This window comes from Dyadobacter sp. 676 (assembly GCF_040448675.1).
Lineage (GTDB): Bacteria > Bacteroidota > Bacteroidia > Cytophagales > Spirosomataceae > Dyadobacter.
This window is the reverse complement of sequence record NZ_CP159289.1, coordinates 1,207,986-1,669,358: the sequence shown is the minus strand read 5'-3', so window position 1 is coordinate 1,669,358 and position 461,373 is coordinate 1,207,986. Positions and strand designations below refer to the sequence as shown.

Sequence of the window (461,373 nt, the reverse complement as noted above, 5' to 3'; positions counted from 1 at the left end):
GCAGGACGGACCGGTGACGGGAAAAGTGACGGATAAGGACGGTACGGAGATGCCCGGGGTCAGCGTGAGCGTCAAAGGAACGTCGCAAGGCACATCGACCGACGAAAAAGGCGAGTATTCCGTAAGGGCTGAGCGCGGGGCCACGCTGGTATTCAGTTTTATTGGGTTTAAGAAGCAGGAAGTTACGCTGGGAGCTCGACGCGCAGATGTGAATGTGCAGATGGAAGCCGACGCGTCGGTGCTGGACGAGGTGGTAGTGACGGCCCTGGGCCAAACGCAGGAAAAGCGGGCGATCGGCTATTCGGTGCAATCTATCCGGTCGGAAGAGATTAAGGAATCCGGCAACCCGAATATGGTGGGCGCATTGCAGGGCAAGATTGCCGGGGCGGTCATTACCGGTTCGGGTGGCGCACCCGGCGCGGGCGTGAACATCATTTTACGGGGGATTACCTCCCTCAGCGGCAGTGCCGATAACCAGCCGCTGTTTGTCGTCGACGGTATCATTATCAGTAATGCGACGACCGCCGGCAATCCGCTGCCAAGCGCGGGTTCGGCATCGCCGGGGGCGGCCGAGCAATTTGCAAATACCAACCGTGCAGCCGATATCAATCCCGACGATATCGAGAACATTTCTGTGCTGAAAGGCCCGGCGGCGACGGCGCTGTATGGCCTGCGCGCGTCGAACGGGGCCATAATCATTACGACGAAGCGCGGGAAATCGGGGAAGTTGAATGTCTCGGTTTCGCTGTCGGGTGGGGTGGATGTACTGGGGAAATCGCCCGATATTCAGACGCGCTTCATTCAGGGCCGCTTCGGTGAATTTATTTCCCCTACGGAAGTGCGCCAACGGACACCGTATCAGTCTTTCGGGCCGTCGATTATCGGTAATACCACCGACCGCATTTACGATAACTTCCGTGGTTTTTACCAAAGCGGCTTCCGCACGAACAACAATATCACGCTCACAAAGGGCGGTGAGAAAGGCAACATTTACCTTTCGGCCGGGCATAATTACCAGCAGGGAATTGTGCCTGCTACCTATTTCGAACGGGCTTCGGGCAAATTGGCCGGCACCTACAATTTTACGAAGCGTTTTTCCGCATCGGGTTCGTTCAACTATATCCGCTCCGGCGGAAAACGCCCGCCTGCCGGGGACAAATCGGTGTTCAGCGCGTTGTCGTATTGGCCGAATACCTATGACGTGAATGATTACCTGAACCCCGACGGTTCCTATAAAAACTTACTCCCGGGCTTTACCGACAACCCGGTCTACCTCGTTAAAAAGAGCCCGCGGATCGATGCAGTTAACCGGTATATCGCCGATCTGACATTGAATTATAACATTACCGACTGGCTCGCCGCGAAATACCAGATCACGATGGACGCTTTCAGCGAGCGCCGTAAGCGGCAGGTAGACAGTACATTCGATGTCGGAACGGCGGTCAAAGGTTTCCTGATCAAAGAGAATATTAACTATCGGGAAATCAACTCCAACTTGTATTTGACCGCAACGAAGCAGTTCAACGAGAATTGGAATGGTTCGCTCATGGTCGGCAATTCGGTCGTGGGCAGCCAACGGCCCGACAGCTACTATGAACGCGGCGAGGGCTGGCGGGCGCCGTTTACCGATCAGATTGGCAGCTACCGTAACCAGCAGAAGCGCTTCTATTCGCCGTTGCAGTACCGTATTGTCAGTTTCTTCGGGGATGCAAAGCTGAGCTACAAGGAGATGCTGTATCTCAACGCGACCGGCCGGAACGATATCGTATCTACCCTGCCCAAAGCGAATAATTCGTTTTTCTATCCATCGTTCAGCGCCGGGTATATTTTCACCGAAAGCCTGCCCGGGAACGATATTCTCTCTTACGGGAAACTTCGTGCCTCGTGGGCACAAGTGGGCAAGGGAACTGATCCGTACGTGATCGGCGTGTATTATGAACTGGCCGATAACTTTCCATTCGGGAATACGGTGCCGGGTTACATTCGCCGCTCGACAACTGCCGCGGATAATCTTCGGCCCGAACGTACCACTTCCATTGAATTTGGTACCGAGTTGCGTTTTTTCAGGAACAGACTGATGCTCGACGCAACGTATTTTACAATGGACAGCAAGGACCAGATCGTCCGTGCACCGGTTTCGAATGTCTCGGGGTACTCATTTTACTATACCAATATCGGTTTGATCCGTAACAGGGGGGTAGAGTTGCTGGCCACTTACAAGCCGGTACAAACGGCGCGGTTCACCTGGGATATGTCTTTGAATTTTACCAAAATGGCGGGTAAGGTGATCGAAATGCCGGATGAGCTGGAAGAAATCTCCTATTTCGACAACGGCAGCCGCGGGGTTTTGAAAGTGCGGGAAGGGAGCAAACTCGGCGAGCTGTGGGGGCTCGATTACCTGCGCGCGCCGGACGGGCAATTGCTGATTCAGCCAAATGGTTTCCCGCTTACCAGCCAGGTTACCGTTCCGTGGGGGAATGCATTGCCCGATTGGACGGCCGGCCTTACCAATTCCTTTAATTATCGCGGTCTGGGCCTTTCGTTCCTGCTCGAATGGCGGCAAGGCGGCGACGTTGTGGATCTCGGCGAGCGCAACGCGTTCCGTTCCGGTTCGATCAGGATCACCGAAAGACGTTATGAGCAGGTCGTATTTAAAGGGGTTGTAGCGCAGGAGGGCGCTGATGGATCGGTAACCTATGTGCCCAATACCAAGGCGGTTATTCTCGACGACTCGTTTTACAACCCTTCCACGGCGCGGTATATGGGCAATTCCGCCCAGTTCAATATTCAGGACGGTTCGTGGTTCAGGCTGCGGACGGTCAGTCTTTCCTATGCCGTTCCCAAAGCGGCATTGGCCGGAACGGTGTTTAAAGGAGGTGTGCGGTTCAATCTGACCGGCACGAACCTGTTTCTCAATACGCCGTTCCGGGGCTATGATCCCGAGGCGCTTACCTTCGGCTCCGGTACGAACATTATCGGTTTTGTGGGGCGGAATAATCCGGCTACGCGCAGTTTTCAGCTGGGTGCCAATTTTAATTTTTAGGAAATCATGAGAAATATCAGCTATATACCCCAACTAATGCTTGTGCTGGCGCTGCTACTGACGGCTTGCGAGAAGTTCCTGGACGTCAACGTCGATAAAACGCTCAAAGGCGACGCCACCATGCAGGAGCTTCTTCCAACGGCCCAATTTTACACCGCAGAGGCCAGTTTTCAACAGGCATACGTGGCGTGCCAGTATGCGCAGCAGCTGGGAAGTGCGCTGGGCGCCAACGGGATCGACACCTATGCCGAAACAGACAATACGCTGGGGTGGTCCGCGCTCTATTTATATGCCTTGCCGCAGTTGAACACCATTATCAAAAAGGGCCGGGAGGAAGCGGCACCGGCCTATGTAGGCATTGCAAAAGTGCTTACGGCCTATAACCTCGGACTAGCGACGGTCAATTGGGAGAATGTTCCCTGCTCGCAGGCGGACCAGAAAAATTTCACCCCTGCATACGACACGCAGGAGCAGATTTACGACACAATTGCCGGATTGCTGGACGAAGCGGTGGTCGAACTCGGCCGGAACACGGGCGCAAAGCCCGGCAGTGAGGATCTCGTTTACCAGGGCGACCTGGGCAAGTGGACGAGGCTGGCCTATTCGTTACGTGCACGCTACCTGTGGCATGGCTCTGCGAAAAATCCGCAACAGACCGCTCAGGCAGCGCTTGCCGCATTGGAAAAGGGGATGCAGGGGAACGAGGATGATTTTCAGTTGCAATACAATTCCAAAAACCTGAGCCCCTGGTATAGCAAGGTGGCTGTTCCGAATACTACTGGAAATCTTTCGGTAACCTTCGCGAATACCCTGGTCGACCTGTTCAACGGAACGGCCCAGGGCGTGGCGGATCCGCGGCTTTCCAAAGTGATCGGTTTGAAGAATAATCAGACCGTCTATTCCGGCGTAGTGCCAGGCTCGGGGAGTGGTTCGACGGTCGATCTGAATAGCAAAGCCTGGCATTCAAACATCGATTCGCCGCTTGTAATGATGACTTACTCCGAGCTGAAAGGCATCGAGGCCGAAGCAAGGTTGGTCCGGCATGGCGGTGCGGGTACGTCCGGAGAAGGTTATGCGGCGTATCGGGAAATGATTTCTGCTAATATGAAGAAAGTAGGAGTGGCCGATGCCGATATCGACGCTTTTCTGAAAAACAGTAAAATTGACATAGGTGCTTCCAAACTGACCGCAGAGCAAATCATCAGGGAAAAATTCAAATCCATGTTGCTGATCGGGGACATCTGGACAGACATCCGGAAATATAACTACCTCGATTTTCCGATGCCGGCCAATCCCAATCCGGATTTACATGGCCAACGCATTCAGCGAATGAAGTACCCTGATTCGGAGATCACCCGCAACTCGAAAGCAGTGCTAGCCAATCAGAAGGCCCCCGAAGCGGCGATGTGGCTGATCGAAAAGTAAATCCATCATTAATCGAAAAATATCATGAAACCGATTTTCAAACATATTATCATGTGCGTAGCCGGCCTGTTTCTGCTGACCGGTTGTTATAAAGAGCCGGACCTGTTCGATGAGCTGCTCGTCAGCAATGGAAAAGTCGCGCAGATCGCCGTGGTTTGGCTGGGCGACTCGAAGGTGTATAATGCAGCCGGCGTGTTGCAGACGACCACTACCGTCGATTCGCTGAGCACGGTCAACGTCAATATCGAATACACTTCCGAGATAGCAGTGAAAGAATTTAAAGTGTATTCCGCGCCAACTGCCTCCGGCACGCAAACGCTCCTGGCAACGGTTCCGGCCGGTACGCAGAAATATGATCCGGAGCTGCGCAATTACGTCATGAAAATACCGATCACCGCACCAAAGGGCAGGAATGTGACTTCGATCATCTTTGCGGAAATCGTTGCGGAAAACTCGCTGGCTTCCTCCCGTAAAAGTGCGACCTTGAAAACGAAACCATAATTGAAAAGGCGGAGGGGTGTGCAACGCCACAGGGGGTATTTGGGGTAGTGGTTCAGAGTTTACAAACTCCTCGTTTATCTTTGAGGTTTAAAGCTTTGAATCCTGCCGATGCACCCCCTTTTGAATAGCATATTCCTTCGTCTTGTTTGGATATTAACGCTCGCTACACTAACGCGCACATACGCGCAGCAGACGGCTACCGTGACGCTTACAGGCAAGGTTACCGATGAGAAAACCGGTAAACCGCTTCCATTTGCCAATGTTTTTATCAATAATTCGACGATAGGGACCAACTCCGATGAGAACGGTAACTACCGGTTGCCCAATCTGGCCGTCGGTAACCTGGAACTCGTCGTGTCGTTTCTGGGCTACGAAACGGTTAAGCAAACGATGCGTTTTGAGCAGCCGGGTGTCAAAACCGTGCTGTTCAAGCTGCGGGAAGGGCAGGAGCTCCTGGGGGTGACCATTGCGGCGAAGAAAAACAAAAAGCGCGAAAAGCATTTGAAGATCATCACCCGTGAACTGCTCGGGCGAAGCAAATTCAGCAAACAATGCAAAATCCTCAATCCGGAAGTGCTGCGCATTTCGGAGGACGACGACGGGCATCTTGGTGCGCAGACGGTCAAACCGCTGATCATCGAAAACCATGCATTAGGCTACCGCATTCACCAGGATCTCGATGATTTCGATTATTACAATGGAAAGGTCTATTACGGCGGCGCAACGCGTTTCGAGCTTCTCGAAGCCAGGGACGAGGCACAACGCAAACTATGGCGCGCAAACCGGAAAGAGGCTTACAAGGGTTCGCTCAAACATTTATTGACCAGCATGGTTGCTGACAGCCTCCAGGAACAGGGCTTCAAGGTCTTTCAGGTTATTCCGGATTCGCTGAGAATGTTCAGATCCGTCAGAAGCGTAAACGGCTACAATACGATTGCGAATCACATCCATAACCGCATCGAGCCGGTCAGGGGGATGCGGCTTGTACGTCCGGGGGAGCTTCCTTCGGAGCGGCTGGTCGTATCCCTTACTCAGCTGGAAGTCTTCAATATGAATAAACGCGGCAGGTCGCCCTATTCCGACATGCCCTATGCCTACACACAGATCACGTTCCCTCAGGGCTACATGGTAACGACCCCTCAGGGATGGGTCGTTATGCCGATGGGTTTTGAAATTGCCGGAGACCTTGGTAACGACCGCTTCTCGAACCTCTTGCCCGCCGACTGGAAGCGCGACGAATAGCTCCATGGGCGAACTAAACGAGCATTGAACCCGTGGTATGAAAAACAATATCACCGCGGTTTATAGCTCGCACGTATAATGCCGGCCGTGCTTGGCTGTCACTCCGGCCTTGGCCGGTTTTTTGCGGTTTACATAAATAAACGATCGGATACAATGCGTATTTGCTTAATTGATCGATTAAGCAAATGGTAATATTGTATAATATTTAAGCCATCAACGAGGTTGATTGTGCTTCTGTAAGCAAAATCTAGAAGTAACCGATAGTGAATAGTTGTAACACTATTTTATCAATTTTTAGTACTATTCTGTCAAAAAATGAAATCTTGTCTTTTACTAGTTTAATTATCTACACAAATAATGATAAATTTGGTATGCCTAATATTTTATTAACCTAACTAAATAATATGAAAATAATCTACAAAAATTCCCTTCGGGGTTACTTCGCTTTTCTCATCCTTGTTCTGACTTTTTTTACGGCTTTTGCGCAGGAACGAAGGGTGACTGGCGTGGTGACGGACCCTGCAGGCACAGGAATCCCCGGGGCTACCATCCTCATAAAAGGTACTCAGATCGGGGCGAATACGGATGCCGAGGGACGCTTCGCGATCAATGCGAGGTCGGATAATGATGTACTTGTAATCAGTTTTGTCGGTTACAAAACCAAGGAGGTTACCGTAGGCAACCAATCGGTGCTCGATGTGAAAATGGAGGACGACGTAGCCGCGCTGGAAGAAGTGGTGGTAACGGGTTATACAACCGACAAACGGCGCGAAACATCGGGATCGGTAGCGCTCGTGAAAGCGAAAGACCTTACCGCCGTGCCATCGGGAAACGTGGAGCAGCAGTTACAGGGACGGGTTGCCGGCGTAACCGTGATCACCAACGGGCAACCCGGTACCAACAGCCAGATCCGCGTGCGTGGTTTTGGCTCATTCGAGGCCAATGAACCGCTGTATATTGTGGACGGGGTGCCTGTCGGTTCGACGGACTTCCTAAACCCCGATGATATCGATCAGACCACGGTATTGAAGGATGCCGCCGCAGCATCCATCTACGGGGCGCGGGCCGCAGCGGGGGTGGTTGTTTACACCACAAAAAAAGGCAGCCGCAATAGAAAGTTGAGCGTTACGTACGATGGTCTGGTCGGCTTTACCACGCCGGGGAATGGTCAGAAAATGATGAACCCTACCGATTTTGCCGAATGGACCTGGAATGCATTCAGGAATTCGGGCTGGAAGCCGGGCGACAAGAACTGGACGCATCCGCAGTTCGGTACGGGCGCAACGCCTGTGATCCCGGATTATCTGATGGTAGGGGGGACGTATGGTGTTACCGGTACCGTCGATCTTGCAGCCGAACGCAAAAAATACAATATCGATCCTAACGCTGGGACGATATATCAGGTGGTGAGGGCCAACCGTGCCGGAACCGACTGGTACGACGCGATTACCCGGACGGCGCCTGTTACCCGGCATTCCCTCGGCTTCTCCGGGGGAGGCGAAAACGGCCGTTACTTTGTTGGACTGGGCTTGCAGGACCAGAAAGGTATTCTTTTAAACAACAGTTTCAAGCGTTACACTTTCCGGGTCAATACGGAGTTCAATATCCTTAAAAACCTGAGATTCGGGGAGAATATCCAGGGAACATATCGCCAGGTGCTCGGCATTGGCGGAGCGAATAATGGACAGGGTGTGGCGAACGACGAGAATGAAATCCTGAGCGCATTCCGTATGCCTTCGATTATTCCGGTTTACGACGAATTCGGCGGTTATGCCGGAACATTGGCGAAAGGCTTCAACAATCCCAGAAACCCGGTCGCTACCAGGGACGGAATGAGAAATAATAATGCCTTCAATGCGAACGGCTTTGGTAATATTTACCTTGAATTTGATCCGATTGAAAACCTGACATTGCGGTCAAGCCTCGGTGGTCAGTATAACAATTATACTTACTGGAATTATTCAAGACGCCAGTATGAAAACTCTGAAAATAACTCGGCGGTAGGTTACGGTGAAGGCTCAGGATACCGCTTTGCCTGGACATTGACTAATACCGCACAATACCGCAAGACTTTCGGTTTGCACAATCTGGATGTTTTGATAGGCCAGGAAGCATTGAACACAGGCAAGAGCCGCGATCTGTTTGCAACTGGCCTTGATCCTTTCTCAACCAGCATCGACTATGTGAACATGCAAAATGTAAAGTCGAAAACTGTAAACAGCGCGCTTGCTAATGGCGTCACCTTCTATTCGCTATTTGGTCGCGTAAACTATATTTTTAATGATCGATACATTGTTTCGGGAGTCTTGCGCCGCGATGGTTCTTCGCGCTTTGGTCCTGCTAACCGCTATGGGGTCTTTCCGGCGGTGTCGGTGGCATGGCGCGTCACTTCTGAAAATTTCATGAAAGGCGTTACCTTTTTGAGTGATCTCAAAATCAGGGGAGGCTACGGTACAATGGGTAATTCCAATGCTGTGCGTCCTGACAATCAATATAGCCTGTATTCTGCCAATATCGGCTCATCTGCGTATGATATTGCAGGCTCCAACAATGGTTCAAATATTGCCGAAGGCTATTACCGCAGCAAACTCGGCAATGCTTACGCCAAATGGGAAACCAGTGTGACCAAAAACATTGGTTTCGATGCGACGTTCCTTAACGGTAAACTTGACGTGATCCTCGACTTGTGGCAGAAAGATTCCAAAGATCTGTTGTACCAGCAAGGTATACCTGCTGTGGTAGGTTCGGGTGCAACGCCTCCATATGTGAACGCGGGAACCATTGTCAATAAGGGAATCGACTTCCAGATCATTACAAAAGGCAAGGCCGGTAGCAAGCTGGGCTACGAGTTGAATGTAACGGGTAGCGTTCTCAAGAACGAAATCGCTGACCTGCGCGGCGAAAAATATCTGGCGAGTGTTAATCCCAGTTATCGCGGTTTGCAGCCGATCCGTAACCAACTGGGCCGTTCACTTTCGGCATTCTACGGCTATAATGTAACCGGTTTGTTCCAGACCCAGGAAGAAGTTGACCGTGCACCCGCGCAAGACGGAAAGGGGATCGGCCGCTTCCGCTATGAGGATGTGAATGGTGACAACGTCATCAATGCCGATGACCGTAAGTACCTGGGCAGTCCTGTTCCGAAATTCACCGGCGGTTTGAACCTCAAACTGACCTATCTGAACTTCGAAGTTGAAACTTATATGTACACGTCTATCGGTAACAAGATTTTCAACGCTTCCAAATGGTTTACCGACTTTTACCCTTCGTTTGCCGGAGCGGCTATCAGCGAAAGGGTGAAAGATTCCTGGTCGCCTTCGAACACCGGAGCTACCATCCCCATTTTTGAAAGCGCTTCCAATTTCAGTACCAACACACAAGCCAACTCATTTTATGTAGAAAGCGGCAATTATGTGAGAATGCAGAATATTTCACTGGGCTATAACCTGCCTAAAGCGTTGCTCGCCAAGTTGAAAATGCAGAAACTGAGATTATACGCCTCGGCGAACAACATTTTTACAATCTCCAAATACCAGGGACTCGATCCGGGTGTAGGTGGTAATGCGGATACGCAATTCGGGATCGATGTGGGTAATTATCCTGTCACAAGAAGCTGGGTTTTCGGTGTGAACCTTGGTTTCTGATCTTAAAACGGATGGTTACTACATGGAATGAATCATTAATATTCTGAATCGATGAAAAAGATATTAACTAATAGTATGGTGATTGTCGCCGGCGTTATGACGGTGTTTTTTTCCTGCAAAGAAAGTTTTTTGGAAAAGCCAGCGACCGGTGCGCTGAGTGAAGGGCTTCTTACCTCCAATAAAGGACTGGAAGGTATGCTTGTCGGGGTTTATGGTCAGATTAACGGCAAAGGTGCGGGTGGAAGGATGGCCAGTCCCAGTAACTGGGTTTGGGGAAGTATTCGGGGAGGCGATGCCAATAAAGGTACCGACCCTGGCGATTACAGCGATATTAACCCGATCCAGCGTTATGAATATTTGAGCACTCAGGGTGTAATTTCTGAAAAGTGGGTAGGTAACTATGAGGGTATTTCCCGTGCTAATGCAGTGCTGCGTCTTGTAGCAAAGGCTGATGCTGATGTTTCGGACTATACAAAGACACGAATTACTGCCGAAGCTCGGTTTTTACGGGCGCATTATTATTTCGAGCTGAAAAAGGCATTTGGGAATACACCCTATGTAGACGAGTCGGTTGATTACGGCACCGGAATTGAAAAGGTAAAAAACGATGCGGACCTCTGGCCTAAGATCGAGGCTGATTTTCAATTTGCATTTGATAATTTACCCGAAACGCAGGATGCTGCCGGGCGCGCCAATAAATGGGCTGCGGCTTCTTATCTTGCAAAAGCCTATCTCTATCAGAAAAAATTCCCCCAGGCCAAAACACTTTTTGACCAGATCATAGCAAATGGCCAGACTACCAATGGTAAAAAATATGCATTGGTAGCTAAGTATGCTGATGTGTTCCGCGCTTCGAATGATAACAATTCGGAGTCCGTTTTCGCCGTGCAGGCGGTAGCAAATTCAGGTAGCGTCAACAACGCCAACCCTGAATTTGACCTTAACTGGCCTTACAATACCGGTGCAAATGGCCCCGGTAACTGCTGCGGTTTCTTTCAGCCGAGCTTTGAAATGGTGAACTCGCACCGCACCGATGCCAACGGGTTGCCGCTACTCGACGGTTCCTACAATTCGGATAAAAATGCAGTCGTATCCGACATGGGCCTGCTTTCCAAAGATAAATTCACCCCCGACGCCGGTAATCTCGATCCACGCCTCGACCACACGGTGGGCCGTCGCGGAATCCCGTTCCTCGACTGGATCGACCACCCCGGCGCCGACTGGATCCGTAACCAGGCAAACGGCGGCCCGTACAGCCCTAAAAAATATGCTTATTATAAAACAGATGTAGGTTCACTGCAAGATAACAGCTCGTGGACGCCGGGTTATACCGCCATTAACTTCACGGTGATCCGCTTCGCCGATGTACTGCTCATGGCGGCCGAAGCCGAAATCGAAGCGGGAACACTCGAAAAGGCGAGGGAATATATAAACATGGTCCGGGCCAGGGCGGCGAATGCGGATGGATTTGTGAAGAAAAATGGCGCTCCCGCGGCGAAATATGTGATCGGAACCTACAAAACTGCGTGGACCGACAAGGAAGTTGCGCGTGCAGCCGTGCGTTTCGAAAGAAAGCTGGAACTGGCACTTGAAGGCCACCGTTTCTTCGACCTGGTACGCTGGGGAGTGGCCGAGAAGGAGCTCAATGCATACCTGACGTTCGAATCGAAGCAGCTTACAGGCGCATTGGGCAATGCCAAATTTGCGGCTAAATATGAATTACTACCGATACCACAAAGCCAGATAGACCTTCAGGGAAGCGATGTTCTGAAACAAAACCCTGGTTTTTAGCTATTTAAACCTGACTAATTTATAGGAGATGGTATCTGGTTGCCATCTCCTTTTGTTAATTTCGAGAGATCGTGATTTTGTCATTTTATTGCGCCTGACTAATGCTCGTTAAGTACCTGCTTCCGGTTTTGGTGGGAACCATCCTGCTTACCTCCTGTAAAAAAGAGCCCAAAACTTTCACCGAATTGTCTGCCGGGGAAACAGGCATCCGCTTTTCGAACCGGATCGCCGAAAATGATACGATGAACATTCTTGCATTCGAATACGTGTACAATGGAGGCGGCGTGGCATTAGGGGATTTCAATAACGACAGTCTTCCGGATGTTTATTTCACAGGAAACACCAGCCCGAACAAACTGTATCTGAACAAGGGCAATTTCAAATTTGAAGATATCACGGAAAAAGCAGGCGTAGCGCCGAAAAATAAATGGTCAACGGGCGTAGCGCTGGTGGATATCAACAACGACAGTTTGCTGGACATTTACGTGTGTGCATCCGTACGCGATGTAGCACAGGAGCGGGAGAATTTATTATATGTAAATCAAGGACTTGATGAAAACAAGGTGCCGGTTTTCAGGGAAATGGGCAAAGAATACGGCATCGCGGACACTACACATACTACCAATGCGGCGTTCTTCGACTATGACAATGATGGTGACCTGGATTTGTTCCTGATCGTGAACGAAATGGACGACAACAATTTTCCGAACAAATACCATAAGAAAATCGTCGATGGCTCGTCGCGCCGGACCGACCGGCTTTACCGGAATGACTGGGACGCGGCGCTTAACCACCCCGTTTTTACCAACGTATCCAGAGAAGCAGGTATCCTGATCGAGGGTTACAGCCTCGGTATCAATGTAACGGACGTCAATCAGGATGGCTGGAAAGATGTTTATATTACGAACGACTATCTTACCAACGACCTGCTTTACATCAATAACGGTAACGGAACGTTCACGGACCGGGCGCCGGGATATTTCAAGCATACATCGCATTCGGCGATGGGAAATGATGTGGCGGACGTGAATAACGACGGCCTCGTCGATATCGTAGCAGTGGACATGATGCCCGCGACCAACCGCCGGAAGAAAATGATGACGCCGGCGAACAGTTACGTCACGTATCAGAACAATGAATTGTTCGGCTACCAGTATCAGGTAGCCCGGAATACGCTGCAATTGAATATGGGCAGCCGCGACGGCGCCGGAAAGTCGCCGGTATTCAGCGAGATAGGCTTGCTGAGCGGAATTGCAGAAACGGATTGGAGCTGGACGCCCATGGTTACCGACTTCGATAACGACGGTTTCCGGGATATTATCATTACAAACGGCTTTCCCAGAGATATTACCGACCTCGACTTTATCGCCTATCGCAACGAAGTTTCGAGTGTTATGGCGCCTATGATGATGCTCGATTACATTCCGAGCGTCCGGCTCAGAAACTTTGCATTTAAAAACAGGGGCGACCTCACCTTTGCCGACGTGACTTCCGACTGGGGCATCGAAACCCCGGGTTTTTCGAATGGTGCGGCATATGCGGATCTCGATAATGATGGCGACCTGGACTATGTTGTGAACCGGATCAACGACTCCGCAATGGTTTATCGTAACAATAGTATTCAACTTAAACCGGCAGAAAGCAATTATTTGCGGATTGCGTTTACGGGTGAGCGTTATAATCGGGCAGGCGTCGGCGCGATAGCCGAAATCGTTTATGCCAATGGTAAAAAGCAAATAGCAGAAAACTCACCCTATCGCGGGTATTTATCGACTGTCGAACCGGTACTGCATTTTGGATTGGGTAGAGAACGGCTTGTGCAGCAGGTTAAAATTACATGGCCTGGCGGAAAGAGCCAGATTTTGAAAAATGTCCGGGCCAATCAGATTTTGAAAGTTAACGAAAAGGATGCCGTCGTCGCGCCGATTCCGGCTACCGAGTTGGAAAGTCCGATTTTTAACGACATTACTTCACAACTGAATGTTCCCTATCGCCACGAGGAAATGGATATCATCGATTTTAATGTCCAAAAACTTCTGCCGCACAAGATGTCGCAATACGGACCCGGGCTGGCCGTCGGCGATGTGAACGGGGACGGGCTGGAAGATGCCTTTGTGGGAGGTGCGTGTCAGCACAAGGGACGTTTCCTGCTTCAAGGCCCTGGCGGAAAGTTTGAGGTAGCGGACCTGCTGCCCGGCAAGGAGGGGCCGGAAAAAGCATCCGAGGATATGGGGGTGCTGCTTTTCGACGCCGACGGCGACAAGGACCTCGATCTTTACATCGTGAGTGGAAGCTATGAAATCCGGGAAGGTTCGGATGCATTGAAGAACAGGCTTTACCTGAACGACGGAAAAGGACGATTTTCGGACGATACTGCTGCATTGCCGGCGTTCCTGGTGAATGGATCGTGTGTAAAAGCCGCCGACTACGACCGCGACGGCGATCTGGATTTGTTTATCGGGGGAAGGGTAGAGTCGGGGAAATATCCGAAGCCGGTTTCCAGTTACATCCTGAGAAACGATTCGAAAGGCCGTACAGTGCGTTTTTCCAATGCAACCGCGGCCGTAGCCCCCGAATTAGCGGGCATCGGACTGGTTTGCGATGCGCTCTGGACGGATTATGACAACGACGGGTGGCCCGATCTGCTGCTCGCCGGCGAATGGATGCCGCCCACTTTTTTGAAAAATGAAAAGGGGAAATTCAAGAAAATTGAAACAGGCCTCGAAACGAAAAAGGGCTGGTGGGGTAGCCTCGTCGCCGGTGATTTCGATAACGATGGCGATATGGACTATATCGGGGGAAATCTGGGGGCAAACACATTGAGCAGGGCGTCGGAAAGTCGGCCTGTAAGTGTTTATGCCAAAGACTTCAACAACGACGGCTATTTCGACGCAATCCCAACGGTATTCTACAAAGCACAGGACGAGACGTACAGGGAGTTCCCTTACAACACGCGGGATGACATGGGCAAGCAGGTTATCCAGGTACGCCAGCGTTTTCAGGAATACGGAAAATTCGCGGAATCGGGGCTGGCCGATATCCTAAAACCCGAAGAATTAAAAGACGCTTTGCATTTGTCGGCAACGTGGATGAAAAGCAGTTACATAGAAAATCGTGGCGGAGGAAAATTCATCCTGCGCGAATTGCCCGCGCAAGCGCAGTTTGCCCCGCTTTTCGGAATGATCGCCGATGACTTCGACCAGGACGGAAACCTGGACCTGCTGCTTTCGGGAAATGACTATGGTTCGGAAGTTTCGGTGGGACGCTACGACGCAATGTACGGGCTTGTACTGAAAGGCGACGGGAAAGGAGGTTTTCGTCCATTGAACATCGCAGAAAGCGGCTATGCGGCTGATGGCAATATGAAGGGGCTCGTTCGGTTGGCGTCGGATGCGGGAGATATGATTACAATAACTTCCCAAAACAGGGATTCGTTGCGGTTTCACAAAGCAACAAAAAAGGTCAGGGTCATTAACCTTGGACCGGGAGATGTGGCTGCCCGGATATATCTGCCGGATAACAGGTTCAGAAAGGTGGAGCCAGGCTATGGGACATCTTTTCTTTCCGCTTCGGGGCATTCGGTTCTCGTTCCGCCAAATACCGGGAAAGTTGTAATAACAGATTTTTCGGGGAAGGAAAGAATGGTAACCGGCCCTGTTAAATGACGGCACGGGGAAAGGATATTTGATTCGAAGCGATGAGCATGTAATTGCATTTATAATCCGGATGCTGTTCAATCTGTTTTGAGAGCGTCGCGTAAAACTCTAAAAAACCAGTATTTGTTAAGCGTTTGTAATCAGAAAAGCCCCTGCGGATTTTGCCGGGGCTTTCTTAGTTGATGAAGCGGGAGTTGTTAATGAACGCTGATTTCCTGAGACGGCCTTTCCATACCCGGCACGACAGGCAGCGTAAGTTTGAGGATACCGTTTTGGTATTCGGCACGGATGTTTTCGGTATCGACGGTGTTGTCGATCATGAATGTCCGGCGGAATGAGCTCTTGCCGAATTCCTGCCTTATCCAGTTCCGTTTTTCTGTCAGGTTGTCTTTCAATTCGTATGAAATAGTCAGTTCGAGGCCCTGAACATTGATTTTGAAATCGTCCTTTTCACGGTCAGGCGCGAAGACGAGCATTTCGTAACTGTCGTCATTTCTGACAATGTTGACCGGCACGCGGAATTCACGTTGCGGCCCGAAATGTCTGCTGTAATAGTCGTGGCGCATTCCAAAGCCGCGACGATCGAATCTGTTGTCACACATGGTGTTTCTGGTTTGTTTGATGAAAAAAGAATGGTATTAAACTTTTTTGCGGTGCATGGCCGAAAGGGTCGGCCAGATATTCCCGTTGGACAAAATCGCCATGTTCATAAAAAACGGCCTGATAACGGCGCCATCTGCGGTAGCGCCTTCTGCCGGCGACGAGCCTGAAAATTACTCCGAAAAGGATGAGTAAAAAGATCGCCTTAAATAGGAGGAACGGAATGGCGAAAAGGAAAATGCTTCCGAGTATCGCTGCTGTGACCAATTTTAAAATCGATATGAACATGGTTCGGCTGTTTGGGTTGATGAATGTTCGTACATAAATGCATGCACACCTATGCAGACGGGCGGAGTAAGAAATTACTTTAAAAAGGCGGGAAAAATAAAACCCGGCTCAGGGGCCGGGTCAGGGATGCTCAACTATTTTCAGGCGGTCTTCTGCGCCGGTTCCACATTTCCTGACGAAACCTGATACGCTCTTCTTCGGTCATATTCATCCATTTTCTTTTCCAGGCCATGGCTTCCTCACGGGCCTCGCGCCCGAACCGCCGGTTAAACCTGCGCCATTTGTGGTGATCGCGGTGGCCGCCGGGCCCCCGAAAACCTCCGAAAAGTATTTTACACAAAACAAATAAACCTACCGCCTGCCAATAGCCGATGGGATTGAAATTGACCGCGGCAGGCAGGATAGCATTCCAGAGCCATTGCACAATCGCGCCCATAGCGAGGGCGGCGATCAGGATAAAAACCGGCAGCGCGAACCGAAGTCTTCTATATCTGTTTTGCGGATTCATCATGGTCGACAAATTTAGTAATTTACAAACTCCCGGTACACGCTTTCCAGGCGCTCGCGAAGGTGGCGCACGGCGTAACGTTTGCGGGAAATCAGGGTTTTGATATTTTCTCCGGTGCGATCGGCGATTTCCTGGAAGGTCTGGTCTTCCAGTTCGTTCCAGATGAATACCTGCCGTTGATTCTCTGGAAGTTCGTCCAGGGCCAGGTTCAGTTGCTCCCAGAACAGGTCTTTCAGATAGGCCGACTCCGGTGTATTGTCGTCGGCGAGCAGAATATCCTTGAAATAAAACTCGCCGTCTTCATCTTCATAGCCGTAATCTTCCAGCGATTCAGGTTTTTGTTTCCGGTACTTATCGATGATCCGGTTACGGGCAACGCGGTAAAGCCAGCTGCTCATTTGCTCGATCGCCTCGATCTCCGGAACTGTGCTGAGCTGATACCAGACGTCCTGCAAAATATCTTCCGCATCCTCGTCGGTATTCACACGCTGCCGGATAAATCCGAGTAGCTGCTTGCCATAGGATGCGACTGTTTGGATGATATTTGGCTTTTTCTGCGACAAACGGACTTTTAAACTATTTACGGATAGGCAGACGGCTGACTTTGGGAAATACTTTAATAATGTTCATTTTTTTTCCACGAAGACACGAACGGACACGAAGTCCGAGGAATTCGCCTTCGGGCAAAACCGACCAACTAAGTATACTATTCAAATATATAAAAATAGTACAATAGGGTGCAATTTGTACTTTTCCAATAGAACTGGCAAATTTCAAACGAGTTTCTGTATTTTTCCTATAATCATAGGATTATTTCAATATTTGTACATCATTCAAAAAAGAACTTTTACGTGCTGAAATCGCGCTTATTGACTTTCAATCACAATGTTGGGTACCTTTGTAATGTCCAAAGAGCAGAAATCGGAAACGAAAACCTGCTTGGTGAACTTACTCAGGCAGAATGCTTGAAAAGTACAAATTGGTAACATTGATTCAGACATTAAACATTAAGAATAAAATGAAAAAGACTATCTTGGCAATCGCAGTTCTGGTGGGAGTATCAACTGCAAACATTTCAATCGCAGCCGATAAAGTGAAGGAAAACAGCGCTTCTATCGAGCTTGTTTCCGGTGCTGAATTGAAATTCAAACTGTCCCTCGAAAACGTGAAGGAAAGATCTTCACTGGTTATCAAAGATTACACGGGAGCGATCGTTTACAGCACGTCGATTCCAAAATCTGAAAGCTACACCAAAATCTTCGACTTGTCGAACCTCGCTGACGGAAATTACAGCTTCGTAATCAACAACGGTAACGAAATCTCTACGAAGCCGTTCGCGATCTCTACCGAAACAAAACGTCAGGTAACGGCGGTTGTCAAATAATTCTAGCCACACGGTGGTGCCGATGAGGCACAAAAAAGGCAGTCCATTCCGGGCTGCCTTTGTTTGTTATAATGCTCGTTAATAGGCCAGTACTTTCTTTTCTTTACTGCTCCTGAATGCAAGGTCGATGACGCGGCAGGTGTGCAAAACTTCTTCCGGCTTTACCGCGAGCTCGGCGCCGTGGACGATGGCGTCATAAACATTCTGGTAGAACGGCATATAGTTGCCGGCTTCACTTTTGACGACACCGGTGAATGCATCGCTGTACAATTTGCCCCAGCGGTCCTCCGGTTCCATACCCCACGGCTTTTCGGAAGGTAACACATTCTTGCGCAATGTCTCTTCCTGGGGATCGAGGCCACCTTTAATGAACGAGCCCTTCGTTCCGTGCAGCACGTACCGCAATTTATTTTCATAAACCATCAGGCTCGATTTAACGATCACCGATTTATCGGGATAGCTCAGACGGATATCAAAATAGTCGTCGATCTCGCTGTTGGGACGAACGATGCGGATATCGGCGGTTACGGTTTCGGGCTCCCCGAACAGCACCAAAGCCTGGTCGATCAAATGCGGCCCGAGGTTGTAGACGTTGCCGCCCACGGGTACCGCCCGCTCTTTCCAGGAGCCGGCGACAGCCTCGCGGTAACGGTCATAGCGGCATTCGTATTCGATAATATCCCCGATTTGGCCTTCGGAAAGCAATTTTTGAATGGTCAGAAAGTCGGAATCCCACCGGCGGTTTTGATAGGCCGTCAGCACGAGGCCCTTTTCCTTGGCGACCTTTACCAGTTGGCGGGCCTCCTCTTCGGTAGCGGAAAATGGTTTTTCGATCACGACGTGCTTGCCGTTTTCGAGTGCATCCATCGCGTACTGGAAGTGCGTGTCGTTGGGCGTGCATATGAAGACCAGGTCAATGGCTTCGTCGCTCAGCAATTCTTCCACCGACCGTGCGTTGCCGATCGAAGGGTCGAATTCCTGGGCTTCGTTTTTGGTCCTTTCGACCACCGTTTTGATTTTGAAATTCGGATTGGTGCTCAGGAATGGAGCATGGAAATATCGTCCGGATAAACCGAAACCGATTAAACCGACATTAAGAATTTTTGAAGGCATAGTTTTGGATTTTGCTTTGTCACAAAGGTAACCTTCCCCTAAAACTGAGCAAGGAACCGATGCAGGATGTTAAGGATTGATACGGGATTTAACTCGTTGACATTATGTTTGACTGGCATCGGTACGTTTCGCCATGACAACGGAAGAAAAGAAAATTAAGATAATCCCTCCGATATAATCGCGTAACGATGTAATATTGGTAGCAATATCAAAAACCCGATATCCGGAAAATCCCGTCAGGGATGTAACAACGGCCCGCAAGCAATACATTGTCGTTACATGCCCAGGGGCATTTTCATCAAGGTAACGCAAACGCCAGATACTTATCCCCGGATTTCGTATTTAATTTCCCGCCGCCACAGGCTATGACAACATACTGCCTGCCATTCACCGAATAGGTGCTGGCCGAAGCATATCCGGCGGCCGGCAGCGCAGTTTGCCACAATATTTTACCCGTTTCCTTGTCAAATGCCCTGAATTGCTCGTCGCGGCTTCCGGCGATGAATATCAGCCCGCTGGCGGTTACGAGCGGGCCACCGTAGTTGTCGGTGCCGGTCGGCGGAATGCCTTTGGCCGTCAGCTCCTTGTATTCACCTAACGGGACCTGCCATTTTCTTCTGCCGGTGTTGAGGTCAATAGCCGTGAGCGTACCCCAGGGCGGCTGACTTATCGGGTAGCCATTCCGGTCGTACCAGCGGTTGTAACCCGTATGCTGGTAGGGGACCCGCGTTTTGGAAATGGTAGTAATGCTTCCCTCGCTTTCCTGATTGGTGAGATAGGAGATGATCGTTTTTCGCTCGGCTTCGGATATATGCGTGAACGACGGCATCATACCGCGGCCGTTTTTCAGAATTGCCTCGATCTGCGCCGGTTTCAGGCGTTTTTCGAGGTTGGCGAGTGATGGGTAAGAACCATCGTGATTGCCTGTTTTGTCGGTTCCGTGGCAGGCGGCGCAGTTCAGTTGATACAGCTGGGCGCCGGTTATGCTGCCGGTATTGCCGGAGCTTTCCTTTTTGATCAATGACGTATAAACCGGGATTTCCTTGGCCGGAACATACATTATTCCAGCCCGATCGGTCGCCGCCCCGCCCCATTGTGCGCCGCCGTCGGTACCGGGGTAGAATATGGTCATTTTGGAAGTGATGGGAATGTAGGCGCTGCCGGTCCGGGCGTTCGCCAGCAGCTGAACGAGGGAATCGCGGTCGGCCACAAACGAGTTGAAGTTCTTCGCGGTGAATGCCTGTCGGGTAAATGGAATAGGCAATGTTGGAACAGGTTGCGTAGGGGTCACTTTTTCGCCTTCGACGGCGGGGAAATCGAATGAAGTTTCCCTGACGGGGAACAATGGTTTTCCGGTAACGCGGTCCAGCACAAACACATAACCTTGCTTGGTTACCTGTACCACCGCGTCGATACGCTTGCCCTGATGTGTTACGGTTACGAGGTTTGGCGGGCACGGAGGGTCGCGGTCCCAGATATCGTGGTGTACGAGCTGGTAATGCCAAAGGCGCTTGCCGGTGGCGGCGTCGAGGGCGATGAGGCAGTTGGCAAACAAGTTATTGCCGGGCCGGTTGCCGCCATAGAAATCATAAGCGGCCGAGCCGGTGGGAATGTAAACAATGCCCCGACCCCGGTCGACGGCCATCCCCGCCCACGCATTGGCCCCGCCAAAATGCCGTCGAGCATTCGCCGGCCAGGTTTCAGAGCCGAATTCACCCGCGGCGGGAATTGTCCGGAACGTCCACACGAGCTTGCCCGTACGCACGTCGTATGCGCGCACGTCCCCGAGCAACGCGGTTTCCGATTCGTTGACGCGCGCACCGGTGATCAGCAGGTCTTTGTAAACGGTGTTGGGTGTGTTCGACGTCACGTAATCATCCGCGCCTGGCCGGTCGATCCCCCTTTTGAGGTCGATGCGGCCGTTTTCGCCAAAAGTGGTTATCAGAGAGCCGTCTACCGCATTCAGTGCATAAATCCATTTGCCGGCACCCCAGAAAATGCGTTTCTCTTTGCCGTCCGACCAGTAGGTAACGCCACGGCTCGTAGTGCCGCCATTGTCGGAGATGGTGGTTTTCCAGATCTCCCCGCCGTTCGCCGCATTCAATGCAAATGCCTGCGTACCGGCCGAGACACCGTACAAAATACCGTCGATCACGATAGGGTTGCATTGCATTTGCGTGCGGTTGCGTACCGTGTCGGCGCCACCCGACGCGTATGTCCAGGCGACCCGGAGCTGCCCCACATTGTCCTTCGTAATCTGGTTCAATGCCGAGTAATGGCTCCGCGCGCCGTCGCCGTTGTATTCTGGCCAGTTTTGATCCGTAGAGTGCAAGCTGATCGCGAAACCGCACAGCGCTGCGAATGAGGCCGACAAGAGAACAGGCATCAGTTTCATGGAATGCGGCTGATTGCTAAGCGGCTGCCCAGAGTTCTTTTAATTTCTGCAAATCACGCTTCATCGCATCGAAAACCACTTTTTTGTCCACCGTAATCTGATACGCTCCCTGATCCGCCCCGCCCAGCGGGTATTCGAGGTGGAGGCAGACCGGCACATCTACTTTCAGGTCTTTCAGGAGTTTGAAATAGGTTTTGAAATCCACCATCCCTTCTCCCAGCGGCACGCTTTTGACGGCCCATTTGCCGCTGCTATTTTTCTCCCAATAAAAATCCTTGATAACGATGGTTTTAATATGCGGGCGGATCAGATTGAAACCGGTTTGCCACGAAAGCCCTCCTTCGACGGTTGCGTGCCGGATGTCGTATTGTGCGCCCATGGTTTTATGGTTTGCCTTTTGCAGGATTTGCCATATCTCGAACATCGACGCGCCGACCATTCTGCCGGAATGATTCTGGTAGCAGCCGTAAATGCCCAGTTTCTCGTTAAGTTTGCTCAAATCCGCCATTTTATTGCCGAATCCGCCCAGTTGTTCGGGGATGCTCTTTTGCTCCTCGTAGCGGTACCAGTTCATGCGGTAATACTTGAAACCCAGCCTGGCGGCTGTTTCGAGTACTTTTTTTATCAACAGGATTGCCGGCATCCTCCACGGCCGTACAGAACATTTGCGGGGCCAATCCCACCTTTTTCATCGCTTCTACGGCCAGCGGCAGGTCGGTTTCTACCTTTTCGGGTAAAACGTGGCCTTTCGGTCGCACGGTTAGATCGATGCCATCGAAGCCAAGTTCCTTCGCCACCTCTGCCATATCGGTGTAGTTCAGGAATTGCAGGTGTTTGGAAAATATATTCACTTTCAGATCGTCGGCTGCCGGCTGTGCAAAGGTTCCTTTCGCCAGCGAAGGGATAATGCTTCCGGCGAGCGCGCTATGGACGAGAAAATCTCTTCGGTTCATGAGGTTGTTCAGGATTTGGTGATGACAAAACTATGTTTACCCTTTTGCTTTAAGGTCTTGCTGGTAAGTACGATGCGGGTCACCGGATTGCCCTCCCATTTGGTTTTGAAACTGCTGTATTCCATGCCTTCGGTCGATGGCAGTTCGGTAGATACGGTCCAGCTCTTCGCATCATAAGCGAGCGAAACGGTTTTTTTACCGGGGGTTGTCAATATGATTTTACCCGGTGTGCCGGTGTCGACCTGGCAGACGGTCATGAATATTTGCTGCAAAGAATCCGGTCTTTGTTTCAATGCATAATTGTCGGCTATTTCAACCGCATTTCGAATGCGGTCCAGTTTTACGGTCCTGTTCCAGGTTTGGACACCGGCTTCCGCCGGATAGGCTGGGGCGATGTCCATTGTCAGCGAAACTTCTTTGTCCGAGGCGTTGCTTTTTACGTTCCGCGCATTGAACTGCTTGCCCGCCGGTTGCCCCAGGCCGTTAATAACAGGCAAATTGTGGTATTCCGAACGGGTAAACCAGAGTTCATACCTTTTGGAAGAGAATGTTCGCGCGGTATAGTTGCCGCGTCCGGCATCGACGATCACGGGCTCACCGTCGGCATACACGATGAAATCGCCTACGTCATTATGGTTGTGGCTTTCGGCGTTGTGCCCGGCGTGGGTAGCGAGGTAAATACCGTTTTCGGAACGCGCCGTGAGTACTTCGATATCCGACAACCAGGATTGCGCCACCGGTTTGTAACTTTTGGCCTTATCCTGCTTCAATTCCGAGGTCGTCATCAGATTCCAGACCTTTCGCGGGCGTTGGTAACCGTTTCCGCCGGTTACCGCCCCGAATTGCCCGTACGCCCATTCGCCGAAAGCGGTGAGCTGGGGGTCGTTAACGGCCTTTCCGAAGCGATAGAGCATTAAACCGTCCGGTTTCAGTTTGGGATCGGCATCGGCGAAGTTGACGAAATAATCGTTCGCAATGTGCACTTTATAAATGTAGGCGGCCATTTTACGGATCAGCGGGTCGTCGTAAATGTTGATCTTACCCTGGGTGGCGTTTTCGAGGATCGCCAGGGCGTCATAGGCGCTGGCACCCGCTGCAAACCAGTAGCTGGGGCCTTCGTCGCAGCCGCCGTCGTCGCCCAGGCTGTTGAAATACCTGTCGAGAAACACCATGTACTGGTAGGCGTTCTCACTGCGTTTGCGGGCGTCTTTTTCCAGCAGGAGGTTGGTGATGAGGAGGTTAGATATGATCCAAGGGTTCCAGTTGTTGACCGGACTGGTGGTGCTCAGCCAGCCGTAGCGTTTGGCCTGTTTCAGCGGTTCGAATATCTTTTTGTTGGTTTCGAAATAAATACGCGGACGGATCAGCGGCGACAATTTGTCCAGTTTTCCGCCGAGGAAATAGTCGGTAAGCGCCAGTACGGAGGCTGTCTCGGCTGCGAACAGGTCGACGGTCGGGTCTTCTACATCGGGCAATCCATTCTTTGCCTTCTGCACGTTCAAATGCGCCGGCACGCCCCAGTAAGTTTCCTCGCAAATCGCCCAAACCGAGTTCAGAATGGCTTCGAGGAACCGCTCTTTACCTTCGACGGCCTCCGCCAGCACGAGGCTCATCAGCTGGTTGCGGCGGCCAAAGGATGCCGCGGCATGTCTTTCGCGGTCGCCACTCCTGACAAAATCGAGTAGTAGGCTGGCCGTGACCATGGGAATCGGCTTTTCCAATGCTTCTTCTCCGGCCTTGACGATTCCGGCAAGTTCGGCGGGGTCGGCTTTGGCACGCCACTCTTCGGGTGTCCTGGGATAGGGTGCCCATTTATCGAGCGGAATAAGCACCTCATCGAATGCGATGCGGCTGTACTTCTGCGCCAGAATGTTGCGCTGGGTGACTTGTGCCACGGCGGGCAAGGAAAATGCAAGGGCTATCGCCAGTAGTAATCTGATCATAAAGGCTGTGGTTTAGGAAGTTGAATGCGGTTTCAATATAAGACTCCGATATCCAGTAGAATCACTGACTTCGGCCTTTAATTTAAATTCAATCAGGTTAATTTTTAATAAAAATATGAATACCGATCGTTTGAACCGGCGTGACTTCCTGAGAGCGGGTGCCGTCATTTCCTCCTTTATGATCGTACCGCGGCATGTGCTTGGAAGAGGTTACCGCGCGCCAAGTGACATGGTCGCACTGGGTTTTATCGGTTGCGGGCGTCAGAGCGGCGGGTTGCGTAACCGCTTTCTGGACACGCAGGAAACGCGCATTGTCGCGGCCTCGGACGTGTATGCCGTAAAACAGGACACTTTTGTGAATGCAGCTAACAAATGGTATTCCGAGAAACTCGCGCAAGGCTCGTACAATGCGGCTACCGGTATCAGGGATTTCCGGGAAATGTTGGACCGCAAGGATATCGACGCCGTCGTGATCGCGGCACCGGATCATTGGCATGCCGCCATGTCGGTACGAGCGGCGGAGTCGGGGAAGGATATTTATTGTGAGAAACCTCTTTCATTGACAGTAAGGGAAGGCCGTGCGATGGTGGAAGCCACGCGGAAATATAACCGCGTTTTTCAAACCGGCAGCATGCAACGCTCTGCGCCGGAGTTTACCAAAGCGGTGCAGCTGGTAAGAAGCGGGGCGATCGGGACCATCAGGAAAGTTTATGTCAATGTAGGCGGCCCGCCGAAAGCATGGGATCTGCCCGCCGAAACCAAACCGGAAGGACTCGATTGGGACCTGTGGATGGGGCCCAATAAAATAGAACGACCTTACAATAACGAGCTCGCCCCGGCAATGGATGCCACATTCTGGCCAAAATGGCGCGACTATGCCGAGTTCGGCGGAGGGGGCATGACCGACTGGGGTGCGCATATGTTCGATATCGCGCAATGGGGATTGAATATGGATTCCGGCGGGCCTGTCGAACTGATTTATTCCGAAGCTGGAAAAGGTCTTGTTTACAAATATGCCAGCGGTGTGGAAGTCGTTCACAGACCGGTGCAGGGCAAGCAGCATTGCCATTTCGTGGGTACCGACGGCGAGGTGTTCGTTGCGCGCGGTGAACTGCGAACGACTCCCGAGTCTTTGAAAGAAAAGGTTTTTAACCCGGGCGACGCGGGTGTTTACGTGAGCACCAATCATTACAAAGACTTCCTGAATGCCATCAGAGCCCGTAAGGCACCTATTTGCGATGTGGAGACAGGCCACCGTACGGCGTCGGTCTGTAATATCGGGAACATCGCGTACGGCTTGCAGCGTTCGCTCAAATGGGACCCGGTGCGGGAGAAGTTTGAGGGGGATAAAAAAGGCGAACAAACTGCTGGGGCGGGCAATGCGCAGGGAGTGGAAAGTGTGACAGCAAGGAAGGCGGAACGTTATACCGAAGCCGGGGAAGGGGCAAACCTTCGCCGGTTTTTTATTTCTCCAAACAACCCGGCAGAGGGCACAAAATTGTCAACCGTTTTTCCAAATTGTGTATTTTTGTAACATGATTGGACAGCCTGCGATTATTCGTTTTAAGGAACTCGACGAGCTTGGAAATGTTTCCGAAACACTCCTGAGGCTGGGTGGGGAAACGCCTGTCTGGCTTTTTGAAGGTCAAATGGGGGCCGGGAAAACCACGCTTATCAAAGCATTATGCAGCCGTCTCGGGGTCACTGGCCACGTGCAAAGCCCCACGTTTTCGTTGGTGAACGAATACGATGCGGGAGGCAAAACAATCTATCACTTTGATTTTTACAGGATTAAGGACGAAACGGAAGCCCTGGACATAGGCGTGGAAGAGTATTTTGATTCGGGGGATTTCTGCTTTGTCGAGTGGCCGGGCAAAATCGGGAACCTTTGGCCGCTGAATTATATGCAGCTGCATCTGGAAGCGGATGAAAGTGGCACGAGAATATTGAAAGTCACCAGGGTATAAGAGGTCATCATTTAGTCAGTTACAGTTTCACACTCATTTTGCTAGTCAATGGCACAACCTCAGATTACCGGTTTTGAAGAGCTCGCCAAGCAGTCGGTGCTGTACCCTCAGGAATCGCTCCTGGCGGTCCGCAAGGATCAGAATTCGCTGCATATAGGGCTGCCGCGGGAAGTTTCGTTGCAGGAAAACCGGATTGCGCTCACACCCGACGCGGTGGCGATCCTGGTCAGGAACGGACATGAAGTGTGGGTGGAAAAAGACGCCGGGAAAGGTGCCAATTTGTCGGATCACGAATACAGCGAGGCGGGTGCGAAGATCGTTCACAGCCCGGAGGAGGTATACCAGGCCAATGTGATCCTGAAAGTGGAGCCGCTGGTGGAGGAAGAGTTCGGGTTTGTGAAAGCAGGCACCACCCTGATTTCCGCATTGAACCTTCCCGCGCTTGAAAAGCATTATTTCGAAAAGCTCAACGAGCTGAAAATAACCGGGATCGGCTACGAGCTGATCGAAGACAAAGTAGGCGGCAAGCCGATTATCCGTGCCATGGGCGAGATCGCCGGTAGCACGGTGCTGCTTATCGCGGCCGAATATCTCTCGACACCGAATGGCGGCCGCGGCATTATACTGGGCGGCATTACGGGCGTACCGCCGACCAAGATCGTGATCCTAGGCGCAGGTACGGTGGCCGAATACGCCACGCGGGCGGCACTGAGCCTGGGTGCGGATGTGAAGGTGTTCGACAAGCATATTTACCGGCTGCAAAGGTTGAAATATGCGATCGGGCAGAATTTATACACTTCCATTATCGAATCGGAGACGTTGGCGGAGGCTATCGGCAGGGCCGATGTGGTAATAGGCACGATGCGTGCGGAGAATGGGCTGAGCCCGATGGTCGTGACGCGTGAGATGGTATCGGAAATGAAGCCGGGTTCGGTGATCATCGATGTCAGTATCGATCAGGGCGGGTCGTTCGAGACCTCGCGGATGACGACGCACAAGAACCCGACGTTCAAATACAATGAAGTGATCCATTATTGCGTACCTAATATTCCTTCGCGCGTGGCCCATACGGCAAGCACGGCGCTTAGCAATGTATTTTTGCCGTTTTTGCTTCAAACCGGCACGATCGGGGGCATCGAGGAAATGATTTACGCCAACCGGTGGTTTATGAAGGGGGTGTACTGCCACAAGGGAACGCTCACCAATTCGCACATCGCCAGAAGCTTCAATATGCGTTATAAGGACCTGACGTTGCTTTTGGCGGCGAGAATGTAGAGGGCTGTAAGCTGATCTGTATCTTGTTATGGATAGTTTAAATATGCCGGGAAAGGGCTTAGAGCTTAAAGCCTAAAGCTTAAAGCATATAGCATAAAATAAAATGATCAACAACAGCAATGAAAACGCCCTGATGGACGATGCAAATTCTCCGGATTTGAATCAGAAGTTGATGGGAAATATATCACAGGATTTTGTTAAAGTAGCCGACCAGCTCAAAGAAGCCTCTTATCAGATCCGCAAGCGTGGCTTCTCGGATTATCCGATTTTTCCGGTTTCAAACAGTGAAATCGAACTGGGCCTGCTGCTGATCGACTCGGGAGAGCTTACCAACCGCTATGTTTACAAGGCCTCCTATATGCAGGAATTTGTAGACCGCAAGTTGATCGGCCAGGAGTCGGTGCTGCTTTTTACGGAGAATTACAAGAACCCGGACGAATATTGTTGCCTTTTCGCGTTGATAGGCGAATTTTCAGGCTTTGTGTTTGTACCTTACCCGGAAGACTGACCGCGCAACGCCGGTGAGAATTACTTTGACCGATTACTGAAAACTGGGGACGGTAAGTAGCTCGGGGCAGAAGGTTTTTGGATTTTGGTTGTAGAGTGTAATCAATTGAAATTCAATATATAACCTTGGTATGGCTTCAAATTTACCTTTTGAAAAGAAACTCGAACCTATTTTTATCCAAAAATTCCCCGCTCTTCCCGACTCCACCAAAGAGCTCTTTGTCCGTTATGGCCCTTATGTGTTGCTGGCCGCCTGCGTTACGATTGTAGTAGTGTTGCTCGCGGCGATCGGCATTATGGGCGCAAGTGCCGGTTTCGGTGCGGTGTCGATCGGAATGGGGTTCAATTTTTATGTCAGCGTTTTCCTCGGCCTGGTGGCGTTGGTTATGTCGTTTCTGGCTTTCACTCCTTTGAGATCGAGAAAGAAATCCGGCTGGAAACTCATTTATTATGCATTGCTTTTCGGCCTTGGCAGCAGTCTTTTCGAACTGAACGTATTCGTTTTTCTTGTTGCCGGCCTCCTGGGTTTCTGGGTATTGTTCCAGATACGCGAAAAATACTTTTAGCGGTCCGGACGTAACCAGGCGTCGGACGGGCGCATTGTTCCGTCCGCTTTTTATTTTTGCCATTGATCATCCGGATATGCTGCTTGTATAAGCGGTTGTCAGGAGCGGGCAATTACTTTGCATATTTGCGTTTACACCGTTTCGAGATTTATGAATATCATAGAGGTAAGGAATGTCACGAAGGAATATTCCAATCATACGGCCCTGGACAATGTCAGTATTTCCATTCCCAAAGGCTGTATTTTTGGCTTGCTGGGGCCTAATGGCGCCGGAAAAACGTCGCTGATCCGCATTATCAATCAGATCACCGGCCCGGACAGTGGCGAAGTTTTGTTCGACGGTGCCCCGCTCAATCCCGGTCATATTTCCAGGATCGGCTATCTGCCGGAGGAACGCGGGCTTTATAAAAAAATGAAAGTGGGAGAGCAGTTGCTCTATCTGGCTCAGCTGAAAGGGCTGTCGCAGAAGGAGGCGATGGAAAAGCTCAAAGCTTGGTTCATCAAATTCGACATCAAAACCTGGTGGGACAAGACGATCGGCGACCTATCAAAGGGAATGCAGCAAAAAGTGCAGTTTGTCTCCACCGTTTTGCACGAACCCGACCTCATCATTCTCGACGAGCCGTTCTCCGGTTTCGACCCTATTAATGCCAACCTGATCCGCGATGAAATCCTCGAACTGAAACAGAAGGGGAGCACCATTATTTTTTCGACGCACCGGATGGAGACCGTTGAGGAGCTCTGTGACCACATTGCATTGATCCATAAATCGCGTAAGGTGCTCGACGGGCCCAAACGGCAGATTAAGGAGCAATTCAAGACACACACGTATTTTGTGGAATATAAAGGGAGCCTCGACGAACTGGACCCTGTTTACCGGGTGCTCGACCAGAAGGTGCTGGAAGACGGCTATCTGCGGGCGAATATCCATCTCGACGAAGATGCTACCGCCAATGCGTTGCTGCTTAATCTGTTATCCAGAATCGAGATCCGCGCTTTCGGGGAAAATATCCCGAGCATGAGCGATATCTTTATGAAGGCTGTCAACGAAGTCCCCGAAGCCTAACGGGCACATTTCATTCACGGTTGTTAATCTGAAAAACATGCGAAACATATTTCTGGTTATAAAAAGAGAATACCTGGTGAGGGTCAAAAAGAAATCGTTCCTCATTATGACCCTGTTGGGACCGCTGCTTTTCGTGGGTTTCTATGCGACGGTGTTTTGGGTGGCGCTGGGCTCTGTGGATACGAAAACCGTGTTGGTACTCGATGAAAGCGGGTTATTCAGGAATGAATTCAAAGACTCCGAAGTGCTGAAATTTGAATTTACCAATCAAAGTCTCGACTCGGCCAAAGCGGCGTTTCCGAGGGGCGACGCCAATGCGCTGGTTTACATTCCGGCGAATGTGATCAAAGCGCCCCGGAGCGTTCGTATTTATGCAGCCAAGAATGTCAGTATGGACCTCAAATCCGAGATCGAGAAAGTGATTGAAAAGGAGATCGAGGAAATCAAACTCGCGGAGGCGGGCATTACGCACAAAATACTGGAAGATTCGAGGGTAAATGTCCGTTCCGAAACCATCAGCCTGAGCGAGGAAGGCGAGAAAACCAGCAGTTCGGGCGCGGCGACGGTAATCGGCGGCGTTTGTGCATTCCTCATTTATATGTCGGTGTTCATCTACGGCACGCAGGTAATGCGCGGGATTACCGAAGAAAAGACAAGCCGGATCGTGGAGGTGATCATTTCGTCGGTGAAGCCGTTTCAGCTGATGCTCGGCAAAATTATCGGCGTGGCGTTGGTTGGCCTGACGCAGTTCGTTCTCTGGATTTTGCTTACCACGGCGTTAACCAGCGCAACTTCGGCCGTGCTGAGCGGCAATGCCGAATCGGCACAGGTGGCGCAGGAAATGAAAAAAGCGCAAATGCCCAACCAGGGAATGTCCGGGAATGTCGACAACCCGGTAACGGAAGTGCTCGGCGCGGTGGCGAGCCTGAATATTCCTTTGATTATCGGTTGCTTTCTGTTCTATTACCTGGGCGGTTATTTGCTTTACAGCGCATTGTTCGGTGCGGTGGGAGCGGCGGTGGATAACGACGCGGACACGCAGCAGTTTATGCTGCCTATTACGTTGCCCATCATATTTTCGTTTGTTTTTGCCCAGTTCGTCCTCCGCGACCCGGATGGCACGCTCGCGTTCTGGACTTCCATCATTCCCTTTACATCGCCGATTATCATGATGGTGCGGATTCCATTCGGCGTACCGGCCTGGGAGCTGGCATTGTCGATGGTACTGCTCATATTGGGCTTTATAGGCACCACCTGGATCGCCGCCCGTATCTACCGTGTCGGGATTCTCATGTACGGGAAGAAGGTCAGTTACAGGGAACTGGCGAAATGGATATTTTATAAGTGACTTCGGCTGTCGGCTTTCGGCCGTCGGCCTGTTGTTTTTGAAGTGGACTTCATCACCCGAAGTCCGACCGCCGACTGCCGACTGCCTTTAACGTTTTTTAAGATTCCCAATCCGTTGCCGTTGTGGTAATTTTGCTATTTTTGGCCGATCAATGATAGAACTGCTCAAAAAGAGTCGCCATCTTTGCGCATCGTGCATATAACTTTTTCAAATTTACCGTCTTTCAGATGACCCGTTTCAACCGTACCAACAACCTTACGGGTTGGATAGTCTTTGCTATTGCATTCATCACATATGCCCTCACAGTCGAGCGTACTGCCAGTTTCTGGGATTGTGGGGAATTTATAGCCTGTGCATTCAAATTACAGGTGCCGCACCCGCCGGGCGCGCCGTTCTTCCTGTTGATTGGCCGTATTTTCTCCCTTTTTGCTTTGGGCGATTTGCTGAAAGTAGCTTATTGGGTCAACATGGTTTCGGTGCTCAGCAGCGCGTTTACGATCCTGTTCCTTTTCTGGACCATTACCTTGCTGGTCCGTAAGCTGGTTGCGAAAAGCGATGAAGAGCTGACTCAGGCTGATACCCTCTTGGTAATGGGAGCCGGTATCGTTGGTTCGCTTGCCTATACCTGGTCGGATTCGTTTTGGTTTTCCGCAGTGGAGGCAGAGGTTTATGGTTTGTCATCTTTCTTTACCGCCATTGTAATCTGGGCGGTATTCAAATGGGAGCGGATCCAGGACCCTGCTGCCGAAAACCGCTGGTTGATTCTGATCGCCTATCTCGTAGGGCTTTCCATCGGCGTCCACTTGCTGAACCTGGTTACGATTCCGGCGCTTGCATTGGTCTACTATTTTAAGAAATACCAGAAAACAAGTGTATTGGGAGGCATTTTTGCGTTTGTAGGTGGATTGGTGGTACTGGGAATCATCAACTCGGGTATCATACCGGGACTGCCTAGCGTCGCAGGGAAATTTGAGATATTCTTTGTCAATACTTTGGGATTGCCCTACAAATCCGGGGTGATCTTTTTCATAATATTGTTCATCGGCACGCTGATCTGGGGAATCCGTTTTTCCCAGAAGAAAGGCAATGTGCTGCTCAATACGAGCTTGCTTTCGCTTGCCTTTGTGTTGATCGGATATGCCAGCTACCTGATGGTGTTGGTACGCGCCGAGTACAACCCGCCCATTAACGAAAACAACCCTAACGACGTCCTGAGCTTCGTTTCCTATCTGAAACGGGAGCAATATGGCAGCCGTCCATTGCTTTACGGGCCGTCTTTTGTTTCACGTCCGGTAAGCCAGAAACGCGGTGCGCCGATGTACCGCAAGCAGGATGGGAAATATGTGATTTACGACTACCGTCCGGAGTATGAATATGAGCCGGGTGCCAATATGCTGCTGCCTCGTATGTACAGCACTCAGCCGGGTCACCCACAGTTGTATATGCAAATGACCGGCCTGGCGGAAGGTCAAAAACCGACCATGGCGCACAACCTTTCTTTCATGTTCTCCTATCAGATCGGGCATATGTACTGGCGGTATTTTCTGTGGAACTTCGTCGGACGGGAAAGTGATGAAGAAGGTGCGGGCAATATGACTCCCTGGGATGTTTCTACAAAATACCCCGAGCCCATCGCGAAGAATAAAGCGCATGACAATTATTACATGCTGCCATTCCTGCTCGGATTGTTCGGTATCGTCATTTGCTATTTCCGCCAGAAGCGCGACCTGCTGGTTTTGGCTTTGTTGTTCATCCTGACGGGCGTGGCACTGGTAGTTTACCTGAACTCGCCACCCACTGAACCTCGCGAACGTGACTATATTTATGTCGGTTCGTTCTATATTTTCTGTATCTGGATCGGTTACGGTGTTATTGCCATCGCGGATGCGATAGGGAAGTTTGTGAAAGCCGGTACCGCCCGCGCGGGGGTTGCTACGGCGCTCGGTTTGGTGGTGCCGGTTATTATGGGCGCCAAAGGTTGGGACAACCACAACCGCGACCACCGTTATCATTCGGTTGATTTTGCCAAAAACCTGCTAAACTCCTGCGCTCCGAATGCGATTCTCTTCACAGGCGGGGATAACGATACATTCCCGTTGTGGTACGTGCAGGAAGTGGAAGGCTTCCGTACGGACGTGCGTGTGTGTAACCTGAGCCTCCTCGGTACCGACTGGTACATCGACCAGATGAAACGCCGCACCTACAAATCGGAGGCGCTGCCGATCTCGCTCGACAAGAACAACTATGCATTCGGGAAGAACGACATCGTGCCTTTTTATGAAATCCCAAGCGTGAAATCGGGTATTAACCTGAAAGAATATCTCGGCTTGGTGAAGCAGGAAAACAAGGCCATTCAAGTGCCGTTGACCAGCGGCGACATGACGTCCATTCTGCCTTCGTCGGTGCTGTTCCTGCCTGTGGATGCGGAGGCTGTGAAGAAAATGGGTATTATCAAAAATGACCTTCTTCCATTCGTGAGCGATTCCATCAGCTGGACCATCGGTAAAGGCGATTTGTACAAATCAGACCTGATCATGCTGGATATCATCGCGTCCAACGACTGGAAACGTCCTATTTACTTCTCGTCGACGCTTGGCGGATCGAGTTACCTGAACCTGAAAGAATACATGCAGCTCGAAGGTTATGCTTACCGCCTGTTGCCTGTAAAAGTACCCGGTGCGAGCGATGGTTACGTGAATGCCGACGTGATGTACAATAATATGATGAACAAAATGTTCTGGCGCGAGCTCGACAACCCGAACACTTATTACGATAATACTTATCTCGGCTCACCGGTGGCGACGGCACGTATCGCATTCCTGCGCCTCGCTGGCCAACTCATCGCCGACGGCCGTAAGGAAGAGGCCAAAAAAGCCATCGAACGCTCGCTGACGACCATGCCGGACAAGAGCATTCCGTACGACCAGTTCTCCGCCAACTTCATCGGCCCGCTGTTCGATCTGGGCGAGACCAAAAAGGCCCTCGAAATTGCCGAAACAATGGCCACCCGCGCCGACGAGGTACTAACCTGGGCCAAAGACAACAGCACGACCCGTCGCCGCGACAGCAATGTTTATCTATACATCCTTCAAGTAATCGTCCAGGAATGCCGGGATGCGAAGCAGGAGGCCGCTGCAAAGAAATACGAGGCGATCTTCCAGAAGCATCTGGCTGCGTTTAATATGTATGGTGGGGGGCAGTAGTATTTAAATATTTGAAACGAGAGGGGCGGCATTCGCGAAAGTGGATGCCGCCTTTTCTTTTATGCTTCTTTTGGTGCTCATTAACTTCTTCTACATGCTGCACAGCAAGTAATTATCAAGTGACAAGATAAGTTACTTGCCGGTGGTTGTTTTTAATGTGCTATAATTCAGTTAATTATCTTGCTGCTTGCCGTTGGATAATCTCTTTTATAGCTTAATTCGTTGACAGTCGGCGCTGCCGGACTGGATGGTGCTTGCATCTATCTCCGTGAATCCCAACATTCACAAATCAAAACCCCGCCGTAAGCTTGGTACCTGACAGGCGGGGTTGCGGTTCAAATCAATTTATTCCATTTAAACCTTTCAAATTTATGAAGAATTGCATTATCGGCGCACGGTGCTGGTGATGGCTTTTGCCTTTGTGTTTGGATGTAAGGACACAGATGAAAAGACGAGCGTGCTCCCCGGCAACGACTTTACCGTAGAGCAAGCTCAGAAATGGTATTCCGATTTTCGCAAATCAGCCCGAAGTTTTGGTCAGGCCGACGACCGGGTCATCTGGGGTGCTGCCACACAGCGGAAAGTGACCGCCGATGATGAAATCGTCGTAGCGCCGGTACTTTCAGGTAATTTCCTTGGCTGCCGTATTAAAGACGGGCGAAAGGACAAGCGGAAGCCTGATGAAGAAAATGTGGCTGGAAGGATTCAGCGAAGTCTTATTGTACGTAAAGTTCGTGGCAAGATCGAGGCCATGGAAATGCGAACGGTATTCGACGCGGACTATGAACCGAGCGTAAAGAACGGCCAGGTCGATCCCTCGAATTTTGAAGGCAAAGTTTACTTTTTCGACATGAATGGCAAGCTAGTGAATGGGTTGATTTACGAAGCAGGAAAGCAGGTAGCCACATTCGGCCCAAACAAAGGCGGTAGGACGTCCGACATGGTGGAAGTCTGCACGGATTGGTACCATCAGGGGTGTGTGGATGGCTACGGCTGTTCGGGCTGGGTTTATCAGGAGACTACTTGTGAGATGGTGTATATTAGTGCGGGATCTAGTGGAACGGGACCGTTTGGTCAAGCTCATTTGAAGTAGCACTCAATAGCGGGAGTAGTGTGCTCTTCAATGAATTAATGCAACTACCTTATATATCCAGTTTTTGGGGTCAGATAAACGACACAGAAAAAGATTATTTTTTAAATAGAATGTGGATGATTCCACAGGCAGCCTCAGCGACGGCTGCCGCGATGTCGTTCGCGGAGTGGTTTTACTGCAATCTTTCCGATGACGGTAACTGGAATGCGTTCAAGCATGCGGTATGGTCGGCGATCTTGTGTATGGAATTTGGGGTTTCAACTGCACTTCAAATCACCAATAATCATGAACTGGAATCGCCGCCGAACCAGCAGGAAATGGATTTATTCAATAATGATTTAGGTATTAAAACATACAAGAGCGTTAGCGCTTCGTTAGCCGCGATGCCTGTCCATGTCCCTGGCCTAAAACTAGGCCTAATAGCTGATACTGTTTTGAAAAAAATTGCTGTTGGGCAAGGGAAGAGGTTAAGTCCTGAGAATGTAAGCCCTGGAACACCCCAAACTTTTTTTTGGACAAACGGAGCGAATCGATGTCACTGAGTGGAGATGAAATTATTTAAAAGTTGCAAAAAATATGTGAACAGTAGGCAATTGACAAGCCTGCTGTTCATGGGAATTGCCACAGCATGCTCAATGGAAAACGGGGAATTTTACATCACGGACGTGTCGAAAAAGCACACATTTACCGATTCTGCTTCGTTCCATCCCGACTGTTGCGTTTCCACTTCCGTGACCGGTATGCTGGATGCACCCGCCTTGATAATCGTTGAGGGTTATTTAATCGGAGGGTTTATCGATAGCCTGCATTTGCCGAAGGGTAAGGTGAACATCGAAAACTCGCATGGAGATTTATATGGGTATAGAAAAATTGCTATCAAATATTATCCTGGTGATGCGAAGAAAGGTAGCTTGAAAATCAAGACGTTGATTTTTTGAAATGGTGCAAATGAAGACGGAAAATAAGAGGTATGTGGGTTGCGGATTATTTATCAGCCTGCTGTTCATCGGAATAGCAGGTTGCTCATTTGAAAAGGGCGAGTTTCACATAACGGATGTATCCCAAAAGCATTACTTCACGGACTCAGCCTCTTTTCATCCCAGCTGTTGCGTCGCAACCACCGTGACCGGAACACTTGACGCACCTGCCGTGGTAGTAGTTCAGAGTTATTTGATCGGAGGACTTAACGACAGCATTCATTTGCCGAAGGGTAAGGTGAATGTAAATTCCCGGCAAGACCATTACTGGTACAGGAAAATCGCTATTAAATACTTCCCCGGCGAAGCAAAAAAGGGAAATCTCACGATCAAGACCTCAATCTATTAAAATGAAATGGCAAAATGTATTTAATATCCATAACCTGGTCAAGGTAATTGTCTTGTTCTTCATTGGATTGGCATTTTTCCTGTTGATGTGGCCTTATTGGATGGAAAACGACGGCGTATTCGAAATTGCCGATCCTTCTCAAATGTACTTGTTTGAAGATTCTTCCCGAGCCTCCCATGCCGACGTCGTAGAAGCGTCCATCAGCGGGTATCTGGACGGTACGGCCAGGGTGGAGATTTACTATCCGGATATGATACACCGTGTGTGGACTTTTGACCTTCAAGCGGGCCGCATTGATTCATCAGGTCGTTGGGACTTCTACGATAGGAAAGTGCGCATTGACTATATTCCGGGGACGGCCAAAAAAGGGGCATTTGAGAATCGTTACGAAGGTCTTTTAAGCAACACAAGCGGCCCGGGTTACTCCGGCCACTTGTGTATTAATATGCTCTTAACTGTGTGTTGAGGTAAGCGCTGCATTCATTACTCGACCTTCAACCTCACCCAAACCAACCGATGGTCCGAACTCGACTCACGTTTCTCCACAAGCTCTGCCATCGGCTCACCTTTTGCAGGCCAGAAAACGCCGCTGTCGAGGATTTGGAAGCCTTTGCGCGAGGGTAGTACGTAATCCGCACGCATACGCCAGAATGCGGTGTGGTTTTTGGCAAATGCATTCGCTGGTGAATGCTCGGCGCCGCCTTTGCTGGTGGGAGCAGTGCTGCCGTTGACGGCAGGGTTAGCAATCAGCTGGCGGATGCCGTCTGCGATGGCGTTGCCTTCGTCGGGAGAAGCGTTTTGATCACCCAGTATCACGAATGACGTATTTGCGGCGAGGCCGCCTTTTTTGCCCTTGTCATCATAAATGTAACCGCCCTCGCCCGGGGTGATGTAGTCGTTCCAGAAGCGGATTTCGTCATGGTTACGCTTGCCGTTGCGGTCTTCCTTGCCGTCGAACGAAGGAGGGGTAGGGTGGCTTGCGAGCACGTGGACAGTTTTGCTGCCGATTTTTACCGGAATATCCCAATGTGATTTGGACGACAGTGGAAATTGTGCCCAGGCTTCGGGTACGTACCAGTCGGAGCCGTCCTCCGCGGTGGTTTTTAATGCATTGGGCATGTCCTTCCATTTAAAATGCTGGAATGTACGGACTGTTTCCGTATCTATCGGAAATCTCGACAAAAGTACCATTCCATATTGCCCCGGATAATTTCCGAAACCCCACGCATCTGCGCCGAATTGCTCAGCCTTACCGTTTCTGTCGAGGTCATAAGGGGTCGGCTGGCCGGTGTTAACGGTCGAATAATAGTAGTAAGGGTAATCGACGCCTTTCACACCATCGGAATCTTCTTTTAAATACCCCTTAATAAACTGCCCCACGCCTTCCGCAGGGTTTTTGACATAATCGAACTCATTGAGCAAAATCACGTCCGGGCGGACGGTTTTAATGATCTGTGCGATGTTTTTGATCTGCTGGTTCGAGCCGGAAGCAAGTTCTTTGATCAATACCTTTTCAGAATTGCCCGGAGTGCCGCGCGGGAAGTAGTTTTCGGCCTCCATACTCACGTTGTAAGTGGCGAATGTGACCATAGCAGGAGTGGGCTGGGCCATCAGCAGCCCGGAATTGGCGAGCCCATGGCAAAGCAATGCGCCGGAAAGCAACAGTGATTTCATTGCGTTTTTGTTTTGGTTGTAAACGATTGATGAAGAATTGCGAAAACCGCTATTGGTGTCAAGCAAAAAAGAGCCGCTCCGGTTACGAAGCAGCTCTTTTGGAATATTTATTGAACAGGCATGATCAATGGAAGAAATCTTTCATTTTATCGAAAAATCCTTTCTCGTTCTTGCCCGGCTTGGGCTGGAAGTTCGGCGAATGACGGAGCGATTCAAGCGTTGAGCGCTCGTCGGCAGTCAGTTGCTGCGGCGTCCACACGTTGATGTGCACCAGCTGGTCGCCCTTCCCGTAACCGTTCAGGTCCTTGATACCCTTACCTTTAAGGCGCAGAATTTTACCGGCCTGCGTGCCCGACTCGATATTGATGCGCGCCTTGCCGTCGATGGTCGGTATTTCAACCGAAGTACCGAGTGCCGCATCGATAAAGCTCAAATGCATGTCGAACACCACATTGTTGCCGTCCCTTTTCAGTAATGGATCCTCTTCTTCTTCTATGACGATCAGCAGGTCGCCTGCTACGCCCCCGCGCGCTGGAACATTCCCTTTGCCCGACATCGAGAGTTGCATTCCTTCGGCCACACCACCGGGAATATTGAGCGTGATCAGGTCGTCTTGCAACAACCGGCCTTCACCCGCGCAGGATTCACAACGTTCGCTGATGATTTTACCGTCGCCGTTGCAGGTAGGGCAGGTGCTGGTCGAAACCATCTGACCGAGCATGGTGCTCACCACTTTGCGGACCTGGCCGGTTCCGTTACATGTGCCGCAGTTAGTGAGCGACGTGCCGTTTTTAGCCCCGTTGCCACCGCATGTGTTGCAGGTAACGTGTCTTTTTACCTTGATTTTTTTCTCAACGCCGTTCGCGACCTCTTCCAGGTTCAGTTTCAGCTTGATCCGAAGGTCGGAACCCCGGCGGACGCGACGGCCATTTCCGCCCTGGCGGCCGAAAATATCACCGAACGGGCTGCTATCCCCGAAAATATCGCCGAACTGTGAGAAAATATCGTCCATCGTGAAGCCGCCGCCGAAGCCGCCTGCTCCGCCTCCCGACGCACCGCCTACACCGGCGTGACCGAACTTGTCGTAACGCTGACGTTTGCTATCGTCGCTCAGAACGCTGTATGCCTCCGCCGCTTCTTTGAACTTGTCCTCGGCCGTAGGGTCGTCGGGGTTCTTGTCCGGGTGGAATTTGATCGCGAGCTTGCGGTAAGCTTTTTTGATGTCATCCGCGGAGGCGCCACGATCCACCCCAAGGACTTCGTAATAATCTCTTTTCTTTGCCATTTTTAATTACTGATGTATCCTTTAAGGAAGGTTGAAGGATCAGGCGCCCACGATTACTTTGGCGTAGCGAATGACCTTGTCGTTCAGGTAATATCCTTTTTCGATCTCATCGATGACCTTTCCTTTCAGGTCCTCCGAAGGAGCAGGGAACTGTGCGATGGATTCATGAATTTCGGCATCGAAATCAGCACCTTTCGACTCCATGGCTTTCAGACCTTTGGATTCGAGGGCCTTGAAGAGCTTGTTATAAATAAGGTCGACGCCTTCTCTCAATGCATCGACGTCGGTAGACGATTCAAAGGAGACCTTGGCACGTTCGAAATCGTCGACGATGGGGAGAATGAGCTTCACCATGTCGGCGCTTGCTCCGGAGATCATTTCCAGTTTTTCCTTCGCGGTGCGACGGCGGAAATTTTCAAAATCTGCATAAAGGCGGAGGTATTTGTCTTTCAGCTCGGCGATTTCCGCTTTTGCCGCATCCAGCGGATCAATGGCTGGAGCTTCGGCCGAGGAGGCCTCACCGGAGGGCGCCTCACCAGTAATCTCCTCTCCTGCGTTGTCCAGGGGTACGGTGTTGGAATTTTCGGAATTTTCTTCGTTTACCAGATTGTCAGTTTCCAATGAAGCTTTATCCTCGTTCATTTCGTAATTTTTGTCTTGATCTATGTTGAATTCTGTATTTTCTGGCATGGTTCTTCGCGGTTACGTGTCTTTTTACAACAGCCATTTAGCCCCAAAATTACTTTGCCACGGCTAAATTACTGACAAGATGACATTTTATAATCAATTTGTAACTTTGCAGTATGACGGCAGCAGATATTGTAGCGCAGGAGAGGAGTCGGTTTATCAAGGCAAAAGCCCTTGAGAACGGCTTTGATTTCTGTGGTATTTCAAAGGCGGAGTTTCTGGAGAGCGAAGCCCCGCGCCTCGAAAAATGGCTGTCGCTCAACCATCACGGCGCCATGGCTTACATGGCCAACCACTTCGACAAGCGTCTCGATCCTACCAGGCTCGTAGAAGGCGCCAGGAGTGTTATTTCGGTATTGCTCAACTACTATCCGGAGGAACGGCTTCCCGAAGGCGACGAAGATCTCAAAATCTCGAAATACGCCTATGGAACAGATTATCATTATGTATTGAAGGAGAAACTGGGTGCATTACTGGCCGCCATTCACGAAGAGGTGGGGGAGGTGAATGGCCGCATTTTCGTTGATTCCGCGCCGGTAATGGACAAAGCCTGGGCGGCAAAAAGCGGTTTGGGCTGGATCGGGAAGCATTCGAATCTGCTCAACCGGGAAATGGGAAGCTTTTTCTTTATCGGGGAAATCATCTGCGATCTCGACCTCGCGCCGGACAGCGCCACGGGCGACTACTGCGGCACCTGCACCAGATGCATCGATGCCTGTCCGACCGACGCCATTACCGAACCTTTTGTGGTGGACGGCAGCAAATGCATCAGCTACTACACCATCGAGTTGAAGGACGCAATTCCGGAGGACGTACGGGGAAAATTTAACAATTGGATATTCGGTTGCGACGTGTGCCAGGACGTGTGTCCGTGGAACCGTTTCGCGCGTCCGCACAGGACTATGGAGTTCAATTTACCAGAGCAGCTTTCCGACTTTTCAAACGGCGACTGGCAGGAGATAACAGAAGAAATATTTCGTGAAATCTTTCGAAGATCGCCCATAAAAAGGGCCAAATATGCCGGTTTGAAGCGAAATATCGAATTTGTCATATCCGGTGAATAAAAAGCACAATTGTATCTGAAACCTCTTATATTTGGGCCGGGGAGTTCCTTTCGATGACTGAATAAAACACTCAATACAATGAGAAAACAATCTGTCAATCTTTGGGCCGTACTGGTATGTGTGGTGATAGGTCAGGTGATACCAGCTTTGTGGTATAGCGCGTTTTCAGAACAGTGGATGGCCTTGAACGGCTTCACCATGGAGCAAATCAAATCGGCCAACAGCCCGGTCCCTTATCTTGCCAGTATTGTTTCAACCTCTTTCATGGCTTACACCATGGCCTGGGTCTTTACCAAAATTCCCGTCAAATCCTTCATAACCGGTTTTCTTGTCGGCCTGTTGTTCGGGATCGTCTTCGTTTTGTTTGAAACGATCGTGAAGGACATGTTTTCGATGCGTCCGCTGGCGCTTTCACTGATCAACGGCGGTGTGAGCGTGATCGTGTACGCACTCACGGGCGCGATCCTGGGCGCCTGGCGCAAATATGAGTAACCGCTCCTGCTTTATCTTGCTTTTATACTAGTTCGGCATCCGGCAACCGGCTCCGATGTAGTACTTTTTTTGTCGATATACTTCGCTTTCATCCGGCAATTTGACCGACTGATCGGCACGGCCGGTAAAAATCAAAAACGTCGAATGCGTGCCGGTGTTTCGAGCACGCAACAAAAAAACGCCCGGAGAAATAAATGTAAATTATACAAATAATATTTCAACGTACCTGAAAATATGCGTTTTAAATGCGTTTAAAAGGTGTTTGTACGAAATATTAGTTTAGTGCAATTAAAAAAGGCCGAATAAGTTGCTAATCTGGCTTTATAGATTTAAATTTCTTCAAAATCCAAATAAACCCAACTTTCCTATGAGCAAAGCTTTACAGTGTGTGCTGCTGACATTACTGTCGGTAGTGCTATTGATTAACGCGTCGCATGCCCAGGACCGGCAGGTTACCGGGAAGGTGAACGACGAAAACGGGGCCGGGATTCCCGGCGCCAATGTCCTGATCAAAGGGACTACGAGGGGAACGAACACGGATGCGGAAGGAAATTTCAGTTTGAATATGAGCGGCGCCGGAACGCTGATTGTTTCTTCGGTGGGTTATACGTCCAAGGAAGTGGAAGTATCGGCCAACATGACCAACGTTACGGTTTCGATGGACGCGGACGTCCGGAACCTGGGCGAGGTGGTCGTAACGGCGCTGGGTATCAGCAAGGAGCAGAAGACGCTGAGCTATGCAACCCAGATGATCAATACCGATAATTTCTCGAAAGCCCGCGAATTGAACGTGGCCAATTCGCTTTCCGGCCGTGTGGCCGGTCTCGATATCGTCCGCTCTTCTTCCGGTGTAGGCGGTTCCAGCCGGATCGTATTGCGGGGCGACCGCTCCATTACAGGCAACAATCAGGCGTTGATCGTCGTGGACGGCGTACCTATCGATAATTCCAACTTTAGTCCCGGCAACGCCAACGGCGGCCGTGATGCAAGCGACGGTCTTTCGAGTATCAACCCCGACGACATCGAGTCGATCAACGTATTGAGGGGAGCGTCGGCAACGGCGCTGTACGGTAGCCGTGCGGCAAATGGCGCGTTACTGATCACGACCAAGAGAGGGGCTGTGCGGAAAGGGATCGGGGTTAACATTAACAGCACTTTCCAGGCCGAGCGCGCTATGATTCTTCAGGATTTCCAGAATGTGTACGGGCAGGGGGTTGACGGTAATAAAATCCAGCCTAACAGCGAATTCAGCTGGGGGCCAAAAATGGAAGGCCAGCAGGTGCCCGCCTGGGGCCCTGATCCAGCGAATGCAGGAAAGACGTACGCCTATTCCCCGAATCCCGATTCCTATAAAGATTTCTACTCTACCGGAACTTCCCTTGCAAATTCGGTTTCCCTTACTGCCGGGACCGAAAAAATACAGACTTACTTTTCCTACACCAATACCACGGCCAGGGGAATCGTATCTAATAACAAGTTGAGCCGTCATAACTTCAATCTCCGTTTGTCGAGCCAGATCACAAGCAAACTGAGCTTTGACGGCAAAGTGACTTATCTGAGCGAAAAGATCAACAACCGTCAACAGACCGGAGAATCGTTTGCGAACCTGCAACGCCATATCCTTCGCTTACCCAGAAGCATTTCGCTCGATCAGGCCAAGCAATTCGAATACGTTGTGCCGGCGACGGGCCGGGTTCGGCAAAATTACTGGAACCCGGGTTCCAATGGCGGACAAAACCCGTACTGGATCAAGAACCGGGTACTTGCGCTGGATAACCGCGACCGGATTTACGGCTTTACGCAGTTGAATTATAAAATCACCGACTGGTTTACGCTGATGGGCCGGGCAGGATACGATAAATACATCGATAAATTTGAAGGTAAGTGGTATACCGACACCTATACAATCGCCGATTTTGGTGACTATCAAACCAATTGGCGGGACAACTCCGAATTGAACCTGGATTTGTTCGGATTGATCAGCAAGCAGTTCGGCGGGGATTTCAGATTGGAAGCGACTGTCGGTGGAAATATTCTGAAAAGAGACTACATAAACCATCAGACACTCAATAACGGATTGAACCGGGACAATCTGTTTGTGACAACGAACGCGAGAAACTCCGTCACTAACCGCGACGTCAGACAAACCCGAAAACAGGGTGTATTTGCGTCTGCGGACTTTATCTGGCGTGACGCTCTCACCATTTCCGGTTCGGCCCGGAACGACTGGTCGTCGACGTTGCCAAAGGCCAATCAGTCCTATTTCTTTCCGTCGGTGGGTGTGGCCGCTGTCCTGACGAGCCTTTTCGATTTGCCTCAGGCCATTTCGTTTGCCAAAATCAGGGGAAGCTATGCCCTGACCGGTAACGACGCCTCGCCTCATTTGCTGGCACAAACCTACTCCTACGTTGCGGGTGGGAACACCGGTTATATTGTCCGCGACAATGTAAAGCCATTCCCCGTTCTGAAACCGGAAATGACTACCGCACAGGAAATAGGTCTGGAAGCAAAATTCCTTAATAACCGGATTGGATTCGACCTGACTTTATATAATAGTAACTCCAAAAACCAGCTATTCCAGGTTCCGCTGTCGCCGGCCTCCGGTTGGAGCTTTGAATACATCAATGCGGGTAATGTCAGAAACCGGGGCATCGAGCTGATGTTGAACCTGGTTCCGGTAAGAGCGGGAAATTTTACCTGGAACCTGGATTTGAATTATGCAAGGAACATTAATAAGGTTATCAAATTATCGGACAGGCTTAGCACGCTGACATTGGCAAGTGATTTTATGAATTTCATGCGGGCAGAAGAGGGCCGGGCTCTTGGTCAGATTTACAGCCGCGGTTTCCAGCGGGATGCTCAAGGCAGAATTATTGTGGATAGTAAAGGCATTCCGCTCGTAACGTCGGGAACGACGGTGCCGCTCGGAACTTCCCGCCCTTCATGGACAGGTGGCGTTACAAACCGATTCTCCTACAAAGGCTTCAATTTCAGTTTCCTGGTAAGCGGCAGGATCGGCGGTGTGGTAACCTCATTCACCAACGCGGTAATTTATGCGGACGGTGTGACGAAGGAGACACTGGCCGGACGTGAAGGTATGGTAGTAGAAGGTGTACGAGAGGACGGTAGCCCGAACACGGTTAAGACCACAGCCGAAGCATACTGGAAATTTGTAGGCGGCCGGAATACGCCGATCGGCGAGGCATTTACTTACAGTGCGTCTAACATTCGCATGCGGGAAATGACGCTGGGGTATAGTTTGCCGCAAAGCGTCATCGGCAAGTCTGCATTCCAGAACGTATCCCTGTCGCTGGTGGGGCGCAACCTGTTCTTTATCATGAATAAGGCGAAAGGGTTTGATCCCGAGCTGGTCGCTGGCTCGGCAAACACTACCGTGGGTCTTGAATCGTTTTCGATGCCTTCTACCCGCTCCGTCGGCGTAAACCTTACTCTTACATTCTAATCGAAAATCCGGAAAAGAAATGAAAAGAAAATATCAAATATTAGCGCTGACGCTTCTGACAACGCTTGCCGCCGGAATTTACTCCTGCACAGGCGATTTCGAGGAGATCAATACGAACAAGACGAAGCTCACCGAGCTGGACGAGCTGGGTACGGAGAATGCATTCGCCGCGGCCCAGTACCGTTCCATTCAGGCGAGCTGGCAGACATTTCAAAGTCTCTTCGCCGATTTGCAGGGGCAATACTTTGCAAATATTGCCCAGAACTTCTCGTCGGACCGGAACGTAATGGTAGGTAACTGGCTCAACGGAGCGTGGAGCGGCTTCTATGGTACTGCCGTACCCGCTTTGATAGGCGTTCTCGAAAACACCGGCCCCAGTGGGAAATATCCCAACCCCGGCAAGTTCGCGATAGCCAGCATTTGGAAGGTATATATGTATTTGCCGAGAACTGATTATTGGGGCCCGATCCCCTATTCGCAGGTTGGCAACGGAGGGCCGGATGTCCCTTACGATTCACAGGAGGCTATTTACAAGGACTTTCTTACTACCCTGAAAACTTCCGCGACGGCACTTGAAGCATTCAGGGGGAAGAAAATCTTCGATACAGTCGATCAGATCTATGGTGGTGAGGTGAATAAATGGATTTTATTTGCTAACACACTGCGTTTGCGCATTGCCATGCGTATGTCAAAAGTAGAGCCCGCATTGGCGAAAACCGAGGCGGAAGCGGCTGTCGCAGCAGGGGTTTTTACAACCAACGCCGACGATGCCTTCCTGAAAGTGACCGCCAATTCCTTCAACCCGATGAACCAGGCTACGGCCTGGAACGAGTTCCGCATGAGCGCGGCTATGGAAAGTGTTCTGAAAGGATATGCCGATCCCCGGATCAGCAAGTACTTCGCGCCCGTTCCCGGAACCAGCAATTTCAAAGGATTGCGCAACGGATATACCCAGGGCGAACTGGGAGCTCCTGAAAACAATGCGGGCGCGACATCGAATGTCGCCGATCAATTCCTTCCTGCAGTACAGGATAAAAACCCGTTCGCGATCATGTACGCGTCCGAAGCGTATTTCCTGCGTGCCGAGGGTGCGTTGAAAGGCTGGGCAATGGGCGGAACGGCAAAGGAGTTCTACGAAAAGGGGATCGAAACCGCATTCAAGCAATGGGGGATTACCGACGCAGCCGTGATTACCGCGTATATCAACGGAACGACGACTCCGATAGCATTGAACGACATGGTAAAAACACCTGCGTTAAGCGACATTCCGGTGAAATTCTCTGCCGACCCGGCCAAGCAACTGGAACAGATCATTACCCAAAAGTGGCTTGCGAATTATCCCAATGGCCATGAGGCCTGGGCGGAATACCGCCGCACCGGTTACCCCAAATTATATGCGCGTATCAACTCCGATAATCCCGACTCGCCGAAGGACGCGGTCGTAAGGCGTACGCCTTTTGTGATCGGCGAACAGCAAACGAACGCAAAAGCGGTCGCCGATGCCATTACCAAGCTCGGGGGAGAAGATAAGTCCAGTACGCGTTTATGGTGGGATAAGCCCTGATCAACGGTTTTTTAAAGAAGTATTTATCAAACAAAAAGGCAGACCAGGTGTCTGCCTTTTTTGCAGTCCCGTAATCCTATGCGAAAAATTTTACTCCTGCTGGTGTTCCTTTCAGGCTGCAAAAAAGACGAAACCCTTTTCACCTTGCTAGACTCCGGCAAAACAGGCGTCGATTTCAATAACTACATCGACGAGGATGAAGAGAACAACGTGCTCCGGTACGGTTACTTCTATAATGGAGGAGGCGTGGCGGCTGCGGATTTCAACAACGACGGGCTGGTTGATCTGTATTTTACAGGCAATATGGTAGCCAACAGGTTGTACCTGAACCGCGGCGATATGGAGTTCGAGGATATTTCTGAAAAATCAGGGACAGGTTTGAACGAGGGGTGGAAAACCGGCGTGTCGCTGGTGGATATCAATGACGACGGCTGGATAGACATTTTTGTGTGCCGCGCCGGTGCGCAGGACCCGCGCCTGCGTACGAAGCTCCTGTACGTAAATAATGGCAAAACAGCCGACGGGATTCCCACTTTCACCGAAAAAGCGGCTGAGTATGGCCTGGACGACGCTTCTTATACAACGCAGGCCGTTTTTTTCGACTACGATCGCGACGGCGATACCGACTGTTTCCTGCTGAACCATTCGTTACAGGAATACGCCGGGTTCAGCAACCTGCTTGCCAGTTACCGTCAGCAGCGCAACGACGCATATGGGAACAAACTGCTCCGAAACGACAGCGGCCGTTTTACGAACGTTACCGATTCGGCAGGTATCGTTTCCAATGTGCTGAGCTTTGGGTTAGGGGTTAATGTCAATGACTTTAATAACGACGGTTGGCAGGACCTTTACATTGCCAACGACTACAACGAAAACGACTATCTGTACCTGAATGAGCGAAACGGGAAGTTCAAAGAGGTGATCCGGGAGTCGATGGGGCATGTATCGCTGTTTTCGATGGGTACCGATGCGGCGGACATCAATAACGACGGCCTGATGGACGTGCTGACGCTCGACATGCTGCCCGGCTCTAACGAGCGCATTAAATTAACCTCCGGTGATGATAATTTCGACAAGTACCAGCAACTTCTTCGCGCGGGTTTCCACGATCAAAGCATGCGGAATATGTTGCAGCTCAATAATGGGGTCAATCCTGAGGGTGTGCCGGTTTTTAGCGAAATAGGCCAGTTGGCGGGTGTTTCCAATACCGATTGGAGCTGGGCCGCACTCATAGCCGACTTCGATAACGATGGCTGGAAGGATATTTTCATTTCCAACGGCTATGCGCGGGACTATACCAATATGGAGTTTCTCAAATACTCCGCCGACAGGCAGGTAGAAGGCAACCAGGGAGGCGATATGCCGAAGCAAATGGAAATCATCGCGCAAATGCCGCCGATCAACGAGCCCGATTATATCTTCCAGAACCGGAAAGACCTCACGTTCGTACGGAAGATCAAGGAATGGGGATTTGAAAACAATAACCAGTCGAATGGAGCCGCCTATGCCGACCTTGATAACGATGGCGACCTCGATCTTGTAACCAACAATATTGGCCGGAAGGCATTCATTTACCGTAATAACGCGGAGAAAATGCTGGCCGGGAACAACACCTTTCGGGTCAAGCTGGTTTCAGCCAAATATGCCGGTTTGGCCGGCTCGAAAGTAACGCTCTACAGCGACTCGCTCACCCAGACGCAGAATTTCATTCCCGTTCGCGGGTTCCAGTCGGCCCAATGGGATGCTTTGCATTTCGGGCTGGGTACCCGCACCCGTATCGATTCGCTGGAAGTGCAGTGGGCCGATGGCAGCAGGCAGGCGGTGAAAAATGTGAGCGGAAAGGAAATAACGCTCCGGTATGGCGATGCCCGTAATGTGGCCGACAAATCCGCCGGTCCTGCTCCTTTGTGGCGTCCGGTGCCGCTTATCGACTTTACACATATAGAGGACGCCCGCAACGATTTTCGCATTCAGACCCTGTTGCCGGCCATGCTTACCTACCAGGGGCCGCATTTGGCACAAACAGATATTAATGGCGACGGCATCGACGACTTCTATATCGCGGGGGCGCGGGGGCAATCGGGGGGTTTTGTGGCTGAGCGGTAATGGTACATTCCGTAGGTCGCCCCAGCGGGCGTTCGAAAGCGATGCGGCTTTTGAGGATGCCGACGCGGTATTCTTTGATGCCGACGGCGACGCCGACCAGGATTTGCTGGTGACGAGCGCCGGTTACGAACTGAATGCGGACGATCCGCGACTGGCGCCACGGTTGTACCTCAATGAAAAAGGCGCCTTCAAAAAAGTGCCATTTCCAGCTGTCGGGCTCAACGCCGCTGCGGCAGCAGCAGCGGACGTGGATAAGGACGGAGACCTCGATATTTTCCTTGGTTCGAGGGCGACGCCGGGGCGCTTTCCCGAAAGTTCCGGAGGCGTACTGCTGGTCAATAATGGTAAAGCCATGTTCACCGATGCCACCGCCAGCCAGGCCCCGGCGCTACGGGCGGCCGGCATGGTTACCGATGCGGTGTTCGAAGACCTTGGAAATGACGGCTTCCCGGACCTGATAGTAACTGCCGACTGGATGCCTGTGCAGGTTTTTGTCAATAATAAGGGAACATTCGCCGATGCCAGCGAAAAATGGGGCACGGCTGGTCTTCACGGCTGCTGGAATGCGCTCCACCCGGCAGACCTGGACGGCGACGGTGATACGGACATCGTTGTCGGGAATATGGGTACGAACTGGCAGTGGAATATTACTTCCCCCGACGGGTTGGCGCTTTATGCTGCCGACTTTGACAATCTTGGCAGGGTGGTGCCGGTAATAGCCCTCGAAGAGCACGGCAAACAATATCCTTACGCCAGCCGTGACGAATTGCTCGACCAGATTCCCTCACTAAAAAAGAAGTATCCCGATTATATAAGTTATTCGAAGGCAACATTACCGGAAATGCTTTCGGAAGAAAAATTGAAGGCGGCCAGGGGGTTAGCAGCCAGTGAATACCGGACCGGAATTCTGGAAAATGCGAATGGAAAATTCATTTTCCATCCGTTGCCGGTCGAAGCGCAATTTGCCCCGGTGCACGCTATCGCCGTACACGACATGGATGCCGACGGGAAGCCCGACATCGTTCTGGGCGGGAATATAAAACAGACGCGGGTAAGAATGGGTAAGAACGATGCCAGTCTGTTACAGGTGTTCTGTAATAAAGGATCGTTGAATTTCAGGTATTTACCTCAATATAAAAGCGGTTTCTACGTCACGGGCGATGTTCGTGACGTGGCTGTTTTGAAAATGAGCGGTGCACAATATCTCCTGGGCGCCGTGAACAACGGGCCACTCGTGAGCTACCGTTTTTCAGGCGGCGGAAATTAATTTTTCATTAAGATTCCAATTTTGCCCGGATCGCCCTTATGGCGCTTTCCGGGCATTTTTTATGGCCTTTATAGTAAAAACAACAGCCGGGGAGCACGCCGAGTACTGGTTACGTACCCGGAAATCCTAACGACGTGCGGATCAAACATTTATAAAATGGCTGATCAAAACATTAAAGAAATATTAAAAATATAACCTAAATACAAACCGTTTTTAAAATTATTTAATTATAAAATATTTTATGATATTTGCCTTGAACGGGTTTTTGCATGCCAATTATTCGGTCTTTACCAAATTTAACCTATTTAAAATTTACTAATTTATCGACCTATGAAAGAAAAGCTACGCATGGTCCTGGGAAAGGGGACTTTCCCTCTGGGGCTATTTCTGCTTTTTGCATCGTTGACCTCCTTTGCTCAGGAACGGACTGTCTCAGGTAAGGTCGTCGACGAAAAAGACCAGGGGCTCCCTGGTGTCTCAGTAACGGTGAAGGGAACAACGAGGGGTACGAACGCGGATGTGGAAGGGAATTTTTCGTTGGCGGGAGTAAAAGACACCGATATCCTGGTATTCAGCTCGATCGGCTATCTCAAACAGGAGGTATCCGTTGGCAACCGTAGCACCTTCGATGTCAAAATGGCGCCCGACGTCGCCAATCTGGAAGAAGTGGTTGTAACCGCGCTGGGTATTTCAAAAGAAGCCCGGAAGCTGGGTTACGCGGTAACCACCGTGGGGGGAGATGTAATGACCAAAGCTAGGGAAACCAACGTGGGTAACTCCCTGGCCGGACGTGTGGCCGGTTTGAACGTAAAAGGAACCAGCGGCGGTCCGGGTGGAACGGCGAAGATCCTCATGCGCGGTATGCCCAGTATGAATTCGGGCGGTTCCCCGTTGATCGTCATCAACGGCGTGCCGATGGATAATACCCAGCGCGGCAGCGCCGGCGAATGGGGCGGAGCCGACGGCGGGGACGGTTTGGGAAACCTCAACCCGGACGACATCGAGTCGATGACGGTACTGAAAGGGCAGGCTGCTTCGGGCTTGTATGGTGCGCGCGCTTCTAATGGGGTAATCCTCGTTAAAACCAAAGCAGGAAAAAAGGGCGATTTTTCAGTGGATTACAATCTGAATTATTCGCTGGACGCACCACGTGACATGACCGATTTCCAATATGAGTACGGACAAGGCATCGGCGGCCAGAAACCCGCCACTACAGCATTGGCACAACAAACGGCGCGTATGAGCTGGGGGGCGAAACTTGATGGTTCCGACATCGTTCAGTTCGATGGCAAGACCTACAAGTATTCGGCGCAGAAAGACAACGTGAAGCATTTTTATCGCAATGGTAGCAACTTTACGAACAGCGTTGCGGTAACCAAAGGCGGGGATAATGGTTCTTTCAGATTGTCATTTGCAAATCTGGACAATAAGGCCATCATTGAAAACAGCGGTTTGATCAGGAGAACTTTCAACCTGACCGCAGACCAGAATATTACCAAGAAGTTGAGTGTGAATGTAATGGCCAACTATATCAATGAGAAGATTAACGGTAAGCCTATTCTCAGCGACGGCCCGATGAACGCCAACAACGGAATGTTCCTTGCAACCAATATCGACCAACGTATTCTCGCGCCGGGCTACGACCCTGTAACAGGCAAGGAAATTGTTTTCTCTGACGATGAGTATGTTACTAATCCATATTTCGTAACCAGCCAGTTTGTGAACGATGTGACCCGTAAACGTCTGATTTCCGCGGTGGCCGCGAAATACCAGTTCACCGACTGGATTTACGCTCAGGCACGTATGGGTTATGACAACGCGAACGACCGCATCTTCAAGGTTACACCGTGGGGAACTGCCTATTCCAATGGCGCAAAAGGCGGTTTGGACGAATTATCCAATGCCCAGCGCACTGAACTGAACTTCGATGGTTTGATCGGTGTGAGCAAGACTTTCGGCGACCTTTCTCTCGACGCACTCGTAGGTGGCAATATTCGTAAGAACCAGTATGAGAAAGTGAGCATTGGCGGTAGTCCGTTCGTATTACCTTACCTGTATAGCTGGAACAACGTCGTGAATTTCAACCGTAACTACGACGTATTTAACACTGAGGTGCATTCTGCCTATTATAGCATCGACCTTGGCTATAAGGGTATTCTTAATTTGAGTACAACCGGTCGTTACGATGCCTATTCAACCCTGCCTAGTACTGACAGAAGTATTTTTACTCCGTCGGTAACGGGAGCGTTTATCTTTACGGACCTATTGAACGTTTCCGAACTAAGTTTTGGCAAAGTACGAGCTTCATATGCCCGTACGAGCGGCGAGCCGAGCGGCGATCGCAACGGTGCCTATCAAACTGCTGTTTACTACGCCGTTGGTAATGCCTTCAACGGAGTACCAACGGGGAATTTTGACCCTGCGCTTCCCAACCTGTTCTTGAAGCCTTTCACAAAAAATGAAGTGGAGGTTGGTCTGGAATTAAAATTCTTCGGTAACCGCCTGGGCTTAGATGCGTCATATTATAACCAAAAGACCAACAACGAGATCATGCCTGCAAATTACAGCAGCGCAACGGGTTATACTAGCGGGGTGGTGGCAAGCGGTTCCATTCAAAACCGTGGTCTGGAATTGATGCTGACGGGTACGCCTGTAAGAACTTCAAAATTCGAATGGAATACGTCTTTCAACCTTACCTCTGTTAAAAACAAAATCCTGAGAACGGACGCCGACAATAATCCGATTTTGCTTGGCCAGAACCGGGCTACCCTGGGTAATGCTGTAACCGCATTCGTAGTAGGCGAAGCTGGCCCGCAGATCCGTGCTTACGACTATAAATATGCATCGAATGGCCAGATCGTCGTGGATGCATCGGGTTTACCGGTTCGTGGAGAGCTGAAAAACTACGGAACTGTATTGCCGACGCTTTATGGTGGTTTGAATAACGACCTTCGTTTCGGTGATGTGAACCTGTCGTTTCTGGTTGACTATAACTTCGGTAACAAAATCCTTTCCGCGACCGAAAACTACGCATACCGCCGTGGCTTGGCGAAAGAAACCCTGGTGGGCCGAGAAGGCGGTATTACGACCGGTGTAACCGAAAGCGGCGCAGCTAACACAGTTACCGCGACCGCCCAGGATTACTACACGGCGTTGGCCAACAATGTAACGGGCATCAGCGTTCTTGACGGCGACTTTATCAAACTGCGCCAGGTGACTTTGGGGTATAACCTTCCTGCCAAAATGTTGGAAAAATGGCCGCTGATCCGTGCCGTTAACATTTCACTGGTTTCGCGGAACCTGTTCTACTTCATGAAGAAGACCAAAAACATAGATCCCGAAGCTACGTTCGGTGCTAACCTGAAATACGCGGGGATCGAGGGTACCAGCTTGCCTGCAACGCGCAATTACGGTGTTAACGTAGCCTTCAAGTTCAAATAAGCATAAATATGAAAAAGAGACTAATCAATATGATCGTCCTCGCAGGCTTGCTTCCTTTGGCTTGTACGGACAAATTCGATGAACTGAATACCGACCCTACCAAGGCGTCGGCCGACAATTTTGACCCGAATCTCCTATTGCCGTCGGTCCAGTTCAATCATGCCAATGCAACGGCTGGTTATAATGGCTCGATCCTGTTCCAGAGTATGTGGGTGCAGATTCTGGCGTCTACCACGTCGGGTGCGGCCAACTATTATTCCAACGCGGACAAATATGTGATTTCGAGCAATACGAACTCCTATCTGGCCAGCTCGTGGAACACGGGCTACCGCGCTGCCAGCCTGGCCTACGAAATGGAACAACTGACGAAGGATAAGCCGGCGCTGGTCAACCTGACCAACATCGCGATCATCATGCAGGTGCAGGCGCTTGCGACGATCACCGACATTTATGGTGACATCCCGTATACCCAGGCGTTGCAGGCCAAATCGGGCGTTACGCTTCCGGTTTACGATACGCAGGAAAGCATCTACAAATCGCTGCTGGCCCGCCTGGATGCCGCCGTGGCTGCATTGAATCCTGCCGCTGCAATTCCTGCCAATGATGCTTTTGCGAATTACAAAGGGGATATTGCCAAATGGAAGAAATACGGTTATTCCCTGATGCTGAAACTAGCGATGCGCCTCACAAAAGCGGATTTGGCGACGGCCAAGACCTACGCTGAAAAGGCTGCTACGGGAGGTGTTTTCACCAGCGTTAACGATGACGCTTACATTGTAATGGACGATGCAAACGGTTATACCAACGGTAACGGCGCGGCGTTGTCGACGCCCGCCGATATTTACCAGGTAAGATGGAGCAAAACCATGATCGATTACCTGAAAGCAGGTAACGACCCGCGATTGGGAAAAATCGCGGAGGTTCCCGCGGCGGGCCTTGCCGCCAACCAGAATATTACCAATGCGGGCGATTCAACTCCCGGCAACCAGCTGGGCCTGCCGAATGGCTATGACATGAACGGAGGCGCTACCGATATTACGAAGTCGGCCGGATATCCCGGCGGCACCGGCACAGGGGCGGATATGACGCCGATCGGCAAATATTCCCGTCCGACAGGCATTTACCGTTCGAGAAGCGGGCCGATCTTCGTGTTGACGTATGCACAGACCGAGTTGCTTCTGGCGGAGGCTGCGAGCCGCGGTTTTGCCGTGGGAGGAACGGCAGCCGCGCACTACAAGAACGGGCTATCTGCCGGCATTCAGTCTATTGGAAGATACGGGGTGGCCGCGGCGATCGATGCCGCAACGGCCGACGCCTATGCAGCCGCGCATCCGCTGGACGCTGCCAATGCATTGAAGCAGATCAACGAACAATACTGGGCAACCACCGGTATCCAGTTCAACTTCGTAGAGGCCTGGAGTAACTGGAAACGTTCGGGATTCCCCGTGTTGACGCCGGTGAATTACGTGGGCAACTTCTCCAACGGAACGATTCCCCGCCGCCAGCCTTACCCGACCACCGAGGCGACACAGAACAGCGCCAATTATTCCGATGCCGTAGGGCGTCTGGCGAGTGGCGACAATTGGGTGTCCAGAGTTTGGTGGGATAAATAAATAGTAAGAAAGCGCCGGGAAATGTTATTTTTCCTGGTGCTTTCCTTCCCGACGACTGCACTAAGTTTTAACTTCAACTTTCGGTTGAAGTTTTTTATTTTAGTAGTAAATCTTCCTTTCTAAATCGGTATCGTGCTTTCAATGAACCAAAAAGGTCTTTGTTTTTACCTGCCCGCCATCTCGCTGCTGACATTACCTTTTACTGACGTCAGTGCGCAGCATACTTTGTTTCGCCTGCTCGACGCCAAACAGACCGGGATCGATTTCGTGAACCCCATCAGCGAAACGGAGAACCAGAATGTAATGTCCTACGAATACTACTACAATGGCGGCGGCGTGGCAGTGGGGGACATCAACAACGACGGCTTCGACGATCTCTTTTTTTACGTCCAATATGGGTTCCAACAAACTTTACCTGAACCTCGGCGCGAAAGGAGAAAAGATGAAGTTCAAAGACATTACGTCGTCGGCCGGAAAGGGACTGGAAGGACGTAGGGGCGGCTGGAAAACGGGCGTGACAATGGCCGATGTAAATGGCGACGGCTTGCTCGATATCCACATTTGCTACTCGGGAAAAGTAAAGGACGAAGACCGCAAAAATCAGCTTTTTATCAATCAGGGGAACCTTAAATTCGTTGAGCAGGCGAAAGAATATGGTTTGGACAACATCTCGTACAGCACCCAGGCCGCTTTTTTTGATTATGACAACGATGGCGATCTGGATATGATGCTGCTCAATCATACCACTAAAAAGATCGACAATATGGAACTGGCGAAGTTCCGGACTCAAACCGACGAACTCGCGGGCAACAAGCTTTTTGAAAACCGGAAAAACCGTTTTGTGGAAGTCACGCAGAAGGCGGGTATCCATCAATATCCGCTGACCTTCGGGCTCGGTCTCGCCATTGCCGATGTGAACCAGGACGGCTGGGAAGATATTTACGTTACCAACGATTACAACGAGCCCGATTACCTCTATATCAACAACCACGACGGCACATTCAAAGACGTGACCCGGCAGTATTTCCGGCACCTTGCCCAGTTTTCGATGGGGATCGATATCGCGGATTTCAATAACGACGGCCTGCCGGACGTAATGTCGCTGGACATGCTGCCCGAGGACAACCAGCGGCAGAAGCTGCTTCAGTTGCAGGAAAACTATGAGGCGTTCGAGCTGATGGTGAACCAGGACCTGCAAAAGCAGTATATGCGGAATATGCTGCAACTCAACAATGGGGATGGTACATTCAGCGAAATAGGTCAGTTTGCCGGCGTTTCCAATACCGACTGGAGCTGGACGCCGCTTTTCGCCGATTTCGATAACGACGGTTTTAAGGATCTTTTCGTTTCAAACGGCTATTTGCGGGATTATACCAACAAGGATTTTCTCAAATACTGGGGCGACTATAAGATCAAAAGGGCCATCGACAAGGAGCCGTTCCAGCTCATGGACCTCGTGAAGGCGATGCCGTCCACGATGCTGGCCAACTACATTTTCAGGAACAACCGGGATCTTACGTTTTCCCGGATGCAGCAGCCCTGGGGGCTTGAACACGCATCGGTGTCCAGCGGCGCCGTGTACGCGGACCTCGACAACGACGGCGACCTCGATCTGATAGTCAACAATATCAATGAGCCTGCATTTGTATACCAAAATACGGCAAGTGACACAAAGAATACCAACTGGCTGCAACTCAAATTGAAACAGGACGGAGCCAATGCAGGCGGAATAGGGACCAGGGTTTATTTGAAAAACAAGGGCACATTACAATACCAGGAAGTGAACCCGAATCGCGGGTATCTGTCGTGCACGCCGCTGCGCCTGCATTTCGGGCTCGGAGAGGCTTCCGTAGTGGACACGGTGCAGATTTTATGGCCCGACGGCACCAGTCAGATCCTGGAAAACGTAAAGGGCAATCAACTGCTGACGGTAGAAAAAAGCGGCAGCAGAAAGGCGGACAGGCGCGAAAAGGCCGGTATTGCGCAGGCATTGTTTCAAAAGCAGCCGCCTGCGATCGCCTACCAACACGAAGGCTTCCAGTGAAAACGACTTCAAGCGTCAGCCATTAATGCTCTCGATGTACTCACAAACGGGCCCGGTGCTGGCGAAGGGCGACGTGAACAGGGACGGGCTGGAGGATATTTTTGTGAGCGGCGATCAGCATAAACAGGCGAAGATCTGGTTGCAGCAAAAAAGCGGGTCTTTCATTGAAATGCCTGGTTTTGCGATCGGGGATGAGAACACTTCGGCAATCTCCGCCGCAGTATTTTTTGACGGCAATGGCGATGGCTTCGACGATCTCTATATTGCCAAAGGAGGCTATTCGATGTTCGAACCGAATACGGTTTCGTTACAGGATGAACTCTACCTGAGCGACGGCCGGGGCGGCTTGAGCCTGGCCGTTCTTTCCGTGCCGAATACGAAGGCAAGCAGCAAATCGTGCGTCCGGCCGTATGATTTTGACCGCGACGGTGACCTCGACCTGTTTGTAGGAGGACGGATTATTCCCGGACGCTACCCGGAAGCACCCGCTTCGTTTTTACTGGTCAACGACGGCAAGGGCCGTTTCGAGGCCAGAGAATCGCCATTTTTCAAGATAGGAATGGTTACCGATGCCCAATGGGGGGGATTTGAACGGTGATGGAAGGGCCGAGCTGGTGATCGTCGGGGAAATGATGCCGGTGAAGATTTTTACCTATAATGGAAAAGATTTTGAAGACAAAACTGCCGATTACTTCGCCGGTGAGGAAAGCGGTTTTTGGAATGCCGTTAAAATAGAAGACCTGGACGGTGACGGAAAACCTGATTTACTGGCCGGTAACCTGGGCCTGAATTCGCAGATAAAGGCTTCCGAAAAAGAGCCCGCTGAGTTGTATTTCGCTGATTTCGACAAGAATGGCTCCATTGACCCCTTCTTTAATTTTTACGTGCAGGGCAAATCCTACCCGTTTGTAAGCCGCGACGAGCTGAACGATCAGATTTACCCGATGCGGAAGAAATTTTCTTTTTACCGGGACTATGCCAATGCGACCATGCCGGATGTAATTCCAGCCGCGGAGCTTGCGAAAGCAGGTAAACTCGAAGCAAGGGAGCTCCGCAGCGTGTGTTTTATGAACCGCGACGGCAAGTTTGAAAAAGTAGCCATGCCCGCGCGTGCGCAATTCGGGCCCGTGTGTGAGATTCTGGCCGAAGATTACAATGGCGACGGACGAAAAGACTTGCTGCTTTTGGGCAATAAAACCAGTAACCGGCTCAAACTGGGCAGTATGGATGCCAATTACGGAAGCCTGTTCATTGGCGACGGCAAAGGAGGTTTCCGCTTCGTGGGCCAGGCCGATTCCGGGTTGTCGGTGAATGGTGATGTAAAGTCGGCAGTCGAAATCAGGATCGGTAATCAACCATTTTTAGTCATTGGCGCATTCAACGAGCCATTGCAGTTTTACAAAAATTATAAAAAGTAATGCGCAGGACCCTCTTCTTTCTTTTAATCCTTTCCCAATCCGCATTGGCCGGCTCCGCCCGCCAGGAGCTGAGGAAGCACTTGCAGCCCGCTGTTTTTTCCGTGACGATGGTAATGATCCACGACGTGGTGAATCCGCCTGCGGCCAGCCGGTTTTATACCTATTGCCTCATGGGGGCACACGAGATCGTGGCATTGAACAACAAACAGATCGTGGCGCCCGGGACTTTTACGAAAAGCATTAATCCGGTGACCGTGGTAGCGAAGGATTATGATTACCAGATCGCGGCGTTGTATTGTATCCTCGAAACGGGCCGGCTCATTATCCCGTCGGGGTACATGCTGGAAGAGGATCAGAAAAAGCTGATTATCGCATTGCTTAGGGAAGGGTATCCGCAAACCGTTATCGACAAATCGGTTGCCGTGGCGCGGGAAGTTGCCGGAAAGGTCGCGGCCGATGCTGCTACGGACGGCTACCTTACGCTCAGCACGCGACTGCGTTACCGCCCGAAAAAGGGCGATGCCTACTGGTATCCGACCCCGCCAGGCTATATAGAAGGTGTGGAACCGCATTGGAAAACGATACGGCCGATGCTGATCGATTCATGCGATCAGTTCATACCGAAACCGCCGGTGGAGTTCAGCAAAGACAGTTCGAGCGCATTTTACAAACTGGTGAAAGAGGTTTATAATGTAGGCCAAAACCTGACGGAGCAGCAACGCTTCATCGCTTCTTACTGGGATTGCAACCCGTTTGCGATCAACACATCGGGACATATGAATATCGGGTTCAAGAAAATCAGCCCGGGGGGGGCACTGGATGAACATTACCGGTATCGCTATTGCCAAGGCCAACCTCGATCTCGATAAAGGCATTATGGTGCATTCGCTGGCGGCCGCGACGCTCATGGACGCATTCATCAGTTGCTGGGATGAGAAGTACCGCAGCAGCCGGGTAAGGCCCGAAACCGTGATTAACCGGGCTATCGATCCGAAGTGGCAACCTTTGCTGCAAACCCCGCCTTTTCCGGAGTACACCAGCGGGCATAGCGTTATTTCCACCGCCGTGGCCGAAATATTGACTTTTCTTCTCGGCGATGATTTCGCTTTTCGCGACGATACCGAAGTGATTTTCGAACTGCCGGCGCGGGATTTCAAATCATTCCGCCAGGCATCGGAAGAGGCGGCTATTTCAAGACTTTACGGAGGAATCCATTACCGCGACGCCATCGAGAACGGGCAGGACCAGGGCCGGGCCATTGGGGCATTTATTATCGAAAAACTGAAAAAAGCCGGTGTAAAACCTGCTTTATGACAATTTCTGAAAGCCGGAAGCCTGAATGTGGCCTGAAAATAGTAGTTTTGGACTCTTGAAATCGCCGCGTTCCGCAAATAATGATCAGATCGTTTGCCGCTTTGTTACTTGTTTTGGGTATGGTTAGTCAGTCTGCCATCGCCCAGGAAGCACCCATCACCGAATGGAGGAAAGACCGCGAAGAGGCGTTTGATCATTCGGGAAAGACAGTTGAAAGGGAAAAAGAGGCAGATGTACCGGTACTTCCACGGTGGACTTTCGGCCTCAACGGCGGGTACGCCTACCGGCTGTTCCGCGCGGGCCGGATCACCAGTCACGACGAGCAGGAATATATTAAAGATCTCAAATCCGGTATCGCATTCGGCGGTGATATCGCCTGGTTTCCGTGGAAACACGTAGGTTTTGGCCTCCGCTACGAAATGTACAAAGGTGATGCCCGAATGGATAGCTCTCAAACCGAGAAGGTGACGATCCAGCATCTAAGCGGTGGCGTTATTCATCGCTCCTTTCTGAAAAACGGCAGAACGGCCATTCTTACCTCACTACTGCTGGGTTACCAGCCTTATGAAAACAAAAGCACCGTTGGCACACAGGCGCTGACATTCTCGGGCAAAACCATGAACTGGGGCGTCAGCGTCGGTATTGAACAGCCCGTGAGCCCGAAATTCGCCCTCAACCTCACCGGTACGGCTATGATGGGGGCCATTTACCGCCTTCAACGCAAAACCGAATTCAGCACCGAAACGCTGCACTTGTCGAAAGATGACAGTGTGGATCTTTCCCGGTTCTCGATTACGCTCGGGTTTCGATTTATGTGAAGCAGGTGCCTTTGCTAAGTTTTTGCGTTTGAGGCCAATGCTTCTATCTTTGTCATTTACACATCTGACAAGTATTAAGATGACGGACAGGGAAAAAGACGTTTCAGGCCTTTGTGTTGCGTGCGGACTGTGCTGTGATGGTACATTGTTCCCTTATGGATTTGTGCGTGACGAAGCGGATAAAAAAATCGCCGATGATTTGGGGCTGTCGACTACCGAAATCAAAGGTACGCGGCTTTTTAGCTTGCCCTGTCTGCACTTTTCGGGCTGTTGTTCAGTTTATGATAAGCCTCGTCCGCATACCTGTTCCGCCTTTTTTTGTCCTCCGATAAAAAAGTACCGTCGGGGTGAGCAAACTTTCGAAGAGGCGGAGAAGCAGGTAAAACTGTTCAAAGAGCACCGCGACAAGCTCCTGAAAATCGCTTCACAGTTTCAGGAACTGGCCGGCTTGAGCTTTAAAGCACTCAAAGATTTGCTTGAAGAATCCGCCGATGACGACGCGTTTGTTGGCAGGTACCGGCAGCTTTATCTCATGCTATTCATCTACCGGGATATTTATTCCAAATATTTCCAGCCCGCCCAGCAGGACAAGCTCATTGTCTGAGATTAAACTTCGTTGTAATTAACTAAGGGAAAAGTTGTACAAAACAGTCTTCCTTTTGACGGCCTCTTAAAAAGTTGTCCTCGGATGACTTTTGGGCATGGCCGCTCACAGTAGTTTATGCCACATTTTGCATTATACAGGTATTCTTTACTCGCTAGGCTTGAATCTTAATCCTTTTATCATGAAATTGAAACAGTTCTGCATTTGCTTCCTTTTTGCGGCATTTGCAGTGGTGGCCGGCACGCATTCCGCGGCCGCGCAGTCTTCCCAAAAAAGCAAGAAACCGCTCGTCGTTTTCGTCACAGGCGATCATGAGTACAGCGGCGAGGAAACGCTCCCAATCATCGCGGCCGAACTTGAAAAAAACTACGGCATGCGCACGATCGTCCTCAAAGCCTATCCCGATCATAACAGCGAAAAGAATATCCCCGGTCTGGAAGCATTGAAGGACGCTGACCTGGCCGTTTTTTACCTCCGCTGGCGTCAGTTGCCGCCGGACCAACTGGCGCATATCGAGGCTTACCTCAAAGCCGGCAAGCCCGTAATGGGCTTCCGCACCTCCACGCACGCATTCAATTTCCCCAAAGGCCATGAAAGCGAGAAGTGGAACGCTTTCGGCGAATTCGCGTTGAATGCGCCTCCGGGATGGGGCGGCGCGGCGAAGCACACCCATTACGGCCATAACAGCAGCACCGACGTGACCCTGATTCCGGAACAGGCCAAAAACCCGATCCTCACAGGCGTGAAAGGTCCCTTTCACGTACGCTCCTGGTTGTACCGCGTATTGCCCGATTATCCGACCAAAGGTTCGACGTGGCTGCTTATGGGTAAATCCGTAAATCCCGATAAAGAGGCGATCGAAAATCCGGTGGCCTGGACGGGTACCAACTCATTTGGCGGAAAAGTGTTCATGACGACGCTCGGGCATCCCGAAGATTTCAGGCTGGAACCTTTCCAACGACTCGTCATCAATGCAATCCACTACGAGCTGGGCCTGCAAATCCCGAAGGAATGGAAGGGAAAAATGGATATCCAGGTACCTTACCGCGAAGCCAAATAACTTTCATATAACGCTACCCAATACCCAATCTAAAATCCTTTCAAATGTCTAAACCCAAAAAAATCAGCGTTTATTCATCGCTCATTGCATTTGGACTGGCAGTCATTGCATTCAGCGCGTTCCGCTTGAACCAGCCCGGCCCGGTCAAAATCGGCAAAGGCACGCATATTTCCCTGATGGGTAATAACCTGGGATCGCGGATGATGAATTACGACAACTTCGAAACGGAGTTGTACATGCGTTATCCCGACGATAACCTTGTTATCCGCAATATGTGCGACGGCGGGGATACGCCCGGCTTTCGGCCGCACGCGAGCCGCAACACGCCCTGGGCATTCCCGGGAGCGGAGAAATTCCAGACGGAGCTGGCAAATCCTTCCCAGAGTGAAGGCCACTTCGATACGCCGGATCAATGGCTCACCCGCTTGAAGACGGATGTGATCGTTTCGTTTTTTGGTTATAACGAGTCGTTTGAAGGCAAAGCGGGACTGGCAAATTACAAGGCCGAGCTCGACGCATTCATTAAATGGACCTTGCAGCAGAAGTATAACGGAACGTCGGCGCCGCAACTGGTGATCGTCTCGCCTATCGCTTTCGAGGACCTCTCCGACAGGTATGACCTGCCGAACGGTAAAAAGGAGAACGAAAATCTGCTGTTGTATACCAGGGCAATGAAAGAGGTGGCCGACCAGAATAAAGTACTTTTTGTAGACGCATTCGCTCCTTCGCAGAAATGGTATGCCGAGACCAAAGAGCCGCTGACAATCGATGGCTCGCAGCTTAATGCGGAAGGCTACAAAAAGCTGGGCGTTTTGCTTGTGGATAAAATCTTCGGAAAAGCACCTGAAAAAGGCAAGAATCGTGAGCTGGTGCATGCGGCGGTGAACGAGAAGAACTGGATGTGGCATAACGATTACAAAATCCCGAACGGAGTGCATGTGTATGGCCGTCGCTACAATCCTTTCGGACCGGATAACTACCCCGCGGAAATTGAAAAGATTCGCCAGATGACGGATATCCGTGACCAGGCGATCTGGCTGGCGGCTTCGAAAGGGGAGAAGATGGATCTCGCGGCGGCGGATAAGAACACCCGCGCATTGCCGCAGGTAAAAACGAATTTCAATCCCGAAAAGAACGGAAGCCTCACCTATTTATACGGAAACGATGCATTGGCCAAGCTTAAAGTGCCACAAGGTTATAAAATCGAACTTTTTGCTTCCGAACAGGAATTTCCGGATCTGGCAAAACCCATGCAGATGTCGTTCGATAATAAAGGACGCTTGTGGGTAGCCACCATGCCTAGTTACCCGCATTACAAGCCGGGCGACTCGAAGCCGAACGACAAGATTATCATATTCGAGGATACCAATAACGACGGCAAGGCCGACAAGCAATCCGTTTTTGCCGATGGGCTGCATTTGCCGCTCGGATTTGAGATTGCCAAAGAAGGCGTTTATGTTTCGCAGGGCACCAACCTGAAATTGCTGACGGATACGAACGGCGATGGTAAGGCCGATAAAGAAGAGATCCTGCTGAGTGGCTTCGACGACCACGATACACACCACAACAGCCATGCATTCACGGTGGACCCGTCGGGCGCTATTTACTCCGGCGAGGGTGTTTTCCTGCATACCAATGTGGAAACTTCGTATGGCCCCGTGCGGGCGACCAATGGCGGTTTTTATCGTTATGCGCCGCAGTTGAAAAAGCTCGAACGCACCGCACAGCTTTCGATCCCGAACCCGTGGGGTATCGCATTCGATGACTGGGGCCAGCCGTTTTTTGCCGAAACGTCGAGCCCGGATGTGCGCTGGATGCTGCCCGGAACCGTTTTGCCGCGGTATGGCGAGGCCACGCACAAATCGGTACAGCTGGTGGAGGACAAGCACCGCGTACGCCCCACGTCGGGTTTGGAATTTGTATCCAGCCGCCATTTTCCGGACGAACTGCAAGGTGATTTCCTGATCAACAATACCATTGGTTTCCTGGGAACAAAAGAGCATACGCTGACCGACGACGGTACAGGTTACAAGAGCCACCACCGCCAGGACCTGGTGGTGAGCGAGGACCGCAACTTCCGTCCGGTTGACATGGAGTTTGCGCCCGACGGCTCGCTTTACGTGATCGACTGGCACAACATCCTCATCGGCCATATGCAGCACAACGCGCGGGACCCGCTGCGCGACCATTCGCATGGCCGTATTTACCGTATAACTTATCCGTCGCGCCCGCTGGTAACTCCTGCAAAAATCGACGGCGCGAGTATCGAGGAACTGCTGGATAACCTGAAACTGCCCGAATACCGCACGCGCTACCGTACGCGCCGCGAATTGCGCGGCCGTGACGCCTCGCAGGTGTTGTCGAAACTGAATACCTGGGTCGCGAATCTGGACAAGAACGACCCGCGTTACGAGCATCATTTGCTCGAAGGATTGTGGGTAAGCTGGGGCATGAACAAGGTCGACCGGAAACTGTTGAAACAGTTGCTGAAAGCGAAGGATTACCACGCGCGCGCCGCAGCGGTGCAGGTGGTTCGTTACACCGGCCACCAGGTGCCCGATCAGGCGGAGCTGCTCATGCAGGCGGCACGTGACGAAAACAGCCGGGTACGCCTGATGGCCATTGTAGCTGCCTCGTGGATCGGCAAGGAAAAAGGTTTGCCGATTTTGGCAGAAGCCAAGAAAATGCCGCTCGACGACTGGATGATCCACGCGCACGAAGCTGCCGTGGCGCATTTGAAAGGAGAGAACGTGAAGAAGGAAAAGCAGAACGTAGCTACCACCAATTTGAAAGGGAACGATCTGATCCTGTTTAACCAGGGCCGGCAGATCTACGCGAAAGAAGGCTATTGCATTACCTGCCATCAACCTGACGGCAGGGGCCTGGAAGCATCCGGCTTTCCGCCGCTGTCGGGTCCGTGGGTGACAGGGAACGAGGAAAGACTGATCAAGATCGCCCTGAAAGGTTTGCTGGGGCCAATCGAGGTAAATGGCAAAAAATACCCGGGGCAGGTTCCGATGACCCCATTCGCAGGTTTGTTGAAGGACGACGAGGTAGCCGCGGTACTGACTTACGTTCGTAACTCTTTTGGAAATAAGGCGCCGGCTATTTCTCCCGAAAAAGTAAAACAGGTACGCGTAGCGACGGAAAGCAAGAAGGATTTTTATTCGCCCGAACAGCTTTTAAAGGACCATCCATTGGAAAAGTTGTAGTGCCGGCATTATAATTATATGAAGTAATTGCAGAGAGCGGAGGTTTTTCTTCCGCTCTTTGTATTTATTGCGGTCGGATCGTCGTTTTTCGGTTACTAACAAATCCGGATGATATTACGATTAGAGGCGATAAAGATTTAGATTTGCTTAGAACCGATCCGAATCTATCATATAGCAATACGTTACAGCCCAAGCTCATGCTTCGATTTTTGCCAGTTGTCGTCATTTGTGCCGTTATCCTGTTATTTTTTCTTTACAATCTTCAATTCTCCGTCGACTTTCCATTTCAGGACGACTTTTTATTTATCCAGTTCATTGAAGCGATTTCAGGGCCGGGCGTGGGGTTTGCGGGTGTGGTGAAGGAAATGTTCCGTACTTTCAATGATCACAAAGCAGTAGTTCCCAGGTTTATTTCGCTATTGGATTTCGAGCTTACCGGGCGTTTGCATTTCCGGTTTTATATTGTGCTGGTGTTGATTAATGTCACCTACATTTTCTATTTCCTTTATTTCAATTTCAGAAAAACAAAACTGCCGCTTTATTTTTTTATCCCGGTTTCCTTCCTGTTTTTTCAGCCTTTGTACCATGAGGTATCAGGATGGGCATTAACCGGCATGCAGCATTCCTATCTTACCGCGTTTACAGTTACGGCAATCCTGCTCGTTTCCGGCGGCAGGACAGTCGCGTTTTATGGAGCGATGATTTGTTGCTTCCTGGCCACCTTTACCCACGGGAACGGCATTCTGTCGTTTCCGGCGATCATTTTCTTCTTTCTCTGCCATCAAAATTTTCGCAAGGCAATTATGACCGGCATTTTTATGATCATTTGTCTGGTCATTTACCTGGCGGGTTACGAATCGGGGCAGGCGGTGAACCTGCCGAAGGACGCCGGCTCATTCTTCTTGTCGCTTTTCGGCTTCGTCGGCTCGGCCATGTCGTTGTGGTCGTACCCCGAAATGTGGTCGGCGGTGTGGGGTGCGGCGATCATCGTTTGTATGATGGCAGTGACCTGGCGGGTTGCCGGGGCCTATCTCAGAAAACCGGTGCAGGTCAAACCCGGTACGATCGAATTGCTCACACTTTTTGCATTCATTTTTATTTCCAGCACGGTTATTGCGCTGTTCAGGTCCTGGGCCGGAACTACCGTCGCCAGCCGGTTCCAGCTTTATGCGTCGCTTTCCACGGCGATTTTCTATATTTTTCTCGTATTCTACACCGATTTTTTCAGGAGAAAATGGGTGTTCGCCGGTGCGCTGGCCCTCAGCGTCTTTTATTGGGCCTATTCGCATTACCGGTTTACGGGCATCGTAGCGGCAAAGAAAACCACTTACCTGGCCGATATTTACAATTGGCGCAATTACCGCAGTATGTTTTCCGTAGAAAAGTCGATTGTCCGGTATGGGAACTTTTACCTGCTTCCCGCTTATGAAAAAGGCTTTTTCTCTTTACCCGAGGCTGTGGTTACGCCCGGGGAGCTAAATGCGATGTTCGCCGTTAAAAGCGGAGTGGTCGACAACGGTGTGTATATCGAAACCTGGGATATTCACCGCATTGTCCGCGAAGGCGTGGAAGACCTTACGTATTATTTCCTGTCGAGTAATGCGTGGCCCCGGCGGAAGCGGTTTTTGGACGACCGTTTCCTGGTGTTGAAAAATGTAGCGACCGGCACGGTATATCTGCTCAACGCCAACCCGAAGGTGGAAGCGCGGTTGAATATAATTACGACCGGCCATTATTATAAAAGCGGTTTCAATACGCAATTGCGGGCCGACGACCTCGACGCCGGCACTTATGAGATAGGCATCCTGGACGTATCGGGCTCGGGAGAAAAAACATTTCACAGGCTCAGCAATACACTTGTTTCAACCGGCGGAGGGTATGCTTTAAAGTAATGGCAATGTCGCCGGATATTCATTGAGATTTGTTTCCTGATAACGGATGGTGACATGATCTACCGCCGCCCGGCAACACAGAAATGTCATATTTTGCCGTCCTGCGCTTCCAGGTCGGTATTTGGGCGGAGAGCCGCGCCAAAAGGCAGCTTCGCGATGGGTTTTGCTAGGTAAAACCATAAAAAATTCGTATCTTTACGTGCTTAAAAAGCCAGATAATGGTTCTTTTTATCCAAGTGTAAAACAAACTATATGTCAAACGAAGCAGTGCTTGAAGTAAACAGCTATTCAGCTGAAAATATCCAGATTCTTGAGGGTTTAGAGGCCGTTCGTAAACGTCCGGCGATGTATATCGGTGACACTGGCTTCAAAGGGGTTCACCACCTGATTTGGGAGGTTGTAGATAACTCCATCGACGAAGCGATGGCCGGATACTGCGACACCATCAACGTTACAATAGAAGCAAACAATTCCATTACCGTCAAAGATAATGGTCGGGGTATCCCCACCGGAATGCACCCCAAAGAGAAAAAGTCCGCTCTTGAGGTTGTGCTCACGGTACTGCACGCCGGCGGTAAATTTGACAAAGACACATATAAAGTTTCCGGCGGTTTGCACGGGGTGGGTGTATCCTGCGTGAACGCGCTTTCCACGCACCTGCGTGCGGAGGTGCACCGCGAAGGCAAGATTTTCGAGCAGGAGTTCAGCGAAGGCAAACCCCTTTACGCAACCCGCGTGATCGGCGAATCGGACAAAACCGGTACGATCATCCACTTCCTGCCCGATGCCACAATTTTCTCTGTAACAGAATTCAAATACGAAACCATTGCAACCCGCCTGCGCGAACTGTCATACCTGAATAAAGGTATCCGCATCACGCTGGAAGACAAACGCGACGAAGAGGAAAACGGCACGTTCCGCCATGAGGAGTTTTATTCGGAAGTAGGTCTGAACGAGTTCGTGACTTACCTCGACGCCACCCGCCAGCCGTTGATCCCCGAGCCGATCCACATGGAAAGCGACAAAGGGGCGATTCCGGTGGAAGTAGCGATGATGTACAACACTTCTTACAGCGAGAACGTGTTCTCGTACGTGAACAACATCAATACAATTGAAGGAGGTACCCATGTTTCCGGTTTTCGTGCGGCATTGACGCGTACATTGAAAAACTACGCGGAAAAGTCGGGGATTCTGGCAAAAGAAAAAGTAGAGATCAGCGGGGACGATTTCCGCGAAGGTCTCACGGCTGTTATTTCCATTAAAGTGGCAGAACCTCAGTTCGAAGGTCAGACCAAAACCAAGCTGGGTAACTCCGAAGTAACCGGCGCAGTAAGCCAGGTAGTGGCCGAAATGCTCGAAATTTACCTCGAAGAGCATCCGAAAGAAGCCCGCGTAATCATCGACAAGGTGATCCTTGCCGCAAAGGCCCGTATCGCAGCAAAAAAAGCACGCGAAATGGTGCAGCGCAAGAATGTGCTTACCGGCACGGGACTGCCCGGGAAACTTTCCGACTGTTCGGAAACAGACCCTAATGTGTGCGAACTGTACCTCGTGGAGGGGGACTCGGCGGGCGGAACCGCCAAACAAGGCCGTAACCGCGCATTCCAGGCTATTCTGCCGCTTCGTGGTAAGATCCTGAACGTCGAAAAAGCGCAGGAGTACAAGATATACGAAAACGAGGAGATCAAGAACATGTTCACCGCTATGGGTGTGCAGATCGGTAAGGACGGCGACGAGCGCGCATTGAATATCGACAAGCTCCGCTACCACAAGATCGTCATCATGACCGATGCCGATATCGACGGTAGCCACATCCGTACGTTGATTCTCACGTTCTTCTTCCGTTATATGAAGATACTGATCGATAACGGCTACATCTACATTGCACAGCCGCCGCTGTATCTCGTGAAAAAAGGCAAGGAAGAGCGCTATTGCTGGACCGAGCAACAACGCGAGGAAGCTGTTCGCGAGATTGGTGGAGGCAAGGAAGATTCGGTGAACGTGCAGCGGTACAAAGGTCTCGGTGAAATGAACGCCGAGCAGCTCTGGGAAACGACAATGAACCCCGAACGCAGAAGTTTAAAACAGGTTTCCGTGGAATCCGCTGCCGAGGCTGATCACCTTTTCTCGATGCTGATGGGCGACGAAGTAGCCCCCCGCCGTGATTTTATTGAGAAGAATGCGAAATATGCCCGCGTCGACGTGTAGCCATTAGCAGAAACCGTCATATTGAAACGGATGGCTGTCGGATACGGCCATCCGTTTCTTTTTTGGAACGAAAATTTAACACAAACTTCATCGGCCCGAAAACAATAGATTGTTTAGATTCGTTGAATTTTTATTGCCATACTCATACACCTTTTTAATAGCATAACGTTATGTCCGGCTCATCCGACCCTATATATAGCAATGAAAAAAGAAGCAAACTGACCAACCTGTTCGCACTTTTCAAAAGCCCGAAGGAACCCGCCGCGGCGGAAGACGGTAAGGCGGTCAGTTCGTCGTCGGAAAAAGCAAATACCCAAATGCAGCAAAGCGACCTGATCAGCAGGGACCTTAGCTGGATGAAATTCAACGACAGGGTGCTCGACCAGGCGACAAACGAGGACCGTAATCTGTTTGACCGCCTCAAATTTCTCGCCATTACGTCGTCCAATCTCGATGAATTTTTCACCATTCGGGTGGGGAGTCTTTATAATTACCTCGATTTCGGCAAGGAGCGCCTCGATTATTCGGGCCTGCGCGAAATACCCTTCCGCAAAGTGTTGATGAAAGAGGTGCACGATTTCGTGCGCCGCCAGAATGAATGCTACAAAAACCAGCTGATGCCGCTGTTCGCGAAGCACGGCTTTCGCATCGCCGGACTGGAAGAAACAACGCCGGGGGAGAAAGCCGCCATGGAAGAGTATTTCGACAGAACGGTATACCCGATGTTGACGCCGATGCTGTTCGACTACACGCATGCATTCCCCGTGCTCCTGGCGAAAGTGTTGATCCTCGGCGTGATTACCCAGGTAAAGGGAACCACTTCGGAAGAGGACAGAAAACTTTCTTTCGTGCAGGTACCTCAAAATCTGCCGCGCTTTTATGTGGTGGAGCGGGAGGACGAATTACTCTTTGTGCCCATAGAGCTGATCGTCAAGGCGCACGTCAACAAACTTTACCGGAATGTCGACATCGTTTCGACAAATCTGTTCAGGATCATTCGCAACGGCGATTTCACCCTGGAAGAAAGCGACGATATCGAGGCGGATTTCATCGACGAGATCAAACAGAAGATCAAAAGTCGCCGCCTGGGAAGGGTCGTGCAGGTATCGATGGAACCCGACGTTAATCCAGATTTGCTTAACCTGATTAAAAAACGCTGGGAGATCGACGATCATAACGTGTTCCTGACCGACGCGCTGATCGATTACACGGCACTGTGGAGCATTATCAAGCATCCCGAATTCAAAGATCAGATTCCGCCTACCCGGCCGCCGGTGCCGCCGCTGGGGCTCGACCGCGAGCGCATTCCCGACATTTTCGAGGTGATGCGGGAGCGCGATATTTTGCTGCACCATCCTTATAACAACTTCGAGCCTGTGCTTCAATTGCTGGAACAGGCGGCCGAAGATCCGAAGGTGCTGTCCATTAAACTGACCATTTACCGCCTCGCTAAAAATTCGCGGGTAACAGAGGCATTGCTGCGCGCTGCGGAGAATGGCAAGCACGTGGCGGTGTTGTTCGAAGTGAAAGCGCGTTTTGATGAGGAAAATAATATCCGTGAAGCACAAAGACTGCAAAAAGCGGGCTGCTTTGTGATTTACGGCATTGGCTTGCTCAAAACACACACCAAGCTGCTGCTGATCGTACGCAACGAAGGCAACAGGGTATTGCGGTATGCGCATTTGTCGAGCGGTAATTACAACGAGGACACGTCGAAGTTGTATACGGATACCGGCCTCCTCACTTCGAATGAAGAATATACCCACGACATTTCCGAGTTTTTCAATGTCATCACCGGCCATTCCATTCCATCGGAATACCAGAACCTCATTACGGCTCCCCGCTACATGCGCGCGAAGCTGATCGAATTGATCCAGCAGGAGGCGGAGAATGCGAAAGCTGGCCTGAAAAGTGGTATTTGTATTAAAATAAACTCACTGGAAGACCGCGACACGATTTATGAGCTTTATAAGGCCTCCGAGGCGGGTGTGCCCATTAAATTGATCGTTCGTGGCATGTGCTGCCTGCGGCCGCAACGCAAGGGATTAAGCGAAAATATTACAGTCCGTTCGCTCGTCGGCGACTTTTTGGAGCATTCCCGGATATTTTATTTCCATCAAAACGGCAACCCGCTTGTTTATGGCGGTAGTGCGGATGCCATGGTGCGGAGTTTCGACAAGCGCATCGAATCCCTGTTCAAGCTGGTCGACCCGCGCGTACGCCAGGAGGCTATTCACATCCTTTATTATAGTTTGAAAGACAATGTAAATGCCTACGAATTACAGGAGGATGGAAACTATGTCAAATGCGAGATCGAAGAAGGCAGCGAGCCATTGAACGTGCATCAGGCATTCTACGACGTAACCCTCGACCAGGTAATGGCCACGCAGCTTTTTGAGGAAGAGGACAGGCGCATTGAAATGGCGCAGCAAGCTCCCGAGCCGGCCAGCGCGGGCCCGGAAGTAGAGCAGTTCGACGCCAATAAATGATCACTCTTTGAAAAATACCCGCTTGACACGGTCGCCAATGCCCGTCAGGATTTCGTAGGGGATGGTGTTGATGGATTTCGCGAGTTCCGTAATGGGAACTTCTTTACCGAAAACAATCACTTCATCCCCTTCTTCAACCCCGGCGTTGGTGACGTCGATCATCGTCATATCCATGCACACATTGCCGATCGTGGGGCATAGCGTGCCATTCACCCATACTTTACCCACGCCATTGCCCAGGCCGCGGTCGTAGCCGTCGGCATAACCGATCGCGAGGGTGGCAATGGCCGAATCGTGTGCTACGATGCCTTTCCGGCTGTATCCCACCGTTTCGCCGGAAGCCAGGTATTTGATCTGCGAAACAATGGTTTTCAACGTCCCTACCGATTGCAATGCGCGCTGGTCCTGCCCCGTCGCTTCCACACCGTAAAGGCCGATACCGAGGCGGACCATGTCCAGCCGGTACTCGGGAAAGCGTACAATGCCTGCCGAATTGAGAATATGTTTAATGGTTTTGTAGCCCAGCGTCCGTTCGATCAGTTCCGCACCTTCCATGAACTGCGCATACTGCTTTCTTGAAAAGTCATTGTGCACACCTTCATCCGCGCCCACCAGATGCGAGAATATGCTCGCGACTTTCAATGCCGGGTTTTTGCCGAGTTGCTCCACCAGCCATTCGTAATCATCCTTTACGAAACCCAGACGGTGCATGCCCGTATCGAGCTTCAAATGTACCGACGGCGTATTGGCCGGCTCGCCTTTTCTGGAAATGTATTCGACCCAGTCGGTCAGGATGCGCCGGCTGTAAATTTCGGGTTCGAGCTGGTATTGCCAGAGAAGGTCGAATGTCGGGGAAGTGGCATTCATAACCATAATGGGCAATGTAATGCCGCTCTGGCGAAGCATTACGCCCTCATCGGTATAGGCGACGCCGAGGTAATCCACGCGATGATATTGCAGCAATGCGGCCACCTCCGAACTGCCGCTTCCATAGGCGAATGCCTTTACCATGGCCATGATTTTGGTACCTTGTCCGGCGCGGGCACGGTAGTAGTTCAGGTTGTGTACCAGGGCATCCAGGTTGATTTCCAGCACCGTTCCGTGTGCTTTTTGCTGAATGCGGTGCACGATTTTCTCAAACGAGAAGGGACGCGCGCCCTTCACGAGCACAAGCGTGTCGGCCAGCGTGTGGAATGCGAATGTTTTGAGAAAAGTGTCGGTATCTTCATAAAATTCCTGCTCCGGAATGTCGAACTGCGAGGCCTGACTGCTGATCTGGCTGCCGATTCCGATTAGCCGGTGAATGCCTTTTTCTCCCAGCAGCCTGGATACCATTTTATAAAGCTCGGCGGGTGTCTGGCCGGTATGGAGCACGTCGGAAAGTATGACGGTTTTACGGTTCCGCTGCTCCTGCTGAGAGAGGAAATTCAGCGCCATCGACAAGCCCTGTAAGTCGTTATTATAGGCGTCGTCGATAATATAGGAGTGGTTAATGCCCTCTTTGAGTTCCAGGCGCATAGAAACCGGTTTAAGCAATAGCACGCGTTCCTGGATTACTGCCGGTTCCAGCCCGAAATCGAGCAGAAAAACAATACAATGCGTCAGGTTTTCGAGCGATGCATCATCGCGGAAGCCGGTTTCGAACGTGTGGTTGCCGAGCTTGCCGGTGAGGGAGATAACGGTCTTGTCTTTCCCGGGCGTAAAGCTCACTTGCACATTGGAACCCGAATAATTGCTTCCCCAGGTAAGCGTTTCCAGGAATGCATTTACCGGTTTCAGGATCAGGCTTACCTCCTCGTCAATCTCGTGGTAATCTTTACGGTAAATAAGCTTTTTAACCTTCGTAAAAAGCCGCAACTTTTCGGTGATCTTCTGCTTCCGGCTCCGGAAACCGTCGTCGTGGGCCGGACCAATGTTGGTGAAAATCCCAATTGTAGGCTGCATAACGGGTTGCAGGTATTCCATTTCATGTGCCTTGGAAATACCCGCCTCGAAAATCGCGAGCGAGTGCTCTTTGCTCAGGTTCCATACCGAAAGCGGAACGCCGATCTGAGAGTTGTAGCTTTTGGGACTGGCCACAATACTACGGCCGGGCGACAGCAGCTGCGCGAGCCATTCTTTAACGATCGTTTTCCCGTTACTTCCCGCAATGCCCACCACCGGAATGTCGAATTGCTTTCTTTTGGAAGCCACCAGTTGCTGCAAAGCACGGACGCTCGAAGCTACCACCCAGATCCGCGCATCATCCCAGGCGGCAGCGGTTTCCCGCAATTCGCCGGTAAACGAAGCCTCTTCTACCACAAATTCCCGCACGCCCGCCGCGTAAAGCTCCGGCAGAAAACGGTGGCCGTCGTGGCGCTCGCCTTTGATGGCAAAAAAAATACTTTGTCCTGGGAAAGAAACCTGCCGACTGTCGGTCAGGATGTACTGGGCCCGCGTGGTTACCAGAGGGGATGTATTGACGGTAAGACTCATTCCAATGCTCGTTAATCAGAGCACAAAGGTATCAATCCTACATCCATTTTTTAGATTTGAAATAAAATATCAACCCTGCCGTTACGGCGACCATCACCCCCCCATGTATAGTAGTACCCGTAAGGGTCTTTGAGTTCGGGCATAAACTCGAAGTTCATCCCGTAAACGCCAACGATAAACGTCAGCGGCATGAAAACGGCCGAGAAAATCGTCAGAGTCTTCATTACCTGGTTCATGCGGTTGCTGATCGTCGACAAATGCACATCCACGAGGCTGGCTACCAGTTCGCGGTACGAATCGATGGTGTCCAGCACCTGCATAATGTGGTCGTAGAGGTCTCGGTAATAGGGGATTACGTCCCGGCTGATTTGCATATTGTCTTCGCGGATCAGCTGATTGACCATATCGCGGAGCGGCCAGATCTGCCGCCGGGCCAGTGTCAGCTCGCGCTTCAAGGCGTACATATCTTTGAGTGAAAGCTCCTGCACACCCCGGATCACCTGGTCTTCGGTGGCGTCGAGCGCATCGCCGAGTTTTTCAAGCACGATGAAGTAGTTGTCGACCACGACGTCCATCAATGCAAAAAGCAGGTAATCCGGCCCATTACGGCGGGTTTTGCCTACCGACGCTTCCAGGCGGTTTTCGACGGTCGTGAAAATATCGGACGTAAGTTCTTCCTGGAAAGAAAGGACATAGTTTTTACCCAACACGAAACTTACATGCTCCGCCGAAATGCTGATCGGCGATTCGGAGTCGACGTGAAGCATTTTGAGTGTGAGGAACAAATGGCCGCTATCATACAATTCCAGTTTCGGCTTGTGTTCGGTATTGACCACGTCTTCCATCAGCAACGGATGCAAATGATAGAGCCTCCCCAATTTTTCGATCAGGGAAGTTTCGTGGATGCCGTCCACATTGAGCCATGTAATAAAGTTCTCCCCGTTTTCCGCGGCCCTGCATTCGTCCAGCGATTTCACGGTATCCTCCTTATACAGGTGCTCGTTGTACCGGATGCGGCGGATCCTGGTTTTCAGTTCGATATCGGGGCCGATATAGGTGAGCGTGCCCGGCGAGGTGAGCAGGCCGCGCTTAACGTACTTTTTCGATTTCCTCGCCCCGCCGTTCCTGGTCGGCTTTGAACTGCCGTCTGTCCTGTTCAAATCGGATATTATTTGAGGTGAAACACCAGCAAAGGTACGTGTGTATCGATAACGAGTTTCCGCGTAATGCTCGGATTGATCAGATATTCTTCGATAAACGAGCGCTCACGGGTGGACATGATTAACAGATCGGCCTTCACCTCGTCGCAATACTCCTCGATGCCGTCCAGCACGTGCTTGTTTTCGCGGATCACGATTTGCCCCTCGCGGATCGTAAAATGGGCTTTGATGTCGTCGACATACTGGTTGTCGGGCTGGATGTCCGGCTGGGTGTCCGACTTGATCTTCAACAACGTGAGCTGGGCGCCGAGGTGGTTTATCAATACAAAAACCTCCCGAAGGATATTGTTTTCTTCGTACTCGAACTGCGTCGCATAAACGACCCGCTTGAATTCCGTAAGTTCGGTTTGCGGCGGCACCACGAGCACCGGGCAGGGCGAATTCAATGCGATGTGCGTGGCCGAGCTGCCGATCAGCTTATCGAGAAACCCGCCAGTCCCGGTGCGCCCGATCACGATCATATCCGGCACGTGGTCGTTGATGGCTTCCTCGATAGCCGACTGCACGCTGCCTAATGTCCAGATCGCCTTGGCATTGTAACCTTCCGCCACGAGCCTGGCAGCGTATTCGTCGAGCCGTTTATGGTGTTCCTCTTCCAGCTCCGTAGCCATCGACAGGAAATCGGCCCCGCCGATACCGGGCATTATGTTCCCTGGCGTAACATTCACGTCTGCGATGTAAGGTTGGTAAGCGTGCAGGATCAGCAGCTCCGTTACATCTTTTTCGGCCATGAGTTTGGCGGCGGCCAATGCACGCTCGGCGTTCTCGGAAAAGTCGATGGCAATCAGGATACTTCTCATGTCTGGCAGGTTTTGTTTTGGGTATGGGTAGTCCGAACATATCGATTTTACTAACCCGAATCAAGGACTTTGGTCAACTTTTGGTCATAACGACCGTTTCCGGCAAGATTTAATGATCCGGTACCTTGAAGGTGTCAATTTTTATGCCAAATTGGGGACGAATTCATGTTTTTCGAGCCGTATGCCGCCCGTGGCTCTCTTTACTTTTTGTATTTGTCCAATACATATCCGGTTTTCGGGTAAACGATTGTTTATTTTATAATTTCTCTTCTGTTTAGTATAAAAATTTACTTCCGATGTTTGTAACATCGGTTAAGTTCTGTGTTTTTGGAAAATTCCATTTGTTGTGTTGACAATCATTAATTTGATTTTTTATAAGTTTACCGTTACAAACTGATTTAGAATACCAAATCCCCCTGTATGAAGAGCAAGATTACCATTGTCAATATCGTGCTGGTTACCATTGCCGCGATAGCCTCCGTTTTAAGTGCATATGATATCCTGCCGCTATCTGATAATGTGCTGATCGGCCTTCGCTGGCTGGCGCTGGCGGGTCTGGTTGTTTACGCGATCCTGAAAAAGAACCTTACCACTTCAATCCTCATATCGATGCTCGTCGGCACGGAAATCGGTTACGATTTTCCGAAAATGGGCACCGAACTGCACTTCCTGCGACAGATATTCCTGCAAATGATCAAGACGGTGATCGCGCCGCTGCTTTTCGCGACGCTCGTGACAGGCATAGCAGGGCATTCCGACCTGAAACAGGTAGGCCGTATGGGGTGGAAATCGCTGCTGTATTTCGAAGTAGTGACCACATTCGCATTGATCATCGGACTGCTGTTCGCCAACTGGTTCAAACCCGGTGTCGGTATCGTACCGCCCGAAAGCCTGAATGCGACGCTGCCGAAGGTGAACCAACAGACTTGGCAGGAGATCGTGCTGCATTCGTTTCCGGAGAACATCGCAAAATCCATTTACCACGGAGAAGTACTGCAAATCGTTGTTTTCAGCGTGCTTTTCGGCATCAGCCTTGCGTTGCTGCCGTCGGGCAAGAAGGAGAAATTCGTGCACGGCGTGGAGCTGCTGGCCGAGGTGATGTTCAAATTCACGAAAATCATCATGTATTTCGCGCCGATCGGTGTGGGGGCGGCCATTGCCGAAACAGTGGGGCATATGGGTATCGACGTTTTGAAAAACCTGGCACTGCTGCTGGCTACGCTCTATTGTGCCCTGATCGTCTTCATCCTGGTGGTATTTGTACCGGTAGCGATAATTGCCAAAATTCCGGTTATCAAATTTGCCAAAACCATTTTCGAACCGGTTTCGATTGCGTTCGCTACCACGAGTTCGGAATCCGCGTTGCCCAAGGCGATGGAAAAAATGGAGAAATTCGGCGTGCCGCGTCAGATCGTATCTTTCGTCATGCCAACGGGTTACAGCTTCAACCTGGACGGTTCCACGTTGTACCTTGCACTGGCTACCGTTTTTGTAGCACAGGCGACGGGTACCGAAATGTCGGTAGGACAGCAATTTACGATGGTGTTATTATTGATGCTCACCAGCAAGGGCGTGGCCGGTATCCCGCGGGCTACTTTGGTGATATTATTGGGCGCGATCGCTAACTTTGGCATGCCCGAATGGCCTGTGTTGCTGATCATGGGGATCGACGAGCTGATGGATATGGCCCGTACTTCGGTGAATGTGACCGGTAACTGCCTGGCGACCGCCGTAATTGCACGCTGGGAAGGCGAGCTCGATGATCAGAAAATGCACGATTCGGACAAGGTGGTGGAAGAAACCGCAACCAGCGAAGTTTAGTATCATGTTATTTTCAGAGTAATTTTTATGTTGACCGTTTACGGAATCCCGAATTGCGATACCATTAAAAAAGCCCGTACCTGGCTCGATAAGAACAAGGTGCCTTACCAGTTTTACGATTACAGAAAAGACGGTATCAGCCCGGAAAAAATCAGCACCTGGTTCAGCGAATTCCCGTGGGACAAAGTGCTGAACAAGGCTTCGACAACCTGGAAAGAACTCAGCGAAGAGGAAAAAGCGAAAGTAACCGACGCAAAGTCCGCCGCAAAACTGTTGTCAGCGAATCCGACGGCCATCAAACGCCCTGTAATCGAAGATGAAAACGGCAAGGCGCTGACGCTCGGCTATTCCGAGAAAATCTACGGGGAAACATTCCTCAAATAACTTTGGTACAAACGATGACGACTTTCGAATGATCGGCCAGGGTGGTGGCGAAGAGATAACGATCGCCACCGTCTTTCGTTTTCCACTTTTTACGCAATTCTTCGGGTTTTGCGGGAAAATTACGGGTGGTAATGTTCGCTTTATCGCCTGGAATATGCTTTGAAATCTCCCGGATATCCGGCTTGCAGACAGCCACGATCCTGAAACTGCGGCCCGGAAAATCGTTTACATATTCTTCCGAAGTATATAGCTGGCTATGCATGGCGAGTTTCTGCATATCGAACCGCGTGCAAAGTGTTTTGAATGCACCTGCTTTCAGCACCGCGGCGTGAGGTTCATATAAATAGCCCAGCGGTTTGGAATAACCCACCAATGCATTCCGCTCTTCTTCACGGTCGAAATCGAGCTCGTGAATGGGTTGCCCTGCCGCGTCGATAATGCGGACTTTGATTTTAAAACCGGCGTCCGGCATTTCGCGGTCCAAAACAAAGAGCAGCTCCTTGCATTCCTGCTCGTAACCTATTGCGTGTACTTCTTTCAGTTTTGGTAGTTCTTTGGAGGCCAGGTCGATGTCGAGCAGGGGAGAAGTTTTGATTAAAATACGGGGGGCAGCACTTAACAGTAACCCTGCATTGCCCGCCACGTCGGGCACGCATTCGGCGAGGCGCACTACTTTTTCCTTGTTGGCATCGCGACGGGCCGGGTCGGCGTAGAGCCAGTCGGCTGTCAGGCCGTTTCGCAATGCATTCAGCGATTCCCCCACATGTACGTGTATACCCGACGCGCCCAGTTGCGCGAAGTTGTAGGCGGCGCTGGACACTACCTCGGGCTGCTGTTCGAAATAATGGGTTTCCGTAAAGCGGCGGCTCATATAGTAGCAGTCGATACCCATGCCCCCGGTAATGTCTATCAGCGTGCCGCCGGAAGCAATTCGCGCCTTGTAAAGCGCAGTGGCTTCCGAAGAACATTGCTCTACCGACAGAGCGGGCGGAAAAATGAGTTTTTCGTTGGCCGACCATTCAGGCAGTTTTTTCAGCGCCTTCTGCCGCGACTGGATCTGTCCTGCCAGTTTCTTTATATCCAATCCTTTGAATTTGCCCGCTTTCAGGATCAGATCGCCGGCATTCGCGTGTATGTTGTCACGAATGAATGCGACCTCGGCGTCCGTAAAGCCTTGCTGCATTCCATTCCGGTCGGCCGTATCGTTCACTGTACTCATCTGCTAACGTGATTCAAATACCGAAAGTAGTTCTTTTTACCGTCGGCCGCACATCGTTGCCCGCATTCCGGCTATCACTCCACGCTTATAAAAGGTCAATTTGAAATATTATCAGAATCATAACAAATACTGATTTTTCGCTATTGATTGATACTCAGTAAAATGGGTTGTCTGTGCCTCCAACACAGTTTCCGGCTAAGTAGGACTAACCAAATGAAAATTATAACTTGTCGCGCAAATCCTAAATTTCCCTGTTTAAAACCTTTATTTATCATGAGAATAAAGACCTTTGAAGAGTATAAGGTTGCCTACCAGCAAAGTGTAGACGATCCCGAAGGTTTCTGGGCGGAAGTGGCCCAACAATTTCAATGGCGTAAACCGTGGAAGAAAGTGCTGAGCTGGGACTTTCAGGAAGCGCGTACGAAATGGTTCGAAGGCGGTGTGATGAATATCACGGAAAATGCGCTGGACCGTCACCTGGCAGAGCGAGGCGATCAGCCCGCGATTATCTGGGAACCCAATAATCCCGAAGACCAGGCGGTGACGCTTACCTATCATGTTTTGTTTGAACAAGTCTGCCGTTTTGCCAATGTGCTTAAAAAACACGGCGTGCAAAAGGGCGACCGCATTTGCATATACCTGCCGATGGTGCCCGAGCTGGCCGTTGCCGTGCTCGCCTGCGCGCGCATAGGCGCTGTACATTCGGTGGTTTTCGGTGGTTTTTCCGCCAAATCCATCGCCGACCGTATCAATGACGCCGAATGTTCGATGGTAATCACTTCCGACGGCGCTTTCCGCGGCTCCAAGGTGATTCCGATGAAGGATACCGTGGACGAAGCATTGGTACAATGCTCCACGGTGAAAAAAGTGATCGTGCTTACCCGTACCCGCACACCGGTACATATGCTCAAAGGCCGCGACCTGTGGTGGGAAGACGAAATGAAGCAGGTAAATTCCGTATGCCCCGCAGAACCGATGGATGCCGAGGATATGCTTTTCATTCTCTATACATCCGGATCGACCGGCAAGCCCAAGGGCGTGGTGCATACCTGCGGAGGCTATATGATCTACGCCACCTACACCTTCGCGAATGTATTCCAGTATGAACCCGGCGAGGTGCATTTCTGTACCGCCGACATCGGCTGGATCACCGGTCACAGCTACATCGTGTACGGCCCGCTTTGCTATGGTGCTACGTCGGTCGTGTTTGAAGGTGTTCCGACGTATCCGGACGCGAGCCGTTTCTGGAAAATTGTTGAAAGGCATAAAGTGAATATCCTGTACACCGCGCCTACCGCCATTCGCTCGCTGATGGGTTTTGGTCTGGATTACGTGAAAGGACATGATTTCTCATCGCTGAAAAAGCTCGGTTCGGTTGGCGAGCCGATCAACGAAGAAGCCTGGCATTGGTATAAAACGAATATCGGCGGCGACCGCTGCCCGTTGGTAGACACCTGGTGGCAGACCGAAAACGGCGGCATTATGATTTCCCCGCTGGCAGGCATAACACCCGAGAAGCCGACATTCGCCACATTGCCGTTGCCGGGTATTCAGCCGGTGCTGGTGGATGAAAGCGGTAAGGAAATCGAAGGGAACGGCGTAAGCGGCAACCTTTGCATCAAATTCCCGTGGCCAGGTATTATCCGCACGACCTACGGCGACCACGAACGCTGCCGCCAGACCTATTTCTCGACTTACCCTGGCATGTACTTTACCGGAGATGGCTGTTTACGCGATGAGGATGGTTATTACCGCATCACGGGCCGCGTCGACGACGTTCTGAACGTTTCGGGTCACCGAATTGGGACCGCGGAAGTAGAGAATGCGATCAATATGCACCTTGGTGTGGTGGAATCGGCAGTAGTAGGTTATCCTCACGATATTAAAGGTCAGGGTATTTACGCCTATGTGATCACCGAGCACACGCCCGAAGATCCTGAGATGTTCCGTAAAGATATTTCCGCTACGGTTTCGCGCATTATCGGGCCGATTGCGAAGCCGGACAAAGTTCAGTTCGTATCAGGTCTGCCAAAGACGCGTTCGGGCAAAATTATGCGCCGTATTCTGAGGAAGATTTCCGAAGGGGATGTGAGCAATCTGGGCGATACCTCGACGTTGCTCGATCCTGCCGTGGTTGAGGAGATTAAGGCCGGTGCCTTGTAAGATTTGAAATTTATTGTGTACAGGAGGCCCGTCAGGGCCTCCTGTGGTTTCGAAACATGCATTGCACATTTCAAAACCACACTATTTGATTTTAACCGAACTCACTTTATCGGCAGCGCAGCCACATCCTTTGGCGCATCCCCCGCTATTACGCCGGTCAAATGCTTTCCAGATCCGCCAGCCAATGTAACCTGCCGCGGATAGAAATAGAAACCAAACGATGACTTGCTGCTCCATAGCCTTTTAACGGCATTTTATGACCAATTGTTCCGTTGCGCGAGCCTGAATGCGTGCTGGTAATGGTGCTCGCTATGCCACGCGTAGTTGGCTATTACTTCATCCAGCCGGAACGACTTTTGAGGGGCGGGATGGAAATAGGTACGTGCCAGATCATTTTCGTCCAGCGAATTCAGCAACAGCACCCACCTTAAATGCACATAGCGCAGTAATTGCAGCGACAATTCAACTTGTGCGGTTTTAGCGTCCGGCAATTCGGCCCACAAATGCTCCTCGTAAGGTTTGATAACCGGATTATCCTCCGTCAACGCCAGCCGGCAACGGGTGTAGGCGTTGATATGGCTGTCGGCCACGTGGTGAATCAGTTGACGGACCGTCCAGCCGCCGGGGCGGTAAGGCGTATCGAATTTGTGATCGTCCCAATTGCCGAGCAGGTTAATGAACTTCGAAGGCAATGCGCTGATAATTTGAATATTTGATTTGATCTCGGCAGGCGTGTAGCTTTCCTGAGACTGAAATTGGCCGATCGGGTATTGGAGTTCGTTCAGGTTCATGGTGGGGTACTAATTATGAATGAGTGAATGATTGAATGACTGAATGATTATGGGTCATTTATGGTCAGGTGTAGTCATATATAGTGTGGTCTCAATTTGAATACTAATCATGACTATAAATGACTACAAATGACCATTCTTGATCTCCTGACTTTTAGTCGTTCAGAAGTTCTCACTGATAACTTGCACGAGTTCGGAATGCGCGCCGGGGGCTGCTGCGATAATGTCGCCTCCGAAAAGGTAATTATCGCCGCCGTTGAAGTCGGTTACGATGCCGCCTGCTTCTTTAATAAGTAACGTACCCGCTGCCATATCCCAGGAATTCAGGTTGTATTCATAGAAACCGTCGAAACGACCGGCTGCTACATAGGCCAGATCCACTGCCGCGGCCCCCATCCGGCGGATGCCGTGCGTGCGTTGCATCAGTAATTCGAGGATGTACATATAACGTTTTTGTTTTTCGAAACGGTAGTAGGGAAATCCCGTCGCGATGAGGGCGTCGGCCAGTCTGGGGACGGTTGATATCCTGATATTTTTCCCGTTGCACCAGGCGCCGCCGCCTTGCCAGCCGTAGAACATTTCGTTCAGGCTCGGTTCGTGGATGACGCCCGCCAGCAGCTCTTTCCCGCGTGCAAGACCAACGCTCACGCAGTACACGGGAATGCCGTGGATGAAATTGGTGGTGCCGTCGAGCGGGTCGATGATCCAGTTCAGTGCGGCCGGATCGGGCTCCTGGCCGGTTGTACCTTCTTCGGTAATGAAGCTGGCTTCGGGCAGCAGTGCCTGCAAACCGGCTACCAGCAGTTTTTCGGCTTCCTTGTCCACATAGGAAACCAGGTTATTGAGGTCTTTGTACTCGATTTTGTCACGAGAAAAAAGGGCCGCCTCCTGCTGGATAAACGAGGACGCCTGCCTTACTATTTCAATGGTTTTTTGTGTCAGCAACTCCAGATCCATACGCAATCTCCTTTTGAGGAATTTTTGAAAGTGAATTGTTAATATAGTAAACCCTGACAATCAGCATCGCCAGAATGGGAATTACCACATAATTATGTTTTGTTACATTGCCGGTCGCGCAAAGTAAGAGAAACGCATAAAAAATCAACAAATATTGAAACCAACCGGGTTTCCGGTTTTTTGAAAGGAAAAAAATCAACGGCATCCACAAGGGAAATGCCCATAGAATATCATAATTGTAGCCGGTCACGCCGTGATTGGTCCCGAACCAGAGCAGCAGCAAGATCCAGCCGGCGAGCCCTGCAATACCAAAAAGTATTTTGTCAAACACAAAATTGATCCGTTCCGCACGGATTTGCCAATAGGTAAATGCCAGTGTAAGGATTGCCAATGTCCAGAAAACGACGGTTGGCGTAAGCGGGCCCGGCGGAGGGAACGGCGCGGCTTTGAACAGCTCCCGGGTTTCCGAAACCAATGGCGCGGTGCCGGTAGCGGTCTTTACTTTCGCGTCGGCAAATGCTGCCGCAAGGTTATCGGGCAGGAAAGTGGCCTGTTCAGGCGTGGCGATCTCGTCGGACGGCGCACCGATGGCGAGGTCCATTCCAAAATCGGCCCAGGGATTTTGCTTGAATGCATACCGGTCGATCCATTGCCGGAAGCTTAGTTTTTCTTTGGTATAGCCATTGTAAATGAGGCTGTCGCCGACTGCTGCCTTTAATGCGACCGTCATGCGGGTGGCGCAGTTGTCGTAAAAGAACTTGTACTGATATTCCCGGTTTTCGGGCAGGTAGTTGTTTTCGAGAAAGTTGTAAAGCCGCTGTTTTTGGGGTATTGAAAGATTCAGGACCTGCTCGGAGATTGAACGGTTTTCTTCCTGATAATGCGCTATCTGATAGGAGAGCGGCGAAACCGACAGACTGTACGGTAATGTGCCACGTAAAAATTTAATATAAAAGTTTCCTTCCTGGAAACTGAATGTTCCATAATTGAATGCCCGGTCGACGCCTGTCGCGGGGTCATAGACCCACAGCACACTATGTCCGAAGCCTGAATACAGCTCTCTTCCGGGGGCGACGGTAACCAGGCTGATTTTTGCGGCAGGGCTCAATATGCCGAATTGCGCCCGGGAAACGACCGGCGCTGCCAGCCAGAAGAAGCACATTAATGCTATTAATCGTTGCAGGTGCCACGAAAACCGGCTTTGCATCGAATGGGAGGGGAAATACATATCTCGCTCTAAATGGTTAATCCTCATCGTCGCCGGATTTTTTCCTATCATCGCCTTTGCCGGCCACTACAATCACGATTTCGCCTTTTACAGGCTTTTCGCCGAAATGGGCAATGACCTCCGCGACCGTGCCGCGGACATTTTCTTCGAACATTTTGCTTATTTCTCTGGAAACGCAAACCTGCCTGTCGGCCCCGAAATGCTCGGCAAACTGCTGCAATGCTTTCACCAGGCGGTGCGGCGACTCATAAAAAACCATCGTACGCTCCTCGCCGGCCAGGTTCTGGAGCCGGGTTTGCCGGCCTTTTTTATGGGGCAGAAAGCCCTCGAATGTAAAACGGTCGCCCGGCAGACCGGAATTGACCAACGCGGGCACGAATGCCGTGGGCCCGGGCAGGCATTCCACGGGGACGCCCTCGCGGATACAGGCACGCACGAGCAGGAAACCGGGATCGGAAACGGCGGGCGTGCCCGCGTCCGACACGAGCGCCATCGTTTCGCCCTTGCGGATACGCTCCACCACGCGGGCGACGGTCTGGTGCTCGTTATGAATGTGATAGCTGTGCAAGGGCTTCGAAATCCCGAGGTGTTTGAGCAGGTTCCCCGATGTGCGGGTATCTTCCGCCAAAACCACATCGACGCTTTTCAACACGTTGATAGCCCTTAATGTAATGTCTTCGAGGTTGCCGATCGGCGTGGGTACTATATAAAGTTTCATGCGTTGTAAATCCGGTCGATCGCCGCGGCCAGCTGATGGTCTTTTTCGGTTACGACATCGCCGGCATCATGGGTATTCAATTCAAAACTGACCTTGTCGTACATATTTGTCCAGAAAGGATGGTGATCCATTTCGTTCACAACATCGGCCACTTTGGTCATAAAAGCAAAAGCTTCGCGGAAATCCCTGAACGAAAAGCTCTTTTTAAGTTTGTTGTCTTCTTCCTGCCACATGGTGTTGCTATTTTGTTGTGATGATTCTGCCAAAATACTCATGCCATAGGACCGGCCGTTGCCATCTCCGGCAGGATTTCCCGAAACGAATATAGTGTTAATCTGGCCGATTCCATACCGATCGAGTATATTTGAACTTTGGCCGGTGCTAAAAGCTTTAGAGATTGTACCTGCCGGCCAGAGGCCTTCGAATAGTATGCACGAAGCAGGAGCTTCGCGCCATTGCATAATTAATAACAACGGCTTTCCATCGGGAAAGCAAACATTATGAAAGTAGAACTAGTCCGCGTGAATGACGCCTTCCATTTCGAAGGCACCGGTTCCTCCGAAGTAAAAGTACATACCGACGGCTCGCCTGAAATTGGCGGCCAGAACCTCGGCGTGAGGCCGATGGAATTGTTGTTGATGGGGCTCGCGAGTTGCAGCGCGATCGATGTGGTGCTGATCCTCAAAAAGCAGCGCCAGGAAATTACCGATTTCCGCATTGTGGCCGATGGCGACCGCGAACAGGAGCCGGATACCCAGCGCAAGCCTTTCCGCAAGATCCATCTCACATTCAAATTCGCAGGTACGAACCTCGACGAGAGCAAAATCAACCGTGCGATCGGCCTTTCGATGGAGAAATATTGCTCGGCAACCGCTCAGCTGGAAGCGCTGGCAACCATTACTTACGACGTTGAAATCGCCTCAGTTTAACTAAAACAGCATGCAACAATACCATGACCTGCTGCGCCATATCCTGAAAGAGGGCGTCAGGAAAACCGACCGCACCGGCACGGGCACGATCAGCGTGTTCGGCTACCAGATGCGCTTCGACCTGAAAAAGGGCTTCCCTTTGGTAACAACCAAGAAAGTGCATACCAAATCGATCATTTACGAATTGTTGTGGTTTTTGAAGGGCGATACCAACATTGGCTACCTGAAAGAGCACGGCGTGTCGATCTGGGACGAATGGGCCGATGAGAACGGCGACCTGGGACCGGTTTACGGCAAGCAATGGCGGAGTTGGGAGGGGGCAAACGGCAAGTCCGTGGACCAGTTGCAGGAAGTTTTGAAACAGCTCAAAAATACCCCCGACTCGCGGCGCATTATCATTTCTGCTTGGAACCCGGCGGAGCTTCCGCAGATGAAGCTGCATCCGTGCCACGCATTATTCCAGTTTTACGTGGCGCCGCCCGATATCGAGGCTGGTGAAACGAAAGGCAAGCTTTCGTGCCAGCTTTACCAACGCAGCGCGGACGTGTTCCTGGGCGTGCCATTCAACATCGCCAGCTATGCATTGCTCACGATGATGATCGCCCGTGAGTGCGACCTCGACCTGGGAGATTTCGTGTGGACAGGTGGCGATACGCACATTTATCTCAACCATTTGGAACAGGTGGAAACGCAGCTCAGCCGCGAGCCGCGCGATTTGCCGCAAATGATCCTGAATCCCGAGGTAAAAAACGTGCTGGATTTCCGCTACGAGGATTTCGAGCTCGTGAATTATAACCCGTGGCCGGGGATCAAGGCTCCGGTAGCGGTGTAACGGCCTCGCGGAATGAGCATTCAATACCTGTTAGAAATCATCGGGACATTCGCGTTCGCGATTTCCGGCGCATTGGCTGTGAAAGACCAGAAACACCAGGATTGGTTTGGTGCGAGCTTCACAGCCTTTATTTCTTCCATTGGCGGCGGTACGCTTCGCGACGTGCTGCTGGGCAGTTACCCGCTCGTGTGGATCAGCGATATCACCATCATTCACGCCATTATCCTGGGTATTATCGTCACATTTATTTTTTACAAATTCCTGCTGAGGCTGCGTAAGACGCTTTTCCTGTTCGATACTTTCGGGATTGCGTTGTTCACTTTGGTAGGGACTGAAAAAGCGTTGAATTTTGGCGTACGGCCGGAAATTGCCGTGATAATGGGCGTTTTTACGGCTACTATGGGCGGCGTGATCCGCGATGTGATGACCAACGAGATTCCGATTATCTACCGGAAGGAAGTATATGCGACGGCTTGCTTCACGGGAGCGTGCGTGTACCTCATCCTCGACAGCATCGGCATCGAACGCAATATCACATTTATTTTGTCGGCCATTGTGATCATCGTGCTTCGTATTCTGGCAGTGCGTAATGGATGGAGCGTTCCGCGCTTTTTCAGGTGATATAAGGGGTTGTGGCAGATGTAGCTAAAATGCCAGCCTGAGCGAACCTGCTGCCCCGTATGCTCAGGCTGACAACCTTTTACTTCTTCTTTTTAACGGTTGAAACGGCCCCTTTCACAGGTGTGGCTTTGGCCTGCATTTCGGCGATGGCTTTTTCCACCTGTGGTTTGTAGAAATTATAGGCTCCGTCAGGATTTGCTGCGCCCACCGTCAATGCTTTTTGCGCTACGGGGATGGCTTCGGCGGTTTTGCCCAGTTTATTCAGGATTTGGGCCTTTGTCCACAATGCACCGAATGATTCTTTCAAACCGATGGCTTTGTCGGCCAGCGAAAGCGCTACCTGCAAGTCTTTGCCCTTCGAAAGCAGGTAACCGGCTGTGCTTTGCAATGTGGCAACGTCCTCCGGCTTTTCGGCCACGGCTTTGTTCAATGCGGTTAAGGTAAGCGACTCAGTGCTTACAGCGAGAGGGACAGGCACGTTTACGGACGACCATGAAAGGTTCAGGAAAGCCGTGCTATCCGTAACCGGCTCGATTTCGATTTTGAATGCTTCGTTATACTGATTGGAAGTAGGCACGACGGTCGTACGCGCTACGTCTTCCGATTCTTTGTAATTGTCGGTGCCGCCCTGGTTATAGTTTTTGTTCAAAATAACCGTCCAGGCAGTGCCGTTGGGGATCGAAAACAATGCGTATTTTCCCGCAGGCACCTTTTTTACCGCCGAATGTAAACTCGGTGCTCGATTCGAATGTGGTGGCCATGTTCGCGCCGGTACGCCATATTTGGTCGTAAGGGGCCAGCGCTGAGCCGTCGGCGAACACTTTGCGGCCTTTAATGAACGGACGGGAATATTTGACGGTGAAATCGGTTACACCAACGGTTTGCATTACACTGGCTGCCGGGCTCGGCTGTGGCACTCGTTGGGCCACGGAGTCGGGCGTTATTACACTGGTGGCCAGCAGGGCCGCGAGGGACATCGATAGCAGATACTTTTTCATTGCTTGAATAAGGTGGTTTATTGCTTTCAGTTATTAAACTTGTGGTGAAATTAGAATGAAAAAACCACATAGTCTAAAATGAAAAGGGACAGTTTGCTTGCATTGCTCGCGTCGTACGAACCGGAGCCGGGGTTAGAGGCTGAGATGCATCATGATACAGTCGATTTTATCAAACGAAATCCCGACTGTTTCGAGCGCAGCCTGCTGGCCGGTCACATTACGGCGTCAGGCTGGGTGCTGTCGCCGGATAAGGATGCGGTGTTGCTCATGCATCACCGGAAACTTGATCGCTGGTTTCAGCCCGGCGGCCATTGCGACGGAGATCCCGACGTGAAGGAAGTTGCCATAAAGGAGGTAATGGAAGAGACGGGTATCACCGACCTGCAAGCGCTGAAAGAGGGTATTTTCGACGTAGATGTACATTTAATCCCCGCCCGCAAAGACGTGCCCGAGCATTATCACTACGATATCCGCTTCGCATTCCAGGCCGCCGAAGGGCAGGATATTGTTTTAAATAACGAATCCAAAGATGTGCAATGGGTACCCGTATCCAAAGTGCAGGATTACCACGATTCGGAGTCCATCATGCGGATGGTGCGGAAAACTAGCGTTTTATGAATTTCAGCGTCCTTTCCTGGTTATTTACTTTGAGGCGTACCAGGTAAAGACCGGAGGCCAGCGAACCGGTAGCGATGGTATGTTTCGCATTGAGACGCGCAGTCGCAGAATGCATTTCGGCGCCGCCTGCCGCATAGAGTTTGATGTCCGCCAGTTTACCTGCCAGCGTTTGCGGAATTGAAAGCGTCACCTCGTTTTGTGCCGGATTAGGGGCGAGGATAACCGAACCAAGCAATTCTCCTTCGGTACCGAGAGGGGCAAATTCGTTCCGGGCGATTTCCTGCGCTTTGACGGCGTTTGGAACACCATAGCCCAGCAAATTGTCGGGCGAAGCAGCCAAATGTCCCGATTTTTTCAAAGCATAAATAACCTGCTGGGCAGTAAGTTGCGGAAATGCCTGCCAGAACGCCGCCGCCAGCCCTGCGATTTGAGGCGCCGAATAGGAAGTCCCGTAACCACTCGTAGCGCCTCCGCCGAGATCGCCGACGATCGTTCCTGCGCCCACCGCTGCGACGTCCGGTTTTTGCACGCCTGCGGAGTTGGGCCCCACGGAGCTCAGCGACGCATAGCTGCGGTTATAATCGGAAGCGCCGACGGTCAGTACGGAATCCACGTCGGCCGGGGCGCCGATGTAGTGCCAACTGTTGTTCCCGTCGTTACCGGCAGAATTGACAACCAATATCCCTTTCCGCGTAGCATAACGCGCGGCGCGGCTGACGATCGTGGTTTTACCATCCAGGTCCTTATAGGTATGATTATAGGCCGGCGTATCAAATTCGTCGTCAAAAGTCGTGTAGCCGAGCGACGAGTTGATCACATCCGCTCCAAGGCTGTCCGCACGCTCGGCTGCCATGAGCCAGGTGATTTCTTCGTAAGGCGATTCGCCGGCATTGTTTTCTGTTACATAGAGCGCGAACGACGCATTGAAAGCGGTTCCTACGAGCGTACCCGGCAAGTAAGCCGCGATGGTCGACAACACGCTCAGGCCGTGAGAACCGTCGTTGTAAACATTGCCATCGCGGGCAACGAAGTCGTGCGTGTCGATAATGCGTTTGTCGTCGCGGAGCTGTTTAAAATAGGAAACCTGGTCGGCCCGCGAAAACCCATTGTCCAGAACGGCTATGAGCATATTTTCGCCTTGATAACCCTTTTTGTGCAGATCGGGTACTTCCATCAGCGCGAGTTGCGCATTCATTTGGCCGTAATCGATATCCTCGGTAGTGCCGAATTTCCGATGTGTGGCACCGGTACGGGCAATGCCGGGGGATTTGGAAGTAATATTGGCAACGGGGAGGTTCAGTTCAATGCCTTTGTAAAACGGCATGGTTTTGATCTGTGCAAGCTGCGCGTCGGAAGCTTCAATTAATGCTCCATTGAACCAGCGGGTGGGATAAATGACTTTCGCGCCGGTTTGACGAATGGCAGAAAGGTAGTCGTCGTTGACCGGGAAGTCGTTTGCCGTAACAGGAATATTCTGCTTTTTGCGGCGGTCGACAGCCCTTTGGGACAGAAATTCGGTGGGCTTATCGACCGAATAGGTGCTATTGGTTTTGTCCTTAAACAGGACCAGATACCTTGGGTTGCTCTGGGCGAAAGCAGTTACCTGGGCAAGTGCGGATAAAAATGCAGTGAGCAGTAAAGTTTTTTTCATGGACGCGTTTTTTTGAAAGCAACGTTCATCGCTTCTTTTTCCATATACTTCCTGAAACACAAAAGTGTGGAGGTTATCCTGCGGTCAGGCTACCTTTTCACCCGGTATGTCCCGACCTCCCAGGTGATCGCATTCGAGCAACGCCCTGACGCCGGGAAACGGTACTACGGTTTTGAGATAACCATAATTATCGGCCAATGTAATCGTCCGGTTATTGTCTCCCATTGAAATGTCGACATCCGCCATACCGAATTGGCAGGGGTGCTCATAGCCTGAGGCATGGGTGATTTCGATGATTTCCTTGGCGAGCGTCTTCATGTAGTTGTTGAACCGCTCGCTTTTTAATGCCGGATCGATGCCCGATTCCAGCCATTTGTTGTTGGTGGCAATGCCCGTAGGGCAGCGGTTGGTGTGGCAGCTTTGTGCCTGGATGCAGCCAATGGAAAGCATTGCCTCGCGTGCCACATTGATGACGTCCGCACCCATTGCAAACGCCATGACGGCCTGTGCAGGCAGACCAAGCTTTCCCGAAGCGATGAAGGTAATCTTGTCGGTGAGATTCCGTTCCTGAAATATTTTATAAACAGTGCTGAACGCAAATACCAGCGGAAGCGAAACATGGTCCGCAAAAGACGGAGGCGCGGCCCCGGTACCTCCCTCGCCGCCATCGATGGTGATGAAATCGGGCCCTTTGCCGGTTTCTACCATCAGGTCGGCCAGTTCTTCCCACATATCCGTTTTGCCGACGGCCGATTTAATACCTACGGGCAAACCGGTTTCGGCTGCCATTGCTTCGATAAAGCCGATCATTTCCCGCACATTCGAGAAAGCGCTGTGATAAGGAGGCGAAACGACGTCTTTCCCAAGAGGTACCCCGCGGATTTCAGCGATTTCAGGGGTGATCTTGCTCGCCGGAAGTACACCGCCCTTGCCCGGTTTGGCGCCTTGCGACAATTTCAGCTCGATCATCCTGACGCTGGGATTGTCCCGCATTAGTTTTACCAGTTTTTCCATTACAAAATTCCCATCCTCGTCCCGCACACCGAAATAGGAAGTCCCCATATTGAAAACCACATCCGCGCCATATTTATGGTAGGGGGAAAGGCCGCCTTCGCCGGTATTGTGGTAGTTCCCGAATTTGAAAGAACCTTTGTTTAATGACTCAATCGCACGGGCGGATAACGATCCGTAGCTCATCGCGCTTACGTTCACCACCGAGCGCGGGCGGTAGGGGCGCTTGCGCTTGTGGTATTCGCCGATGACTTTGGCGCTCGGAATAGTGTAATGATGCGGGTCGTTGCCGTTTTTGACGTGATGGCTGTGCGTCGAGTCGACCCGGTATGGGAGCATGGAAGGTTTGATGAGAACGTAACCGGCCTCCTGCATATTCTGGTCGGTGCCGAAGCCCTGGTAGTTATTCTCTTTTTTGGAAGAAGCGTAGATCCACGACCGCTGCCTGCGGTTGAATGGAAGCTCTTCCCGGTTGTTGGCGACGATATACTGGCGCAATTCCGGCCCGATCGTCTCGATCATATACCGGAAATGCCCGACCAGCGGAAAGTTATGCTGAATGGTGTGCTTCTTCTGTAAAATATCCCTGAGTGCAATAATGAGCGCGATGCTGAGGACGATATAAAGCCACACAGGCACTGATGCCAGAAACGACCAGACAGTTTCCATAAACAATTCCGAAATGGTGAATATTCTAAACTTCCTCCCAGGTGGTAACCTTCGCGAGATCGTTCCAGTAGCCCGGGTAAGATTTCACGACCACGCCGGGTTCTTCGATGACAACCGGGCTTACCATACCTACCGGTGCGAACGCCATCGCCATACGGTGGTCGTCGTAGGTGTGGATGGATGGTACCGGATCGGTCGGAATATCGGTGAGGATCGTTACTTCGTATAAATGGTCTTTTTCAACTTCCTTCAATTCCGCACCAAGCTTCGCGAGCTCCTGCTGCAATGCGAAGACGCGGTCGGTTTCCTTGATTTTCAAACTCTCGATGCCGGTTAGCGACAACCGGATCTTTTTCACGGCGCAGCAAACGGCCACGGTCTGTGCGAGATCGGGGCAATTGGTAAAATCCCAGCCCAACGACGCTTTCGCGGGAATTTTGGTAAGCAGCACGCCGCGATCGGTAAATACGCTTTCCACGCCCAGATGCCGCATAATCTCGACAATGGCGCTGTCGCCTTGCAGCGAGTTTTTCTTCAACCCCAACAATTCCACTTCCGCATCGTCGGCCAGTGCCACAATGCTGTACCAGTAGCTCGCACCCGACCAGTCGGATTCGATCGCGTACGGTTTCGGCTGGTATTTGAATGGGGGAATGGTCAATATATTGTTTTGCCAGTCGGCCACGTATTCGATGCCGAAATGTGCCATCTGGTTCAGGGTCATTTCAATGTAAGGTCTCGATCCCACTTCCCCTTCAAGCTTGATCTTCAAGCCGGCCGGTAACTGCGGTGCAATCATCAGCAATGCCGAAATGTACTGGCTGCTTACGTCGCCACGCATGGTCAGCTCGTTATTGCCCGAATAATTGAAACCATTCAGCCGAAGTGGCGGGTAACCTTCCACTTTTTCATAGGTAATATCCGCCCCGAGCTTGCGCAGTGCATCCACCAATATCCCGATCGGGCGCTCGCACATGCGGGGCGTGCCGGTCATGGTTTTCTTCTGGTTGGTAACCGCAAAATAGGCTGTCAGAAAACGCATGGTTGTGCCGGCGTCGATCACGTCCGCAACGGCGTCGTTGGAATTGAGCAGGCGGAGCATGGTTTGCGAGTCGCGTGCTTCGGAAATGTTGGTAAGCTCCGACCGAAAGCCGGTGAGCGCATTGATGATCAGCGCGCGGTTACATTCGCTTTTGGATGCGGCAAGCTGTATTTCTGCACGTATGGGTTGTTGGGGGGGGATGAACGAGAATGGATTTCACTTTTAAATATTCAAAGATTTAAAGACTGCGGCCTGTTCGCCGGTAAACGACATTGTAACTATTAATAGGTTTCAAGCACTTTCAGCTTGTTCCTGGAATTGATTTTCAGGGAAGCGAATGTGAATTTATAACAAATAAAACCCGCGGCCATCAGAGACCCGCCGACGACGAGCGTAGATGTGTCTGTCGTGTAACGTTTGTTATCGACTCCTTTGTTGAAGAAATCGGCCCCGATGAAAATCAACCCCGCCAGCGGTAGCAGCGGAGCGGCCTGTGAGACGAACGGGATTCTTCTCGAAACTTTCATCAGCCGGATGTCTTTCAGGGGGGATCTTTTGGTAATCCATTCTTCCCACGGCTTCATTCAACACGCCGATGGTAAAGGAAGAATCCTCCACGGAGGCTATCGTTTCATTGAAGCGTATGGTCTCGTTTTTCATCCGAAACCTGATATTGTCGCCCGGAAAAAAGCGGTATCTGTGAAAACCTCCGATGAAAGGTGACGCATCGAGTACCAGATATTTTTGTCCCGGTGTGGCGATTACCCGGCTGCTGCTACCCTGTTTCAGAAAGAGTTCTTCACTGGAAAGGGCTTTTTTAGGGTCATAATGGTCTTGCGACCATGCTTTGATATTCCCCAGGAACAGCAAAACGACAATGGGAAGGAGTTGTCTCATAGTACTAAAAGAATGGTTCAAATATAGGGAATCATTCTCTTAAACGGGCACGACTGTTGCATTGTTGCTCATTAAAAACGGGTTAAACTAGTCGTCTTCCGCCGTTTCTTCTTTCGAAACCTTCACGGAGACACCACCGGATACAAGCATTTTCATTACATCCGTTGCCCTGGCGTCGACCGGCGTTACGTTCTCGGCCGGAACAATGAAAAGCTCACCGGAAAGCGAGTAGGAAAGCGGCATATACACAGCCACATGGTCGGCGATTTTAAGGTGGCTCAGGTCGGTTTGCGTAATGAAGCCTATCTTTTTGATATTGGTTTCCTTATACATTGTCACCAGCACCGGCTGGTTGAACTTCTTTTTATCCCCTACAAATGCCAGTATGAGGTCTTTGATGGAATAGTAGATCAGACTAACCAGCGGAATGCGGCGCATGATGCCTTCCGTAAATTTGAAAAACGACTGCGGGACGATCGTCGAAAACAGAAAGCCGAGCAGGATGATGCCGAAAAGGATAATCAGCACGCCCAGCCCCGGCAAATACACCGTCTGCTTGTTCGAAATGGGGATTTCGATGGGAAGGATATTATCGAGGTATTCGACACCCGACCAGATGATCAGGACGGTCGCGTAAAGTGGCGCCACCAGCACAAGCCCCCGGATGAAGTAGCTGATGATGCGTTTGAGGAATGCGTTTTTAATTTCCATATTTGCACGCCGGGCGCAGACAGCTGGTTGCGGACGGCCAGTTGCGGACGGCTGGTTGCGGCACGCAGCGCGCGCTGGTTGGCGGTACCGGTAAAATTAGCAAGAAGTTCATTATTTGACGTATATGTACCAGGCCAGTTATTTAAAACATTTTACCGAGCAGGTTTTTCTGGCGATAGGATGTTCACAGGAAGAGGCACGGCTGGCTTCCGAAGTTTTGGTTAGTGCGGATCTGCGCGGTGTGGATTCCCATGGTATCGCGCGTTTGGCGGGATATGTGAGGCTTTACGATCATGGCCGTTTGAACCCGAAGCCGAATGTTGCCATTGCCTATGAGACGCCCAGCACGGCCGTTGTCGATGGCGATCGCGGATTAGGATTGGTGGTGGCGCCAAAAGCGATGGAAATCGCGATGGAAAAGGCCGAGAAAGTGGGATCGGGCTGGGTATCGGTCAGAAATTCGAACCACTTCGGTATTGCGGGCTACCATGCCATGCTGGCTTTGCAAAAGGACATGATCGGCTGGACCATGACCAACGCGGCGCCGCTCGTTACGCCAACCTTTTCGCTCGATAAATTATTAGGTACGAATCCGATTGCCGTTGCGGTACCTGCATTGACAGAACCTGCCTTTGTGGCAGACTTCGCATCGACGGCCGTGGCGTATGGTAAATTTGAAATATTGCAAAGAAAAGGCCTTCCCGCGCCATTGGGATGGGCGCAGGACGCCGACGGTAATCCTACGACGGATTCCAATGCCGTAAAAAGCGGCGGCGGGTTGCTGCCGCTGGGTTCCGACCGCGAGCATGGCAGTCACAAAGGGTATGGCCTCGGGGCCATTGTCGATATCTTTTCCGGTGTGCTTTCCGGTGCTAACTTTGGGCCGTGGGTGCCGCCATTCGCTACCGCCGGATTTATGGGCGTACAGCAAAGTGTGGGCCTCGGAACCGGGCATTTCCTGGGCGCTATGCGCGTGGACGGCTTCCGGCCAGCCGAAGAGTTCAAGGCGGATATGGACAAATGGATCGGAGCATTCCGTAATGCGCGGGCTGTGGATGGCGAAAAAGTGCTCATTCCCGGCGACCCCGAAAGAGAGATGGAAGCAGACCGCAGTGTGAAAGGCATCAGGTTGCTGGAACCGGTAGTTTTGTCACTCGACGAACTTGCGAAGCGTTTCGGCATACCATTTGAAATCAATTTGTAAAAAAGAAAAACAAAAGCCAACGGCCGATAGCCGAAAGCCTGAAACATATGTCCCGCAACTTTAAAATAGGATTGTTTGTCACGATCGCGATCCTCTTCACCACGTTTTCCTTCTATTTCTGGCAGATCTTCCGGACGCCGAACTTGCAGGTCGACAAGAAGTCGAGCTTCGTGTTGCTTATTCCGGAGGGTGCCACTTACAAAACCGTCCTCGACTCGCTGAACAAGCATGATGTGATCAACGATCATGTTTCGTTTCAGTTTCTCGCGAAGTTTTTGAAGTACACCGAGAAAGTGAAACCCGGCCGGTATGTGATCAAGCCGGAGAGTAATAACTACGCAGTGATTAAAAAGCTGTCGTCGGGCAGCCAGGATGCGGTTAAACTCACATTTAACAACATCCGCCTGAAAGAAGACCTGATCAAACGCATCGGCTCCCGCTTCGAATTTGGGGAAGATAATTTCCGGAAGGCACTGAACGATCCCGCTGTTTGTAATAAATATGGCCTGGATACATTGACGATCGTGTCGATGTTCCTACCGAATACCTACGAAATCTATTGGACTACCGGTACCGAGAAGTTCCTCGACCGCATGCATAGCGAGTACAAAAAGTACTGGACCGACGAGAAGATCGCGAAAGCCAGGGAAATCGGCCTGACGCCCGTTCAGGTTTCGATATTGGCCTCTATCGTCGAAGAGGAGCAGGCTCGCAAGGTAGACGAGCGCCCCCGGGTAGCCGGCTTGTATATCAACCGTCTGAGGGCGAATATGCCGCTGCAAGCCGACCCGACCATCAAATTCGCATTGCAGGACTTTGCCATCAAGCGCATTCTTAACCAGCATCTGCTGGTCAAATCGCCGTATAATACCTACACTAACACGGGCTTGCCTCCCGGGCCGATCCGTGTCGCTGACTTCAACTCGCTGAATGCGGTATTGAACTACGAAAAGCACGATTATATTTATATGTGCGCTAAGGCGGACCTTTCCAATTACCACGCTTTTGCCACCAATTACGCCGACCATCTCAACAATGCACGTCTCTATCAGGCAGAGTTGAACCGGTTGAAAATTATGAAGTAAGGATGTTTGTTCACGAAGTCAAAGGAATTCGGGTTCGGTATGCGGATACCGACCAGATGGGTTATGTGTATTATGGCAATTACGCACGGTATTATGAGATCGGCCGGGTAGAGGCATTGCGGAGCCTTGATTTTCATTACAAGGCGATGGAAGATTCGGGCGTGATGATGCCGGTTTACGAATGTCATTACAAATACCTGAAACCGGCGCGCTACGACGACGAACTGAATATCCTGGTCAAAATTGAGGAAATGCCCGGCGTCCGTATCAGGTTTACCTACGAAATCCGGAACCAGGAACGTGTTTTGCTGAATACCGGTGACACCACACTGGTTTTTCAGCGGAAGGATACCGGCAAACTTTGTCCGGCACCTGAAAAACTGCTGGAAAAACTGAAACCTTATTTCGAACCCAACGCATAACTCGCGGCCGGATATGCTTGAAAGACTGTTGAAAAACCGACATATCAAGCACCTTATCCTCTGGTTGCAGCAAACGACGCTGTTCCGGGGAACGGTTTCATTGTATGACATTATCCTGAATCTGGTTGCCAGCAACCGGAAACACGAAATCGACCAAAGGGCTTCGGCGGTGGCTTACAGTCTCACATTGGCTGCATTTCCGGGAATAATCTTCCTTTTTACGCTCATACCCTATATTCCGATCGAAAACCTGGACCAGCAGATTCTCGAACTGCTGCGGGATAACATGCCACGGGGGACTTTCGAAGCGGCGGATCAGACGATTCTGGACATTGTGAGCCGTCCGCGTTCCGGCGTGTTGTCGCTGGGTTTTATATTCGCGATGATCGCCTCGACGAACGGCATGATGTCGCTTATGCGCTCGTTCGACATGGTGTATGACGATAACGAGACGCGGGGATTCCTGGCCGTTCGCGGCATAGCGATGCTGCTGACGTTGCTTTTAATCGCCGTGCTGTTTCTTTCAGTGGTGCTGCTGATCGTTGGCGATGCCGTCATGAATATCATCGGCGAATGGCATATTATCCGCGATAACTGGCTCATCGCATTGCTGAATATCCTGCGGTATCTGATCAGCTTCGGTTCGCTGATGCTTGCGATCTCGATTATTTACCGTTTTGCGCCTTCTCACGGAAAGCAATTTACGTTCGTTAACGCCGGCTCGGTGATCGCCTCCATACTGATATTGGCCGCCACTTACGGTTTTTCCTTCTATTTGTCGCGTTTCAGTTCCTACAACAAACTCTATGGCTCGATAGGCACGATGATCGCACTTATGATCTGGATTTATCTGCTCGCGTTTGTGATTATTCTGGGTTTCGAAATCAATGCGAGTATCAGTCGGGCGCGCAGCCGTGTCACCTCCCGGCGGGCCGTAAAACGGTGATTTGCCGGATAATAACATTCTGGGCATCTCCGGTTTGTAGTTGGTAATTTTGTGGTGCGGTGTCCTTATCCCCTCCGAAATAACCACCGTAATGAAGGGACCGCAATGGAGCGCACGACATGACAAACTTGGAAAAACCACTCGTTACAATAATCCTGACGGCTTATAATCAGGAGAAGTACATCGAGGAAGCATTGACTTCCGTTTTTTATCAGACTTACCCGTACATCCAACTGGTCGTTATAGACAATGCCAGTAAAGACAATACGCTGGGTGTGATCGAGAGTTTCAGGGCGAAGGCACCTGCCTTCCAGGTAATCCGAAACCGCTACAATGTCGGCCTTTGCAGGGCATTCAACCAGGGATTGACGATCGCGCAGGGAAAATATGTCATCGACCTTTCGGGCGACGACGTGATGATCGCCGACCGCGTCGAAAAGCAAGTGGAAGCATTTGAACGGCTCTCAGAGAACTATGCCGTCGTATTCACGAATGCACGTTACATCGGAAAATCAGGTCAGCGGTTGCATAACCATTATGAAACCGATTCGAAAGGAAGGGCAACCGGTAAGGTCCCTTCGGGCGATGTTTACAAAAATATTCTTGAGCGCTACTTCATCTGCACGCCTACGATGATGATGCGCACGGCCGCATTGCAACAGCTTGGGGGCTACGATGAAACGCTGGCATTCGAGGATTTCGATTTCTGGGTCCGCTCTTCGGTTCGTTTCAAATACTTCTACCTGGACGAGGTCCTTACCAAAAAACGGGTTTTAAAGACTTCGCTTTCCACGGCCGTTTACAAGAAGGGCAGCGGCATGCTGCAATCCTGTTACGCCGTTTGCAATAAAGCCTACGATCTCAACCGCGATCAGAAGGAGTTCGATCTTTTAGCGGCGCGTATCCGTACATTTATCAGAAAATGCCTGTATGCCCAGGAGTTTGAACTGGCTGTCAGATTCCGCCGGTTATTGAACTATATCGAGAATCCGGGCTGGCAGACGGAGCTGATCGTCCTGATGTGCCGGTTGCATTTGCCGGTGAATTTCGCCTACCGGTTCTATATCGAAAACTTAAAAAAAATGGCCCCGCAGGAAGGATTTGCATTTTGATTTTGTTAGGTCAGAAAGTAAAAATTCCCTTATGCCTGCTGAATTTATTAAAATATATCCCCAGAATCCCGACGAGCGACGGATACGTCAGGTGGTGGATTGCCTTCGCGACGGAGGTTTGGTGATTTATCCGACCGATACGGTTTACGGTTTGGGCTGCGATATTTACAACACCCGGGCCGTCGAGAAAATAGCCCGGATCAAAGGCATTAAGCCTCAGAAAAACGACTTTTCATTCATCTGCTACGACCTGAGCCACATCGCCGACTTCGCGAAAGTGGATAATACCGCATTTAAAATCATGAAAAAGGTGCTGCCCGGGCCGTATACATTCATTCTCGAAGCGACGAGTAGTGTTCCCAAGCTTCTGAATACCAATAAAAAAACGGTGGGGATTAGGGTGCCAGACAACCTTATTCCCCGTTTGATCGTAAAAGAGTTAGGAAACCCGATTGTGACGACTTCCATCCGCGACGACGACGAGATCATCGAATACTCGACCGATCCCGAGCTGATATTCGAGAAGTTTCAGCACCAGGTGGATATGGTTGTGGATGGTGGCTACGGGGGCAATGTGGCGTCCACTATCGTAAAGGCAGACGGGGACGATTTCGAGATTGTTCGCGAAGGCCTGGGAGACACCTCGATCTTCCTCTGATGTCGAGAATTGTAATGATTTAAGTTGCTGTTGAACATTGCTGACCGTACAAAATAATTATTATAAATTTTTTGATAATATCATAAGCCTTTACCATATTTGATAGTGTCGGATTTTTTAGTTAAAGAGGGCCAGTCCACGGAAGTACGGATTGAATTGCAGTATCTGCCTTGTTTAGAGTATTTTACTTGTATATTACAGTACGACCGGGTCTACATTGATATTGAGGAGAGGTATGTGAAGCAGACTTACAGGAACCGGTGCAGTGTGCTCACTACCAATAAAATAGATACGCTGACAGTTCCTGTAAAAGGGTACGGTCCGGCGAGCTCCACAAAAGATATTTTGATTGACTATAACCAGGATTGGACGAGGCGCCATCTGGGTTGCCTGCAGTCCGCTTACGGGAAATCTCCGTTTTACGAGTATTACGCCCACGAGTTTATCCGCATTTATGAAAAGAGGCCCACGTACCTGGTCGATCTGAACTATGAATTGTTGACAATTTGTCTTAGATTGACTGGAATAAGGAAAGATATTCAGTACAATTTGTCAGGAGTGAAAAGCGGTGACAAAGTCGTTGAAAACGCTATTTCGCTCATAAACAACCGGAAACAGCCGGATTTGCATAAATATTACAGCCCGACACCTTATTACCAGACCTTCGGGAATGATTTTGTGGGGAATTTAAGTATCGTTGATTTACTGTTTAATATGGGGCCGGAAGCAAAAAGTGTTTTGTTAAGATCCTGTAAGTCTCAATAGGGCTATTTTGAACAAACGGGAATCAAGTAGCGTTTAGAATAATAAACACTTTTTATTGCTACACAATGGAAGCAAAATTTTCGAATAGAGTGAAAGAAGTAATCTCGATGAGCCGGGAAGAAGCCCTCCGCCTGGGTCATGATTACATTGGAGCAGAACACTTGTTATTAGGAATGATCCGTGAGGGTGATGGTGTAGCCATAGGGTTGCTGAAAAAACTCGGCGTGTCGCTGGACGATGTCCGCCAGACGATCGAGCAGGCAACCAAAGGTGCAGCCACAAATAATGTCAAAAATTTGCAGAATATCCCTCTGACGAGGCAGTCGGAGAAGGTATTGAAGATCACATATCTGGAAGCCAAGATTTTCAAGAGCACGCTCATCGGCACCGAACACTTGCTTCTTTCGATACTGCGCGACGAGGACAATGTAGGTACCCAGATATTGCATAAATTCAATGTTAACTACGAAGTCATCAAGGAAATGTTAGAATATCAATCATCCGGATCCAGACCTCATATGGGGCCGGAGACCGAAGACGGGGATGATGAAGCCAGAGGCGGAATGTTTGGAGGCGGTGGAGGCTCTTCTTCCGGTAAAGAATCCAAGGGTGCTGAAAAATCCCGTACACCTGTTCTGGATAATTTTGGAAGGGATTTGACCAAAATGGCGGAAGTAGGCAAGCTCGACCCGATCGTCGGACGTGAGAAAGAGATCGAACGCGTAGCGCAAATCCTTAGCCGCCGTAAGAAGAATAACCCGATCCTGATCGGTGAGCCGGGCGTTGGTAAAACAGCCATCGCGGAAGGTCTCGCCTTGCGGATCGTTCAGAAAAAAGTATCCCGTGTGCTTTTCGGCAAGCGTGTCGTTACACTCGACCTTGCTTCGCTCGTGGCCGGTACCAAATACCGCGGCCAGTTTGAAGAGAGAATGAAGGCGGTTATGAACGAGCTGGAAAAGTCACCGGATGTGATCCTGTTCATCGACGAGCTGCACACGATTGTAGGCGCGGGCGGTGCATCGGGCTCTCTGGACGCTTCGAATATGTTCAAGCCGGCCTTGTCACGCGGGGAAATCCAATGTATCGGAGCTACCACGCTGGACGAATACCGCCAGTACATCGAAAAAGACGGCGCACTGGCCCGTCGTTTCCAGATGGTCATGGTAGATGCGACCTCCATCGAAGAAACGGTTCAGATCCTGACCAATATCAAAGACAAATACGAAGATCATCACCATGTGAATTATACGCCCGAGGCGATCAGCACGGCGGTGAAACTTTCAGAAAGATACATTACCGACCGCTTCCTGCCGGATAAGGCTATCGACGTGCTCGACGAAGTGGGTGCTCGTGTCCACATCAGCAACATCACCGTTCCCGAGGATATTCTGATGCTCGAAGAACAGATCGAGAATATCAAACAGGAGAAAAACCGGGTTGTTAAGAGTCAGAAATACGAAGAAGCTGCCCAATTGAGAGATCGTGAGAAGAAGCTGATCGACCAACTGGAAAGAGCCAAACTGGCATGGGAGGAGGAAACCAAGCAGAAACGCTATACCGTTACAGAACAGAATGTAGCTGAGGTGGTTGCGATGATGACGGGTATTCCTGTAACCAACGTATCGATGGACGAAGGCAAGAAATTGCTGAATATGGCCGACGAACTGAAAGCGAAAGTGATCGGTCAGGACCCGCCAATCGAAAAACTGGTGAAAGCGATTCAAAGAACCCGTGTCGGTTTGAAAGATCCCAAGAAACCGATCGGCTCGTTTATTTTCCTTGGACCAACCGGTGTAGGTAAAACCGAGCTTGCGAAAGTATTGGCGACTTATTTGTTCGACAAGGAGGATTCGCTGGTGCGCATCGACATGAGCGAGTACATGGAGAAATTCAGCGTATCGCGTCTGGTAGGAGCGCCTCCGGGATATGTGGGTTATGAAGAAGGTGGCCAACTGACGGAGAAAATCCGCCGTAAACCATACAGCGTTGTATTGCTGGACGAGATCGAAAAAGCGCACCCTGACGTGTTCAATATCCTGTTGCAAGTGCTCGACGACGGTATCCTGACGGACGGTCTGGGCAGAAGGGTCGATTTCCGAAACACGATCATCATCATGACCTCGAACATCGGAGCGCGTGATTTGAAAGATTTCGGAACAGGAATCGGTTTCTCTACCAAAGCAAGGGCCGAGAACCAGGACGACATTATGAAAGGTACTATCCAGAGCGCATTGCGTAAAGCATTCTCTCCGGAATTCCTGAACCGTCTCGACGATGTGATCGTGTTCAACTCGCTGCAACGCGAAGATTTGCACCGCATCATCGATATTTCGCTCGGCAAGCTGTTCAGCCGTGTGAAAGGTCTCGGTTACGAAATCGAATTGACCATCGCTGCGAAAGACTTCCTGTCCGACAAAGGTTACGATCCGCAATACGGAGCGCGTCCTTTGAACCGGGCGATCCAGAAATACCTGGAAGATCCCGTAGCGGAAGAAATACTGAAAGGTGATCTGCGTGAAGGCGATGTACTGGTAGCCGATCATGAAGAAAAGAGTGAACAACTCGTTATTAGTGTTCGCAAAAAAGAAGAGGAGCTCGCAAACTAGATTTGCATCGCTCTGAAAGCACAAAGTAGCTTAAAAGGCAGGTCGAAAGACCTGCCTTTTTTTTATATTTAGCCATCGAAAATTCGTATAACCAATGGGACCTAACTGGAAAAGCGCTGTGCTGGGCGTAACGCTCACGCTTGCAGCAACTAATACCGACGTGTTTGCACAAAAATTACCTTCGGGCCCGCAAGTCCTGACCTTCTTCTCCGACGCCGACGATACCGAGCAGCCCTATGGCCTCTACCTTCCCGAGAATTTCGACGAAAACAAAAAATATCCGCTCGTAATCATGCTGCACGGGGCCGGCTCCAACCACCGGCTGGCATTGAGGCGCGTATTTGGCAAAAGCAATGCCGAGGGCGAAACAGATGTAGAAGCCACCCGCTATTTTCCGAAATGGGATAACGTCGATTACATTGTAGCCTCACCCTATGCGCGCGGAACGGCGGGTTACCAGGGCATTCCCGAGCAGGACGTATACGACGTACTGGCAGACGTTAAAATGCGGTTTAAAATCGACGAGGACCGTACCTACCTGACCGGCCTCTCCATGGGTGGGGGCGGAACGCTTTGGATCGGGCTCTCGCGCCCGGATATATGGGCGGCCATTGCGCCCGTGTGCCCCGCGCCGCCCGCAGGCACATTCGACCTCGCACCCAATGCGACTAATTTTCCCGTGCATTTCTTCCACGGCGATGCCGACCCGGTTGTGCCCGTGGCCGGTACGCAGAAATGGGTGAGCCATTTGCAGGATCTGGGCGCGGAAGTGAGTTATAAAGAATTTGTAGACGTGAAGCACGATAGCTGGGTGAACGCCTACGACAATGAATACATTTTCGAATGGTTCAAGGATTTCAAACGCAATCCGTATCCGAACCGCGTGCGGTTTGTAAGCAGGCAATACAAATACGATAAGGCATTCTGGGTGCAGTTTAACCGGTTTTCATATGGAAAACTGGCCGAGATCGATGCGAAGTTTACCAAGGAAAATGCGTTGGATATCACGACCAAAAACCTGGAAAAGTTTACACTAAACCTGAAAGGCCATCCGAAATTCAAACCGGGCGCTGCCTTGACACTTAAAATCGATGGCTCTAATGTAAATGCGAAGACAGACAGTGTGGTAACGTTATTCCGCGAGTCGGTCGCCGGCAAATGGGCCGTGGAAGGTGCGACGATCATGTCCATTTACACAGGCAAGAAAAAAGGCGCCGAGGGACCTATTTATGCGGCGTTCTCTTCGCGTCACGTGTATGTGTACGGAACGGCCGACAATCCTTCTCCCGAGGAACTGAAAAAGCGCGTCGATATCGCTACGCAGGCTGCGAGCTGGTCGCAGTACCGGGGCGAGTTTCTTGGACGTGTAATGTTCTTTCCCCGCGTGCTGGCCGACAAAGAAGTACGCCCGAGCGACATAGAAAGTTCTAATCTAATCTTGTTCGGGACGAAAGAAAGCAATGCTTTGATCAGTAAATACGCCGATCAGCTTCCCGTGCATTTAAAGAAGACCGACACTTCGCACGGCTTGTTTTATGTCGTACCAATGGAAGGGCATTATATGGTGGTAAGCTCGGGTTTGCCGTGGTGGGCAGGCACGAAGGACGAAGGCTTTCCCTTTGTACCGGCGATGCACCGCAAGCTTTCCGAATTCAAAGACATTATTTTCTTTAAAGATTCGTCCGTTAATCTGCTGATCGATCATTACTTCACGCAGGAATGGAAGCTCGACGACGATACGAAACGCAAGCTTTCAGCGTCCGGAGCCGTTGATATTACCCCGTAGTTTATTTTTTACTTTTTTGATCATTAACCCAATGGATTACAACGAAAAGATTTCCCGGAAATCGTTCCTCAAAGCCAGTGCTTTCATGCTGGCTGCGCCCATGTTACCGAAATTGGACGTAAAAGCCCCTTCGCCAATTGGCTTGCAACTGTACACGCTTCGTAATGAAATAGCCAAAGACCTTCTAGGCACGCTGAAAAAAGTATCCGCTATCGGTTATAAGGAGGTAGAACTTTTCGGTTATTCGGACGGCAAGTTTTTTGGGAAAACGCCTAAGGAATTCAAGAAGATTCTGGGCGACCTTGGCCTGAACCCGGTAAGCGGCCATTATGGCGCCGGTGTGGAGAATAAAACGGCGAAGGGTACATTAAGCAACGGCTGGCAGAAAGCGGTTGATGATGCAGCGGAAATCGGACAAAAGTATGTGAATTGTGCTTACCTGACCGAATCGGAGCGCAAAACAATCGACCAATACAAGAAGTATGTCGATCTGTTCAACAAATCGGGTGAAGTAGCGAAGAAAGCGGGCCTGCAATTCGGCTACCACAACCACGATTTCGAATTCAAGAAAATCGGCGGCGAACTGCCTTACGATTACATCGCCGGTAAAACCGATCCCAAGCTCGTAAAGCTCGAACTCGATTTGTATTGGGCCGTGAAAGCGGGCATCGATCCGGTGGCGTTGTTTAAGAAATATCCGGGCCGTTTCCCGCTGTGGCACGTGAAGGATATCGACAAGAAAGATGGTTCATTTGCCGAGGTAGGAACGGGTTCGATCGATTTCAAGAAGATTTTCGATAATCGCAAACTCGCAGGTATGACGCATTTCTTCGTGGAGCAGGACGTCGCGAAGGTGCCACCGGTGCAGGCAATCGAGACGAGCTACAAGAATGTCGTGAAGATGAAAGTTTAGCGTAAAAAAAGACCCGGCCGCATCGCAGCCGGGTCTTCCAAATTATGCAGATAAAAATTTCAGTTTACTAACTGTAATTTAAGCTCGTTCAAACGGCTGCGCAGCGAAGCGTCGATCTGGCGGTCGCCCACTGTCAGCACATATCCGCCGATTAAAGCATTGTCTACTTTTTCGGCCAGTTCTACCGTTTTTCCGGTTGCCTTGGCAACAATATCGGTGAATTGCTTACGAAGTTCGTCGGTCAGCGGGGTAGGGGTTACTACGGTCGCTTTTTCGATTCCCTTGTAAGCATTATAAGCTTTGATAAATTCCACCGCGATTTCGTCCAGGATGGCCTCCCGGTTTTTCTTGGTGATGATATCGAATATCGCGAATGAAACGGGGCTTACACGCTCTTTGAAAAGAGCTTTCAGAATCCCCGATTTCTTCTCGTGACGCACTACGGGGCTTTTCAATGCGAGCATCAGGCCGCGGTTCTTGTCCGCTGTGTCTTTGAACAGCAGCATGTCCTGATAAACCGTGTCCAGAACATTCTGTTCTTTCGCCAGCTCGATCAGCGATTTTGCATATCTGGATGCTACAATACTTACTGACATCGGAATTTTGAATTAAGAATGCTGATTAGTTAAGACGTGCGGATGAAGCCAGGTCAGCGATCAGTTTTTCCTGCGCTGCTTTATCGGCCAGTTCACGGTTCAGTACTTTCTCAGCAATTTCCAATGAAAGCGTAGCGACTTCTTTTTTGATTTTGCTCACGGCCACAGCCTGTTCGTTGCGGATGGTTTCGCGTGCGCTTTCGATGATTTTTTGTGCTTCGATAGCCGCTTTGTCTTTCGACTCTGCGATGGTTTTGTCGGCAGCGTCTTTCGCGTCGCGAAGGATCTGGTCGCGCACAGCGTTCGCTTCCGCAATCAGTTTTTCGTTGTCCGACTTCAACTGTGCCATTTCAGCACGGGTTTTTTCGGCAAGGTCCAAAGCACCCTGGATTTCGTTTTCACGGTCTTTGAGACCTTTCAGGATAGGTTTCCAGGCAAATTTGGCCAGAATGAAAACCACCAGCAAAAATACTACCAGCATCCAGAAAATAAGGCCTGGGTTTGGAGTAAGCAATGACATAGTTAAATGAGTTTTTGAGTGTAAGAATGATCTTAGTCTTCTCTCTTCTTATTAAAATTTCGTGGAAGCCTAATGCTCCCACGAGAATGTTTTTACGCCGCGTCCGGGCCTAGCGCGCCGGGGCGACGGTCCCCTTTCGGAAGCTATTAAAGCTTGAAAGAGATAAGCAGACAGATTACCGCTGCGAAAAGCGCTACCGCTTCAATAAGCGCCGCGATGATCAGCATGGCAGTTTGGATAGCACCGGCAGCTTCTGGTTGACGGGCGATACCTTCAACTGCGCTACCACCGATTTTACCGATACCAAGACCAGCACCGATAGCAGCGAGACCTGCGCCGATAGCAGCACCGAAAACCGCAAGACCTGCACCACCCTGTTCAGCAGCTTGAAGCAAAATTTGAAGCAACATAATTGTGTTTGTTTTAAATATAATTAATAAAAAAGAGATTCAGAATCAATGTCCGTGGTCGGCGTGGCTATGCTCTTCGATCGCGCTTCCGATATACATGGACGACAATAGTGTGAAAATAAATGCCTGGATGAACGCTACCATGATCTCGATGAAGTTCAGGAACAATGCGAACAATGAGATTACCGGGGCGATCACGAAGCTTTGGAAAATAAAGATCAGACCGAAAAGGCTCAGCAGGATAATGTGGCCCGCTGTGATGTTGGCGAATAACCGGACCATCAGGGAGAATGGCTTCATGAATACACCTACGATCTCGACAGGGATCATAATCAGCAACAGCGGGGCAGGAACGCCGGTTGGTTTTACAAGGTGCTTGTAGTAATGGCCGTTCGCATTCAGATGAACGATGATGAACGTCAATACCGCCAGTGTCATGGTAACGGCGATGTTGCCGGTAAGGTTAGCCGATCCCGGAAGAAGGCCCATGATGTTGTTGATCAGAATGAAGAAGAACAACGTCAACAGGTAAGGGAGGTATTTCTCGTAGCGCGGGCCCACGTTCGGTTTCACAACCTCGTCGCGGATGAAGAGGATGATCACCTCCATGGCCGAGTTGAAACCTTTCGGAGCTTTGCCTTTGCTGTTTTTGTACCAGCTTGCGATGCTGGTGAAGACCAGGATCAGGATCAGGGCGCTCAGCAGCATGGATGCTACGTTCTTGGTGATCGAGAAGTCGTATACTTTGCGGGATTCGTCAACCGGTACGATTTGCTCCGAATCGCCGTGTACCAGATGGTAGCCGTTGTATTCGTGATGTTCGTTGTGGAATTTCGAAGACATGAAAACCTCCAAGCCGCGGTCTTCCGAATAAAGGATTACGGGAAGGGGAAGCACAACTCCGTGGGTGAATTCCCATTCGTGAGAGTCAGCAATGTGGTGCATGATCATCTCGCCGATGTTGAATTCTTCCTCGTGCTCTTCAAGCTTATGTTCAATTTTATGCTCTTCCTCGTTCACCGCCTGGGCGACCTTGTCAGCTTCGTGCTGGGTAGGTTCGTCGGCGCGGGCCGGGAGGTTAAAAAGGCATGTTGCCGCTACAAGGGCGATAGTAAAAAACCGTCTCAGATGGGTATACATAAATGCTTGAAATACTATGCTTTGTCAATCGCGGCGCAAGTTACGATACAAACCATATATTTCAAAACATGTATAAAATAAATAGAGTGCAAAAAAAGTTGATAACGAATAGGAATGAATCAGTTAGCCCTCTGTATAAAAAAATGGCGATAAAAATGATGCTGAGAATGATCCGGACAACGATGCTGGAAATGTAAAAAGTGACAAATTTCTCGCGTTTGTTTTGCATTCCGAACTCCATCAGCCGGTGCACCAGAAATGCCAGTCCGAAAAAGAACACCAGAATGTACCATATATAAGGATGCAGGAACGAATCCAGGTGAAGTTTTTGAGCAAGGAAAAATACAATTCCAAGCGAAATGGTTGCGATCAGGGTACGTAGCATTTGCGTGCGTGGGCGAAGAGAAATTATTGCCTGGTAAAACTTCTTATCAAAAGGTACAGCGAGGCGGCTATGGATGTCAGCGACAGCACGAGCGTCCACACGGGCACCTTGTTCTGCTGCCAGTCGTCGAGCCGGTAGCCGCCGTAGGTGAACGCGAGAATAGTGCCCAGCATTTGCGTGGCCACGCCCGAGTATTTCAGGAAGCGCGACGCCTGGCCCTTGTCTACCGGCTTTTTAGGATCCGCCATAATCGGTAACGCCCGTTTCAGTTGAAAAACAATGGTAGAATATCGGGGTAAAATTGCTTCAAATTTTGTAAATGGCATTATCTTCGATACGGATTTATTGAAAATACCGTTTTAGGTTTGCTAACCTGACCGAACAGCAACACCCCATTAAAGTCAATTTCGTGATCGACCGCTTTACCTCCCATATCCGACGCACATTACCTTTACTAGCCGTTACGCTCGTTGTGGCTGCCTGCTCGCAGTACAGTTCACGGCCCGGCGCGATTACTTTCCATAATGTAGCTGCGCGGTACAATGCCTACTTCATGGCCGAGCAGGATATGCTGGAAGCGGAATACGAAATGCAAAAGGCTTACAAGGAAAACTATAACCAACTGCTTCCGATACTGCTCCCGATGGACTCCGTACGGGCGCAGGCGGTAAAACCCAGGTTGCTGGACGCGATCAAGAAAGCGTCGATCGTGGCTGAAAAACATCAGAACAGCAAATGGATCGACAACAGCTATATCCTGCTGGGCAAGTCGCGGTTATATCTGGGTGAATGGGCCGACGGCCTGGAAGCATTGCGTTACGTATACGCCAACGGGCGCGACGAGAACGACAAAAACAATGCGTTGATCGTCCTGATGCGGGCATACATCGAACATAAGGATTATTCCAATGCATTGGGCGTGGCCGAGTACCTTAGCCAGCAACCGCTCACCAAAAGCGCACAACGTGATTTTTATCTTACCAAAGCATATCTCCATCAGCAAAACGGCGAGTATCTGACGTCGGTCGCGATTCTGGAAGAGACATTCCCCCTCCTGAAAAAATCCGTCGAAACGGCACGCATTCATTTCGCGGCGGCTCAGATGTACGACCGCCTCGGCCAGTACGCATTGGCCAACAGGCATTATAAAAGCGTAAGCAAAAACAAGCCGAACTACGACCTGGGCTTCTATTCTTCGATGAATTCCCTTCAAAACGAGGTAGTACTGAACCCCCAGCGCGACCTGGGTGACGTGGGTTTTGAGAAGATGCTCCGCGACCGGAAAAACGACGACCTGAAAGACCGTGTGTATTTCACCATGGGCTTGCTGGCCGAGCACAAAAAGCAGATTCCGGAGGCGGTAGGTTACCTGCAGAAAGCCGCCTCGGTTTCAAAAGGCAATATGCAGCAAAAAGCTTATACCTACCTGCAACTGGCGCGGATCGAATATGAATCGCTTGAAAATTTCGAAATGTCCAAAGCCTATTACGACAGCGCACTAGCGATTCTCCCACAGGAAGCGCCGGAATACCGGCTGGTTGCCGATAGAAAACGGGCACTCGACAATTTTGTCACCCAATATACTGTGGTTTCCACCGAAGACAGTTTGCAAAGATTGGCAAAAATGAACCCCGCCGCGCTGGATAACAAGATCGACGCAATTATCGAGGCCCGGGAGAGAAAGCGCCTGGAAGAGGAAGAAAAAGCCAGGAAAGCGCAAATCGCCGCCCAGAATGCGAGTTTACAGCAAAATGGCGGTAACCCGCTGGTAAATGGTGGCGAACGTCGCTGGGAGTTATACGACCCGGCGCTTGTCAACAAAGGGAAAATCGAGTTCAAACGAATATGGGGGAACCGGCCCCTGGAAGACGACTGGCGCCGCAGCAGCCGGCCATTGCGCTCGCTCGCAGGTAACAATGGAACCGGAAGCGACAGCATGGCGGTAGCGCAGGCACCGCAGGAAAATACCGGCTTGAAAAAAGGGACGCCGGAATGGGACCAGGTGCATGCACTGCTCAAAAAGGACGTTCCCCTGACGGATACGGCATTTGCCGCTTCCCAGAAAAAGAAGGAAGAAGCACTTTACAACCTGGGGAAAATCTACCGTTTCGACCTGAAAGAGTCTAATCGCGCTATTGCCGCATTCGAAAGGGTACTTTCGGAATATCCTCAGACACAATATAAGGATGAGATTTACTATCTGCTTTTCCTTAGCAATGAAGAGAATTCGGCCCAGAAGGAGTCGTGGAAATCGAAGTTGCTTAGCGAGTATCCCAATTCTACCTACGCGCGGCTGGTGAACAAGTCTACGGATGCCAGCGGCACTTCAGGCAATGCGATGAAGGAGTATGAAGCCATGTACAAGTTGTATGCGGATGGCAATTATACCAAAGCATTGGAAGACATCGAGAAAAACCTGCCGTCCTACAAAGGCAGTTCCATGGAGGACAAGTTCGCATTGCTCCGCGTTTTTTTGATTGGCAAAGTGCGGGGTAAAGAAGCCTATGCGCAGGCTATTACAGAGTTTATGCGGCTCTATCCGACGAGCATTTACCTGCCCCGCATCAAGGAAATGCAGGACTTCAATTCCGTGTCGATGGGTAATAGATAATAGGGTGAAATCGTATATTTGCCTTTTCCAGTAACCTACCACCCCACATTATGATTGAATTACAACCCGGAAAGTATCGGCGTACCATTGTCCGTCTCTGGCGGTTTGTTGGCCTGGGACTGGGTCTGATCATATTCTACATCGTTGCAGTCCGTTTTAATTTTTTGTGGTTGTTCGGCGGCATGCCCGACCTGAAAACGCTCGAAAATCCCAAGAGCGAACTGGCATCGGAGCTCATCAGCGAAGACGGGAAGTCGCTGGGGAAATATTTTTTTGAAAACCGCACACCCATAGACATCGCGCAAATCTCGCCCAACCTCATCGACGCGCTGGTGGCCACAGAAGACGCGCGTTTCGTGAACCACTCGGGCATCGATCCCCGGAGCCTGTTGCGGGTATTTAAGGGCGTCATTTCGGGTAATTCGAGTTCCGGTGGTGGTAGCACGCTTACGCAGCAGGTTGCCAAAAACCTTTTCAATACGCGTTCCGAGGAATATGAAGGGCTTTTAGGGAAAATTCCGGTTGTCCGCATTGTGATTGCCAAAACGAAGGAATGGGTATTGGCAGTGGTGTTGGAAAGGAAATATACCAAACAGGAGATCATGCAGATGTACCTGAACACGGTTTCGTTCGGGAATAACACCTATGGTATCAAAGTTGCCTCGAAGACCTATTTCGATAAAGAGCCCTGGGACTTGAATGTGACCGAGGCCGCATTGCTGGTGGGAATGCTCCAGAATCCGACGTTGTTCAACCCGTTGCGTTTCCCGACCAATGCATTGAACCGCAGAAACACGGTTCTGGCGCAGATGTACAAATATGATTACATCCCCGAAGAAGAATTTTCGAGGTTGAAAGAAAAGCCGCTGGGACTGAATTTTACGGTTGACAGCCACAATACCGGCCTCGCACCATATTTCCGTGAGTCCATGCGCGGTTATCTCAAAAGCTGGGTGAAATTGTACAACGAGGAACACGACACCGACCTTGACCTCTATACAAGCGGCCTGCGCATTTATACTACCATCGACTCCCGTATGCAGCGCTATCAGGAAGAGGCGGTCATCGAGCACATGAAAGTGCAGCAAAAACTGTTCGACGAGCACTGGAAAGGCCGCAATCCGTGGACATTCGATAACGGCAAGGAAATCCCGGGCTTCATTGAAACGGCTGCCAGACGGTCTCCGCATTTCATTTCCCTGAAAAGAGATCTGGGCGAAGAAGCGGCCTGGAAGATCATGCGTAAGCCATATAAAATGAAGGTTTTTACCTGGAATGGGGAGAAAGAGGTGACCATGAGCCCGCTCGACTCCATTGCCTATTACAAGCGCTTCCTGCGCGCGGGGATGATGTCCATGGACCCGCGTAACGGTCATGTGAAGGCGTGGGTAGGGGGCATTAACTTCAAATATTTTAAGTATGACCATGTGAAGCAGGGAGCACGGCAGCCAGGTTCTACCTTCAAACCATTCGTATATGTTTCGGCCCTTGATAAAAATTTTCTCACACCCTGCGACCACGTGACCGACCAGCCGGTCTATTTCGGACCATCGGACGGGGTGCCGGGGGGGGGGGTGGTCGCCGCATAACTCCAACAACAAGTACTCTTACCAATCGCTTTCGCTGCGACAGGCATTGGGTAAATCCGTAAACACGGTGAGTGCTTATCTGATGAAGATGGTGCGCCCGAAGACCGTGGTGGAATATGCTCATAAACTGGGGATTACCAGCAAATTGCAGGAAGTGCCTTCGCTTTGCCTGGGTATCAGCGACGTATCGGTGTATGAAATGGTGGGTGCGTACTGCGCATTTGCGAATGGGGGGCACAGGACGGAACCCATGACGATCCTGCGCATCGAGGACCGCTATGGCAATGTTTTGCAGGAATTTTTTCAAAAGCAAAACCAGGAGATCAGCGCGAATATGGCTTACAATATGCTGTACCTGATGCGCGGTGCGGTAGAAGATCCCGGAGGAACGGCAGGCCGCCTGCGTCAGTACGGCGTGACTGAGGGCAATGAGATCGCCGCTAAAACCGGTACTACGTCTAACTATTCGGATGGCTGGTTCATGGGCATGACGCAGAATCTCGTTTCCGGCATCTGGGTAGGGGGGGAAGACCGCAGCATCCACTTCCGTACGATTGCCTACGGGCAGGGCGGCCGCATTGCGATGCCGGCCTGGGGTTTGTTTATGCAGAAAGTGTATGCGGACCCAACGCTCGTCCAGTATCGGAAAGGTCCGTTCAACAAGCCTGAAAACTACGTACGCGAATGCGGGGGCGTGGTGACGGACAGCACCGATACCTATATCCCGCCATCGCGGTCCGACGACGAAGGCGTTTTGTTCTGACATATTTAAACCCTTGCCCGTGCATATTCTCGTTGCCCCCGACAAATTTCGCGGTTCTCTGGAAGCCGCGGAAGTATGCGATGCCGTAAACGATGGCATCAAAAAGGCATATCCGCAAGCCAGAGTAACAGCGATCCCGCTGGCCGACGGCGGCGAGGGGACTGCGAAGATATTGACACAGGTGACCGGTGGCTGGGAAGTGCCGGTGACAGTCATGGACCCGCTTAACCGGCAAACCAAGGCTACTTACGGGATTTCGGGTGACCACGAGGTCGCATTCATTGAAATGGCTGCGGCTTCGGGCCTCAGTCTTTTGAAAGCAGAAGAACGCAATCCGCTTCTTACAAGTACATTCGGGACAGGGCAGCTCATTGTCGATGCATTGGACCGCGGTGTGAAAAAGATCATTCTCGGAATCGGCGGTAGCGCCACTACCGACGGCGGTATAGGAATGGCGGAAGCGCTTGGCTATGCCTTCAAGGACGCAGAGGGGCATACGTTGCTGCCAAACGGCGGGTCGCTCGGAAAAATCGCGTTCATCGACAAGCATAATGCCGACCCACGACTTGGATTGGTGTCAATAGTAGTAGCTTGTGACGTAACGAATCCGTTATATGGCAAAGACGGTGCCGCATTTGTATATGGTCCGCAAAAAGGGGCCGATCCCGAAATGGTGGCAAAGCTCGATCAGGGACTCGAAAATCTCTCGCAGGTGGCCACTCGTGTATTCGGGCGTGACGTGAGCCAAATGCCGGGAGCAGGTGCGGCAGGAGGCCTCGGCGCGGGCTGCCTGTGGTTTTTGAATGCGGAACTGAAAGAGGGTATCAGCATTGTCATGGAACAATGCAACGTCGCCACGCTGGTGGCCAATGCCGATTTGGTCATTACCGGCGAAGGGAAGATAGATGAGCAGACACTGGCAGGCAAGGTAGTGAAAGGACTCGCGGCGCTTTGTAAAGGCCGCCGCGTGCCGTTGGCTGTGGTTTGCGGTACTTTGCAGATCACCCCGGAGCAGGCCAGGGCAGTGGGTATTACTTATGCCACTTCCGTTTTAAATCGCCCGATGGACCTGAACAGCGCGCAAAACGAAGCATTCCAGCTTGTGAGCGACGCAACTTTTCAATTGGTGCGGTTGTTTTTCTTCAACAGGGGCGTAGTTTAGTCCTCAATCACAATCGATGTCTGAATTCAATTATAAAGAAGAACTTGCCAAAATTCCTCTCGACCCCGGCGTGTACCGGTATTTCGACGAAACAGGCGAGGTTATATATGTGGGGAAAGCAAAAAGCCTGCGCAACCGGGTTTCGAGCTACTTTTTGAAATCCAACCAGCACGACCGCAAAACGAAGCGGCTCGTGAGCCAGATCCGCCGGATCGAGTATACCATCGTTTTGAGCGAATGGGATGCATTGCTGCTGGAAAACCAGTTGATCAAGCAGTTGCAGCCCAAGTTCAACATCCTGCTGAAAGACGATAAAACCTACCCGTTCATTTGCATTACCGACGAGCCGTTTCCGCGGGTATTCCCGACGCGGAATATGGACCGTACGAAGGGCACCTATTATGGCCCTTTTGCCAATTTACGCTCGATGCACACGCTACTGGATATGTTCAGGGCATTGTACCAGATCCGCTCGTGCCAGCTGCCACTGACCAAGGCGAATATCGAGGCGGGGAAATTTAAAGTTTGTCTCGAATACCACATCGGGAACTGTAAAGGCCCGTGCGAAGGGCTGCAAGGGGAGGATGAATATAACGCGGAGATCGAGCAGGTACATAATATCCTGAAAGGGAACTTGTCGTCGCCGCAGCAGTATTTCAAAGAAAAAATGCTGGAAGCCGCCGAACAAATGGCTTTTGAAAAAGCCCACTCGTGGAAAACGAAAATCGAGCATTTGTCGAACTTCCAGAGTAAAGCGACGGTGATCAATCCGCGGATCGGGAATATCGATGTTTTAACGATCGTTTCCGACGAAGAAGCCGCTTACCTGAATTTTATGAAAATAAAACAGGGCTACATGGTGGCGACGCAGACGCTGGAAGTGAAGAAAAAGCTCGATGAGAGCGATTTGGAAATACTGGCGATGATGATCGTCGAAATGCGGTCGACTTACGGTACCGAGGCGAAAGAGCTCATTTCAAACCTCAAACCGGACCTCGACATGCGTCTTGAAGTGACCGTGCCGCAGATCGGCGATAAGAAAAAGCTTCTGGATATGTCCATGAAAAATGTGATGTATTTCAGAAGGGAAAAGGCGGAGCGCCGCGAAGTGGAGGCATCGGCTACGTCTTCTAAAAAGGACAGGGTACTGATCCGTCTTAAAGCCGATTTGCAAATCAAGACATTGCCAAGGCACATCGAGTGTTTTGACAACTCTAACATACAGGGGACCAATCCGGTCGCGTCCATGGTTTGTTTCAAAGACGGCAAACCTTCGAAAAAGGATTATCGGCATTTTAACATTAAAACGGTGGTGGGGCCCAACGACTTTGCGTCCATGAACGAAATCGTAACGCGCCGCTACCTCCGCCTGATTGCAGAAGAACAGCCGCTGCCCGACCTGATTGTAATCGATGGCGGCAAAGGCCAGCTCGGTGCGGCTTGCGATGCATTGAAAAGCCTGGGAATTTACGGTCAGGTACCTATTATAGGTATTGCCAAACGATTGGAGGAAATCTACTTTCCCGAAGATCCATTGCCTCTGTACATCGACAAAAGGTCTGAATCGTTGAAGTTGATTCAGCAGATCCGCGACGAGGCGCACCGTTTTGCGATCACTTTCCACCGCGATAAACGCAGCAAGGCAAGCCTGGTGAGCGAGCTGGAAGGGGTAGTAGGAGTAGGGAAAGTAACAGCCACCAAGCTCCTCAAACATTTCGGTTCCGTACGCGCGATCCGTGAGAGTTCACTGGAAACGCTGACAGAGTTGATTGGCCTCGACCGGGCGAAAAAGGTGCGCGCTTATTTCGACGCCATGACGGAGCATTAAAGGCCGATGTTTTTGCCGGCAATATAACCGGTCGTCCAGGCATTCTGGAAGTTGAAGCCGCCGGTTATGCCGTCGACATCGAGGACTTCTCCTGCGAAGAAAAGCCCGGGTACCGAGCGGCTTTCCAGGGTTTCGGGATTCACGTCGGCTAACGCTATACCACCGCAGGTCACAAACTCCTCCTTGAACGTGGTTTTACCCTCCACGTCGTATTGGCTGTTTGTCAATAACTCCGTCATCCGGTTCAGGGCTTTGTGGCTTGCGTCGGTCCAGCGCAAGGTTTCGGGGATTTCCGCTTTTTCCGTAAACGCCTTCCAAAGCCGCGAGGGCAACCCGAACCGTGGGTGCGAAGCAATCTGCTGTTTAGGGGTATTGTTTTTTTCGGCCAGCAAAAATTCCCGGACTTCCTGTTCCTTCATTTCCGGCAGCCAGTTAATACGGCACGTGAAATGGTAATTTTTTCCGGCCAGGTCCCTCGCTCCCCAGGCTGATAGTTTCAATACCGCCGGCCCGCTGAAACCCCAGTGCGTGATCAGCAGCGGGCCGCGCCATTCATGCTTCGTTCCCATGATCTTGACCAACGCGTCTTTCACCGAAACGCCCGCCAGCGGAAGGAGGTAATTGCCGGGTGTATTGAAGGTAAACAAGGAAGGCAGCGGCGAAACGATATTGTGCCGGTGTTCTTCCAGCCATCCGAAACTCTCGGCTCTGGGATATCCTCCCGTTGCAATGAGCAGGCGGTCTGCCGTAACCGGTTCGCTGTTGGTAACCTGTAAATGAAATTTGTCGCCCGTCTTCTCAAAAGAGCCGACATTGATACCCGTCCTGATCTCGATGTTCAGGTTTCGCGCGGTTTTAACGAGGCATTCGATAATAGTATGTGAAGAATCGGAGACCGGAAACATACGTCCGTCCGTCTCAGTCTTCAATCGAACCCCTCTTTTTTCAAACCATTCGATCGTCGCATTGGCATCGAAGTGTACCAGCAGCTTTCGGAGCAGTTTTTCACCCCTCGGGTAATTCTTGATAAAATATCGCAGCTCGTGGGGTTTGTGGGTGACATTGCATCTGCCGCCGCCCGATATCCGCACTTTATTGAGGACTGTCCTGCTCTTTTCAAGAATGGTAATCTGCGCGTCGGGGAACGCCTCTGCGGCTGTGACAGCGGCCATAAATCCCGAGGCGCCTCCGCCTACGATTATGATTCTCATAATACTTCGTTTACCCCACAAAAATGCCATGGAAGTTTTAAAAACTGCAATTTCTTTTTCTATCTTTCAAAAGAGCTTCAAAAATTCTAACTAAAACCATTTATAACTATACATGCAAAAAGTACTTGTGATCGGCTTGGGCAAGGTGGGCTCGCTGGTGGGCACTTTGTTGAGTAAACGTTTCAATGTAACAGGGGTGGACAAGGCCCGACCGGCCGTGGAGCTGCCTTTTGAAGTCGTGGCGGGCGATATTACCGATAATACTTTTCCGGACCGGATCATGGGCGGTTTCGATGCGGTGGTGTCCTGTATGCCCTATAACCTCAATCTACCCATCGCGCTGTACGCCCACAAGGCCGGTATTCATTATTTCGATCTCACCGAGGACGTGCCGACAACTTCCGCGATCCGTGAAATGGCAAAGGAAAGCCGTAGCGTACTCGCGCCCCAGTGCGGCCTCGCCCCGGGATTTATCGGTATCGTAGGCATGGATCTCGCGAAGCGTTTTACGAAAATCCGCGATATCGAACTGCGGGTAGGCGCATTACCGCGTTATCCCAACGGCCAGATGGGCTATTCTTTCACCTGGTCACCCGCCGGCGTGGTGAACGAGTACCTTAACGACGCCGAGGTGATCCATAATGGTGTCCGCAAGATGGTGCCTTCCCTCGAAGGCATCGAGATGATCAATATCGAAGGGCAGGAATTTGAGGCTTTCAGCACTTCCGGCGGCCTGGGCACCATGTGCGAGACGCTCGAAGGAAAGGTAGATACATTGAATTACAAAACTATCCGTTACCCGGGGCATTGCAATCTCATGCGCTTTCTGCTGTACGAATTGTGCCTGAAAGACAAGCGGGCATTGGTGGAGGAAATCCTGACGGAGGCGAAACCGCCTGTGCAACAGGACGTGGTTTATGTATATGCGGTGGTGGAAGGCTGGAAGGGCGACCACCTCGAAAGAGAGGAGTTTTACCGTGCCTACCATCCCATGGAAATCGATGGCCGGCATTGGCGCGCGATTTCCTGGACGACGGCGGCTTCCATCGCATCGGTAGTGGAAATGGTTGCGGACGGTGTTTTACCTGACAGAGGCTTTGTCAAGCAGGAAGACATTTTACTGAACGATTTTTTCAAGACACAAAACGGGCAGTTTTTTAATTGAAGTATCAGGAGAAATTTGATATGGAGGGAATAAGTGATATTCTTCGGAAACTGGGCATTGCCGCGGTGAACCCGGGCGTCAGTACCGGACAGCAGAACCTGGAAGGAAAAGGCGGATTACTGGAATCTTTCTCGCCGGTAGACGGTGCGAAAATTGGTGCCGCGAGCCTCTGTTCCCGGGCAGATTATGACCGTGCCGTGGAAGCCGCCTCGCTGGCATTTAAAACGTGGAGGAGCGTTCCCGCTCCCAAGCGCGGTGAAATTGTGCGGCAAATGGGGATAAAGCTCCGCGAACGTAAGCGGGAACTGGGCACTTTGGTAAGCTACGAAATGGGCAAGAGCTTGCAGGAGGGGTTAGGGGAGGTCCAGGAGATGATCGACATCTGCGACTTTGCAACAGGGCTTTCGCGCCAGCTTTACGGGCTTACCATGCACAGCGAGCGCCCGCAGCACCGGATGTACGAACAATGGCATCCGCTCGGCGTTGTGGGTATTATCACCGCATTCAATTTCCCGGTGGCCGTATGGTCATGGAATGCGATGATCGCCTGGGTGTGCGGAAATGTCTGTGTGTGGAAACCTTCGGAGAAAACGCCACTGACCGCCATTGCCTGCCAGAACATTATTGCAGATGTGCTAAAAGCGAACGATGTGCCGGAAGGCGTGTCGTGCATCGTCATGGGCGGTCGCGACGTGGGCGGGTGGATTGCACAGGACGCGCGCATTCCGCTCGTGTCGGCGACAGGCAGCATTCCGATGGGACGCGCGGTAGGAGAGATGGTAGCCCGCCGGTTGGGTAGAAGTTTGCTGGAACTGGGAGGGAACAATGCCATTATCGTAACGCCCACCGCCGATCTGAAGGTAGCGATTCCGGCGATTGTTTTCGGGGCGGTAGGGACGGCGGGGCAGCGGTGCACATCTACCCGCCGCCTGATTGTGCATGAATCCATTTTTGAAGATGTGAAAAGCCGTTTGGTAAAAGCATATGGCCAGTTAAAAATCGGGAATCCATTACAGGAAGGAGTGCATGTCGGGCCGTTGATCGACCGGGCGGCGGTTGGGCAATATCGAAATGCGGTGGAGCAAATCCGGCAATCGGGGGGGAATATTCGTGGTGGAACCGGCTGTCGTGGAGGGCGGGCAATATGCATCGGGTTGCTACGTTTCGCCTTGTATTGCGGAGGTAGAGAACCACTATGAGATCGTTCAGCACGAAACATTCGCTCCGATCCTGTATATGATCAAATATGACGACCTCGATGAGGCGATTGCTTTGCAAAACGACGTTCCGCAAGGGCTTTCCTCCGCCATTTTTACGACGGATTTACGAAATGCGGAGCAATTTCTTTCTTTTGCCGGCTCTGATTGTGGCATTGCGAACGTTAACATCGGGACGTCCGGCGCGGAGATCGGCGGGGCATTTGGCGGTGAAAAGGAAACGGGCGGCGGACGGGAATCCGGCTCGGATGCCTGGAAGGCTTATATGCGCCGGCAGACCAACACAATCAACTACGGGACGGCCTTGCCGCTTGCTCAGGGAATAAAGTTTGAGATCGAGTAATTAAAATTTCTAACTTTGTACAAAGCCGAAGCACATTATTTTCCATATTAAACATTTCAGAATGAAATATCAGCTTACATCGGAACAGATTTCGTCCAAGGTTGCCGGGGAAACAGTGATCCTGAACCATAGCAAAGGGGCCTATTATGGTCTGGATGAAGTTGGTGTGTTGATCTGGGATACATTGGAAAAGGGGCCGCAGACGATCGAATCGCTCTGCGAGGTGGTTACTAACGAGTATGACGTTGATCCAGAGACCTGTAAAAGCGATATCGACGGGTTATTGAAAGATATGATCTCGGAACGACTGGTTGAAATAATCAAGTAGCATTGGGCAAAATCGGTAAGCTAATCGGGAAATGGCGGAGTTTGTCCGGGCCGGAAAAATGGGTTTTCCTGCGGGCAACATGGGCTTTGCTGTGGATCAAGGCAGGGCTGCTATGCCTTCCTTTTTCGCTATTCCGGAGATGGTACCACCGCCTCAGCAAGCCGGGCCGTTTGCAGGAGCTTTCTTCCCGGGAGGTGAAGCGGGTGGTGTGGGCGGTTGATACCGCGGCCAATCTTCTGCCCTTCGAGCTGTTATGTCTGCCAAGAGCACTCGCCGTCAAATACCTGCTTCGCAACTCGCCTGCACTGACACTCGAAATCGGAATAGAAATCAACCCTGCCAAGCAATTCGAGGCGCATGCCTGGGTGGAACAGAATGGCAATATCATCATAGGACGTTGGCCCGACACTGTTTCCTACAAGCGGATCTGGGTTTGGGAGTGATTTAATTTGAACCTACACACATGTATCATTATACGGCCTTCGGGCTTCATATCCATTCAGATATTTCCCTGCCAGAACTGGTCGAAGGCGATGCGAATGCACAGGCCGACGTTCACATCCGCCGGGATACTTTCGGACTTCCAGATCTGCACCAGACCATGATTTACCGACGGGGAATTCGGGCGCTTTTTGGAGAGGACACACAGGCATTTTACCTCGACTGGGGCGGCATCGCGTCGTTCAAAGCGACCGGCGGCCGCGAGCTGATCGTAGCCCCCGGTACATCAGATGGAAACGTGACCAGTTTATTTACCGTAAGCGAGGCATTGGGCCTTATACTCTTTCAGAGAGGCCACTTTTTACTCCACGCCAGTTCCGTGGCGGTAGGCAACGAGGCGTGGTGCTTCATGGGCACGCCCGGCGCCGGAAAATCGACCACCGCGGCGGCATTTGTAAAAGCCGGTTGCAAGTTGTTAAGTGACGATCTCACAGCCATAACCTTCGACGATAGAGGGCAACCGTTCATCATTCCCGCCTATCCGCAACTGAAAATCTGGGACAAAACTGTGGATGGCCTGCAATACAACCGGGCGGATCTCGAACCTGTGAGTGAGGGTGTAAATAAATTCTCATTCCATCCCAGAAAGCAGTTTGCTACAAAGGCCGTCCCGCTCAGAAAAGTTTTTTTTCTGCACCATGCCAGGAATAAACCTGCGACTCAAAACCTGAATGTGGCTGACGTGCCGGGAGAAATGCTGCGGAACTTCCCATTGCCGGCGCAGCTTCTGAGCCCGGATTACCTTAAAAAGCATTTTTTTCAAAGCCTGCAATGTGCGAAGTCGGCCGAAATTCAGCACAAACGGCGGCCGGACGGCTTTGCCAGTCTTGAAAAATGGGTAGAGGAGAGCATCCGTGAACAATTAATTGCGGAATAGGCATGTACGGGATCGACATATCACGCGAACTGGCATACCTGATCGAAGCCGCTTTGTCGCCGTCAGGTAAGTCTCCTTTTACGGTCGCCGATGTGTCTTTTGACGCTCAGAGGTTCGCGACACTTGCTAAATGGCACCAGGTCCGGCCGCTGGCCTTTGAGTACATGCAGGAAAAACGGCTCGACGTTCCCGACCATGTTTTGTTAATGCTTCGGGACTTTACATTAGGGCAGGCCGTAACGAACATGGCTTTCCTGAGTATATGCGTGCGGCTGTACAACCGGCTGACGGAGAATCATGTGCGCGCATTTCCCATGAAAGGAGCGCTGTGGGCCTGGATGCTCTATGAAAAACCGACTTTGCGGGAGTTCGGTGACATCGATTATTTTCTTGGGAAAAATGATGTTTACAAAAGTCTGGATATCCTGTTAACGGAAGGTTTTGCGGCCGACAGTTATCGTCACTATTTGTTAAGCCAAAAGGCCATAGCGAGTGATTACCTCGATACGGATTATCAGCTTCCGCTTACCCCCTTGCAGGAAAACACGTTGCAGTCGCTTGAAATACAATGGAACTGCACGTACCCCCGGTATTGCTACAATTTTACATTCGACGAACTCGCGGGAGATCCGATCGGGTTTGACATGATGGGCAGGCAAATCCTGGTTCCAAAGATGGAAAACCAGCTAATTATGATGGTCATCCACCACGGAGGTGTGGAGCAATGGGATAAGCTGAAATACATGGCGGATTTTGTGAGACTGCTCGACAAGTCGGCCGACCAGCTGGACTGGGGTTACATTAACCGCGTAAGCTCCGCCAAAGGTTTCAATAAATTGCTTTTGCAATCGCTTGGCGTAGCGGGCTGTCTTACCGGGCGCGATTACCTTCGCCATGCAACTGTTTCGGCTGACTATCCGTCCCCAGGTTTCCTGAGAGACATGCTCATGCATTGGGAGGACGAACGGCCTTCGTTAAAGACCAAGACCTGGCGTATTTTTTTCTATAATATAAAATACCGCGACAAATGGTCGGACAAGCTTTCCATTATCGCGGCACATATCGGATATCTGACCCGTTGGAGGTTATTGTGGCATAAAATGGTTTGGTACCGGAAAAAGCCGTTAAACGAGGCTGACCGTAATCGTGCCATCAATGCTATGTCCGGGCGCGAGAATGTTTAAGCCCTCGCCGGTATTAAATGCGTCAACGTTGGCCGTTAGCGGTTCAATCGCCACGCAATCGCGGGCGGGCGGGGTGTAAACCACCAGATAGTTGAATTTCCCTTCCCCGGTTTCCTGCCGGATACGCAGAGTAACATCCTGGTTTTTCGAAATCAACTCTGTAACCGCTTCCGGCACAGAGGCGTCGAGGATAAAGCAGTTGTCAAATTCCTTCCGGTGCAGCAATGCCGGCATGGCCATATCAAAGGGCTCTGTTCCGACCGGGATCAGATTTTCGTTGAATGTTACCAGACGTTTTGAGGGAATATCGATTTTCCAGGCTTCAACATCCTCGTTACCGAGAACCCAGTAAGGATGCCAGCCAAACATGACAGGGCAAGGTGCCTGCCCGTTATTCCTGGCTTCGTATTTCAGTTCGAAACGCCCGTCTGCGTGCAAAGTATAACGAACGGTAAAATGCACCTGAAAGGGGTAGCCATCCGCATTATCGATGGTATAAGACAGCTGAATGGACGCATTATCCGATCGAATAACCTGTTCGTCAAGCCGAAAGTGGTTTTTTCGTACCAGCCCGTGAATGGCGTTCATGCCGCCGTCTTCATTCTTTTTTAATTGATATTCTTTTCCCAGGAATTTGTACTTGCCCTCGGGAATGCGGCTTGCGAAGGGAAACAGCAGTTCACTGGCACTTTTTGTATCCGCAATGAGTGCATTGGGGGTAGGAGGGGTTTTCAAAAGCGAAAACAGCGTCAGGCCTTTCCGTAATGACAATTGACGGACAATGCCACCCAGCTCGGGGATTATTACAACGCGGTTTTCAGTAGTGGTTTCGTGTATAACATACTCGGCGAGGTCGCCGAACTGTTGCTTGAAAATTTCAAAGGACATTTGCTTTGAAGGTTAGGGTCAAAAGATTTAGTAGCTGTTGTAAAAATAATAGCCGGACAGGTTGAATTGTCCGGCTATCGTTTTTTTATTCATGGAAAGAATTGCCTATTCGTTGTCGGCACTCTTTCCGGCTTCTGCCATTTCTTCTTCTTTACGGTCTTGTTCGAGTGTCTGTTTCACCACTTCTTCATGGATGGCAGCTTCCTCGTTGGACCGGCGGTTGATATAGGCCTGATAGCTCGTTTCCTTCTCGAAAGGACGTTTGCCGATCAGTTTTTCCAGGTCGGCCTGGAACAGGATTTCTTTTTCCAGCAATTCCTTCGCCAGCACTTCCAATGCGTCACGCTTTTCGATCAGCAGGTTTTTGACGAATTGATACGCCTGATCAACCAGTTTTCTCACTTCTTCGTCAATCGCCTGTGACGTCGACTCGGAGTAAGGCTTGGTGAATGCGTAATCGGTTTGTTTCGAATCGTAGAATGAAATGTTACCGATGCGTTCGTTCATACCGTACATGGTAACCATGCTGTACGCCACTTTCGTTACGCGTTCAAGGTCGCTCAATGCGCCGGTAGAAATCTTGCCGAATACTACATCTTCCGCAGCGCGGCCGCCCAATGTCATACACATTTCATCGAACAGCTGCTCGGTACGGTACAGGTACTGCTCACGCGGGAGATATTGCGCATAACCCAATGCCGCTACACCACGTGGCACGATCGACACCTTCACCAATGGGTCGGCATGTTCGAGGAACCATCCTGCCACCGCGTGACCTGCTTCGTGGTATGCTACAATCTGCTTTTCTTCCGGTGAAATGAGTTTGTTTTTCTTCTCCAAACCACCGATTACACGGTCCATGGCGTCCTGAAAGTCTTGCATAGTAACCTCTTCGCGGTTGCGACGGGCGGCGATCAACGCAGCTTCGTTACAAACGTTCGCGATTTCAGCACCGGCAAAGCCCGGAGTCTGGGACGAAAGTTTCTGAATATTGACATCGGTAGCCAGTTTCAATGGCTTCAAATGCACTTTAAAAATCGCCTCGCGACCGATTACGTCCGGCTTATCAACGGAAATCTGACGGTCGAAACGTCCCGGACGGAGCAATGCGGGGTCAAGGACGTCGGGGCGGTTGGTAGCTGCCACGATGATAATACCGGAGTCGGTTGCGAAACCGTCCATTTCCACAAGCAGGGAGTTCAACGTATTTTCACGTTCGTCGTTGGAACCCGGCATCGCGCCACGGCCACGCGAACGGCCTACGGCGTCGATTTCGTCAATAAAGATAATACAAGGCGCTTTTTCCTTTGCTTGCTTGAAGAGGTCGCGTACACGCGCGGCACCTACACCCACGAACATTTCTACGAAATCGGAACCTGAAAGGGAGAAAAATGGTACGCCTGCTTCGCCGGCCACCGCCTTCGCGAGCAAAGTTTTACCTGTTCCCGGAGGGCCTACGAGCAATGCGCCCTTGGGAATCTTGGCGCCCAGTTTCTTGAATTTGTCAGGACTTTGCAGGTATTCTACAATTTCCTTGATCTCTTCTTTTGCTTCATCGAGGCCGGCCACATCGTTAAACGTGATTTTAACTTTGTTTTCCGCATCGAAAAGCGTCGCGCGGGAGCGGCCGATGTTGAATATCTGGCCACCCGGACCTACACCACCCGACATTCTGCCGAGGATGAAGTACATTACCAGGATCATTACAATGAAAAAGCCCCAGGTCCCGAGGAAGCTGGTCCAGTCGTTGCGGGTATCTACTACAAAAGGCACCTTGTCGTCGTCGGGAACACCTTCCTGCATTTTATCGAAATCCTTTTTAAAGGTCTCCGCGGAGGTTACCTGGAATTGGTAATGGGAAGCGTTTTCCCCACCGAAATAGTTATTTTCCTTTGCAACAACCCTGTATTTATCGAGTTTAAGCGCCTCGGGTTTCAGTGTAACCTCAACGGATTTGTCGTTTACAATGGTTACACGCTCCACTTCCTTGTCGGCCATCATTTTCTCGAAACGTTTCTGAGTGGTTTCGCGGATTGTCGATGTGCGGTTAAGGTAAGTGATTCCGAGTATAGTAGCGATCAGAGCGGCTATAATCCAACCTTGATATCCCTTCTGAGGACTTTTAGGGTTGAGTGGCCCCCTTTTGTTATCGTTTTCAGACATTCGTTCGTTTTAATTAAGAGGAAATATATTAAACAACAATCCCGGCGGGGCTAATGTTCGCCCGGCGGGCCTTTATACCATGGAATCTTCCAGGTATGTCACCTCTGCATCTCCCCAAAGTTCTTCCAGATCGTAATGTTTGCGGCGTTCTTTGTTGAAAATATGTGCGACAACGTCCACATAATCAATCAAAATCCATTCCCCATTCGCCTTTCCTTCTTTTTGCCAGGGCTCTGTTTTGGATATTTTGTAAACTTCTTCCTCGACCGAGTTGGCCAAAGCATCTATTTGCGTATCGGAATTACCCGAGCAGATGACGAAAAAATCGGTTATTGAGTTTTTTACTTTTCTGAGGTCTAATATGGCAATGTCCAAACCCTTCTTTTCTGTCATGCCCTTCACAACCAGTTCGGTGAGATCTTTTGAGGATAGTTCTTTATTTTTGCGTTCTTTCATGCGTGATTGTTTCCTTTTCTAAAACCCTAAAGTAAAACAAAAAAATTGTACAACTCTACACAGGACACGCTAATAATTGGTAAAAAAGTTATATACCTGCCAACTTGTCATTCCACCAACGACATAGCGGCTGAAATAGTACACGCGGGTTTGTTTGAGGAAGGTACCGTTGTCATAACCGACAATCAGGTGAAGGGACGAGGCCAGCGCGGGACGGTCTGGAATGCGAATGCGGGCGAGAATCTCACGTTTTCAGTTATCCTCAAACCTGCGTTTTTAGCCATTCAGGACCAGTTTCTGATCAGTCAGGTTACCGCGCTTGCTATACGGGGGTACCTCGGGAGCTACGTGCCGGCGACGAAGGTAAAGTGGCCGAACGATATTTATATGAATAACCGCAAATCGTGCGGGGTTTTGATCGAAAATTCGCTTCAGGGTACCAAATACGCTACCTCGATCGTCGGTATCGGGGTAAATATCAACCAGTCCCGGTTCGAGAATAATTATGCCACTTCGCTTTTCGGGGAGACGGGACTGACATTTAATCTAGCCGAAGAATTCCACAAGCTGCTGAAATTTCTGGATGCTTATTACGTCAGGCTGCGAACGGGGACTCATAACGATGCGATCCGTGGCGAATACCTGAGCCATTTGTATGGTTATCAGCAAGATGTGAAATTTCTATACAAAGGGAATGTAACAAACGGCTCGGTGACAAATGTAACGCACCTTGGGAAGCTGCGGGTTAAATTAGCCACCGAGCCGGAAGAACTGGAATTCGGTTTGAAAGAAATCGAATGGGTCAGGGAATGATCAGCCCCATTTTCCTATCACAGCCATTACAAGGGCACAGATGCCCAGGCCGAGCGACTCCCGTGCGAGTTCGATGTTGAGGCTCCGCATTGCTGTTTCCCCAAAGAAAATACCTTCGAATTCGCGTGGCCACTGGAAAACCGCGCCGATCAGATAGCCTGCCGCAAGTACATAAAATACCCAGGAAGGCCAAAGCCCGCGGATGCTCATGAAGCAGCCGAGCGCGGCGAAGCTGTAAATCGCGATCCAAACGCCCGAGTCGGGATCGTTGAGCTGGAAGTAGGCGAAAATGACGAAGAGTATCCCGAAAAATATCTTTAACAGTCTCATGACAAAGTGGGTTAAGAATACGATTATTTAAGAATATGTTAAAAAGCTGTTACCGCTCGGTTATTAACTGTCGGTGATACCATTTTAACAAATCTTTCACCGACAAAATTGCGCCAGCGCATTCGCTGCGTCGTTGTATCCCAGGTTCAGGGCCTGTTTCAGGTTCGCGCAGCCCAGGTCTTTTTCACCGTCGTTATACTGTGCCAGGCCGAGTCCGTAAAATGCTTTGCCGTATTGCGCGTCCAGTTTCACCGTCTGGCGGAATGCCAATGTGGCTTTTTTGAAGTCCTGCGTCCGGTAATAGGTGTTTCCGAGGTTGTACCAGGCCTGCTTGTTATTCGCATCTAGCTGCGTGGCTTTTTCGAAGTCTTTGATGGCATCCGGCGTTTTGTCCATTAACACCAGCAATTGGCCGCGGTTCAAGAACACATCGGCGGTGTCGGGAGCCAGTTCGGCCGATTTATTATAGTCTGCAAATGCGGAATCCAGCTTGTTTTCATCCGTATACAGCAGCGCGCGGTTGAAATAGGGACGGTAGGAAGCGGGTTGCAGTTTAATAGCCTGACCAAAGTCGAGCAATGCGTTGGGATATTCTTTCAACTCGTAGTAAGCCACGCCGCGGAGGTTGAATGCGTCGGCATTGGCGGTATTTTTTTCGATCGCCTTGTTAATGAATTCGATGGCTTCGCGCGTCTTGCCTTGCTGCATGAGCTCTTTGCCTTTTTGGAGGAACGCGTCGGAAGATTGGGAGCAGGAATAGAGGGTAATCAGAAAAATAAAAAAAAATAATCGGGGCATACTGGTTCATTTCTAGTTGTTTCGCACAAAAGTAAGCGGAAAGGTCCAAGGAATGTTTTCTTTTTGTTAATAAAATGTCGTTATCTTTGCAGCGGCAAATCGGAACTACCAGCTCCTTCCGAATCCCCCAGGTCCTGACGGAAGCAAGGGTAGGTGGTCGATGCGGTGAGATTCTCGGTTTGCCTTTTTTTATTTCTTTCTTCCCCGGTTTTCCCGCTTTCTTTCTTTTTGCTTTTGTTCAGGGTTTTCTACTTTTGTGGAATATTCTAACCAATAAATTTTCAATATGAAATTTTTCATTGATACTGCGAACCTGAACGAAATTCGGGAAGCGCAGGCACTTGGTGTTTTGGACGGTGTAACCACCAACCCATCCCTGATGGCGAAAGAAGGAATTACAGGTAAGGATAATATAATGCGTCACTACAAGGCTATCTGCGATATCGTGGACGGTGATGTAAGCGCAGAAGTAATCTCGGTCGATTTCGAAGGAATGGTCCGCGAGGGCGAAGAGCTGGTCGAGATCGACGAGAAAATCGTGGTGAAAATCCCGATGATCAAAGAAGGTATCAAGGCATTGAAATATTTTTCAGGAAAAGGCATCCGTACCAACTGTACGCTGATCTTCTCTCCCGGACAGGCGCTCGTGGCTGCGAAGGCCGGTGCTACTTACGTTTCCCCGTTCGTTGGTCGCCTTGACGATATCTCAACCGACGGTATCGGTCTCATCGAGCAAATCCTGACGATTTACAGAAACTACGGTTTCGATACGCAGGTGCTTGCAGCATCGGTTCGCCACCCGATGCACATCATCCAGTGCGCGGAAGTGGGTGCCGACGTAATGACCGGCCCGTTGAGCGCGATCGAAGCATTGCTGAAACACCCGTTGACCGATATCGGTCTGGAGAAATTCCTTTCTGACTACAAAAAAGGAAATGCTTAATCGCATCGGTGACCTGAAAATTCTTACGGTGCGCTGCACCTGACGAACATGTTAACAATGCTTTTTTCTACAATTATTCCGGTGCGCTGCACCGGCGACGATTTTGAAGGTGCAGCGCACCGGAATAATTGTAGAAAATGAAATGCAATTAAATTAAGGTGCAGCGCACCGCAAGATATATTCAACGTCTGCGTGTCGGCAGTCCAGGCACAACATAGCAATCCTGCACTGACATTATCGCGCTCAACCCCAATCAATTACATTTAACACATTATGACCACCGATTCGACGGAGCCAATAATCAGACTGGAAAGGGCGGATATTTATCAGGGAGAAAGGCCTGTTTTGAACGACGTTCATTTTGAGATCAACAAGGGCGAATTTGTTTACCTTATCGGACGTACCGGCAGCGGTAAGAGCTCGCTTTTGAAAACACTATACGCCGATTTATGGCTGCATACCGGTTCCGCCAAAGTGGCCGGCTACGAGCTGCACAATATAAAAAGAGCCGATATTCCGTTTCTGCGTCGCAGAATAGGCATTGTTTTCCAGGATTTTCAATTGCTTTCCGACCGGTCCGTGGAAGACAACCTCTCGTTCGTGCTGCGCGCGACGGGCTGGGAAAACCAGGGGAAAATCTCCAAACGCATTGCAGAGGTACTCATGCAGGTGGGCCTCGGAACCGCCCAGAAAAGAATGCCGCACCAGCTTTCAGGCGGCGAGCAGCAACGGGTAGTAATCGCCCGCGCCATGCTGAACGAGCCGCAAATCCTGATCGCCGATGAGCCGACCGGTAACCTCGACCCAGAAGTAGGCGACCAGATCATGCAGGTTTTCCGCACGATCAATAATGCCGGAACGGCGATACTAATGGCAACACACAACCACGATTTCCTCAAACGCTTCCCCGCCCGCGTGATCAAATGCGAGAATGGCGGCGTGACAGTGAGCGAATAAAGATATCAATCCAAACAAAAAAGGGCGCCTGGTCAACTCAGGCGCCCTTTTTTGCATATTAAAAACTTCCTATTTCGCCTTCATATCGATCACCGGGATGATCATCTCTTCGAGCGATACGCCCCCGTGCTGGAAAGTATCGCGGTAGAGGTTCACGTACTGGTTGTAGTTGTTCGGGTAGGCGAAGAAGTAGTCCTCTTTCGTGAACACGTACGACGTCGAAACGTGGGGTTTCGGCAGGAAAATACGCTCCGGTTTGCGGCATACCATCAAATGGTTGTCGTCGAAGCCGAGGTTTTTGCCATGTTTGTAACGGAGGTTCGTATTCGTTTCGCGGTAACCGATGATTTTCACCGGTTTTTGCACACGGATCATGCCGTGGTCGGTGGTAAGGATGAGGCGGCCTTTTTTCTCGGCTACCTTACGGATGAAATCGAGCAGCGGCGAATGCTGGAACCATGAGCGTGTAATGGAACGGTAAGCCGCTTCGTCAGGGGCCAGTTCCTTGATCATTTGCACGTCCGTACGCGCATGGGAAAGCATATCCACAAAGTTGTAGACAATCACATTCAGCTGGTTGGTAAGCAGGTTGTTGAATGTGTCGACCAATGCCTTACCCTGGTTGGTATTCAGGATTTTGGAATATGAAAATTTGATATTCAAATGGTTCATTTCCAGTTGCTTCTGCAAGAAATCCTGCTCGTGGTTATTCAGGCCTTCTTCACCTTCCGGCGTATTTTCATCGCTTACCCACCATTGCGGGTGCTTGCGTTCCATTTCGCTCGGCATGAGGCCGGAGAAGATCGCATTACGGGCATAGCCGGTGGTGGTTGGCAAAATAGAATAGTAAGAAGATTCTTCTTCGATATTGAAAAACTCCTGCAAAATCGGCTGGATCATTTTCCACTGGTCGTAGCGGAAATTGTCGATCAGCAGGAAGAAAATCGGCTCGCTCGATCCTTTCAAATGCGGGAATACCTTCTGCTTCATTAGTTGGTGTGACAGAATCGGCTTGTCGGAGCGTGGATCGTTGAGCCAGTTTTCATATTCGTCCTCGATGAATTTACAGAAATTGGCATTGGCCTCGCTTTTTTGCATGCTGAATACCTCGGCCATTCCCTGGTCGTCGGAGCTTTCGAGTTCGAGCTCCCAGTAAATGAGTTTTTTATAAATATCCGCCCATTCCTCGTGACCGATGCGGTCCTGGTATTGCATGGCCAGGTTGCGGAATTCCTGCTGATAACTGAGGGTCGTTTTTTCGGTAACCAGACGTTTGTTGTCCAGTATCTTTTTTACCGAAAGCAATATCTGGTTGGGATTGAGTGGTTTAATGAGGTAATCATCTATTTTGGAACCGATGGCATCCTCCATAATGTGTTCCTCCTCGCTCTTGGTGATCATCACCACGGGCAGGTTTGGCTGCTGTTGCTTGATCTGTGCGAGCGTTTCGAGGCCGGTCATACCAGGCATCATTTCGTCGAGGAAAACGATGTCAAACCGGTCATTTTCAATGCGGTCCAGCGCGTCGGCCCCGCTATTGACGGGCGTAACGTTGTAACCTTTATTGGTAAGGAACATGATATGCGGTTTGAGAAGATCTATTTCATCATCGGCCCAAAGGATGTTATATTGCATAGGACTCTTTTTTCAAGTGGTAATTAGTTTAAAACAATAAAAGGCTAACGCGTCGGAAGAAGCAAGTCGTATACGCAAAACGGTTTTAACGTTTTTTAAGAAATATACGGCTTATCGTTATACGTTAACCTTCGTTGTAAAAAATGTATTCCACAAATGCCTGTCAGGGTAAAAATTTTCTGGTAACCCGGTCGAGATCGTCGGGCGTGTCTACGCCATGCGAATCGTCGGAAGTAATGACGGCGCGGATCGCGTAGCCGTTTTCCAGCCAGCGCAGTTGCTCCAATGCTTCCGCTTTTTCGAGTGACGAAACAGGCAATTTCGTGATTTCCGCCAGAACATCGGCCCTGTAAGCATAAATGCCGATGTGTTTGTAGAAAACATGCGATTTGAGAAATTCCTCCTGGCTTTGCGCATTGCGCAGGTAAGGGATGGTCTGACGGCTGAAATACATGACTTCGCCGCGCTTGTTCAAAACAGCTTTCGGCACATTCACATTGAAGAGAATTTCGTCATTATCGATGACTTTGACCAATGTCGCCAGCTCGGTTTCCCCGTTGAGTACGGAAGCCAGGTGATCGATCGGCTCCGGGCTGATGAATGGCTCGTCGCCCTGGATGTTGATCACGTAGTCATACCGGCCCTCTGTTTTGGTGAGCGCCTCGAAGCAGCGGTCGGTACCGCTCTGGTGGTCCGGGGAGGTCATGACGGCTTTTCCGCCAAACTCCCGGACGTGGTACAATATTCTTTCATCGTCGGTTGCTACGATAACCTGATCGAGTTGCGTAGCTTTGGATGCTTGTTCGTAAACCCGTCGGATCATGCTTTTTCCGCCGATGTCCACCAATGCCTTGGCGGGGAAGCGGGTAGAAGCGTAGCGGGCCGGTATTATTCCTAAAATGCGCACGAGGTCGTTGTCAGTTAAATTTGGCTCAAAATAAAGGTAAAAAATTGCAAAATCTGTTTTCGTTCCGGTTTTCGGAAAACATATGGCGGGTCATGCCCGATGCCGATCCCGAAAGTTCGCTGTGGGTCATCGAATTGCGCGATGCAGATCGTCGGGAAGTGTCTTTTGCGGTCGTCGATCCGGAAAATCTGGCATTGAAATGGCACAGAACGATAGAAGGTACCGACTGGTGGACTTCACTGACGGCCTTCTCCCATAACCGCATTTTTCTGCATAATTACCGCTACCCTGAGGTGCCTGAGCCGACGGATTTGCTGGCCGTGAACGGTGAAACGGGATTTTTGTCGTGGATTATGCCCAATTACGTACTGGTAAGCAGCGGTGTTGGGGAGCTGCTTGAAGTTGCCACCAAACAGGGCGATTCGTTTAAACACATGTTTTGCAACGCAGCCACCGGAGCGCTGCTGGCTTTGAATGAAGGACTTCCCGAAACGACCACGGAGGTAATTTTAAAGGAACCCGTTCGTTACATCGAAGGGAATATGTTTTTCGAACGGCTCGCGCAATTTATTACCGGCGCAACCGGCGGGCACATCCCGGTAGCCATTGATTATTTGGAGAAAAGACCCTATATAATCTTTTCTTATTATATTTACGAGCAGGATAAAACAGTGCAATACCTCCTCATAGTAACCGATCAGAAGCAACAGGTTTTACACGAGAAACTGTCGGAAGGGCGGGAAGGAACGGGCCGCTCGACGATGATGCTGAAAGCGTCCACACTGGTTTATCTGAAAAATAGCAACGAGTTTTCGAGTTTAACGCTTTCATAATAAATGAAATACATTTTTTGCCTGGCCCTTTTGGCAGGATTGATGACAGGTTTGACAAGTGCCCGGGCCAAGGGATTGAATGCTGTTGACTCCGTGGGGGTCGAAAAGGTAGGAGGGAAGATCTTCATTTTGCATAAGGTTAACCAGGGACAGACCATGTTCGCCGTCGTGCGCCAGTACGGGACGACGATCCACGCATTGCGCGAAGCCAATCCCGGCATGAGCGACCAGATTCAGTCCGGACAAACGATCCGGGTCCCTTATACACCTAAGGTCACAAAAAAAGACTCCAAAAAGGACGACAAGAAAGAAGAGAAAAAGGAATTGGTGAAGGCGGAAGTAAAGGAAACCAAGCCCGTAACCGATACGCCGGCTGCTGCGACGAGCACGTCCGCGCCGTCGGCATCCGCCGCGACCGCCGTACCTGCCAACGGCATACACAAAGTGGAGCCGGGGCAGACATTGTACCGGGTAGCTGTTAAATACGGTGTTTTGATGGCGGACCTCCGGAAATGGAACAATCTGACGGACGATAACATCAAAGACGGCCAGGAACTGATCGTCAGCGAAAAAGGAGCTGAGAAAGCAGCCGCACCGGCGGCGGCGCCCCCGCCCGCCAAAGTGGCTTCCACAGTTGTAAAGGATTCCGTAAAGGCGAAAGCGGTCGTACCCGAGAAGGTTGTGAAGCCAGTGGAAGAAGTAGCCCCGCCGAAAGTGGTGAAAAGCAAGAAGAAATCGGAGTCGGGATTGGCGGAAGTGATCGAGACAGACGAAAGCACCAGTAAATTCCTGGGCCTGCACCGTACGGCGCCGATCGGCTCGCTGGTGGAGGTTTTGAATGAATACAACCAGGAAAAAATCATTGTCCGCATTATCGGCCGCATTCCCGACACGAGCGTGAACGACGACATTGTGATCAAACTTTCGTCGCGCGCATTTGAAAAAGTTTCCCCCAACAGCAAACGATTCAGGGCCGTAGTGAGTTACCTCGAATAGCTACGGAATATATTATGAAACACGCACCACAGTTTCGTTCCAAAAGAGAAGAGGAGCGCGAAGCATTAAAAAATACGCCGGGATACAAGGTATGGAGCGTTATGTTCACCTTGCTGTATCCGTTTATCGCTGTTTTTACATTCCTTTTTTCGGGAATTGTAATGATTTTCTCAGGTATTTCACGTGTGCTGGCTTACCTGTTCGGAGGTAGCCATGCCAGACACTAGCCACACCGCCTACCCACCCTCCTATGTGGCGGAGCTGCTCGATGAAAAGGTAGCCCAATACAACCAGCCGGATTTTATTGCTTTAGACCCGATCAGCATTCCGCACCGGTTTTCCGTGAAGCAGGACATCGAGATCATGGGCTTCTGGGCGGCGGTACTTGCCTGGGGCCAGCGTAAGACCATTATCAATAAATGCCTGGAACTGGCCGCGTTAATGGACAACGCTCCCTACGATTTCGTCCGCAATCACCACGAAAGCGACCTGAAACCGTTCCTGCACTTTAAACACCGCACTTTCAACGCTACCGATACACTGTATTTCCTGCATTTCTTTCAGGAATATTACAAAGTTCACGACTCGCTGGAATTCGCATTCAGCAGTCATATGATGCCCGGCGACATTACCATCGAAAATGCGCTCACGGGCTTCCATGACTTCTTCATCAACTCCGAAAACTTCCCCGTACGTACGCGCAAGCACATCGCCACGCCTGCGCGCAAATCTTCCTGCAAGCGCCTGAATATGTTCCTGCGCTGGATGGTGCGCAAGGACGACAATGGCGTTGACTTCGGCATCTGGAATACCATCCGCCCTGCGCAACTCGTCTGCCCCTGCGATGTCCACGTCGACCGTGTCGCACGTGTTCTGGGCCTTATCAAACGGCCGGTTACCGACTGGCAGACTGCTACTGAGCTTACCGCATCGCTGCGGCTGCTCGATCCGAACGATCCTGTGAAATATGACTTCGCGTTATTCGGGTTGGGGATTGAGGGATTTGCGAAGTAAAAAACATTTTGGTCACTTCCATATAACTATGGTTCGAGCGAAAATATTTTGTCAATTTATCGTGGACGCTTTGTAATTAATTCAAAGCACGAAAGGCCCTAAATCCGCAAAGTAACGCCATTCTTCCGCTTGTACAGCCAATTTTAAATTCAAGATTTTCCTTTCAAACTTGTGCTGTTGAAAAACGATTGTAGACCATTTCATTTCAATTTAAACATGCACGCTTATGAAGAACAGTTACAAAATGGTAATTGCGTTGCTCGTAGGAACCTTCCATCTGCCTCATGCAAATGCTCAAACACATTACGGCGAGGGTGCCGGTACAGTTGGAGGAGGTCACGTATTCATCGGTACATATGCCGGTAAATCCAATGGAGTTAATGGGTTGTATAATACTTACATCGGCTACGGATCCGGAACAAAGGGTATTACCGATTTGGGAATGTTTATTTGGGGAGTTTTAGCGGAGAAAAGGCAGTGAATAGTTCTGCGAATACTTTTATTGGGGGCTCGGCTGGACAGAACCATATCAACGGAGAGGCCAACGTTTATATGGGTTATCAGGCGGGAATGTTCACTTCTGGTAGCCTTAATATTGGCATTGGACGTTCGGCTGGTCAAAAAACAAAAGGCACACAAAATTGTTTTTTGGGAGATGAAAGTGGATTGAAGAATGAAGCGGGAAGCTACAATGTCTTTATGGGGGCTAAGGCTGGAACCAGTAATGAAACTGGTAACTTTAATACATTCCTGGGCCATGGGGCAGGACTGAGTAATACCAACGGTGAAAGGAATACCTATTTGGGTTACGCCGCGGGAGGTAATGCTGGTTTGATAAATGCTACCGCAATCGGGGCATCGGCGATGGTTACAGGCAGCCATTGCCTGGTTTTAGGGAATAATGCCAATGTAGGTATCGGCTATTCTGCTCCGTTCTACCAATTGCAGTTAAGCAAAAGTATTGCGGCTAAGGCTGGATCTGCCACCTGGGCGGTACTGTCAGATTTGAGACTTAAGAGGAATGTTACGGAGTTTACAGATGGTCTGAATCAATTGAAACAAATCAAACCCGTTTGGTTCCAGTACAACGGCCAGGCAGGCATCGAAACAGGCGACAAGAAATTTGTAGGTATCATTGCGCAGGAAATGCAGAAAATAGCACCTTATACAATTGGTACCTTCACGTATCAGGATTCATTGGGCAACAAAACCGAATACCTGGATTACGACGCCAATGCGGTGACTTACATTTTGATTAACTCTGTGAAGGAGCAGCAGCGTATCATCGAAGATAAAGAGGCTAAAATCCAGGCATTGGAAAGCCGGCTTGAAAAGTTGGAGCGGTTGGCGAACGTTTCGCCGGGGGGTTTTTAATAAGCAACCGGAAGGGGGTATTTTGGAACAAAACGTACCCAATGGATTCTCCGCTAAGACATCCATTAAATATTTTATTCCACAATCTGTAAAGACAGCCGTGATCGACGTCTATACGGTTGCGGGCGTAAAAGTCAGTTCGCACCCGATATTGGAGCGGGGAGCGGGGGGAACTGGTTCTTTCGGCGGATAAATATAAGAGTGGGGTACATGTCTATGATCTGGTCATGGATGGTAAGAGCTTGGGCGCGAAGAAGATGCTCGTGGAGTAAGAGCAATATTTAGTGGAATTCGAGAGGGCTTTGGGGACGAGGCCCTCTTTTTTTGTATTCGAATTATTAGTTGGGGCAACCCGTATTCACCGATGAATAACCTTGACGAGAGGGTCACTCATCGGATTTGCCTATGTTTTCATCGACACAACAAATTGAATCGGGAAGAACACACTTCCCTCAAAACATTGATAAATATGAAACGGATTTACCAGTTTGTGGCAGTGCTGTCGCTTGCGCACACAATGGTTCTCAACGGGTACGCTCAAACGCACTATGGTGTTGGCGCCGGTACGCAAGGCATAGGTCATGCGTTTTTCGGCACAGAGGCCGGGACAGTGAATACGGCGTCGGGAAGTACATTTTTGGGACATCAGGCCGGAATAAGTAATACCACAGGTTTCTGGAACACTTTTGTCGGTAATAATGCTGGCTATGGATGTGTGAATGGTAGTAAAAATACGTACGTGGGCCTGGAAGCAGGATATTTTGGCAATGGGACCGGAAATACATTTCTTGGCATGTCAGCAGGCCACGGGAACGTTGGTGAAATGAACGTCTTTATTGGTCTGGAGACAGGACAAAATAGTGTTCAGGGATCAAAAAATACTTTTTTGGGAGCAGGCGCTGGATTGAGCAGCGATGCAAGTTTTAACACTTTTGTAGGTTACCGGACGGGTTATTCTACGACCTCAGGCGTTTCCAATACTTTCATAGGCAATGAAGCCGGATATTCCAATGCCACAGGTGCGGCCAATGCTTTTTTAGGTGCAAAAGCCGGGCTATTAAATACCGATGGCCGCTACAATGCATTTCTTGGTAGTCGGGCGGGAGCGGAAAACACCACCGGTGAACGGAATACATATCTCGGTTACAATTCAGGTGGCGAGCCGACTTTGATAAACGCTTCGGCCATCGGCGCGGACGCTAAGGTTTTGTCAAGTAATAGTCTTGTTCTTGGCAATAAAGCTAATGTAGGGATAGGCGTATCTGCCCCCTCATTCCAACTCCACCTCAGCACCGATGCTGCCGCCAAAGCCGGCTCGCCGGACTGGATTGTAGCCTCGGACAGCCGCCTAAAAAAGAACATTACCGACTTCACCGATGGCCTGGATTTACTCAAACAAATTAAACCCGTCTGGTTCCAGTACAACGGCCAGGCAGGCATTAAGACGGGCGACAAGAAATTCGTTGGCATCATCGCGCAGGAAATGCAGAAAATAGCACCGTACACGATTGGTACATTTATGCACCAGGATTCATTGGGCAACAAAACCGAATATCTGGATTACGATGCCAATGCCGTCACCTACATTCTGATTAATTCCGTGAAAGAGCAGCAGCAGATAATCGAGCAGAAGGATGCGGAGTTGAAAGAGGTGAATACACAGGTTGCTGCATTGTCAAAGCGGCTCGAACAGTTGGAGCGGATCGTAGCCTCGAATACAGCAAAGCCTCTGAATGGCAGCGCGGCGCGGATGGAGCCGAATACGAATGGGGTAGTTTTCGAACAAAATGTTCCGAACGGATTCTCCGGAAATTCGGCAATTAAATACTTCATTCCGCAGTCCGTAAAGGAAGCGACTGTCGAAGTGTATTCGGTAAATGGCGTGAAAGTGAATTCTTATGTGGTAAAGGAGCGCGGGGAAGGGTAATTGACTATTTCAGCCGGGGATTTTCAAAATGGCGTCTTTCTTTATGATCTCGTTACGGATGGAAAAAGCAACGGCGTGAAGAAAATGGTTGTTCAGAAATAGTATTGTCTTATTTTATATACAAAAAGCGGGTCCCCATGAAGAGACCCGCTTTTATCATTTTCAGCCTGTGTTACTTTGATAAAACGGCATTTTCAAACCGTACCGATTCAATCGAAAATAACGGTTTGTTGTTGGCCTCGGCATTTCTGAATACAAAATAGACCTTATGCAACTTGCCGTCGGCGGGAGCTTTCAGAGGAATGCTGATCGTTTCGGTCTTGTCCACTTTACCCTCACCGATCTTGGTCCCGGCAACGCCGTCGAGACGGACTTCCAGCGTCCCCCCCGGCAGACTGGCCGGTTTTGCTTCCCACGGAAACAGCCAGTTTGGAAATCTCGGTCAGGTCGATGTCGTCGAACGCGATAAAGCCGCCGTCTTTCATTCCGATCACCATTTCGCTGCCGTTGTCACCTTTGTATTTGAAGGTATTTCTGGTCGTGTCCGCCATGTTTGCCATCAATGTCGAAGGACGCAGTGCGATGGTTTTAGAGCCAGTCAATGGGCCCATATTACCGTTACCTTTGTCGGTGTAGCTGGCTGTGAAAATGTAAGAACCGTCTTTCTTCTTAGCCTGCGTCACATATGAGCTTTTCAGCGGTTTTTTGTCGACGGCCTTTTCGTTGGCGAGCCCAAGAATATACTTCACCATTTCTTCCACTTCCTCAGGCTTGTGCTGCGGATGGCCGGGCATTGCCTGCTCGCCCCATACGCCGCTGCCGCCTTTGAGTACCTTATCCGTCAGCGTTTTCAACGAATTGCGCTCTTTGGCGTACTTCCTGGCAACTTCGCGGTATGCGGGGCCGATGGACTTTTTGTCGATCGAGTGGCAGGCCTTACAGTCGCTCAATTCAATCATGCGCTTGCCGGTTTCGAAGCCGGTGTTGGCCTGATGCCCCTGGGCGAGTTGCGTTTTATCGAAACCCTCGAGATAATTGATGGTTAGTGTAACTTCGTCCTCCGAAATTTTCTTGTTGGCAAGGCTACCGTCTTCTTTGTCGGAAACGGATACTTCGTAGTTCACGGGCTTATCATTCCAATAAAAGGTTTTGTTGCCTTTAATAGCCACGTCTACCTTCGGAATGGCATTGCCTACACGCACGATCACTTCGGATGTATTCGAATTACCAGCATTGTCGGTCACCTTCAAAGTGGCGGTATATTCCCCTGGTTTAGCGTACGTAAAGCTTGGGTTAGCCAGCGTGCTTTTGGGCAAACCTTTGCCGAAAGACCATTCGTATTTGATCGGATCGCCGTCGTAATCCAGAGAGCCTTTGGAAGAGAAATTTACTTTCAAAGGGACTGCTCCTGTGGCATTTGTAGCGGTTGCGATGGCTACGGGCACACGGTTACCTGCATTGAACGTGATGTGCGAAAGGCTGGCCTCGTCGTTTTGTGCAAACCAGTTGGGGCCGTATTCCAATGTGTACAAGGAACCATCGTTAGCAAATTGCATATCGATCGGATGGCTGAACTTGGTACCCGGCATGAAACGCTCGATGCTTTGCAAGTCGCCCTTCTCGTTCATAGTCACAATGTTGATATAATCGCGGATCCAGTCGTAGGCGAAGAACTTGCCATTGTAATAGGAAGGGAACTTAACCTTGCTGTCCTGATAATCAGCAGCATAATATACCGGGCCAGCCATGGCATTGCGTCCGCCTTTGCCAACGATCGCCCCGAATTCCGGTGAATCCGCATAAGGATAGTAAATAAATGCGGGCTGCGCCGGCGGCAACTCCTGTAAACCGGTGTTATGTGGCGAGTTATTGATCGGTTTCAAAGGATCGAACGGCTTGCCCGAAGTACTGTCCGCGAAGTTGAAATCGACATACGGCTTGTTATCGGCAATGAAAAGCGGATACCCGAAATAGCCTGCCTTCCGCGCTTGGTTTACCTCGTCGTAGCCTCTCGGTCCGCGTTTTGGATTGTCGACCGACGCATCCGGGCCAACATCGCCCCAATACAAATAACCAGTGTGCTGGTCCACGGAAATGCGATAGGGGTTGCGGGTACCCATTACGTAGATCTCCGGGCGGGTCTTATCCGTTCCCGGTGGAAAGAGGTTGCCTTCCGGAATATCGTACAAATTGGTGCCTCCGGGCATATTCGCGCGGCGATCGCCATAGCGGGGCTTAATGCGCAATATTTTTCCTCTCAAAGAATTGGTATTCGAAGACGTATGCTGCCCGTCCCATCCTTCACGCCCTGGCCGTTCGTCGATCGGGCCGTATCCGTTGGATTGGAACGGGTTTACGTCGTCGCCGGTAGAAAGATAAAGGTTTCCTTTCGCATCCCAGGCGATAGACCCGCCGGTGTGGCAGCAGTCGGTCCGTTTTACGGGCACGGTCAGGAGTACTTCTTCCGTGCTGAGCAGCAACGTGTCATTTACGTCGTCGTATTTAAATCTCGACAAATGTTGGGCAGTATCCGGCTCGGAGGAAGGCGGTGAATAATACATGTAAACCAGTTTATTGGTTTTGAAATTCGGGTCGATATTGAGGCCCATTAGTCCGTATTCCTGTTTGGTATAAACGGGTACTTCGCCCACAATTTTGATTTTGCCGGTCTTAGGATTGTAAAGTTTCACTTTCCCCTTTCGTTCGGTAAAAAGCACGCGCTGGTCGTCCAGCACAACCAGCTCGGTAGGCTCGTCCAATTTAGATGCAAGTACCTTTTTAGTGAAACGGTTTTCTTCCGGACGGGATTTTGAATAATCCAGTTTCGAGGCCATTGCCCAGTTCAGTCCGCCGGTAAGGTGTTTTACAAAGACGGGATTGGTATAGGTGGCATCTTCATGGCCAAAGTTGGTGTAGAATGCGCGACCGCCATCGAACTCATGGTACCACGACATCGGGTGATTGTCGCCCATTTTACCATCCTTGTAAGTCTTTTCGTCGATTTTTACAAGGACATTTACCTTCTCATTGAAGTTTTTAAAATCGTAGAACTCGTCTTTGATCTTCCATTTCTTTGGAAAACCATTCATGGACGGGTGTTGATCATTTACAACAAATGCCTCGCCCTCCTGTACATTCGGGTTGCCCGGATGGCTCAGGAATTGCGCGCCTGCCAGCTTGTTGTACCACTGCCAGTCGTATTCGGTGTCGGTCGCCGCGTGGATACCCACATAGCCGCCGCCCGCCTGAATATAACGCTCAAATGCATCTTGTTGCTTGTCGTTCAGTATATTACCGGTGGTGTTCAGGAATATGACGGCGCTGTATTTTTGCAGGTTATTGTTGGTAAAAACAGCCGCATTTTCAGTAGTATCTACCGCGAAGCCAGTTTCTTTGCCCAGTTTCAATATGGCGGTTTTCCCTGCCGGAATAGAGGAATGCCGGAACCCGGCAGTCTTCGAGAATACCAGCACGCGTTTTTCCGGCGTCACCATCTGGGCAGTAGCCGCCAGACTGCAACATGCCAGGGCCGTCACGCCGGCAACCCTGAAACGTTTTAAAACTTTTCGAAAAGGGGATTCATTCATTAGATTGGTTGGTATTGGTTAACGTAGAAAAACCTATCTTCCATAAGGAAGACAGGTTTTCAATATACTTGTATAATCGACAATTATAAACCTAAAACCTTACGGTTAAATGCCTCATCTGCACCGGTTCCGGCGAAATCGTCGAACGCTTTGGTAGTCACTTCGATGATATGGCTTTCGATGAACGGTGCACCTTCGGCCGCACCCTGTACGGGCGACTTGATGCAGCATTCCCATTCGAGAACCGCCCAGCTGTCGTAGTCGTACTGTGACAATTTGGAGAAAATTGCACCGAAATCCACCTGGCCGTCACCTAACGAACGGAAACGTCCGGCGCGATCGGCCCAACCTGCGAAGCCGCTGTAAACGCCCTGCTTGCCGGTTGCATTGAATTCCGCGTCCTTGACATGGAATGCTTTGATGCGGTCGTGGTAGAGGTCGATGAACTGGAGGTAATCCAGTTGTTGCAGCACGAAATGGCTTGGGTCGTAGTTGATGTTCGCACGGGTGTGGCCGCCCAGGTAGTCTACAAACATTTCGAAAGTAGTACCATCGAACAAATCCTCACCGGGGTGCAGCTCATAGGCCACGTCTACGCCATTCTCGTCATACACATCCAGAATAGGCTTCCAGCGGGTGGCCAGTTCTTTGAATGCGGTTTCGATCAGTCCGGCAGGGCGCTGAGGCCAGGGGTACAGGAACGGCCATGCCAAAGCGCCGGAGAATGTCGCAGAAGCCTTCAGGCCTAATCTGCGGCTTGCTTGTGCCACATATTTCAAATGCTGCACAGCCCATTCCGCACGTGCTTTCGGGTTTTTCCGAACTTCGGGCACCGCAAAACCATCGAACATCTCGTCGTAAACCGGATGCGAAGCTACCAGCTGGCCGATAATGTGCGAAGCCAGTTCGGTGATTTCAAGGCCTTTATCCGCCAGTTTGCCTTTCAGGTCGTCGGCATAAGTCTGCGACTCGGCAGCCTGCTTTACGTCGATTACACGCGGGTCCCAGGTAGGGAGTTGAAGGCCTTTATAGCCCAGACCAGCCATATAATCTGCAATTGTATCCAATGAGTTGAACGGAGCTTCGTCGCCAAGAAATTGAGCGAGGAAGATTCCGGGGCCTTTTATTGTTTTCATAATTTTAATGATTGAATGACTGAATGATTGAATGACTGAATGATTGAATGATGAATAACATGTTGATTGCGTCATCGGGCGTTTTTCCGGGCCTTGGACAGGATTTTGATGAGCTCTTCTGCTTCTTCCATCAGAGCTTTTAGCTTTTCGGAGGGTAGAATACCTGCTTCGGACATTATCTCCATCCAGAAGAGTGACTCATCTGCCTCTTCAACCGTTATGCTCATTTTCGCAAAAAACTCATTCTGACTCCTCGCTCGGCACACAGCTCTGTAATTCGCTCCAACAGACGACGCCGATCGTAGAAATTGCTTTCCGACAATACGTGCCTCCTCCGTCGGTGGCAATGCTTTAAAGACTCTAATACTTCTCAATACAAACTGCTTAGTGCGACCCTGTAACTGAGAAACAAAATCCTTTTTATCATCAACCATATTTATAGTGTGTGCCAAGAAATGAGTATCAACGCCCCATTCAATCATTCACTCATTCAATCATTCAAAATTAGATGGTTACCCAAGCCTCTTTCTTATTGCTTTCCAAAATCTTCTCGCAAATCAGCAATTCGCGGTAGCCGTCTGCGAATGTCGGGAACGTCGGGTTTTCAGGCTGTTTGCCGGCTGCAATGGCGGCGTATACTTCCTTGAACATTTGTTTCGAGGTATCCGGGAAGCCTTCGTTGTGGCCGCCCGGGAAGGTGATCGTCGAGCGGACGTCCTCGTTCACGAGCGATGGGTCGCGCATGAGGATTTCGTTCGCCTTGTCGCGGTTACCGATCCACATTTCGTTCGGTGACTCCGAGCACCAGCTGAATGTCTTTTTGGAGCCGGAGATTTCCAGCGACATGCGATTTTTACGGCCTGCCGAAACCTGCGAAACGGTGATCACCCCTTTGTTTCCATTGTCGAAGCGGAGCAATACGTTCGCGTGGTCTTCGGTGTTGATGGGTACATCGGCATAATCTTCCGGTTGCAGCAGTTTGCCCGAGTAAGTCTCAACGGCTTTCAACGGCTTCTTGCGGGTTTTATGAACGGTGTTGAAGTCCGCAAGAACGGCAACGGTTTTCAGGCCGGTGATGTATTCGAGGATGTCCATCAGGTGGGAACCGATGTCCGCGATCGCGCGCGAATCACCCGACTTGTCCGGCTCGAGGCGCCAGTTATAGTCGGTGTCGTAGAAAAGCCAGTCTTGCAAATACGACCCGATGAACGAATAAATCTCGCCCAGCTCGCCTTTTTCACGCATCGATTTCATCTGGCGGGCCAGAGGGTAGTAGCGCAGGTTGAAGTGAACGGCATTCACCAGGCCGGTTTTCGCGGCCAGCTCAACGAGCTCTTCCGCTTCGGCGAGGTCCTTCGCCAGTGGTTTTTCACAAATTACGTGTTTGCCGGCCAGCAATGCGGCTTTTGACTGCGAGTAGTGCAAAAAGTTAGGTGTACAAATGTGGACAGCCTGGATGTCATCCTGCTTCAACAGTTCGTCGAAGGTGTAGGAGCGCGCAATGCCGAGTGCGTCAGCTTTTTCCTTGGCCAGTTCTGCGGTCACTTCGCAAAGAGCGGCAACTTCTACATTAGGAAGACGTCTCAGCGCTTCAATGTGTGCGGGGCCAATGAAGCCTGTTCCGACAACGCCAACTTTGATTTTGTTCATAAATGGGTATGGAATGATTGGTGAAAAACAGTCCGCTCTCGCGGGTTAAATTGAGATGTACAGTAATTGAATCGCGTATTCGGAATCAGAAATTGGTCCATTTCGTCTCCGTCTTGTTCGAAGCGATGACGGCGTCGATGAACTTCATACCTCGCAAACCATCCTGCGCAGTCGGGAAATCGTATACCGGATCGGCCTTTTTGCCTTCCCAGTAAGCCCTCACATGAATGGCGAAGTTGCGGTAGAGATTGGCGAAGGCCTCGAAATAGCCTTCGGGGTGGCCGGCAGGGATGCGGGTATGCACCTGCGCGGCTTTAGACAGGTTACCCACGCCCGTGCGGATGATGCGTGTGCCCTGGTTGGTTTTGTGGATCAGCGTGTTAGGCTCCATTTGCTTCCATTGCAGGCCGCCTGTTTCGCCGTAGACGCGGATATTGAGGTCGTTTTCCTCTCCGTTGGCGATCTGGCTGTTTTGCAGAATACCTTTCGCGCCGTTGTTGAAGCGAAGCAGAACATGTGCGTCATCATCCAGCAAACGGCCTTCCACAAATATCGTAAGGTCGGCACAAATCTGGGTGATTTTGAGTCCGGTAATGTATTCGGCCAGGTTCTCGGCATGGGTGCCGATGTCGCCCAGCCCGCCTGCGGCCCCCGAGCGCTTCGGATCGGTGCGCCATGCGGCCTGTTTGTTACCGGTTACTTCCACCAATGTGGCCAGCCAGCCCTGCGGATATTCTACAATGACCTTTCTTACTTCGCCAATGGCACCGGAGGCGATCATATGGCGGGCCTCTTTTACCATAGGGTAACCGGTATAGTTGTGCGTAAGACAGAAGATCAGTCCGGTTTTTTCCACCAGTGCCACGATTTCCTCCGCTTCTTCGGTATTCAGTGTAATAGGTTTGTCGCAAACGACGTGGAAGCCGTTTTCCAGCGCGAGCTTCGTAGGCGCGGCGTGTACGTGGTTAGGCGTAACGATGGCAACAAAGTCCATGCGTTCACCCTCGGGTAGCTGTTTTTCTTTCAGGATCATTTCCTCAAAGTCGTTATAAACCCTGTTTTCAGGCAGATATAGCGCTTTTCCGGTTTCCTTCGACTTCGTGGGGTCGGAGCTGAATACTCCGCAAACCAGCTCAATTTCTCCATCCATGATCGCTGCACGGCGATGGACCCCACCAATAAATGCATCCAGGGAGCCGCCTACCATGCCCATTCTGATCTTTCTTGACATTCCAGTTGGTTTAAGGTTTTCGATATAGATTATACAGATAGGAAAGAGCCGCGGAAAGGACTCTTACTTCTCACAAATATAAATTTAAGACATAAAAAACATCGCTTAGGAATAACGAAAAGCAGTAGAATTCCCGGGAGTTTGTTTTTTTTGTGAAAATCTTAGAATAAAAGCAGTATCCCGAAATCAATCATCTAATTCAAATAATCAAACCCATTTAATCACATGTCCCAATCAGTTAACAGCGGAAGGCTCTTCAATGCAAGTTGTTTTGCGCTCATAACCACTGCATTCTCATTCAGTATCCGTGCAGGGATTCTGCCCCAGCTGGGCACCGAGTTCAACCTCTCGGCCGAGCAACTGGGCTTTATTAACTCGATGTGGTTCTTCGGGTTCCCGCTCGCGATGATCATCGGAGGGCTCGTGTACCACACGATCGGTCCAAAGACGATCATGCAGGTGGCGTTCGTTTGCCATGCTATCGGTATTATCATGACGATTTACTCGGGAGGATATACTGGCCTGCTGATCTCTACATTCCTTATCGGGATCGGTAACGGATGTACCGAAGCGGCTTGTAACCCGATGATCGCGGATTCCTACGAAGGCCTGCAAATGAGCAAAATGCTCAACCGCTTTCACATGTGGTTCCCCGGCGGTATCGTGGTAGGATCGCTGATCTCCAAATTCATGACCGACGCCGAACTTGGCTGGCAGGCGCAAATCTGGGTGATTTTGATCCCGACTATTATTTATGCGGTGCTTTTCTGGGGACAAACTTTTCCTAAGCCGCATGTGGCTGGTGTAACTTCGATTGGTGAAAACGTAAAAGCGATGTTTACGCCGCTGTTCATCTTCATTTTCGTTTGTATGGCATTCACAGCGATCAGCGAGTTCGGTCCTCAACAATGGACAGGGCTGATCATGAGCAAGAGCGGTGCAAGCCCGATGCTGATCCTTGCCCTGGTAACCGGCCTGATGGCTATCACACGTTTCTTCGCGCATCCGATTGTGGCCGCATTGGGACAAACAGGCATTCTTTGGGGTTCGTCGATCCTGGCGGCCATCGGAATCTACCTGTTCAGCACCGTAACCGGCCCTGCAGCTTATGCGGCGGCTGTGATCTTCGCAATGGGTGTGGCGTTGTTCTGGCCAACCATGATCGGTTTCGTGGCGCAGAACGTGCCTCTTAGCGGCGCGTTGGGAATGTCGATCGTTGGTGGTATCGGCATGTTTTCAACGGCGATCTGGCAGCCGGTAATCGGTAAATGGCTGGATGATGCCAAAGCGGAGAAAATTGCGCAAGGTCTTACCGGTGACGAAATGGAACTGGCGGCGGGGCAGGCTACGCTGAGCACGATGGTAATGTTCCCGGCGGTATTAATCGTCGCATTCGCGATCCTGTATTTCTGGATGAAAGGGCGTAAAACAGTGGCGACGTCTTCCGCGGCAGTTCACTGATAATCTGATATTTCAAAGAAGAAGGGCGCTGATGAAGCGCCCTTCTTGCATTACACGGTATTTTTTGGAGCATTACTTCAACTTGACGATCGTCACGCCCGCACCGCCGCGGTCGGCGTGCTCGTCGTGCATGCCCGCTACCTGTGGGTATCCGCGCAAGTGGTTGCGCACGAGTGTGCGCAGGATGCCGTCGCCCTTGCCATGTACAATGCGGAGCTCGTCGTAGCCGAGCATAATGGCGTTGTCCATGAATTGATCGACGAGCCCGAGCGCTTCCTCGCCGCGTTTGCCGCGCATATCGAGGTTAAAGCTGAAATTCAGCATCCGCTCGTTCATATCCACCCCTTTGGAAGTTGTTTTCAGGCCTTTCTCACCGGTAGCGGCGCGGTATGTTTTGCGCGATACCTTTTCGAGGCGGTTCAGCTTTACAGTCGATTTCAGGTCGCCGATGCGGATCTCCGCGTCCTTGCCTTTTACCGAAAGTACTTCGCCGATGGCAGTTTGTCCGCTGATCTTCACATAACTGCCGGCTGTTATTTCGCCGCCCTCCGGTTCGTAGATTTCCTCGGTTGGCTGTGCCTCTGTCACCTCGGCCAGGACAAGGTTCTTCTTGCCAAAATTTTCGAGGTTAGTCCTTACCGTCTTTGTTTTTTCTTTCTCCGCCTTATTTTCCTTGATCTCCCTGATCGTGTTTTCGATCAACTGATTCGCGTCCGAAAGCAGGTTTTTGGCTTTCTGTTTGGCCTCGTTAACGATCTTTTTCTCGTTGTTTTCGAGCTTTTCTTTCAATGCGGTGTAGTCGGCAAGCTGTTTAGCCAGTTTGCGTTCTTTAATGCCGATCTCGATATTCTTCTCGGCAAACACCCGGCGCTCGATATCCAGCTCTTTCAGCAGTTTTTCAAAATTCACCTGCTGAGTTCCGAGTTTCTCTTTCGCTCTTGCGACGACCGCTTTCGGCAATCCTATTTTCGAAGCGATTTCGAATGCGAACGAACTGCCCGGGCGGCCGATTTCGAGCTGGTAGAGCGGTTCCAGATGTTCTCCGTCGAAGCGCATCGCGCCGTTTACCAAACCTTCGGTCTTATCCGCCAGCACTTTCAAATTGGTATAGTGCGTATTGATCATCCCGAATGCCCCCGACCTGGTCAGATCTTCGAGAATGGCTTCCGCAATAGCGCCGCCCAGGCCCGGTTCTGTTCCTGTTCCGAACTCGTCGATGAGAAACAACGTCCTTTGATTCGCCATCGAAAGGAAATGGCGCATATTGGTCAAATGCGAGCTATAAGTACTCAGATCGTTTTCCAGCGATTGCTCATCACCGATGTCGATAAAGATATTCTGGAAAAAGCCCATTGAGGATCCTTCCTGCATCGGCACCAGCAGGCCACATTGGAACATATATTGAATCAAACCAACGGTTTTCAATGCCACGGATTTACCACCCGCGTTCGGTCCGGAAACAATCAGAATTCGCTGTTTTTCGTGTAATTCGATGTTCAGCGGAACCACTTTCTTGCCCTGTTTCTGGAACGACAGATGCAGCAACGGATGTCGTGCTTCGCGCCAGTCGATAAACTGCCGGTTTTCAAACGGCGGATTAATGGCGCCCATTTCACCGGCTAACCGGGCTTTGGCGCGCAGAAAGTCCATTAAACCGAGGAAACCGTAGGCTTTTTTGCAGATCGGGAACGAATGGCCGGATATAGGCCGTCAGTTCCAGCAGGATTCGGTTGATCTCCCGGCGTTCCTCGTATTCCAGTTCCCGGATTTCATTGTTCGATTCAAAAACGTCGGTTGGTTCGATGAAAACGGTCTGTCCGGTAGCTGACTCGTCGTGGATAAACCCGCGGAGCTTCCGCTTGTGCTCGGCAGCAACGGGAATGACCATACGGCCATTACGGACGGTCAGAGAGACATCGTCGCCAATCCATCCGTTACTTTTGGCCGATTTCAGGATGGTATCCAGCTTTTTGCGAATGCCTGCCTGTTCGGAAATCAAACGTTTGCGAATCCGCAGCAGCTCCGGCGACGCCGAATCGCGTATCTGGCCACGGTCGTCGATAATCTTGTCGATGGCGTCGGTAACAGCTTTTTCGACTTTGATCGTCTTGGCATACTCGCCCAGAATGGGAAAGGCGTCGGCTTCCTGGCTTTCGAAAAAACGCAGGCAGAGCCGGATGGTCAGAAGCGATACTTTTAAGTCCGAAAACTCGGGCTGCGTCAACAGCATCCCCTCGATGGAGGCCCTTTTCAGATAGGGCGTAGCGTCGATATAGTTCTGCGACGGGAAGTTTTCGCCTAGTTCAAGTATGCGTTGCATTTCGGCGGTCTGGCTTACGAGCTTTTCTACCATGCCGAAATTCTCGGAAAACCGGATTTTCTCGACAAAGTTCTGGCCCAGAGAGCTGATACACAGCTCTTTCAGGCGTTCTCTCAGTTTGTCGAATCCCAGTTTTTGTTCTAATGTATTGGGGTAAAGCATTTTAATGGCTATCTGCTGTCGGCTTCCGGCCGTCGGCAATGTAATTGTTGATGTTTAATAATGTTTTCGGGCAATCGGCTACGGCTGGTGGGAGGCGGTGGCAGACAACCCGTTGTTTCACGGGGCGGCGGCGCTCAGAACACGTTACGGATTTCCTCCTTTAAAATCCTCAAAGCATGTGTTGTCGGCTGCGTCTCCTTGTCGATCACATGCGAGAAAATCTTTTTGGCCAGGTCCGAAGCGGGCGCTTCCGCACTCACTTCCGCCGCCGCCTGGTTCACCACGGCCACCGTTTCGTTCATCGCATTCACGATCTGCTCCCATGCATACGTGCTGATATACAGCTGCTGAGCTACATTGTGGTTGTATTCCTCGCGGATTTCATGGAGCACGATATGCTGCAATTCCAGCGCGCTTGTCGCCGAGGGGGCCAATCTGAGTAACAGGTTATTGGGGGTAATGCGTTCCAGAAAGAGGCACATACGCTCATACGCCTGCAAACGCAACGGGAGTGTAATCTCGACGTTCTTGCTGCGGATGTCCCAGCGTTGTTTCTCGAATAGCTTGGCGGCGACCGTCGTAATGGTTAAATAAATACCGAAAGTGACGATGGTGCCGAGTATCAGAATGGTGAGTATCGAGATATATTCCATGGTGAATTTAATTTTATGCCAAAATGAGGCACAAAATTAAAGGATTAGCCGTATTTGGAGATATTTATTTCAAAACGCGAATGGAATGCAGACGGTTTGCGTTTACTGATTTATCTCAACCAGGAATAATCAGCAGCATGGATAACCCGATTCAATTGACCGAAGCAGCAAGGCACGAAATCAGATCGACACTCGAAGCGAACAAAATTCCGGATACTTACGGCCTCAGGGTAGGCCTAAGAGGCGGAGCATGCAGCGGGTCTTTTTTACTGGGATTCGACACCGCTACAGAGCACGACCAGACATACCTTATCGAGGGAATTAAGGTATTGATAGACAAGCGTCACCTCATGTACGTCATCGGTGTGTCGGTGGACTTCGAAGAAGGGGCGAACGGCAGCGGTTATACGGTTTCTGCCGCTGAAAAAGTCAAATAAGTCCTTGGATCAATCCTCCACGGTTACATGCTTCCAGTTCTCGCCCGAGCGGATACGATTGAGCTGGGTATGGGTAATCCCGAACTGCTTCGCGATCATTTTTAAACGGTTGTTATCGTTTTTCAAAAGCTTCTTAATGATCCGGACTTTGCTTTCCGTCAGCTTGTAGTTTTTCGTGCGACGTGGAATGACACGGTTGATAAACGCCGGATTTTCACGGTTATGGTCGATCATCTCCGATTTCGTAACCCATTTCAGGTTTTCGTAGTGATTGTTTTGTTTATCAAAATCGAGGTGTATCACAAAATTATGGTCGGCATCGGGTTTTTCAACGAAATGCTCGGCCACCAGTTTGTGTACATAGCGGTTAATGGTCTTGCCGCCCGCAACACGGATATTCAATGACCTATATCCTTGAATGACAGACCCTTTGATCACAACGCCCTCCTTCGGGTTGTTCTGGAAACTTTTCAATCTGCCATAGTTGGATACCTCGTAATGGGGAGCGTTCTCGATCTCGTCGAATATGATTTTTGCCCACTTTTCATTCCAGAAGCTCCGGCTTACATTTGATTCATTCATTTTTTTAAAAAGCTATTATTACAGTTCTTACAGTCATACAACTGATCTTGTCACGAATCCCGGCAGGGAATCGGGAACGATCTTTTGGTGTTTCAAAAGTATGTGAAGGGCGGCGGCAAATGCCGTGTACAGCCCCCATTGTTTATTAAATCGATTTGGCATGAAACGTACACTCATCATCGGAGCAACTTCAAACCCATCCAGATACGCTTACCTGGCTGCACAGAAACTCAGGCATTATGGTCATCCCATATTACTCATCGGACGCAGGAAAGGCTTTGCATTAGGAGAGGAAATCAATACAGACAAAACTGACTGGAAAGACGTAGATACCGTCACTTTGTACATCAACCCGAGCCACCAACCTGAATACTACGATTACATCGTTTCTCTAAATCCTAAACGCGTTATCTTCAACCCTGGTACAGAGAATCCTGAATTTAAGGATATTTTAATTGATAAAAATATCATACCAATAGAAGGCTGCACTTTGGTGATGTTGTCGACCGGACAATTCTAGTCTGCCTTCTACCATCTGATCAATGCCGAAGCCCATGTAAACCCGCTTCCGAACGCCGCCAGGCAAACCAGGTCGCCTTCATTTACTTTTCCGGCTTCCCAGGCCTCCGTCAGGGCGATCGGAATGGAGGCGGCCGTTGTGTTTCCGAAACGCTGTAAGTTATTGATAACCTGGGATTCAGCAAGCCCTAGCTGCTGCCTGACGTAATCGCTGATGCGGATATTGGCCTGGTGCGGGACCAGCAGGTCGATGTCGGAAGCCGAATACCCGTTGGCTTCCAGGGCTTCCTGGATCACTTCCCCAAAGCGTACGATCGCATGTTTGAAAACCGCGTTCCCATTCATATAAACATTGTGACCGCCGGATTCGAGCACCTCCCGACTCACCGGACGCCCCGCCCGGCTGCTTCCCGGATCCTTTACATAAAGTTCCTCGGCGAACCGCCCGTCGGCGTGGAGGTGTGTAGATAATATACAATGTTGGGGATCGTCCGTGGCGGAAACCACAGCAGCGCCCGCGCCGTCCCCGAAAATTACCGCCGTGTTCCGTCCGGCCGTACTTTTGTCGATCCAGGACGACTGAATTTCCGAACCCACGACCAGCGCCGTCTTGTACATTCCCGATTTGATAAACTGGTCGGCGATGGAAAGCGCATACACAAAGCCCGAGCACTGCTCGCGGATGTCGATCACCGGCCTCCCGTCCATGCCCAGCTCGCGCTGCATGAGGAAGGCGGAGCCCGGGAAGAAATAATCGGGTGTGATGGTAGCGTAAACGATCACGTCGACGTCGTTCGGCGTAAGCCCGGCCCTCTTCAATGCCTGCCGTGAGGCTGTGGCCGCCATACTGTAATTGGTATCCTTCCCGTATTGGAAATAGCGGCGCTCCTGAATGCCCGTTCGTTCGCGGATCCATTCGTCGGAGGTGTCCATCCATTGGGTAAGGTCGTCGTTGGTAATGATATTGTCGGGGACGTAAAAGCCTAAACCGGTAATTCGGGAAAATGTCATGCTAGTGGGACTGTTCAAAGCTGTCGAGGGTCAAAAGACAGAAGAGAACGGTTTTTAATTCTAAAATGATAATTATTAGCAACATAGGTTGCAGGAAAGACTACAAAAATGCAACAAAAAGTACTGGTTACCAATTCATGCCGCCTTTTTCCTGAGGTTGTCGGCGAGGGAAAGAAGTACGTACACGATCAGGATGGCCGGAACGGCGAGGAATTTCAGGGTAACGAGTAAAACGAGGGTCAGCCCGATGAGCACAAAACGTGACTCATTGCCTTTCCAGCCGAAATTCTTGAATTTGAGTGCGATCAGCGGCAGCTCCATCACGAGCGCAAGGGACATTACCACTGTAAGAATAAGCAGGTTGTTTGTATCGATAATGATATCCTTCCAAAAGTCGCTCTCCGTGTGCACGATTAGCGGGAGAGAGGCGATCAACATCGCATTGGCGGGTGTGGGCACGCCGATGAACGAATCCGATTGCCGTGGGTCGTTATTGAACTTCGCCAGGCGGATCGCCGAGAAAATCGCTATGACGAATGCGAAATAGGCCTTCCATATCCCGAACAGGTCGGGAATGCTTTGCATTAATAACTGATAAACGATAATCGATGGCAGCACGCCGAACGTTACGACGTCGGCAAGCGAATCCAGGTCGCGGCCTATGGGCGAGGTTACTTTCAGCAGCCGGGCCATGAAGCCATCCAGAAAATCGAAGATCAGCGCGACGCCGATGAGCACGCAGGAAAGGATCAGGTTATTGTGGAATGCTTCCACCACGCCAATGCAGCCGCAGAGCAGGTTACCGCAGGTAAGCGCATTGGGGATGTTGCGTCGGATCATAACGTGTTATCGGAAGAAAGGGTTATTTCTTTTTTCAAAACCAATGGTGGTGGGTTCCATATGGCCGGCGTAAACGGTAAAGTCTTCGGGCAATGTAAATAACTGCTCCCTTATGCTGTGCAACAGCGTAGCGTGATCGCCGCCGGGAAGATCGGTACGGCCTATGCTCATACGGAAAAGAGTGTCGCCGCCGATCACGAATTTACCGGCATCGTTCACGAAAGCTACATGCCCGGGCGCGTGGCCGGGTACGAATATGATTCTCAGGGATGTATTGCCGAATTCAATAGTCTGGCCTTCGCCGATAAACCGGTCGATTTCCGGCTCTTCGAAGGCGGAGAAACCATAATTGGAAGCATACGTCCTGACGGCCTTTAAAAGAGGTTCGTCGAGTTTGTGCAATGCAAAGGGAATGCCGTATTTTCGTTTCAGCGCCGCTACGCCCAAAACGTGGTCTATATGCGCGTGTGTGTTTACGATCTGAACCGGTTTCAGGGCATTTACTTTGATATATTCCGCCAGTTCATCGACTTCCGACCTGTCGTAACAGCCCGGATCGATGATGATCACCTCGCCCGTTTCGTCGTGGAGCAAGTAGGTATTTTCAGAAAATGGATTGAAAACAAAAGTCTTTACCTGTACCATTCCGGTAGGGCTATCTGGATTAGTGAATGGGTGCGAAGTTACAAAACAGTTTACAGTTCTTTGAACGTAGCGATAATGCGGTCGAAATAGAAGATGGTAGTGTCCCTGTAATCGGAATCCGTTCCCACGAAAAACCATAGCTCACCTTTGTTGCTGGCTGTCACGGTGATGGGTTCATTGGAATACCTTAGTAAGGTGTAGTAGCTGTTGTTCGGGTTACTGCTGGCGATGCTACCCGACAGCAACACATCCTTACCGGGCTCCTTGACCGTGCCTATGTCCCGATTGAACTGATAAACGCCCGATACCAGCCGACTTTGGGGCTCGATAACAGACACGCCTGCCTTGAATGTAACCTGGCCGGCCACATTTTTCGGGTCGCCGGCGGGATAATTTGTCGCAAGGTCGACTTGGAGCATCATTTCATAGTTGCCATTGGGAGTGAAGCCACCCACGCGTTTTTTGAGGTAGCTGAATATGCTCCCCTTCGAATATCTCGAAAGCATACGGAAACCATATTGCGTAGTGTCCAATCCCCGCGGCAGTAACGCCGTGGCGGCAACCGTATCCAGCTGACTCGAATCGGCGGTCGAAGCGTGGCCTGCATATCCGGGAATCCAACCGTTATCACCGTCGGTGCCGGTCTGAAAGTTGGAGTCGACGGTAATGAAGGCGTCGACGCTGTCCTCATTGCAGCTCCACAGACCGGCGACGGCCAGCAGGGTTATCAACAGGTATTTTTTCAATTCAAATGTCGGTTTATAAAAAGAACGAAACATGGCCGGTAAAATTAAGACTGCATCCCGCAAACGTCTATCCGAGGAGGAAAATTGCCGGTATTTTGTGCAGGTCCGGTTTTGCCGCCTTCCATTTCCCGACGGGCATTGTCCTGATAAATTCATCCGCGGCCGTTACATTGGCTGCTATGCATAACGACGATTCGGGTGAGCACGCTTCCATTACCGCGTCCAGCAACTGATTGTTCCGGAAGGGTGTTTCCATGAAAATCTGCGTCTGTTGAAATTGCCGCGCATTCCGTTCCAGCGCCTGCAAGGCTTTCCTGCGCTGGACTTTATCGATCGGAAGGTAACCATGGAATACGAACGACTGGCCGCTCATTCCCGAGGCCATCAATGCCAGCAGGATAGACGACGGCCCCACCAGCGGCACCACGCGTACGCCCAGCTCATGCGCGATGCGCACGGCCACCGCCCCCGGGTCGGCCACGCCCGGGCAGCCGGCTTCGGATATCACACCGGCGCTTCGGGAGAGGTTACGGAGAGATGCAACTGTTTCAGCTTCGGGGGTATCTTTATGGAGTTCAATAAATGTCAGTTCATCGATGACCTTGCCGAGTTTCAGGCTGCTGATGAACCGCCTCGCAGTGCGAACGTTTTCCACGAAGAAAATATCCAGGCGCTGCACAGCATCCCTGATTTGCGGGGAAAGCACATTGTTTTGGGTACCATCGGCCAGTATCGTAGGGATTAAGTACAGTGAAATCCCGGAATCGTTCATAGGTGTCGCATTTTTTTATTCTTTTCCAACCAAAAGGGGCGATTGTGAATCTACGGAATAAATAAAATTATTTAATAAGTTATGAAAAGACTATTATACCTACCCCTGGTCCTGGTGTGGTTATTGTCTTGCCAAAAGGAGAGCGCCGGCGACCTTGCTCCGAATTATGCTTTCGCAACCGTTTCTGGTCCCTGGCATTCCATCGAAGTCGAACGATCGTCACTGGATAATAAAAGTACCTGGGAGCCTATTGAAGCCTCCAAGTCCGATACGCTGATTTTCCGTGGCGACGGCGTGGTGTTGAATGCCGACGGCACCCCACGCTGCTGTGCACCTGCCACAATGATCATCAACGGAACCCTGCTTGATGTAAAGCCGCAAACTGCATTACCCAATAACCCGCAATGCGAGCTGCTGCAATGCGTTGCGTGCCCTAGCTGGGAAATATCCCTGAGCGATGACCAGCTTATACTTGCCCCGTGCAATTCTCCCCGGGTAAAATACGTCAGATAACTCCGTCCAGAAATTCCAGCAGGGTGCTAACGAACGCTTTCGGCTGATCGGCCTGCACCCAGTGCCCTGCTCCTTCGATCGTTTTCAGTTGTGCATTCGGAAACAGCTTCACGATATCTTCCCAATCTTCGTCAAGAATGTAATTTGAATTCGCGCCCCGCATGAACAGTGCCGGGGTGCCGACCGGCGTGTTCGATTTCACCTGCGCGCCTACATTAGCCATGTCGGTTGTAAGCAATGGCAGGTTAAAGCGCCAGGCGAAGCCGCCCTCTTCCTTTCTGTACAGGTTTTTTAGCAAAAATTGCCGCACGCCTGGTAACGGTTCATATTCACTCAGGATCTCGTCGGCCTGGTTGCGGTTTTCGATCTGCCCGATCGGAATGGCGTTCAAACCTTTCAGGATTTTGGTGTGGTGAATAGGGTAGGCTTTCGGGCCTATGTCGACTATCACCAGCGCATCGAAGCTGCCGGGATACGTCACGGCATATTCCATGACCGTTTTTCCACCCATCGAATGCCCTAAAAGGATGGGAGAACCGATGTTTTGCTGATTGAGGAACTCCCTCAAATCTGCTGCCATTGTCGGGAAGTTCAGGGGCGCTTCATGGGGTGAGCGGCCATGGTTGCGCTGGTCGACGAGGTAAACACGATAACCATGTTCCGAAATGGCCTTTCCGATTGTCAGCCAGTTGTCGAGAAAACCAAAAACGCCGTGCAATATGAGCAGGGGTTTGCCTGTGTCGCCTATTTGCTTAAAATTGAGTTGCATGATACGGTAACGGTGACCGTCCGCGAAAAGGGCATGCAAGCAGCCGCGGCGGACGTGGGAACGATTGTTCCCGCAAAGGTTGTAAGGATTTTCAAGAAGGAAAAAAATCCTGCAACCGTAATATTTAACAATTTGTTAACACACGTTACTCCGTGGTATGGAAATTGCTGCCACAAGCAGATAGAACGCTCTTCTTTTAACCTCCCGGATATCCTCCGAAAGCCTTCGCCGGCCGCCGCATTTGTTAACGATTTGATAAAATAGAAAATATTGCAGTATTGGTACAGTAATCTGCATTATTTCAATAAATCAGTTAGTTACGAGAACTAGTATTGTATTTTAGTAGGATTTGATCTTTTGTTTGTGAATGTAAAAAGCTATTATTTTGCATCAATTATTCATCCTCCTTGAATGAATCCGCTAGTATTCTTACAAACCAAATCACCAAATTTATGAACGGGAAAAGTTTACTCTTCCGGGCTTTCGCAGCCGCGTTACTTCTCTTTTGTTGGTCTATCAGCTCCGAATCGTATGGGCAGGTGACTACTTCATCAATCAACGGTTTCATTACAGACGCCAGTGGCGAATTTTTGCCGGGTGCTACGGTTACTGCCGTACACGAGCCTTCCGGTACTACTTATGGTACCGTTACGACCGAGGCGGGGCGTTACACATTTCCTTCAGTGCGCATTGGCGGGCCTTACAAAATTACTGTGACATATGTTGGCTTTTCAGAACAGAGTAAGTCCAACGTATTTGCCGAACTTGGCCTGGCGGCGAGTGTTAACATCACACTCAAAGAGGGTGGGACACAACTGGAAGAAGTCTTGATCACTTCCGATGCCGCGCAGTTGTTTAACGGGGAACGGACCGGTGCAGCGTCTTCAATTAATACCGAACAATTACGCACATTGCCTACGGTTACCCGCAGCATCTCGGACTTTACCCGCCTGAGTCCGCAGTCCAACGGAGGAAACAGTTTTGGAGGGCGCGATGGACGTTATAATAATTTCCAGGTAGACGGTGCCAATTTTAACAATGGTTTTGGATTGAATGACAACCCACTTCCTGGCGGAGGAGGCTTGTCGATAGACGCGATCGAAGAGATACAAATCAATATTGCTCCTTATGACGTAAGGCAAAGCGGCTTTTCAGGGGCCGGGATCAATGCAGTAACCCGCAGCGGGACGAACAAATTTGTAGGCTCTGCCTACGGATTCTTCAACAACCAGAATTTTCAAGGAAAGAAAGTAAATGGAGATGAAATTACCCGTCCTGATGCAACCAGCCAGACACTCGGTTTCAGGTTAGGCGGGCCGCTGATAAAGAACAAATTGTTTTTCTTTGTTAACGCAGAGCATATCAAGAAAACGGGTTCGGGCGTGGGTGCAGTCAATTTATGGAAAGCGTCTGAAAATGGCGTGGCCGACCCAAGTAGGAACATTTCCAGAACCAGGAGATCTGATCTGGAAGCAGTTCGTAATCACCTGATCAACCAGTGGGGATACGACCCGGGCGCTTATGAAGACTATGCGAACGACAACAGTGAAAAAACGACTTCATTTCTGGCGCGCATTGACTGGAATATCAATGCAAAAAACAAACTGGCAGTCCGCTATAACCAGGTAGAAAGTTCGGCTCCGTCATTGGTGAACGCAAATTCGGGTGCTTATCCGCGTACTCCATTCGAGACGGGACGTGTGAGTTCGCTCTCAATGTCGTTCGCCAATACCATGTATTCGACCAAAAATATCGTGCGCTCGATTACAGCGGAGTTGAACAGTGAAATCACCCCGAGATTGTCGAACCAATTTCTTGCTACTTACAGCCGTATCCAGGCAACACGCAGTTCTCCAAGCAAAGAATTCCCGATGATAGACATTGGCTTTGCAGGAGATAGCCTGAGAAAGGCGGGCGTGACAACCTACCAAAACTATATTAGCGCCGGTTATGAGTTATTTACTTACGGAAACGATGTGTTGAATGATAATTTCATCATCACCAACAATCTCAACTACACTGTTGGGAGGCATAATTTCACTAGTGGAATAAGTTTCGAAATGCAGAAATTCGGGAACAGATATCTCCGCAATGGAACATCTTATTACCGTTATGCTTCAGTTGAGGAATTTCTTACAACGGGAACGCCCAATGAAGTAGCGCCGTTGCAATTCGCACTGACCTATCCGTATGAAGGCCAGGATCCATATGCGCCTATCAAATATGGCCTTCCGTCCATTTATATTCAAGACAAATTCGATATTTCCGAACGATTCACTTTAACAGCGGGTATCCGGGCTGAAATGCCGGTGTTCCTGAACGACCTTACTCCTAACACTTCCAGTTGATACATTGAAGTTGCTGGGCGTCGGCGGAGGCGTCCGGACGTATGACACCGGTTCATGGCCTAAGACCCGTGTGATGCTTTCACCGCGCGTAGGTTTCAGATGGGATGCCAAAGGTGATAATTCCCTTATCCTGCGCGGAGGAACCGGTATTTTTGCGGGACGTGTACCGTTTGTGTGGTTGACGAACATGCCATCCAACCTGGGTGTGATCCAAAACACTGTTGAGCCGGGAAGCTACGCGGCTTCGGCTCCCTGGATTGGTGATATCCGTTTCCAGCCTGACAAATACTACTGGCTGAACAACACGCCTGAAAGTGCGAAGAATGTCTTTATTAAAACGCCACGCGCCGGATTGCCCAGTACGCTTGCGCTCGTAGACCGGGATTTCAAAATGCCGCAAATATGGAGAACGAGTTTCGGGGTCGATTACAAAATTCCTGGAACGCCATTCGCGATTACAGGTGATGTGATTTATACGAAAGACATCCAGGCGGTTTATCAGTTCGGAGCCAACCGCAAGGCAGCAACGCAAAGAATGAAATACAGTGGCGACGACCGCGAGTTCTACCCTACCACGGCATCTTACCAATATAACAGCAAAATAGGCGCTAACTCTGTGAGTGTTTTGACCAACACTTCGAAAGGGCATTCAATCAATGCAACCATTGGTTTGACCATGCAGGCCAGACGCGGATTCTACGGTTCATTGTATTACTCTCATACTACAGCTAAAACGACAACCGATAACAACGGTTCCAATGCTAGCTCGGCATGGGGAGCCACACCAAACATTAACAACCCTAACGACCTGAGCCTGTACAGTTCCGAAGGAGCACTTCCGAATAGATTGATCGGTACGGTTTCTTACCGCATTGAATATGCCAACCATCTGGCTTCTACATTTTCGTTATATTATAACGGGGCGAATCAGGGACGTCTTTCCTACACTTATAACGGGGACCTGAATGGCGATGCGATCGGTGCCGACATGTTGTATATTCCGAAGAATGCTTCCGAACTTAATTTTACTAACTCTACCGTAAGTGGCGTAACATTCAGCGCTGAGCAACAACGAAATGCTTTTGAAGCTTATATCGAAGGAAATTCTTACCTAAGCAAAAACCGCGGCAAATATGCAGCACGTAACGGCGACCTGATGCCTTGGCTCAACCGTTTCGATTTCAAGTTTTTGCAGGATATCTTCACAAACATCGGGAATTCGAAACACACATTGCAGTTAAGCCTTGATGTGATCAATGTCGGCAATCTTTTAAACTCGAAATGGGGTGTTCGTCAGGAGATTATTTCCGGTGCAAACATGCCGCTTCGCCGCGCAAGCGTGACGCCCGATGGTGTCCCTACTTTCACAATGAATGCTGTTCAGGTTGGAGGTAAAACAATATTGCCTACCAGTGTTTTCCGCGATATCACTACAACATCCACAACTTGGAGTATGTTAGTGGGGATTCGGTATTTATTTTAACCTGATCAATTTCGTTAATAAAAAGGTACCTAATACAGGTACCTTTTTTACTAATATGGATCATTCGTTTATTGAAAATTTTAATATTGTGTTGCTCTGGGCCTGTATGTCGCGTAGTTAGTTTCAATTGTTTTATAATAATAATAATTTCCGGAACAAGTGGTTGGTGAAGAGCACGATATGTCACCCAACGTCTTCTCACCTATAGAAACCTCCGTGCTGGTGTTGCCAATGGTTGCTGTATGGACAATACTGGTGGCAAAAGTCGGGTCGGTCGATTCTAAATATGTTATTTGAATGGTTGCGTTTGAGTTAGGTGTTGTAGGATTGCCATTTACGTCTGTCAACGTAATATATCCGCTAGCGTAGGAATAATCGCCTCCATTTTGATCTGGTGGATTGGCAACCCGGTTCCGAAAAACAATGCCTGCTCTGACAGGCGGATTAATGTTATTGGGATACAAAGTACGGATCGCCGTGAGGTCGCCCTCTGTAAAAATCGGATTCCGATCTGTTATGACCGCAATGAGGGTTGCCGGAGTCGAGCCATTCATAAGTGAATTCTCGTCGAGAAGAGGAGTACCGGTGATTTGTGAACAGTTTGCCTCATAGGAAGTGGTGGTGTGACATAAGCCTCGGCGTGTCCAAGCTCGTGGGCAACCATCTGCTATCTTCTATTTGCTGTAGTGCATTTTATACAAGTTGTTCCCGCATTGATATGTATAGTCGGGCCAGGTGTGCCTGAAATTGTAGGAAGAGTCCCCCATGCGGTACCACTACCGGTAAATTCATTTACAGTGATATTGGCTGCGAACGAATAATTAGTAAGATAAAAACGCAATTTGGTTCCGGTGATACTATTGTAATCTGCGATTGCATCGATGGTAGCTTGGCGTACGGTTGCCGAAATTGTGGGTGGTACATAAACATTGATGCCGCTGACATAAGAATCACTTACCAGAAACTGGAATTTAGTTTGTGTAGTTCTTTTACCGCGACTTTTAATGAATTCCTGGTATCTGTCTTTCGCATCTTTATGGCTGATACGGACATCGCCTTGAAAAATGAAATATCCGTCCTCGTACGTTACATCGCTTCCACAGGTTAATTGATCTTTGACGAAGGTGGTTAGGAGCTTGATTTCATCGTCTTGTACAGAACTTTCTTTCGAGAGAGCATTCAATGGAGACTCAGTGTCGCAAGATGACTGAAAAATTAACAGCACAAGAAATAACGTGACTGTTCTAACTAATATGTTGAGCTTTTTCATTTATCGCTGATTTGGATATAATTGAAGTATGATATTTAATAAATTACTTTCAATAATCAGCGTGACTCGGAGGGCCTCTCCATCGGGAGCGGCTTTTTTTAAATTTGATGAGATAGTCAAGTGATTTTGTAAAAATACTAAACATTAGCTTTGGTGTTTTTTTATGATTAATACTCTAAGATATATAATTATAAACATAAATGTTAACTTGGGTAATAAAATTGACAGAGTCAAATTGATAATATTTGGTTCTTGTTAAGAATTATTCGCACTAGTGATATGAAATAGTGGTGTTAACTGGATTTCGCCCGACTGATAAGAATGAATAAACCGAGAAATAAAACGAGACGAGCATGCAATGTTGCATGCTCGTCTCGTTTTTGGCTAATTAAGATCAATCCTTCTTATAAAAAATACTCTGCACCAAAATCGGATTGTCGGTGCAGATGATATCCGGCCCGCCCGAATCCCGGATTTTTTGGTATAACGGCCGTGATTCCGTCGTTTGGAGGGTGTCGATGTTGCCGTTGGTACCGAGTGAGGCTGCTATATTCATATTGTGAATGCGCTGATAAAATGAGTTATCCTGCAATTCGCGCGGGGTCAATGCGACGAGTTGCTCGAACGGCAAGCCCGATTGCTCCACCGCGTCGATATGCTCCGGGCTGTTGAAGCCAACGGCCAGCATCAGCTGCGGCGCCAGCTTATGCGCCAGTTGCGCTTCCTTCAATGAATAGCAAATCAGAACGGATTTGTAAAGGTTACCCGTCCCCTGCAACATTTTGATGGTTCGGGTAATGCTCGTCTCAGGCTTTTTATCGACGATCAGAATCAGGTTTTTGTCCGACGACCAGTTCAGCACCTCCTGGAACGTAGGAATAGGGTATTCCGTCATGGAGCCATATGGATCTTTTAGCCTCAGTTTGCCGACTTCCTTCCACTTCTTTTTGCTAAGTAGGCCCTTGCCATTGGTTTTCAATGCAAGATCGTCGTCGTGGGAGACCACCAGGAGGCTGTCGCTGGTAGCCCGGACGTCGATTTCCAGCAGCACGCACGGGACTTTGGAATAGGTGCGCTCGAATGTGGCCATGCTGTTGCCAGGGTAGCCGTCTTCGGTACCGCCCTGGTGCGCCATAATCAGCGGCGTTGTCCGTTTGCCGGGTTTCAGGTAATTTTTCAGGGCTTCGGCGTCTTTGAACCGACATTCGCCGGTTTGGGCCTGGGCAGTGTGTGAAAAGGCAGCCAGCAGCAATGCCGCGAAAACCTGCCGTGTCTGGTTTTTCATCTGGACTGAAATGTTTGATCCGGGACCTTCTCTGTTTTCAAAATCGATTCCACGCCCGCCCGGTAGCCTTCTATAATGAGCCTGGAAATATCTTCGGAGTTAAAGTGTTGCAAATCGAGGAACAATGGCGTCGATGGCCTTACTATGGTCAGCTTCATAGGCTTGCCGCGCAGGTTCGAGCGGTCGACGTACGATTCGGCCCATTGGATATTGTTGTTTACGATCTGGTTTACGGTAATGTCCCGTACACGTTCGATGAGCGTGATCAGGTTGCGGGTGTTAATGCCCTCGGGCTGGTAGAGCAGGGGCGAATGGCAGCCGATCAGCACAATTTCCGTCGCCCCGTCCTCGATCGCCTCGCGAATGGGCGCTACCTCCCGTAAACCACCGTCGAGGTAAAGCTGGCCTTCGATCTCAACCGCCGGCATCAGCATCGGTATCGACGAGCTGGCGTACACAAAATCCACATAATGCGGGTCCTTGGTGGAAACGTATTTCATTTCCCCCGTTTCGATATTGACGGCCCCGGTTTTGACCTTGACGGGCGTATTGCGGAGGTAATCGTCGTTCAAATGTTTGCGGATCAGCGAATGCAGCGGCGACGGGTCGACGATCCCGTCGAAACGGCTCATCAATGTATTCATTCCAAGCATTACGCGGGAGCGCAGCGTGGATATATCCTGAGGTTGTGTGATGTTTTTGATCCAGAATTCCAGCAACCTGCGGCCCGCGAGCGGCCAGTCCGTTTTGCCGTTCTCTGCCATTTGTTTACCGGTTTCGTTAGCCAGGAATGTGGCGTTCAATGATCCCACCGAGATTCCGTATACCATTTCCGGCTCAAAGCCGTTTTCGAGTACCGCCTGGATAACTCCTACCTGGAACGCTCCTTTCATAGATCCTCCCCCGAGGACGAGTGCTTTCATATCGACCGGTTTACGTGGTTTAGTTTAAACTTCGGCTGTCGGGCGTCGGCTTGCCGGTGTTTGCGGCCCGTCGCCTTTTTTCAATTCTAAACATTTTCGGCTTAAAATTGATGTAAACAGAAGATTTTATTCCAAATTTGAAGATCAGAGTACAGTGGGTTAAACGAACATTTTCTCAAACTCATGCCCCTGTCCGCGTCCTTTTATTATCAGGAGGGAGCTATCAGCCCTCGTACATGAATATGACCCTTTCAATAAAGGATATCCAGGCTCCTGTTGCGGATGAAATGAAAGCCTTCGAGCATAAGTTTCGCCAGTTTATGAAAAGCGACGTAATGCTTCTGGACCAGATCATGAATTACATTGTAAGGCGGAAAGGCAAACAATTGCGCCCGATGTTCGTGTTTTTGTCCGCAGGAGTTTGCGGTAATATCTCCGAGTCGACCTACCGGGGCGGCGCGATGATCGAACTGCTGCACACCGCCACACTCGTGCACGACGACGTGGTGGACGATTCCAACTACCGCCGCGGCTTTTTCTCCGTGAATGCGTTATGGAAAAATAAAATCGCGGTGCTGGTGGGCGATTACCTGCTTTCACGGGGATTATTACTTTCGGTCGATCACGAGGAATTCAAAATCCTGAAAATCGTTTCCACCGCCGTTCGCGAGCTCAGCGAAGGCGAGCTTTTGCAAATTGAAAAGGCCCGGCGGCTGGATATTAACGAAGCGGTGTATTACGAGATCATCCGCCAGAAAACCGCTTCGCTGATCGCCTCCTGCTGTGCGGTAGGTGCAAGTTCGGTAGGTGCCGCCCAGGATGTGGTCGACAAAATGCATGCATTCGGCGAGAAGGTAGGCATGGCGTTCCAGATCAAGGACGACCTTTTCGACTATGGCGAGGACGAGATCGGCAAGCCGCTGGGAATCGATATCAAGGAGAAGAAAATGACACTGCCCCTCATCTACGCGCTCAATCACGCGTCGTGGCTCGAAAAACGCCGCATTATCAATATTATCCGCAACGAAAGTCACAAACCCAACAAAGTGAACGAAGTAATCGCATTCGTGAAAGAATCGGGTGGGTTACGCTATGCGCAGGAAGTAATGGAACGGTACGTAAAGGAAGCGCTCGCAGTACTCAACGAATTCGCCGATTCACCGCATCGCCGCTCGCTGGAACAGCTCGTTCAATACACGATTGAGCGGAGTAAGTAGAATTTTGAATGAGTGCAATGAGTGAATTTGTGAATGATTGAATGAGTGAATGTGCGAATAGAAAAGGCCGGGTGTGGTCAGGTGTTGTTTTTGACAACTCATGACTATTTCTGACTCAATGACAACTTCCAGTCACTCACTCAAAATCATTCAATCATTCAATCATTCACTCATCCAATCATCCAATCATTGGCAGAAATATATAAGTAAGTATAATAACATAACTATTTTTTTAGTTATGTTTGTGTGCTCACTTAATGCTGCCTGTCATGAAAATTTTCTTCATTGTTTTTCTTCTCGCTGCGGGCCTGCAATTGGTGGCGCAGCCTGTGGTGCTGCTTCAAAAGGACGTTTCCCAAACGCTTTCGCAAAAATTGAAAGGGGAATACCAGGATGTCGAAGGCCCGGTGCATCAAAATCCGCACAGCGTACAGGCGACATTCGAAAATATCTACCGGCAAATCCTCCAAACGGATAAATTCAAGGAATACATGGCCTGGAACATGCTTTACCTGAATGCGGAGGGTAAAATCGAGTACCTCGTTTTGAGCGTTACGCGAGGCTTTCGGACAGCGGACGGGAAGAAAGAGGATATCTCTGTGGCTGATTCGCTAGCGGCGGCCGTTTCCACGCGGCTCGCCCCTTATCTCACCGATTTTGTCTCGCGCAGGACCATCGGCGCCAAAACAGCCATCGTCGTTTTCGTGAGTTTCCACACCCAGCCGACCAGGGAGCCACGTGCCAGAAAAGACAGCGTAGTGAACAGCCTGTCCGAGGCAATGGCGACGAAAGACACATTAAAAGTGAAGACATTGGCGCTTGGACAAAATTTACTTGCGGGCATTCCGGAAGTAATATACCGCTTCCCCAATTTGGAAGAGCTGTTCTTAGGAGATAACGACCTTGAAACCGTAAACCTGGACATGGCGCGCCTGCCCAAACTACGGCATCTCGACCTGAGCAAAAATATATTACGGGATAACAGCATCGCCATTAGTAAAAACAAATCGCTGAAACTCCTTAATCTGCAAATGAACCTGATTACCGACATTCCGCGGGCCGCCCGGAACTGCAAAAAGCTCGAAACGCTCTGGCTTGGCAATAACCGGATGACCGGATTGACGAACGGGAGCTTCCGAAAGCTGATAAAAGTCAAGGACGTCAACTTTTATAAAGCGGAATTGGCCGTTTTGCCCAAAGGAATCCGCAAAATGCGCGGCCTGGAAGTGCTGGATTTGTATTACAACAAATTGGAAACCCTGCCCAAATCGATTACAAAGCTGAAACGCCTGACGCATTTTGCCGTCTCGCATAACCAGCTTACCGCGTTGCCGAAGCGCATGGATAAGCTGAAAAACGTGCATACGCTTTACGCCCACCACAACCACCTGAGCAAACTTCCCGACCGCATTACCCGCATGCAGGCGTTGCACATTGTGGATCTCGGGTACAACTGGCTCACTATATTCCCTTCGGAGCTGGTGGCATTCACGAACCTGCAAGAGCTGGATTTATCATCGAACAACTTCCCGGATTTCCCGGCCCAGCTATTGCAGATCCGCAAGCTCGACAAGCTGCATTTACGCGGGAACCCTTTCCTGGGAGAGGACGCCGGGCGTAAATACAGCGAGCAGTTGAGCCAGCTCAAAAAGAAGAATATCGAAGTGTTTTATTAAAGATTCCACCAGTAGGTGAATTTCAACACGATCGCGCGGTTCTTGACCCTGAAATTTTCGGGCAGGTAGTTGTCGGTATACACAATGAAAAGGTCGGAAGCCGGCTTGTAGCGCCATTGCAGGCGCGCATTCAGGTTGATATTGTCGGCCTGGTTGTTGTACTGCATGAATGTCGTGAAAAACAGGCTGTTGGTGAACGTCACATCCACACGCGGGCCTACGAGCCAGAGTTGCGTACGTTTCCACGGCTCGGGGAGGCGGATATCGTTGTAATTGCCGGCCATGGTAATCGCCACGTAAGGTTGCACGCGGTAGCCGAGCTCGGCTTTGAGGTTATTGCGCTTGCCGTTCTGGTAATATCCGCCGAGAATACCCGATGCAAGGTATGTAAAGCGGTTCTGCGGGCCGGAAACAATATCGAAACCGACGGCTTTCCAGTTGTGCTCGGTACCGGTCGCCAGCGTCGGGCCGCCCAGGTTGGTAGGGTCGAAGGGGCGCAGCAGGCGTACATAATTGCTCGATCCCCAGACGGATACCGTAGCACGATTGATAAAGTTGAGGTTGTAGGACAATATGAACTCCCGGTCGCTCAAATCGAACTTCTTGTCCCAATACACATTGCTCACTAGTTTCGGCCCGTGGCTGATGATTTTGGGGTGTTTGATAAAAAACAGGTAACCGATGTTCGGGCTGATCTTGTAATAACCCATCCGAACGGCATTGGGTACGTAGCCCACTTCGGCATTGTAGTTCCGGCCGACATATTCGTGCTGCCATTGCCAGAAGAAGTTTGCTTTATTGAACTTCAAGTCGGCGGCGTGCGTCCAGTCGTCGGATGATTTGCCGGGTGTGAACGATTTGAGGAACATGACTTTTCCCGTCCAGAGGTTTTTCGCACTCGCCAGGTTGAACTCCGCCCCGATGTTGCGGTTATAACGGCTGGTAGCCGAATGCCTTTCGAGCGTGTAGTTGGTCGCGTCCTTATTCACGAATATGAACCGCACATTGGAACGGGCGAGGACTTGCCGCTGCAATGCGAATACGGCGTAGTTGTTATGCGGCGTCAGCGTATCGTTGGCACCGGTTTGCACGTCGAGCACGCCGATACGCCAGTTTTTGTTGAGTTTACCACTCATTCTCGCACCGAACTGGATGGGGACACCCAAACCAATGCGCCGCGAGAAGAACGGCCTTATGGTAGCGTACCCGAAATTGGCGAAAAGGTCGGCGTTTTCGAGGAAGAACTGCCGCCGCTCGGGGAAGAACAGCTCGAAACGGTCGAGGTTGGTTTGCTGCACGTCTACGTCTACCTGCGAGAAATCCGGGTTAACGGTCAGGTCGAGGTTCAACGATGGGGTAAGGCCTATTTTGACGTCTCCTCCTATGGTCGGTTTGTATTTCGTGGGAATGTCGTTCTGGTGGTCCTTCGTCATGCGCATGGCCGCATACGGGATCACCGAAATATTGGGGCCCGGCGTTGGCGGAGGTGTGTCCCACACGAGCACGCCCGTGTACGCGAGCGACGCGGACGGGAACTGCCTCGGTACGGGTGCCCACGACGATTTTTCGGAGATCGTCAGGTCCTGGCGGCTGAAATTGATGCCCCAGCGCGTGATACCCGGTTTATAGCGGATACTTTTGAAGGGGATGGCCGCTTCCCATACCCATTTGTCGTCCTCGTTCTTCACGGCGCTCACCCATTTGTTGTCCCAACTGAGGTCGACAGTACCGCCATCGCCTTGCTGGCCGTCCCAGGGTGCTCCCGCTGCATTGGCCCCGAACGAGAACCCGTTGGTCTTGTCGTCGAATGTATCCATGAAAAGCAGGAAGTTGTCGTTCTTCCCGAATGCGAAGTCGCGTTTCAGGGATTCCACGATCAGCGAACCCTTGATAGGCTTGTAGTTGATAACCAGTATGTAAAGGTTATGTTTGTCGTAGCACAGTTTCACGTCCGTCAGCGCCTTGGAAAAACTCGTATCCATCGGCGTGATCATGAAAAAGTCCTTCGCCGTTTCGGCTGCCGACCATGCGAGATCGTCGGCTACGCCATCGACTTTAACGGGCGAGACTGCCGAATGGATATGGTATTGATAGTTTTCGTTCGGTTTCTGGGCAAGGCTTTGGAAAATGATGAAACAGAAAATGAAAGGGGTTAGGATAAAGGAACGTAGCACTTGATTTTAAGAGTGTTTAGGAATATGAAAGGTTCAGGGAAACTCAATTTCTGAACCAGCGGGAATCTGCGTAGAACGTCCCGAATGGTACCAGCGAAGAAAGGAACGATAAAGCCGATTTTTTGAACGACCAGCTTTTCTCGGTTGCGACCTGAATGAGCAGGATCACAAAAAGGACGAACAGTATGCCGTGCGCCATGCCTACGACGCGCACGGCTTGCGGAAGTCCGGCGAGGTATTTGAGGGGCATTGCGATGCCCAGGAGTACGAGATAGGAAATGCCTTCGAGAAATGCGATGATGCGCAGGCGGCCTAATGCCGATTTGATCAGTTCGGATACCATAGTAAAGCAGGATTGAAAAAACATTTTACCGGCAAAGATACACATCAAGCTCCTTGTAATGCAGGAAGTTCGAAAAAGCTTTTGCCCGGAAATGTTATATTTCGCTCTGATACCGCCGATCTTACTTACCCGGCTTCCGTTACGCCTTTAAACCGCTATAATCTCCGCTGCTGCCATTTCGCCCGTGACGACCGCACCTTCCATGAAACCCTGCCAGTCGGCGAGGTGTTCGCCTGCGAAGGAAGTGTGCAAAAATGGCTTTTGTAAGGCCGGTCGCGTGGTATGCCACTGGTTCGGACCGTACATTGCGTAAGCGCCCTGAGAGATCTTGTCGGTGCCCCAATAGTAATTGGCTTGTGACTCGATGAGCTTTTTGGCTTTCGGGAAATACGGATTGAGCGTCTGCCCCAGCATTTCTTTTCGCCATGCGTCGTTCTGAGCGGAGATCAGTTCTGCTTTTTCACCGATCGTGTAGGAGATCAAAACGCCTTTTTCCGACGGTTGGTTTTTGGTAGCGTGATAAAAGTAGTGGGGCGTCTGGTCGGTGATGAGGTCGAAACTTTCATCTTTCCAGAAGCGCTTTTTGAACAAAATCGCATTTTTGTTGATCCGGGCATATTGCAGCTCGTTAATGGCCTGCATTTTCTCGGCCGGCAAGCCTGGTTCCCACTGAATGTTTTTGATCGCAAACGTCGGAATAGCGCAGATAAGCTTATCGGCCTCGAACACCCTGCCGTTTCCACAGGTTACCTTCACCGAACCTTTCTGTTCGATGCGTGCGACTGCGTGCCCGGTGAGGATATTGTCCGCTCCGATGCCTTCCGCCAGTTTTTTCGCGAGCCGGGAATTGCCCCCCTGCATTTTAAGATCCATTTCATTCTTTTCGCTGCTTTCCGCGAATGTCGACAAGGCGACAAGCGCCGAAACATGACGAATGCTTTCACCAAAGTCGGTGCTGTCGAGCAGTTCGCGAAGGACGAGGTCTTTGCCGTCGCAGCCGTTGTTGACCAGGTAACGCCACCAGTCGATGCTGTCGAGTTCGGTTTTCTGCCTTTCGTCCAGCTTTTTGTAGCCTTCCAGCAATGCTTTCATTTTCGGCTTCCAGTTATCGGAGAAATCCCAGGCGTTGGCTTTGGTGTATTGGTTTTGATAAATGAGATGGGTGTCGAACTGGTTGTTGAGCAGCGGTATCCCAAACTGATCGCACAGCGTGCGTACGCGCTGGTGCGAGTTTCCCACCCATTCGGCGCCCAGTTCCACAACCAGGTTTTCCCTTGGATCGATCGTATGGGAAAATACCCTTCCTCCGACACGGTTGCGCGATTCGAGGACCGTCAAGTCCACATTCCTTTGTTTGAGGGTATAAGCTGCGGCCAGGCCGGCAAATCCGGCGCCGATTACGATCACGCGGGTTTGTTTACCAATATAAATGCTTCCTAAAGAGCGGGTGGAAATAGCTGCGGCACCTGCAAGCAGGGCCGATTGGCGCAGGAAATCGCGCCGGGAGGTTTGTTGCGGCTTGTCCATAATGTAATGAGGTCGATTGAGTACCTCAAAACTACCGGCCTATATACGCAACTCAAATAAACCTTTAGTGAGAGGCAGGTTTACTTATTTTCTGGTATCAAAAAAGCAAAGCGGCCCCGCAATGGTAGCCGGACCGCTTTGATAATGTATTTCAAATGAATTGCTTACGCGGTTTGCACTTTCGGCTTCACCTTCGCCTTGGGTTCCTTTGGTGCGCTTTCCTTGTTACGCATTTTGACAAAATCCCTGAATCGGCGGATCGTAGCCATTACAAAGCCGATTACCAGCACGAATGTACCCAGCCACAGAATATTGATCAATGGTTTCTCGGTTGCTTTCATGACGATAAAATCGCGCTGCGTGGTATTGACACCGAATGTAAACTGGCCCGTCTGCGGGTTGATTTCGTTGAACTGGATACGCATGCCCAACTCGTCGCTCACCTCCGGCTTGCGCGCCACCATGCGATCGCGGATCACGAAGGATGGCGTTATGACGAACTCCTTGTCTTTATCGAGTACGCGAATGATTGCCTTTACAGCCGCATCGCCCGGACCGAGCTTGATACCTTCCACATCTTCGGTGCGCACGACGTTGTCGAGAATAGCCACGTAGTCGTTCACGAAGAAGGTGTCACGAAGGTTTACGGTAAAGCTCTCCGTCTGGCTCCAGACGGGCTCGGCGGTAGGGTTGGTCACCATCGAAACGTAGGTGTACAAATCCTTGTCGACCTTCCGCTGGATATCCGGTGAAGATACAATGCCGCCCATGCGCGGGTTAATCTGAACGCGCGGGAAGAGCGTGAATATCTTGCCCGAAGGCTCGCGGTATTCGATTTCGTAATAGAAGTTTTCGGGGAAAATTTCGAGCGTATCGCCTTTTTTGTTGTATTTCCGGCCATTTACCTCGATATCGCGTAATGCCACCGCGCGGAAATCGCCCTCAATGATGTCAACCCAGCTCTTGGGAATATAACCTGGAATGTGGCGCGGCTCCACCCGCACATCGCGCCATGTGAGCATATAATCGCCCATTTTCTCGGGCTTGTTGAGCCAGAGGGTAATGTTCTCCTTGTTTTCCTTGTTGTCGTTGGCTGTAAATTCCTCGCTGCGGGAAATCATCAGGCCGGAGTTATTGATCGAAACCACTTTGGTGTATGCCGACGAGAACAAAATCCCGATCAGCATCAGCGCGACACCGATGTGTGTGATCGCGCCGCCGGAGAGGTTATAGTTGCCGCGGATAATGTTGAGCAGGATATTTCCATTCGCTACGATCGCGAAAATCGCGGTGGTCAGCATGACGATATACTGAATATCGCGCACCTGTTTGAGGGTAATTACCGCCGCGCTGATCAGCAATGCCACCAATAGTGGGTTGTACAATGCCTGTAACTTGCCTTTACCGGTTTTTTTCCACCAGAAATACTGGCCTACACCGGTAAGGACGATGATCAATGCGAAGAACCAGAGCTGGAACTTGTTGTAATGCGCTACCTGGTCGGCGGGCAACGCCATGTTCAGCACCGTACCGAACGCCTCGGCGATTTTGTTATAAACCGGAATGGAAGTAGTGGCGATGATCTGGAAGCCGGAAAGGCAAAGCAAAGTAGCACCGATAAAAATCCAGAACTCCTGAGAATAGGTCGAAACCTCTTCTTCATCGCTCGGCAGCGATTTCCAGCGGTAAACCAGCAGGCCGATCGAGACGATCATGAACGTGAACAGATAGATCAGCAACTGACCGGAAAGGCCAAGGTCGGTAAACGAGTGTACCGAAGCATTGCCGAGCACGCCGCTGCGCGTCATGAATGTCGAATAAAGAACGAGAATAAATGTGGCGATTGTCAGAATGAACGACGTTTTCAGCGCCGTCGCATTCCTCCTGGCGATGATCATCACGTGCACGGCAGCCACCAAAACCAGCCAGGGCACAAAAGAGGAGTTTTCGACAGGGTCCCAGTTCCAGTAGCTACCGAAATTGAGCGTTTCGTAAGCCCAGTAAGCGCCCATTAAAATACCTACACCCAATACAAGCGCCGAAAACAGCGACCATGGTAATGCCGGGCGGATCCATTCATTGATCCTTTTGCTCCAAAGCCCCGCAATCGCGAACGAGAACGGGATCAGCGTGCTGGCGAAGCCGAGGAACAGGGTAGGAGGGTGGATCACCATCCAGTAGTTCTGCAACAACGGGTTGAGGCCGTTACCGTCTTTCGGGATGAAATCCGGGTCCATTTTGTAAACCGGCAGGTCGGGCATTACCTCTTTGAGCAGAAGGAACGGGGTCGAACCGATTTTCAGGTCAAGGCCGGGGATCACCACGCCGAGGATCATCGAAGTCAGAAATGCCTGTACCAATGCAAACACGGTCATGACCGGCGCCTCCCACGAGCGATTGGTAAAGATCAATGTCGCGCCGAGTACCACATTCCAGAAAATCCAAAGAAGGAAACTTCCTTCCTGGTCCTGCCAGAAGCTGGAAATGGTATAGCCCGTCGGCAGCGACAGCGACGAGTTTTTCCACGCGTAATGGTATTCGAAATAGTGGTTACCGATGATCCAGTAGAGCGAGAATACCACGCCGATCACGGCTGCCAAATGCACCCAGAATACGCCGCGCGCAAACTTTTTCCAGGTCTGCGTCTCTTCCACCGTTCCGCCCGCGATACCCGCCTTGAAATAGGCGAAGGTCGCCAGGATGGCCGACACGAATGCGACTATAACCAGCAGGTGCCCTGCATTTCCGATCGTACTGTGAATCATGATTGTTTCGCGGTATGTTCCGTGGTTTCCATTTTACCGTTCTCGTATTTCGACGGGCATTTCATCAGGATTTTTTCGGCAGAGAACGAGCCGTCCTGCATTTTACCTACTACGACCACCTGCTCGGATTTGTCGAAATCCTGCGGTTTCGTGTTTTTATATACCACCTTTTGTTCCACATTGTTATTGTCTACCAATGTGAAAACAAACAGGTTAGGGTCGATTTCCGGCCGGTATTCCATTTCAAGGATCTGGCCGGAAGCGTCTTTTTTGAGCTTGCCTACGACGTGAATGCTTTCATTGTCGCCATCCGCCGCCATTTCTTTGGCCTTCGTGAAATCGACGTAGGTACTTGCGTCACCGGCCGTCGAAACGATAATACCAATTGCAACCGCGATGATCACCAATCCGAATATCTGTATCTTTTTCATAGGGGCTTACTTGATATTGAGGTCTTTTTCAATCTTTTTCAACTTGGAATCGATACGGAAGAGGTTGATCGCCAATCCCGCGAAAACTACGGCCACTACCGCCACTACGACCCAGATTTTGCCGTCCGCGCGGAGCCTGTCGGCCATCTCCACGGAGGTATCGCCTGCCTGCGCGAACGCGTTGCCGCAAATGGCCAGCAAGATCAGGAGGATGAGGGAAATTCTTTTCATTGTATATATCAGTGAACTAAACCTTAACGAAAATTTGCCTTGAAACGTTTGTAGAAAGCCCAAATCGGGGCAAAATGCTCAGAGTTTGCCCGAGTTGATCAGTGCTTCTTCACGGACCCGGTTGATCTGCTTAATGCGGATGCGAAGCTCCGCAATCCACAATCCGAGCAGGATATAACCGATCACCGCCGGATAAAAAACCTTTCTGATGTTATTATCGAAATCATAAGACCCGAACGTGCTGTTGCCGCCGCTGCCGGGGTGTAACGAGTCGGTGAGGCGGGGCAGAATGTAAATGATCGGGATGAAAACGGCGAATGCGAAAATGTTATAAACCGATGAAATCCGCGCACGGCGCTGCTCGTCCTCGAAAGAGCTTCTCAGAAGCAGATAGGCGAGGTAAATCAGGATACCTACGGCCGCGCCATTCAGCTTCGGATCGTTCGGCCAGGGATCGCCCCAGGTGTAATTGGCCCAAACCGAGCCGGTCAGGCAGCCGAGTATGCCAAAGAAAATGGCCGATTTGGCTACTTCGCTGGCAATGTCGTCGTCTTTGATATTCCCTTTCATCAGGTAGCGGATCGAAAACACCATCGACAGCAGTAATAACGTGGTCATGGCGAGCCAGAGCGCTACGTGGAAATACGTATTGCGGATACTTTCATTGATAATGGCGAGGCGTGGAACGGGACCGACAAATCCCATGATGATCACATAAAAGATGATCACGACACAGAGGATTTTCCACCAGATCTTTCTCATTTAAACTAAAACTTTAAAAGTTGTGCCCTGTAACCTGCTGTTTTTCAGCTTCTCCATAAATAAGGAAAAAGCAAGTAGGAGAGCGTAATTACTATCAGATCGATCGATAATAGTGTGGTGATTTCATCGGTGCTCACCGACCAGTCGAGCCCGTCCATGGCATTTTTGGCCAAACGGATCGTCATCAGCAGCATTGGCAGGATGATCGGGAAACTGAGTACGGCCATGAGCGTGGCGCTATTGTCGGCCTTGGACGCGATGCCCGCGATGAGCGTGAGTACGGAAGCAAAACCGGTGGATGCCAGCAGGATACAAATCGAAAAGAGGCCGTTGTCCTGTATCGGGTTACCCATGACAAATGCGTAAAAAGCAAATCCCAGAACCGACAATACTGCCATTACCAATGAGTTGTAAATGATTTTGGAAATGATAATGGCCTGAGGGCTGCACAAATTGTAATAGTAAAGCAGCCGTCCGTAACGTTCCTGCGAGAAGCTTTTGGCAATGGCGTTCACAGCCGTGAAGAGCAGGATAATCCAGAACAAGGTATTCCAGACAATCGGCGTCAGCTGGTTCCGGCGGAGATTAAAGCTGAGGTAGCAAACAAACACCGTGCTGACCACATAAAGCAACATGCCGCTCAGCGCGTATTTCTGGCGCCATTCGAGTGTCACTTCTTTCCAGATCAGGGTTTTAATCTCGTTCAAGGTGATTGGTTCAGGCTGTCGGCTTTCGGCTTCCGGCCTTCATTTTGCTGTTATAATGTAACCGGCTCACGTTTTCCCCGTTATAGAGGTACTTCGTTTCGCGCTGCAAAAGTACGACACAAAGCCCGAGGGAAATAATAAAACAGTCACGATTTTGAATGATTTGGCAAACGGCAGGCACATTAGATGAAGTAAAGTTTGATTTACCGTCTGAGAGTGCTTTATTTGTACTTTAAATAAAATGAATCTAAATAAGGAACGTATGTCGGCTCGTACCGTTTCCCACCTTAAAAAGGGTGAAAAAGGCATAATCAAATCATTTACAGACCGCGCGATGTCCCTCAAACTGCTCGAAATGGGCTGTTTGCCGGGTTGCGAAGTGCGGCTGGACGCGATTGCGCCCTTCGGTGACCCGATCTGCATCAACGTCGGCGGGAATTACAGCCTGTCGTTGCGTCTGAACGAAGCCGCAGTGATTGAATTAGAGTGAAGATTGCGTTCCGCATACAGCCTCTCCATTGAAACAGGGAAATATTAAAGTTGCGCTGGTAGGTAACCCGAATGCCGGCAAGTCGACGCTATTTAACGCACTCACCGGAATGCGCCAGAAAACGGGCAATTTTCCGGGTGTGACGGTCGAGAAAAAATCAGGTACATTCCGTATTGCAGGTGCCAATGGCCATGACGACGCGCATGTGACGCTGGTCGATTTGCCGGGCACATATAGTATATATCCCAAATCGCGGGACGAAACGGTGGTGATGGACATCCTCGCGAACCCCAAGCATCCCGATTTTCCCGATGTGGTGGTGATCGTGGCGGATGCTTCCAATTTGCAACGAAACCTGCTGCTTTTCACGGAAATTAACGACCTGGGCATCCCCACGGTATTGGCATTGAACATGCTCGACGTGGCCGAAAGCATGAACCTGTCCGTGAATGCCGTGCAACTCGCCATGCAGTTGAATGTGCCCGTTGTGCGTATCAATGCGCGTACAGGCGAGGGCATGAAGGGCTTGAAGGAGGCTATCAAACAGGTTGCCGGGCGCACGGAGAAGCCGGCCTTGCAGTACTTCTATGAACCCAAGGAAAGTGAAATCGGGCTGATCAACGAGGTAAAGGAAATTCACAAGCTGGACAATGACTATGTGGCATTGCAATATGTGTGTCAGCACGATAATTTCTCGTTCCTCGAACAACCGGTAAGGGCCAGGCTGGATGCGCTGATCGAAAAATATGGTTTCGACGAGAATAATTTCCTCGCGAACGAGACCGTCGCGCGCTATGAGAAGATCAAACCGATCGTTTCCAGGGCGGTCAAATCGGAAGGCTCCGTCGAGCAGCCTTACTGGACCCGCAAGCTGGATAGCGTTCTCCTGCACCGCGTCTGGGGTTATGTCACATTCGCATTGGTATTGCTGATCGTCTTCCAGGCCATTTTCGCCTGGGCATCCTACCCGATGGACATGATCGACGCCGGCACCGCGGCCGCCATCGAATGGACGAAAAATGCATTGCCTCAGGGCGTCCTGAACGACCTCATTACCGACGGTATCATGGCCGGTATCGGGGGGCATTATCATCTTCATTCCGCAAATCGCCATTCTTTTCGCATTGGTCGCCATCCTCGAAGAATCGGGCTACATGGCCCGTGTCATGGTGATTATGGACAAACTCATGCGCCGCTTCGGGCTCAACGGACGCAGCGTGGTCCCCCTCATTTCCGGTGTGGCCTGTGCGGTGCCTGCCATCATGACCACCCGTAGCATCAGCAGCCGGTATGAACGCCTGCTCACGATCCTGGTGACCCCGCTCATGAGCTGCTCGGCCCGTCTGCCGATTTTTACCATATTAATTGCATTGGTAGTGCCGGAAACGAAGGTGCTCGGCATATTTAATATGCAGGGGATCGCATTGTTCGGACTTTACCTGCTCGGATTGCTGGGCGCATTGGGGTCGGCGTGGTTGTTGTCGCTTTTTATTCCAAGAAAAGAACCCAGCTATTTTATGCTCGAAATGCCTTCCTACAAGCTGCCACGCTGGGGGCATGTCGGTTTTATGATGTATGAAAGTGTAAAATCCTTTGTGCTCGAAGCGGGTAAAGTCATTATGGCGATATCCATTATACTTTGGGTGCTCGCATCGTACGGTCCCGGCGACAGCATGGACGTGGCGGAACAGCAGGTGGTCGCTTCCATGAATGCGGCGCCACAGGAGGAAATCGACGCTGCCGTCGCGTCAGCGCGATTGGAAAGCTCTTACGCGGGGCAATTCGGCCGTTTTATCGAGCCGGTGATCCGGCCTTTGGGTTACGACTGGAAAATCGGGATTGCATTGCTTGCGTCTTTCGCGGCACGGGAAGTGTTTGTGGGGACTATGGCGACGATTTACAGCATCAGCGGCGATACCGAGGATGTGCTTACGGTAAAACAGAGGCTTATTCAGGAGAAAAACCCTGAAACGGGCGGCCCGATGTTCACGCCGGCCGTCTGCTATTCGCTATTAATGTTCTACGTTTTCGCGATGATGTGTATGAGCACCATCGCGGTAGTTTATCGCGAGACCCACGGCTGGAAATGGCCGTTGATCCAGCTGGCGTATTTGATGACGCTGGCATACGGGGCGGCGTTTGTGGTTTATCAGGTTTTGAGTTAAAGGCGTGTTGAGTTGAAAGTTAAAGGAATAGGATGCTTGCGATATCTTCTTTTTGTGGCCTGCCTACCAACCCAGGTGCTCTACCACATCGGAAGCGATGAGCGCCGTTTGTCCGCGGGCTTCGGCGGCACGGTCGCCGGCCAGGCCGTGCTGGTATACACCTAAAATGGCGGCATCGGCAGGTGGGTATTTTTGGGCGAGAAGGCTGGTGATAATGCCGGTGAGTACATCGCCGGTACCGCCGGTGGCCATGCCCGGATTGCCTGTCGAGTTGAAATGGACGTCGCCATGGGGAAGAATAACGGCGGTATTGGCGCCTTTCAAACAGAGAATTACTTTGTATTTGGCGGCAAATGCCTGCGCTTTTTCCAGTCGCTCATATTCGTTACTGCTTTCGCCCGCAAGCCTTTGAAACTCTTTTGGGTGTGGCGTTAATATCGTGTTTTCCGGCAGTTTGTAAAGCAAATGCCGATTGCCCGATAGGATATTCAATGCATCCGCATCGATGATGACAGGTACCCTGGCCTGTTCGAGTACTTTTTCGAGCGCTTTTACAGTCGCGGCGTCCTGGCCCAGTCCCGGGCCGATGCCGATAGCTGTCGCCGAGGTAAGGTCCGGCACTTTGCTAATGTACTTTTCGGACTCATCCACGGTCGTCATCGCTTCGGGGATGGAGATTTGCGCAATCTCGTACCCGCACGCGGGCACATGCATGGTGAGCAGGCCCACACCCGAACGCAGGCAGGCTTTTCCCGACAAAACCGCGGCCCCCATTTTTCCGTAGCTTCCGGCGATCAATACCGCGTGGCCGTAGGTGCCTTTGTGCGAAAATTTCTGTCGCGGTTTAATGCGCTTTTCGGCCTCCGACTTGCCGGTGAAATGGAAAGGCGTGGCTGTTTGGTCAATATATTCCGGGCTAAGGCCAATATCGACCACATGCCATTCGCCCACGTATTCCGCATTCTGAGGAAGCAGGAATGCGAGTTTCGGCAACTGGAATGTAATGGTGTATTTGGGTTTAATGATGATGTCGGAAGGGTCGTTGGGCCGATCGGTGAAGAGTCCGCTGGCGATGTCGACAGCGATTAGCCGATTAGGCAGGTCATTTAAATACCGTATCACAATGGCTAATAGGCCGTCGACCGGCCGCGACAGGCCCGAACCCAGCAACGCGTCGATGCAGACGACCTGCTTGCCCAGTTGCGGAAGATCGTTTTCGGAATGGATCCGGCGCGGTGTGAGGTGGTTGCCGAGCCGCGCCAAATTTTGCCGGAAATCGTCGGTTGCCTGCAAGGTATATTCGACCACGAAAACCTGTACATCATAACCAAGGCCGCTCAGAATGCGGGCGATTGCCAGGCCGTCGCCGCCGTTGTTTCCCTTGCCGCAAAAAACGGCGACAGGGCGGGTATTTACATATTGATTACAAAAACAGCGTACAAATGCCTGGGAAGCACGTTCCATCAGGTCGATGGAGGCAATGGGCTCGTGTGCGATCGTGTAGGCGTCCATTGCCCGGATCTGTTCTACATTGAAAATCTTCATGATAATCACGCGAAAAGCTTTTTCTTACGGACAAATAATGCTAGCTTTGCACTCGTTTTCTCAAAAGCTGTTTTGAATGAAGGGGCGTCACCCCGTCCGCTGGAAGCAAGCTATCATTTTAAATCCATAAAATCACTCGTCATGAGCGAACTTATTAAACTCGTTGAAGCTACGATTGAAAATCGTAAATCCGAGTATCCTGATTTCAAATCAGGCGACACGATTAACGTTCACGTGAAAATCCGTGAAGGTAACAAAGAGCGTATCCAGCAGTTCCAGGGTACCGTAATGCAGCGTCGCAACGTAAACGGTAGCGGTGAAACTTTTACGGTACGTAAAATTTCAAACGGTATCGGTGTGGAACGTGTTTTCCCGATCCTTTCACCAAGCATCGCGAAAATCGAGCTTATCCGTCGTGGTAAGGTACGTCGTTCACGTCTGTTCTTCCTGCGTGGCCGTCAGGGTAAAGCCGCTCGTATTAAAGAGCTTAAATCCGCGAAGTAATCCAAAGGATCTTCGGCACGAAATTTTAAGACCCCGCAAGCGAATTTTTCTTGCGGGGTTTTGTTTTTTGAACAAAATCAGTCTGATTTTGTTCAAAAAACAAAACCCCGCCGTCAGTTGAAACTGACGGGACTGGAGAAGAATTAAGATTTTGAAATTCAGTATCCCTAAAAATCAAAATATCGCTTGCCGTCAGTTTTAACTGACGGGAATTGATTAGAATAGAATTGATCAGAATAAAATTGCCTAGATAAAATTGATTGAGGTCTGATTGATTGCAAATATTTGTATTGCTATGACTATCCCATTTTATAAATACCAGGGTACCGGCAACGACTTCGTCATGATCGACGACCGTGACCTGCAATTCCCAGCTTCAAAAGAACTGATCGCCTCGATCTGCCACCGCCGCTTCGGGGTCGGTTCCGATGGCCTTATCCTCCTCCAAAATGCCGAAGGTTACGACTTCCGCATGGTGTATTTCAATGCGGATGGCGGCGAGGGCAGCATGTGCGGCAATGGCGGCCGCTGTGTAGTGCGTTTCGCGAACGACCTGGGCCTTTTCAAGGATAGTACCAAATTTATAGCCGTCGACGGCGAGCACGAAGCGACGGTTTCGGGCGACACGATCCGCCTGAAAATGTCGAATGTGAATGGTGTGGAACAATACGAGGAATATGATTTCATGAACACCGGCTCGCCGCATTATGTGACTTATGTGGACGATATTCACGAAGCGGATGTTGTGAACATCGGCAGCGAGATTCGCTATGGCTCCGTGTACGGCCCGCAAGGCGGTACGAATGTGAACTTTGTCGAAGTGATTGAAGACAACCACCTCAGCGTACGTACCTACGAGCGGGGCGTGGAAGACGAAACCTTTTCCTGCGGAACGGGCGTAACCGCCTGCGCATTATCCGCACATCTCCGTAAAGGCTGGGCAAGCCCGGTGACGGTCGAGACGATCGGTGGTACGCTGGCTGTCGAATACCGGGAGGTAGGCGAAGGACAGTTTAAAGATATTTACCTGATAGGCCCCGCAGTGCGCGTTTTTGAAGGTACTTTGAAAGTTTAGAATTTAGAGTTAAAGTTTAAAGTTTAGAGTTTTAAGTAAAAAGTAAAGCCTCGCAAGTCGATGATTTGCGAGGCTTTACTTTTTACTTTGCTTTCTACTTTAAACTTAAAACTTTCAACTCCGTTATTCCGACTCGATAATACCGCCTTTTACGTGGTAAATCCGCTTATCGGTCCATTCGGGGACGCGGCAGTAGTCCATCGCGGCGACCTTGCTGCGGACGCCATTGGTGCAGATCACCACAATGGTATTGTAAGGAGCCAGCAAATCCCGCTTTTGCCTTATTTCGGCTAGCGGAATGTTGATCCCCCCTTCGTTGAACTCTTCAAATTCCCAGTTTTCCCGCACATCCACGAGCACGGCACCGGGCTGTTTCGCTAATGTGAGTGCCAGCCCGAGATCGATGTCGGAAAAGGTTTTTTTCTCCATTAAGCGGGTTGTCTGACCGCCGCGAACGGGTGATCGTTCACTACCGGGATATTTTTGGCGATCAGCTTGTGAATGTCTTTGAGATAAGGCTTTTCCTCCTTGTCGCAGAACGACAATGCAATGCCCTTCGCGCCGGCACGGCCCGTACGACCGATGCGGTGGACGTACGTTTCCGGAATGTTCGGAATTTCGTAATTGATCACATGCGTGAGGTCATCGACGTCGATGCCCCGCGCGGCGATGTCGGTGGCTACAAGCACGCGGGTTGTCTGATTTTTGAAGTTTTTCAACGCGTTCTGGCGGGCGGTTTGCGACTTGTTGCCGTGAATGGCTTCCGAGGTCACGCCTGCCTTGCGCAGTACTTTCACTACTTTATCAGCCCCATGTTTGGTTCGGGTAAACACCAGTGCCGTAGCAATGGATTCATCTTGTAGAATATGCAGCAGCAGCGAGTTTTTATTTGACTTATCTACAAAAAACACCGATTGACGGATGGTATCCGCCGTAGAAGAAACCGGGGTTACTTCCACTTTTACCGGGTTTCGCAGAATGGTCCCTGCCAATGTCACGATCGCCGGAGGCATTGTGGCCGAGAAAAACAGCGACTGGCGCTTGTTCGGCAAAAGTTTGATCACCTTCTTCACATCATGCACAAAACCCATGTCGAGCATCCGGTCGGCCTCGTCGAGTACGAAAAATTCCAGCTGGTTCAATTTAATGAATCCCTGGTTGATCAGGTCCAGTAACCGGCCGGGAGTGGCAATGAGTACATCGACGCCTTTTTGCAGCGCGTCGGTCTGTGGTTTTTGGCCCACGCCACCGAAGATAACCGTATGCCTCACCCGCGTATGACGCCCGTAGGCAGCGAAGCTCTCGCCGATCTGGATCGCCAGCTCGCGGGTAGGGGTTAGAATCAATGCGCGGATACGGCTCCTTTCGAATTTCCCAACGGGGTTTTCATGCAGCAACTGCAACATCGGAATCGCAAAAGCGGCAGTCTTGCCGGTGCCTGTTTGTGCGCAGCCCAGCAAATCTTTACTTTCTAAAATAACCGGAATAGCTTTGGCCTGAATGGGAGTGGGAGTGGTGTATCCTTCTTCTTGGAGAGCCCTTTTAATCGGCTCTATGAGTTTTAAATCCTGAAATGTCATCTGGTCTTTTTAATGGCTGCCAATTTTTTTTAACTTTCTAAACGCAGCCCGAATAGTATGATTGGCCATTGTGGCCGTGGGTATAACAGAACTATACTTTTAAACGTTCAGTGGTTATACTTCACAAAAGTAGTCAGTAATCCTCTAAATTTGATCATTAGCCATCAACACAGCTATACTATGGGCAGAATTCTTACTCTCGCATTGCTATTATCCCTCTTCTTTGCAGTGGCTCAGGCCCAGGATATATTGGTCCGTAAAAACGGCTCTATCATTGAAGGAAAGGTAGTCGAAGTCGGTATCGACCGGGTTTTGTACAAGATCAGCCAGGAAGCCAATGCGGCCAACTTCGTGGTCAGGAAGAATGAACTGCTGCGTATCGAGTTCGGGAACGGTCAGACGATCTGGTTCGACAAGCGCCGGGAGCGCAGCGCCGACCGTGGACGCGAACAGAATTCCCCCATCGTTCAGGATGAGGAATTTGGCAAAAACAAAATAGATGTTTCCCCTTTCAAAGCACTCGACAGCGGCCCGGGCTTCGGGATCAGCTATGAAAGGATTCTGGGTAAAAACGGCTATTTCGGATTGCTTTTACCGTTTACAATCACGGTGGCAGACAGCTATTACTTCCCTATGGGTTCGGAAAACTCCAACAACGAGGAGATGTACTATTTTTCGCCGAGCTTGAAAGTTTATCCGTTCGGCCAAAAACGCGTTACTTACGCCGTAGGGCCTACGCTCTATGCCGGTATGGGCAAACGCTGGAATAACTATACGGATTACGACCCCGCGACGCAAGTCTACACATCGCGGGAGGAAGAAAGGGAACGTTTCCGGATGGGCATGATCGTCAATAATTACGTCAACTTTCAGATCACAAAACATTTCCAGATCGGCCTGAATGCCGGCGTAGGCCCGCGGTACATCGACCGCGAGAAGTTCGGATCGAAGGTTTATAAAACCAGAGGTATGGAAATCACCGGCGAGTTCAATTTCAATCTGGGTTTCCGGTTCTGATCATTTCACGACGCGGAAAACGGGATAGCGCATATATTCCTTTTCCGTGTAGTCCGAATTCCGGTATATAAAATCCAGCTGGGCATTGCCGTTTTGGGCAAATTCGGGATCGCCTTTGCGTTTTTCGTCCAGCTTTGCTTTCAGTTCCGGCGATTTTTTGAGCAGTTCCGAGGCCAGATCTTCAAAAACATAGCCGGAATAATGCTCCTTGGCTTGTAAAATCGTATCAAAGAAATTCCATTTAAAAAAGGAATCCACCGCTTTAGGTTCGAGGGTTTCGACGATGTAGCGGTTTGTCCATTGATTGACAGGGATGTACCAATCTCCTTTTCTGAACGTCAGCTTCTGCTTTTCGGTCCTTAACTTCACCGAAGTGTGCCAGTAATGCCCTTCAAAAGGCTGTTTGGGCGTTTCCAGCTCTTCGATGTAATACGTTTCGACCTGTATTACGGAATCCTTTTCCAGCGCATTCATTTTTACGCCATTCAAACGCAGCAGCCCGGTCACATGATGCCAGCCTTGAGGGATGACGTAGGCCTCGGGACGAGTGACCACGTCGAGCGGAACGTAGGTGTCGTAAAACGGAATGTCCTTCGTAAACGGCTTAGACCGGTCGTAATGCAATCTCGGTAAGCCGCTGACTTCACTGGTAATATATTCAGGTTCATAGCCTTTGAATGCGATGGTGGATTGTTTCGACTTGTCGACCTGCCAGCTAACGGCGAATTTTTCCTGCGTTTTCACGGCTTCTTTCGTTTCTCTCCGAAGTTTAAGAAGGGCTTTCCGGTGAGCGGCGAGGAATTTGATATTGCCATGCAAATAGGCATAAGTCGATCTGACGCGCTGGTCGTAAGGTTTCAGCATGTGCGTTTCGGTCATCACGCCGATGGTATGAAACAACGCGGCATAACCGGTAGAATAGCGCGGCCAGTCGGGGAATTGGACAAAACCCTTGTCGGGCGTTTGTCCGTAAGCATTTACATAGGGCGTCGCCTCGAATCCCGCTTCTTTTAAATGCTTGTACATATAGGGCAGGAACACCTTGTCGTTGAACTCACCCAACGGACCGCCCAGCTTGTCTTTCTGGGCATAATCGAGCGTCATCACATACTGGTAATCCGCCCCGTTGCTCACGTGCGTATCCGCGAAAAGGTCCGGGTCGAGTTCGTGGAAAATAGCTGCGAAGCTCCGCGCATTGCGGGTGTCCGATTTGATAAAGTCCCTGTTTAAATCGTAATTCCTCGCATTCCCCCTGAAACCATATTCTTCCGGGCCGTTCTGATTGGTGCGTGTGGTGCTATTGCGGTTCAATGCGCCGCCGATGTTATAGAAAGGGATAATGGCTACCAACACGCTGTCCAACTCCGGAAATTTGGCAGGGTTCACGAGGATGTCCCGTAGCAGGAGCATCGACGCGTCCACGCCGTCGGGTTCGCCGGGATGAATGGCATTATTGATCAATAAAACCGCCTTCCCCTGCGCTTTCAGCTTTTGGATGTCGAAGACCTTGTTTTTTGAATACAATACCAAATGTAAGGGCCTGCCGCTGTCGGTAAGGCCTTTTTCCTGCATTTGTACCTGCGCGAAATTTTTGGCCAGTTGCCGGTAAAATGCAATGCCTTCCTCGTAGGTCGGTGTTTGCTTGCCGCCGCTCTTTTCAAAGCGGGTCTGGTACTGGGCCGCCACGTTGAATGCGAGAGCCAGCAGGATGAATGTCAGTCGGAAATGCATAAAAATGGGCGGATGTCAGTATTTGTATTGTTCGAGCAAATGAAGATAGGGTTGCAGGCCATGGTGGACAAATATCTGCTGGTCGGAGTCGGGAAATTGGCTGTAATAGGCCTCATCCGCCAATAGCAAGACGGTCGGGCCGGTACGGACGTAATTGCTGCTTTTGTAAAAATCGGGCGACTGGTATTCGGGCAGGTTTTTGGATACAATTTTACCGGCATACCTGCCAAGGTACTTTTCGTAATTGCGCTGTGCTTTTTCGCTGGGTTTTCTCAAACCCTTGTAAGCGTGGCGCATACCGATACGCGCAATGAGCTTTTGCTTTTTGATAATGCCGTCGATGTTCTTGAACGGGTTGGTGTTGTTGAAATCGCTGAGGATTTGCACCGAGAACGGTACTTCCGGTACCCAGTCGGCCGAGTTGACCACATTATAGCCCCAGCCGCCGTCGACCAGATGCTCGTACTCGTAGGCAAAATAGGTATTGCCCACTTTGGGCGCAGCGCTGGCGTAAGTTTTGAAACGGATATCTTTGGGCAATGTCCCCTGTTTTTGAAGCGAATGCAAATGCGCCGTCATCAGATAACTGAGCGCACCGCCCTGGCTGTGGCCCATGATCAGGAAATCCCTGACGCCGGTTTTGTACATGGAGTCGATCTTTGGGACAATATCCCTGGCCAGAAAGGCTGTGCCCACGAGCCAGCCAATGTGCACTGCCGCTTTCGGATTATCCGCCAGATGGTATTTGAATGTATAGTCATTGCTGATTTTCAGCTCCCCGCGGGCGGGTACCATGGCGGCATAAAAGTTTTCGAGCCAGCCTACGGCATTCATGGTCGTGCCGCGAAGGTTGATGATACCCACCGAAGATCTGGTCTTCCAAAGGCCCCATCGGTTGTCGAGGCCCATCACAGGGGAGGTGTAAATGGAGTCGGAATGGGCCGGCCGCGGTACTTTGAACTTCTGCCGGTTGGTCATGGTGGTGTCGTATAGCAGGGCGTGGATGTAAACGAGCTCCTGATATTCGGCTTTATCGAAACCGGGTTTTAATTTTCCTACCTGTGGAAATGCCGGTTGAGCGGCGAGCATGCCGAACATAATGAAAAGGAGAGGCCTGGTCCGGCACAGGTTAAAGGTCTTTTGCATAGTTGATAGCGAAGCGTTGAATAAGAGGCAACCTTTGGTTTACTAATGTAGGAAAACAATCGATGCAACCGGATTTCGAGGGCTTTCAAATCGCATTTCGGACACGTTTCAGAAGGTTTCTTTTAAATTAGAATACCATTAGAGTTTGCCCGTGCAACCCTATCCGCCTTGAATGCGGGCCTGTAATTTTCTATTTTTGGTTAGCCTAAAAAATATTTTCATGGAGCTTTACTATTCATTTTCGATACTGATCGTCCTTTCCGCAATATTCGCGTACCTCAATTCGCGGTTTCTGAAACTACCGCCTTCCATTGGCGTAATGGTGATCGCATTGATGGTTTCGCTGGGACTTCTGGCGACCGACAGCATTTTTCCCCGCACATTTATCCGTATTTCGACACTCATTGCCAGCGTCGATCTGACCGAAATACTCATGGGCGCCATGCTTAATTTCCTGCTCTTTGCAGGCGCCATTCATTTGCATCTGGAAGACCTGCGCGAACAGCGACTGCCGGTAATTATCTTTTCGACTGTCAGTGTAGTCATTTCGACCTTTGTGATTGGGTTTCTGATGTACAACATTTTGCCGTTGGTCGGTATAACCATTCCGTTAATACAATGCCTCGTTTTCGGGGCATTGATTTCGCCTACCGACCCCATTGCGGTGTTGGGTATTCTCAAACAGGCCGGTGTTCCCAAATCGCTTGAAACCAAGATCGCCGGCGAATCGCTTTTCAACGACGGTATGGCGGTAGTGGTGTTTATCCTCATGCTCGCACTGGCACGTGGCGAAGAGGTGAATACTTCGTTCGCGGGCATTGCGACGCTTTTTGTGAAAGAAGCATTGGGCGGCATTATGCTTGGGTTGCTGCTGGGTTTTCTGGGTTCTAAAATGATGTATCGGGTAGATGGCTACAATGTGCATGTGCTCATTACGCTCGCCATCGTGATGGGCGGGCACCTGGCGGCGCAGGCGTTGCATATGTCAGGCCCGCTGGCAATGGTGGCGGCCGGGCTGGTCGTAGGGAATTACGGTAAAAACCCCGGTGCGGTTTCGGACACCGAGCGCGACTATATCGACAAGTTCTGGGAGCTGATCGACGAAATCCTGAATGCGATCCTGTTCCTGATCATCGGTTTTGAATTGCTGCTGATCCCGGATATGAAGCAATATGGCTGGGCGGGATTGATTGCCATCGCGGTAGTACTTTCGGCACGCTTCATTTCAATTTACATTCCCGTCAAACTGATCCCGTTCAGGACCCGTTTCGGTAAAAAGTCGATTGCGATATTGGTGTGGGGAGGGTTGCGCGGCGGGGTGTCCATCGCGCTGGCGCTGTCCATCGACCAGGAGCTGAATAAGGACTTGCTGCTTGCGATCACCTATTTTGTAGTACTGTTCTCGATCATTGTCCAGGGGCTCACCGTAGGCAAGCTCACCGACCGGTTTGCCAACGAGGAAGAAGCGACCGTTTAGGAAGCCGGACCGCCGACGAGCCGGTTAATCAACGCATTTACCTTGTTCAGCCAGAGTGTTTGTCCCTCGCAGGTCCAGTGCGAATCGCCTTTCAGGTAGGCCGAACGGCCCATTCGGCGAAAATCGGGCAGGATGTCGATGTAGGGCATTTCAAGCCCGGGATGGTTGTATATCCTCTCTATGAGGTTGTTATACCGGCCATAACCGGGGCTGAGAACGGAAACCTTGTTTGGAATAATGGACAGTATGACGTTGTCGAAACCCAGCGAATCCGCGAAATTGCGGCTCGCATTTAGGTTAGCGATCATCGAATCGAGCTCCGTTGTGCGTACAGGCGTGAAGGCGGACGTAATTTCAGGAGTGTCGGTATCCATGTAATACACCATATCGCGGTCGTTGTTCACCAATGTGACGCCCGAAGCCTCGCGGTCGAAAAAGCGGTGGTTGAAATCGGATTTCCATTCCTTTATGCGCAATGCAAGGTCGTTTTGAAAGAGAAAGCCGTCGAGCCGGTCGGCGGTGTGCTTTCCGCTGAACGCTTCGTCGAGCCGATGGACGAACTTTCCGGGCCCCACTTTTGCAACGAATGTGGCCGTATCCGGCACGAGTACGGTGAGCTCGGTGGCGAACCGCTGCCGGAAGTGACGTTCGACGGTTTCGATCAGCAGGATATTATGCTCCGCCGTATCGAGTTTGATATGGAGAAAATCGGCGAGATGCACGTAGGTGTATTCATCGACGGCAAAATCGGCCTTCCCTACACGGCCTTTTTCCGTAAAACTATCCCCGATAATGTATAAATGTACTTTTTTGGGCGATTCGGGCCTGGCTGGTGGGAGGTAGCCCGTGCAATGCTTACGGGGATCGCGAAATGCGGAGAGCGTCGATAATTTGTACAAATCGCCGTATTGATAACCGTCTTCCACGATTTGTTCTTTCCAAAGCCAGGGCAAAATGGACGGGCTGAGCCCCACAATCCAGATAAGGCAGCCAATGGCCAGAACAATATATCTCAGAATTTTCATAGACATTATCTCAACTTGATCGACCAAACCTGAATTTTCTTTTCCGACCGGCTGAATATCAGTAATTTATAATAGCCCGGCTGGTAAGTAAGCTGCACCGGCATTTCCGACGGGATCGCTTTGTCGCCCAGGCGCTTTCCATTCATATCGAAAACCGTCGTATAACTGCCCGATTTGATGGTGATAAACCTGTTGTCGACCCCGAAGAAATGGTATTGGATCACCGCATTGGGTAAAATATCCTTGATTTCGAACAACTCGCGCCCGTCTTTGGTAATAATGGCGGTTTTGGAGTTGACCGACCGCACCAATATCCAATCCAGCGAATTGCGGTCGAAAAGAATCCGAAACCGGGAGCCGGGTTCGGGCCGGAGCAATTGCTTCCGCGATGTGATCTTGCCATCAAGGCTGATGCGGATCAGCTCCCCGGAAACGCTCACGCCCACGAGTTCGGGCTGGCCGGTCTGCGGGTTCTGCGCCCACGTGAAAGGGCTTTCCGCCCGTGTCAGGATATCGACCGGGAAGCCGGGCCTCACGGTGCCGTTTTCTTTGAGCAGATAAATTTTCCCGTTTTGTTGCGTCACGATAAACCCTCTGTTGCCTATCTGGTTCAGCGCCACCACCGGCCCGACGATCTTGTCGAAGCGCACCGAATGGTTGAGACGTTTGAGCGGACGCGTCACGCTTTCCCATACAAACAGCTCTTCGGCGGAGCTCTTGACGATAAACCTGTTACTGCCGTCTTCACCGCCGTCGATCAGGTACAACGCGGAAATGGCGTCGGAAGCGGGCAAATGTGCCTGGAATGTGGAGACGTTCGTGGAGTCGTCTTCATCCAGTGCATATACCGTGCGCCCCGTTGCGAAAATGCGTTGCTGGCGGCCGATGTTCAGAAAGTCGACCTTGTAAGCCGAGGTGCCGATCGGTCCGTTCAGTTTCGCGATGGTTTCGGTTTTTCCCTCACGGAGGTTATTTGTTCTGAGCAGGTTGTGCTCCTTGTCGGTTAGCAATATTTCCGAGCTGCCGTCGATCGGGTTCTGCAAAGCGGCCAGTTCCGAATCGTAGATGTCCGGCCACTCGATGTCGATGTTCAGGAAAGTACGATTGAGCACCTTGCTCGCGGTTTGCCGTTTTTTGGGTTGGAACGTGAGTTCGGGGAAGGCTTCACTGCCGTCGAAACGGCATTGCAGGGTAATGGATTCGATCTTGGCCGTCAGGTCGCTGTATTTTTTGCTTACCTGTGTTTCTTCTCCCGATTGCGCCTTCCGCAGGTTCACGATCATCGCCAGTTGGGCTTCGTGATTGACATTCGTGAGCACGCTGTCGTATTCGGGGGATTGCTTCCAGGTAATCTGGTTTTCGTAGTCGACAATGTAGTTCTGCAAAACCTGTGAATTGTTGCTGATCACCAGGTAAGGCGCCACATAGGTAATATAGCTGCGGGGAAAACCCGTGAAAAGCGGCCCATACAAGCCCAAAGGCAGCTCGGGAATAGGTATCGCATAAATGTCGTAGCCCTGGTACTGGTCCGCCGAAACGTTGCTTTCCTGATTTGCCAGTCTTGCGAGCTTTTGGAGCACGGGCCTCACTTTGTCGTAATTTGAAAATTCGGTCAGCAGGATTTTGCCGTCGGTAATGCTGTTGTTTTCTTCGAGCTGGCATAGTACAAATTCAGAACCGATGTTATCGGTCAGCAGGTTGCTTTCGCCCGAAATATAATAATTAAGCTTGTCCAGGGCGGGCGACTTGTATTTATTATGCCATTTGGAAAAAGCGGCTTTGAACGCCGCCTTATCCGCCGCCGCCGCGCGGTACAAAAAGGAGGTTTGCTGGGAAATATGCTTGTGCCCGGTAAACGGAACGCCGGGATTGTCTTTGAAAAGATCGGTCAGATAATAGTCCGGAGCATCGGCACCGTCCGATTTGATCACGAGATTTCCCTTATTTTCGGCTTTTTCAATATGAAAATCCTGATAAGTCGGGAAGCTCTTTCCAAACTCCGCCAACGTGGCCACATTCTCCATGGACATTACCGATTTCCAGGCATCCGTACGCAGGTAAAGGCTTGTTCCGTAATCCGAATCGTTGATGTTCGAGAAGCGGGAGCGCAGCCGGAAAGAACCGATATTGAGCGAGGAGGCGCGGACGGCATCTTCGACGAGGTCGCCGTAATAGCTGACAACCAGGTAATGGTCTTTCACCAGATAGGAAAACAGCGGCCGCGAATTGGCGTCGATGGCGTCGGTGATGCGATGGTCCTGGAAGTTGTGATGCAAAAGCCGGATGTTGGCATGCTGGGGGCTGGCGAGCCATTTGGCTTCGTCGTCCGTCACCGGAATGTACATAATTACGCCCCATTCGGTACTCGTGCGCGGGTGGTAGGAGTAGGAGAGCGTTTTGCCTTTCAGGAACGTTTTGAGCTTTTGGGAATCCTTCGTCAGCAGGTTAAGCAATGTCAGGTTATCGCTGGCGATGTCGAGAAGAGGAAGCCGTTTAAGATCGAGAGCGGCCTCCGTGGCCGTATAGGCCGAATCCTGCAAATGCTCGCTGGTAATTACCACCACGGCATTGGACGGGATGAATTGCCAGGCCGCCGACGAGCCCCTCGACCATCTGAACAGGAAATATCCTGCTGACGCGATAATGACGACCAGCAGGATAGCAATCAGTTTTTTTTTCGACACAAGCCTGTTTTTTAAGCGCGGATCGCTTTCACTTTATCATTTAGTTCGAGGCGAAACCGCAAGAGTTCTTTAAAGCTTCGGATACAAACTTTCCACAGGTTCCATTTCACGATCGAAACGGTGCCGGTTTCCCGGTCTTTATGGGTGATAGGGATGTCGAACAGCTCCTGTCCCGATTTTTTAGCCATCACAGCCAGGAAGATATTCGGAGCGAACGGTTCCGGGTTGGGCAGCTGGGCCATCAGTTTTTTCAGGAATGTTCCTTTGATCAGGCGGAACGGGATGTTGCTGTCCATGATAAATGTGCCATAAACAGCGGAAATGGTCCCGCGAAGGAATTTCGTGATAAAAAGGCGTACACCGGCGTCATGCCGTACCTGGCGATAGCCCAGTATGAATTGCGACTGAGAGCGTTTCTCCCAGAGCTTGTCAAAATCTTCGGAAACGAACTGGTCGTCACTGTCGGTCTGAAACACGTATTCCGAACCCAGTTCCAGCGCTTTGCGGTAGCCGTTTACGACCGCATTACCATGCCCGCCGTTTTTCTGGTGCACCACCGTGAGGTTGTCGATTTCGGCGTCCAGTTTATCCAGCAATACCTTCGTGTTGTCTTTCGATCCGTCATTGATGACGATCAGGGTAGTGTTATCGTTGGGAAATTTGGTTTTGAGGAAGGAGGTCCAATTATAAACTACTTTTTCGATACAATCCTGCTCATTGTATGCGGGCATTACTATACTCAGAAGATATGACATGCAAAAGCGTATTTGGTATGGTTGCGCGAAATTAATAAATAAAGCCTGTAACCGGGCTATGGGGGTCCATTATTTAGTAAGCGTACTTGTCTTTCAGGGCGTTAATCGGTTTCTCGAAAAAGTGCCAGGAAACCGACGCCACTAAGACAGTGAGCGCTACCACGACTGTTGCTTCGAACGCGATATTGCCTTCGAGACTGGGGATATATTGATAGATTTTACGGAAAAGCCTGACCGTCGGGTGCATGGGACCGCTGTGAAAGTGGTTGTAAACAAAATTGTGGTACAGGTACAGGCCATAGCTGATTTTGCCAAGATAAATACACACCGGATTTTCAAGAAACGCGGCCATCCAGCCCCTGAAACCCATCACAGCGCGTCCTATGAGCATAAACCCGAAAATGGACGACATGGTTCTGTCGAGCACCACGTACGGGAAGTTGAAAGGCTGCGCGAGCGATTTGGCCCACCATTGTACCAGTACCCATCCCAGTAATCCAAGCAGAACCGGCCATGACTTATTGAAGAATTTAACAAACAAATCATTCTTATACAGCTGCGTCCAGGCCATCAACCCGCCCAATGCGAAAGAATCGAAACATGCGGGCGTGGATACGTACGCGACCGTCCATTCGCCCATGGTGACGAAGTTGGTACCGGGTATCCTGCCGGTGTAGAAAATGTAAAAGCGCAGAAGGATACTGAAAATGCCCATTAAACCCAGCACAGGCACCAGTCTGTTCTTTGGAATGAAGAATATCAGAAAGGGAAAGAAAAGGTACACCTGTTCTTCCACGGCCAGCGACCACAAATGGTCCACTGAGCCCATCCACGTTTTGTGCAGGGCAATATAAATGTTGGTCCCGTACAATGCGAGCCAGGCCAGCTTCTCGCGGACCGGCGGCACGTTGAAGATGAACAGCAAAGCGATGATCAGGTAGTAGACCGGGAAAATGCGGATCGTTCTGCGGATCAGGAACTTACGCAGGTATTTTTTGAAGCCGCCGGGCGTTCCGTACGTCTTTTCCTTGCTTTTGAGCAGAATGCGGGAAATCAGGAAACCGCTGAGGACGAAAAAGATCGTTACCCCCAGCGCACCAAACGGGATGATATTGATTTCCACGATCAGGTGGTCGAGCAGGACCAGTCCCACCGCGATAAAGCGCACGCCGTCGAGTTGAATAATGTGTCCTTCCGAATTGGTGCGCATGGTTACCAGTTAACTTTCACTTCTTTTTTACGCGATTCTTTGACCGTCACACGCTGGTCTTTGAACAAAATGCCGGTTTGATCTCCTTGTTGATGGATGAGCGCCACTTTGTAGGTGCCCTTGTCCATTTCAGAAAACGGAATGTCGGCATAGAAGCCGGGGGCGAAGTAATATTGTTTCAGAAACAGCTGCCTGCGGCTCGTGTTCCGCGTACGCAGGGCCGGGAAAATGTAATAGCATTTGTCCGAACTCAAAAGCACATACACGCCGCTGTCCTGCAAACGCTGGCTGGTGAATGTGGTGTTGCTTACTTTAATAGACGCGGTATCTGTCGCGAATGTGGTCTTATCATATAAGTCGACCATTCCGCGCGAGCTTCCGGCGTAGTTCTGGCGGTCGGCAATGGCGATGAGCGGCAGCCATTTGTCGTAAATGACGGGCGTTTTCTCGACGATGTTAGCCGTAAATGACGTATCTGCCGGATATTTCAGGGATTTATCCGTAAATGTCCAGTTGAACTGCCACGTTACCAGCTGCTTTCTCAGATTGTAGGCATCCACCAGATGATAATGGTAACTGAACACATTAAATGTGACTGCCAACGCGATAATAGCGGTAATGTAAGGCGAAAGGAAGCTGCCGCGTATCGGGACTACTACGTAAATGTAGGCCGTGATCAACAGAAGTACCGAATAGATTTTATACCGGCTTGTAATCAGCCCTTCCAGTCCAAAACCGGCCCGCGTATACACCACGATCAACGCCGTTCCGAGAATGAACAGGATTACGCCAAGGCAAAACAAGTCGGTGGTCCGCTCGAATTTGACTGAATATTTATTTCGTAGAATCCTGAAAAGGGTAGTGGAGGCGATTGAAACCGCAACCAGGAACAGCACGATACCGAGAAAAAGGCACACCTTGAAATGATCGAGTACCGGAATGGACTCGGCAAAAGAACCCAGGAATGCCATATAGCCTTTTGCAAGCTGTACAATATTGGCCTTCGATTCGGGGTTGGATTCAGGTTTGGTATACCAATAGAAATAGCAGAATATCTCAGCGGCGCTTATAATCAGCCATAATGCAAACCGCTTCCGGTTCTGCGAAAGGAAGAGCAAAAGAGCGCCCAGGGGCAAGACCATCAATCCATTGCCACTGGTAAGTACAGTTACTACACTGAGCAATATCGCCGCTGTAAATGGCAGTACTTTGGGATTGATAACCAGGTATAGCGTCCAGAGCACAAGGGTGACAACCCCGAGATTTTGCACCGCAGCCATACCCCAGTACATATTTTCCCAAAATGCCAGCGTCATCCACAGGAATGGGATGGGTACCAATGCAAAAAGCGGCTTTTTGTTCTTTTTAAGCAGATCATACCAAAGCGGAATAGCCGCCAGAAGCAATATGTTGCCGGCGGTCATCAAGTGTCGGTAGTTGAGGTGCCCCAAAACGGCGTAATCGATCCACGCAAAGAGCCTGGTGAGAGCAATGCGGTGTTCGTTATGCTGCTTGAAAAGCGCGCGGATTTTTCCCTGCCAGTCGCCGGCCTGCGCATATTCGGCGATGAAGTTTTTCAGCGCATGGTCGTCCCATTTGGGGATGTTAATGGCATAGTAATCCCAGACCGTGAAGTAAATGGCGACGGGTAACAGCAGGATCAGGCTCAGAATAATGGTGAAAGCCTTTTTCGTCATGCCGTGATCATTAGTTGGCTGATGCTCGACAAGATCGAATCCGCGTCAAGCCCGGAAAGTTTCTGATGATAGCTTTGGCTGCCATAGCGGCTATTGGGGTAGCCTTCCGCTTTCAGACTTTTAAATACCGAAGGAAAAATGCCTTTTTCCAGCAATTGGACCGAAAGCTGCTGAGCCAGACCGCCGGTGCTGATGTGCTCCTCGGCGACGAGGATCGCCGGTGCTTTTTTAACCAGCGTGACCAGTTCGTCCGTCAGTTCGAGGGGGAAATGTAATGCAGTAACTAGATTCACTTTCCCGGCCAGCTCCGGGGCGAGCCCCAGCGCCGACAGCACATTATTGGCGATCGGGCCTAATGCAAAAACTGTCATTTCGGCATTTGCCGGCTGATGTATTACTTTAAACGACCCCGTGAGATAACTGTTCGGAGGAGTGGTTTTACCCGCTCCGAGGCGCAGGTACGCGGGGCGGGCATCGGCGGCGATTTGCCGCACAACCGGTACCACCTCGTCGGCGAAGGCAGGTACCCATACCTGGGCATTCTGCTGGCCGCTCAGGCATGCCAGGTCTTCGATGGTATGGTGGCTGCTCCCCATGATACCATACCCGTAACCGCCGCCATTACCTACCAGGAATACAGGCAAGTTGTTGAAACATACATCGTTGCGGAATTGCTCTAAACAGCGGTATACGATAAATGGCGCGATGCTGTAACAGAATACTTTATATCCTTTGTGTGCGAACCCGGCGGCTACACCCACCATATTCTGCTCCGCCACACCGGCATTGATAAACCGCTTGCCCATTTTGGCCTGCAAATTTTCCAATGCGTTATATCCAAGATCGCCCGTAATGAAAATGACCGAGTCGTCTTCCGTTGCGAGCTCTTCTATGGCTGTTGAAAATTCTTTTCTCATCGTTAAGTGGGCGCTACGCCGGTTGATTGCTTAACTTAAATGATTATCGCCTAATTGGCTGAAACCATGCAATTTATCACTTTCTCAATTGTTTCACCAAAGCCCGGATCTCATCGGCGGTTTTATAGGCCTTCGGACCGCGGCGTATCCGGGTGCGGATGTATTTGGGCCGCTTTTTAGTTTCCTCGAATATCTTCGCAATATATTCTCCCAAAAACGAAATACCCAGAATCGTAAGCCCGCCGAAGAAGACTATCAGGATAATCACGGTACTGAGGCCTCTCGGCGTATCGGGGAAGAAAAAGAATTTGGCGAGTATCTGCCAGATAATCCCCAGAATGGACAGGGCCGTAAGGCCGAATCCCGCATAGCTCATCAATTCCAGCGGCGCAAAACTGAACGAGAAGATCGCCTTTTTAGCCCACCAGATATTCTTCGTCCAGTTGTTGGTCGAAACGCCGAACATCCTCTCCGGACGCACGTAGGGGACTCCGGTTTGTTTAAAACCTACCCAGGCGCGCAAGCCGCGCAGGAATTGCTCTGTTTCGGGCAGGTCCACAAGCTCCTTCACCACTTTGCGGTCGATCATCGAGAAATCGCCGGCATCGCGCGGGATCGGAATATAGCTCAGGCCCTGGAATACCTTGTAAAACGATTTGTAGAAGAAATGGATATGCGGTTTCATCTCCCGCTGCACGCGCACGCCATACACCACATCGTAGCCTTCCATCCATTTTTCGTAGAATGCCGGTATAATCTCGGGCGGGTCTTGCAAATCGCCGTCCATCAACACCACGCAATCGCCGGTAGCGATTTCCATCCCGCTCAGGAATGCCGATTGGGAGCCGAAGTTCCGCGAGTGGCTGATTCCTACCACGTTAGGGTCTTTGTCACAGATCGCGTTGATCACTTCCTCCTGGTTATCAGGGGAGTTGTCGTTTACGAAAATGATCTCGTAGCGTACTTTCAGCTCATTGAAAGTCTTCACAAGCCTTTCGTACATGAACGGGATCGCCTGGGCGTCCTTGTAACACGCAATAATGGCCGTGATGATCGGATTGAGCTTCGGATTTTCGAACGCAGGGATCACGCGCGCTTCGTATTGCACGGCATCCTGCCATTGACTGTAACGTACCAGGCCGTCTTCGAGCGATGTCCGGGCTTTCCAGCCGAAATCGTTTTCGAACGCGGATGGATCGCCATACCATTCGGCAAGGTCCCATTTGCGGTTCGACATGCTGCCCCATTCCGGTTCCTTCGCAATAGCAAATGCGCGGCGGGTTACGTCCACGAGGTCGCCCATCGTCGTTTTGCGGCCGGTGGCAATATTGTAGGAGCGCCCGGATTTTTCGTTGTCGATCTTCAATGCCGCATCCAAAAAGGCCTCCACGCAATCTTCCACAAACACAAAATCACGACTGATATCGGGTGATACCAGGGAAGGCAACCCTTTTTTACGGGCATTCTCGATCAGGCGGGGGATCAGCCGGTCGGGTTCCTCCCAGTAGCCATAAATCGAATACAGGCGCAGATTGAGCGTTTTAAGCCCCGCTACTTTCGCGTAATATTCGAGCAAATACGCCGCCGAAACTTTGGAAACCGCATAATGGCTGTTCGGCTCGACGCGGTCGGTTTCTTTAGGCGAGGTGCAGTTGAAGCCGTACTCGGAGCTGCTTCCGGCATGGATGTAAACCATATCCTTTGTGCAGTTTTGCAGAATATTCACCGTGCCGAGCACGTTCGTCTCGTAGGTCAGGTTCACATTATTCTGCTTGCTGTAAGCTCCGTAAGCCGCAAGGTTGAAAATCGTTTGCGGTTTGTACTTTTCAAATACCTCCTGAACCGAATTGTTGGAAAGAATGTCGCAGTGAATGATGTTTTCAAACGGTACATTCAGGAGTTTCAGGCGCCATGCTTTGGTAGCATCGTGCGTTACCGCGTAGCAATCCTTCCGGATTTTAAATATATCATTGAAAAGATTGGCGCCGATGAAGCCGCTGGCGCCGAAAACAAAAACCGGCCCTTTTAACTTCTCTATTTTATCGCGGTAAACCGGTAAATGATCAAGCATTCGTCAATTCATTAAGATAACGTTCCTTTACTTCCAGCGTAGCTTGCTCATACTGGTCTTTATTCATGGGTAGGTAATGCCATTCCAATTTGTTTTCCATATAAGAAACCCCTTTTCCTTTCACAGTGTTGGCAATAATCGCTTTGGGCAGGCCATTCCTGTGCTCCTTCAACCCGCTGATAGCCGCGCTGACAGCCATAATGTCGTGGCCGTCCACTTCCACCGTTTCGAAGCCGATCGCCTTCCATTTTTCAACGGAAGCGGTTTCTCCGAGTACCTTGTCGGTAAAGCCGAAACCCTGCAGGCCGTTCTTGTCGATGAGCATGATCAGGTTATCGAGCTGGTTCTGGATCGCGTAATGGGCAGCTTCCCAGGTTGTGCCTTCGTTGGTTTCTCCGTCAGACAGCAACGTAAACGAATACGTTGCGTCGCCGGAAACCTTCGCAGCGTGGGCAATGCCCGTAGCGATAGGCAGCCCGTGGCCCAGCGAGCCCGTCGCAAAAGGAATGCCTTTGTACTGGCGCGGCGCAGGGTGGGCAGGCAACGTGGTGCCGTCGAGGTAAAATGTATCCAGCTCTTCGTCCGTAATTTCGCCAAGGGTATTCAGGCACGCGTAAAGCGCGGCAGCGGCGTGGCCTTTGGAAAGAATGAAGGTATCGTCGGCCGATTTTTGGAGAAAAAGGACCGCGATCATCAGGTCAATGCAGCTAAGGGAGCAACCGATGTGGCCCGCATTGGCCTGATGGTAGAGCCCCAGTATTTTCAGGCGAAGTTCGCCGCTCAGCTGTTTCGGGTCTTTCAAAATCTCTTCTGCTGTCATGCCTGATGTTGTATGTCGATGTAAGGAATTGCCTGCAAAATAACGGCCAGACGTCCGGTTTTAAGTCCGCAATATACGAAATCTTATTGGACGACTCTGCCAAAACAACCTTGCCGCTTACTCAAAACCGTAACGTTTGCCGGTCAGTTTCATGATTTCCAGCGGTTCGGGCCGACCTTGTTTTTTGATCCATATCCGCTCTGTCTGAGTGGTATCCATCGCCTGCACATACTGCGCGTCCTTCGGGAAATAAAGGTTGGTAATCTGGGCGTCGTGGATCGAATAGGGCAGGAAGGTCCTGTCCATTTCGGACGTGATTTCATAGCGGGGAGCCGGGTAGTAAACGGTATCGCCTGGCTGATAGGTTGCCTCGATCTTCCTCGCCGCTTCGATATAGGGGTTCGGTACACGGGGGACCGCAAAGTAGCCGTATTTGGGCGACCGGTCCTCGTAGAACTCATTGAGCCGTTGCGCTACGAAATAGAGCTGGGCCGCCAGGAATACAAAAATGAGTACGCGGAATTCCGCTTGCAAAGTAGCATAGAATTGAAGCAGAAGGCTCAGCAGAATAATCACATAGGGAAATGAAAACCCCGAATAGCGCTGCGTAATGCCGTAGGTATGCCCGTTCTTGAACGACATCAGGATCAGGAACAATGTCGGTATGAGGGCCATCATGTAAAGCAGCCATAGTCGGCTGCGCTGTTCGCGGCCCGCATTTTTATGCAGATCCGGAATGAATGACAATGCAAACAGGCTGACACTCAGAATGCTGAATTGTAGCTTGTGGTTGCTGTAAAAGAATCCGGCTACAATGATCAGCAAATATGGGAAACGGGGTGTCAGCCACGCAGGCGCGTTGATTTTGTTTTTGAATCTGTACCAGCAAATAAGAATCAATGCTGCCAGCAAAGCGACGGCGACATTCTTTTTTCCCCCTAACGCGTCTGTAAGACCGTTGGTGAAAATAACCAGGTCGGTGAAAACGGGTAGCGATTTATTGAATACATTGAGCGGCGTTGCGGGCAGGATGTTGCCGAACGTTTGTTCACCGGTCTCCGCCATCCGACGATAAAGGTCGGCCTGATGCTGCAGGGAAGACAAAGTATAAACACCTCCGCCGAACATCAGCCACCAGGTTACACCCGAAAGCGTGAATACCGCCGTGATGGCCATTCGGATCCAGCCTTTGAGCGTTCTCAGGAAAAATAATGCATATAATGCGTGCGCCAGGAGTACCGAAATGACCAGAAAATGACTGAGTAACCCCAGTCCGGCCGTGAATATGTAACCGACGTAAAGCCACAATGTTTTTCGCTTACCGGCTTTGTTTTCAACAATTTGTAAAAAGAAATAAGTCGCCGCGAGCGTCAGAAAGAATGTCAGCGAATAGTTGCGCGCCTGGTGGCTGTAAGCAATGAAGAATGGCTCGATAGCCGTGATTACGGCTGCTATCAACGCGGTGTTAATGCCGAAAAACCTTCTTGCGAAAAGGTACGTCAATCCGATGATCGATACGCTGAAAATGACGGAGAAAAACCGGATGGAAAAGTCGGAAAAGCCGAACAGGTCGATCCACGGGTGCAGCAGCGCGTAGTAGAACGGACTGTTCCCGATATCGCTACGCGTCATGGCTTCGTAGTAGTCCTGAATGGTCTTCGGAGCCCAGAATTCGGCAGGCGTAAATGTTTTGGGATGGTAGATTTCATTTGCCGTGAAGGTCCTGAGCACCTGTTTCGGCGGATGTGCCGGTGTTGTCCAGAACCGGGAATCGGCCAGTTCACGGGTAGCGAAGACTTCTTTCTGATTGGCCCCTTCCAACACAATGCCCTGGCTCACGAGCAATGTGCTCACTTCATCGAAGAAAATACTGTAACGATCGAGATTATAAAGCCTTAAAGCAAGGCCCGCGACAAGAATAAGGGAGAGTATAAGCCGTGACCGCAGGGTTTCTTTGGTATGGTTGGGAGACATTATTGCGTTCGCTGATGATGGATGTTTCCGCTTATCCGCAAAGACAAGCTCCGGTTGAACATATCGAGATGCCGCGAAAATAACGAAATTTCCCGTTATAGGATATTTTTTAGATTTTAAGAATCGTAAACTCTACTCTGCGGTTCTTCTGGCGCGTTTGTTCGGTGAGGTTGCTGGCTATCGGGCGTGCCGGACCCCAGGCTTTGGTCTGGATGCGTTTGCCGTCGATACCCTTGGACAGCAGGTATTTCTTTACCTGCTCCACCCGGTCGGCAGCGAGTTTGATGTTTTTTTGCACCTCCCCCTGATTATCGGTGTGGCCTTCCAGCAATATTTCCATTGCAGGATAACTTTTCATGGTTTCCACGATACGGTCCAACTCCGCGTAGGACGATGGAATTACTTCCGCGCTGCTTTGGGTGAACATCGTATTGCTCAGCCTGATCTGCTGCCCGGCCCTGATCGGTTGCAGGTAGATGTTTTTCCGGATTGTACGGAAGCCGGTTTCTCCGCTCAGGTCGAGATCTTCCGAAACCGGAAAATATCCCTCCCCGGAAGCCGAAATGCGGTAGACCTCCTTCAAAGGGAGTATCAAACGGTATTCACCGGTTTCAGGGTCGAAACTGGCTTTTGCGAAAGAAGTGTTTTTGGCGATGATATCCGCCGCAATTTCCGATTTGACCGGTTTCGTACTCTCCGCTTCAAACACATTGCCGCTGACCACCGCTACCGGGTCGGGTTTGATCTCGGGCGTCATGCGGATCCGGAAAATATCTTCCTGGCCTAAAACCTTGTCGCTGGCGCTGAAGTAGGCATAATCTCCGGTTGCCGGAATATTGATAAACGCGTCCCAAAGCGGCGAGTTGATGGCCGGGCCCAGGTTTTGGGGCGTCGACCAGTTGAGCCACGTATCGTCCAGGCGGCGGGAGAGGAACAGGTCGCCTTCACCGTAACCTGCATGGCCGGACGAGGAAAAATATAATGTCTTGTTGTCCAATGCCAGGAAAGGGGTCCCTTCATTATCGGCGGTATTGATTACACTACCCAGGTTCCGCGGTTCCGACCAGGTATTGTCTTCTTGCAGGAACGAAATATAAAGATCCTTCCCACCTTCCGAGTCGTTGGCCTGAACCGCCATAACCAGCACATTTTCAAACGGCGACACCGCAATTTCGAAGGATTTCGCTGATTTAACAAGATTTATGATTCTCGAAGGGCGCGGGAACGACCATCCCGACTTGGTTTTGAAAGAACGTGAAAAACCGAAATGCATGCTGCCGTCGGGCTTATACTCGTTAATGAGGTAAATCGTTTTGCCGTCGGCAGAAATGCTCGTAATGGCATTCTCGCTGGCATTGTTGATCGGCGGGCCTATGTTTATAGCATCCGACCATTGTCCGTTGTCGCTCAGCGTCGAGTACCAGACATCCTGACTTGTTGGCGAGCCGATATTCCCTTCGAAGTTATTGCGCGTGAAATACAATGTCTTGCCATCCGGGGAAATTATCGGCGCTACTTCCTGGCCTTTGGAGTTAATGGCCTTGCCCATATTCTCCTTCCGGTTATTCAGTTGGGTAGCCACAAAATTGATTTTGGCCTCGACTGGCGTCATATCCGGAGAAATTCCGATCGCGTCTATCTGATTGAAACCCGAGACTTTGCCGGGCTGCAACACGATTTTCACGGCATTGGCCTGGATTGGCTGTTTGGGAAACACATGGAGCATGCGTCCCTTTACGGCCTGCTGCGCCGCGGGCATTTCGGAAACCAGGTACTCCTTGCCCGCAGCGTCGTAGGCGTACACGCGCGTCACCGAGCCCGGATTAAAGTTTTCGGCAATGGCTATTTGCTTTAAGGGAATGCTTTTATCAAAACCGACTTTGATCCATTCTTCGTTACGTCCGTCGGCCTCAGCAGGCGACCATGCACAGGGGCTGTCGCCAAAGTCGGGTAGCTTGCTGGGCACACCGAGGATTTGCCTGGAACGGTAGGCGTGGCCTATTTGCGACGGCCTGTATTCGGAGGAATAGCCTAATACCTTGCTGGCCCACAAAACTTCCTGGCAATATCCGGAAAAGGGCATAACCGCCGCCAGGAGGCCAAAAAAAGTATTTCTCAGAGTTAAATGCATGGGGTGAATCAGATACCGGCCGGCTATTCAATATCTGGTAATATATTAATAATACAAAAAAATGTCAATCTACTGCTTGGCGCCGATCAACAGGATCCAGTCCCACCCCGGCTGGGAGTCGGGTGGCTGCACAATGGCTTCCTCGCCCGTTTTCAGATCTTTCCCTGCCCATCTTTTGCCCGTCCGGGGACTGTACCAGACCGCGCCGAACTCGGTACCCTGCAAATGTTTCAATTCGAGCCGCACCGGTCGGGAGGCCGGAAGGTAGAGCATGGCCATCCTCTTGTTGGAGAGTGAAACGATGCCTATTTCAGCCTTGTCGAGCGAGTCCGCGAGCAGATCGGGCGTGTCGGGCTGCATATATTCCCACGGAATGCCTTTCAGGATTTTTACGAGCTGGTGAATGTATTCTGCCCCGTCTTTTGTAATGTTCACTTTCCAGGTCGGGTTGAAATTCTTAATCGTGCTCATGTGGCAAAAGCCCGCCGCCGAACTCAGGATCGACTGATAGGCCTGATTACGGATCAGCGTCGATTGGTCGGTGATTTCTTTGGGAAATTCCGAATTGGCGATCAGGAATGGCCTCAATGCGGCCTCGGCCGAATTTTTCTGCCAGTTGGCTAATGCGGCATATTCGGCCGGGGTTACCGTGGAATCGGGTATGATGAATTTAAGGTCCGGGCGATTGTGCGAATTGTCGTTTACGCTCGTGGGCGAGCATGTGTTGAGCGACGCTACGATCTGCCCGTCGGATTCCGCGCGGATGCCCTCCGAAATGGCTTTAAATTGCGACGCGCTTTGGTATTCTTCTTCGCTGACGATCCAGATGATGTTGGGATACCTGGCAAAACGCCTGCCTACATAAGCTCCGTAACTTCTCCACGTATCTTCTTTCTGTGCATCGAAAACCGTATTCCAACTTTGCCGCGACACCACGATACCCACCACAAGGTTACGTTCCCCGGCTGCGATAACGATCTTTTCCAGATAGTCGAAATAGGGCTTATTGGGCTTTGTGAGGTCATTGTTATCCAGAAACGGCGCAACTTTATTGAAATTCCGCTGATTGGGCAATGCGGGAAGCAAATGAACCAGAAATGTGTTGAACGACTGCGACTTGCGGATGTCCATGTATTGCACCGCCTCGGCATAGCTAAGCCGCCGAAGCATTTGCCAGGCCACGTCGGCCACCATCAGGAAGGGCGTCCCATGGTTGTCGGTAATATGCCTGCCGTTCGGGCTGATCTTCAACGGGAACCTGGGCGGGGCCTGCTCCTCGTTCTCAAATGCAAATCCCAGCGAAAGCAAGCAACCCAGCAGAAGTCCGACCAGCGATCTGGCGGCCAGCGATCTGGCGGCCAGCGATTTCGAAAGTTTCATTGGTGTCAGCTAAATGAATGCTAGCTATTGCCCAGCTCGGCGATCGTTTGCACGGGATCGGGCGAAGTGAAAACAAAGCTGCCGGCCACGAGGATGTCCACGCCCTCGTGCACAAGTCGGGGCGCATTGTCGAGATTAACGCCGCCATCGACCTCTATTTTGAATTTGTAGCCGAATTTTTTACGGTAGCCATCAAGCGTGGCAATCTTCCGGTAAGTGTTTTCGATGAATTTCTGACCCCCGAATCCCGGGTTTACCGACATAATCAGAATCAATGAGACGTCGCCCATGATTTCGCTCAAAACTTCTACCGGTGTATGCGGATTGAGTGCCACGCCCGGTTCGGCACCCAGCTTTTTAATATGCTGGATCGTACTATGTAAATGCGGGCAGGCTTCGTAGTGTACCGTCAGCCCCGAGGCGCCCGCATTACGGAAGGCTTCGAGGTAGCGGTCGGGCTGTTCGATCATCAAATGTACATCCAGGGGCTTTTTGGCGTGCCGGTGAATGGCTTCGCAAACGGGAATACCGAACGAAATATTGGGCACGAACAGACCGTCCATGATGTCGACGTGAATGTAGCCTGCGGAACTGCTATTGATCATTTCGACGTCGCGTTGCAGGTTTGCAAAATCCGCGGCCAGTATGGAAGGGGCAATTTCAGCCATGAATCAGAAGCTAGTAATGATTAATGGGGCCGAAATTAGTGAATTTATGGGGAAGGCGGGTACACGGACCGCTTTCTGTTGATTAAGTCATGCAAAATCACCTGACATAGCACTCGCGGGGAACGACAGCGCCGGTAGTACTTTTAGATTGCACCTTTTGCTCATCCGAAAATGTGCCGTGCAACTCGTATCGGCCTTCCACGAGCGTATAGATTTCAATGCGAACCTTCTCGGGAAAGACGATCCAGCATTCGGGCACGCCGTAGCTTTCGTAAACGCCTTTTTTGACCACAGTATCCATTTTCCTGGAACCAGGAGAAACGATTTCTATGACCAGATCCGGCACGCCGCGAATCCAATCCTGCAGGATGCCCCGGTTCGCATTCGATATGAAAAAAATGTCCGGTTGCAGGTGATTAAAATCTTGTTCCAGAATGACGTCGAAGGGTGCAGCAAATACCCGGCCGAGTTTGTTTTGCTTGACGTGGTTCGCCAACAGAAGAAACAGCTCTCCCGAAGCCGATTGGTGAGGCAATTTCGGGCTAGGCGACATGACTTCCTCCCCGTTGATGATCTGCGTCAGATCCGGATTGTAATAAATCGTTGGTTCCAGGGCTTTCATAGGCTTTGCCGTTTTGAACGAAAATACGAAAAATGTGCGACATGCTTTGCGTGTGACGGATAGGTGAATGTGCCATTGATACGCTCCGATATGCAATTGGTAACACATTATTTATCCCATGCTCAGAATTTGGAATAAATCTTAAATTTGGGCCGAATCATCAAGCCGCCGTGACTACTATGAATCCCGAACAACGTATCCAGGAGCTCTCCGAAAAGCTACATTATTACAATGACCGCTATTACCAGGACAGCGTGTCGGAAATATCCGACTATGAATTCGACCAGCTGCTCAAAGAGTTGCAGGCCCTGGAAAATGAATATCCGCAGTTCCGGAAGGACGATTCGCCCACGCAGCGGGTAGGCGGGACGGTTACCAAAACGTTCAACGCGGTATACCACCGGTACCCGATGTTGTCGCTCGATAACACTTACAATGAGCAGGAACTCCGCAATTTCGACGACCGCGTTCGCCGCGGGCTTGATGGTGAGCCGTACGAATACATCTGCGAACTGAAATTCGATGGGATTTCCCTTAGTTTTACTTATGAAAACGGCATTCTCGTGCGTGGCGTGACGCGTGGGGATGGCACGCGCGGGGACGAGATAACCAACAATGTCAAAACGATCCGCTCGCTGCCATTGCGGGTGAAAGCCGAAGGTATTCCACCGGTTTTCGAAATCCGCGGCGAGGGTTTTATGCCTATTTCTTCGTTCCAGAAATTGAATGAGGAAATGGAGACGTTAGGCGAGAACCAGTACGCCAACCCGCGTAATGCGGCTTCCGGTTCATTCAAATTGCAGGATTCGGCGGAGGCGGCGAGACGGGGGCTCGATTGCTATATCTATTCTTTCTTGTCGGACGACGAGTTTTTCAAAAGTCATGAGGAAAGTCTGCTGGCTTTGAAGTCGTGGGGATTCAATGTGTCCCCGGGCTGGAAAAAGGTGTCGAATATCGACGAGGTGATCGCGTACATTCACGAATGGGAAGAAAAGCGGGCGCATTTGCCGCTGGCTACCGACGGAATTGTCATCAAGATCAACTCCTTTGCGCAGCAGAGAGAGCTCGGCTTTACCGCCAAAAGCCCGCGCTGGGCGATTTCCTATAAATATAAGGCTGAGAACAAACCGGCGGTGCTGAGAATGGTAACCTATCAGGTGGGACGAACAGGCGCGGTGACGCCGGTAGCCAACCTTTGCGATCTTTCGGAGCGCACGCTGCCGTACAGTCAGGTGAAAGGCGTGCATTTGTCGGGTACACGTGTCAAGCGTGCGACACTTCACAATGCGAACGAGCTGGAAAGGCTCGGTATCCGCATCGGCGACACGGTTTTTGTGGAAAAAAGCGGGGAGATTATCCCGAAAATCACGGGCGTCGACGTTTCGCAGCGCGAAAAGTACGAAACAGAACCGATCGTGTTTCCCACACATTGCCCCGAATGTAATTCCGAATTGCAACGCAACGAAGGCGAAGTCGCGTTCTTCTGTCCGAACGACAGCCATTGCCCGCCGCAGTTGAAAGGGCGCATCGAACATTTCATCCACCGCAAGGCGATGAATATCGAAAGCCTGGGAGAAGGAAAGATCGAACTTCTTTTCGAACTCGGCCTCGTGCGTACGCCCGCCGACCTGTACGATTTGAATTACGACAAGCTGCTGGGCCTCGAAAAGAACCTTTTAAACGAAGAAACGGGAAAGGTCAAAAAGATCAGTTTCCGTGAAAAAACGGTTGACAATATCCTGAAAGGGATCGATTTGTCGCGGTCCGTCCCCTTCAAAAACGTGCTTTTCGCATTAGGTATCCGCTTCGTGGGGCAAACGGTGGCGGAAAAATTGGCTGCTTATTTCAAATCGATGCGGGCATTGCGGGCCGCTAGTTACGACCAGCTTACGGCCGTCCCCGAAATTGGTGGGCGCATCGCATTGAGCATCGAGTCGTTTTTCAGTGTACCGGAAAACCAGTTGCTGGTAGAACGGCTTGAACAGGCGGGCCTGCAAATGGAAAGCGACGAAAAACCGGTGGAAGTCGAAAGCGACCTGCTGGAAGGTAAGACGTTTGTGATCTCGGGCGTTTTCGAAAATTTCGAGCGTGACGAGCTGAAAGAGAAGATCGAAGCGAATGGCGGAAAGGTGCTCAGCGGGGTGTCGGGGAAGCTCAATTACCTGCTGGCGGGAGCGAATATGGGTCCTTCCAAACTCGAAAAGGCACGGAAACTGGGTGTTACCATCATCTCCGAGGAAGAATTTTTAGCAATGATTGGAAATTAAGTAAAGAAAATAGCCCCGGAAGGCTAACTTTGTGTTTTAAAATCTAACAATTATATAAGTAAATAATGCCATTGGACCAACGTTTCAAAGGGGTAGGGGCCGCGCTGATCACACCTTTTGATGAACAGAATGAGATTGATTATCCGGGTCTGAAAAGACTGATCGACCTGGTGACGGAAGGTGGTACGGACTACCTGGTAGTACAAGGAACAACAGGCGAGTCGCCGACAGTTACTTCCAAGGAAAAACTTGATATCCTGGCATTTACAATAAAGAACAACTATAAAAAACTGCCGATCGTGTACGGTATCGGGGGTAACAATACGCAGGAGGTTTTGAATACCATTACGGAAACCGACTTTACGGGTGTCGACGCGATCCTATCAGTGTGCCCTTATTATAACAAACCGACTCAGGAAGGCATTATCGCCCATTTCACGGCCATCGCCGACGCTTCGCCGGTGCCTGTGCTGCTCTATAATGTCCCCGGCCGTACGGTAATCAATATGAAGGCGGATACGATCGTGAAACTGGCGGCGCATCCGAATATCATCGGTATCAAGGACGCAGGCGGCAGCCTCGAACAAAGCATGGAGCTCGCCGCGCGCGCGCCGGAAGATTTTTTGCTGCTTTCGGGCGACGATAATCTCGTAACGACGATGGTAAGCGTTGGCTGGCACGGCGTCATTTCAGTGATCGCCAATGCATTCCCGAAAGAATTCCACGACCTTACCTGGGCCGCATTGGAAGGCCGTTTCAAAGACGCGGCGAAGCTGCAACTCGCGTTCCTGGAATTCGATACGCTGCTTTACATCGAATCCAATCCCGTCGGCATCAAAAAATGCCTGGAAATCAAAGGTATTTGCAGCTCGGATGTGCGCCTGCCATTGCTGAAAGCCTCGAAAGAGTTGGGCGAAAAGCTTGAAAGGGCGATGATCCGTGAGGGATTTATGTGACGATAGTTGAGTCAGGAATTGTCAGGAGTGGTCGAGAATTGTCAGAAGTAGTCAGGAGTTGTCAAGTATCGTAAGGTCCTGTCATTTGACATTTTGGCTTTCCATTTATATTTAGGGCATCACAGGTTTGGGGGATTTTATTCCGGCCTGTGATGTTTTGGTTTAAACCAAAAACGAAATGCTATGATCACGTTTTACCCTGGGCCCAGTAAGGTTTATCCTCAGGTCGAACAATATATTTCCGAAGCTTTCGCCAGCGGACTGATCAGCTCCAATCATCGCAGCAAAGGTTTTATGGATTTGCTGGAACGGACGATCGCCGACCTCAAGGCGAAGCTCGACGTTCCGGCGGGTTACGAAGTCTATTTCGTGTCGTCGGCGACCGAATGCTGGGAAATCATCGCGCAGTCGTTGCTGATCGATTCGAGCCTGCATATTTACAATGGGGCGTTCGGAGAGAAGTGGATGGAATACACGCATCGCATTTCGCTGAGGACGAACGACGCGGCTTTCGGGTTGAATGAGACGTTGCTGATGGATCGTTCCGCCGTGTTCTCGCGTAACGAGCTGATCTGCGTGACGCACAATGAAACCTCGAACGGTACGAAGATACCGGAAGATTTCCTGCTCGACATTCGTAAGAAAGTAGATAACCTTATTGCCGTGGACGCGACGTCGTCGATGGCAGGCGTAGTTTTGCCGTGGGAAAATGCGGATATCTGGTATGCTTCGGTGCAAAAGTGCTTCGGCTTGCCGGCCGGTTTGGCGGTGATGATCGTTTCCCCCAAAGCGATCGAGCGTGCAATACAGATCGGCGAGCGGAAGCATTACAATAGCCTGCTGTTCATTCGCGACAATTTTTTGAAATTTCAGACGCCCTTTACACCCAATATTTTGGGTATTTACCTGCTCGGAAAGGTCATGCAGCAGGTTCCGCCTATTGGGGAAGTGGATGCACAAACCCGCCGGCGCGCGCATGACTGGTATGCATTCCTGCTCGAAAACGGGTATCAGCTCGTGGCTGAAAATGCAGCCGTCCGCTCGGATACGGTAATTGCAGTGCGCGAGAAAAAAGAGCGCATCCCGGAGCTTAAAAATGCAGCGCAAAAAGAAGGGATTACACTGGGCAACGGCTATGGAAAAGAGAAGGATACCAGCTTCCGCATTGCCAATTTCCCCGCGATTACCGACGAGGAAATTGCAATTTTGAAGGCGTTTTTGGTGAAAATGGCGCCGAATTGACGAAATGAGTAGTAAATGGGCATCATTGTATTTATAACTAAAAATAAAATCCACTCACCTGCGCTTTACTAGATTGTGAGACTTGATATTTTAAAGCAATACCAGGCCCAGACCAAATGTCTGGTCGCACTGGATTCGATTATTTTTGGTTTTGATGGCGAAGAGCTGAAATTGTTACTGGTTAAAAGAGGTATTGAGGAAGAGCACCATACCTGGTCGCTGATGGGCGGCTGGGTGCAGCCCGACGAAAGTCTCGAAGGGGCGTCTTCCCGCATCTTGTACGAGCTTACCAACCTCACCGACATCTATCTCGAACAACTCTATACATTTGGCAACCCCCGTCGCGACCCGGTCGAGAGGACCGTTTCGGTAGCCTACTTCGCGTTGATCAATGTCGAAGATTACGATCATAAAATCTCCAAAAACTACGAAGCACAATGGTTCTCCATACAGGAATTACCTAAAATGCTTTTTGATCATGGCGAAATGGTCGACAGGGCCATTCAGCATCTGCGTTACAAGGCATCGCAGCACCCGATCGGTTTTGAATTGCTGCCCGAGAAATTTACCATTCCGCAATTGCAGAAATTGTACGAAGCTATTTTTGGTACCGAGCTCGATAAACGGAATTTCAGCCGTAAATTATTGTCGACCAACCTGTTGATAAAGCTCGACGAGAAGCAGAAAGGTTATTCCAAAAAGGGCGCCTATTTCTATAAAATCGACGAGGAGAAATACAAGAAGCAGTTCAATACATTCCTGAACTTCCTGCCTGGAAGCGCTTCCTGACCGTGCCGATTTCATAACCGACGGCATAATGGGTTGTGTAAGCAGTCGGTTTTGAGCAACTTTGCGGGACCAAAAAGCCCCAAAGTGTAAATCCATGTTCAATTTCAAGGAAATCGTTTCCGTCACGCTGATCCTCTTCTCAGTGATCGATGTGCTTGGCTCATTGCCTGTTATCGTCGATTTCCGACGGAAGCTCGGCAAAATCGAGTCGGAAAAAACGACCATCGTAGCCGGACTGATCATGGTGATCTTTCTGTTTTTGGGGGAAAGGTTGCTCAGTCTTTTCGGCGTCGATATCGCGTCGTTCGCCATTGCCGGGGCTATTATTCTGTTCCTGCTCGGGCTCGAAATGATCCTGGGGCGCGACATTTTCAAGCATGGCAACGTCGATGTAGGCGTGGCGTCCATCGTGCCGATCGCATTTCCGATGATCGCGGGCGCGGCTACGATGACCACATTGCTGTCGCTCCGCTCGGCATACCAGATCCCGAATATCCTGGTCGGCATCGGGCTGAACCTCTTTTTCATTTACCTCGTACTAAAATCCTCGAACTGGCTGGAACGGAAGCTAGGGCAGGGTGGTACGGATATTCTCCGAAAGGTTTTCGGCATTATCCTGCTGGCGATAGCGATCAAGCTTTTCAAAACCAACCTATCGATGTAAGTGGCCCCCGAATGCAACATTTCAGGCAATACAAATCTTTAAAACCATATAACAATGCAACAACTGGATAGCCTTAATCAAGTCGCGGATTTTCACAGAACTTTCAAACACCCGATCCTGGAAACGCCGACGATCCCCTCCGAGGAAAGGTGCCGCCTGCGCGTGGCATTGCTGGCCGAAGAATTGAAGGAGCTGGAAGTTGCGATCCTCGAAAAGGACATTGTCGAAGTGGCCGATGCGCTTTGCGACCTGCAATATGTATTGTCGGGAGCGGTGCTGGAATTCGGGTTGGGCGAGAAATTCCGCGCGTTATTCGACGAAGTGCAACGTTCGAATATGTCGAAAGCCTGCAACTCTGTGGAAGAGGCCGAGGCGACCGTGGCGCATTACCAGGCCAAAGGCACCGATTGCTACTACAAAGAGGATAAGGGCAAATACCTCGTGTACCGCACGACCGACGACAAGACTTTGAAGAATATCAATTATTCGCCCGCCGATCTGGCTTCAATCATCGGTTAATTATATTTCCAAGGTTTAATCGACTCATTATGAGCTCTGTTCTTGAAAGATTCCTGCGTTATGTGCAGATCGATACACAATCGGACCCCAACTCGGAAACATTTCCAAGCACTGCTAAACAGCGTAACCTGAGCAACCTGCTCGCCGAAGAACTTCGCGCACTGGGCGTTACGGACGCGCACGTGGATGAGCACGGATATGTATACGCGACCATTCCGTCCAATTCGGACAGGACGGACATTCCCGTGATCTGCTTCTGCTCGCATGTGGATACTTCGTCGGATGTTACGGGCGCTAACGTAAAGCCGATCGTTCACCGGAATTGGGATGGGTCGGATATTGTCCTGCCTGACGATCCTTCGCAGGTTTTGAGAATCGGAGAACTCCATGACCTCGACCAGCAGATTGGCAATGATATTGTCACCGCGAGCGGCACTACGTTACTGGGCGCTGATAATAAGGCAGGTGTAGCGGAAATAATGGCCGCTGCCGAGTATTTGTTTGCCAATCCGCAGCTGAAACATGGTACTATTAAAATACTCTTCACGCCGGATGAGGAAGTGGGAAGAGGAACGGAAAAAGTCGATCTGCAAAAGCTGGGCGCGGATTTTGGCTACACCGTCGACGGCGAGGCCATCGGGACCCTGGAAGACGAAACGTTTTCGGCCGACGGCGTGAAAATTACCATTCACGGGGTGAGTACGCATCCCGGTTATGCGATTGGCAAGCTGGAAAATGCATTGAAAATCGCTGCCGAAATCCTCGCGAGACTTCCAAAAAACAGACTTTCGCCGGAAACCACCCAAGATAAGGAAGGTTTTATCCATCCGGTCCAGATGGAAGGCATTCAGGAGAAGGCCGTGCTGAGCTTCATCATCCGCGATTTCACCGTTGCGGGTCTGCACGAAAAAGAGGCGTTCCTGAAAGGCATAATGGAAGATGTCCTGAAAGAATATCCGAATTCGTCCGCCGAATTCAAAGTTCAGGAACAATACCGGAATATGAAGGAAGTGCTCGATCAACATCCCGAAGTGATCCAAAATGCATTGACGGCCATGGAAAGGGTAGGATTAACGCCTATCCGTCGCAGCATCCGCGGCGGCACCGACGGCTCGCGGCTCTCGTTCATGGGCCTCCCATGCCCCAACATCTTCGCCGGCGAGCACGCTTTCCACTCCAAACTGGAATGGGTATCGGTGCAGGACATGGAAAAGGCGGTTGACGTTATCGTCAGTTTGGCGAGCGTTTGGGCGGAGAAATAATTTTGAATGACTGAATGATTGAATAGACAATATTCAGTCATTCGGTCATTCAATCATTCGGTCATTCAAAAATTAGTCATTCAAAATTGAAAAAGACCAAATACTACGTAGTGTGGCAAGGCCGGAAGACGGGCGTGTTTACCGACTGGAAGGAGTGCGAGGCGCAGATTAAGGGCTTCGAGGATGCGCGCTACAAGTCTTTTGACTCATTGCAGGAGGCCGAAGCGGCCATTCAGCGAAATTACTGGGAGTTTGTGGCCAAAAAGGATTCGAAACCGGCTGTTCAGGAACCGCCTGCGAATGTGGGAAGGCCCATTAAGAACAGTATTGCGGTAGATGCGGCCTGGAATACCGCTACCGGCGATATGGAGTATCAGGGCGTCTATTACGCCACGGGCGACCGTATTTTCCTGCAAGGGCCATTTAAAGACGGTACCAATAATATCGGCGAGTTTCTCGCGATCGTGCATGCATTGGCTTATTTGCAAAAGAAGGAGAGCGACCTGCCAATTTACAGCGATTCCAAAACGGCGATCGCCTGGGTTAAAAAGAAACACGCGAATACCAAGCTGGCCCTCACACCGCGGAACAAGCCGTTGTTTGAAATGTTGCAGCGTGCCGAACGCTGGCTTGCAACAAACACTTACCCCAACAAGATATTGAAATGGGAAACGGAGTATTGGGGAGAAAATCCGGCTGATTTCGGACGAAAATAACAGATATATGCCGCGTAATGCCCATTTCCGTTTCAAGCAGTTCACGGTCCGGCAGGACCAGTGTGCGATGAAAGTATGTACGGACGCCTGCGTGCTGGGCGCGTGGGCAGATGTGGAGGACGCCGATCGCATTCTCGATATCGGGGCGGGAACGGGGCTGTTGTCTTTGATGGTGGCCCAGCGCAATTCGTACGCGATGATCGACGCGGTGGAGATCGATGCGGAGGCTTTTTACCAGGCGGGCGAGAATGTGGAACAAAGCCCGTTTCATGATCGCATTACGCTATTTCATTCGGCGGTGCAGGAGTTTGTGTCGGATCACTTGTATGACGTGATCGTTACCAATCCGCCTTTCTTTCAGTCGGACCTGCTTTCACCGATCGATAAAAAGAATATCGCGCATCATGCCAAAACCCTTGATTTTGAAGAGCTGCTGACGGCTATCGGGCGACTTTTAAAGCCGGACGGTAAATTCAATATCCTCTTTCCGGTCGAAGAGGGCGAGCGCTTTGCGGAGAAAGCGGAGCAGGCCGGCTGGAAACTTAGCCGAAAACTGACATTGTTTCACCAGGAAGATAAAAAAGCGTTTCGCGTATTAATGGTCTTTCAGCATGCGGAATTTGCTCATACCGTGTATGTTGAGCCTGATCTTTACATTTATGAAAAGGATGGCACGACCCACGATCCGCGTTTCAGGGAATTGCTAAAAGCTTTTTATTTGAAATTTTGATCAGGAAAAACACGAACTTTGCGGCAAATTGCCGGCAAAGCATTGTCACTGAAACCGTACATGACCGACCAAGCTATCCAGATTTCCGTTGTTGTCCCGCTTTATAATGAAGAAGAATCGCTTCCTGAGCTCTGCGAGTGGATTGCGCGGGTAATGGACGAGAATGGCTTCACCTACGAAGTGCTTTTCATGGACGACGGCAGCAAGGACCGCTCCTGGGAGGTGATCCAGCAACTTTCAAGTGAAAACCCGAATGTGCGGGGCATGCGTTTCGTGCGGAATTATGGTAAAACGGCCGCATTGCAAACCGGTTTTCAGGCCGCAAAAGGCAACGTAGTCATCACGATGGACGCCGATTTGCAGGATAGTCCCGACGAAATTCCGGAACTGTACAGTATGATCGTCAACGACCGTTACGACCTTGTTTCGGGCTGGAAAAAGAAGCGTTACGACCCTGTTACCAAGACCATTCCCACCAAACTTTTCAATGCGGCCACCCGGCAAATTTCCGGAGTGTTCCTCCACGATTTCAATTGTGGCTTAAAGGCTTATCGCAAAGAGGTAGTGAAAAATATCACTATTTACGGAGAGATGCACCGATACATTCCGGTAATCGCGAAATGGAATGGTTTTGCGAAGATCGGGGAGAAGGTGGTGCAGCACCGGGCGCGCAAATACGGTCACACAAAATTCGGTCTGGAACGCTTCATTTTTGGCTTCTTGGATTTGCTTTCGATCGCCTTTGTGAATAAGTTTGGCCGAAGGCCCATGCATTTGTTTGGTAGTCTCGGAACCCTTATGTTTTTTCTTGGAAGCCTTATAGCTGTGTGGCTAATCGGGAAAAAAATATATAACATTTACAATTTATTGCCCTACCGGAATGTTACAGAAAACCCGCTGTTCTTTTTGGCGCTGGTTGCCATTATGGTAGGCTCTCAATTATTTCTCGCAGGATTTTTGGGTGAATTATTTGTAAAGCAATCTGTTTCAAAAACAGGGGATTACACTATTGCCGAAAAGGCGGGATTGTAAAAAATCAAGACAGTATTCAACGAAATTTAAGTATTAAGTTATTACCTATTACACAACTAATGATCGCTAACGTACACAAAGCACATCCGTGGCACGGAATTCCAATGGGTGACAAGGCACCCGAACTAGTGACTGCATTTATTGAAATTGTTCCTACCGATACCGTAAAGTACGAAATTGACAAGGCCACCGGTTACCTCAAAATCGACCGTCCTCAGAAATATTCGAACATCGTTCCCGCATTGTACGGCTTTATCCCTAAAACTTACTGCGCCGACAAAATTGCGGCGCTGGCCCGTGAGCGCTCCGGCCGCGATGTGACCGAAGGGGACGGTGACCCGCTGGATATCATTGTATTGTGCGAAAAAATCATCTCACATGGCAACATCATGTGCGAGGCGAAGCCTATCGGCGGTATCCGTCTGATCGATGGTGGCGAAGCCGACGACAAGATCATCGCCGTACTGAAAGGCGATGAAGTGTACGGCCAGTTCAACGACCTGAGCGAGCTGCCGGACGGTATCGTGGAGCGTTTGAAACACTACTTCCTGACTTACAAAAACCTCCCGGGCGAGAAAGCTCATATCGAGATTACCAATGTGTACGGTAGGGAAGAGGCACATGAGGTGATTCTTACTTCGGTGGAGGATTACAAGCATTCTTATTACTGAGATTCGAAGAATTACCGACCGGCGTGGAATGCCGTGTAATTTAGAGCCGTCCTCATTAGGGGCGGCTTTTCTTTATTCTTATCTTTGTGCAAATTTTGCAATTCTGTCACAATGGGTAATGCATTGCCAATGCTTTGAAACAAAGTGGTTTAGGTGATGTTCCTGAAAAACGACTATCCGTTCGAGATAGCAATATATATGAGTAATTTACAAGAAATCAAGAAGCGCCGTACGTTTGCGATTATCAGTCACCCCGATGCCGGGAAAACCACGCTTACTGAAAAGCTGCTCCTTTTCGGTGGTGCAATCCAAACAGCCGGCGCGGTAAAGTCCAATAAGATCAAGAAGACGGCGACTTCCGACTTTATGGAGATCGAGAAGCAACGTGGTATTTCGGTTGCGACGTCGGTAATGACCTTCGAATACAGGGACCTGCTGATCAACATCCTCGATACGCCCGGCCACAAGGACTTTGCCGAAGATACCTACCGCACGTTGACAGCCGTGGACAGTGTAATCCTCGTGGTCGATTGTGTAAAGGGTGTCGAAGAGCAAACCGAACGGCTGATGGAGGTTTGCCGCATGCGCAACACGCCCGTGATCGTGTTTATCAATAAGCTCGACCGGGAAGGTCAGAACCCATTCGAACTGCTCGATGAGCTCGAAAGCAAGCTGAATATCCGCGTCCGGCCGCTTACCTGGCCGATCAACATGGGCGCGAATTTTAAGGGGGGTTTACAGTTTGTATGAGCAAATGCTGTATTTCTTTAAGATTAATAAGACGAAAATCGAGAACGATGTTGCCAAGGTGAATCTGGAAGACGAGCAACTTGCCGAACTGCTTGGAGAAAAAGACGCCACCCAGCTGGCCGAGGATGTGGAGCTCGTGGAGGGTGTTTATGATGCGTTCTCTGAAGAGGCTTATCAGAAAGGTCAGCTTGCACCGGTATTCTTTGGGAGTGCGATCAATAACTTCGGTATCAAAGAGTTGCTGGATACATTCTGCGAGATTTCGCCTATTCCGCAGCCACGCCCTACGGATGTGCGCGAAGTGGAACCGACGGAACCTAAATTCACCGGTTTCGTATTTAAAATTCACGCCAACCTTGATCCCCGCCACCGCGACCGCATTGCATTCCTCCGCATTTGCTCGGGCAAGTTCGAAAGGGGAAAATTTTACAAACACGTGCGGTTGGGCAAAGACATACGCTTTTCGAGCCCGTTCACATTCATGGCTTCGGACAAGAGTGTGATGGAGGAAGGTTACCCGGGGGATGTGGTCGGCCTTTATGACACCGGGAACTTCAAAATCGGCGATACGTTGACGGAAGGTGAAAACCTGCAATTCTCAGGCATTCCGAGCTTTTCGCCCGAGATATTCAAGGAGCTGATCAATATGGACCCCATGAAATCCAAGCAATTGGAAAAGGGTATCCAGCAACTCACCGACGAGGGAGTAGCGCAGCTTTTTACGCTCGATTTGGGCAATAGGAAAGTGGTAGGTACCGTTGGGGAACTTCAATTCGACGTAATCCAGTACCGCCTAGAACACGAATACGGCGCCAAATGCCGCTGGGTACCGATGAACATTTCCCGCGCCTGCTGGCTCACCGCCGACGACAAGGCGGCAATGGACCAGTTTATCCGTTTGAAAGGCAACCAGATCGCCTACGACAAGGACCGCAACCCGGTATTCCTGGCCGAATCCGAATGGATGATCCGCATGAACCGTGAAAATAACCCGGCCATTCACTTCCATTTTACGTCGGAATTCAAGACGGAGATGGCGCTTTAAAGCTTAATTTGAGTTAGGTTGAAATTCGCTATATTTATTTAGGAGCCAATTGAAAAGACCATGATACTCACCGAGACAATTCCTGCTAGCCTGATCTTCGAAGAACTCGACGGACGCCCCTTGTACCGCAAAGGCTACAAGAAAGTACTGGAAAATAATTTGTCTCCGGAAGAAGTTATGGGTTGCAGTTTTTTACAGGTGTTGGTCGCAACTATTGTTTGATCTGGATCTTGACAGAAAGCCGTAAAATCATGGTAATGGATCAGTCACGCGAATGGGCTGTCTACGAATGGGACGAAATGATCCCGGTTTTTGATCAATACCAATTTTGCCTGAATGATCTTTTGAAGCAGGAAGGCGTGATTTAGAAATTCGAAATGCCCGATATTGAAACAGGCTGCCAAATGCGAAAATTTGGCAGCCTGTTTTGCTTTTACCCCGGTGTTATTTTCTGGGGCCCCGGTCACCGCCGCCGCGGTTATTCCTCCGGTCTTCCAGCATGGTTTTGTATTTTTCCTGCTGTTCGACGGTAAGAATTTTGGCGAGCTCGGTGTTGAATGTTTCCATAGAAACCCGCATCTGCTCGCGGTCCATGTTTTGGGCATCCCTTAATTCCTGCATTTTCTTGGCGCGTGCCAGGCTAAGGTCGTACACTTTTTTCTGCTGGTCGTCCGAAAGTTTGAGATTTTCGGTCAAGGTTTTGGTCTGGTTCTCGGCGCGTTGCTCGGGCGTTGCGTTACCGCCGCGCTGCGCGAAGGTTGTGAAGCTGACAAAGGCCAGTAAAATGGCCAATAATGATTTCCTCATGGTCAAAAAATTTAGATACCCGGGTTAGATGCGAAAACGCGCGACGGGTTTAACCCGGTTATTTAAATTTTTGGCTGAGTATCCTGACGGCCAGCGCAATGGCAATGGCACAGGTGTAGCTCATCAAAGTCCCGACGAGTACATATTCCGATTTTTTGCTGATATAGGCAGGCGGAATGCCTGCATCGGTTGCTTTGTCATTGTATCTTAGAAGCGACTTGGCGGCAATCAGGAAGCCTATGGCGGAATACTGGTTCACCAGCACAAAGACAAAAATGAGCAACCGCTCGGACATACCTATCCAACGGCCGGCATTGGCGAGGTTATCATCTGCCTCGGGGGCCAGTTTGGCAAGTTCTTCCCGCCAGGGCCTGGTCAGGATACCTACGAGAAACGAGATAGGCGAGAGCGAAAGCAGTGCGCCCGACAGTGTCGCGAGGGTTTTAGGGGTGTTGAGCCAGGCGGCCAGTATTTCAAAACCAGGCCCGATATTGCTCGTGAGAATGAGTGCCGTAAGCGCAATGGTGACCAGATGAGCAACCTGATCGACGACGAACCAGGTCAGGGAGCCTTTTTTGTCAAATGATATTTTTACAAGATCAATGACGCCGTGTGCAATCCCCACCGCAATGGCTGGTAGCGGATTTTTCCACGCGTGGAGGGTGATATAGGATACAATGATTACCAGTAATACGTGTAAGTAAAGATAGCGGGATTTGTATTTTTTCTCCCTTTTGTCGGCTACCCACGAGGTAGGTTGCCAGTAAAAATCTACAAGAACGTGTGCCAGGAGAAGGAGCAGAAATTCTCTCATAAGCGTTAGCGTTTAGTGTATAGTGACAACTGCTTTGGAAAGGTAGCAAGAAAACTTTCAATTGCCCACCATTTGGAAGCGGCAACCCGTTGGCTTGCCGCCGGTTGGCTGATCGACAATGCCTCTGCGATTTGAGTGATATTCCTGCCTTGCAGCAAGGCCTCGATCACCTGGCTTTGTGCCAGGGTCCAGTCTTCGATAATGGTTTCCAGGAGGTCGAGCGTGGCCGATAGCGGTTCCGATGGTTTGGGCAGTGCAATCCCGATCCGTGCTTTCTGCTGACGGATCTTATCCGCCAGATGTCCTGATAACCTGAATGCTTCGCCATCGGATGTGCCGGGGCGGTCGGTAAGTTGTTCGGTTTTTCCGATACCGATGGCAATGCGCATGTCGGCGTTAGGGGCGTGTTTACGGATGCATACGCGGGCGAGAATAGCCAGGCGCATTGCCTCATCCGTATTCTTCAATACCGCCTGAAAGCTGTCGCCGCGGTACATTTCGGGTTTTAATGCCCATTTAAAGTCTTGGTTCTGGTGCAAAACTGCAAGCATTTCTTCCAGCCATAAGGCTGTTTCTTCACGCGGAAATTGCGTGTAGTTTACCATATCGGCAGTAATGACAGCTTTCATAAGCATAAGGCTTTTTACTTATAACGGGCGAATATAAGGTAAAAGCCTTATATTTTAATCATATAAGTTAAAAACCTTATATTGTCGGAGTATAAGTAAAAAGCCTTATGCTTTTGGAGGAACAGATTGGCCAGATGAGCCCATTCTTCTTTCAGGCTACCCTTAAATACCTCCGAACCAGCACGCCGGTACCAGTATCCGGCATTAAAAGCATCGCCCTCTACCCGGTGCAGGTAGGCGTGCAAACGGTCGTAAGGTTGCGTCCCCTCCCTGCTTTGGGCAATATTATGGGCCGCTTCCCAATTTCCTTTGGCATCGTGCCAGAGCGCTTCCAGCAATATCGGAAGGCCTTTGGGCGGCGAAGAGAGTGCAAGCGATTCCTGAAATTGTTCGAATGTCATGATACGAAAAAGGTGGATGAAGGTCAAACAGGCTGCAAGATGCTAATAATTCAAAACAACATGAAAATTCTGCGGGCTTATTGCAACTTACCCCGAATCGTGCCTCTGGGCCCTGTTTTACGGATTTAACTTGTATATTGTAAGGCACAATTGTAATTAAAACAACAATATATGTTTAAACAATTATCAACGATATTAGCCTGTATGGCGTTCACGGTTTATTGTCGTGCGCAGGAAACCTTCCCCAGGAACGGCGCTTATGACGAGCGGCCCGGCAGGTATGCTTTTACAAATGCTACGATCGTGGTAGACCCTAAAACGACGATCGAGAATGCGGCCATGCTGATCGAAAACGGGGTGATCCGGGAAACGGGGAAACAAGTGAAAATCCCGGCCGGTACAGTCACGGTCGACCTGAGAGGAAAATTCATTTATGCTTCGCTCATCGAGCTGGATTCAGACTATGGGATGCCGGAGGTAAGAAGGGCGCAGGGCGGAGGCGGCCGGCAAACTCCCCAACTTGAGTCGAACAAAAAAGGTGCGTTCGGCTGGAATCAGGCTATCCAGCCTGAAACGGACGCCAGCATCCTTTTTACACCCGATCCCAAAAAGGCCGGCGACCTGCGGAAACTCGGGTTCGGGACCGTGCTGGTACATTCGCACGACGGCATCGTGCGTGGAAGCGGCGCGCTTGTGACCCTTACCGACGAGCCGGCGAACAAGGCAATGCTCAATAGCAAGGCGTCGGCGCATTTCTCTTTTGGAAAAGGGAGCTCGTCGCAGACATACCCTTCATCGGGAATGGGCGTCGTGGCGTTGCTCCGGCAAAACTACTATGATGCAGATTGGTATGCCAAAGGCGGCAACAGGAAAGAAACCAACCTCTCACTGGAAGCATTCAACCAGATCAAAGGATTGCCTTCGTTTTTTGAAACCAATGACAAATTCAGCGTTCTGCGCGCCGACAGGATCGGGGATGAGTTTGGAATACAATACATTATCCGTGGAGGCGGCGATGAATACCAGCGTATCCGGGAGATTAAGGAGAGCAAAGCGACCTTGTTGCTGCCGCTCGTATTCCCCGATGCATATGATGTAACCGACCCCTGGGATGCGGAAGTAGTGACGATGAGCCAGTTGAAGCACTGGGAGCTGGCCCCGCGCAACGCCTCGGAGGTAGCGAAGGCGGAAATTCCGTTCGCATTGACGACCTCGGGTTTAAGAAATAAAGCCGATTTCTGGAAAAATCTCAGAACCGCCATCGAATACGGCCTGCCGAAGGAGCGTGCATTGGCTGCGCTGACGACCCTTCCCGCATCGCTCATTAAAGCCGACGATCAAATAGGGAGCCTGAAACCGGGAATGCTGGCCAATTTCATCATCACTTCCGGAGATCTGTTTTCGAAAGACAATGTGATTTATGAAAACTGGGTTCAGGGCAGGAAATTTGTGCTGACCGCCCTGGATGCACCGGATGTACGAGGTACTTACTCGCTATCGCTGAACAATCAACCCGCCGGAAAATTACAGATCACCGGCTCACCGGAAAAACCCGAGTATAAGATTGTAGTGCAGGATTCCATCAAGATTACCCCCAAGGCAATCCTTGCCAATGCATTACTTACATTAACTTATCAGCAGGACAAAAAAGCAGGCGGAACAACCCGGCTTACGGGCTGGCTCAGGGGAAACGGGTTTACGGGCGAAGGTGTGCTGCCGAACGGAACGGTTATTCCATGGAGCGCTACCCTTACGGAAAAGTATACCGCCATTGCCGCCGCCGATACCGCGAAGCCGAAAAGCAGGGAAACGGGGCCCATTGTTTATCCGTTCGTGGGCTTCGGTAATGAAATATTGCCCGCCAAAGAAAACGTACTGATCAAAAATGCGACGATCTGGACGAATGAAAAGGAAGGCATCCTGACGAATGCGGACGTAATCGTTCAAAACGGGAAAATCGCCAAAGTAGGTAAAGGCCTGTCGGCGCCGTCCGGTGCGAGGACGATCGACGGCACAGGCAAGCACCTCACCAGCGGCATTATCGACGAGCATTCGCATATCGCGCTTTTCAGCATTAATGAAGGCGGGCAGTCGAGCTCCGCGGAAGTGCGCATGAGCGATGTGATCAATCCCGATGACATTAATATTTACCGGCAGCTGGCGGGCGGTGTAACAGCCTCGCACTTGCTGCACGGTTCGGCGAATTCCATTGGCGGGCAGAGCGCGATGATCAAGCTGAAATGGGGCGCAAGCCAGTCGGAAATGCTTGTGCCGGGAGTGAAGACGATCAAATTCGCACTGGGCGAGAACGTGAAGCAGTCGAACTGGGGCGATGTGCAGCGCGTACGCTTCCCGCAGACACGCATGGGCGTAGAGCAAATTTATTTCGACCATTTCCTGCGTGCGAAAGAATATGCCGCCAATTGGAAAAATTATAATGCAAATGCAAAAAAGCAGCATATTGCGCCGCCTCGCCGGGACCTCGAACTCGACGCACTCGCAGAAATACTGGACAATCAGCGCTTCATCACCTGCCATTCCTACGTCCAATCGGAAATCAATATGCTAATGCACGTCGCTGATTCACTGCGATTCAAAATCAATACCTTTACTCACATCCTGGAAGGTTATAAACTAGCCGACGGAATGCAGAAAAGAGGCATCGGCGGCTCCACGTTTGCGGATTGGTGGGCTTATAAAATGGAAGTGAAAGAGGCAATTCCTTACAATGCCGCGCTGATGTACCATGAGGGCGTAACCGTCGCAATTAACTCCGATGACGCCGAAATGGCCCGGAGACTGAACCAGGAGGCCGCGAAAACGGTCGAATATGGCGGTGTGCCCGAAGAGGAGGCCTGGAAAATGGTGACTTTGAACCCTGCCAAACTCCTTCATGTCGACGACCGTATGGGGAGCGTGAAGGCAGGTAAGGATGCCGACCTGGTGCTCTGGAATGCCAACCCGCTATCGGTTTACGCAAGGCCGGAATTCACGATGATCGAGGGTGCGATTTACTTTGACCGCAAGAAAGACGAGGAGAAGCAAAAATCGATGTCGATTGAGCGTGAACGCCTGATCCAGAAAATGCTCGGGGAAAAAGCCGACGGCAAACCTACCCAAAAACCGGAAGCCGTGAAGCCGCATATGTGGCACTGCGAGGATGTGGCGGGCGTTCATGGAGAACATACCTACGAATCGGGCAGATAATTGTGTATCGAGAAATTCAAATAAAATGATGAAAAGATATAGACTGATTGCGGGCTTGTTGCTCGGACTGGTTGCCGGTGCGCAAGCCCAAAACCCGGCACCCGCCAGGCCACAGGCAAAGCCGATAGTATTAACAGGAGCGACGATCCACATTGGAAACGGCGAGGTGATCCCGAATGGCGCCATTGCATTCGAAAAAGGCATTATCACGCAGGTCGGGCCCGCGGGCTCGGTAGCAGGCCCCGCCGGTGCCGAAACGGTGGATGTGAAGGGAAAGCACATTTTTCCGGGAATTATCTCACTGAATACCACCGTAGGGTTGCAGGAAATAGCTTCTGTGCGCGCGACGCTGGATTACCAGGAGGTAGGCGAGATTAATCCGCACGTTCGAGCGCTCGTTGCGTACAATACCGATTCGGAGGTGATCCCTACATTACGTGGAAACGGGATTTTATTGTCCCAGTCGGTTCCGCAGGGAGGGGCCATTTCCGGCTCTTCGTCGGTTTTTTATAGCGATGGCTGGAACTGGGAAGATGCGGTTTTGAAGAAAGACGACGGAATATGGCTGAGCTGGCCGCCGTTTCTGGCAGGGAGTTTCGACAACGAAACGTTCACCTATTCGGTTAAAAGGAATGAAAAGCGGCAGGAAACGATTGACCTCTTCAAAAAGACATTCTCCGAGGCGAAAGCTTATGCGGAGATCGCCAATCCAAATCCCGTAAACCTGCGCCTGGCTGCCATGAAGTCCCTTTTCGAGGGAACGGCCAATCTCTACATCAGAGCCGATTATGCAAAGGATATCATCGAATCTATCCGGTTTGCGAAGGAAGCGGGCGTGAAAAAGATCGTGATCGCAGGCGGTAACGAGTCGCACAAAGTAACCTCTTTCCTCAAAGAAAACCAGGTGCCGGTGATCATCAACTCCACACACAGGTTGCCCGACGGTGTGGATGAAAACGTTTACCTGCCTTACGAGCTGCCCGGCATCCTGCACAAAGCCGGTGTGAAGGTAGCCGTTACCTATGCCTACGAATGGTGGCGCACTCGTAACCTCGGCTTTCTGGCCGGCACGGCATCGGGCTTTGGAGGTATCACGCCCGAAGAAGCATTGCAATTCGTAACCCGCAACGCCGCCGACATTATAGGCGCCGGCCAGCAGGTAGGTACGCTTGAAAAAGGCAAACACGCGTCACTGATTGTTTCGGAAGGCGATATTCTCGACATGCGGGGTAACGTCGTTCAGATGGCGTATATCCGCGGGGGGGAAAGTCAATCTGGACGATAAGCAAAAGCGGCTCTACGAAAAGTACAAGGAAAAGTACGGCGGCAAGTAACCGGCCGACTGGCCGGAAATGAGAAAAGCCATCCGCCAATGAGCTGGCGGATGGCTTGTTTGTGTGTTTTGGATTGAGAATAGAATAGGTCAACTTTTCGTAACAAGATATACTCCATCTTCTTCAATACGGATAATTCCCTGCTTGTACAACCCGCCAATTGCCTTTTTAAATACTTTTTTGCTGATTTTTAACCTGTTATAAATAGCCTCCGGCGACGAGTTATCGGATAGGTTCAGGAAGCCCTTGCCGGTTCTGATCTCCTCCAAAATCTGTTTGGCAACGGGTTCCACGACTTCGTAACCCGTTTTTTGCAAACTGATGTCCAGCTTGTTTTCTTCACGGATTTTTTTGATATAGCCTTTCAGCGAATCGCCGATATGCAACGGCTGGAATACTTCGTTGGCATAAATAAGCCCTTTGTGGTACTGGTTGACGACTACGTTATAACCCAAGTCTGTTTTTTGCCACACCAGCAGATCCACTTCTTCACCTTCTTTGACGGTGAGCCGTTCGTTTTCGAGGAATTTATCGATTTTCGCAGAGGCCAGGAGACGCTGCGTTTTTTGATCGAGATAGAGGAACACCACATGCCATTCGCCGACCTGCATTGGTTTCGGTTGCTCGCGGAAAGGAACGAAAAGGTCTTTAATAAGCCCCCAGTCGAGAAACGCACCATATTCGGAAACATCCGTTACTTCCAGAAATGCGAACTCGTTCCGGATAATTTTCGGCGTTTGCGTGGTGGCCACCGGACGGTCTTCTGAATCGAGGTACACGAATACCTTGATCTGGTCACCGACCTGCATGTCGTCTGTGATGTATTGATTGGGAAGCAGCACTTCTTCACCCTCGACGTCACTCAGGAACATGCCGACACTCGTGATCCGCTCGATGGTGAGATAATTGTATTTTCCGATAAACAGCATTATTCAAATAAGAGGTTCGGCTACAAAGGTAGCGTTTTCAAGGCGATTTACTCTTCATCACCCATATCGCCTCCCTGTTTGTCGAAGTTCTGTTTCTCTTTCGACCGGTTCAGGCGGTATGAAAACGTAAGCAGAAACTGCCGGGGCCGCCATTGGAATACCGAATAGGAATAGTAACCTGCATTCTCGGTAATGCTCCGGCGTTTCTGTGAATTCAGTAAATCCCGGACGCTCGCCGTGAGTGTGCCGCGGCCTTTGAGAATATCTTTGGATAAACCAAGGTCGATAAAATAGATCGAAAGGTCCTTTCCCTGCGTGGTTCGTCGCGGTGCCCGGTAGTTGAAGGATGCCTGGAAATCCACCGACCCGAAGAGTGTAACGCGCGACGACAACCGGCTGGTCCAGGAATAAGTGTCGCTTTTGTAAAGCATGTCATTGTAGTACCCTTCGTTCACCGCCCTGAAAACATTGGCGTTGGCGGTCATTTTCCACCACGGTGTTGGGTCATAAGTGAGGTTGAATTCAAAGCCGTAGGAATCGCCGGTGGACAGGTTAATAGGGGTAATGGTGGTGAAACCGGTAGAATCTACCGAAGTAATGTTCTCAACCACTCCCAGTCTGCGGCGGTAGTAAATGCTCGAAAGCAATGTCCCTTTATTCATATTCAGCAAATGGCCTGCCTCGAAGGAGTGCGTGAATTCGGGATTCAGCAGCGGGTTACCTGCTCGGAAGACGCGTGAATCGCTGAAATTGGAGAAAGGCAGCAAATCCCTGAAATTAGGCCGGCTCAGCCGGTAGCTGTAACTCAGTTGCAATGTCTGCGCATCTTCCAGTTTGTAGGATAAATGAATGCTGGGAAACAGGTTGAAATATTGGCGGTGATTGGTTTTGGCAGTTTTTTTCAGTTCCGTCAGGATGTCGGTGTATTCTCCGCGCAAACCTGCCTGGACAAAGATTTTACCGAACTGATTGCTGGCCATGAGGTACGCCGCATGGATTTTCTCGTCGTAGGCGAGCCGGTTGTCGTAATCGGGAAGAACGACCCAGTATCCGGGTTCCAGTTGCTGGTGGACGGAGAAATCATTGTCCAGTAACCGAATGGATGTTTTTAACCCGGCTTCCAGCTTGCCTTCTTTGCCGAAGGGATGAATGTAATCCAGCTGCGCGAGAAAGTTCTTTTCATCTTCCGTATTATACGAGCGCTGGCGGATATCGACAGTATTGTTGTCGGCCACCTCATGATAGCGGGATGCTTCCGTTTCGTCGCTAAGAATGTATTTCGCATCGAACGACAGGCTCTGTCCTTTCCTTTCGAAGGTTTTCCGGTAATTCAACGCCGCCTCGATATTGGTTCGCGGCTCGGTTTCGTCTTCGGTGCGCGTGACGGTGCGCGTGAGAACGTTATTCATGTCGAAATCCCGGTATTCGAGACGCGACTTATTGTCGTTGTGCGACTTGCGATAGGAGAGGGTCGCCGTGATGGTGTTATGGTTGTTTAAAAAATAGTCCAGGCCCACCCTTACGTTGTTGGAATAGCCCGCCCGGTTGCGCCTGTTGGTTTGCTCGTATACAAAACTGGTATCGGCGCTGTTGTATTCCTGTCGCGAATGCCCGCGTCCCGGGCCGTCGCGGTACATCCAGCCGTAGTTGGCGATCAAGTTTACCTTCTTTTTACGATAGTTGACATTAAAAGACGCTCCGAAATTGGAGGGATATCCGGCGGTTCCCGTAAATGTGCCGTTCAACCCGTAGCGGATATTTTTTTCATGACGATATTCAGGATACCTACTTCACCTTCCGCGTCATAGCGCGACGACGGGTTGGTAATGATCTCCACACTCTCGATAAGATCCGCGGGGATTTGCCGGAGGGCCTCGGCGGGGTTCAGGCCCACCATACCCGATTGCTTACCGTCGATGAGAATGCGGACATTCCCGCTGCCTCGCAGCGCTACATTCCCTTCAACATCCACAGTGACCGAGGGCATATTGTTGAGAATGTCGGAAGCGTTGCCGCCAATATTGGCGAGATCTTTTCCCACATTGAAAACCCGCTTGTCCAGTTGCAGGTCCATCTGGCTTTTTTCGCCCTGGACAACCAGTTCTTCCAGCACACGGGAGCTGGAAGTAAGGGTAATCGTTCCCAATGCGACCGGCTGGGCGGCCACGCGGACGTTCGGGATAATTTTTTCATCCATTGCCAGGAACGTGATCTTGAGCAGGTAATTGCCGGGTTCGGCCGGGATCGTGAACAATCCGTTTTCATCTGCGGTACCACCACCGAGGAGCGTCGAGTCTTTTGCGGCAAGGAGCGCCACATTGGCGAATGGTACCGGCTTCTTTTCCGTATCTTCGAGTTTGCCGGTGATGGGGTAGGTCGTCGAAGGCTCATCCTGCGCATACAGTCGCAGAATCGGGAGTGTCAGCAGTGAAACGATCAGCAATAATTTATTCATGACGGCATGGGACCATAGCGCGGGCCGGGAACCCGGCGGTATGGCAGGTTGAAGGTGAGCCGGTTAGATTGAAAAGCGTGGTAAAGGTTTAATCACTTTTTAATCTTCATGAAAAAATTACGTGCCACGGCGGCTATTCCGACGGAACGTCTATGCGGCTCATTTCCTGCGCCTTCCGTAGCGTTTCCATACTGCCGATGTCAATCCAGTAACCCTTTGTTTGCGGAATCCCTGCAACGTGCAACCCCGCGTGCAATGCCGCCTGGATCAATTGCCAGCCTTCATAGGCAATTCCCTTCGGCATGAGGTTCAGTACTTTGCCGTTGAAAATATACACGCCCGCATTGACCATGAACTCATAATCGGGTTTTTCGGAAAAACGGCTTATTTGGCCGTCGGTGACCATTTCGAGTACACCATATGGCACTTTGACCACATTAGGGACCGCCAGGACGGCCATGTCGGCGTTTCTCGCAAAATATTCGGTGCAAAAACTCCCGATGTCGAAATTGGAGTAAATATCTCCGTTGATTACCAGGAAATGTTCCTGCTGCCAGCGTTGTTTGAGCGTCATGGCGCCGATACTGCCCATTGGAATACGTTCGCGGATGTACCGGATGGAAATGCCCAGTTCCCCGCCGTCGCCAAGGTATTCGATAATCTGCTCCGACAAATGTCCCACGGAAATATGGATATCGTGCAGTCCATGTGCCGCCAAATGGTCGATCAGGTGCCTCACAATAGGTTTACCCGCCACGGATATAAGCGATTTGTGGGTATTGTCGGTCAGCGGTTTCAGCCGGGTGCCTTTTCCCCCGGCCATAATGACCACATTCAATGGCCAGCGGCCCATGTCGGTGTTCCAATGCATAATGCTCAGAATTTGATACTCTGGTTATGGAGCAGATTCCTGACCGTACTACAAACCCGTTCGAGCTGGTCGTTCGAAATGGAGGTTGAACAGGGAAGCATCATACCGCGCTTCGACACGGACGAAGATATGTTTTCGAGACTCACAAACAGGTCATTCCGAAACACCCGAAGTGTATGAATGGGCGTCCACAACGGCCTCGTCTCGATATTTTCGGATGCGAGTGCGGCAATGAGTTCCCGGCTGCCGTCCACCAGTATGGCCGGATGCCAGTAGTTGGATTCGGTGCCGGGCGCGAGTTGTTGAAACGTAGCACCCAGCTCCATGAATTCGTGCCGGTAATGCGCGGCGATTTCCTTTTTCGTTTTTAAAAATGAAGGCAATTGCTCCATCTGTGCGCACCCCATGGCTGCCAGCGGGTTTACGAGCCGGAAGTTATATCCGAGGTCGTTGTGAATATATTCGGTAGCATGGCTTTTAGCCTGGGTTATCAAATGCCGGGCACGCTTTGCCAATATATCACTGTTGGTCAGAATGGCTCCTCCGCCGGCGGTGGTAATGATCTTGTTGCTGTTAAAGCTCATTGTGCCCATAGATCCGAATGTCCCCGAATGCTGCCCGTTCCTGAATGATCCCAGCGAGCAGGCGGCGTCTTCAACGACCCTCAAAGAAAATGCTGCTGCGATGGCCGACAACCGATCCATTTCGCAGACATTTCCCAGCAAATGCACCGGGACGATCGCGCTCACCCGTCGATGGTTTTCCCGGAGAAAGCAGCCGGCGTTGGTCAGGTATGTCCGGTGTTCGAGAAAATCAAGCAGCAAATCCAGGTCCATCAGCCAGGTGGCCGGATCGATATCGACCATCACCGGATCGGCGCCCAGGTATTTGACGGCATTGGCGGTTGCTACGAACGTCAGGTCGGGAACGAGTACCAAATCTCCTTTTTCCACACCTGCGAGCGTAAGCGCTGCCTGCAACGCACTCGTGCCGTTGCATACGCCGATCACATGTGCGGCACCCGTGTAATCGGCCAGTTGCCGTTCGAACCGGGTCAGAAAACTGCCGTTCGAAAGCCAGTTGGAGTCAACGGCTTCCGCCATGTATGCTTTTTCGCGGCCGTTCAGATTGGGCTCGCAAAGTGGGATAGGGGCGTGGTCAGACGTTTCCATAGCGTGCGTTCATCGGTTCGCTGATCACTTGTTTCTGAAAGAGGGCGGCTATTTCCTGAATGCCTTCGGGGACAGTCTTGGAAATATGAAAACCCAGGACCTTTTTGATTTTATCGCAGTTCACTTTATAATCCCGCGGATCGGTAACTACCGGGTGATAGTTGACTTCGAGGGAAGAAATTGCCTTGCCGATCTCGGCGGCCAGCATTTTTTTGGTGAAGTTCTGGGCCGTGTCGCCCACATTGAACGCTTCGCCGTCGACTTTCTCTTTTTCGGCTGTAAGGACCATTTCAACGGAGCGTGCCAGATCGCTTACATGGCAATAGGGCCGCCAGAAGTTTTCACCGTAGATCAGCAATGGTTTGCCCAAAGCCGCATCGCGTGTGAATTCGTTGACGGTGAGGTCGAATCGTGGTCTTGGCGAAACGCCGTAAACGGTAGAAAAACGAAGAATAGTGCGTGTGATAGTGCTGTTCTCCCGGCTAAGCAGATATTTTTCAAAATTTACTTTTGTCTCGGAGTATAAAGAAATGGGGGTCAGCCCGGCCGTTTCGTCGAGCAGGGAATCGGCGGTCGCCATTTTTCCGTAATTGCTGCAAGTCGAAGCGAATACGAACCGTTCGATATCAGCCTCCTCGCAAAGTTCATACAGGCGCACCGAGGCATTCCAGTTGACTTCAAGGGCCAGCTCGGGATACTTTTTGCAGGGAGGCTCACCGACGATCGCGGCCAGATGGCACACATAATCGATACCTTGCAATGCCGCCCGGACCTCTTCGTCATTCCGGAGATCGCCTTTTATGAACCTGAATGCCGGGTTTCCCCAAAAGCCGAGCAGCGATTCACCGCCAAAGGAAAGGTTATCGAAAACGACCACCCGAAAATCGCTTTGTAAAAGAATCCTGACCAGCTCGGAACCGATATAACCCGCCCCACCTGTTACGAGCACGGTTTTGTTGTGTTTGTTAACCATGTATGGATACTTTGTGAAATGATGATATGAGTTCTTCTGTAACCGCGTCCGGCGCCCATTGGTCGATGATGGCTTTTCCGTTGACACCCATTTGACTGAATTTCTGAGGATGGTCCATGAACCACAGCAGTTTGCTCGTAAAACTGGATTGGTTGAAGGGATCGAAGCGAAACCCGTTAAGCCCGTCGATGACGAGATCGTGGGCGCTCCCGCAGCGCTCCGAAACCAGCACCGGCATGGAATACACCATCGCCTCGTTGGTCACAAACCCGAATGGCTCGAATGTGCTGGGCAATACGGCCACATCGGCCAACGTGTAGCGGATCGGTACCTCGTACCATTCGCAAGAGTCCATCCAATGCACCGAATCGCACCCCAGCGAGCGGACCAGCTCTTGCAGCCGTGCTTTCTGGTTTCCCTCACCGCTCAGGATCAGGCCCCAGTCGTTGCCTTGTACAGCCAGACTTTTCGCTTCATGAAATGCCCTTATGAGCATATCCAGGTTTTTTCGCTCCACAAACCGGCCGGCATACAGGAAATTGCGGGGCGGAAGTCCCATTTCCGCCTTGCGCCGCGCACGCAACGGGAGCTCGCGGGTAAAGATTTCGAGCAATGCGTCATTGTCTACGCCCACATTTTTGGTGCTCGTAATGCGCTCCCGCCCGACTCCCAGCTTCCAGTGCGTATTCGGCAGCCTTCTGTCCGAGGCACACGAGCGCGTCGCATTGGTTCAGAAATAATTTTTTCAGCCTTTCTTTCCACCAGACCCTCCGTCGGCTGATTTCGCTGCTCTCGAAATCCAGTACGATCTTTATTTTACGCGCTTTACAATAACCCACGACAAACCAATAGGAAGGGTCGTAATAACCATTCAGGTAAACAATGTCGGGCTGATGCTCACGCAAGGCGGCCAGCAATTGCTTTGTTTTTTTCAAATGGCCGATGTGCTCGATGGCCTTGCCGGGAAAAAGGACTTTGTAGGGATAAGTGTGAATGCTCAGATCGGCTTTCAGGCCGAGCCGGCTCAGTTCGCTGAATGCCAGTTGCAGTACAAAAAAATCGATGCCGTCTTTTTGCAGCCGCCGGTGCAGTTCTGTGAAAATTTTGGCCTTGTAATGTGACCAGAGGATGTTATGGATAGCCAGTATTTTCATTGATTTCCGTTTTCAGTCGGCCAGAGCGGGTTTTACACTCTGGACAGGACTGATCGCGAAATCAATGCATGGCCCCGGAAAAATTTTTAATCCAGGAACCGTGCGGGGGGGCATTATTGAAGTGTATTGCTGAGCCTTTTCAGCTCAATTTCAGCCGATTTTGCGGCAAAAGTAAGATTAATCAGACGGTAACCCGCCTCTTCGAAACTGCGCTGCGCCTCGCGGACGTCGATAATCGTTGCCTGGATAAGTTCGAAACGTTGTAGCGTCAGATCCAACAGTTGCTTGCTCAGTGCGTAGTTCTTTTTTTGCTTTTCGAGTTGTTCGATCGAGCTTTGATAGGTTTGGTACATTTTGACGGCGTTTGCGCTGTAATCGCGCAGCAGCGCATTCTTTTGTAGTTGCGCCGTCTCCGCATCGATTTCCGCCGCCTGTTTTTGCCGTTTGAACGCCGATCCGTTATAAATCGGAATGGCCAGCGAGAGGCCGGCCTGCGGACCTACCACGCGGTTGAGCAAGGTGAAACCGGCGGCAGTCTGGTTGCGAGAGTAGTTATAAGCCGCATTGAAACGCACCGTAGGATAACGCAGCGCAGCCGTTTCTTTGACGATCAGTTCATTGATGCGGATCTGGTGGTCAGCTGCCTTGATGTCGGCATTGGCCGTCAGACGGTCCAGAACGGCCGCCAGTTGCAGGTTATTGTCAACGGTAATGGTATCCTTGACTGTCACCGCCGATGTCGGGTCGAGCGTAAGCGTGCGGAGGAGTTCCGTTTTGGCAACCTGTGCCACCATTTGCTGGTTCAGCAAGGTCTGGTTCAGGGTGTTCAGGTCAATCTCCGCCTGGAAAATGTCGGCGTTGTTGGCCATGCCGGCCTCTTTGCGCACCCGCAGGATTTCGAGACGCTTTTCCGAAGCGAGAATAGAAGTGCGGATCGTGTTAAGGTAGCTTAGTTGACGAACCACATCGTAATAGCTCGTCATAACCAGCGCAATGGTGTTCTGGATTTGCGAATTGAGCACTTCAGAGCTCTGGAATTGCAGCTCGGCCAGGCGTTTTTTGGTAGCCACCACGCGTTTGCCGTTATACAGCAACATTCCCGCCGAGAGGTTGGCCTGGGTGTTATTACCCGCCGCCGCATTCCGGCTGATCTGCGTACCGTCGTTCAGCTTCTGGTTCACCTGGGTGATCTGCTCGGTATTGGTAGCGTTAACGGCGACGGTCGGCAAACCGCCTGCCACGCCATAGTTATTCAGGATGGTATTGGCTTCGACGTTGTTTTTCGCTATTTCGATATCATAACTGTTCTTTAAGGCCGTCGCAATCGCCTGATCGAGCGTGAGCGCCAGCGTATCGGCGGGCTGGCCGGCCAATGCAGGGCCGGAGCAGAGCAAAAAGAGGAAGAATGTGTTTTTGTATTTCTTAAAAAAGGTGAGCGAGCCCATGAAAAAAACAATAGTTGATTTTGTATGAATAATCTCCATTGGAAGAATTAATACCCCGGTAAGCTAAGCAACGAGCTCTTCTGCCATCTTCTGCTCCTCTGTTACTCTGTGTTTTTTAGGCGAAATGAACGTGTAAATCGCCGGGATCACAAACAGCGTCAGGATCAGCGAGAACATCAGGCCGCCCACGATCACCACACCCAGCGGAACCCGGCTGGTAGCAGCCGCACCAAGGCTCAACGCGATCGGTAACGCACCGAACGCGGTAGCAAGGCTCGTCATCAGGATAGGACGGAGGCGCTGTGTCGCCGATTCGATCGCCGCGGCCATCCGGCCCATTCCCATTTCTCGTTTCTGGTTGGCAAATTCCACGATCAGGATTCCGTTCTTCGTTACAAGGCCAATAAGCATGATCATACCGATCTGGGAGAAAATGTTGATGGTCAATCCGAAGAGGTAAAGGCTCAGCAATGCTCCCGCCAATGCCAGCGGCACTGTAATCATGATGATGAACGGATCGGTGAAGCTTTCAAACTGCCCGGCCAGCACCAGGTAAACCAGTAACAACGCCAATCCAAATGCGAAGCTGGTGTTGGAAGAGCTTTCCTCGAAGTCGCGGGACGGGCCTGTGAGCGACGTCTGGAACGATTCATCGAGCAGCTTGGCACCGATCCGGCGCATAGCCGCCACGCCGTCGCCGATAGTCTTGCCTTCTACGAGTGAGGCAGAAATGGTGGCGCTTTTGTAACGGTTATAGTGGTAGATGGTCGGCGGGCCGGATTCTTCCTCCATATGCACGACGGCCGTCAGCGGGATATTTTCCCCGCGATTGTTTCTCACATACAATTTCTCGATGTCGGCCGGCTTATTGCGCTCCGAACGTTCCACCTGGCCGATTACCTGATATTGCTGGCCGTTCATGATAAAATAAGCCAAACGGCGGCCGCTGAATGCTGCCTGAATGGTTGCGGCGACATCGGTTGTGGACAGGCCGAGGTCCCGTGCTTTGAGCCGGTCGATAGTCAGGCGCACCTCGGGCTTGTTGAATTTCAGGTTGACGTCGACATTCTGGAAAGTCGGGTCCTGACGTGCTTCGTCGAGGAATTTTGGAAGAACCTCGCTCAGTTTGTCGAAATCAAGGTTTTGCAATACAAACTGTACCGGAAGCGATCCACGCGAACCGATCCCCACGGAAATGGTCTGCTCCTGCGTCGCGAAAATGCGTGCGTCGTTGAATCTCGACAGCTTTTTATTAATATCCTGCGCGATCTCATTCTGGCTTCTCTTGCGTTGGTCCGCGGGTACGAGACCGATCCGGCCAGTAGCGCTATTGACGCCGCCACCTCCGAATCCGGGCGTTGCGGAGAATGTGAATGATTTTTCAGGTACCGAATCGTTGAGGAAATTGCCGAGTTCGTCGGAAACCTTCTGCATCTGGTCGAAGCTGGTGCCTTCCGGGGCCGACAGGTTGAAGCGGATGCTGTTGCGGTCCTCCATCGGCGCGAGTTCGCTTTGGAGATGGGAGTAGGTAAACCAGATCAGTACGCCGCAAGCCACCACCAGCACCCACGCGATCCACCGCGCTTTCATAAATCCGCGGAGCATCCGGTTATAACCGTCTTCCATACCCGTGAAGAACGGTTCCGTCTTGTTGTAAAACCAGCCATGACCTGCGTTCTTCCGGTTCAATACGACGTTCAGGACCGGCGTAATCGTGAGGGACACAAATGCGGAAATCAAAACCGCGGATGCTACCACAATACCGAACTCGCGGAAGAGGCTTCCTACAAAACCTTCCAGGAATATCACCGGAAGAAATACCACCGCCAGCGTCAGCGACGTGGAAATGACCGCGAAGAAGATTTCACGGCTACCTTCCAATGCCGCCTGCCGGATCGGCAAGCCGCTTTCCAGCTTCCGGAAGATGTTCTCGGTTACAACGATCCCGTCGTCCACTACCAGACCGGTTGCGAGTACAATGCCGAGCAACGTCAGGATATTGATCGAAAACCCGCACATGTACATGATAAAGAACGTCGCCACGAGCGATATCGGAATATCTATCAATGGACGCACGGCGACGAGCAGGTTCCGGAAGAAAAACAGGATTACGATTACTACGAGGGCGAATGCGATGATCAGCGTTTCCTCCACCTCTTTGATAGACTGGCGCACCAGCCGCGTATTGTCGATCAGTACGTTGAAAGTTATATCCGATTTATTCGATTTCTGGATCTCTGCCAGGCGCTTGTTGAACTCGTCGGATATCTGCACATAGTTGGCGCCGGGCTGCGGAATCACCGCCAGACCCACTGCGTACATCCCGTTGTATTTCCAGCTTTGTTCTTCGTTTTCAGGGCCTAACTCCACTTTGGCGACATTGCCCAACCTTACGATGCCGGCACTATCGTTGCGGATCACCAGGTCGTTGAACTCTTTCTCGCTTTTCAAACGGCCCATTGTCCGGATAGTCAGCTCGGTATTGTCGCCGTAGATTTTGCCGGCGGGCAATTCCACGTTTTCCGAGGCGAGAGTGGTAGTAATATCGTTGAAGGAAACGTTATAGGAGCTCATCCGGTCGGGGTTGAGCCAGATGCGCATCGCATACCGCTTTTGCCCGAAAATGTTGATGGCGCTTACGCCGTCGATCGTTTGCAAGCTTTGTTGAAGTACGTTTTCGGCGTATTCGCTCAGTTCGAGCAAGCCTTTCGACGGGCTTTGCACCGCGAGCAGGAGGATGAAATCGGAGTTGGCGTCGGCCTTGCTCACCACCGGGGGGGGGCGTCGATGTCCTGCGGAAGGTTACGGAGCGCCTGGCTCACTTTGTCGCGCACGTCGTTCGCCGCACCTTCCAGATCGGCTTCCAGATTGAACTCGACGGTAATGTTACTCGCGCCTATCTGGCTGGACGAGCTGATGCTTTTAATGCCCGGGATGCCGTTAATGCTTTTTTCGAGCGGTTCGGTGATCTGGCTCTCGATAATGTCGGCGTTGGCGCCTGTGTAGCTGGTCCGTACGTTCACAATCGGCGGGTCGATGGCCGGGTAATCCCTCAACGAAAGGAAGTTATAGCCTACCACACCGAAAAGGATGATGAGCAGGTTCATCACGACGGCCAGAACGGGCCGTTTCAGCGATAATTCCGAAATATTCATAGTATGGGTTTCAAAGGAATGGTCATTGCAACAAGGCCGCGAAGGCATTGTTACTTACTTGCGACATTCAGGTTTCGTACACTTCTCACTTTCACAGGAGCATCGGGCCGGGCAAAAAGTACGCCCGAAACAACCACCGTATCGCCTTCGTTCAGGCCTTTGGTAACCTCTACCACATCTTCTCTCCGGTCGCCGGTCTCTACCTGGGCAAAAACAGCTTTGCCGCCCTTTACGGTCACGACTTTTTTTGCTGCGTGCTTCGGGTATAATGCTGTTGGAGGGAATCATGATGCTGTTTTTGTTATTGCTGGCCGTAAGATAAACCTTCGCAAAGGACCCGGGGCTTGTTGTGCCGGAGTTCAATACGGCCCGGACGGTCAGGTTACGCGTGGTCTGGTTCACCTGCGGTTCTATCGCCAGGATGCGGGCGGTTTCGTATTTGCCCGACGCCTGGTCGAGCATTACTTCGACAGTACCGCCTTTGGCCACATATTGCTGATAGGTTTCGGGAACTGTAAAATCGATCCTGAGATTGGAGAGTTGCTGCATCGACGCGATCACTGTTTGAGGGGTTACATATGCGCCCGCGCTCACTTTGCGCAAGCCTACAACACCCGTAAACGGGGCTTTGATAATCGTTTTATCGATCAGCGCCTGCGTATAGGCCATATCCGCTTTCAGCGTGTTGACATTATTCACTGCCAAATCGTAGTCGGCCTGGTTGATGCCGTTCACCGCGATAAGTTGTTTCAGTCTTTTTTCGGTGGTTTCGGCGAGTTCGAGCTGTGTTTTCGATCTGTTGAGCTGGGCAACGAGGTCGGCGTTGTTGATGCGGGCGATGACCGTTCCTTTCTGTACTGTTCTGCCTTCGGGAACATCGAGGAAGGTAAGTAACCCGCTTACTTCGGGCCGCAATTCGGCGAATTCGTTGGCCACAACGGTGCCGTTCACTTCGACTTTGTCACTGACCTTTTCGGATTTCGCGATAATTACATCAACGATAGTAGGGCCTCCGCCTCCTTTTTTGTTGAAAAGTATCTTTTTTTCTCCGCACGAAAACGTAATGAAGAGCGAACCGGCAATGAAAAGTGAAGACAGAGGTTTGATTAAATTTGGTAATCCTTCTGCACGGGCAGATCTGGCGATAACATTCATAGGGTTTATTAACCTGGGCTTAGTGGTTTAGGAGCCTGCGAACTAATTGCGTTTAATTCAGAGGTTTGTCCAAAATTAGATATTAATCTCGAACGGTTTAGACTTTTTACCCCTATAAAAGTTTAATGCCAGCTCATTTTTTTATAAGGAGCTTCCGATTACTTTGAGCAGCGTGTCGCATTTCAGCTCGGTTTCAAACCATTCCAGCTCCGGTACGGAGTCCTCCGTAATGCCCGCTCCGGCGAAGAATGTGGCAATGCCGTCGCGGAAACGCACGGTGCGCAGGTTCACAAACAGGTTGGTGTCGCCGCTTACTTGCGCAGGGCCGAGAAAACCGCTGTAAAAGGAGCGGTTGTAACCTTCCACATCATTGATAAATTGAAGGCTGGGGGCCTTGGGAACGCCGCAAATGGCGGATGTCGGGTGAAGCAGTTTCAACATTACCGAGGCCAGTTCGGGGAAGTTCAGCGCCACGGTATCGACTTCGAAAACGGTTCGAAGGTGATACAGATTGCCCGCCAGCACGGTCTTCGGGCCTGTTTCCAGGTATTCCCGCAAGCGTATCTTTTTGAAGCATTCAATGATGTAGCGACTTACAAGCGCTTGCTCCTCGATCTCTTTTTCGCGCCAGCGGATGTCGTACCTGGGTATGAGCGCGCCCGATGCGTCGCGTGCGCCCTGCGTGCCTGCGAGGGACATGGTTTTAAAAGTGCCGTCCGATATTTGTTCCACCAGCAGTTCGGGACTTGCACCTAGCCACATTTCGTTTTCGTCCGCCAGGTTGACCAGCGAAACAAATGCATGAGGATAAGTTTTTACCAGTTTTTGAAATGCCTGTGCCGGCTGGAATGCATCCGTGTATTGAAAGTCTTTGGTGCGGGAAAGAACCACTTTTTTAAACTGGTTCTGGCGGATGGCCGCTACGGCAAGTTCCACCGTCCGTTCGAAACGGGATTTGGCGTCGAGGTGGCCGCCTGACGGAAGTAGCTGGCCCGCCGGCGACCCGTTTTGTATTTCTTCGCGGGAAGCCTCCCCGGCGAGCTGTACCAGCTTCTTTACTTCGGTATGCTCTTCCCCGAGCTTGTTGTCGATATGGGTGATCCGGTTGTCGTCCGAAAATGTAAGGATAATGTCGCCTTCCAGGAACAGTACTTCCTGGTCGCTTTCCCAGTAAAATGTGCTCATTACGAAGCCGGGGCTCATTTTTTCGAGCTCCGGGAGGCATTTACGAATGCCGTCCCGTATGGAAATGAGCAGTTTGATTTCGTTGGTATGCGGCAGGCGCCATAATGCCGAGGGGAAACCCATCATTCTGGATGCGCGCCAAAGTTCGTCGATCTGTAATCCTTCAAATATCGAAATCCCCGTGTCGGTCTGTACTGATAGCATTTATAACGAATGGGTAATGCCCGTTAGGTCAATTTTCTGCAAAATAATGTCAGCGGTCTGCATTCACAATAGCGACCGTCAGTCTGCTGATGCAAACGAGTTTGTTTTCTTCATTGGTAATCCGAATGTCCCAAATGTGTGTGGTCCGGCCGATATGGATCGGGCGCACGGTGCCGTAAACCCATCCTTCTTTCACGGGCCGCAGGTGGTTGGCATTGATTTCCAGCCCCACCGCGTGTTTGTTTTCGCCTTCGGGAATACACAAAAACGAAGCGATACTTCCCAGCGTTTCCGCCAGCACTACCGATGCCCCTCCATGCAAAATACCGAATGGCTGATGCGTGCGGTGGTCCACCGGCATACGGGCCGACACATAATCTTTTCCGATTTCCGTAAACTCTATGCCAATGTGGTGGGCAATGCTTTTGTTCCCAAAAGATTGTAGTGAATCGACGGTGACGCTTTTAGCAAACATATCTAAAAAATGTATAAATTTGTATTGGCTTTGCGGAGAAAAAACAAGGTTTTTGTAAATTTAATATTTAAATTATCCTATTATTTTGAAAAGAAAATCGATTTACCTCATTCGCCACGGTGAAACTGATTTTAATCGCAGGGGAGTTGTTCAGGGAAGTGGTGTTGATTCCTTGCTGAATGAATGGGGAGAAGCTCAGGCCGCAGCTTTTTTTAGTGCTTATCAACATGTTCCGTTTGACAAAATTTATACCTCCGATTTAAAACGAACACATCAGACGGTCGCCGGGTTCATCAGGCTCGGTATACCGCATGAAAGCTACTCGGGGCTCAATGAAATATCCTGGGGCGATCGCGAGGGGCGGGAACCCAACACGGGCGATAACAACTACTATCGCGAGCTGGTAAATGCTTGGAAAACAGGCCAGGTGGACCTTGCCGCGGAAGGCGGCGAAAGTCCGGTGCAAGTCCGGGAACGTCAGATTCCCGTGATCGAAACGATCCTCTCGCGCCCGCATGAGAGAAATATTCTGATCGCCATGCACGGCCGTGCGATGCGCGTCTTGCTGACGACGCTTTTCAATCAGCCGCTGGTCCGGATGGACGACTACGAGCACAGCAATCTTTGCCTTTACAAAATCAATTATTCCTACGATACCGGGCGGTTCGAGCTCGAAGTCTCCAACGACATCACACACCTTCTTTCCATCGAAATCCCGCAAACGATATAGCAGCCGTTTGTGTAGATTCGTTTCCATTGGTGTATTAATGTACCTCTCCTGATGGTGCATTAATACATTTGTGGCTTTTCAATACATTATCAGCGTTTCTATGTTCATGTCCAAAAAACGTATTTATTGGACTCTGCAAATTTTGGGCTGGACATTGTTAATCATGTTCGAATATATTCCGTATGCACTCGAATACGGTTTCAAACTGGGCGAATTCTACTCCGCCCTCGCGAACATTCTGCTGGGTATCTGTCTCACCCATGTTTACCGGCTGGTAATCAGGCGCTGGAACTGGTCGTCGCTGCCGTTGCCCAGGCTCGCATTGCGTGTGATCGGGTCGGTGCTGTGGCTAGGGTTGATCATGACGATGATCAACCTGCCGATGGACAGGGAAATTCTTGAAAGTAATATTTTCGACCAGCCGCTGGTTTTCTGGAGTTATTATGCCAACTGGTGCAAAAACCTGCTGGCGTGGATTTTGTCCTACACGGTTTATCATTATGTGGAGCAGACGCGGCTGGCCAGTTACGAGAAGATCATGCTGAAAATGTCCATGCGAGAGGCGGAGGCGAAAGTGCTTCGTTCGCAGCTGAACCCGCATTTTACGTTCAACGCGTTAAATAGCATCCGTGCGCTGGTGTATGAGGATCCCAAGCGTGCGCAGTTGAGCATCACCCAGCTCTCGAACATATTAAGGAACTCGCTCCTGGCCGACCGGCGCAAGACCGTCGATTTGCAGGAAGAGCTGCGCACGGTGGAAGATTATCTCGAACTCGAGAAAGTGCGTTACGAAGACCGTCTCTGTTACAGTATCACTACCAATCCGCAGGCCATTTACTGGCAGGTGCCGCCGATGATGTTGCAGACTTTGGTCGAAAACGGTATCAAGCATGGCGTGGCCAAGCAAATGGGAGGTGGATTTATCGGGGTAAAATCGGAAATTGTGAATGAATTGCTCGTAATCACGATCCATAACTCGGGCAACCTGGGTAGTACGGAGGTCAATGCGGGTAATCTGGGCAATACCGAATCCGGTGGGGTAGGTTTGAAGAATACCGCCGAGCGGCTATCTATATTGTATGGGAAGGCCGCGACATTCCGGATTTTTCAGGAAAATGAGAATGTGGTTTGCTCGGAAATTAAAATCCCTATGCTGTCGGAGGGAGTGATGATGGTGGGAGAGGGATCCGAAAAAGAGAACTAATGACCGAATCGAAATATAGCTAATTATTATCCCTAACTGATCCATCCGCCATGAGGACTTTAATTGTAGATGACGAGCGGCTCGCACGCAACGAATTGAAAAGATTACTTGAACCATACACTAAAATTGAAATAGTAGGGGAAGCGGCCAATGCCGAAGAAGCGCTCAAACTCATTGAAGAACAGCAGCCCGAGTTGCTTTTCCTGGACATCCAGATGCCCGGTAAAAACGGTTTCGAACTGCTTTCATCCATCGAAGGCAAAAGCCCCGAAGTGATTTTTACGACCGCATTCGACGAATACGCGATCAAGGCATTCGAGTTCAACGCGTTGGACTACCTGCTGAAACCGATCGATACGGAACGCCTCAAAGAAACCATTCATCGCATCGAGGAAAACCAGGCGCAGCCGGAAGCCCCCGCGCACACGAATGAGCGCGCGGAGAAAGTGTTGGGCGAAAACGACCAGGTTTTTGTAAAAGACGGGGAGAAATGCTGGTTTGTCAAACTCGGCAAGATCCGTTTGTTCGAATCGATGGGTAATTACGTCCGCCTGCATTTCGACGACCAGAAGCCTTTGGTATTGAAATCGCTCAATAACCTGGAAGAACGACTGGACCCCAACACCTACTTTCGTGCAAACCGCAAGCACATTATCAATCTGCATTGGATCGAAAAGATCGAGCCGTGGTTCAGTGGCGGTTTGCTGGTAACGTTGCAGGGCGGGGATAAAATCGAGATTTCACGCCGCCAGGCGATCCGTTTCAAAGAACTGATGAGCCTTTAATATTTTACCAATACCTAAGACATTTTTTTATGGGAGTAAAGCAAATAGCAGCCCTGTCGGTGGGCGCGCTGTTGTTCTGGGCATGTAACCGGTCTGCCAGGCACGAAAATACCCCCCCAAAGCGATATTTACAGGGGTGAAATAAAGAAAGAGGAATTTGGTGGCTGCGATACGACTAATAGCAAGGGGGTTTCGGTGCTCGTCAGCCTGTGGACACCAACGGATTCGGGTTCGGTCGCGGCGAACATCCGCAAAATTCTCAATGAAAAGACGATTAAACGGTTAAATTCCTACGGAGATCCGGCTAGTGTTGCGGAGCGCCTGGAAGCGAATAAAAGTCCGAGGGCCGCCTTCGAAGTTTTTGAAAAGAATTACAACGATTTCAAAAAGCAGTTTCCCGACGCGCCGGGATGCTGGGAGGTGGAGTTGCATGGCGACACGGTTATGACGACGCCCAAAATGCTTTTCTATCAGTTTGACCACTATGCGTTTACAGGCGGGGCGCACCCGAACAGCTTCACTTCGTACCATGCATTCGATGCGAAAACCGGCGAAGAAGTTGAAATGAAACGCTTCGTGGCCGACTCGGTTGCATTGTTGCACCTGGTCGAGACGAAATTCCGTGAACTGGAAAAACTGACTCCGGAAGTTGACCTGGAAGATGCGGGCTATTTCCTGGCGAACCACAAATTTTTCATTCCGGCCAATTATGTTTTTACACCGGAAGGCGTGTTGTTCTTTTATAATCCTTATGAAATTGCGGCCTATGCCCGGGGGCCGATCGAGTTTACGATCCCCTACCAGGAGCTGAAAGGCATTATCCGGGAAGACGCGGTGTTCTGATCACATTTCACCGGAATCCAGGAAACTGTAATAGCCGTCATCGGTAAAGATCATATGATCCAGAACGGGCAGGTCGAGCAATCGGCCTGCCTCTTTAATTTGCGAGGTCAACACCTTGTCGGCCAGGCTGGGGATCAGCTGTCCCGACGGATGGTTATGGACAAGGATGAGAGAGCTCGCCATATGGTCCAGTGCGATCTTGAATATCATTTTGATATCGGCGGCGGTTCCGGAAATACCACCCACGCTTACCTGTATAGCCCGCATAACGTAATTTCCGCGGTTAAGGAGCAAAATCCAGAATTCTTCATGCGTTTTGTCCATCAGATACGGCCTCATGGCCTCGTACACGAGCTTTGATCCATTTATTTTCCGCTTTTTGTCGGGAATAATATCGCTGCGCCGCCGTCCCAGTTCCAATGCGGCCAGGATAGTAAGCGCCTTTGCTTCGCCCATTCCTTTAATTTTTGTCAAATCCTTGACGTTCAGCTTCGCGAGTTCGTTGATATTGTTGCCGACAGCGGCCATCAGGGCTTTTGCAAGATCCACGGCGGTCATTTCGGTCGTGCCCGAGCGGATGAGGATGGCCATTAACTCGGAATCGGAGCAGGCGGCACGGCCCTTGTTCTTGAATTTTTCGCGGGGTTTGTCGTCATCGTGCCAGTTGATGATCACTTTCGGATTGTCGCTTTTCTTTTTAGACATAACGGGAATGCTTTGATGCTTGCATACTTGATACGTCGGAAAGCGTATTTGGTAACAAAATTCACTGCCCCAATTCCGTCAGCGCCGCACGGGCTTTGTTGTCGATGCTGTTTTTGTACTCATGTTTTTTAAAGCTCATCGCTTTTTTGAAATACGCCACAGCCTTCTGATTGTCAGTTTTTTTCTGATAAATATAGCCCAGTTGCAAGGCCGACGCCGCCGCGAAGCCTGCGGCACCTGTCCCGGCCTGCCCCAGCTCGATCGAACGGTCGTAATATGGTACGCATTCATTCGTATGACCCGTTTTTTGCAGAATCCGCGCCGTACGATAATTATATTCCGCTTTTTCAGAAGTTGTGCCAAAACTTTTTTCGGAAACGGATTTCATGATGTCGGAAGCCTTCTGAAAATAACCTCCATCCGTAGCATACCGGGCTTTGTACAGCACCTTTTGGCGCGGACTGATCTTGTTTTCCATGAATTCCCTTGCAATTCTCTCCGCAAACCGGTCGGCTTCCACAATAGTGCTGCCGGTTTCGGTTACCTTCCGGATGTTTTGCATCGCTTCCTGATCCTGCCCAGCGAGCCATCGGCACATGAACATTTTGAAATGGCTGTCCTTGATATAGTTGAACCCGGCGTATTGTTTCAGAAAGCGGGAATAAAACGCGAACGCCCCTTCATAATCGCCACTTTGTAATGCAATTTCACCTTTCAGGTAATTCAGGAACGGGAACGGCATATAGTCCCTGCCGGCAGGTGCTTCGGCTAAAAAACGGGAAGCTTCTTCGCTCCGGTTTTCTTTCATCAGGACTGTCGTGGCGAAGAAATGCAGCAGGAGGTTATCGGGCTGTTCTTTCGGCCATTGGCGAATGCGCGCCTGCTGTTCGGGGCCCGGTTGGAGGGTATAGGCATGGAGCAGCAGATCGATTAACTCCGCTTCCTGCCGGAAGAACGGCTCTTCTTTCACAACTTTGCGCAATTCGCCGATACCCTGAGCGATATTTCCTCTTAATCCCAGCATTTTGGCGATCCATGTATAATTCTCCGGAATGGACCCGATCAGCACATGCAGCAATCCGAGTGATTTGAGGGTAGGAGTGAATGCCGGGAATCGTTTCCGGTTATCCTCCAACAGCCTGTAAGCCTTGATGATTTCCCAGGAACCGCTTACCTCATTGCCGAATTTAAGCTTGGCAAATGCGGAGTGCAGTCGGATATCGGCCTGAAAGAACCGTTTGTAGGGCGATTTGTCAGGCAACTTTCCGACATTGTCCATACGCTTGTCCTGCTGCTGGAGAAAGATTTTGTAACCGGTGCGGTCTTCCGAAATCAGGAGGTAATGCAGGTCGGCGTAGCTATCGAGATATGCGATAAACGGGTTGGCAGGCATGGCAGCGCGTTCGTCGTCAATGAGCTCACGTGCGACGGGCAGTCTGAGTTTCTGGATTTCAAAGTAGGCTTTCTGGAGTTTTGGTGAGAAAACCACATCGCTCAGTTCGTCCAGGGCATCTACCGGTTGCCCAGGAAACAAAAACAGGAGGAAGCATAGCGGGAGCCACTTTGCCGTATGGTTAAACGCCGGGTAACGCCTGCTCATAATCGTGCACATAAAAAAAGGTTGCCCTGGTAAGACAACCTTTCAATTTACTATTAAAAATCTTAGCGACGCTGGTGAACCGGTTGAACGCTTTCCACGTCGGCAAGGATACGTCCGCAGTGCTCGCACACGATCAGCTTCTTGCGTTCGCGGATATCAGCTTGGCGCTGAGGGGGGAACGATGCTGAAACATCCGCCGCAGGCGCCCCGTTGCACGTGTACCACAGCCAAGCCGTTGAGCGAGTTGTCGCGGATTTTCTGGTATGATTTCAGCAGGCGTTCTTCGATCTTCTTAATATGCTTTTCTCTTTCGGCGATCAGCGCCTTTTCTTCGGCTTCGCTTTCGGAGGTAATGACCGAAAGTTCGTTTTTCTTCACTTTCAGGTCTTCGTTTCTTTCGTTCAGGATAGATTCCGCGCGATTGGCATCTTCTTCGATGAGGCGGATGCGGGCTCTGGCTTCGTTGATCTTCTTGTCGGCCAGTTGCATATCGAGCTCTTGCAGTTCTATTTCTTTGGTGATGGCGTCGTATTCGCGGTTGTTGCGGACGTTCATCTGCTGATCTTTGTATTTTTTGATCAGTTTTTCCCCTTCTTTCTGTGCATTTTTGTAATTGTCGATCTCGGCGTTCAGATTGGCAATTTCAGATTTGAATTTTCCTAAACGCGTCTCGATTCCTGCGATTTCGTCTTCCAGGTCCCTTACTTCTTCCGGAAGGTCCCCGCGGGTTTTTAGTATTTCGTCAAGGCTTGAATCGATTTCCTGAAGTTTCAGGAGAGCATCTAGTTTTTGTGCGATTGTGTTTTCCATGTATGTCTTTAATGGACTTGTTTCAATGCTTGAATGTGAAGGTAGTCAGCCCTAATTTAAACAGATTATCAGCGGAATTAGTTGTCGCAACCGGCGTTCAGTAAAAGTACCGGACCGGATTGGTACTGATTTCTGACAAACAGAGTGCGAAATTACTAAATTTTCCTGATAAATAGTCATGTAATAAATTTTTCGTAAACACTTCGCTTTCGTAATGGCCTATATCACAGATCATAATGCGGCCCTCCGCATCGAAAAATTCGTGATACTTGTAATCCGCTGTCACGTAGGCATCTGCACCGGCTGAAACCGCGTTGCGTAACAAAAAGCTACCCGCACCGCCACACACTGCCACCGTGCGTATCGACTTTTCAGTTGGTTCGGTATGTTTAACTACCGGTGCGTGCATATTGTATTTCAAATGGGAAAGAAATGCAGCCGCCTCCATGGGCTCCGGCAGCTCGCCGATTGCCCCGGCGCCTACTTCCTGGTTTTCATTTTCGAGTGCCGACATATAATAGGCTACTTCTTCGTACGGGTGGGCATGCCGGAGCGCGCGCAGGACCTGGCCTTGCAAGTGCGAAGGCAGCATTACTTCCACGCGATGCTCTTTCACCGTTTCCAGTTCGCCGCGGTCGCCAATGGCCGGATGTGCATTTTCGCCGGGAAGAAACGTTCCCAATCCTTCGCCCCGAAAGCTGCAATTGCGGTATTCCCCTATTTCACCGGCCCCAGCTTCGAACAATGCATTCAGCACTTCCAGCGTATTATCGACCGGGCAGAAGAAGGCCAATTTGGTCAGAACCTGCTTTTTTAGGAGCTAATATTTTAATATTTCGGAGGCCCAGGCGCTTCGCGATTTGCCAGTTTACACCTCCCGTGACATGGTCGAGATTGGTATGCGTGGCGTAAAGTGCGACATCGTTTTTGATGGCCTTTATGATCGTTCGCTCTACGTAATTCCTGCCATTGAGCTTTTTCAGGCCCTTAAAAATTATAGGATGGTGCGCGACGATCAGGTTACATTGTCTGCGAACGGCTTCGGCGACGATGTCTTCGGTAATGTCGAGCGAGAAGAGAATCCCGGTGACTGCGGTGTCGGGGGAACCAACGAGCAGTCCGGCGTTATCATAGTCTTCCTGGTAAGGCAGCGGGGCGAGTCTTTCGAGTTCGGTTAAAATTTCTTTGATGAAAGTCATAAATTTTCTCCTGATTCAACTATTTCATTTTCAGAATATTCTTGGGAAGAGAAATATCTTTTTACAAATAAAATAACTAAATTGCAGTGTAGGGTGTTGCAATCGTAAATATTAGTGGTATTTTTGCACCACGTTTTACAAAACGCCTTGTGAAACGAATCGGTTTGGTAGTTCAGCTGGTTAGAATACATGCCTGTCACGCATGGGGTCGCGGGTTCGAGTCCCGTCCAGACCGCCGATTTTTTGAAGTTCTTTATTTAATGGTTTGTTAGTTTAGCTGGTTAGAATACATGCCCGGCCCACGCATGGGGTCGCCGCTAATTGCAAACAGCATTGCGTTCTTTATTTAATGGTTTGTTAGTTCAGCTGATTAGAATACATGCCCGGCCCCGCGCAGGGTGTCACGCATGGGGTCGCGGCTAATTGCAAACAGCATTGCGTTCTTTATTTAATGGTTTGGTAGTTCAGCTGGTTAGAATACATGCCTGTCACGCATGGGGTCGCGGGTTCGAGTCCCGTCCAGACCGCAAGGAGCCCGGAGAAATCCGGGCTTTTTTCGTTTTAAGTTTTTCGTGGGTAGTTCACCTGGTTAGCATGCATTTCCGGCATTGAGAAGTGGTATAGGTGTTCGGGTTCCACGGGACTACCGGGAGGGTTACGGCTAAGTTGTCGGACAGTTCCTGTGATACCTCGCTTACTCATTCCAAGATGCCTATCCTTGGTTCATCGAACCGATTGATAATTAGAATTTTACAGGAATGCCGCTCTTTCTACATTTGGCATTTAATCCTGTTTAAAAATGAACGTTATCTTCTGGCTGGCCATCCTGAGCGAATTCGCCGGGTTGGTCTATTACCTTCGAAAATTCTGGTTGCTGACCAGAGAAAACCCTGCTTATGTGTATCCCGAGCAATACCGCCAGGTGCTTTACCCAATAATGGTGCTCTCCCTGCTTATTATCGTGAGCCTGACTGCCAAATATTGTTTCCGGTCAAGCGGTTCGGCGACATTTATTGCGCTTTTGCCATTGGTGATGCTGGTCGTGGTGCTGCTGATGGTAATCATTACCGCGATATGGGCCGGTGGGAAGTGGCGTTGATAACCGCTGATGTTCAGGTATAAAAAAACACGCAGGTTTCAAAATGAACCCGCGTGTCAAATTACACTTCATCAACAAACTAAAAACCAAATAAAACTAATACGAAAAAAATCGCTTGTCAAGTTTTTTTTGCTGTAGGAGGGGGATTCGAACCACCCACGGTGCGGTTAGCTACGGTACAAATACTGTTGGTGGTCCACCCCAGTCGACTTTCGTCGGCATTATGCCGCGTTTATCCCTTATTCACCACCCCCGAGACAGGAGGGCATGGCTGCCAATTTCATCACCCTACAATGTGACTCAAATCGAGTAAAGCGTCGTTATCAACGGCTTTTCTTGATTTGGTTTTGCAAAACTAAAACTTATGATCTGAAATATAAAATATTTTCATTTAAAATTGTTAAAATTTACAATTCTTTCATAATTTGAGCTTGATTATTGCAAAGAATTCAAACTTTTGACACAAAATGCATAAATATTCAGATATTGATAATACCGACTTGCGCATCCTTTCACTGTTGATCGAGAATGCTGCGTTACCGTACACGGAAATTGGTAAGCGGGTATTTGTATCCGGTGGCACCGTACATGTGCGCATGAAAAAGTTAGAGCAAATGGGCATCGTAAAAGGGTCCCAACTGGTGATCGACCCGACGAAACTCGGGTGGGACATCAGCGCTTTCCTGGGAATCTACCTCGATAAAAGTTCGTTGTACGAGCAGGTTGCCACGGAACTGGAAGGTATTCCGGAAGTTGTGAATATTCATTATACTACCGGAATTTACAGCATCTTCCTTAAAATCGTTTGTCGCGACACCGGCCACCTGCGCGAAATTCTTCATGATAAAATTCAGAAAGTGAATGGCATTCAGCGTACAGAAACCTTTATTTCGCTTGAAGAACGCATTAATCGCTCTATTCCATTGACTGAGAGTTAGTTGGAAATTTTCCTTGAACCGTTTGAAAGAAATTTGTAGATTTGTGTTTTATATATAAAAAACTTATATATATTTGCCTATATAAAACTTTCACTCATGGAGAATAACACAACGAGTAACGAGTATGTAAGGGGTACCTTAAAAACCATCGTATTGAATTTGCTGGCTGAGCGCGACCGGATGTATGGTTATGAGATTACCCAGGAAGTAAAAGACAGGACCGGCGGAGCCATCGCCCTTACGTTCGGTGCGCTCTATCCCGTGCTCCACAAACTGGAACAGGAAGGGCTGCTGATCACCGAGTCGGTGGAGGTAGACGGGCGCCTCAGAAAATATTACTCCCTAACACACCGCGGAAATGAAACCGCCCGTACTAAAACTAGTGACTTAGAGCGTTTTATAGAGGCAGTGAGACTGCTGCTTGCCCCTAAAAACCTGGCAACCGAATAAATTGTAGTTACATGGCTAATCTCTAAACAGATCGATCTATGAAACGCCTTCAGGAAAATCGCATTGACCAAATAAGCAAATATTTGCAGGCAAGCAAGCTGGATCCGGAGTTGTTTCCGGAGATCCTCGATCACCTGGCTTGCGAAGCGGAGGAAAGTCTTTGGGATGGCAAGCCATTCGAGCAGATTTATCAGGAAATGGTAAAGACGGCCGATATGCAAACTCTCCTGAATCTGAGTGTTGATCATCAAAATCTATTAGCCATGGAAAAATCTTTGAATGACATCGTCTTCGAGAACCGTAACAAGTCTTACGGCGCGTACGATCTGAGAAAAGGTTATGGACAGACCATTCAGCGGTCGGTGGTAATGGGCGTAGCGTTCTTTTTGTTGCTGGTGATGTTTCCGAAACTTTACGCGAAGCTCACGCCCGATCCCAAGCCTGACGACATTGCGTATATCGTTGAAGTGAAGCCGGTGGATATCAAGATGGAGGAGCCGCCCGCTCCACCTGCGAAAAAAGAGGTTGTACCGGCCCCGAAAGCTGTAAAATCCGTGACGCCGGAAGTGCTTCCGGATAATAAGGTAGAAATCGAAGAGTTGCCTCCCGTGGTCGAAGACCTGCAAAATGCACAGCCGTCGACAGAAACCGTAGATGGTTTAGAAAACATTGAGACGATAGCTCCGCCGGTTGCCAATACGCCTGCTGCGAAAGCAGAAACCGTGGGTGCTGAAGCAAGAAAAGAGGAGACTTTCATATTTGTAGAACAGGCGCCACAATACGCCGGTGGTAACGAAGCGATGGCTGCATTTCTGCGGAAGAACCTTAAATATCCTTCTCAAGCCTCGCGTGCGGGTATTCAAGGGAAAGTCTTTGTACAATTTACCGTAGGTTCTGATGGAAAAATAGAGAATGCGACCGCAGTTAAGGGAATCGGGTTTGGTTGCGACGAAGAAGCGGTACGGGTTGTGAAAATGATGAAGGATTGGATGCCGGGCAAACAGGCCGGTGTTCCTGTCCGGGTCAGATTTACCTTGCCGATCGCATTTCAACTGGACTGACCGTTACCCGACTTGCGTAAACGCCTCCCTGTTATTGAAGAAAATCCTCGCTTCGGCGGGGATTTTTTTGTTTTTTTGTATTGTTTAAACCTCCGTCCGACACGGTGGCGGTCGCCGGGACTTATGAGTAACCATTTCGGAGTGAATAATTGATGTATGCGATAGTTGATATTGAGACCACGGGCGGGGGCGGGGCTGCGCGCATTACGGAAATTGCTGTTTTCAGGCACGATGGTACTAAAATAGTCGATTTCTTTCACTCGCTGATTAATCCGGAAACGTATATCCCACCTTTCATTACCCGTCTCACAGGTATCGATAATGAGATGGTGAAAGATGCCCCTACTTTTTACGAAGTACAAGATGCGGTACGCGCTATGACACGCGACGCCTGGTTTGTCGCGCACAATGCGAGGTTTGATTATGGATTTATCAAGAGAGAGTTCGGGGCGCTCGACGAATTTTTCCAGCGGGACCTGCTTTGCACCGTTCAACTCAGCAGAAAGATTTTCCCCGGCCTGAAGTCGTATAGTCTCGGAAATCTTTGTCAAAGTCTGGAAATCCTGATCGAGAACCGGCACCGGGCCCACGGGGATGCCGAAGCTACCGTGCGTCTTTTCGAAAAGCTGCTCCTGCACGACCGTCACAACCTGATACCGATCGATCTGTACCAATAATTCATCTGTATCAATCGCAGAGCGATTCCTGTCTTTCATGGAATGGTTTTTGAGGGTTATGTAACATCACTAACCTAAATATTCCTTCCCATGAAAGCCCATATCAACCTTCTGATAATCCTCCTTCTGTCGTTTACGCTTACGAGCTGCGAATTGATCGGCGATATTTTCAAGACCGGCGTCTGGACGGGTGTGATCCTCGTCGTAGGCATTATTGCCATCGTAATCTGGCTGTTAGCTAAGGCATTCGGGGGCGGGTCGCGGTGACGTCCGGAAAAGTGTATAAAATAGATACATAAAATATGCGCCGGTGCTTGCATCTGAAGATTCTCCGTTTCATCTTTGCACACCTCAATCGAGGGTCCGGAAATCCATCGGGAAAGCCGGCGAAGTATTGAAATCGGGGGATTAGCTCAGTTGGCTAGAGCGCTTGCATGGCATGCAAGAGGTCGTCGGTTCGAATCCGATATTCTCCACTTTACAGCTATTTAGATCGTGAAACCTCCCATCCAGGGAGGTTTTTTTGTACCTTATCTTTTTCTACTCCAGTTTATTAGCTCTACAACACCCTTCCGGTGGCACATTCGGTGGCACGAAAAAGCTCGCGGTGGCACGAACATTTTCGATGCTATTATGAAATTATTCGATGACAGAAGTGAATTTTAAAAATAGGTAGTTTTACCTGTTCAGATACGTATTTGTACCTGAAATACCAACTATCTATTAAGCGCTTACATAGCTTCGTGGGTTTTTTAATGCTATTTTAATACCCACATGAGTACAACACAGCTACGTCAGCGACTACAATCTGCTATCAACCAAATAGCTATACTTGTTTAAACCATAGAAATCGGACCGCTACGTGAAAAGATTAAACCGCACCTATCGTGAAGATGCCTTGGACGCTCATTTATTTGAATCTCTCGAACAGGTTCGCATTTTATCAGACGAATGGATGGACGATTACAATCGCTTTCATCCGCATCAATCGCTTGCTGGGTTGGCACCAGCGACATTTGCCAAGAAATTAAAAATGGATAAAGTCTAAACTGTCACTGTCCTCTTTAGGGTAAGGCTTCATCTCCGAGCGGGATCGGGGGGATACTTAGCCCGTCCTGTTTAGCCGTAAAAGTGACTTCCTTGCGACCGGTGCCTTTTTCGGGAAGCACTGCCTGTATGTCGAAAAGCAGCGGCACGTGCTTTTGTCCGAGCCAGTATTTAGCCCGTCGTTGCCTTCGACGATCACATTTACCGGGTAGTCTTTCAAAATTGCCATCAGGCGCACCACATCGTCTTCGTAGCCCAAATGCTTAAATTCGAGCGCGTGGGTAAAGCCTGCGCCGATCTTGATCTCGCTGTCAAATTTGGTAGAATCGAACCATGCTTCGATTTCTACGATCCCCTTACCGGGTTTTAATGGGATACCTCCCGAAAAGCTGCCGTAATGCATGGCCAGCTCATAAGTCAGGAATTCGCGATCGAGATCGCGGGCGTAGATCATGTAGAGCCTGCGAGCGCCGCCCAGGTTTGCACCCTGGCATTTGTGTTGTAGTCCTATAAGCATATTGCACATAGTGTGAGGTCGTTAAAGTAGTTTAATGAACAGCCCGAAGTAGCGACTCCCCGTCGCAGGGCTTCCGGGCTGTAATCATGTATTCAATCAATCATTTAATTACGCCACCATTTTCGCCCGAAAAGCCTTATAAAAATGTACGCGATCGACATTTGCCAGTCGGGCCACGCCGTCTTCGAGGCACGCAGGGCAAACTCGACGCAGGCGCGGAGCCGCGCCTGCGTTTCGCCGAATTCAGCTTCTCCGAGCCGGTTGTCGTATGCGTAGTCGTGGGCGATCGCAGCGTTTGCCATCCTGCCATGTGGGGGCATCAGTGGCCAGAGCAGGCGCGGGATGGTAGCGAAGTCGGTACGGTACCCGGCAGGGATTACCATGCCGGGTAGTTTGGATTCGACCGTGCAGTCTTCTACAACTTCCCACCAGTTAAACCGATCGGGACTTTTGCGCAGGTGAATGTCGGGGTACTGCGTCATTTAGTTAAAGCGCTTTAACGAGTCGGCTTACATGACGGCACCGGTCGCGATGGTAAACGGATTTGCCCCGTTCTCGACGGCGGCTTTCAACCAGTCGTACTGGCCGACAGATCCTTCCGGGTAGTTGCCGGATTGATCAGGGAACACAAGCGCACCGGTTTCAGGGTTTACTTTGCTGCTGTTGTCTGCCATTAGCAGGAACGGCTCGCGCTCGATCGCACGGAATGAATTAAGGCGGTAGCCCGTCCCGTCGAAGTGCTCGATCATGCAGATCAGTGTCACGGATTCGTTCTGGTAGTCTTCGTTCCGTCCTATGACGACGATTTGACGAACTACGTCGGGATAGCCCGATGACGAGCTGATCGTGATACGTCGGAGGTTTGGCATGGTATGAAAAATTAGAAAGTTGCCCAGGCAATTTTTTTGATTACTCCGCTACGCTTTTGGTAGAGAAAGTTAGAGTCGGCGACCAGCTCCCCTTCGGAAACCCTTGCGTCGGTGCTGCTGGTAGGGGTGAAGGTTCTGATCTGTGTCCGATCGCCGACGAGCGTGGATTCGGTTGCGGCAGTACCGAGCGTGAATGTCGAGTTTACGGTTGAACGGCTATAAGTCGCCAATCTTGACGGTGCGCCCTCATTTGTATTAAGCCCTGCACCGCCATAATTTGCGAAATACGCATTATCGCCTACCGTCACGGTCGCATTTTCAATAAAGAAGTTCAGCGATTGAAAGCGTAGCCCGGCTTTCATGAATGCGGGTGTGGTGATTGTAAACGCTCCCTGCCTCCATAAATAGTCAAACTGGTTTCTGGCACCGGTGGAACCTGTTCCACCTTCGACGATCACAGTTCCGTTTACTCGAATGTTTGCATTGTTACACGCAAAAATGATACGGTAGTTGCCTTCGCCGACTACAATGTTATTGCTGTCAATGATTGTCCGTTTTTTCACGGTGAGAGTCGCCCCGGCTTTTACGTGCACAAAGATTTCAGGCACGGTAAAAGAGACGTCCGCGTCCACAATAACATTTCCGCTATTAATCAGAACGTTCAGTGATTGGCATTTGCCGGAAGCCAGTTCGGCCACGCGGGTGAGCGTTTTAACTGCTCCGGTCGCGGTAGTGCCGTTGTCAATACCGGAACGGGTGTCGTTTCCGACGTCGCCGCGTACATTGATTTCCATGCTTACGCTAAGGCTGCGGGCGATCATTCCGGCTGTGGCGGCGTCAACGCTTGCAACAGCAGCAGATACGCCCGTCGCGCCATTGCTCCCCAAATACTTTTAAGCAGGGAGCGAACGACAGCGGCAGAATTGCTTTGAGGTGGGGCGGGAGGGGAGCTTTTGAGATTTCCGTCGATAATACCCTCGATTTCGGCGATGGAGGGATTCCAAGGCATGGTGTGAGATTGTTTAAGAGAAACTTATGTCGAAACTGTAATCGAACTCTTTTGATGGGAAAAGCACTTCCGGATCGATGCTTCTGATCCACAGGGCAGGGTGCCAATTGGAGCCGGAAACGGAAAGCTGCTGTGCGCTTGTCTGTGAGATGGATCTCGCCCACGAAAGCCGTAGTCCGTTACTCTTCGTGCCAGCCATGTAGCAAAAGCCCGCCGTGTCGCGGAAAATGGCGATAAACCTGCGGTTCTGATTGCGGTAAACCCATCCGACGATTTCGGAAGCGATGCTCGGTATAGGCACCGAAATCTGCGGGTTGTACGAAGCGCCAGCCGGGCTGGTTTGTAATCCTTCCGAAAACGTGGCCGTCTTCGCCCGCAGCTTTATCTCAGTGACGAGCGGATTGCCGCCCGGCTTCGACCCGGAGAGCCATAAAGGATTTGCCGTAGTGAGTAACTGATCCGGGTAAATGTCGTAGGCGGCGCTGTCGCAGCCGACCAGATATAAGTGAGTGAGCCAGCCGGTTGCGACTGGCCCACATTTGACGCCGATACTTTCCAAATTTCCAAACATGGGGCGAAATTAGGGCTTTAAACGCCTGCGAGAAAGGACGCGAAACCGGGCAATCCGGAAATAAAAAAGCCTCAATGCGTGCAGCATTAAGGCTTTTTGTAGATTTAGCGCCCGGACTTTTCACGCGGTAGCCGGGCATAAAACGCGTTTGCTGGACAAGGCACCATATAGCCGGACTTTTTACGCGTAACTTTTTCTTCTTTGACGGTTTAAACGGTCGATCCGGTCGCGGTAAACCTTGCGTAGGGTTTCGAACTCGACGTCGACATCGCGCTGTATTCCGTAGATCTCCAAGAATGAATTTACGTGCGGACTGTAATCGCCACTGAGCAGGTCATGCAACGCCGAAACGTAGGGAATAAGGCTCCTGTGGAAAATGTGATCCATGCCTTTGGCGATCATCGCCAGCCGGTCGTTTGAAACCTCATGGCTTAACGTGTGTGAATAGTAGTTGATGGCGATCACGCCCTCGCCTTGTGGGCGCTCGATTTTCTGCGTCCACGGGATCGGGCGGCTAATTGCGGTTACAATGTTTCCTAGCTCACTGAATTTCTTGACATCGATCTGGTCGGTTCCGTTCTTGGCCGTGTCGCCGCTGTACTCGACCATGAAGAATTTTTTAACGTGGATGGGAAGCTCTACTAAGATCGTTTTCTTTATTTTGTCATTAAACTAAAAATATTTTTCGATTAACCTGAAATAAAAACTTTGATTATATTTTGCAAAAAGGATGATGTTGTTTTCAATAAAATGCATAAAAAAACTGCCATGCTTTTTATGACATGGCAGTTTTGAATGAAGAATGATGCAATAGTTTACTTTGGCCGAGCTAAAGTCAGGTTTCTTATTCCCCACTTGGCAGATGAATGTGTGATTTTAAGTGTATCTGCCTTAAGAGATCTGATGGTGATATTGTTGGCGGATTGAATCCCTTCATAATTGTCCCAAAATTCAATCTTATTTGACGAAGTTTTATCCCACCGCCAATTTTGCGATAACTGTCCATTGCCTAGGTAAAGGGGAGCAGTAAGGCTATATCAAGTTATAAAAGTACCTTGGCTTGAGAAAAATAAAGTTTTAAGTATCCCACCCTCACTTTTGCTGAGCGTATCGCTACCATTTTCAATTGGCAAGACTTCCCATTTTCCTAAGAACCCACCTGTCCATGAGGTGCTATCTACGAAAGGTGCAAATGTTGCCGTTAGCTGTTCCCCAGTTAGCTTTCCCTGGTGAATACGAGTAAAACTCATCTTTCTTCTATCGCTGGAGAATGCAATGTTCTCTATCCTACCGACATGGGCTAGGTTAATGCTGGTTGGACTTGTGATAGTGTACTTATCGTTGGTAGCCCAATGTTGTGCGCCTTGTATGTAAGTAGTATCTGCCCAAAAAAATTCTAAAAATGGACCTTCAGGTAAATTTGTTACGACGGAAGTGTCAATTAGCCATTTACCTTGGATTGCTGATCGTAAATTTTCTTTTCCATTAGGTTCTGGATCAATCGGGATGAAGTGATCTTTGACGCAGGAAGTCATTTGTGCTGAAAACAGCAAAATAGCTGTAAAACGAAGGAGAGATTTAAACATTATTAATATTTTTTGTTGAAAGTCTAAATATAGAAAATACCCCTGGAGTTACAAATGTTCCAGGAGTAGATGGTGACTGGTTTCGTTTAAATTATGTAATTGCTTTAAGCTGCGAGGTTAGAAATCGCCCCGATCAATTGGTCAAATTTGCCCTGGGTGTTGGTTGAATGCACCGCGCCTTCCACGTTTCGCACCGCTCCTTCGACCCCTTTGCGGCCTGTTTTACTTCACCAAGTGCGGAAACAGCTCGCGCGAGCGTGTCGCCGTTGTCGAGCGTGGCCGCAAGAATGTCCTGAATCGCTTTTAGCTGCGCCTCGCCCTGCTTTTTCGCGTGCGCTGCCGAAGCGCCTGCCGTGTCGCCCATCGTTGCCGGGTCTGTGGCGTCGATCCCGTTGTATGCGCTGGTGTCGGCATCGACCCCGCCCATAGCGTCGGCCATTGCGGCATCGGCTTCGGCCTGCGCTTTTGCTGCTTCGGCTTCGGCTGCTGCTTTCTCGGCCTCTTTCTTCTTTTTGGAGCCAAAAAGGTACATTCCCTTTTCCCAATATGGCGACTCGAATTTGCCGCCATCCCTGAACGCCATCGGGGTCGCTTCGGAGGCCATCGGCAGCACCGGAGATTCGGTTTTTCCCGCCGTCCGGGCGTTTTTGAACATCTGCTGGATTACCGGCCAATTCGCCGCCGTTTGCTTGGCTGAAATGATAGCTTCGTCGCCCTCCATTTCGCCGACTTCGCGCTGTGTCCTGCGATCCACGAGGGCGATTCCGCCCGTTCCGCATGTGCTTCCGTGTTTGCCTCCCTGCGCCACGAAACCGAGCGTCCCACCATGCGCGAAAGATGGCTCCGGCTGGCTTTTTATCTTGGCGATCTGTACCCCCGTCGCCACGGCTGCGACCGCTGCCAGAACGATGTTAAGCGGGAAAAAGTTAGCGAGGGCTTTCAGAACGGCGAGCGCCCCGGTAATCAGCGCCGCCGCGATGTCGGCTTTCTTTTGCGCCTGCCATGCTTTCTTCTTTTCGGCGGCTTCCTTCGTGCGGGCTTTTGGTTCTCGGTCGCGATCAGGTCTTCCAGCTGCTCCTTAATCTCGGCTTTCTTTTCGGCTTCGTCTTCGGCCATTTTGACCTGTTTGTCGCTCGATTTCTCCGCGTCCTTCAAAACTTCGGCATTCACGTCGGCGGTAAATTCGGCCAGCTCGTCGATCATGGTGGCTTTCGCTTCGGCTTCTTCTTCCGCGAGCCGGATCTTTTCCTCGCTCTCCTTTGTGGCCATGCGGATCTTTTCTTCCATCGCGGCACGTTCGTCGGCGGTTTTTGCCTCGTTCGCCATTTTCTGCATGTCCATAATTTTCTGCTCTTCGGCGGCTTTCATGTCTTGCAGCTGCTGCGAGTAGAATTTGTGCAGGGCGTCGCGCTTTTGTTCCTCGGTTGTAGCCTCGGACGTTAAGATCCTTTGCAGCTCGGCAAGGCGGTTTTGTTCGGCTTCTTTGGTGGCTTTGATGTTTTCCGACGACTGTTTGATCATTGCCTCGGTGGTGGCCAGCTCTGCATTGAGAATGGCGACCTTTTCGTCCCGCTCGCGGTTGGCTTCGGCGATCGCTTTCTCGGCTTTACGTTGGGCGAGATCGTTCAAAAAGTCGACGGCGGTCTGCGCCATTTGACCGGCCTGCTCGTAGCTCGCTTGGTTTGCTGCGAGCTTTTGCTGCCACGCGGTCTGGTGACCTTTGACCATCGTGCTTGCAGCGTTCATAAATTCGGAAACGTCACCCTGCAATAGCGAGCTGAACATATCCGAATAGTTTTTCAGCGTGGCTGCTTTTTGCTCGTGCAGATCCCGATCGATCGCGAGCTTTTCGTCTGTCGCCTTCTTGTTCGCCATGACGCTGGCAATGTTGTACCGCTCTTCGATCGCGTTCAATGCGGTGGCCAGCTGCTCGGTGTCGGTGATTGTCCGAACGGCCTTCTGGTTTTCTGCCATGATTTCGGCTTCGAGCTTTTGCTGCGTAAGGCGCAGCTCGACGTCGACACGGTCTTTGTGCACTGCTGCGAGCTTTTAAGCGTTTCCTTTGGCCTGCATTTCGCGCCATTCGAGCAGGGTCATTTCTGCCCCTTCTTCCTGCTCGCGCACGAAGTTTTCGGCTTCCAGTCGCTTTTTGGCAGCTTCTTCTTCCTCCTTGATCCGCTTGTCGCGGTAATTCCGGCGCACTTTGTCGAGCGACTCTTCGGCATTTCGGTTGATCGATTCGACGACTTTCAATTTCAGGGCTTCGCCGGCTTTCGAATCCTCGATGTCTTTAATGCGTTTACGGGCTTTCTCGCGGATCTTGCTTTCCTCGATTTCCAGCGAGGTGGTCGCGTTACTGCGCTCGTTTTCGGCCTCCATTTGGGAAAGCAATTCGAGCGCTTTTTCGCGGTCTTTGCGCACCATTTCGTCGTACTTGTCTTCGGCGTCCCGGAAGTCTTGCGGCTGCTTCTCCTTCGCTTTTTTGCGTTTGTCGAGCGCGGCCTGCTCCTTCGCGGTGATCGCGTCGGCGGCACCGGTGGCGGCTGCTATTTCGGCATCGGCTGCGGCCTTTGCCCCTTTTTGGGTGAGATCGACCTTTTTATCGACTGTGGTTTTGTGCTGGGCGACAACTTTGCCGGACTCCTCCTTTAATTTGTCGTTATAGCCCCTCGTGAAAGCGTCGCCGACCCTCTTGCCGCCGTTCATCATTACGTCGGCCATGCCCGCAATATCGAGGGTTAAAAATGCCTTCACGAACTACGCGACGACCCCGGCAGCTTCTTTTAAACCAGCCATTAAGCCCGATACCCCAGCGCGAACCTTCTCGGAATGGTTGTGCCAGACCATAAAACCGCCCACGAGCGCAGAAATAGCAGCGACGACCAGCCTGATCGGGTTGGCGGTCATAGCAGCGTTCAAACGCCATTGTGCAGCGGTGACGGATTGGGTAGCGATCACGCGGCCTTTCTCGACGGCAGCGTGTGCGAGCGCCGAAGCAGCTGCGGCAATATTGGCAGCATTGAGCGAGACGATCGCAACGCCCAGCGCGGCAAATGTTTCCTTGTTCTCGACGATAAATTCGGGAACGGCGGCGAGCGCTTTCACCAGAGCGATAAACCCGGTAGTAACCAGAAGGACTGCGGGAATCGACATATTACCCAGCTGCTCGGCGAGCCATGTAATCATTTTGCCGGTCTTTTCGAGCTGCGCCATGCGCGTCTCGTTTTTGACGTTGAACTCGTTGGTTAAGCTGGTGCCCTCCTTCATCGCCTTGTTTGCGAGCGCCTGCTTTTCCTTCACCATATCGGTCTTATCCGACAACAGCATCATTACTTTGGTCGCCTCCTGTGATTTGATTCCCAGCGCGTCCATTTGCTTCACCACCACGTCGGTCGGTAGTCCTTTGAAACTTTGTGCAAGCCGCAGAATGACCTCGTTAGTCGGCATCGGCTTTCTGGACAATTGATTTCCCCAAATCATCATCATTGGCACCATGATTTACAGTATAATAGAAGGCAGGGAATCCGTTATTTGCTGGTTGCGTTATGGTTGTGGAAGACGTCCTACAGCCATCTTTTCCCGCAAGTTTTCCAGCATGTATGGGTCAATTACCGGCGTGTTCCAATTCGCAACAAACGTATTAAAGTTTTGGCATGCCTGATTGCACAACTGGTGGCGTTATCTCAGGCAGGAATACCAATTCTGATACCTATCAATTGATTTTCTCGATGCCCAGGACCAACGCCTCGAATTGCTTGTCGATCCGGATTGGGATACCTTTTTCAAGCAACTCTTTCCCACTGTAAATACCCCAATCCTTCCCATCTTCCGGCGAAAAAAGCCGGTACCGGCTGCCCGGCTCCGCAAGCGGAAATGCAAATGTCCGCGTCGTTTCCACCGACCCGTTCCTGAAAAAGAACAACACGCCCCCCCTGTTTCTCTTTGTTGAATTTATAAACACCATCCCAGTTGCTCATGGTCGGCCGCTGGAAAATGTCGGAAACGTAAGAGAAACGGGTGAACTGATATTTTTGATCCATCATCTTAAACCAAGTATTCCATTTCAGATACCATGGTTTCAGTTCCGCGGGAAGTTTACGGCTATCGCCAACGAGGATCGGCTTGACGGACGCCAGCGACAGAAATGTATATTTGGAGTAGGGCGAATCCATGAACTGGTTGCCGATCAGATTGGTCGCTGTCGGAATTGCCCGGCTGCGGTCGAAGGCCATTTGGCGGATGTTGATAGGGCCCACGGGCGCGTCGTCGTCATAATTGGTGAGCCAGTCGTAATCGGCGTGTTCGATCAACGCGTAGTCATTAATATAATATTCTCCCCAGACTTCATAAGTGCAGTCTACAAGCAGGTCGGGAAATGTTTTGTGCAGGTCGTCGAAGAGTTGTAACGCCTTTTCGTAGATGGCGTAATAGGAGCTTTCGCGGTCTTTGTAGCCTTTACCTTCGGATTTGTAGTCGCCTTTTTTAGAATAATCGAGCACGTAGGCCGAGTTGGCGATGGCCAGGTCGAGTTTAATGTAAGCCAGGTCGTTTTCGCGGACGTGGCGTTTAATCTTTTCCAGAATATAGTCGTAATAACCCGAAGCCAGTGACATCGTGACCCGGTTTTTCATTTCCTCATGCAGATAAGCGGGCTCGCCGTTTTTATCGTATACCGACCATTCGGGATGCTCTTGGTACAGTTTACTGCTTTTGTCGACGGACCCGAGGCTCATCCAGAGACCGGCTTTCATTCCCCGTTTTCTTATGTGATCGGTAATAGGCTTCAGGCCGTTCGGAAAGCGCTTTGGATGAGGTTCCCAATCGCCGTAATTGTTTTCCCAACCGGCATCCATAATGAATAGATCTGTGCCGGTGCCTTCCAGACCGTCGGCGAGCTGGGTTACGAGTGTGTCATTGATATTGGTATAAAAAGGCCGCCATGTATTAAAGAATGTAAAGGGGATTTCCTTCCGCTCAAAAAGTTTCACACCCAGGCGTGTACGTATGAAGTCGGCGAAATGGCCTTCGAATGCGTCTTCCCACTTCTGGGATTTCACGAGGCAGATGAAAGTTTTGGGACTGTTAAACTTTTCTCCCGGTTCAATCCACTTTTTAAACGGATAGTGATCGGTGAGACTCGTCATACCGATGGAAATGCGGTTGTGGTCGGCATATACTTCGGTCTTTTTGAGAATACTGGGCGCTTCGTTGCCAAGGATGAAGCCTTCTTTAGCATAATTATGATACACAAATACAGCGGCATCGTGGTGATCCCCGTGGTACGGACGCCAGGCGAACCGGGAGCCGTAATTGGTATATAATTCCGTTTGTTGCGAGGAAATAGGTACCAGGTTTAGCCGCTCTACTTCCAGGTCGGCGATAGCGATGGGTTTGGAAGTGTTGTTGGTAATGCTGATCTGTTTCCGCACAACGGGCAATTCGTCGTACACTTCGTAGGTTAAATCCACTACGACGTTTTCGGCACTTGTACCTGGTTTCCCGGCGAGCTGCACCGTCGCTCGCTGGACGCCGTTATCCTGCCGGCTTAATACATGTTTTATGTGTTTAAATAATCCATTGCCGCCGTTGGAGCTGGCAGGCGCACCGTTAATCGTAAAATAAAACTCTTCTGAGCCAGGGCGGCTATAATCTTTGTTCGTCAGAAGATGCTGAAAGCGCGATGTGTAGAAAGAATTATCACCGATGGTGAATTTTCTTTCCAGGAAGCGGTTTTTAATGACAAGCGAGTCTTGCGAAAACGCATTGCACGAGGCGAGGACCGCCAGCAGGGCGACCCGGAGAAATTTGTAGTACATAGTAATGTGTATAGTAAATATTAACTATTTAACTAACTATGAAATAACCATAGCGGAGGTGAATTTAATAAAATATCGAGAACATTTTAAATTTTAAATAGAATGTCAACAAAGATGTAAGCTGGTCTTTGAAAAACCCTGATATTGCAGCTTCTTAATTCAAGACGTTTAATCTATGTCACAGAACTTATTCGATTTTGGAATGATCGGACTGGGCGTAATGGGGCGGAACCTGTTACTGAACATGGCCGATCATGGTTTCTCCGTCATCGGTTTCGATAAGGATGAAACCAAAAATTCTGCGTTGGAATCCAGTGCCACCCCGGGCACCACTGTTAAGGGCGTTTCGGAACTTGCCCAGATGATCCAGCTGTTGCAACGCCCTCGCAAGGTAATGATGCTCGTGCCGGCGGGTCAGCCGGTGGACGATGTCATCGCATCCCTCTTACCCCTTCTTGAAAAAGGCGACGTTATCATCGACGGGGGAAACTCCCATTATACAGATACGCTCCGCCGTGTGAAATACCTGCGTGAAAAGGACATTCATTTCATGGGAATCGGTGTTTCCGGTGGCGAAAAAGGCGCCCGTACAGGCCCGAGCATTATGCCTGGTGGCGATAAGGAAGCTTATGCACACGTGCAACCCATGCTCGAAGCCATCGCGGCAAAAGTGAATGGCGAGCCTTGTGTGGCTTACCTCGGTAAGGAAGGTGCCGGGCATTATGTGAAAATGGTGCATAACGGTATCGAATATGCGATTATGCAGCTCATCAGCGAATCGTACGCGATCCTGAAAAAAGCCGGTTTGAGCAACCAGCAACTTCACGAAGTATTCAAAAGCTGGAACGAAGGCGACCTGCAATCGTTCCTGGTGGAAATTACCGCCGATATATTCCTGCAAAAAGACGACAAAACCGATGCCGACCTGGTAGATGTAATCTCCGATAAAGCAGGTTCGAAAGGAACGGGCAAGTGGACATCACAAGACTCGATGGAGCTGCCTGTGGCTGTTCCGGTCATTGACACGGCGGTAGCTATGCGTACGCTTTCAGGTTATAAGGATGAAAGGGTGGCAGCTGCTGAACTTTATGGTGCAAGCAGCGCTATTTCCGAAGAAACCCAGGTGCTGATTCAGCAGGTGCATGACGCATTGTATTTTGCCACCATACTTGCTTATGCACAGGGCCTTGCCATGCTGTTCCAGGCTTCTAAAGACCTGCAAATGGAGATCCCGCTGACCGACGTGGTGAGCGTCTGGAGAGGCGGTTGCATTATCCGTTCGTCGCTGCTCGGCGTGTTTACGAACGCCTACAAGCAAACCCCGGAATTGTCCAATATTCTGTTGAACCAAGAGGTAGCCGCATTGGTTAAGTCTGTGGAAGGCAATACGCGGTCATTGGTCGCTTACGCCGCTCAGTCGGGCATCCCGGCTGCTGCGCTGATGTCGTCGCTGGCTTACTTCGACGCCTACAAAACTGCGTATATGCCGACAAACCTGATCCAGGCGCAACGCGATTATTTCGGCGCGCATACCTACCAACGTACCGACATCCCAGGTACTTTCCATACAGAATGGGGTCAACAATAAATCAGAAATTTTATGCAAACCAATAAACGTCCCCCTGCCTCGGTACTCTTCATTTTCGGAGGAAGCGGTGACCTCAACTACCGGAAGCTTACACCCGCGCTTTATAACTTGTTTCTGGACAACTGGATGCCCGATCAGTTCGCGATCGCGGGCATCGGCCGGAGCGCCTATTCCAACGAAAAATACCACGAGCATTTGCTCGACGGCGTGACCAAATTCTCTCGCCGCAAAGGCAAACAGAACGGGCACTGGACCGAGTTTACCAAGCATGTTTCGTACCTGCAAATGGACGGCGACGATGCGGCGGCTTACCACAAGATCACCGATCTGGTGAAGGAAAAAGAGGAAGAATGGGGTGTTCATCCCAACGTAATCTTTTATCTCGCGGTAGCGCCTCAGCTTGTTCCTTCGATCGCCCAGAAACTGGGTGCATTGAAGATATGCGGGGACAAAGGAACTACCCGCATTGTAGTTGAGAAGCCATTTGGACATGACCTGGAAAGCGCGCACGAACTGAACCTGCTGCTTTCGAGCATGTTTGCCGAGGAACAGATCTTCCGTATCGACCACTACCTGGGTAAAGAGACGGTTCAGAACATTCTCGCACTACGTTTCGCGAATGCATTGTTCGAGCCGCTCTGGAACCGCAACTATATTGACCATATTCAGATCACGGCTGCCGAGGCGGTGGGTCTGGAAGGTCGTGGAGGCTATTTCGAGCACGCAGGCGCATTGCGCGACATGGTGCAGAACCACATCCTGCAAATCCTCTGTATGATCGCGATGGAGCCGCCGGTGTCGTTCGATGCCAATGAGATCCGTAATAAAAAGGTGGACGTATTGAACGCGATCCGCCGTATTACCAAAGAGCAGGTACACGACTTCGCCGTTCGCGGACAGTATTCGGGTGGCTGGAAAAAAGGCGAAAAAGTGGTCGGTTACCGTCAGGAAGAGGGCGTGAACCCGCAGTCGAATATCGATACGTTCGCGGCTGTGAAGTTTTATATCGACAACTGGCGCTGGCAAGGGGTACCGTTTTACGTAAGGACCGGTAAATACCTGAACCAAAAGGCAACCCATATCACATTGCATTTCAAACAGGCGCCGCACTATGCATTCCCGCCTGAATCTGCCGAAACGTGGCGCTCGAACCGTCTGACGATCAGCATTCAGCCTAATATGGACATCAGCATCCGCTTCCAGGCCAAGCGCCCGGGACAAACGATGATGCTCGATCCGGTGGATATGACTTTCGATTACGACGCGGTAGCCGGCGAACATGCGCCAGAAGCGTATGAAACGCTGCTGCTGGATGTAATGGAAGGTGACGCCACGCTGTTCATGCGTAACGACCAGGTGGACGCCGCGTGGCGCGTGATCATGCCTATCCTGGAAGCATGGGAGAACCGCCCGCCGCAAGATTTCCCGAATTACGCACCCGACTCATGGGGTCCCGACGCTGCCGATGCACTCATCGCCCGCGACGGTCATACATGGCTCAACCTGCCTCCAACCCCGTAAGCTATGGAGTTGCATATCGAGAAGGATACCAAAGCATTGAGCGCCAGCCTTGCTGAGTGGATTAACAATTACATTCAGCAAGTGCTTGCGAGACAGGAGCGTTTCACGTTCGTATTGTCGGGTGGAAGCACGCCGAAGGCATTGTACGCATTGCTGGCGGAATCACCTTACAAAGAATCGATTCCCTGGGAGAAATTACATTTTTTCTGGGGCGACGAGCGTGCGGTGCCGTTTGATGATTCGCGGAATAATGCAAAAATGTGCTATGAAGAACTGCTGGATAAGGTGCCTGTAAAGGCTGAAAATATCCACATCATGCGCACCGACATTGCGCCGCAGGAATCCGCCGCTGAATACGAAAAGATCGTCAAGACCTATTTCGAAGGCTCCGAAACGACTTTCGATTTTGTATTGCTTGGAATGGGAGACGATGGTCACACATTGTCGCTTTTTCCGGGGACCGAAGTGATTCACGAGAAAAATGCGCTCGCAACTTCCTTTTTCCTGCCAGCGCAGGATATGTACCGTATTACCCTCACGGCCCCGGTCGTGAATAATGCGGCTTGCGTGGCTTTCCTGGCGGCGGGCGCGGGTAAAGCAGAGGTTTTAAAGCAGGTTTTGACAGGGGAAAGGAATGTGGACCTTTATCCTTCACAAATCATTCAGCCTGTAAAAGGGCAATTACACTGGTTTGTGGACGAGGCTGCAGCTGCCTTGCTTTAAGATTTATATTGTTATTCCAAATCTGCGAAGCGCGTCGATCCGTCGGCGCGCTTCGTGCTGTTTATGGGGTTTTTGAAGCGCTTGACAACCCGCAGCGCCATTGGATAAAATCTAACGGTCGTTCGCTCAGCGACGTGTTAATTTTACGCCAAACAAACCTCGATCACATGGTACACATTCTGAAAATCGCGGCGGTTGTCATCGTGGTGACCTACGCGCTCCGGCTTGTCAATGCGCAGTCCGATTGGCTCGTTTTTGCCGGGTTGGCGATTATCGGGCTGGCTTTTTACTTCCTTTATACTGTCGTCGGACAAATCGTAAACCAATTGAAATCCAAACTGTAATTGAACATGAAGCGAAACATTATTATCGGAATCCTGACATTCATCGTGTTGATCATGACGCTCGCGATCCAGCCGTTTTCCTTCGAAAACATCGATGCGGGTAATGTGGGTATCCGCATTAACCTGTATGGCAGCGACAAGGGTGTCGACAATATCACGATGGTAACCGGCCGTGTGTGGTACAACTCATGGACGACCAAGATTGTGGAATTTCCAACTTACACCCAAAGTGTCGATTACGAATCTTTTGTGATTACCACCAAAGACGCCGCCGAATTCAAGGTCGATCCCAAACTCAACTACCATATAAATCCCGACAAGGTGCCGCAGATTTACCGCCAATACAGACGACCGTTAGTAGAAATCCAGCAAGGTTTTATGAAAAACACCATTTACGACGCCTATCGCATCGTAGCTAACTCGTTTACATCCGACAGCGTAATGTCCAACCGCGAGGTGTTCGAGGACCGCGTCCAGAATGTTTTAACCAAAACCTTGGGTAAAGACGGTTTCATTTACGACCAGCTTACCTCCGCCATTACCCCGCCGCCGTCTTTGAGACAAATGATCGACGAGAAGAATGCCTCCATCCAGGCCCGTTTGAAGGCCGAAAACCAGGCAAAACAAGCGGAAGCCGAAGCGAAAGTCCTCATCGCACGCGCAGAAGGGCAGGCGAAGGCGACATTGATCAAAGCCAAAGCGGAAGCGGAAGCCAACCAATTGCGGCAAAAAACACTGACGCCGTTGCTCATTCAACAGGAATGGGTCGCGAAGTGGAATGGCGTACTGCCGACCACGAACGCAGGCGGCAGTACGAGTTTGATGCTGGGGGTGAAATAAGAAGGGCCCGGGGCTTTCTACTTATTCATTTTTTTCAGCAGACTTCCTGGTACGCTCAGGTGCGCGGTGCTATCTACTTCTGCATGGAAGCTTCCAAAAACATCGCGCGAGCTCGTAAATGAACTGCTATCGCGCACCTGTATGTTTGAGTCGCCGATTTGATTGTGCGAATCGACGAGTACCAGAGCCCCGCTTTTTAGCATCGCCGACAGGCTTCCGATCGAATTGTCTGTCAATGCAATGCCATCGCCGGTCTGGTCGATCGTAAGGTGGTCGGTTTTTAAATCCTTGATCTTGCATTTAATGTTGTTTGAGCTCACGCCGTAAATACCAGGAGCAGAGATGTGAATCGCGGGGCGACTATCGAATGACTTACCCACCGGTGGACGAGTAACGATCTTGTCTCCTAGGTAAGTCACGGTAAGCGTATCGTGGCTGACACTCCATTCCAGATACTTCCGTTCTATGTTCAGTTTGATTTCAGGGATTGAACCGTTACTTATCTGGGTCAGCCCTAAACCTGCGCCTTTAAGCCGGACGTATTTGAAAGGCTTCACACCATGGCTCACAAATCCATAAAAAGGATCCGTCTTGTCAATTTTGCTAAATTCGGTCTTGAGGAAAATATTGGAGCCCAATGTAAATAGTATAAAACTGGTGACCGTGAAGGTGAGCAATATCGTGCTTATTTTCATAATAACTTACGAGGTTAAAGGGTACATTTCTTCGACAAACTTCTGATATCTTTCGCTGACCTCGTCCATGCCGATGTTCAGCAGATATAGACTCTTGAAAAGGTCCGGTAATTCGATGGCGAGAAAACGTTCGCGCTTGTATGCCAATATTTTTTCGACAGCCTTATCATCAGCGGAATAACCGATGCCCCGCTTGTTAAAAATAATCTCCTGACTTTGCAGAAAATCATAAGTACGCATCACCGTATTTGGGTTGACCTCCATCAAGGCAGCCAAGTCACGAACGGAAGGGATACGTTCCCCGGGAGGCCATTTGGCTAGCAGGATTTGTTCGCAGATATAGTCGGCGATTTGCAGATAGATGGCTTGTTTATCTTTAAAATCCATAGTCGAAAATTATATTTCCCGTTCACGCAATTGAAAATAAGCGCAAACCCAGAATATGGCTGCCACGAAAGCAGTCGCTATTTGGACGGCTAATAGTAGGTTATCCGGAAATGGGACATGATAAAATGTCGAATTGTATAGGAAATTCTGCGACTTATCCGGATTGTAAAACCATATTTTCCAGCCGCTAAGTGGAAATGCATTGACTTTTGCAGGCATTACACCGGGGCTGGCAGCTATCACGAGCCTGGATGCCAATACAAAGTTGGCACAGCAGAGAAGAAACGATATACCAACGAATATGATCGCCGTTTTCACATAGGACGCTTTTTTAAACCATATTGAACCAAGAAAGACGGAGCTTTGGATCAAAAAATAGCAAAACGAAACATAGGTAACGACGTCCCGGTTAATGTATTCATACCTGGCACCAGGCTGCGTGAGTTTCGCATTGGCTATATCGAACGTCAGATAATGCAGCTGGAAAAAAATGGCTATGAAAGGGACTACAAAAAGCCAGTTCAGAACGAGTGAGCTTAAAAACTTTTCAATCTTCGATGCCGGCAGCATCAGCGAGGCAATACCAGTTGAAGGGTCGGAGAATTGCGAAAATGCATTACTGGTATACAAGCTGCCACCAAAAAGGAGGATCATCATTAATGCAAAATGATGCAACAATTCAAGAAAGGGACTAAATTCAGTACTCAATGTGACTGGAAACATCATAGCTCCCGTGCCAAAAAGCAATAGGGAAGCCATCATCAGGTAATTCCTACCTTTCTCAGCTGCATCAAACCGGAGCATCAATGTCAGGCGGTGAATGTTAAATGTCTGGTTCATAGTAATATAAGTGGGGATGAGTGAACGGGGACCAGGGATGGTAAAATGTGCCGTAGCATCAGCACCAATGCTGCCAGCAGGAGAACGAATATAATTTTCATGGCTAATAGGCAAATATCTGGCTGATCCGCTGGGGGTTCTCAATTACCGCGTTGAATAAATACTCCAGATCGACGCGGCTTTCTTCCTGCGCGGAATTTTCGAAAACAGCTTTGTACCCGCGTAACGAAGGTTCCGAATAGAGCACGCGGTTGTCATATTCAATGCTGGGCAATGTGCCGAAGCACAGGCGTTCTGAAATAGTTTCAAGACTGTGCCGGATGAGTATTTGGCTGTCTTCCAATATAATAATGGCGTCGATCAGATTGTCGAGGTCGCGAACCTGGTGGGTGGAGATCAGGATGAGGCGGTCTTTGTCGAGCGCCGACGATACCAATCTGCGAAACTGGCTTTTCGAAGGAATATCCAGCCCATTGGTAGGCTCGTCCATGATCAGCACGCGGGTGTTGGTCGCCAGCGCGAACGCGATCAGCACCTTTTTCTTCTGCCCGTACGACATGCCTGTCAACTTGTTGCCTTCCGGAATGTCGAGTTCGGCGATGTATGCCCGAAAAAGCCGCTCGTCAAACTTTGGGTAAAACGGCGCCATGAGACTCAGGTACTTGTCGACCGTCACCGACGGAAGGTAAATCTCCTCCGGCAGGAAGAAAATGTCCTGCAAAAATGCGGGCAGTCGTTTACGGGGCTCGTAACCGGCCACATCGATGCGTCCGCTGGTAGGGTAAAGTAAGCCGGCTATATTTCGCAATAGGCTCGACTTGCCCGCGCCGTTTCTCCCAAGCAGTCCGTAAATATGCCCGGTGTCGAGGTGAAGGTCGAGATTTTCAAATAACTTTTTACGTTTGCCGTACCCAAAAGAAACCTTTTCAAGGTGAATCATGGCTTAGTTGTTTTAGTGTTCTAGTTAAATAGTACACTGCAAATGTAACTGATGATCTGACATTCACAATAGGGAAGCGAAAATTTAATTTCCAATGGAGCCCGGAGGAAATAGTGGTTTAAATGCCGGATATCAGCCGCTTATAATCTTCCTGGGTGTCGATGTCGATGCTACCTTTTGGAAACGCATAGGCAGAAACGTCGTCAGTGTAGCGATTGAACAGCTTTTTGGCACCTTCGGCACCGGTAAGTTGGCGCAGGGCAGGGAAGTAGGAGGCGGCAAAAAAGGCGGGAGTGCCTAACGAGTCGCTGTATTTCGAGGGGACGATGGGTTTTCCGGTTGTTTCAAACGCGTGAATTAATGCATTGAAAACTTCGGCGGATACAAATGGCTGGTCGCTCACCGCCAGGATGCAGCCTTTTATTTGCAGATCACGCGATTCCAATGCATGAATGCCGGTTTTAATGGAAGCCGACATTCCCTCCTGCCAGTCGGGATTGTATGCACATTGGCACCGCAGGTCTTCCAGCTCCGTTTCGATTAACGTGGTATTAGCACCCGTAACGACGATCGTATTTCCCCCGACAACGTCCAGCGCGGCCTCCGCGATGTGCCGGATCAGGCTTTTGCCATTAAATTGCAACAATTGCTTGGGTTCTCCGAGCCGGGACGAATTGCCCGCAGCCAGGATTACGATGCCATATTCGTCGTGCACCATGGGCGGTCAGGGTGTGGTTGTTTGTATGGCGCAGAGGAACTCCTCTTTCTCGTCACGGGTGTAATCCACGCGCTGGTCCGACCGGCTATGGATCGGTTCCAGCTTTTCCCGAAGCGAAAGCCCGGCCCGCCTGCCTAACACAGCCTTGATCTCGGCAAGTACCGATAATGCGATTTCTTCGGAGGTTTCCGCACCGATATCCAATCCTACCGGGCCGTAAACTTTTGTTTTTTGCTTGTCTGTAATCAACATTCCTCCGCTTTCCAGTTCGGAATACATACGTTCGAGCTTTTTCTTCGGGCCCAATGCACCCACATACCGGCAGGCGTCGACCGTAAGCAGCTGTTTGAGTAATGCCAGGTCGTAGTTGTAATTATGGGTCATCAGCAGCACAAATGTCCGCTCGTCGATAGGAATGTGTTTTAATACGTCTTCCGCCCGCGCTACCAGCACTTTGCCCGCTTTTGGAAATCGCTGCCGTGTGGCATGTCCCGTACGGCCGTCGACAACGGTTATTTCCCAGCCCAGCACGCTGGCCATTTCAGTTAGGGGAATGGTGTCGTTGCCGGCTCCCGCGATGACCAGCGATGGTGGTGTATTGAAATACTCCACGAAACCGGTAAGCGACCGGCCGAATGCTTTGAAAAACGAGTCGCCACGCTGGTAGGCGGCCCGGGTTTCCGAAAGCAGTTGATCGTACATTTCCGGGGTACAATTGCAGATGGCCCGGTCGTCGGCCTGTAAATGCAGGAAACATGTGCCAGGCTGCGCTCCCGTGCGTGATTGCAGGGAGAATAAGGTTACCAGTACCGCATTCTGTCGTTTGGCCGCAACTTTTTTCAGCAATTCCACCGGGTTTTCGGGGTCGTCTGTTTTAATGGGTTCAAAAAGAATATGTACGACTCCGTTGCAACCCAGCTGGACACCCAGCGTGGTATCGTTTTCGTCGGTGGTATCGTAAGTTACGAGCTTGTTTTTTTGTTGGGAAATCGCCAGTAATGCTTTGCGCAGTGCGTCCCCTTCGAGGCAGCCGCCGCTGATGGCGCCTGTGAGCTGGCCGTCGTCCGTGACGAGCATACGAGCGCCGGGGCGCCTGTAAGAGGAGCCGTCCACATGCACGACCGTCGCGAGCGCCATGCGTTTGCCCGAGGTCAGTGCCTGCTCATACGACCGGATGATGTCCGTGATTTCTTTCATGGCGATGTTGTTTTACGATCCTGGAAATAACGGAAACCGCGTGGTTTACGTGTTCTTCGGTAGAGAACCTCCCAAAGCTGAACCGGAATGAGTTATGGATGCGTTCGTCTGAAAAACCCATGGCTTTTAATACGTAACTGGGTTCCAGCGTTGCCGAGGTGCACGCCGAACTGCGGGAAAACGCCAGATCGGAACCCGCTTCGAATATCAGCTTCTCGCCATCCACCTGCCCGAACGAGATATTCGTGCAATGCGGTAACCGGCGGGCGTCCTCCGCATTGATTTCAATGTCTTGCAATACGAGCAGTTCCACTTCGAATGCATTACGGAGCGCGGTGAGCCGTTTGCTTTCACGGGCCATTTCGGCCCCGGCGATTTCACAGGCCCGTCCCAGGCCCACGATACCGGGGACATTCAGCGTGCCGCTTCGCATATTGCGTTCGTGCCCCCCGCCGTCGATCTGCGCGGTAAGCGCGACAGCGGGATTTTTTTGCGCACATACAAGGCTCCCACACCTTTGGGACCATAAATTTTATGCGCGCTTAAAGCAAGAAGGTCGATGCCGTCATTCTGGACATCCACCGGGATCTTGCCCACCGCCTGCGTGCCGTCCGACATACATGGAATGTGATGTTTCCGGGCAATCGAGGCAATTTCCCGCATCGGTTGTATCACCCCCGTTTCATTGTTGGCATACATGACCGAAATAAGAATCGTATCGGGTGTAACGGCATTTTCAAGGTCGGTAAGGTCAATAAGGCCATTCGCATTCACCGGCAGGTAGGTTACCGAGCCGCCAAGGCGTTCGATATGCTTACAGGTATCGAGCACCGCTTTGTGTTCCGTACAAACGGTGACAATGTGTTTTTTCTCCCGCTCCGAATTTTCAAAAACACCTTTGATTGCCAGGTTCACAGCCTCGGTTGCGCCGGAGGTAAACACGATCTCCTGCGGGTGCGCGCCTATGAGACTGGCGATCTGCTCGCGGGCAATGTCGACCGACTCTTCCGCCTCCCAGCCATAAGCGTGCGTACGGCTGGCCGCATTCCCGAACCGCTCTGTGAAATACGGGAGCATTTCCTGTAAAACCCGCGGATCGACAGGGGTGGTTGCATTATTATCCAAATAGACGGGCAGCTTCAAGGGTACAGGCCGGTTTTTTATTTCAAAAAAGCAAAATGTGCAGGGTTAGTTCAAATTAAACAAAAAACCATCTCATTTTAAACATGAGATGGTTTCCGAAACTTAAACGAACAGGTTAACTATAATTATGAAACTCGATTATCGGATTACCGCAGCGGAATAGCGGGTTAGTCATATCAATATCAGGATTTTAGGTATCGGGACAAGCGCGTGTAGACCCCCCCATTCCTTTATATACAGTACGTAGAGTGTGTATTGCAGCCTTTTAGGAAGGCGGTCTTCCCAGGTTTCGGTCCAGCTTATAGCATTGTGTTTCCGGATGCCGATACTGGTCAGGCCGCGCGATATTATCAGCTGGTAGGCTCTCAGCAGTGCGTTTCCCCCCGACATGGGCCATCGCTATCTCTTTAAAACCAGCCGCTACTTCGATAAAAATGAGTCCTACCTGTGCCATCGAAGCAAAAGCGATACGCCGTTTCATGGACGGTTCGACCCGTGCGAAGCCGGTTGCCAAAGCCGCCGTCGCTGTTCCGAGCGATGCGATCAGGATGCGTACAGATAACTGATGCTCCCAAAGCGGCATACTGCGTAAAAGGAGAAATACGCCCATTTGAACAACCAGCGCAGCGAGTAGCATGGCACCCGCCGCGGAAGACGCGTCCATGGCCTGTGGCAGCCATGACGACAATGGCAACTGCGACGACTGCGCCGAGGCCGTCGCCAGCAGCAGGAACGAGATCAGTGCGGTATTTTCCCGCCACAGGTGGTGGCTTGCCCACATGGCAAGGAGCAAGCCCACATCACCCAGGCGATATATAAAGAAGGCTTTCGCCGAATTGCCTGTTGCCAGGTTTCTGTGCGGGATCATACATAGAAACGAAGCTATGCCCATCAGTTCCCAACCAATCACCAGCGCTTTCGTGCTGCCCGACAGGATGGTAAGGCAGTAACCAATACAAAAAAGCATTACAGCGTAACCGAATTTTGGCCATTGCCTGCCATCCATTGTTTTGCGGCCATACCATGCGGCGAGGAGCATTATCAGGAGCCCGACCGTCAGATAGGCAGCGGTTAAACTGTCAAAATGGAAATCATTCCAAAACATATCAATGCAAAAAAGCTATCGGCAACCGATATCAATCGGCAATGCGGCTTCACCAACCACCGGCCACCGATAGCGAATATTTAATGGACGGCATTTTCGACTAACCGTCGGCCTGTCGCCCGGCGATCCTGTTTGTACGCAGTCATCTTCCCGTTTTTCAAAATACGCAGCTCACCCGAGCCCGGATCGACGACCACCAGGTGAATCCATTCGTTGGCGAACCATTCGTGCATTGCCCGGGAACGCACGATCACATTCAGCACTATTTCGGGGCATTGCTCCACCACGCACAATAGACGAACGGGAAGAACATCCGCTTTTGCCGGCGAATGTAAACCGATCCGGAGATCGCCCGGAGCATTCCCGGCGGTGGCCACGAGCCCGATTACATCGTCCGTTGGGATGTCGAATCCATCGGTTCCCGTCAGTCCCGTCCGGGAGAAAAAGCGCCCGAGGCTTGCCGGGGCATCGGCGGATAGCACCCTTCCAAGAAGTTTTTCCAATGTGTTGCCATGCGGGTCGGTCGCGAAGTCATACGTTTTCAGCGATGCGCGGCAGGCGGTGGAAACGCGTTCCGCCAGCCAACTTCCGCCTATAATACAAACCGTATCTGGACCTGCATTACTTTTCTCATGACCTGGTAAGTAAGCCGGTGCGCGTTCACGTCCATTCTCGTCGTTCAACGCGGTAAGGACGGCGTCATAACAGCTCCACTCAACTGCCTCCTGCCAGATTTCAAGGATCTCGTCCTTTTCGGTGGCGGGCACATCGTCAAACAATGCGGGCGGGCGCTCGGCCAGCATGACCGACAGAGGTAGCCACCGCCCGTCGGTCCGGTAGTCGAGCTCGTCTATTTCGAGCAACAGTTCAAAAACCGCCACGTCGTGCAGAGAGGCTGTCCGCCTTCCGGGAAGGGCATTGCCCTTTTCTATTTCGCAGATCAGCGCCGACCATCCCAGGTGTGCGAATTGCTGATCGAATAGATACTGCCGAAAGAGCGTTTCTTCTCCCACGATCATGCCGAGCAACCCGGTAATAGACGGATTTGTGCGAACCAGCAGGTCCCGCGCACGGGATGTCCTGAATACGCTCACGTAGCTGTTCGACTCCATTTCGCGCAGGGAGTCGAGCAGGCCTTGCCCGCGTACGGGGAACATCCAGTCGGCCAGGCCCTGGTCCACATAACGGCCCAGGATGCGGAACAGCTTCGGATGCACTGCCTCATCGAGATCGATTTTATATTGTTTTTTCCAGTTTGCCCTCAATTGCCCCCTCCGCGGCGGACCGGAGATGGGATACTTCTTCATCAATGCCTTATCCTGCCATTCGAAGGTTTTGGCCGCCCCCTTCTTTTCCTGCACCACCTTTTCGAGGATTTCCGGTCTTACTTTTTTGGAATTGTAAAACGAACGGTATTCGTCCAGGGAAAGCGTGGTATGCAAGCCCAGGATTTCCCTCGCCTGGCGGAGCGCTTCATGAAAACCAAAGCTCTGAAATGCCTTCAACGGATTCGCGCCGGCCGGTGAAGCGGTCGAAGGCCACGTTGGTAGGAAACACTTCACTTCTTGCAATGCCGTTTGTTCATCGAAAGCGCGTATCCGGGCTGTCATGGCTGAGGCCGATTATGTTGATAAAGATTTGACCTGATCGCCGCAGACACCGCGTGGGTGGCCCCGGTTTTCGTTTTCAAAAGAGCCTAGCAGCGATTAAAACGCAATTAAACAAGCCTTAAAAAGCGGTTAAAATTGGTTAAACGGAACATTATCAGGGTATAAGGAGGATCTGGTAAGCTATTTTTCTGCCTGATTTATTAATACAAGAATTCGGTGTTAATGAAACTATTTACTTAATTTTGTGTTCTACTCTACAATGTTAGTAGATTAATGTTTCATTCTTTAACCTTCACCATTATGTCACTTCGATTAGGAGATATCGCACCGGATTTTGAAGCAAATACCACGCAGGGGCCCATTAAATTCCACGAATGGCTGGGTGACAGCTGGGGCTTGCTATTCTCTCACCCCGCTGACTTTACTCCCGTTTGTACAACCGAGCTGGGTAAAACGGCCCTTTTGAAAGGTGAGTTTGAGAAACGCAACGTGAAAGTACTCGCCGTGAGTGTGGATGATCTGGATTCGCACAACCGCTGGATCCCCGACATTAACGAGGTGAACAGCACCGAAGTCAACTTCCCGATCATCGCCGACGAAGATCGCAAGGTGGCACAATTGTATGATATGATCCACCCGAATGCCAGCGAAAAAGCGACTGTTCGTTCGGTATTTGTGATTGGTCCCGACAAGAAGATCAAGCTGACGCTGACCTATCCTGCTTCAACGGGGCGCAACTTTAACGAAATCCTCCGCGTGGTGGATTCGCTGCAACTCACCGCGAATTACTCCGTAGCAACCCCTGCCGACTGGAAAGACGGCGAGGACGTGATCGTGGTTCCGGCGGTGAGCACCGAAGACGCGCAGAAGAAGTTTACAAAAGGTTTGAATATCGTGAAGCCATACCTGCGCTACACGCCACAGCCGAACAAGTAAGGCACCACGAAGTTCGGGCGCGATCAGCTATCGGCCATGGACCAGCAATCAATGAAAAGCGGATGTCCTGTAACGGGCATCCGCTTTTTTATTTGAAGCTTTCGTTTGTTCTCGCTTGATAACCGCAACCTTTCGCAAGCTGAATGCACCGGTTACGCATCCCCTTCTTCGGCTATAACTTCTTCCGGCACGATCATCTCCTTGCCATAGTACGTCATATGCCGCGCCCCCTGATAGTAGAACCAGATCGATAGCGACATCGGGATGTGAGCAATGTCGTTATAATTGAACCACGGACCAAAGCTGAATTTCAGGGCATGGAAGCCCGCCGCGACGGCGCCCATTAAAGTCGCGATAAAAATGTTTTTGCTTCCCGGATCTTTTTTCTTTTTGTAAACATAAATCTCGATCATGAAGAGCATCAGGAACAATCCGTAAAATGCGTGTATCTCGACGATGCGGAAATCGAGCGTAATGAAGGTCAGGGCAAAGAAAATAACGAGTTCCACATAGTTTAGCCAGCCGAGGATCAGCCCGTTCCTGTGATGGAGCAGCGGCTTGATGTGCCAGATCGCCGCCCGCTCGAACAATGCTACCGCAATCATGCTCGCAAACCATCCCGGAATTTTGCCCCGCATGCCCGTGAGGTACAGAAAGCCGTGCCCCAATACACCGCCAATAGCGGTTGCAATGGCCATAAAGAGGAAGAAGTACTGGATCTGCTTGTACATACGATGTGCCCGCCCCAGTTTGTTCAGGTGGAAGAAGGCGTAGATGCACACGGCCGTCATCACGAGGCTCGTGAGCACCGTCGACGGTTCCATGACCGTGATTCCGAATAGCTTTATCTGGTGAACTTTACTAAAATCTATGACGATGTCATTCATGAACGGAAGAGTATGTCGGCGCGTATCGGGCCGTGTTAGTTGGCGTTTGATATCCCAAAGTAATGACAAATAGGGTAGTAATCCGCATTTTTCCGGTATTGTCTGCCTTCTTCAACAAAATTGTACCAGCACATACAGCAGGTTCGAGGGCCGAGCCGGTTTTCGGATTGATATCCGGAAAATGCCGATTCGCCGATGAAATCGGGGAGGCCATCTATTATCAAATAATAACTGTAAAGTATATTTTTCCTTTGTGTCGAGAATTGTATTTAAGTAGGAAAGTGACGAATGCGCCCTCCTGATTTAACCAACAAAACCATGAACAACCCGTTGTTATCAACCGTCAGATTATTTGTTTTAACCTTCTTTCTGGCCATTTCGGTCAATCGATCTTTCGCGCAGGCGCCTGCGCAGGGCAATTCGAGGATTTCAGGAATTGTACTTGATTCAGCAATTGCGAAAGGCGTGGAGTTTGCCAGTATTGCATTATTCAATGTCGCCGAGAACAAGACGGTCGACGGCACCACGGCGGATGAGAATGGGAAGTTTGCGATTTCGAAGGTCGCGCCGGGGACTTACCGCCTGATGTTCTCGTTTATCGGCTACAAAGACAAAGCGGTAAATATAACGGTCGTGAATGGGAAGGATGTGGAGGTAGGCGCGGTCAGGCTGGCGGCGAACGTGCAGAATTTGCAGGAGGTAACCATTACCGGGGAAAAGTCGATGATCGAGGAGAAAGTGGACCGGATGGTTTTTAATGCGGAAAAGGACATTACTTCCAAAGGCGGCGATGCGTCAGACCTTTTGCGCAAAGTACCGATGCTTTCGGTAGACCTGGACGGAAACGTTTCGCTGCGCGGAAGTTCGAATATCCGGGTTTTGGTCAACAACAAGCCTTCGACGATCATTGCCAGTAATGTTGCCGACGCATTGAAGCAGATTCCGGCGGATATGATCAAATCCGTGGAAGTAATTACGTCGCCATCGGCCAAATATGATGCCGAAGGTTCGGGAGGGATCATCAATATCATTACCAAAAAGAATAACCTGCAAGGGATTGACACTCAATATCGATTCCGGCGTCGGTAACCGCGGCTCCAACCTGGGCTTGAACGGAAGTTACCGCAAAGGCAAGATGGGTTTTACGCTTGGCGGTTTCGGACGGGCATTTTATAACAAGGCGACTTCGGTGCTCGACCAGACGACCTACTCCGGCGGCAGCGCTTTTCTGACCAATCAGAGTTCAACGGCAAAAGATCGTGGCTTGTTCGGGCATTATTCGCTGGGCTGGGATTACGACCTGGGGAAAAATCAGGCGCTGTCGGCGGGCCTGCGTTACGGGACACGGAATTTTATCCAGAAACAGGACCTTACAATCAACCAATACGAAAACGGCGTTCTAAGCAACAACTCATTGCGCAAGGTCAATCGCAAGGACCTTTCGGGAACGGTGGATTTCAATATCGATTATATCCGCACATTCAAACCGCAGCAGGAGTGGAGTATTTCGACTTTGTACAGCCGCACCGGTCTGACGAACAACTTTAACACCGACATGCTCAACGAATCGGGCGCGGTGGGCAGCAAATTGAAAAACGAAAACAAAAACGAGAACTCGGAACTGACACTGCAAACCGATTACCAGACACCCCTGGGCAAGAACCAGATGCTGGAATTCGGCGCGAAGGGTATTTTCAGGACCGTGGATAGCGATTACAAATATTTTACCGCGGGAGAGTCGGGCGAGTTTGCATTGAGTACGACCAATCCCTCGGGTGTTTTGAATTATAAACAGAATGTGGCGGCTGGCTATGTTTCCTACACACTTTCTACCAAAAACAAGTACACGTTCAAACTGGGAACGCGGTACGAATACACCGGAATTACCGCTGATATGGGCGACCGGAAAGTGATCGATATCCCCGACTACGGAAACCTGGTACCGAGCATCAATGTGTCGAAAGCGCTTTCGGGCAGTACCACCCTGAAAGCCGCCTATAACCGGCGTATTCAGCGGCCGGGCATTCAGCAACTCAACCCGAATGTCAATCTTTCGAATCCGCAGAGCATCAGCACCGGTAACCCGGCATTGAGCCCCGAACTGACCGACAATTTTGAATTGGGGCTGAGCACCAATATCAGGAAGACCTACGTTAATGCGTCCGTTTTCGCCCGTCAGACCAACAACTCGATCACACAGGTGAGAATGGCGGTGGATACTCTGCAGGGAGCGATCGTAACGACTTACGAGAATATCGGCAAACAACGGGCATATGGCGCCAACGTGTTCGCGAATGTTTATCTCACGCCGAAATGGACATTGAACGGAAGCATCGATATCCTGCATTCTTATCTGGAAGGCCAGACGACCGGCCTGGATGGCACTTCGGTGGAGGCCAGTAACTCCGGTTTCAATTTCGGCGGCCGCCTGATGTCGCAGATTTCACTGCGGAACGGCTGGGGAGTGCAGGCATTCGGCTTTTATCGCGGTAAAGAAATACAGTTGCAGGGAACGCGTACAGGCTTTTACCTATATTCACTAGGGTTCAAAAAGGATTTCGCTAATAAGAAAGGCAGCGTCGGCTTCGGTGCGGAGAACTTCCTCACGAAGGGCGTACGATTTACATCGGACCTGACTTCTCCGCAATTCGTACAAACCGGCGCCACACAACTTTACAACCGTAATTTCAAGGTCACGTTCAGCTACTCCATCGGGAAAATGAGTTTTAATGCACCTAAGAAGAAGACCAAATCGGTTAACAACACGGATGTTGTAGGAGGCGGCGGTCAGCAGAACTGATTCGACGGCCGCAGCAGCGCAGGGGCAAGTTGCCTCTGCGCTTTTTTTGTGTGTACATTGCAAAACAGATATTACAGCTTGTACTTATTTCGTTAATATAAAAAGATATTTTTGTATTTTGTAAATACATTGATACCTTGGGAAAGTTAATTATCAATCCATGAAGTGGTACCATGAAATGGTCATTTGTTATTCAGCAGAAATTTAAAGCTGCAATTTTGTTGGGGGGGATCATGGCATTGATCGTTGGCGGTACGATGATTTCGCGGTACAATGTGGAAGGAATCGATGAATCGTTTTCGTCCATTTACAGGGACCGCCTGGTTCCGGCAACTACCATTCTGTACCTGACGGAAAATTTGTACAGGAAGCGGCTGTCGCTCGAAAATTATCTTTACTCCGAAATGCAGGAGCCGCCCGCGCACGTAAAGGAGCAGCTGAGCATGCACGACCGCAATATCGACTCGCTAATCCAGGCGTTCGAAAAAACGTATCTGGTAGATCAGGAGGCAAAAAGTCTCGATGTTTTCAAGAACCAGACGGCGAAATACACGCAGCTCGAGAATCAGGTGCTCGCCTTATGCCGGGCAGGGGCATTTGCAGAAGCCAAACAGGTATTTTCCGCGCCGGGTGCGGCTACTTTTGAAAGCACCATATTAAACCTGAACGAACTTGCGGGCATACAATCGACGATCGGAAAGGATTTGATGAAAGCGTCGAAAGTGAATGTGGCCAGTTTTGGTATCATCTCCTTTTTGCAAATCGCTCTGGCGATCATTACCGGACTGGTGGTGATCGTGTTGATCCGTAATTCGCAGATCATCCAGAAACCCCGTTCGGATGGAAAGAAAAGCCAATATTTTAACCTAAACTGATAAAAAGGAACATTCAAAACAATAAAAGGTCGGGATTTCCCGACCTTTTTATTTTGGATGACTGCGCAAATTTACTGGTTCACTTTGCGCCCTTTCAACGTCTCTCTCTGGTTTTTCACCTGTTTTAACAGGTCTTTCTTGACAAAAAGACGCGCCCCGTTGCCGTTTTGCAAATCGAAAGTGCGCTCCTTGTATTCGAATTTGTTGTTGGGAAGCACGTCCAGAAAGTAATTCTGGCCGCTGAGGTTGAACTTCATCCCTTTGGTATCCTGCTGCGTATCGTCCCACGAAACGTTGATCGTACCATCGCCCGTGCTCAATGCGACTCCAGGAGTGAATGGCAGCACGTTGATAGTCTGAATGCTTTTGCCGTTGCTCATGGTAATTTGTCCTTCGGGATTTACCTTGATATCGTTCGGGTCGGTTACCTCGCGACGGATGTTGATCGACTTGTCGTTGAAGAACTGAACTTTCGAGAGGGAAATATTGGCAGCTTCCAGATCGCGACGGAGATCTTCGGTAAAAACAGTGTAATTCGAAAGAGGAACGGAGTTCATGGTGGTGCAGGCAGAAAACCCGCTGAGAAAGATTACTCCCGCAAAAAAGTTTTTTAATCAGATTCATGTCAGAGATTGGTGTTCGGCGGAACTGGTTTGGTGATTTTAGTTGAGTTGTTTACCGGTCGCAATATTAGTAAAAAAGCCTTTGACATACCAACTGACCGAGTGTGCGTACCACCGGATCAAGCGTGTACTGACAATGTGTCAGCTGGCAGGCATTTTGATTGTAATTGGAACGCATATTTCTGGCGCGTATTGCGAAGCGGAATTACAATCTCAAAATATAAACAAACGATAGCATAACTATGGAATCAGTGATTCAGGAAAAAGGGAATTTGAGCATTCACACCGAGAACATCTTTCCGATTATCAAAAAATTCCTTTATTCGGACCACGAAATCTTTCTTAGAGAACTCGTTTCCAACGCGGTAGACGCGTCGCAAAAAATTAAAAAACTGGCTTCCTATGGCGAATACAACGGGGAGCTGGGCGATCTCAAAGTAGTTGTCAAGCTTGACAAAGATGCCAAAACGATCACAATCAGCGACAATGGTATCGGTATGACCGCCGAGGAGATCAAAAAGTACATCAACCAGATCGCGTTCTCCGGCGCGACGGAGTTCGTAGAGAAGTATAAGGATAAGGGCGAAGGCGACAAAGGCATTATCGGTCACTTCGGCCTGGGCTTCTACTCCGCGTACATGGTGGCCGGAAACGTGGAGATCATCACCAGATCGTACCAGGAAGGCGCCGAGCCGGTACGTTGGGAATGCGACGGTTCGACAGAGTTTGAAATTTCTCCGGCAGAAAAAGCGGAGCGCGGTACCGACATTATCCTGCATATCGCCGAAGATTCTGAAGAATTCCTCGACGCGCACCGCCTGCGCGGTATTCTCGAAAAGTACGGCAAGTTCCTGCCAATCGAGATCGAGTTCGAGGACAAGATCATCAATAACCCGAGCCCGATCTGGACGAAGAATCCCTCCGACTTGAAAGACGAAGACTACCTTGCATTCTATAAAGAACTTTATCCATTCGGTGAAGACCCGCTTTTCTGGATCCATTTGAATGTGGACTATCCGTTCAACCTGACGGGCGTTTTGTACTTCCCGAAACTGCGAAACGATTTTTCGGCCCAGCGTGAGAAAATCCAGCTTTACAGCCGCCAGGTATTCATTACCGACGAGGTGAAGGACATCGTTCCCGATTTTCTGCAATTGCTGCACGGTGTGATCGACTCCCCGGATATTCCGTTGAACGTCTCCCGCAGCTATCTGCAAGCGGATGGCAATGTGAAGAAAATTAACGGCTACATTACCCGGAAAGTAGCCGACAAATTGCTTGAAATCTTTAAAAACGACCGCGAAGGGTTTGAGAAGAAATTCGATGATATCGGCCTGTTCATAAAATACGGTATAATAAGCGATGATAAATTCTATGAGAAAGCGAAGGATTTCTGCCTGGTGAAGAACACGGAAGGCAAGTTCTTTACATTCGAAGAGTACCGCGAACATATCAAGGAAAACCAGACCGACAAAAACGGCTCACTGGTTTGGCTTTACACGACCGATGAGAAAAAGCAGGATGCATTCATCCAGTCGGCTAAGAGACGCAGCTATGACGTATTGGTATTAAACAGCATTATCGACTCGCATTTTATCAACGCATTGGAGCAGAAACTGGAAAAAATCAATATCAAGCGCGTCGACGCCGATACGCTCGACAAGCTGGTTGAAAAAGAGGTGAAGCTCGAAAGCATTCTTTCATCCGAAGATCAGGAAAAGGTGAAAAAGATTTTCGAAGGTGTTTCCGAAAATAAAACGGCTCATATCCAGGTGGAAGCGATGCCGGTGGACGAGCTGCCCGTCGTGATCACATTTCCGGAGTTCATGCGCCGCATGACCGACATGCAGGCTTCTTCGGGCCAGCGTTCGATGTTTGGCGATATGCCGTTGATGTATACGGTTTCACTGAACTCGAACCACCCGCTTATTGGCAAGATTGCCGGTTCGGAGAACGAGGAAGAGCAAAAAACGCTTGCGAAACAGCTTTACGACCTCGCATTGCTTTCTCAGGGAATGCTCGCAGGAAACGACCTGACCCGCTTCATTCAGAGAACTGTCGGCACATTGTAACTGAATGTGCAGTGTAGTAATAAAGAAAGCCGCTCACAAAGCGGCTTTTCTGTTTTATTCTCTTCCCGAAATCAGTTTCAGTTTTAACCTTTCCAGCTCTTCCCATTTCTGTTGTTTGGCCAGGGCCGCTTGCTGAGGCCAGGTCGACGGATCGTGGAGTTGATAACGCGGGCCGGCTTTTTTTAGGAAGCTGGCAATGCGGAGCAGTGACGTTTCCATGAGCTGCTCGTAGGTATGAATGCCTTCCCTGTTGAGTATTTCCTCGATTTTAGGGCCTATTCCCTCAATTACTTTAAGGTCGTCTGGCGCGTGGTCGGGGCTGATGGTCGGGTAAACGGTTTTGGAAGCGTTGGTAGCGATTGGATAATCCACTGTGGTGTTCGTTAAAGTCCGGTGTTGAGCGAGTTCGTATTTCTTTTCTTCGATTAATTCCTGCAAGTTATGTATTCTCCGTTTGATAATCATCTTCGCGAGTATCCATCCGAGCACGGTTGCAGTGAGCAGCAGCAGGGTAATCTGCGCTACGGCCATTGGAAGGCTGTCAAAGTCCATAGAAACGGTGGGAAAATTCATTGTTTCGATTGGTAATAGGCCAGCTCCCGGTTGATCCTGTTCAGCTTATACCGCAAATCCCTCGTTTTCTTGATTTCATAGGTCGTTCCGAGCACGAAACCCAATACCAGGGCTACACCGATCATGATCGCATGCTGCCAGAAATGGGTAAGCTCAATATGATAAGCGGGAAAACCGATGTCTTTTAAAGAGAAGTGCAGTTGGCCCCTTTGCGCGGGCATTTCGGGCAGGAGGGCCTGCGAATCGAAAAGCATGTCGCAGTATTGCTCGATTTTGCATACATGCCAATAAATCGAACCTGCTATCCAGAATCCCAGGAAGGTCCACCAGAGCGCCTTGCTATTGAACATGAGGAACGGAAGTTTAACGGTAGGCAATGTGTGTTAACTACCTAAAAATAAGATTCCGGCAGACAAGATGCAATAGGAGGGGCCGTAACGCAACAAAGCCCGGGAAATGTCCGGGCTTTGTTTATTTATCGGTTCATCGAGATCAGGAACTCTTCGTTGTTCCGTGTCCCTTTCATGTGTTCCAACAGGAAATCCATAGATTCCATGGCATTCATATCGGCCATATGCTTGCGGAGTATCCACACTTTTTTGAGGATTTCCTTGTCGAGCAAAAGGTCCTCCCGGCGGGTTCCGGAAGCCATTACGTCGATAGCCGGGAAAACGCGTTTGTTGGACAGCTTGCGGTCGAGTTGCAATTCCATATTACCGGTACCTTTGAATTCCTCGAAGATAACTTCGTCCATTTTAGAGCCGGTGTCGATCAAAGCGGTAGCGATAATGGTCAGGGAACCGCCGTTTTCCACATTACGTGCCGCACCGAAGAAACGCTTCGGCTTGTGCAAGGCATTGGCATCCACACCACCGGAAAGGATTTTACCGGACGATGGGACGACCGTGTTATAAGCCCGTGCCAGACGTGTGATCGAGTCAAGCAAAATCACCACGTCGTGGCCGCATTCCACCATTCTTTTGGCCTTTTCCAGAACAATGCTCGCTACTTTCACGTGGCGGTCGGCCTGTTCGTCGAATGTAGATGCGATAACCTCCGCCCGAACGCTGCGCTGCATGTCGGTAACCTCTTCCGGCCGTTCGTCGATCAGGAGGATCAGGAGAAATACTTCAGGGTGATTGCGGGTAATCGCATTCGCGATTTCTTTCAAAAGCACCGTTTTGCCGGTCTTGGGCTGCGCTACGATCATCCCGCGCTGACCTTTTCCGATGGGTGCAAAAAGATCCAGGATACGGGTTGAATATTGTTCAGGGCGCGAACTCAGCCGCAGGCATTCGTCGGGGAACAATGGCGTGAGGTATTCGAACGGGATACGGTCGCGGATTTCCTCGGTGGTTTTACCATTAACGGTTTCGACGCGCAGGAGCGCGAAGTATTTTTCGCCTTCTTTCGGCGGGCGGATCTGACCTTTTACGGTATCGCCGGTTTTCAGCCCAAACAGTTTGATTTGGGAAGGCGAAACGTAAATATCGTCGGGGCTTGCCAGGTAGTTATAATCCGCGGAACGAAGAAAGCCGTAGCCGCCATCCTGCATGATTTCCAGCACGCCTTCGTTGACGATCAGGCCATCGAACTCCCTTACATAATTATTGTAGTTGCGTTTGATTTTGGAAGACGGATCTTCGCGTTGTGCCTGAGGCTGCTGATGCCTTTCCTGCGCTTCATGCTGCTGGGGCCGGAAAGGACGTTCCTCGCGGGCTTGTACAACCGGCTCCTGCGAGAGCGGGGCGGCTTTTTCTTCCACGGCCTCGGCTACCGGCGTAACTTCCGGTTCCGCTTCCAGTTCGGCAGGAATAATGATCTCCTCCCTGCCCAGGTCGCCGAGTGTATCGATGTCATCATCGATTTCCAGCGAAGTATCTATGTTTTTTGGTCGCTCTTCCTGGCGCTTCAGGAACTCCTGACGTGCAGGAGGGTCAAATAACGGTGCGGAAGAAGCGACGGGCTGGTTGCTGTCTTTTTTATTGCGGGCCGAGCGGTCGTTTCCGCCCTTGCTGTTCACCGGAACAGGCACCGGAGTCGGCTCGATGGGCCTTCTGGCGCGTTTCTTCTTGGGTTCGGCCGTATCGGCGGAGGGGCTTTCCACTGTGGAAGCCTCTGCGACAACCGCCTCAGCAACAGGTGCTGGCGCTTCCTGCTGCGACATAATCCGGTTAATCAGTTCTTTTTTGGGAAGTTTGGCATGATCGGGTATTCCCAGAGCACCCGCTATTTCTCGTAGCTCTGATAAAAGCTTAATGTTTAAATCATCAATTGTAGGCATACAGAAAATGGAAAGTAAAGGGTCACTTTACCAATTGGACAATAAGGTTGTGAATATAATTGGATGTACCAGGGCTGCGTGCCCTGCGGTCACGTGATGGTCATTGATAGGTTAATAAGCATTTGTTATGAAAGTCCGCGCGAAGAACTTTACTAACTGCAAAACTTTGATGGATCAAATCTGAAAAATTGTAACTGGTACAAACAGGAAGTATTGACAATAAATCGGCAGATTTTTGAATCTCGATAACGCTGGGATTAGAAGTTACCTCGAGATGAATTTGGATTTAAAAGTCGATACTGACTTGGATGGACGAAGGTAGACATACATCGTTTAATTTCCAAATGTTTAACGTAAAAACCGTGCCAAGCGGATTGATAGTCCTTTCATATGACAAAAAATCTCTGACAAAACCGGTATTTCAGTGAATAAGCGTGTGGTAACTTCCTTTAAATCTTAGTTTTTATGCCAGGAAAATCGGAATTTTGCGGTACTATGAACATTGTTGTGGATTCGGGGAACACCTTTTCGAAGATCGGATGGTTCGAAGGGGAAAAACTTATACGATATACGACGCACCTGGAATTCCCGGAATTGATCCGGAGCATCAGGGAGGGGTTGCCGGAATATCTTTTTTTTCCTCGGTCAGCATGACGCAGGAAGAATTTCAGGAGGCCCTGGGCGACCCGGTGAAAGTGATCGGCCTGACGCCGGAAACCCCGCTTCCGATTGTCAAAAATTACGACACCCCGCAAACCCTTGGTGCCGACCGCATTGCCGCGGCTGCGGGTGCGAATTTCCTCTTTCCGGGCGAAGATCTCGTTGTGATCGACATGGGGACCTGCATTACCTACGATCTCATCGACCGGAATGCGGCATTTCAGGGGGGGATTAATTTCCCCGGGGGTGCGGATGCGATTCAACGCGATGCACACGTTTACTAAAAGACTTCCACTTTTTGAGCCTGAAAAAGAGCCGGAATTGATCGGAAAAAGTACCCGTCAGGCCATGCAAAGCGGTGTGATGAACGGCACACTTGCTGAAATCGAAGGAATTATTGAGCGGTACCGGCACAATTACCCGGCTTTACGCGTAGTATTATGTGGTGGGGATGCCGCTTTTTTTGAAAGTAACTTGAAACCACCCATCTTTGCGGTGCCGGAACTGGTTTTAATAGGATTGAACAGAATTTTAACATATAATGTCTCTTTACAGTAGAATAGGAATAGTCACGCTTGCCATCACACTCGGTTGGAGTTGTACAAATCTTGCAAAAGCACAAGGATTGGGCAATTCTCCGTACTCATCTCTCGGAATGGGGGAGTTTTACGGGGATGCATATTCCGATAATACTGCAATGGGCGGTTCCGGCGTAAGCTCGGGCGGCGGGTTTCAGGTTAATAACCTCAATCCGGCGCTTTGGGTGCGGAACAGATTTACGACCCTGGACGTGGGGCTCATCGGTCAATACAAGAGCATTGCCAGCGGTAATCTGCGGCAGGGAAATGCGGGCGGAAACCTCGCGTATCTTTCGCTCTCGTTCCCTATAACCACCAAGTGGGTTATCGGCGGAAGCCTGAAACCTTATAGTTTCGTCGATTACGAGAACACATTTACCAGGTCTGTCGCAGGTTCCCCGGCTGTTGCCGCGTATACTGTTTCGGGAAAGGGTGGCGTGAACAAAGCATCGCTCGTCAATTCCTTTCAAATCGGCCGTTATGTGAGCCTGGGACTGGAAAGCAGCTACTTTTTTGGCAATATCAGGCGGTCTTCGGATGTATTGCTTTTCGTGGATGGTGTGCCAGCCGACTACATGGTGAGCCTGAACGAGCGTAATACCTACTCGGACGTGGCGTTCCGCGCAGGCGGTACCGTAAAGATTCCGATCCGTAAAGAAAATAAAATGAACCTGAACCTCGGGGGTACGTATAGTTTCAGTACGTCGTTGAATGCGACCAAAACGACTTCTTTTGAACTGACACAAGGCTCTTTTCCCGTCGTTGACCCGGATACCCTCGAAAATAATCTGAGCGGCTCGATGCAGGTGCCCGAGCAATATCAGGTAGGAGCAAGCCTCGAATGGCCATTCAAAATGATTATTTCGTTAGACTACAGTCATCAGACCTGGTCGAAATACCGTGGTTTCGGAAATGTGAATGAGAACCTGAAAGATGTCAACCGGTTGCATTTCGGTATGGAATATCTTCCCCGCTTTACCTCGCTGAACTATTTTGATCTGGTGCGTTATCGCATCGGTTTCAGCACAGGTAACACACCTTACGTATTGGGAAAAACGAAAATAAACGACACCAACATAAGCCTTGGTTTTACCTTCCCGATGGGACGCGGTTATTCGAACTTCCTGTCGGTAGCACTCGTAGGGGGGGCAACGGGGGACTAACTCGGGCGGAGCTGCCCGCGAACGGTACGGGCGCGTGGTATTGGGTATCACATTGCTGGAAAGATGGTTCCAGAAACAGCGTATCGACTAAAACGCCGGACTATGCTGAAACGGAGCATATATCAGTTTTTATCTGAAAGGCAGAATCAATCAAAGGGAGATAACCAATTATCTCCTTTTTGTATTATGTTCTTCATCGTGCTGCTCTTTGTGGCTTGTGAGTCAAAAAAAGACAAAATAGGTGCCGTATACACCGGACCGCTCGAAATTGTCAACGATCTGGTGGTTAAATACAGCGAGCAGGGCAAGATGAAGGTTTTTGTCAAAACGCCCAAATCACTGACTTATCAGAACGAGACCCGGGTTTTCCCCGACTCCGTCAATATCAGCTTCTTTGATTCACTCGGGACGGTAGTAACTACATTGCGTTCCGATTCGGGACGTTACGACCGCAATGCAGATACTTATATCGTAAAAGGCAATGTGCGGGTTGTAAAATCCGAAACGCAGGAAATCCTCACAACCTCCGAGCTGAGCTGGAGTCCCGGAACACACAAGGTTTTCACCGACAAGGCATTGTCTGTTAAAAATCTGCGCACCTCGGAGATTACGAATGCGATCGGGATGGATGCCGAGCAGGACTTCTCGCGGATCAAGTTCCGGAAGGCGACGGGTATTTACAAGTTCACGGGGCCTTAATCGGCCTTGCAGTCGGCTAGTGCCTTATGCACAAATTCGATCGGCGTGTAAACACTGTCTTTTCCCCATTTCATCGATACAAAACTGACAATCTCCGCAATTTCTATTTCCGTCAGTTTGGGATTCGGCGGCATCGGCCGACTGAACGATTTACCGTTGACGATAATCGTATCGCTCATACCGTACTGGATAATGCAGGCCATGCGAGCTTTATTTTCAATAATCGACGAGCCGGCGATAGGAGGGTAGAGATTGGACATTCCTTTGCCCTCCATTTGGTGGCAGTTTGCGCAATGCGTCATGTATAACTGCTGCCCGGTTACAAAATATTGTTCGCTTTTCAACTCTTCCGAATTGCGGCATGATGCCAGGCCCGACAATGCAAATGCCAGAATGCGGACTTTTGCCATACTTTTTGCTTGCGGGAATCTCATTTCTTGTATTCGGCCAGCAACCGTTCCATATCGTTGAGCAATTTTTTTGTTCCTTCTTCGGTAGTCCCGTCGTACATGCCGCGCACGTGCTTGTCCTTATCCACGAGGATGAACGCGCCACTATGAATGTAGCCGCCCTGCACGGTAGTGTCTTCCTTGGCCGTCGACATATAGTTCTTTTGTCCTATCTCGTAGATTTTGGCCTTGTCACCTGTCAGGAACTGCCATTGCCGGCCTTCCACCCCAAGGTCTTTGGCAAACTGGTTGAGAACCGCCGGCGTGTCATGTTCGGGGTCGATGGAATGGGAGAGTATCATCACATCAGGATTCCCTTTATATGCTTCGTAAACCTTTACCATCTGCTTTTTCATTACCGGGCAAATGGTAGGACATGTGGTGAAAAAAAGTCGGTTACATAAATTTTATTCTCTACGATTTTCTCCGTGACCGTATCGCCGTACTGGTTAACAAAGGCAAATTTGGGAATGGTATTATAAATGGTGTCAACGACCTCTTTCCCATCCACCGTCTTCTTAACCCAGTCGCGTTCGCCGAGGATGGGTAGCTTATTGTCCGAATTACCGCAACCGGTAACAGTGGCCAGGGAAGCGGACACAAACAGGGATTGAAAAAGAATCGATTTTACTTTTGAGTTCATAAACGAGTTATTCTAAAAAAAGTTTTTGCCTCCTGAATGGATTTCAAGGTGGCCTGTTTCACGAGCAATATCCTTTCTTTCTCTTTTTCGAAATAAACGATTGCTTGTTTGGCATCGAGTTTTTTGGCGGAATCGCCGCGGTACTCGTGCATCCAGTCCATCATAAGCTTATCGGCATCTGCGAGCTTCTGGTTCAGGTCCACCGCCTTGATGCGTTGTTCGGCCATCGTGTTGCTGCTCACACCCACATTCTGAAGACTGTCTATCCCCTGGATTTTCTTCGAAAGCCGGGATTTTAGGTTCACAATGCTCTCTTGCTGAGGCATTACCTCGTCATGGATGGCTAACACCTCGGTTTCGAGGCCGGCGATTGTTTCCTGGTCTTTATCTTTTGCGCAGGCCAGGAAAAGTATGGTTATGAACGATAGAAGGATGAGGTTTTTCATAAAGTGGCGAGTTAGTAGAGTACATATACGTTAATCCCTGAGAATCATTTCACGCGCGTTGTGCAGCACGGCTTCGGAGGGGTTATGCCCGCCGATCATCTGGGCTATTTCCTGAACACGTTCATCGATAGTGAGTTTTTTAATCCTACTGACCGTCTTGTCCGAAGAATGGTCTTTGTAAACAAAATAGTGCGCATCGCCGCTGCTTGCTATCTGGTGCAGATGGGTGATGGCGATTATCTGGTGGTTAACAGCCATGTTCTGCATCATTTTGCCCATCTTCTTGGCGATTTCCCCCGAAACCCCGGTATCTATCTCATCAAAAATAATAGTCGGCAATTTCCGCTTGTCGGCCAATATATACTTAATAACCATCATAAGCCGGGAAAATTCCCCGCCGGAGGCTACTAATTTCAATTCTTGCGGAACAATACCTTTGTTACCGCTGAAAAGAAACGTCACCGAGTCCGTTCCGGTCGGTGATGGTGCTGTTTCACCGATCTGTATGCTGAGCGACGCATTTGGAATGCCAAGTTCAACCAGCCGGTCCAGAATGAGCTTTTCAATGGCTTTCGTTACCTTTTTGCGGCGGTCGGACAGGACCTCCGCGCCTGCGAGCATTTTGTCGCGCGTTTGCGTTACCTTTTTTTCAGCCGCGGCCAAATCGTCATCGAGGTTCATGACAGCGCTCAGTTTGTCCTGCAACCCGGCTTCGATGGCAAGCAATTGCTCCACAGTCGATACCTGATGTTTTTTGAGCAGGGTATAGATAAGATCCAGCCGCTCCTGTACCACCTCCGTCCGCGCCGAATCCAGTTCGACATTGCCATTCACCTGGTCAATTTCATCTGCGAGATCGCGGAGCTCGATCAATGCGCTTTGTGCCCGCTGTCGTAAAATATCATATTCCGAAACGAGCCGCGAGGCTTGGGCGAGTGAATTCACTGCGCTTTTCAGCAAGTCGAGCGCGGAGTTTTCAGGGTTGTCCAGATAAGCGTGCGCCAGTTGAAGTTTTTCTTTGATTTCAACGGCATTTTCAAGAATTGTCAGCTCCTGTTCCAGTTTTTCCTGCTCGTCGGCCTTCAACCCGGCATTGTTCAACTCCTGAAAAAGAAACTGGTCGTAATCGAATTCCTTGCGAAGCTGGTGTGCCTGTCTTTTCAATTCGTCCAATGCTCTCACCGCTTCGCGATAAGTATTGAAATCGGCCTGGTAAGATTTAAGCAAGTCAGCGTTTTCCGCATACGAGTCCACCACCCGTAATTGAAACTCGTTGTTACCCAGCAATATCGAATCGTGCTGTGAATGAACGTCGAGTAACTGCATGCCGATTTTTCGCAGCGTTTCCAGGTTCACGGGCGTGTCGTTGACGAATGCCCTTGATTTGCCGGCAGCGGAAATTTCGCGCCGCACGATACATTCCTCCGAGAAGTCCAGATTTTCGTCTTCGAAATTTGGCGCCAGGTCATAACCGGCCAGGTTGAACGTGCCTTCAATAACGCATTTTTCGTTGCTGTCGTACAACGACTTCGCGTCCGCCCTGTTTCCCAACAGCAGGCCTATCGCGCCAAGCATTATCGATTTGCCGGCACCCGTTTCGCCTGTGATGATGTTCAGGCCGGGATCTGGGGACATTTCGAGGTGCTTTATCAGCGCATAGTTTTTAATCAGTAAATTAGAAAGCATGTCTAATTTAGGCAGCAGGTTGCCGGAGATAATGCAACCTGTCAATGATGAAGGGGATCTAACTTGTCTCCGATACGAATATAGTTACGATCTTGCCAATTAGAAAATATCGCGGGAAGTTCACCGGATTTTAGAAGCCGGCATGCCTGCTGGGCGGGACAATATCCCGGTTGTCGTCGTAAACGATCTCGTAAAGTTCCGAAACCGGGATCCGATGGGTATGGTTCCGGGTATCTTTCAAGGTGATCTGCGTTGCGTCGACCGATAATAACCTGCCGAAAACGGTGTTACCATTTGAAAGAACTGCGTTGATCGGCTGTCTTTGCAACATGTCTTGCTCATTTTTAATTTCTCCGGGCTCAACCCGCATCAACCGTTTACTCATAGGGTTTATTTTGCTACATCGATAGCTTCTGGTACAGTTGAGTTTTCGAAGGGTCGAGACCAACCAGCAGAGAGTACGCCTGTGTACGTTGTTCGGGTAAACCTTCAATCAGTATTTTGTACAACTCGTCTGATTTGGCGTCGAAAAACGAATTGATCACCACACTGGCCGGACGGAGCTGGTTAACCTCCTTGATGGTATTCAAAAATTCGAGGACCTTCGCGCGGGTTTCTGCCGGATTTTGTGTTGCCACATCCAGGCCCTGGCGATAATACTTGTACATTCCCTCGCGGAATGGCGTAAATTGTTGGCTTTGGAGGTTCTCGATCAGCCAGTAGCGGTTCTTCGAATCTCCGTTGGAATCCCAGCCCCTTTTGTTGGGGGAAGAGTTCCGGGCAAGATTGACGAGGTTAAATGCTTTCTGCACATAAGGTGAACCTCCCATTTTGCTGAAAGAATCGTAGTCGAATATCAAGGCGATATTGGCATAGAACGCCAGAATGTACGGGAGTTCCTCGGTATAGCTGTTTTCATTGAAATACAGCTGTGTACTGGGCAGATAGGTAAAATTGAAATTTTTGTCGACGTAAGTAAAAAGCACTGTTTCGTAAGTCGAGTTATAAACAGGCCGGGAAACGATCAGTTGGGCATTACCTTCGTAGTTTCCCTGCGATGCCGAACGGGTCAGGTTTACATTGAGCTTGCATTTGATCTTCTCGTCCTTGCCAAACTGGTCGTTTGTCCAGCGGGTATTGTTGAGAAAATCGTTCATATAAGTCTGCAACTGGTTCATCGACTGCGGGTCGGTCTTTTGCTGCGCTACCAGTTGCTCGTAGTTCAGGTTCACCGTAAACTGGAACTCCTGTGCGAAGGCACGTTGAGCCAGCGCCGCCCAGAGCAGCGGAATGGTCAGGATCAGTAGTTTTATGCTTCGTTCCATTTGGTTAGTACGATATCGAGAATATCCTGCGCGACCTCGTCTTTGGATTTGAGGTCAAATTGCTGCGTATTTTTGTCCTTGTCAATAACGGTTATTTTGTTGGTATCGTGTGCAAAACCTGCGCCGGGATCGTTCAGGGAGTTTAAAATGATGTAATCGAAATTTTTACGGTCTAGCTTGTCCCGGGCGTGGCCCAGTTCATTCTCCGTTTCAAGTGCGAAACCGATAACTATCTGCCCCGGTTTTTTTAGTTTCCCGAAAGTCCCCGCAATATCGGTTGTTTTGGCAAGGTCCAGCGTCATACTATCGCCTTGTTTCTTGATCTTCTGTGCGGCAACGAACCGGGGCGCATAATCAGCCACTGCCGCAGCGAAGATGATCAGATCGCTGCTTCCAAAATGTTCTTCCACTGCATTGTACATTTCGCTGGCTGTCTCTACTTGAACCGTGTGGATATCCGGATGCATGCTTTTCAGTTGTGTGGGACCGCTTACGAGCGTTACGTGCGAGCCCGCGGCCGCGAACGCTTCGGCAATCGCATACCCCATTTTACCGGAAGAACGGTTGCTGATAAAGCGGACCGGATCAATGGATTCAACCGTTGGGCCGGCTGTAATCAGGACGCGCCTCGAAACAGCTGCGGGGCGTCTTGCAAAATGTGCATTCAACGCCCTTACGATGTGCTCAGGCTCCGCAAGCCGCCCGTCGCCAATCAGTCCACTGGCGAGTTCACCGTATTCGGGTGAGATGAAACGGTTTCCGTAGCTGGTCAGTTTTTCGATATTTTGACGGGTCGAAGGATGTTGGAACATGTCCACATCCATGGCCGGGGCGAAGAATACAGGGCACCTCGCCGAGAGATAAACGGCCGTCAGAAGGTCGTCGCAATGGCCGGAGGCGCATTTAGACATCGTTTTAGCGGTTGCCGGCGCAATTATCATCAGGTCGGCCCACAGCCCGAGCTCCACGTGGTTGTTCCATTCGCCTGTTTCATTTTTGGTAAACGCCGTGAAAACCGGGTTTTTAGAAAGTGTCGATAAAGTCAGCGGAGTGATAAATTCCGTTGCGGATTGCGTCATGATCACTTTGACTTCCGCTTGTGCCTTCACGAGTAGCCGCACCAGCAGTGCGGATTTATAGGCAGCAATGCTTCCCGAAACGCCGAGGAGTATTTTTTTACCTTTAAGATTCAATTTACAGGGAGTTGAATAGTGGGACGGGCCCGTGCTTCGATGCGCGTAAAGTTACGGAGATAAAATAAAAAGCCCGCCATTAATCAGGATTCATGGCGGGCGTCATCTAAGTATCCGGCTCTTATTCTTCGCTGGCGTCGCGATAGCTAAAGTAAGTTTTGCCTTCGATGAACTCGTCGATCGCAATGCTTCCAGCCTTTGGCATACGCTCGTAGAATTTCGAGATTTCGATTTGCTCTCTGTTTTCGAACACTTCTTCGAGGTTGTCGACGCCGGAAGCAAATTCAGCCAGCTTGTTGTTCAGCTCTTCCTTCATTTTGCTGGAAATCTGGCGCGCCCTTTTGGAAATGACAGATACGGATTCATACAGGTTACCTGTTACCGCCGCTATCTTGTCTGTATCACGGGTAATGATCGATGGATTCGTTGCCATAATGGTCTGATATAGTTAAAGTTTTAAAACAATGTAATGAATTCCCTTATTGGCCTTTCGGCTCGTTTACAGCAGGGGTTGGGGTGGTAACCTTCGCCGGCTTGGTGGTCGGGTCGGGTTGGGATTCCTTGAGCTTTTGCCGTTCCGCTTCTGCTTTCGCGATCAGTTCGATCTGTTTCTGACTGTCGTCGTACATCTTTTCGGCATCGCGGTTGTATTTGCCGGCCGGGTATTTGTCGACCAGCTCCTGATAGAACTTCACAACGTCCTGATACCGTTCTTTCTGCTTGTCGCTGAAACTCGCGGCCGCCAGGTTATATTGAGATTCAACTTTCAGGAAAGCAAGTTCTTCATTGTATTGCGAATCCGGGAAATCTTTCCGGAAGTTTTCGATGGAAATAACCGCGGATTTAAGCGACATCGGGTTGAAATCGCTGATCTTGTGGTATAACCGGGCACGCTCGTAAGCTTTTTTTCCAGCTTTGACCTTAACTCCAGAATATAACGGGTACATTCTTCCCGGAACGGACTGTCAGGATAGGTATTGATAAAATCCTGCATCGCGGAAACGGCCGTGAATGTACTCGTCTGGTCGAGGTTATAAGGCGACGAATCCTTATACAGCGAAAAAGCGTGCATGTACAGTGCCTCCTGCGCATAGTCGCTGCGTGCGTAGGTGTCGTAAAATTTCTTGAACAGAAACTGGCTCGTATTGTATTGGCCCTGATGGTATTGCGTGTAAGCGTAATAAAACTGCGCCAGTTCGGATTCGGTACTTCCTTTTAGCAAAGGGATCAATTCTTCAAACAGCAGCCCCGCGCGGTAATAGTCCGCCTTCTTATAATAGGCCATGGCAGCATCGTATTTCTGCTGGTCCGTACCCGTCTTCTGTAACTTGGAGAACTTACTGCAGGAAGTAACAACAAGGATTGCAATAAATAGCAAGAAATAGCTTGCCGGACTGTTTTTTCGCATATTAACTGCAAAGGTAATAAAAAAAGCTACATCATCCATAACGAATGCGTAGCTGATATAGTGTTAAAAGATAGCCTATTGCTGATGGCGAACGAGCATTTTCTTGGTAGCAACCTTTTTGCCGTCGACCGATAGTTGATAAAAGTACAGGCCGGTAGGCATATCCCTCGTATTGACACGTAGTTTGCGATCGTTCTTGTTGAGCGTAAATTCCTGGATTTGTGATCCCAGCACATTGTAAAATATCAGTTTCGCATCGCGAAGGCCTCCTGAAATCGTGAAATCGATTTCAGCGTATTCGCTGGCCGGGTTGGGATATACATTGGAAACCGAAATTTTGTCATTTACAAAAAGAAGCTCCTCCGCCTTCGACTGTGCTTCCAATGCTGGTGTTTTCTTTTCGCTGCCTTTCTCGGCAACTTCGACGGCCGATACATTACTTTCGGCCGGGTTGGCAGATGCAAAAAGAAACGATGTGTAGAATCTATTCAGCGCTTTTGGATTTTGTAAAGTTAGCGGCTGGTAACTGAGGCCACTCGAAAAGTTTGAAAATTTGATGTTCTGGGTAGCGGGGGCCTTCTTCTTGCCGACGATATTCAGGCGGCTTCCCCCCGAAACGCTTTGGGCCTGCAACCCTTGAAAACTCAGGGCCAGGGCTAAGATCATATATATAAAACGTATAGTTCTTTTCATAGCTCAATCGGGTACTTTTTACTAATGCGTTATGTATTTTTAGTCGAAAAAGCCCGTTACAAAAATATACAGAAATAATTGTATATTCAAAATATATTGTACGAACGGGCAATTTTATTTTTCAATATCAAAAAATCGTGCCGAAAGCGGTTATCCTGGGTTATTTATAACCAAAACTCATTTTTCCTGCCAGGTCGTCTTTCCCTTTGTCGGCTTCTCGGCAATACGCCATTTGAAGCCCTCCAGTTGCCTTTCAGCGGGTTTTATTTTCGACGGAGGAATCAGTTTTCCGTCGGGCTTTCCGATGAATGCGATCCGCCGGACCCGGTTGTCTTCGAACAGCAGGTTCATTTTCCCGCATTCGACCCGGTTCAAACCGATATTTTTCTGCTTATCGTCTACCGCATAGTAGGCACTTTCCCCGTTGCCGTCGACGAGCACCTGTTTTAGCTTGTTGCCGGCCTGGAAGTACGCGTTGATCGTCCGTCCCTTTACCTGGTTGAACTGTCTTACGAGCGTGTCTTCGGTGATTACGAACGACTTGCCTTTGAGCAACATCCGGTTCAGCTCGTTGCTTACGAGGAATGCGGTTATCGAGTCGGCTTCCATCTGGTAATGCTGGTCGCTCCAAAGGATCGGTTTGCGGAAAAAGCGGATAACCGAATCGGCCGTATCGTAAGTGATCGAATCGCATTTTCCCTGAAAATCGGATTTGTAAATGAATACATTCCGGTCGCCCACGAGCTTGCGCGTGCTATCGCGCGTGTTTTCGAACGAGTAGAGCGTATCGGCGCGGATGTACATCGTGTCTTCGGAAACGACATTTCTCACATAGGCATGGCCGAAAATTTTGGAATAACCTTTTGTTTTCCAGTAATATCCTTCATCGCCATTGAGAATCGTCCTGTCCTTTTTGGCCACAATCACCACATTTCCCTTTCCTCTGCCGTCATTCGTTTTCCCGTCGACGACCAGCGAATCCGCGGTAAGGGTATACGTTTCGTTGTCAACCGTGGTCCGTGTATGAAATGCCGACTGTGTTGATTCCGTATTGTATTGACCCTTCGTCGCCGCGACAGTGCCATCCTTGTTGACAATTTTGGTTTTCCCGTTGAAGTACGACCATTTCGTAATCGAGTTATACAGCAAGGTGTCCGTCGTAAGCGTGTACTTTTTATTTACCAGCTTCACGTTTTTGTAATAGGTAAATTCCTTGGTAGCCGTATTATAAAAACCTTCTTTACTGGTGAGCACATTCTCTTCATCGACAGTGCGCCCCGGCTGCTTGTAGTAGGCAATCCCGTTTGCCATGTCGTATTCGATTTTACGGGTAGTGAGTGTCCGTTTGCGGTCTTTCAGGACCGTTTTTTTTCCACTCACAATAGCCAGGCGCGTGTTTCCGTAGTACAGGAGCGTATCTCCCGTCACAGTCACGGTATCGCCCTGAACGATTTTTACATTGCCGAAAGCCTCGATCATGTTGCTGCTCAGGTGCTGGATAGCGAGATTGCTGTACAGAAGCGCGCCTTTATGTTTGAAAACGCCGTTGGTAACGCGCCGGGAATCGTCGCCGGGCTGATTGATAATTTCCAGCTCGTCCGATTTCAGGATCTCTACCAGGTCCTCGCTTTGGGATGACTGAGGTAATGCTTTCTGTGCGAACAGATAAGGCGAAAAAATCAGTAAGGCAAAGAACGTTAATTGAAATATATTCCTTTCGATCAAGATGACGCTGAAAAGTTTAAAAGGGTTGCAGTTTCCCGCATGATTTTTTTTCTTCATGTTGCTTTTCTTTCTCTTACCTTTGACCGGGTGAAGCCCCTACCACAGGGGCAAAGAGATGAATCCAAAGTCAGTTATCCAAAAGTACATCAAATCCGATTCGCAGGTTCATGTTGGATTCGTTTTTAACTTTTATTAACCAACACGCGCCGGACCTGAAACAGCAACCGACTTTACTGGCCGTGAGCGGGGGGATCGACTCGGTGGTAATGGCCCATCTTTTTTTATAGCCAACAACTTCCGGCAGCCATCGCGCATTGTAATTTTGGTTTGAGAGGGGATGAATCGGAAGGGGACGAGGCATTTGTACGTGAACTTGCAGAACGGTACAATTTTCCTTTTTTTCAACGAGGCCGGATGTGAAAGCCTTGGTGAAATCGGCCTCGATTTCCACGCAGATGGCCGCCAGGGAACTGCGGTATGAATGGTTTGAGAAAATCAGAACTGAGCTTGGCTTTCAATGGATTGCGACCGCTCATCACGCCAACGACTCGCTCGAAACCCTGCTGCTTAACCTTGCGCGCGGGACCGGCCTGCCCGGCATATGTGGAATTGCGCCCGTCCATGGCCGTTTGATCCGTCCTCTTATTCTCTCAAGCAAGGAGGCGGTACAGCGGTATGCAGCTGTTCAGGGCCTCGATTGGCGGGAGGACAGGACTAATCGAACCGATGATTACCGGAGAAATAAGATCCGCCACCATGTGATTCCTGTATTATCGCAATTGAATCCGTCGCTGGAAGCGACGTTCAATACGTCGTCGGAACGTTTGCGGGCAGCCAATACGCTGCTCGACGAATATTTACAGGAATGGAAATCCCGGGCCATCCAATTTGACGACGACGTCCTGCGTATTCCGGTCCGTGAAGTCGCAGGTAAAACCGAACCGGTTTATCGCCTCTGGATCATTTTACAGGATTTCGGTTTTCAATATAATCAGATGGGAGGCATTGTAGCCGCTCTGGCCGGTATTCCTGGCAAGCGTTTTTTCTCCTCTTCGCACGTATTGCTTCTCGATAGGGACTTTCTTCTTCTGCAAGCAATCCGGGGGCCTTCGGGACCGGAAGAACTGACGATCGGAGAGCCGGAGTCGACGTTGCATTGGCAGGGGATACGCATTACGCTCCGTAAGTTGCCCGCCGGAATATTGCCGGTGTTTGATAATGCGACAATTGCCGTCGACCAGGATTTACTTACATTCCCGCTGACTTTACGCAAATGGCGGCAAGGAGATAGCTTTCAGCCCCTCGGTATGGCGGGGAAAAGCAAAAAAAGTGAGCGATTTACTGATCGATCGTAAAATGGACCGTTTTGAAAAGGACCGGACTGCCGTGCTACTCAATGGAGGCGGCGAGATCATCTGGGTGGTGGGCCTGCGCGCCGACGAGCGTTTTCGTGTTCGCAATAGTGCCGCAAATGTGTTGGTGATTTCGATCGCGGACGAATAAAGATAAAAAGTGGCCGGGTCAATAACCCGACCTTTTTCTGCTAATTTCTATCCTGATGTAGAATCGGTTAGCTCTATCGGACGCAAGAACGGAAGGAATGGTCGGCCGAAAAATGACGATCGTCAGGTTGATCGATCGGCATTGGCGAAACCTGTCCTAGGTTCTGACCCTCCAAGTGCCTGACGGATATTTGAAACAGAACTCAGTCTAAAAAGAAACAAGTAAATGCACGATGGGAACAGATGATGAAGCAGCCTGTCAAGTGAAGCGCCAAGGTGCCAGTTCAGGTCGTTCGGAGTGGTGAGGTAAATGACAAAGTAGCCACAAAGTATGAGGCTGATTACTATGAATGGGAAACTATTTGAAAACGCCGTTTTGTGCATTAATAATGCTAAAAATAACACAAATAAAATCCAGTAATACGAGGCAGATGTGATTACGAAGTGTTTTACGATCAGCAAGTAACGAGCAGGATCAGCAATCATCTTCAATATATCTTCACCTCGGTTTGAATGAACCAGGTCATTTGGTGGAGCAAGGGTGATTTTGAAATGTATGACAATTAAAACAGGCACTAAGGCACCCAGTATGTATTTTACAATTACATGCGGTTGTTTGAATTTGAAATAGCAAAGCGTGGCAGAGAAAATCAGAAAGAATAGAATTCCTTCATTTTTTACCCATGCGGCACTTCCGGCTACGAAGCCTAGCAGAATGGCAATATTATAAGTTCTTTTATCGTCGATTTGCTTGTAAAGCACGAAAGCTATTAATATAAAGAATGCCAACATTGTGTCCGCATATTGAGAAGCAGCGATATTGAGATACTTTGAATCAAGTGCAAATATGAGCAATGATAAAATTGAGAAGAACAAGCGGCGGTGCTGGTTTAATGAAAGGAATATTGTTGCAGAAATCGACAAAAAGGTGAAATAGGATATTGCCATTGGGACAATGGGTGTAATGAGATTAACGTTACGCCAGGTAAGTGCAATTATGGAAGGAAGCATCAGTGGATAATCGGGGTGAGTGCTTGCGAGTTTCTGAGTGAACATTGTCTTCCAGTACTCCGGATAAAAAAGAAACTTGGCATGATGTGTCCAGATCGCATAGGCGTCCCAATCGCCCCATCTATGCAGGTGTTTGTTAAAACGCAAGGTGAGAACCAGTATACCGATCGAAAAAATCAGCAAATTGCTCGCGCTAAGTCGCTTGCTTACACTCTCCGGACTGTCTTTCTTTTTAAGTAATGCTGTTAGGGTGAAAGTTCCAAAGCAGCCACTGAAAAAGGCAAGGATCGGTTCGATTCGGAAGGAAGTAACCAAACTCAAATAATACAGGCAGGCCGCTCCGCTTATGGTTATTCCAAACGAAACCGGATACTTAACACCCCGTAGCGACCAATCTACCCGACTTAGGACCCGACTGATCCCAAAGAAAATAACTAAAATCTCGATTAGAAAAACAGGCAGCATATCAGTGTCTCCGGCGGACCAATTGATAATTTCGATTTTTATATTTGCCTTCTGCAATACATTCGTAATTGTCGGTAGGCATGGATGGAAAATAATCTTCCTGTATTATTAAGACTGTATCACTTTTCTCGAGAGTAACAATTACGGGAGCCAGAACGAGTGCCGACTTGAAATAAAGAACGCCCTTTCTGCCGTCAGGGGTGTTTGTATTAAATCCGACTGTCGAACCTGCTGGTAAAACTTTTTCGAGAGGGGCCAGCATCGCATCCAAGCTGTCCAATTCGGTGTAGTATTTCGGAGTCGATAGCTTTTTGTATTTGATGAACACACTCCAACACAATCCGGCGAAGAGCAGGGCGGTGATTACATTTTGTATTTTGGACACGATATTCCTGATAAAGATATTCAGTCTGCAATTATAGCCAATATAAATTGAAATATACAGGCGGCAAGTAAACCAGGAAAAACATACACGAGTTTAGTTCTCGGGCATGTCCCGAAAACGAAAAATGCCCATCCTGCTACCAGGACGGGCATTTTGCAGAGAGAGAGGGATTCGAACCCCCGGACCTGTTACAGTCAACGGTTTTCAAGACCGTCGCAATCGACCACTCTGCCATCTCTCTATCTGATTCGCCGAATACGATTCATGGTGCAAAGGTACAGTTATTATCGATAAGCGCAAGATTTTTTCGTAGATTTTATTGCGGGTGTTGGTAAGTGGTTCATTATGAGTCTGAATTTTACCGGCGTTTTTGCCGATCAAAACGTCTGCTACGATTCGTTACACAAGCGGATGGAAGCCCCATTCGTCGGAATCCGACATTTGGCGCACCCGGAACGAGTATTCTTCCAGGGAAACGGGTTGCACGGATAGAACCCGGATTTCGGTGAAAATTGGGTATTGCCGGCACGCATTATCGACGACGTATTGCGGATCGGGTTCGCTTTCATGCTGATGAAACATGGTGCATGTATATTGTCGCCCGTCCGGGCCTTTGGCGGCGAGTTTAAACATAAAGTATTTCATTGTCTGGTATTTAACCGTCTATTTTAAAGAATGTTGGTCGGAATGGAATACCCAATCTTTTTATGAATAGTTAAACATTGATGTATATTTACGAATACCTGGCACGGTTTTTGAATTTGGTCAGGTTAATTTACATTTCAAAAAACCAACATAACCTCAACAAACCATGAGAAAAATTTCTTTGCTCGTTCTTCTGTCGGTGCTTAGCAGCGCGGCATTTGCGCAATCTTTTTCCATAGGGCCGAAAGCCGGGCTCAACATCAGCAACTACACCGGAAGCGATATCGAATCCGACGCCCGCGTGGGTTTCCACCTCGGCGGGATCCTGAATTTCGGCATCGGACAAGTGTTTTCAATCCAGCCCGAAGTGTTGTTTTCGACACAGGGCGCTAAAATCAAAAACGGTGGCAAGCAGGAATTCAAAACAACCTACGTGTCGGTGCCGGTAATGCTGAAATTCCGTACCAGAGGCGGTTTCTATTTCGAATTCGGACCGCAGGCTTCGTTCAAGACAGGGGAGGACATTCCAGATCAGACGATCGACAACTTTGCTAAAAATCTCGACCTGGCAGGTGGTGTAGGGCTGGGTTATCAGGCTAATTTCGGCCTCGGGATCGGCGCGAGATATATTGCCGGCTTCTCGAAGGTAGGCGATTTCGACAAAAATGCGGCGATGAATCCCGACTTTAAAAACAGCGTCATACAGTTCAGTTTGTTCTTCGCAATCCCGGCGCACAAGTAGGCACTGGATAACCGATATCGGAAAGCAGGGGTGACCCTGCTTTTTTCATGGGCATTGCGGTGGTAAGTCAACCGTTTAGCCCGATTTGTTTCAGAAATTGCTCGCGGTAGTTGCTGCCGATCGGTATTTCGGTGCTGCCAATGAAAACGCGATTGCCTTCGATGTGGTCTATTTTGGATTTGTTGACGATAAACGACCGGTGGATCCGCAGGAACTTCGAGCGCGGTACCAGTTCCTCGAAACCCGAGAAAGTCATAGCTGGCATCAGTGTGTGTTGCGTAGTCCTTACTTTGGTATAATTTCCATTAGCCTCCGCATAAAGCAGGTCGTTGTGCATGATCTTGTATATTTTACCGTCGGCCTTTAAAAAGAAAAAGCCATCTTCCTTTGCGGCTTCCGGTTCCTGCATTTGGGCGGAGGAATGCAAGCTTCCCATGGCTTTGTCGACGGCCACCACGAAGCGTTCGAGTGAGAAAGGTTTGAGCAGATAATCGCAGGCCGAGAGGTCGAAGGCGTCGACGGCGAACTCTTTGTAAGCGGTCGTAAAGATAACCTGCGGTGGCGTTTTGAGTGTTTTGAGAAACGAAATGCCATCCATGACCGGCATATTAATATCCAGAAACAAAATATGGATTTTTTGCTGCATTAACACCGTTCGGGCTTCGAGCGCGGTTCCGCAGGTACCCGCCACGTTCAAGTAGGGCAGGTGCCCGCAATAGGTGCGTATAATGTCACGCGCAATGGGCTCGTCGTCCACAATCAGGCATTCTATCCGGGTCATATCATCGAAGGTTCAGGCGCAAATTTACGGTGTAGGTATTTTCCTCGTTGTCAATAACGAGGTAGTGCTGGCCAGGGTAAAGCAGTTGCAGCCGTTTTCTGACGTTCGCCAGGCCGAAACCGCTGTGTTTTTCAACGTGCTGGTCATTTTGTGCGGAGCGGTTGTGTGAATTTCTAAGGTAAAAAAGAATCGAATTACCCCATATTTTCAGGCGCATTTCAATAAAGACTTTTGAATCGATCGTATTTCGGGAGTGCTTGAACGCATTTTCAATAAACACGATAAGAAGCATCGGCGCAATGCGGATATCGGGCCCGCCGACTTGTTCGATGTCGGTTTGCAGTTCGAGCCGGTCGCCCATCCGGAGTTGCTCGAAGTCGATATAGTTGCGAATGTAGGTCAACTCGTCGCGGAGCGGTACATAGGTTTCGCTTGCCTCATAAACGGAATACCTCAGCAGATCCGACAGCTTCAATATCAGCGGCGGGATTTTTTCGTGCTGGCTAATCGACAGGCCGTAAAGGTTATTTAATGTATTGAACAAAAAATGCGGGCTCAATTGGGATTGCAGCAGAAATAGCTCGCTCTGGCTGTGTGCGGCCTGGGTCCTGGCAGCTTCCAGCTCTTTTTGGGTACTCATTCTGAACAGTTTGATAAGCGCCCCGGTACAAAGCCCGATTGTCACAAAAGGCATCCAGTACAAGAGCAGGTTAATGCCCGGAAAGGTGCGGAACTGAAAATCGGCATGGATAAAAAGCCATACAAAACAGACCGCGATGGCTCCCGCCAGGCCATTGAGCACATTTTTAGGGATTTCGCGCTGCCGCGCCGACCAGATCGTCGAAAGGTGCCTGCCAATGTAAACGCAGCCGAAAAAGACGATCGTCCCCGCGACCGCCAACGCTTCGTCATGTTGAGCGCCGATGGTGTTCAGATAGGTGTCTATCCCAAAATAGACCGGCACGGCGGTAGCGGCGGTGAGCACCGTATAAATGCCGGTCTTGGTAGCTTCCCTGTTTTTATCGCTGATTTTGATGCTCATGCATTATCCGGTTTTGACGACCGCGGCTTGTCCATGCTGCAAATATGCCTGTTCAGCTTATAAGTTCGGCATTGTGGGGGGCAAACAGGCCAGGTTCCATGACAGAAAACAGGTGGCGCAGGTCGAAATGGTTCGTCAGCCGCCAGGCGCTTTCCGTCATCGTTCGGGGAAGTTACAACACATTTATTTCAGGGGGCTACATGGCGGGGTAATATTTGCCTCATCACTCAACCGATGTAAATATCCCGGCCATGAAAACGTTTTTCGCTATCCTGACTTACTTCCTGATAACCGCCAGGGCATTTGGCCAAACCGGCAATGCTATTTCCGGTACCGTTAAAGATTCCGGCGGCGAAGTTCTGCCAGGTGCCACCATTCGTTTGCTCAAATCCGCCGATTCTACGCTCGTCGCGGGTAAACTGACCGACGGCAATGGCAATTTCCGCTTCGCTAACCTCGAAAATAATACCTACCTGCTGGCAATCTCGGCGATGGGGCAGAAGGATTTTGTGAGTATGCCATTGACGGTCGACGCGGCGCACCCGGTGATTGCGTTACCGGCGATAATCCTGCTGCCGGCAAAGAGTATCGAGCTGAACGAGGTAACCGTGAAAGCAAGGAAACCGGTGATCGAACAGGAAATAGACCGGACTATCGTGCATGTGGATGCAATGATCGGCAGTGCCACGGGCAACACCTTCGATGTGCTGGGCAAAACGCCGGGCGTGACTGTCAACGCAAATGGCGAGATCAGTCTGAATGGGAAAAGTGGCGTAATGGTGCTCATCGATGGCCGGAGCACTTATATGTCGGGAAGCGATCTGGCCGCCTACCTGAAATCGCTGCCAGGCGGCGTGCTCGATAAAATCGAGCTGATGGACAATCCGCCGGCGCGCTACGACGCCGCCGGTAACGCGGTGATCGACATCCGTTTGAAAAAAACGCGTATCAGTGGCCTGACAGGCAGCGTGGCGCTGGGCGGTAGCCAGGGGCGTTATGGAAGAAACAATGACGCCGTTAATCTGAACTATAACCTGGGAAAGCTGAATGTATTCGCGAACCTCGGTTATAACCGGGAAAAAAATTATGCGGCAGACGATTTCAGCCGGAGATATTACAATGCAACCGGCGGACTGAAATCCCGCGTGAATCTGCAAAACGACCAGAAGAATACGACGAACGGCTGTAATGTGAATTGGGGCATGGATTGGGCCGTGACTTCTAAAACGGTTTTAGGTACGATCATCAATCTCAATGGCTCCTCGCGGACCGGCGATTTTACCTACGAGAGTACGCAGCTGGATGCGCCGGGCCAACCGACGGGCAGCGGGAACGGCAATACCGGCGCAAAAGATGTTCGCCATAATACAGGTTTGAATTTCAATGTATTACATAAGTTCGACGACAGGGGCCGGGAGCTGGCTGTGGATGCCAATTATCTGAAATATGATACCCGTGGTGATCAGGAATTGGAAAACCGGCTGTTCGATGCCGACGGGACACTGACGGGCCGGGAGCGCTTCCGCTATCGTACACCTTCCGATATCAACATTTATACCCTGAAAGCCGATTATACGCACCCGTTCGAAAACAAGGCACGTATGGAGGCAGGCTTCAAGTCGAGCTACGTGGATAATGACTTTGTGTTCAATCATTTCAATAGGGAAGGTGGCAATGAGGTAATCGATAACCGCCGGTCAAACCATTTTCAATACCGCGAGCACATTCATGCGGCTTACGCAAGCGGCGAAAAAAGATGGGCGCACTTCGGGATACAGGCGGGACTCCGGCTGGAAAATACAGTTGCCAGAGGAAACCAGTTGGGGAATGACTCGGTTGCGGCAACGCGTTTCACCAGGAATTACACCCGGCTTTTCCCCAGTATCTTCCTGAATTATAAACCCGATAACCGGAATGCATTCGTACTCATGGTCGTGAGGAGGATCAGCCGCCCGAACTACCAGATGCTCAACCCTTTCGTTCTCTACAAAGACCAATATACATACAGTGCGGGAAACCCGAACCTGATACCGCAGTACCAGAACCGTGTGGAGCTGAAATACCAGCACAAGAACTTCCTTAATATGGGTTTGAGCTACAACCGGTTCACTAACAGTATTTTCACGACGATCGAGGCACGGGGCGATACCTTCATCAGTCGCCCCGATAATATTGCGCGAGGGTATATGCTATTGTTAAATACAACCGTTTCGGGACAGCTAACGAACTGGTGGTACAGTAATACAACGCTTCGGCTGTCGCGCATCATTATGAAGGGAATCGCTTATACCGAATCGCTGAACTATGCTACCAACGTTGCTCGGCTGGAAATCAGCAATTATTTCAATCTGGGCAACGGCTGGAATGCCGAACTGGGGGGGCTACTATGCGAGCCGGGATGTAAACGGCCAGGCTCAGACTTCGGGGATGTTCCGGGTCAACGGCGGGATACAGAAGAAAATCTGGAAAGGGAAAGGCGCCATTGCAATGAATTTTGAAGATTTGTTCCATTCATGGGTCTATCATAACAAATCCTTCGGTATCCGGCAATCCGATTATTATCAGATCAATACGACGGACACCCGACGCATCGGCATTGCATTCAGCTATAAGTTTGGAAAGGAATCCTTTGTCCGCAAGCGCAGACACGCTAATACCGCTTCGGACGACGAAAAGGGCCGGGTCGAGTGAAAATTGAGCATATCCGCACCGGTTGTGCCGGTCAGGCCGGTGCGGATATGCCAGCCGGTTCCAGGATCATATCATAGCGATCCAGGCCCGGTGCATAATAATCCCTGGTGATCCGGGTAACCCGGAAGCCTGATTTTTCGAAAAAAGGATAGCTGAGCTGCGTTGTGTCGAGGATCACGGGCACGCCCGGCAGAAGCTCCCGGATTTTATTCAAACGGTAGGTCAAAAGCTGTTTGCCAATGCCCTGGCGGTGAAAATCGCGTGCAACCATTCCCCACACGAGCCCGGCCGACGCTTTGTCGGGTTGCATACAAAAGCCCGCGCATGCTGCTATGACTCCCTCATGTTCTACAACATAGTAGTAGACGGTCGATCCGCCCGGCGCGGCTATTTCTTCCAGCAATGTTTCAAATTCCTCCTTTTCATGGTCGGCGAAAAAAGCAGGTTGGTTGCTCTCGAATGCACGTATGCAACCGGCATAGTCGGCAGGTTCGTACGGACGTATGGACATGTTTGCTGATCAGTGTTTGTCGGTTGTGGCCAGGCAGGCCAGGAGCACCAGCACAAACGAAGCCACCGAGGCACAGGTGCGGATCGTGTGCAGCCTGTTCCACGGAATCTCAAACCGCAAACGGTGCCCGGCTAGTTCCTGGGCAGTGGCATTTGCGAGATTAATCTTGTCCAGTGCGTTATTTAAAGGCACATTCCCGAACATCGTCACGCCGAAAGTCCCGGTCGCATACAGGATCGTGGCGCCGAGCAGCCAGTAAAAGCGTCCGGTTCCGAAATGCTGATAAGTGCTCACAGGTAAAAGCAACAGCGTGCCTGTAAAGCTGAAAAAAAATACGGGATTGAGAATAGCGCGGTTGATGGATTGCACGGAAGTCAGGTAACCCGCATCCGGAATGCCGGCCAGGCCGGGGTTCACCGAGCAGGAATAGCTGTAAAACAATCCGGCGATAAGACCGCTGGCAAGCGCCGTTACGAGCAGGAACAGGTTAATTGTCGTCATAGCTTTTTCTTTCAAAGTTCGGGTGAGCCATGGCGGAAAAATAGAACAAAAACGACAGCCCTAAAAAACACCGGTTTTGCAGAATTAATCGTGCCCGAAACGGATCACCCACATCCAGTTCATCGGCCAGTGAGAACCGATGCCGTCGTGGCTTAGCAGAATATTATCGACCAGCTCATAGCCGATCAACGAGCCGCCTTTCTGAGCCAGGTCTTCCTTGGCCCGGTTATACAGTTGTATCCACGTTTCGGCGGAGATCAGCTCCTGCGAAGCATTTTTGAACCTTTGCCAATTGGAATTTTCGACAGCATTGCCATAACGTTCGATCAGGTAGTGCTTAAAGCTTTCGCCGTTCAGTGTGATAACGGCCTGTTTCTGTGTTGCACTTTCCATAGCTACCAGGTTAAACTTTTGAATAGTAATCGTTTGTAACCCCGGTTAGCATTAAAAGTGTACCAATTTGTTGAATTGATTTGTCGAATTATCTCACAAATGTAGTTTCAATTATCCTAAGACTCGTTTCAATGATTTTCAGGCTAATAATCCGATCATCTTCGCGCTTTGTAATGCTTCGATCGAGTTGTCGGCCCGGAGTTTTTCCAATATCCGCTGCCGGTGAGTGTTGACAGTATGGACACTGATGTCCAGTAATGCGGAGATTTCTTTACTCAGTTTCCCTTTACCGATCATGCCAAGGATTTCTCTTTCGCGGGCGGTCAGCCTTGCGTTGTCTGCTATGCGGTTATTTTCCAGTTGGATAAGTTCGCCGGTATCGAGGTTGACGATCTGGCATTTGGTCCCCGCGGCCGTCTGATCGGGCGAAATGTCGATCACTCCCAGCGAAAGCCAGATATTCCCGGATGCGTCCAATTCAAGCACCTGATGCTGCTCCGTAACGCGGATAGCGGCCCCATCGCTGGTGATTATCCGGTATTCTGTGAGCATCTTGAACTGCTTGCGAAGGTGGGCGGGCTGTGCCATTACGTATTTCATGGCATCGTATCCGCTGCGTGCCAGCGCATGACGATCGTCAGGATGGATTTTCTGGTCAAAGACCTCATTCGGAATGCAGGATCCGGCTTCACTGAAATCGTATCCGTAGAGTTGATAAAAATTCCTCGAAACGTAAACGTGCGTCTGTTTTTGCAGGTCGTACACGGTCATACCGCTGCTGCTGAATTGTGCTACGGTCCGGATAAGCGCAAGCTGCTTGTCCAGCCGACCTGGTTCGACGCCGTCGAAATCGTAATATCTGTTCAGCAGCGGCATATAGTCGGGCGCGATCCTCACCGGGTTCGCCGACGATTTCTGTAATGATAAATCAGTATTTCCTCTCATGAGCGGTCCCGTTTTCTTTGCAGGTGTATTTTGATGACAACTCTAAGGGCATTTAACCTTTGTATTGTCCGATTTTTTTGCCAAAAACATGGAAGCCATGAATTTTTCCGTAGTTCGGGGGGGGCGATACGCCCTGGGGGCGGGCCTTCGCCAAAACGCTTGCGTCCGGCAAACGACATCTGATCCTGATAGGAACAAGGGAAGCCGCTTTGGAAACACTCGTGCGGGATATCGTACAAAACTACCGGGTGCTTGTGCATTACCGGGTCGTCGACGACGCGGATACCGGAAGCATTATTTCGGCCTGCGAAAAGATCAACGAGGGCTTCGAAGTGGATATGCTAATAAATTATACCGAAACCGGCTGGTCGCAGCGGCTGGACGATTATGATGTCTGGGCACTGGACAGGAAACTTAAAACCAGCCACGCAAGCGGCATCCTCTACCTGCATCAGCTATTGCCGAACCTGCTGCTCTACGCGCATTCCCGGGTGATCAACATCTGGTGCCATTCGCAGCCGTTACCGGTTTGGGAACAGGCTTTAATGGCGTTCAACATGCGCTTTGCCGGCCACCTCGATGCGGAATTGAATGACGCCGGCCTCCGCATCCATACCATTGCCTTGCCTGTATATGCGGGCAAGGAATCGGCAGACCGGGTTGCGGAAATCCTCGCCTGAAATGATAGATTTGTGGCAGTACCACATCGACATTCTCATGGAAAACATCCAGATCCGGCAAGCGCGGCTTGACGAACTGCCGACACTTCTTGCATTTGAACAAAATCTCATTGCCAATGAGCGGCCTTTCGACGATACGCTTGTGGAGCACACGTTTCATTACTATGACCTCGAAAAAATGATCCGCAGCGACGACGCGGAAGTGTTGGTGGCGGTGCTGGGCGACAGGCTGGTGGCGAGCGGGCATGCGCGTATTTTGGAAGGAAAATCTTACAATCGCTTTCAACGATATGCGTTTTTGGGTTTCATGTACACCGAACCCGATATGCGGGGGCGGGGGATCAATAAGCTCATCATCGACGAACTGGTGGTATGGGCACGCAAAAAAGGCTTGGACGAGGTCCGGCTGCAAGTGTATTCAGACAACGCCTCCGCGGTAACTGCTTACGAAAAAGTCGGTTTCAGGAAGATATTGACAGAAATGCGACTTGCCACAAGCATTTGAAATTGTACCAGACCATTTTTTTCGCACCCCGGAGGTCCGTCGCCTTCGGGGTTTCTTTTTTGAGTTTATCGTGCGGTGTCATGAAATGATAAGCCGTTGGCGTGTACTGGTAAGCCTGTGGCGGAGTGACGGCCATACCTTTGTCGTATCCAAACAACTAAACAATCGAAATATGAAAACGCTCAAAAATGTAATGCTTATCAATGCAATCAGTTCAGGTGCAACAGGTTTGGGGCTCGCCGCTTTTCCGGAGTTCGTAGCGGGATTGTTTGAAACCACGGCTACCAAGCCGTTTATCGGGGTCGGTGTTTTCCTGATTGCATTTGCCGCGCTGGTATTTTCGGTCGCCAGGGGGAATCCTGTGAATGCCCGTGCGGTGAGGCTGGTAATCGTGCTGGACTCGCTTTGGGTGGTTTGCAGCGCGGCGATCGTTCTTTTCCAGCCATTGCCGATATCGCTTTTGGGATATGGGGCCATCGGCGCGGTGGGGGTGTGGGTGGCTGCGATGGCGTACCTGCAAGCTGCCGGTTTGAGGCAAACAGCCGTTTTGAAATAACCGGAAAGGCAATGGGCGGACCGTCTTTGTCCGCGAATAGAAGAACTGCAAGTACAGTCCCCGTTGAGCTTTACGCCGGCGGGGTTTTCTTTTTTTGTATATAAATCGTCATTTTAGCGACTAACAATATTTGTTTCTCCCGATTATCCGGCCCATGACATTATCCGATATCGCCGCCGTGCGCCTTGCCAACCAGCAAGTTCTCGATACCCGTTTCACCGACCCCGCCGGGCTGGTAGCCTGGATGGGCGCTGTTCAGGCCCAGGATTTCGCAATGGCCAAATGGGCGCTGGGTTTAAGACTGAAAAAGGCGACGGACGACTCGGTAGAGGAGGCCATCGATGCCGGGGGCATTATCCGGACGCACGTGATGCGACCCACATGGCATTTCGTGGCTACCGGGGATATTCGGTGGATGATGGAACTTACCGCGCCGCACATTGTGAAGCTCGCGGGAACCATGTACCGGCAATTGAAACTCGACAGGTCGGTATTCAACATGACAAACGACCTGATAGGCAGATTGCTGGCCGACGGGCAGGAGCTTACGCGCGAGGAGATCATTGCCGAAGTGAACAAGGCTGGTATTGAGACCGACAACCTGCGCGCTACCCACATCGTGTTCCAGGCCGAACTGGATAAGGTAATTTGTAACGGTGCACGCCGCGGGAAAAAGTTCACCTATGCATTGTTCGACAAAAAAGTGCCCTCAGCGCCCGCTTTGCCACGGGAACAAGGGCTGGCCGCATTGGCGAAACGTTATTTTACAAGTCACGGGCCAGCCACGATCCAGGACTTTGTGTGGTGGACCGGTTTGCCGGTTGCGGATGCCCGGCTGGGTTTCGAAGCCGTGCGGGGCGAGTTCGAGACGGCCAAAGTCGGGGGCCGCGAATACATTTTTGCCGGTTTCGGAGAGGTACCCAAAATGCCGTCGAGGGCTATGCTGCTTCCACCCTACGACGAACTGACCGTCGGCTACGCCGATCGTAGCGTCGCAATGGACGCCGCGGTTGCCCGGAACCCCGACTCGGGAAATGGCATATTCAAGCCGGTGGTGATGGTAAAAGGGAAGATCGTAGGCGCGTGGAGGCGTACCGAGAAAAAGGATTCGGTTAATATCGAAATCACTCCTCTGGCACAAATGCCGGCGGCTGCCGAAAAGTCGCTGCTCGTCGCAGGTGCCGCCTATGCCCGGTTCATTGGTAAAAAGAACGCGACATTAGGCTGATCAGAGCATCCGCTCGATTTTGTAGTACTCGATTTGTTCCTTAAAAAACGGCTCCGAGAACTTTTTGAAGCCGAACCGTTCGTAAAATCCCAGCGCGTCGGTCCGGGCGTCGCACCACATGCGGGTGTATCCCTCTGCCTGCGCATGTGCGATGGCATGCAGAAGGAGCCTGGAACCCAATCCTTTCCCTTGCTTCTCAGGTAAAGTCGCAAACTTGCGGAACCGGATATTCCGCCCGTCGGCAAAGAGCGAAATCACCGAAACGAGTATGCTATCGAAATATAAGCCGAGATGAATGCCATTTTCATCTTCGGGTACCTTTACAAATTCCCGGGGCTTGTCCGGCCAGAGCACGGAGTGACGGATATCCATCACGTCGTCGGCGTTAACTTTTTGAATTTCAATCGGATCCATTTCTTTTATTTAATACAAAAAATAGCTAACTAAACATCGCTTTAAAACAAAAATACGTCCGAACGCGCCATTTCAAAGATGACACAGCCAGCCGCACTCCAAAAGAAAGAACCGTTGTTCTGGTCGACGGGCCTCGGTACCGATGTATGGCAGATGTTCTGCGCCGCCCGCGACGGCGATCTGGAAGAGGTGAAAAAACTTCTAGCAAGAGACGCTTCGCTCGTGCGCAGCAGTTATGATTACCGTACGCCTATGTCGTTTGCGGTGGCTGAAAACCGTGTGGATGTGGCCGGTTACCTTTTACAACACGGCGCAAGCCCGGTTGACTCCGGGACGGGCGATCCGCTCATTCAAATGGCGCGTGACCGGGGTTTCGCTGCCATGGAGGAGCTCCTTGAACGGGCGTTGAACCGTCATAAGGGCTCGGAAGCCGGAAAGCAGATCGCTGCGGCCATTCGTAGCCACGATTTTACGACGTTTAACACATTGCTGAACAGCGGCGACGAGTACGTACATGCTGCCGACGACGGGGGTAACCAGCCTATTCATTGGGCTACGATGACGCGCCAGCCGGAAATGATCGATGCGCTGCTGGCGTGTGGGGCCGATATCAATGCAAAAAGGCCCGACGGCGCACGTCCCATTCAACTTACCAATGGCGATTATTCGTACCGCGGCTGGCGCGACGTGCCGGAAGATTGGAAATGGAAGCCGAACGATATTTATCTGCACCTGTTGAGTAAGGGGGCTTATGTGGACATTTGCATGGCCGCCCTGAAAGGCGACGAAGCACGTGTAAGGACGTTGCTGGACCTCGACCCATCGCTGGCGAATAGGCCCTCGGAATATATCACATACTATGCAGGCTCGGGCACTCCGCTGAAAAACGCGGCTATGGCCGGGCGAATGCCAATTGTGAAACTGCTGCTTGAAAGAGGGGCCGATCCCAATCTGCCGGAAGAAGGCATTGCTCCGATGGGGCATGCATTGCATTCGGCGGTGGTTTACAACCATATCGAAATCGTAAAACTGCTGCTCGAACACGGTACCTATCCGAATGTGCCGGTAGAAAGCTCTGCGGACACGCTGACGGTCGCCCTGGAACGTGGCGACAAGGTTATGATCAATATGCTGTGCTCGTACGGTGCGGCCAGGTCTATGGATCTGCTGGCCTATTATGGAGATATTCAGACCGCCGCCGCCGTTTTGAAGGCAAATCCCGCGCTTGCCGACGATGCTTCTGCGCTGGAATCGGCAGCGGGGCAGGGCCACGAGGATTTTGTGAGGCTAATGCTCCGCTATCAGCCCGACCTGGCACAACGGATTGCGGTGGGCGTGCAGGGCCGCGGCCCGCAGGATGCGGTCAAAAGCCGGCAGCTTACCCAATTCCTTTTCGAACGGTGAATGGACCCCAATTTCAAGAACTGGCTAGGAATCACACCTTTGCATCGCTTCGCCGAACGCGGAGATGTATTTAATGCAGAAATTTTCCTTGAAAACGGAGCAGATATCGATGCCATCGACGAGCAGCATTGTACCACACCGCTGGGTTGGGCGGCAAAGGCCGGAAAAACGGAAATGGTGCAATTTCTGCTCCGAAAAGGGGCTAACCCCGATTTGCCGGCTGAAAAACCGTGGGCACGTCCCCGTGCGTGGGCAGAAAGGCGCGGTTATACCTGGAACTATAACGGAACTTAAATAGCAGTCATGGAAACCACTGACGATTTGCATGAACCTTTCATTGTCCATGCCGAACCGGTGATATTGGTACGGGATGTCGTCGAGACCGTCAGGTATTGGCACGAAGTGCTTGGCTTTCCGGGTCATTGGACCTGGGGTACGCCATCTAATCACGGCGGTGTCAGCTGGCATGGGGCATTTGTCCAGTTTTCGCAGGATACAACAGCGGCCGATCGTATAGGAGGGCAATGTGTCTGGCTAAGGGTCAGGAATATCCGTGCGCTTTATGAGATACATCAGAGCCGGAAAGCGCGTATTATAACCGGCCTGGAAAGGCAGCCGTGGGGATTTGAAGAATATGTTGTAAACGATCTTGACGGAAACTACATCACATTCGCGGCGCCCGCTCAGGCGGCTGGCGCCCTCAAATCGGAACCGCTGCCGGTGAGGGTCGTCGGGCGTACGCTCGCCGTCGCTGAATACAGGAAGCTTGCAGGATCGGTGGGATGGACCAATACACAACCGGACGAAATCCTGCAAAAAAAGCTGAATGCAACGCTATTTACCGCCGTCGCCGAAAATGTGGAAACGGGCGAGGCGATCGGTTGCGCACTTGTGCTGGGCGACGGGCTCAGTTTTTTCTACATCAAAGATGTGATGGTGGGTCGCGAATGGCAGCGCAGGCGGGTCGGCTCGGCGATTATGCGCGAAATCAAGCGCTGGCTGGATACCAATGCCCCCGATGGCGCGCTGGTGGGCCTGTTTACCGGTGAAGGACTGGCGTCGTTTTACCAGCAAACAGGGTTCAGCGAGGCATTCGGAATGATCCGTATTATCGATCGCTCACAATAGCGCACCGGAAACAGCCGACGGCAAACCCATTACCATCCAAAGCCATAATCTTCTCCGTGGTTGCTCGATCCTCCCCAGAAGCTGCCATGCTGCCAATCGAAGTAAATCGCGTTAATGGGGCCGCTGGTGCGTGGCTGGTAGCTGAGTTTATATCCCATCCGCGAAAGGTCCTTCCGGGTCCAGTCGGGCATGGATTCGTTGAGTATCAGCCCTCCCGGATCTTTTTCATGTTGCCCGAAACTGGCGTACATCTGCAATGTTTTGAAACTAGGCGCTTCCGTCGCTTCCTGTACGGTCATTCCGAATTCGACCACGTTGAGGAAAAATTGAAGGAGTAACTGATCCTGTTCGTCGCCGGCCTGTTTCGCGAAAGAAAGGAAAGGTTTGCCATCTTTCAGGGCGAGGCTCGGCGTTAGCGTAACACGGGGACGTTTGCCTGGCGCTACCACATTGAACGGGTTCTCGCGTGCGTCGAGTACGAACGACTGCATGCGTTGGCTCAGGCCTACCCCGGTATTGCCGGCAATGCAGGCGGGCACCCAGCCTCCGCTTGGCGTGATACTCACTACCCAGCCTTCTTCGTCGGCCGCTTCAACGGAAGTCGTTCCAGCGGTAAACTCCTCCATAAACTTCTCGTCCAAACCGTTCGCGTTGCGGTTCAGGGAAGCCTGCGAGCTGCCCCAAGTTTTGATCTGCTCGGTGAACGGGTTCTTTTTACCTTCGAAGGGATAAGGGTCACCCGGTAACGCCTTCGCATCGTTCCGCTCCCAGTTGATCAGCTTGATCCTTTCTTTCGCGTATTCCTTCGAAAGGAGGCCTTTCATAGGCTCCTCGGGGGCGAATGCCGGATCGCCATAATAAAAGTCGCGATCGGCGAATGCCAGGTTCATGACCTGGTACAACGTATGTACATAACGGGCAGAATTATACCCCATGCTTTTCAAATCGAAGTTTTCCAGCATATTGAGCGCTTGCAGCATTACCGGGCCCTGCGTCCATTGTTGCATTTTATACACTTCGATCCCTTTGTAGTTAGTCATTAACGGTTCCTCGATCCTGACCTTCCAGTTAGCCATATCCTGTTCGGTAATGAGCCCGCCCTGCTCCCGGCAACCCCTCGCGATCTCTTTTGCGATATCGCCTTTGTAGAAGCGGTCGTAAGCCGCGTAAATGGCTTCCTTGCGGCTCTTGCCATTTTTCAGGGCTTGCTGCTCGGCATCAACCAGCTTTTGCAACGTCGCGTGCAGGTCTTTTTTGGACGAATATCTCGCCCGCGTCCGGTGCCTCTCGTTTTTGCCCCAGGTGCGGCAGGAAAACCCTTGTGGAATAGGGCCATTTCTTGATTTCATCCTTGCCTTTTTCAATGGAATTGGCCGTTTGCGCTTCGATAGGGTAGCCCTCAGCCATTTGCATGGCCGGTGCGAGCACCTCTTTCAGGCTCATCGTACCAAATTCGGCCAGCATGGTCATCAACCCGCCCGGCGTACCGGGCGTAGTAGCTGCCAGCGGACCGTATTCCGGCGGGTATTTCATGCCTTTACTCTTAAAAAAATCGGGAGTTGCGCCTGTTGGCGCGACGCCCATTGCATTGATCGCAATCACTTTTTTGGTTTTGGGATTGTAGATCAACGCCTGCGTTTCGCCGCCCCAGCTCAGCACGTCCCACATGGTGCAGGTAGCGGCCAGCATGGCACAGGAAGCATCGACGGCATTGCCGCCCTTACTGAAAATTATTGCCCCGGCGGTCGCCGCCAGTGGCTTGCCGGTAATGCCCATCCAATGTTTGCCATGTAACGGCGGTTTCTGGGTGGTAACCGGGAAGTTGTTGAACGACTGCGAGAAGGCCGTAAGGCCGCAGAGCACCAGTCCGATCGTCGAGCAAAGAAGGAGTTTTGGTTTCATAAAAAGGTGTTTAGGACACCTCAAATTACGAAACCCGCCGCTTGCTACCAGAGGCCGGACTATAAATTTTATCAATTCACTAAAACAAACTCCCCTGCACAAACGTCTGCCCAGGCAAACCGAGGAGCGGCATACGCGCGATTTCCCGGCATTTTGAACCACTGACGAGGGATCGCTTCAATAAAATCATCTCTGTAACCCGAAAGGAAGACCGGAATTTCTTGTACGTCCATTCGCGTGAGGCGCTGTTTATTTGTGCGGGCGTCATGCGACGGGCTATGGTTACGTGCGGATCGGTGCAGAACCGGAATTCGCCGGATGCCCATTTGGAAAGATGATCGAAGGTTTCCCTTTTGAGATTTTTGACCAGACTATTAATCTCGCCGGACGAGCCTTCTTCAAGGTCCACGTAGAACGTGCCGCTTTCGTACTTGTTGATTCCATCCAGCCCAATACGGAACGGCGCAATGTGCCTCGCCACTTTTTCGAAACCCTGGACCACCCGGTCGAGCTTGTATTCGTGGATAATGCAATTGAACAGCGTCAGATGCGGACGAAGATTGGCAGCCTGCTCGCAGCCATAGGCCTTTTGAAAATACTGTTTAATGCTTCCGATGGCAGCTTCCGTCACCGGATCACAGGAAAAAACCAGGAGGTATTCGTATAAATGCTCCCGGATGTTCCTGATCGTACTCAAATCGTTGTTGTTGAAGTGAATAGCTTTCATGTTGATGAAGTGTAATAAAATTTTCGCGATAAAAATTTCATTCGTAAAAATAGTGAAGATATTTTAAATACCAAATTTTTGATCTTTAAAATATCGATAAATAATTCTTCCGACTGCGGGTTCGGCAACAGCACTGTGTTAAAATAATACGATAGCCTCTGTCGTTTGCTTTTGTAACCGTTCGTGTCCTGTTTTAACGTAAATCAAGCCCCTATGAAAGTCATCTGGCTCGCATCCGCATGCCTTATAGGCAGCACAATGTCAGTTTGTGCCCAAACTGCGTGGCGAATCCCCCCAACCCGCGGTTTCCTCTCTTTCCCTCGCCCCTGATGCCCGGGCAGCCGGGATGGGATTTACAGGCGCTGCAACCAGTGCCGATGCCAATGCAATTTACTGGAACCCCGGCAAGCTTGCCGACGCGGATCGCGACTTAGGGGTTTCTGCGACCTACGCGCGCTGGTTGCCCTCCGTTAAAAATAGCACCTGGACAGGGTTCCTGTCCGGTTACAAGAAGCTGGGAAACAGACAGGTTGTCGGAGCGTCCGTACATTATTTCAACAAATCGGAAAACGATAATATCCCGACGCCGGCACCCGGCAATGACATCATCATCAGCGGGGCTTATTCGAGGCAACTCGGGCGGCACTTTTCGATGGGCGCAACCTTGAAATACATTTCCTCTAACGTGGGCCGGACGGCGGTAATCGGAGGTAATATCCTTGAAACCGCACATATGGTCGCCGGAGATATCGGCGCATATTACAAAAGTCAGCCCCATGATCCCGAACGAATCGATCATCTGGTGTGGACGGCTGCCGCTACTTTGACCAATATCGGTCCCAAGGTGGATTATGGCTCGGGTGGTTCGTATTTCCTGCCTACAACATTGCGCGTCGGTGGCGGACTTTCGTATACGGTAGAGGGGCACCATAAACTCAATGTAGCAGCCGATGCGGGCAAGCTGCTGGTCCCGACGCCGGTTCCGGGACGGAATGCCAATCAAAAACCTTATTTCGAAGGCGTCCTCCAATCATTTTCGGATGCACCGGGCGGGTTTAGGGAGGAAATGCGGGAGATCACCATTACGATGGGGGCCGAATACTGGTACAAGGAACGATATGCGCTCCGCTGTGGCTATCAGGCCGAAAATAAAGAAAAGGGCGACCGCAAAATTTTTACCGCCGGCGCCGGTGCCCGCTTTCTGACGCACTACGGGATCGATTTCGCCTATTTGTTTCCGGTCGATAAAGGCAGTCCGCTAAGGAACGCGTACCAGGTCTCCGGGGCGGTCTATTTTTGATGACCAGGTGCCTTCAATGCATCAACACGGAATTATACATTTTGCAATCGTATTGCGCGACAGGGCTCGTTTTAAATTGATTGCCGACGCTTAGATAGCCGCCCTTCGTCAGTTCAAACAGGTATTCCGTCAGTTGAAACATGCTTTCCGGCACCACGCGGGGAAATGGCTTCGGTTATGGTCGCCGAAATAGGAATTTTGTGCCGTTATGAGGCACTTGATATTCACTTTAATGATTGTATCCCTGCATGTTACAGGTGCAAAAGCGCAGGCGGAATGGAGGCCTGCGGCTGCACGGGAGGGGATTAAAGTGTATGTGAAAACGATACCCGGTTCAAAGATCAGGGCAATGAAGGCCGAATGTGCCCTGGAAGCGACCACCGGGGAGGTAATTGCGCTGTTGATGGATGTGAAGGCGGCTGAAAGATGGGTTTGCCACACGAAATCCTGCACGCTCGTCAAGGCGGTTTCCGATAAAGAACTGTATTACCACACAGAGGTAAGCCTGCCGTGGCCGCTGGACAACCGCGATTTTGTTACGCACCTGAAAGTGACGCACGACGACCGGAGCGGGATTGTTACGGTAGATGCGCCAGCCGTGCCGGGCATCGTGCCGGTGCGGAAGGGCGTTGTAAGGATAGGGCGGTCGGTGAACCGGTGGATCATTAGGCCCTCGCCGGATGGTAGTGTGTGGGTCGAATATATGTTACAGGTGGATCCCGGAGGAAACATTCCGGCCCACGTTATTAATATGTTCGCCTGCCGTGCACCCATAGAGACCTTCCGTAATATGCGGAAAATACTGGCGGAGCGAAGGGCAGGCCATCGACCTGGCCACGGGTAGCCATTCGTGCCGACTTGGCATACATTTTTTGAGATTTTTTATAAATATTTTTCTAAATTGGCGAAAAGGAAATCCGGCGCGGTTTTTCGGGCCGGAAACCAAGATTCTGAAATTCAAAGCAAAGTATAAAACCATGGGAAAAGGAAAAGATCTTTTCGGACACTACAATGACCTCGCCAAGGAAAAAGGCCCGGGTAGCGAAGAAAGTAAATATGCCGGCGTTCTTTTCCAGTCGCTCCTGATGCTTGGCGAGCGACGTACTTTCGAGCTGCTGGAAGAGGCGGACGAAAAAGGTAAAAAGCTGAAACTGGAATACGCCAACGGCTCTAAACGCGGATCGGCATGCCCGTGCGGCGTTACACTGGCCTGACAGGCGGAAAAGTACTGAACGAAGACCTGGCGGGCGCTCTGCCGGGTCTTTTTATGTAACAGGCGGTGTCGTTCATCAAATATTAAGGGCCGTTCGTCCGGTTGGATGCTATTTCGTGCTTATTGCCGTAAATTGTAGCGTAATATCGCCTCGCTACTCCTGTATGACCAATCCATTCCAATCCGATCCGGACTTCGCTACATCGCCCCGGCGGGCGCATTGGTTTTTCAGGTATAAACTTTACCACATCCCTTTCTGGATCGTTTATCATTATATATGGTGGGTGGTCGCGCTGGGTAACCCGCTCAAAGTCGTAGAGGCGCTTTTCACGACTTCCATAATCAAGTTCTTCTTTTACGTCATCTTGCAGGCCCTGGCGGTTTATTTTAACCTGTACTTTCTTATTCCGCGCTATCTCGAAAAAGGTAAATATGCGCAGTTCCTTGTCTATTTATGCCTGACCATCCTGGTTACCGCCGCGATGATCGTGCCGGGTTACTACCTGGGGGGCGTGGGCGGCGGGTAAGACATTGGAAGCGTTTTTCGGGCGGGGGAATTATGATTTTTTTCATATGATGCTCGGTGGGCCCTTGTCTTCCACGGTGGCGGCTACAACCTTTGCGATGAGCATTAAACTTGCCAAAAACTGGCTTGAAACCCGTCGCAGGCAACAGGCGCTGGAAAGGGAAAAGCTGGAAACCGAACTGAATTTTTTGAAATACCAGTTTAACCCCCATTTCCTCTTCAACAGCATCAATTCGATTTTTTTCCTGATCCATAAAAATCCCGATATGGCCTCGGCGTCGCTGGCGAAGTTTTCGGAACTGCTTAGGCACCAGCTCTACGAGTGCAACGACCATCAGATTCCGCTGAGCAAGGAAATCGCTTATCTCGAAAACTTCATCGAGCTGGAAAAGCTCCGTCAGAACGACGATCTTGAAGTAAAATTCAAAGTGGAAGCGGAGCCGCGACAAGAGCTCGGCATTGCGCCGTTTATCCTGATGACCTTCATGGAAAATGCATTCAAGCACGTTTCCAGGCATCATGACCGGCCTAACTGGGTTAGCGGCGATCTGCGGGTGGACGATAATAGTCTGATTTTTGATCTGGAAAACAGCATTTCCGGTGAGCAAAAAACGGAAGCCGTCCGCTATGGCGGCATCGGTCTCCGGAATGTGCGGCGACGGTTGGACCTGATCTATCCCGGCAGGTATGTACTGGATATCCGTCACGACGCCGACCGGTTTTCAGTCCATTTTGAAGCCGAACTCGAAAAAACGGAAATGGTGGAAATGCCGCAAATGTCTTTAAATCAAATTGGCTAGATGATCAATTGTGCGATAATCGACGATGAGCCGCTGGCGCGGGAAGGGTTGGCGGACTATGTCAGGGAGGTAGATTTCCTGAAACTGACCGGTATTTGTGAAAATCCGGTGGAACTGATGAACCTCATGGACGCTGCACAGGTGGACCTGATTTTCCTGGATATCCAGATGCCGAAAATGAGCGGTATCGATTTCCTGAAAATTGGACGAAACCCGCCGATGGTAGTCATTACCACGGCCTATCCCAGCTACGCGCTCGAAGGTTTCCAGCTCGATGTGATGGACTACCTGCTCAAACCGGTCACATTCGAGCGTTTTTTCAAATCCGCGAGCAAAGCGCGGGATTACCACAAGCTATTAACCAGGTCGGCAACGCCGAAATCCGACGAAGACTATTTCTTTATCAAATGCGGAAGCAAATACGAAAAGATTTTGTTCGACGAGATCCTGTATATCGAAGGTCTGCAAAACTATGTGACGATCCATACGGGCAAAGGCAAATACATTACGCTGCTGAACCTCAAACACCTCGAACAGAACCTGGATAGCCGCCATTTCATACGGGTACACAAGTCGTTCATTGTTTCTATCGGAAAAATCGAAGGGATAGACGGCAACGAAATTTTCATCCGGCCGCACCGCATTCCTATCAGCCGCAATTACCGCGAACAGGTAATCGAGCACGTGGTAAACCGGCGACTGATGGATAAGAACCGGTAGATCAAGTAGCGGGATAATGAACGGGAATTTCCGCGGCCGTCATAAATCCTGGCGGTCGGGGAAAACAAAAACGCGCCGACAAGTGTTGCACTTAAGCGGGCATTAATCTGCCTCCCGATTCAAGATACGATAATGGATTATAATTCTTACCAGTTCAAGAAGTTAAAAAGAGTATTTGCGGTAATCCTGGCAGCTGCGATAACGGGCGTCTTTTCTGCCCTGGTGGCCGACACCCTTAAAGTCATTACCGAGCATTACGAAGAGGCTTTCCTCGAAAACCTGCGGCATAACCGCTATCTGATTTTCGTGATCCCGCTGATCGGGCTCACTACCATTCATTTGCTGCGATTCTTCCTTTTTCGCAACAAGGCCAACAAAGGTATCAAGGAAGTGCTCGACACCATCAACAAGAACGCGCACACATTACCTTCCTATAAAATACCTTCACATTACTTCAATGGTTTGCTGACTGTCATTTTCGGGGGCTCGACGGGTATCGAAGTGTCCACCGTGGTTTCGACGGCCGCCATCGGCGCGTTGTCGTCCAGAAAGGTAAGTTACTTGCGCAGATACCGCACCGACCTCGTGTGCGCGGGCCTGGCGGCCGGCGTGACGGCGCTTTTCAATGCGCCGGTTGCGGGTTTTCTCTTTGCGTTCGAAGTTTTTACAAGGAGAAAAAGCAAGCTGCATACGGCCGCCGTGGTAACGGCCGTGCTGACATCGTATTTCGTCACCAGCTTTTTCTTTTACAAACAGGTCTTCCATTTCAGTGTAACCAACTGGCGCACGGAAGCGTTGCCTTACATGGTTTTGCTGGGCATTCTGGCCGGATTGAATTCGGTATATCTTACCAAATGCGTGCTGTTTTTCAAGAAATTCTTCGGTTCGCTGCAAAATGATTATATCCGCATTATAGGCGGTTCGCTGATTATTTCGACACTGATTTTCTTCGTGCCCAATCTGTACGGAGAAGGGTATGAAGGGATCAGGCACGTGTTTCGCCACGCGGGCGCGCCTTCGCTGGCCGTCGTCCTGCCATTGCTGGCGGTGCTGCTGTTGAAACCGGTTGCTACTTCCGTAACGCTCGGTGCCGGCGGCGATGGCGGTGTTTTTGCCCCCAGCTTGTTTATCGGTGCATTTCTCGGGCTGATCGTGTGTGTGGTGCTCAACCATTTCTTCGGCCTGGGACTAATCCCCGTGAACTTTGTGCTCGTCGGTATGGCGGCTGTGCTGAGTGGCAGCATTCACGCGCCTTTTACATCCATATTCCTGGTTTGCGCCCTTGCCGATAACTACATTCTTTTCATTCCTATCGTGGTAGCGAGCCTGGTTTCAAAATGGGTCGCGGCAGCGATTTTCCCGTATTCGGTTTATACTTATCAGGTGAAACGCGCATAGCCTACTTTTCGCCCACCACGGCCATTACCAGCGTGGCTGCATTGTGCGCCGCCACGTTGAGGAACTTGTCCATGTCGCGGATCGCACCGCCGTCGGCTTTGTCGCTCAGGCTGCGGATGATCAGGAAGGGCGTATTTTGCTGGTAGCAGGTCTGGGCTATCGCCGCGCCTTCCATTTCCGTGGCGGCGGCATGCAGATCGTTCAGCAAGCGGCGGGTGGTTTTTTCCGAGGACACAAATACATCTCCGGTCACGATGATGCCCTTTTTGACGGCAGGAGCGAAGCTGCCGTTATTCCGCTCTACTTTCGCGAAGTCCAGATTGCGCGAAACGGAAAAGGCTTTGCTCACTAATGCCGAATCGCAATGGAATTTCAACGGGTTTTCTTTTCTGGTAAACGGGTTTTTCGTGGCCCAGTAATGCATCCCCGCGTCGTCGATCTGACCGAAATCGTGGTAGGCGATTTGCGTCCCGATCACCAGGTCGCCGGGCGACAATGCGGGATCGATGCCGCCCGCAATGCCGGAAAACACGATTTCCCGGGGTTTGAAATGTTCGATCATCAACAAGGTCGTAATCGCGGCGTTGACTTTCCCGACCCCGGTTTCGGCCAGCACCACACGCCTGCCGCGCAATTCGCCATGAATGAAACGGACCTGGCTGATGACCGTATCCTGCTTCTGTGTCATCTGGCTTTCGAGCAATATCAGCTCCGGCGGAAACGCGGCCAAGATACCTGTGACGCCTTGTGCTTTGGAGGTAAAAAGGATTGAAAAAACGAGGAATGTGAGTAGTGAAATTTTCTTCATTTCGGGATTCAAAAAATAAGCGCCAGGATGGCAAAAACGTCGATTATAATAAGGGCGATACTAATGTCCCTGGCCCGGCCCGAAAGTACTTTCAGGGCGGTCCAGCTCAGAAATCCCCAGATAATGCCTTGGGTAATGGAATAGGTGAACGGGATGAGTACCATCGCCAGAAAAGCGGGAAACGCTTCCGAAAGATCGTTCCAGTTGATGCGGATCACCGGTTTCATCATAAAAACACCTACCAGTACCAACGCCGGTGCGGTAGCAATGGCCGGAACAGCGCTCAGCAGGGGGGAAAGGAACAGGAACGGGAGAAACAAAATGGCGCCGGTAACTGCTGTAAGACCGGTTTTTCCGCCTTGCTCGATACCCACCGCCGATTCGATGTACGCCGTGCCCGGACTGCTGCCGACGAGCCCGGCGATGGTCGTGGAAACGGCGTCGACCATCAACGACCGGCGAATATGGCGTGGTTCGCCGTTTTCATCGAGCAGATTGGAGGCTTCGGCCAATCCTACGAAAGTCGAAAGGCTGTCGAACATGTCGGTGAATACAAATGCAAGGATGATCGGCGCGAGGCTCCATTGCAGCGAGTTGACGATATCGAGCTGAAATAGCAGGCTGAAATCCGGCCTGGCGACGATCTGATCGATGGTAATCACAGTTTCCGTACCGCCCCACCAGCGCCCGATAGGCCAGGCCAGCAGGCTCGTCGCCACAATGCCCATCAGAATGCTTCCTTTCACATTGCGGATCAGCAGGATAACCGTAATAAGCAATCCGGCAATGAATGTGATGGTGGGAGCGTTGAGGTTGCCGAGGCTGATCATCGTCGCCGGATTGGGCACGATGAATTTGGCATTCGCAAAACCTATCAGCGTGATAAACAGCCCGATACCCGCCGCAATGCCGAACCGCAATGGTTTTGGAATTGCTTTAACAATATAGGACCGGATGTTGAATGCGGATAGGATCAGAAAAAAGACACCCGACCAAAACACCGTACCCAGCGCTACCTGCCACGACAGCCCCTCGGTAAGTACCGCCGTGAATGTAAAAAAGGCATTCAGGCCCATTCCGGGGGCGACCAGGATGGGATTATCGGCGTAAAGGCCCATCATCAGGCTGCTGAAAAACGAGACCAGGATCGTAGCAGTGAGTACGGCCGCGAACGGCATGCCGGTTTGGCTGAGTATAGACGGATTGACGACGATGATATAAGCTGTTGCCAGGAATGAGGACACCCCGGCCAGGATTTCGGTGGGGACCTGCTCTTTGCGAAGACCGGAGAAAGAGAACATATTCGTTTAGGTTAAGTCCAAATATATCGATTTAAATGCAATGGGTCAGCTTTTTTCAGGCCTGTAAGGGACTAAGGGCCGAAAATTGGTCATAGATATCCCAGTAAGTTCCTATTTTGCATTACTTTAAAAATTGTTCTTTTATTACCTGAACCATACATGCTTAACATTTCCAAGTACCGCGGCAAGCGGTGGGGGGCGGCCCTGCTGGGCGGTATTTCCCTGGCGTCCGTGCTGATGACGGGCTACACCTATACCCGCAGTACCAGACCCGACCGCCCCGATTCGTTGCAACTGGCCTCGTTTGTCGAACCCGGCTTCCCCTACATTTCAACATCGGTAGATGCCCGCAAGCTCGGCGGCGGATTTCCGAAAGATAATCAGGCGGCCCGTACGCTCGCGTTGCAGCTGGGCGACAGCGCCTATGCCTGCTTTGACACGGACCTGCTGCGGTGGTCGGTAGCCTGGACGGGGAAATTCCTTCCGATGGTACTCATGGCCCAGGTTTCCTACAAGGATTTTTTTAATAAAAACAATAATATAGCAACGGTACCGGGCTCGCCCGTGCTTGCGACGGGCGCCTACGCGGGCTGGACAACCGGCAAACCCGCCTATCGCACGGATCAGTCGCTGCCACCTGCCTGGAAACCGCTTCCTGCCAGCCAGGGGCGGTATAACGGGATGTATGTTTACGGCAACCGCTCGGTACTCGACTATTCTGTAGGCAAGGCCCACATTTACGAGATGCCCGGCAGTGCCCGATTTGATGCCGGAGTGGCTTTTACGAGAAGCATTCGTGCAAACGGCGTTTTGTCGGACTTGTACCTGACTGCGGCGGAGGTCGATAATGCGACAGGCAGCGAGGTAAAGGGCCGTATTGCTTATGTATATCAGGGGGCCGACAAGGATACGGTTACGGCTGTGGCGGTGTTAGGTAAGGGAAAACCGGCTTGGCAGTCCGGCGTGGAGGAAGGCAAATATCTCACGGTGAAGGTCGGTGCAGATGGCGAAGCGACTGTGGCGATCTGGAAAGGGCTCTCGAAGGACAAAAAGGCATTCGAGAAATTTTGCAAAACAAAACATAACCCGCTCCCTGATTTCAAAAACGGAGGCCCCGCATTGTGGAAAGGAACGGTTGTAACACAAGGAAAACTCTCACCTGATACCGCAGCATTCGTAACCGACCAGCTTACATTGCCTTTGAACAATCCGTGGAAGAGGAATGTGCGGGTGGCGGATGTGGGCTTTTTTGAGGATGGCCGGGCGGCGGTGGTAACTTTTGAAGGCGACGTCTGGACGATCGAGGGAATCGACAAAAACCTTCAGAGTATTAAATGGCGGCGTTTTGCTTCCGGACTTCATGAGCCGATGAGCATTGAAATCGTGAAGGACAGTATCTACGTTTTCGACCGAAACGGCATCGTGCATTTACGCGATCTGAACAATGACGGCGTAGCGGACTATTATGAAAATTTCTCCAATGTTATGGCCCAGTCGGCCGAGTCGCGGGAATGGGCGGCCGATCTCGTCACCGCACCCGACGGCAGTTTTTATATTGCCAAAGGCGGCAGTTTGAGTAACGGGCCGGGCATGACGAAAGTCACCGGCAAAGGTTTTCGGGCCGGTTCGGACCAGAATGGTGCTATTCTCAGAATATCGAAGGACGGACGGAATGCGGAAGTCGTGGCGACCGGATTACGCGGGCCTTATCTTGGCATACATCCTACCAAAGGCATTCTGACGGCTTCCGATCAGCAAGGTAACTTTGTGCCGTCGACCCCTATTTTCGTCATTCACCAGGGCGATTACTTCGGGGTGGAACCGACGTTGCACCGTAGCGACAATCCGGCGGTGACCCCGCCATTGACCTGGATCCCGCACAGCGTCGACCGCTCGGCGATTAGCCAGGTGTGGATCACCGGTTCGAAAATGGGGCCTTTGAACGGAAATCTTATCCATTGCTCGTTTGGCCGTCCGGGGCTTTTCCGCGTGCTGATCGACAGCACTACGAGCGTCGTTCAGGGCGGTGTTTCCGTAATCCATGCCAATTACCCCGCCCCGACTTCGAAAGGAGCGATGAACCCTGCGGATGGGCAGCTGTACATTGCCGGCTTTAACCTCTGGGGGTCCAGCTCGAATGGCATCAGCGCATTGCTGCGGCTGCGATATGCCGGTAAGCCGAGTTATCTGCCCAACCATTTTCGCGCGGGTAAGCAGGGCATTATGCTGCGGTTCGATTCGCCGCTCGATAAGGTAACCGCTACCAATCCGGGGAATTTCGAAGTCAGGAGATGGAATTACAAACGCACGGAAGAGTATGGCTCAGGGCATTTCAAACTCGACGGCTCGACGGGGCAGGAGGTCATGCACGTAGCGGCTTCTTATCTGTCGAAGGATAAAAGAAGCGTGTTCCTGCTCGTCCCCGGAATGACGGAGGTAATGCAAATGGAGGTAAGTTACCGGTTGCAGGCGGCGGATGGCAAGAAGGTGAACGACCAGTTCTGGTTTACCTTAAACCAATCGACGGACGTGGATCTGAGCGGCTTCGGGGGTGTAGACCTTGCCCTGTTGAATGCCAAACGCCCCGAACAGCCGGCAGCGGTGGTTGCCGAAACTGCGGCCTCGGCAGAAAAGGGTCGGGAAATATTTCAGAAAATGGCATGCGCGGGCTGTCATTCGGAAGGGACCCGTACCAAAGGTATGTACGGTCCGCCTTTTCAGAACCTGTACAAATCGGAGCGTACATTCGACGACGGCAGCAAGGTAATCGCCGACGAAGCCTATCTCCGCGAATCGATCCTGACACCTTCGAAACGCATTGTAAAAGGCTACAATGAGGAAATGCCGTCGTTTGTAGGCGTGCTATCCGACAATGATATCGAGTCGGTGATCCTGTTTATCAAATCGCTTTCGGGAAAATAACCGTCAGGAAATATCATCGAGACTAAACGGCAACCGCCGGATGCGGCGGCCTGTGAGGTCGAAAATGGCATTGGCCAGGGCCGGGGCGAACGGCGGAAGCCCCGGCTCGCCTACGCCGCCGGGCTTTTCGTCGTTTTCCATAATATGTACTTCGATAGGCGGAACGTCGGCGATGCGCGGCATCGGATAAGTGTCGAAATTTTGCTGGACAGCCTTGCCGTCGTCGAATGTCGTTGCGTGGGTGGTAGCAGCGCCTAACGCCATCACAATACTTCCTTCGACCTGGGCGCGGATGATGTCGGGGTTCACATACCATCCGCAATCCATCAGTGCAATCACTTTCTCGATCCTTACTTTGCCTTCCGCGTTGCGCGTCACCTTCACCACATGGCCGCAAATGCCGGTGAAGCATTCAGTAAAAGCGACACCCCAGCCGTGGTTTTTGCCTCGCAAATGCCAATTGGTAAGTTTCGCCATATGGTCGATCAACGCCTGGTAACGTTTGTCGGGCAAATGCTCGCGCCGAAAAGCCAATGGATCTTTGCCGGCCAGGTGCGCCAGCTCGTCGATAAAGCTTTCGCAGGCAAAGCCGTTCGTAGACGCGAATACCGAGCGCCACCACATTACGGGTATAGGCGAATGGATTCCCGCCCCGCCGAAGCTGTAATGCGGAATCCCCTGTTTGTACGAGGGCAGTAACCCCTCAAAATCGCCGGTATTGTAACTTGCCGCTTCCGGCCCGGCCGGCGGAATGGGTGACCATTCCTGCCCGATCCATTGGGTGGCGGTATGGGCCTGAAACGCGTGGATTTTTCCCTGGGCGGTTAGTCCGCTTCTTAGCCTGTAAAATGCTCCCGGGCGAAAAGGACCGGCGGTCATGTCGTCCTCACGTGTCCAAACGACCTGTACCGGCGCGCCAATCTCTTTGGAAATGAATGCGGCTTCATAGGGATAGTCGGGGAAAGCCTTCCGGCCGAATCCGCCGCCGAGGAAGGTCATGTGCACCGTTACACGTTCAATAGGGATATCGAACCGCTGGCTCAGATCGGCCTGGACCCAGTTGGGCTCCTGTATTGGCCCCCATATTTCGATCCCGCCGGTCCGGAAGTCCGCAATGCAGTTCAACGGTTCCATGCAAGTGTGCGACTGGTAGGGTGTTTCATAGAACGCTTCCAGTTTTTGGGGAGAGCCCGCATATTCGTTTTCGAATCGGGGCTGCGGGCCAATCTTTTCCAGGTTTTCACGCATTTGTTTTTCGAGTGATTGCGAGCCGGGGTATTCAAATTCCGCATCTTCCCAATCCACTTTCAAAACCTTCCTTGCCTGCATGGCGGCCCAAAGCGAATCGGCCACAACGGCCACTCCTTCACAGAATTGCGAGAATACCGGCCTGCACACCTTAAAGACGTCGGTGACACCGTGCACTTTCCGTGCTTCGGAATCATCGAAACCCTTAACCTTTTCCCTGAACCGTTTGCTTCGTTCGATCACGGCATATCGCATACCGGGTATCTTTTTATCGAGTCCGAAAACGGCGGCACCATTGGTTTTCAGCGGAATGTCCTTCCTGGGAATGGATTTGCCGATGACCTTGTAATCGGCCCGTTTTTTCAGCACGACGCCTCTGGGCGGAGCGAGTTTCGCCGCTTTTTCGACCAATGTGCCGTAAGCCAGTTTTTTTAGAGAAATCCGATGGATTACCCCGCCATTTTCAGCATGGCATTCGTGCTTCGGGACCTTCCATTCCGTTGCTGCCGCCTCGATCAGCATTTCCCTTGCACAGGCGCCGGCGCGTAACAGCCGCGGGGCCCATCCGCGTACGGAAAAGCTGCCTTCCTGTGGCTGAGGGCCATATTTTTCCGGATTAGCCGGTGCGAAAATGACATTAACGTCTTCCAGCCGGACTTCCAGCTCTTCGGCCAGCATTTGCGGGAGGGCCTGGAAAGTTCCCTGGCCCATTTCGGAGCGGTTACACATTAGCGTAACCCTGCCTGTCGGATCGATGGTGACCCACGACATCAGCACGGTACCCGGCGTAACCTTGTCTGTAACCGGATTGATAATTTCGGCCGCCCCGTGCCCCTCGGCAGGCAAGCAGGCAGCAAGCGTAAGCGCCGCCCCCGACCACGCGGCCTGCCGGAGGAAAACCCTGCGTGAAATGTCCCGTGATTTCATGGCAAATGCTTAACGGGTGTAGCCGGCAGCCGTTTTAATCGCCTTGCGAATGCGGGGATACGTGCCGCACCGACAAATATTGCCGCTCATGGCCGCGTTAATAGCGTCGTCGTCGGGGTTCGGGTTTCCGGCCAGTAATGCCACAGCCGACATAATTTGTCCGCTCTGACAATAGCCGCATTGCGGCACCTGCTCCGCGATCCACGCTTTTTGTACCGGATGCGAATTGTCGTCGGAAAGCCCCTCGATCGTTAAAACCGGCTGCTCACCCACCGCAGAAACCGGGAAAGAGCAAGACCGGACCGGCGCGCCGCCCAGATGTACTGTACAGGCCCCGCACTGTGCAATCCCGCAGCCATATTTCGTGCCGGTGAGGCCAATCAGGTCGCGGATCGTCCAAAGCAACGGCATTTGCTCGTCGGCTTCGACGGTATACTGTCTGCCGTTTACAGAAAGCGTGTAGGAAGGCATAGGCAGGTTGGATTGAAGTTTTTGAATACTTCAAATGTAGAATAGGGCCGGGGGGATGGCAAATCGGATTGACCACGGGCAGATTTGAAGTGATAAGATGCGCTTCCGATCGTCTGTTCCGGCTGCGGGCGGCTCGTCGCTGCGAGCCGTTCGGGGCGGAACGTCGGGAGGAGAATTTCAGGAATGCGCAGAGGTGCGGGAGAAGTAAGAAGTTAAGAAAAGGGGAGGGTTATTGCCATCCCCTCGATGATGTTCCCTACGCCACCATTGTCGAAAGCCGGTTCAAGTCCCACCGGTTTTGGCTGCTTGCTATGCTTACAACTTCTTTGAGGCTATGTGCCAGCGGCAATTTCTTGTCGTGCAACATTTCGAGCAAATCGCCCAGGTAATCCGGTTTTTTCCGGTTCAGGAAGGTGTCGGCCTCGGGGGAATTGCGGTAAATGGCGGTGAAGCCTTTGCCCTGGCGCCTGATAATGCCCCACGATACCAGTGCATCGAGAAATTCCAGGGAGGTTCCGCTGTGCAGGCCGAGTTTTTGCCTGATTTCCGAGACAAACAGCGGCCCCTCCGCCAGTTCGGTAAACAGGCCCAGCCTGATCGCGGTCATTAATGGCTTGGCAGACCAGAACCCTGTTCCGATCCGGATAATGTTCACAGGAGTGATTTCCTGCTCTTGTTCGATTTCGATAGTATTCATGGCTAATTGATCTTGATGTTCCCGAAAACGCATTCCCTGTATACGCTCCGCTGGGATGAAACATGTTCTAAAATAATGTCAGAAATTAAACATACGGAACGCCAATGTGATGAACTGCCGAAACCAGGGGTTAAACCGGCCGAAAATTGGTGTAGCCTGTCCCCTCGTTAACGATCATTTCGCAGAAATGTGTCGATGCGTTGCAGGAAATTTGATTTTAGAGACATAAGCCAGCCAATCTCACCACAGGAGGGAATGTCTTTTGCAATGGGCCGGGGATTGGATAAAAAAGGAGAAAAATAAAAAAAGTCCCGGCTGCTCGCGCGGCCGGGACCTGGCATTGTATCAACCGGGGCGTTTTAGAAACTATAACGCAAGCCGATCTGCACCTGGTAAGGATTACCCGATGGCGTAACTATACCCGCAGTGTTCACGCGGTATACAAACTGGTTTTCCTTCTGGTTGAATGCTGGTACCGCTGGTTTACCGTTCGCGGCCGGAATACCGAGGGCGTAAAGCGCCTGCGTACCGAGCGACTTGTTGCGGCCCCATTCCTTATTGAGGAAGTTGGCAAAGTTGAAAACATCGGCAGATACTTCGATAGCGTGGGTTCCGGCGATTTTGAAACGCTTCGATGCGCGAACATCGAATACGCCGTAGAAGCCATTGATACCACCGTTCCTCTCGGCGATTTTGCCTGAGTTTTTGATGATATAATCCTTGATGCTCTGGCTGGCATTCGGGTTATCGAGGATGGCCTGAAGACCTGTACGCACGTTTTCAGGTACGTTCGGGTCGTTTCTGTCGAAAACGAATGCAAGGTCGTTCTGGCCCGCGACGAAGTCGCCGTTGGTGTTACCGCCCGACAACAGGGTATAGCGCGTGCCGCCGACCCCAGAGTAACGAACCCCCACATTGATTCCCCAAAAGCTGGGCAGCGAGCCATAGAATACGATTTTGTGACGGAACTGGTTGTCGGAGTACGACATCCGGCTCAAATCGCGGGGGTCGTCACGAACCGGTAGCGAAAGCGTCGCGCTGTTCGCTACGTTTCCATTGAAAGACGTGTTGTCTTTAACATCGTTATAGGTGTAGCTCAAAGTGATCTCCCCGTCGCGGAAATATTGATATTTCACGTCGGCTACAAAAGAAAATGAATTGACTTTTCCCTCACTGTTCAGTTCCAGCACGCGACCGAATTGGGTGGATTTACGTCCTTTCAGCCAGTCGCCCGCGCCATTCGCCGGCATTTCGGTGCCACCGGGTACGAATACCCCGCGGTTACCTTCGTTGGCCAGACGGAAGAATGGTTCGTCCACCATGTTTCTATCCACGTACATATAATTGTTGCGGCCGAGGGTCATATATCCGGCAATTCCTACTTTCAGCTTGTCGGTCAGGTATTTATTGTAGGATACGTTGGCCTTGTACATGATAGGTACGCGGGCATCGGAGCCGTTGGTATTGATTGTCGGCAACTGGAACTGGGCCAATGTAGGAATGCTGTTGTAATTGGCGCGGTAAGCGGCGAAATCCGGCGTCGGGATGTTCGGGCTGCGCACGTCGACTGTCGCCAGGTGTTTTCCGTCGAATGTAAGGTTGTTGATTACCACATAGTTATTGATGTCCGATGCGAACACGCCGCCGCCGATACGGAAAATATCGGTATGCCTGTCGTTAACATCCCAGGTGAACTGTACGCGCGGCTGCACCACGAACGACTTGATTTTGTTGTCGGTACGGATTTTCAATGCGTCGTACAACGTCTGGTTCAACGGCGAGCCGGGGTAATGCGCATAGTCGAGGCGGAGCCCGGCAACCACATCGAGGCCTGTTGCCAGCGTAGTTTTCAATTGCCCGTAAATGCCTGCATTCCAGATGGTCCCTTTTACCGACCAGTCGTCCATCAACGGCACTTCACGGTAATAGCGGTAAGGTTTCAGGTCCTGGAACTGGTCGAGGGCCGTTTTGCCCGCAGCGGCATCCACCGTGTAATGGAAACGGCCGTTCACCTCGGAACCATAAGTGGAATGCGAGCGTGTCATCATGATATCCGCACCGAATGTGTATTCTACTTTATCGGTGTTGTAATACAGGTTATCCACCAGCTGGACCACATTGTTGGTGAAGCGCTCCTGCGCGAAACGGTGCCCGCCCATCTGGATATTGGTCGAACGCGAAGATCCGTCGCTTAGGACCGAGTTGATATTCTCCACGATCGCCCTGGGGATGTTGGCCGATGGAAGCTGGTCGCCGGGGACACTTCTTTGTTTTGTAAACAAATGCTGCACTTTCAGCTCATTAGTCACCTTCGGGCTAAGTGTGGAGCGGAGCGATGCGAGCAGGCTGTTGTCCTGGTTGAAATCGTTACCGTACGATTCGTAAATGTTGATCGTGGTGTTATCGGCCAGGCCGAGTTTGTTACGATCGTTGGTGTAGTTGTCACGGATCGTCAAAAGGTTCCTGTTGTTCAACTGCCAGTCAATACGGGCAAATACGGCGTCGGAACCGCGTTTTTTGTCAAATGAACCAAACTGCGGGTCGTTGGAAACACCGTATTTGCTGCGGGCGATGCTCACGAACTGGTCGAGTGTAGCACGGGTTACATTGAAGCGGTTTTCGTCGACGGGACTGAGAATATCGGCAATGATCAATGGGCGGCTGTCCTGCTGATGGTCCCAGGCCACGAAGAAATGCAACTTGTCTTTCAGGATCGGTCCGCCAAGGGAGAAACCGAACTGGTTGGTGGAGAACTTGTTGTTCTGCTTGTTGCCGCGGATGTCGTAGGGGCTCGATAGCCAGTCGGCGCGGGTGTAGTTGAATGCGCTGCCGCTCAGCTGGTTGGTGCCCGATTTGGTGACCGCGCTGATCGTACCGCCGCCGCTCCGGCCGTAGGTTACATCGTACTGGTTGGTAACCACCTGGAACTCGCGTACCGCTTCGATCGAGATCGAATATGGGGCGCCGCTCCGGCTGGTGGTAGAGCCGGCGGAAGTCGGATTTTTCGCGTTCATGCCGTCGATGGTATAGTTAGTCGAAGAACCCAGCTGGCCGGCGATGTTACCTCCGCGGCTCAATGGCGATAAATCCATCAGCGAGGTAAAGTTCCGGCCATTTACCGGCAACCTGGTAATATCCCTGGCAGAAATGGCCGTAGAAGCACCCAGGTTTTCGATCTTGTTCTTGATCCCGGAAGCTACCACGCTCACCACTTCGAGCGTCTGACCCGCTTCTTTCATACTCATTTTAACCTTTATCGCGTCGCCCTGGTGGAGGATATAACCGGTCAGTTTCTGCTCGCCAAAGCCAACATAGGTTGCCGTTACGGTGTACGGGCCGCCCAACGGAAGTTCTTTGAAAGCATATTCACCTTTGGCGTTGGTAACGGTTCCTGTCGTGAAGCCTGTCGATTCGTTTTTCACCTGGACGGTCGCGCCGGCCAATCCGGCGTTTTGATCGTCGGTGACCGTACCGGAGATCGATGCCTGCGTGGTTTGTGCCCTGAGTACCGCGATGTTGCCGAAGCAGCAGAGCAATGTCAGGATAATAGGAAGTAAAAATCTCTTATGCATGGGCATGTTATTGGTTAAACAAAATTTGCCGCAAAAGAAGAGTATCTGCTTATCCGGAATGTTATTGAAATGTTATGTTATTGTAAAGTCAAGGTAACAACCGATTTTATCCCAGGCGCACTTTAAAAAACTGAATTTTTTTTGTCGACACTGTCCAATCCCGAAAAAGCCACTCGTCATTGATATGAATCCGTTCACTCATTCCCCGTTTCACGGCGGATCATTCAATCATTCAAAATCCCATGACACAAAGAATCAATTTTCAGGAAAAAGGACAGAAAGCATTGAAAGCCATGTACGCGCTCGGTGGTTACCTGGCCAAATCGCCGATCGAGAGGCGTTTGTTGAACCTCATCTATTTCAGGGTATCGCAGATTAACGGTTGCGCGTTCTGCCTGGATATGCATTCGAAAGACCTGCGGGCGGAAGGCGAGACCGAGCAGCGGTTATATCTTCTGAATGCCTGGCGTGAAGCTCCGTTTTACTCCGAACGTGAGCGAGCCGCGCTCGCCTATGCCGAAGCCGTCACGGTTCTCGAAGGCCACGAAGTGTCCGATGAAATATTCGAAGCGGTCAGCGCGCATTTTTCTGAGGAGGAAATCATCGATCTGACTCTGGCGATCACGACGATCAATTCCTACAACCGCTTCAATATTGCATTCCGCACCGAAGCAGGGAGCTATGAGCCCGGCCAGTTTGCCGTGCATTAAGCACTTCATCAACCCACACCCCGAGGCGCACATCAGTCTTTCAATTGAAGCACGTTGGCGCCGAGGGGGTGTTCCGTAACCCGTTTCAGCGGCTTTTCGTGAACGATTACGGTAATTTCCAGTGAGCCCGTGCTCACGGTAGCGCCCAGCAAATGGCCGCCATACGCCCGGAAATCCTTTCCCGTCGCGACGCCGTGGCAATGCAGGGAAGGTTTGCCGTCTTGCCAGGCAATGGAGCCGGTCATGGACGCCAGTTCCACTCCTTCGAACTCTTTTGGCTCGTATTCCTTCGTTTCGAAATTGAAAAAGCCGAACCGCGCATTTACGAATCCCATTCCCGCGAGTGTAGCCGACGGGATTTTCTGCTCCACGGCCATTTTTTCGATTTCGGCGAAAACGTCGTCACCCTGCCGGAGTACCATCAGGTAGCCAACAGGAATCTTGGTGTACCGGGGATGGTTTTGAGACCCGGCGTGGGCCGTCACCGCAGCTAATGACAGCGCCGTAAAGAGAAAGAATGCGAAATTATGCATAGTTGCGATCGGGTTTTGGTTCAAAGCGCTATGGGCAACAATTGTGCCCGGTGCGCAATGCCATTGCCGTTATTCCTTCCGAAATGGAGGTTGCGGTACGTGGAGCGGTAATGGGGAAAAGATCTTCAATCCATATCCTTGTAATGCCTCACTTTCTGGAACATTTCGATGAGTGTGGACACTTGCAGCTTTTCAAATAGCCGTGCCTTGTACGTGCTGACGGAGCTTTCGGTCAGGTCCAGTTTGGAAGCTATCTCCTTGATCCAGAATCCTTCGATCAGCAGGTCCATGATCGTAATCTCGCGGGTCGAAAGTTCGAGCAGGGGATTGTCGGCGCGGTAGTTGTGTTTGTCGAGCTGGTTCAACAGCTCAGCCTTGATTCGGGGGCTTACATACCTGCCGGTGTCGACCACCGAAACGAGGGCAGCCCGAAATTCTTCGGTATTCGAGTTCTTGGATATAAAACCGTTCGCTCCCGAGCGGAGATAATGGATCCCGTAGATTCGTTCTTCGGCGGAAGAGAAGATCAGGATCGCAATGTTCTTCTGAATGGCGCGCATGGTCCCTATCATTTCGAACCCGAGACCCTCAGGAATCCGAACGTCGAGGATTACGAGGTCCAGCGGCCGCGCTTCCAGTTCCGCCAGGGCCGAATTGAAAGAGCCTGCTTCGTAAATGACGGCATCTTTGTACAAATCCTGAACGAGTATTTTCGTGGCGAGCCTGATAATCTGATAGTCTTCTACAATTAAAATGTTCTTCATTCAGACATGGTCAAATACAAAAATCATTTCCATTTTCTGTTGTGGAAGGCCCAATGACTAAAACAACCATAAAAGAAACTCCGTGGAGCAGAAAAAAGAAACTTTTCAAGATTCCAGAAAATTACCTGTTTAAAATCAATGGAAAGTGAGGGTGTTTGAACCTGCGTTTTAGACAGGCGTTTCAATATGAAAAGTTAATCTCAAAAATAAAAGCAAACTAATTGTTTAGTAAGATCTTTTGACAAGATCGGGACATGTGCAGCGTATTATAAGGTTGCCAGCGTGTTGATGCTGTCGATGTTAAGTAATTGATCAGAAATGTGTTCGGATGTTTTGAGCACCTGACGCTCGCATATATACGGAGCCAACAGGGACGACCGCCGTTCAGGATATTACGTGTCTGGCAACGCCGGACATGTCCAGTTCCAGAACCAGGTCCACGCTGAATTCCGACTCTGTTTGTTGCACCGACAGCTTGTGTTTTTCCGGGTAAAGCAATTGCAATCGCTTGGACGTGTTGCTCAGCCCGAATCCGCCTACCTTTTCACCGGATTTTCCCGCCGGCTTTTGCAGACGCGTATTTTGGGGGATATTATTTTTAATGGAGAAGTGCAAAGTGTTGTCGTACAGGTCGATAGAAATATTTACATAAGACCCGTATTTGCTTTTGGCCGGGCCATGTTTGAATGCGTTCTCGACAAACGAAACCAGCAGCAAAGGAGCGATCATATATTCCTCGGGATTGCCCGACAGGCGATAATTAATGGTGACCTTGTCGGAAAACCGCGCACGTTCGAGGGCCAGATACGTTTCTATATAACTGATCTCTTTTGCCAGTACCACGCTTTCCTTGCTCGATTCATATAAGCTATACCGCATCAGGTCGGATAGTTTAAGGACGAGGTCGGCCGCTTGTTCATCGACGTCGACTGTTTTGGTATAAATTGCATTGAGGGTGTTGAAGAGGAAATGCGGATTGATCTGGGATTTTAGAAAACTGAGTTCGAGGTTCAGGTTGTTTTTTTGTAACTGGAGGCTTTGGGTTTGTAAATTCAGATTGGCTTTTTCGAGTTGGAGCCGCTCCATTTCCAGTTGCATATTTTTTGTCCTGGAATTAATAATGTCCCGCATAACTTTTATTGCAAGCAGCGGTGTGATATAGTACAAGCTCCACGCATAATCGGTATAGGCAATGTCGAAATTGGTGAAGCAGCTGGTCAAATAGTTACCCGTTTGATAAAAATCCCATAATTTGTCGATATAAGACGGGTTTTCTACGGACCCGTTGGTTATTGTGGAAAGGTATCTGAACTCATGATAGTTGGTAAGGTGAATGAGCAGAAAGATCGCAAGTAAGCTGATTATAAGCAAGATTATCTTCCTGGTGTACAAAAAGCGGGGAAAAATGACGTACCCGAGCAGATAGAATACGGAAACCGATTGCAAAAAGACTACTATCGAAGCATGTGCGATAACATGGATATTGTCTTTCGCAAACGCGGGGATACTGTAATAACGGACCACGCACCAAAGCGCAATCCAGGCCAGCACGTGACATATAACCCTGATTATATTTGCCCGTTTCTCAGACGAAATAGGATCGAAACGCATAACCTCTCAGATTCTGTTCTTCTGTAAAGCCGCGAGCACATTGGCACGATAGGTCACTCCGATTGGAATTTTGCGGCCGCTATTGGTAGTTATCTCATTCCCTTCAATTTCCCGGATTACTTTTTTATTGACGATATACGAACGATTTACCCTCAGAAACTGCTTGGGTGATAATGCTTCTTCGATTTTTGCCATCGTCATATGGATAACCGCAACACCGTCAGACCAATATAATTTCAGATAATCGCGCATGCCCTCGATGAAATGGATTTCACCAGGTGCAACTTTAATGAGTTTCTTATTCTCTTTTAATAAAAGGAAGTCGTTTCGGGTACCGGTAAACTCAGCCTCCTGCACCGGCTCCGCCCATTCTTCGGGTTTCGTCAAATAGACCTGTTCCGCCTCCATAGTGGTGGGCAAACGTTTTTGAAGACGTGCACTGTCGACTTTATTGACAGCCTTTAAAAACCTTTCAAAGGATACAGGTTTGAGCAGGTAGTCGGTTAACTCGTGTTCGTAGCCTTCCAATGCATACGAGGGGTCGGCGGTAATCATAACGATGGCCGGTCGGGTGGCCGGAAGAAGTTTTAAGAGTTCAAAACCAGTCATTTCCGGCATTTCAATATCCAGGAAAATAACGTCCGGTTTCATTTCCCTGATCAGAAAAAGGGCGTCGGTAGCGCTTTCGGCGAAACCTGCCAGTTCAAGAAAGGGAACCTTCTGCACATATTTTTCAATCAATCGGCGTGCATCAGCCTCATCGTCTACAATTATACACCGCAACCTGCCGGGAGACAACATACTCTGACCTTAACTACTGTATCAAATTTTCATTCGTCTGCAATAATATAGGTATTGGTCGAAATAAATACACAATTCGGCGAAATTATTTTAGTTCCAGATCTATTTGGGATTACTTTAAACCCGATAACGAACCGGACGTTTTGAGAAAGAAATAAAGACCCTATTGGCCATGACAAAAAAAACATACATAATTGTATTGAACGAGAGGAAAAAGATGCGTGCGGCGCAGCTTCATATAAATCAGATTATACTTCATTGCAAACAACGCCGGTGACCCGGCTTTGCACAGTTTAATTTCGGAGATTTTTCACGTGGTCTCTGACTTCCAGGTGTTACCAGCGTATTTATAAGCTGTTTGATTTGGATTTAAGCGGGAAAAGCGCAATTTTTATCTAGCAAACGGCATATCGCGACGTGTACCGGAAAACGTTAACTTTTATAAGTAAAATGGGTGCTTAAAAAATAAAAAGCTCCTGGCATTTTGTCGGGGGCTTTTTTGTTTCAGTATTTGTTAACAAGTTGTTTAATTAATTCCGGTTTTGATACAAAAATACAAGTCACTTTGTAGTTAAATCTCGACAAATAATAAGCCGCTGGTTATTCTACATTTCTTCCCTTCACCTCCGCGGCCAGGTCCGTCTGCATTATTACGGCAATCATTCTAATTATGTGACAAAGCCGTCACAGCGTGCTCTGCGACGTGCGCAATATCGTCCGGGACAATGCGTATATCGAGAAGCGTTCCACGAGTGCACGGCGGACGTTTTCTTTCTTGTATGGTGGTATAGCTACGACGGGTCGCCGCATTCGCTGATGCTTTTTTGTTTCTTAACTTTCAGTTAATGCTTCCATAAAACGGAATCACTTAGTTTGCAGACCTTTTTAAATTCCTTTTATCCCTATGACTAAACCTTTGATCCTTGGCTTTTTAATGGTCCTCGCGCTGAACAGTTTCGCCCAAACCAGCCGCGCGCCGAAGCAAGAGTACCAGCTGCTGCCCGGAAAATCATTTGTACAATCCAAAAACTGGTATTTACTCACGCTGTTTGAGTCCCTGCCCGATGTGAAGACTTTACTGGAAAAGGACAGCGAACTGGCAAATGTGGCTTCTTCGAAATACAAAAGCCTCGAAACGTCTGTAAGGGAATGCAAGAACGACTTCCGTTGCTATACGGATAAAATGAAGTTCTCACCCGAAGAAGTTAACGCGATAGGAATGCGGCTGGAAGCGCTTTACGACGAAAACAATGCGTTGGGAGAGCTGATGAAACAGCACCTCGTTCCTTCCGGAACGTATATCCTTTTCAAAGGCGCAAGCGGCCGGGAATTGCTGAGAAAGGCCTGGGAGCAGGACGCCAGGAGTGTTAACCACGCCATTGAGGTATACGCGGAAGGCAAAAAGCCGAACTATCCTGCCATCGACTCCATTGAATTCAAAACCACCGCGAAAAGTTATCCGGTTCTGGTTTATGACGTAACCGACATTGTTCGTCAGGAAAGGAAAAGTACGGGGCTGTTCTTTGGGCCGTCGATGCACTACGCGCTGCAATTTCTGGAAGTGAACGAAAGGCACGAAGCGGCTGATTATGAGCCGATGGTTGCGACGGTGAACAAGGCGGCATTCGAGCGTGTAAAAAAAATCGACTGGAATAAATTCAAATATACACTGATTCTCGTTCCGGGGGCAGGCCCGGATACCTATGACCGCGGGTTGAGCGAAGGGGGAATGCTGCGTTGCCGGGTGGCCGCATTGCGCTATTTTGAAGGACTGGCACCTTACATTCTGGTTTCAGGAGGGCGGGTGCACCCGTTCAAAACGAAGTTCAGCGAGGCGTTTGAAATGAAAAAGTTTTTGATGGAGGTGTTGAAAGTGCCCGAAAACGCGATTATCATGGACCCGCATGCGCGCCACACTACTACGAACATGCGTAATGGCGTGAGGTTGTTGTACCGCTATGGAATGCCGGTCGATAAGCCTTGCCTGGTTTCGACAATGCGCTCACAAAGCTACTATATCACCAACGACGCTTTCGTGACCCGGTGTTTGAGGGAAATCAATCACGTGCCTTATAAGTTGGGGAAGCGGCTCAGTGAAACTGATTTCGAGTTTTATCCGGTACTGGATGCTTTGCACATCGACGCCGATGAGCCGCTTGATCCCTAGGATTAACCGCTCTGGCTGAGATCGCCACTATGGGTTAGCGCCCAAGTCCTCTTAGGCAACATGGCGGATCACCGGGCAACGTACGAAAGTCGGGGATTAATGGCTGATGAAGTGTATGGAAAACCGCCGGCGCAGGTCTCTTAACAGGAATGATGCGATCCCTCATTTCCCTACTGCCGTTTGATAAAATGGAAGTCAGCGAACGGGCTTTGCAGAAGTTCGGTAGCGGGTAATTCTGTATGTTCCGAGATCGAATTTTTTATCATCACACACTAAATACCATTATCCATGCAGGAAGTTCGCTCCGGCAGGTTCATTGATCCGTTTACCGATTTTGGTTTTAAGAGAATGTTCGGTACCGAGGCTGGCAAGGATGTATTAATCAATTTTCTGAATGAAGTGCTTGCCGGTGAGCGCCGGATCGCCGATTTGACATATAATCAGAATGAGAATGGTGGTCAGCAGCCCGGCGCCCGCAAGGCTATTTTCGACCTGGTTTGTACCGGAGTCGACGGCGAACAGTTTATCATCGAGGTGCAACGAATAAGGCAGAAATACTTTAAAGACAGGTGCCTGTATTATGCGGCTTCGCTGATTCGCGACCAGGCGAAAGCGGGTGGGGCTAACTGGGAGTACGATTTAATAGGACTGAGCTTGTCATGGAATTGGACAGATGGCTGTATTTGTTGAAAATCTGAGTAAATTAGATGAGATCCCGGTCGTTCTCAGGACGCCCGTTTTCGACAAAGCTTTCAAAATTGCAGAAGTTTGTAACCTTAATCAGCAAGAAAAGATGGCGTGGGATGCATATTTGAAGGCCAAATGGGATAATGAAAATTCCATGGCGTACGCGAAGGAAGAAGCAATAGAAGAGGGAATGAAGGAAGGTTTTGCAAAAGGTATAGCCAAAGGCAGGGAAGAAGGTAGAGAAGAAGGCCTGCTCCTTACCGCCCGCAATATGAAAGCCAAAGGATTCGACCTCCAAACGATCGCCGAAATAACCGGGTTGTCGGTCGGGGAGATCAAAAATGCTTAGCGAATATCTTTTCCCTTAGCTGCTTCAACCTTAGCTCTTTCACGACTGCTTTCAGAGTGATCCGTGCGCGGATCGGATAATGGCGTATTGCCCTTAGTTTATTTGTTTCTGCGGAATTGGTCCTCCCGATGCCTGCGCCGCAACGATTCCCCGCATTCTCCCGCCGTTTCGCCCCCCCGATCCATACGGTTAACCTTCCGGCGTATTTCAAACCGGGAGTGTTACCGGGAATTTTGGCATAGTAATTCATAAACATAGCCAATGAAAGCATTACTATTAGCCATGACATTTATTTACGCTGCTAACCTTTACGCACAGGAAGGCACGCAAACAATCCGGGGAAACATACGCGACGAAGTTTCCAAATCACCGGTGATCGGCGCATCGATACTACTGGTCGGGGAATCAGCGGAGGGCCCGGTAGGCGCGGTTACAGATGTTCACGGAGACTTCATTATCGTTGGGGTGCCCACGGGCCGGCGGACTTTTCAGGTGACGATGATTGGGTATGAGCCTCAGCAATTGTCGAATATTATCGTTACCGCTGGGAAAGAGGTGATTTTGAATGTAACCCTGACCGAGGCTGTGCAAAACCTGAATGAAGTACTGGTTACCGCCGACCGGAAGAATGACAAAACGAGGACGAATAATGAATTGTCGGTCGTGAGCGGCCGGTCTTTTAATGTGGAAGATACCAAACGCTACGCGGGGGCATTAGGAGATCCATCGAGGATGGCGGCCAATTTCGCCGGTGTAGTGTCGGGCGATGACTCACGAAACGATATCGTCGTGCGTGGCAACTCGCCCTCAGGCACATTGTGGCAGCTCGAAGGCCTTAACATTCCTAATCCCAACCATTTCGGCTCGTTTGCGGCCACAGGCGGGCCTGTAAGCATGCTCAACAACAATGTTCTTGGGAAATCCGACTTTCTTACCGGTGCCTTTCCCGCTCAGTATGGGAATGCCTTATCGGCGGTATTTGACCTGCAATTGCGGGAAGGCAATAATCAGAAACATGAGCTGATGGGGCAGGTCGGTTTCAACGGCTTCGAACTGGGCGCGGAGGGGCCTTTTACCAGGAATTCCAAAGCATCCTTCCTTTTGAATTACCGCTATTCCACGATGGGGCTTTTCAAGGCGCTTGGCTTGCAGTTCGGTACAGGCACGGCCATTCCGGATTATCAGGACCTGAATTTTAAAATCGCAGTGCCCAAGGGAAACAAAGGCAAACTGGCACTTTTTGGGATCGTTGGAAGCAGCGACGTGACTTTCCTGGGGAATGAGGTTGATACAACGCTTACGAATTTATATGGCACTGAAAATACGAACACGCGGGTCAAATATGGCACCCGCATTTTCGGACTGGCTTATGAGCACAATCTTACCCCTAAAACGTTTGCCAGACTCACTTTGGGCATGAGCGCCACCCGGGAGCGGTTTAGCGGCGATTCCATCAGCAACGTTAGCCGTGAGGCGTTTTTGAGCGGAGAAGCCAGATATAATACCTCCAAATACTCGGCTGTTTTGAACCTGAGACATAAAATAAATGCAAAAAGCAGCCTGTACGGAGGTGTGACGGTCGACTTGCTTGATTTTGCCCTGTACAACCGCTCTATCTATCAGGCAGGGAAAATCGATATCGTCCGGGCGGATGTGAGCGGGGAAAGAACCGTGCTCACACAGGCGTATGCGCAATGGAAGTACCGTGTTTCGCAGCGTGTGATTTTCACGACGGGTGTCCACTTTCAGCATTATGATTTGAGCAACAATGTCGCTGTGGAGCCGCGGGTAGGCCTGCAATATGCGTTTGGGGAAGGACAGTCGGTGAGTGCCGGTTACGGTTTGAACAGCCAGGCACAGAACATCTACACCTATTTTGTGCAAACACCTGGTGAATCGGGACCCGTGCAAACGAACAGGAATCTGGGTTTTACCCAAAGCCACCATTTTGTACTCGGTTATCGGAACCGTCTGACCGAGAACCTGCTTCTGAAAATTGAGCCGTACTACCAGGTATTGTTCAACGTTCCGGTGGAGCGCCGGGCGTCGGGTTATTCGGCGCTGAACATGGGTGCGTCGTTTGGGCCCTCCGATCGCGACAGTCTGGTGAACGAAGGTACCGGGCACAATATGGGCGTCGAACTCACTTTGGAGAGATATTTCAACAAAGGCTACTACTTCCTATTAACGAGCTCCCTGTTCGATTCGAAATACAAAGGCAGCGACAGGGTGGAGCGTAACACCGCCTTTAATACCAGATATGTGCTCAATGCGCTCGGAGGCAAGGAGTTCCGATTCGGTAAGAACAATGTTCTCAGCGCAAACATTAAAACATCGCTGGTAGGCGGCAAGTATGTCACACCGCTGAATCTGGCGGCGTCGCGTATCAAAGGCTCTGCCGTTTACGATGAAAACCAGGCGTACTCCCTTCGGCAAACAGCCTACTTCCGAACCGACATCCGTTTTTCCTACCGTCGCGAAATGCGCCGAAGCACAATGGAGTTTTCGATGGATTTGCAGAACGTGACTGCCCGCAAAAATATTTTCCAGCAAACGTATAATCCGAGGACCAACGAGCTGGCAAATCAGTACCAGCAGCCATTTTTCCCTGTACCCTATTTCCGATACACATTTTAATTGAAATTTGGCCGGTAAACGAGTAGTTTGCCCGCCAAATTTCATACACGGATGAAAGAAAAGGCCTACACGCTCAACGACCGGAAATGGAGGATGATCGGCATTCCGCTCATGGGGTTGTCGATTGCGGTAATGGTCAATTTCGATGAATTTCTGAAACTGAGCCGGCTTTTCTTCGTTAGTGTACTTTTTTCGACGCTGCTTACGCTTACTTTCTGGGAGGGTAACAGGTACATTATTATCCGGATGCGACGGATTTTCCCGGAGTATGCCCAAACCAGTAAACGGATAGCGGCCGAGGCCGTATTGGCTGTCGCGTATGTATTGCTGGTGTCGCTGCTGCTCGATGAGCTTTACTATAAACCGGTTTATCACATAAGCGCCCTCGCAATGGGTTTCCGGATCAGTATCGTGCCTACCGTGATCGTCTACCTGGTTTATGAAGCCGTTTACTTTTTTGATGCCTGGAAAATGAATGTTCGGAAAACGGAGGCATTCATGCGGGAAAATGTACAGTCGCAGCTGGAAGTGCTTAAAAATCAGCTCGACCCGCATTTTTTATTCAATAGCATGAATACGCTGGCAGCGTTAATCGACGATGAGAATACCGCTGCGCAGGATTACCTCGAAAGGCTGTCGGACGTATATCGTTATGTGCTTGTGAGCCGCAATAAAAATACGGTGCTGCTGGGCGAGGAACTGGCGTTTGTGGACGCTTACGTGTATCTCAACAAGATCCGTTTCAGGGATAATTTGCGGGTTGAAAAGCAGCTGTCGCCGGTTGCATTGACGCGGCATATTGCACCGCTCAGCCTGCAAATGTTGATCGAGAATGCGATCAAGCACAATGTGGCCTCGCGGGAAAACCCGTTAAATATCCTGATCCGTGAGGAAGCGGAGGGATATCTGGTGGTTGAAAACAATATTTCCGAAAAGACCATTCTCGAAAAATCGACGCGGGTGGGCCTGCAGAACATCGTCAATCGATACAATCTGTTGACAGACAGGGCCGTGGAGGTGGTTCGGGGAGGGGAGAAATTTACCGTTAAAATCCCGCTGCTTGGGCAGCAGGCCGGTTAATTGGATAATGAAGTGGCTATGAAAATACTGATCATTGAAGACGAATATCCGGCTGCGGAGAGGCTGGAAAAGCTGATTAAAAAGCTCGACCCACGCATGGAAGTGACGGCTGTGCTGGAAAGTGTGGAAGCCGGACGGGAATGGTTCGCCCATGCGGAGCCTGTGGACCTGATTTTTTCCGACATACAGCTCGCCGACGGGCTCAGTTTTCAGATATTCGAAGAGTTTCCGGCACATAGCCCGATCATTTTTACGACATCCTACGATGAGTACGCGATCAAGGCTTTCCGGGTCAAAAGCATCGATTATTTGCTGAAACCCATTAAGGCGCCCGAACTGGCGGAAGCTATCCGGAAATACGAGAATATCCGTGAAGACTTTTCACCAAAGGCTTACGCAAGAAAAGTGGAGACGCTGCTGGATAGCCTGGAAATGACCAGAAGGCCATTTAAAACGCGGTTTCTGGTCAAAAATGGCGAGCAGCTGATCCCGGTCAATCAGGAACATGTCGCTTATTTTTACACCACCAATGAAATGGCATGCCTCGTAGCGACCGACGGCCGGCAATACCTGGTGGACTACAAGTTGGAAGAACTGGAATCTTTGCTGGACCCGGCGAATTTTTTCCGGTTGAACCGTCAGTTTATCGCCCGTATCGACGCTATCCGGAAGATTCATACGTATTTTAACGGCAAATTGAAAGTCGAGCTTCGGCCGCAGGCTTCGCAGGAGGTTGTCGTAAGCAGGGAAAAGGCCCCGGCATTCAAAGCGTGGCTTGAAATATAGCGTCGAAGGTCATCATGTAACCGGTTTTGAAGTAAGGTATACCAAATAAAATGTCCGCATATTCCTGATTTGTATGCGGTTTTTTACCTTTGTTTAACCAATCCTCGAAAGATCGGTTTCCCTACGACAGACGCCGGGGATGAATCGACAAACTGTACATGATGAAAATTCCTTTACGCCCCCTGTCACGGGCATTAGTGATCTGGACCATCCTGTTGGTTGTCATACTGGGCTCGTTCGTATTCGTGATATTGCTCACGCGTGTGAAGTCGCAAACCATCCGTGAGAACATCCAGGAACTCCGTAAGGATGTGAATGGCTATCAGAAAATTGATACCTGTATTTCGCTATTATACGTCGCCGAAAACAACAGCCGGCTTTTTATCATTACCCAGGATTCTACCTATTTGCGGTTGTTTACCAGCCAGTTGCAAACCGTTTCCAATATCCTTACCGAATTCGAAACCGAGCGGGCCAACCGGTCGTCTGCATTGTCGGGACTGATAGAAAGCAAGCGGGAAAGTAACGACGAATTCATCCGGATGAAAATTCTTGTCGACAGCCTGCTGGCGCTGTCGGTCCAGCGCAGCGAGCAGGACAAGCAGGAACTTTCGAAACAACACCGGCCGGCCATTCGGGTAAAAAAGACGTCGAAGGTCGATTCGGTGGTAGTGGCCGATCCGAGAAAGAAGAAACGTGGCCTTTTCAAGCGGCTGGCCGACGCCATCATCAACAAGCGTGACGACGAAGTAACCAAAGAAAAGACCAAAGTGATTATCCAGCGCGATTCGCTGATAATGCCTTACCTGCTCGCACAGGAGCTAGACCTGAGCCGTTACGATGAATATAACAGGGTAAAAAGGCAGTTGAATGAAGCAGAGCAAAGGTTGCTGTTCCTGAACGGCGAGCTCTTTGCAAATCTGCAACTGACGCTGAAAGGGCTGAAAGCAGCCGAGGAGGCAAAAGCGAGGCAGTTCAGAAGACTGCTGTTAACGGAAACGTCCGACAAATTCGAAGAGGTTAACCACCTGCTGTGGGTAGGTGCCCTGGTAGTCCTGGTGATGACGGTCATTATCATCCGGAATGTGATTAAGCTATACCGTAACGACGTCACAATCCTCCGATATGCCGCATTGACGACCGAGACGGCCAAACAGAAAGGCGAGTTCCTCGCACAGGTAACGCACGAGATCAGGACGCCGCTGAATGCGATCATCGGTTTTTCCCAATTGATGGACACCGGCCGGCTCGACGGGCAAATGAAAGAAAGTGTCGAGGCTATTCAAAGCTCCTCGCGGATTTTGCTGACGCTCGTGAACGACCTCCTCGATTTCTCGAAACTGGAACGGGGTAAATTATCGCTTCAATACCAGCCTTTTAATCCTGTGGAGCTGATCAACGAGGTGCTCGCATTGATGAGCGTTCTGGCCGATGAAAAGGACATCCGCATCGTTCCTGAGTTGAACATCGCGCGGGAGATTTATCTGTTAGGTGACGAGTTTCGGATAAAACAGGTGATGATCAACCTTCTCAGCAATGCGATTAAATTCACGCCGGCACGCGGAAATGTGATCGTTGAAGCCAGTCTCGACAATGCCGACGGGCAGAAAAAGCACCTGAATATCGGTGTGAAGGATTCGGGGATTGGCATCGCGCAGGAACATTTGGGGGAAATATTCAAGGATTTCAGCCAGATCGACGGTCCGTCGGTTGTGAAGCAGGGAACAGGACTCGGGCTTGCTATTTGCAAGCGCATCGTAGAACTGCACGGAGGAAAAATTTCCGTCCAAAGTGTGCTGGGGAAGGGGTCTGAATTTAAGGTCGACATTCCGATGCAGGTTGCTGAAAAAGTAAAAGTACGGCCTGCGGGAACACGGCCGCCTGCAATATCGCCGGTTGATTTTAAAGGTAAAAAAGTACTCGTCGCCGACGATACGAAACTGAACCTGGTGCTGATGAGCAGGTTGCTCGAAAAGCACGGGCTTTCATACGATCTGGTCGGCTCGGGGGACGATGCGCTCGAACTTTTCGAAAAACAACATTACGACCTCGTGATTACCGACATCCACATGCCCGGAATGGATGGAGCCGAGCTGACGAGGCAAATTCGGAGCAATGCGGATTTATCCAGGGCCATGACGCCCGTGGTAGGGTTCACCGGTGATCTGTCCGACCGCGACAAGGATTTTTACGCGGGTCTTGGTATTACAGGTGTGCTAGGCAAGCCGTTCTCCGAAAAGGAATTCCTTACAGTGCTCGGGCAGGCATTCAACAGGCCGGGTACGACCAGTTAGCGAACTTCAATCAGGCTCCGGTAAGGCAACGAATACCGTTCCCTGCCCGGTACTATGGTCGCTTCGTATTTCCCCCGGGCGAGGTCGGACGGAATGCGATAGGCACCGTAGTAAAAGTCTTCTCGCCATATTCGATGCCCACGGTGGTACCATCCGCGTCCAATAGCGGGAAATATCGTTGAAGTGCAGCATATCATTCCCGAATTCTTCCGGCAGTACGATCTGAATGTAGTTTCTCGCGGTATCCAGTTCTATTTTTTTTGCCCCTGCAACCTTCACCGACCTCAGGAACCGGTTGTCGTGCAGGATTTCGTCCGGACCAACTTCCTTGTCTTTTTTTACAATAGTCGTGTTATGATTTTTTCAATGAAAATTTTAAAAATATATTTAAATGTTTATTTGGTTACTTAAATTAAATTACCGAATCGGTTAAGTCGAACGATCCGGGTGCTTTATTAAATCAAACACTCAAAAACGCTTGGCATGGCTAAAACAGATTTTAAATCCGTGGACGAATACCAGGATACATTTCAGGGAGAGAAAAAACAACGGTTGGCGACGATCCGAAGCATTATCCGTGAAGCGGCGCCGCAAGCAGAAGAAGTAATCAGTTACCAGATACCGGCTTACAAGTATTTTGGTTTCCTGGTTTATTATTCGGCGGCCACGAATCACATTTCATTGTCATATCCTTTCAGCGAGGCTTTGCTGGCGGAGTTCAGGACGGAGCTTTCCAAATATAAAATGAGTAAATCGGCCATCCAGTTTCCCGATAAAGACCCGCTGCCGACCGATCTGATCAGGCGGATCGTCGAATACCGGGTGAAGGAAAATGAAGCTGCTGAGGCTTCCAGGCCGCAGAAGTCCAAAAAGAAATAATGACCTGTATGACATTTCTCAGGATCCCGCCTAAGCAGCGTCAGTTTTCGGGCAACGGCGGTCGCGTACTTTTGGATGAATTACCAAGTCTTCATCCAGCATATGACGCCTCATACATTCCATATCCCGGTCCTAGGACTGGGATACTCCATCGATACACCCGTTAAAGTCGCCAAATACGGCATATCATCGGTTGTGTCGATCGTCGACGACGAACTGATCGAGCGCATGCGCATACATTACGCGCGCCGGTATCATGGAGACGACAGGCCTATTTCTAAAACAGAACCCGATTACCGGAGCCGCCGCATTACCGCTTATCTGGACCTCATGCAGCACGTTGTGGATGAGGAATTTAATGCGCTTAAATTGCAGCCCTTCGACCAGGACAGCGATATCGATCGCTATTTCAGCTTGTTACCTGCCAGTTCAGGCCTTAAACACCGCTATCAGAAAATGCTGGAAATGCCTGGCGGCCCCGAACGCGACGCCGAGGCAATTGCACTTCGTGGATGTATGACGGTAGGTGATATCGATGTAAACATTATGTCGAAAGTCGATAAAATGAATGCGGGCGCGGGTGGTAACCTGCCCAACGACATTGATTCCGATGCATTGGCGGCGCTCCGCGGATTTGCGTCGAGCAAGTTGTCGTCCTCGGTGGTTCTTTCGGCCGGTATGAACCCGCGGCTGTACAGTTACCTCGAAAACTTCGCCGACTTTTTCCCGGACGAGTCGGGCAATTTCCGCAAGAAAGTGATCCTCAAAGTGAGTGATTACCGTTCGGCGCTCATTCAGGCCAGATTTTTGGCAAAAAAGGGGATTTGGGTTTCGGAATTCCGCATCGAATCGGGGCTGAATTGCGGCGGGCACGCATTCGCGACCGAAGGGAACCTCCTGGGGCCGGTTTTAGAGGAGTTCAAAAGTCGCCGTACCGAAATGTTCACCGAAATACTGGCGCTTACGAACCGGCATTGACCAGCAAGGGCATTGCGCTCGTGGGCTTGCCGCATACCCGCATATCCGTGCAAGGGGGCATTGGCACCGCGGCAGAAAACGCTTTCCTGCTCGAACATTACGGCATAGACGCCACCGGCTGGGGGAGTCCGTTTTTGCTTGTGCCCGAAGTAACGAATGTCGACCAAGCCACGCTGGATGCGCTTGCGATGGCCGACAGCGACGCCTATTACCTCAGCGATTCGTCGCCGTTGGGCGTCCTTTTCAATAATTTCAGAAACAGCAGCGCCGAGAGGCAGCGTTTGGATCGCATTGCCAAAGGCCGGCCCGGCAGCCCCTGCCACAAACGCTACCTGGTTTCGAACACGGAATTTACCCGGGAACCTGTCTGCACGGCATCGCGCGAGTATCAGAATTTAAAAATCGGACAATTACTCGCGCAAGAGCCGAAACCGGTCGACTTGCAGGCGCAGATCGACGCTGTGACTGAAAAACTGTGTCTTTGTGACGGACTAAGCACCGCGGCGCTCATCAAGAATGGCCTCACGAAGCCGAAGGAAAACAAGGCTGTGGCGATTTGTCCCGGACCGAACCTTGCTTGGTTTTCAGGAGTTTACTCGCTCGACGAAATGGTAGGTCATATCTATGGAAAAATAGACCTGCTGGCCAGAAACGTCCGGCCCAATATGTTCATCAACGAGTTGAATTTGTATGTAGATTATCTCAAAAAAGACATTGAACGGCACACGGCAGCGCTGAACGACAAGAAGATGAAATACTTCGCCAAATTCCGTGCAAACTTGCTGGAAGGGATTAACTATTACAAAACGCTGATCCCGAAAATTACTAACCAGACAATGGCCTGCCGGCAGGAAATGATGGCGCAGTTGGAGGCGATTGAGGCAGGCTTTCATAACTTGCCCGTTTTATCCGAGTCCCCCGAGTGAAAAAGGCGAATGGCGACCTGATAATCGGGATGCGTTTTTCGCAGGAGCACCAATCTCCACGCCTAATGCTTTAAGCTCATCCAATGTCATTTCACCCCTCTCATAAGCTCGTATATCTCTATTTGTCTGCATCATTCTCTCGATAATGAATTTCCAGGGTAACGACTGGCGGACGATTTCCGGCACCGGTTGCATCGGTATCCTTCGGAACCTCTGTTAGTTTTGTTTGTTCCATGATTTTGATGATTGCTATACGTTTCAATCAAAACTAAGGCAAGCAAAATGAACGATTGTCGCTGAATACTTACGAATGATCAGGGGTGGCATTTCAATTAACAAACGGCAAATAAAAGATTCGGGAGGAGGATCTGGGCTATTTTTCTCCACCTAATTCCGCATTCGCGCCAGCTTTTCGTATTCCAAAACCGTGATTTGGCTGCCCTTCATATCGACGAGGCGTTCGTCCTTGAAGTCGGAAAGTGTCCGGATCACCGTTTCGGTAGCGGTTCCTACCATCGACGCGATGTCTTCGCGGGTGACGGCCATTGAAAACGGTTTCGAACGGTCTTCCTGATAACGCTGTACGAGCATCACGAGCGCTTGCGCCACGCGTTTGCGGACGGAGTTGTAAGCGAGCTGCAACAGTCGCTCCTCCCGTTCCTTGATCTCGTTGGAAAGCATGCGGATGAACTTGGAAGCTACCTCGCGGTTGCCTTGAAGCAGGTTGAAAAAATCGTCTTTAGGGATCATCGCTACTTCGGACTTTTCGAGTGCAATCGCCGTTTCTTCGTAGGCTGCCCCCTGAAGCAGATCGAGATAGCCGAAAAACTCACCCTCTTTCAGCAGATCGGTAATGTATTCCTTGCCGTTTTCATTCGATTTGTAGGCTTTTACCTTTCCTTTCTGAAGAAAATAAACGTGAGAAGGAAAGCTGCCTTCCGTGTAAATGGTCTCCTTTTTTTTCAGCACTTTCACCTTTTTGTCTTCCGCCAGTTTCATGATCGGGTCGAAAGCCTGAGCTTCCCTGATAAAGTGGTCGAGGCCTTCGGCGGAACGTTCGAACTGCTTTTTCAGTCGGTCGCTCTTTTTGAGGCGCATTTCCACGGCATTGAGCAGCTCCACGTCGTCGTAGGGTTTGGTAAGGTAATCGTCGGCGCCCATAGTCATGCCTTTGCGATAATCCTCCTTTTCAGCCTTTGCCGTAAGGAAAATGAATGGAATGGAGGCGGTACACTCGTCTTTTCCGAGCATATGCAGCACGCCGTAACCGTCGAGTTCCGGCATCATGATGTCGCATATGATAAGATCGGGATGGTGCTGGGTAGCAATCTGCACACCTTCCTTGCCATTTCGGGCGGTTACCACCTCGTAGTTGGCGAGTTCGAGGATTTCGGCGGTATTCTCCCGCATTTCGGGATTGTCTTCGATCAAAAGTATTTTTCTAGTCTCCAATTCTGATTCCGTTTTGGTCAGGCGTCGATTTTTACAGATGCTGGTTCGCGGTTGGGTAACTCCACAAAGAATGTGGTGCCAACGCCCAGTTCGCTCTGAAAGCGTACGGTACCGCCCATCAGTTCGATATAGTTTTGTACGATATTCAGGCCCAGACCGGTCCCCTGTGCGTTGCCCGCGTTGTTCGCGCGGAAAAAGCGGTCGAAAATATGGTCCTGGTCCTGTTGCGGGATACCGATACCCTGGTCTTGTACTTCCATGCGGATCATCCCGCCCCGGTTTTTAAGCCTCAGGAAAATCGATTTTCCAGGTTCCGAATACTTAATGGCATTCGAGAGAAGATTGAAAAGCACGTTGCGCAACAATTGCTTGTCGAGCCACGCGTCGGCTTCCCCCTCGTACGAAAAAAACAACTGCTGCCCTTCCTTGCAAAGTCCTTTGATTTCTTCGATCAGGTTCCTGGAAAATTCATTCAGGTCGGTCAGCACCGGAATAGCATGGATGCGGCCTTCTTCCAGCTTGCCGATGGACAGGAAGTCGTTCAGAATCTCGGTAAGATTGGTTACAGTAGATTTAATGCGTTGCACGTGTTTCCGGCGCTTTTCTTCGTCTTCCGTACGTGAATAGCGACCGATGAGCGACGCCGACGACAGGATCGTCGCGAGCGGCGTACGGAATTCGTGAGAGGCGATTGTCACAAACTGGCTTTTCATATTGTTCAGCTCGCGTTCCTTCGCCAGCGCGCGTACCACTTCCTCTTGCGATTGTTCGATGCGCTTGATGGCCGCGGCGAGTTCTTCCGTTCGCTGCTGCACGCGCACTTCCAGCTCCGCGTTCAGTTTTTGTATTTCAAGATTGGCTTCGATAATGCGACTCTCCTGTTTTTTGCGTTCGGTAATGTCGATCACAAAACTTACGACGAATTCGCCATCGCTGGTAGTGAAGGGGCTTAGGCTCACTTCGACCGGGAATTCGGTGCCATCCTTGCGCCGGGCAAAAAGGTCCATCATGTGGCCCATACCGCGCGCGCGGGGCGCTTCGAGATACTCGTCGCGGTATCCGACATGGTTTCGGTTGAACCGCTGCGGGATCAGCGTCTCCACTTTTTTACCGATCAGTTCCCGGTCGGTATAGCCGAAAAGCTCCTTTGCCTTTGGGTTAAGCATTACAATGTTTGCCTGTTTGTCCACCACCACGATCCCCTCGGTCGCGTGCTTGAACAGGGCATCCAGCATTTCGATATGCCGTGTCATCACCTGCGTATGAATTAAAATATCCGTATCAAACATACCAAAGTACAGGACACAGGTGAACACCGCAAGAATTCATGGTTAAACTGTCTGGCTGAAAAGGGTCGTTTGGGGGAAGTCGGCCCACAGGCGGGCATCGAACGCCATGCACACGTTGCGCACGAATGTTCTGCCTTTCTCCGTGATCCTAAGCCGGAAAGGTCCCAGTTCCACGAGCCCGTCGAGTTCCATTTCGGAGAGCCGTTCGAGGGCCTGGTACAGTTCCATACAAACCTCCGGGGTATCGGCCCAGGAAGTTTCGAAGCGGGTCATCAACCGGAGAATGTGCGTTCTCAGGATCAGGTCTTCGCGGCTCAGCTCATGGCCGCGAAATACGGGCAGCTCGTTTGCGGCAAGCCGTTTGTAATAGCCCTCCACTTTCTTCTCGTTTTGTACATAACCCCGCCAGGAGTCGGAAATCGCCGAAGCGCCGAGCCCGATCAGCAACTGTGTGCGGGTGTCGGTGTAGCCCATGAAATTCCGGTGGAGGCTTGCTTCGGTAGCGGCTTTGTAGAGCCCGTCGGTTTTGAGGGCGAAATGATCCATGCCGATGTCTTCGTAACCTGCCAGCTCCAGTGCATTGCGGCCGGTTTCGTAGATCGCCATTTTGTGGTTGGCGTCCGGCAGGTCGTTTTCGGTATAGCTCCTTTGGCCGGGCTTGATCCACGGCACGTGGGCGTAGCTGTAAAATGCGATGCGGTCGGGACGGAGCTGGATCACGCGCAGCATAGTCTGCATCATGGAGCAGTTTTTCTGCTGCGGAAGGCCGTATACAATGTCGTAGTTGATGGACGTGTAGCCGATTTCGCGGGCTTTCAATGTCAGGTGCCTTACCTGTTCGAAAGTCTGGCGCCGGTTGATCATCGCCAGCACTACCGGGTTAAAGTCCTGAACACCGATGCTGATCCTGCGGAAACCGACGGAATACAATGCTTCCAGATGCGCGTCGGTAGTATTGCCGGGATGTGCTTCGAAACTAAAACGGGCATCGGTGTGCACCAAAGAATTTTCCAGTAAACCTTTGACCAGTTTAACAAGATTGCCGGGGTTGAAAAACGTGGGAGTACCTCCGCCGAGGTGCAGTTCCCGGATCACGGGCTTTTCCGTCCCGAACAGTTCGCAGTACATTTTCCACTCCTTCAAAACGGCCCCTATATATTTGGTTTCAACGGCGTGGTTGACGGTAATGCGCGTGTTGCAGCCGCAATAGGTACACAGGCTCTCGCAGAACGGCAGGTGCACGTAAAGGCTGATCCCGTCCCTCCGGTTCGAAACCGCGAAGGCGTCCCGTACCAGTTCTTTCCAATCGCGAATGGCCGGAGGGGTTTTCTGCCAGTACGGGATGGTCGGGTAGCTGGTATAGCGCGGCCCCGGAATGTTGTATTTGAATAACAGGTCCTTGTCCATCGGTTAAAGTTTTGATGTAGTTGACGAATCAAAACTACCCAGGACCAGAAGCGGAAAACATGACTTTCGTCATGCGGGAAACAGACTTCTAACCAGCCTTTACATAGCTCCATCCCTCCTGTTGCAGGATGACGATCTCGGCGATGCCTGACGGGACCACCTCAATACCCTCGATCAGCCGGGCGGGATCGGCGCCGTTGGCCGCCAGCATATTGCGGCAGGCGGCAATTGTAACGCGTTGCTCGATAAGGGCATGTATTTCGCCGGCGAACGGATTGTCCGCTTGCAGACAGAATGGCAGGGAAGCACCGTGGCACACAATCCGCACGTCGACCGCACCATTCAAATGCGTGAAAAGGTTCCCGATTTGCCGGATCATACTGCGATGGACCTTGGGATCGTCCGAAGTAAGCTGGATAATGGCTTTGTAAGTTTTCATACCGGCAAGGTAAGCCATGTATCGCACCGTTTCAAGTGCTTAGCGGCAGATTGTGACGCCGGCGGCGTTTTTCGAATGGTCGGGGTCGGGGGCCATAATGCCGCGCGTCACTAGCCAGAGACCCGCAATGGCCACCATTATCGGCGCCAGTTTACGGACCCGCGAGCGCAATGCAGGCGTGAAACGCTGTTTTGCAAGGCCAATCACAAGCATGGCAGGCATTGTGCCGAGGCCGAAAAGTGCCATAAAAGCGCTCCCGCCCCAGGGACTGCCTGTTGCCACGGAGCTCGTCAGTGCCAGGTATACCAATCCGCAGGGGATCGCGCCATTAAGCATTCCGAGGAGCAGCATGCTGCTCAGGCCGGTCTTTTTGAGATACAAACCCATTTTCTGCTTCACACGGATAATGGCCCTTTGCCAGAATGGCGGCATATGTAGCCTCTGATCCAGGCCCAAAGGCCAGAAAACATGTCCCAGCATAAGAATGCCGACAGCAACCGATGCATACCGCAACACGCCCAGCCAGGCCAGCGAAGCGCCCAGCGTTCCGATCACTATTCCAAACATCGCGTAGGTTAGCGCCCGTCCCGCATTGTACGCGAGCACACCCGCCGCCTGCCGCGCGAGCGTACCATTGCGTGCGGGCAGCGCAAGCGCGACGGGCCCGCACATGCCCATGCAGTGGAAGCTGCTGACAAGCCCCATCGAAATGGCGAGGTAAGGCAGGGTGGTGATCATGGTCAATGTGTTTGAGGAGCGATCACGATCACTCCTTCGTGCCAGTAAGTTTCGTTCGCGGCTTTCCAGTCGATCTGGATCCTGTAGCGGCCGGCAGGAACCTGCGTTAATGCAATAGTCTGTTCGCCACGATTTGAACCGACTGCAAATTGGCGGTCGTTACGGCTGTCGGAGGGACAATACATCCGGATGGTGCCGGAAACGGCCGAATCGGCGAAAAAGGAGGGGTAGCGTATTTGCAGCCGGTCTCCCGTTACCTCCCAGACGAGCGGACCGGACAATGCGGCCGCCCGTCGCATTTTATCGATCTTACCCTGGAATTTCAGTTCTTCCTCATAATACCGGTCTGTCACAAGCTCGATCTTCTGCCCCGCGCTCATGCCTGCCAGCAACAGTATCATCGATACGAAACTGGCGTAAATGGCGGCGACGAGTGCTTTCCAATTGATTTTCACGGTGCGTTAAGTTTGGTTATAACGGCTATTCTTCCGGTGCAATAAATGTGGTCTCAATGCTTTCCAGCCGTTGGTTCCCCTGCGAAACCGACAGTTTCAGAATTGTTTTACGGCCTTTCAGTTCGGATTTCGGGATAATCGCGAACACCGTCCCCTCCGACATCCCTGCAGCTTCGAGTGTCAGGTCGGGAGACCCGGCGAACAGAAGCTTTCCGCGCGGGGCGTCGAGGCGTATGGAGGGTTGTATGGTTCTGTTTGTTTTATTGAAAATTTTGAAAGTATAGAGGTTGCTGATCGTGCTGTCGTTATTCTCGATATAACGGCTGCCTGGGGCGCGGAAAAGGGTCGTTTGCGTGTCGGTACGCGTGGCTATTACAAATCCCAGCGCCGACCACAAGAGCACCAGCACGGCTGCGTAGCCCCATGTGCGCGGCGTGACCGCCCCGGCGCTTTTCCGGGTGATGACGGCCTCGGAGGTGTAACGGATTAATCCCCTGTCGAATCCGATTTTATCCATAATTGCGTCGCAGGCATCAATACAGGCTGTGCAATTCACGCATTCCATCTGGGTGCCGTTACGGATATCGATGCCGGTAGGGCAAACCGCCACACACTGGAAGCAGTTGACGCAATCGCCTTCCGCGCGGGTGGCTCCCTTGTGCAATTTCCCCCGCGGTTCGCCGCGTACATAGTCGTAGGCTACGTTGACGGAGTTGCGATCGAGCAACACGCTTTGCAGACGGCCATAAGGGCATACCACCGTGCACGCCTGCTCGCGGAGCCATGCGAAGTTCCAATAGAATATCGCTGTGAAAACCACGATGCCGGAAAACAGGGCGATATGGTCGCCAATGGGCTCGGAGGTGATCCTGAATAGTTCGCCTGTGCCCACTATGTAGGCCAGCAACAGGTTGGCGATGGCAAAGGACACAATCAGGAACGAGGCGTATTTCAAACCTTTTTTCAGGATTTTAGCCAAAGTCCACGGAGCTTTATCAAGTAATTTCTGCTTTCCGGCATCGCCCTCGATGGCGTATTCGATTTTACGGAAAACCATTTCCATAAAAACCGTCTGCGGACAGGCCCAGCCGCACCATAATCGGCCGAATACGGTCGTGAAAAGCACGATAAATACGAAAAACGAGAGCATCGTAAGGCCGAAAAGCCAATAGTCCTGCGGGCCTATGAAGATGCCGAAGAGGACGATTTTACGTTCCACCACATTGAGCAACACCAGCGGTTGCCCGCCGATCCGCACGAACGGCACCGCGAACAGCAATGCGACTATGGCAATGCTGAATACTACCCGACGGTCATGCCATCGGCCCGAGGGACGTTGGGGGAACTTAGGCCGTGGGCTCTCGGCCGTCAGCTTTTGAGCCCCGGATCTCGATGACCGGTCGGGATCGTTACTGATAATGCTTCTCATTTGAACTAAATTTCTCATTTCTCTACTTCCCGACACCAACAGCCTGTTCCGCCGCCGGCGGCCGATTGCCGACAGCCGCAGCCTCAACAACCAACTCTCCCTGCGGCTCTTTCGCATTGGCCGGTTTGGTGCCTTTCAGTGAGAGGACGAAGCTCGCTACTTTCTGGATATCGGTGGGGGAAAGCTGTTTTTCCCAGGAAATCATTCCTTTTTCGGGTACGCCGTATTTGATCACTTTGAATACATCCTGAACACTTCCGCCATGCAGCCAGAAATCGTCGGTGAGATTAGGGCCGACAGCGCCGCCGCCTTCGGCTCCATGGCAGGCGGTGCATTTTTCCTGGAATATCTTCATGCCTGCGCCCACGCCGGCCTTATCGGTGAGCAGTGTTACGGAATTTTCGTCTATGCCGGCACCTGCTTTTTCCATACAGGCCTTTTTTTCGGCTTCGGCGGTGGCTATTTCCTTGTCCAGCTCCGCTATTTGCAGGTCGCCCAGCCCGCTGAAATAATAAGCCGAGTAAACCACCGCGAAAAAGATCGTCGTGTAAAAGAGGAATTGCAGCCAGGGAGGCATCCGGTTGTCGAGTTCCAGGATGCCGTCGTAGTCGTGCCCCTCGATCAGGATTCGTCTCTCATCATGCAAAGCCACGCCGATACCCCTGAACTTCCGCCACCAATGTGTGCTGAAAACATGGGTAGGTTCCCTGCTGGAAGCGTGTGCCGCTTTGTCGAGCACATTCATGGCGGAGGCAAGCAGGATACCCAGTTGAATGATAATGAAAATCAATGCGGCCAACACAACGTAAAGAATCAGGTCCAGCTCCGTTACCGCGCGCATTTTGCCGGCGGTATCCTGGGCCGAGGCCGGTAATGCAACGCAACCGAACAACAGGAACGGCAGCAGTGCTTTCCCGGCGACGCAGTCATTCAGGGGAATGCCGCGCATTTTGTCGAGCTTCCTTTTATCCAACCTCCACACATAAATGAGCAGGCCGACAAAGAAGGTAAAGAAAATCAGCAGGGATATGAGCGGATAAATGCCTACCCCCGCAATGGTTTCGAGGTAATTCCGGAATTTCATAGAAAGTCAATTTTGAATGATTGATGACTGAATGACCGAATGAATACCTTGACTTGACCTGACTTGAATCATCTATTCAATCATTCAATCATTCGGTCATTCAGTCATTTTTTAATGTCCGTACCAAGCCGCTGCATATAGGCAATCAGCGCGATGATTTCTTTATTTGCCGTCGTTTTGATGCCGCTTTGTTTCAGGCGTTCCCGGATTTCCATTTCCTGCTTCACGAGATCGGCGTTGGCGTGGTTTTCATAACCGTTTTCATAGGGCACGCCGAGCGTTTGCATGGCCTTGATTTTAGCTTTGGTGGTGGTAGTATCCAGGTCGTTTTCGAGTAGCCAGCCGTAGCGGGGCATAATGGAACCGGGCGACATCGAAGTTGGGTCTTCCATGTGGTTATAATGCCAGGAGTCGGGGTACTTGCCGCCTATGCGGTGCAAATCCGGGCCGGTCCGTTTGGAGCCCCACTGGTGCGGGTGGTCATATACGAACTCGCCCGATTTGGAATACTCCCCGAACCGCTCGATCTCGGACCGGAACGGACGGATCATCTGCGTATGGCACACATAACAGCCTTCGCGGACGTAGATGTCCCGCCCCTGCAATTCCAGCGGAGTGTACGGTTTCACGCTCGCAATGGTCGGTACATTGGATTCGACCAGGAATGTCGGGATCATTTCGATCATCCCGCCGATCGCGACGGCCGCCAGGGAGAAGACCGTCAATGCGAGCGGCTTGCGTTCCATTAGCCGGCGGTGCCAGTATTCGTTCTTTTCGGCGTGCCGGATGGCGTTCAGCGGCATGGCTCTGGCTGTTTCGGTTGGTACCAGCCTGCCTTTCAGGGCGGTCATCCACAGGTTATAAATCATCACTATAAAACCAGCCAGATATAAGGTGCCGCCGACGCCGCGGAGAAAATACAGTGGTTTGAGGGCAGTTACGGTTTCAAGAAAGTTAGGGTATTTCAATAACCCTTCCGGCGTAAATTCCTTCCACATGGAGCTTTGCACCCAGCCGGCCCAGTACATGGGAATGGTATAGAATATGATACCCAGCGTACCGATCCAGAAATGGAAGTTGGCGGCTTTGGGGGAATACAGCGGACGGTTATAGAGGCGCGGGAAAAGCCAGTAAAGGATACCGAACGTCAGGAAGCCGTTCCAGCCCAGCGCGCCTACGTGCACGTGCGCTACGATCCAGTCGGTGTAGTGGGCAATGGCATTCACGTTTTTTAAAGAGAGCATCGGCCCTTCGAAAGTGGCCATTCCGTAAGCGGTAATCGCCACCACCATGAATTTCAGCACAACATCCTCGCGAACCTTGTCCCATGCGCCGCGGAGCGTCATCAGTCCGTTCATCATACCGCCCCACGACGGCGCGATGAGCATTACCGAAAACACAGTGCCGAGGGTTTGCGCCCATTCGGGTAATGCGGTGTAGAGCAGATGGTGCGGGCCAGCCCATATGTACAGGAAGATCAGCGCCCAGAAGTGTACAATCGAAAGCCGGTAGGAATAAACAGGCCTGTTGGCCGCTTTGGGTAAAAAGTAATACATCAAACCCAGGTAGGGCGTCGTGAGAAAGAATGCTACCGCGTTGTGGCCGTACCACCATTGCACGAGCGCGTCCTGCACGCCCGCATATACGGGATAGCTTTTCATGAACGAAACCGGAAGCTCCACGCTATTGACCACATGCAGCATCGCCACCGTCACAAAAGAGGCGATGTAGAACCAGACAGCGGCGTAAATGTGTTCTACCCGGCGGTTAATGGTGGTCATAATGATATTGACCAACGCCGAAACCCACACCACGGCAATCGCAATGTCGAACGGCCATTCCAGTTCGGCATATTCTTTGGAAGTGGTAAAACCCATTGGCAGCGAAACGGCCGCACCGAGGATAATGGCCTGCCACGCCCAGAAATGAAAGCGGCTCAGTAACGGGCTCCAGATGGGTGTGCGCAGTACGCGCGGAACAGAATAGTACAAGCCTGTGAAAAAGCCGTTTCCGACGAACGCGAAGATTACCGCACTGGTATGCAGCGGCCGGATCCGGCTGAACGTCAGGAAGGGGAGGTCGAAATTCAGGTTCGGGAAAACCAGTTGCAAAGCAGCCAGCAAACCCACTAGCATGCCGATGAGCCCGAAAAGAATGGTGGCAATGGCGAAGTTCCGGACAATGCGGTTGTCGTATCGAAATTCATCCAGCTCAACGGAGGCGAGGTGCGGACGGGGAACGTTTGACATAACTTGGTGGAGATAGATGGTAAAAATCAGGTCGGGTGCCGTCGGTTATGGTTTGCCGGGATCATCCGGCAGGATACGTACCGAAGGCGTGTAATCGTCGTCGTAATGTCCTTTCCGGACCGACCAGATGAATGCGCCCAGGAATCCCAGAGCTACCAGCAAACTGGCGAAAATCAGCAGATATAATGCGCTCATGATGAGGGCCTGTCAGGTGTTTTTGATAACCCAAAACTACCGGCGGCATGGCTGGCAATGCATGACTGGTACTATGTCCGGTTTATGACATTGGTCAGTTTTTAAGGTGCAGCCGCGCGGCTGCATTGCTGGCGAGCGTCGTGAACACCACGATAGTGATCGAGCTGGCGGGCATAAGAATAGCCGCGATAACCGGCGATAGATGGCCCGTAACCGCGAATGACAATCCCAGGATGTTGTAAATCAATGAAATGACGAAACTTTGCCGGATAATGCGCTGGCCGCTCCGGGCGAGGGCAATATAGCCCGGCAATAAACTGAGCTGGCTCCCTTCCGCAATGGCGTCACAGGAAGGCGAGAAGTTATTGATGTCGTCGGAAACGGCCAGCCCCACATCGCTTTGGCGGAGTGCGCCCGCGTCGTTCAGGCCGTCGCCGACCATCAGCACATGGCGGCCTTCCTCTTGCAGTTTGCGCACAAAATCCAGCTTTTGTTCGGGCTTTTGGTTAAATAAGAGCAATGCGTGTTCGCCGAATAGCGGTGCCAGCAGATCGCGGTCGGTCGGGCGGTCGCCCGAGAGCAGGTAGGTGCGGATGCCGGCCTCCTGTAATGCCCGGAGTGTCCGGGGAAGCTCCGGTCTGTATTTGCTGCGGATCGTGAAATATCCTTTTACAACGTCGTCGATCGAAACATACACCCGGCTCAATTGCTGCCCGGCGGCCTCGTTCACGACGCCGCCAACCCAGCTTGCCGACCCGATCTTCACGGTTTGTAAACCCCATTGAGCGCTCATTCCTTTACCGCCCGTTTCGGAAAAGCCGCTTAAAACACGCCGGCTGGCCGGAACGTCCGCCAGATACTTCGCCAGCAACCGGCTCAACGGGTGCGACGATTGCCCCACCAGCGACTTGACCATCACCAGTTCATCCCGCGTCGGCGATTCACCGGTGAAGTCGATTTCCGCATCGTCGGGCAAAGTAATGGTGCCTGTTTTATCAAAAACCACAGCATCGATATGTGCCAGGCGCTCGATGCTGTGTGCGTTTCTGGGATAAAAGCGGTTACGGCTGAAAACGCTCAGCAGGTTGCCGTTCGTGAAAGTGGAAGAAAGCAGCAATGCGCAGGGGCAGGCCACCAGCAGGGTAGTAGTGAATGCCAGGAATGCGGTTTCGGGATTTTGAAATACAAAAAACCACACCAGAAAAGTAATTGCGGCAATGCCGAGCACGATCAGTGAAAAGTAGCGGTTGATGCGTGCGGCAAGCGATTTGCCGGCGTCGTCTTTCTCGCGGGAAAATGCTTCGTTGTTCCAAAGCTGGGTGAGGTAGCTCTGCGAAACCGCGCGAAGCACTTCCAGTTCGATGGCTGCACCTTTTTGCTTTCCGCCCGCATAAATAGTGTCGCCTTTCCGCCTCTCCACAGGCTGCGATTCGCCGGAAACAAAACTGTAATCGATCATTGCCACGGCACTTAACAACACCGCATCGGCGGGGATCAGTTCTTCGTTGCGAACAAGCATCCTGTCGCCTTTCCGGAGGTCGGTAATGGGTTTACGGGTTTCACCGGTGTCGCCCGGTACGGAAACGGCCACGGGAAAATAGGATTTATAGTCGCGGTCAAATGAGACCCCGGCGTAGGTTTTATCCTGAAAATAGCGGCCAACGAGCATGAAAAACACGGCTCCCGCAAATGAATCGAGGTAGCCGGGGCCGTTTTGTGTCGCCAGTTGGTAGACGCTGATCAGGAACACGCAGCTCAGGGCCAGGGCAATCGGCGCATCGATATTCAGATACTTCCCTTTGAGCGCCGCCCAGGCCGATTTGTAAAAATCCGCGGCACAGTAAAACAGCACCGGCAAACTCAAAGCGAGGTTGAGCACGCCAAAGAGCATCCGCAGGTTTTGGTCCGAAGTATTTCGCCCCAAATGGAAATATTCCGGAAAGCTCAGCATCATGATATTCCCGAATGCGAATCCCGCGATGCCGATCTTGTAAAGCCGCGTACGGTTCCATTTGCCGTTTTTCTTGCCTGAGAGGTCTTCCATACTCAGGTAGGGTTCGTAGCCGACCCGGGCCAGCAATGCCGCCAGCTCGCTCAGGCGCAATGCGGGGGCGTCGAACGTAATCCGCACTTTTTTTCGGGGAAATTCACCACCGAACTCCGCACTGCGGGAGCAAGGCGATAAAGGTGTTCGAGGAGCCAGATACACGAGCTGCAATGCATTTTGGGAAAATACCAGTAAACGGTCGTCAACCGGCCATCCGTAAACTCGATCATCCTGTCACGCACTTCGGGCAGGTCGAGGTGATCGTATTTTCCCTGGTAGAACGAAGCGGCGGGGGATATGCCCCGCGATCCTTCGATGGCGTAATATTGGCAAAGACCGCTCTCTTTCAGCAGGTCATAGACCGTCAGGCAGCCATCGCAGCAAAAGTCGTGGTTGTCGGAATGCAGCACTCCGTCGCGGCAATCTTCTCCGCAATGGTAGCAAACATGCCGGGTATCGGAAGTGGCCTCCGGGGCCGCCCATATGCTCATGGTCATGATGTTGTTAACCTTTGCCCAAAATTGGAGCTAACGGCCAGTGGAACGGATGACGGCGGGTGCCGGGAAAAACTGACTTTCGTCAGGAATCCATAATTCAGGCATCCCTATTAAAAAACTCGTCCATTCCCGGCGGTTTTAACCGCCGGATAACCGAACTTGCAATTCCTAAACCTTCCGACACGATCATTCCTGAAAATCCACATAACGCCGACGAGATTCTGCTTGCCCGCATGCAAGGGGGCGACAGCGACGCTTTTGCCGCATTGTACCGCAAATACTGGCGCAGGCTGTTCGATGCGGCCTATCGGCGGATCATGCTGCGGGAGGAATGCGAGGAACTTATCCAGGAGATTTTCACGGATCTCTGGACCAAACGCGAAACCCTGCTGATATCGGTCTCGCTCGAATCCTATCTTTTCGGCGCGTTGCGTTACAGTATTTATAATCTGATACGTTCCCGCAAAATCAGGGACGCCTACCTTGAATATTTGCTGCAAACGCCTGCGGGCGATAGTAACTATATCGAAGACCACCTTTATTACGAGGAACTCTCCCGGGCACTGGAAGTCAGTATCGGGAATTTACCCGACAAATTGCGGAAAGTGTACGTCCTGAGCAGAAAGGAACACCTTACCTACAAGGGAAATCGCGGCGCAGGAGAATATACCGGTGGATACGGTGGAAAAGCAGATGGGCCGCGCCCTGAAAATCCTGCGCGAAAGCCTGAGGGATTATGCCTGGATATGCATTATGCTGGAAATGTGGGGTTTGTACGATTACTGAAAAATTATACCGGCCCCAATGGCGGTAGCCGGGGCGCAATGTTACTTTATCAAAAGCGGAGAAGTATATCGACGAATGGACAAAAATCGCTTGCTGTATTTATTGGAAAGGGACAAAACAGGTCGGCTTTTGCCCGGCGAGGCGGAAGAGCTCGAAGCCTGGTACCGTTCCGGCGAGGCGCGCCCGGCTTTTACGGACGGGCTTTCGGCCAATGCCCTCTCCGCCCTGGAAGAGAAGATCCTCGCGCGCGTTCAGGCGGAAGCACCCCGGCCGGCCCTGCCGCTGCACTCGTGGCGGGGATGGTTCGGCAGGATCGCGGCGGCGGTATTGCTCGTGATCGTCGCGGGCGTCGGTATATATCTGATAAGCAGGCGGAACGGGCGGATAGTTGAGCGGACGGGCTTCGGCGAGACGCGGGCGCTTACGCTTCCCGATGGCTCCGAGGTAACTTTGAACGGCAATTCGGTGCTGTCGTATGACGCCGGGTGGGCCGAATTGCGGGAAGTGCGGCTCGAAGGAGAGGCTTATTTCAAAATCGTGCACACGCGCGACCACCGCAGGTTCCGCGTGCGTACCGGAGCCGATTTCAGCCTCGATGTGCTGGGAACGCAATTCAATGTAAGCAAGCGCAGCAGCGGCACCCGCATCGTGCTCGACGAGGGAAAGGTGCAATGCAACATAGGCGGTTCGGGAGCTGAAACGCTTGTTCTGAGACCGGGTGAAATGGTTCAATTCCGTAAAGAACCGGCGGATTACGAGCGGAAGCGCGTTCAAACGGACCTGTACTCGTCATGGAAAGATCATAAGCTCGTATTTAAAAACACTTCTCTCGGGGAAGTGGCTGCGATATTGAGGGATACCTACGGCTTTGAAACCGAAACCAGCCACCCCGATCTCCTCGACCGCCGGATATCAGGTTCCGTTCCCACGGATAATGTGGAAATCCTTCTTCAGGGAATCGCCGAAGCCTCGGCGGTCAGCATCACACGCGAAGGCGACCAACTCATCATCGAACCGAGATCCAGGTAAAGGAATTGCATAGCTCACGGGGGCTATATTTTTATTGTCAAATTAATATTTTAATTTATTAAGTTGTTTGAAATATCGAATGTTTTGGCTCAAATAGCCTGTTATCAGGAAAAAAAAATGATGCCTCGCCGGTCTGTCTGAAAATTTTCAAAAAAACTTTCGATACGGATGGCGGTAAGCCAAACGAAACGGTACTCTATAATCGGAACGGCCGAATAATATAATTCGTGTTCGGATTTCAGCCATTTAAACTAACCCTAATAAAGCGCTTCGCCTATGAAACGACTGATCACTACGCTTAACCTGATCGCCATTTGCTGTTGTGCCGTACCAGCGGTACAGGCGCAGTCTGTCGCGCTGTCGAGGCTCGACCGGGCAGACGCCGGCAGCGATGTCCGGCCGCGCCAGGCGGTGTCCCTGGAATCGAAGCTCCGGGAGCTGGAAAAACAGTTTAATGTCTCTTTCTTGTACAACTCCGGCTATGTGGTCGGAAAGACCGTGAAGGAATCCGGGAAAGCCGGTTCGCTGGAACAATTGCTTCGGAAAGTCCTCGAACCGAATAACCTGGCTTACAAGAAGCTGCGCGATAATTTTTATGTGATTTACGCAAAGGACGACGCGACCGAAAAGGCCGGCGGCCAGCCCGATGCCGAAGAGAAAACTTCCCGGGAGCAGCAACCATCGGCGCATTTGCAGATGGCGCAGCCGGTGAGCACGCTGGCGTCGCTTTTAAAAGATGCACCGGGGCGTAAGGCTGCCGATGTGGCGCTTACCGTTACGGGGGTAGTGGCGGATGCCGTTACAGGCGAACCCCTGCCCGGTGCGAGCGTAGTGGTGAAAGGCTCCGGCACCGGTACGACGACCAACGGGGAAGGCCGGTACGAGCTCGCGAATGTGCCTGAGAATGCGACGCTTGTGTTTTCGTTCATCGGCTATCTTTCGGCGGAAGCAGCAGTCGAAAACCGCTCGGTAATAGATATGAAGTTGTCGACGGATTCCAAATCACTTTCGGAAGTGGTGGTGGTAGGTTATGGAACGGTCTCGAAAAAGGATGTGACCGGTTCGGTAGCTTCCGTAGGCGGCGATGAAATCCGCAACATGCCGGTGCGGTCGGCTTCGGACGTGTTGCAGGGAAAGGCCGCGGGCGTTATGGTGACGCAGTCGAGCGGTAGCCCGGGTTCCGGGGGCGTTGTGCGTATACGAGGGATCGGTTCGATCAACAACTCCAACGAGCCGCTGTATATCGTCGACGGCCTGCCACAAACAGGCATCGGCTGGCTGAACCCCAACGACATCGAAACGATCGATATCCACAAGGATGCCTCGGCAGCAGCTATATATGGTTCGCGCGCATCGAATGGTCTGGTGATCATTACTACAAAAAGAGGGGCGAAGTCGGAAGCAATGAGTGTTTCGTTCGACAGCTATTATGGCTTGCAGTCGCCCTGGAAGCGTCCGCACATGCTGAATGCGGAAGAGTTTATCAATTATAAGAACCGCGCGGCCGAGGCTGTGGGCGTTACCCCGCCGATTTCGCCCGACATGAAAACGCAGGCCCTGAATTTCGTGCGCGCTAACACCGGACCGGACGGTACCGACTGGTGGAAGCAGATCATTCACGAGAATGCGCCGGTGCAGAGCTATAACATCACTGTTTCCGGTGGCAGCAAAAAAGTCGATTTCGCTTCGGCATTGGGTTATATGGATCAGAAAGGGATCGTGCGCGGATCGGATTACCGGAGGATTTCCTGGCGTAATAATGTGAATGCGGACATTAACGATCGGGTGCGCCTCGGGAGCAACATTGCCGTGGTGTACGAAAGTCGCCGCAATATCGATGAAAACAATCCCTATTCCGGGACGATTTTCAGTGCGATGACCGCCGACCCGATTACGCCGGTATATCGGGACAACCTGAAAGATATTCCATCCTTTTACCAGACCATCATGCAGGGCTACGATGCCAGCAATCCGTTTTCGCGGTACGCGGGGATTTTGTATTCCAACAAGCCGAACCCTGTGGGCCAGATCGAGCGGATGCGGCAGAGCATTTGGGAAGGGATCAGTATGAAAGGCGGTGCTAACCTGGAAGTGAAGATTTTTGAACCACTCAAATTCCGCAGCAATTTCGGGCTGGATATTCACCGGGGCCTTTCAAAGGGTTTCACGCCGCAGTATTACCTGAATGGTTACGACTACGCAACTTATAACACGGTAAGCAACTATTCGTATTGGTCCAATTACTTCGTTTGGGAGAATACGCTGGCCTTCGACCAGGCCTGGGGCCAGCACCGCCTGAATATTTTGGCCGGTACTTCCGCCGAATTGACGAAAGGACTGGAATACGGTGCTTCCAAGCAGGGGATCGTCAACAATGAGGAAGACATGCGGATCATTAATGCCGCCACGATCAATCCCGGAGCATCGGGGTACACCTATTCAAATGCGTTGAATTCCTATTTTGGTCGTATAAGCTACTCGTTTGGCGGTAAATATGTGCTTACGGCTAACGTGCGCCGCGACGGTACTTCCCGGTTCGCCAGAGATTATCGCTGGGGTACTTTCCCGTCGATTTCGGCGGCATGGAACTTTACCAACGAGGCGTTCTTCAAAGACGCAGGCCTGAAATGGCTTTCCGAAGGCAAGCTGCGCGCCAGCTACGGGCAGATCGGCAACCAGAATATCGGCAATGGCGCTTATTTGTCGACTTACGGAAACAATAGCCGCTATCTTTTCGGCGACAATAAAACCTGGTATATGGGTGCGGGCCGCAATAGTATCGGTAACCCGATTTTGCAATGGGAAACTTCGAACCAGACTGATATCGGCATAGACCTGGCTTTTTTGAACAACAAACTGACGCTGACGGCCGACTACTTTAAAAAGGCGATCGATAATATGCTGCTCGTAGTACCGCTGCCGACTACATTGGGATACCCCAATTTCCCCTGGTCGAATGCGGGCAAGATGGTTAACAAAGGTTGGGATTTCGCGATTGGTTATGACGATGAAGTGGCTGGTTTCCGGTATGGCATCAAGGCTACGCTGTCGACTTTCACTAACAAAGTGACCACCCTGGGCGGCGGCGAGCCGATCTATTCCACCGCGCATTTAGGGGAAACCATCACTAAAACCGAGGAAGGGATGCCGGTAGGGTACTATTTCGGCTGGCTGACGGACGGTATTTTCCAGACGCAGGACGAGGTGAATGCGAGCGCGCAAAAAGGCCTTTCGACGCCGGGAGATATCCGTTTCAAAAACATCAACGGCGACCAGTTGCTCAATGCAGATGACCGTACAAAAATCGGTAATCCCTGGCCGGACTTTATTTATGGGTTAACGCTGAATGCGGCCTACAAGGGATTTGATATCAATGCATTCCTGCAAGGATCGCAGGGCAACGATGTGATGAACATCCTGCGCTACGATACCGAAGCCGGCACGGGTTGGTACAATGCGCCGAAAGGGTTTCTGGAAAAGGCATGGAATGGTCCGGGCAGCACGAATGAGTATTATAAAATTTCGCAGAATGCCGGGTTGAATACCAATGTGTCCCAGTACTTTGTCGAAGACGGGTCGTATCTGCGCATGAAAAACATCCAGCTGGGTTACAGCTTGCCGGGCGCTTTGCTTCAAAAGGCGAAAATCAAGCAGGTACGATTCTACATCGGTGCGCAAAACATGTTCACGATCACCAAATACAGCGGCCTCGATCCTGAAATGGGTTCCACGGACCCGAAGCTGACGGGTATCGACCAAGGCTATTTCCCGCAAGCACGCACGTGGATGTTTGGTATCAATGCTAAATTCTAATCTATTCATCATGAAAAAGTTATCGACAATTATACTCGCGTCATGTCTTGTGCTTGCCGGATCTTCCTGCTCCGACGAGTTCCTCGACCGCACGCCGCCCGGCAACCTTACGGACGAAACGTTCTATAAATCGCCCGACGCCGGCTTTAAGTCGCTGGTAACCTGTTACCGCGGGTTTGTGAACGATTTCTGGGGATACGAAGCCGCCCGTGCCGAGCTGGGGAATATGGCTACCGACGACGCCGACAAAGGCGGTTCCGATGCCGGCGACCGTCCGTTTGTGACCGACCTGGGTTTCGGGCGGGCGCTTTCGTCCAATGAAACCCTTGCAGGATACTGGACGGCCCGTTACAATGCGATCGGAAACTGTAATGTCGCGCTGGAGCGCCTGCCCGAGGCGAACCTCATCGATGCTACCGGTGCCCCGCTTGCGGCAAATCTCAAGAGCCGTTATCTGGCGGAAATCCGCTTTCTGAGAGCATTCTTCTATCTGGACCTCGTGCGGGTATTCGGCGGTGTGCCGCTGGTTACCAAGACGTTGACGGTTGATGACCGTACAAAACTCAACCGCGCGCCGGCCACTGAAGTGTTTCAATTTATAGAAGCCGAACTCACCGCTGTTGCAAACGACCCCACAATGCTTTCAGCGGCCAGTCTGCAAACATCGGAACTGGGCCGTGCTACGAAAGAGGCTGCCTGGGCGCTGCTGGCAAAGACATACCTGTTTTTTGCCAAAGACGATGCGACGCTTTTTGCCAAGGCGCGCGACGCGGCCAGGAAGGTGATCGATTCGGGCGCTTTCGCATTGCATCCGCAGTTTCAGGAGATATTCCTGGAAAACGGTTATAAGACAAAAGAAGCTGTGTTTTCAATCATCATGGGCGACGATCCGGCGGTTCCGATCCACGGCAGCACGATCAATGTGTATTGTTCGCCGCGGGGCGCTACCGGTGGCTGGGGCTTTGATTTGCCGACCCAGGACCTGGTGAATGAGTTCGAAGAAGGCGACCCCCGGTTGTTATTCACTATTTTGCAACCCGGCGACCAGTTTCCCAAGCTGAATGGCACCAAGGAAGTCCTCGATTTCTCGACCTATCCGAACACGGGGTATCATAACCGCAAAGTATACCTGCCCGAATCGCGGCGCGGGCAGGGCTGGGGCAACGATGCGTGGACCTACCACCCGATCCGCTATGCCGACGTGCTCCTGATGTACGCCGAGGCGTTGATCGAAAGCGGCGGCGACAAGGCCGAAGCGGTGAATTACATCAATCAGGTCCGCCGACGGGCATCAAACTCTTCGCGGAAGGATACGGAGGCGGCATCAAGGGTATTGAAAGTGGCCGAAAAACAATTGCCCGACGTTAAAGTGAGCGACGACCTCCGCAAGGCCGTGCGTCATGAGCGCCGCGTTGAGCTGGCTATGGAATATCACCGCCTGTTCGACCTTATGCGCTGGAACACACTGGTGCCAACGATGAAAGCGTACTCCGCCAAACCATTTTCGAACGGAAAAGGTGGCAATTTCACCGCCGGCAGGAACGAAGTGTTCCCTATCCCGCAGGTGGAGATCGACCGCTCGGGAGGCTCCATTGTACAGAATCCGAACTATTGAGTGAATGAGCCGCCGTGGAATGGGGAATGATTGAATGATTGAATTTTGAATGAGGGAATAAAAGGTCAGGTGTGGTCAGGTATGTCAGGTGTTGTATTGTCTTGTGAGGCATAGGTAAATATCAGTCATTCATTAAGCCATTCATTGACTATCACACATTCACTCATTCACTCATTCACGTTCCACGGCGGCTCATTCACATATTCGGTCATTCATTATTCAAAATTAAATCCCACATAGCGTCATATTTCATAAATCATTTTATTAAGTTTATCGGGTGAAAAAAATGAAATCTTCGATTGGTCTTTTGCTTGCCGGGGGGCTTTGTGTGGCTTCGGTGGCGCGGCATGACAGGCCGTTGTTCCGGCAGGTAGACCATCCCGGACCGGTTCGTGCGGCTGCGCTCCCGGAAGGGCCGGATTCGAGCAGGTTTACCTACACTTCGTTGGTATCCGGGCTCGACGAGCCGATGGAAATGGCGATTCTGCCCAACTACGACGTGGTCATTGCAGAGCGGAAAGGAGCGGTCCGGTATTTCGACAATGCAACCAGGGAGCTCTCGACTATCGCGCAGTTCAATGTGTTCAGCGGGATCGAGGATGGTTTGTTGGGTGTTGCGATAGACCCTGATTTTAAAAATAATAACTGGATCTATTTCTATTATGGCGTCGGCGGCGAGAAAAGCGTGAGCCATCTGGCGCGCTTCGAGCTGAAAGGCAGGAAGCTGGTCCAGGAGTCCAAAAAAGTACTGCTGGAAATCCCGACCCAGCGCAAGTACTGCTGCCATTCGGCCGGATACATCACTTTTTCGGATGGCTTGCTGTATCTCTCGATCGGGGACAATACCAATGCCGAGGAAATCGAAGGCCATACGCCGATCGATGAACGTCCGGGTCGGGAGCTTTCGGACGATCAGGCGGCGACGGCAAACAGTAACGATTACCGGGGCAAGATCCTGCGGATCAAACCCGAGCCCGATGGTACTTACAGTATTCCGGACGGTAACCTTTTCCCGAAGGACGGCTCACGGGGCAAGCCTGAAATTTATGTTATGGGCGTGAGAAACCCGTTCCGGATTTCGGTCGATCCTAAAACCAGATACCTGTACTGGGGCGATGTGGGGCCGGATACGGAGGTACCCGGGAGCGAGGGAAAAATGAGTTACGACGAAATTAACCAGGCACGTAAGCCGGGATTCTTCGGGTATCCTTATTTTCTGGGAGATAACGAAGTGTTTCCCGACTACGATTTTGCGACAAAAAAGGAAGGTCCGGGCAAAGATCCGCAAAGACCCATCAATGATTCGCCGCATAATACCGGCATTCGTGAGTTGCCCCCTGCGCAGCCCGCATTCATTTGGTATGGTAAAGGTCCTTCCAGAAAATACCCGCTGGTTGGAAAGGGCGGGGCCAGCGCGATGGCCGGACCGGTATATTACAGCGATTTGTATCCCGATGCGCCTTACAAGCTGCCCGAATATTACAATGGTAAGCTCTTCATCTTCGAATGGATCCGGAAATGGATCATGGCCGTGACAATGGATGCGAACGGCAATTATGTGCGTATGGAGCCGTTCCTGCCGCAATTGAAAGTCGTTGCGCCGATCGATATGCAGATCGCGCCGGACGGGGCTATTTATCTGCTCGCTTATGGTACCAACTGGTTCGCACGTAATACCGATTCAGGCATAATCCGGGTCGAATACGCCGAGGGCAACCGCAATCCCGTGGCGGTCGTTTCGTCGGGGAAGACCATCGGGGCGGCACCGTTTACTGCGACGCTTTCAGCCAAAGGTTCAAGAGATTACGACGCCGGCGACAAACTGATTTATGAATGGAAGATCGGTGCAAAAAAGCTAGCGGGCGAGGAAATCCGGCATACTTTTACCAAACCGGGTATTTATAATGTAGTGCTCACCGTTTCCGACCAGAACGGCGGCAAAGGTACTGCCACTACCGAATTCAAGATTGGAAACACGCCTCCCGACGTGACGATCGGGACGAAGGCGAACCGCACCTTCTATTGGGACAACGCGCCGTTCGACTACCGCATTAAGGTTACCGACAAAGAGGACGGAAAGATCGAGCGGGCCAAAATCCACGCGAGTTTCAACTACCTGACATTCGGCAAGGACCTGGCAGGGGCGCTTTCGGGCTCGGAAGGAGAAAATATCCGGTATGCGGCAACAGCAAAGTTGTACGCTTCGCTGGATTGCAAGGCTTGCCACACGGTGGAAACGAAGTCCATTGGTCCTGCCCTGAAAGAAATTTCCAGAAGGTACAGGGGAAATGCAGTTGCAGCGGACATGCTCGCAAGGAAGATCATCGCAGGGGGAAGCGGAAACTGGGGTTCGTACCCGATGCCGCCGCATGCCGATTTGCCTGAAAAAAGCGCGAAGGAGATAGCGGAGTACATTCTCTCGCTGGGAGAAAGCGCCGGGGATATCCCGCTCGCGACACAAATGAAACTTACCGAACATATCGGTAAAGGAAATGAAGGTGCCTACGTATTGCTGGCATCGTATACAGACAAGGGGGCGAATGGTATCGGCCCGCTGAAAACGGCCAGTCATATCGTGCTCCGTAACCCGCTGATCCAGATGGAGGACTATCAGGAGGGCAATGTGGGCGTGGTGGTAGCGACGCAGAATACCGGTTTCGTTTCATATATCGCCAATATCACCAATGGCAAATACACCCGGTTCAACCAGATCGATTTATCGCATATCAAAAATATCCGTTTCCGCATTCAGGAACACGGCGCCGGCGGGACGATCGAATTACGGCAGGATAGTCGCGAAGGCACGCTCCTGGGGCAGGTCGTGATTCCCGGTGGCAGGCTGGAAGATCTGAAAACGGGTTGGAAAGAAGTCCTGCTGCCCGTAAGCGGGACAGGGGGTGTTCATGATTTGTACCTGGTTTTTAAAAACGAACAAATCAAAGGTCCGATGTTCCATATAGACTGGATGTATTTCGAAAACGACTTAACTCCTTAAATCTGAAACCTTATCAGGGACTATTCCTGAATCCTTAACCCGACCTTTCATGCAACCTGAAAAGTACATAGACCAGTACCGTCACGCCCTGCTGAACGACGTGATCCCTTTCTGGATGAAAAATTCCCCGGACCGCGAAGCCGGCGGCTTTTTTACCTGCCTCGACCGCGAAGGGAAGGTATTCGATACCGACAAGTTTATGTGGCTGCAATGCCGGCAGGTCTGGTGCTTTGCCATGCTTTACAATCAGGTTGAAAAGCGGCGCGAATGGCTTGATATGGCGCTTTCGGGCGCTGCTTTTTTGCAGCGGCATGGGCGGGACGCCAACGGTAACTGGTATTTTTCGCTCGACCGTTACGGTAATCCGCTCATGCAGCCGCACAGCATTTTCTCAGATTGCTTCGCGACGATGGCGTTCGGGCAGTTGTATAAAGTGACTGGTAATCCGGAATTCAAAACCATCGCCGTCGATACTTTTCGGAACATATTAAGAAGACAGGACAATCCGAAGGGCATATATAGCAAGTCGGTGCCCGGCGCCCGGCCGTTGGAAAGCTTCGCACTGCCGATGATCCTCTGTAACCTGGTGCTGGAAATCGAGTCGTTGTTGGAGCCGTCCCTGGTTAATGAAGTGATACAACGCGGGATCGACACCGTAATGAACAAATTTTACCGGCCGGAGCTGGGCGTAATTCTTGAAAATGTCAGTCCGGACGGCTCTTTCTCCGATTCGTTCGAAGGCAGGCTGGTGAACCCCGGCCACGGACTGGAATCGATGTGGTTCATTATGGACCTTGCCGGCCGGACATCCGATGCGAATCTGGCACAGCGGGCGGTTGATATTGCCATTCGGCTCGTCGAATATGGCTGGGACGGGCAGTATGGAGGCATTTTCTACTTTATGGATGTAAAAGGGAATCCGCCGCAACAGCTCGAATGGGACCAGAAACTCTGGTGGGTACACATGGAAACGCTCATTACCTTGCTGAAAGGTTACCTGCATACCGGCGACGAGCGTTGCGCGCAGTGGTTCGAGCGCGTACATGCGTACACATGGAGCCACTTCCCCGATCCTGAACACGGAGAGTGGTTTGGCTATCTCAACCGGCGGGGCGAGCCGTTGCTGTCCTTAAAGGGAGGTAAATGGAAGGGATGCTTCCACGTTCCGCGCGGGCTGTTTCAATGCTGGAAGACGTTGGAGGCCATACAAGCAAAAGTAACCCTGAACGTCTGACTATGGCACTCGCACCCGTTACGTCCGGGCCGTCGGCGGAGGCGGCAGCCGGCCGGAGCTACCGGCCTGCGCTGGTTACTCTGGCGATCCTGTATTTTATGATGGGGTTCATCACTTGTATGAACGACACCCTCGTTCCGTTTTTTAAGGATAGTTTCGAACTGACCTACGCCCAGTCGGCACTGGTGCAATTTTATTTTTTCCTGACTTACGGCGTGATGTCTATTCCGGCGGGCATACTGGTGAGCAAATTCGGGTTTAAAAAAGGGATGGTCGCCGGCTTCGCGGTCGCCTCGCTGGGAGCATTGCTGTTTTATCCGGCCTCGGTGTGGCATGAATATTACCTGTTCCTGGCCGCATTGTTCGTACTTGCGATCGGAATTGTCCTTTTGCAGGTTGCTGCCAACCCGTACATAACCCTGCTGGGACCTGCGGAGACGGCTTCTTCACGGTTCAACCTGATTCAGGCGGTGGGTTCTGTGGGAACTACCGTGGCGCCGGTTTTCGGGAGTATGTACATTTTGTCGAAGTCGGACGAGCTGGCGCGGAGCAGCGAGCCCGTGCGTTTGCCATACCTGGGGCTTGCTGCGTTGCTGATAGCGATCGCGCTGGTAGTGAGCAGGCTTAGGCTACCGGTGCCGGCGATGCAGGCGACCGAAGGGGGCGGGAAGCCGCTTTGGGGGTTCCGTAACCTGCGGTTCGGTATTGCCGCGCTGTTCTGTTACGTCGGCGCCGAAGTTTCCATCGGATCTTTTCTGGCGAGCTACATCGTCGATGTGTCGTCGACCTCGCTGAACGACGCGGGTACGATGGTGGCATTGTATTGGGGCAGTATGTTTATAGGGCGGTTCATCGGTGCTGCGATCCTGAAAACGTTAAAGGCTTCCAGCGTACTGTGCGCGGCCGCGGTGGCCGCCATTACCCTAATCGTAGTTTCGGTTAGTTCTACGGGAACCCTGGCGGTATGGACGATGATCGCGGTGGGCCTGTTTAATTCGATTATGTTCGCGACCATTTTTTCGCTTTCCGTGGCAGGACTTGAGTCGTACGCGACCCGGGCATCGGGCTGGTTGTCGACGGCCATTGTGGGCGGTTCGATCGTGTCTTTCTGCCAGGGATGGCTCATCGATCACTATAACTGGCAGGTTGCCTTTATGTTGCCGCTGGCCTGTTATGCACTCATCCTGTTTTTTGGCCTGAACGGGTATAAAACAAAATGAATATGTCCTTAATTTAGCCGCCCCATTGTTTTAGATGCCTATGAGCAGACCCCTTCGTGTCACAGCCAACTATAAAACCAAAGACCCCGCCCGTATTATACTGGGTTACTTGGCCAATCATGGAAGCATGACGTTACCGGAGCTGGGCAAGCGACTGAATATCAGCGTGCCCAAAGTGACGGTGTTGGTAAATGGGCTGCGGAGCGAAGGCCTGGTGAACGATTATGGTAAAATAGAATCTTCCGGCGGCAGGAAGCCGAGCTTGTACGGTGTGGCGGCGGACGCCGCCTATTTTATCGGTGTGGATGTCAAACAAACCCACATTACGATCGGCCTGCTGAACCTGGACAAAACGCTTGCCAAAAACTCGGGCAAATTGCCGTACGAACTGGCCAATACGGTGGAATCGCGTGATCGGCTGTGCCGTTACATCACCGATTTTATCGACGAACTAACTGTTCAGAAGGAAAGGGTTAAAGGTGTCGGCATCAACCTTTCAGGCCGCATCAACTACCGCACGGGCCACAGTTACAGCTATTTTCATTTTGACGACCGGCCATTGAGCGAAATTGTGGAAGAGAAAATCGGCTATCCCGTGTTCCTCGAAAACGACTCCCGTGCGATGGCCTACGGCGAATTTTGCCTCGGTGCAGTGGAGGACGAGAAAGATGTACTTTTCCTGAATCTCGACTACGGTATCGCTGTGGGTATCCTGATGGACGGCAGGTTATATTATGGGAAATCGGGCTACGCGGGCGAGTTTGGCCACATGCCTGTGTTCAACAATGAGTACATATGCCGCTGCGGCAAAAAGGGTTGCCTCGAAACCGAAGCTGCCGGGTGGGCATTGGAGCGGATGTTTCGTGATAAAATCCGTGAAGGTTCTTCGTCGCTCATTACAAGTAAAATCCCGGAACCGGCGCATATTACGATGGAGGATATCATCGAAGCGGCCGTTGCCGACGACGTGCTCGCCATCGAGCTTATCGCGCAACTGGGAGAGAATATCGGCCGGGGTATCGCTTCGCTGATTAACGTTTTTAATCCCGAATTGGTGATTCTCGGAGGTAGCCTGCTCACGACGGGCGATTATATTGGTTTGCCTATTAAAACCGCCATTAACAAATATTCGCTGAGCCTCGTGAGTAACGACACAAGGCTCGTGCATTCAAAATTAGGCGAAGATGCCGGCTTGCTGGGCGCGTGCCTCCTTGTTCGGAACCGCTTCCTGGGCATTCATGATTAAGCCTCCGGGTGCTACCTGCTTATAGCCATGATTCCGTTCTGACCTATTGCCGGCTCCTGCCGGAGTTCCTGCGTGTATTTCAATCATTTTTCTACAAACGGAATGCTCCCCGGGGAGCGAAGATGCGGATTTGACTGGATTTATTGTATACAACAGCATTCACTTTATACCAAAAGAAGAAAAATAGCCGGAGCATGGCTACCCCCGCCTCATGGCTGTTTCAATAACCATATATCCGAAATCTTGGACTTCTTGCGCCAGTTCAAATGCGACTCTTCCGGGCCATCGAACGTGACCGAAATTTTGCCATCCTGTGTGAGCGACAACGGCACGATCCATTCCTTAAAGGTTTCCGGTTCTTTGTTATAAACGACGGGCGACAGCCGGTACCCGTCCACACGCAGGAGTGCGTCGCCTTCGCCCGCTACGCGTATTATGTAGCGCGCACGGGGATCGAGGTTGTCATAATCAAGCTCGGGCTCGCGCTGGAACAGCTGGGTTGAGAGACGTTTGCGGCTTTTGCCGTTATCCCACCAGGCCACGTCGGTAGCATCTTCCGAGACGGTTTTTACGCGAGGCCCTTTCGCTACACTGGAAATATCGTCGTAATAGCTTCCCGGCCCCGGATTTTCCCAGAAGGCGATGGTTTTCAGTCGGGCCAGTTGCTGCTGCGGACCGGCCATTTTCCTGATCTTTTCAAATTCATCGGCCAGCCACCAGCGGTTGTTGAGCGGGTAATGCACGAAATCCATTACAACACCCCGCTCCGGATTCCGTGGCTTATGCTTTTCGGTACTGGTTTGCAGACCTATCGAGGTGTACAATGCATCGCTCAAATAGACGATATACCTATAAATGTCCTGCGCAACCGGTTCCTGATCGGCTTTATTGACGATGGCCAGGGCGGCATCCATTGACTGTCCTATCGTATTTAAATCGGCTGCCGCCAGAATTGCGTTGGCCTGTTTTTCAAGTTCCTGTTCACGAAGAAGACGCAGGCGGGTGTATTGATCATAATATGCCCGTAACAAGAGCATTTGCCAGCGCCAGTTATTTGCTAGGGCCTCTTCCGTTTTTTCAAAAATCCGCCAATTGAAATAGGTCATCTCCACGCCACCATTCTCCGCCAGCGGGCCTTTCCAGTTCTGCTCCAATGCTTCTATGCCGCTGGCAATGGCTGATGCGTTCGTCTGATCGAAAAAGAAAGCGCTGTATTCTTCCAAAATACGGTGCACGTCTATCTGCGGGTCCCAGGCACGCATGCTCCACAACACTTTGTTCACATCGTCGTGGCTGCCGTCGGAATACGAAATGAAGCCGTCCGTAAAAGGGGCGTATTTCGCATGGATTTTGGCGAATGCAAAGGGCCGCGGATTTACCGACTCCCTTCCGAGCGTCAATGCAAATGCCTGATCGAACTTCTCCACGGGAAATTCGCAGCGCACCGAATGCGTAATGTCGGGATATTGCCTGTGCTGGTATTGCTTCGGCAGCCGGTAGCGCGTTTCTGCCATCGGCGGGCTGCCCGGGCCTGACACCACGCCTTGCAGCCAGGCGGGTTTTTCGCTCTCGAGGTATTTGTAAAAATAGTCGATCTGTTCGGTGTCGAAACCTTGCAACGAAATCCACATTTTGGCCTTCGGGTGGTACTTGATCAGTTTCGTGTGAAGTTCCCGGATAAATGGTAAAACCTCCGATGGATGGTTGTCGCCCGGGTCGCCGCCGGGAAAAAAGATATGGTCGAGGCGGGGACATTCTTTGTAAAACTGCTCGTGCAAATCCAGTTCCGCCTGACGCCTGGCTTTGTCGGTCAGTTCAAATGTCGCGGGCGTCCATACCCAGTAATCCATATCGTACTTTTGGCAGATTTCACTCATTTTGATACGCATTTCCCTGGCAGGAATTTTGAAATGCGGGCTCGGCTTATCATCTTCATGGAAAGGAATCCCTTCCACCGCGTTACTACCGAAAATAGCCAGTTCACGGATGTACTGGTCAAACTGCGCGACTGTCCAGGCATCGTAAGTATTGGCCGTGGAGCGGTAACCCAGCTGGTGCCCGCGGATAGGATAGGCAGGCGAAGAAGCTGTGTTCACAGGTCCGGCCAGTTCCACGAGCGGCTTGCCCATATACGATTTGCTCATTCTCAAATGCCGCAGCAGATATCCCGTGCCGAACAGCACGCCACGGGTGTCCGCCCCGATGACCCATACGGTCTTATTCGCGCCGTCTGTCTCAGTCACGATCCGGTAACCTTCCGGCTTAAATTCCGGCCCTTTGCCATCCCCGGCAGGCACATTGCGCGATAACAATGCCTTATCTGTCACCAATGCGAGCGCTATTACCGGGGTATTGCCTTTCGGCCACGCGGTCGCTTTTTTGAGCGTAATGCCGGTCCTTTTCGCGATTTCCCCGGTCAATACCGCCGGGGCCGTCTCGTTCATGGGGGGAGGAAATGCCCTGAGAGATGATCAGGACAGCATTTTTCAGGTCGATAGCCTGGGCCATGCATGGCGAAGAATGAATTGAGGAAAACAGGATAGTAATCAAAAACAGGCAGCTTTTAGAAACAGCTGCCATAAAACGGGTTTGGGAATGCATAGCAATTACAATTCGACGTGTTGTATATGCTATTACTGCATTTCGGAATTTTCAGGCCAATCGATAACGGCCTGTCAATCGGATTCGACGTAAGAAAAATCCTGGAATGCGGTTTTGATCGATTCGTGCTCCGGGTGGGCCTGGTGGACGAAAATGGAACCGTAACCTTCGCCCGAGAAATCGCTGTCGTATTTGGCAATCTTCGGCGTTACAAGCCGGCTCGTTTCGCGGTACCAGCGTTCGAACAGCCTTTGGAGGCCCGGTGCGCAACCGCCGTTCGACTCGCAAATGAATGCAATAGCGGTTTCGGGCGATTTCCGCAGCGATTCAGAGATGAGCCAGGCGATCGTTTCCATTATCCGGCGATCGTAGCGCGGCGGCACAGGCCTGTCGCCGGTTTCATCGGTTATCGCCGGCCAGTGAGGATGGGTGCAGTAGTGCCTGAACGAGAAAGTCAGCACTTTGCCAGGAAGTTCGGAAAGACCCGACGAACTGGTGAAATGCGCGTAGTAGAAGGCGCCGAGATCGGTTAGAAACCAGTAGTGGTCCGTTTCCCCGCCGACAATCTCATACGGGTTTAACGAATTGGATACCTCTTTCATGTAGCTGTTCGAGTGTGTATTTGCCTTTAAAATATTTTTCAATCGCATTGTTGTCCGAACGAAGCCGCTGGTAAAGCGTGCGTGCCGGTTTGTCGAATTTTCTGGTGCTCATTCTGGTGATTTTTTTTTGGGGTGCTTTAAATTTAAGTAAGGCGATAAGGTCATTTCAAGCGTGTGCTGCTTCGGATTTTCTATCGGCTGGTGTGAATGATTTTCCGAAAGATGGTTTGAATGTCAGGCCTTGGAAGATCCTATTTACGGGCCCGTGGGCGGTATCGGCGTGTAAGATCGATCGGAAGCCTGCAAATAACATGCCCGAATACCGGAATTCCGGCCGGGCAAACACCGCTTATCTCAGGCACGGGCAACATAACATTCTCGTAAAGTAGAAATTAACCGCTTTCGGTACTTTTAGGATCGGAAAATATTTGTAACCCCATGGTGCTCCTCAACCCGTTGCTTTTATACACATTTTTATTGCTCTTGTCGGCATTGTTCCCCGCGTTTTCGCAAACGCTTACGCCCTTGCGGGAATTTGATGTGAAAGAAGCCAAGCAAGCCGTGGCCGTGGACGCGGGGCATTTTTATGTGGTCAACAACAGCACGATCACCAAACATGCCAAAGCCGACGGAAAGCTCATTGCCACGTGGGACGGCACGAAAGAAGGCGTCGTGCATCTGAATAGCGGCGTGGTCATCCAGGGAAAACTGTACTGCGCCAATTCCAATTATCCCGAAATCCCGATGACCAGCTCGGTTGAGATTTTCGACGCGAAAACACTGGCGCACGTCGGTACGCACAGCTTCGGCATCGCGCAACATGGGTCGCTTACCTGGCTCGACCGGAAGGACGGACATTGGTTTATCGGTTTCGCGCATTATGCGGGCAAGGATTCGAGCGAGGGCAGGGATGTGCGCTGGACGTCGCTGGTGAAGTACGATATGGAATGGCGGCAGGTAGAGGCGTGGGTTTTTCCGAAAAACCTGATCGATTTGTTTAGCCCGAAAAGCAATTCCGGCGGTGCCTGGGGCGCGGATGGTTTGCTGTACTGCACCGGCCACGACCGTGCGGAAGTGTATGTCCTGAAACTGCCTCGATCAGGTTACACTTTGCAGCATATCAGCACATTGCCGGCACCCATAGAGGGCCAGGGGATCGCGATTGACCGATCCGTAGCAGGAAAAACGTTGCTCTACGGCATTCAGCGCGGCAAGCACACCGTTACCGTTTCCGAAATCCGATAACCTCTTATATCGATGAAGGCTTATTTTTATCTATTGCTGACGGGCGTTCTGCTGATTGTGAATGGTTTTGTCCAGGCGCAGGAAAGCAGCCCTCGTTTTAAAACCAGGACACTAATCGTTTTCTTCGACGGCCTGCGGCCGGATTATATTACCGAAGCGCAAATGCCTAACCTGTTCGCTTTCAAAAAAACTGCGGCATGGGGCAAGCACCATCACAGCGTTTTTCCGACGGTGACGCGCGTCAATTCTGCGTCTTATGCAACCGGCTCGTATCCCGGCACGCACGGGTTGCTCGGGAACGCCATTTATATTCCGGAAGTGGCCGCTGACAAATCGATCGGCACGAGCTACGGGGATTTGAACAAGATTCCCGCCGCAACGTCCGGCCCGATCCTCACCGCCAGATCGCTCGGTGAGGTGCTGGCCGATGCCGGTCAGAAAATGATGGTTTTCAGTTCCGGAACGACCGGTCAGGCATTCCTGCAAAACCACACGGTAAACGGGGCCGTGGTGAACCCGGACCTGATTTTGCCGGAAGCATTCAAAAATCGGGTTTTGAACGAGTTAGGGATGGTTAGCCAGGGAACCGACGAAGCGTTCGGACGTCATAAATGGATAACCGATGCATTGCTGAAATACGGTTTGACAAAAGACGGCCCGCTAGTGAGTGCTGTCTGGTTTTCGGACCCCGACGGCGCGGCTCATGAATACGGGATCGGCTCACAGCAGGCGGTGGACGCGATCAAGTATGTCGATGGGCAGTTTGGCCGGATCATGGCCGCATTGCGCGGAAAAGGTGCCGGCGAGCGGTTTAATGTGATCATTTCCACCGACCACGGCTTCGTGACCCACAAGGAGAAGCCCGGGTTAGCCGATTTTCTGATCAAGGAAGGTTTCAAAAGGGACAGGGAATCTGATGATGTCGTAGTAGCCGAAGGCGCGATTTATGTAAAAAATCACGACGAAAAGGCGATTGCCGACATTGTAGCCGCATTGCACAAGCAGGAATGGGCAGGGGCGGTATTTACAAAAGGACTCAAAAAGGGCGACCCGCAGGGCCGGGTAAAAGGAACGCTCTCTTTTGACCTGATCCACTACAATCATCCGAAACGCTCGGGCGACATTCTCGTGGCGCCTAACTGGAATGACGACAAAAACGAAAAGGGTTATGCCGGTACCGACTATTCGGGCGGCGTGGCGGGGCACGGCGGTTCAAGTCCTTATGAAATCAATATCGCATTGCTTGCCGCCGGACCGGATTTCAGGGAAGGTGCAACCACGGAATTACCGACTTCCAACGTCGATATAGTTCCGACGATCCTGAACATCTATGGTTTGTCCAAACCGGCCGCAATGGACGGCCGGGCGGTTACCGAGCTTATGAAAAAACCTGGAAAAGCCAACGGTGCTTTTAAAAAGCAGCTTGTCAAAACGGAAGCGTCCTATCCCTGGGGGAGCTACGAGTTATCGGCGGACATATCCGTTTTGGGAGCTTACCGCTACCTCAACTACACCCGAACAGAACGAACGCCAACCCGTTGAACTTGCATTCCCGGTTCAGTTTCGGGCAAATGCGATTTTAATGCTTCGCACTTCACGTATCCAGCGGGCAGGCTTTTTGTCGTTCGGTGTGATTATGCGGAACGGCCCTTCACCGGCGGGAAGCGGCTGCCCGTCTTTTTCAGTAGCAAGCAAAATAACCTGATCGGTAAACTCGGGATCGATTTCCGCCAGCGCGTAAAGCACTTTATAACCGTCGGCGGCGGTAATTAATGCGTATTTGGTTAAATTTTCGCCCCGCAGTTTCGCGCCGGTGGTCACGCCCGCTTTTTGGAGGATTTCGATCAGCGCGACACCCTTAAATTCGTGCTCCTTGCCGTCGCGGTCCTTCACTTTGCGGGCGATCTGCTTCATCGCGGCCAGATCCTGTATTTTCAGTTCGAGCGGCGTGGTTACCTCGCCTGTCACGCTTAACGTGGCGACGCTTTGCGCGTTTGTTTGTGCCGCACAGGCTGACAAAAGCGTCGCGTACAGGAAGATTTCGATTACTAATGTTTTGATCGTTTGCATTTTATGGGCTTTTTGAATGCGACCTGGGTTTCCAGGCTTCGGGCGTCGAAAGTCGTGAAGCGGCCCATATCCACATAGCCGTCGTAAGGCACGTACACAGGCACGCCGTCTATATACACAGGCACCTGGCGCAGATCGAACCCGCGCAGGTATACGACGGACTCGTTTCGCGGGCCGACATTAGCGATACTCACGCCCGGCAGGATGTTCAATGCATTGGACAGGTTGTTCCGGTTGAATTTTTCGATCGTGCGGTGGGAGAGGCGCGAAGCGACACTGTCGTGGGTATGGATGCCCGACACGCGCACTTCGCCCAACTCGAAAGTACGGTCGGAAAGCGTTTCAGGCACTTCTTGCGCCGTTGCAGCGAATGCAAGACCGGCGAATAGTGGCAGTAGCGTTTTTCTCATTACAAAGCGATATGTATGATCGGATATATCGCAAATATAACGAGCGCAGGCAAATAGATGGCAAAAAATTGACGAGGCGCGTCAGATCAGTGACAAAAGTTCCGGTTCTTGGGCCAATGCGGTCAGCAGCGTGTCGTTCAGGCGTTTGTAGGCTTGCATAACATTCCGTGCGGTGTCGGTGAGGACCGTGCCTCCGCCTTTGGTACCGCCTTTTTGGGTAACCACATAAGGGCCTTTTCCAAGGGTATTCAGCGCATCCACCATGGCCCACGCCTTTTTATACGAAAGTCCCATTTCTTTGGCGGCCTGCGCGATAGAGCCGGTTTCGCCGATGCGTTCGAGCAGTTCATAACGGCCCGGCCCGAAAAATTTTACATCATTCACAAATACCCAATGTCTGAGCCGTATCTCGACATGTCTTTCCATGCGGCAATTTTTTTGAAGTGACCAATCTTTTCGTTTCAACGCCGCAAGCTAAACAATTTTGAATGAGCCGCCGTGGAACGGGGAGTGATTGAATGAGTGAATTTTGAATGTGTGAATAAAAAGGTCAGGTGTGGTCAGGTATGTCAAGTGTTGTGTTGTCTTGTTTATTTCCTTATAATTCAGGTTCGTTCTGACCTTTATGGAATATATCTATTCGGTCATTCAGTCATTCACATATTCACTCATTCAATCATTCAATTTCACTCATTCCCCTTTCCACGGCGGTTCATTCACACTTTCCAGCTCTTTCTCAAAAACCAAAAACTAACCGCCACCGGAAACCCGAGTGCGAGCCAGGAAACGGCGTCCCAGATGTTGTCGCCGGTGAGTGCGGAAATGAGGCCTATGCCGGAAAAAATGCCGATGACGATGGGCATGCCCCATACTTTCCAGAAGTTACTTTTCATTGTCGGATATTTTTTGAATGATCGTTCCGGTTATGCGTCCTCTTTCTGAGCCATTACAGTGAGGATTTCCGTTTCGTTTTTAGCCAACCGGCTGATATGCGCCTTTGTGGCCTTGTTTCTCGCAAACCAGAGGTAGAGGCCGCTTCCGAGGATTACAATCGTTGCAATGTCGAACAGCGCCCAGATCACTTTCAGTGGTAAGCCGCCGTAGTCGCCGAAATGCAACGGCTGGGAGATGAAAAGCATATTCACATACCAGGGCATATCACGCATATCGGTGAACGTGCCCGTTTTAGCGTCTATCAATGCGGGTTTGATAATCCGTTTGGTAAGCGGCGTGTTGCCCTTCATAAACACCGCATAATGGTGCTTGCTGGTAAATGCCGTGCCCGGATATGCAATGATCGACGGCTCCATATCGGGCGCTTTTTGTCTCGCGAGCGCCATCGCCCGGTCCAGCGAACTCAATTTGCCGGTAAGCGGCTCCACATTTTTGTAAGGAGCGGTCATTTCGGCAAGCTGTCCCATTTGCCAAAGACTCAACACGATTTCGGAGGCGGTGTTGATGACGCCGGTAAGTCCTACCACAGTTCCCCAAACGATTGTTACCACACCCAGCAGGTTGTGTAAATCGAGCCATTTCAGTCTCGCCGAACGCTGCGTTCGGATCATTCCAAAGTCGAAACGCTTCATGATGGGGCCGTAAAGCATGATGCCCGAAACGATGGCGGCAACAAAAAGCAAGCCCATGAGCCCCAGAAAAAGCTTTCCGCCGATGCCCATGAACATGTCGGTGTGCAGTTGCAGCATCACATACATGAAGCCCTCCTGGTAATTGGGCTCGTCGAGCACTTCCGCGGTGTGATCGTCGACGATCACCGTGGTGAAATTGTCCGGCGGGGCATCAATCGAATCCGAGAGGCTGAACGTCGTCGTATTCGGTTCGTGTTCATCCCAATACACGAAACGGATCACTTTTCCGGGGTATTTGCCCCGAGCGGTTTCGGCGAGTTTGTCGAGCCCGGCAACCGGCGTGCCGGCAGGTACCTGTTTCGCGAGATGCGGTTTGCCTTCGAGCGCTTCGATTTCTTCATGGAAGATCAGCGGCAGGCCGGTTATGCAAAGCATCAGCAGGAAGGCCGTGCAGATCAGGCTTGTCCATTTGTGGACCAGGAACCAGGTTTTGATTTGCTTCACGGAGCTCATGGCAATGGATTAATTTGAAAGTTTGACGAAGCCCTGGATCGCGCCGTCCAGTGCAACCTTGAATACCTGGGTGGCTTTGTTACCATCTACCACATAGTAGCTTTCCAGTTTGTCTACGGAATTTTTCACCCAGAGGTATATTTTGCCATCGATCTCGGTAATGGCCTGCTCGTTGGCGTAGGCATATTCGTGCTGTGGCATGCCCTCGATTTTAGCCACTTGTCCGGTAGCCATGTCGTAAGCATAATAATCGAATATCGGGGCGTTCTGCAGATTGGAGAAATCCGTTTTCAACGGCTCCGAGGGCGATTCGAAATACAGTTTGCCACCTTTCACTAATGCGGTCACGATCGAGTTGGCGGATTGCAGGTTCCGCGTCGAGAATATCCAGCTTCTGTCGAAATCCGTCTCGCCTTTTTTTATACGGATAATCGCAGTGTTCGCTAAACCCACATTCAGGCCGGTGCTGTACAGGTAAAGTGCGCCGTCGTCGCCGACCGACCACATTTTGTTCCCCGAGGATCCCCAGCCGATTCCCTTCATTCCGTCATATCTGATCGTCTTTTCGTATTTGCCGGTTGCGATATCCACCACCGCAAATTCGATAGCGTTAAAAACATCGCCTCCGTAGCCGGCCAATGCCTTCGTACTGTAAGTAATCCCTACGAACAATTTGCCTTCTTTTGCGGCAATGGTATGTTTCCCCACCACCTGGTATTCGACGCCTTCTTTCTGCACCACCGAAAGGTCGATCTCTCCGGTGCGCAGCATGGTAGTCGGATTGAATTTTTGCAGTTTCAGAAGGCTGCGCGTTTCATCGAGATAATAGCCGGTAGTCTCGTCCACAACCAGATATTGGCTGGCTCCGGCGATAAAACCCTCGTCTTTCAGGCTGCCGTCGGCGTTCAGGGAATACTTTTGAAGGCCCAGGTCCCCCGCGGCATTGCTGCGGTTGAAAAACCATTTGCCGAAAGCCCGGAATCCGAACGCCTCCTTAACCTGCAACGAGCGGGCGTTGGTTGCCTGGATCGTGCCCGACGGCATGCCGTCCAAAGCCGTAAAGTATCCCGCCCCGAAACGTTCGATGGAGGTCATCAGCACAAACCTGTCCTTTTCCCCGGAAACAGGCCCTGGATCGGAGCTGTCGTCGGAGGAGCACCCCACAATAGCCGTGAACGCGAAACCTAAAAGGAGTGATTTAAACCAAGGTGTTTTCATGTGTTTAATGGTAAAATGAATAAATTTTATCTGAGGGTATAGTTGACTTTCAAATGGAAGCTGCGACCGGCGTTCTGGATACGGAAGTTGTCGTATACGTTGGCATCGAAGATATTTTTGGCCTGAAAACCAATGGCAAAACGGTCGTTGGCCGGATTATAGGTCAGCCCCAGGGAATGCAGCGCCTGGCTTGGTATAATGTTGGGAGCTTCGAACCCGGCCTTGCCCCAGAGCCCGAGGAAACCGTCCGGCTCAAGCGCTTTGGGCACGTAATCGAGGTAGTATTCGCGGACGAACGTAAAATAGTAATACAATTGCAGCCGGCCGTTGCCCGCCAGGCGGTCGAGCCGGGCGTTAAGACCCGCATTGGCGAAGAAATAGGGCGTATTGCGTAGCCTGGCTTTTTCGGTCAGGCGGTTTCCGGTATCGAAAAGGCGGAAGTCCTGGTAGGTAAAGTTGCCGTTCGCCCGGAGCCAGGGGGTAATGTCCACATTCAGATCGGTTTCCAGGCCGAGGCCTTTCACATTGCTGACGTTCTGGTTTTGGGTGAACAGCAGGTCGACGGGCATTTTTAAAATCAGGTCCCTGGTAATGCGGTAAAATGCATTGATTTCCAGGTTATACCGATGGTGCTTTTCGGTGCGGAAGCCGGCATTGATATTGACGCTCTTCTCCGGTTTCAGTAAAAAATTGGAACGGTGGAAATTACCGTCGCCGAACATCTCGTCCTGTTCGGGTAGCCGGGTGGCCGCTTCTGCCGATAACCGGAAAAATGTAGCCGGCGTCACCGCATACTTCAACGCCTCGGCTATACCGAAACTGCTGTTCGATGCGTAGCGATGTTCGCCCAGGGCCGTGCCGTAGATGTCGACATTGATGGTGGAAGTGTTGTAATAATAGTATTTGGCGATCAGGTTATTCGTCCATTTTTCCTGCCCGAAAACAGATTGCAGGCCTGCTGCACCGACGAATTTGTTGTATTTCGCAGGCAGCGAAAGAATATCCTGGCCGGTGTCCGGCAATTTCAATCCTCTCGGATCGCGACCGTCTCGCCCGATGCGGGTAGACACTACGTTCAGCTCCACTTTGTGCGCCCCGTTGATGCGGTAATCTGCGTTTGTCCGGGTGGTGAAGTAGGAGAAAGTAATGTCCGACAGGCTGCCGTTGGCCGTAATTTCGCCCTGGCGCGACGGGCTCGGAATGAAGTTGCCGTGCCAGTCGTAGGTTCCTCGCGCGGTGTCCACTTGCGCGACGTGAATATTGCTGGCAGTCAGGAACTGGTCCACACTGAGGCGATTGAACGTTTTCCTGTAACGCAGGGTAGGGATGAGCGAATACTGCTTGCTTACCGCCGCGCCAAACGGCTGCGACATCGAAGACCCGTACTGGTTTTGCCGGTTAATGCGGAACCACGTAATGCCCAAACGGAGTTCATCGGCCCAGCGCAGGCCTGTCAGCCCGCCATATGCTTCCGCATAGTAGTTGGTGAACCGGTTATGAAAAAGGCGCACTTTCGCCTCGCTGCGGGCCGCCGTTTCATGGTCGGTGACGGTTACATCTACCTTGTAATTGTTGTCCGAGCGGTTCAGGAAAGCATCGGCGCCCAGAAAGAAATGTCGGGTCGTGTCCGTATAAAGGCCATTCACCGACGCGCGGTGGGTATTGAACGACGCCACTTCATAGGAGGCTTCGGCGTAGCGGTACAGCGACTTCTTCGTGACCAGGTTCACCGCCCCGCCGAGCGCGTCGGCGCCGAGGCTTGCGGGTAACACGCCTTTGTACACTTCCACGCGTTCGAGCATATTCACAGGTACGAGCGCGATGTTGTAGCCTGCCCCCAGGTAATCCATTGGAATACCATCCTTGAAATTCCTGATCGCGCGGTCCTGGAAACCGTTCATCATCAGTCCGGCACTGGACCCGAGCCCTCCCGTTTGCCGGATGCGGATACCTGCCGAGCGGTTCATGAGTTCGATAAGCGTGGAAGGCTGTTCCCGGACGGCCCTGGTGTTGATTACTTCCGCTTTAATGGGTTGCAGCCGGGCCTCCTGCGTTTCCGTGCGGCCGGTTACCTGCACTTCGGAAAGCTGCGTCTGGTCTTCTTCCAATGTAAAAACCAATGGATCGCCCAGGTTTTTGAAAGCGATCGTTTGGCCGGCCTTTCTGAAACCGACGTGTTGTACCCGCACGATATAGCTGTTCCGGCGCGGGACGGTCAATGCAAACAGCCCTTTTTCGTCGGCAATGCCATGAATATCCAATCCTTCTACCGTAACCGAAGCCCCCGGCAGCCCGCCGCCCCGTCCATCCTTCACAACGCCATGTATTTTGTAATTGTCTTGTGCGCAGGCTATTATGGGGCTTATAAACGCCGGTAGCAGAAAAAATCGCAAGAGGAGGAGGAAAGATTTCAACGCTATTGTAATTTTACTTAATTAAGACTGTTTAAAAATAACGGCAAATGTACCGACCAGGGCCGGGCTGCGGGTAACGTCAGAAGCAGTATTAATGCCGCCAAAAACAGAGTTTGATGAAAATCGTATTCAGATCGGAAGAATTTGCGGAACTCAACTTCGAACGGGGATACTCCGAGGGCTTCGGTGTGGATGAGCGCTCGGGGATCAGGGAAACGAGGTACGAATATTCCCACCCGGGCATGCACTCGCGGATGCACCGGATTTATTGTCCTGGAATGATATGCTCCATGATCGAGGGAGAGCTGGACAGGGACCTGGTACAGATACTGGAAAGCGATTTCCCCTACCTGCAAATGCATTTCGAACTGTCGACGACCGGCTGCCTCTACATTCCCGAGGCAAAATCGGAGATCGAGACCGTAATTTACGGCGGGTCGCATTCGTTGCTTTTTTATCCGGCGCTCAAAGGGCGGTTGTATTATCTCAAAAAGCCGATGTCGCGCAGCGTGGAAATCGAGCTTTCGCTTGACTTTCTGAGAAGGTTGTTTCACGACGACCTCGAGGTGTTGCAGGATTTTGGGAAGAATATCGAGAAAAACCACCCGGCAGTGATGGGTAACCGCAGTTTTCCGATCACGCCGGAGATGAACCGGCTTCTGGCGGAAATCAGGGATTGCCCTTATACCGGGTCGCTGAAAAAGCTGTTTGTGGAAGCCAGGGTGGTTGAGCTGCTTATTTTGCAGATCAGCCAGATCAATGCGGCCGGAGAGGAAAAGTCCCGACTTAAAAGGTCGGATATCGATAAATTACACGAAGTGAAGGACCTCCTGCTGCGCAATATCAACGACCCTTTCTCCATTGAGGAACTCGCCCGTGTGGCAGGCCTCAACCGCACCAAGTTGCAGGAGGGCTTCAAGGAACTTTTCGGGACCACCGTTTTCGGCTACATTACCGACACGCGTCTGGAAGAAGCACGGCGGCACCTCCTGAACACCGATTCCAGGCTCTCTATTGGCGAAATAGCAGCACTTTCGGGTTATAAAAATCCCCAGCATTTTACGGCCGCATTCAAAAAGAAATTCGGCTATCTTCCCCGCGACGCCCGCAGGTAAACAACAATGTTCAGGCCCGTCGAAAAAATAGCCTGACAAAGTATTTGTTATTTGCATTATAGAATTAATTTTACGTCGCACCCTATATGAATGTGGGATAATTTCACGGCGTGGACGAAGGGGAAAGCGCTATGAACAGGCCCTGAACCGGGGCTTTCGGGGGAATCAAAATAGAATAATAAGCCGATAAACGAACAGTAGTGTAGAAGCGTGTCATGGAATGCCATGACACGCTTTTTTGTTGTTATCGGCAGGTAACCGCTTTTATATACCGAACTTCCGGAGATTATAGACCAGGCTGATGAGGAAATAGCGTTTTAAAACCCGGCTGCGCACGTCCTCGATGTAGGTGTCGCCGGTATTCCGGACGAGGCTGCTGTTCTGGTTGAGGATGTCGAATACCTGCAAGCGGATCTCCGCCTGTCGGGTACGTAAAAATTGACGCGCAATCGACGCATTCCAGAGCAGGAAGCGCTGATTATAGCCTTCGGCCCGGCCTGTGTTGCCGGTGTAGGTGAGGTCGGAGGCGATAACGAGGTTTCCCGGCAATTGCAAATGCACATCGCCCGTCGCATACTGCGACCAGTACTGCATATTTTGTTGAGGCAAAAGTGAATACCGCGCCTGCTGGTAGGTGATGCGAGCGCTCAAACCGTAGTCGAGGCGGCCGTTGTAATCGGATTGCAGGCGGATTCCCGGCCCCATGGACGCGGAAGTCGTCACATTCTCCGCGCTGTTGATGAGGTTTGTGTTACGGGCCAGGCTGCCTTGCGTGGTCAGATTCACGGAAAGCCGCAAGGGCTGGATCTTTTTGCTTACCGAAATAAACCCGTTGCCCGCGTAAAATCCACGCGTATTGACAGGCGTACTTGCCTGCGCTCCGGCGTCGTTGATGGCCGTCGACAAGCCGATGCGGTTGTTGCTCTGGTTAAAACCGGCAAAAACAAACAGGTTGTCATTGCCTCCCGCCGCCGAGGCGCTGAATGTCAGCGTCAGGTTATGGTAATATTCAGGTTTAAGCGCCGGGTTCCCGATATTGATATTGAGCGGATTGGAATTATCGGCAACGGGTATCAGCTGCGTAATGCCGGGCTGTACGACGCGCGTCCGGTATTGAAGCCGCAGGTTTTTATTACCCCGAAACGTGTAGGCAAAAAGGGCATTTGGCATGAAATACGCGTAATTAGAGCGGTAGCCGGTGCCGGTGGACCTGTCGATCGGCCGGAGCGACGCGAGCTGGGCGTCAGCTCCGAGTGCCAGTGTGTAGCGCAAACGCCGGGTCTGGAAAGTGGCGCCCAGGCGGTTGGTTTCAAAGGTATTCGCGAAATTTCTGCTTAGCGGCATGTCCGGTCTGTCATAGTTGCCGGTTTCCTCGCTTTTGTCCGAAATATCCCGGAGCAGCTTGCCAAAACTGTTGCTGTAAGCATATCTGAATTCCAGTTTCCGGGTGAAAGAAATCGGTTCCGTGAAAGAAACGGACATTGTATTCTGAAATGCAAGCTGGTCCTGGGCATTGCGCTGATCGATCCTCTCCTGTGCGGGCGTTGTCGCTAGCGTGTCGAAGAAGGTGTTCGCCGACCGGTTGTACGCCGTGGAATTTCCGGTCGTCAGTATCGAATTGAGGTTCGCCGAAAACGACCGGCCCTCTTTGCGGAATTTCCGCATGAACAGCAGGTTGTTGTAGGCATTCAGGCCATTCCCGTCCAGGTCGTAATTATTGAAACCCTTGTTGAGCGAGTCGGTCGCGGAGCGGTAGGAGTAGCTGCTGCTCTTCCTAAGGAAATCCTTGGTCTGAAAACTGACGTTGGGCGTGAACCGAAGGCTGGACAAGGAATCGAGCGGCAATTCGAAACGGCCGTTGACGCGGTGTGTCACCATCGTATTTTTCGAATAGTTGTTCTGATCGTTCAGGAACGAGCCGCCGGGCAGGATGTTTTCGCGCCGGCTTTGCTGGTCGGTCGTGGTAACGGAGCGGTTCGCGAAATAGCTGGCCGCCATTTCCGTGCGTTTTCCCCATTTCACGGCACTACTTTCGGTACGGTAATTGACGCCCAATGCGCCCACTTCCGTGATATTGGAAGGAGCAGCCGGACCGTCGGGGCCATTGGCGCCCGGTTGGCCCACAAGCTGCGGTCCGCCTGAGCCTGGTGCGGGCAGGTTGCCGTCCGACATCGTGAAATTCTGCTGGTTCAGGTTATTGGCCTGTCCGATGAGCGAGAGCTGCCTGTTGGGCCCGCCGTTGTGGTTGTTGAACCGGTTGACATTCAGCCGGGCCTCATACCGGGCCGACTGGTCGCCTGCCGATGGCCCTGTCCCCAACGCGTTTTGGCCGAAATAGCCCTTCCCTTTGTCTTTTTTGATGGTAATGTTGATTGTCCGTTCACGGTCGCCGTCGTCGACTCCCGAAAACTGCGACTGGTCCGACGACTGGTCGTAAAGCTGTACCTTGTCGACGATGTCGGCGGGAAGGTTACGCGTGGCCATTTTAGGATCATTTCCAAAAAACGGTTTGCCGTCCACCAGCACCTTGTTCACTGCCTGGCCATTGGCTTTGATGGACCCGTCCCGCGCGACTTCTACACCGGGTAATTTGCGCAGGAGCTCTTCTACCTGTGCATTCGGTTGGGTTTTGAATGAGCCTGCATTGAATTCCAGGGTGTCGTTTTTGATAGTTATCGGAGCTCGTTCCTGCTTGATTACCACTTCGTTGAGCTGGTTGCCCTGCTCCGTCATCAGCAGTGTGCCCACCTCGGCGGGGGCATCGCGGGTTACGGTAACCGGCAGCGATAGGTTTTTGTATCCCACAAAGGTGACGAGCAGGCGGTACGAGCCGGGCGTTACCTTCCGGAACAGGAAATCGCCGTCGCCGCCGGTAAGCGTCGCGCTTACATAGGCGGAATCACGCGCCTGCAACAGCGAAACGGACGCCATCCTCAGAGGCTTTCGTGAGACCGAATCGAGGACGGTGCCGCTGATTCCGCCTGGGGGTGTTTTTTGGGCAAATACCGGAGTGAGCGAAATCAGCAGCAGGCAGAGTATCTTTTTAAATGCCTCCACCGCCGGGCCCCATTTTTTGGTGAAAATCCGCCATTGCCTTCTGGCGGATATCCGCCAATTCCTCGGGCTTCACATTCTCCGCCTGAACATTCGGCGAAACCAACGACGCGTCCACATTGCCCAGGTTTACTTTCGTAGCACGGAATTGTTCGCGGCTGCCTTCGATGAGTAACGCCACGCCTTTCTCCGGTGTCAGGGCCGGTATCGGCGCGTAGCTGAACGGGAGCTCGGTCGTAAACCAGACGGTGTAGGGCTCGTTGTGGTATTTAACCACCGCTTTTTGGCATGGATAACCTGCAATTTTTTTCGTCTGCTGGGTAAGTTGCCATTCCCCGACCGGTTCTATCGGCGTTTCGCTTTTATAGGTGCGGGCTTCTTTATCCTGACCTACGGTTACGAAGGTCAGGATTTTACGGTCCGCGATGTCCGTTATCGTCCATTCTTCAAACGGACGCCCCGCGTTGGTCATCTGCGGGATACCGCCCGGTTCCATTCTCACCCGTTTCATCATGTTTTCCTCGTCGCGGTTTTCGCGTACGAAATTCCCGGCGAAAAGCACTTTCTGGCCGATGGTGCGTGTATCCGGAACGTCTGTCGGGAAGTTGGGGTCGCCCTGCTTCACTTCCTCGCCGTTGACCATGAATCGTAACCGGGACTGGTCTATCTTGCGCACGATTTCATAATTGATCTGGCCCGACGTTTGTGCGAGAATGGCCGGGGCTGCCGCAAAGAGCAGCGTAATGATTAAAAGAAGCTTTTTCATAATGTCACCGTGTTTTTGTTTTGACGGTTCAAAGGTCCGGCGACGGTTTGTAAGGTTCTGCTATTTAATGTTAAGTAGTGTTAAGGCCCGGAACGGCAGCGTCCGGAGGCCGGTCGTCCATCGGCAAGCACCGGCGGCATTAGCACGGGGGATTTTCCGGAGGCGGGAAATAATCCGCTATTTGAGCGCGGTGCCAGGCGGCTCTTAATCAGTATTATTTAGTGTTAAATAGTGTTAAAGTAAAGCAAATCGTCGGGGCGGAACGTGTAGCTTTGCAATATGACGAACCGCCGTATCCGCTCGATTTTCTGGTTGATGACCATCTGCATTGTGGCGATCAATGCATTTCAGGGATATTGGCTTCTGACAACCTACCGGCTCCAGTTGCAGCAGTTCGGCAGTACCGTGCAGGATGTCTTGTTCCAGGTCATCGAAGGGCACCAGGTCGACAACGCGCGTATTCTCCTGGGAAGACAGCGCCCCGGCCGCCCTATGACCAAAAATGCTCCCGGCGGGCGTATGCCAAGGGATTCGCGCGTCACGGTCAGGCGGTTGAGCGTGAGCGAAGGTCCGGGTTCGCGTTTTTATTATCAATTCAATAACGACAGCGCCATCATCGCGCCTGTGGACACATTGGCACGCCGTATTTCGAGGTATATGGTGCAGGAATGGACCGAAGACGGCAAGGTCGATTTGCGGAAAATTTATTCGGCCTACCGGGCGGAATTGCGGCGAAGGAACATCGATGCGGACTTTACGATCGATACCCTGACGATTCACCCGGTACGCGGGGCCAACAATATGATCATTTATAACGGTCATGGATTAAAAGTAGAAGACGACGGCCGTTTCAAGACCTTCCCGCTGCCGGTCAATCCGGTACGGCATATTTTTGTGCAGGCTACTTTCGAAATGCCCGTTCCCTACCTGCTGAGGCGGATGAGCTGGCTGCTGGGCTGTTCCTTGCTGCTTTTGCTGCTGACCACCGGCTGCTTCGTGTTCATGCTGCGGACAATTCTCCGGCAGAAAAAGCTCTCGGACATCAAGAACGATTTCATCAACAACATGACCCACGAGTTGAAAACGCCCATCGCTACCGTAACGGCCGCCGTTGACGCCCTGCTGCATTTCGGGGCGCTGAACGATCCGCGCAAGGCGGAGGAATATCTTCATATTTCGCACAATAACCTTCTCAGACTGTCGGATCTGGTAGAAAAAGTGCTGAACCTGGCCGTGGAGGAAAAGCAGGAGTTCGAATTTCGGACGGAGCCGGTCGGCCTGGCCGAAATGTTATGCGAGCTGGCTGCCAACCACCGGATCAAAGCGGCCAAAACGGTGGTTTTCAATATGCATATCCCGTTCGGAACAACGGTACAAGTGGACCGGATCCATTTCGGAAACGTGATCAATAACCTGATCGACAATGCGATAAAATATTCCTATGACCGGGTAACGATTTCCTTCGACTTTCAGCAGGAGCCGCGGGGATGGCAGCTAACCGTGACCGACGACGGGATAGGCATTCCCAAGGCATACCAGTCATCGGTTTTCGAGCGGTTTTTCCGCGTCCCGACGGGTGATTTACATCAGGTAAAAGGGTTCGGCCTTGGTCTGGCCTATGTGAGGCAGGTGGTGGAACGGCATGGAGGCAGTATCAGTCTGGCGAGCGAACTGGGCAAGGGAAGCGCCTTTACATTAAAATTCTGAAAATGGCGACGGTACTATTGATCGAAGACGAGCCCGCATTGGGGATGATCGTGAAAGACAGCTTGAACTTCAGGGGGTTCGATGTGCTTTATGCGGTTAATGGGGTGGACGGGCTGGCACAGTTTCGCGAGCACCGGCCCGATATTGTCGTAGCAGATATCATGATGCCGGACATGGACGGATTTACAATGGCCGAGCACATCCGCCGCAATGATCCGCACGTCCCGATTATGTTCCTCACCGCCCGCTCGCAGACAGCCGACGTGGTACGGGGCTTCGAGCTGGGAGGGAACGATTATCTCAAAAAGCCGTTCAGTCTCGACGAGCTCATCGTGCGGATTAATGCGCTCCTGCGCGCCGGCGTATCCCGCGCGACCGCGGACGGAACGTTGAAAATCGGCCGTTACCTTTTCGACCCTGCCAAACAAAAACTCAGCGTGGATGGGCAGGAAGTAACATTATCCCATCGAGAATCCGAACTTTTGCGGCGGCTTTACCAGCAACGCAACCAGGTACTGGGCCGCAGCGAAGTGCTGAACGAGCTCTGGGGCGACGATTCTTTCTTCAACGGCCGGAGTCTCGACGTTTTCATCACAAAATTACGCCGTCACCTTCGCGAAGACCCTAAAATTCAGATAATCAACATCCGTGGCAGGGGATATAAGCTGGTACTTTGAGAGCGGCAACCAGAAACCGTATCGTCATCTGCCGGAGGCCGGCCTATCGGGCTTCGGGAATACCTGATGTGTATCGGCCCATTCGTGCCAGCGGTTCGCCAGGCGTTTTGCCAGTTCCGGATGTTCTGCGGCCAGGTTTTTAGTTTCGGAACGGTCCGCGGAGAGATCGTATAACTGCCAGGTAGAGTCGGATGACGGTGAGACGAGCTTCCAGTTGCCTTCCCGTGCGTAGCGGGCGCCGAAATGTTCGTTGAATAACTCCCGCCGTTGCCCCGGGGACTTGCCGCTGAAAGACGCCACAATACTGGTTCCGGTAGTGGGCCGGATATCGTTATTCTTGTATTGCCGGGGATAAACGGCCCCCGAAAGTTCGCAGAACGTCGCCATGAGGTCCATTACGTGCCCCGTATGATCGCTGAAACTCCCCTTTTTAGCCGTAATGCCCTTCGGCCAGAAGGCGATCATCGGCGTATTGATCCCCCCTTCGAACGACTCTGCCTTGGCATACCGGTAAGGGGTGTTGGCTACGCCCGCCCAGCGCGGGCCGATGGACGCGTAGCTCGTTTGCGGGCCTGGCAGAACCTGCTTCTCAGTAGCATAGACTATTTTACGACCGTCGCGTGTTTCGCCCGGACGGTCGAAGCCCGGGCCATATTTCGCACAATTTTCAGGACTCGCCCCGTTGTCGCTCAGAAAGAGGATCAACGTGTTTTCGAGTTCTCCGCTTTGTTTTAATGCATCGATAATCCGGCCGATGCCCTGGTCCATCCGGTCGATCATAGCGGCGTGCACCGCCATGGCCGTGGCGTCCCATTCACGGTCGGGATTTTCCTCCCATCGCATGGCACCGGGCGGCGTATCCGGCAGTTTCGTGACGTTCGGGTCGATCAGACCCATTTTTACCATTCTTTCATACCGGGCCTTGCGGACCGGCTCCCAGCCGCTTTTGTAAGTATCTTTATATTTCGCAATGTCTTCGGGCCTCGCCTGCAGCGGCCAATGGGGAGCGTTATGGGCCACATAGAGGAAAAACGGTTTGTCCGATTGGGCAAATTCGCGGATATAAGCCACGGTTGTGTCGTTGATGGCGTCGGTGTGGTAGTAATCTTTCGGTACTTCTTTCACGGGCTCCTTCCCGTTTACCAGGCTGAACGGGTCGAAAAAATCCACCACCCCCCCAGATGGTCCCGAAGAACTTGTCGAAACCGCGGCTGGCAGGATATTGTTCGACGGGTGAAAAAGCCCCGAAGTCTTTCTGGTGGCTCAGCCAGGCAAGCTGTTCCTGCGGGTCTTCCCGGGTAAACGTGTTTGAAACGTGCCATTTGCCCACCATGCCGGTCTGATAACCGGCAGTTTTGAGTACTTCCGCCAGCGTCACCGTATTTTCGGTAATGTGGCCCTGGTAACCGGGCTGGTTTTCGGCCTCGGTCATCTTGCCGATACCCGCCTGATGACTGTACAAGCCAGTAAGCAGGGAGGCGCGTGTGGGGCAGCAGCGCGAAGTGTTGTAAAACTGGCGGTAACGCAAGCCGTTTAGTGCCAGATAATCGAGGTTGGGCGTTTTTACCTCTCCTCCGTAGCAACCCATATCCGAATAACCCATGTCGTCGGCCAATATCACGACGATGTTCGGGCGCGAGGCGTTCTCGGGGCTTTCGGAATGGTCCCTGGTTTTCAATGCGGCCAGGCCGGCGCTCGTTACAAGACCGAGCGCGGCTAGGAATAGACTGGTTTTAAACATGCGTTCCTGCAACGGCGAATGATTTTTCCCGAAAGTAGGAGTTTTCACATTACGTTAAAACAGTCCAACCCATGTCCTGTGCAGTTATAGCTACTTTTGCCAGCCAGGCGATAATCGCCGAAAGCAATAGAATCCATTTCATGACATACGGCTGTTTGGAATGATATTGTAAAAATATCGCCGTAAAATCATTCGGGATCAGTATGTTGAGCAGCTTGCCTGTTTTTTGTGTAGCTGACGGAATTATGCGGCTGTCCGGTAAGATTCCCGATTTTGTGATTTTCCAGTTTATTCAAAACGATGTAATGGCTACCGGGAAACCTGGTTCGATTGATGAATATATTGCCGGCTTTCCGGAAACAGTGCGGGCGATTTTGTATGAGATACGCGCGGAGGTCAGAGCTGCGGCGCCGGATGCGGAAGAAACCATTTCGTACGACATGCCTACCTTCAACCTGAACGGCACCTACCTCATTTATTTCGCCGCCTGGAAAAAGCACGTGGCGCTATACCCTGTCACGGCGGCGATTTCGGAAGCATTGTCCGAAGAGCTTGCCGGTTTTAAAGGGACGAAAGGCTCCGTGCATTTCCCGTTGAACAAACCTATGCCACTGGATTTGATCCGGAAAATCGTAACGCTGCGAATAGCCGAAAACCGGCGGGCGGCCCAAAAGTAACCTGCCATTGCCGGTAAAATTGTCACCGGCTTTCGAAACAAATTTATGGCCATGTAGCCAACAGGCTCGCAAAACATTGATTCGGGATACATTTCCGAACGTGGCCTGGCAGCGGCTTCCGCTAGTCGGGGATTGTGCACGAGAGTGTGAATTTTCAAATGTCGAAATGAATTTCCCCCGACGTTTCTTCGAGCGCGCCTCTAAAAAACTGCCATAAGTATAAACCCGATGGTGTATTCCTTTATTCCTCGACTTTCGAAGCAGAAATTCCTAAACAGATGAATATGATAAGGTTGACCCACATTCTCGTACCACTGGCGCTGGCAATGGTGGCGGTTCCTGCCCTGGACTCCGTCGCACAGCAGGCCCCGACCACACAAACCGCTGAAAAATTTGACCGCGACTATGCGCTGGAAGCGACGATGCTCGGCTTCTTCGCCAAAGACGGCGCCCGCAACCCCACGCTGAAGGCGAACAAAGGCGACCGGGTCAGGATCACGATCACCAACGGCGAACTCATGACGCACGATATCGCGCTGGAAAAACTCGGGATCAAAAGCAAAGTGATCATCGAAAAAGGGACCAGTACTAGTATTACCTTCAAAGCCGAGCAGAACGACACCTATTATTGCTCTGTGCCGGGGCACCGTGCGGCGGGCATGGTGGGTAGCTTCGAAGTAGTGGAAGGGGTTATTTCCAACGAGACCGTAGCAGGCCAAGTGCCCATGAAGGACGGCCAGCCGCTCAACCTGGGTTTTGAAACGGGCGATCTGAAAAACTGGACAGCCACGGGCGATGCCTTCACTAATGCGCTTTTCAGTTCCGACCCCTCGCCGGTGCATGAGAAGGAGATGCATATCGGTTATGAGGGCAAATATTTCCTCAGCAGCGGCGGCACGCTGAACTACAAGCAAACCGGTACCCTCACCTCCGTTCCGTTCCAGGTAACCCAGCCTTTTGCCGCTTTCCGGGTGTCGGGCGGGGCGTTGCAGGATACGCGCGTGGAAATCGTTACGGCGTCGGATAACAAGGTTATTTACCACATTACCGGCCAGGGCAGGGCTACGCTGCAACCCGCGGTGGTCGACCTGCAGCCGTATCTGAACAAGGAGATTTTTATCCGGATCGTCGACAACGAGACGGGCATTTCGCAAATCCCCTACATTCCAAACGACAAATGGGCGCATATCAACTTCGACGACTTTCGTTTCTATGCAAGCCGCCCCGAGTTTCCCAACGAGCTGAAACAGAAGGATATCATCATTCTGCCACCGCTGGACCCGGTCCTGAACGCGGGTTTGTCCGGAATAGAGGCGGCGAAAGCGATGACACCGCCGCCGGGCTTTAAAATCACGCTGGCGGCGGCAGAACCCGATATTATCCGGCCAATCAGCTTTACCGTGGATGCACGCGGCAGGTTATGGGTTGTGGAGGGGCATACTTACCCGGTACGCGCCCCGGAAGGGAAGGGCAGGGACAAAATCCTGATTTTCGAAGACACCAATGGTGACGGCACACTCGATAAGCGCAAGGTATTTGCCGAAGGCCTCAACCTGATCAGCGGCATCGAAGTGGGAATGGGCGGGGTATGGCTCGGATCGGCGCCGCACCTACTGTTTATCCCCGCCGATTTCAAAAACGACAAGCCTGCCGGTCCGCCGCAGATATTGCTCGACGGCTGGGGCCTGGAAGACACCCACGAGGTACTCAACAACCTCCGCTGGGGACCAGACGGCTGGCTTTACGGGACACACGGCGTGTTTACCCATTCCAATGTAGGCAAGCCGGGAGCGCCCGATTCAGAAAGAACGAAAATCAATGCGGGCGTATGGCGTTATCATCCTACTTCGCACAAATTCGAGGTTTTTGCGGAAGGGTCGAGCAATCCCTGGGGAATCGATTTCAATGAATACGGGCATCCGTTCATCACCGTGTGCGTGATCCCGCACATGTACCATGTGATACAGGGGGCCCGCTACCAGCGGCAGGCCGGCAAGCATTTCAATCCCTACACTTACGACGACATTAAAACCATCGCCGATCATGTACATTGGGTGGGAGAGCGGGGGCCGCATGCCGGTAACTTCCGTTCGGCTTCCGCGGGCGGGGGACATGCGCATGCGGGAGCGATGATTTACCTGGGCAACAGCTGGCCCGGGGAATACCGCAACGACATTTTCATGAACAATATCAATGGGGCACGCCTCAACATGGACCACCTTACCCGCTCGGGATCCGGCTATGAGGCAACGCACAAAAACGACTTCATGGCGATGAACGACTCCTGGTCGCAATGGCTTAATTTCAAATACGACGCCAGCGGCTCGGTATGGGCCATCGACTGGTACGACAAAAACCAGTGCCATAGCCCCAATCCCGATGTTCATAACAAAACCATGGGACGGATTTTTAAAATAACCCATGAAAACGATAAATGGGTACAGGTTGATTTATCTAAGGCGTCGGATATGGAACTGGTAAATTACCAGCTGAACCCGAACGAATGGTATGTCCGCCAGGCCCGGACGATCTTGCAGGAACGCGGGCCCAACAAAAAGGTACACAAGGCATTGAAGGAAATCCTCGCCAAAAATCCGGACGAAACCCGCAAGCTACGGGCTTTGTGGGCGTTGCACGTGACGAAAGGGCTCACCGAGAAGGAGCTCGCGGAGCTGCTTTCCCACGATAGCGAGTACATAAGGAGCTGGTCGGTGCAGTTGCTGACGGAAGGCAAAGCCGTGTCACCGGAAATATTGAAGAAGTTTGTAGAAATGGCGCAAAAGGACAATTCCAAATTGGTGAGGCTTTACCTTACTTCCGGAATGCTCCGCCTGGATCCGTCACAGCGCTGGGATGTGCTCGATGCGCTGGTACAAAAAGCCGAAGATAAGGACGATCATAACCTGCCACTCATGGAATGGTATGCTGCCGAGCCACTGGCCGCCGTCGATGCGAAACGAGCGTTGCAACTGGCGGGAAAATCTCCATTCCCTAAAATGCTGCCTTACATGGTCCAGCGGGTGGAGGCAATCGGTACAGACGAATCCAGAAAGATTTTGAAAGACTATAACAAGGTCGGCCAAATCGGGAATCAGCAAGGTCATCACCACACGACCGGGACCGCAATGAATCACTGATCACTGAAAAAGGGCTCCCGCGGGAGCCCTTTTTTGCATAACGTTGAGTAACATGATTTGAAGTATTTCTACAAATGTAATCGAATTGATTATGATGAAAATATGATAAAAGTCATGTTTCTGGTTTAATCGGGAGTTGAAAAGTCGTGTCATAACCGACAAGAATGGTGTTTTTTTATTTGAAAATCAGATGAAGAAGTAGCATTTCAGCCGGAAAGATCGGAGATTGCCTTTTTCAAAGTTCTTAATTTATGGAAAGAGGGAGAATCAATTTTTTCGAGAAAATGGCCACGCGGATCACCGCCTGGACAGGCAGTTCCATGGCTTTTGGCGTGGCATTAGGGGTTATACTCGTTTGGGGCATTACCGGGCCGGTTTTTAATTATTCCGATACCTGGCAGCTGGTGATCAACACCGGGACGACCATCGTCACCTTCCTGATGGTTTTTCTGATCCAGAAATCGCAGAACAAAGATTCCAAAGCCATTCAGTTGAAACTGAACGAACTGATCGCGGCGAGCCGCTTCGCAAGCAACCGGATGGTCGATATCGAGGACCTGAGCGAGGCGGAGCTGGATGTGCTGCGCAAATTTTACCGTAAGCTCGCCGAGATGTCGGAAATGGACACCGATATCCACACATCGCATTCAATTGACGCAGCACAGCGGCTTCACAAGCATAAGAAATGGGAATTGACGGACCTTTCACAGGGCGATACCGGCTCACAGGAGTAGCTAATCGCCTTTGTTGCCGCTCTTTTTGTCCTTGCTTTTCTTTTCTTTTTTGCCATCACCACCGGAGAAGATCTTTTGCAGAAAGGTCTTCTTCTCCTTTTTGTCTTCCTTCACCGACGCGATGCTGATCTCGTTGTCGATGGACGGCTGAATGGCGTGGATGAATGCATTTTGAAGGATGTTGAGAATCGCAACCCATACATTCGTCTTGGGGTCGTCCAATCGGCCCTGGAACGGCACTTTGGTGGCTACCTGGCCTTTGTTTTTGTTCTCAAACAGCTTGCCCGCCCCGCCCGCAACAGCTTCCCAGAGTTTTTGAAGCACATTGTCCTTGCGGTCTTCTTTTCCCAACACATCGAGATTCTTGATCACCGGTTTTACATATCCCTTGAATTCATCGTCTTTGGCGGCTACCTCCGTGTAAAGTCCGAAACGGCCGTCGTTGACGTCGACCTTCGCATATGCCTGGAAAAAGTCGTTCAGTTTAACCAGGTTGGTGTTGTTCAATTCGGCGCTCATGTCGAAGGTAGGGGCATCGGCGAGCGGGTTGAGCTTTGCGTCGAAACGCAGCTTGCCCTCATATACCTCGGCAGTGGCGTGGATGCTGGCGGGCAAAAGTGCCGTGGAATCGTAGCTGTTCCGCAGGTTCTGGGCGAGCAGGTTCACGTTGGTCATGGCGATATCGACGTTGGGTTTCGAGCTGAAATCCTTGTACTGGATCGCCCCGCCGCGCAGCTCGCAGCGGTTGATGTTCAGGGGCATGAATTGGTCGAGTATCCGGCGAAAATCCGCGGAATCCTTCACGACCTCCTTCGGTTCGACCTTATCCTTGGTAAAAAGCAGGTATGGCCTCTGGAAAACCATTTCGCCCACAATGGAGCCTTTGAACAGCGCCTTCCATTCCACCGAGAGATCGACCTCCCGGGACGCAAAAAAAGGCGTTTGCTTGTGTGTGACGGAGTCTTCTTTATTAATGTAAATACTGTCGATCTGGTAGGCCCCGCGGATAATCGCAAGGTCGATATCGTGAATGTGTCCATAATACCCGTCCATATTCGCAAGGCTCCTGTTTGCGAAGTAGAGGACGGCATAAGGTAATAACAGCCGGATCACCACAATGGCGACCAGTATCCCGATCAGGATTTTGGCCGTACGTCTTTTTTTCGAATGCGTGCGTGTAACGGTCATTTCCAGGCTATTTTGCAATGTTGACAGATTTTTGATGCCTTTTTGTTAAACAATCGTACCAAAGTGCGTGTGTGTTTTTTTAAAGGGATTGGTATTTTTTTGAAGAAAATCCTAAACTTTTGTCCAACATCGCCGTGGCCGCTCGTCAATCGGTTTTAAAACTTAAATCTTATTTGAAATGAAAGACTTCTTGTTTGTTTTCAGAAACGATGCGGCCGTAATGGCGGGCATGTCACCGGAAGAATTGCAGAAAAGCATGCAAAAATGGATGGACTGGATTGGCGGCATCGCGGCGCAGGGAAAGCTGGTCGACCGTGGCAACCGTTTGGCCAACGAGGGCAATGTGGTCAGGCCATCGAACCTTGTAACCGACGGGCCGTACATCGAAACGAAGGAATCCGTAGGCGGATTCATCATGGTGCGGGCGGAGTCGCTGGACGAGGCGACCGAAATGGCGAAAGGCTGCCCGATCCTCCTGGCTGGCGGCAATGTCGAGGTCCGGCCTATTATCCATATGTAATTCCAGCCTGCGTACGATAAGCCTTTGTAACCAGCAAAGGCTTATTTAATTTAAAGCCATGGAAAATCAGGAGTTGCTACCCCATTTGTTCAGGACCGAATACCGGAAGATCACCGCGGTACTCGGCAAGACTTTCGGTTTGGAACACATTGAAATCGCCCAGGACATTGCCAGCGACACCTTTTTGCTCGCTTCCGAAATTTGGGGGATCAAGGGGATACCCGACAACCCGGTGGCATGGCTCTATACCGTGGCACGTAACAAAACACTCGATTACCTCCGGCGTGACAAGCTTTTTAAGGAAAAAATCAGCGGCCAGGTGGTCAGGGACAGCCCGATGGAGGATGAGATTGTCATCGATTTGTCGAGCCAGAACATTACCGACAGCCAGTTGCAGATGATGTTCGCGATTTGCCACCCCTCGCTCCCGATCGAATCGCAGATCGGGCTGGCGTTGAACGTGCTCTGCGGGTTCGGAATCAACGAGATCGCCAGTGCATTTCTGACCAGCAAAGAGACGATCAACAAACGGCTTTACCGGGCGCGGGAAAAGCTGCGCGCCGGGGAGGTGACAATGGCGTTTCCCGCCGAAGCCGAGATCGAACCCCGGTTGGAGGCGGTTTTGAAAACCTTGTACCTGCTTTTCAATGAAGGGTTTTATTCGGCGGGAAAAGATGTCACATTGCGAAAGGACGTTTGTATAGAAGCCATGTGGCTCACGAAAATGCTGACCGAAAATCCGGGTACCGACCGGCCCCCGGTAAATGCATTGCTTGCGCTGATGTGCTTTCACGCCTCCCGCTTCGAAGCACGGACCAATCCGCAGGGCGAAACCGTGTTGTACGAAGATCAGGACGACAGCCTTTGGGACTCGACGTTGATTTGTCGCGGGGAATACTATCTCAACCGGGCGTCCGTCGGGCGACAACTTTCGCGTTACCACCTCGAAGCCGCGATCGGCTACTGGCATACCATCAAAGCCGACACCCCCGAAAAATGGGAGCACATTCTGCAATATTACAACCAGTTGCTCATCCTCGAATACTCGCCCATTGCGGCCCTGAACCGCACTTATGCCCTGGCCAAAGCCCGCTCCAGAACCGAGGCCATCCACGAGGCCGAGAAGCTGAACCTCGCGGATAACCACCTGTACCACTCATTGCTGGGGGGAGTTGTATTTGGGAATTGATAATGCAAAGGCTTTGGCGTACTTTAAAACATCCGCCTCGCTGGCCAAATCGAAAGCGGACAGACAGTTGTTGCAAGAGAAAATACGCCGGGTCGATGGAGGTGGTTGAGAGGTGATCTTTTTCACAATTCACATCCTCGTTAAGCTTTTATTAATCCTCCTGTTAATAACCCCAGCCTAATTTGCCGTCGCTATGCTTTTTCAACCCTGTGCCGACATAAACCGGCACGGCAGCACGGGGCTTAATCAAACTTTTATAACCCAAAGCATTAAAAATCCTTATTTGTGTCCTCTTAACACGATGGACAAGAACATAATTTTCATGAAACGCCTATTTCTGAGCCTGACCCTTTTTGTTTTTACCAATCAAACTTTTGCACAAACATCCGGCGCGTTGAAGCTCTGGTACAGAAAGCCGGCCGGTAACACCTGGACGGACGCATTGCCCGTCGGGAATGGCCGGTTGGGTGCAATGGTATACGGTAACCCGGAAAAGGAAATTCTCAAACTCAACGAATCGACTGTATGGGCAGGTGGACCCAACCGCAACGACAACCCGAACGCCCTGGCTGCATTGCCGGAAGTCCGCAAACTGATTTTCGAAGGCAAACATGACGAGGCCGCCAGGCTGGCGGCCGAAAAGATCGAATCGAAAACCACGAACGGAATGATGTACCAGCCCGTGGGTAACCTGAATATCGACTTTCCCGGTCATGAGAAATTTACGGGTTACTATCGTGAACTGGACATCGAACAAGCGGTAACAACGACGTCCTACACCGTCGACGGCGTCAAATACACCCGCCAGGTTATCGCTTCCGTCCCCGATCAGGTCATCGCGATCCGGCTGACGGCCGATAAGCCGGGGAAATTGACATTTACTTCGTTTCTGAACAGTCCTCAGAAGGGAGAAAGGACGATAGAGAAAGGAGGAAGGATGGTTTTTGCGGGGATCAGCGGGGATAAGGAGGGCATTAAAGGGCAGGTTGCATTTCAGGCACACGTACTGGTGAAGCCGGAAGGCGGGCAGTTGAGTGCGGGAGATACTTCGCTGACGGTCAGGCAGGCCGATGCGGCTACAATTTATATTTCCATTGCCACCAATTTCGTGGATTACAAGACGCTGACGGCCGACCCGAGAGCCAAAGCCGATCGGTATCTGGTTAAAGCCGCAGCCAAGCCGTTTGCGACGATCCTCAAAAGCCACATCATTGCTTACCAGCATTATTTCAACCGGGTAAAACTCGATTTGGGGACGTCCGAAGCCGTGCAATGGCCTACGGACGAGCGTATTGCGAAATTCGCTTCGGGTAACGACCCTCAATTGGTTGCATTGTATTTCCAGTTCGGACGGTATTTGCTCATCTCCTCCTCGCAGCCGGGAGGTAACGGAATGCCGGTAGGCCAGCCGGCCAATTTGCAGGGTATCTGGAACCAGTCGATGAACCCGCCGTGGGGTAGCAAATACACGATCAATATCAACACGGAAATGAATTACTGGCCCGCCGAGGTCACCAACCTGACGGAACTGCACGAGCCATTGGTACAAATGGTGAAGGAACTATCGGTAACCGGGCAGGAAACTGCGCGCGTCATGTACGGCGCGAGGGGCTGGCTGGCGCACCATAATACCGATTTGTGGCGCATCACCGGTCCCGTAGACCCGATTTTTTACGCCATGTGGCCCATGGGCGGGGCGTGGCTGAGCACGCATTTGTGGGAAAAATATTGCTATTCGGGCGATAAGGAATACCTGAAATCGGTGTACCCGGCATTGAAGGGCTCGGCGCAGTTCTTTGTGGATTTCCTGGTGCCCGAGCCGACCCATCGGTGGCTGGTGGTGGTGCCCGGGATGTCGCCCGAGAATGCTCCGTCGATCCGCCCGAAGACGACGATCGGGGCGGGGAATACGATGGATAACCAGATCGTGTACGACATTTTTACCGCCACCATCCGCGCGGCGGAGACATTGGGCACGGATGCCGATTTTGTGAAGATATTGAAAACCAAACGTGCGCAGCTACCTCCCATGCAGATCGGGAAGTTCGGGCAGTTGCAGGAATGGCTGGAAGACCTCGATAGCCCGGAAGACAAGCACCGCCACATTTCGCATTTGTATGGATTGTATCCATCGCACCAGCTTTCGGCCTACCGCACGCCGGAGCTTTTCGGCGCGGCCAGAACTTCGCTCGAACACCGGGGGGGATGTTTCCACCGGCTGGTCGATGGGCTGGAAAGTAAACTGGTGGGCCCGCCTGCTCGACGGCAACCGCGCCTACAAGCTCATTACCGACCAGCTTTCGCCTGTGAATGCGCCGGGAAAAAAAGGCGGTGGCGGAACCTACACCAACCTCTTCGACGCGCACCCGCCGTTCCAGATCGACGGTAACTTCGGCTGCACGGCCGGTATCGCGGAAATGCTCATGCAAAGCCACGACGGTGCCATTCACCTGCTTCCGGCCCTTCCCGACAGCTGGAAGAACGGGGCGATCAGCGGCTTGCGGGCCCGGGGCGGATTCGAGATCGTGTCGTTGGAATGGAAGGATGGAAAAGTTTCAAAGCTGGTCATCAAATCGAACCTCGGCGGAAACTGCCGTTTACGCCTTCCCAATGCGCTGAAAGGCAACGGGCTTGTACTTGCCGCCGGGGGTAGCCGCAACAGCAATCCATTTTACGAAATACCGGATATTCCAAAGCCAATCATATCGCCGGCCGCAAAAATAGCGCCTTCGAAACTGCCCGAAACGGCTTTGTATGATTTCAAAACGGAGAAAGGCAAGACCTATACATTTACCCGCTAGTCCTAACCCTTATTTCACCTATCACCATAAAACAAGAAGATCTGGATCGCCGGTATGCTGGCGGCTACGCTGGTGATCTGGGTAAAGCCGATATTTCAGGTATTCCCAAAGGATATTTGAGCAGATACTGTCTTTGGCCGGCGAATTGGTTGACCATGAATGAACGTGAGACAGCGCCCGATACCCTACCGGCCGATCGCCATGACTTCCTCTCTGTAATTCCGTCCGATCGGAATTTGCCAGGAGCCCCAGATAATCCTGTTCCGTTCGATGCGCCGGATTTTATCGATCGCCACAATAAACGATTTGTGCACCCTGAGGAAGCGTGCGGGCGGAAAAATGTCGAGCATAGCCTTGACAGACCCTTTGATGACCACCTTACCGGCGCTTGTGTGGATAATCGCGTAGTCTTTCAGGCCCTGGATGTGGGAAATGTCGTCGAAAGCCAGGCGCACGCGTTGTACGCCACTTTTGACGAAGATAAAGTCGGGCTTTTCCTCCGGAGGATTCTGTTCCAGGTTGGCGTTCTGCTCCTTGAGTTGCAGAAAATCGCGGACCTTTTCAAGGGCATGCCGGAAGCGCATCTCAGAAATCGGTTTGAGCAAAAAATCGATAACGCCGAGCTCGTAACCTTCGAATGCATAATCGCGGTAGGCGGTGGTGAAAACGGTCACCGGTGGCTGCGAAAGTGATTTCAGGAAGTCGATCCCGTTCATTTCCGGCATTTCGATGTCCAGAAAGAGCACGTCGGCCTCGTGCGCCTGCAGATAGGCCAGGGCGTCCCGGGCATTGCCGAACTGGACGGCGCCCCCGATACCCGATTTCCGCAGGTATTCTTCCAATACTTCCCTCGCAAGGGGCTCGTCGTCGATGATCACGCATTGTAGCATACGTTGTGGTTATTTAGCTACCGGAATTAGTTTCTGACCCGGTTGAAGGTGTAGCTCAGATAGTCGCCGCCGACCATGGGTTCCCGCGAACCGTCGAGTATAAATAATACATTTTCATCACCTTTCAGCAGGAAAACCGATTTCTCGGGGTAGCCCGGGTCGATCACGATCACCGTGGCTTCCGGATCTCCGGCCGTACCACGAACGAGCGCCCATTGGCCGGTGCGAGGGGTGTCGCGGTAGAGCGAGCCGTCCCACCGGTAAGTCGACGGTTTCCGGGTTTGCGGGTCCTGATAAAACGTGAAACCCCATTTGAGCACCTCGCAGTTGGCTTCCACAGGCGTATTCAACATCCGTGCCATGGTCTGGCAAGGTACACGGCCGTGAAATACTCCCCACACGTTTGGCCCCTCCGCGACAGGCTGGCGGGTCGTGGTTTTAGACGGAGCGTTCGGTAATGCCATGGATTGTGCGGCTGTTTTTTGCAGCGTGATGAGACAAACCGTAAAAAGCAATAGTGTTTTCATGGCTAACAGATTGATTTAAAGGTTGGAGCCCTGGCTGTTGAATGTATAGCTGAAACCTGCGTTGCCAATCATCAGGTTGCCCTGCTGGTCGAGCAAATGTAGCAGACGGTCGTTCAGCTGCACAAAGGTGATGGCGGTCCCGGAAGAAGCAGGATAGAGAGTGAAAATTTGCTTGCCGGGCGTTGGGCCGGTGTTTCCGGCGAAGCTCCACCTGCCGGATATTTCTTTCGAAAAACCATCGTTCATAAAACCCTGCGTACCCGGTTTGGTCATTCCGTAGGTGTATTGGAGTTTAAAATCGTCGCGGCCGAGATTGCGAGGGTCGCGGCGGAGGGTGAGCCGCCATTTGATCATTTCACAATCGACCTCGCGGGGAATGGCCAGCAAATGCCTTGGTACGGCGTCACAGGGCGTCGCGGCGACGAAGACCCGAGGCTCGGGCGACACCATTGAACCGGTTGTGCCCCAGGCCGTAAGCAGTAAAAGCCAGATTGATTTCTTCATAGCAAATCCGGATTATGCGTTGACAAGATCGATTTTCATAAAAACACTGAAACGTTCCTGCTGATCGTCGATCCGCAGGCTGTGGCGCGACGGGTACAAAAGTTCCAGTCGCTTGCGCAGATTTGCCAGGCCTATGCCGCCTTTGCCGCCTTTCGGGCCAGTGTTCGGTTTGCTGTTTTCGATAGTCACTTCCACCACCGATGGCCCGACGTTGATTTTTCCATGCAGCCAGCCTTTGTCCGATCTTCGGCTGACGCCATGCTTGAATGCATTTTCCACCAGCGGCAGCAACAAAAGCGGGGCTATTTCCTTACCGTCGGGACTGCCCGCTACTTCGAGCGAAATGTCCGGGTTATTGTCGTAGCGGATACGTTCGAGTTCGATATAATTATGCAGATAGCTGATCTCCTTACCGAGCGAAACGGTGCTATCGTCGCTGTCGTAGAGCATATATTCCATCATTTCCGAAAGTTTCAGCACAACTTCGGGCGCCAGGTCCGATTTCTTCAGCGTCAGCGCGTAGAGATTGTTCAGGATATTGAAAAGAAAATGCGGGTTCACCTGCGAGCGGAGAAAATTGACTTCCGCGTTCAGCTTTTCCACGACGATTTTTTGCAGGATCCGCTGCTGTTCGTACCAGTCGATGCTCAGTTTGAGCGCAACCATCAATGCGAGGTACCAGAGTGTGCTGAAAAAGTTATACGAAAGCGCCTCCGCGATATTGCTGTTCCGCATCGGCCCGATCACATAGCCGTATAAATAGTAATCAAAAAGGCATTGCACGAGCAGGTAACCCAGGATCGACAACAGCACCAGGCTAAAGTATTTACCGTACTTTTTCCTCAGAAGATATTGGGGTAAAAAGTAATGGAGGTTCAGGTAGGCGATCACGATCAGCAGCGCCACGCGGGCTATCACGCAAATGGCGAAATAGTTGAGGCTCGCCTTGAAGATCAGGTACCTTTTTTCATAAAGGAAAAAGCCGGTGACCAGTAACCAGTAACAGGCGTGCACGAGTGCATATTTGACTGTTACGGGGCGGTTTGAAAGCGGAATCCGGATTTGTCGTTCCAAAAAGGGCGTATCCATAATGCGGTTGTAAAAGACGTGACAAATGAATGGAAAAGATCGGTGCCGGTAAAATTATGTCGACCAACGCGCAAAAAAAGTAGAGCAAATGCCGGAAGCTCCCGTAACTGGTTATTTCTTAACGTTTTATTGATGTCTATACCAGAGAACTTCGCTTATTTAATTGTAATTTTAGAGGAATAATTTAGCTAAATCTTTCAACTCAACCCAACAAAACCAAATGATGAAAATTCTATGCAGATTTGGAATGGTATGGTTGCTCGTCGCGCTGTTCGCAGGCTGCGACGACCACGGCGTACCCCAGGATGTAGTCAGGCAGAGCGGCCTCCCGCTGAGCGGTTCCCAGGAGTTTCCGGCCAAACAAACACCGGCGAAGGGCTGGGCCGATGTTTCTTACAACAAAACCACACATGTGCTCACTTTTACCCTCCATTGGGCCGACCTCACGGGCATTCCCACGGGCGCGCACATACACGGGACGGCGGCACGCGGCAGCAATGCGGGGATCAAGTTCGATTTCTTTTCGTCCATTCCCAAAACAACCACGGGCTCCTATTCGTCGTCGGTGGTGGTAGACGGAACGAGTATCAACGAAACCGACCTTTTGAACGGATTGTATTACTTCAACATCCACACGCCGGCTAACCCGGGCGGTGAAATCAGGGGACAGATCGAATTTTACGACCAGCCGCACATCGTCGTGAAACAAGGGTTGCCGCTGACCGGCGCTCAGCAGGTGCCCGCGGTGGTTACCAACGCCTGGGGAACGGTGGATGTGATGTACAACAAGTCGACGCATTTGCTCAGCTATTTTATCAAATGGAAAGACCTGACGTCGACGCCAACCGGCTCGCATATTCACGGGACAGCCGCCAAAGGGGCCAATGCAGGCATTCAGCACGACTTTTTTTGCCAATTTCCCGAAAACATTATCCGGCGAATATTCCAATTCGGTGATGGTGGATGGCGTGAAAATCAAGGAAACGGAACTGCTGAACGGACAATACTATTTCAATATCCACAATATCATTTATCCTGCGGGTGAAATACGGGGCCAGATCGAATTCTGATCGCAACCGGTTTAAAAGGATAATCCCGTCCCCAATACGTGGGGGCGGGATTATTATTACAACAACTGTACTACACCATTTATCTGTCGGTATTCCTGAGAACCGGGATAAATAACCTGTATGAAACTCCCGTTACAAAGCTGCCGCAAATTCCGGCCGGGATAAATGGTGATTTAACGGCCCTTCTAGTACAAATCGGGATTTCCGGAACAGACCGACCGCAAAACACATAGACGAATGGCATATATGGATAATATTACGACGTTTTTATTCTACAAATGCATTTGGCCGATACTTGGTGTCGTCCGTCGATAAGGCGTTGCGGCGCTTTTACTTATGCGTAAGATGCTGTATCATTGTGTGATAACTCCTAACTAGATCGTTCCGCATGTTCCGGCCTTTTCATATTCCGCCTCGGATCAACCTGCGTTTTTACCTGCGCTGGTGTTTCTGTGTTGCATTGGTTTTAGGCTGCGTATATAGTGGAAGGTCACAGCGGACCGACCCGGATGTGGTTTTGCTGATAGCGGAGGAAAAAGCTTTTGCGGCGAAGGCGGAGGAAACCGATGTCCCAACGGCCTTTCTGGCCTATCTTGACAGCGCCGGGGTGATATTTAATGGCGAAGGCGCCGTGAATGGCATCGCACAGTACAGCAAGGCCCCAAAAGGCGGGAAGGAACTTCTAAAATGGTACCCGCTCATCGCACAGGTTTCGCGAAGTGGCGATATAGGCTTTACTTCCGGGCCGTTTCAATTCATTGCCGAGCGCGGACAGGACCCGGCAGGTTCCGGCTATTTCTTTTCGGTCTGGAAAAAGAATGCAGCGGGTAAATTCAAGGTAATGCTTGACGGCGGTGTCATCCATTCCCCGGACCGAAACCATAAAGAAGCATTCCGGATCGATCCGGAGCCTCAACAAGAGACAGATTACGACTATATTTCACCGGTATCGTTTGCGAAGGAGGACAATCTGGCCCCCTGGAAAGCGGAAGACGCGTTTTCCGTAGCCGCGGGAAAAGATGCCGGCCAGGCTTACAAACAGTTTTTGGCCGAAGATGTCGTGTTGCTCCGTAGCGACAGCCCATTCGGAAAAACCCGGACGGAAGCACTGGGGACGTTAGCCCGGCAACAAATTCAATCATACCAATTTATCAGGTCAGGACAAGGTATTTCCACCGCGGGTGATCTTGCCTATTGTTTCGGCAAGGCAACGGCCGTCAAAAACGGCAAACCTGTGGAGGGATTCTTTACGCGCGTCTGGCAACACCGGCCCGAAGGCTGGAAGATCGTTGCCGAGCAGGTCAGCCTGTTTCGTTAAAAACTAACGCAAACCGTTTGCACGCCGGCGGCGGTCCATCCGGTGCCGGGAGCACTGTGCCCACTCCGTGCTTCATCATTTTGCCCGCTCCCTTCGCAGGCAACAGATACCGTATTTTTTTACCAATCCATATATTCCATGAAAAATATCTATCAATTATGGTGCATGCTATTGCTGCCGGCAATGCATGCGCTCGCGCAGGAGAGGACGGTGACCGGCCTGGTGACCGCCAAGGACGACGGTACCGCGCTGGCGGGAGTGAATATCAAAGTCAGGAACGCGAACACCGGTACGCAGACGAATGTGAACGGCGAGTACTCGATTAAAGTGGCGAGCGATACCACGGCGCTGGTTTTCAGTTATATCGGTTTTGAAACCCGGGAACTGAAAGTTGGTGCGCACACGCGCCTGGATGTGGCGCTCTCCCAGGACACCCGGCAACTGGGCGAAGTGGTGGTGACCGCCCTGGGTATCAAAAGGGAGGAAAAATCGATCGGCTTCGGTGCCCAGAAGCTCGATGGCGGTGAGCTGAGCAATGTGCGCGAAGCCAACCTCGTCCATTCGCTTTCGGGCAAGCTCGCGGGTGTGCAGGTGGCGGGCAACACGGGCTCGATGGGCGGCTCGGCGAAGATCAACATCCGGGGGATCAACTCCATTTATGGTAACAATAACCCGCTTTTCATAGTGGATGGTATGCCGATGGAAAACCGGAATACCAATTCCCTCGAACAGCAGCGCGGTGCAGGCGGCTACGATTTTGGCAACTCCATCCAGGACCTTAATCCGAACGACGTGGAGAATGTAACCGTGCTGAAAGGCGCCGCTGCGACGGCCTTGTACGGAAGCAGGGGTTCGAACGGGGTTATTGTCATTACGACCAAAAAAAGGAGGGAAGTCCAAAAAGCCCAACCTGTCCTATTCGTTTGGTTACAATATCGACAAAGTGTACAAACTGCCCCGCTATCAGAATAAATACGGCGGCGGTTTCGAATTCGAAAAGCTCTATTACAGTGAAAATCCCGAGGCGTTCCCCGCCGACCGCAAGGGTACGTACGACGACAACGACGGCCTGGGGAGCTACGACCTGCTGCCGCAATATGCTACCGACGAGTCATGGGGACCGAAGTTCGAAGGGCAGCTTTACCGTCCCTATTGGAGCTGGGACAAGGAGAGGGGAAATCCCGATTTTGGCAAAGTGGTGCCATGGAAGGCTCAGCCGGATAATATCAGGAGCTTTTTCGAAACCGGGGGCACTTTTAACCACAACGTATCCCTGGACGGCGCCACCGACAAAGGTTCGTACCGCATTTCGTATTCCAATCTCGACCAGAAATTTATTCTGCCCAATTCCAGACTCGTCCGTCACAATGCGAGCATCAACGCCAGCTACGAGGCCATCAAAAACCTCACTATCTCGGGCTCGGCCAATTTCGTGACGCATTCGGCGAAAGGGAGGCCGGGCACAGGTTACGGCGACGACGGGGCTAACGTCATGGTGCAGTTCACGCAATGGGGCCAGCGGCAGATCGATTTTGACAAAATGAAGGAATACCAGTTGCCCGACGGCACCCAGCTCACCTGGAACCGCAGCTCGTGGTTTAATCCCACACCCCGGTTTTCGAACAATCCTTATTGGGTGCGGTATAAAAACTATGAGACGGACGGCCGGACGCGCGTGTTCGGAAACCTCGCCGCCAGCTACAAACTGGCCACAGGCTTAACCGCCGAATTGAAATACATGACGGATACTTATTTCGAAACGCAGGAGGAAAGGGTGGCGATCGGCTCGCAATATACCTCGCAGTACTGGCTCAGTAAATACGCACACCTGGAAAACAACATTCAGGGATTGCTGTCGTACAACAGGTTGTTTGCCAGGGACTTTTCCTGGAATGCTAACCTGGGCATTAACCAGATGACGCGCTCCGGCTCGACGCTCATTTCGAAAACGGTGGACGGGCTCAGTTCGGATGTGTTCAGTCTGGAGGCTTCGATGGGCAGGCCGGATATTACGGATTTGAAGAGTAAAAAGCGCATTAATTCGGTATTTGCGGCCTCTTCATTGGGTTATAAAGACATATTGTTCCTGGATCTCGGTGCGCGTAACGACTGGTCGTCGACATTGCCTGTGAAGCATAACTCCTATTTTTATCCTTCGGGCTCCGTGTCGTGGATCGCGTCGGGGCTTATCGATGCCAACTGGCTGAATTTTCTGAAACTCCGCGCGGCGCTCGCGCAGGTAGGTAACGACACCGACCCTTACAACACGGTTCTTTCCTACCAGCTTTACCAGCCATTCGGCACCGACTCGCGGGTGTCGGTGCCCAATACGTTGCCCAACCCGGACCTGAAACCGGAGATTACTTCGGAGTATGAATTCGGTACCGAAATGAAGGTGTTTGATAATAGGCTGGGAGTGAATGTGTCGTATTACAACCGTCGTACCAGAAACCAGATCATCCCGCTCAGCCGCTCGGCTGCTACGGGTGCTACCTTTAAATACATTAATGCCGGCCTGCTGGAAAACAAAGGCATTGAAATCAGCCTGAACGCATCGCCGGTTTCGGGTGAGGATTTCAGGTGGGATGTAACGCTCAACTGGGCGAAGAACAAAAACAGGATCGTTCGCCTGACGGCCGACCAGAAAACGATGGTACTGGCCAGTGCGCCGTTCGCCGTGCAGCTGGAAGCGCGGGAGGGAGAGTCGTTCGGTTCCATTGTAGGTTACGATTTTGTATACAATGAAAAAGGGCAGAAAGTAGTGAATGAGGACGGGGTTTACCTGCGTTCGGACGAACAGAAAGTGCTCGGCTCGGTACTGCCTTCGTTTACGGGCGGGTTGATCAATGCTTTCCGTTACAAAGGCTTTAATTTATCTGCGTTAATCGATTTTCAGAAGAGCGGCAGCTTTTTCTCCACCACGCAGATGTTCGGTCGTGAAACAGGTATCCTCGAAGAAACCGCCGAAGGCAGCATTCGCGAGGACGGTATCATCGCGGAAGGTGTGAAGGAAGACGGCACACCCAACGACGTGGTGATCGATGCCCGCGACCATTTCAGCAGCAATGGAAACGGTGGCTACAATATCAACGCTATCGACGTGATCGACGCGAGCTATATTTATTTACGCGAGATCAGTTTCGGGTATAACCTTCCCGCCGGCTGGATTTCCAAAACGCCTTTCAGCAAAGTACGGGTATCGCTCGTAGGCCGGAACCTGTGGCTTATGAAGTCGAATTCCCAGCATGTCGACCCTACGGCTATTACCAATTCTATCACCAACTGGCAAGGGCTCGAAGGTGGAGCATTGCCGTCTGTTCGCTCTATGGGCGTGAATGTTTCTTTTGGATTTTAATGAAAACAGCTATGAAAAATTTCAGGAAAATAACCATTGCATTGCTGCTGACTTCGGCGATGGCCTGCACCGATGGCTTCGAGGAAATGAACAAAGACCCCAACCGCGCGGAACATGCCACCTCGGCACAGCTGCTGACCAACGCGCAATTCAACTTCTCCACCAATATCAGCGACGAGTGGAACAACGGCCGGTTCGGGATGTATTACGCGCAATACTGGTCCTCGACCTACTATTCCGACGAAAGCCGCTACCAGATCAGGGAGAGCACCAACCAGATCATGTGGAACACCTTTTACACCGACGTGCTCAACGAGTTGCAGGAAGCGCAAAAGATAGAAAGGGAGTCGCGATGGCCCGGCTACAAAAACCGGATCGCCATTGCGGAGATCGTGAAGGCTTACACCTACCATTTTCTGACCGACATTTACGGAGGGCCTATTCCGTACACCGAGGCGCTGAATGCCGATGATGTTACGCCCGTTTATAACACCGGCGAAGAGGTATATGCGGGTTTACTGGCCACTTTGGACGAGCAGGTAAAGCTGTTGAACGCATCCGAACCCAGCTACCTTACCGGCGATGCGCTATACGGCGGCGATGTGAATGCCTGGAAACGTTTTGCCAACTCGCTCCGGCTCCGCATTGCATTGCGAATGGCGGACGTGAAGCCTGCCGAAGCAGCGGACGCCATCAAAAAAGCGCTTGATCCGGCCAACGGAGGTATTATCGCTACACAGGAGCAAAGCGCGCTGTTCCGTTGGCTTCCTTCGCCGCCCAACAACAACCCGATGAACCAGGCATTCAAGATACGGGTCGATTTCTCAATGTCGAAGCCGTTTATCGATTACCTCAAACAATATGACGATCCGAGGCTGCCTGTATTTGCCCAGCCGCTGTTGAATTCCGGCAACTATGTGGGCGAAGCATACGGGCTGGAAAGCGGCGATGCCAGCTCTAATGGCGATCCGACCCTCGTGAGCTTGCCTGCCAACTATGCCGTCGGTGCAACGGCCCCGACTATCTGGCTCGATCTGGCGGAAGTAAAATTCATGCTCGCCGAAATCCTGGCCCGCGACCTGAAAGTGGGGCTCACCGGCACTGCCGCACAGTATTATCAGGAAGGTATCGCTGCGTCCATGCGCTTTGCGGGCGTGCGCGAAGAAAACATTGCCGCCTACCTCAAAAAAGTGCCCTACAATACCGCGAAATGGAAGGACTGCGTCGGCTCCCAGAAATGGATAGGAATGTACACCCAGGGCATCCAGGGCTGGCTGGAACGCCTCCGCCTCGATTTCAGGGACCCTAATACCGGCAAGGCCATCTTCGCCCTTCCCGCCGACGGGTCCCTCGACCCCGACGTAACGGACGTCTCCCGGCGTATGAGCTACCCGCTCGTAGAAGCATCGCTCAACGGTACGCATTACCGGACGGCGCTCGAGAAGCTGGGAGGGAGGAATAGCAAGGGCGTGAAGAATTGGTGGGATAAGTACTGATTGATAACAAATTACCCCAATCGGTTGGTAAAACCGATTGGGGTAATTTGTTAGAAACGCTTCATATACCGAACCGATAATGCCCTTCCGGACAGATTGTAGCCCCGTTTTTCGTAGTAATTTTCGTCCGTGACATTGTTTAGTTTCAGGGCAATGGTGTGACCGCCCGTAATTTTGAACTGGGCAACGAAGTCAAGCACCATGTACTGCGGATATTCGATTTCAGGATTGGCCGGATCGGTATAATCGATATCTTTTCTTGTCCCGATCGCCCTGCCGGAAAGGCGCAGTTGCAGCCACTTCAAATTGTCGTAGGCCAGTCCGAAATTGAAAGTATTGCGGGCGACATTCTGTATATCACGACGAACCTCGGAGGCGTCGGTACCGACGATGAGCTCCCTGGCTTTAATTATGGAATTGCCGTTCCAGAATGCTTTTAAAGAATAGCGGTAATCGCTCTTCGCCCCGAAATCGTAGGAAATCTCGGTTTCGATGCCGCAGATTTCCGCATCGGCCGCATTCACGAATGTGGCCCTGGAAGTGATTATATCCCCATTCCCCAAAGGCTCGTTCACGGTTTTGATGATCTTGGCTATGCGGTTGTCGACTTTGGTGGTATAAAACGTCACATTAGCTGCGAGCCCGGATTGCGGTTTGTTCAAATCCAGACCCAGGTCCCAGCTCAGGCTGCTTTCGTTTTTCAGATCGGGATTACCGGCGGTGACGGCAATACGGCCCCTGGAATCGCGGATTTCGTTGTAACCGGCTACGCTATATGCATCGGTTGTAACGAACGCGCGGCCGATATTAGCTTTCACGCGTAGCGAAGGCATAAGCGCGTAAGTAATGCCGAGACTGGGGCTTGCGAATGGCGTTGTTTTCCGGCCCGCCTTATAGGTGGGTAACAACGGTGTTTCGCGGACGTCGAATGTAATGTGATCCAGACGAATACCCGGTTGCAGTGTCAGTTTACCCGCATTCAGCAACGCCTGTCCGAAGAATGCGCTCGAAATGAGGGCGTACCGGGGCTGGGTAGGTGCGCGCTCGGTAGTGTCGTTGTTCCAGCGGCGGCTGTCCGTGGATGCGTCGAGGTAATCGTAACCCAGTATCACCGAATGCCGGCCCACTTTCCAGACATCCTTTACCTGAATACCTTTCCATGCATTATGCCCCTGCGCGGAACGGAACGGCACCACCGGTTTGCCGGACACATTCTGTGTGTAATTAGCCGTATTTTCTTCCGCGGCATAAACCTTCACGCCCGGGCTATGCCGACCGATCCGTCCGCTGATCGAAACGTCCAATGACTGCCGGTCGACGTCCTTGGTGCTGGCTTCCGTGCTCCCCGACGACAGTTCTCCCGGCGATTCCACGTCCCTGGCCTGGAACTGTTCCCCGCGCACATCCACACGCCAGTGGTCGTTGATCTGATAACCAAGCCGCAACGTGCCTGAAAAGTAATGCAGTTTTGTAAAAGGCCTTCGCGTGCCGTCGCCGCTGGTTTCGTCGGTTTCGACGGCGGGGCGGTCGTTGTAGTTTTTGGTTGCGTGTTTGTAGCCAAATGCATTCCGAAGCCAGTTGTCCTTCCCGATTTTGTAATCCTTCGATCTTTCGAGATAGCTGAAACTCAAATCGTAATCGAGTTTGGAAGTGATGTTTCCGCCCGTATTGACGCCGGCCTGCAACGTTTTAAAACTACCGTATTCCACAAAAGCATTACCTCCCGGCGCACCTTTGGAGCGTTGCGTGACGACATTAATCACGCCGCCCATCGCCTGTGAGCCATAGAGCGACGATGCCGGGCCTTTCAGCACCTCGATGTGGTCGATACCATTCAGGTTGATCTGAGACAGGTTCGTAGCGCCGGCGGGACGGCCGTCTATCAGGAGCAGCGTCCGCTGGTTCAGTCCCGAAAACTGGGGCCGGAAGCCCCGGATACCGATGCCGGACGAAAGATTTGGATATTGAATGACGTCCACCGCCGCCGTCTTCCGCACGATGTCTGTCAGATCGGCGGAGGGTGTCATTTCAATATCTTCCCGGGAAACGAGGTCGAGCTTCTGCGCTATCTTTTCTTTTCTGGTTTCAAAACGTGTCGCGGTAACCACGACCGGGTCGAGCAATTTGCGGCCCGACGAATCGGCGTTGTTTTCCTGGGCCAATGCCGTAGAAAATGCCGTGAGGGAAAGCAGCATTCCGGCGAGCGGAATGCGGGGAATCTGATAAAATTGGGTCTGCATTACTAAAATCGGAAGATTCATAAAGAGTTATTGCCCCGATCAGGATCGAAAATATGCCCACGAGGTAGTTGACGATCGTCGGGAAACGTTCGCGTTTGCCGGCAAAACGGCCGATGGAAAATGCGAAAAAGTAGCCGTAAGCCGACATGGACAGGATAATACCTACGCTTTGCAGGACAATAATCCATATGGCCGTCACGGCGTCGCGCGCGGCGAGGGTAAGCGCCACCGCACATGCCCCGCCCGTACCAGCGAGGCCATGCACCATCCCGACCCAGAATGAACGGCTTACCCGTCGGCCTTCCTGACCGGCGGCGGCGTCCTTCCTGAAGTTCCTGCGGATGGCCAGCAAGCCCAGCCATATCATGAGCGGCCCTACCACCAACTCGACCTGATCGGCGACCCGCAGCGATAAAGTGGATTTAAGCAACAGGACGAGAACGGCAAATAAAATCAGCGTAAATGAATGTCCTAACGCCCAGTGCGACGATCGCCAGATGAGCTTCCAGCGTTGCGCGGGGCTTTTGTTCTCTTCCGTCGCCAGGACGGAAACCGCAGCCATATGGTCGGGTTCGAAGGAATGCTGCACACCCAGGAGCAGCGAATCAAGGAGCAGATAATGAATCATTTAGATTTCCACATAAATTAAAAAATAACTTATGGGGAGAATGCAGGGAGTAGCGTGGCCGCCATGCAGCCTGCCGTTTCCTCTTGCCTTTCTTCCCGAAAGCAAAACCGGATCATTCAACGGCAGGTCTTCTGGCTTGTTCAGATCGCTGGGCCTTCCCGGAAGTAATGAGTGAATGAGACAATGAGTGAATGTTTCGCTATTGAAAATATTCACTCATTCACACATTCGCTCATTCGTGTTCCAGTGGCATCAGCCAGGATCTTGATATGGTGAACTTACAGCAGCGGGTACTGCTCCGGATTTGCACCGGATTCCCTTTTAATCGCGCCGGCGGCGCGAACCGATGAATGCGCAAAGCTATGGTTTTTTGATGGAGATAAACACAAAAAACAGGCGAATTACCTAACTTTACGCCAGAAAAAGTTCTTTAACATACTTCTCCAACAGGAAAGGGTATTGCATATCGATGCAGTCCAGGGGAATCGTCGGAATCACCCATTTGGTGAAAATCACGAGCTGTCGCGCAACTGTGAGGGTGATAATTTTGAATGATTGAATGACTGAATAAAATATTCGGTCATTCAATCATTCAGTCATTCAAAATTATCCCAAGCCAGAACACCTGTCCCTTCCTTGTTGACAATGCTTTCGCGGTATGAAGCAGGGTCTGATTTGGATATTCGTCGGGTTTTCGCCCGATTACCGGGTGTATTAATGCCCGGGAATGCCTTTCTGTTTTTCTGCCGATTATTTCGTTCGACCGGTCGGCGCATCTCAAATTCTGATATTCCGAATGCCCTGCTGCCGGGAGGGCCGTGACTGCTGTGGATGATGTTTCGGAGCCCCGGTTATTGGCCGGCCGGGAAGCGTTTGGCTGGTTTTGAGCGTTTGTTTTTGCCATAATCGGAAATAGTAAGGGTTTAGCCTGAAAAGAGTAAGTATCTGAAATACAACCACATTGTGAACAACCCGAAATCCAGCTTTCTCATTTCAGCGCCTTCGAGCAGTTCGGGCAAGACAACCCTGACTTTGGGCCTTTTGCGTGCATTACGGAATCGCGGGCTGGCGGTACAGCCGTTCAAATGCGGGCCGGATTATATCGATACCATTCACCATTCGGCAGCGGCGGGGCGGCCCTCCCTGAACCTGGATACGTTCATGGCCTCGGACGCCCACGTGCGTGAGGTGTATCGGCATTACGCGTCGCGAACGGACGTGAGTGTGGCCGAGGGCGTGATGGGGCTTTTCGACGGAGCCGATAAAATGCGCGGAAGCAGTGCCGAAATAGCGGCTTTGCTCGATATCCCGGTGGTGCTGGTAATCAATGCGCAGTCGATGGCTTATTCGGCGGCACCGCTGATTTACGGTTTGAAGAATTTCGACGCCAGGATACGGGTCGTTGGAGTGATTTTCAATTTTGTAAATACCGGATCGCATTATCGGTTTTTGCAGGACGCATGCGCGGATGCAGGCGTGGAAGCTTTGGGGTATTTGCCCAAAAATGAGGCGTTATACATTCCATCAAGGCATTTGGGCCTGCATATCTCTGCCGGAACGGACTATGAACAGATTATCGAAGGGCTGGCGGAAATGATCCCCCGAACGATCGATATCGATCGCTTGCTGCAAATTGCGTGTTTTGGTCATTGTTTTGAAAGCCAGGACGTTGTATGGCCTCCGGCGCACTCGGGGCTGTCTTATGGCAAATCTCCGAACCTGCGCATAACGGTTGCGCGCGACGACGCTTTTACCTTTTTGTATCATCAGAATGTGGAGGTTTTGAAGGCATTCGGGAAAATAAGCTGGGTCAGTCCGCTGAAAGACGTCGCATTGCCCCCGACCGACCTGCTGTATTTGCCCGGCGGTTATCCCGAGCTGTTCGCGGAACGGCTGTCGGAAAACCGGTCGATGCGCGCAAGCATTCGTGATTATTGCGAAAACGGGGGGCTGACCTATGCCGAATGCGGCGGAATGATGTATCTGGGAAAATCGATAGAGACGGATTCCGGAAGCATTTTGGAGATGGCGGGCGTGCTCGATTGTGAAACTACTTTACAGGGAGCGAAAATGACGCTGGGCTATCGGACAATGTATTGGAGCGGACTGGAAATCGGCGGTCACGAGTTTCATTATTCCAGTTTCAAAAGCCGGAATATACACGTCGAACCCGCGCAGATCGCTAATGCGCGGGGAGTGCCGGTTGAAACCGGTTTTTTCAGGTGCCGCAACACATTCGCTTCCTACGTACACCTTTACTGGGCCGATAAGCCCCAATTTATTCAATACCTTATCAACAAATCCCGAAGCCAATGGACGGACAGTCTGCGATGAAACGTCAACGCGTAACCCGTTCGGACGGGAAATCCATTAACCTGGTGCAGCGGCGGGGCCACCTTTCGTATTGCTATAATGCGTGCTGCTGCGGACGGACCGATCGCGGCTATGCGCCGGTTCCGGTTGGATTGTACAAGAGCGAGTGGCTGCGGCGGAAACTGCGGAATGTGGTGCATATGACCAAAGGTGGCTGCCTGGGGCCGTGTACGCTGGCAAATGTGGCTACGCTGCTGTTCGACGGGCATTCGGTGTGGTTTCATTCCATTAACTACGAGTGGCAGATCATCGCGATTTTTGATTATATCGAAAGTATGGTCAAAGCCGACCGGTACCTGGTGCCGCCGGCGGACCTGGCCGAATATGTATTTCAATTTTATACCTGGAAGGGGTCCGGAGCCTTCACCGAACTCGGGCAAACCGCCCTTCCGGCGGACGGGATCGTCTTCCTCACGCACGCGGATACCGACTTGCTTACGCTCGACCGCGCATTGCAACTTCTGCCGGACGATTTTCCCAAAACAACCGGCATTGGCCTGACGGCGCTCAGGAGCGAGGAGCAAATGCAGCAGCTTTTACAACGGGAAATCGGGGAGGCTAAAATCATAATAGTCCGTATTCACGGGCGACTGAGCAGCATTCCGGGTTTCAATGAACTGGTGAAAAGGGCTGGCGAGCGGGGGCAACATTTCATCGTCGTGAGCGGCACAGGCGAGTTTAATCCTGAATTCGCGGCGGTGTCAACGGTTTCTCCGGCGGTTTTGCACGAAACACTGGCCTATTTGCAGGCGGGAGGGTACAATAACCTGATCGCGCTTCTCAGCTATCTGTCGGATCATTTGCTCATGACCGGCTTCGGTGCCGACGCACCGGTACATTTGCCCGAGCACGGCATTTACCATCCCGATTTGCCCGAATATGCCGACCCGACCGATTGGCTGAAATACCGCGACCCTTCATTGCCAACGATTGGCATTACTTTCTACCGGGCACATTGGCTCAGCGGTAATACCGCCTTTGTGGATGCGATGATCCGTTCGCTGGAAGACAGGGGCGTGAATGTGCTGCCCGTTTTTACGTCGTCGCTCAAATCCATCGATCCGCAAACGGGCAAGCCGCAGGCGTTCGGCTATTTCAGGAGGGAAGCAGGAATGGGGATCGATGTATTGGTCAACACTATTTCCTTCGCGATGACCGACCTCGGGCCCGCCGTGCAAAGCAGCGAACCGCCCGGTGCATTGCTGGATTTGAATGTGCCTGTGTTGCAGGCCATCACCAGCGGGATGAGCCTTGGGCCGTGGGAATCGTCGGCCCGCGGGCTGAACCCGCTTGATACCGCGATGAATGTGGCCATCCCGGAATTTGACGGCCGCATCATTACAGTACCGGTTTCTTTTAAGGAGAAAGGAAAGGAGGTTCGTGGCTATATTCCGCTGGAAAACCGGGTTGAGCGAGTTGCCGGTTTGGCTATTCGTTTTGCGAGATTGAAATATTTGAAGAATGCCGATAAAAAGGTGGCATTCATTTTGACGAATTCCAATACCAAAGCTTCCCAAATCGGGAACGCAGTGGGACTCGACGCGCCCGCATCCTTGCTTCTTATCCTTGAAGCGATGCGGGACGAAGGTTACAGGATCGACAACCTGCCAGCAACGGGTACCGAACTGATCCATGCATTGATAGATCTCTGCGCCTACGACGCCGATTATCTCACAGCCGGTCAGCTAAGCCGGGCCGCTGCGCAAGTTCCGGCCGACCGATACGAAGACTGGTTTAGGGATTTACCCGAGCCTGTCCGTCAGAAAATGTTGAAACAATGGGGTCCGCCACCGGGTGAAACCTATGTGCACGATGGCCGCATTGCCCTGGCGGGCCTTGACCTCGGGAACGCATTTGTGGCTTTGCAGCCCCCGAGGGGTTACGGCATGGACCCCGACGGGATTTACCATCAACCCGATTTGCCGCCGACGCACCATTACCATGCATTGTACCGCTGGCTGCGCGACGACTGGGGCGCCGATGCGATCGTGCATGTGGGCAAGCATGGCACGCTCGAATGGCTGCCGGGCAAGGGAATAGGGTTATCGGAGAATTGTTACCCCGATGCTTTTCTGGGCGATTTGCCGCTGTTTTATCCGTTCATCGTCAATGATCCAGGAGAGGGCTCGCAGGCCAAGCGCCGTGCACATGCCGTGGTTGTAGATCACCTGACACCCCCCCATGACCTCCGCCGATACCTATGGCGAGCTGGCACAGCTTACGCAGCTGGTCGATGAATATTACCAGGTAGAAAGCCTGGACCCGTCCAAATTGCCCTTGCTGCAAAGACAGATATGGGATTTGATCCGTCAGACCAACCTGGACGCCGATCTTTCCGCCATGCTCAGCCGCGACCACGGCGACCACAAGCATGACTGGGATGACGAAATGACGCCGGAAGGCGTGCCTGTAAGCCTGGCGGAAATGGATGGGAAAGACATCGCGCACCTGATTGAAGATATCGACGGTTACTTGTGCGAATTGGGAGCTGCGCAAATCCGGAATGGCTTGCACACATTGGGGCAAATGCCGGAAGGCGAAACGCTGATCGATATGCTGCGAGCGCTCACAAGGTTGCCAAACGGCCCCGTTCCCGGTATGCTGGCGACATTGGCAGTTTTGTATCAACTTGATACTGAAATGCTTCATCAACGGAAAGGACGTAAGCTGGCTGCCACCGACGCCCTCACGGACTGGGCCGGACGCCCCATTGTGACCGGGGCCGACGCATTGGAAGTATTGGACGAAATGGCGGGGCATCTGATCCGGCTTTTTGAATATTACAGGTTTGATAAAAAGATGACAGACCGTGTGATATTCGAATCGCTCCATCGCGACCCCGCATCGCCGGGCTTGACGGACCTTCGCACAATAATGACTTTTATCGCGGAAGAAATCGTTCCTAATCTGGCACGCACCGACGAGGAGATCACCAATCTTCTGCACGGGCTTTCGGGCGGGTACGTACCGGCGGGTCCGAGTGGTGCGCCTACGCGCGGAATGGCGCATATCCTGCCGACAGGGAGGAATTTTTACGCTGTCGATCCAAGGGTATTGCCTTCGAAGGCTGCCTGGGAAGTAGGGCAGCAGCTCGCCAAAGAGGTGCTCGACAGGCATTGGAAGGAAACCGGGCACTATCCCGAAAGTGTCGGCATCAGCATTTGGGGAACGAGCGCCATGCGGACACACGGCGACGACGTGGCGGAGGTGTTGGCATTGCTGGGTGTACGCCCTGTTTGGCAAGCGGAAAGCCGACGGATCACAGGTTTGGAAATAATACCGCCCGCTCAGCTGGGAAGGCCGCGCGTCGATGTGACGACGCGGATCAGCGGGTTTTTCAGAGATGCATTCCCACACCTGATCGAGTTGATGGACGAGGCAGTGCAGATGGCGATCGCGGCGGACGAACCATTGGAGGAAAATTTTGTAAAAAAACACTATTTAAAAGAGCTTGCCGAGTTGCAAAAGGATGATACATACGCTGTCGAGGAAGCGGAAGAGCGGGCTGCCTATCGTATTTTCGGCGCTGCACCGGGAAGCTATGGGGCCGGTATTCTGCCTTTGATCAACGAAAGGAACTGGGAAACCGACGGTGATTTCGCCCAGGCCTATATCAATTGGGGAGGGTACGCGTATTCCCGGAACGCACAGGGCGTGGACGCCCGTGACGAGTTTACACGGCGGCTTACCGGGGTGGAAGTAGCCCTTCATAACCAGGATAATCGCGAACACGACCTTTTCGACAGCGACGATTACCTGCAATTCCACGGCGGCATGATCGCTACGATCCGTAACCTCACAGGCCAGCAGCCAAAGCATTATTTGGGCGACTCGCAAGATCCGGCCAAACCGGTTGTGCGGGATTTGAAGGAAGAAACGCTCCGCGTGTTCCGTTCGCGTGTGATCAATCCCAAATGGATCGAAAGCATAAAAAAACATGGCTACAAAGGTGGTTTGGAGCTCACCGCCACGGTCGATTATCTCTTCGGTTACGATGCCACGGCGCATGTGGTAGACGACTGGATGTACGAAAAAGTGGCCGGAACCTATGCTTTGGATGCTGATATGCAGCAATTTTTTGAAGAGAACAACCCCTGGGCATTACAGGCCGTCACCGGGCGGCTGCTCGAAGCGGCGCAGCGCGGACTTTGGGAAAGGCCGTCGGAGGAAACGCTGGAAGGTTTGAAAAATTTGTATCTGAAAAGCGAAACTTTGCTCGAATCCAGGGCCGACCAGACACCAACTTTGAAATGAATACCGAAACGATTTTATATCCTTTTTCCGCGATTGTCGGGCAGGATGATCTGAAAAAAGCATTGCTGTTATGCGCCATCAATCCTGCAATTGGCGGTGTGCTAATTAAGGGTGAAAAGGGCACGGCAAAAAGCACGGCGGTGCGCGGTCTGGTGCAGGTAATGCCGGCGCTGGCCTCCGGCGGAGCCGCGGTGCCGTTCGTGGATCTGCCTCTCGGGGTGTCTGAGGACCGCCTGCTCGGTAGCCTGGACATCGAAGCAATCCTTTCCGGCAGGACAAAAAAACTACTGCCGGGCCTGCTCGCGAGCGCGCATGAGGGCATTTTATATATCGACGAAGTGAATCTGCTTGCCGACCATCTGGTGGATGTTTTGCTGGACGTTGCGGCCTCGGGGATCAATACCGTCCAGCGGGAAGGATTGTCGGTAAGCCATCCGGCGCGGTTTGTGCTCATCGGAACCATGAATCCCGAAGAAGGAAACCTGCGGCCGCAGTTCCTCGACCGTTTTGGTTTGATGGTGGAAGTAGGCGCACCGGTCGACGCCGGCGTGCGGACGGAAGTGGTGCGCAGGCGCATTGCATTCGAGGCCGATGCCGCGGAGTTCGCAAGCCGGTGGGCCGATAACCTGGAGGTAATCAGAACACAGGTGAGCAAGGCTCGGATGTTACTGCCGGTCGTACAAATGCCCGACGGACTTTTGAAAATGATCAGCCAGTTGTGCATTGAATGGGGTGTGGGTAGCCTCCGGGCCGACATCGTTATGTATAAAACTGCCGTAACGATCGCGGCGTTTAATGGGCGCACTTTGGTGACGGCTAATGATATACGCGAAGCGGCCGGGCTTGTACTGACGCATAGAAAAGGAAAAAAGACCGTTCCGCCGCAAATCCGGCAACCTTCGGAGGAAAGTCCTGAAATGCCGAATGGCGAACAAACACATCGGGATTCCGACATTCCGGGGCAGGGTGAAACCGATAGCCCGGCGGACGGATGCGGCGAAGAAAATTGTGATGACAATCCGCATGAACAGATAGCGGATGTTGATTTTGGAATGAATGTTCCGGAATTGAATGGTAACCGCCGCATCGAACGGGCGGACCTGCCGGATGGCCGCAGTGCGAGAGCCGGAAAAACCGTCACCGGGCTCCACGTAAGATCGGTCAAAAGTGGCTCCGCTGCCGATATTGCCGTTACAGACACTGTTTTGCATGCACTGAGCCGCAATCCCGATGCATTGCATATCGGAAAAGCAGATTTACATCAAAAGGTGCGAAACGGCCGGGTCGCACATCTGATTCTTTTTGTCGTGGACGCATCGGGCTCGATGGCAGCGGGCAAGCGGATGGAGGCGGTAAAAGGCGCGGTGATAAATTTGTTGCAGGAAGCGTATCAACGGCGCAATATGGTGGGGGTTATCGCATTTCGCGGCGTGGAAGCGACGATTTTGCTTGAACCCACCCGGGACATCGAGGCGGCCGGGGAAGCATTGAGACTGCTGCCCACCGGTGGGCGTACGCCGTTGCCGCATGCATTGCAGCTTGCAGAAGAGACGTTTTCCCGGCACACGGGAAGCGGTACGATACCTTTTCTGGTGATTCTGAGCGATGGAAAGGCCAATGTGCCTTTGCCGGGAGCGGATGGCGATGCATGGTCGCAGTCGCTGTATCTGGCCGGAAAATCGGCACATCGGGCGTTGGTGCTGGATACCGAGAGCGGTTATGTGCGCTATGGCAAGGCAAAGCAGCTTGCGGAGGCGCTCGAGGCGGATTACCTGCCATTGGAAGACCTTTCCGCCTGGTCGATTACGGAAACCGTTTCAGCGCGATTACTTAATTCAAGAAATGAATAGCAGGAAATTACGTCCGATTATGTTTGTCGGGACCGGTTCCGATGTTGGTAAAAGCGTAATAACAGCGGGCTTTTGCAGGATATTCAGGCAGGACGGGTACCAACCGGCCCCTTTTAAAGCGCAAAACATGTCGCTCAACAGCTTTGTGACGGCCGATGGGCTCGAACTGGGACGTGCCCAGGCGGTACAGGCCGAAGCGGCGCAAATACCCTGCGAGTCGGATATGAACCCGGTGCTGCTGAAACCCACCAGCGACCGGTCGTCGCAGGTGGTGCTGAACGGCAAGCCGGCAGGCAACCAGTCGGCTTACGCGTATTTTATGGCTAACGACAGGCGGGAGCTCTTTTCCGCGGTAAAGGAGGCCTTCGACCGCCTTGCCGGCAAATATTCCCCGATTGTGATGGAGGGAGCGGGCAGCATTTCAGAACTTAACCTGAAACACAGGGATATCACCAATCTGAGGATGGCCGCACACGCGCGGGCTGCGACCTATTTGGTAGCGGATATCGATAAGGGTGGGGTCTTTGGCAGTGTTTATGGTACGATCGCGCTGCTTACAGAAGAAGAACGCGCTTGTATGAGGGGCATTATCATCAATAAATTCCGGGGCGACGGACGGTTGTTCGAAGACGGCAAGCGAATGCTCGAAGACCTCACGGGGTTGCCAGTCGTGGGTATTTTGCCTTACTTCAGGGACATTCACATCGAACAGGAGGATTCTGTTTCGCTTGAATTAAAACACCGGTCGGCGGTGGAGGGCAAAGTGAATGTGGCCGTGATCCTGTTGAGGCGGCTCTCCAACTTTACCGATTTCGACCGGTTGGAAAAGGACCCGCGGGTCAATTTGTATTATACCAATGAACCTTCCGAAATAGCGAAGGCGTCGGTCGTGATCATTCCGGGAAGCAAAAATACCATTGCGGATATGCTTGTCGTCAGAAATAGCGGGATCGCAAAGGCAATCTACGACGCGCACAAGGCCGGGAAAACGGTGATCGGTATTTGCGGAGGATATCAGATGCTCGGCGAAGCCATTCTGGACCCCGATCATGTGGAAGGCGAAATAGAAGCATTGCCCGGGTTAGGCCTATTGCCCGTCCGAACCGTTTTAAGGCCGGATAAAACCACTTTGCAATGCACTTTCAGGTTCAGGGAAGCGGAGAAAATGTGTTCGGGTTATGAAATCCATATGGGCGAAACAACCGCATCGAGCGCCGGCACGCCGGTGGCTACACTTTCGGACGGACGCCTGGACGGTTTCTACCGCGATGCACGCACCTGGGGCACGTATTTGCACGGAATTCTCGATAACGAAGTGGTGATCGAAAGCATTCTGGAACCTTACACGACTGAAAAGACGTCTCCTTTCGACTATCGGCAATTTAAGGAGCAACAATATGATAAGCTCGCCGACTTGCTGCGGGCGAATATGGATATGGATCTGATTTACAAAAGTTTGGAGGAATAGGATATGTTGCACGGGCATGGCGACGACGGTTACCGGTATGGAACCACGATTGTTGCGGATTTCAGCACGAATGTCTGGTACGGAGGAGAACCGGCGGGGTTGAAGGAATATGTTTTTGGAAAATGGAACGAGGTCAACCGGTATCCTGAGGTGCTGGCCGAGAGCTTGCTGGAGAAGATCGCCGTCCATCACGGCCGCCAAACCGGGGAAGTAATGGTTTGCAGCGGCACGACGGAAAGTATTTACCTGCTTGCCCAACTTTTCGCTGGGAAACGCGCGACGATCGTTACTCCTACATTTTCGGAATATGAGGATGCTTGCCTGGCGTTTGGGCACGACGTGAGGAGCATGCCATGGCAGGAAGCGACGGTGCTGCCGGGGGTGAAAAGCGATGTGGTGTTTATCTGCAGTCCCAATAATCCGACCGGACTGCTATTCAGGGACTTGCAGTATTGGCTCAGATTGAACCCGCAATGCCTTTTCGTTGTCGACGAAGCTTTTATCGATTTTACAGAAGGCGAAAACTCGGTTGTACCGCTGCTGGACCGGTTCGCCAACTTACTGGTAATGCGCTCGCTGACGAAAACTTACGCGATTCCCGGCCTCAGGCTAGGTTACGTCCTTGCGCGCGGGGAGGTGATAGATCAACTGATGAATATCAAACAACCCTGGACGGTAAATACGCTGGCGATTTCGGCGGGCCATTATATTTACGATCATTTTGCCAACGTACAGCCACCGGTTTCCCAACTTTTACATAATAAAAGAACGTTCGTTCAAAAATTGCAGGAAATAGAATGCCTGGAAGTGGGTGACAGCGATACGCATTTCTTTCTTGGAAGAACGTTGGTGAGGAATGCCTCGCAGCTCAAAGATTTTCTGCTGGAAAAATATGGCTTTCTCATACGCGACGCAGGCAATTTCCGGGGCCTGACGCGACAGCATTTTCGTATCGCTACCCGGAGGCCGGATGATAATCAGCAAATGTTCGACGCATTAAAGGAATGGCAGACACTTTACTACTAGTCCTGCCGCTGATTGCCGGCTACCTGCTCGATCTGTGGCTCGGCGATCCCGATCATTGGCCGCATCCCGTGCGGGTTTTTGGCAACGCCATCGCCAAAGGGGAGAAACTGCTGAACCGCGGGCGTTTCAGATTCTGGAAAGGTGCGATGTTAAGCGTGGCGCTGGTATTATTGGTATTCGCATTTTTTTACGGACTCAATGCGCTACTTTTCCGTGTGTCAGCATTATTATTGATTATCAATAGTATCTGGGTTTACTTCGGGCTTGCCAACCATTCGCTGATCGCCGAGGGGCGTAAGGTTTTTTCGGTGCTGGAAAACGAAGGTCTGGAAGCAGGGAGGAAGCAACTCTCGCGCATAGTCGGGCGGGATACCTCAAAACTCGGTCCTCAGCAGATACGCATAGCTGTGCTGGAAACCATGTCTGAAAACCTGAGCGACGGTGTGATAGCCCCGCTATTTTATTATGCTGTCGGGGGAGTGCCGGGTATGATGGCTTACAAGATGATCAACACGATGGATTCGATGCTCGGGTATCGCAGCGAACGTTTCGAATGGTTCGGGAAATTCGCGGCCAGGCTCGACGACCTGGCGAACTTCGTTCCGGCCCGGCTGACGGCCCTTTTGATGGTTTTGGTAACCGGAAGCAAGCGGGGACTTATGTTCGTATTCAAATTCGGCCCGATGCATAAAAGCCCTAATGCGGGATATCCCGAAGCTGCATTGGCCGGTATCCTGAATTGCCGCTTCGGCGGCCCGAACGTGTATCACGGGACGGTGGTTGCGAAACCGTTCATCGGAGAGAGCGACCGGGAGATCGGAGCGGCGGATATCCGGCGGGCTGTATTGGTCAATCAAAGGTCATGTTTTATAATGGTATTAATTGTGACAGTGATTATCCTAATTTCCTGTCCCGCTTGATCTTTTGAACGGATCCTGGTGAAACTTTTACCAAACATGCGATCTCCTCGACAGCGAAGAAGGTTTCTCTCAGTAGGTCATTGAAGCCTATCGTCTCGCTTCATGAACGCGTGTGTGAAATGAATGTTTGCAATGATAAGCAATAAAATATCGCTAGTTTTGCGACAATCCAGGTGCACGCGTCGTGCGTGTTAAAAGGGAATCCGGTGAAAATCCGGAACAGTCTCCGCTGCTGTGAGTTCAGAACGAGGCTCTTGTGAGATGCCACTGGGATATAATTTTGAATGATTGAATGACCGAATGTTTTATTCAATCATTCAATCATTATTCCCGGGAAGGCGCAGGAGTTGAACGAGTCAGAAAACCTGCCTGCCAACATGGTTAACATGGCTTTCGGAAGAAAGGCCGATGACAAAATGATTATCAGAAAACTATTTGCAGTTCTCCTGCTGCCGGGCCTTCTGGCTGGTTGCGGTACTTCCTCGGCGCTTTACGAAAAAGGCGGATCGCATTATTCCGGGCGTGACCTGTTCCCCGAAAAGGTGAAAGTTTCACACGCGCGCGGCTTTGCGATCACGTATCATGATCACTATAAAGTCGTGAAAATCATGAGCCCGTTCGAAAAATCGACGGACACGCTGAGTTATATCCTGGTACAACGTGGTACGCCGCGGCCCATCGGCTATCATGACAGCCAGTTCATCGAAATTCCGGTGCGCAGCATGGTGGCGATGTCGTCGCTGCACATCGGATTAGTAGGCTTTCTGGGTTGCGAGAATATCCTTACCGGAATGGGCAATCTCAGGTACGTGTCTTCGCCAAAGGTGCTCGACCGCATTAGGGCAGGTAAAATTGTGGAAGTAGGTAAGGATCAGGGACTAAACGAAGAACTGTTGGTGAGCTTGCATCCGGATTTGATCATGGCTACGGGCAGTCCGGTTTCGAAAGTAAGCCGCTATGAATCCCTTCATCAGGCTGGTATACCGGTGATGGTGAATTCGGAATGGGTCGAGAGGACGCCGCTGGGCCGGGCCGAATGGGTAAAGCTGCTGGCGGTGCTTACCAATCGGGAGACCGATGTGAACCGCAAATTTGCGCGTGTCGAGGCAGAATACCAGAAACTGGTCCGGTTAACAAGCAAGGTTGGTCCGCGACCGAGCCTGCTGGTGGGGATGAATTCCAAAGACGCCTGGTACGTCCCGAATGGGGACAGCTACGTGAGCCGTTTCTTTCGCGATGCGGGTGCTTCTTACCATTGGTCGGATACAAAAGCAACGGGTAGCCTTCCGCTGAGTTTTGAAACGGTGTATCCGGTGGCATTGCAGGCGGATTTCTGGCTGAATGTGAGCATCGGAAGTGTGCAGACCAAAAAGGATATCCTGGCACGGGATGCCCGCTACGCCGATTTCAGGTCATTCAAATCCAATCACATTTATAGCTACAACAAACGCATGAATGCCCAGGGAGCGAACGATTACTGGGAATCGGGCGCGGTGAACCCGCATCTGGTGCTGGCCGATCTGATCCGGATTATCCATCCCGAGTTGTTGCCCAAGCATGAGCTGATCTATTATAAATCCATTAATTGAATGAAAATATATACTAAAAAGGGGGATAAGGGAACCACCGGGCTGTTCGGCGGGAGCCGGGTGAGTAAAGACGACGTGCGGATCGAATGCATCGGGACGCTCGACGAAGCTAATTCGACAATCGGCATGCTGCGGGTGAAGTTGGGCAACGGGCATGAATGGCAGCCCGGCTTACACAAAATACAGAAGGACCTGATGGACATGATGTCGCATCTGGCGCGGCCGTCGGACGCTAAAAAGGAAAATAAAAACCCGATGCCGGTTGATGGGGCGACCTTTTGCGAGGATTGGATCGATGCCCTGGAAGCTGCTATGACCTCGCCGTCGGATTATTTTTTGTTGCCGGGAGGGAACGAAGTGTCGGCATTATGCCACGTGGCACGCACGCAAATGCGCCGTGGCGAGCGGCGGCTGGTGTCGCTTATGAAAACCGACGAGGTACACGAGGCCATTCCGGCCTATATCAACCGCCTTTCCGATCTGTTTTTTACCCTGGCCCGGGCGGAGATGGACAAAGCCGGCGTCGCGGAGGAGAAATGGCAACTTTTTCTGTACAAGCGTTTCAAAAACGTGGAGCCGTCATGATCATCTATATTACCGGCGGCGTCAGGAGCGGCAAAAGCAGGTTCGCGATGGAGCTGGCGTTGCAAAAGAGCGGAAGTCCCGTTTATGTCGCAACCTCGCGGATCCGCGACGAAGATTTTGCCAGACGGGTGAAGCGGCATCAGGACGAGCGCGGGCCCGAATGGGTTTCCCTGGAAAGCGAGAAGGATCTTTATTTGCTTCCGTTAGGGGGTAAAGTGGTGGTTATCGATTGCGTAACATTATGGCTTACAAATCTTTTCGAGGCCTTCGGTTATGATGTCGGTAAATCCCTGGCCGCATTTAAGGCGGAAATAGACGCCCTGGCCCGGATAGATGCCACTTTGATCATCATTTCCAACGAAATAGGCATGGGCGTTCATGCCGCGACCGAAGCCGGGAGAAAGTTTACCGATTTGCAAGGGTGGGCGAATCAATACGTCGCCGCTGTGGCCCGGGAGGCGATCATGATGGTTTCGGGGCTTCCATTAACCTTAAAATCCACAAAATAATATGTATACAGCTGCCGTAACACGCGAGGAAATCCAGGCAAAAATAGACTCGAAAACAAAGCCACTGGGAGCACTCGGGGCGCTGGAAAGGCTGGCGTTGAGGATCGCCTCGGTGCAGGGCACTCTGTCGCCGGAACTCGTTAATCCCCATATCATTGTTTTTGCCGCGAGCCACGGCATCGCATCGCAGGGGGTAAGCGCGTACCCTTCGGAGGTAACGCCCCAGATGGTCCTTAATTTTATGGGAGGTGGCGCGGCGATCAACGTTTTTACGCGTCAGCATGGCATAAACCTGCTGCTGGTGGACGCCGGCGTGGATTATGATTTTGGGAAAAACGAAAAACTGATCGATGCGAAAGTTAATTTCGGTACGAAAAATTTTCTGAAACAACCCGCGATGACGGCCGCCGAATGCCGGCGGTGTCTTGAAAAAGGGGCAGAGTTGGTTCGCCACGTCAGGGAAACGGGCTGCAATGTGATCGGCTTCGGAGAGATGGGCATTGGCAATACCTCCGCGGCGTCGATGACCATGAGCCGGTTGCTGGAAATCCCGGTTTCTGAATGCGTCGGAAAAGGTACCGGCTTGAATGACGTCCAGCTCTTGCAGAAAATAGCGGTTCTGACCGATGCCTCCGAATACCATAAAAACGAACCCAACGATCCCGAATCGGTGCTGGCGACTTTCGGCGGATTTGAAATTGCCATGATGTGCGGTGCAATGGCCGAGGCAGCAAAACTGGGAATGCTGGTGTTGGTGGATGGTTTTATAGCCTCGGTAAGCTACCTGTGCGCATTCAAAATGGACGCTTCCATCGGGCATAATGCGGTTTTCTGCCATCAATCCGATGAAAAAGGCCATCGCCTGCTGTTACAGTGGCTGCAAGCCGATCCGCTTCTCAAACTGGATATGCGGCTGGGCGAAGGCACAGGCTGCGCGCTGGCCTACCCGCTCCTCCAAAGCGCCGTTTCCTTTTTGAACGAAATGGCCAGCTTTGAAAGCGCGGGCGTAAGCCGGAATACCGAAAATCAGAACTAATATCCGATGCCCTATTTTCGCAAACAGCTGACCCTGTTTTTTACCGCGCTGCAATTTTACACACGTCTGCCGGCACCGAAATGGGTGGTTTATCGTCCGGAAAATCTGAGCCTGTCGACGGGTTACCTGCCGTTTATCGGCTGGATTGTAGGTGCCGCAGCGGGCGGCGCATGGCTTGTCGCGGATTATTGTACCACTCCCACGGTAGCTGTTCTGTGCTCGATGATTGTTTCCGTGCTGTTGACCGGCGCATTTCACGAAGATGGTTTTGCGGATGTTTGCGATGGTTTCGGAGGCGGGTGGACGAAGGAAAAAATCATGGAAATCATGAAGGACAGCCGCGTCGGTACGTATGCATCCGTGGGCCTGATATCGATCCTCGCCTTGAAATTTGCGCTTTTGCAAGCGATAAGCGGTTCGGAAGGCGGGATCGTCGCCGTGCTCGTGAGCGGGCATTCGCTGAGCAGGCTCATGCCTGTTTTTGTCATTTACACGCTGCCTTATGCGCGGGAGACCGGCGGCAAGGCAAAACCTGTTGCCGAAAAGCCGCCTTTTTCGGTATTGGCGACCGCTATCGTTTTCGGGGTTATGCCCTTGTTGGCGTTCCCGGCGGTATTCGGGCAGCCTTTGGTCGTGATGGCGATCCTACCGATGGGATTGGTTATGGCGGTGCTGGCGGGCTATTTCAAAAAATGGATCGGTGGTTACACGGGCGATTGCCTGGGGGCTATCCAGCAGGTCTGTGAGATCGCATTCTATCTTTTCGTCGTTGTGCTATGGAAATTTACCTGATCCGGCATACGACGCCCGTTCTCGAACGTGGCCTGATTTACGGCCGCAAGGAACTTTTACTGCATGCCGGTTTTCCATCGGAACTCGAAATCGTACGATCGAAGCTGGATCCGGATTTGGATATCATTTATTCGAGCCCGGCTTCCCGCTGCACCACGCTTGCGAAGGCCATCGGCGCCGGGTTCGTGACCGATAGCCGTTTACAGGAGCTGGATTTCGGGGAATGGGAGGGCAAAACCTGGGATACCGTCGACCCCGCGGCGTTGCAGGCGTGGATGGACGATTATGTGCACGCGTGCACGCCTGGGGGCGAGAGTATGATGCAGATGTACGCACGCGTGAAGTCGTTTTGGGATGATCTTGGGAAAACCGCCCATCATAAAATCGCGGTCGTGACACACGCGGGGGTGATCCGGCTGATCCTTTCGATGGTTCGGGGAATTGCGCTGACCGAGATTTTCGATATCAATCCAGCTTACGGCGAAGTGTTCCGGATCGAGCGTTCCATTAGTAGATAACAATTTGTAATTTGGGTTGAACAAACCATTATTTCACCAGACCATGAACCAGGAATACCTCGAAAGCGTAAGAAAGCAATTCGAATATTACAAAATGCTCGGCGAAAAGACGATTGCGCAGCTGGGCGACGAGCAGCTTTTCTGGAAATACAATGAAGAAAGCAACAGCATTGCCAGCATTGTCAAGCATTTATGGGGCAATATGCTTTCCCGCTGGACCGACTTCCTTACCACCGACGGAGAAAAGGAATGGCGTGACCGCGATGCGGAGTTCGAAAACGATATCGATGGGCGCGAAGATCTGCTTGCCAAATGGAACGAAGGTTGGGAATGCCTTTTCAAAGCGCTGGATTCATTGGACGCATCCAACTGGAACACCGTGATTTACATCCGGAACCAGGGACATTCGGTGATGGAAGCGATTAACCGGCAGCTGGCCCACTATCCGTACCATGTAGGACAAATCGTGTTCATCGGCAAAATGGCGCTGGACGATAAATGGTCGTCCCTGTCGATTCCGAGGGGAAATTCGCGGAGCTATAATGCCGACAAATTCGCCCAGCCCAAGGCCAGGACGCATTTTACCGACGAGTATATCAAAAAATAATCATGCTTAGCGCCTGAGCCAGTAAATGGCCAGCAGGGCGAGCAACGCCAGCGCGGCCGTTGCGGCGACGACGAAATTGCGGTTGCGATAAAAGGGTGTCCGATGTTCGCCGGCAGCGTCCTCTGACACCATATTCTCGCGTAAACGACCCAGTAGCCGGGTAGAAACGGCCGGTTCGATCTCTTCTCTTTGGGTAAAAATCTTGTCGGCCTCCGAGGTCATTACTTCGTCGAAAACCCATTTTCCCGCCGGGGTTCGCAGGTGGCGAAGCAGTTCGTCCTGCTCGGGCCCGTTGCACTGGTTCGAGATGTATTTGTAAACGAGGTTCCTGATGTGAATTTCCTTATCCATGCATTCGGCCCGTTTTTCCTCAGAGTTGCAGTACCGGTTGCTCTTTTCCTGCGCGCGTGAGCACGTGAAAAATATGGCTCTTGCAAATTTTAAGCAGATAGCCTTTCAGGGAGCATTCGTTATGGAGGCAGTCCCGGTTCTCCCACAATTTCAGGAAAACGTCGTGCACAGCTTCTTCGGCATGTTCGGTGGATTTCAGGAACCGGAGCGCAAAGCGGAATAGATAAGCGTGGTAGGTTTCGTAAACCCTTGTGAAAGAGGGTATGTCGCCATTGCGGATGCTTGCTGCAAGGATATCATCCTGCATGATCGGTTCTTTCATACTTCGTTTTTTTCGGGCTACGTTTTGAATTTCAGTTATAAGCAAGTTACTGCAAATTTCTACTTTTTTGTTACCTAAAACGGAATAAATCCGCTGCAATTGCGTCGAACACGGGAGAATTGTTCTGTTGATGACGCAAACGCCCCCTAACAATGCCGTTTTTACACAGCGCCCGTCCCGCCGGCACCTGCTAGTTTTGTATCAACCAATCAGTCAAACAAAACTTATATAAACCAGGAAAAATTATGGAAGCTACACTCGTCACTTCGAACACAAAAAGCCAGGGAAACAAAGGCGTGCTTGCCGGCAAAATCATCAGCGCCTTGTGCATTCTGTTCCTGCTTTTCGATGCCGTCATGAAGGTCATCAAAGAATCACATTCCATCGAAGGCTCGGCGGCGCTGGGTTGGCCGGTGGACCAGGTACAAAACATCGGTATCGCGCTCCTGATATCGACAATCCTTTACATAATCCCTCGCACGGCCATTCTCGGCGCGATTTTGATTACTGGTTACCTGGGAGGCGCTATCGCGATCATGGTGCGGGTTGGGCAGCCATTGTATTTCGCGGCGGTGTTTGGCGTGCTGGTATGGGCGGGTCTGTACCTACGCGATGAGAAAGTACGACAATTGATTCCTTTCAGAAAATAGCGTTTCAGATTACATTTCATCAATATGTACAGGCCGGAGGTTGACTATCTCCGGCCTGTTTTATATTACACCACCCATCAGCGGATCGGTTTTCGTGACGGCGCCGGTTTCCACATGCCCGGCAAAGCGCTCTTCATATCCCTCGTAACCCTTTACCTTCACGCTGAAATCGTACCATTGAAATGATTTGCTCAGATCCAGTACGAGCGAGGCCTTCGAGCCGACGGCGAAAGTCTTGTTTTTAACGCCGGTTTTATAGCTGTTATCCCCGATCATTACGTCATGTGCCCTGGAATCGAGGTTCTCGATCGTTACAATCACATTGCCCGTCGGTGCGGACGATTTTATCTCGTATTCGCAGCCTACTTTCAATTCAGGGTTGGCGCCGCTGCCTTTAAATTCCCGGAAGAAGCCATTGGGGCCGTAAACGCGCAGGTGGTAGGTGTTGTTTTCGAAAGCCGCCAGTTCCCACTCATCCGTCAGGCTGTCGCCCGCGGCAACGCTGTAATCCCACGAGCGGAGCGTTTCGTTCCGGTAGGGTTTCATCGCGTAAACCCGGAACGGCATTCCGCTCGATTTATCGCCGAACAGCCGGTTACCCGTCTTGAAGGACAGTTGCAGGCTCGCTTTATTGATTTGCGCATTTACAAAAGGCTCGTAGGGCAATGCGCAGGCCGGGCGGGTACCCTTTTCCTGAGCAGGGAACAGGGGCGACTTCCCCGGGGCCTTGTTGAGCTCCGCCAGTTCCCGAGCATCGAGCTTTCTGAAATTTTCCGGCGCCTGTTTGAATTGTGCCTGATGAATGCTTTCGATAAATGGTTTTTGTTGCAGGAAAACAGGCGTTTCGATTTTTTCGCCGTTGTATGGCCGGAATACCGACGTGAGGTCACCGCAAATCGTTCGGCGCCATTGGGTGATATTTTCCTCACGAACTTCCCTGTTGAATTTCTTTTTTATGAAATTTTCGAGGAATTGCAGCGAAGAAGTGTGGTCAAATATCTCCGAATTGACGTAACCGCCACGGGACCAGGGCGATGCGATGATCATCGGCACCCGGTAACCCAGGCCGATGGAGCTTTCGCGAATGCCGGCCGGGTTGGCCGACGGATTTGTTTGCTGGTCGGCCAATGCAAAATCGAGTCTCGGATCGATGCCGGAGGAGACTTTTCCCGTGTTTTCTTTATAAGGATTCGGAACTGTAAATGGAGGCAAATGATCGAAATACCCGTCGTTTTCATCATAAGTCACAATGAAGATGGTCTTTTTCCACACCTCCGGATTTTGAAGCAGTATTTCCATCGCCTCGCTCACATACCACGGCCCGAACCACGGCTCGCCGGGATGGTCGGAGAAACGCGCGGGAGACATCAGCCACGAAACCGTCGGTAACGTCCCGTTTTTAACATCCTCCCTGAACTGGTGGAAAATGTCGCCTTTGGGGACATTCAGCGTGCGTTCCTTGCCGTTGTCGGAATACTGCATCGATGTCAGTTCATGGAAATAGGGATCGTTGACGTTTGTAGTAAATGCCTTTTCGTTCAGTTTTTTATCTTTATCCGAGAGCGCTGCCAGCGTTTCCTTATTAAACTTTGTTTGGGCGGTTTCGATGTTCTTCAAAAGCCGCTTCGCGGCGGCGAGACGTTGCGAAGCGCGGGAATCCGTCGCCGATTCTTTTTCGAGTTCCGCGATGGTATGTACGATCGTTTGCCTTTTGTTTTCAAGATTGGCAATGCCGCCTTCGTGGAAACGCACGTTGTAGGCTTTGAAATACTCCAGCACATTGGTACCGAAGTTGCTGAGCCACTCGCTTTCCTCGCTTTTGAGACCGTAGCCCATCGTGAGCTCATTCTGGTAAACTTTCCAGCTTATGCCCGCTTCTTCCAGACGTTCCGGATAGGTCTTCCATTCAAGCTCGGGATATTCGTAATTGCTGATATTCCACAAATGCGCAATGCCCGACGGCTCGTTCTTTTCGCGAACGGTGCCCGTCATCCAGTAATAGCGGTTCGGGTGAGTGCCGGTAATGCTCGAACAGAAGTTGTGGTCGCAAACGGTGAATGCATCGGCAAGGGAGTAATAAAACGGGAAATCGGTGCGGTCGCAGTAGCCCATGGTGAGCGGGATGTGCGCATACTCCTTGTTGCGCGGTGCTTTCACGTCGAGCCAGCGGTCGTATCTGCCGTTATTCATGGCGTCGGTCTGGTCGGTCCAGCCGTGGGGAATGGAACCCATCCAGGCGACTTTGGTATCTTTTACATTAAGGCGGAAAGGCCCGTAGGTTTCGCCGTCCTTGTTGGTCTGGAACCAAACTTTGTTTTTGTTGGCCAGCTCGATCGCGCGCGGGTCGTTGAAGCCGCGCACGCCCTGCAACATGCCTAGCTGGTGGTCGAACGAACGGTTTTCCTGCATCAGGAACACGATATGCTCGGCATCATAGAACGTACTACCGGGGGCAGGGTCGATTGCCAGCGCTTTTTGAATAACGGGCGGAAGTGTATTCGTCATCGCGCCCGTACCCGCGAGCAGGGCGGCCTTTTTTAGAAAATCTCTTCTGGAATCCATCAATAACTTTGAGTTTAGGACTTCAAATTTATCCAGGGCACCGGCACCGGCTGTTATCCCTGGATTATGATTTGGTCAATTTGGGCAAAAAAATACCGCTACCATGTTCCGGGCATTGCTGCAAGTAATGATAGCGGCTTTCGGGGCGGTTATTTCGCCGGTGTGATTACGATGTTGCGGTATTCAACGGGGCCATGGTCGCCCTGGATGTAAAGTGGGCCGGGTTCGCCTTCGTTACTGTCCAATGCTCCGCCGGTAATGCCGGGGATTTCCTGGTTGCTGATCACCGTTTTGCCATTGGCGACGAGGGTCAGCATGCGGCCTATCAATGTAATATCGAATGTATTCCATTCGCCCGCCTCTTTGGCCACCATTTCACTCGGAGTGATGAAGCCGTAAATCGCGCCCATCTGGTCGAGAGCGGGTTCCATCCCCTTGCCGTCGGTGATTTGCACTTCATAGCGGCCGCGCAGGTACACGCCGCTGTTGCTTCCCTTCGGAATGCGGAACTCGATGTGCAGTTTAAAATCGCCGAATTTCTGGTCGGTAACCAGGTTGGCACCGGATTTCGGGCTGCGGAGAATGCCGTTTTCGGCTATCCATTGGTTTTCGCCCGTTGCGTGCCAGCCTTTGATCTCATTACCGGCGGTCAGTTTGATCGGCGTTCCCCAGGCGGGTGTAGCCTTGCCGCGTAACGACGGCGCACGAACGCCTTTGTAGCTGTATGTCTTGCCGTCGGGTGTTGTCAATGAGCCGGAGATGGTGTCGCCCGACACAGTTCCTTCCACTTTAAGGTCATTCTCGCCGCGCTCCCATTGCGGCGGGATCGCAAAGTCAAATTTGCCCTCCTGGAAATGCACTACGGAGATTGGCCGGGCGCTTCCTGAGAAGCCTGTGAACTGCCCTACGAGCGTTTTATGGCCCGAATGACGCACTTCCAGCCAGGACGGTAACGTTTTGCCATTCACGTCCACGGAAATATCCCAGCGGCCTTCGATGGGAGAGGCGAGGGGGGGCGTTGTCGGCTTTTGCAGAAAAGGTAGCCATCAGCAGTGCGCCTGCCGAAAGCATCAGGCGTCGGGAAGCCCGGTACAGGTTGATTTGGAATACTTTCTTCATAAATTTTTCAGGAATTAAAAGACGGGAAAGTTAGAGATAAAAATCAATTTTCAGGAATATTTAGCCGATTACCCGTGCTGCGGCCACTTCCGAAATGGCCAGGTATCCCCATTTTGAGCAGATGCTGCAAACCGCGGCGGCTTTCGTGGTTTTGTGATCGATAGGTATTATCCTTTCATGAGGCAAGATTTCCGCCTTGGCCATTGGTACCGCCGCTAATTACCCGATTGGATCAGTTATTGCAGCGCCTTTTGTTATATAATTCCGGATAAAAAAGATAGCTATGAAACGCATCGCACAGATAACGGATTTGCATTTGATGGAAGAATGGTCGGCAAAGTATGGAGCGGATGCCGACACGAATATGAAGCTGGTCTTGCAGGATGTAGGCGCACGGGGGATCAGAGAGGTGATTTTTACGGGGGATATCGGTCATCCGGATGCTTACCAGCGATTTTTCGCGTTGCTGAAAGATTTCGACTTTACGGTGATACCGGGCAATCACGACACGTTTGCCGGTATCAGGCCGCATTACCTTCCGGATTACCTGAAGACGAAAAGCGAAATGTTTCATTCCACGGAAGACGAATATTTCAAATATATTTTCCTGGATTCTTCGTCCGATTCCATCAGCGAAATCCAGTTGAAATGGCTGGAAAATGAACTGCTGACGACAAGACATGTGCTGCTTTTTGTCCACCACCCTGTTTTACAGGTTCTTACGGCTGTTGATTTCAAGTACCCGTTGCTAAACCGGGCCGCCATAAAAGATATTCTCGTGCGAAGCGGGCGCGAAATCACGGTTTTCTGTGGACATTACCACACGGACGATTTCACCAAGGAAGAAAACATTACGCAATATGTAACCCCTGCGGCCTCGGTGCAAATGGAGAAGAACCCGCTGGAAATCGTAGTCCATAGCCGCTATTATGGTTATCGCATTATCACGCTCGAAGGCAGGGCCGTGAGCACCCAAGTGGTGCTTAATCACGGAAAAGGGTTCGATGTAGTGGATTAAAAAACGGCGTAGTGCCTGATCGCGGCCACCGTGCGTTGGCCGGTGCATTACGGGCCGAGGGTTGGTTCGAATACGTACGGAAAGCCGATCTGCGGAAAGCTGAGAGGGGGTGGCAAATACGAGTTCCAGTCATTCGTTAGACCGGCTAATCGTGAAGCAGGTCGGTACCGTATGCACATTTTGCACCGGTTACTAATTACAGTATCCAACAATGCGTTGATTTTTAAGTAATTCGCTGCCGAATGTCGTTTTTTTACAATACAGGCGTTCGGAATACCCATAGTTTTGCAGCGTCAATACAAAAAGCCCTTTTCAAACAATGAACTCAGGTTACCAGGAATTCAGACCTTCGCCCGAATTGCAGCAATACGTCGAGTGCTATTGGTTACACCGTTTCGAAACCAAAGGTGATCAGGAGTCGCCGGTACAGCGGTGCATGCCGTTCGGGACGCTGGAACTGATCCTGCACCTGGACGATAACCGTTGCCGGGCGTTGTTCGAGGAGAGCTGGCAGCTTTTACCCCCGGCGTTTTTTGTGGGGCTTTTTCGTGATGTGGTGCATTGGAAAACAGTTGGTTCCTGCCGGAAATTCGGGATAAGGCTCAGGCCGGAGAGCGCACTGGAATTGTTCGCGGTACCGATTGCCCCGCTTTTTAACCAATTTACCGACCTGGAAAGCTGCTTTGGAAAGGAGATCAACCGGCTCGTCGAAAACGTATATGGCTTACAGGACACGAACGAGGTCGTGCGTATCACGGAAGCGTTCCTGCTCGGGCTTTTGAAAAACATGCGCTCGGCACGGCATCCCGTTTCACAGGCCACCCGGCTGATACGGCAGAGCAAGGGCCGGCTGTCGATCGACGCGCTGAGCGAAAACCTGTACATCAGCAAACGGCAGCTCGAACGGGTTTTCAAAGATCATTACGGCACGACGCCGAAAATGTACCAGCGCATTATCCGGTTCAGAAATGCTTACGAATCGTTTTGCAGCGCGCCGTCAACGCCGAACTGGGCTGAAATTTCATATAATTCCGGCTACGCCGATCAGGCGCATTTTATCCGCGATTTCAAAGAGTTTACACGGGAAGTCCCCACCCATGTATTCCAGGACCGTTATCAGTATTTCAGATTACCCGACAAGCAGGTGATGTTCGCCTGAGCAATTTTTTAACTTAAATCTATTTACCATGAAAATCGCTTATCTGGCCGCCTCCGCGGCCGTATGGTCAGTTTGTGCTTTTACAAAACAACCCGAAGCGCCCCGGCAGCTTGTGCGTAATTCGCCGGTTTCGGCCGCGATGTATCAGAAAGTCGTGTCCAAGGACGATGCCGTGAAAAGAGGAGAATACCTTGTTACCATCATGGGATGCGCCGACTGCCATGCTCCTAAGAAGATGACCCCCCCAGGGGCCGGCACCGGATATGGACCGTTTCCTGTCGGGTTACAATAGCACGCAACCTCTGGGAACGTTTGATAAAAGCATCCTCAAAACCGGTGAATGGGTGGTTTTTAACGGTCAAAGTACCGCATTCGCAGGCCCGTGGGGCGTTTCATTTGCCGCCAACCTGACGCCCGACGAGACCGGCATCGGTACCTGGACGTTCGAGCAGTTCGACACGGCCATGCGCAAAGGAAAGTTCAAAGGGCTCGAAAACAGCCGGCCGCTGCTGCCGCCGATGCCATGGTTCAATTACCTGAATATGGCCGACAGCGACATGCGCGCGATTTTCGCTTATCTGAAATCGATCAAACCGGTTTCCAATGTGGTTCCCTCGCACATTCCGCCGGCACCGTGACCGGTTCAGGGCTGCTTGACGGTCATTACCTTCAAAACCGACTCTTCCTTTAAATAGAGGTTTTGTTCGCGGATCTGGTCGGAAGTGTATGCCGCCAGATCCGCTTCGGATTCAAAACTGACCAAATGCACTTCGTAAGGCGCTTCCAGTTCGCCTTCGATCAAATGCCCGGGGCCCGTTCTCAGCCTCAGGAGCAATTTCCCGTTGTACCGGGGTATCAATGGCAATACCAGCGATTCGAATCGCTGAAAAACTTCTTCTTTGCCGGGCTTTACGTATACGAATTGTGTGATAGTGACCATATTCATTGCGTTTTTGTATCCAATCTCGAAAAGAATTTACATTCGCTGCAACTTTTACATCGGAAACGTTCTCTTTGAATCAAATTTGATGGCCATCAAAATACTGGAATGAAATGAGTGGGGACCGATTCCCCATTTGGGCAAGTTTTGTGTTGTTTGTTCAAATTTCCACCCCTTTTTGATAGCCATGAAAACAAAGAAAATCCACCTATCCCTTCTGCTGGCGCCCGCTTTATGGCTGGCCTCTTTCCTGCCCGCCGACGCGCAAACATACGCTGAGCCGGACAAGGGTTACTGGCAGGTCCACACCGATCCGAATTCGCGCAATACCGTCGTTCAGTTTTTCGACAGCGGCAACCATTTACTTTACCAGGAATCCATGCCCCGCAAGTACATCAAGCTTACCAAACGGAATGTGAGGTTATTCGATGACCTTTTGTCCAAGCTAATGGCTCGCGAACTGCTTTCGGAAAAAGTAAAAACCTTCGACCTCGTAGCCGATAGCCGTACCACGTACAGAAGTATGTCGGAATCGGAATCTCCCATGTCGGCCGCGGGCGTCAACGTGAAAACGGCCATGTCGAATGTGTATGTGGTACAGAGCGGGAAAATGAAGGTTATTCTCAAGAATCCGGCGCAGGAAAGCTATGACGTCCGCATTATCGACAGCGAGCTGCGTACAATTTACTATGAACAAATAAAAGAACCGAGCTACGGCCGCTGGTTCGACGTATCGAAACTCGGGCAGGGTACTTACAGCGTTCATATCGGCAGCCCCCGCAAAAAACTGCATTACAAATTGATCGTCGACGATTACCTCGGTTACCGGCTCGAGGATTTGAAATAATGTTTTAGTCAGGTTTCTGAATGGTAAATAGCCTCTGGTTTTCGGGGGCTATTTTTTGTTTTGCCTATGACGCGCCGTGTGTTGTTTAATTCAAAATCATTATTGTACTTTGTATTTCAAAGTACTTTTTAATTAAAGCTATGAAGGTAAAAATGATCCTGCCGGCCCTGACAGAAGCGGAAAGCCCGCAATGGAGGCCAATCAAGTATTCGCTTTTTCCGCCTCTCGGATTAGCCACACTGGCGGCATACCTCTCGCCGGAAGATGAGATCGACCTGCAAGACCAGCATGTGGAAACATTGCGATTGGACGACGCACCGGACCTGGTGGTTATTCAGGTGTATATTACAAATGCTTTCAGGGCATATCGCATTGCAGATCATTATCGGAACAAAGGCAGCTATGTCATTTTGGGCGGTTTGCACGTGACTTCGCTCCCGTACGAGGCAATGACGCATGCCGACAGCATTTTCATCGGTCCGGGCGAGGATACATTCCCGCGGTTTCTGCTGGATTTCAAAAAGCGCGCACCTCAGAAAGTGTACACGTCGACCGCCAGGACGCTTGCCGGGATACCGCCTATTCGCCGTGACCTCATCAAGCGCAACTTATACCTCGTCCCCAACTCCATTGTCGTAACCAGGGGATGCCCGCATCATTGCAGCTTCTGTTACAAGGACGCATTTTTTGAAGGAGGCAAAAGTTTTTATACACAGCAGGTGGACGACGCACTAGCGGAAATAGACCGGTTGCCGGGGCGGCATTTGTATTTCCTGGATGATCATCTGCTGGGGAATGCGAAGTTTGCCGATGCGCTTTTCGAGGGAATGCGGGGGATGAACCGCGTGTTTCAGGGAGCTTCCACGGTAGATGCCATTCTGAGGGGTAACCTGA

The 461,373-nt window shown here is 51.0% G+C and carries 395 protein-coding genes, 4 tRNA genes, 19 pseudogenes and 3 riboswitches (2 of these 421 running past the window's edge); of the genes and pseudogenes, 214 read left to right on the top strand and 204 right to left on the bottom strand.

Going from position 1 to position 461,373, the window contains the following annotated elements:
* From ABV298_RS07625 to ABV298_RS07595, 7 genes are all read left to right on the top strand, one after another.
* Positions 1-3,043, top strand: partial view of a SusC/RagA family TonB-linked outer membrane protein gene (locus ABV298_RS07625; protein ID WP_353721556.1) — the 3' portion only. The gene continues 74 nt to the left of window position 1, outside the view; 3,043 of the gene's 3,117 nt are visible here — the last part of the coding sequence; its start codon lies beyond the left edge, outside the window; its stop codon occupies positions 3,041-3,043.
* A 6-nt stretch (positions 3,044-3,049) separates the two neighbouring features.
* Positions 3,050-4,468, top strand: a complete 1,419-nt coding sequence (locus ABV298_RS07620) for a SusD/RagB family nutrient-binding outer membrane lipoprotein (RefSeq protein ID WP_353721555.1) — start codon at positions 3,050-3,052, stop codon at positions 4,466-4,468.
* Positions 4,469-4,492: 24 nt separating this feature from the next.
* Positions 4,493-4,969 carry a hypothetical protein gene (locus ABV298_RS07615; protein ID WP_353721554.1) on the top strand — a complete coding sequence of 159 codons (477 nt, stop codon included), beginning with the start codon at positions 4,493-4,495 and terminating at the stop codon, positions 4,967-4,969.
* A gap of 108 nt (positions 4,970-5,077) precedes the next feature.
* Positions 5,078-6,211 carry a carboxypeptidase-like regulatory domain-containing protein gene (locus ABV298_RS07610; RefSeq protein ID WP_353721553.1) on the top strand — a complete coding sequence of 378 codons (1,134 nt, stop codon included), beginning with the start codon at positions 5,078-5,080 and terminating at the stop codon, positions 6,209-6,211.
* 404 nt (positions 6,212-6,615) lie between these two features.
* Complete coding sequence (locus ABV298_RS07605) at positions 6,616-9,855, top strand: TonB-dependent receptor (RefSeq protein ID WP_353721552.1); 3,240 nt, start codon at positions 6,616-6,618, stop codon at positions 9,853-9,855.
* 51 nt (positions 9,856-9,906) lie between these two features.
* Positions 9,907-11,646 (top strand): RagB/SusD family nutrient uptake outer membrane protein, encoded by a 1,740-nt coding sequence (locus tag ABV298_RS07600; protein WP_353721551.1) that lies wholly within the window; start codon positions 9,907-9,909, stop codon positions 11,644-11,646.
* 101 nt (positions 11,647-11,747) lie between these two features.
* Positions 11,748-15,311 (top strand): VCBS repeat-containing protein, encoded by a 3,564-nt coding sequence (locus ABV298_RS07595; RefSeq protein ID WP_353721550.1) that lies wholly within the window; start codon positions 11,748-11,750, stop codon positions 15,309-15,311.
* A gap of 188 nt (positions 15,312-15,499) precedes the next feature.
* On the opposite strand, the gene ABV298_RS07590 is transcribed toward ABV298_RS07595, so the two are convergent.
* The gene (locus tag ABV298_RS07590) at positions 15,500-15,904 is read right to left on the bottom strand and encodes an Hsp20/alpha crystallin family protein (RefSeq protein ID WP_353721549.1); all 405 of its coding nucleotides are present in this window, start codon (positions 15,902-15,904) and stop codon (positions 15,500-15,502) included.
* A 55-nt stretch (positions 15,905-15,959) separates the two neighbouring features.
* Here ABV298_RS07590 and ABV298_RS07585 point away from each other — a divergent pair, with 55 nt between their 5' ends.
* Entirely contained in the window at positions 15,960-16,097 is a 138-nt protein-coding gene (locus ABV298_RS07585) for a hypothetical protein (protein WP_353721548.1), read from the top strand.
* A gap of 223 nt (positions 16,098-16,320) precedes the next feature.
* Here ABV298_RS07585 and ABV298_RS07580 read toward each other — a convergent pair whose 3' ends face one another.
* Both ABV298_RS07580 and ABV298_RS07575 read right to left on the bottom strand, forming a co-directional pair.
* Positions 16,321-16,701, bottom strand: coding sequence for a hypothetical protein (locus ABV298_RS07580; RefSeq protein WP_353721547.1), 381 nt, complete (start codon positions 16,699-16,701; stop codon positions 16,321-16,323).
* Between the two features lie 11 nt (positions 16,702-16,712).
* Positions 16,713-17,261, bottom strand: a complete 549-nt coding sequence (locus ABV298_RS07575; protein WP_353721546.1) for a sigma-70 family RNA polymerase sigma factor — start codon at positions 17,259-17,261, stop codon at positions 16,713-16,715.
* Positions 17,262-17,716: 455 nt separating this feature from the next.
* Here ABV298_RS07575 and ABV298_RS07570 point away from each other — a divergent pair, with 455 nt between their 5' ends.
* On the top strand, positions 17,717-18,082 hold the full coding sequence (locus ABV298_RS07570; RefSeq protein ID WP_353721545.1) for a hypothetical protein: 366 nt from the start codon (positions 17,717-17,719) through the stop codon (positions 18,080-18,082).
* 78 nt (positions 18,083-18,160) lie between these two features.
* Here the strand turns inward: ABV298_RS07570 and ABV298_RS07565 are convergent, their stop codons facing one another.
* The 5 genes from ABV298_RS07565 to ABV298_RS07545 all read right to left on the bottom strand — a co-directional run bounded on the left by ABV298_RS07565 (position 18,161) and on the right by ABV298_RS07545 (position 24,486).
* Positions 18,161-19,195 carry a Gfo/Idh/MocA family oxidoreductase gene (locus tag ABV298_RS07565; protein ID WP_353721544.1) on the bottom strand — a complete coding sequence of 345 codons (1,035 nt, stop codon included), beginning with the start codon at positions 19,193-19,195 and terminating at the stop codon, positions 18,161-18,163.
* Positions 19,196-19,493: 298 nt separating this feature from the next.
* A complete protein-coding gene (locus ABV298_RS07560; RefSeq protein WP_353721543.1) occupies positions 19,494-21,590 on the bottom strand; it encodes a PQQ-binding-like beta-propeller repeat protein in 2,097 nt (698 codons plus the stop codon).
* A gap of 16 nt (positions 21,591-21,606) precedes the next feature.
* The gene (locus tag ABV298_RS07555; RefSeq protein ID WP_353721542.1) at positions 21,607-22,218 is read right to left on the bottom strand and encodes a TIM barrel protein; all 612 of its coding nucleotides are present in this window, start codon (positions 22,216-22,218) and stop codon (positions 21,607-21,609) included.
* Positions 22,100-22,543 carry a hypothetical protein gene (locus tag ABV298_RS07550; protein WP_353721541.1) on the bottom strand — a complete coding sequence of 148 codons (444 nt, stop codon included), beginning with the start codon at positions 22,541-22,543 and terminating at the stop codon, positions 22,100-22,102. The genes ABV298_RS07555 and ABV298_RS07550 overlap by 119 nt, the downstream gene beginning before the upstream one ends.
* Before the next feature lie 8 nt (positions 22,544-22,551).
* Positions 22,552-24,486, bottom strand: coding sequence for a heparinase II/III family protein (locus tag ABV298_RS07545; RefSeq protein ID WP_353721540.1), 1,935 nt, complete (start codon positions 24,484-24,486; stop codon positions 22,552-22,554).
* 115 nt (positions 24,487-24,601) lie between these two features.
* Here ABV298_RS07545 and ABV298_RS07540 point away from each other — a divergent pair, with 115 nt between their 5' ends.
* The 13 genes from ABV298_RS07540 to ABV298_RS07480 all read left to right on the top strand — a co-directional run bounded on the left by ABV298_RS07540 (position 24,602) and on the right by ABV298_RS07480 (position 37,302).
* Positions 24,602-26,020, top strand: coding sequence for a Gfo/Idh/MocA family oxidoreductase (locus tag ABV298_RS07540; RefSeq protein WP_353721539.1), 1,419 nt, complete (start codon positions 24,602-24,604; stop codon positions 26,018-26,020).
* A gap of 1 nt (position 26,021) precedes the next feature.
* Positions 26,022-26,453, top strand: coding sequence for a tRNA (adenosine(37)-N6)-threonylcarbamoyltransferase complex ATPase subunit type 1 TsaE (gene tsaE / locus ABV298_RS07535; protein ID WP_353721538.1), 432 nt, complete (start codon positions 26,022-26,024; stop codon positions 26,451-26,453).
* A gap of 48 nt (positions 26,454-26,501) precedes the next feature.
* Positions 26,502-27,728 carry an alanine dehydrogenase gene (locus ABV298_RS07530; protein ID WP_353721537.1) on the top strand — a complete coding sequence of 409 codons (1,227 nt, stop codon included), beginning with the start codon at positions 26,502-26,504 and terminating at the stop codon, positions 27,726-27,728.
* Positions 27,729-27,831: 103 nt separating this feature from the next.
* Positions 27,832-28,236 (top strand): hypothetical protein, encoded by a 405-nt coding sequence (locus ABV298_RS07525; protein ID WP_353721536.1) that lies wholly within the window; start codon positions 27,832-27,834, stop codon positions 28,234-28,236.
* A gap of 130 nt (positions 28,237-28,366) precedes the next feature.
* Entirely contained in the window at positions 28,367-28,801 is a 435-nt protein-coding gene (locus tag ABV298_RS07520) for a hypothetical protein (protein ID WP_353721535.1), read from the top strand.
* Between the two features lie 150 nt (positions 28,802-28,951).
* Entirely contained in the window at positions 28,952-29,866 is a 915-nt protein-coding gene (locus ABV298_RS07515) for an ATP-binding cassette domain-containing protein (RefSeq protein WP_353721534.1), read from the top strand.
* Positions 29,867-29,903: 37 nt separating this feature from the next.
* The gene (locus ABV298_RS07510; protein ID WP_353721533.1) at positions 29,904-31,214 is read left to right on the top strand and encodes an ABC transporter permease; all 1,311 of its coding nucleotides are present in this window, start codon (positions 29,904-29,906) and stop codon (positions 31,212-31,214) included.
* Between the two features lie 227 nt (positions 31,215-31,441).
* Positions 31,442-34,417, top strand: coding sequence for a DUF2723 domain-containing protein (locus tag ABV298_RS07505; RefSeq protein ID WP_353721532.1), 2,976 nt, complete (start codon positions 31,442-31,444; stop codon positions 34,415-34,417).
* Positions 34,418-34,796: 379 nt separating this feature from the next.
* Positions 34,797-35,510, top strand: a complete 714-nt coding sequence (locus ABV298_RS07500) for a hypothetical protein (protein ID WP_353721531.1) — start codon at positions 34,797-34,799, stop codon at positions 35,508-35,510.
* A gap of 20 nt (positions 35,511-35,530) precedes the next feature.
* On the top strand, positions 35,531-36,052 hold the full coding sequence (locus tag ABV298_RS07495; protein WP_353721530.1) for a hypothetical protein: 522 nt from the start codon (positions 35,531-35,533) through the stop codon (positions 36,050-36,052).
* A 93-nt stretch (positions 36,053-36,145) separates the two neighbouring features.
* A complete protein-coding gene (locus tag ABV298_RS07490; RefSeq protein WP_353721529.1) occupies positions 36,146-36,448 on the top strand; it encodes a hypothetical protein in 303 nt (100 codons plus the stop codon).
* A gap of 10 nt (positions 36,449-36,458) precedes the next feature.
* Positions 36,459-36,836, top strand: a complete 378-nt coding sequence (locus tag ABV298_RS07485; protein WP_353721528.1) for a hypothetical protein — start codon at positions 36,459-36,461, stop codon at positions 36,834-36,836.
* A 1-nt stretch (position 36,837) separates the two neighbouring features.
* Positions 36,838-37,302, top strand: a complete 465-nt coding sequence (locus ABV298_RS07480) for a hypothetical protein (RefSeq protein WP_353721527.1) — start codon at positions 36,838-36,840, stop codon at positions 37,300-37,302.
* Between the two features lie 17 nt (positions 37,303-37,319).
* Here ABV298_RS07480 and ABV298_RS07475 read toward each other — a convergent pair whose 3' ends face one another.
* From ABV298_RS07475 to ABV298_RS07465, 3 genes are all read right to left on the bottom strand, one after another.
* Positions 37,320-38,510: an endonuclease/exonuclease/phosphatase family protein gene (locus ABV298_RS07475; protein ID WP_353721526.1), complete on the bottom strand. Its 1,191-nt coding sequence runs from the start codon at positions 38,508-38,510 to the stop codon at positions 37,320-37,322.
* A 124-nt stretch (positions 38,511-38,634) separates the two neighbouring features.
* Positions 38,635-39,795: a molecular chaperone DnaJ gene (gene dnaJ / locus ABV298_RS07470; protein WP_353721525.1), complete on the bottom strand. Its 1,161-nt coding sequence runs from the start codon at positions 39,793-39,795 to the stop codon at positions 38,635-38,637.
* A gap of 39 nt (positions 39,796-39,834) precedes the next feature.
* Entirely contained in the window at positions 39,835-40,485 is a 651-nt protein-coding gene (locus tag ABV298_RS07465; protein WP_353721524.1) for a nucleotide exchange factor GrpE, read from the bottom strand.
* A gap of 113 nt (positions 40,486-40,598) precedes the next feature.
* Here ABV298_RS07465 and queG point away from each other — a divergent pair, with 113 nt between their 5' ends.
* The 21 genes from queG (at position 40,599) to ppk1 (ending at position 72,551) form a co-directional block, all read left to right on the top strand.
* On the top strand, positions 40,599-41,546 hold the full coding sequence (queG, locus tag ABV298_RS07460) for a tRNA epoxyqueuosine(34) reductase QueG (protein ID WP_353721523.1): 948 nt from the start codon (positions 40,599-40,601) through the stop codon (positions 41,544-41,546).
* 78 nt (positions 41,547-41,624) lie between these two features.
* Positions 41,625-42,038, top strand: a complete 414-nt coding sequence (locus ABV298_RS07455; protein WP_353721522.1) for a DUF1761 domain-containing protein — start codon at positions 41,625-41,627, stop codon at positions 42,036-42,038.
* A 367-nt stretch (positions 42,039-42,405) separates the two neighbouring features.
* Positions 42,406-45,501, top strand: a complete 3,096-nt coding sequence (locus ABV298_RS07450) for a SusC/RagA family TonB-linked outer membrane protein (RefSeq protein ID WP_353721521.1) — start codon at positions 42,406-42,408, stop codon at positions 45,499-45,501.
* Positions 45,502-45,520: 19 nt separating this feature from the next.
* Complete coding sequence (locus ABV298_RS07445) at positions 45,521-47,065, top strand: SusD/RagB family nutrient-binding outer membrane lipoprotein (RefSeq protein WP_353721520.1); 1,545 nt, start codon at positions 45,521-45,523, stop codon at positions 47,063-47,065.
* A 78-nt stretch (positions 47,066-47,143) separates the two neighbouring features.
* Positions 47,144-49,171: a CRTAC1 family protein gene (locus ABV298_RS07440; protein ID WP_353721519.1), complete on the top strand. Its 2,028-nt coding sequence runs from the start codon at positions 47,144-47,146 to the stop codon at positions 49,169-49,171.
* Entirely contained in the window at positions 49,098-50,438 is a 1,341-nt protein-coding gene (locus tag ABV298_RS07435) for a VCBS repeat-containing protein (RefSeq protein ID WP_353721518.1), read from the top strand. The genes ABV298_RS07440 and ABV298_RS07435 overlap by 74 nt, the downstream gene beginning before the upstream one ends.
* Positions 50,439-50,768: 330 nt before the next feature.
* The gene (locus ABV298_RS07430) at positions 50,769-53,879 is read left to right on the top strand and encodes a SusC/RagA family TonB-linked outer membrane protein (RefSeq protein ID WP_353721517.1); all 3,111 of its coding nucleotides are present in this window, start codon (positions 50,769-50,771) and stop codon (positions 53,877-53,879) included.
* Positions 53,880-53,887: 8 nt separating this feature from the next.
* Positions 53,888-55,492 (top strand): SusD/RagB family nutrient-binding outer membrane lipoprotein, encoded by a 1,605-nt coding sequence (locus ABV298_RS07425; protein WP_353721516.1) that lies wholly within the window; start codon positions 53,888-53,890, stop codon positions 55,490-55,492.
* A 141-nt stretch (positions 55,493-55,633) separates the two neighbouring features.
* On the top strand, positions 55,634-55,987 hold the full coding sequence (locus ABV298_RS07420; protein ID WP_353721515.1) for an FG-GAP repeat protein: 354 nt from the start codon (positions 55,634-55,636) through the stop codon (positions 55,985-55,987).
* The gene (locus ABV298_RS07415; protein WP_353721514.1) at positions 55,887-57,536 is read left to right on the top strand and encodes a CRTAC1 family protein; all 1,650 of its coding nucleotides are present in this window, start codon (positions 55,887-55,889) and stop codon (positions 57,534-57,536) included. The genes ABV298_RS07420 and ABV298_RS07415 overlap by 101 nt, the downstream gene beginning before the upstream one ends.
* Positions 57,472-58,134: a VCBS repeat-containing protein gene (locus tag ABV298_RS07410; RefSeq protein WP_353721513.1), complete on the top strand. Its 663-nt coding sequence runs from the start codon at positions 57,472-57,474 to the stop codon at positions 58,132-58,134. The genes ABV298_RS07415 and ABV298_RS07410 overlap by 65 nt, the downstream gene beginning before the upstream one ends.
* A complete protein-coding gene (locus tag ABV298_RS07405; protein WP_353721512.1) occupies positions 58,106-58,954 on the top strand; it encodes a VCBS repeat-containing protein in 849 nt (282 codons plus the stop codon). Before ABV298_RS07410 ends, ABV298_RS07405 begins: the two co-directional genes overlap by 29 nt.
* Positions 58,954-59,823, top strand: coding sequence for a hypothetical protein (locus ABV298_RS07400; protein ID WP_353721511.1), 870 nt, complete (start codon positions 58,954-58,956; stop codon positions 59,821-59,823). Before ABV298_RS07405 ends, ABV298_RS07400 begins: the two co-directional genes overlap by 1 nt.
* Positions 59,774-60,268, top strand: a complete 495-nt coding sequence (locus ABV298_RS07395; protein ID WP_353721510.1) for a vanadium-dependent haloperoxidase — start codon at positions 59,774-59,776, stop codon at positions 60,266-60,268. The genes ABV298_RS07400 and ABV298_RS07395 overlap by 50 nt, the downstream gene beginning before the upstream one ends.
* An 80-nt stretch (positions 60,269-60,348) precedes the next feature.
* Entirely contained in the window at positions 60,349-61,086 is a 738-nt protein-coding gene (locus ABV298_RS07390) for a hypothetical protein (protein ID WP_353721509.1), read from the top strand.
* Positions 61,031-61,690, top strand: coding sequence for a hypothetical protein (locus ABV298_RS07385; protein WP_353721508.1), 660 nt, complete (start codon positions 61,031-61,033; stop codon positions 61,688-61,690). The genes ABV298_RS07390 and ABV298_RS07385 overlap by 56 nt, the downstream gene beginning before the upstream one ends.
* A 181-nt stretch (positions 61,691-61,871) precedes the next feature.
* Positions 61,872-62,750, top strand: coding sequence for a ThuA domain-containing protein (locus ABV298_RS07380; protein WP_353721507.1), 879 nt, complete (start codon positions 61,872-61,874; stop codon positions 62,748-62,750).
* 44 nt (positions 62,751-62,794) lie between these two features.
* A complete protein-coding gene (locus tag ABV298_RS07375; protein ID WP_353721506.1) occupies positions 62,795-65,962 on the top strand; it encodes a PVC-type heme-binding CxxCH protein in 3,168 nt (1,055 codons plus the stop codon).
* A 197-nt stretch (positions 65,963-66,159) separates the two neighbouring features.
* On the top strand, positions 66,160-67,854 hold the full coding sequence (locus tag ABV298_RS07370; RefSeq protein WP_353721505.1) for a hypothetical protein: 1,695 nt from the start codon (positions 66,160-66,162) through the stop codon (positions 67,852-67,854).
* 252 nt (positions 67,855-68,106) lie between these two features.
* Positions 68,107-70,062 (top strand): DNA topoisomerase (ATP-hydrolyzing) subunit B, encoded by a 1,956-nt coding sequence (gyrB, locus tag ABV298_RS07365; protein WP_353721504.1) that lies wholly within the window; start codon positions 68,107-68,109, stop codon positions 70,060-70,062.
* Between the two features lie 170 nt (positions 70,063-70,232).
* Positions 70,233-72,551 carry a polyphosphate kinase 1 gene (gene ppk1 / locus ABV298_RS07360; protein WP_353721503.1) on the top strand — a complete coding sequence of 773 codons (2,319 nt, stop codon included), beginning with the start codon at positions 70,233-70,235 and terminating at the stop codon, positions 72,549-72,551.
* Here the strand turns inward: ppk1 and ABV298_RS07355 are convergent, their stop codons facing one another.
* Genes ABV298_RS07355 through ABV298_RS07345 form a run of 3 tightly spaced genes read right to left on the bottom strand, consistent with a single transcriptional unit; the run spans position 72,552 to position 77,046 of the window.
* Positions 72,552-75,026: a bifunctional UDP-N-acetylmuramoyl-tripeptide:D-alanyl-D-alanine ligase/alanine racemase gene (locus tag ABV298_RS07355; protein ID WP_353721502.1), complete on the bottom strand. Its 2,475-nt coding sequence runs from the start codon at positions 75,024-75,026 to the stop codon at positions 72,552-72,554.
* Between the two features lie 50 nt (positions 75,027-75,076).
* Positions 75,077-76,186, bottom strand: a complete 1,110-nt coding sequence (gene corA / locus ABV298_RS07350) for a magnesium/cobalt transporter CorA (RefSeq protein ID WP_353721501.1) — start codon at positions 76,184-76,186, stop codon at positions 75,077-75,079.
* A gap of 8 nt (positions 76,187-76,194) precedes the next feature.
* A complete protein-coding gene (locus tag ABV298_RS07345) occupies positions 76,195-77,046 on the bottom strand; it encodes a universal stress protein (RefSeq protein ID WP_353721500.1) in 852 nt (283 codons plus the stop codon).
* A gap of 420 nt (positions 77,047-77,466) precedes the next feature.
* Between ABV298_RS07345 and ABV298_RS07340 the strand changes: the two genes are divergently transcribed.
* Positions 77,467-78,867: a cation:dicarboxylase symporter family transporter gene (locus tag ABV298_RS07340; protein ID WP_353721499.1), complete on the top strand. Its 1,401-nt coding sequence runs from the start codon at positions 77,467-77,469 to the stop codon at positions 78,865-78,867.
* Positions 78,868-78,894: 27 nt separating this feature from the next.
* The gene (locus ABV298_RS07335; protein ID WP_353721498.1) at positions 78,895-79,251 is read left to right on the top strand and encodes an ArsC family reductase; all 357 of its coding nucleotides are present in this window, start codon (positions 78,895-78,897) and stop codon (positions 79,249-79,251) included.
* Here ABV298_RS07335 and ABV298_RS07330 read toward each other — a convergent pair.
* Entirely contained in the window at positions 79,244-80,470 is a 1,227-nt protein-coding gene (locus tag ABV298_RS07330) for a class I SAM-dependent methyltransferase (protein WP_353721497.1), read from the bottom strand. The two genes, ABV298_RS07335 and ABV298_RS07330, sit on opposite strands and share 8 nt — an antisense overlap.
* A 273-nt stretch (positions 80,471-80,743) precedes the next feature.
* Between ABV298_RS07330 and acs the strand changes: the two genes are divergently transcribed.
* A complete protein-coding gene (gene acs / locus ABV298_RS07325) occupies positions 80,744-82,633 on the top strand; it encodes an acetate--CoA ligase (protein ID WP_353721496.1) in 1,890 nt (629 codons plus the stop codon).
* Between the two features lie 81 nt (positions 82,634-82,714).
* On the opposite strand, the gene ABV298_RS07320 is transcribed toward acs, so the two are convergent.
* The 6 genes from ABV298_RS07320 to ABV298_RS07295 all read right to left on the bottom strand — a co-directional run bounded on the left by ABV298_RS07320 (position 82,715) and on the right by ABV298_RS07295 (position 86,560).
* Complete coding sequence (locus ABV298_RS07320) at positions 82,715-82,870, bottom strand: FeoB-associated Cys-rich membrane protein (protein WP_353721495.1); 156 nt, start codon at positions 82,868-82,870, stop codon at positions 82,715-82,717.
* Positions 82,871-82,887: 17 nt separating this feature from the next.
* Positions 82,888-83,424: a YfiT family bacillithiol transferase gene (locus ABV298_RS07315; protein ID WP_353721494.1), complete on the bottom strand. Its 537-nt coding sequence runs from the start codon at positions 83,422-83,424 to the stop codon at positions 82,888-82,890.
* Positions 83,425-83,586: 162 nt separating this feature from the next.
* Positions 83,587-84,381 carry an inositol monophosphatase family protein gene (locus ABV298_RS07310; protein ID WP_353721493.1) on the bottom strand — a complete coding sequence of 265 codons (795 nt, stop codon included), beginning with the start codon at positions 84,379-84,381 and terminating at the stop codon, positions 83,587-83,589.
* Positions 84,347-85,609: a DUF4105 domain-containing protein gene (locus ABV298_RS07305; protein ID WP_353721492.1), complete on the bottom strand. Its 1,263-nt coding sequence runs from the start codon at positions 85,607-85,609 to the stop codon at positions 84,347-84,349. Before ABV298_RS07305 ends, ABV298_RS07310 begins: the two co-directional genes overlap by 35 nt.
* Positions 85,610-85,625: 16 nt before the next feature.
* Positions 85,626-86,327 carry a 16S rRNA (cytidine(1402)-2'-O)-methyltransferase gene (rsmI, locus tag ABV298_RS07300; protein WP_353721491.1) on the bottom strand — a complete coding sequence of 234 codons (702 nt, stop codon included), beginning with the start codon at positions 86,325-86,327 and terminating at the stop codon, positions 85,626-85,628.
* Complete coding sequence (locus ABV298_RS07295; RefSeq protein ID WP_353721490.1) at positions 86,324-86,560, bottom strand: 4a-hydroxytetrahydrobiopterin dehydratase; 237 nt, start codon at positions 86,558-86,560, stop codon at positions 86,324-86,326. Before ABV298_RS07295 ends, rsmI begins: the two co-directional genes overlap by 4 nt.
* Positions 86,561-86,827: 267 nt before the next feature.
* Between ABV298_RS07295 and ABV298_RS07290 the strand changes: the two genes are divergently transcribed.
* Genes ABV298_RS07290 through ABV298_RS07280 form a run of 3 tightly spaced genes read left to right on the top strand, consistent with a single transcriptional unit; the run spans position 86,828 to position 88,709 of the window.
* Complete coding sequence (locus ABV298_RS07290) at positions 86,828-87,256, top strand: OsmC family protein (protein WP_353721489.1); 429 nt, start codon at positions 86,828-86,830, stop codon at positions 87,254-87,256.
* Between the two features lie 10 nt (positions 87,257-87,266).
* A complete protein-coding gene (locus tag ABV298_RS07285) occupies positions 87,267-88,088 on the top strand; it encodes a thymidylate synthase (protein WP_353721488.1) in 822 nt (273 codons plus the stop codon).
* 12 nt (positions 88,089-88,100) lie between these two features.
* A complete protein-coding gene (locus ABV298_RS07280) occupies positions 88,101-88,709 on the top strand; it encodes a trimeric intracellular cation channel family protein (RefSeq protein WP_353721487.1) in 609 nt (202 codons plus the stop codon).
* 79 nt (positions 88,710-88,788) lie between these two features.
* Here ABV298_RS07280 and ABV298_RS07275 read toward each other — a convergent pair whose 3' ends face one another.
* Positions 88,789-89,418 carry a DUF2911 domain-containing protein gene (locus tag ABV298_RS07275; protein ID WP_353721486.1) on the bottom strand — a complete coding sequence of 210 codons (630 nt, stop codon included), beginning with the start codon at positions 89,416-89,418 and terminating at the stop codon, positions 88,789-88,791.
* Positions 89,342-89,707, bottom strand: a complete 366-nt coding sequence (locus ABV298_RS07270; protein WP_353721485.1) for a DUF2911 domain-containing protein — start codon at positions 89,705-89,707, stop codon at positions 89,342-89,344. The genes ABV298_RS07275 and ABV298_RS07270 overlap by 77 nt, the downstream gene beginning before the upstream one ends.
* 78 nt (positions 89,708-89,785) lie before the next feature.
* On the opposite strand from ABV298_RS07270, the gene ABV298_RS07265 reads away from it, so the two are divergent.
* Positions 89,786-90,325: an NUDIX hydrolase gene (locus ABV298_RS07265; protein WP_353721484.1), complete on the top strand. Its 540-nt coding sequence runs from the start codon at positions 89,786-89,788 to the stop codon at positions 90,323-90,325.
* Here the strand turns inward: ABV298_RS07265 and ABV298_RS07260 are convergent.
* The 5 genes from ABV298_RS07260 to ABV298_RS07240 all read right to left on the bottom strand — a co-directional run bounded on the left by ABV298_RS07260 (position 90,312) and on the right by ABV298_RS07240 (position 96,306).
* Positions 90,312-91,976, bottom strand: a complete 1,665-nt coding sequence (locus ABV298_RS07260; protein ID WP_353721483.1) for a S8 family peptidase — start codon at positions 91,974-91,976, stop codon at positions 90,312-90,314. The genes ABV298_RS07265 and ABV298_RS07260 overlap by 14 nt on opposite strands.
* Before the next feature lie 84 nt (positions 91,977-92,060).
* Positions 92,061-93,656, bottom strand: a complete 1,596-nt coding sequence (locus ABV298_RS07255) for an FMN-binding glutamate synthase family protein (protein WP_353721482.1) — start codon at positions 93,654-93,656, stop codon at positions 92,061-92,063.
* A gap of 25 nt (positions 93,657-93,681) precedes the next feature.
* A complete protein-coding gene (locus tag ABV298_RS07250; protein WP_353721481.1) occupies positions 93,682-94,758 on the bottom strand; it encodes a 3-phosphoshikimate 1-carboxyvinyltransferase in 1,077 nt (358 codons plus the stop codon).
* Positions 94,759-94,979: 221 nt separating this feature from the next.
* Positions 94,980-95,282 (bottom strand): hypothetical protein, encoded by a 303-nt coding sequence (locus ABV298_RS07245; RefSeq protein WP_353721480.1) that lies wholly within the window; start codon positions 95,280-95,282, stop codon positions 94,980-94,982.
* Between the two features lie 400 nt (positions 95,283-95,682).
* Complete coding sequence (locus tag ABV298_RS07240) at positions 95,683-96,306, bottom strand: DUF502 domain-containing protein (RefSeq protein ID WP_353721479.1); 624 nt, start codon at positions 96,304-96,306, stop codon at positions 95,683-95,685.
* A gap of 124 nt (positions 96,307-96,430) precedes the next feature.
* Between ABV298_RS07240 and ABV298_RS07235 the strand changes: the two genes are divergently transcribed.
* The 10 genes from ABV298_RS07235 to ABV298_RS07190 all read left to right on the top strand — a co-directional run bounded on the left by ABV298_RS07235 (position 96,431) and on the right by ABV298_RS07190 (position 107,803).
* Positions 96,431-97,510: an Ldh family oxidoreductase gene (locus tag ABV298_RS07235; protein WP_353721478.1), complete on the top strand. Its 1,080-nt coding sequence runs from the start codon at positions 96,431-96,433 to the stop codon at positions 97,508-97,510.
* Positions 97,511-97,557: 47 nt separating this feature from the next.
* Positions 97,558-98,595, top strand: coding sequence for an endolytic transglycosylase MltG (mltG, locus tag ABV298_RS07230; RefSeq protein ID WP_353721477.1), 1,038 nt, complete (start codon positions 97,558-97,560; stop codon positions 98,593-98,595).
* Positions 98,596-98,597: 2 nt separating this feature from the next.
* Complete coding sequence (locus tag ABV298_RS07225) at positions 98,598-99,017, top strand: thioesterase family protein (protein ID WP_353721476.1); 420 nt, start codon at positions 98,598-98,600, stop codon at positions 99,015-99,017.
* Positions 99,018-99,030: 13 nt separating this feature from the next.
* Positions 99,031-99,963: a YihY/virulence factor BrkB family protein gene (locus tag ABV298_RS07220; RefSeq protein ID WP_353721475.1), complete on the top strand. Its 933-nt coding sequence runs from the start codon at positions 99,031-99,033 to the stop codon at positions 99,961-99,963.
* A 119-nt stretch (positions 99,964-100,082) separates the two neighbouring features.
* The gene (locus ABV298_RS07215; protein ID WP_353721474.1) at positions 100,083-101,075 is read left to right on the top strand and encodes a glycosyltransferase; all 993 of its coding nucleotides are present in this window, start codon (positions 100,083-100,085) and stop codon (positions 101,073-101,075) included.
* 31 nt (positions 101,076-101,106) lie between these two features.
* Positions 101,107-101,733 (top strand): L-threonylcarbamoyladenylate synthase, encoded by a 627-nt coding sequence (locus ABV298_RS07210; protein ID WP_353721473.1) that lies wholly within the window; start codon positions 101,107-101,109, stop codon positions 101,731-101,733.
* Between the two features lie 105 nt (positions 101,734-101,838).
* Positions 101,839-102,498 (top strand): WbqC family protein, encoded by a 660-nt coding sequence (locus ABV298_RS07205; RefSeq protein WP_353721472.1) that lies wholly within the window; start codon positions 101,839-101,841, stop codon positions 102,496-102,498.
* Between the two features lie 65 nt (positions 102,499-102,563).
* Positions 102,564-105,104, top strand: coding sequence for an ATP-dependent Clp protease ATP-binding subunit (locus tag ABV298_RS07200; RefSeq protein ID WP_353721471.1), 2,541 nt, complete (start codon positions 102,564-102,566; stop codon positions 105,102-105,104).
* Positions 105,105-105,198: 94 nt separating this feature from the next.
* Complete coding sequence (locus ABV298_RS07195) at positions 105,199-106,890, top strand: alpha/beta hydrolase-fold protein (RefSeq protein WP_353721470.1); 1,692 nt, start codon at positions 105,199-105,201, stop codon at positions 106,888-106,890.
* Between the two features lie 31 nt (positions 106,891-106,921).
* Entirely contained in the window at positions 106,922-107,803 is an 882-nt protein-coding gene (locus ABV298_RS07190; protein WP_353721469.1) for a sugar phosphate isomerase/epimerase, read from the top strand.
* A gap of 59 nt (positions 107,804-107,862) precedes the next feature.
* On the opposite strand, the gene atpH is transcribed toward ABV298_RS07190, so the two are convergent.
* The 5 genes from atpH to ABV298_RS07165 all read right to left on the bottom strand — a co-directional run bounded on the left by atpH (position 107,863) and on the right by ABV298_RS07165 (position 111,102).
* Entirely contained in the window at positions 107,863-108,399 is a 537-nt protein-coding gene (gene atpH, locus ABV298_RS07185; RefSeq protein WP_353721468.1) for an ATP synthase F1 subunit delta, read from the bottom strand.
* Positions 108,400-108,424: 25 nt separating this feature from the next.
* Positions 108,425-108,919 carry a F0F1 ATP synthase subunit B gene (gene atpF, locus ABV298_RS07180; RefSeq protein ID WP_353721467.1) on the bottom strand — a complete coding sequence of 165 codons (495 nt, stop codon included), beginning with the start codon at positions 108,917-108,919 and terminating at the stop codon, positions 108,425-108,427.
* Between the two features lie 146 nt (positions 108,920-109,065).
* Positions 109,066-109,329 (bottom strand): ATP synthase F0 subunit C, encoded by a 264-nt coding sequence (gene atpE, locus ABV298_RS07175; protein ID WP_019942415.1) that lies wholly within the window; start codon positions 109,327-109,329, stop codon positions 109,066-109,068.
* A 45-nt stretch (positions 109,330-109,374) separates the two neighbouring features.
* Positions 109,375-110,469, bottom strand: a complete 1,095-nt coding sequence (gene atpB / locus ABV298_RS07170) for a F0F1 ATP synthase subunit A (protein WP_353721466.1) — start codon at positions 110,467-110,469, stop codon at positions 109,375-109,377.
* A 408-nt stretch (positions 110,470-110,877) separates the two neighbouring features.
* Complete coding sequence (locus ABV298_RS07165; RefSeq protein ID WP_353721465.1) at positions 110,878-111,102, bottom strand: AtpZ/AtpI family protein; 225 nt, start codon at positions 111,100-111,102, stop codon at positions 110,878-110,880.
* Between the two features lie 161 nt (positions 111,103-111,263).
* Here ABV298_RS07165 and ABV298_RS07160 point away from each other — a divergent pair, with 161 nt between their 5' ends.
* From ABV298_RS07160 to uvrC, 4 genes and pseudogenes are all read left to right on the top strand, one after another.
* Positions 111,264-113,465, top strand: coding sequence for a tetratricopeptide repeat protein (locus ABV298_RS07160; protein ID WP_353721464.1), 2,202 nt, complete (start codon positions 111,264-111,266; stop codon positions 113,463-113,465).
* A 50-nt stretch (positions 113,466-113,515) separates the two neighbouring features.
* Positions 113,516-115,817 (top strand): annotated as a pseudogene (locus tag ABV298_RS07155) (transglycosylase domain-containing protein).
* A gap of 19 nt (positions 115,818-115,836) precedes the next feature.
* Positions 115,837-116,979, top strand: a complete 1,143-nt coding sequence (locus ABV298_RS07150; RefSeq protein WP_353721463.1) for a glycerate kinase — start codon at positions 115,837-115,839, stop codon at positions 116,977-116,979.
* Between the two features lie 16 nt (positions 116,980-116,995).
* On the top strand, positions 116,996-118,807 hold the full coding sequence (gene uvrC / locus ABV298_RS07145; RefSeq protein ID WP_353721462.1) for an excinuclease ABC subunit UvrC: 1,812 nt from the start codon (positions 116,996-116,998) through the stop codon (positions 118,805-118,807).
* Here the strand turns inward: uvrC and ABV298_RS07140 are convergent.
* Complete coding sequence (locus ABV298_RS07140; RefSeq protein ID WP_353721461.1) at positions 118,804-120,018, bottom strand: NAD(P)/FAD-dependent oxidoreductase; 1,215 nt, start codon at positions 120,016-120,018, stop codon at positions 118,804-118,806. The two genes, uvrC and ABV298_RS07140, sit on opposite strands and share 4 nt — an antisense overlap.
* Positions 120,019-120,130: 112 nt before the next feature.
* Between ABV298_RS07140 and ABV298_RS07135 the strand changes: the two genes are divergently transcribed.
* The 6 genes and pseudogenes from ABV298_RS07135 to ABV298_RS07110 all read left to right on the top strand — a co-directional run bounded on the left by ABV298_RS07135 (position 120,131) and on the right by ABV298_RS07110 (position 125,633).
* Complete coding sequence (locus ABV298_RS07135) at positions 120,131-121,183, top strand: saccharopine dehydrogenase C-terminal domain-containing protein (protein ID WP_353721460.1); 1,053 nt, start codon at positions 120,131-120,133, stop codon at positions 121,181-121,183.
* 20 nt (positions 121,184-121,203) lie between these two features.
* Positions 121,204-122,743: pseudogene (locus tag ABV298_RS07130) on the top strand (aldehyde dehydrogenase family protein).
* 61 nt (positions 122,744-122,804) lie between these two features.
* Positions 122,805-123,071, top strand: a complete 267-nt coding sequence (locus ABV298_RS07125) for a PqqD family protein (protein WP_353721459.1) — start codon at positions 122,805-122,807, stop codon at positions 123,069-123,071.
* Between the two features lie 2 nt (positions 123,072-123,073).
* A complete protein-coding gene (locus tag ABV298_RS07120; protein ID WP_353721458.1) occupies positions 123,074-123,514 on the top strand; it encodes a lasso peptide biosynthesis B2 protein in 441 nt (146 codons plus the stop codon).
* A 20-nt stretch (positions 123,515-123,534) separates the two neighbouring features.
* Positions 123,535-124,449: a serine kinase gene (locus ABV298_RS07115; protein ID WP_353721457.1), complete on the top strand. Its 915-nt coding sequence runs from the start codon at positions 123,535-123,537 to the stop codon at positions 124,447-124,449.
* Between the two features lie 2 nt (positions 124,450-124,451).
* A complete protein-coding gene (locus tag ABV298_RS07110; protein WP_353721456.1) occupies positions 124,452-125,633 on the top strand; it encodes a nucleotidyltransferase family protein in 1,182 nt (393 codons plus the stop codon).
* Here the strand turns inward: ABV298_RS07110 and ABV298_RS07105 are convergent.
* From ABV298_RS07105 to rsfS, 3 genes are all read right to left on the bottom strand, one after another.
* Positions 125,574-126,521 carry an aldose 1-epimerase gene (locus tag ABV298_RS07105; RefSeq protein ID WP_353721455.1) on the bottom strand — a complete coding sequence of 316 codons (948 nt, stop codon included), beginning with the start codon at positions 126,519-126,521 and terminating at the stop codon, positions 125,574-125,576. The two genes, ABV298_RS07110 and ABV298_RS07105, sit on opposite strands and share 60 nt — an antisense overlap.
* A 105-nt stretch (positions 126,522-126,626) precedes the next feature.
* Complete coding sequence (ftsH, locus tag ABV298_RS07100) at positions 126,627-128,684, bottom strand: ATP-dependent zinc metalloprotease FtsH (protein WP_353721454.1); 2,058 nt, start codon at positions 128,682-128,684, stop codon at positions 126,627-126,629.
* A gap of 72 nt (positions 128,685-128,756) precedes the next feature.
* Entirely contained in the window at positions 128,757-129,140 is a 384-nt protein-coding gene (gene rsfS, locus ABV298_RS07095; protein ID WP_015814482.1) for a ribosome silencing factor, read from the bottom strand.
* Positions 129,141-129,185: 45 nt separating this feature from the next.
* Between rsfS and ABV298_RS07090 the strand changes: the two genes are divergently transcribed.
* A complete protein-coding gene (locus ABV298_RS07090; protein WP_353721453.1) occupies positions 129,186-129,953 on the top strand; it encodes a biotin--[acetyl-CoA-carboxylase] ligase in 768 nt (255 codons plus the stop codon).
* Here the strand turns inward: ABV298_RS07090 and ABV298_RS07085 are convergent, their stop codons facing one another.
* Together ABV298_RS07085 and ABV298_RS07080 are read right to left on the bottom strand one after the other, a co-directional pair.
* Positions 129,954-130,283: a transmembrane 220 family protein gene (locus ABV298_RS07085; RefSeq protein ID WP_353721452.1), complete on the bottom strand. Its 330-nt coding sequence runs from the start codon at positions 130,281-130,283 to the stop codon at positions 129,954-129,956.
* Positions 130,284-130,379: 96 nt separating this feature from the next.
* Positions 130,380-131,081 (bottom strand): tetratricopeptide repeat protein, encoded by a 702-nt coding sequence (locus ABV298_RS07080; RefSeq protein ID WP_353721451.1) that lies wholly within the window; start codon positions 131,079-131,081, stop codon positions 130,380-130,382.
* A 286-nt stretch (positions 131,082-131,367) separates the two neighbouring features.
* Here ABV298_RS07080 and fsa point away from each other — a divergent pair, with 286 nt between their 5' ends.
* Together fsa and ABV298_RS07070 are read left to right on the top strand one after the other, a co-directional pair.
* Entirely contained in the window at positions 131,368-132,024 is a 657-nt protein-coding gene (gene fsa, locus ABV298_RS07075; protein WP_353721450.1) for a fructose-6-phosphate aldolase, read from the top strand.
* Positions 132,025-132,297: 273 nt separating this feature from the next.
* A complete protein-coding gene (locus ABV298_RS07070) occupies positions 132,298-132,981 on the top strand; it encodes an ATP-binding cassette domain-containing protein (RefSeq protein ID WP_353721449.1) in 684 nt (227 codons plus the stop codon).
* 69 nt (positions 132,982-133,050) lie between these two features.
* On the opposite strand, the gene ABV298_RS07065 is transcribed toward ABV298_RS07070, so the two are convergent.
* The gene (locus tag ABV298_RS07065; RefSeq protein ID WP_353721448.1) at positions 133,051-134,616 is read right to left on the bottom strand and encodes a bifunctional response regulator/alkaline phosphatase family protein; all 1,566 of its coding nucleotides are present in this window, start codon (positions 134,614-134,616) and stop codon (positions 133,051-133,053) included.
* Between the two features lie 163 nt (positions 134,617-134,779).
* Positions 134,780-135,523: a 3-deoxy-manno-octulosonate cytidylyltransferase gene (gene kdsB / locus ABV298_RS07060; protein ID WP_353721447.1), complete on the bottom strand. Its 744-nt coding sequence runs from the start codon at positions 135,521-135,523 to the stop codon at positions 134,780-134,782.
* A gap of 44 nt (positions 135,524-135,567) precedes the next feature.
* Between kdsB and ABV298_RS07055 the strand changes: the two genes are divergently transcribed.
* The 7 genes from ABV298_RS07055 (at position 135,568) to ABV298_RS07025 (ending at position 141,667) form a co-directional block, all read left to right on the top strand.
* On the top strand, positions 135,568-136,356 hold the full coding sequence (locus ABV298_RS07055) for a DUF4905 domain-containing protein (protein WP_353721446.1): 789 nt from the start codon (positions 135,568-135,570) through the stop codon (positions 136,354-136,356).
* Positions 136,357-136,359: 3 nt separating this feature from the next.
* On the top strand, positions 136,360-137,352 hold the full coding sequence (locus ABV298_RS07050) for a LysM peptidoglycan-binding domain-containing protein (protein WP_353721445.1): 993 nt from the start codon (positions 136,360-136,362) through the stop codon (positions 137,350-137,352).
* Between the two features lie 14 nt (positions 137,353-137,366).
* Positions 137,367-137,579, top strand: a complete 213-nt coding sequence (locus tag ABV298_RS07045) for a hypothetical protein (RefSeq protein WP_353721444.1) — start codon at positions 137,367-137,369, stop codon at positions 137,577-137,579.
* The gene (locus ABV298_RS07040; RefSeq protein WP_353721443.1) at positions 137,566-138,366 is read left to right on the top strand and encodes a TIGR02757 family protein; all 801 of its coding nucleotides are present in this window, start codon (positions 137,566-137,568) and stop codon (positions 138,364-138,366) included. The genes ABV298_RS07045 and ABV298_RS07040 overlap by 14 nt, the downstream gene beginning before the upstream one ends.
* A gap of 226 nt (positions 138,367-138,592) precedes the next feature.
* Positions 138,593-138,847, top strand: a complete 255-nt coding sequence (locus ABV298_RS07035; protein WP_353721442.1) for a hypothetical protein — start codon at positions 138,593-138,595, stop codon at positions 138,845-138,847.
* A 71-nt stretch (positions 138,848-138,918) separates the two neighbouring features.
* Complete coding sequence (locus tag ABV298_RS07030) at positions 138,919-139,740, top strand: tail fiber domain-containing protein (protein WP_353721441.1); 822 nt, start codon at positions 138,919-138,921, stop codon at positions 139,738-139,740.
* A gap of 469 nt (positions 139,741-140,209) precedes the next feature.
* Positions 140,210-141,667 carry a tail fiber domain-containing protein gene (locus tag ABV298_RS07025; protein ID WP_353721440.1) on the top strand — a complete coding sequence of 486 codons (1,458 nt, stop codon included), beginning with the start codon at positions 140,210-140,212 and terminating at the stop codon, positions 141,665-141,667.
* A 172-nt stretch (positions 141,668-141,839) separates the two neighbouring features.
* Here the strand turns inward: ABV298_RS07025 and ABV298_RS07020 are convergent.
* From ABV298_RS07020 to ABV298_RS07000, 5 genes and pseudogenes are all read right to left on the bottom strand, one after another.
* Positions 141,840-145,254, bottom strand: a pseudogene (locus ABV298_RS07020) (ThuA domain-containing protein).
* Positions 145,255-145,337: 83 nt separating this feature from the next.
* The gene (locus tag ABV298_RS07015; RefSeq protein WP_353721439.1) at positions 145,338-146,390 is read right to left on the bottom strand and encodes a sugar phosphate isomerase/epimerase; all 1,053 of its coding nucleotides are present in this window, start codon (positions 146,388-146,390) and stop codon (positions 145,338-145,340) included.
* 71 nt (positions 146,391-146,461) lie between these two features.
* Complete coding sequence (locus tag ABV298_RS07010) at positions 146,462-146,872, bottom strand: four helix bundle protein (RefSeq protein WP_353721438.1); 411 nt, start codon at positions 146,870-146,872, stop codon at positions 146,462-146,464.
* Positions 146,873-146,894: 22 nt separating this feature from the next.
* Positions 146,895-148,040 carry a Gfo/Idh/MocA family oxidoreductase gene (locus ABV298_RS07005; RefSeq protein ID WP_353721437.1) on the bottom strand — a complete coding sequence of 382 codons (1,146 nt, stop codon included), beginning with the start codon at positions 148,038-148,040 and terminating at the stop codon, positions 146,895-146,897.
* Positions 148,041-148,125: 85 nt separating this feature from the next.
* Positions 148,126-149,253, bottom strand: a complete 1,128-nt coding sequence (locus tag ABV298_RS07000) for a Gfo/Idh/MocA family oxidoreductase (RefSeq protein ID WP_353723152.1) — start codon at positions 149,251-149,253, stop codon at positions 148,126-148,128.
* A 243-nt stretch (positions 149,254-149,496) separates the two neighbouring features.
* Here ABV298_RS07000 and ABV298_RS06995 point away from each other — a divergent pair, with 243 nt between their 5' ends.
* Positions 149,497-150,732 carry an MFS transporter gene (locus ABV298_RS06995; RefSeq protein WP_353721436.1) on the top strand — a complete coding sequence of 412 codons (1,236 nt, stop codon included), beginning with the start codon at positions 149,497-149,499 and terminating at the stop codon, positions 150,730-150,732.
* Positions 150,733-150,804: 72 nt separating this feature from the next.
* Here the strand turns inward: ABV298_RS06995 and ABV298_RS06990 are convergent.
* Both ABV298_RS06990 and ABV298_RS06985 read right to left on the bottom strand, forming a co-directional pair.
* Positions 150,805-153,214: pseudogene (locus ABV298_RS06990) on the bottom strand (endonuclease MutS2).
* A 134-nt stretch (positions 153,215-153,348) separates the two neighbouring features.
* Positions 153,349-153,867: a hypothetical protein gene (locus tag ABV298_RS06985; protein ID WP_353721435.1), complete on the bottom strand. Its 519-nt coding sequence runs from the start codon at positions 153,865-153,867 to the stop codon at positions 153,349-153,351.
* 137 nt (positions 153,868-154,004) lie between these two features.
* On the opposite strand from ABV298_RS06985, the gene ABV298_RS06980 reads away from it, so the two are divergent.
* A complete protein-coding gene (locus tag ABV298_RS06980) occupies positions 154,005-154,304 on the top strand; it encodes an iron-sulfur cluster biosynthesis family protein (RefSeq protein ID WP_353721434.1) in 300 nt (99 codons plus the stop codon).
* A gap of 9 nt (positions 154,305-154,313) precedes the next feature.
* Here the strand turns inward: ABV298_RS06980 and ABV298_RS06975 are convergent, their stop codons facing one another.
* Positions 154,314-154,886, bottom strand: coding sequence for an HNH endonuclease (locus tag ABV298_RS06975; protein ID WP_353721433.1), 573 nt, complete (start codon positions 154,884-154,886; stop codon positions 154,314-154,316).
* Between the two features lie 160 nt (positions 154,887-155,046).
* Here ABV298_RS06975 and ABV298_RS06970 point away from each other — a divergent pair, with 160 nt between their 5' ends.
* Positions 155,047-155,406 (top strand): CoA-binding protein, encoded by a 360-nt coding sequence (locus ABV298_RS06970; protein ID WP_223401342.1) that lies wholly within the window; start codon positions 155,047-155,049, stop codon positions 155,404-155,406.
* Positions 155,407-155,414: 8 nt separating this feature from the next.
* On the opposite strand, the gene ABV298_RS06965 is transcribed toward ABV298_RS06970, so the two are convergent.
* From ABV298_RS06965 to ABV298_RS06945, 5 genes are all read right to left on the bottom strand, one after another.
* The gene (locus ABV298_RS06965) at positions 155,415-156,416 is read right to left on the bottom strand and encodes a beta-ketoacyl-ACP synthase III (RefSeq protein ID WP_353721432.1); all 1,002 of its coding nucleotides are present in this window, start codon (positions 156,414-156,416) and stop codon (positions 155,415-155,417) included.
* A 135-nt stretch (positions 156,417-156,551) separates the two neighbouring features.
* Positions 156,552-157,256, bottom strand: a complete 705-nt coding sequence (gene pssA / locus ABV298_RS06960) for a CDP-diacylglycerol--serine O-phosphatidyltransferase (RefSeq protein ID WP_353721431.1) — start codon at positions 157,254-157,256, stop codon at positions 156,552-156,554.
* A 6-nt stretch (positions 157,257-157,262) separates the two neighbouring features.
* On the bottom strand, positions 157,263-157,901 hold the full coding sequence (locus ABV298_RS06955; protein ID WP_353721430.1) for an MBL fold metallo-hydrolase: 639 nt from the start codon (positions 157,899-157,901) through the stop codon (positions 157,263-157,265).
* Between the two features lie 50 nt (positions 157,902-157,951).
* A complete protein-coding gene (locus ABV298_RS06950) occupies positions 157,952-158,647 on the bottom strand; it encodes a hypothetical protein (RefSeq protein ID WP_353721429.1) in 696 nt (231 codons plus the stop codon).
* Positions 158,648-158,714: 67 nt separating this feature from the next.
* Positions 158,715-159,419 (bottom strand): SAM-dependent methyltransferase, encoded by a 705-nt coding sequence (locus ABV298_RS06945; protein ID WP_353721428.1) that lies wholly within the window; start codon positions 159,417-159,419, stop codon positions 158,715-158,717.
* A gap of 81 nt (positions 159,420-159,500) precedes the next feature.
* Here ABV298_RS06945 and ABV298_RS06940 point away from each other — a divergent pair, with 81 nt between their 5' ends.
* The gene (locus ABV298_RS06940; protein ID WP_353721427.1) at positions 159,501-159,932 is read left to right on the top strand and encodes a hypothetical protein; all 432 of its coding nucleotides are present in this window, start codon (positions 159,501-159,503) and stop codon (positions 159,930-159,932) included.
* Here ABV298_RS06940 and ABV298_RS06935 read toward each other — a convergent pair.
* Positions 159,925-160,701 (bottom strand): alpha/beta fold hydrolase, encoded by a 777-nt coding sequence (locus tag ABV298_RS06935; RefSeq protein ID WP_353721426.1) that lies wholly within the window; start codon positions 160,699-160,701, stop codon positions 159,925-159,927. The two genes, ABV298_RS06940 and ABV298_RS06935, sit on opposite strands and share 8 nt — an antisense overlap.
* A gap of 539 nt (positions 160,702-161,240) precedes the next feature.
* Here ABV298_RS06935 and ABV298_RS06930 point away from each other — a divergent pair.
* Positions 161,241-163,049 carry a TonB-dependent receptor gene (locus ABV298_RS06930; RefSeq protein WP_353721425.1) on the top strand — a complete coding sequence of 603 codons (1,809 nt, stop codon included), beginning with the start codon at positions 161,241-161,243 and terminating at the stop codon, positions 163,047-163,049.
* A gap of 4 nt (positions 163,050-163,053) precedes the next feature.
* Positions 163,054-164,532: a hypothetical protein gene (locus ABV298_RS06925; RefSeq protein ID WP_353721424.1), complete on the top strand. Its 1,479-nt coding sequence runs from the start codon at positions 163,054-163,056 to the stop codon at positions 164,530-164,532.
* Positions 164,533-165,199: 667 nt separating this feature from the next.
* Here the strand turns inward: ABV298_RS06925 and ABV298_RS06920 are convergent.
* The 3 genes from ABV298_RS06920 to ABV298_RS06910 form a co-directional block, all read right to left on the bottom strand.
* Positions 165,200-165,802, bottom strand: a complete 603-nt coding sequence (locus tag ABV298_RS06920; protein ID WP_353721423.1) for a hypothetical protein — start codon at positions 165,800-165,802, stop codon at positions 165,200-165,202.
* Positions 165,803-166,196: 394 nt separating this feature from the next.
* Positions 166,197-167,087, bottom strand: coding sequence for a glycerophosphodiester phosphodiesterase family protein (locus ABV298_RS06915; protein ID WP_353721422.1), 891 nt, complete (start codon positions 167,085-167,087; stop codon positions 166,197-166,199).
* On the bottom strand, positions 167,084-168,010 hold the full coding sequence (locus tag ABV298_RS06910; RefSeq protein WP_353721421.1) for a patatin-like phospholipase family protein: 927 nt from the start codon (positions 168,008-168,010) through the stop codon (positions 167,084-167,086). Before ABV298_RS06910 ends, ABV298_RS06915 begins: the two co-directional genes overlap by 4 nt.
* 242 nt (positions 168,011-168,252) lie before the next feature.
* Here ABV298_RS06910 and ABV298_RS06905 point away from each other — a divergent pair, with 242 nt between their 5' ends.
* Both ABV298_RS06905 and ABV298_RS06900 read left to right on the top strand, forming a co-directional pair.
* The gene (locus ABV298_RS06905) at positions 168,253-169,227 is read left to right on the top strand and encodes a polyprenyl synthetase family protein (RefSeq protein WP_353721420.1); all 975 of its coding nucleotides are present in this window, start codon (positions 168,253-168,255) and stop codon (positions 169,225-169,227) included.
* A 269-nt stretch (positions 169,228-169,496) separates the two neighbouring features.
* Positions 169,497-170,903 carry a leucine-rich repeat domain-containing protein gene (locus ABV298_RS06900; protein ID WP_353721419.1) on the top strand — a complete coding sequence of 469 codons (1,407 nt, stop codon included), beginning with the start codon at positions 169,497-169,499 and terminating at the stop codon, positions 170,901-170,903.
* Here ABV298_RS06900 and ABV298_RS06895 read toward each other — a convergent pair.
* The 8 genes from ABV298_RS06895 to ABV298_RS06860 form a co-directional block, all read right to left on the bottom strand.
* Entirely contained in the window at positions 170,900-173,077 is a 2,178-nt protein-coding gene (locus ABV298_RS06895) for a DUF5916 domain-containing protein (RefSeq protein WP_353721418.1), read from the bottom strand. The two genes, ABV298_RS06900 and ABV298_RS06895, sit on opposite strands and share 4 nt — an antisense overlap.
* A gap of 43 nt (positions 173,078-173,120) precedes the next feature.
* Positions 173,121-173,420 (bottom strand): DUF3817 domain-containing protein, encoded by a 300-nt coding sequence (locus ABV298_RS06890; RefSeq protein ID WP_353721417.1) that lies wholly within the window; start codon positions 173,418-173,420, stop codon positions 173,121-173,123.
* A 147-nt stretch (positions 173,421-173,567) separates the two neighbouring features.
* Positions 173,568-174,947, bottom strand: coding sequence for an FAD-dependent oxidoreductase (locus ABV298_RS06885; RefSeq protein ID WP_353721416.1), 1,380 nt, complete (start codon positions 174,945-174,947; stop codon positions 173,568-173,570).
* 164 nt (positions 174,948-175,111) lie between these two features.
* Positions 175,112-177,712 carry a cytochrome c biogenesis protein CcsA gene (gene ccsA / locus ABV298_RS06880; protein ID WP_353721415.1) on the bottom strand — a complete coding sequence of 867 codons (2,601 nt, stop codon included), beginning with the start codon at positions 177,710-177,712 and terminating at the stop codon, positions 175,112-175,114.
* Positions 177,709-178,143, bottom strand: a complete 435-nt coding sequence (locus ABV298_RS06875; protein WP_353721414.1) for a cytochrome c maturation protein CcmE — start codon at positions 178,141-178,143, stop codon at positions 177,709-177,711. Before ABV298_RS06875 ends, ccsA (ABV298_RS06880) begins: the two co-directional genes overlap by 4 nt.
* A gap of 6 nt (positions 178,144-178,149) precedes the next feature.
* Positions 178,150-178,374, bottom strand: coding sequence for a CcmD family protein (locus ABV298_RS06870; RefSeq protein WP_353721413.1), 225 nt, complete (start codon positions 178,372-178,374; stop codon positions 178,150-178,152).
* 78 nt (positions 178,375-178,452) lie between these two features.
* The gene (ccsA, locus tag ABV298_RS06865) at positions 178,453-179,136 is read right to left on the bottom strand and encodes a cytochrome c biogenesis protein CcsA (protein ID WP_353721412.1); all 684 of its coding nucleotides are present in this window, start codon (positions 179,134-179,136) and stop codon (positions 178,453-178,455) included.
* Between the two features lie 44 nt (positions 179,137-179,180).
* Complete coding sequence (locus tag ABV298_RS06860) at positions 179,181-179,843, bottom strand: heme exporter protein CcmB (RefSeq protein WP_353721411.1); 663 nt, start codon at positions 179,841-179,843, stop codon at positions 179,181-179,183.
* A 262-nt stretch (positions 179,844-180,105) separates the two neighbouring features.
* Here ABV298_RS06860 and ABV298_RS06855 point away from each other — a divergent pair, with 262 nt between their 5' ends.
* Together ABV298_RS06855 and feoB are read left to right on the top strand one after the other, a co-directional pair.
* Positions 180,106-180,333: a FeoA family protein gene (locus ABV298_RS06855; RefSeq protein ID WP_041735487.1), complete on the top strand. Its 228-nt coding sequence runs from the start codon at positions 180,106-180,108 to the stop codon at positions 180,331-180,333.
* A 28-nt stretch (positions 180,334-180,361) separates the two neighbouring features.
* Positions 180,362-182,498 (top strand): annotated as a pseudogene (feoB, locus tag ABV298_RS06850) (ferrous iron transport protein B).
* Between the two features lie 63 nt (positions 182,499-182,561).
* Here the strand turns inward: feoB and ABV298_RS06845 are convergent.
* Positions 182,562-184,043, bottom strand: a complete 1,482-nt coding sequence (locus ABV298_RS06845; RefSeq protein ID WP_353721410.1) for an NAD(P)H-hydrate dehydratase — start codon at positions 184,041-184,043, stop codon at positions 182,562-182,564.
* A gap of 141 nt (positions 184,044-184,184) precedes the next feature.
* Here ABV298_RS06845 and rplS point away from each other — a divergent pair, with 141 nt between their 5' ends.
* Positions 184,185-184,547, top strand: coding sequence for a 50S ribosomal protein L19 (gene rplS, locus ABV298_RS06840; RefSeq protein WP_353721409.1), 363 nt, complete (start codon positions 184,185-184,187; stop codon positions 184,545-184,547).
* A 295-nt stretch (positions 184,548-184,842) separates the two neighbouring features.
* Complete coding sequence (gene dapF / locus ABV298_RS06835) at positions 184,843-185,622, top strand: diaminopimelate epimerase (RefSeq protein WP_353721408.1); 780 nt, start codon at positions 184,843-184,845, stop codon at positions 185,620-185,622.
* A gap of 123 nt (positions 185,623-185,745) precedes the next feature.
* On the opposite strand, the gene ABV298_RS06830 is transcribed toward dapF, so the two are convergent.
* Both ABV298_RS06830 and ABV298_RS06825 read right to left on the bottom strand, forming a co-directional pair.
* The gene (locus ABV298_RS06830; RefSeq protein WP_353721407.1) at positions 185,746-186,051 is read right to left on the bottom strand and encodes a rhodanese-like domain-containing protein; all 306 of its coding nucleotides are present in this window, start codon (positions 186,049-186,051) and stop codon (positions 185,746-185,748) included.
* Positions 186,051-187,202 (bottom strand): DEAD/DEAH box helicase, encoded by a 1,152-nt coding sequence (locus ABV298_RS06825; protein WP_353721406.1) that lies wholly within the window; start codon positions 187,200-187,202, stop codon positions 186,051-186,053. The genes ABV298_RS06830 and ABV298_RS06825 overlap by 1 nt, the downstream gene beginning before the upstream one ends.
* 180 nt (positions 187,203-187,382) lie before the next feature.
* Here ABV298_RS06825 and ABV298_RS06820 point away from each other — a divergent pair, with 180 nt between their 5' ends.
* A complete protein-coding gene (locus ABV298_RS06820; RefSeq protein ID WP_353721405.1) occupies positions 187,383-188,219 on the top strand; it encodes a hypothetical protein in 837 nt (278 codons plus the stop codon).
* Here ABV298_RS06820 and ABV298_RS06815 read toward each other — a convergent pair whose 3' ends face one another.
* Together ABV298_RS06815 and ABV298_RS06810 are read right to left on the bottom strand one after the other, a co-directional pair.
* Complete coding sequence (locus tag ABV298_RS06815; RefSeq protein WP_353721404.1) at positions 188,220-189,950, bottom strand: M14 family metallopeptidase; 1,731 nt, start codon at positions 189,948-189,950, stop codon at positions 188,220-188,222. It lies immediately after the preceding gene.
* A 15-nt stretch (positions 189,951-189,965) separates the two neighbouring features.
* Entirely contained in the window at positions 189,966-191,096 is a 1,131-nt protein-coding gene (locus ABV298_RS06810) for a lipase family protein (protein WP_353721403.1), read from the bottom strand.
* A 220-nt stretch (positions 191,097-191,316) separates the two neighbouring features.
* Here ABV298_RS06810 and ABV298_RS06805 point away from each other — a divergent pair, with 220 nt between their 5' ends.
* A complete protein-coding gene (locus tag ABV298_RS06805) occupies positions 191,317-192,573 on the top strand; it encodes a sodium:proton antiporter (RefSeq protein ID WP_353721402.1) in 1,257 nt (418 codons plus the stop codon).
* Here ABV298_RS06805 and ABV298_RS06800 read toward each other — a convergent pair.
* The 13 genes from ABV298_RS06800 to ABV298_RS06740 all read right to left on the bottom strand — a co-directional run bounded on the left by ABV298_RS06800 (position 192,570) and on the right by ABV298_RS06740 (position 210,527).
* The gene (locus ABV298_RS06800) at positions 192,570-193,598 is read right to left on the bottom strand and encodes a hypothetical protein (protein WP_353721401.1); all 1,029 of its coding nucleotides are present in this window, start codon (positions 193,596-193,598) and stop codon (positions 192,570-192,572) included. The genes ABV298_RS06805 and ABV298_RS06800 overlap by 4 nt on opposite strands.
* A gap of 5 nt (positions 193,599-193,603) precedes the next feature.
* Positions 193,604-196,282 carry a DUF3352 domain-containing protein gene (locus ABV298_RS06795; protein ID WP_353721400.1) on the bottom strand — a complete coding sequence of 893 codons (2,679 nt, stop codon included), beginning with the start codon at positions 196,280-196,282 and terminating at the stop codon, positions 193,604-193,606.
* 11 nt (positions 196,283-196,293) lie between these two features.
* The gene (locus tag ABV298_RS06790) at positions 196,294-197,037 is read right to left on the bottom strand and encodes a glycosyltransferase family 2 protein (RefSeq protein WP_353721399.1); all 744 of its coding nucleotides are present in this window, start codon (positions 197,035-197,037) and stop codon (positions 196,294-196,296) included.
* A 73-nt stretch (positions 197,038-197,110) separates the two neighbouring features.
* Entirely contained in the window at positions 197,111-198,247 is a 1,137-nt protein-coding gene (locus tag ABV298_RS06785; RefSeq protein ID WP_353721398.1) for an acyltransferase, read from the bottom strand.
* Between the two features lie 2 nt (positions 198,248-198,249).
* Positions 198,250-199,944 carry a hypothetical protein gene (locus ABV298_RS06780; RefSeq protein ID WP_353721397.1) on the bottom strand — a complete coding sequence of 565 codons (1,695 nt, stop codon included), beginning with the start codon at positions 199,942-199,944 and terminating at the stop codon, positions 198,250-198,252.
* Positions 199,941-200,861: a transketolase gene (locus ABV298_RS06775; RefSeq protein ID WP_353721396.1), complete on the bottom strand. Its 921-nt coding sequence runs from the start codon at positions 200,859-200,861 to the stop codon at positions 199,941-199,943. Before ABV298_RS06775 ends, ABV298_RS06780 begins: the two co-directional genes overlap by 4 nt.
* 76 nt (positions 200,862-200,937) lie before the next feature.
* The gene (locus ABV298_RS06770; protein WP_353721395.1) at positions 200,938-202,932 is read right to left on the bottom strand and encodes an NAD-dependent epimerase/dehydratase family protein; all 1,995 of its coding nucleotides are present in this window, start codon (positions 202,930-202,932) and stop codon (positions 200,938-200,940) included.
* A complete protein-coding gene (locus ABV298_RS06765) occupies positions 202,925-203,752 on the bottom strand; it encodes a transketolase (protein WP_353721394.1) in 828 nt (275 codons plus the stop codon). Before ABV298_RS06765 ends, ABV298_RS06770 begins: the two co-directional genes overlap by 8 nt.
* Positions 203,753-203,869: 117 nt before the next feature.
* The gene (locus ABV298_RS06760; RefSeq protein WP_353721393.1) at positions 203,870-205,726 is read right to left on the bottom strand and encodes a glycosyltransferase family 39 protein; all 1,857 of its coding nucleotides are present in this window, start codon (positions 205,724-205,726) and stop codon (positions 203,870-203,872) included.
* Between the two features lie 109 nt (positions 205,727-205,835).
* Entirely contained in the window at positions 205,836-207,857 is a 2,022-nt protein-coding gene (locus ABV298_RS06755) for an OmpA family protein (protein WP_353721392.1), read from the bottom strand.
* Positions 207,858-207,926: 69 nt separating this feature from the next.
* Entirely contained in the window at positions 207,927-209,237 is a 1,311-nt protein-coding gene (locus ABV298_RS06750; protein ID WP_353721391.1) for a DUF4038 domain-containing protein, read from the bottom strand.
* A gap of 20 nt (positions 209,238-209,257) precedes the next feature.
* Positions 209,258-209,905: a ribulose-phosphate 3-epimerase gene (gene rpe, locus ABV298_RS06745; protein WP_353721390.1), complete on the bottom strand. Its 648-nt coding sequence runs from the start codon at positions 209,903-209,905 to the stop codon at positions 209,258-209,260.
* A gap of 97 nt (positions 209,906-210,002) precedes the next feature.
* Complete coding sequence (locus ABV298_RS06740; protein ID WP_353721389.1) at positions 210,003-210,527, bottom strand: Uma2 family endonuclease; 525 nt, start codon at positions 210,525-210,527, stop codon at positions 210,003-210,005.
* A gap of 179 nt (positions 210,528-210,706) precedes the next feature.
* On the opposite strand from ABV298_RS06740, the gene ligA reads away from it, so the two are divergent.
* The 12 genes and pseudogenes from ligA to ABV298_RS06680 all read left to right on the top strand — a co-directional run bounded on the left by ligA (position 210,707) and on the right by ABV298_RS06680 (position 223,170).
* Positions 210,707-212,794 carry an NAD-dependent DNA ligase LigA gene (gene ligA, locus ABV298_RS06735; protein ID WP_353721388.1) on the top strand — a complete coding sequence of 696 codons (2,088 nt, stop codon included), beginning with the start codon at positions 210,707-210,709 and terminating at the stop codon, positions 212,792-212,794.
* Between the two features lie 65 nt (positions 212,795-212,859).
* A complete protein-coding gene (gene dapA, locus ABV298_RS06730) occupies positions 212,860-213,750 on the top strand; it encodes a 4-hydroxy-tetrahydrodipicolinate synthase (RefSeq protein ID WP_353721387.1) in 891 nt (296 codons plus the stop codon).
* 183 nt (positions 213,751-213,933) lie between these two features.
* The gene (locus ABV298_RS06725) at positions 213,934-214,992 is read left to right on the top strand and encodes an aminotransferase class V-fold PLP-dependent enzyme (protein ID WP_353721386.1); all 1,059 of its coding nucleotides are present in this window, start codon (positions 213,934-213,936) and stop codon (positions 214,990-214,992) included.
* Positions 214,993-215,067: 75 nt separating this feature from the next.
* Positions 215,068-215,781, top strand: coding sequence for an NUDIX domain-containing protein (locus ABV298_RS06720; protein ID WP_353721385.1), 714 nt, complete (start codon positions 215,068-215,070; stop codon positions 215,779-215,781).
* 94 nt (positions 215,782-215,875) lie between these two features.
* A complete protein-coding gene (locus tag ABV298_RS06715; RefSeq protein ID WP_353721384.1) occupies positions 215,876-216,445 on the top strand; it encodes a MarC family protein in 570 nt (189 codons plus the stop codon).
* Positions 216,446-216,499: 54 nt separating this feature from the next.
* Positions 216,500-216,964: a nucleoside triphosphate pyrophosphohydrolase family protein gene (locus ABV298_RS06710; RefSeq protein ID WP_353721383.1), complete on the top strand. Its 465-nt coding sequence runs from the start codon at positions 216,500-216,502 to the stop codon at positions 216,962-216,964.
* Between the two features lie 29 nt (positions 216,965-216,993).
* Positions 216,994-218,226 carry a peptidase T gene (pepT, locus tag ABV298_RS06705; protein ID WP_353721382.1) on the top strand — a complete coding sequence of 411 codons (1,233 nt, stop codon included), beginning with the start codon at positions 216,994-216,996 and terminating at the stop codon, positions 218,224-218,226.
* 86 nt (positions 218,227-218,312) lie between these two features.
* Positions 218,313-218,942: a ribonuclease H family protein gene (locus tag ABV298_RS06700; protein ID WP_353721381.1), complete on the top strand. Its 630-nt coding sequence runs from the start codon at positions 218,313-218,315 to the stop codon at positions 218,940-218,942.
* Between the two features lie 7 nt (positions 218,943-218,949).
* On the top strand, positions 218,950-219,672 hold the full coding sequence (locus tag ABV298_RS06695; protein WP_353721380.1) for a methyltransferase: 723 nt from the start codon (positions 218,950-218,952) through the stop codon (positions 219,670-219,672).
* Positions 219,673-219,732: 60 nt separating this feature from the next.
* Positions 219,733-220,704 (top strand): glycosyltransferase family 2 protein, encoded by a 972-nt coding sequence (locus tag ABV298_RS06690; protein ID WP_353721379.1) that lies wholly within the window; start codon positions 219,733-219,735, stop codon positions 220,702-220,704.
* Positions 220,705-220,766: 62 nt separating this feature from the next.
* Positions 220,767-221,375, top strand: coding sequence for an inorganic pyrophosphatase (locus tag ABV298_RS06685; protein ID WP_353723151.1), 609 nt, complete (start codon positions 220,767-220,769; stop codon positions 221,373-221,375).
* A 198-nt stretch (positions 221,376-221,573) separates the two neighbouring features.
* Positions 221,574-223,170: pseudogene (locus ABV298_RS06680) on the top strand (peptide chain release factor 3).
* A 444-nt stretch (positions 223,171-223,614) separates the two neighbouring features.
* Here the strand turns inward: ABV298_RS06680 and ABV298_RS06675 are convergent.
* The 4 genes and pseudogenes from ABV298_RS06675 to ABV298_RS06660 all read right to left on the bottom strand — a co-directional run.
* Positions 223,615-223,977 carry a hypothetical protein gene (locus tag ABV298_RS06675; RefSeq protein WP_353721378.1) on the bottom strand — a complete coding sequence of 121 codons (363 nt, stop codon included), beginning with the start codon at positions 223,975-223,977 and terminating at the stop codon, positions 223,615-223,617.
* A gap of 58 nt (positions 223,978-224,035) precedes the next feature.
* Positions 224,036-224,791: a DUF3307 domain-containing protein gene (locus tag ABV298_RS06670; RefSeq protein WP_353721377.1), complete on the bottom strand. Its 756-nt coding sequence runs from the start codon at positions 224,789-224,791 to the stop codon at positions 224,036-224,038.
* A 5-nt stretch (positions 224,792-224,796) separates the two neighbouring features.
* The gene (locus ABV298_RS06665) at positions 224,797-225,420 is read right to left on the bottom strand and encodes a hypothetical protein (RefSeq protein ID WP_353721376.1); all 624 of its coding nucleotides are present in this window, start codon (positions 225,418-225,420) and stop codon (positions 224,797-224,799) included.
* Positions 225,421-225,557: 137 nt separating this feature from the next.
* A pseudogene (locus ABV298_RS06660) lies at positions 225,558-225,821 on the bottom strand (hypothetical protein); the annotation flags it as partial.
* Between the two features lie 171 nt (positions 225,822-225,992).
* Here ABV298_RS06660 and ABV298_RS06655 point away from each other — a divergent pair.
* Positions 225,993-229,028, top strand: coding sequence for an amidohydrolase family protein (locus ABV298_RS06655; protein WP_353721375.1), 3,036 nt, complete (start codon positions 225,993-225,995; stop codon positions 229,026-229,028).
* Positions 229,029-229,056: 28 nt separating this feature from the next.
* Positions 229,057-230,362 (top strand): annotated as a pseudogene (locus tag ABV298_RS06650) (amidohydrolase family protein).
* Between the two features lie 89 nt (positions 230,363-230,451).
* Here the strand turns inward: ABV298_RS06650 and ABV298_RS06645 are convergent.
* From ABV298_RS06645 to ABV298_RS06585, 13 genes and pseudogenes are all read right to left on the bottom strand, one after another.
* Positions 230,452-231,291: a S1-like domain-containing RNA-binding protein gene (locus ABV298_RS06645; RefSeq protein WP_353721374.1), complete on the bottom strand. Its 840-nt coding sequence runs from the start codon at positions 231,289-231,291 to the stop codon at positions 230,452-230,454.
* A gap of 47 nt (positions 231,292-231,338) precedes the next feature.
* Positions 231,339-233,036 carry an outer membrane beta-barrel family protein gene (locus ABV298_RS06640; protein ID WP_353721373.1) on the bottom strand — a complete coding sequence of 566 codons (1,698 nt, stop codon included), beginning with the start codon at positions 233,034-233,036 and terminating at the stop codon, positions 231,339-231,341.
* Positions 233,033-233,746, bottom strand: a complete 714-nt coding sequence (locus ABV298_RS06635) for a carboxypeptidase regulatory-like domain-containing protein (protein ID WP_353721372.1) — start codon at positions 233,744-233,746, stop codon at positions 233,033-233,035. Before ABV298_RS06635 ends, ABV298_RS06640 begins: the two co-directional genes overlap by 4 nt.
* 133 nt (positions 233,747-233,879) lie before the next feature.
* Entirely contained in the window at positions 233,880-234,617 is a 738-nt protein-coding gene (locus ABV298_RS06630) for a sugar phosphate nucleotidyltransferase (protein ID WP_353721371.1), read from the bottom strand.
* Positions 234,618-234,622: 5 nt separating this feature from the next.
* Positions 234,623-235,789, bottom strand: coding sequence for a LegC family aminotransferase (locus tag ABV298_RS06625; RefSeq protein WP_353721370.1), 1,167 nt, complete (start codon positions 235,787-235,789; stop codon positions 234,623-234,625).
* Positions 235,776-236,762: an NAD-dependent epimerase/dehydratase family protein gene (locus tag ABV298_RS06620; protein ID WP_353721369.1), complete on the bottom strand. Its 987-nt coding sequence runs from the start codon at positions 236,760-236,762 to the stop codon at positions 235,776-235,778. Before ABV298_RS06620 ends, ABV298_RS06625 begins: the two co-directional genes overlap by 14 nt.
* Positions 236,755-237,396, bottom strand: a complete 642-nt coding sequence (locus ABV298_RS06615) for a glycosyltransferase family 4 protein (protein ID WP_353721368.1) — start codon at positions 237,394-237,396, stop codon at positions 236,755-236,757. The genes ABV298_RS06620 and ABV298_RS06615 overlap by 8 nt, the downstream gene beginning before the upstream one ends.
* Positions 237,380-237,916, bottom strand: coding sequence for a glycosyltransferase family 4 protein (locus ABV298_RS06610; protein WP_353721367.1), 537 nt, complete (start codon positions 237,914-237,916; stop codon positions 237,380-237,382). The genes ABV298_RS06615 and ABV298_RS06610 overlap by 17 nt, the downstream gene beginning before the upstream one ends.
* Positions 237,917-238,029: 113 nt before the next feature.
* Positions 238,030-239,361, bottom strand: a complete 1,332-nt coding sequence (locus tag ABV298_RS06605; RefSeq protein WP_353721366.1) for a TolC family protein — start codon at positions 239,359-239,361, stop codon at positions 238,030-238,032.
* A gap of 63 nt (positions 239,362-239,424) precedes the next feature.
* Positions 239,425-242,516, bottom strand: a pseudogene (locus ABV298_RS06600) (efflux RND transporter permease subunit).
* A 54-nt stretch (positions 242,517-242,570) separates the two neighbouring features.
* A complete protein-coding gene (locus ABV298_RS06595; protein ID WP_353721365.1) occupies positions 242,571-243,671 on the bottom strand; it encodes an efflux RND transporter periplasmic adaptor subunit in 1,101 nt (366 codons plus the stop codon).
* 141 nt (positions 243,672-243,812) lie between these two features.
* Positions 243,813-245,060, bottom strand: coding sequence for a chorismate-binding protein (locus ABV298_RS06590; protein ID WP_353721364.1), 1,248 nt, complete (start codon positions 245,058-245,060; stop codon positions 243,813-243,815).
* A 49-nt stretch (positions 245,061-245,109) separates the two neighbouring features.
* Complete coding sequence (locus ABV298_RS06585) at positions 245,110-245,535, bottom strand: hotdog fold thioesterase (protein WP_353721363.1); 426 nt, start codon at positions 245,533-245,535, stop codon at positions 245,110-245,112.
* A gap of 85 nt (positions 245,536-245,620) precedes the next feature.
* On the opposite strand from ABV298_RS06585, the gene ABV298_RS06580 reads away from it, so the two are divergent.
* The 4 genes from ABV298_RS06580 (at position 245,621) to ABV298_RS06565 (ending at position 249,097) form a co-directional block, all read left to right on the top strand.
* A complete protein-coding gene (locus ABV298_RS06580; protein WP_353721362.1) occupies positions 245,621-246,265 on the top strand; it encodes a histidine phosphatase family protein in 645 nt (214 codons plus the stop codon).
* 106 nt (positions 246,266-246,371) lie between these two features.
* Entirely contained in the window at positions 246,372-247,469 is a 1,098-nt protein-coding gene (locus ABV298_RS06575) for a histidine kinase (protein ID WP_353721361.1), read from the top strand.
* Between the two features lie 50 nt (positions 247,470-247,519).
* Complete coding sequence (locus tag ABV298_RS06570) at positions 247,520-248,254, top strand: response regulator (RefSeq protein WP_353721360.1); 735 nt, start codon at positions 247,520-247,522, stop codon at positions 248,252-248,254.
* Positions 248,255-248,449: 195 nt separating this feature from the next.
* Positions 248,450-249,097: a DUF3298 domain-containing protein gene (locus ABV298_RS06565; RefSeq protein WP_353721359.1), complete on the top strand. Its 648-nt coding sequence runs from the start codon at positions 248,450-248,452 to the stop codon at positions 249,095-249,097.
* Here the strand turns inward: ABV298_RS06565 and radC are convergent, their stop codons facing one another.
* From radC to ABV298_RS06545, 4 genes and pseudogenes are all read right to left on the bottom strand, one after another.
* Positions 249,098-249,802, bottom strand: a complete 705-nt coding sequence (gene radC / locus ABV298_RS06560) for a DNA repair protein RadC (protein ID WP_353721358.1) — start codon at positions 249,800-249,802, stop codon at positions 249,098-249,100.
* Positions 249,803-249,863: 61 nt separating this feature from the next.
* On the bottom strand, positions 249,864-251,414 hold the full coding sequence (locus ABV298_RS06555) for a hypothetical protein (protein ID WP_353721357.1): 1,551 nt from the start codon (positions 251,412-251,414) through the stop codon (positions 249,864-249,866).
* Positions 251,415-251,464: 50 nt separating this feature from the next.
* A pseudogene (locus ABV298_RS06550) lies at positions 251,465-252,212 on the bottom strand (C4-type zinc ribbon domain-containing protein).
* Positions 252,213-252,309: 97 nt separating this feature from the next.
* Positions 252,310-253,411 (bottom strand): annotated as a pseudogene (locus ABV298_RS06545) (Nif3-like dinuclear metal center hexameric protein).
* 161 nt (positions 253,412-253,572) lie between these two features.
* Between ABV298_RS06545 and ABV298_RS06540 the strand changes: the two are divergent.
* The 10 genes from ABV298_RS06540 (at position 253,573) to ABV298_RS06495 (ending at position 258,684) form a co-directional block, all read left to right on the top strand.
* Positions 253,573-253,646 (top strand) — tRNA-Asp (locus tag ABV298_RS06540).
* A gap of 218 nt (positions 253,647-253,864) precedes the next feature.
* Positions 253,865-253,938, top strand: a tRNA-Asp gene (locus tag ABV298_RS06535).
* Positions 253,939-254,210: 272 nt separating this feature from the next.
* Positions 254,211-254,510, top strand: coding sequence for a hypothetical protein (locus tag ABV298_RS06530; protein ID WP_353721356.1), 300 nt, complete (start codon positions 254,211-254,213; stop codon positions 254,508-254,510).
* Between the two features lie 467 nt (positions 254,511-254,977).
* Complete coding sequence (locus ABV298_RS06525) at positions 254,978-255,448, top strand: Lrp/AsnC ligand binding domain-containing protein (RefSeq protein WP_353721355.1); 471 nt, start codon at positions 254,978-254,980, stop codon at positions 255,446-255,448.
* 96 nt (positions 255,449-255,544) lie between these two features.
* Positions 255,545-255,898 (top strand): PadR family transcriptional regulator, encoded by a 354-nt coding sequence (locus tag ABV298_RS06520; RefSeq protein WP_353721354.1) that lies wholly within the window; start codon positions 255,545-255,547, stop codon positions 255,896-255,898.
* Between the two features lie 38 nt (positions 255,899-255,936).
* Positions 255,937-256,959, top strand: a complete 1,023-nt coding sequence (locus ABV298_RS06515) for a TonB family protein (protein WP_353721353.1) — start codon at positions 255,937-255,939, stop codon at positions 256,957-256,959.
* A gap of 152 nt (positions 256,960-257,111) precedes the next feature.
* Complete coding sequence (locus ABV298_RS06510; RefSeq protein WP_353721352.1) at positions 257,112-257,636, top strand: 3'-5' exonuclease; 525 nt, start codon at positions 257,112-257,114, stop codon at positions 257,634-257,636.
* Between the two features lie 90 nt (positions 257,637-257,726).
* Positions 257,727-257,903, top strand: coding sequence for a hypothetical protein (locus ABV298_RS06505; protein ID WP_353721351.1), 177 nt, complete (start codon positions 257,727-257,729; stop codon positions 257,901-257,903).
* 135 nt (positions 257,904-258,038) lie between these two features.
* Positions 258,039-258,112 (top strand) — tRNA-Ala (locus tag ABV298_RS06500).
* Between the two features lie 386 nt (positions 258,113-258,498).
* Positions 258,499-258,684: an integrase core domain-containing protein gene (locus ABV298_RS06495; protein WP_353721350.1), complete on the top strand. Its 186-nt coding sequence runs from the start codon at positions 258,499-258,501 to the stop codon at positions 258,682-258,684.
* Positions 258,685-258,741: 57 nt separating this feature from the next.
* Here ABV298_RS06495 and ABV298_RS06490 read toward each other — a convergent pair whose 3' ends face one another.
* The 13 genes from ABV298_RS06490 to ABV298_RS06430 form a co-directional block, all read right to left on the bottom strand.
* The gene (locus ABV298_RS06490; RefSeq protein ID WP_353721349.1) at positions 258,742-259,200 is read right to left on the bottom strand and encodes a hypothetical protein; all 459 of its coding nucleotides are present in this window, start codon (positions 259,198-259,200) and stop codon (positions 258,742-258,744) included.
* Positions 259,201-259,304: 104 nt separating this feature from the next.
* Positions 259,305-259,682 carry a DUF1353 domain-containing protein gene (locus tag ABV298_RS06485; protein WP_353721348.1) on the bottom strand — a complete coding sequence of 126 codons (378 nt, stop codon included), beginning with the start codon at positions 259,680-259,682 and terminating at the stop codon, positions 259,305-259,307.
* Between the two features lie 27 nt (positions 259,683-259,709).
* A complete protein-coding gene (locus ABV298_RS06480) occupies positions 259,710-260,069 on the bottom strand; it encodes a hypothetical protein (protein WP_353721347.1) in 360 nt (119 codons plus the stop codon).
* An 11-nt stretch (positions 260,070-260,080) separates the two neighbouring features.
* Positions 260,081-260,863: a hypothetical protein gene (locus tag ABV298_RS06475; RefSeq protein ID WP_353721346.1), complete on the bottom strand. Its 783-nt coding sequence runs from the start codon at positions 260,861-260,863 to the stop codon at positions 260,081-260,083.
* Positions 260,864-260,886: 23 nt separating this feature from the next.
* Positions 260,887-261,078 carry a hypothetical protein gene (locus tag ABV298_RS06470; RefSeq protein ID WP_353721345.1) on the bottom strand — a complete coding sequence of 64 codons (192 nt, stop codon included), beginning with the start codon at positions 261,076-261,078 and terminating at the stop codon, positions 260,887-260,889.
* A 13-nt stretch (positions 261,079-261,091) separates the two neighbouring features.
* A complete protein-coding gene (locus ABV298_RS06465) occupies positions 261,092-261,649 on the bottom strand; it encodes a hypothetical protein (protein WP_353721344.1) in 558 nt (185 codons plus the stop codon).
* Between the two features lie 180 nt (positions 261,650-261,829).
* Positions 261,830-262,258, bottom strand: coding sequence for a hypothetical protein (locus ABV298_RS06460; RefSeq protein ID WP_353721343.1), 429 nt, complete (start codon positions 262,256-262,258; stop codon positions 261,830-261,832).
* Between the two features lie 428 nt (positions 262,259-262,686).
* Complete coding sequence (locus ABV298_RS06455; protein WP_353721342.1) at positions 262,687-263,235, bottom strand: hypothetical protein; 549 nt, start codon at positions 263,233-263,235, stop codon at positions 262,687-262,689.
* 133 nt (positions 263,236-263,368) lie between these two features.
* Entirely contained in the window at positions 263,369-264,121 is a 753-nt protein-coding gene (locus ABV298_RS06450; RefSeq protein WP_353721341.1) for a hypothetical protein, read from the bottom strand.
* 77 nt (positions 264,122-264,198) lie between these two features.
* Complete coding sequence (locus ABV298_RS06445) at positions 264,199-265,272, bottom strand: hypothetical protein (protein ID WP_353721340.1); 1,074 nt, start codon at positions 265,270-265,272, stop codon at positions 264,199-264,201.
* 12 nt (positions 265,273-265,284) lie between these two features.
* Positions 265,285-265,989 (bottom strand): hypothetical protein, encoded by a 705-nt coding sequence (locus tag ABV298_RS06440; protein ID WP_353721339.1) that lies wholly within the window; start codon positions 265,987-265,989, stop codon positions 265,285-265,287.
* Positions 265,990-265,992: 3 nt separating this feature from the next.
* Positions 265,993-266,718 carry a hypothetical protein gene (locus ABV298_RS06435; RefSeq protein WP_353721338.1) on the bottom strand — a complete coding sequence of 242 codons (726 nt, stop codon included), beginning with the start codon at positions 266,716-266,718 and terminating at the stop codon, positions 265,993-265,995.
* 299 nt (positions 266,719-267,017) lie between these two features.
* Complete coding sequence (locus tag ABV298_RS06430) at positions 267,018-269,051, bottom strand: alpha-galactosidase (RefSeq protein ID WP_353721337.1); 2,034 nt, start codon at positions 269,049-269,051, stop codon at positions 267,018-267,020.
* Between the two features lie 175 nt (positions 269,052-269,226).
* Between ABV298_RS06430 and gndA the strand changes: the two genes are divergently transcribed.
* The 5 genes from gndA (at position 269,227) to ABV298_RS06405 (ending at position 274,067) form a co-directional block, all read left to right on the top strand.
* Entirely contained in the window at positions 269,227-270,639 is a 1,413-nt protein-coding gene (gndA, locus tag ABV298_RS06425; RefSeq protein WP_353721336.1) for an NADP-dependent phosphogluconate dehydrogenase, read from the top strand.
* Between the two features lie 12 nt (positions 270,640-270,651).
* The gene (zwf, locus tag ABV298_RS06420; protein ID WP_353721335.1) at positions 270,652-272,160 is read left to right on the top strand and encodes a glucose-6-phosphate dehydrogenase; all 1,509 of its coding nucleotides are present in this window, start codon (positions 270,652-270,654) and stop codon (positions 272,158-272,160) included.
* 3 nt (positions 272,161-272,163) lie between these two features.
* Complete coding sequence (pgl, locus tag ABV298_RS06415) at positions 272,164-272,883, top strand: 6-phosphogluconolactonase (RefSeq protein ID WP_353721334.1); 720 nt, start codon at positions 272,164-272,166, stop codon at positions 272,881-272,883.
* A gap of 167 nt (positions 272,884-273,050) precedes the next feature.
* The gene (locus ABV298_RS06410) at positions 273,051-273,227 is read left to right on the top strand and encodes a hypothetical protein (RefSeq protein WP_353721333.1); all 177 of its coding nucleotides are present in this window, start codon (positions 273,051-273,053) and stop codon (positions 273,225-273,227) included.
* Between the two features lie 6 nt (positions 273,228-273,233).
* The gene (locus ABV298_RS06405; RefSeq protein WP_353721332.1) at positions 273,234-274,067 is read left to right on the top strand and encodes an SPFH domain-containing protein; all 834 of its coding nucleotides are present in this window, start codon (positions 273,234-273,236) and stop codon (positions 274,065-274,067) included.
* A gap of 17 nt (positions 274,068-274,084) precedes the next feature.
* Here the strand turns inward: ABV298_RS06405 and ABV298_RS06400 are convergent, their stop codons facing one another.
* The 9 genes and pseudogenes from ABV298_RS06400 to ABV298_RS06360 all read right to left on the bottom strand — a co-directional run bounded on the left by ABV298_RS06400 (position 274,085) and on the right by ABV298_RS06360 (position 282,702).
* The gene (locus tag ABV298_RS06400) at positions 274,085-274,762 is read right to left on the bottom strand and encodes a hypothetical protein (protein WP_353721331.1); all 678 of its coding nucleotides are present in this window, start codon (positions 274,760-274,762) and stop codon (positions 274,085-274,087) included.
* Positions 274,763-274,768: 6 nt separating this feature from the next.
* Positions 274,769-275,149 (bottom strand): GntR family transcriptional regulator, encoded by a 381-nt coding sequence (locus ABV298_RS06395; RefSeq protein WP_353721330.1) that lies wholly within the window; start codon positions 275,147-275,149, stop codon positions 274,769-274,771.
* A 9-nt stretch (positions 275,150-275,158) separates the two neighbouring features.
* Positions 275,159-275,989 carry a hypothetical protein gene (locus ABV298_RS06390; protein WP_353721329.1) on the bottom strand — a complete coding sequence of 277 codons (831 nt, stop codon included), beginning with the start codon at positions 275,987-275,989 and terminating at the stop codon, positions 275,159-275,161.
* 103 nt (positions 275,990-276,092) lie between these two features.
* Positions 276,093-276,929 carry an ABC transporter ATP-binding protein gene (locus tag ABV298_RS06385; protein ID WP_353721328.1) on the bottom strand — a complete coding sequence of 279 codons (837 nt, stop codon included), beginning with the start codon at positions 276,927-276,929 and terminating at the stop codon, positions 276,093-276,095.
* Between the two features lie 118 nt (positions 276,930-277,047).
* The gene (locus ABV298_RS06380) at positions 277,048-277,647 is read right to left on the bottom strand and encodes a nucleotidyltransferase family protein (protein ID WP_353721327.1); all 600 of its coding nucleotides are present in this window, start codon (positions 277,645-277,647) and stop codon (positions 277,048-277,050) included.
* A gap of 6 nt (positions 277,648-277,653) precedes the next feature.
* Positions 277,654-278,844, bottom strand: coding sequence for an XdhC family protein (locus tag ABV298_RS06375; protein WP_353721326.1), 1,191 nt, complete (start codon positions 278,842-278,844; stop codon positions 277,654-277,656).
* A pseudogene (locus ABV298_RS06370) lies at positions 278,810-279,987 on the bottom strand (aminotransferase class V-fold PLP-dependent enzyme). The gene ABV298_RS06375 and the pseudogene ABV298_RS06370 overlap by 35 nt, the downstream one beginning before the upstream one ends.
* Before the next feature lie 265 nt (positions 279,988-280,252).
* Positions 280,253-281,092: a proton-conducting transporter membrane subunit gene (locus ABV298_RS06365; RefSeq protein WP_353721325.1), complete on the bottom strand. Its 840-nt coding sequence runs from the start codon at positions 281,090-281,092 to the stop codon at positions 280,253-280,255.
* 80 nt (positions 281,093-281,172) lie between these two features.
* Positions 281,173-282,702, bottom strand: coding sequence for a putative inorganic carbon transporter subunit DabA (locus ABV298_RS06360; RefSeq protein ID WP_353721324.1), 1,530 nt, complete (start codon positions 282,700-282,702; stop codon positions 281,173-281,175).
* A 300-nt stretch (positions 282,703-283,002) separates the two neighbouring features.
* On the opposite strand from ABV298_RS06360, the gene ABV298_RS06355 reads away from it, so the two are divergent.
* Positions 283,003-283,638 (top strand): peroxiredoxin, encoded by a 636-nt coding sequence (locus ABV298_RS06355; protein ID WP_353721323.1) that lies wholly within the window; start codon positions 283,003-283,005, stop codon positions 283,636-283,638.
* Between the two features lie 152 nt (positions 283,639-283,790).
* On the opposite strand, the gene ABV298_RS06350 is transcribed toward ABV298_RS06355, so the two are convergent.
* Positions 283,791-284,525 (bottom strand): hypothetical protein, encoded by a 735-nt coding sequence (locus ABV298_RS06350; RefSeq protein ID WP_353721322.1) that lies wholly within the window; start codon positions 284,523-284,525, stop codon positions 283,791-283,793.
* 318 nt (positions 284,526-284,843) lie between these two features.
* Here ABV298_RS06350 and ABV298_RS06345 point away from each other — a divergent pair.
* Positions 284,844-287,325, top strand: a pseudogene (locus ABV298_RS06345) (TonB-dependent receptor).
* A 173-nt stretch (positions 287,326-287,498) separates the two neighbouring features.
* A complete protein-coding gene (locus ABV298_RS06340; RefSeq protein ID WP_353721321.1) occupies positions 287,499-288,200 on the top strand; it encodes an MCP four helix bundle domain-containing protein in 702 nt (233 codons plus the stop codon).
* 71 nt (positions 288,201-288,271) lie between these two features.
* On the opposite strand, the gene ABV298_RS06335 is transcribed toward ABV298_RS06340, so the two are convergent.
* Positions 288,272-288,757 carry a hypothetical protein gene (locus tag ABV298_RS06335; RefSeq protein WP_353721320.1) on the bottom strand — a complete coding sequence of 162 codons (486 nt, stop codon included), beginning with the start codon at positions 288,755-288,757 and terminating at the stop codon, positions 288,272-288,274.
* Positions 288,758-289,065: 308 nt separating this feature from the next.
* On the opposite strand from ABV298_RS06335, the gene htpG reads away from it, so the two are divergent.
* Positions 289,066-290,895: a molecular chaperone HtpG gene (gene htpG, locus ABV298_RS06330; RefSeq protein ID WP_353721319.1), complete on the top strand. Its 1,830-nt coding sequence runs from the start codon at positions 289,066-289,068 to the stop codon at positions 290,893-290,895.
* A gap of 54 nt (positions 290,896-290,949) precedes the next feature.
* Here htpG and ABV298_RS06325 read toward each other — a convergent pair whose 3' ends face one another.
* From ABV298_RS06325 to rho, 3 genes are all read right to left on the bottom strand, one after another.
* On the bottom strand, positions 290,950-291,468 hold the full coding sequence (locus tag ABV298_RS06325) for a hypothetical protein (RefSeq protein ID WP_353721318.1): 519 nt from the start codon (positions 291,466-291,468) through the stop codon (positions 290,950-290,952).
* Positions 291,465-291,818 (bottom strand): hypothetical protein, encoded by a 354-nt coding sequence (locus ABV298_RS06320; protein WP_353721317.1) that lies wholly within the window; start codon positions 291,816-291,818, stop codon positions 291,465-291,467. The genes ABV298_RS06325 and ABV298_RS06320 overlap by 4 nt, the downstream gene beginning before the upstream one ends.
* A gap of 125 nt (positions 291,819-291,943) precedes the next feature.
* The gene (gene rho, locus ABV298_RS06315; protein WP_353721316.1) at positions 291,944-293,752 is read right to left on the bottom strand and encodes a transcription termination factor Rho; all 1,809 of its coding nucleotides are present in this window, start codon (positions 293,750-293,752) and stop codon (positions 291,944-291,946) included.
* Between the two features lie 650 nt (positions 293,753-294,402).
* Between rho and ABV298_RS06310 the strand changes: the two genes are divergently transcribed.
* The 4 genes from ABV298_RS06310 (at position 294,403) to lptC (ending at position 296,852) form a co-directional block, all read left to right on the top strand.
* Positions 294,403-294,696: a type III pantothenate kinase gene (locus ABV298_RS06310; protein WP_353721315.1), complete on the top strand. Its 294-nt coding sequence runs from the start codon at positions 294,403-294,405 to the stop codon at positions 294,694-294,696.
* Entirely contained in the window at positions 294,680-294,970 is a 291-nt protein-coding gene (locus ABV298_RS06305) for a type III pantothenate kinase (protein ID WP_353721314.1), read from the top strand. Before ABV298_RS06310 ends, ABV298_RS06305 begins: the two co-directional genes overlap by 17 nt.
* Before the next feature lie 97 nt (positions 294,971-295,067).
* Positions 295,068-296,153, top strand: a complete 1,086-nt coding sequence (locus ABV298_RS06300; protein WP_353721313.1) for a hypothetical protein — start codon at positions 295,068-295,070, stop codon at positions 296,151-296,153.
* A gap of 186 nt (positions 296,154-296,339) precedes the next feature.
* Positions 296,340-296,852 carry an LPS export ABC transporter periplasmic protein LptC gene (lptC, locus tag ABV298_RS06295; protein ID WP_353721312.1) on the top strand — a complete coding sequence of 171 codons (513 nt, stop codon included), beginning with the start codon at positions 296,340-296,342 and terminating at the stop codon, positions 296,850-296,852.
* Here lptC and ABV298_RS06290 read toward each other — a convergent pair.
* The 11 genes and pseudogenes from ABV298_RS06290 to ABV298_RS06240 form a co-directional block, all read right to left on the bottom strand.
* Complete coding sequence (locus tag ABV298_RS06290; RefSeq protein WP_353721311.1) at positions 296,849-297,262, bottom strand: cytochrome c; 414 nt, start codon at positions 297,260-297,262, stop codon at positions 296,849-296,851. The genes lptC and ABV298_RS06290 overlap by 4 nt on opposite strands.
* Before the next feature lie 20 nt (positions 297,263-297,282).
* Positions 297,283-297,944: pseudogene (locus ABV298_RS06285) on the bottom strand (SCO family protein).
* A complete protein-coding gene (locus ABV298_RS06280; RefSeq protein WP_353721310.1) occupies positions 297,941-298,390 on the bottom strand; it encodes a viral A-type inclusion protein in 450 nt (149 codons plus the stop codon). The pseudogene ABV298_RS06285 and the gene ABV298_RS06280 overlap by 4 nt, the downstream one beginning before the upstream one ends.
* A gap of 30 nt (positions 298,391-298,420) precedes the next feature.
* A complete protein-coding gene (recN, locus tag ABV298_RS06275; RefSeq protein WP_353721309.1) occupies positions 298,421-300,076 on the bottom strand; it encodes a DNA repair protein RecN in 1,656 nt (551 codons plus the stop codon).
* 130 nt (positions 300,077-300,206) lie between these two features.
* Positions 300,207-300,407 (bottom strand): hypothetical protein, encoded by a 201-nt coding sequence (locus tag ABV298_RS06270; protein WP_353721308.1) that lies wholly within the window; start codon positions 300,405-300,407, stop codon positions 300,207-300,209.
* A 67-nt stretch (positions 300,408-300,474) separates the two neighbouring features.
* On the bottom strand, positions 300,475-301,401 hold the full coding sequence (locus tag ABV298_RS06265; protein ID WP_353721307.1) for a DUF4835 family protein: 927 nt from the start codon (positions 301,399-301,401) through the stop codon (positions 300,475-300,477).
* Complete coding sequence (coaBC, locus tag ABV298_RS06260; protein ID WP_353721306.1) at positions 301,386-302,594, bottom strand: bifunctional phosphopantothenoylcysteine decarboxylase/phosphopantothenate--cysteine ligase CoaBC; 1,209 nt, start codon at positions 302,592-302,594, stop codon at positions 301,386-301,388. The genes ABV298_RS06265 and coaBC overlap by 16 nt, the downstream gene beginning before the upstream one ends.
* 121 nt (positions 302,595-302,715) lie before the next feature.
* Positions 302,716-303,027 carry a DNA-directed RNA polymerase subunit omega gene (locus ABV298_RS06255; RefSeq protein ID WP_353721305.1) on the bottom strand — a complete coding sequence of 104 codons (312 nt, stop codon included), beginning with the start codon at positions 303,025-303,027 and terminating at the stop codon, positions 302,716-302,718.
* Positions 303,028-303,073: 46 nt separating this feature from the next.
* Positions 303,074-304,002: pseudogene (gene bamD, locus ABV298_RS06250) on the bottom strand (outer membrane protein assembly factor BamD).
* 75 nt (positions 304,003-304,077) lie between these two features.
* Complete coding sequence (locus ABV298_RS06245; protein ID WP_353721304.1) at positions 304,078-304,668, bottom strand: T9SS type A sorting domain-containing protein; 591 nt, start codon at positions 304,666-304,668, stop codon at positions 304,078-304,080.
* Between the two features lie 204 nt (positions 304,669-304,872).
* Positions 304,873-306,420, bottom strand: a complete 1,548-nt coding sequence (locus ABV298_RS06240) for an OstA-like protein (RefSeq protein ID WP_353721303.1) — start codon at positions 306,418-306,420, stop codon at positions 304,873-304,875.
* A gap of 416 nt (positions 306,421-306,836) precedes the next feature.
* Here ABV298_RS06240 and tilS point away from each other — a divergent pair, with 416 nt between their 5' ends.
* Entirely contained in the window at positions 306,837-307,775 is a 939-nt protein-coding gene (gene tilS, locus ABV298_RS06235) for a tRNA lysidine(34) synthetase TilS (RefSeq protein WP_353721302.1), read from the top strand.
* Entirely contained in the window at positions 307,750-307,923 is a 174-nt protein-coding gene (locus ABV298_RS06230; RefSeq protein WP_353721301.1) for a tRNA lysidine(34) synthetase TilS C-terminal domain-containing protein, read from the top strand. The genes tilS and ABV298_RS06230 overlap by 26 nt, the downstream gene beginning before the upstream one ends.
* Before the next feature lie 122 nt (positions 307,924-308,045).
* Here the strand turns inward: ABV298_RS06230 and ABV298_RS06225 are convergent, their stop codons facing one another.
* The 3 genes from ABV298_RS06225 to ABV298_RS06215 form a co-directional block, all read right to left on the bottom strand.
* Positions 308,046-309,455, bottom strand: a complete 1,410-nt coding sequence (locus tag ABV298_RS06225; RefSeq protein ID WP_353721300.1) for a hypothetical protein — start codon at positions 309,453-309,455, stop codon at positions 308,046-308,048.
* A gap of 484 nt (positions 309,456-309,939) precedes the next feature.
* Positions 309,940-310,024, bottom strand: a tRNA-Ser gene (locus ABV298_RS06220).
* A gap of 158 nt (positions 310,025-310,182) precedes the next feature.
* Positions 310,183-310,428: a hypothetical protein gene (locus ABV298_RS06215; RefSeq protein WP_353721299.1), complete on the bottom strand. Its 246-nt coding sequence runs from the start codon at positions 310,426-310,428 to the stop codon at positions 310,183-310,185.
* 166 nt (positions 310,429-310,594) lie between these two features.
* Between ABV298_RS06215 and ABV298_RS06210 the strand changes: the two genes are divergently transcribed.
* The gene (locus ABV298_RS06210) at positions 310,595-311,170 is read left to right on the top strand and encodes a porin family protein (protein WP_353721298.1); all 576 of its coding nucleotides are present in this window, start codon (positions 310,595-310,597) and stop codon (positions 311,168-311,170) included.
* Positions 311,171-311,237: 67 nt separating this feature from the next.
* Here the strand turns inward: ABV298_RS06210 and ABV298_RS06205 are convergent, their stop codons facing one another.
* Both ABV298_RS06205 and ABV298_RS06200 read right to left on the bottom strand, forming a co-directional pair.
* Positions 311,238-311,951, bottom strand: coding sequence for a LytTR family DNA-binding domain-containing protein (locus ABV298_RS06205; RefSeq protein WP_353721297.1), 714 nt, complete (start codon positions 311,949-311,951; stop codon positions 311,238-311,240).
* Position 311,952: 1 nt separating this feature from the next.
* Positions 311,953-312,993 carry a sensor histidine kinase gene (locus ABV298_RS06200; RefSeq protein WP_353721296.1) on the bottom strand — a complete coding sequence of 347 codons (1,041 nt, stop codon included), beginning with the start codon at positions 312,991-312,993 and terminating at the stop codon, positions 311,953-311,955.
* Between the two features lie 251 nt (positions 312,994-313,244).
* Here ABV298_RS06200 and ABV298_RS06195 point away from each other — a divergent pair, with 251 nt between their 5' ends.
* Together ABV298_RS06195 and ABV298_RS06190 are read left to right on the top strand one after the other, a co-directional pair.
* Positions 313,245-315,491 (top strand): outer membrane beta-barrel protein, encoded by a 2,247-nt coding sequence (locus ABV298_RS06195; RefSeq protein WP_353721295.1) that lies wholly within the window; start codon positions 313,245-313,247, stop codon positions 315,489-315,491.
* Positions 315,421-315,684, top strand: a complete 264-nt coding sequence (locus ABV298_RS06190) for an outer membrane beta-barrel protein (RefSeq protein ID WP_353721294.1) — start codon at positions 315,421-315,423, stop codon at positions 315,682-315,684. Before ABV298_RS06195 ends, ABV298_RS06190 begins: the two co-directional genes overlap by 71 nt.
* 31 nt (positions 315,685-315,715) lie before the next feature.
* Here ABV298_RS06190 and ABV298_RS06185 read toward each other — a convergent pair whose 3' ends face one another.
* From ABV298_RS06185 to ABV298_RS06170, 4 genes are all read right to left on the bottom strand, one after another.
* Complete coding sequence (locus ABV298_RS06185; protein WP_353721293.1) at positions 315,716-316,195, bottom strand: GNAT family N-acetyltransferase; 480 nt, start codon at positions 316,193-316,195, stop codon at positions 315,716-315,718.
* Positions 316,196-316,204: 9 nt separating this feature from the next.
* A complete protein-coding gene (locus ABV298_RS06180) occupies positions 316,205-316,696 on the bottom strand; it encodes an anthrone oxygenase family protein (RefSeq protein ID WP_353721292.1) in 492 nt (163 codons plus the stop codon).
* A gap of 84 nt (positions 316,697-316,780) precedes the next feature.
* A complete protein-coding gene (locus ABV298_RS06175; RefSeq protein ID WP_353721291.1) occupies positions 316,781-317,089 on the bottom strand; it encodes a hypothetical protein in 309 nt (102 codons plus the stop codon).
* A 138-nt stretch (positions 317,090-317,227) separates the two neighbouring features.
* Positions 317,228-318,034, bottom strand: a complete 807-nt coding sequence (locus tag ABV298_RS06170) for a LuxR C-terminal-related transcriptional regulator (RefSeq protein WP_353721290.1) — start codon at positions 318,032-318,034, stop codon at positions 317,228-317,230.
* 179 nt (positions 318,035-318,213) lie between these two features.
* Between ABV298_RS06170 and ABV298_RS06165 the strand changes: the two genes are divergently transcribed.
* The 4 genes from ABV298_RS06165 (at position 318,214) to ABV298_RS06150 (ending at position 321,003) form a co-directional block, all read left to right on the top strand.
* Positions 318,214-318,714: a hypothetical protein gene (locus ABV298_RS06165; RefSeq protein WP_353723150.1), complete on the top strand. Its 501-nt coding sequence runs from the start codon at positions 318,214-318,216 to the stop codon at positions 318,712-318,714.
* A gap of 1 nt (position 318,715) precedes the next feature.
* Positions 318,716-319,219, top strand: a complete 504-nt coding sequence (locus tag ABV298_RS06160) for a GNAT family N-acetyltransferase (RefSeq protein WP_353721289.1) — start codon at positions 318,716-318,718, stop codon at positions 319,217-319,219.
* Positions 319,220-319,391: 172 nt separating this feature from the next.
* A complete protein-coding gene (locus ABV298_RS06155) occupies positions 319,392-319,775 on the top strand; it encodes a hypothetical protein (RefSeq protein ID WP_353721288.1) in 384 nt (127 codons plus the stop codon).
* Positions 319,776-319,929: 154 nt separating this feature from the next.
* A complete protein-coding gene (locus tag ABV298_RS06150; RefSeq protein ID WP_353721287.1) occupies positions 319,930-321,003 on the top strand; it encodes a winged helix DNA-binding domain-containing protein in 1,074 nt (357 codons plus the stop codon).
* Here ABV298_RS06150 and ABV298_RS06145 read toward each other — a convergent pair whose 3' ends face one another.
* Complete coding sequence (locus tag ABV298_RS06145) at positions 321,004-321,417, bottom strand: GNAT family N-acetyltransferase (RefSeq protein WP_353721286.1); 414 nt, start codon at positions 321,415-321,417, stop codon at positions 321,004-321,006.
* A gap of 78 nt (positions 321,418-321,495) precedes the next feature.
* On the opposite strand from ABV298_RS06145, the gene ABV298_RS06140 reads away from it, so the two are divergent.
* From ABV298_RS06140 to ABV298_RS06130, 3 genes are read left to right on the top strand one after another with little or no spacing between them, the layout of a single operon-like run.
* The gene (locus tag ABV298_RS06140) at positions 321,496-322,821 is read left to right on the top strand and encodes an ankyrin repeat domain-containing protein (protein ID WP_353721285.1); all 1,326 of its coding nucleotides are present in this window, start codon (positions 321,496-321,498) and stop codon (positions 322,819-322,821) included.
* Positions 322,822-323,115 carry an ankyrin repeat domain-containing protein gene (locus ABV298_RS06135; RefSeq protein WP_353721284.1) on the top strand — a complete coding sequence of 98 codons (294 nt, stop codon included), beginning with the start codon at positions 322,822-322,824 and terminating at the stop codon, positions 323,113-323,115.
* Positions 323,116-323,124: 9 nt separating this feature from the next.
* Entirely contained in the window at positions 323,125-323,949 is an 825-nt protein-coding gene (locus ABV298_RS06130; RefSeq protein WP_353721283.1) for a GNAT family N-acetyltransferase, read from the top strand.
* Positions 323,950-323,978: 29 nt separating this feature from the next.
* Here ABV298_RS06130 and ABV298_RS06125 read toward each other — a convergent pair.
* A pseudogene (locus ABV298_RS06125) lies at positions 323,979-325,725 on the bottom strand (gamma-glutamyltransferase).
* A gap of 205 nt (positions 325,726-325,930) precedes the next feature.
* Positions 325,931-326,578, bottom strand: coding sequence for a 2'-5' RNA ligase family protein (locus ABV298_RS06120; RefSeq protein WP_353721282.1), 648 nt, complete (start codon positions 326,576-326,578; stop codon positions 325,931-325,933).
* 268 nt (positions 326,579-326,846) lie between these two features.
* Here ABV298_RS06120 and porV point away from each other — a divergent pair, with 268 nt between their 5' ends.
* From porV to ABV298_RS06085, 7 genes are all read left to right on the top strand, one after another.
* The gene (gene porV / locus ABV298_RS06115; protein WP_353721281.1) at positions 326,847-327,878 is read left to right on the top strand and encodes a type IX secretion system outer membrane channel protein PorV; all 1,032 of its coding nucleotides are present in this window, start codon (positions 326,847-326,849) and stop codon (positions 327,876-327,878) included.
* Positions 327,879-328,110: 232 nt separating this feature from the next.
* Entirely contained in the window at positions 328,111-328,722 is a 612-nt protein-coding gene (locus ABV298_RS06110; protein WP_353721280.1) for an START domain-containing protein, read from the top strand.
* 133 nt (positions 328,723-328,855) lie between these two features.
* Positions 328,856-329,092 (top strand): hypothetical protein, encoded by a 237-nt coding sequence (locus ABV298_RS06105; protein WP_353721279.1) that lies wholly within the window; start codon positions 328,856-328,858, stop codon positions 329,090-329,092.
* 163 nt (positions 329,093-329,255) lie between these two features.
* Entirely contained in the window at positions 329,256-329,618 is a 363-nt protein-coding gene (locus ABV298_RS06100) for a hypothetical protein (protein ID WP_353721278.1), read from the top strand.
* Positions 329,619-329,715: 97 nt separating this feature from the next.
* The gene (locus ABV298_RS06095) at positions 329,716-330,417 is read left to right on the top strand and encodes a histidine kinase (protein WP_353721277.1); all 702 of its coding nucleotides are present in this window, start codon (positions 329,716-329,718) and stop codon (positions 330,415-330,417) included.
* Positions 330,418-331,137: a LytTR family DNA-binding domain-containing protein gene (locus ABV298_RS06090; protein ID WP_353721276.1), complete on the top strand. Its 720-nt coding sequence runs from the start codon at positions 330,418-330,420 to the stop codon at positions 331,135-331,137.
* Between the two features lie 132 nt (positions 331,138-331,269).
* Positions 331,270-332,535, top strand: a complete 1,266-nt coding sequence (locus ABV298_RS06085; RefSeq protein ID WP_353721275.1) for a chloride channel protein — start codon at positions 331,270-331,272, stop codon at positions 332,533-332,535.
* Between the two features lies 1 nt (position 332,536).
* On the opposite strand, the gene ABV298_RS06080 is transcribed toward ABV298_RS06085, so the two are convergent.
* Positions 332,537-333,343: a 5'-methylthioadenosine/adenosylhomocysteine nucleosidase gene (locus ABV298_RS06080; RefSeq protein ID WP_353721274.1), complete on the bottom strand. Its 807-nt coding sequence runs from the start codon at positions 333,341-333,343 to the stop codon at positions 332,537-332,539.
* Between the two features lie 8 nt (positions 333,344-333,351).
* On the bottom strand, positions 333,352-334,644 hold the full coding sequence (locus tag ABV298_RS06075) for an NCS2 family permease (RefSeq protein ID WP_353721273.1): 1,293 nt from the start codon (positions 334,642-334,644) through the stop codon (positions 333,352-333,354).
* 159 nt (positions 334,645-334,803) lie between these two features.
* On the opposite strand from ABV298_RS06075, the gene ABV298_RS06070 reads away from it, so the two are divergent.
* Positions 334,804-337,566 carry a DUF6797 domain-containing protein gene (locus tag ABV298_RS06070; RefSeq protein ID WP_353721272.1) on the top strand — a complete coding sequence of 921 codons (2,763 nt, stop codon included), beginning with the start codon at positions 334,804-334,806 and terminating at the stop codon, positions 337,564-337,566.
* Positions 337,567-337,569: 3 nt separating this feature from the next.
* Here the strand turns inward: ABV298_RS06070 and ABV298_RS06065 are convergent, their stop codons facing one another.
* The 4 genes from ABV298_RS06065 to ABV298_RS06050 form a co-directional block, all read right to left on the bottom strand.
* A complete protein-coding gene (locus ABV298_RS06065; protein WP_353721271.1) occupies positions 337,570-339,741 on the bottom strand; it encodes a molybdopterin cofactor-binding domain-containing protein in 2,172 nt (723 codons plus the stop codon).
* Between the two features lie 9 nt (positions 339,742-339,750).
* On the bottom strand, positions 339,751-340,212 hold the full coding sequence (locus tag ABV298_RS06060) for a (2Fe-2S)-binding protein (protein WP_353721270.1): 462 nt from the start codon (positions 340,210-340,212) through the stop codon (positions 339,751-339,753).
* A 256-nt stretch (positions 340,213-340,468) separates the two neighbouring features.
* A complete protein-coding gene (locus ABV298_RS06055) occupies positions 340,469-340,909 on the bottom strand; it encodes a methyltransferase dimerization domain-containing protein (RefSeq protein ID WP_353721269.1) in 441 nt (146 codons plus the stop codon).
* Positions 340,910-341,268: 359 nt separating this feature from the next.
* The gene (locus tag ABV298_RS06050; RefSeq protein WP_353721268.1) at positions 341,269-344,487 is read right to left on the bottom strand and encodes a carboxypeptidase regulatory-like domain-containing protein; all 3,219 of its coding nucleotides are present in this window, start codon (positions 344,485-344,487) and stop codon (positions 341,269-341,271) included.
* Between the two features lie 236 nt (positions 344,488-344,723).
* On the opposite strand from ABV298_RS06050, the gene ABV298_RS06045 reads away from it, so the two are divergent.
* Positions 344,724-345,191 (top strand): carboxymuconolactone decarboxylase family protein, encoded by a 468-nt coding sequence (locus tag ABV298_RS06045; RefSeq protein ID WP_353721267.1) that lies wholly within the window; start codon positions 344,724-344,726, stop codon positions 345,189-345,191.
* Between the two features lie 32 nt (positions 345,192-345,223).
* Here the strand turns inward: ABV298_RS06045 and ABV298_RS06040 are convergent, their stop codons facing one another.
* The 4 genes from ABV298_RS06040 to ABV298_RS06025 form a co-directional block, all read right to left on the bottom strand.
* Positions 345,224-345,724, bottom strand: a complete 501-nt coding sequence (locus ABV298_RS06040) for a PPC domain-containing DNA-binding protein (RefSeq protein WP_353721266.1) — start codon at positions 345,722-345,724, stop codon at positions 345,224-345,226.
* 125 nt (positions 345,725-345,849) lie between these two features.
* Positions 345,850-346,488, bottom strand: a complete 639-nt coding sequence (locus ABV298_RS06035; protein ID WP_353721265.1) for a response regulator transcription factor — start codon at positions 346,486-346,488, stop codon at positions 345,850-345,852.
* Between the two features lie 384 nt (positions 346,489-346,872).
* Entirely contained in the window at positions 346,873-348,039 is a 1,167-nt protein-coding gene (locus tag ABV298_RS06030) for a histidine kinase (RefSeq protein ID WP_353721264.1), read from the bottom strand.
* 66 nt (positions 348,040-348,105) lie between these two features.
* On the bottom strand, positions 348,106-348,900 hold the full coding sequence (locus ABV298_RS06025; RefSeq protein WP_353721263.1) for a LytTR family DNA-binding domain-containing protein: 795 nt from the start codon (positions 348,898-348,900) through the stop codon (positions 348,106-348,108).
* 904 nt (positions 348,901-349,804) lie between these two features.
* Between ABV298_RS06025 and ABV298_RS06020 the strand changes: the two genes are divergently transcribed.
* From ABV298_RS06020 to ABV298_RS05970, 11 genes and pseudogenes are all read left to right on the top strand, one after another.
* Positions 349,805-351,067, top strand: coding sequence for a YdcF family protein (locus ABV298_RS06020; RefSeq protein ID WP_353721262.1), 1,263 nt, complete (start codon positions 349,805-349,807; stop codon positions 351,065-351,067).
* 288 nt (positions 351,068-351,355) lie between these two features.
* A complete protein-coding gene (locus ABV298_RS06015; RefSeq protein WP_353721261.1) occupies positions 351,356-351,757 on the top strand; it encodes a PD-(D/E)XK nuclease family transposase in 402 nt (133 codons plus the stop codon).
* Positions 351,741-351,860, top strand: a pseudogene (locus ABV298_RS06010) (hypothetical protein); the annotation flags it as partial. The gene ABV298_RS06015 and the pseudogene ABV298_RS06010, both read left to right, overlap by 17 nt.
* On the top strand, positions 351,861-352,103 hold the full coding sequence (locus ABV298_RS06005; protein WP_353723289.1) for a hypothetical protein: 243 nt from the start codon (positions 351,861-351,863) through the stop codon (positions 352,101-352,103).
* Positions 352,104-352,364: 261 nt separating this feature from the next.
* Entirely contained in the window at positions 352,365-354,740 is a 2,376-nt protein-coding gene (locus ABV298_RS06000) for a TonB-dependent receptor (RefSeq protein WP_353721260.1), read from the top strand.
* A 51-nt stretch (positions 354,741-354,791) separates the two neighbouring features.
* Positions 354,792-355,820 carry a sensor histidine kinase gene (locus tag ABV298_RS05995; RefSeq protein ID WP_353721259.1) on the top strand — a complete coding sequence of 343 codons (1,029 nt, stop codon included), beginning with the start codon at positions 354,792-354,794 and terminating at the stop codon, positions 355,818-355,820.
* A gap of 18 nt (positions 355,821-355,838) precedes the next feature.
* Positions 355,839-356,606: a LytTR family DNA-binding domain-containing protein gene (locus ABV298_RS05990; RefSeq protein WP_353721258.1), complete on the top strand. Its 768-nt coding sequence runs from the start codon at positions 355,839-355,841 to the stop codon at positions 356,604-356,606.
* A gap of 161 nt (positions 356,607-356,767) precedes the next feature.
* Positions 356,768-358,900: an ATP-binding protein gene (locus ABV298_RS05985; protein WP_353721257.1), complete on the top strand. Its 2,133-nt coding sequence runs from the start codon at positions 356,768-356,770 to the stop codon at positions 358,898-358,900.
* Positions 358,901-359,383: 483 nt separating this feature from the next.
* Positions 359,384-359,779 (top strand): DUF1801 domain-containing protein, encoded by a 396-nt coding sequence (locus tag ABV298_RS05980; protein ID WP_353721256.1) that lies wholly within the window; start codon positions 359,384-359,386, stop codon positions 359,777-359,779.
* A gap of 75 nt (positions 359,780-359,854) precedes the next feature.
* On the top strand, positions 359,855-360,757 hold the full coding sequence (locus tag ABV298_RS05975) for a hypothetical protein (RefSeq protein ID WP_353721255.1): 903 nt from the start codon (positions 359,855-359,857) through the stop codon (positions 360,755-360,757).
* Positions 360,754-361,683, top strand: coding sequence for a hypothetical protein (locus ABV298_RS05970; protein ID WP_353721254.1), 930 nt, complete (start codon positions 360,754-360,756; stop codon positions 361,681-361,683). The genes ABV298_RS05975 and ABV298_RS05970 overlap by 4 nt, the downstream gene beginning before the upstream one ends.
* A gap of 387 nt (positions 361,684-362,070) precedes the next feature.
* Here the strand turns inward: ABV298_RS05970 and ABV298_RS05965 are convergent, their stop codons facing one another.
* From ABV298_RS05965 to ABV298_RS05910, 12 genes are all read right to left on the bottom strand, one after another.
* On the bottom strand, positions 362,071-363,135 hold the full coding sequence (locus tag ABV298_RS05965) for a response regulator (RefSeq protein WP_353721253.1): 1,065 nt from the start codon (positions 363,133-363,135) through the stop codon (positions 362,071-362,073).
* A 17-nt stretch (positions 363,136-363,152) separates the two neighbouring features.
* The gene (locus ABV298_RS05960) at positions 363,153-364,388 is read right to left on the bottom strand and encodes a PAS domain-containing sensor histidine kinase (protein ID WP_353721252.1); all 1,236 of its coding nucleotides are present in this window, start codon (positions 364,386-364,388) and stop codon (positions 363,153-363,155) included.
* A gap of 78 nt (positions 364,389-364,466) precedes the next feature.
* On the bottom strand, positions 364,467-365,831 hold the full coding sequence (gene hemN, locus ABV298_RS05955) for an oxygen-independent coproporphyrinogen III oxidase (RefSeq protein ID WP_353721251.1): 1,365 nt from the start codon (positions 365,829-365,831) through the stop codon (positions 364,467-364,469).
* Positions 365,832-365,919: 88 nt separating this feature from the next.
* Positions 365,920-366,288, bottom strand: a complete 369-nt coding sequence (locus ABV298_RS05950; RefSeq protein WP_353721250.1) for a DsrE family protein — start codon at positions 366,286-366,288, stop codon at positions 365,920-365,922.
* 21 nt (positions 366,289-366,309) lie between these two features.
* Complete coding sequence (locus ABV298_RS05945; protein WP_353721249.1) at positions 366,310-367,008, bottom strand: sulfite exporter TauE/SafE family protein; 699 nt, start codon at positions 367,006-367,008, stop codon at positions 366,310-366,312.
* A 2-nt stretch (positions 367,009-367,010) separates the two neighbouring features.
* The gene (locus tag ABV298_RS05940; RefSeq protein WP_353721248.1) at positions 367,011-367,463 is read right to left on the bottom strand and encodes a FixH family protein; all 453 of its coding nucleotides are present in this window, start codon (positions 367,461-367,463) and stop codon (positions 367,011-367,013) included.
* A 25-nt stretch (positions 367,464-367,488) separates the two neighbouring features.
* The gene (gene ccoG, locus ABV298_RS05935) at positions 367,489-368,892 is read right to left on the bottom strand and encodes a cytochrome c oxidase accessory protein CcoG (protein ID WP_353721247.1); all 1,404 of its coding nucleotides are present in this window, start codon (positions 368,890-368,892) and stop codon (positions 367,489-367,491) included.
* A 22-nt stretch (positions 368,893-368,914) separates the two neighbouring features.
* Positions 368,915-369,976, bottom strand: a complete 1,062-nt coding sequence (locus ABV298_RS05930; RefSeq protein WP_353721246.1) for a cbb3-type cytochrome c oxidase N-terminal domain-containing protein — start codon at positions 369,974-369,976, stop codon at positions 368,915-368,917.
* Positions 369,977-370,080: 104 nt separating this feature from the next.
* A complete protein-coding gene (gene ccoN, locus ABV298_RS05925) occupies positions 370,081-372,225 on the bottom strand; it encodes a cytochrome-c oxidase, cbb3-type subunit I (protein WP_353721245.1) in 2,145 nt (714 codons plus the stop codon).
* 45 nt (positions 372,226-372,270) lie between these two features.
* Entirely contained in the window at positions 372,271-372,420 is a 150-nt protein-coding gene (gene ccoS / locus ABV298_RS05920) for a cbb3-type cytochrome oxidase assembly protein CcoS (RefSeq protein ID WP_353721244.1), read from the bottom strand.
* A 94-nt stretch (positions 372,421-372,514) separates the two neighbouring features.
* Positions 372,515-374,551 (bottom strand): HAD-IC family P-type ATPase, encoded by a 2,037-nt coding sequence (locus ABV298_RS05915; RefSeq protein ID WP_353721243.1) that lies wholly within the window; start codon positions 374,549-374,551, stop codon positions 372,515-372,517.
* A complete protein-coding gene (locus tag ABV298_RS05910; RefSeq protein WP_353721242.1) occupies positions 374,515-374,958 on the bottom strand; it encodes a heavy metal translocating P-type ATPase metal-binding domain-containing protein in 444 nt (147 codons plus the stop codon). Before ABV298_RS05910 ends, ABV298_RS05915 begins: the two co-directional genes overlap by 37 nt.
* A 239-nt stretch (positions 374,959-375,197) precedes the next feature.
* On the opposite strand from ABV298_RS05910, the pseudogene ABV298_RS05905 reads away from it, so the two are divergent.
* From ABV298_RS05905 to ABV298_RS05870, 8 genes and pseudogenes are all read left to right on the top strand, one after another.
* Positions 375,198-375,596, top strand: a pseudogene (locus tag ABV298_RS05905) (sigma-70 family RNA polymerase sigma factor); the annotation flags it as partial.
* Positions 375,597-375,825: 229 nt separating this feature from the next.
* The gene (locus ABV298_RS05900) at positions 375,826-376,779 is read left to right on the top strand and encodes a FecR domain-containing protein (RefSeq protein ID WP_353721241.1); all 954 of its coding nucleotides are present in this window, start codon (positions 375,826-375,828) and stop codon (positions 376,777-376,779) included.
* Between the two features lie 276 nt (positions 376,780-377,055).
* Entirely contained in the window at positions 377,056-380,592 is a 3,537-nt protein-coding gene (locus ABV298_RS05895; protein WP_353721240.1) for a SusC/RagA family TonB-linked outer membrane protein, read from the top strand.
* Between the two features lie 10 nt (positions 380,593-380,602).
* Positions 380,603-382,207, top strand: coding sequence for a RagB/SusD family nutrient uptake outer membrane protein (locus ABV298_RS05890; RefSeq protein WP_353721239.1), 1,605 nt, complete (start codon positions 380,603-380,605; stop codon positions 382,205-382,207).
* A gap of 286 nt (positions 382,208-382,493) precedes the next feature.
* Positions 382,494-385,202: a PQQ-dependent sugar dehydrogenase gene (locus tag ABV298_RS05885; protein WP_353721238.1), complete on the top strand. Its 2,709-nt coding sequence runs from the start codon at positions 382,494-382,496 to the stop codon at positions 385,200-385,202.
* Positions 385,203-385,251: 49 nt separating this feature from the next.
* Positions 385,252-386,436 (top strand): AGE family epimerase/isomerase, encoded by a 1,185-nt coding sequence (locus tag ABV298_RS05880; RefSeq protein ID WP_353721237.1) that lies wholly within the window; start codon positions 385,252-385,254, stop codon positions 386,434-386,436.
* Between the two features lie 2 nt (positions 386,437-386,438).
* Positions 386,439-387,656, top strand: coding sequence for a sugar MFS transporter (locus ABV298_RS05875; protein ID WP_353721236.1), 1,218 nt, complete (start codon positions 386,439-386,441; stop codon positions 387,654-387,656).
* Between the two features lie 40 nt (positions 387,657-387,696).
* Positions 387,697-388,902 (top strand): ROK family transcriptional regulator, encoded by a 1,206-nt coding sequence (locus tag ABV298_RS05870; protein ID WP_353721235.1) that lies wholly within the window; start codon positions 387,697-387,699, stop codon positions 388,900-388,902.
* A gap of 209 nt (positions 388,903-389,111) precedes the next feature.
* On the opposite strand, the gene ABV298_RS05865 is transcribed toward ABV298_RS05870, so the two are convergent.
* The 3 genes from ABV298_RS05865 to ABV298_RS05855 all read right to left on the bottom strand — a co-directional run bounded on the left by ABV298_RS05865 (position 389,112) and on the right by ABV298_RS05855 (position 392,217).
* Complete coding sequence (locus ABV298_RS05865) at positions 389,112-391,346, bottom strand: hypothetical protein (RefSeq protein ID WP_353721234.1); 2,235 nt, start codon at positions 391,344-391,346, stop codon at positions 389,112-389,114.
* A 231-nt stretch (positions 391,347-391,577) separates the two neighbouring features.
* Positions 391,578-392,105 (bottom strand): hypothetical protein, encoded by a 528-nt coding sequence (locus ABV298_RS05860; protein WP_353721233.1) that lies wholly within the window; start codon positions 392,103-392,105, stop codon positions 391,578-391,580.
* Entirely contained in the window at positions 392,071-392,217 is a 147-nt protein-coding gene (locus ABV298_RS05855) for a hypothetical protein (protein WP_353721232.1), read from the bottom strand. The genes ABV298_RS05860 and ABV298_RS05855 overlap by 35 nt, the downstream gene beginning before the upstream one ends.
* Positions 392,218-392,543: 326 nt before the next feature.
* On the opposite strand from ABV298_RS05855, the gene ABV298_RS05850 reads away from it, so the two are divergent.
* Both ABV298_RS05850 and ABV298_RS05845 read left to right on the top strand, forming a co-directional pair.
* Positions 392,544-393,350 carry a hypothetical protein gene (locus ABV298_RS05850; RefSeq protein WP_353721231.1) on the top strand — a complete coding sequence of 269 codons (807 nt, stop codon included), beginning with the start codon at positions 392,544-392,546 and terminating at the stop codon, positions 393,348-393,350.
* Positions 393,351-393,362: 12 nt separating this feature from the next.
* The gene (locus ABV298_RS05845) at positions 393,363-394,892 is read left to right on the top strand and encodes an alkaline phosphatase family protein (RefSeq protein WP_353721230.1); all 1,530 of its coding nucleotides are present in this window, start codon (positions 393,363-393,365) and stop codon (positions 394,890-394,892) included.
* A 15-nt stretch (positions 394,893-394,907) separates the two neighbouring features.
* On the opposite strand, the gene ABV298_RS05840 is transcribed toward ABV298_RS05845, so the two are convergent.
* The 7 genes from ABV298_RS05840 to ABV298_RS05810 form a co-directional block, all read right to left on the bottom strand.
* Positions 394,908-395,420, bottom strand: coding sequence for a molybdopterin-dependent oxidoreductase (locus ABV298_RS05840; protein ID WP_353721229.1), 513 nt, complete (start codon positions 395,418-395,420; stop codon positions 394,908-394,910).
* Complete coding sequence (locus tag ABV298_RS05835) at positions 395,399-395,830, bottom strand: Plug domain-containing protein (RefSeq protein ID WP_353721228.1); 432 nt, start codon at positions 395,828-395,830, stop codon at positions 395,399-395,401. Before ABV298_RS05835 ends, ABV298_RS05840 begins: the two co-directional genes overlap by 22 nt.
* Positions 395,831-395,911: 81 nt before the next feature.
* A complete protein-coding gene (locus ABV298_RS05830; RefSeq protein ID WP_353721227.1) occupies positions 395,912-396,256 on the bottom strand; it encodes a ModE family transcriptional regulator in 345 nt (114 codons plus the stop codon).
* Positions 396,257-396,546: 290 nt separating this feature from the next.
* The gene (locus tag ABV298_RS05825; protein ID WP_353721226.1) at positions 396,547-396,723 is read right to left on the bottom strand and encodes a hypothetical protein; all 177 of its coding nucleotides are present in this window, start codon (positions 396,721-396,723) and stop codon (positions 396,547-396,549) included.
* A gap of 30 nt (positions 396,724-396,753) precedes the next feature.
* A complete protein-coding gene (locus tag ABV298_RS05820; RefSeq protein WP_353721225.1) occupies positions 396,754-397,929 on the bottom strand; it encodes a PepSY domain-containing protein in 1,176 nt (391 codons plus the stop codon).
* Between the two features lie 9 nt (positions 397,930-397,938).
* Positions 397,939-399,147: a hypothetical protein gene (locus ABV298_RS05815; protein ID WP_353721224.1), complete on the bottom strand. Its 1,209-nt coding sequence runs from the start codon at positions 399,145-399,147 to the stop codon at positions 397,939-397,941.
* A 26-nt stretch (positions 399,148-399,173) separates the two neighbouring features.
* Positions 399,174-401,462, bottom strand: a complete 2,289-nt coding sequence (locus ABV298_RS05810) for a TonB-dependent receptor plug domain-containing protein (RefSeq protein ID WP_353721223.1) — start codon at positions 401,460-401,462, stop codon at positions 399,174-399,176.
* Between the two features lie 215 nt (positions 401,463-401,677).
* Between ABV298_RS05810 and ABV298_RS05805 the strand changes: the two genes are divergently transcribed.
* On the top strand, positions 401,678-402,676 hold the full coding sequence (locus ABV298_RS05805; protein WP_353721222.1) for an AraC family transcriptional regulator: 999 nt from the start codon (positions 401,678-401,680) through the stop codon (positions 402,674-402,676).
* Positions 402,677-402,940: 264 nt separating this feature from the next.
* Here the strand turns inward: ABV298_RS05805 and ABV298_RS05800 are convergent, their stop codons facing one another.
* Both ABV298_RS05800 and ABV298_RS05795 read right to left on the bottom strand, forming a co-directional pair.
* The gene (locus tag ABV298_RS05800) at positions 402,941-405,733 is read right to left on the bottom strand and encodes a TonB-dependent receptor (RefSeq protein WP_353721221.1); all 2,793 of its coding nucleotides are present in this window, start codon (positions 405,731-405,733) and stop codon (positions 402,941-402,943) included.
* The gene (locus ABV298_RS05795; RefSeq protein ID WP_353721220.1) at positions 405,720-406,496 is read right to left on the bottom strand and encodes a GLPGLI family protein; all 777 of its coding nucleotides are present in this window, start codon (positions 406,494-406,496) and stop codon (positions 405,720-405,722) included. The genes ABV298_RS05800 and ABV298_RS05795 overlap by 14 nt, the downstream gene beginning before the upstream one ends.
* Positions 406,497-406,775: 279 nt before the next feature.
* Here ABV298_RS05795 and ABV298_RS05790 point away from each other — a divergent pair, with 279 nt between their 5' ends.
* Positions 406,776-408,203, top strand: a complete 1,428-nt coding sequence (locus tag ABV298_RS05790) for a HAMP domain-containing sensor histidine kinase (RefSeq protein WP_353721219.1) — start codon at positions 406,776-406,778, stop codon at positions 408,201-408,203.
* A gap of 2 nt (positions 408,204-408,205) precedes the next feature.
* Positions 408,206-408,880: a response regulator transcription factor gene (locus tag ABV298_RS05785; RefSeq protein ID WP_353721218.1), complete on the top strand. Its 675-nt coding sequence runs from the start codon at positions 408,206-408,208 to the stop codon at positions 408,878-408,880.
* Between the two features lie 24 nt (positions 408,881-408,904).
* Here the strand turns inward: ABV298_RS05785 and ABV298_RS05780 are convergent, their stop codons facing one another.
* Together ABV298_RS05780 and ABV298_RS05775 are read right to left on the bottom strand one after the other, a co-directional pair.
* On the bottom strand, positions 408,905-410,005 hold the full coding sequence (locus ABV298_RS05780) for a sulfatase-like hydrolase/transferase (RefSeq protein ID WP_353721217.1): 1,101 nt from the start codon (positions 410,003-410,005) through the stop codon (positions 408,905-408,907).
* Complete coding sequence (locus ABV298_RS05775; protein ID WP_353721216.1) at positions 409,890-410,669, bottom strand: sulfatase-like hydrolase/transferase; 780 nt, start codon at positions 410,667-410,669, stop codon at positions 409,890-409,892. Before ABV298_RS05775 ends, ABV298_RS05780 begins: the two co-directional genes overlap by 116 nt.
* A 257-nt stretch (positions 410,670-410,926) precedes the next feature.
* On the opposite strand from ABV298_RS05775, the gene ABV298_RS05770 reads away from it, so the two are divergent.
* The 3 genes from ABV298_RS05770 to ABV298_RS05760 all read left to right on the top strand — a co-directional run bounded on the left by ABV298_RS05770 (position 410,927) and on the right by ABV298_RS05760 (position 415,169).
* A complete protein-coding gene (locus ABV298_RS05770) occupies positions 410,927-411,298 on the top strand; it encodes a DUF1801 domain-containing protein (RefSeq protein WP_353721215.1) in 372 nt (123 codons plus the stop codon).
* Between the two features lie 278 nt (positions 411,299-411,576).
* Positions 411,577-414,435 carry a PVC-type heme-binding CxxCH protein gene (locus ABV298_RS05765; RefSeq protein ID WP_353721214.1) on the top strand — a complete coding sequence of 953 codons (2,859 nt, stop codon included), beginning with the start codon at positions 411,577-411,579 and terminating at the stop codon, positions 414,433-414,435.
* Positions 414,436-414,686: 251 nt separating this feature from the next.
* Entirely contained in the window at positions 414,687-415,169 is a 483-nt protein-coding gene (locus ABV298_RS05760; protein WP_353721213.1) for a low affinity iron permease family protein, read from the top strand.
* Here ABV298_RS05760 and ABV298_RS05755 read toward each other — a convergent pair whose 3' ends face one another.
* Complete coding sequence (locus tag ABV298_RS05755) at positions 415,170-416,357, bottom strand: DUF748 domain-containing protein (protein ID WP_353721212.1); 1,188 nt, start codon at positions 416,355-416,357, stop codon at positions 415,170-415,172.
* 178 nt (positions 416,358-416,535) lie between these two features.
* Between ABV298_RS05755 and ABV298_RS05750 the strand changes: the two genes are divergently transcribed.
* The 4 genes from ABV298_RS05750 to ABV298_RS05735 all read left to right on the top strand — a co-directional run bounded on the left by ABV298_RS05750 (position 416,536) and on the right by ABV298_RS05735 (position 420,867).
* Entirely contained in the window at positions 416,536-416,877 is a 342-nt protein-coding gene (locus tag ABV298_RS05750) for a YciI family protein (protein WP_353721211.1), read from the top strand.
* A 58-nt stretch (positions 416,878-416,935) separates the two neighbouring features.
* The gene (locus ABV298_RS05745; protein ID WP_353721210.1) at positions 416,936-418,066 is read left to right on the top strand and encodes a sigma-70 family RNA polymerase sigma factor; all 1,131 of its coding nucleotides are present in this window, start codon (positions 416,936-416,938) and stop codon (positions 418,064-418,066) included.
* Positions 418,067-418,388: 322 nt separating this feature from the next.
* Complete coding sequence (locus tag ABV298_RS05740; protein WP_353721209.1) at positions 418,389-420,455, top strand: glycoside hydrolase family 95 protein; 2,067 nt, start codon at positions 418,389-418,391, stop codon at positions 420,453-420,455.
* A 28-nt stretch (positions 420,456-420,483) separates the two neighbouring features.
* Positions 420,484-420,867: a glycoside hydrolase family 95-like protein gene (locus ABV298_RS05735; protein ID WP_353723149.1), complete on the top strand. Its 384-nt coding sequence runs from the start codon at positions 420,484-420,486 to the stop codon at positions 420,865-420,867.
* Positions 420,868-421,052: 185 nt separating this feature from the next.
* Here the strand turns inward: ABV298_RS05735 and ABV298_RS05730 are convergent, their stop codons facing one another.
* From ABV298_RS05730 to ABV298_RS05715, 4 genes are read right to left on the bottom strand one after another with little or no spacing between them, the layout of a single operon-like run.
* The gene (locus ABV298_RS05730) at positions 421,053-421,757 is read right to left on the bottom strand and encodes a LytTR family DNA-binding domain-containing protein (protein WP_353721208.1); all 705 of its coding nucleotides are present in this window, start codon (positions 421,755-421,757) and stop codon (positions 421,053-421,055) included.
* A 26-nt stretch (positions 421,758-421,783) separates the two neighbouring features.
* Positions 421,784-422,284, bottom strand: a complete 501-nt coding sequence (locus ABV298_RS05725) for a hypothetical protein (protein ID WP_353721207.1) — start codon at positions 422,282-422,284, stop codon at positions 421,784-421,786.
* Positions 422,285-422,299: 15 nt separating this feature from the next.
* A complete protein-coding gene (locus ABV298_RS05720; RefSeq protein WP_353721206.1) occupies positions 422,300-422,788 on the bottom strand; it encodes a hypothetical protein in 489 nt (162 codons plus the stop codon).
* A gap of 12 nt (positions 422,789-422,800) precedes the next feature.
* The gene (locus tag ABV298_RS05715) at positions 422,801-423,877 is read right to left on the bottom strand and encodes a histidine kinase (protein WP_353721205.1); all 1,077 of its coding nucleotides are present in this window, start codon (positions 423,875-423,877) and stop codon (positions 422,801-422,803) included.
* A gap of 220 nt (positions 423,878-424,097) precedes the next feature.
* On the opposite strand from ABV298_RS05715, the pseudogene ABV298_RS05710 reads away from it, so the two are divergent.
* The 6 genes and pseudogenes from ABV298_RS05710 to ABV298_RS05685 all read left to right on the top strand — a co-directional run.
* Positions 424,098-424,730, top strand: a pseudogene (locus ABV298_RS05710) (CHRD domain-containing protein); the annotation flags it as partial.
* Between the two features lie 31 nt (positions 424,731-424,761).
* On the top strand, positions 424,762-424,947 hold the full coding sequence (locus tag ABV298_RS05705; RefSeq protein ID WP_353721204.1) for a CHRD domain-containing protein: 186 nt from the start codon (positions 424,762-424,764) through the stop codon (positions 424,945-424,947).
* A gap of 388 nt (positions 424,948-425,335) precedes the next feature.
* Complete coding sequence (locus tag ABV298_RS05700; protein ID WP_353721203.1) at positions 425,336-426,265, top strand: nuclear transport factor 2 family protein; 930 nt, start codon at positions 425,336-425,338, stop codon at positions 426,263-426,265.
* 138 nt (positions 426,266-426,403) lie between these two features.
* Complete coding sequence (locus tag ABV298_RS05695; RefSeq protein WP_353721202.1) at positions 426,404-427,237, top strand: TonB-dependent receptor plug domain-containing protein; 834 nt, start codon at positions 426,404-426,406, stop codon at positions 427,235-427,237.
* On the top strand, positions 427,131-429,620 hold the full coding sequence (locus ABV298_RS05690) for a SusC/RagA family TonB-linked outer membrane protein (RefSeq protein WP_353721201.1): 2,490 nt from the start codon (positions 427,131-427,133) through the stop codon (positions 429,618-429,620). The genes ABV298_RS05695 and ABV298_RS05690 overlap by 107 nt, the downstream gene beginning before the upstream one ends.
* An 11-nt stretch (positions 429,621-429,631) precedes the next feature.
* Entirely contained in the window at positions 429,632-431,116 is a 1,485-nt protein-coding gene (locus ABV298_RS05685) for a SusD/RagB family nutrient-binding outer membrane lipoprotein (RefSeq protein WP_353721200.1), read from the top strand.
* A 50-nt stretch (positions 431,117-431,166) separates the two neighbouring features.
* Here ABV298_RS05685 and ABV298_RS05680 read toward each other — a convergent pair whose 3' ends face one another.
* Together ABV298_RS05680 and ABV298_RS05675 are read right to left on the bottom strand one after the other, a co-directional pair.
* Entirely contained in the window at positions 431,167-433,311 is a 2,145-nt protein-coding gene (locus ABV298_RS05680) for a TonB-dependent receptor (RefSeq protein WP_353723148.1), read from the bottom strand.
* On the bottom strand, positions 433,202-433,984 hold the full coding sequence (locus tag ABV298_RS05675; protein WP_353721199.1) for a hypothetical protein: 783 nt from the start codon (positions 433,982-433,984) through the stop codon (positions 433,202-433,204). Before ABV298_RS05675 ends, ABV298_RS05680 begins: the two co-directional genes overlap by 110 nt.
* A gap of 103 nt (positions 433,985-434,087) precedes the next feature.
* Positions 434,088-434,347, bottom strand: a riboswitch (cobalamin riboswitch).
* A gap of 74 nt (positions 434,348-434,421) precedes the next feature.
* Positions 434,422-434,632: riboswitch (cobalamin riboswitch) on the top strand.
* Positions 434,633-434,947: 315 nt separating this feature from the next.
* Here ABV298_RS05675 and ABV298_RS05670 point away from each other — a divergent pair.
* The 14 genes from ABV298_RS05670 to ABV298_RS05605 all read left to right on the top strand — a co-directional run bounded on the left by ABV298_RS05670 (position 434,948) and on the right by ABV298_RS05605 (position 451,511).
* On the top strand, positions 434,948-436,318 hold the full coding sequence (locus ABV298_RS05670) for a cobyrinate a,c-diamide synthase (RefSeq protein WP_353721198.1): 1,371 nt from the start codon (positions 434,948-434,950) through the stop codon (positions 436,316-436,318).
* Complete coding sequence (locus ABV298_RS05665) at positions 436,297-438,594, top strand: cobaltochelatase subunit CobN (RefSeq protein WP_353721197.1); 2,298 nt, start codon at positions 436,297-436,299, stop codon at positions 438,592-438,594. The genes ABV298_RS05670 and ABV298_RS05665 overlap by 22 nt, the downstream gene beginning before the upstream one ends.
* Entirely contained in the window at positions 438,539-440,611 is a 2,073-nt protein-coding gene (locus ABV298_RS05660; protein ID WP_353721196.1) for a cobaltochelatase subunit CobN, read from the top strand. The genes ABV298_RS05665 and ABV298_RS05660 overlap by 56 nt, the downstream gene beginning before the upstream one ends.
* Positions 440,608-442,461 carry a VWA domain-containing protein gene (locus tag ABV298_RS05655; protein ID WP_353721195.1) on the top strand — a complete coding sequence of 618 codons (1,854 nt, stop codon included), beginning with the start codon at positions 440,608-440,610 and terminating at the stop codon, positions 442,459-442,461. Before ABV298_RS05660 ends, ABV298_RS05655 begins: the two co-directional genes overlap by 4 nt.
* 19 nt (positions 442,462-442,480) lie before the next feature.
* Entirely contained in the window at positions 442,481-443,929 is a 1,449-nt protein-coding gene (locus tag ABV298_RS05650; protein WP_353721194.1) for a cobyric acid synthase, read from the top strand.
* A 3-nt stretch (positions 443,930-443,932) separates the two neighbouring features.
* Positions 443,933-444,955, top strand: a complete 1,023-nt coding sequence (locus ABV298_RS05645) for an aminotransferase class I/II-fold pyridoxal phosphate-dependent enzyme (protein WP_353721193.1) — start codon at positions 443,933-443,935, stop codon at positions 444,953-444,955.
* Positions 444,934-445,875: an adenosylcobinamide-phosphate synthase CbiB gene (gene cbiB, locus ABV298_RS05640; protein ID WP_353721192.1), complete on the top strand. Its 942-nt coding sequence runs from the start codon at positions 444,934-444,936 to the stop codon at positions 445,873-445,875. The genes ABV298_RS05645 and cbiB overlap by 22 nt, the downstream gene beginning before the upstream one ends.
* A gap of 154 nt (positions 445,876-446,029) precedes the next feature.
* Positions 446,030-446,263, top strand: a riboswitch (cobalamin riboswitch).
* Entirely contained in the window at positions 446,262-447,464 is a 1,203-nt protein-coding gene (locus tag ABV298_RS05635) for an ABC transporter substrate-binding protein (RefSeq protein ID WP_353721191.1), read from the top strand. Its footprint overlaps the riboswitch before it by 2 nt.
* The gene (locus ABV298_RS05630) at positions 447,465-448,049 is read left to right on the top strand and encodes a cob(I)yrinic acid a,c-diamide adenosyltransferase (RefSeq protein ID WP_353721190.1); all 585 of its coding nucleotides are present in this window, start codon (positions 447,465-447,467) and stop codon (positions 448,047-448,049) included.
* Complete coding sequence (locus ABV298_RS05625) at positions 448,046-448,558, top strand: bifunctional adenosylcobinamide kinase/adenosylcobinamide-phosphate guanylyltransferase (protein WP_353721189.1); 513 nt, start codon at positions 448,046-448,048, stop codon at positions 448,556-448,558. Before ABV298_RS05630 ends, ABV298_RS05625 begins: the two co-directional genes overlap by 4 nt.
* 1 nt (position 448,559) lies before the next feature.
* Positions 448,560-449,594, top strand: coding sequence for a nicotinate-nucleotide--dimethylbenzimidazole phosphoribosyltransferase (gene cobT, locus ABV298_RS05620; protein ID WP_353721188.1), 1,035 nt, complete (start codon positions 448,560-448,562; stop codon positions 449,592-449,594).
* A gap of 6 nt (positions 449,595-449,600) precedes the next feature.
* Positions 449,601-450,386 carry an adenosylcobinamide-GDP ribazoletransferase gene (locus ABV298_RS05615; protein WP_353721187.1) on the top strand — a complete coding sequence of 262 codons (786 nt, stop codon included), beginning with the start codon at positions 449,601-449,603 and terminating at the stop codon, positions 450,384-450,386.
* The gene (gene cobC / locus ABV298_RS05610) at positions 450,371-450,904 is read left to right on the top strand and encodes an alpha-ribazole phosphatase (RefSeq protein WP_353721186.1); all 534 of its coding nucleotides are present in this window, start codon (positions 450,371-450,373) and stop codon (positions 450,902-450,904) included. Before ABV298_RS05615 ends, cobC begins: the two co-directional genes overlap by 16 nt.
* Before the next feature lie 43 nt (positions 450,905-450,947).
* Complete coding sequence (locus tag ABV298_RS05605; RefSeq protein ID WP_353723147.1) at positions 450,948-451,511, top strand: DUF1572 domain-containing protein; 564 nt, start codon at positions 450,948-450,950, stop codon at positions 451,509-451,511.
* Between the two features lie 6 nt (positions 451,512-451,517).
* Here the strand turns inward: ABV298_RS05605 and ABV298_RS05600 are convergent, their stop codons facing one another.
* On the bottom strand, positions 451,518-451,862 hold the full coding sequence (locus ABV298_RS05600) for a hypothetical protein (protein WP_353721184.1): 345 nt from the start codon (positions 451,860-451,862) through the stop codon (positions 451,518-451,520).
* 19 nt (positions 451,863-451,881) lie between these two features.
* Positions 451,882-452,184, bottom strand: coding sequence for a sigma factor (locus ABV298_RS05595; RefSeq protein WP_353721183.1), 303 nt, complete (start codon positions 452,182-452,184; stop codon positions 451,882-451,884).
* A 245-nt stretch (positions 452,185-452,429) separates the two neighbouring features.
* Here ABV298_RS05595 and ABV298_RS05590 point away from each other — a divergent pair, with 245 nt between their 5' ends.
* Entirely contained in the window at positions 452,430-452,834 is a 405-nt protein-coding gene (locus ABV298_RS05590; protein WP_353721182.1) for a DoxX family protein, read from the top strand.
* A 60-nt stretch (positions 452,835-452,894) separates the two neighbouring features.
* Here ABV298_RS05590 and ABV298_RS05585 read toward each other — a convergent pair whose 3' ends face one another.
* The 3 genes from ABV298_RS05585 to ABV298_RS05575 form a co-directional block, all read right to left on the bottom strand.
* Positions 452,895-455,396 (bottom strand): phosphocholine-specific phospholipase C, encoded by a 2,502-nt coding sequence (locus ABV298_RS05585; RefSeq protein ID WP_353721181.1) that lies wholly within the window; start codon positions 455,394-455,396, stop codon positions 452,895-452,897.
* 149 nt (positions 455,397-455,545) lie between these two features.
* Positions 455,546-456,364, bottom strand: coding sequence for a DUF1080 domain-containing protein (locus ABV298_RS05580; protein ID WP_353721180.1), 819 nt, complete (start codon positions 456,362-456,364; stop codon positions 455,546-455,548).
* Entirely contained in the window at positions 456,312-456,515 is a 204-nt protein-coding gene (locus tag ABV298_RS05575; protein ID WP_353721179.1) for a hypothetical protein, read from the bottom strand. The genes ABV298_RS05580 and ABV298_RS05575 overlap by 53 nt, the downstream gene beginning before the upstream one ends.
* A 283-nt stretch (positions 456,516-456,798) precedes the next feature.
* Between ABV298_RS05575 and ABV298_RS05570 the strand changes: the two genes are divergently transcribed.
* From ABV298_RS05570 to ABV298_RS05555, 4 genes are all read left to right on the top strand, one after another.
* On the top strand, positions 456,799-457,533 hold the full coding sequence (locus ABV298_RS05570) for a metallophosphoesterase (protein ID WP_353721178.1): 735 nt from the start codon (positions 456,799-456,801) through the stop codon (positions 457,531-457,533).
* Between the two features lie 319 nt (positions 457,534-457,852).
* A complete protein-coding gene (locus ABV298_RS05565; RefSeq protein ID WP_353721177.1) occupies positions 457,853-458,692 on the top strand; it encodes an AraC family transcriptional regulator in 840 nt (279 codons plus the stop codon).
* A 28-nt stretch (positions 458,693-458,720) separates the two neighbouring features.
* Positions 458,721-458,984, top strand: a complete 264-nt coding sequence (locus ABV298_RS05560; protein WP_353721176.1) for a hypothetical protein — start codon at positions 458,721-458,723, stop codon at positions 458,982-458,984.
* Entirely contained in the window at positions 458,956-459,330 is a 375-nt protein-coding gene (locus tag ABV298_RS05555) for a hypothetical protein (protein WP_353721175.1), read from the top strand. Before ABV298_RS05560 ends, ABV298_RS05555 begins: the two co-directional genes overlap by 29 nt.
* Before the next feature lie 5 nt (positions 459,331-459,335).
* Here ABV298_RS05555 and ABV298_RS05550 read toward each other — a convergent pair whose 3' ends face one another.
* On the bottom strand, positions 459,336-459,632 hold the full coding sequence (locus ABV298_RS05550) for a DUF1330 domain-containing protein (protein WP_353721174.1): 297 nt from the start codon (positions 459,630-459,632) through the stop codon (positions 459,336-459,338).
* 187 nt (positions 459,633-459,819) lie between these two features.
* Here ABV298_RS05550 and ABV298_RS05545 point away from each other — a divergent pair, with 187 nt between their 5' ends.
* Both ABV298_RS05545 and ABV298_RS05540 read left to right on the top strand, forming a co-directional pair.
* Positions 459,820-460,479 carry a hypothetical protein gene (locus ABV298_RS05545; protein ID WP_353721173.1) on the top strand — a complete coding sequence of 220 codons (660 nt, stop codon included), beginning with the start codon at positions 459,820-459,822 and terminating at the stop codon, positions 460,477-460,479.
* A 140-nt stretch (positions 460,480-460,619) separates the two neighbouring features.
* Positions 460,620-461,373, top strand: the 5' portion of a protein-coding gene (locus ABV298_RS05540; protein WP_353721172.1) for a radical SAM protein. The gene runs 671 nt beyond the window's last position; 754 of the gene's 1,425 nt are visible here — the first part of the coding sequence; its start codon is at positions 460,620-460,622; its stop codon lies off the right edge, out of view.

What these genes read in the sequence shown, in the direction of transcription:
- ABV298_RS07620 (WP_353721555.1), top strand. Translation starts at nt 3,050, where the DNA reads ATGAGAAATATCAGCTATATACCCCAACTAATGCTTGTGCTGGCGCTG.
- ABV298_RS07615 (WP_353721554.1), top strand. Translation starts at nt 4,493, where the DNA reads ATGAAACCGATTTTCAAACATATTATCATGTGCGTAGCCGGCCTGTTT.
- ABV298_RS07610 (WP_353721553.1), top strand. Translation starts at nt 5,078, where the DNA reads ATGCACCCCCTTTTGAATAGCATATTCCTTCGTCTTGTTTGGATATTA.
- ABV298_RS07605 (WP_353721552.1), top strand. Translation starts at nt 6,616, where the DNA reads ATGAAAATAATCTACAAAAATTCCCTTCGGGGTTACTTCGCTTTTCTC.
- ABV298_RS07600 (WP_353721551.1), top strand. Translation starts at nt 9,907, where the DNA reads ATGAAAAAGATATTAACTAATAGTATGGTGATTGTCGCCGGCGTTATG.
- ABV298_RS07595 (WP_353721550.1), top strand. Translation starts at nt 11,748, where the DNA reads ATGCTCGTTAAGTACCTGCTTCCGGTTTTGGTGGGAACCATCCTGCTT.
- ABV298_RS07590 (WP_353721549.1), bottom strand. Translation starts at nt 15,904, where the DNA reads ATGTGTGACAACAGATTCGATCGTCGCGGCTTTGGAATGCGCCACGAC.
- ABV298_RS07585 (WP_353721548.1), top strand. Translation starts at nt 15,960, where the DNA reads ATGGCCGAAAGGGTCGGCCAGATATTCCCGTTGGACAAAATCGCCATG.
- ABV298_RS07580 (WP_353721547.1), bottom strand. Translation starts at nt 16,701, where the DNA reads ATGATGAATCCGCAAAACAGATATAGAAGACTTCGGTTCGCGCTGCCG.
- ABV298_RS07570 (WP_353721545.1), top strand. Translation starts at nt 17,717, where the DNA reads ATGAAAAAGACTATCTTGGCAATCGCAGTTCTGGTGGGAGTATCAACT.
- ABV298_RS07565 (WP_353721544.1), bottom strand. Translation starts at nt 19,195, where the DNA reads ATGCCTTCAAAAATTCTTAATGTCGGTTTAATCGGTTTCGGTTTATCC.
- ABV298_RS07560 (WP_353721543.1), bottom strand. Translation starts at nt 21,590, where the DNA reads ATGAAACTGATGCCTGTTCTCTTGTCGGCCTCATTCGCAGCGCTGTGC.
- ABV298_RS07550 (WP_353721541.1), bottom strand. Translation starts at nt 22,543, where the DNA reads ATGAACCGAAGAGATTTTCTCGTCCATAGCGCGCTCGCCGGAAGCATT.
- ABV298_RS07545 (WP_353721540.1), bottom strand. Translation starts at nt 24,486, where the DNA reads ATGATCAGATTACTACTGGCGATAGCCCTTGCATTTTCCTTGCCCGCC.
- ABV298_RS07540 (WP_353721539.1), top strand. Translation starts at nt 24,602, where the DNA reads ATGAATACCGATCGTTTGAACCGGCGTGACTTCCTGAGAGCGGGTGCC.
- tsaE (WP_353721538.1), top strand. Translation starts at nt 26,022, where the DNA reads ATGATTGGACAGCCTGCGATTATTCGTTTTAAGGAACTCGACGAGCTT.
- ABV298_RS07530 (WP_353721537.1), top strand. Translation starts at nt 26,502, where the DNA reads ATGGCACAACCTCAGATTACCGGTTTTGAAGAGCTCGCCAAGCAGTCG.
- ABV298_RS07525 (WP_353721536.1), top strand. Translation starts at nt 27,832, where the DNA reads ATGATCAACAACAGCAATGAAAACGCCCTGATGGACGATGCAAATTCT.
- ABV298_RS07520 (WP_353721535.1), top strand. Translation starts at nt 28,367, where the DNA reads ATGGCTTCAAATTTACCTTTTGAAAAGAAACTCGAACCTATTTTTATC.
- ABV298_RS07515 (WP_353721534.1), top strand. Translation starts at nt 28,952, where the DNA reads ATGAATATCATAGAGGTAAGGAATGTCACGAAGGAATATTCCAATCAT.
- ABV298_RS07510 (WP_353721533.1), top strand. Translation starts at nt 29,904, where the DNA reads ATGCGAAACATATTTCTGGTTATAAAAAGAGAATACCTGGTGAGGGTC.
- ABV298_RS07505 (WP_353721532.1), top strand. Translation starts at nt 31,442, where the DNA reads ATGACCCGTTTCAACCGTACCAACAACCTTACGGGTTGGATAGTCTTT.
- ABV298_RS07490 (WP_353721529.1), top strand. Translation starts at nt 36,146, where the DNA reads ATGGAAAACGGGGAATTTTACATCACGGACGTGTCGAAAAAGCACACA.
- ABV298_RS07485 (WP_353721528.1), top strand. Translation starts at nt 36,459, where the DNA reads ATGAAGACGGAAAATAAGAGGTATGTGGGTTGCGGATTATTTATCAGC.
- ABV298_RS07480 (WP_353721527.1), top strand. Translation starts at nt 36,838, where the DNA reads ATGAAATGGCAAAATGTATTTAATATCCATAACCTGGTCAAGGTAATT.
- ABV298_RS07475 (WP_353721526.1), bottom strand. Translation starts at nt 38,510, where the DNA reads ATGAAATCACTGTTGCTTTCCGGCGCATTGCTTTGCCATGGGCTCGCC.
- dnaJ (WP_353721525.1), bottom strand. Translation starts at nt 39,795, where the DNA reads ATGGCAAAGAAAAGAGATTATTACGAAGTCCTTGGGGTGGATCGTGGC.
- ABV298_RS07465 (WP_353721524.1), bottom strand. Translation starts at nt 40,485, where the DNA reads ATGCCAGAAAATACAGAATTCAACATAGATCAAGACAAAAATTACGAA.
- queG (WP_353721523.1), top strand. Translation starts at nt 40,599, where the DNA reads ATGACGGCAGCAGATATTGTAGCGCAGGAGAGGAGTCGGTTTATCAAG.
- ABV298_RS07455 (WP_353721522.1), top strand. Translation starts at nt 41,625, where the DNA reads ATGAGAAAACAATCTGTCAATCTTTGGGCCGTACTGGTATGTGTGGTG.
- ABV298_RS07450 (WP_353721521.1), top strand. Translation starts at nt 42,406, where the DNA reads ATGAGCAAAGCTTTACAGTGTGTGCTGCTGACATTACTGTCGGTAGTG.
- ABV298_RS07445 (WP_353721520.1), top strand. Translation starts at nt 45,521, where the DNA reads ATGAAAAGAAAATATCAAATATTAGCGCTGACGCTTCTGACAACGCTT.
- ABV298_RS07440 (WP_353721519.1), top strand. Translation starts at nt 47,144, where the DNA reads ATGCGAAAAATTTTACTCCTGCTGGTGTTCCTTTCAGGCTGCAAAAAA.
- ABV298_RS07435 (WP_353721518.1), top strand. Translation starts at nt 49,098, where the DNA reads ATGGCGACGGCATCGACGACTTCTATATCGCGGGGGCGCGGGGGCAAT.
- ABV298_RS07430 (WP_353721517.1), top strand. Translation starts at nt 50,769, where the DNA reads ATGAAAGAAAAGCTACGCATGGTCCTGGGAAAGGGGACTTTCCCTCTG.
- ABV298_RS07425 (WP_353721516.1), top strand. Translation starts at nt 53,888, where the DNA reads ATGAAAAAGAGACTAATCAATATGATCGTCCTCGCAGGCTTGCTTCCT.
- ABV298_RS07420 (WP_353721515.1), top strand. Translation starts at nt 55,634, where the DNA reads ATGAACCAAAAAGGTCTTTGTTTTTACCTGCCCGCCATCTCGCTGCTG.
- ABV298_RS07415 (WP_353721514.1), top strand. Translation starts at nt 55,887, where the DNA reads ATGGGTTCCAACAAACTTTACCTGAACCTCGGCGCGAAAGGAGAAAAG.
- ABV298_RS07405 (WP_353721512.1), top strand. Translation starts at nt 58,106, where the DNA reads ATGCCCAATGGGGGGGATTTGAACGGTGATGGAAGGGCCGAGCTGGTG.
- ABV298_RS07400 (WP_353721511.1), top strand. Translation starts at nt 58,954, where the DNA reads ATGCGCAGGACCCTCTTCTTTCTTTTAATCCTTTCCCAATCCGCATTG.
- ABV298_RS07395 (WP_353721510.1), top strand. Translation starts at nt 59,774, where the DNA reads ATGAACATTACCGGTATCGCTATTGCCAAGGCCAACCTCGATCTCGAT.
- ABV298_RS07390 (WP_353721509.1), top strand. Translation starts at nt 60,349, where the DNA reads ATGATCAGATCGTTTGCCGCTTTGTTACTTGTTTTGGGTATGGTTAGT.
- ABV298_RS07385 (WP_353721508.1), top strand. Translation starts at nt 61,031, where the DNA reads ATGACAGTGTGGATCTTTCCCGGTTCTCGATTACGCTCGGGTTTCGAT.
- ABV298_RS07380 (WP_353721507.1), top strand. Translation starts at nt 61,872, where the DNA reads ATGAAATTGAAACAGTTCTGCATTTGCTTCCTTTTTGCGGCATTTGCA.
- ABV298_RS07375 (WP_353721506.1), top strand. Translation starts at nt 62,795, where the DNA reads ATGTCTAAACCCAAAAAAATCAGCGTTTATTCATCGCTCATTGCATTT.
- ABV298_RS07370 (WP_353721505.1), top strand. Translation starts at nt 66,160, where the DNA reads ATGCTTCGATTTTTGCCAGTTGTCGTCATTTGTGCCGTTATCCTGTTA.
- gyrB (WP_353721504.1), top strand. Translation starts at nt 68,107, where the DNA reads ATGTCAAACGAAGCAGTGCTTGAAGTAAACAGCTATTCAGCTGAAAAT.
- ppk1 (WP_353721503.1), top strand. Translation starts at nt 70,233, where the DNA reads ATGTCCGGCTCATCCGACCCTATATATAGCAATGAAAAAAGAAGCAAA.
- ABV298_RS07355 (WP_353721502.1), bottom strand. Translation starts at nt 75,026, where the DNA reads ATGAGTCTTACCGTCAATACATCCCCTCTGGTAACCACGCGGGCCCAG.
- ABV298_RS07345 (WP_353721500.1), bottom strand. Translation starts at nt 77,046, where the DNA reads ATGAGAAGTATCCTGATTGCCATCGACTTTTCCGAGAACGCCGAGCGT.
- ABV298_RS07340 (WP_353721499.1), top strand. Translation starts at nt 77,467, where the DNA reads ATGAAGAGCAAGATTACCATTGTCAATATCGTGCTGGTTACCATTGCC.
- ABV298_RS07335 (WP_353721498.1), top strand. Translation starts at nt 78,895, where the DNA reads ATGTTGACCGTTTACGGAATCCCGAATTGCGATACCATTAAAAAAGCC.
- ABV298_RS07330 (WP_353721497.1), bottom strand. Translation starts at nt 80,470, where the DNA reads ATGAGTACAGTGAACGATACGGCCGACCGGAATGGAATGCAGCAAGGC.
- acs (WP_353721496.1), top strand. Translation starts at nt 80,744, where the DNA reads ATGAGAATAAAGACCTTTGAAGAGTATAAGGTTGCCTACCAGCAAAGT.
- ABV298_RS07320 (WP_353721495.1), bottom strand. Translation starts at nt 82,870, where the DNA reads ATGGAGCAGCAAGTCATCGTTTGGTTTCTATTTCTATCCGCGGCAGGT.
- ABV298_RS07315 (WP_353721494.1), bottom strand. Translation starts at nt 83,424, where the DNA reads ATGAACCTGAACGAACTCCAATACCCGATCGGCCAATTTCAGTCTCAG.
- ABV298_RS07310 (WP_353721493.1), bottom strand. Translation starts at nt 84,381, where the DNA reads ATGGATCTGGAGTTGCTGACACAAAAAACCATTGAAATAGTAAGGCAG.
- ABV298_RS07305 (WP_353721492.1), bottom strand. Translation starts at nt 85,609, where the DNA reads ATGTATTTCCCCTCCCATTCGATGCAAAGCCGGTTTTCGTGGCACCTG.
- rsmI (WP_353721491.1), bottom strand. Translation starts at nt 86,327, where the DNA reads ATGAAACTTTATATAGTACCCACGCCGATCGGCAACCTCGAAGACATT.
- ABV298_RS07295 (WP_353721490.1), bottom strand. Translation starts at nt 86,560, where the DNA reads ATGTGGCAGGAAGAAGACAACAAACTTAAAAAGAGCTTTTCGTTCAGG.
- ABV298_RS07290 (WP_353721489.1), top strand. Translation starts at nt 86,828, where the DNA reads ATGAAAGTAGAACTAGTCCGCGTGAATGACGCCTTCCATTTCGAAGGC.
- ABV298_RS07285 (WP_353721488.1), top strand. Translation starts at nt 87,267, where the DNA reads ATGCAACAATACCATGACCTGCTGCGCCATATCCTGAAAGAGGGCGTC.
- ABV298_RS07280 (WP_353721487.1), top strand. Translation starts at nt 88,101, where the DNA reads ATGAGCATTCAATACCTGTTAGAAATCATCGGGACATTCGCGTTCGCG.
- ABV298_RS07270 (WP_353721485.1), bottom strand. Translation starts at nt 89,707, where the DNA reads ATGAAAAAGTATCTGCTATCGATGTCCCTCGCGGCCCTGCTGGCCACC.
- ABV298_RS07265 (WP_353721484.1), top strand. Translation starts at nt 89,786, where the DNA reads ATGAAAAGGGACAGTTTGCTTGCATTGCTCGCGTCGTACGAACCGGAG.
- ABV298_RS07260 (WP_353721483.1), bottom strand. Translation starts at nt 91,976, where the DNA reads ATGAAAAAAACTTTACTGCTCACTGCATTTTTATCCGCACTTGCCCAG.
- ABV298_RS07255 (WP_353721482.1), bottom strand. Translation starts at nt 93,656, where the DNA reads ATGGAAACTGTCTGGTCGTTTCTGGCATCAGTGCCTGTGTGGCTTTAT.
- ABV298_RS07250 (WP_353721481.1), bottom strand. Translation starts at nt 94,758, where the DNA reads ATGCTCCGCCTGCTCAATTCCAACGACGCCGTTGCGGACGTGATCGAC.
- ABV298_RS07245 (WP_353721480.1), bottom strand. Translation starts at nt 95,282, where the DNA reads ATGAAGCCGTGGGAAGAATGGATTACCAAAAGATCCCCCCTGAAAGAC.
- ABV298_RS07240 (WP_353721479.1), bottom strand. Translation starts at nt 96,306, where the DNA reads ATGGAAATTAAAAACGCATTCCTCAAACGCATCATCAGCTACTTCATC.
- ABV298_RS07235 (WP_353721478.1), top strand. Translation starts at nt 96,431, where the DNA reads ATGTACCAGGCCAGTTATTTAAAACATTTTACCGAGCAGGTTTTTCTG.
- mltG (WP_353721477.1), top strand. Translation starts at nt 97,558, where the DNA reads ATGTCCCGCAACTTTAAAATAGGATTGTTTGTCACGATCGCGATCCTC.
- ABV298_RS07225 (WP_353721476.1), top strand. Translation starts at nt 98,598, where the DNA reads ATGTTTGTTCACGAAGTCAAAGGAATTCGGGTTCGGTATGCGGATACC.
- ABV298_RS07220 (WP_353721475.1), top strand. Translation starts at nt 99,031, where the DNA reads ATGCTTGAAAGACTGTTGAAAAACCGACATATCAAGCACCTTATCCTC.
- ABV298_RS07215 (WP_353721474.1), top strand. Translation starts at nt 100,083, where the DNA reads ATGACAAACTTGGAAAAACCACTCGTTACAATAATCCTGACGGCTTAT.
- ABV298_RS07210 (WP_353721473.1), top strand. Translation starts at nt 101,107, where the DNA reads ATGCCTGCTGAATTTATTAAAATATATCCCCAGAATCCCGACGAGCGA.
- ABV298_RS07200 (WP_353721471.1), top strand. Translation starts at nt 102,564, where the DNA reads ATGGAAGCAAAATTTTCGAATAGAGTGAAAGAAGTAATCTCGATGAGC.
- ABV298_RS07195 (WP_353721470.1), top strand. Translation starts at nt 105,199, where the DNA reads ATGGGACCTAACTGGAAAAGCGCTGTGCTGGGCGTAACGCTCACGCTT.
- ABV298_RS07190 (WP_353721469.1), top strand. Translation starts at nt 106,922, where the DNA reads ATGGATTACAACGAAAAGATTTCCCGGAAATCGTTCCTCAAAGCCAGT.
- atpH (WP_353721468.1), bottom strand. Translation starts at nt 108,399, where the DNA reads ATGTCAGTAAGTATTGTAGCATCCAGATATGCAAAATCGCTGATCGAG.
- atpF (WP_353721467.1), bottom strand. Translation starts at nt 108,919, where the DNA reads ATGTCATTGCTTACTCCAAACCCAGGCCTTATTTTCTGGATGCTGGTA.
- atpE (WP_019942415.1), bottom strand. Translation starts at nt 109,329, where the DNA reads ATGTTGCTTCAAATTTTGCTTCAAGCTGCTGAACAGGGTGGTGCAGGT.
- atpB (WP_353721466.1), bottom strand. Translation starts at nt 110,469, where the DNA reads ATGTATACCCATCTGAGACGGTTTTTTACTATCGCCCTTGTAGCGGCA.
- ABV298_RS07165 (WP_353721465.1), bottom strand. Translation starts at nt 111,102, where the DNA reads ATGGCGGATCCTAAAAAGCCGGTAGACAAGGGCCAGGCGTCGCGCTTC.
- uvrC (WP_353721462.1), top strand. Translation starts at nt 116,996, where the DNA reads ATGTCTGAATTCAATTATAAAGAAGAACTTGCCAAAATTCCTCTCGAC.
- ABV298_RS07140 (WP_353721461.1), bottom strand. Translation starts at nt 120,018, where the DNA reads ATGAGAATCATAATCGTAGGCGGAGGCGCCTCGGGATTTATGGCCGCT.
- ABV298_RS07135 (WP_353721460.1), top strand. Translation starts at nt 120,131, where the DNA reads ATGCAAAAAGTACTTGTGATCGGCTTGGGCAAGGTGGGCTCGCTGGTG.
- ABV298_RS07125 (WP_353721459.1), top strand. Translation starts at nt 122,805, where the DNA reads ATGAAATATCAGCTTACATCGGAACAGATTTCGTCCAAGGTTGCCGGG.
- ABV298_RS07115 (WP_353721457.1), top strand. Translation starts at nt 123,535, where the DNA reads ATGTATCATTATACGGCCTTCGGGCTTCATATCCATTCAGATATTTCC.
- ABV298_RS07110 (WP_353721456.1), top strand. Translation starts at nt 124,452, where the DNA reads ATGTACGGGATCGACATATCACGCGAACTGGCATACCTGATCGAAGCC.
- ABV298_RS07105 (WP_353721455.1), bottom strand. Translation starts at nt 126,521, where the DNA reads ATGTCCTTTGAAATTTTCAAGCAACAGTTCGGCGACCTCGCCGAGTAT.
- ftsH (WP_353721454.1), bottom strand. Translation starts at nt 128,684, where the DNA reads ATGTCTGAAAACGATAACAAAAGGGGGCCACTCAACCCTAAAAGTCCT.
- rsfS (WP_015814482.1), bottom strand. Translation starts at nt 129,140, where the DNA reads ATGAAAGAACGCAAAAATAAAGAACTATCCTCAAAAGATCTCACCGAA.
- ABV298_RS07085 (WP_353721452.1), bottom strand. Translation starts at nt 130,283, where the DNA reads ATGAGACTGTTAAAGATATTTTTCGGGATACTCTTCGTCATTTTCGCC.
- ABV298_RS07080 (WP_353721451.1), bottom strand. Translation starts at nt 131,081, where the DNA reads ATGCCCCGATTATTTTTTTTTATTTTTCTGATTACCCTCTATTCCTGC.
- fsa (WP_353721450.1), top strand. Translation starts at nt 131,368, where the DNA reads ATGAAATTTTTCATTGATACTGCGAACCTGAACGAAATTCGGGAAGCG.
- ABV298_RS07070 (WP_353721449.1), top strand. Translation starts at nt 132,298, where the DNA reads ATGACCACCGATTCGACGGAGCCAATAATCAGACTGGAAAGGGCGGAT.
- ABV298_RS07065 (WP_353721448.1), bottom strand. Translation starts at nt 134,616, where the DNA reads ATGCAATATAACATCCTTTGGGCCGATGATGAAATAGATCTTCTCAAA.
- ABV298_RS07050 (WP_353721445.1), top strand. Translation starts at nt 136,360, where the DNA reads ATGAAATACATTTTTTGCCTGGCCCTTTTGGCAGGATTGATGACAGGT.
- ABV298_RS07045 (WP_353721444.1), top strand. Translation starts at nt 137,367, where the DNA reads ATGAAACACGCACCACAGTTTCGTTCCAAAAGAGAAGAGGAGCGCGAA.
- ABV298_RS07040 (WP_353721443.1), top strand. Translation starts at nt 137,566, where the DNA reads ATGCCAGACACTAGCCACACCGCCTACCCACCCTCCTATGTGGCGGAG.
- ABV298_RS07035 (WP_353721442.1), top strand. Translation starts at nt 138,593, where the DNA reads ATGAAGAACAGTTACAAAATGGTAATTGCGTTGCTCGTAGGAACCTTC.
- ABV298_RS07030 (WP_353721441.1), top strand. Translation starts at nt 138,919, where the DNA reads ATGGGTTATCAGGCGGGAATGTTCACTTCTGGTAGCCTTAATATTGGC.
- ABV298_RS07025 (WP_353721440.1), top strand. Translation starts at nt 140,210, where the DNA reads ATGAAACGGATTTACCAGTTTGTGGCAGTGCTGTCGCTTGCGCACACA.
- ABV298_RS07015 (WP_353721439.1), bottom strand. Translation starts at nt 146,390, where the DNA reads ATGAAAACAATAAAAGGCCCCGGAATCTTCCTCGCTCAATTTCTTGGC.
- ABV298_RS07010 (WP_353721438.1), bottom strand. Translation starts at nt 146,872, where the DNA reads ATGATTGAATGGGGCGTTGATACTCATTTCTTGGCACACACTATAAAT.
- ABV298_RS07005 (WP_353721437.1), bottom strand. Translation starts at nt 148,040, where the DNA reads ATGAACAAAATCAAAGTTGGCGTTGTCGGAACAGGCTTCATTGGCCCC.
- ABV298_RS07000 (WP_353723152.1), bottom strand. Translation starts at nt 149,253, where the DNA reads ATGGGCATGGTAGGCGGCTCCCTGGATGCATTTATTGGTGGGGTCCAT.
- ABV298_RS06995 (WP_353721436.1), top strand. Translation starts at nt 149,497, where the DNA reads ATGTCCCAATCAGTTAACAGCGGAAGGCTCTTCAATGCAAGTTGTTTT.
- ABV298_RS06985 (WP_353721435.1), bottom strand. Translation starts at nt 153,867, where the DNA reads ATGGAATATATCTCGATACTCACCATTCTGATACTCGGCACCATCGTC.
- ABV298_RS06980 (WP_353721434.1), top strand. Translation starts at nt 154,005, where the DNA reads ATGGATAACCCGATTCAATTGACCGAAGCAGCAAGGCACGAAATCAGA.
- ABV298_RS06975 (WP_353721433.1), bottom strand. Translation starts at nt 154,886, where the DNA reads ATGAATGAATCAAATGTAAGCCGGAGCTTCTGGAATGAAAAGTGGGCA.
- ABV298_RS06970 (WP_223401342.1), top strand. Translation starts at nt 155,047, where the DNA reads ATGAAACGTACACTCATCATCGGAGCAACTTCAAACCCATCCAGATAC.
- ABV298_RS06965 (WP_353721432.1), bottom strand. Translation starts at nt 156,416, where the DNA reads ATGACATTTTCCCGAATTACCGGTTTAGGCTTTTACGTCCCCGACAAT.
- pssA (WP_353721431.1), bottom strand. Translation starts at nt 157,256, where the DNA reads ATGATCCGACGCAACATCCCCAATGCGCTTACCTGCGGTAACCTGCTC.
- ABV298_RS06955 (WP_353721430.1), bottom strand. Translation starts at nt 157,901, where the DNA reads ATGGTACAGGTAAAGACTTTTGTTTTCAATCCATTTTCTGAAAATACC.
- ABV298_RS06945 (WP_353721428.1), bottom strand. Translation starts at nt 159,419, where the DNA reads ATGAACGATTCCGGGATTTCACTGTACTTAATCCCTACGATACTGGCC.
- ABV298_RS06940 (WP_353721427.1), top strand. Translation starts at nt 159,501, where the DNA reads ATGAAAAGACTATTATACCTACCCCTGGTCCTGGTGTGGTTATTGTCT.
- ABV298_RS06935 (WP_353721426.1), bottom strand. Translation starts at nt 160,701, where the DNA reads ATGCAACTCAATTTTAAGCAAATAGGCGACACAGGCAAACCCCTGCTC.
- ABV298_RS06920 (WP_353721423.1), bottom strand. Translation starts at nt 165,802, where the DNA reads ATGAAAAAGCTCAACATATTAGTTAGAACAGTCACGTTATTTCTTGTG.
- ABV298_RS06915 (WP_353721422.1), bottom strand. Translation starts at nt 167,087, where the DNA reads ATGAAAAACCAGACACGGCAGGTTTTCGCGGCATTGCTGCTGGCTGCC.
- ABV298_RS06910 (WP_353721421.1), bottom strand. Translation starts at nt 168,010, where the DNA reads ATGAAAGCACTCGTCCTCGGGGGAGGATCTATGAAAGGAGCGTTCCAG.
- ABV298_RS06905 (WP_353721420.1), top strand. Translation starts at nt 168,253, where the DNA reads ATGACCCTTTCAATAAAGGATATCCAGGCTCCTGTTGCGGATGAAATG.
- ABV298_RS06900 (WP_353721419.1), top strand. Translation starts at nt 169,497, where the DNA reads ATGAAAATTTTCTTCATTGTTTTTCTTCTCGCTGCGGGCCTGCAATTG.
- ABV298_RS06890 (WP_353721417.1), bottom strand. Translation starts at nt 173,420, where the DNA reads ATGGTATCCGAACTGATCAAATCGGCATTAGGCCGCCTGCGCATCATC.
- ABV298_RS06885 (WP_353721416.1), bottom strand. Translation starts at nt 174,947, where the DNA reads ATGGACAAGCCGCAACAAACCTCCCGGCGCGATTTCCTGCGCCAATCG.
- ccsA (WP_353721415.1), bottom strand. Translation starts at nt 177,712, where the DNA reads ATGATTCACAGTACGATCGGAAATGCAGGGCACCTGCTGGTTATAGTC.
- ABV298_RS06875 (WP_353721414.1), bottom strand. Translation starts at nt 178,143, where the DNA reads ATGAAAAAGATACAGATATTCGGATTGGTGATCATCGCGGTTGCAATT.
- ABV298_RS06870 (WP_353721413.1), bottom strand. Translation starts at nt 178,374, where the DNA reads ATGAAAAGAATTTCCCTCATCCTCCTGATCTTGCTGGCCATTTGCGGC.
- ccsA (WP_353721412.1), bottom strand. Translation starts at nt 179,136, where the DNA reads ATGAGAAAGATCTGGTGGAAAATCCTCTGTGTCGTGATCATCTTTTAT.
- ABV298_RS06855 (WP_041735487.1), top strand. Translation starts at nt 180,106, where the DNA reads ATGTCGGCTCGTACCGTTTCCCACCTTAAAAAGGGTGAAAAAGGCATA.
- ABV298_RS06845 (WP_353721410.1), bottom strand. Translation starts at nt 184,043, where the DNA reads ATGAAGATTTTCAATGTAGAACAGATCCGGGCAATGGACGCCTACACG.
- rplS (WP_353721409.1), top strand. Translation starts at nt 184,185, where the DNA reads ATGAGCGAACTTATTAAACTCGTTGAAGCTACGATTGAAAATCGTAAA.
- dapF (WP_353721408.1), top strand. Translation starts at nt 184,843, where the DNA reads ATGACTATCCCATTTTATAAATACCAGGGTACCGGCAACGACTTCGTC.
- ABV298_RS06830 (WP_353721407.1), bottom strand. Translation starts at nt 186,051, where the DNA reads ATGGAGAAAAAAACCTTTTCCGACATCGATCTCGGGCTGGCACTCACA.
- ABV298_RS06825 (WP_353721406.1), bottom strand. Translation starts at nt 187,202, where the DNA reads ATGACATTTCAGGATTTAAAACTCATAGAGCCGATTAAAAGGGCTCTC.
- ABV298_RS06820 (WP_353721405.1), top strand. Translation starts at nt 187,383, where the DNA reads ATGGGCAGAATTCTTACTCTCGCATTGCTATTATCCCTCTTCTTTGCA.
- ABV298_RS06815 (WP_353721404.1), bottom strand. Translation starts at nt 189,950, where the DNA reads ATGCATTTCCGACTGACATTCATCCTGCTGGCTCTCGCATTCAACGTG.
- ABV298_RS06810 (WP_353721403.1), bottom strand. Translation starts at nt 191,096, where the DNA reads ATGCAAAAGACCTTTAACCTGTGCCGGACCAGGCCTCTCCTTTTCATT.
- ABV298_RS06805 (WP_353721402.1), top strand. Translation starts at nt 191,317, where the DNA reads ATGGAGCTTTACTATTCATTTTCGATACTGATCGTCCTTTCCGCAATA.
- ABV298_RS06800 (WP_353721401.1), bottom strand. Translation starts at nt 193,598, where the DNA reads ATGAAAATTCTGAGATATATTGTTCTGGCCATTGGCTGCCTTATCTGG.
- ABV298_RS06790 (WP_353721399.1), bottom strand. Translation starts at nt 197,037, where the DNA reads ATGTCATATCTTCTGAGTATAGTAATGCCCGCATACAATGAGCAGGAT.
- ABV298_RS06785 (WP_353721398.1), bottom strand. Translation starts at nt 198,247, where the DNA reads ATGCGCACCAATTCGGAAGGACACATTATTCAACTCGACGGCGTGCGC.
- ABV298_RS06780 (WP_353721397.1), bottom strand. Translation starts at nt 199,944, where the DNA reads ATGACGAAAAAGGCTTTCACCATTATTCTGAGCCTGATCCTGCTGTTA.
- ABV298_RS06775 (WP_353721396.1), bottom strand. Translation starts at nt 200,861, where the DNA reads ATGAGAAAAGAATTTTCAACAGCCATAGAAGAGCTCGCAACGGAAGAC.
- ABV298_RS06770 (WP_353721395.1), bottom strand. Translation starts at nt 202,932, where the DNA reads ATGCTTGATCATTTACCGGTTTACCGCGATAAAATAGAGAAGTTAAAA.
- ABV298_RS06765 (WP_353721394.1), bottom strand. Translation starts at nt 203,752, where the DNA reads ATGACAGCAGAAGAGATTTTGAAAGACCCGAAACAGCTGAGCGGCGAA.
- ABV298_RS06760 (WP_353721393.1), bottom strand. Translation starts at nt 205,726, where the DNA reads ATGTCTCCCAACCATACCAAAGAAACCCTGCGGTCACGGCTTATACTC.
- ABV298_RS06755 (WP_353721392.1), bottom strand. Translation starts at nt 207,857, where the DNA reads ATGCATTTAACTCTGAGAAATACTTTTTTTGGCCTCCTGGCGGCGGTT.
- ABV298_RS06750 (WP_353721391.1), bottom strand. Translation starts at nt 209,237, where the DNA reads ATGAAACTTTCGAAATCGCTGGCCGCCAGATCGCTGGCCGCCAGATCG.
- rpe (WP_353721390.1), bottom strand. Translation starts at nt 209,905, where the DNA reads ATGGCTGAAATTGCCCCTTCCATACTGGCCGCGGATTTTGCAAACCTG.
- ABV298_RS06740 (WP_353721389.1), bottom strand. Translation starts at nt 210,527, where the DNA reads ATGAAAGCCCTGGAACCAACGATTTATTACAATCCGGATCTGACGCAG.
- ligA (WP_353721388.1), top strand. Translation starts at nt 210,707, where the DNA reads ATGAATCCCGAACAACGTATCCAGGAGCTCTCCGAAAAGCTACATTAT.
- dapA (WP_353721387.1), top strand. Translation starts at nt 212,860, where the DNA reads ATGCCATTGGACCAACGTTTCAAAGGGGTAGGGGCCGCGCTGATCACA.
- ABV298_RS06725 (WP_353721386.1), top strand. Translation starts at nt 213,934, where the DNA reads ATGATCACGTTTTACCCTGGGCCCAGTAAGGTTTATCCTCAGGTCGAA.
- ABV298_RS06715 (WP_353721384.1), top strand. Translation starts at nt 215,876, where the DNA reads ATGTTCAATTTCAAGGAAATCGTTTCCGTCACGCTGATCCTCTTCTCA.
- ABV298_RS06710 (WP_353721383.1), top strand. Translation starts at nt 216,500, where the DNA reads ATGCAACAACTGGATAGCCTTAATCAAGTCGCGGATTTTCACAGAACT.
- pepT (WP_353721382.1), top strand. Translation starts at nt 216,994, where the DNA reads ATGAGCTCTGTTCTTGAAAGATTCCTGCGTTATGTGCAGATCGATACA.
- ABV298_RS06695 (WP_353721380.1), top strand. Translation starts at nt 218,950, where the DNA reads ATGCCGCGTAATGCCCATTTCCGTTTCAAGCAGTTCACGGTCCGGCAG.
- ABV298_RS06690 (WP_353721379.1), top strand. Translation starts at nt 219,733, where the DNA reads ATGACCGACCAAGCTATCCAGATTTCCGTTGTTGTCCCGCTTTATAAT.
- ABV298_RS06675 (WP_353721378.1), bottom strand. Translation starts at nt 223,977, where the DNA reads ATGAGGAAATCATTATTGGCCATTTTACTGGCCTTTGTCAGCTTCACA.
- ABV298_RS06670 (WP_353721377.1), bottom strand. Translation starts at nt 224,791, where the DNA reads ATGAGAGAATTTCTGCTCCTTCTCCTGGCACACGTTCTTGTAGATTTT.
- ABV298_RS06665 (WP_353721376.1), bottom strand. Translation starts at nt 225,420, where the DNA reads ATGAAAGCTGTCATTACTGCCGATATGGTAAACTACACGCAATTTCCG.
- ABV298_RS06655 (WP_353721375.1), top strand. Translation starts at nt 225,993, where the DNA reads ATGTTTAAACAATTATCAACGATATTAGCCTGTATGGCGTTCACGGTT.
- ABV298_RS06645 (WP_353721374.1), bottom strand. Translation starts at nt 231,291, where the DNA reads ATGCTGTTTATCGGAAAATACAATTATCTCACCATCGAGCGGATCACG.
- ABV298_RS06635 (WP_353721372.1), bottom strand. Translation starts at nt 233,746, where the DNA reads ATGAATAAATTATTGCTGATCGTTTCACTGCTGACACTCCCGATTCTG.
- ABV298_RS06630 (WP_353721371.1), bottom strand. Translation starts at nt 234,617, where the DNA reads ATGCATTGGAACACCGACATGGGCCGCTGGCCATTGAATGTGGTCATT.
- ABV298_RS06625 (WP_353721370.1), bottom strand. Translation starts at nt 235,789, where the DNA reads ATGGAAACGTCTGACCACGCCCCTATCCCACTTTGCGAGCCCAATCTG.
- ABV298_RS06620 (WP_353721369.1), bottom strand. Translation starts at nt 236,762, where the DNA reads ATGGTTAACAAACACAACAAAACCGTGCTCGTAACAGGTGGGGCGGGT.
- ABV298_RS06610 (WP_353721367.1), bottom strand. Translation starts at nt 237,916, where the DNA reads ATGAAAATACTGGCTATCCATAACATCCTCTGGTCACATTACAAGGCC.
- ABV298_RS06605 (WP_353721366.1), bottom strand. Translation starts at nt 239,361, where the DNA reads ATGGGCTCGCTCACCTTTTTTAAGAAATACAAAAACACATTCTTCCTC.
- ABV298_RS06595 (WP_353721365.1), bottom strand. Translation starts at nt 243,671, where the DNA reads ATGAATGTTATCGCCAGATCTGCCCGTGCAGAAGGATTACCAAATTTA.
- ABV298_RS06590 (WP_353721364.1), bottom strand. Translation starts at nt 245,060, where the DNA reads ATGCTATCAGTACAGACCGACACGGGGATTTCGATATTTGAAGGATTA.
- ABV298_RS06585 (WP_353721363.1), bottom strand. Translation starts at nt 245,535, where the DNA reads ATGTTTGCTAAAAGCGTCACCGTCGATTCACTACAATCTTTTGGGAAC.
- ABV298_RS06575 (WP_353721361.1), top strand. Translation starts at nt 246,372, where the DNA reads ATGTCCAAAAAACGTATTTATTGGACTCTGCAAATTTTGGGCTGGACA.
- ABV298_RS06570 (WP_353721360.1), top strand. Translation starts at nt 247,520, where the DNA reads ATGAGGACTTTAATTGTAGATGACGAGCGGCTCGCACGCAACGAATTG.
- radC (WP_353721358.1), bottom strand. Translation starts at nt 249,802, where the DNA reads ATGTCTAAAAAGAAAAGCGACAATCCGAAAGTGATCATCAACTGGCAC.
- ABV298_RS06555 (WP_353721357.1), bottom strand. Translation starts at nt 251,414, where the DNA reads ATGTGCACGATTATGAGCAGGCGTTACCCGGCGTTTAACCATACGGCA.
- ABV298_RS06530 (WP_353721356.1), top strand. Translation starts at nt 254,211, where the DNA reads ATGAACGTTATCTTCTGGCTGGCCATCCTGAGCGAATTCGCCGGGTTG.
- ABV298_RS06525 (WP_353721355.1), top strand. Translation starts at nt 254,978, where the DNA reads ATGCATAAATATTCAGATATTGATAATACCGACTTGCGCATCCTTTCA.
- ABV298_RS06520 (WP_353721354.1), top strand. Translation starts at nt 255,545, where the DNA reads ATGGAGAATAACACAACGAGTAACGAGTATGTAAGGGGTACCTTAAAA.
- ABV298_RS06515 (WP_353721353.1), top strand. Translation starts at nt 255,937, where the DNA reads ATGAAACGCCTTCAGGAAAATCGCATTGACCAAATAAGCAAATATTTG.
- ABV298_RS06510 (WP_353721352.1), top strand. Translation starts at nt 257,112, where the DNA reads ATGTATGCGATAGTTGATATTGAGACCACGGGCGGGGGCGGGGCTGCG.
- ABV298_RS06505 (WP_353721351.1), top strand. Translation starts at nt 257,727, where the DNA reads ATGAAAGCCCATATCAACCTTCTGATAATCCTCCTTCTGTCGTTTACG.
- ABV298_RS06490 (WP_353721349.1), bottom strand. Translation starts at nt 259,200, where the DNA reads ATGCTTATAGGACTACAACACAAATGCCAGGGTGCAAACCTGGGCGGC.
- ABV298_RS06485 (WP_353721348.1), bottom strand. Translation starts at nt 259,682, where the DNA reads ATGACGCAGTACCCCGACATTCACCTGCGCAAAAGTCCCGATCGGTTT.
- ABV298_RS06480 (WP_353721347.1), bottom strand. Translation starts at nt 260,069, where the DNA reads ATGCCAAACCTCCGACGTATCACGATCAGCTCGTCATCGGGCTATCCC.
- ABV298_RS06475 (WP_353721346.1), bottom strand. Translation starts at nt 260,863, where the DNA reads ATGGAAATCAATGTACGCGGCGACGTCGGAAACGACACCCGTTCCGGT.
- ABV298_RS06470 (WP_353721345.1), bottom strand. Translation starts at nt 261,078, where the DNA reads ATGCCTTGGAATCCCTCCATCGCCGAAATCGAGGGTATTATCGACGGA.
- ABV298_RS06465 (WP_353721344.1), bottom strand. Translation starts at nt 261,649, where the DNA reads ATGTTTGGAAATTTGGAAAGTATCGGCGTCAAATGTGGGCCAGTCGCA.
- ABV298_RS06460 (WP_353721343.1), bottom strand. Translation starts at nt 262,258, where the DNA reads ATGGTCGAGTACAGCGGCGACACGGCCAAGAACGGAACCGACCAGATC.
- ABV298_RS06455 (WP_353721342.1), bottom strand. Translation starts at nt 263,235, where the DNA reads ATGTTTAAATCTCTCCTTCGTTTTACAGCTATTTTGCTGTTTTCAGCA.
- ABV298_RS06435 (WP_353721338.1), bottom strand. Translation starts at nt 266,718, where the DNA reads ATGATGATTTGGGGAAATCAATTGTCCAGAAAGCCGATGCCGACTAAC.
- ABV298_RS06430 (WP_353721337.1), bottom strand. Translation starts at nt 269,051, where the DNA reads ATGTACTACAAATTTCTCCGGGTCGCCCTGCTGGCGGTCCTCGCCTCG.
- gndA (WP_353721336.1), top strand. Translation starts at nt 269,227, where the DNA reads ATGTCACAGAACTTATTCGATTTTGGAATGATCGGACTGGGCGTAATG.
- zwf (WP_353721335.1), top strand. Translation starts at nt 270,652, where the DNA reads ATGCAAACCAATAAACGTCCCCCTGCCTCGGTACTCTTCATTTTCGGA.
- pgl (WP_353721334.1), top strand. Translation starts at nt 272,164, where the DNA reads ATGGAGTTGCATATCGAGAAGGATACCAAAGCATTGAGCGCCAGCCTT.
- ABV298_RS06410 (WP_353721333.1), top strand. Translation starts at nt 273,051, where the DNA reads ATGGTACACATTCTGAAAATCGCGGCGGTTGTCATCGTGGTGACCTAC.
- ABV298_RS06405 (WP_353721332.1), top strand. Translation starts at nt 273,234, where the DNA reads ATGAAGCGAAACATTATTATCGGAATCCTGACATTCATCGTGTTGATC.
- ABV298_RS06400 (WP_353721331.1), bottom strand. Translation starts at nt 274,762, where the DNA reads ATGAAAATAAGCACGATATTGCTCACCTTCACGGTCACCAGTTTTATA.
- ABV298_RS06395 (WP_353721330.1), bottom strand. Translation starts at nt 275,149, where the DNA reads ATGGATTTTAAAGATAAACAAGCCATCTATCTGCAAATCGCCGACTAT.
- ABV298_RS06390 (WP_353721329.1), bottom strand. Translation starts at nt 275,989, where the DNA reads ATGAACCAGACATTTAACATTCACCGCCTGACATTGATGCTCCGGTTT.
- ABV298_RS06385 (WP_353721328.1), bottom strand. Translation starts at nt 276,929, where the DNA reads ATGATTCACCTTGAAAAGGTTTCTTTTGGGTACGGCAAACGTAAAAAG.
- ABV298_RS06380 (WP_353721327.1), bottom strand. Translation starts at nt 277,647, where the DNA reads ATGGTGCACGACGAATATGGCATCGTAATCCTGGCTGCGGGCAATTCG.
- ABV298_RS06375 (WP_353721326.1), bottom strand. Translation starts at nt 278,844, where the DNA reads ATGAAAGAAATCACGGACATCATCCGGTCGTATGAGCAGGCACTGACC.
- ABV298_RS06365 (WP_353721325.1), bottom strand. Translation starts at nt 281,092, where the DNA reads ATGTTTTGGAATGATTTCCATTTTGACAGTTTAACCGCTGCCTATCTG.
- ABV298_RS06360 (WP_353721324.1), bottom strand. Translation starts at nt 282,702, where the DNA reads ATGACAGCCCGGATACGCGCTTTCGATGAACAAACGGCATTGCAAGAA.
- ABV298_RS06355 (WP_353721323.1), top strand. Translation starts at nt 283,003, where the DNA reads ATGTCACTTCGATTAGGAGATATCGCACCGGATTTTGAAGCAAATACC.
- ABV298_RS06350 (WP_353721322.1), bottom strand. Translation starts at nt 284,525, where the DNA reads ATGAATGACATCGTCATAGATTTTAGTAAAGTTCACCAGATAAAGCTA.
- ABV298_RS06340 (WP_353721321.1), top strand. Translation starts at nt 287,499, where the DNA reads ATGAAATGGTCATTTGTTATTCAGCAGAAATTTAAAGCTGCAATTTTG.
- ABV298_RS06335 (WP_353721320.1), bottom strand. Translation starts at nt 288,757, where the DNA reads ATGAACTCCGTTCCTCTTTCGAATTACACTGTTTTTACCGAAGATCTC.
- htpG (WP_353721319.1), top strand. Translation starts at nt 289,066, where the DNA reads ATGGAATCAGTGATTCAGGAAAAAGGGAATTTGAGCATTCACACCGAG.
- ABV298_RS06325 (WP_353721318.1), bottom strand. Translation starts at nt 291,468, where the DNA reads ATGAATTTTCCCACCGTTTCTATGGACTTTGACAGCCTTCCAATGGCC.
- ABV298_RS06320 (WP_353721317.1), bottom strand. Translation starts at nt 291,818, where the DNA reads ATGTTCAATAGCAAGGCGCTCTGGTGGACCTTCCTGGGATTCTGGATA.
- rho (WP_353721316.1), bottom strand. Translation starts at nt 293,752, where the DNA reads ATGCCTACAATTGATGATTTAAACATTAAGCTTTTATCAGAGCTACGA.
- ABV298_RS06310 (WP_353721315.1), top strand. Translation starts at nt 294,403, where the DNA reads ATGACGCAGGAAGAATTTCAGGAGGCCCTGGGCGACCCGGTGAAAGTG.
- ABV298_RS06305 (WP_353721314.1), top strand. Translation starts at nt 294,680, where the DNA reads ATGCACACGTTTACTAAAAGACTTCCACTTTTTGAGCCTGAAAAAGAG.
- ABV298_RS06300 (WP_353721313.1), top strand. Translation starts at nt 295,068, where the DNA reads ATGGGGGAGTTTTACGGGGATGCATATTCCGATAATACTGCAATGGGC.
- lptC (WP_353721312.1), top strand. Translation starts at nt 296,340, where the DNA reads ATGTTCTTCATCGTGCTGCTCTTTGTGGCTTGTGAGTCAAAAAAAGAC.
- ABV298_RS06290 (WP_353721311.1), bottom strand. Translation starts at nt 297,262, where the DNA reads ATGGCAAAAGTCCGCATTCTGGCATTTGCATTGTCGGGCCTGGCATCA.
- ABV298_RS06280 (WP_353721310.1), bottom strand. Translation starts at nt 298,390, where the DNA reads ATGAAAAACCTCATCCTTCTATCGTTCATAACCATACTTTTCCTGGCC.
- recN (WP_353721309.1), bottom strand. Translation starts at nt 300,076, where the DNA reads ATGCTTTCTAATTTACTGATTAAAAACTATGCGCTGATAAAGCACCTC.
- ABV298_RS06270 (WP_353721308.1), bottom strand. Translation starts at nt 300,407, where the DNA reads ATGTTGCAAAGACAGCCGATCAACGCAGTTCTTTCAAATGGTAACACC.
- ABV298_RS06265 (WP_353721307.1), bottom strand. Translation starts at nt 301,401, where the DNA reads ATGGAACGAAGCATAAAACTACTGATCCTGACCATTCCGCTGCTCTGG.
- ABV298_RS06255 (WP_353721305.1), bottom strand. Translation starts at nt 303,027, where the DNA reads ATGGCAACGAATCCATCGATCATTACCCGTGATACAGACAAGATAGCG.
- ABV298_RS06245 (WP_353721304.1), bottom strand. Translation starts at nt 304,668, where the DNA reads ATGATCTTAGCCCTGGCCCTGAGTTTTCAAGGGTTGCAGGCCCAAAGC.
- ABV298_RS06215 (WP_353721299.1), bottom strand. Translation starts at nt 310,428, where the DNA reads ATGAAATACTTTATGTTTAAACTCGCCGCCAAAGGCCCGGACGGGCGA.
- ABV298_RS06210 (WP_353721298.1), top strand. Translation starts at nt 310,595, where the DNA reads ATGAGAAAAATTTCTTTGCTCGTTCTTCTGTCGGTGCTTAGCAGCGCG.
- ABV298_RS06205 (WP_353721297.1), bottom strand. Translation starts at nt 311,951, where the DNA reads ATGACCCGGATAGAATGCCTGATTGTGGACGACGAGCCCATTGCGCGT.
- ABV298_RS06200 (WP_353721296.1), bottom strand. Translation starts at nt 312,993, where the DNA reads ATGAGCATCAAAATCAGCGATAAAAACAGGGAAGCTACCAAGACCGGC.
- ABV298_RS06195 (WP_353721295.1), top strand. Translation starts at nt 313,245, where the DNA reads ATGAAAACGTTTTTCGCTATCCTGACTTACTTCCTGATAACCGCCAGG.
- ABV298_RS06190 (WP_353721294.1), top strand. Translation starts at nt 315,421, where the DNA reads ATGTTCCGGGTCAACGGCGGGATACAGAAGAAAATCTGGAAAGGGAAA.
- ABV298_RS06185 (WP_353721293.1), bottom strand. Translation starts at nt 316,195, where the DNA reads ATGTCCATACGTCCGTACGAACCTGCCGACTATGCCGGTTGCATACGT.
- ABV298_RS06180 (WP_353721292.1), bottom strand. Translation starts at nt 316,696, where the DNA reads ATGACGACAATTAACCTGTTCCTGCTCGTAACGGCGCTTGCCAGCGGT.
- ABV298_RS06175 (WP_353721291.1), bottom strand. Translation starts at nt 317,089, where the DNA reads ATGGAAAGTGCAACACAGAAACAGGCCGTTATCACACTGAACGGCGAA.
- ABV298_RS06170 (WP_353721290.1), bottom strand. Translation starts at nt 318,034, where the DNA reads ATGAGAGGAAATACTGATTTATCATTACAGAAATCGTCGGCGAACCCG.
- ABV298_RS06160 (WP_353721289.1), top strand. Translation starts at nt 318,716, where the DNA reads ATGATAGATTTGTGGCAGTACCACATCGACATTCTCATGGAAAACATC.
- ABV298_RS06155 (WP_353721288.1), top strand. Translation starts at nt 319,392, where the DNA reads ATGAAAACGCTCAAAAATGTAATGCTTATCAATGCAATCAGTTCAGGT.
- ABV298_RS06150 (WP_353721287.1), top strand. Translation starts at nt 319,930, where the DNA reads ATGACATTATCCGATATCGCCGCCGTGCGCCTTGCCAACCAGCAAGTT.
- ABV298_RS06145 (WP_353721286.1), bottom strand. Translation starts at nt 321,417, where the DNA reads ATGGATCCGATTGAAATTCAAAAAGTTAACGCCGACGACGTGATGGAT.
- ABV298_RS06140 (WP_353721285.1), top strand. Translation starts at nt 321,496, where the DNA reads ATGACACAGCCAGCCGCACTCCAAAAGAAAGAACCGTTGTTCTGGTCG.
- ABV298_RS06135 (WP_353721284.1), top strand. Translation starts at nt 322,822, where the DNA reads ATGGACCCCAATTTCAAGAACTGGCTAGGAATCACACCTTTGCATCGC.
- ABV298_RS06130 (WP_353721283.1), top strand. Translation starts at nt 323,125, where the DNA reads ATGGAAACCACTGACGATTTGCATGAACCTTTCATTGTCCATGCCGAA.
- ABV298_RS06120 (WP_353721282.1), bottom strand. Translation starts at nt 326,578, where the DNA reads ATGAAAGCTATTCACTTCAACAACAACGATTTGAGTACGATCAGGAAC.
- ABV298_RS06110 (WP_353721280.1), top strand. Translation starts at nt 328,111, where the DNA reads ATGATTGTATCCCTGCATGTTACAGGTGCAAAAGCGCAGGCGGAATGG.
- ABV298_RS06105 (WP_353721279.1), top strand. Translation starts at nt 328,856, where the DNA reads ATGGGAAAAGGAAAAGATCTTTTCGGACACTACAATGACCTCGCCAAG.
- ABV298_RS06100 (WP_353721278.1), top strand. Translation starts at nt 329,256, where the DNA reads ATGACCAATCCATTCCAATCCGATCCGGACTTCGCTACATCGCCCCGG.
- ABV298_RS06095 (WP_353721277.1), top strand. Translation starts at nt 329,716, where the DNA reads ATGAGCATTAAACTTGCCAAAAACTGGCTTGAAACCCGTCGCAGGCAA.
- ABV298_RS06090 (WP_353721276.1), top strand. Translation starts at nt 330,418, where the DNA reads ATGATCAATTGTGCGATAATCGACGATGAGCCGCTGGCGCGGGAAGGG.
- ABV298_RS06085 (WP_353721275.1), top strand. Translation starts at nt 331,270, where the DNA reads ATGGATTATAATTCTTACCAGTTCAAGAAGTTAAAAAGAGTATTTGCG.
- ABV298_RS06080 (WP_353721274.1), bottom strand. Translation starts at nt 333,343, where the DNA reads ATGAAGAAAATTTCACTACTCACATTCCTCGTTTTTTCAATCCTTTTT.
- ABV298_RS06075 (WP_353721273.1), bottom strand. Translation starts at nt 334,644, where the DNA reads ATGTTCTCTTTCTCCGGTCTTCGCAAAGAGCAGGTCCCCACCGAAATC.
- ABV298_RS06070 (WP_353721272.1), top strand. Translation starts at nt 334,804, where the DNA reads ATGCTTAACATTTCCAAGTACCGCGGCAAGCGGTGGGGGGCGGCCCTG.
- ABV298_RS06065 (WP_353721271.1), bottom strand. Translation starts at nt 339,741, where the DNA reads ATGAAATCACGGGACATTTCACGCAGGGTTTTCCTCCGGCAGGCCGCG.
- ABV298_RS06060 (WP_353721270.1), bottom strand. Translation starts at nt 340,212, where the DNA reads ATGCCTTCCTACACGCTTTCTGTAAACGGCAGACAGTATACCGTCGAA.
- ABV298_RS06055 (WP_353721269.1), bottom strand. Translation starts at nt 340,909, where the DNA reads ATGAATACTATCGAAATCGAACAAGAGCAGGAAATCACTCCTGTGAAC.
- ABV298_RS06050 (WP_353721268.1), bottom strand. Translation starts at nt 344,487, where the DNA reads ATGCCCATGCATAAGAGATTTTTACTTCCTATTATCCTGACATTGCTC.
- ABV298_RS06045 (WP_353721267.1), top strand. Translation starts at nt 344,724, where the DNA reads ATGACACAAAGAATCAATTTTCAGGAAAAAGGACAGAAAGCATTGAAA.
- ABV298_RS06040 (WP_353721266.1), bottom strand. Translation starts at nt 345,724, where the DNA reads ATGCATAATTTCGCATTCTTTCTCTTTACGGCGCTGTCATTAGCTGCG.
- ABV298_RS06035 (WP_353721265.1), bottom strand. Translation starts at nt 346,488, where the DNA reads ATGAAGAACATTTTAATTGTAGAAGACTATCAGATTATCAGGCTCGCC.
- ABV298_RS06025 (WP_353721263.1), bottom strand. Translation starts at nt 348,900, where the DNA reads ATGTTGTCTCCCGGCAGGTTGCGGTGTATAATTGTAGACGATGAGGCT.
- ABV298_RS06020 (WP_353721262.1), top strand. Translation starts at nt 349,805, where the DNA reads ATGACTAAACCTTTGATCCTTGGCTTTTTAATGGTCCTCGCGCTGAAC.
- ABV298_RS06015 (WP_353721261.1), top strand. Translation starts at nt 351,356, where the DNA reads ATGCAGGAAGTTCGCTCCGGCAGGTTCATTGATCCGTTTACCGATTTT.
- ABV298_RS06005 (WP_353723289.1), top strand. Translation starts at nt 351,861, where the DNA reads ATGGCGTGGGATGCATATTTGAAGGCCAAATGGGATAATGAAAATTCC.
- ABV298_RS06000 (WP_353721260.1), top strand. Translation starts at nt 352,365, where the DNA reads ATGAAAGCATTACTATTAGCCATGACATTTATTTACGCTGCTAACCTT.
- ABV298_RS05995 (WP_353721259.1), top strand. Translation starts at nt 354,792, where the DNA reads ATGAAAGAAAAGGCCTACACGCTCAACGACCGGAAATGGAGGATGATC.
- ABV298_RS05990 (WP_353721258.1), top strand. Translation starts at nt 355,839, where the DNA reads ATGAAAATACTGATCATTGAAGACGAATATCCGGCTGCGGAGAGGCTG.
- ABV298_RS05985 (WP_353721257.1), top strand. Translation starts at nt 356,768, where the DNA reads ATGAAAATTCCTTTACGCCCCCTGTCACGGGCATTAGTGATCTGGACC.
- ABV298_RS05980 (WP_353721256.1), top strand. Translation starts at nt 359,384, where the DNA reads ATGGCTAAAACAGATTTTAAATCCGTGGACGAATACCAGGATACATTT.
- ABV298_RS05975 (WP_353721255.1), top strand. Translation starts at nt 359,855, where the DNA reads ATGAATTACCAAGTCTTCATCCAGCATATGACGCCTCATACATTCCAT.
- ABV298_RS05960 (WP_353721252.1), bottom strand. Translation starts at nt 364,388, where the DNA reads ATGACACGGCATATCGAAATGCTGGATGCCCTGTTCAAGCACGCGACC.
- hemN (WP_353721251.1), bottom strand. Translation starts at nt 365,831, where the DNA reads ATGGACAAGGACCTGTTATTCAAATACAACATTCCGGGGCCGCGCTAT.
- ABV298_RS05950 (WP_353721250.1), bottom strand. Translation starts at nt 366,288, where the DNA reads ATGGCTTACCTTGCCGGTATGAAAACTTACAAAGCCATTATCCAGCTT.
- ABV298_RS05945 (WP_353721249.1), bottom strand. Translation starts at nt 367,008, where the DNA reads ATGATCACCACCCTGCCTTACCTCGCCATTTCGATGGGGCTTGTCAGC.
- ccoG (WP_353721247.1), bottom strand. Translation starts at nt 368,892, where the DNA reads ATGAGAAGCATTATCAGTAACGATCCCGACCGGTCATCGAGATCCGGG.
- ABV298_RS05930 (WP_353721246.1), bottom strand. Translation starts at nt 369,976, where the DNA reads ATGAAATTCCGGAATTACCTCGAAACCATTGCGGGGGTAGGCATTTAT.
- ccoN (WP_353721245.1), bottom strand. Translation starts at nt 372,225, where the DNA reads ATGTCAAACGTTCCCCGTCCGCACCTCGCCTCCGTTGAGCTGGATGAA.
- ccoS (WP_353721244.1), bottom strand. Translation starts at nt 372,420, where the DNA reads ATGAGCGCATTATATCTGCTGATTTTCGCCAGTTTGCTGGTAGCTCTG.
- ABV298_RS05910 (WP_353721242.1), bottom strand. Translation starts at nt 374,958, where the DNA reads ATGAGCATATGGGCGGCCCCGGAGGCCACTTCCGATACCCGGCATGTT.
- ABV298_RS05900 (WP_353721241.1), top strand. Translation starts at nt 375,826, where the DNA reads ATGGACAAAAATCGCTTGCTGTATTTATTGGAAAGGGACAAAACAGGT.
- ABV298_RS05895 (WP_353721240.1), top strand. Translation starts at nt 377,056, where the DNA reads ATGAAACGACTGATCACTACGCTTAACCTGATCGCCATTTGCTGTTGT.
- ABV298_RS05890 (WP_353721239.1), top strand. Translation starts at nt 380,603, where the DNA reads ATGAAAAAGTTATCGACAATTATACTCGCGTCATGTCTTGTGCTTGCC.
- ABV298_RS05885 (WP_353721238.1), top strand. Translation starts at nt 382,494, where the DNA reads ATGAAATCTTCGATTGGTCTTTTGCTTGCCGGGGGGCTTTGTGTGGCT.
- ABV298_RS05880 (WP_353721237.1), top strand. Translation starts at nt 385,252, where the DNA reads ATGCAACCTGAAAAGTACATAGACCAGTACCGTCACGCCCTGCTGAAC.
- ABV298_RS05875 (WP_353721236.1), top strand. Translation starts at nt 386,439, where the DNA reads ATGGCACTCGCACCCGTTACGTCCGGGCCGTCGGCGGAGGCGGCAGCC.
- ABV298_RS05870 (WP_353721235.1), top strand. Translation starts at nt 387,697, where the DNA reads ATGAGCAGACCCCTTCGTGTCACAGCCAACTATAAAACCAAAGACCCC.
- ABV298_RS05865 (WP_353721234.1), bottom strand. Translation starts at nt 391,346, where the DNA reads ATGAACGAGACGGCCCCGGCGGTATTGACCGGGGAAATCGCGAAAAGG.
- ABV298_RS05860 (WP_353721233.1), bottom strand. Translation starts at nt 392,105, where the DNA reads ATGAAAGAGGTATCCAATTCGTTAAACCCGTATGAGATTGTCGGCGGG.
- ABV298_RS05855 (WP_353721232.1), bottom strand. Translation starts at nt 392,217, where the DNA reads ATGAGCACCAGAAAATTCGACAAACCGGCACGCACGCTTTACCAGCGG.
- ABV298_RS05850 (WP_353721231.1), top strand. Translation starts at nt 392,544, where the DNA reads ATGGTGCTCCTCAACCCGTTGCTTTTATACACATTTTTATTGCTCTTG.
- ABV298_RS05845 (WP_353721230.1), top strand. Translation starts at nt 393,363, where the DNA reads ATGAAGGCTTATTTTTATCTATTGCTGACGGGCGTTCTGCTGATTGTG.
- ABV298_RS05840 (WP_353721229.1), bottom strand. Translation starts at nt 395,420, where the DNA reads ATGCAAACGATCAAAACATTAGTAATCGAAATCTTCCTGTACGCGACG.
- ABV298_RS05835 (WP_353721228.1), bottom strand. Translation starts at nt 395,830, where the DNA reads ATGAGAAAAACGCTACTGCCACTATTCGCCGGTCTTGCATTCGCTGCA.
- ABV298_RS05830 (WP_353721227.1), bottom strand. Translation starts at nt 396,256, where the DNA reads ATGGAAAGACATGTCGAGATACGGCTCAGACATTGGGTATTTGTGAAT.
- ABV298_RS05825 (WP_353721226.1), bottom strand. Translation starts at nt 396,723, where the DNA reads ATGAAAAGTAACTTCTGGAAAGTATGGGGCATGCCCATCGTCATCGGC.
- ABV298_RS05820 (WP_353721225.1), bottom strand. Translation starts at nt 397,929, where the DNA reads ATGAGCTCCGTGAAGCAAATCAAAACCTGGTTCCTGGTCCACAAATGG.
- ABV298_RS05815 (WP_353721224.1), bottom strand. Translation starts at nt 399,147, where the DNA reads ATGAAAACACCTTGGTTTAAATCACTCCTTTTAGGTTTCGCGTTCACG.
- ABV298_RS05805 (WP_353721222.1), top strand. Translation starts at nt 401,678, where the DNA reads ATGAAAATCGTATTCAGATCGGAAGAATTTGCGGAACTCAACTTCGAA.
- ABV298_RS05795 (WP_353721220.1), bottom strand. Translation starts at nt 406,496, where the DNA reads ATGAAAAAGCTTCTTTTAATCATTACGCTGCTCTTTGCGGCAGCCCCG.
- ABV298_RS05790 (WP_353721219.1), top strand. Translation starts at nt 406,776, where the DNA reads ATGACGAACCGCCGTATCCGCTCGATTTTCTGGTTGATGACCATCTGC.
- ABV298_RS05785 (WP_353721218.1), top strand. Translation starts at nt 408,206, where the DNA reads ATGGCGACGGTACTATTGATCGAAGACGAGCCCGCATTGGGGATGATC.
- ABV298_RS05770 (WP_353721215.1), top strand. Translation starts at nt 410,927, where the DNA reads ATGGCTACCGGGAAACCTGGTTCGATTGATGAATATATTGCCGGCTTT.
- ABV298_RS05765 (WP_353721214.1), top strand. Translation starts at nt 411,577, where the DNA reads ATGAATATGATAAGGTTGACCCACATTCTCGTACCACTGGCGCTGGCA.
- ABV298_RS05760 (WP_353721213.1), top strand. Translation starts at nt 414,687, where the DNA reads ATGGAAAGAGGGAGAATCAATTTTTTCGAGAAAATGGCCACGCGGATC.
- ABV298_RS05755 (WP_353721212.1), bottom strand. Translation starts at nt 416,357, where the DNA reads ATGACCGTTACACGCACGCATTCGAAAAAAAGACGTACGGCCAAAATC.
- ABV298_RS05750 (WP_353721211.1), top strand. Translation starts at nt 416,536, where the DNA reads ATGAAAGACTTCTTGTTTGTTTTCAGAAACGATGCGGCCGTAATGGCG.
- ABV298_RS05745 (WP_353721210.1), top strand. Translation starts at nt 416,936, where the DNA reads ATGGAAAATCAGGAGTTGCTACCCCATTTGTTCAGGACCGAATACCGG.
- ABV298_RS05740 (WP_353721209.1), top strand. Translation starts at nt 418,389, where the DNA reads ATGAAACGCCTATTTCTGAGCCTGACCCTTTTTGTTTTTACCAATCAA.
- ABV298_RS05735 (WP_353723149.1), top strand. Translation starts at nt 420,484, where the DNA reads ATGCTCATGCAAAGCCACGACGGTGCCATTCACCTGCTTCCGGCCCTT.
- ABV298_RS05730 (WP_353721208.1), bottom strand. Translation starts at nt 421,757, where the DNA reads ATGCTACAATGCGTGATCATCGACGACGAGCCCCTTGCGAGGGAAGTA.
- ABV298_RS05725 (WP_353721207.1), bottom strand. Translation starts at nt 422,284, where the DNA reads ATGAAAACACTATTGCTTTTTACGGTTTGTCTCATCACGCTGCAAAAA.
- ABV298_RS05720 (WP_353721206.1), bottom strand. Translation starts at nt 422,788, where the DNA reads ATGAAGAAATCAATCTGGCTTTTACTGCTTACGGCCTGGGGCACAACC.
- ABV298_RS05715 (WP_353721205.1), bottom strand. Translation starts at nt 423,877, where the DNA reads ATGGATACGCCCTTTTTGGAACGACAAATCCGGATTCCGCTTTCAAAC.
- ABV298_RS05705 (WP_353721204.1), top strand. Translation starts at nt 424,762, where the DNA reads ATGCAGGCATTCAGCACGACTTTTTTTGCCAATTTCCCGAAAACATTA.
- ABV298_RS05700 (WP_353721203.1), top strand. Translation starts at nt 425,336, where the DNA reads ATGTTCCGGCCTTTTCATATTCCGCCTCGGATCAACCTGCGTTTTTAC.
- ABV298_RS05695 (WP_353721202.1), top strand. Translation starts at nt 426,404, where the DNA reads ATGAAAAATATCTATCAATTATGGTGCATGCTATTGCTGCCGGCAATG.
- ABV298_RS05685 (WP_353721200.1), top strand. Translation starts at nt 429,632, where the DNA reads ATGAAAAATTTCAGGAAAATAACCATTGCATTGCTGCTGACTTCGGCG.
- ABV298_RS05680 (WP_353723148.1), bottom strand. Translation starts at nt 433,311, where the DNA reads ATGCTGCTTTCCCTCACGGCATTTTCTACGGCATTGGCCCAGGAAAAC.
- ABV298_RS05675 (WP_353721199.1), bottom strand. Translation starts at nt 433,984, where the DNA reads ATGATTCATTATCTGCTCCTTGATTCGCTGCTCCTGGGTGTGCAGCAT.
- ABV298_RS05665 (WP_353721197.1), top strand. Translation starts at nt 436,297, where the DNA reads ATGGACGGACAGTCTGCGATGAAACGTCAACGCGTAACCCGTTCGGAC.
- ABV298_RS05660 (WP_353721196.1), top strand. Translation starts at nt 438,539, where the DNA reads ATGACCTCCGCCGATACCTATGGCGAGCTGGCACAGCTTACGCAGCTG.
- ABV298_RS05655 (WP_353721195.1), top strand. Translation starts at nt 440,608, where the DNA reads ATGAATACCGAAACGATTTTATATCCTTTTTCCGCGATTGTCGGGCAG.
- ABV298_RS05650 (WP_353721194.1), top strand. Translation starts at nt 442,481, where the DNA reads ATGTTTGTCGGGACCGGTTCCGATGTTGGTAAAAGCGTAATAACAGCG.
- ABV298_RS05645 (WP_353721193.1), top strand. Translation starts at nt 443,933, where the DNA reads ATGTTGCACGGGCATGGCGACGACGGTTACCGGTATGGAACCACGATT.
- cbiB (WP_353721192.1), top strand. Translation starts at nt 444,934, where the DNA reads ATGGCAGACACTTTACTACTAGTCCTGCCGCTGATTGCCGGCTACCTG.
- ABV298_RS05635 (WP_353721191.1), top strand. Translation starts at nt 446,262, where the DNA reads ATGGCTTTCGGAAGAAAGGCCGATGACAAAATGATTATCAGAAAACTA.
- ABV298_RS05630 (WP_353721190.1), top strand. Translation starts at nt 447,465, where the DNA reads ATGAAAATATATACTAAAAAGGGGGATAAGGGAACCACCGGGCTGTTC.
- ABV298_RS05625 (WP_353721189.1), top strand. Translation starts at nt 448,046, where the DNA reads ATGATCATCTATATTACCGGCGGCGTCAGGAGCGGCAAAAGCAGGTTC.
- cobT (WP_353721188.1), top strand. Translation starts at nt 448,560, where the DNA reads ATGTATACAGCTGCCGTAACACGCGAGGAAATCCAGGCAAAAATAGAC.
- ABV298_RS05615 (WP_353721187.1), top strand. Translation starts at nt 449,601, where the DNA reads ATGCCCTATTTTCGCAAACAGCTGACCCTGTTTTTTACCGCGCTGCAA.
- cobC (WP_353721186.1), top strand. Translation starts at nt 450,371, where the DNA reads ATGGAAATTTACCTGATCCGGCATACGACGCCCGTTCTCGAACGTGGC.
- ABV298_RS05605 (WP_353723147.1), top strand. Translation starts at nt 450,948, where the DNA reads ATGAACCAGGAATACCTCGAAAGCGTAAGAAAGCAATTCGAATATTAC.
- ABV298_RS05600 (WP_353721184.1), bottom strand. Translation starts at nt 451,862, where the DNA reads ATGGATAAGGAAATTCACATCAGGAACCTCGTTTACAAATACATCTCG.
- ABV298_RS05595 (WP_353721183.1), bottom strand. Translation starts at nt 452,184, where the DNA reads ATGAAAGAACCGATCATGCAGGATGATATCCTTGCAGCAAGCATCCGC.
- ABV298_RS05590 (WP_353721182.1), top strand. Translation starts at nt 452,430, where the DNA reads ATGGAAGCTACACTCGTCACTTCGAACACAAAAAGCCAGGGAAACAAA.
- ABV298_RS05585 (WP_353721181.1), bottom strand. Translation starts at nt 455,396, where the DNA reads ATGGATTCCAGAAGAGATTTTCTAAAAAAGGCCGCCCTGCTCGCGGGT.
- ABV298_RS05575 (WP_353721179.1), bottom strand. Translation starts at nt 456,515, where the DNA reads ATGAAGAAAGTATTCCAAATCAACCTGTACCGGGCTTCCCGACGCCTG.
- ABV298_RS05570 (WP_353721178.1), top strand. Translation starts at nt 456,799, where the DNA reads ATGAAACGCATCGCACAGATAACGGATTTGCATTTGATGGAAGAATGG.
- ABV298_RS05565 (WP_353721177.1), top strand. Translation starts at nt 457,853, where the DNA reads ATGAACTCAGGTTACCAGGAATTCAGACCTTCGCCCGAATTGCAGCAA.
- ABV298_RS05560 (WP_353721176.1), top strand. Translation starts at nt 458,721, where the DNA reads ATGAAAATCGCTTATCTGGCCGCCTCCGCGGCCGTATGGTCAGTTTGT.
- ABV298_RS05555 (WP_353721175.1), top strand. Translation starts at nt 458,956, where the DNA reads ATGGACCGTTTCCTGTCGGGTTACAATAGCACGCAACCTCTGGGAACG.
- ABV298_RS05550 (WP_353721174.1), bottom strand. Translation starts at nt 459,632, where the DNA reads ATGGTCACTATCACACAATTCGTATACGTAAAGCCCGGCAAAGAAGAA.
- ABV298_RS05545 (WP_353721173.1), top strand. Translation starts at nt 459,820, where the DNA reads ATGAAAACAAAGAAAATCCACCTATCCCTTCTGCTGGCGCCCGCTTTA.